This window comes from Hydrogenophaga sp. (genome assembly GCF_011772445.1).
In the GTDB taxonomy this organism is placed as follows: Bacteria; Pseudomonadota; Gammaproteobacteria; order Burkholderiales; family Burkholderiaceae_C; genus Hydrogenophaga.
Genome location: NZ_WVZN01000047.1, coordinates 1 through 362,746, shown reverse-complemented (window position 1 = coordinate 362,746; position 362,746 = coordinate 1). Strand labels below are relative to the sequence as shown.

The window sequence follows — 362,746 nt, the reverse complement described above, 5'->3', positions numbered from 1 at the left end:
AGCTTCGCGCCATGATGCCCTGGATCGCCAAGAACAAGCTGGTGGATCAGAGCCGCAACTGATCGTCCAGTCAGGCGCGGCAATTGCCGCTCCCGGGCCCGGGTCGCCATGCGCGGCCCGGGCCCTTCTCATTTGGGCCCCGGCACGTACACTTCAGAGCTTCCGGGCCGACGACATTTCCATAAGAACACGCCATGCACGACGGACACGAAACCGAGGTGGAACAACTGGGCGAGGTGCGCCGCCGCCCCAAGGGCATCTACTTCCTGCCCAACATGATCACGCTGGCCGCGCTGTTCGGCGGCTTCTACGCGGTCGTCATGGCCATGAACGGCCGATACGACCTCGCCACCGTGGGCATCTTCGTGGCCATGGTGCTTGACAGCCTCGATGGGCGGGTGGCCCGTCTCACCAATACGCAGAGCGCCTTCGGCGAGCAGATGGATTCGCTCTCCGACATGGTGTCCTTCGGCGCGGCGCCCGCGCTCATCGCCTATGAGTGGAGCCTGCGCGACCTGGGTCGCTGGGGCTGGATCGCGGCCTTCGTGTACTGCGCCTGCGCCGCACTGCGCCTGGCGCGCTTCAACGTGAACACCGGTGTGGTCGACAAGCGTTACTTCCAGGGCCTGCCGTCGCCGGCGGCGGCGGCGCTGGTGGCCGGCTTCATCTGGCTCATGCAGGAAACCGGCGTGGCGCCGCAGGACGTGAGCTGGGTCATGTTCGTGATCACGCTGTACACCGGCCTGACCATGGTCACCAACGTGCCGTTCTACAGCTTCAAGGACCTGAGCCTGAAGAAGAGCGTGCCCTTTGCGGCGCTGGTGCTGGTGGCGCTGGGCATCGCGGTGATCAATATCCATCCGCCCACGGTGCTGTTTTTCCTCTTCGTGCTCTACGGCCTCTCCGGCTACGGTGTGTACCTGTGGCGCAAGTCCAAGGGCCGGCCAACCAGCGTGATCAGCACCTCCACCGACGAGCCCGACGAGCGCGGCCTGCACGACGACTGAGCGGCACGCCGTCCCGCGCCATGGGCTTTCGCGGGCTTTGTGATACATTGCCACGCATGTTTTCCCAAGCCGCTTCGCTGCTACTACTGGGTGTCCGTCACGGGCAGATGCGGTAGCGCGCGAGCGACTCACACCAACGGCCCGTTTGCACCCGCAGCGGGCCGTTTGTGTTTTTGGGGCTGCGGGTTCTGTCGATACGAGAGAGTCCACACCATGCTGAAGCAAGCTGCTAGCAAGTACGCCGCCTTCCGGCCCGTCGGCCTCAGGGACCGGACCTGGCCTGACGCCGTCATTCGCCGGGCCCCGATCTGGTGCAGCGTCGACCTGCGCGACGGCAACCAGGCGCTGATCGAGCCCATGGACCCGGAGCGCAAGCTGCGCATGTTCCATCAGCTCGTGAAGATCGGCTTCAAGGAGATCGAGGTGGGCTTCCCCTCGGCCTCGCAGACCGAGTTCGACTTCGTGCGCCGCCTCATCGACGAGGACCTGATCCCCGAGGACGTGACGATCCAGGTGCTCACCCAGGCCCGCGAGCCCCTGATCCGCCGCACCTTCGAGTCGCTGCGCGGCGCGCGCAGCGCCATCGTGCACCTCTACAACGCCACCGCGCCCATCATGCGTCGGGTGGTGCTGGGCATGGACGAGGATGCGATCGTCGAGCTGGCCGTGGAGAACGCGCGCCTGTTCGAGCGCCTGGCGGCCGAGCAGCCCGACACGCGCTGGACCTTCCAGTACTCGCCCGAGATGTTCTCGGGCACCGAGCTCGCGTTTTCCAAGCGCGTGGTCGACGCGGTCACCGCGGTCTGGGCGCCCACGCCCGAGCGCAAGTGCATCGTCAACTTGCCCTCCACCGTGGAGCACAGCACACCGAACATCTTCGCCGACATGATCGAGTGGATGCACCGCCACCTCGCTCGGCGCGAATCCATCGTGCTGTCGGTGCACCCGCACAACGACAGGGGCACCGGCACCGCGGCGGGTGAGTTCGCGCTCATGGCGGGTGCCGATCGCCTCGAAGGCTGCCTCTTCGGCAACGGCGAGCGCACCGGCAACCTGGACATCGTCAACGTCGCGCTCAACCTCTACACGCAGGGCGTGGGGCCCGGGCTGGATTTCTCCGACATCGACGAGATCCGCCGCACCGTGGAGCACTGCAATCAGTTGCCCGTGCACCCGCGCCATCCCTATGTGGGCGACCTGGTCTACACCTCGTTCTCGGGCTCGCACCAGGACGCGATCAAGAAGGCCTTCGCAGCGCGCAAGGACGGCGAGATCTGGAACATGCCCTACCTGCCCATCGACCCGAAGGACGTGGGCCGCAGCTACGAGGCGGTGATCCGCGTGAACAGCCAGTCGGGCAAGGGCGGCATCGCCTACCTGCTCGAAACCGAGTACGGGCTGGAGCTGCCTCGCCGCCTGCAGATCGAGTTCAGCCAGGCGGTGCAGGCCGTAATGGACCTGGACGGCAAGGAGCTCACCGCGAAGGACCTGTGGCAACTGTTCGAGCGCGAGTACGCCCTGTCCGCCCCGGCGCCCACCAACGCCACCACCTCCGGGCAGGCCGGTGGCAGCGTGCGCGTGACGGCCGACGTCGACTGGGCGGGCGCGGTGGTGCCCGTGCAAGGGGAGGGTAACGGTCCCATCGACGCCTTTGTCAACGCGCTGAACGCGGCCACCGGCCGATCGGTGCGCGTGCTCGACTACCATGAGCACGCCATCGGCGCCGGTGCCCAGGCGCAGGCCATGGCTTACATGGAGTTGCGCGTGGACGAGCGCCATACCGTCTTCGGCGTGGGGCGCGACACCAACATCGTGTCCGCGTCCTTCAAGGCCATCGTGTCGGGCTTGCGGCGCGTGGCGCCCACACAGGCGCAGGAATCGATCGAACGCGTCGCGCCCTGAAGCGCGCGCCTACAACAAGGAGTCCCCACCATGAGCGAGCAATTGATCATTTTCGACACCACCCTGCGCGACGGCGAGCAATCGCCCGGCGCGTCCATGACCAAGGACGAAAAGCTGCGCATTGCGCGCCAGCTCGAGCGCCTGAAGGTCGACGTGATCGAGGCCGGTTTCGCGGCCAGCTCCAATGGGGACTTCGAGTCGGTCAAGGCCATCGCCGACCACATCAAGGATTCCACGGTGTGCTCGCTGGCGCGCGCCAACGACCGCGACATCTCGCGCGCTGCGGAAGCCCTGAGAGGCGCGAACCGCGCGCGCATCCACACCTTCATCGCCACCAGTGCCCTGCACATGGAGAAGAAGTTGCGCATGACCCCCGAGCAGGTGCTGGAACAGGCGAAGCAGTCGGTGCGCTTCGCGCGCAACCTGGTGGCCGACATCGAGTTCAGCCCGGAGGACGGCTACCGCAGCGACGTGGACTTCCTCTGCCGCGTGCTGGAGGCGGTGATCAAGGAAGGCGCGACCACGCTCAACATCCCCGACACCGTGGGCTACGCGGTGCCCGAGCTGTATGGCGAGTTCATCCGCACGCTGCGCGAACGCATCCCCAACTCCGACAAGGCGATCTGGAGCGTGCACTGCCACAACGACCTCGGCATGGCCGTGGCCAACTCGCTCGCGGGCGTGAAGATCGGTGGCGCGCGGCAGGTGGAATGCACCATCAACGGACTGGGCGAGCGCGCGGGCAACTGCTCGCTGGAGGAAATCGTGATGGCGGTGCGCACGCGCCGCGACTACTTCGGCCTCGACGTCGCGGTGGACACCACGCAGATCGTGCCCGCCAGCCGCATGGTGAGCCAGACCACAGGATTCGTGGTGCAGCCGAACAAGGCCGTGGTGGGTGCCAACGCGTTCGCACACGCCAGTGGCATCCACCAGGACGGTGTGCTCAAGGCGCGCGACACCTACGAAATCATGCGCGCCGAGGACGTGGGCTGGAGCGCCAACAAGATCGTGCTGGGCAAACTCTCGGGCCGCAACGCCTTCAAGCAGCGCCTGCAGGAACTCGGCATCGAGATGGAGTCCGAGACGGAAATCAACACCGCCTTCGCCAAGTTCAAGGAACTGGCCGACCGCAAGGCCGAGATCTTCGACGAGGACATCCTGGCGCTGGTGAGCGACGAGAGTGTCACCACCGAAAAGGAGCAGTACGGCTTCGTGTCCCTGTCCCAGCGCAGCGAGACCGGCGAGCGCCCGCATGCGTCGGTGGTGTTCACCGTGGAAGGCAAGGAGTTGCGTGGGGACAGCGACGGCAACGGACCGGTCGACGCGTCTCTCAAGGCCATCGAGCAGCACGTCAAGAGCGGCGCCGAGCTGCTGCTGTACTCGGTGAACGCCATCACCAGTGGCTCCACCGAGAGCCAGGGCGAGGTGACGGTGCGCTTGCAGCACGGCGGGCGTGTGGTCAACGGGGTGGGGGCGGACCCGGACATCGTGGTAGCGTCCGCCAAGGCCTATCTGAGCGCGCTCAACAAACTGCACAGCAAGGCCGACAGGGTGGCGGCACAGGGATAAAGTTCAAAGTTTTCAAAGACTTGTAGAACTTCCTTATCGATCGGAGGAAACTGGGCGCCAAACGGTGCCTTTTTCCATCGATCAATTAAGACCCCCTTCCAAGCTTTTGATATTGCTGATTTTTTTGTGACTCCCTATACTCCGCCCCAGCGCTGGTCCCCCTTGCTGGAGTTGAGTCATGTTGTTCCGTCCGATCGCCCTGAAATCGTTCATTGCCGCCATGGTGCTGGCTTTGATCGGGGTGCTCGGGCAAGGGGGTGTGGCCCACGCCGCCTCGGGCTCTTCGTCCAAGGCCAGCAAGAGCGCCAAGGCGCCCGTCAAGAAGGCCAGCAAACCGAAGGTGAGCAGCCGCTCGGTCAAGAAGGTCAACACCGCCAAGCGCAAGCAGAGCGTCGACTCCCGCAAGGTGAAGCTCGTCAAGGCTGCGCCGACGACCAAACCCCGTGCCCAGCGCGTCAGACACACGGTGCGCGCCGTCACGCCGCCGGCGTTGTCGATGGGTCAGAGCCTCGGGCTGCATGGCATCGATGACGAACTCGACCTGAACGCCAGCGTCGCCCTGGTGGTCGATCAGCGGACCAACGAGGTGCTGTTTTCCAAGAACGATTCGGCCGTGCTGCCCATCGCTTCACTCACCAAGCTCATGACGGGGCTGGTCGTGGTCGAGGCGGGTCAGGACATGGACGAGACGATCACCATCACCCGCGACGACATCGACACCATCAAGGGCAGTCGTTCGCGCCTGGCCGTGGGCACCCGACTCACCCGCGGCGAGGCCATGCACCTGGCCCTCATGTCGAGCGAGAACCGCGCGGCCAATGCCTTGGGCCGGCATTTCCCGGGCGGCCTCGACGCCTTCGTGAAGCGCATGAACGACAAGGCGGCAGAACTGGGCATGCACGATACGCGCTACGTGGAGCCCACCGGTCTGTCGAGCCAGAACCGCTCCAGCGCCCGCGACTTGGCCATCCTGGTGTCGGCGGCCTATGAGCGCCCCATGCTGCGCGACCTGTCCACCTCACCCGGCTACGAGGTCGACGTGGGCCGGCGCACGCTGCAGTACAACAACTCCAACCGGCTGATCAAGAACCCCGAGTGGGACATCGGCCTGCAGAAGACCGGCTACATCTCGGAAGCGGGCCGCTGCCTCGTGATGCAGGCCAGCGTGGCCGGGCGCCAGCTCATCATGGTGTTCCTGGACGCCAGTGGCCGGGTCGGCCGCATCCAGGACGCGGAGCGCGTGCGCCGCTGGGTGGAGCACCAGGGCCAGATGATCGCCACCAAGGTGCGTCCCCAGGGCTGATGCCCCGAGGGCCGCGAGTCAGCGGCTGGCCGGATAACCCAGCGCGGCCGAGATCTCGGCGGCCGTGGCCTTCAGCCGGGGCAGCCAGCCCTCGTCGATGCGGTCGGCCGGCGCCGAGATCGACAAACCCGCCACCAGCTTGCGCTGGTCGTCGTAGATGCCGGCGGCCATGCAGCGCACGCCCATCTCCAGCTCCTCGTTGTCCCGCGCCACGCCGGCCTGGCGGCATTGGGCGAGTTCACGCTCCAGCGCGGGCAGTTGCGTGAAGCTGTTGCGCGTGTTGCCGGCCAGGCCCGTGCGGGTGGCGTAGGCGCGCACGCGCGTGGGGTCCTCATCGGCCAGGAACAGCTTGCCCACCGAGGTGAGGTGCAGGGGCGCCCGCCCGCCGATCGCGCGCACGACCTGCATGCCCGAGCGCTCGCTGTAGGCACGCTCCACGTAGATGATCTCGTCGCCCTGGCGCACGCTCAGGTTCACCGGCTGCTGGATCTGCTTGTGCAGTTCGCGCATGGGCCCCAGGGCCGCGTCGCGCACGCTCAGGCGGGCTTTGACCAGGTTGCCCAGTTCCAGCAGACGCATGCCCAGGCGGTAGCTGCCGGCTTCCGGGCGATCGACGAAGCGGCCGATGGTCAGGTCATTGAGGATGCGGTGCGCCGTGGACGGGTGCAGTCCGGTCTTCTCGCTGATCTCTTTGAGCGAGACCGCCTCTTCGCGGGAGGCGAGTACCTCCAGCAGGTTGAACATGCGCTCCAGCACCTGGACGGTGGGCGCGGTGGGGGGGGAGTCGGATCGTTTGCTCATGATCGAATGTGCAAACTCCATCTTACAAGATGAAATCGCCGCACCGCAGCATTCTTGAAAGACCCTGCGCCGGGGTCGATTCAGGCGTGGGCGGGCACCCAGCGGCCGTCGATGAGCACCTCATGCGGCCGGAAGCCCGCCTTGTAGTTCATCTTCGGGCTCTGCGCGATCCAGTAGCCGAGGTACACGTGCGGCAGGTCGAGCGTGCGGGCCTGCTCGATCTGCCAGAGCACGCTGTACGTGCCGTAGCTGCAGCGCTCGTCGGGTTCGTAGAAGGTATAGACCGCCGAGAGGCCGTCGTTGAGCACGTCGATGATGGACACCATCTTGAGCCGGGCGGGCCGGCCCTGGGCGTCGGGCTCGTGGAATTCGACCAGGCGCGAGTTGACGCGGCTCTGCAGCAGGAACTGCGTGTACTGGTCGACGCTGTCGTGGTCCATGCCGCCGCCCGCGTGGCGGCTGTTCTGGTAGCGCAGGTAGAGCTGGTAATGCTCGGGCAGGAAGCACAGCTTGAGCACCCGGGTGAGCAGGCCGCCGTGCTGGCGCTGGCTGCGCCGCTGGCTGCGGTTGGGTTCGAAGCGGTCCACGGGCACGCGCAGCGGCACGCAGGCGTTGCAGCCGTCGCAGTAGGGCCGGTAGGTGAACATGCCGCTGCGGCGAAAGCCGTGCGTGACGAGGTCGGAGTACGCGTCGTTGTGGATGAGGTGGCTGGGCGTGGCCACCTGGGAGCGCGCCTGGCGGCCGGCCAGGTAGCTGCACGGATAGGGCGCGGTGGCGTAGAACTGCAGCGCCTGGAGCGGGAGGTCCTTGAGGTGCGTCACGCGCGTTCGTCGCCGATGGGGAAGTGCTCGCGCCAGTATACGGGGCTGAATTCCCAGCGGGGCGCGGGTTGCAGCAGGGCCAGGCGCACGTGATCCACGAAGTCCTCGCGCGGCATCAGGCGTCCGCCCAACGAGGCCAGGTGGGCGGTGTCCTGCTGGCAGTCCACCAGGGTGATGCCATGGTGGCGGCACAGCGCCATCAGGCCCGCCAGGGCGATCTTGGAGGCGTCGCTGCGCCGGCTGAACATGGATTCGCCGAACACCATGGCGCCGACGTTGACCACGTACAGGCCGCCAACCAGTTCGCCGTCGATCCACGTTTCCACCGAATGGGCCATGCCGGCGCGGTGCAGGCGCACATAGGCCTGCACCATGGCGGGCAGGATCCAGGTGCCGCTTTGGCCGTTGCGCGGCGTTTGCGCGCAAGCCTGGATCACCCGCTCGAAGTCGTGGTCGATGCGCACGTCGAGACGCTGCTCGGCTTGCAGCTTCTGAATCGTCTTGCGCAGCGAGCGGTGCAGGCGGAACTCGCGCGGGAACAGCACCATGCGCGGATTGGTGCTCCACCAAAGAATGGGCTGGCCCGAGCTGTACCAGGGAAAGATGCCGCGCGAGTACGCGGCCACCAGCGTGGGCACGTCCAGCACGCCGCCGGCGGCCAGCAGGCCCGGCGCGGGATCGTGCGCGCCCCAGGCCTGCTCGACCGGCGGGAACGGCTCCCCCGGCTCCAGCCAGGGCAGCGGTCGGGTGGGGGGCGTCTGGGTCATGGCGCGGGCGGCGTTGGCGCGGTCGTGTTCCCGCTATTGTGCGCGGCGCCCCCGTGGCATCAAGTGCGTGCGGACAACACGCGGCCCCTCAGGCGCTCGGGCAGCAGGCGCCAGGCCAGCCACACGGTCAGCACGCCGATGGTGTCGGCCAGCCAGTCGATCCACTCGCCGTAGCGCCAGCTGGTGGCCAGTTGCATGAGTTCGATCAGGCCGCCCCACAGGATGAGCCCTGCGACCACTGCCGTGGCTTGGCGCGGGTAGGCGAAGAGCCCCAGCAGGGCCAACCAGGCGAAGCCCAGGGCGTGCTGGGCCTTGTCCCAGATGTTCATGGCCTGCGGGGGCAGCAGCTCGACCGGTACCAGGGAGGCGATGGTGAGGCCGGCGACGCTGCACCAGAAGCCCAGGGTGATCAGGCGTTGCATGGCGTGCGGAAGATGAAAGGCCCCGAAACGACAACGGCCTTCGCAAGAAGGCCGTTGTGCGGGTGTTGGGTGGCTCCCCGACCTGGACTCGAACCAGGGACCTGCGGATTAACAGTCCGTCGCTCTACCGACTGAGCTATCAGGGAACAGCCTCAAATTATAGCGTCGTTTTGAGGCGGTTCCGGCCGCGGGCGAAGAAACTCAAAAATCGGTCTCCAGCGCCACGCGCAGCGTGCGCGACGCGCCGGGAAACAGGTAGATGTGTTCGTACTGGTACGGCGATTCCTGGAAGTAGCGGCGGTCGAACAGGTTGTGGATGCCGACGGTCCAGGTGGCGGCGCGGCCTTGCAGGCGCGTGTCGTAGCGCAGTGTGGCGTCCACGCGCGTCCACGAGGGCAGCGTGAGCGAGTTGTCGGGCACGCTCGCGCGCCGGCCTTCGTGCGAGACGTGAGCGCCCAGGCGCAGCCCGGGCACCGACCCGATGGCGCGCGTGAGGTTGGCGCGCAGCACCCAGCGCGGGACGTTGGTCACGCGCCGCCCATTGAGGGCGGGGTTCAGCGTGGAGCCCTGGCGCTCGGCGTCGAGCCAGGTCACGCTGGCGTCGTAGCGCCAGAGGCCCGCGCTGCGGCCACCGGCCAGTTCCAGTCCGCGGTGGCGTGCCTCGCCGTCGATGACGCGGGTGCACGAGCCCGGCACGCCATCGTCGCAACCCGCGGGGTCGTTGAGGCGGTCGCCGGAGACGGGGCGCGCGATGTCGAACACCGTGACCTGCCAGCGCGACCGGCCATCGTCGGACTTCAGGCCGATCTCCCACTGTTCGCTCTTGAGCGCGGGCAGCGCCTGGTTGGCGTTGCTGTAGCGCGCGCGGCCGGCGGCCACTTCCGACTCCACGCCCTCGCCCCAACTGGCGTACGCGGTGCGCGCCGCGTCGAGCTTGTAGGCCAGCGCGAGCCAGGGCGTGGTGAAGTTTTGCGTGTGGTCGGTGGCGCGGCTGCCGTCGGTGCGCACGCTCTGGCGGTCCAGCCGCGTGTGGCGCAGGCCGATCCAGGTCTGCAGCGCGGGTGTCCACTGGATCACGTCGGTGGCGAAGAACTCGGTGCTGCGCTCGGTGCGGTTGACGAAGGGGTCGGTGAAGTCGGGCAGCGGCGCGAACGTGGGCAGGGTGAACAGGTTGCCCGTGCCCACGGGGGCGTTGTTGTCGGCCTGGGGTTGGCCGCGCAGCGTGAAGCGGTTGAACAGCACGCCGGTGCTGAGCTTGTGGCCCACCGCGCCGGTGTCGAACTGGCCGTTCAGGCGCCATTGCACGGCGGTGCTGCGGCGTTCTTCGCCCAGGCTGCGAAAGTCGTAGAGGTCGAAGCCGCCGTCGGGGCAGTAGCGGTCGGCGTAGTAGGTGCCGCTGCCGGCGTCCCAGCAGCCATAGGGGTAGGCGAGGAAGTCGTTGGTGTCCAGCGACTGCCAGCCCGCCTGCACCTGCCAGTTCCAGCGCTCGTTGATGGCCTGGGTGAAGCGCAGGCTGCCGCTGAAGTTGCGGAAGTCGGTGGGCTGGCTCCAGGGCTGGGTGTTGATGTTGAGGCCCGCGTCGGCAGGAGGCAGGCTGTCGCCCAGCAGGCTCAGGCCGGGCACGGTGGCCTGGCGGCGCCGCGAGAGTTCGAACTCGGCCTCGAGCAGGCTGTCGCGCGAAAGGCGCGCGTCCATGGCCAGGGCGAGCAGGCCGCGCCAGCCCTCGGTCCCGGGCGCTTCGGTGTTGAGGCGCTCGCCGAGCACGTTGAGGCGGTAGCCGAGGTCGCCATCGGCCAGGCGCGCGCTCAGGTCCAGGTGCGCGAGGGCATTGCCTTCGCTGTTGATCTCGGCGCGGGCGCGGCGCATGGGTGTCGCGGTGGGGCGCTTCACCACGGCGTTGAACAGGCCGCCGGGCGCGCTGGTGCCGGCCTGGATGCCACTGGTGCCCTTGAGCAGCTCCACCCGCTCCAGATGGTCGATCGGCAGGCTGGTCTCGGCGCTGATGGGCAGGCCCTCGCGGCGGTAGTTGTAGCTGTGGTCGAGCACGAAGCCGCGCACGCTGGCGTAGTCGTAGTAGCCGACAGCGTTGTAAGCGTCGCTCACCGACGAGTCGAGCCGGTAGAGGTCGCGCAGGCTGCGCGCACCGGTCTCGGCGATGGTGTCGCTGCCGATGAGCGTGGCGCTGAGCGGGGCGGTGGACAGGGGCTGGTCGGCGAAGCCGGAGACCTCGCCTGTGGCGGTGGCGGCGCCGCTGCGCACCGTCACGGTGGGCAGAGTGGCGGGGTCGGATTGCGCGTGGGCCGGCGAAGCGGCGATCAGGACCGCGCAGGCCAGCGGGTGGAGAAGGAAGCGGAACGGTGGTGCCATGTGCGGTGTCCGGAGGACGGTTCATGGCAGGGGGCCGAGCCGCCGCGCCCGGGGCCGCACGGGTGTGCGGTGGTCGCTGTGCTCATGCTTCCCTGCGCGAGGATTACCTCAATCAGGTTCGAAGGGACTCTCTCAGTCGCGACCGGAGCCGGTCGAAACACCCCTAGCGGATGCGTTCGGAAACGCGCTCGGATTGTAGGTCAGCGCGGCGCCACGCCCAGCAGTTGGTGCAGGCGCGGGCTGGTGGTGGTGTATTGCAGCGGCACACGCTGGTCGGGCCGCAGGCGCGCGGCAGCGGCGAAAGCGGCCAGAGTGGCCTCGTGGAAACCGCAGAGGATGAGCTTCTTCTTGCCGGGGTAGGTGTTGATGTCGCCCACGGCGTACAGGCCGGCCTCGCTGGTCTCGAAGCCATCGGTGTTCACCACCAGTTGCTTGCGGTCCATGGCCAGGCCCCAGTCGGCGATGGGCCCCAGGCGCGGCGACAGGCCGAGGGCCACCACGAGCTGGTCGAGCGCGAGCGCCTGCGTCTTGCCTTGCGGGTCGAGCAGTTGCAGGGCTTGCAAGCGATCGCCTGTGCTGCTCAGGCCCACGGGCTGGCCCACCACCAGCCGCGCGCGGCCGGTGGCGATGGCGTCCTGCACGCGCGTCAGCGCGGCGGCGTCGTCCGATTGCAGCAGCTCGCGCCGGTGCAGCAGGCTCAGGCGCTCGGGCGGGGTGGGGCTGTCCAGCAGGCGCAGCGCCCAGTCGATCGCGAGATCGTCACCGCCGTGCACCACCACGTGCTGGCCGCTCCAGTCGTGCGCCGGGTCGAAGCGGTGGTGCACCTGCCGGCCTTCGAAAGCCTCGACGCCCTCGAGCTTGAGGCGTTTGGGCTGGAAGGCCCCCACCCCTGCGGCGATGAACACCAGGCGCGAGAGAAACCGCTGGCCGGTGGAGGTCTGCACGGCCCAGCGGTCATCGGCTTCGCGCGCCAGTGCGCTCACCGACTGGCCGAGGTGCAGCGTGGGCGCGAAGGGCTTGACCTGCTGGAGCAGGCGATCGACCAACTCCCGGCCGCTGCACAGGGGCAGGCCGGGGATGTCATAGAGGGGCTTGTCGGGGTAGAGCTCGGCGGGCTGGCCGCCGGCGTGGGGCAGGGCGTCGACCACGTGCGCCCGGATGTCCTGCAGGCCAAGCTGGAACACCTGCCACAGACCCACGGGCCCGGCGCCGATGACCAGCGCGTCGGTCTCGATCGGCGCGGCAGTGGTCACCTGGAAACCTTCGCGCGGCGCGCTGCGGTTCGAGCGCTTTCGGGCGGCCGTGCAGCGCTCATTCGCTCAGCGGATCAGCTCGCCGAGCTTGCCGGTCTTGTCTTTCCACTCCTCGGCGTCGGGCAACGCGGCCTTGCGCTTGGTGATGCTCTTCCACGTGGGCAGCTTGGCCAGCTCGGCGTTGATGTCCGTCATGTGGATCTGGTCCTTGGGCAGGTCTTCCTCGGCGTAGATCGCACTCACCGGGCATTCGGGGATGCAGACGGCGCAGTCGATGCACTCGTCCGGGTCGATGGTGAGGAAGTTGGGGCCTTCGCGGAAGCAGTCCACGGGACATACATCGACGCAGTCGGTGTATTTGCAGCGGATGCAGGCTTCGGTGACGACGTGGGTCATGGTGGCGGGATCGGACAGACGGAAAGCGGCGATTTTACGGCGCCGCACAAGACCGGCCGGGCTTGCCCTTGGTGGCTTCCCGGTCGGTGGTTGTGGGGTTATTCAGCGCACGAGCACGGCGCCGGCCGTGCGGTGGCTGGCGGTGTCCACCAGCACCAGCGCGCCGAGGGAGCGCGATTCGGCGAACGGGCGGGTGGCCAGCGGCTCCTGCAGCGCGAGTTCGACGTGGCCGATGGCGTTGGGCGGCAGTTCGCCCGCGTCCTGCTCGGCCAGGGTGTGGATGTCGATCTGGTGCACGATGCGCTTGACCTTGGCCTTGACCCAGCGGTGGCCGTGCAGCGCCCAGTACACGCGGCCCGGCACCAGCGTTTCGTCATCCAGCCAGGCCACCGTGGCGCTGATCTCGCGGCTCGCCTCGAGCGAAGCGCCGGCCGCGTCCACGGCCAGAAGCCAGTCGCCGCGCGACACATCGAGCTCGCGGTCGAGCACGATGCCTGCGCTGTGGCCGGCGGACACCTCGCCCGCCTGGCGCACGTGGTCCAGCACCTGCGCCACCACCGCGGTCTGGCCGTTGGGCGCCACGCGCACGGTCTGGCCCGGACGCACGTGCCCGGCGGCCACGCGGCCCCAGAACACGCGCCGGCCCTGAGAGGTGTCGGACGAGGAGGAGAACTTCTCCACCCACTGCACCGGAAAGGCCAGCGGCAAGTCGGTTTCGGGCCTGGTCACGGGCAGGTGCTCGAGGATTTCCAGCAGCGTGGGGCCGTGGTAGCCGCACCAGCCGTCCTGCTCGGCGGCGTCGACCACGTTCCAGCCCTTGAGCGCCGAGACCGGCACCACGGCCGTGGCGGCGATGCCGGCCTGTTGCGCGAAGGCGTTCAACGCCGACGCAATGTGGGCGAAGGCGGTGGCGCCGTCGTCCACGGCGTCGAGCTTGTTGACCGCGAACACCACCGAGGGCACGCGCAGCAGCTTGACCAGCAGGCTGTGGCGTCGCGTTTGCGGCAGCAGGGCCAGCGCGGGGTTGCGCCAGTCGAGCTTGGTGGCGTCCACCAGCACCACAGCAGCGTCGGCGCTGCTGGCGGCGGTGACCATGTTGCGGGTGTACTGCTCGTGGCCCGGGGCGTCGGCGATGATGAACTTGCGCGTTTCGGTGCTGAAGTAGCGGTAGGCCACGTCGATGGTGATCCCCTGCTCGCGCTCGGCCGACAGGCCGTCGGTGAGCAGGGCGAGGTCGGTCTGGCCCTGGCGCTGCACGCCGGCCAGGTGGTCCTGCAGCACGGCCTTGCTGTCGACCAGCAGGCGGCCGATGAGGGTGCTCTTGCCGTCGTCGACGCTGCCGCAGGTGATCAGGCGCAGCGCGGCGCGGGTGTCTTGCGTGGTGGCGGTGCTCATCAGAAGTACCCGTCCTTCTTGCGTTTTTCCATCGAGGCGTCGCTCGTCTTGTCGTCCATGCGCGTGGCGCCGCGCTCGCTGACCTCGGCGGCCAGGGTCTCGATCACAATCTGCTGCGGCGTGGCCGCCGTGCTCTCCACGGGGCAGGTGCAGGTGATGTCGCCCACGGTGCGAAAGCGCACGTCGCGCACCTGCACCTGTTCGCCGTCGCGCGGCGGGGTGAGTTCGGTCACGGGCACCAGCAGGCCGCGGCGGTCCACCACCTGGCGCTGGTGGGTGTAGTAGATGGAGGGCAGGCCGATGTTCTCGCGCGCGATGTACTGCCAGACGTCGAGTTCGGTCCAGTTGCTGATGGGGAACACGCGGAAGTGCTCGCCCTGTTGCAGGCGGGTGTTGAACAGGGTCCAGAGCTCGGGGCGCTGGGCCTTGGGCTGCCACTGGCCGAAGCCGTCGCGGTGCGAAAAGATGCGCTCCTTGGCGCGCGCCTTTTCCTCGTCGCGGCGCGCGCCGCCGAAGAGCGCGTCGAAGCGGAACTCCTCGATGGCCTCCAGCAGCGTGACCGACTGGTGCACGTTGCGGCTCTCGCCGGGGTGGGCCAGGCGCACGGTGCCGCGCGCCATGGAATCTTCGACGCTGCGCACGATCAGCTCGGCGCCGAGTTCCTTGGCGCGCTGGTCGCGGAAGTCGGTCACCTCGGGGAAGTTGTGGCCGGTGTCGATCATCAGCAGCGGGTAAGGGATGCGGCCCGCCCCGAAGGCCTTCTCGGCGCACTTGAGCATGACCAGCGAGTCCTTGCCGCCCGAGAACAGCAGGGCGGGGCGTTCGAAAGCGCCGGCCACCTCGCGCAGGATGAAGATGGTTTCTTCTTCGAGCGCGTCGAGGTGCGCGTTGCTGAGCTGGTGGCCGCTGTCGTGCGCCAGGGCGGCTTCGATCACGGCGGGTTCGGGGCGGGCGTTCATGCGGGGGTCCGATCGAGAGACGAGACGGCGGACTGCACGTGCAGCCCGCATTCCTTGGCGCTTTCCTGCTCCCACCACCAGCGGCCGGCGCGGAAGTCCTCACCCACGCTGATGGCGCGGGTGCAGGGTTCGCAGCCGATGCTGGGGAAGAAGCGGTCGTGCAGTTCGTTGTAGTCCAGGCCGTGCAGCGCGATGAAATGCCACACGTCGCCCCAGGTCCAGTCCACCAGGGGGCTGATCTTCACGCGCGCGGGTTCCTGCACCACCTCGGCCACCTCGGCGCGGGCGTTCGACTGCTCGCGCCGCAGGCCGGTGATCCAGCCGTCGTGGTCGGCCAGGGCGCGCGCCAGCGGCTCCATCTTGCGGATGTCGCAGCAGGCCTTGCGCAGCTCGATGCTGCGGTACATGGCGTCCTCGCCGTTGTGGCGCACGAAGTGCACCACGGATTCGTGTTTTGGTCGGAACACGCGCACGCTGGTGGAATAGCGCTGCTCGATCTTCGGGATGACGGCCAGGGTTTCGGCGTGCAGCTTGCCGGTTTCCAGCACGAAGACGCTGGCCTCGATGCCGGCGAGGTGAATGAGGTGCGTGACCACCATGTCCTCGACGCCCAGGCTGGAGGCCTGGGTGAGCCGAGGGTGCGCGGCGGCCTGTTCGCGCAGCAGGGCGATGGCGCGTTCGACCTTGGCGTCGAAGTCGGGCGAGGGGCGATCGTAGAGGTCGATGGCGCTCATGCTGGAGCCCCTGAGGCGTCGGCGAAGCGAGGGCGCGTGTGCACCGCGTCGCCCTGGTAGAAGCCGTTGTAGTGCGCCAGCAGCCGCTCGGCGTGCGCCAGGTCCTGGTCGTCCTTCAGCACGGCCTGCGTGAAGCCGCTGCGCTGCATCTGCAGCACCTGGTCGATCAAAACGTCGCCGGTGGCGCGGATCTCGCCCGTGTAGCCCAGGCGGCGGCGCAGCAGGAAGGCCTGGCTGAAGGCGCGGCCGTCGCTGAACCTGGGGAACTGCAGTTCGACCACGCGCACGCCGGCCAGGTCGGCCTCACGCGGGTCGTCGGTGTTGGCGATCACGAGGCGCTCGGCCTCGGCCTCGGGGGCGCTGAAGGTGTCGGCGCGGAACAACTGGATGCTCATCGTCGGCTCCTGGCTCAGGCGGTGGCGGCGTCGCCGGCCGTGTGGTTGGGCCGCGCCGTCGTGCTGCGCACGGCATTGGCGGCCAGCTTGAACGGATCAATGCCGACGCGGCGCAGCGTGCGGATGAAGGGCTCGCCGGATTCGCGCTGGTCGCGGTACGTGCTGAGCAGGGCTTCGATGACCTCGGGCACTTCGTTGGCGGCGAAGGACGGGCCGATCACCTTGCCCGGCGTGGCCTCGCCCGACAGGCGCTTGCCGTCGGAGCCGCCCAGCGTGATCTGGTACCACTCCTGACCGTCCTTGTCGACGCCGAGGACGCCGATGTGCCCGCTGTGGTGGTGGCCGCAGCTGTTGATGCAGCCGCTCATGTGCAGGTCGATCTCGCCGAGGTCGTGCAGCTCGTCGAGGTCGGTGTAGCGCGAGAGCACGGCCTGCGCGATGGGCAGCGAGCGTGCGTTGGCGAGGTCGCAGAAGTCGCCGCCGGGGCAGGCGATCATGTCGGTCAGCAGGCCGATGTTGGGCCGGGCCAGGCCCAGGCGGCGCGCCTCGCGCCACAGCTCGGGCAATTGGTCGCAGCGCACCCAGGGCAGCAGCAGGTTCTGGGTGTGCGTCACGCGCGCCTCGCCGCCGGAGAAGCGGTCGGCCAGGTCGGCCGCGCGCTCGAGTTGCTCGGCCGTGGCGTCGCCGGGCGCCTGGCCCACGCGCTTGAAGGACAGCGTGACCGCGCGCAGGTCGGGGTTCTTGTGCGGCGCCACGTTGCGCGTGAGCCAGCGGCTGAATTCCAGGTCGTCCTCGGCCGCGGCCTTCAGGATGTGGGCGATCTTGGCGTCGGCGCTCTTGCGGTCGCAGGAGAGTTCGGGCGGCGCAAAAAAGGCGCTCACGCGGTCGAGCTCGGCCTGGGTGATGGTGTGCGGCGCGCCGTCGATCTCGATGATGTCGCGGTACTCGGCCTCGACCTGGTCGGTGAAGGCCTGGCCCTCGGCCTTCACGATGATCTTGATGCGCGCTTTGTACATGTTGTCGCGCCGGCCGAAGCGGTTGTAGGCGCGCACCACCGCTTCCAGGTAGTTGAGCATCTGGTCCCAGGGAAGGAACTCGCGCAGCACCGCGCCGATGAGGGGCGTGCGGCCCATGCCACCGCCCACGCGCACCTGAAAGCCCAGCTCGCCATCGACATTGCGCAGCAGGCGCAGGCCCACGTCGTGCCAGGGCGTGGCGGCGCGGTCCTCGCGGGCGCCCGTGATGGCCACCTTGAACTTGCGCGGCAGGAAGGCGAACTCGTGGTGCAGGGTGCTCCACTGGCGCAGGATTTCGGCGAAGGGCCGGGGGTCGGCGACCTCGTCCACCGCGATGCCGGCGAGCGAATCGGTGGTGGTGTTGCGGATGCAGTTGCCGCTGGTCTGGATGCCGTGCAGGCCCACGCTCGCCAGCAGGTCCATCACGTCGGCCGAGCGGGCCAGTGGAATCCAGTTGAACTGCACATTGGTGCGCGTGGTGAAGTGCGCGGTGCGATCGGGCAGGCTGGGCACATCGGACAGCGCCGCGTTGGCCTTGGAGATGTCGTTGTCTTCCTTGTGGTCGAACTCGCGCGCAACCCGGGCCAGCACACGCAACTGGGCGCTGTTGATCTCGCCGTAGGGCACGGCCACGCGCAGCATGGGCGCGAAGCGCTGGATGTACCAGCCGTTCTGCAGGCGAAGGGGCTTGAAGGCGTCGTCGGAGAGCGTGCCGGCCTGCCAGCGTTCCAGCTGGTCGCGGTACTGGGCGGCGCGCTGTTGCACGAATTGGCGGTCGAAGGCGTCGTGGCGGTACATGGAATGGGCCGTGGGACCGCGTCGGGCGGTCGGCAAGGTCGTGGGGATGGGCCGCACTGTAGAAAGCCTTCTTTATTCGACGAACTACATTTTTTTCATGCCTGTATATCGATTCGAAATATGGAAATGCCCGCAGGCTATGGGCGGTGCCATTACCACAGCCAGACCGAAGTAACATCCCCCAACATGAGGAGCGTTGACGTCCGTATTCAGGTGATCGGGTTCTCCGATGTGGAGCGCCACGCCCTGAACACCGTTTTCCGTCTCTCGCGCGAGCGCGAGGTGTCCTACGGCCCCTGGCGGCCGGCTTCGGGCATGCTCGAAGAGGTGCCACCGGTGCTGCTGGTGGACGGCGATTGCGCCGAGGCGGTGCTCGTGCAGGCACGCGAGCCCCGACCGGGCCAGCGGCTGATCTGGGTGGGCGAGCACGCGCCCGAGCACGCCTGGCGGGTGGTGACGCGGCCCATCGCCTGGGCCGGCCTCTTGCACGACCTGGACGCCTCCTTTGCCGCCACCCAGAGCGATTCCGGCTTCCTGGACCTGGACGTGTCACTGCCCGCACCCCTGGAGATCGACGTGGGCGAATTCCCCTCGGCCGAGGTGCGCCGGGCGCTGGTGGTGGGCATTGCCGGGCAGGAATCGGGCTGCCTGCGCGAGCGGCTCGCGCACGCCGCGGTGTCCTTCATCGACGAGGCGCCCAGCACCGAGCGCGCGGCCGAGTGCATGGCCCAGCACCACTACCTGTGCGGGGTGTTCAACCTCGACGACCACCACATCGACGCCTGGGGCCTGATGCAGCTCTTTCGCGAGCGCTACCCCCAGGCCATGACCTTGGCCACCACCGAGCACGCGGGGCCGTTCGCGGGCTGGTGGCACCGCCGGCGCGTGCGGGTACACACCAGGCGGCTCGGCATTTCGGGCCTGCTGGCGCGGCCCCTGCAGCCGCCGGCCATCTCGCGCTACCTCGAAATGCTCTGATTCAGGGCCCGCGCCGCGCGCGCCGCCAGGCAAAGCGCGCCGGATCGATCGCGGCGCGAAGGTCGGCGTCGAGCGCCGGCGTTTCCCCCTCCATCTCGGCGGCCAGCCACTGGCCGCAGGCCGCCGCCAGCGAGAGCCCGCGCGAGCCCAGTGCGCTCAACAGCCACAGGCCTGGCAGTCGCGGCACGGCGGCCACCGCGCGCTGGCGCACGGCCGAGGACAGCGGGTCGGGCGCGGCGCCCACCAGCGGCAGGCGGTCCATCGAGGCGCAGCGTACCCCCGCCCAGCCGAGCAGGCGGCCGTCGGCCAGCAGGCCGTCGAGCCGGTCGGCGGCGGCGGGCACCAGGTCGCGCAGCCGGGCCGCGTTGTCGCGGTGCGCCGCGTCGTTCAGGGCGGTGTCGGTCTGGCCGCGCGCGTAGGTGGACCCCATGGCCCAGATCGCCGAGGGCCACTGCGGCGCGAGCCCGCTGTCGCGGTACTCGGGCACGAAGACGCCGTCGTCGCGCTGCGGTCGCTCGGCCAGGGGGGCGCCGTCGAGTGCGGCCAGGCTCATCTGGCCCAGCACCGGGCCGAGAGGCCAGGGGCCGGCGGCCTCGGGCGCCAGATGGCGTGCGCCCAGGGCCGCCGCGATCACGGCGTGTGGCGCGCGGGCCAGCGGCTCTCCCGCTGCATTGCGCGCCAGCCATTGCCCCTGCTCGCGGCCCAGCGTGGCCACGCTGGCGCTCCAGTGCGCCTGCAGCCGCTCATCCGCCTCGGCCAGCCAGGCCCGCACCAAGGCACCTGGCCGCACCAGCGCGGCGGCCTGGCGCCCCGGCGCATGGGCGCCCCGGTTGTCCACCTCCACGGGCATCCAGCCCGCGCCCGGGGGCACCAGGCGCTCCAGTTCGGCGCGGGTGACGGGCACGCCCAGAGCCGTCAGGCGGGACATCGGCGTGGGCTGGCGCGTGAGGTGCGGGCTCAGCACGCCGACCGGCAGGGCCGAGGCCGCCATGGCCGGCCCCGGTGCAGCGTCCAGCAGCGCGACACGCCAGCCGCGCCGGCACAGCGCGGCCGTGACCGCGGCGCCCGCCAGGCCGGCGCCGATCACCAGCGCGTGGCGGGCGGTGTCCATGGGCTGTCGGACAGCAAAAGGCCCGCGCGCGGCGGGCCTGCGGGTGCCGGAAGGGCGGGCATCAGGACGCGCTGGGCGGCACGTACCCTGCCGCCTGGTCGGCGCCTTCGCCGAAGAAGTGCTTCTCCATCTGCCGCGCCAGGTACTGGCGCGCACGTGCGTCGGCCATGTTGAGGCGGTTCTCGTTGAGCAGCATGGTCTGCTGCTTGAGCCAGGCGGCCCAGGCCTCCTTGCTCACGTTCTCGTAGATTTTCTTGCCCAGTTCGCCCGGGTAGGGGGGGAAGTCCAGGCCTTCGGCTTCCTTGCCGAGCTTGATGCATTGAACCATTCGTGCCATCGGTGAGTCCTTGTCGTGGGCCCCTCGTTATGCGAGGGAGTTATATCGGATGGAATAAACGATTCGTTCGGTTTCACGCGCCGCTGCGGCAAGATGCGCGCCGCGGCCATGGGCCATCGCGAGGCCCGCACTGTAGCAATCTTTGATCGGCCTCAATCCCGTCAGGGTCAGGCCACGTCGCCGCCACCGCGCCACTTTCTACAATAACGACCCGTCTTTCTCCCGGGATCATCTTTCATCATGAGTGCATTCAACGAAGAGCGCGTGCTGAGCGTTCACCACTGGACGGACCGGCTCTTCAGCTTCACCACCACGCGCGACACCTCGCTGCGTTTCTCCAACGGGCACTTCACCATGATCGGCCTGCGGGTGGACGGCAAGCCGCTGCTGCGCGCCTACAGCATCGTCAGCCCCAACTGGGCCGAGCATCTCGAATTCCTCAGCATCAAGGTGCAGGACGGCCCGCTCACCTCGCGCCTGCAGCACATCCAGCCGGGCGACTCCATCGTCGTCGGCCGCAAGCCCACCGGCACCCTGCTCATCGACTACCTGCTGCCCGCCAAGCGCCTGTACCTGCTGGGCACCGGCACCGGCCTGGCGCCGTTCATGAGCATCATCCGCGACCCGGAAACCTACGAGCGCTACGAGCAAGTGGTGCTCATCCACGGCGTGCGCCAGGTCAAGGAGTTGGCCTACCGCGAGCTCATCACCGAGCAACTCAAGCAGGACGAGTTCCTGGGCGACATGGTCAAGCAGAAGCTGCTGTACTACCCCACGGTCACGCGCGAGCCCTTCATGCACCAGGGGCGCATTCCGCAACTGCTGGCCGACGGCATCGTCGCCAAGGACCTGGGCATTCCGCCGCTCAACCCCGCCGAGGACCGCGTGATGATCTGCGGCAGCCCCGAGATGCTGCGCGACCTCAAGGCCCTGTGCGAGAAGCTGGGCTTCAAGGAAGGCAATACCACCACGCCCGGTGACTTCGTCATCGAACGCGCCTTCGTGAGCTGAGCGCGGCATGGACAGCCTGCTCGCGCTGCCCGGCCAGCGCCCCCGACTGGTGCTCGCCCTTGTCGCCGCCGTCAGCGTGGCGATGCTGGCCTTCGGCATGTACCTGCAGCACGTGCAGGGGCTGGAGCCTTGCCCCATGTGCATCGTGCAGCGCTATGCGCTGATCCTGGTGGCCGTGCTGGCGGGACTGGCGGCTTGTCTGCGCGCGCCGGTGGCGCGCACGGTGGGCGTATCGGCCATGGGCCTGTTTGCGGTTTTCGGTGCCTTCACTGCGGCGCGCCAGAGCTGGCTGCAATGGAACCCGCCCGAGATTCTGTCCTGCGGGCGCGACTTCTTCGGGATGATCGAGGCCTTTCCGCTGGGGCGCGCCATTCCCATGATCTTTCGCGGCAGCGGCGACTGCTCCAAGATCGACTGGACCTTTCTGGGCCTGACGATCGCGAACTGGTCGTTCCTGTGGTTCGCGGCCTTCGCGCTGCTGGCCGCGTGGCTGCTGCTGGCGCGCCGCCGCGCCGCCTGATCAGCCCAGCTTTTTCACGAGCACCTGGCTGCGCCGGTCCCAGTTGTACTTGCGCTTGCGGGCCTCGGGCAGCCAGTCCGCGTTCACCTGCACGAACCCGCGCTTGATGAACCAGTGCATGGTGCGCGTGGTGAGCACGAAGATGCTCTGCAGACCCTGGGCCCGCGCGCGCGCCTCGATGCGCTTGAGCAGGCGCTCGCCGTCTCCCTGACTCTGGGACTGTGCCGACACCGTGAGCGCGGCCATCTCGCCGGTGCGTTCCTCGGGGTAGGGATAGAGCGCGGCGCAGCCGAAGATCACGCCGTCGTGCTCGATGATGGTGTAGAGCCCGGCGTCGCGCTCGATCTCGTTGCGGTCGCGCTTGACCAGGGTGCCGTCCTTTTCGTAGGGCTCGATCAGCGCAACGATGCCGGCGACGTCGTCGATCGACGCCTCGCGCACGCTCTCCAGCTTCTCGTCCACCACCATGGTGCCGATGCCGTCGTGGGTGTAGATCTCCAGCAGCAGGGAGCCGTCCACGGCGAAGGGCACCATGTGGCTGCGCTCCACGCCGCCCTCGCAGGCGCGAATGCAGTGCTGCAGGTAGAAGGCGGTGTCGGTGGGGCGCTCGGGTTTGGGCAGGCTGGCCAGCAGGCGCTTGGCGTCGGCCAGCGGCAGTTCGGTGTCGATCTCGCTGTCGGGGTCGTTGGCGTCCACGCGGATGCCAGGGATCTCGGTCAGGAACACCAGCTTGTCGGCTTGCAGGGCCACGGCGATGGAGGTGGCCACGTCCTCCATGGTGAGGTTGAAAGCCTCGCCCGTGGGTGAGAAGCCGAAGGGCGAGAGCAGCACCATGGCACCCATGTCCAGCGAACGCTGAATGCCATCGGTGTCCACCTTGCGCACCAGGCCGGAGTGCAGGAAGTCCACGCCGTCGATCAGGCCCACGGGCCGCGCGGTGATGAAATTGCCCGAAATCATGCGCACCGTGGCCCCGGCCATGGGCGTGTTGGGCAGGCCCTGGCTGAAAGCGGCTTCGATCTCGTAGCGCAGCTGGCCGGCGGCTTCCTGCGCGCAGTCCAGCGCCACCTCGTCGGTGATGCGCACGCCGTGCGAGTACTTCGCCTCGTGGCCCTTGAGGCGCAACTGCTCGTTCACCTGCGGGCGAAAGCCGTGCACCAGCACGATCTTCACACCCATGCTCTGGATGAGCGCCAGGTCCTGCGCGATGTTCTGCAGCTTGCCCGCGGCGATGGCCTCACCCGCGATGCCCACCACCAGGGTGTTGCCTCGGTGTTTGTGGATGTACGGCGCGACCGAACGGAACCACGGGACGAAGGTGAAGTTGAAGACGTTGGACATCAGGGCTTGAGCGGCTGCAAGGGGCGTGGGGGCACGGGATAATCGGGAGCTCGCCGATTTTCACCGAAGTCCCGCCTTGCCCACGCCCGCCCTGCACCTGGAGTTCCCCGACGCGCTGCCCGTGTCGGCGCGCCGCCACGAGATCGAGGCAGCCATCCGCGAACACCAGGTCGTCATCGTCTGCGGCGAAACCGGCTCGGGCAAGACCACGCAGCTGCCCAAGATCGCACTTGCCATGGGGCGCGGGCGGATCAACGCCAAGCCCGGCGAGCGTGGCCGCCTCATCGGCCACACACAGCCGCGCCGCATCGCCGCCAGTTCCGTGGCCAAGCGCATCGCCGAAGAGCTGAAGACCCCGCTGGGCGACGTGGTGGGCTTCAAGGTGCGCTTCCAGGACCGGCTCTCGCGCGAGGCCTCGGTCAAGCTGATGACCGACGGCATCCTGCTCGCCGAGACGCAGAGCGACCCGGACCTCAGCGCCTACGACACGATCATCATCGACGAGGCGCACGAGCGCAGCCTCAACATCGACTTCCTGCTCGGCTACCTGCGCCAGCTGCTGCCGCGCCGGCCCGATCTGAAGCTCATCGTCACCTCGGCAACGATCGACGCCGACCGCTTCGCGGAGTACTTCTCTTCGGCCAAGGGCAAGGCGCCCGTATTGATGGTGTCGGGGCGCACGTACCCCGTCGAGGTGCGCTGGCGGCCATTCGAGGAGAGCCGCGAGTACGACCTGAACGACGCCATCGCCGACGGCGTCGACGAGCTGTGGCGCGGCGGCCAGGGCGGCGACGTGCTCGTCTTCCTGCCCGGTGAACGCGAGATCCGCGAAGCCGCCGATCACCTGCGCAAGCACCTGGCGCACCAGCCCCTGACCCGCAACGCCGAGGTGCTGCCGCTGTTCGCGCGACTGTCCCAGGCCGAGCAGGACCGCATCTTCCAGCCGCACGGCCAGCGCCGCATCGTCCTGGCCACCAACGTGGCCGAGACCTCGCTCACCGTGCCCGGCATCCGCTACGTCATCGATGCCGGCACCGCGCGCGTGAAGCGCTACAGCTTCCGCCAGAAGGTGGAGCAGTTGCAGATCGAGTCCATCAGCCAGGCCGCGGCCAACCAGCGCGCCGGCCGCTGCGGCCGCGTGGCCGACGGCATCTGCATCCGCCTCTACGACGAGGCCGACTTCAACGGCCGCGCGCGCTTCACCGACCCGGAGATCCTGCGCAGCTCGCTCGCGGGCGTGATCCTGCGCATGAAGGCCCTGCGCCTGGGCGCGGTGGAGGACTTCGCCTTCGTCGACGCCCCCCAGCGCCGCGCCATCGCCGACGGCTACCAGTTGCTCGCCGAACTCGGCGCGGTGGACGACGACAACGAACTCACGGCCATCGGCCAGTCGCTGTCGCGCCTGCCGCTGGACCCGCGCGTGGGCCGCATGATCCTGGCCGCGCGCGACCAGAACGCGCTCGACGAGGTGCTGGTCATCGCCTCGGCCCTGAGCGTGCAGGACGTGCGCGATCGCCCCATCGACAAGCAGGCCCAGGCCGATCAGGCGCACGCCAAGTTCGACGACGAGAAGAGCGAGTTCACGGGCACGCTCAAGCTCTGGAAGTGGCTGGACGACAGCCGGGGCGGTCACGGCCAGGACCACAAGCTCAGCCACCGCCAATACGAGAACCTGCTGCGCGAAAACTTCATCAACGTGCGCCGCGTGCGCGAATGGCGCGACACGCACAGCCAGTTGCACACCGTGGTGGGCGAGCAGGGCTGGAAACTCAACGCGACGCCGGCCAGCTACGAGCAACTGCACTGCGCCATGCTCAGCGGCCTGCTGGGCAACATCGGCTGCAAGAGCGAAACCGAAGACTGGTACCTCGGGGCGCGCGGCATCAGGTTCCACCGCCACCCCGGGGCGAACCTCAGCAAGAAGCCGGGCCGCTGGATCGTCTGCGCCGAACTGGTGGAGACCACGCGCCTGTTCGGGCGCGGCATCGCGGCCATCGAACCCACCTGGGTGGAGCGCGTGGGCGCGCACCTGCTCAAGAAGCAGTTGCTGGACCCGCACTGGGAGAAGCGGGCGGCGCGCGTGTCGGCGCTGGAGCGCGCCACGCTCTACGGCCTGGTGATCTACCACAACCGGCGCGCCGACTACGGCCGCATCGACCCGGAAGGCGCGCGCGCCATCTTCATCCGCGAGGCCCTGGTGCAAGGCGAGTGGGACACGAAGCTGCCTTTCCTGGCCGCCAACCGCAAGCTGGTGCGGCAGGTGACGGAGCTGGAGCACAAGTCGCGCCGGCAGGACGTGCTGGTGGACGACGAGGTCATCTATGCCTGGTACGACGAACAGGTCCCCGCCGATCTGAGCAGCGGCGCCGCCTTCGAACGCTGGTACGCCCAGGCCGCGCGCGAGAACCCCAGGCTGCTGTTCCTCACGCGCGAAGACCTGATGCGCCACGAGGCCGCCGGCATCACGGCCCAGGCCTTCCCGCGCACCGTGCGCCTGGGCGGTGTGGACTGCGCCGCCAGCTACCTGCACGAGCCCGGCGACGCGCGCGACGGCCTCTCGGTCACGGTGCCGATCTACGCGCTCAACCAGGTGAGCGAGGAGCGCTGCGACTGGCTGGTGCCCGGCATGCTGAAAGACAAGGTGCTGGCCCTGCTCAAGACACTGCACCAGCGCCCGCGCTCGCGGCTGGTGCCGCTACCGGCCACGGCCGAGCGCTTCACCGAGGCGCTGTGCGCGCCAGAGGCCTTCGCCCATGGCGGCCTTCAGGACGCCGTGCTCAAGCTCGTGCGCGAGGCCACGCAGCTCGACATCGTGCGCAACGACCTCAAACCCGACCAGTTGCCGCCGCACCTGTTCATGCACCTGCGCGTGGTGGACGAGCACGGGCGGCAACTGGGGCAGGGCCGCAACCTGGGCGCGCTCAAGGCCGAGCTGGGCTCGCAGGCGCGCGGCGCGTTCCAGGCGCTGGCGGCGCTCAAGACCACCAGCGCCCCGGCGCCCGCGCCATCGGCGCCTGTGCCTCCGTCGGGCCCGAATGGCCAAGCCGTGCGGGTGGCAAAAGCCGCACCGGCCCCCGCCGCACCGGCGGTGGACGCGAGCCAACGCCACACCCGCTGGGACTTTGGCGAACTGCCTGAGCTGCTGGAAATCCGCCGCGGAGGCCAGACCCTCATCGGCTTTCCCGCACTGGTCGACGACGGCGATGCCGTGCGCCTCGAGGTCTTCGACGAGCCCGACGTCGCGCAGGCGCGCCACCGCGAGGGCTTGCGCCGGCTGGTGGCGCTGCAGATCAAGGACGCGCTGAGGTACCTCGAGAAGAACATCGCCGGCCTGCAGGCCATGGGCGCGGCCTTCATGGGCGTGGACAAGGAGCGCGGCGGCGGCACGCTGGAAGAGCTGCGGGCGCAGATCATCGAGCTGGCGCTCGACCGCGCCTTCCTGCAGGAGCCCCTGCCGGCCGACGCCAAGGCCTTCGATCAGCGCGTGGCCGACGGTCGCGGGCGCTTGAACCTCATCGCGGCCGAGATCGCGCGCACGGCCGGCGCCATCCTCACCGAGTTCGCGGCCGCGCAGCGCAAGCTCAAGGACGCCAAGCCGCCCGCGGACGTGGCGGCCGATGTCTCGCAGCAATTGCAGCGGCTGGTGACGAAGCGCTTCCTCATCGAGACGCCGCACGCGCAACTGCAGCACCTGCCGCGCTACCTGAAGGCGGTGCAGCTGCGGCTGGACAAGCTGCGCGCCGACCCGGCGCGCGACGCCGCCAGGCAGGCCGAACTGAAGCCCCAGGAGCAGCGCTACTGGCGCCTGGTGGCCGAGCGCAAGGGCGTGCAGGACGCGCGCCTGCAGGAGCTGCGCTGGTTGCTGGAGGAGCTGCGCGTGAGCTTCTTCGCGCAGGAGCTGCGCACGCCGCAGCCGGTGAGCCTCAAGCGCCTGGAGAAGAGCTGGGCGCAGCTCAATGCCTGAGAAGCCTTGACAAGCGCGGCGCGCCTGCGCTCCACTGGGCCGGTTCACGCCAGGAGTCACCCGCCCATGGACCGACGCGATTTCGTTCAGGCCTGCGCCGTTGGCGCGACCACCACCTCGCTGGCCAGCGCACTTGGCACGTCCGCCTGGGCGGCCAATGCGCAGCCCAAGGCTTACGCGCGCACGCTGCTGGTGGACGAGCAGGGCCAGCCCTTCAAGGCCAGCCAGTTGCGGCCGCAGGTCAACTACGTGTTCCATTACCCGTTCGAGGCCACGCCGGTGTTCCTGCTCGACCTGGGCAAGGCGGCGCCGCCGGCGACGCTGAACACGAAGGACAAGCAGTCCTACCAGTGGCCCGGCGGCGTGGGCGCGAAGCGCAGCGTGGTGGCCTTCTCGGCCATCTGCGCGCACCAGTTGGTCTACCCCACCAAGGACCTGAGCTTCATCAGCTTCCGCAAGGGCCCCGCGGTGAACCCGCAGACGCCCAGCCAGGGCAGCGACCTGATCCACTGCTGCGCCGACCACAGCCAGTACGACCCCGCGCGCGGGGCCCAGGTGCTGCGCGGCCCGGCCGAGCAGCCGCTGTGCGCGGTGCTGCTGGAGCACGATGCCCAGAGCGATCAGCTCACGGCCACGGGCACGCTGGGCGGCGAGCTGTTCGAGGCCTTCTTCAAGAAGTACGAGATGAAGCTCAGCCTGGAGATGGGCTCGGGCGTGCGCCAGGCGGTGGCGGCGCGCAGCACGGTGCGGGAGCTGGAGCGCTTCTGCCGCAACCCGATCCGTTGCTAGAGCGTCGACAGGCGCTTGAGCGCCTCCAGCAGCGTGTCGTCTTTCTTCGCGAAGCAGAAGCGGACCACCTTCTGGTCGAAGCCATCCCCATAGAACGCCGACAGCGGGATCGCCGCCACGCCGATCTCGCTGGTGAGCCAGCGGCAGAAGTCCGCCTCGGGCAGGTCGCGCTCGGGCACGGCCAGGGACGAGATGTCCACGCACTGGAAGTAGGTGCCTTCCCCCGGCAGCAGTTTGAAGCGCGTCTTCGCCAGCCCCTCGCGGAACAGGTCGCGCTTGCGCTGGTAGAAGGCCGGCAGATCGCGGTAGGGCGCCGGGTCCGCCATGTAGGCGGCCAGGGCGTGCTGCATGGGCGTGTTCACCGTGAACACGTTGAACTGGTGCACCTTGCGGAACTCGGCCGTCAGCGGCGCGGGCGCGAGCACCGTGCCCACCTTCCAGCCGGTCACGTGGTAGGTCTTGCCGAAGCTGCTGATGATGAAGGCGCGCGCCGCCAGGCCGGGGTAGCGCGCCGCGCTGTGGTGCGGCAGGCCGTCGAACACCATGTGCTCGTAGACCTCGTCGCTGATGAGCACGATGTCGGTGGGCGCGAGCAGCTCGTCCAGGCGGCGCATTTCGGCGTCGGTCCAGCACATGCCGCTGGGGTTGTGCGGCGTGTTGACGATCAGCGCGCGCGTGCGCGGCGTGATGGCCCGGGCGATGGCGTCGAAGTCGGGCCGAAAGCTGCCCGGCACCAGCGGTACGCGCACCACGCGCCCGCCCGCCAGTTCGATGTTGGGCACGTAGCTGTCGTAGCAGGGCTCCAGCACGATGACCTCGTCGCCCGGGTGCACCACGGCCAGGATCGCCGTGAGGATGGCTTGCGTGGCGCCGGCCGTGACGGTGATCTCGGTGTCGGGATGGTAGCGGCGGCCGTACAGGGCCTCGACCTTGTCGGCCATGGCCTGGCGCAGCGCGGGCACGCCGGTCATGGGCGGGTACTGGTTGTGGCCGGCGCGCATGGCCGTGTCCACCGCGTCCAGCAGGGCGGGGTCGCAGCCGAAATCGGGGAAGCCCTGGCCCAGGTTGACGGCGCCGTGCTCGGCCGCCAGCGTGGACATGACGGTGAAGATGGTGGTGCCCACCTGCGGCAGGCGCGAGGCGAGGGCGGGGGTGCGGGGCTGGGTCTTCGTGTCCATGGGGTCAAATTTCGTAGTCGTCGGGTTCACCGGCCATCGCGCGCTGGATCAGATCGCGCGACAGGCGATCGGACAACAGCTCGGCGAAGCGCAGCACGAACTGTCGCAGGTAGGTGCCGCGCTTGAAGGCCACGCGCGCCAGGTTGTGGCCGAACAGGGCGCCGGCCGGGCGCGCCACCAGGTCGGGCGTCTGGTTCTCGCCCTTGACCGCCATCTCGGCCACGATGCCCACGCCCATGCCGAGCTTCACGTAGGTCTTGATCACGTCCGAGTCGATGGCCTCGAGCACCACGTTGGGTTGCAGGTGACGCAGCGCGAAGGCCTGGTCGATGCGCGTGCGGCCGGTGAAGCTGGGGTGGTAGGTGATCAGCGGCAACTGCGCCAGGTCTTCCAGGCCGATGCGCTCGCGCGCGAGCAGCGGGTGATCGAAGGGAAACACCAGCACGTGCTGCCATTCGTAGGCGGGCAGGGTGACGAGCTCGGGGTAGTTCACCAGCGACTCGGTGGCCATGCCGATCTCGGCCACCTCTTCGATCAGCATGCGCGCCACCTGGTCGGGTGAGCCCTGGTGCAGGCTGATGCCGACCTTGGGGTAGGCCTGGCGCAGCGCGGCCACCGGCCCGGGCAGCACGTAGCGCGCCTGCGTGTGGGTGGTGGCGATGGAGAGCGTGCCGCTGTCCTGCGCCGAGTACTGCTCGCCGATGCGCTTGAGGTTGTTGACCTCGCGCAGGATGATGTCGATGCTCTTGAGCACCTGCTGGCCCGGCTCGGTGACGCGCTTGATGCGCTTGCCATGGCGCGCGAAGATCTCGATGCCGAGCTCGTCCTCCAGCTCGATGATGGCCTTGGACACGCCGGGTTGCGAGGTGTGCAGCGCCTTGGCGGCCTCGGTGAGGTTGAGGTTGCGGCGCACCGCCTCCTGCACGAACTTGAACTGGTGCAGGTTCATGCACCCTCCTTCAAGGCCAGTTCGGCCAACAGATCGATCAGGCGCGGGTCTTCGCCCGCGGTGGGCATGAGCTCGATGGCAACGCTCGCGTGGTTGCGCCGCAACTCGTCCACCAGCCTGGGCAGGTCCTCGCGCGCGTGCTTGCCCATGCCGAAGAACAGCGGCAGCACGCGGATGCGCTTGGCCCCCGCGCGCACCAGCTCGCGCGCGGCCGTGGGCAGATCGGGCTCGGTGAGTTCGAGGTAGGCGGTGCAGGCCAGCGTGCCCGGTTCGCGTTCGGCCACGCGCCGGGCCACGGCGTCCACCGGCGCGCGCCACTGCGGGTCGCGCGAGCCATGGGCGAAGACGATGACGCCCAGTCTGGTCATCGCTTGAGCACCAGCCACCCGAAGGCGCCGAGCGAGAAGACCGAGTAGATGAGCGCCGGCGAGGCCGCCGCCAGCCAGGGCTGCCACTGGTTCAGGTTGCCGATGTAGCCGAACACGTTGTTGAGCAGGAAGAAGCTGATGCCGATCATCACCCCGCCGAAAACGTAGCCGGTGATGCTGCCCGAGCGGAAGTGCAGGTAGGCAAACGGCAGGGCCAGCACCACCATCACCAGGCAGGACAGCGGGTAGAACACCTTGCGCCAGAACTCGATCTCGTGGCGCTGCGCGGTCTGGCCGTTGGCTTCCAGGTGGCGGATGTAGGCGAACAGGTCGGCCGTGCGCATCCGCTCGGGCTTGAGCAGGGCCACCGACACCATTTCGGTGTTCAGGCTGGTGGGCCAGCGAAAGGTCTCGAGCTGGCTGCGCTGCACCTTGGCCGATTGCTGGCCCGCGGCGTCGAACTCGCGCCGCTCCACCTGCCGCAGCGTCCAGCTCTCGTCGTTCTCGATCCGCCCGCTCTGCGCGTGCAGGGTGGACACCAGGAAGCCCTGGTTGTTGAACTCGAAGATGCGCACATTGCCCAGGTCGCCTTGCGCGGACATGGAGCCCACGTTCACCGAGAAGTTGCTGTAGGGCTGCTTTTCCTTCAGCCAGGCGCCCGTCTGGCCCAGGCTGATCGCGCCCTGGAAGCGCGACTTGTGCAGTTGCGCGCCACGGTCGGCCAGCGGCGCGAGGTAGTCGCCGATGGCAAAGGTGAGCAGCACGAACACCGTGCCGAGGCCCAGCAGCGTGCGCAGGGCGCGCCAGGGCCCCAGGCCGCTGGTGCGCAGGATGGTGTACTCCGAACCCTGGGCCAGGCGCGCGAGCACGAACACCGAGCCGATCAGCACCGCGATGGGCAGCAGCTCGTAGATGCGGCTGGGCATGAGCAGGCCCACGTAGAGCAGGGCGTCGACCAGGGTGTACACGCGCTCGGGGTCGAGCAGCGAGGTCTTGCCGATGTCGGGCAGTTCATCGACGAAGTCGAAGAAGAAGAACAGCGACAGGAAGGCCAGCAGCACGAAGAAGACGGCCGAGAACACCTCGCCGTAGATCAGGCGGCGGATGGTCTTCATTCGGATACCTCCGCGCGGCGCGCTGCGGTGCGAGTGACTTCGGGCGGCCGTGCGTCGCTCATGCCGAGGCCCCGCGCCGGCGCCAGCCGGTGAGCAGCTCGCGCAGGCTCAGGCCCTGATGCCGCTTGTAGAACCACACCAGCGTGAGCGCGAGCACACCGCCGTGCAAGCCCACCATGAAGGGCAGCAGGTCGATCACGCCGCGCGCCACCCAGTTCTGGCCGATGTTGAGCAGGTTGTAATAGAACACGAAGGCGAAGAGCGTGAAGAACAGGTTGCCACTGCGGCCCGCCCGCGGGTTCCCCACCGTGGTGGCCAGGGCGATGAGCACGAAGTTGAACGCCGTGATGGCCAGGCCCACGCGCCAGCCCAGTTCCGCCAGGTTGGCGCGGTCGGGGTTCATGATGAGCTCCCAGCTCGGGCGGGCCTTGAGTTCCACCGCCGCGCCCAGGTTGCCGCCGGCCTGGCCGATCTGCGTGCCGTATTCGGCGAAATCGCTCACGCGCAGGCCGTTGTCGGCCTGCGACTCGAGCCGCTGCCCGTTGTTGAGCATCAGGAACTGGCGCTCGCCCACCCATTCGATGCGGCCCGAGCGGGCGGAGGTGATGGTCTCTTCACCGTTGGGCTCGGTGCTGGAGATGAAAATGTTGCGGCCTTCGGTGCCGTCGGCCGTGTCCTTGTCGATGAAGAACACGCGCCGGCCGCTGGAGGACTCCTGGAACTGGCCAGGCTCCACCCGCTCCAGGTCGCCACGGCGCTCGAAGCGGTCGCGCAAGTCGTTCACCTGCTGGTTGGCCCAGGGCCAGATGAAGAACACCATGAGCACGATCACCAGCAGCACCGGCCAGGCGAAGCGCATCAGGGGCCCCAGAAAACCCCCGAGCGAGCGCCCGCTGGTGAACCAGATGATCATCTCGCTGTCGCGGTACATGCGCGATAGCGTGAACACGATGGAGATGAACAGCGCGAGCGTGAGCACCGTGGGCATTCGCCCGATGACGGTGTAGCCCAGGACCAGCATGATCTCTTGCGGGTCCACACTGCCCTTGGAGGCCGCGCCCAAGGTGCGGATGAGCAGCATGGTGAGCACGATGGTGAACAGGATCACCAGCGTGGCCCCGAAACTGCGGGCCAGCTCCTTGCGGATGGACGAATGGAATAACATCGATTGGCGTCAGAACGAGACCGAATTATGAACTTTGACCTCAAGACCCTGAGTCCGGCACAGGCCGCCGAATTCCCCGCCGACGCGCTGCTGGTGCTGGTGCCCGACACGCTGCCCAAGGGAAGCTCGCCCTTGCACACGCTGGTGGCCCAGGCGCTCAAGAGCGAGGACCTGGAGCCCGGCGTGGGCAAGACGCTGGCCTGCTACCGGCCCGAAGGCATCAAGGCGGCGCGCGTGCTGCTGGTGCGCGCCGGCACGGCCGACGCGGTGTCCGTGCGCAAGGCGGTGGGCATGGGCATGTCGCAGCTCAAGGCGCCGGGCATCGCGCGCCTGGGCGTGGTGTTTTCGCTGGTCGCGGCCGACGCCGAGGGACTGCGCGCCGCCATGCAGATCTGCGCCGACGCGTCTTACGTCTACACCACCACCAAGCCCAGCGCCAAGCCGCGTGCGCTGGCCAAGACCACCTTCGGCGTGAGCGACGCCAGCACCGTGCGTGCGGCCTTCGAAACCGGCAAGGCCGTGGTGGCGGGCGTGGAATTCGCCAAGGAATGGGCCAACCGCCCCGCCAACCATGCCACGCCCAGCCGCCTCGCGGACGCGGCGCGCCAGCTCGGCCGCCTGCCGGGCATCAAGACCGAGGTGCTCGGCCCGCGCCAGATCGAGGCCCTGGGCATGGGGGCCTTCCTGGCTGTGGCGCAAGGCTCGGCCGAACCGCTGCGTTTCATCGTCATGCGCTACCAGGGCGCCGGCAAGGCCGACGCGCCCGTGGTGCTGGTGGGCAAAGGAATCACCTTCGACACCGGCGGCATCAGCCTCAAGCCCGCCGCCGAGATGGACGAGATGAAGTTCGACATGGGCGGCGCGGCCAGCGTGCTGGGCACCTTCGCCGCCCTGGCCGAAGCCCGGCCCGCCATCAACGTCGTCGGCCTCATCCCCACCTGCGAGAACATGCCCGACGGCAAGGCCGTCAAGCCGGGCGACGTGGTGCGCAGCATGAGCGGCCAGACCATCGAGATCCTCAACACCGACGCCGAGGGCCGCCTGATCCTCTGCGACGCGCTCACCTACGCGGCCCGATTCAAGCCGCGCGCGGTGATCGACATCGCCACGCTCACCGGCGCCTGCGTGATCGCGCTGGGCGCCGTGCGCAGCGGGCTGTTCAGCGCGCGCGACGAGCTGGCCCAGGCGCTGTCGCAGGCCGGCGAGCAGGCGGGCGACCCGTGCTGGCGCATGCCGCTGGACGACGAGTACGCCGAAGGTCTGAAGTCCAACTTCGCCGACGTGGCCAACGTGGCCGGGCGCGCGGGTGGTGCCGTCACCGCGGCCAAGTTCCTCCAGCGCTTCGCCACCGAGCTGCCCTGGGCCCACCTGGACATCGCCGGCACCGCCTGGCGCGGGGGCTCGAACAAGGGCGCCACCGGGCGGCCGGTGCCGCTGCTGCTGCAGTACCTGCTGAACGAGGCCGCGGGCCCCGCCGGCAAGGCGCGGGCCAAAGCCCGGGCCTCCAGCCGCTGAGCCCGCGCACGGCCATGGCCGAGGTGGCCTTCCACTTCAACGCGCCCGACAAGGCCGCCTACGTCTGCCGCCTGCTGCGCAAGGCCTACCTCAAGGGGGCGCGCGTGTCCGTGCTGGCCCCGGTCGAGCAACTTGAAACGCTCGATCGCGGCCTGTGGCTGATCGCCCAGGGCGAGTTCGTTCCGCACTGTGTCGGGGCGGACGCCGAGGCCACGCGCCGCCATTCGCCCATTCACCTGCTCGACCGGCTCGACGAGCGCGCGCCCACGCAAGTGCTGGTCAATCTCACCGATGACGTGCCGGCCGACTACTCGCGCTTTGACCGCGTGATCGAGGTGGTGGGCCAGGACGACGGCGACCGGGCACTGGCGCGCCAGCGCTGGCGCCGCTACCTGGCCGACGGTGTCGAACCGCAGCGCCACGACCTCAGGTCCGTCGGCGGCGAGTGAACGCATTCGGTGCACGCGCGGCTTCAGGAAAACCCTCGAACCGCTCGCCCAACCGTGTTTTAGGCTTCGGTCCCGGCCAAAAGCCGGTTCGTTTTGGAGTATCTTTATGCGGTGGAGTAAAAAAAGTTCCCTCCGCAAATCAATCCATCCTTACCGAGGAAATTCCATGCAAGTGAACATGAAACTGGCAGTGCTTGCCGCAGCCGTCGCGCTCGCGGCCTGTGGCAAGAAGGAAGAGGCTGCTCCCCCGGCCGCTGCACCGGCCGCAGCGCCCGCACCGGCCGCACCGGCGGAGGTCGTGGTCAAGATCGGTCACGTCGGCCCCACCAGCGGCGCCATCGCTCACCTGGGTAAGGACAACGAGAACGGCGCCCGCATGGCGATCGAGGAGCTCAACGCCGCCGGCCTCACCATCGGTGGCGGCAAGGCCAAGTTCGAGCTGCTGGCCGAAGACGACGCCGCCGACCCGAAGCAGGGCACGGCCGCCGCGCAGAAGCTGGTCGACGCCAAGGTCAACGGCGTCATCGGCCACCTGAACTCGGGCACCACCATTCCGGCTTCGCAGCTCTACAACGACGCCGGCATTCCGCAGATCTCGCCCTCGGCGACCAACCCCAAGTACACCCGCCAGGGCTTCGCGGGCGCGTTCCGCGTGGTGGCTGACGACGTGCACCTGGGCGGCACGCTCGGCAAGTACGCCATCGAAACCCTCAAGGCCAAGAACGTGGCCGTCATCGACGACCGCACGGCCTACGGCCAGGGCGTGGCCGACGAGTTCGAGAAGGGCGTGAAGGCCGCCGGCGGCACGGTGGTGGGCCGCGAGTTCACCAACGACAAGGCGACTGACTTCAACGCCATCCTGACCACACTGAAGGCCAAGAAGCCCGACGTGGTGTTCTTCGGCGGCATGGACGCCGTGGCCGGCCCCATGCTCAAGCAGATGAAGCAGCTCGGCATCCAGGCCAAGTTCATGGGCGGCGACGGCATCTGCACCAGCGAACTGCCCAAGCTGGCCGGCGACGGCATGAGCGACGAGCAGGTCTACTGCGCCGAGGCCGGTGGTGTCGAGGGCGAACAGAAGGCCGGCATGGACAAGTTCCGTGAGGACTTCAAGGCCAAGTTCAACGCCGACGTGCAGGTGTACGCCCCGTACGTGTACGACGCCGTGAAGGTCATGGCCAATGCCATGGTCACCGCCGGCTCGGCCGATCCCAAGGTCTACCTGCCCGCCCTCAAGGCCTCCAGCTACAACGGCGTGACCGGCAAGATCGAGTTCGACGAAAAGGGCGACATCAAGAACGGTGCCCTGACGCTGATGACCTACAAAGGCGGCAACCGCACCACCATCGCCGTGATCCGCTGATTCCCTCAGCCCCCGGCAACGAGAAAGCCACCGCTTGCGGTGGCTTTTTCTTTGGGTGGCCGGCCCGCGACGCTCAGGCTTTCGCGGCGAGCGCGGCCTCCACGGCCTGCGTCAGCGTGCGCCCCATGGGCTCGGTGGTGCTGGCGTACTGGTCGATCACGCGGCCATCGCGGCCGATCAGGTACTTATGGAAGTTCCAGCGCGGCGACACGCCGGTGGCCTGGCGCAGCTGCAGGTAGAGCGGATTGGCCTTGGCGCCGGTGACCACGGTCTTGTCGAACATGGGGAAGCGCACGCCGTAGGTGTTGAAGCACAGCTCGGCGATCTGCTTCGCGTCGCCGGTTTCCTGTTCGAAATCGTTGGATGGAAAGCCGAGGACCACCAGGCCCCGCTCGCGGTACTTCGCGAACAGCGCCTCCAGGCCTTCGTACTGCCTGGTGAAGCCGCAGTAGCTGGCGGTGTTGACCACCAGCACCACCTTGCCCGCAAACTGGCACAGGTTCTGGGGTGCGCCGTCCTGCAGGCGCGGGAACTGGTGGTTCAGCAGGGCGGGGCAGGTGCTGGCGCGGGCGAAGGGGGCGCCCAGCAGGGCCAGGGGGGCGGCAAGGCAGAGGTCACGGCGTTTCATGCGGGGCATTGTGTGCCCGCACTCCGTGGTCCGCAACGGGGAGCCAAAAGGCCCTGGGTTCCGTCGCGGTGGCCCTATCGCAAGCCGCCCAGCACGCCCAGCGCAAACGGCAGGCTCAGCATGCCCAGCAGCGTGGACAGCGTGACCAGCCCCGCCACGTAGGGCCCGTTGTAGCCCATGCGCGCGGCCAGCACATAGCAACTGGACGCCGTGGGCACGGCCGAGAAGGTCAGCAGCACGGCGGTCTGCACCGGGTCGAGCCGGAACAGCAGGGCGAGGCCGAAGGCCATCAGCGGCACCGCCAGGTGCTTGATGGCCAGCACCGCCACGGCCAGGGCCTTGGCGCTGGCCATGCTGCCGAACTGCATGCCCGCGCCCGCCGCCATCAGGCCCAGCGCCAGCGAGGCCTGGCCGATGCGGTTCACCGTGGGCGAAAGCCAGTCGGGCAGGGTGAAGCCCAGCAGGTTGGCCACCAGCCCCGTGGCGGTGGCAATGATCAGCGGGTTGCGCAGCAACTCGCGCCCGAAGCCCTTGTTGGCGTGGCGCGCCATGGGCCAGACCGCGCCCACGTTGAAGATGGGCACGCAGCAGCCGATGATCACCGCCACCATCAGCAGGGCCTGCGGGCCGGCCACGCGGTCGGCCAGCGCCAGCAGGATGAAGGAGTTGAATCGAAAGCCCACCTGCGCGCTCGCCGCGTGCAGGCGCACGTCGATGCGCCGGCCCAGCCAGGGCCAGTGCGGCAGCGAATAGGTGAGGGCGATGGCGCACACCGCCAGCGAGACGGCTGCGCCCACCAGGCTGGAGGCCGCGCCCAGGTCCAGGGGGTTCTTCACGATGCTCTGGAACAGCAGCACCGGGAACAGGAAGTAGTAGACGAGGCTCTCGACCTGCTCCCACACCGGGCGGTTGAGCTTGGTGAAGCGGCACACCAGGTAGCCGCACAGGATGAGCGAGAAGTCGGGAAAGAGCAGTTGGGCGAAGTTCACCGCCCGATCGTAAGGGCGCGCCGTGGCCTCAGCGCGACGGCGCCCCCTCGCAGGCCCTCATCTCGGTGACGCCGCCGTCAGAGGGCAGCCAGTGGCCCATGGGGCGGCAGGCGCCGTCCACACAGAGGTCGAAGTCCGCGGTGAATTCCGAGCGCGTGAGCGGCAGCCGGGCTGGCGAGCGTTCGCTGGGTGTGTAGTGGAACGAGCCGTCGCGCAGCACCGCGTCCGGCGGCGGCTCCATGCCCGCGGCCGAGCCCTTGATGCGCGCGGTGGTGGCGATCAGGCGCGCGGGCGGCCCGATCACCTGGTAGTCCTCTTCCCAGCGGACTTTTTCGATGCTGTGCGTCCAGGCCAGGGTGAAGTGGCGGCCCGGCAGGAAGACCGCCTGCTGCGGCGCGGCGGCCAGGGCGAGGCACAGACCCAGCACGCCCGCCGCCATGCCGTCCTTGCCTCAGCGCGCGCCGGCCTGGCCCATGCCGGGCCGGCGCGTGCGCCACCAGTGCCAGGCCAGGAAGGCCGCGATCGCGGCCAGGCCGATCTCGTCGGTGAGCGGCAGCGCCACCACCAGGAAGCAGGCGGCCACCACCACCCAGGCGCGCTCCCACCAGGCCAGTGGCGCGGCCAGGAAGCCGATGGCGCCCGCGCCCCACATGGCGATGGCGAGCACGGCCTTGAACACGACCCAGGCCACGGCGCCCCAGTCCTCGCTCTGCAGCATGAGCGCGGGCGAGTACACGGCCATGAAGGGCATGATGAAGCCGGCGATGGCCACGCGGATGGCCTGCACGCTGATCTTCAGGCCCGTCTCGCGCGCGATCGGCGCGGCCGCGAAGCAGGCCAGGGCCACCGGTGGCGTGAGGTCCGCCATGATCCCGAAGTAGAAAACGAACATGTGCGAGACGATCAGCGGCACGCCGAGCTCCAGCAGCACCGGCGCCGCGAGCGAGCTGGTGATGATGTAGTTGGGGATGGTGGGAATGCCCATGCCCAGCACCAGGCAGGTGAGCATGGTCAGCAGCAGCGCCAGGAACAGGTTGTCCTGGCCGATGGCGATCACGCGCCCGCCGATTTCCGCGGCCACGCCCGTGAGGTTGATGACGCCGATGATCACGCCCACCAGCGCGCAGGCGATGGCCACGGGCAGCGCGTGGCGCGCGCCGTCCACCAGGCTCTGCACGGCGAGCTGGCGCGCGTCGCCGCCGCGGCGCATCACAAAGGTGAGGGCGATGAGCACCAGCGCGACCACGTAGAAGGTGCCCACGCCGAACTCGAAGAAGCCCGCCGTGGCCAGGCCCAGCAGCACCCAGGCCAGTACACGCAGCGGCGTGCCCTTCACGCCGCTGATGACGGCGGCGNNAGAACAGGGGCGTGTAGCCCGAGAACAGCAGCGCGACCAGGCCAGCCAGCGGCAGCAGCAGGTACCAGCGTTCCTTCACCGCCGTCCAGGGGTTGGGGCATTCCTCTTTGGGCAGGCCCAGCAGGCCCTTGCGGCCGGCCTCCAGGTGCACCATCCAGAACGCGGTGCCGAAGTACAGGATGGCCGGGATCAAAGCGGCCTTGACGATGTCCACGTAGGGCACGTTGATGGTCTCGGCCATGATGAAGGCCACGGCGCCCATCACCGGCGGCATGATCTGCCCGCCCATGCTGGACGTGGCCTCCACACCGCCCGCGAAGGCCGGCGAGTAGCCGAAGCGCTTCATCAGCGGGATGGTGAACTGGCCCGTGGTGACCACGTTGGCCACGCCCGAGCCGTTGATGGTGCCCATGAGGCCGGAGGAGATGACCGAGACCTTGGCCGGCCCGCCGCGCGTGTGGCCCACGGTGCCCATGGCGAAGTCGTTGAACAGCCGGATCATGCCGGCCTGTTCGAGGAAGGCGCCGAACAGGATGAACAGGAAGATGTAGGTGGACGACACGTAGGTGGGCGTGCCGTAGATGCCCTCCGTGCCGAAGGCCAGGGTGCTGACGATCTGGTCCAGCCCGTAGCCGCGGTGGGCCAGCGCGCCCGGCAGGTACTGGCCGAAGAGGGCGTAGAGCAGAAAGATCGCGCAGATCAATGGCAGGCCCCAGCCCATCACGCGGCGCGCCGCCTCGAACACCAGTGCGATGGTGACCACGCCGATCACCCAGTCCGCTGCGATCAGCTCGCCCGCGCGCGCGGTGAGGTCGGACTCGAAGACCCAGTGGTAGAAGGCGAAGACGAAACCCGTGAGGCCCAGCACCCAGCCCAGCGCGCGTCCCGCGGTGCCGAGGGCACCTTCGCGCTCACCGAAGGGCGGGTACAGGGCGAAGATCATCAGCAGCACGAAGCCCACGTGGATGGCGCGAATCACCTGGCTGGACAGCGGGTGGAAGGACGCCATCCAGATCTGGTAGGCCGAGAAGGCGATGGCCACCCAGAAGATGGCGCCGCGCAGGGGCGCGTGGGCGGGGGCGTCGTGAGAAGGGGTCGGATCGGTCATGGATTCCTCGACTCGGTGGCCGGGCAAGAAAGCAGAACGGCCCCATGCGGGGCCGTGTCCTCAACGATGGGGGCTTACTTGATGAGGCCCGCTTCCTTGTAGTAGCGCTCGGCGCCCGGGTGCAGCGGCACCGGCATGCCCTTGATGGCATTGGCCGGGTTGATGGCCTTGGCCGCGTTGTGTGCGGCGTGCAGCTTGTCCAGGTTGGCGTAGAGCTGCTTGGCCATCTGGTAGGCCAGATCGTCCGACACCCCTGCGTGCGTCACCAGGAAGTTGGGGATCGCGGCCGTGGGCACGTCGGCCGTCTGGCCGCCGTAGGTGTTGGCCGGGATGGTGGCCGGCTGGTAGGCCGCGTCGCCCACCTTGGCGACCACGTCGGCGGGAATCGGCACCACCACGATCTTCACGGCCGTGGCCAGGTCGCGGATGGAGGCCACGCCCAGGCCGGCAGACTGCAGCGTCGCGTCGAGCTGGCGGTTCTTGATCAGCTCCACCGACTCGCCGAAGGGCAGGTACTCGACCTTGCCCATGTCCTCGTACTTCAGGCCCGCGGCCTTGAAGATGGCGCGCGCGTTGAGCTCGGTGCCCGAGCGCGCCGCACCCACGGAAATGCGCTTGCCCTTGAGGTCGGCCAGGGTCTTGATGCCCGATTCGGCGCTGGCGACGATTTGCACGTAGTTGTTGTACGTGGCCGAGAGACCGCGCAGCTTGTCGAGCTTCCTGGTGAAGCCGGCCTCGGCGTTGCCGTTCCAGGCGTCGGACACGGCGTCGGCCAGGGAGAAGGCGAGTTCGCCGCGGCCGGACTGCAGCAGGTTGAGGTTCTCGGCCGAGGCCTTGGTGACCTGCGCCGTGGCGCGCGCGTTGGGGATGGCCTGGCCATAGACCTGTGCCAGCGCCACGCCGAGCGGGTAGTAGACGCCGGCCTGGCCGCCGGTGAGCACGTTGACGAACTGCTGCTGCGCGAGGGCGGCGCCGCTGGTGGCGAGCGCGGCGGCCAGGCTGATGCCCAGGCCGATCTGGCGGATCAGACGCATGCGATGTCTCCTGATGTTGTTGAACGGAAGAACGGGGACCATACCCCAGCGGGCGCCGTTTGGGACTCGCGGGAAACGCGTACCGATGCCTGCGGGTTTTCCCGAGTCGTGGGATCACGGATCGGGCCCATGCGCCGAGTGGCCCACAATGGCGCCGCCGCGGGCACGTCGCTTGCGTCCCCTACGCTGTCTTTCCACCCTCCCCAATGGAGTGCATCGCATGACCCCACGTCGCAACTTCAACCTGGCCGGTCTGGCCGCGGGCCTGATCCTCGCCGCCGGACCCGCGCTGTCGCAGGGCTTCCCGAGCAAACCCGTCACGCTGCAGGTGCCCTTCGCGCCGGGCGGCACCACCGACATCATCGGCCGCGTCATGTCCGAGCCCCTGGGCAAAGCCCTGGGCCAGAACGTGATCGTGCTCAACCGCGCCGGCGGCGGCGGCGTGGTCGGCGCGCAGGAACTCGCGCGCGCCACGCCCGACGGCCACTACATCGGTGTGGCCACGGTCTCCACCACGGCGGCCAACCCGGCGATCAACCCCAAGATCCCGTACGACACGATCAACGACTTCACGCCGATCATGAACATCGCGGCCACGCCCAACGTGATCGCGGTGCACCCCAGCTTCCCGGCCAAGGACCTCAAGGCCTTCATCGCCGAGGTGAAGAAAAACCCCGGCAAATACAGCTACGCCAGCTCGGGCACCGGCGGCATCGGCCACCTGCAGACCGAGCTGTTCAAGAGCCTGACCGGCACATTCATCACGCACATCCCCTACCGTGGCGCGGGGCCGGCGCTCAACGACACCATCGGTGGTCAGGTGCCCATCATCTTCGACAACCTGCCGTCCGCGCTGCCGCACATCCTGGCCGGGCGCCTGGTGGCGCTGGCGGTGGCCGCGCCGGCGCGGGTGGCGGCCCTGCCGAACGTGCCGACCTTCAAGGAGATGGGCCTGGAGCCGGTGAACCGCATGGCCTACTACGGCCTGATCGGCCCCAAGGGCCTGCCGGCCGACGTGGTGAGCAAGATCCATGGCGCCGCCGCCGAGGCATTGAAGGACCCGGCGGTGCGCAAGCGCATCGAGGACACGGGCTCGATCGTGGTGGGCAACTCGCCCAGCGAGTTCGCCGCGCAGATCAAGACCGAATTCGGCGTCTACAAGGAAGTGGTCGCCAAGCAGAAGCTCAAGCTCGACTGATGGCCGAAGCGAAGAAGGCCGACGAGCACCCCACGCTGTCGGCCTTCATCGACAGCCTCTGGCTCGAAGAGGGGCTGTCGCGCAACACGCTCGACGCCTACCGCCGCGACCTGACCCTGTTCGACGCCTGGCTGCGCGAGCAGGGCAAAGCGCTGCCCGAAGCGCAGGAAGCCGACATCCACGGCTACTTCGCCGAACGCCACGCGCAGACGCGCGCCACCACGGCCAACCGGCGCCTCACGGTCTTTCGCCGCTACTACCGTTGGGCGCTGCGCGAGCGCTTCATCACCGCCGACCCGACGCTGAGGCTGGCCCCCGCCCGCCAGCCGCTGCGCGTGCCCAAGACCTTGAGCGAGGCGCAGGTGGAGGCGCTGTTGAACGCACCCGACGAAGGCACGCCGCTGGGCCTGCGCGACCGCACCATGCTGGAACTGATGTACGCCAGCGGCCTGCGCGTGAGTGAGCTGGTTACGCTCAAGACTTGGCACCTGGGCCTGGTGGAGCAGGTGCTGCGCATCACCGGCAAGGGCAACAAGGAACGGCTGGTGCCCTTCGGCCAGGTGGCGGGCGACTGGCTGCAGCGCTACCTCACCGAAGGCCGGCCCGCCATCCTGGGCGGCCTGGCGAGCGAGGACCTGTTCGTCACCTCGCGCGGCGCGCGCGCCGGCTCGGCCATGACGCGCGTGATGTTCTGGCAACTGGTGAAGCGCTACGCGCGCGACGCCGGCATCACCGCACCGCTGTCGCCGCACACCCTGCGCCACGCCTTCGCCACCCACCTGCTCAACCACGGCGCCGACCTGCGCGCCGTGCAGATGCTGCTGGGCCATGCGGACATTTCCACGACGACGATCTACACGCACGTGGCGCGCGAGCGCTTGAAGACCGTGGTGGCGCAGCACCACCCGCGCGGGTGAGCGTGCCTACAGCGGCTTGAGCACCAGTCCTATGCGCAGGCCGGTGTCGGTCACCGTGATCTCGCCGGGCTGCATGCCCATCGCGTCGATCGCCTTCAGGTCCTCGGGTTGCAACTGGTGCAGCACCACCTCGCGCAGCGACTGCGCGGCCATCGAGGGCGCGTAGGCGTCTAGCAGCCGCACCACGTCGGGCCGCAGCGAAGGAAAGCGCAGGCGGCTCAGGCGCAGCTCCTGCGCGCGCACGGTGCGGTCGCTGGCCTCATAACGCAAGGCAAAGTCGACGTCGAAGCTGCCCTGGTGCGTCTGGTGCAGGGCCGGGCCGCTGGCCTCCAGCGCCATCTCCGCCAGCAGGCGGTTCTGCTCGGGCAGTGGGCGCAGGCGGGGCGTGCGCAACTCCAGGTCCAGCACGCCGGGCACCGGGTAGCGCAGAGGGAAGCGTTGCGCCACCGCCGCTTGCAGTTGTCCGGTCGAGACCGCGTAGCCGGGCGGTGGTGCGTCCTGCTCGCCGCCGTCGGCCGCGTGCGCCGTCACGGCGCCGACGAGTGCGCCGGGGACGAGGACGAGGGAATGGAGAAGGCTTCTGCGTCGCATGGGTGCCCATTCGACGCTCGGGCGCCCAGCGGGTTCGGCCGCAAACGTCTCCAAATGTTGGTGCGCGCGGTTCAGTCCTCCAGCACCCGCACTTTCACACCCTTGCCCTTGATGCGCCCCGCGTTGAGCCGGCTCGCCGCCTGCTGGGCGATGCCACGCTCCACCGCGACGTAGGTGGACCACTCGTTCACGTTGATCTTGCCCACCTGCTCGCGCGTGTAGCCCAGGTCGGCGGTGAGCGCGCCCAGCACGTCGCCGGGGCGGATCTTTTCCTTGCGGCCGCCCTGGATGTGCAGCGTGGCCATGGGCGGCACCAGCGGACCCTGGCCCGTGGGCACCAGCTCGCTCAAGGGATGCCAGGCCGATTCGCGGCCCTGCAGTTGCTCGATCTTGCCCACGCTGCCCATCTCGTCCAGGCTGGCCAGGTTCAGCGCCAGGCCGCTCTCGCCCGCGCGCCCGGTGCGGCCGATGCGGTGGACGTGTACCTCGGGGTCGGGCGTCACGTCCACGTTGATCACCGCGGCCAGACTGGCGATGTCGAGCCCGCGCGCGGCCACGTCGGTGGCCACCAGCACCGAGCAACTGCGGTTGGCGAAGCGCACCAGCACCTGGTCGCGCTCGCGCTGCTCCAGCTCGCCGAACAGCGCCAGCGCACTGATGCCCTGGGCGCGCAGCACGGCCACCAGGTCGCGGCACTGCGCCTTGGTGTTGCAGAAGGCCAGCGCGCTCTCCGGCCGAAAGTGCGCGAGCAGCCGGCCCACCGCGTCAAGCCGCTCGGTCTCGCTCACCTCGTACCAGCGCTGCTCGATGCGCTCGCCGCTGTGTTGGGACTGCACCGCCACGGTGACGGGCTCGCGCAGGAAGCGCGCGGCCAACTGGGCGATGCCCTCGGGGTAGGTGGCGGAGAACAGCAGCGTCTGGCGGGCGGCGGGGCAGCGCCTGGCGACGGCGGCGATGTCGTCGAAGAAGCCCATGTCCAGCATGCGGTCGGCCTCGTCCAGCACCAGGGTGTTGAGCGCGTCCAGCGGCAGGCTGCCGCGCTCCAGGTGGTCCAGCACGCGGCCCGGCGTGCCCACCACGATGTGCGCACCGTGCTCCAGCGAAGCGAGCTGCCCGCGCAGCGGCACGCCGCCGCACAGCGTGACGAGCTTGATGTTGTCCGCCGCGCGCGCCAGGCGGCGGATCTCGGTGCTCACCTGGTCAGCCAGCTCGCGCGTGGGGCACAGCACCAGCGCCTGCACGGCGAAGCGGCGCGGGTTCAGATTGGCCAGCAGCGCCAGGGCGAAGGCGGCGGTCTTGCCGCTGCCGGTTTGGGCCTGGGCGATGAGGTCCTTGCCCAGCAGGGCCGGCGGCAATGCGGCGGCCTGGATCGGCGTCATGGCCGTGTAGCCCAGCTGCTCCAGGTTGGCCAGCGTGGCGGGGGAAAGGGGGAGGGTGCTGAAGGCGGTCGGGGCGGCGGAGGTCATCCCCGATTGTCCCGGTTTGTGCAGGTGGGGCTGCTAAAGGGGTCGTTCAGGATCGCCAGTCCCGGATGGCGGAGTGCGCTTATGTCGTGACAAGCATGGCACTGTCTGGTCATCGCCCATCGTGGACAACTTCAAGAACCGCTTCACGACTTACGGAAAGGCCGCCTGAACAGATCACTTTCCAGCACGGCATTTCTTGAACACCAGTACCTATACAAAGTACATCAGCCCTACGGAGCCACCAGTGAAACGCAAATTCAACACCCTCTCAAGCATCTTGAAGCTCATAGAGACCATGGACGCCCACCCTGTTGGAGGCGCATTGTTTATTCGCCTTGTTGCTGTGTGCCTGGGTGGATCTTGTGCTGCAGTTATTGTGGTGTTCATCAAGAGCCTGTTTGGATGAACTGTTCTCGGCGCTCAAGCTGGCCGATGGATTCATGTCTTCCGAACTATCTTTGAGCGAATTGGCTGCCCAGGCCACTACATCTAGCGTGCAAAGCCGATGCTGGGCGCTACCTATAGCGTTTTTGGCGGATTTTAGCTACAGTCTGTCGCATGCCATCCGTATTCCTGCCCGACAGCGCTATCGAGGAACAAGCCCTCGAGGTGCAACGTGAGATGTGGGACCGCCAAGTGTCAATCTGGCCGGGCAGGCAGGTACATCGCTTGGATTGCTGCGATCCCTGGGAGGTTGCGAAATACCTCAAGTTTGAGGTACAGGAGGGCGACCTTAGCTGCCCTGATATCCCGTACGGCATGCGCTTGGGCGGGTTTCTCAATCGTCCCGCACGATTGATTGCGATTGCCGACCAACTGAAGCCGCGGACGAAACGCTTCACGTTGGCGCACGAAATCGGCCACTTACTTCTTCACCCCGGGATGCACCACCATCGGGAAATGCCTATCCACGGATTGGGGGAGCCAAGAGACCCGGTAGAGCCGGAAGAACAACAGGCCAATCACTTCGCAGGTTGTTTGCTCGTACCCACCTCCCTACTTAGACGAGCGTTCCGAGGGATGTTTAAGGTGGAGTACTTGGCTTTGACTGACGACGTGGCCTATGACCTGATCGGCGAGGACTACATGTCACTGATGAATTCCTCTCCGCATTCACTCGCGTTTCACCGCCGGGTAGGCGCAGTCGAGCGCTTCCGGGGCAAACAGTTTCAGTCGCTAGTCGATCTCTTTCAGGTTCACCCCACGACGATGGCGATTCGACTGCGCCAGTGCGGTTTGGTACGTCGCTGACCTCGCGACGGCTCGGATTTCCGAGCACACCTGACAAACATCCATTCACGTGATCCTGGCCCCTACTCGCTACCGCGTGGAAGTAGAGATCTGCGGCTCAAATCACCGGACGCGCTCCGATGCGTCCTGTCTGGTAGATACGGACGGGCTACCGCTCCGTGCAGATGCGCCGTCTTCAGCCCGTAGTGCGCTCAGCTCAGCTTCGTTGAAACCCGCGCGGCGACGCGCCTCCAGATTGAACGGCGGCCGCAGCCGCGGCGCCGCGTGCTCGCGCGCCAGGCGGCGGTAGTGCGGCAGCGGCTCGATGCCTTGCTGGGCGCACAGCCAGCCGTACCAGCGGTTGCCCACCGCCACATGCCCGATCTCGTCGCGCAGGATGATGTCCAGGATCTCGACCGCGCGCTGCGCCTCCTGCTTCACCTCGCGCACCGTCACCTGGCGCAGACGCGCCTGGATCAGCGGCGTGGCGTCCAGGCCGCGCGCCTCCAGGGTGCGCGGCACCAGGGCCATGCGGGCGAGCGGGTCGTGCTGCGTCTTCACGCACATCTCCCACAGGCCGTTGTGGGCGGGGAAGTCGCCGTAGCCGTGGCCCAGTTCGCCCAGCAGATCGCGCAGCAGCCCGAAGTGCGTGGCCTCCTCGTGCGCCACCTGCAGCCACTGGCGGTAGTAGTCCAGGGGCAGGCCGGGGAAGCGCCACAGCGCGTCCAGCGCCAGGTCGATGGCGTTGAACTCGATGTGCGCGATGGCGTGCAGCAGGGCGGCCAGGCCGTCGCGCGTGAAGGGCGAGCGCTGGGCCACGGCCTGCGGTGGCACCAGTTCGGGACGGGTGGGGCGGCCGGGCAGGGGCCTCGCGGGGTCGGCTTCGATGGGGACCGGGGCGGACCAGGCGGCCTCGTCGTCCGCGCCCAGGGCGCGCCAGCGTTCCCACAGCGCGTGCGCCGCCGCCACCTTGGCCGAGGGCTCGGCCGTGCAGAGCGCGGCCAGGGCCTGTTCGCGCAGGCTGGGGGGCTTGTCGCGCGTGGAGGGCAATGGGGTGGGGGGCATCCCTACAATTCTAGGTTTCGACACCCACAGCACCCGAGGAGACCGCCGCATGGCACTGTATGAACTCGATGGCGTGGCGCCGACGATGGCCGAGTCGGCCTGGGTCGCCGACAGCGCGCAAGTGATGGGCAACGTGCACCTGCACGAGGACAGCAGCGTGTGGTTCGGCGCCGTGCTGCGCGGCGACACCGAGACCATCACCGTCGGCAAGGGCAGCAACGTGCAGGACGGCACCGTGATGCACGCCGACCACGGCTTCCCGCTGGTGGTGGGCGAGCGCGTCACCATCGGCCACCAGGTCATGCTGCACGGCTGCACCATCGGCGACGAGTCGCTCATCGGCATCGGCGCCACCGTGCTCAACGGCGCGAAGATCGGCAAGAACTGCCTGGTGGGCGCGCGCGCCCTGGTGACCGAGGGCAAGGAGTTTCCCGACGGCTCCATGATCCTGGGCAGCCCGGCCAAGGTGGTGCGCCAGCTCACGCCCGAACAGATCGAGGGCCTGCGCCGCAGCGCGGCCCACTATGTGGAGAACGCCCAGCGCTACCGCAAGGGCTTGAATCGCGTCGGCTGAGCACCATCTGCCGACCTTTGCTTGAAGGAAATCCGTGTCCGAGCTCCACAAATTCGTGTTCGAAGGCCTGCCGGTGCGCGGCATGCTGGTGCGCATCACCGACGCCTGGCAGGAGATCCTGCAGCGCCGCGCGCAGGCCGGCGGCTACCCCGCGGCCGTGACCGAACTGCTGGGCGAGATGACGGCCGCGGCCACGCTGATGCAGGCCAACATCAAGTTCGACGGCGCCCTGGTCATGCAGATCCACGGCGACGGCCCGGTGAAGCTGGCCGTGGCCGAGGTGCAGCCCGACCTGCGCCTGCGCGCCACCGCCAGCGTGGATGGCGAGGTGGCCGAGGACGCGCCGCTGTCGCACATGGTCAACGTCACCAACCAGGGCCGATGCGCCATCACGCTCGACCCGAAGGACCGCCAGCCGGGCCAGCAGCCCTACCAGGGCGTGGTGTCGCTGTTCGGCGATCAGCGCGAGAAGCTGGAAAAGCTCAGCGAGGTGATCGAGCACTACATGCTGCAGAGCGAGCAGCTCGACACCAAGCTGGTGCTGGCCGCGAACGACAAGATGGCCGCCGGGCTGCTGATCCAGCGCCTGCCGCTGCAGGGCGAGGGCAACCTCGCGGCCCAGTCGCAGCAGCGCGACGAGGACCAGATCGGCCGCAACGAGGACTACAACCGCATCGCCATCCTGGCGAGCAGTCTGAAGCGCGAGGAACTGCTCGAACTCGATGCCGACACCATCCTGCACCGGCTGTTCTGGGAGGAAGACCTGCGACGCTTCGACCCGCTGCTGGCCGGCGCGGGGCCGCGCTTCGCCTGCACCTGCTCGCGTGAGCGCGTGGGCGGCATGCTGCGCTCGCTCGGCCGCGACGAAGTCGAGTCCATCCTGGAAGAGCAGGGCCAGATCGAGGTGAACTGCGAGTTCTGCGGCGCGGGCTATCAATTCGACCCGGTGGACGCGGCGCAGATCTTTCTGCAGCCGCTGGCCCAGCCGCCCGGTACCGACCGGCCTCAGTGAGTTTCAGCCCCCGCCGCTGCGGCGCGCGAGCAGGGCGCTGAACAGGCGGTGCTCGCAATCGGGGTCGCTGCAGGCCTCGCACTGCCAGCGGCCCGAGCCCTCGCGCAGCAGCGGGTCGTCGGGCAGCAGCTCGCGGCCCAGCGCGGCGCCCACGGCGCGCAGCGCGGCGCGCAGGCGCTGCGTGCCCTGGCCATAGACGGTCTGAAAGCCGATGCCCTCGCCCTGCAGCTCGCGACGCAGCACGGCGTCGGTGGCCTCGCGCACGACGGGGCTGTCGCGAAAGAAGCCGTCGGACACCCAGGGCAGGTCCAGGCCCATCAGCAGCGTCAGGCCCAGGCGGCGCTGCGCGGCCAGGGCCTCGCGCCAGAGGCTGCGGTCGTTGAAATACAGCTCGCTGTAGGCGGCGACCATGAGCGCCGTGGTGTCGGCGATCACCACCTCGGCGCGTGTCGACTCGATCAGGCGGGTCTGTTCGGCCGCGATGGCGGCCTGCTCGTGGGCCTGCGGTGCCCGGCCGGCCGCTTCGCACCATGCGCGCAGGTGCTCCGGCACCAAGGCGCTGTCAATGCCCTGCGCCTGCAGCGCGGCGTGCAACTGCCGCGCCAGCGTGGACTTGCCGCTGGACTCGCCGCCGAGCAGCGTCACCGTGAGCATGGGAAAGGGGGGAAAGCGCCGATCCGCTGGGGATCAGCGCGCGATCTGCACGAAGATCTCGTTGGGCTTGACCATGCCGAGGTCCTGGCGCGCCAGTTCCTCGACCATCTCCAGCCCCTCCTGCAGGTCGCGCAGCTCGCTGGCGACCTGCGCGTTGCGCTGTCTGGCCAGCTCGTTCGCCTCTTGCTGCGCGGCCAGGTCGCGGCGCAGTTGCGCCACCTGCGGCACGCTGCCCCGGCCGAACCAGAGCTGCGCGTGCAGCACCAGCAGCAGCGCGACCAGCAGGCCGGGGATAAGGCGGTTGGCCATCAGTGGATCAGCGGAGGTTGTAGAACGCGGCGCGGCCGGGGTACACGGCCACTTCGCCCAGCTCTTCCTCGATGCGCAGGAGCTGGTTGTACTTGGCCATGCGGTCGGAGCGCGAGAGCGAGCCGGTCTTGATCTGGCCCGCGTTGGTGGCCACGGCGATGTCGGCGATGGTGGTGTCTTCGGTCTCGCCGCTGCGGTGGCTGATGACGGCGGTGTAGCCGGCGCGCTTGGCCATCTCGATGGCGGCGAAGGTCTCGGTCAGCGTGCCGATCTGGTTGACCTTGATCAGGATCGAGTTGGCGATGTCCTTCTCGATGCCTTCCTGCAGGATCTTGGTGTTGGTGACGAAGAGGTCGTCGCCCACGAGCTGGACCTGCTTGCCCAGGCGCTCGGTCAGGTGCTTCCAGCCGTCCCAGTCGCCCTCGGCCATGCCGTCCTCGATGCTGACAATGGGGTACTTGTCGCACCAGGTGGCCAGCATGTTGGTCCACTCCTCGGCGCTGAGCTGCAGGCCTTCGCCTTCGAGCTCGTACTTGCCGTGCTTGTAGAACTCGCTGGCGGCGCAGTCCAGGCCCAGGGCGATCTGGTCGCCGGCGGTGTAGCCGGCGGCGGCAATGGCTTCCATCAGCAGTTGCAGCGCGGCCTCGTGGTTGGCCACGTTCGGCGCGAAGCCGCCTTCGTCGCCCACGGCCACGCTCATGCCCTTGTCGTGCAGGATCTTCTTGAGCGCGTGGAACACCTCGGCGCCCCAGCGCAGGGCCTCGCGGAAGCTCGGCGCGCCCACGGGAATGATCATGAACTCCTGCAGGTCGAGGTTGTTGTTGGCGTGCGCGCCGCCGTTGATGACGTTCATCATCGGCACGGGCATCTGCACCGCACTCATGCCGCCGAAGTAGCGGTACAGCGGCAGGCCGGCTTCCTCGGCGGCGGCGCGGGCCACGGCCATGGAAACGGCCAGCATGGCGTTGGCGCCGAGGCGGCCCTTGTTCTCGGTGCCGTCCAGGTCGATCAGGGTCTTGTCCAGAAAGGCCTGTTCGGAGGCGTCCAGACCCAGCACGGCTTCGCTGATCTCGGTGTTGATGTGCTCCACCGCCTTGAGCACGCCCTTGCCCAAGTAGCGGCTCTTGTCACCGTCGCGCAGTTCGATGGCCTCGCGCGAGCCGGTGGACGCGCCCGATGGCACGGCCGCGCGGCCCATGACGCCGCTTTCCAGCAGCACGTCGCACTCGACGGTGGGGTTGCCGCGGCTGTCCAGCACTTCGCGGCCGACGATGTCAACGATGGCACTCATGAATCAAGGGTCCTCTGGTCAAAGTCAATAAAAAAAGTGGGCGCGTTCAGGCGTTGAACCGGTCCTCGAGGTAACCGTTCTTCTTGGTCACCGCGTCCAGCGCGAGCAGGGTTTCCAGCAGCGCCGGCATGTGTTTGAGCGGCACGGCGTTGGGTCCGTCGCTCAGGGCCTTGGCCGGGTCCGGGTGGGTTTCCATGAACAGGCCGGACACGCCGACCGCCACCGCCGCGCGGGCCAGCACGGGCACGAATTCGCGCTGGCCGCCGGAGCTGGTGCCTTGCCCGCCGGGCAGTTGCACGCTGTGGGTGGCGTCGAAGACGACCGGCGCACCGGTCTCGCGCATGATGGCCAGCGAGCGCATGTCGGAGACGAGGTTGTTGTAGCCGAAGCTCGCGCCGCGCTCGCAGGCCAGGAAACTGTCTTCGGGCAGGCCGGCATCGCGGGCCGCGTCGCGCGCCTTGTCGATCACGTTCTTCATGTCGTGCGGCGCGAGGAACTGGCCCTTCTTGATGTTCACCGGCTTGCCGCTCTGCGCCACGGCGCGGATGAAGTCGGTCTGGCGGCACAGGAAGGCCGGGGTCTGCAGCACGTCGCACACGGCGGCGGCCGGGGCGATGTCGTCCTCACTGTGCACGTCGGTGATGACGGGCACACCCAACTGGGACTTCACCTTGGCCAGCACGGCCAGGCCGGCCTCGCGGCCCGGGCCGCGAAAGCTCTTGCCGCTGCTGCGATTGGCCTTGTCGAAGCTGCTCTTGAAGATGAAGGAAATGCCCAGCGAACCGGTGATCTCCTTCAGCCGCCCGGCCACGTCCATCTGCAACTGCTCGGACTCGATGACGCAGGGGCCGGCGATGAGGAAGAAGGGCTTGTCCAGGCCGACGTCGAATCCGCAGAGCTTCATGGGGATGTCCTCAGGCCACGGCCTTGGCGGGCTGGCGCTGCGCCTGGTGCGTCAACGCCGCCTTGATGTAGGCGTTGAACAGCGGATGGCCGGCCCAGGGGGTGGACTTGAATTCGGGGTGGAACTGCACGCCCACGAACCAGGGGTGCACGGACTGCGGCAGCTCCACGATTTCGGTGAGCTGCTCGCGCTGCGTCAGCGCGGAGATCACCAGCCCGGCCGCGCGCAGCTGGTCGAGGTAGTGCACGTTGGCCTCGTAGCGGTGGCGGTGGCGCTCGGTCACCACGTCGCCGTAGATGCTGTGCGCCAGCGTGCCCTTGGCCACGTCGGAGCTCTGGGCGCCCAGGCGCATGGTGCCGCCCAGGTCGGAGTTCACGTCGCGCTGCTGGATGCTGCCGTCGGCGTCCTTCCACTCGGTGATGAGGGCAATGACGGGGTGCGGCGTGGCGGGCTCGAACTCGGTGCTGTTGGCGTCCTTCAGGCCGGCCACGTGGCGTGCGTACTCGATGACGGCCACCTGCATGCCCAGGCAGATGCCGAGGTAGGGCACCTTGTGCTCGCGGGCGAAGCGCGCCGCGCAGATCTTGCCCTCGATGCCGCGCTTGCCGAAGCCGCCGGGCACCAGGATGGCGTCGAAGCGGCCCAGCACCTGCGCCACGTTGGCGGGCGTGATGGTCTCGGAGTCGACGTACTCGATGGCGACCTTGGCCTGGTTCTTCAGGCCGGCGTGGCGCAGGGCCTCGTTGAGCGACTTGTAGCTGTCGGACAGGTCGACGTACTTGCCGACCATGGCGATCTGCACTGTGGCCTGCGGGTTCTCGACCGCGTGCACGAGGTCGTCCCAGCGCTTGAGGTTGGCCGGCGGCGTGTTCAGGCGCAGCTTGTCGCAGATGAGGCCGTCCAGGCCCTGCTCGTGCAGCATGCGGGGCACCTTGTAGATGGTGTCCACGTCCCACATGCTGATCACGCCCCACTCGGGCACGTTGCTGAACAGGCTGATCTTGGCGCGCTCTTCGTCCGGGATGCGGCGGTCGGCGCGGCACAGCAGGGCGTCGGCCTGGATGCCGATGGCGCGCAGCTCCTTGACGGTGTGCTGCGTGGGCTTGGTCTTGAGCTCGCCGGCGGCCGCGATCCAGGGCAGGTAGCTCAGGTGCAGGAAGGCCGAACTGTTGGGGCCCAGGCGCAGGCTCATCTGGCGCACGGCCTCCAGGAAGGGCAGGGACTCGATGTCGCCCACGGTGCCGCCGATCTCGACGATGGCGACGTCCACCGCCTCGGGCGTGCCCTCGAGCGAGCCCTTGCGGATGAATTCCTGGATCTCGTTGGTGACGTGCGGGATCACCTGCACCGTCTTGCCGAGGTAGTCGCCGCGGCGTTCCTTCTCCAGCACCGACTGGTAGATCCGGCCGGTGGTGAAGTTGTTGGACTTCCTCATGCGCGTTTCGATGAAACGCTCGTAGTGGCCCAGGTCCAGGTCGGTTTCGGCGCCGTCGTCGGTGACGAACACCTCGCCGTGCTGGAACGGCGACATGGTGCCCGGGTCCACGTTGATGTACGGGTCGAGCTTGATGAGGGTGACTTTGAGGCCGCGCGATTCGAGCAGCGCGGCAAGAGACGCAGAAGCAATGCCCTTGCCCAGGGAGGACACCACACCGCCGGTGACGAACACGTATTTGGTCATGTCTCGGGCGAGCCCGCGGGCTCGCACAGGTGGGAAATTCCGATTATAGGTGGCCCCTTCCGGATGACCCGGCCGTCAGGGTGTTCTTGCGTCGCACTGCTACATTGCGCCTCCATGAGCGATCTTGCGGGAAAACACATCGTGCTGGGCCTCAGCGGCGGCGTGGCCTGTTACAAGGCGGCCGAGTTCTGCCGCGGCCTGGTCAAGGCCGGCGCCAGCGTGCAGGTGGTGATGACCGAGGCGGCCGAGCACTTCATCACCCCGGTGACGATGCAGGCGCTGTCGGGCCGCACGGTCTACAGCTCGCAGTGGGACGCCCGCGAGGGCAACAACATGCCCCACATCAACCTCAGCCGCGGGGCCGACGCCATCGTCATCGCCCCCGCCAGCGCGGACTTCATGGCCAAGCTGCTGCACGGCCGGGCCGATGACCTGCTGTCGCTGCTGTGCCTGGCCCGGCCCATGGACCGCGTGCCGCTGCTGGTGGCGCCGGCCATGAACCGCGAGATGTACGCCCATCCCGCCACGCAGCGCAACCTGGCGCAACTGCGCGCCGACGGCACCGTGGTGCTGGGGGTGGGGGCCGGTGAACAGGCCTGCGGCGAGACCGGTGATGGCCGCATGCTGGAGCCGGACGAACTGCTCTACGAGGTGGTGCGCCACTTCCAGCCCAAGGTGCTGGCCGGCCGGCACGTGCTCATCACGGCCGGGCCCACCTTCGAGGCCATCGACCCCGTGCGGGGGCTCACCAACCGCTCCAGCGGCAAGATGGGCTTCGCCATCGCGCGCGCCGCGCACGAGGCCGGTGCCCAGGTGACGCTGGTGGCCGGCCCCGTGGCCCTGCCCACGCCGCGCGGCGTGCAGCGGGTGGACGTGATGTCCGCCCAGGAGATGCAGCGGGCCGTGATGGCCAGTGCCGACGCGGCCGACGTCTTCGTCGCCGCCGCCGCCGTGGCCGACTGGCGCCCGGCCAGCGCGGCCGACCAGAAGATCAAGAAGGACGGCAGCGGCGAGGTGCCCGCGCTGGCCTTCGTGGAGAACCCCGACATCCTGGCCGGCGTGGCGGCCAGCGCCCGCGCGCAGAGCGGCACGCTGTATTGCGTGGGCTTCGCCGCCGAAAGCCACGACCTGCTGGCCCACGCCCAGGCCAAGCGCGCGCGCAAGGGCGTGCCGCTTCTGGTGGGCAACATCGGGCCCGACACCTTCGGCCACGACCACAACGCGCTGCTGCTGGTGGACGAGCAGGGCAGCACCGAGCTGCCGCGCGACGGCAAGCTGGCGCTGGCGCGGCGTCTCGTGGCCGAGATCGCGCGCCGCCTGCCGCGCGGCTGACGCCGCCTCCACGGCACACCGGCGAGCCCGCGCCGTCGCGCGGTTCAGGCGTGGATCGCCGAGCGCGTGGTCGGCTGCAGTCGAAGGTGCTGCGATTCGCCCGCGAGCCAGCCCGAGGGCATGCCCTGCCAGGCATGCGCCCAGGCGCCGCTGCGCTCGAACGCGTCCAGCGCCATCGGGCTGGCGAACATCGCAAACACCACCAGCACCTGTTCTCCCTCGCGCACGGGCAGGCGCGCAAAGTTGTTCGGCGCGGTCTCGCTGACGTACCAGCCCAGCACGTCGGCACCGCCGCTGCGCAGGCGCGGCGTGAGGGTTTCGCGGCAATGGCGCAGCAGGTCCGCGCTGGCCGGTTCATGCAAGGGCATCACCCGGGCGCTCAACACGCCCTGGGGCAGCGCGCACGCCGTGGCGCGTGCCCGATGGCGCCCATGCATCGAAACGCCGGCGCCCCGCCAGGCGGGCCGCAGCAGCAGCACGTCGTCCGAGTCGATCATGGTGGCGTTGGCGGCCTCGCGGTGCGCCCGCCACACGGGCCCGCCGTAGAAGGCCGCCAGGCCCCTGGCGCGGCTGTCCATGTCGGCGAAGCCGCGCAGCCACACGAAACGATCGGGCGCGTCCAGGTCGCGGAACTGGCCCATCACGGCCATGGCCAGGTCTTCCTGCGATTCGACGAAGGTGCTGTCGAAGAGCTCGATCAGCGTGTCGCGCCGACCCGGGTGCAAGGTGTACTGGCGCAGTTCGATCACCTGGCAGTCGATGTCGAGCGCCGGCACCTCGTCGGCGCGCGGCGAGCCTGCACGCTCGAATTCCATGACCCAGTTCACCTCCCAGTTCAGCCCGCCATCGTCCGAGAAGGCCTGCTGCCAGCGCGCCCGGTCCCGGCCCTGGCGCTGCCAGTGAAAGCGCACGCGGATCGCGCGGCCGTCGAACAGGTCTTCGCCTTCGAAGACGCCCTCGTCGCCATCGAAGCGACCCACCACCGGCGCGTCGAGACGCCCGGTCGCCGGGTCGATCCCGCCGCCCTCGTTGGTCACCCAGTGGATGCTCCACAGGTTGCTGACCGGGTTGAAGACACGCAGCGACATGCCCACCCAGCCCGGGCGCCAGCCCGGCGCCACCAGGGTGTCGAAATTGATGACGCCGCCCGGCAGGTGCTGGTTGACCGTCGTTGCGTCGAAGCTTTCCCAGTCGTCGCTGCCTTGCAGCCGGTGCTTCAGGCGCCGCTGTCGGGTGGTCCAGTGGCCGACCAGGAAGTCGAAGTCGTGCCGGGCGCTCGCCCTGTCTTGCGTGGGGGTTGTCATGGTGCGCATGCCTCGTGGTGATGGAAGGCGCGATGCTGGCAGCGCCAATATGACAAGGCATGTCATGATTGAAAACCGATGAAAGCCAGCCGCCTCCTGTCCATCCTCATGCTCTTGCAGGCCAACGGCCGGATGACGGCCGGCGCGCTGGCCCGTGCGCTCGAGGTGTCCGAGCGCACGGTGCTGCGCGACATCGACCAGCTCTCGGCGGCCGGTGTGCCGCTGTGGGGCGAGCGCGGGCATCAGGGGGGCTTCCAGCTGCAGCCCGGCTGGACCACTCAACTCACCGGCATGACCGGGGACGAGGCCAACGCCTTGTTGTTCGCCGGCCTGCCGGGGCCGGCGACGGCCCTGGGCCTGGGCGAGGCCGCGGCCTCGGCGCGCCTGAAGCTGGTGGCCAGCGTGCCGGCGCCCTGGCGCGACAGCGCCGCTGTCGTGGCCGAGCGCCTGCACATCGATCCGCTGGACTGGTACCGCGAATCGGACAAGCCCGCCTTTTTGCGCGAGGCGGCCCAGGCCGTGTGGACAGGGCGGCGCCTGCGCGTCGACTACGCAAGCTGGCGCGGCCGTTCACCGCGCGAACTGGAGCCGCTGGGCCTGGTGCTCAAGGCCGGCGCCTGGTACCTGGTGGCACGCGAGGCGGGGCAGAGCGAGGTGCGCACCTGGCGCCTGGCGAGCGTGCAAGGCCTCGCTGTCCTGAAAACCGGCGTGCGGCGCCCGCGGGGCTTCGACCTGGCCCGCTACTGGCAGGCGTCGTCCGCACGCTTCGAGGCCGGCCTTCGGCCGCTGCGCGCTTGCGTGCTGGCTTCGCCACGCGCGGTGGTGTGGCTCGCCAACGCCCGGCTGCCCGCCGTTCCCACGGCCGCGCCGCCACGGATCCGCGCGCCCGCGGGTTGGTCCTGCCTGGCTCTGTCGTTCGAGTCCCTGGAGCACGGCGCGCGGCAGATCCTGGGGTATGGTGCCGAGGTCGAGGCCATCGAACCCGCTGCGCTGCGCGCGCAGGTCCGTCGCCTGGCCCAGGCCATTCACCAGCGCCACGCCGCCGTCCCCGCGGCGAACACGCCCGATCGAGCGACATGAGCACCTCCCCCGATTCAGCACCACACGATGACCCGCTCGAGCCGATGCTCTCGCGCGTCTCCGTCGGCACCAAGTACCTGCGCGAGCCCGCGCCCTCGCACGACGAGCTGTTGCGCATGGCCACCGCCGCGCTGCGCGCGCCCGACCATGCCGGCCTCGTGCCTTACCGCTTCGCCGTGGTGCGCGGCGCGGCGAAGCAAGACCTGGCCAATCTGTTCGAATCCGCCGCGCTGGCACAGGGCAAGTCCGCCGAACAGGCGCAGCGCGACCGCGAGCGCGCCACCGCGCCGCCCTTGCTGGTGGCGGTGATCGCCCGCATCGACGCCGGCCATCCGCTGGCCACCGTGCACGAGCAGTGGATCGCGCTCGGCGGTGCGCTGGCGAACTTCCTGACCGCCGCTCACGCGCTGGGCTACGGGGGCAAGATGCTCTCGGGCAGCAAGGTGCGCGACCCGTCCGTGGTGTCCGCCTTCTGCCGGCCCGGCGAAACCCTGGTCGGCTGGATGGTGCTGGGCACGCCGCAGGGCGTGGGCCGACCGAAGTTCGACAAACCGACACCCGCCGAGCTGCTCGGCGAGTGGCCCGGCTCTGCGGGGCCGACCGACACTCCGCACCGTTAACATCCGCCGCCGGCCCGGGACAGCCCACCAGGCCAGCGGCGCTTGCGCCGTGGGCATGCCGCCTTCCCTGATCGCAAGGCTGCGCCCGTTTTCTTCGAGTCCTTTCCTCACTTCATCAGGAAGCCACCATGACCAGCCTGTCTTCGTTTCACCGTTTCCGCCGCACCCTCGTGCTGGGCGTCGGCCTCATGGCCTTCGGCGCCCAGGCGCAACAGGTGTTCCGCCTCACTGCCATCCCCGACGAATCGCCCACCGAGCTCGCGCGCAAGGCCGCGCCGCTGGTGAAGTACCTCGAAGGCACGCTGGGCATGAAGGTGGAGTACACGCCCGTCACCGACTACGCCGCCGCCGTGGAGGCGCTGGTGAACAAGAAGGTGGACATGGCCTGGTTCGGTGGCTTCACCTTCGTGCAGGCCAACGTGCGCTCGGGCGGCAAGGTCATTCCCCTGGTGCAGCGCGAGGAAGACGAGAAATTCCGCTCGGTCTTCATCTCCAGCGACCCGTCGGTGAAGACCCTGGCCGACCTCAAGGGCAAGGACGTGAGCTTCGGCTCGCAGAGCAGCACCTCGGGCCACCTCATGCCTCGCAGCTTCCTCCTGCAGGCCAACATCAACCCCGAAAAGGACTTCGGCCGCGTCGCCTACAGCGGCGCGCACGACGCCACCATCGCGGCCGTGGCCTCGGGCAAGGTGCAGGGCGGGGCGCTCAACATCTCGGTGTGGGAGAAGTTCGTGGCCGACAAGAAGGTCGACACCGAGAAGGTGCGTGTGATCTACACCACCCCGCCGTACTACGACTACAACTGGTCGGTGCACGCCGACATGCCCGCCGCGCAGCGCGAGAAGCTGGCGGCCGCGCTGCTCAAGCTGGACCGGGCCACGCCCGAGGGCAAAGCGGTGCTGGACCTGCAGCGCGCCACGCGCTTCGTGCCGACCAAGGCCGAGAACTACAAGGGCATCGAGGCCGCGGCGCGCAGCGCCAACCTGCTCTGATCGCCGCGGCGGCGGCTCAGCCCCACCAGGGCAGCAGCCGCTTCATCGCTGCCACCTCGCCGCAGTGGTCGGGGAGGTAGCCGGGCAGGGCGCTCAGGCGCTCCTGCCAGGCGCGGCTGCGCAGGCGCTCCAGCAGGCGCTTCATGGGCGGCTCGTTCAGGGTGTCCTTCAGGCACACCAGCAGGTAACGCTCGTCGGTGATGGGCACGAAGCCCAGGCCAGCGCTGTGCGCCGCGTACTCGGTGCCCAGGCCCACGTCGGCGCTGCCGCTGGCCACGGCGTGCGCCACCGCCGCGTGTGAGCGCTCCACGCGCTCGTAGCCGTCGATGTCGGCGCTCGGCAGGCCGGCCTGGGCCAGCAGTTCGTCCAGCAGCAGGCGGGTGCCCGTGCCCTTGGCGCGGTTCACGAAGCGCGCCTGCAGGCGCGCCACGTCGCCGATGTCGCGCAGGCGCAGGGGGTTGCCGGCTGCCACCACCAGGCCCTGCGTGCGCCGCGCGAAGCCGATGATCTTGTGCAGTCCCGGCTTGAGCAGCGGGCGGTAGGTGCGTGCGGTCAGCGTGCTCGCGTCCGCGAAGGGCTGGGTATGGAAGCCCGCGATCTTGCAGCGGCCCTCGTTGAGCGCGCGGATGGCGTCCACGCTGCCGCAGAACTGCACGTCCAGGTGCAGGCGCCTGGCCGCGTCCTTGCCGCCACCGCTGTCGCGCGCGGCGAAGTCCACCAGCTCGGCCAGGGCGTGGTCGTGGCTGGCGTAGAGCGTGAGCTGGGGGTGTTCGGTGTCCTCGCCGTCGAGCATCAGCGCAAAGGCGCGTTCCAGTTCGGCGCGCAGGTTCTCCATCTGCGGGCCCAGGCGGGCCTGGGCCAGGCGCTCGGCCGCCAGCAGCTTCTCGCCGAAGGGCGTGAGGCGCGCGGCCTGGCCGCGTTCCCAGAAGATCAGGCCCTGGCCGAGCTCGGCTTCCCACTCCTTCAACTGGCCCCACACGTGGCGGTAGGACAGGCCCAGCTCGCGCGCCGCGCCGGAGATGGAGCCCGAGGCCTTGACCGCGTGCAGCACGTCCATCATGGGGTTGCGCAGCAGCGCCGAGCCATTGCCGGCGGCGCGCTCGCGCGTGCTCAGTTGGTACGCCAGCTCGATTCGTCGCATGGGCGCCGAGTGTGCATCAAGGCGGCCTATGCACAAGGGTTCATACCGCGTCAGTACGTAGCGCCCGGGACACGCGGGCTCGGTAAGCTCGCCAACATATGAATACCTTTGCCGATAGCGTCTCCACCGCGATCGGGCTGATCCTTTCCGGCGACGCCGGCCTGTGGGCCATCGTCACGCGCTCGCTGGCGGTCAGCGTGACCGCGACCTGCATCGCCTACGCGCTCGGCCTGTGGCTGGGCGCCTGGCTGGCGGCGGCGCGCTTCGCGGGGCGCGGTGCGGTGCTCACGCTGCTCAACACCGCGTTGGCCGTGCCGGCGGTGGTGGTGGGGCTGGTGGTCTACCTGCTGCTCTCGCGCTCCGGCCCGCTGGGCTTTCTGGGCTGGCTGTTCCGCTTCGAGGCCATGGTGGTGGCGCAGGCGGTGCTGGTGCTGCCGCTCGTCACGGCGCTGGTGCGCCAGACCGTGCAGGACGCCGACCTCAGCCACGGCGAGCAGCTGCGCTCGATGGGCGCGGGCACCCTGATGCGCAGCCTGCTGCTGGCCTGGGACGAACGCTACGCACTGCTGACCGTCTTCATCACCGCCTTCGGCCGCGCCATCGCCGAGGTGGGCGCCGTGATGATCGTGGGCGGCAACATCGACGGCGTCACGCGCGTCATGACCACCGCCATCGCCCTGGAGACCAGCAAGGGCGACCTGCCTCTGGCCCTGGGCCTGGGCCTGGTGCTGCTGGCCGTGGTGCTGCTGCTCAACGCGCTGGTGTCGCTGGTGCGGCGCTGGCGCGAGCGCGCCGATGGCCTGGTCCCCCTGGGGGTTGGCATATGAGCGGCGTGCCGCCCCAGGCCGTGCCCGCGCCGTGCTTTGAACTGCGTGGCGCCCAGGTTCGCCTGGGCCCGGCGCCGCGCGCGCCCGCGCTCGACGACGTCAACCTGCGCATCCTGCCTGGCGAGCGGGTGGCTTTCATCGGCGCCAACGGCAGCGGCAAGAGCACGCTGCTGCGCACCCTGCACGGCCTGCTGCCGCTCACGGCCGGCACGCTGCACGTGCCGCGCCGGCAGCGCCTGGCCATGCTGTTCCAGCGCCCGCACATGCTGCGCATCCGCGCCGTGCACAACGTGGCCCTGGGCCTGTGGCTGCAGGGCCGGCGCTGGGGCGAGGCCAAGGCGCTCGCACTCACCGCGCTGGAGCGGGTGGGCCTGGCCGACCTGGCGCAGCGCAACGGCCGCGCGCTCTCCGGCGGGCAGCAGCAGCGCCTGGCGCTGGCCAGGGCCTGGGCGCTGCAGCCGGACATCTGGCTGCTCGACGAGCCCACCGCCAGCCTGGACCCGCACGCCAAGCGCGAGGTGGAAGAGCTCATCGCCGAGTTCACCGCCGCGCCCGCGAACGGCCAGCCGACCACGCTGCTGTTCGCCAGCCACAACCTGGGCCAGGTCAAGCGCCTGGCCAGCCGCGTCGTCTACCTGGAGCAGGGCCGCGTGCTCGCCGACCTGCCCGTGCACGATTTTTTCAACGCCGACCTGTTGCGGGCCGTGTGCCCGCACGCCCATTTGTTCGTTCAAGGAGAAAGCTGGTGAAACCCGTTCGTTCCCTCGTCACCCTGGCCGCCGGCCTGCTGATCGGCACCGCCGCGCTCGCGCAGAGCATCGTCGTGGCCTCGACCACGTCCACCGAGCAGTCCGGCCTGTTCGGCGCCATCCTGCCGCAGTTCAAACAGGCCACGGGCATCGACGTGAAAGTCGTCGCTCTGGGCACGGGCCAGGCCATCGACATGGCGCGCCGCGGCGACGCCGACGTGCTGTTCGTGCACGACAAGGTGGCCGAGGAGAAATTCGTGGCCGATGGCTTCTCCGCCAGGCGCCAGGAGGTCATGTACAACGACTTCGTGCTGGTGGGCCCCAAGGCCGACCCGGCGAAGACGGCGGGCAAGGACATCGTGGCCGCGCTGAAGAAGGTGGCCGCGGCCAACGCGCCCTTCATCTCGCGCGGCGACAAGAGCGGCACGCACGCGGCCGAATTGCGCTTCTGGAAGATGGCCGAGGTCGACGCGGCCAAGGGCTCCGGCTACAAGGAGTGCGGCTGCGGCATGGGGCCGGCGCTCAACATCGCCTCGGGCAGCAACGGCTACGCGCTCACCGACCGCGGCACCTGGCTGAACTTCAAGAACCGCGGTGACCTCACGGTGCTGGTGGAAGGCGACCAGCGCCTGTTCAACCAGTACGGCGTGATGCTGGTGAGCACGGCAAAACACCCGCAGGTGAAGACCGCCGAAGGCCAGAAATTCGTGGACTGGGTCACCGGCCCGGCCGGCCAGGCCGCCATCGCCGCGTACAAGATCGGCGGCGAGCAGCTCTTCTTCCCGAACGCCACGAAATGAGAAGCCCCCCCGCGCCGCTTCGCGGCACCCCCCGGTGGGGGGCGACACCTGCGGCCCGGCGAAGCCGGTTCCGCGATGTCTCTGGACGGCCGGTCCTGCTCTCGTTGCTCTTTTCTCTCCAAGCCTGCATGAGTGCTCCTGCCGTTCCCTCGCGTGCCGAACCGATTCCCGTGGTGGCCGCGGGCAGTCTGCGCGAAGTGCTCACCGAGATCGCGCGGGAGCACGAGGCGCGCACGGGGCAGAAGCTCGCGCTGTCCTTCGCGGCCTCGGGCCTGCTGCGGGAGCGCATCGAGAAGGGCGAGCCCGCGCAGGTCTTCGCCTCGGCCGACATGGGCCACCCGCAACGCCTGGCCGACGCGGGTGCTTGGACGGCGCCCCGGGTGTTCGTGCGCAACCAGTTGTGTGCGCTGACACAAGCCGAACTGAACCTCACGTCCGAACGCTTGCTCGACGCGCTGCTGGACCCGAGCGTGCGCTTGGGCACCAGCACGCCGAAGGCCGATCCCTCGGGCGACTACGCCTGGGCCCTGTTCCGCAAGGCCGAGGCCCTGAAGCCCGGGGCTTTCGCCACGCTGGAGCGCAAGGCCCTGCAACTCACGGGCGGGCCCACCTCGCCCAAGGCGCCGCCCGGGCGCGGCACCTACGCCTGGGTGATGGACCAGCGCCAGGCGGACGTCTTCCTCACCTACTGCACCAACGCGGTGGCCGCCCAGCGCGAGGTGCCGCGCCTGAAGATCGTGGCCATACCGCCGGCGCTGCAGGTCGGCGCCGACTACGGCCTCACCGTGCGGCGCGAGGCGCATCCCGCCGCCCGCGCGTTCGCCGACAGCCTGCTGTCGCCGCCCGCGCAGGCCATCTTCGCGCGCCATGGGTTCGGCGCTCCTTGACCGGCGACGCCGCGCGCTGAGCCTGGCCGCGCTGGCCGGTCTCTGCGCGCCGGGGGTGGCGCTGGCCCAAGCCGCGCCGCGCCAGGTCGAGGACAGCGCGGGGCGCCGCGTCCGCGTGCCGCCGCGCGTGCAGCGCGTATTCCCCGCCGGCCCGCCAGCGGCCATCTGGCTCTACACGCTCGCGCCCGAGGCCCTGCTGGGCTGGCCGCGCGCCAACCGGCCCGAGGAGATCGAATTCCTGGTGCCCGGCGTCGGAAACCGGCCCGAACTGGGGCGCCTCACCGGGCGCGGCAACACCGCCAACCTGGAGACCGTTCTGGCGCTCAAGCCCGACCTCATCGTCGACACCGGCTCGGTGCGCCAGACCTACGTGGAGCTGGCCGATCGCGTGCAACAGCAGACCGGCATTCCCTACGCCCTGATCGACGGCGCGCTGGAAGCGGTGCCCGCCGGCTACCGGCTGCTGGGAGAACTGATGGGCGTGCGCGAGCGCGCCGAGGCGCTGGCGCGCCACGCCGAGGACACCCTGCGCCGGGTGCGTGAGCGCGTGGCCGGCGTGCCGCGCGAGCGCCACCCGCGCGTGTACTACGCGCGCGGCCCGCACGGGCTGGAGACCGGCCTGGACGGCTCCATCAACGTCGAGATGTTCGAGGCCATGGGCATCGAGCTCGTGTCCACGCGCATGCCCGGCGGCCTGGCGCGCGTGTCCGTCGAGCAGGTGCTGAACTGGGACCCCGAGGTCATCATCACCATCGACCAGACCTTTGCGCAGAGTGCCGCGCAAAGCCCGCTGTGGCGCAACGTCAGCGCCGTGAAAAACGGCCGCGTGCACCTGAGCCCCAAGCTGCCCTTCGGCTGGGTGGACTTTCCGCCCAGCGTGAACCGGCTGCCCGGGCTGTGGTGGATCGGCGCGAAGGTGTTTCCCGAGCGCTTCCGCGAGGACCTGGCTGAGATCGCGCGCGATTTCTATCGGCGCTTCTATCAGGTGGAGTTGTCGCCGGAGCAGGTGCGGCGCGTGCTTGCGGGCAGGGACTGACCGTGCCACGCCGGGGCGCCTGGTGGGCCTTGCTGGTGCTGCTGGCGGGTGTGCTGGTGGCTTTCACCGTCGGGCGCACGCCGGTGTCGCTGGCCCAGTTGTGGGCCGCGCTCAGCGGCGGCGAACCCGGCGACTCGCTGCGCACCGTGGTCTGGCAGATCCGCGCGCCGCGCATCGCGGCGGCCGTGGCCGTGGGCGCGGCGCTGTCGGTGGCGGGCGCGGCCTTCCAGGGTCTGTTCCGCAACCCGCTGGTCTCGCCCGATCTGCTGGGCGCCTCGGCCGGCGCGGCGCTGGGCGCCTTGCTGGGCATCTTCTTCTCGCTGGGGCTGGCGGGCATCCAGCTCGCGGCCTTCGCGGGCGGTCTGGCGGCGGTGGCGCTGGTGTACGCCACGGGCTCGGCCGTGCGCCAGGGCGACCCCATCCTGGTGCTGCTGCTGGCGGGCATCGTCATCGGTTCGCTGCTGGGCGCGGGCATCGGCCTGGTGAAGACCCTGGCCGACCCCTACAACCAGTTGCCCGCCATGACCTTCTGGCTGCTGGGCAGCCTGGCCAGCGCGCACGCCGAGGACCTGCCCGCGCTGCTCATTCCCGTCGGCCTCGGCCTCGGTCTGTTGCTGCTGCTGCGCTGGCGGCTGGACGTGATGTCCCTGCCCGAGGAGGAGGCCCGCGCGCTGGGCGCGCGCACCACGCTGCTGCGCCTGGGCATCGTGGCCGCGGCCACGCTGGTCACGGCCGCCAGCGTGGCGGCGGCGGGCATCGTGGGCTGGGTGGGGCTGGTGGTGCCGCACCTGGCGCGCTTTCTCGTGGGCCCGTCCTTCGTGCGCCTGCTGCCCACGGCCGCGCTGCTGGGTGGCGGGTTGCTGCTGTTCATCGACACGCTGGCGCGCAGCCTGGCGCCGGCGGAGATTCCGCTGGGCATCCTCACCGCGCTGATCGGATCGCCCTTCTTCATCGCACTGCTGGGGCGGGCGCAGAAGGGCTGGCAGTGAGCGCGCTGATCGAGGCCCTGGACTTGCGCTTCGGACATCCCGGTCGGATCGTGGGCGAGGGCCTGTCGCTCAGCCTGCGCGCCGGCCAGGTGATGGCGCTGCTGGGACCGAACGGCGGGGGCAAGACGACGCTGCTCAAGACCTTGCTGGGCTTGCTGCCCGCGCAGGGCGGGACCGTTCGCCTCGACGGCCGCCCGCTGGTTGACTGGTCACTGCCCGAGCGCGCGCGCCGCGTGGGCTACGTGCCGCAGGGACAGGCCAACAGCTTCGGCTACAGCGCGCGGCAGATGGTGTTGATGGGCCGCACCGCGCACCTGGGTCTGCTCGCCCGGCCCGGGGCGCACGATCACTCGGTGGCCGACCAGGCCCTGCGGCGCCTGGGCATCGACCACCTGGCCGATCGATCGGTGCACCGCATGAGCGGCGGCGAGCGCCAGCTCGTGCTCATCGCCCGCGCCTTGGCGCAGGAGCCGCGCGCCGTGTTGCTGGACGAGCCCACGGCCAGCCTGGACTTCGGCAACCAGGGCCTGGTGATGCGCGCCATCCGCGCGCTCGCCGAGGAGGGCCTGGGCGTGCTGTTCACGACACACGACCCGAACCAGGCCCGGCGCTGCGCGGACACCGCGCTGCTGCTGCGCGAGGGCCGCGTGCTGGCGGCCGGTGCCGTGGACGAGGTGGTGAGCGCCGGGCAGCTGCGCGCGCTCTACGGCGCCGAGGTGGACGACTCAGGCGGGCAGGGCGGCCTGCCCGTGTTCCTGCCCGGCTTCGGTGTTCAGTGAGGCGGCCAGCGAGGTCGCCGCCTGGTGGTGCGTGAGGAACACGCGCCCGCTCAGGTGCTGAAGGAAATCGCTGCGCTGCAGCTTGTCCATCACCGGCCCTTTCACCTCCGACAGGTGCAGTTGCACGGCCGCATCGCGCAGGCGCTGGTCGATGGCCTCCAGGCTGTCGAGTGCGCTGGCGTCGATGTAGTTGATGGCCGAGCACTGCAGCACCACATGGCGCAGTTCGGGGCGCAGGGCCACCGCCGCGTTGATGCGGTCCTCCAGCGCGCGCGCATTGGCGAAGTACAGGCTCTCGTCCATGCGCAGGGCCAGCACCTGCGGCTGCGTGATGACCTGGTGACGCAGCACGTTGCGGTAGTGCTCGGTGCCGGGCACCTGGCCGACCTCGGCGATGTGCGGCTGGCTGCTGCGCCACAGGTGCAGCGCCAGCGACACGCCCACGCCGGCCACCAGGCCGCTTTCGACGCCCACCGCCAGCGTCACGAGCAAGGTGGCGAGCACGGCGGCGAAGTCGGCCCGGGAGTAGGCCCAGGTGCGCCGCAGGATGCCGATGTCCACCAGCGAGAGCACGGCCACCACGATGGTGGCGGCCAGTGTGGCCTGCGGCAGGTGGGACAGCGCCGGCGTGAGCAGCAGCGAGGCCAGCAGGATGCCCGCCGCCGTGTACACGCCGGCCGCAGGCGTCTGCGCGCCGGCGTCGAAGTTCACCACCGAACGCGCGAAGCCACCCGTGACCGGAAAGCCGCCCGTGAATGCGGCCGAGAGGTTGCTGCCGCCCAGGGCGACGAGTTCCTGGTCGGGCTCGATGCGCTGGCGCCGCTTGGCCGCCAGCGTCTGGCCCACCGACACCGATTCGACGAAGCCCACCACGCTGATCAACAGCGCCGGCACCAGCAGGGCTTGCCACAACGCCAGGTCCCAGACCGGCTGCGTGAGCGGCGGCAGGCCTTGTGGCACCGCGCCCACCAGCCTGACGCCGCGCGCGCCACCGTCCACGGCCCAGGTGAACAGCGTGGCGCCCACGATGGCGGCCACCGGCCCGGCCTTGGCGCCGAGCTCGGCCGCGCGCGGCGGCACGCCCAGGCGGCGCAGCAGCGGCTGCAGGCCGCGCCGCACCCAGAACAGAAAGGCCAGGCTGGCCGCGCCGATGCCCAGCGTGAGCCCGTGCACCTGTCCCCGCTGCGCCCACAAGGCGGCGAGCATCTCCAACAGGTTGTGCCCGCCGGCAGAGACGCCCAGCAGGGTCTTGAGCTGGCTGGCCGCGATCAGGATGCCCGAGGCCGTGATGAAGCCCGCGATGACGGGGTGGCTCAGGAAGTGCGCGAGGAAGCCCAGCCGCAGCAGGCCCATCGCCAACAGGATCAGGCCCGACAGGAAGGCCAGCGTGATCGCCACCGCCAGGTGGTGCGCACCGCCCGCCGCGGCGTGTTCGCCCACGGCGGCGGCCGTCATCAGCGACACCACGGCCACCGGGCCCACCGCCAGCACGCGGCTGGTGCCCAGCAGGGCGTAGACCAGCAAAGGCGCCACGCTGGCGTACAGCCCCACCTCGGGCGGCAGGCCCGCCAACTGGGCGTAGGCCAGGCTCTGCGGGATCAGCATCAGCGTGACGATCAGCGCGGCCACGCCGTCGCGCAGCAGGGTGTCGCGGTCGTATTCGCGCGCCCAGCGCAGCACCGGCAGGTCGGGCCACCAGTGGCGCTTGGGCAGGTTCATGGCGCGGCCCGCGGGGTGAGGATCAGCCCTGGGCCGATGCCGGCGGCGTCATGCGGCTCAGGTCATAGCCCGCGGCGGCTGCGATCTGCAGCACCTCGGTCCAGGGACGTTGGCCGGCCTGCGACAGGGCCCACAACTGGGTGCTGCGCGTGCCGCTGCGGCAGTAGGCCAGCACCGGGCCGTCGGCCTGCGCGAGCGCTTCGCCGAAGGCGCGACCCTGGGCCTCGTTCACCTGGCCGGAGACGGCGGGCAGGAAGACGAAGCGCATGCCCGCGGCCTGCGCGGCGCGGGCCATGGTGTCCTGGTCCGGCTGGCCGGGCTGCTCGCCGTCGGGTCGGTTGCAGATCAGCGTGGTGAAGCCGGCCGCGGCGGCGGCGGGCAGCTCGTCCGGCGCGATCTGCGGCGCGACGGACAGGGTGGGGGTGAGGCGTCTGAGATCCATGGTGCTCCTTCAGGTCGTTCGGGTCTTCGCGCCAATGCGCTCCATCGATTCGAACACGGCCATGCCCAGGAGCATGGCCAGCACGAAGACAAGACCCTTCGTCTCGCCCGAGGCCATGGACACCAGGCCCGGCCCGGGGCAAAAGCCCGCCAGGCCCCAGCCCACGCCGAAGGTGAGGCTGCCCAGCACCAGGCGGCGGTCGATCTCCGTGGCTTTGGGCAGGTACATGCCACCCCCCAGGAAGCTGCGCGTGCGCTGCTTGGCCAGGGCGAAGGCGAAGAAGCCCACGGCGATGGCGCCCCCCATGACGAAGGCCAGGGAGGGGTCCCAGGCGCCGGCGAGGTCGAGGAAGCCCTGCACCTTGCCGGGGTCGGTCATGCCGGAGAGCAACAGACCCAGGCCGAACAGCAGGCCGATGAAGAAGGCGGAGAGTTTCTGCATGGCAGCGTCCTCAGATCAGGTGGCGGATGACGAACACGGTGGCGAAGCCCGCGGCCATGAAGGCCAGCGTGGCCACCAGCGAGCGCGGCGACAGCCGGGAAAGGCCGCACACGCCGTGGCCACTGGTGCAACCCGAGCCGTAGCGCGTGCCGATGCCCACCAGCAGGCCGGCGAGCACCACCAGACCCAGGCTCGCGTCGATGCGCGGCGCGGTGATGAAGCCCTCGGGTGCCAGCCAGCCGTACGCCAGCGGCGACACCAGCAGGCCCGCCACCAGGGCCACCCGCCAGCCGACGTCTCCGGCACCGGGCTTGATCAGCCCACCGAGGATGCCGCTGATGCCCAGCACGCGGCCATTGAGCAGGACGAACAGGGCGGAGGCCACGCCCAGCAGCACGCCCCCCGCCAGTGAGGCCCAGGGCGTGAAATGAACCCAGTCGATCGTCATGGTGGTGTCTCCTTCAGCGGGAACAGAACTGTTGGTACAGGGTGCGGATGACCGCCTGCGCGGGCGGGCTGTCGAGGCGGTAGTACACGTGCTTGCCCTCGCGGCGTGTGCTCACCAGCCCCTCGTCGCGCAGCACGGTGAGCTGCTGCGACAGCGTGGGCTGGGTGATGCCCAGCGCCGCTTCCAGCTCGCCCACGTTGTGCTCGCCTTGCGAGAGCTGGCACAGCAGCATCAGGCGGTCGCGGTTGGACAGCGCCTTCATCAGGCGGCAGGCGTCGGCGGCGGCCGTCTGCATGTCGTCGAGATTCAGTTTGAGGGCGGGCATGGGACACTCCGTTCGGGGTGCCGTCCATCGGCGGCACGGGCATCAATATATTGACTGATAGATTGTTTGTCAATATATTGACGTTCACTTATTGAAAGGAGCCCGCCATGTCCGTCGCCACCGCCGTCCGGCCCCAGGTCCAGGGCCTGTTCGACCCCGCCACCTGGACCGTCACCTACGTCGTGCACAACGGCCCAGGCTCGCCCGCGGCCATCATCGATTCGGTGCTCGACTACGACCCGAAGTCGGGCCGCACGCGCACGGCCTCGGCCGACAAGGTCATCGACTACGTGCGCGCCAACGAACTCAAGGTCGAGTGGATCCTGGAGACGCACGCGCACGCGGACCACCTCTCGGCCGCCCCCTATCTGAAGAAGCAACTGGGCGGGCGCATCGGCATCGGCGGGCGCATCACGCAGGTGCAGAAGGTGTTCAAGGCGGTGTTCCACCTCGAGCCCGGGTTCCGCCTCGATGGTTCGCAGTTCGACCACCTGTTCCAGGAAGGCGAGCGTTTTCGCATCGGCGAACTCGAGGCCGAGGTGCTGTACGTGCCCGGCCACACACCGGCCTGTGCGGCCTACCACGTGGGCGACGCGGTGTTCGTGGGCGACACCATGTTCATGCCCGACGTGGGCACCGCGCGCTGCGACTTTCCCGGCGGCGACGCGAAGACGCTCTACGCTTCCGTGAAGCAGATCCTCTCGCTCCCGGGCGAGACACGTCTCTTCATGTGCCACGACTACCCGCCCGAAGGCCGCGAGGTGCGCTTCGAGACCACGGTGGCCGAACAGCGCGCAAGGAACATCCACGTGCACGACGGCATCAGCGAGGCGCAATTCGTCGAGATGCGCACAAAGCGCGACGCGACGCTGGACATGCCGGTGCTGATCCTGCCCTCGGTGCAGGTCAATATCCGCGCGGGCGAGTTGCCGCCGCCCGAGGCGAATGGCGTGTCGTACCTGAAGATTCCGGTGAACGCGCTCTGAGCGCCTGGAGGGTCAGGCAGGGCGGGCGCGTTCGCGTTGTCTTGCGTCGCGTCGAGCAGGAACCCGTCGCCTCCACCTTCCACGAAGCCAGCCTTGTCTGGAATTTCTGGAAGGTGGTCATGGCAAACCTCAGAAGCGCAGGCGCTTCATCCCTGGCGCGCAATGTCGCTCAACAAGTCCCATCCGCTCGCCCACACCCATCCGGTGCCGAATCCCTGCCACGCTGGCCGTGTGTGCGTTGGGACCCGGTGACGGGCCGCCTGGGCTATCGATTTCCTGGCCTGGGACTGAGTCCGCAGGCGGACGATACCGTGAAGGCCGTGGTGGTGGCCTTCGATCTGCCCGAGCACCTGTCGCCGCGGCAGGGGCCGCAATGGCGCCCTCGATTGGCCGCGGCCAACGCCATGCTCGGCCTGTTCGCGCAACTGGAACTGCCCTGCGCGGTCTGCCTGCGTCTCGCGAACGACGCGTCCCTGCGTGCGGCCTTGCACGACGCCCCGCCCGACGCCTTCGAGCCAGCCTGGTTGCGGAGTCCGGGCCAAGGGGCCTGTCCTCAACTCGCCGCGGCGGTGACCGCGCTGATGCGCAAGGCCGATGTCGCCAGCGCGAGCCGCTTGGTGCGCGAGCTTCCAACGACCGTGGCCGCAGAGCTGATGGAGTACCTGGGTGCCCAACAGGCCGACCTGTTCGTCGCGCTGGCGCAGCACTTGAACGAACAGCCGACCCAAGCGGTCGCGACGGGGGGCGGCGAGTTTCAGCAACCGCCATGCACGCTTCCCCCAGGGCCCGAAGGCGAAACGCCCCTGGACCTGGGCAAGCTCCACGGTTTGCGCGAGCGTTTGGCGAATGTCGGTCTCGTCGTCGATGTCGACATGACTGGCACGGGCGAGCTGAGCGTGAACCTCGCCCCCGGCTTCCTCCGCGCCGAACTGCCCACAGACGACCTGAAGGCGTTCTTCACGCTCATCACCGGCGATGCAAGCCACATGTACCTGCCCGGCCGCATGATCCGCGCCATGCGGTCGGGCCTGGACGCGATGGAGGATGCGTCGAAGGAGCAGGCCCAGGAACGTCTCATTTCCCTGTTTTCAGATCTGGTGCCGCTGCTGCAGCCCCGGCTCGCGTGGGCGATCGGGCGGCGTGACCTGATCAGCGCCATGGCACTCATCGAATGCCTGCTCGACATGGAGGCCGCTGGTGTCGTGGTCGCAGGGGCGGCGATCGATGCCTGCCTTGGCCAACGGCCGCCGGTGGCTCAAGCCCCGCTGTCGCTGGAGGATTGGATCACGGGCGAGGAAGCGGTGTCGGATTGGCTGAACCAGCCGTCCTGCCCGCTCGGCGAGCCACGCAAAGACGCCTTGCGCAAACGCCTGTCGGACGTGCCGCGACAGCTGGTCGAGCTGTGCGGCGACATGGAGCTCGCGGCGCTGATCCGGTTCGCCGGGTTGAACCGGCATCACGCGCTGGCCGAAGCCTGTGTCGCGCGCCTGGCCGAAAGCGGCATGGCGGGTGTGCAACTGCAGGTGTTCGAGGAGGAGGGCATTTTGCTGCCGGGGTGGGTGGCCGCCCTGGCGGCGCTCAGCGGGAAGGTGCGCTCGCCTCTGGCCGCCCTGCGCTTTGTCGACGAGTTCACGACATTCGTGGCCTCGTCTCGCTTCGAGGGGGCGTGGAATGCGCTGGACGTGTCGCGCACCTTGATGTCCCCCATGTTCGACATGATCCGGTCGGCGCTGGACGCCATCGACACGCCGGCTCAAGCCCTTGGCTGGGTCCGCAGTGTGCAGACCTTGCTGCGGGCACTGCGTGAGCGAGGTGCCAGTGTGTCCGGAATCTGGTTCGTCGATTGCGACTGCCTGCTGGCGCCCTTGCGCGACACGGCCGTGAGATTGTTGATGGCCGAGCCAAGGCCCGCTCGGATCGAAGCGCAGCAACTCGCTTCGTGGCTGATGGTTTGCGAACTGGCCGAGCGGCTGCTGTCCGAAAAGAGCGCTCGCGCAGACGACGATCGCCTGTCTGATCACGGGGCTGCCGCCGAGTACGCCGCCTGCTGGACGGCCTGGCATGGCATGGGCGGGCTGCTGATGCAGGTGGTGGAGTTGCTGTGCGCCCCCTCGCTCTTGCAGCACCCCATGGACATGGCTGCTGCACAGGCCATGGGCCCGAAAGTGCTGAAGGGGGCGGAGCCTGCGGTGGTTCTGGCGCTGCTGGCTGTGGCGCCATTGCCCCTGCTGCCATGCCTGCGGTCGCCTGACCAGCTCCCCGAGTTGCTGGGTCGCGTGTCGGACGTGGAGGGCGTGGAAAACGTGCTGATGCGCTGGGGCGATGACCCCGGCATGGTCTGGCTGCCTGAGCGCGTGCTGCATCGGCTTCTGGCAGAGGCCGAGTCCGATTCCGATTCCGATTCCGATTCCGAGATGTTCAGGCAGTTGAGGCAGTTGAGGCAGGTGTTTCCCGAGGCCATGCCGCCTCGTCCACGTGCCTTGCCGTTCTTGCTGCGCTGGCGACTGCAGGTGCTTCAGTCGTCCGGCCAGCCAAGTCTGCAAGCCTTGTCCACTTGGGTCGTCGAACTGAACGCGCACGGGCGGCGGTTCGCCGTCCGTGCGGCTGACCTTCGCACCATCGGGGCCGCCCTGAACCTGGGCGCCGACGCCGCAGCGGCGCAGCAGCATCTGAGCCGTCTGACGCACGAACTGGCATCGCCAGCCTATGGGGTGTGGCTGCTTGCAGGCTGGCTGGAACAACAGGTGTCGGACGTCGCCATGACAGACCCGGAGCACGCTCAGGTGTGCCACGCCGTGGTGCGGTGGCTCAACGACAGATTCTGGACGGTGTCGGACAAGGAGTGGCGCGAGTGGGTCGAAAGCGCCAAGCGCCTCCAGAGCCTGGTCCTGGCGTGACGACCGGCATCACGCGCGCAAGAAAAAGCCGGCGCTGGGCCGGCGTCTTTTCTGGAAGGAGCGACGGGCTTACTTCTGGCTCAGCACCCAGGCCGCGAGCTTCTTGGCCTCGGCCTCGCTCACCTGCGGGTTGGCCGGCATGGGGATCGCGCCCCACACGCCGGAACCGCCCTTCATGATCTTGCCGGCCAGCATGTCCGCGGCCTTGGCGTCGCCGCTGTACTTCTTGGCCACGTCCTTGTAGGAGGGGCCGACCAGCTTCTTGTCGATGGCGTGGCAGGCCATGCAGTTCTTGGCCTTGGCCAGTGCCTCGTCGGCCATGGCGGGTGCCGCCAGGGTGGTCATGGCGGCCATAATCAGAAGCGCACGTTTCATGGGGTGTCCTTTTGGAATGTCAGGGGCGAACGGGGCAAATTCTATCGAGTGGGTTTGCCGTGGCCCCGTTATCGGACTTTCTTTGCCGGAATTTACCGGTCGTTTACCGGAGGCTGTGATGTATCTGCTGGGCCTGGGCATCGTGCTGTTGCTGATGAAGTACCTGGAGTACGGCCCCGTTGCCGGCTGGGCCTGGTGGATCGTGCTGTCCCCGTTCGCGCTGGCTGCGGCCTGGTGGGCCTGGGCCGATTTTTCGGGCTACACCAAGCGCAAGGCCATGGAGAAGATGGACCAGAAGAAGCGCGATCGCCTGGACAAGCAGCGCGAGAAGCTGGGACTCAAGACGAACAGGCGCCGCTGAGGCGGCGCCTGTCGTCGAACGCCGCGACGATCAGAAGTCGTCCAGCACCGCGCCCTTGCTGGCGCTGGCCGCGTTGAACGCGAACTTGGCCTGCACGCCGCGGGTGTAGCGCGGGGCGGGGGCCTTCCAGGCGGCGCGGCGCTTGGCCAGTTCGGCCTCGGGCACGTTGAGCGCCAGCACCAGCTGGTGCGCGTCGATGGTGATCGAGTCGCCCTCGTGCACCAGCGCGATGTTGCCGCCTGCGGCCGCTTCCGGCGCCACGTGGCCCACCACCATGCCCCAGGTACCGCCGCTGAAGCGGCCGTCGGTGATGAGGCCCACGCTTTCGCCCAGGCCGGCACCGATCAGCGCGCCGGTGGGCGCCAGCATCTCGGGCATGCCGGGCCCGCCCTTGGGGCCCAGGTAGCGCAGCACCATCACGTCGCCGGCCTTGATCTTGCCGTCCAGGATGGCCTTGAGCGCCGATTGCTCGTCGTCGAACACGCGCGCCGGGCCGGTGATCACCGGGTTCTTCAGGCCGGTGATCTTGGCCACCGCGCCCTCGGGCGAGAGGTTGCCCTTGAGGATGGCCAGGTGGCCCTGCGCGTACATGGGGTCGCTGATCGGACGGATCACGTCCTGGTCCTTGCGCGGCTCGTCGGGCACGTCCTTCAGCACCTCGGCGATGGTCTGGCCGGTGATGGTGAGGCAGTCGCCGTGCAGCAGGCCGGCCTTGAGCAGGATCTTCATCACCTGCGGGATGCCTCCGGCCTGGTGCAGATCCACCGCGAGGTACTTGCCGCTGGGCTTGAGGTCGCACAGCACCGGGGTGCGCTGGCGGATGCGCTCGAAGTCGTCGATGCTCCAGTCCACCTCTGCCGCGTGTGCGATGGCCAGGAAGTGCAGCACCGCGTTGGTTGAGCCGCCGGTGGCCATGATCACCGCCACCGCGTTCTCGATGGCCTTCTTGGTGACGATGTCGCGCGGCTTGATGTCCTTCCTGATGGCCTCGACCAGCACCTTGGCCGACTCCTTGGCCGAGTTCTGCTTCTCGTCGTGCGGGTTGGCCATGGTGGACGAGTAGGGCAGGGAGATGCCCAGGGCCTCGAAGGCCGAGCTCATGGTGTTGGCGGTGTACATGCCGCCGCAGGAGCCGGTGCCGGGAATGGCGTGCTGCTCGATGTCCTTGAGCTCCTGGTCGCTGATCTTGCCGGCGGCGTTCTGGCCCACGGCCTCGAACACGCTGACGATGTTCAGGTCCTGCCCCTTCCACTTGCCGGGCAGGATGGTGCCGCCGTAGACGTAGATGGCGGGCACGTTCGCCCGCAGCATGCCGATGAGGCCGCCGGGCATGTTCTTGTCGCAGCCGCCGACGACCACCACGCCGTCCATCCACTGGCCCTGCACGCAGGTCTCGATGCAGTCGGCGATGACCTCGCGGCTGACCAGCGAGTACTTCATGCCCTCGGTGCCCATGGCCATGCCGTCGCTGATGGTGGGCGTGCCGAAGATCTGCGGGTTGCCCCCGGCTTCCTCGATGCCCCTGACGGCCGCGTCGGCCAGCTTCTGCAGGCCGCTGTTGCAGGGCGTGATGGTGCTGTGGCCATTGGCCACGCCCACCATGGGCTTGCCGAAGTCGGTTTCCTTGTAGCCCATGCCGTAGAACATGGAGCGGTTGGGCGCGCGCGATTTGCCCTGGGTGATGTTGTCGCTGCGCAGCGCCTGCGCGGGGGTCTTGTCGGCCATGTCGTCTCTCTCGGGTGTCGTGGGGGAGGGGGAAAGCTTCGCAGTATGCGACAGCGCCGCGAGGGCATCCAATCGGATCGGCTCGATTCATTGATATGCTGGGCTTATGACAAAGGTCCAGAATCCGCAGCGTGGCGAATGGCGGCAGTGGCGCCAGTTCGCCGTGCTGGCGGAGGAATTGCACTTCGGCCGCGCCGCCGCGCGGCTGCACCTCACGCAGCCGGCGTTGACGCAGGCGATCGCCTCGCTGGAGGCCGCGCTGGGTGTGCGCCTGTTCGAACGCAGCCGCCGCCAGGTGGCGCTGAGCGCTGCCGGCGAGGCCCTGTTGCCCGAGGTGCGCGAGCTGTTGCGCCGCGCCGAGGCCTTGCCCGCGCTGGCTCGCTCGGCGGCGCAGGGCGAGAGCGGCCGGCTGCGCATCGCCTTCGTCTCCACCGTGGGCTTCAGCCTGCTGCCGCCGTGGGTGCGGGCCTTTCGCGAGCGCTGGCCGCGCGTGGAGCTGGAGCTGATCGAGGCCACGGGCGACGTGCAGCGCGAACTCATCGCGCGGGGGGACCTGGACGCGGGATTCGTGCTTCACGCCCCCGGCGACAGCGCCCCCGGCCTGCAGCACCGTGCACTGGTGACGGAGCCGCTGGTGTTGGCCCTGCCCGACGCCCATCCGCTGGCCGCGCGCACCCGCCTCTCGCTCATGGCCGTGGCCGACGAGCCGCTGGTGATGTTCCCGCGGCGCATCCTGCCCGAGGTCTTCGATGCCCTGGTGCAGCTCTACCGCGCCGCCGGCCGCGAGCCGCGCGTGGCGCAGGAGGCGATCCAGATGCAGACCATCGTGAACCTGGTGTCGGCCGGCCTGGGCCTGGCCTGGGTGCCGCAGAGCGTGCGGCAATTCCAGCGGCCGGGTGTGGTGTACCGGCCCGTGGGCCTGCCCAAGGGCGAGGCGGTGCCGCGCTGCGAAACCAGCCTGGTCTGGCGCGACGCCGCGCTCAGCCCGGCGCTGCAGCGCTTCATCGACGCCGGGCGTTCACAATAGCCGCCATGCTGCAACACCCCCAGATCGACCCCGTGGCCCTGCAGATCGGGCCGCTCGCCATCCACTGGTACGGCCTGACCTACCTCGCGGCCTTCGCGCTGTTCTTCTGGCTGGGCCGCCTGCGCCTGCGGCACGAACCCTACGCCAGCATCACCCGGCCGCGCCCCTGGGAAAAGCGCGACGTGGAGGACATCCTCTTCCTCGGCGTGCTCGGCGTGGTGGCGGGCGGGCGCATCGGCTACTGCCTGTTCTACCAGCCCGCCTATTACCTGCAGAACCCGCTGGAGGTGTTCTACGTCTGGCAGGGCGGCATGAGCTTTCACGGCGGATTGCTCGGCGTGATGCTGGCCATGGTGTGGTACGCGCGCAGCCGCGGCCGGCCCTTCTTCCAGGTGATGGACTTCATCGCGCCCTGCGTGCCCACCGGCCTGGCGGCCGGGCGCGTGGGCAACTTCATCAACGGCGAGCTGTGGGGCCGCGTGGCCGATCCCTCGCTGCCCTGGGGCATGGTGTTCCGCGGCGCGGGCGATCTGCCGCGCCATCCCTCGCAGGTCTACCAGTTCCTGCTGGAAGGCGTGCTGCTCTTCGTGCTGCTGTGGCTCTACGCGCGCCAGCCGCGCAAGACCGGCCAGGTGTCGGGCATGTTCCTGCTGGGCTACGGCGTGTTCCGCTTCATCGCCGAATTCTTCCGCGAGCCCGACGCGCACCTGGGCCTGCTGGCGCTGGGCATGAGCATGGGGCAGTGGCTGTGCGTGCCGATGATCGTGGGGGGCATCGGCTTGTGGTGGTGGAGCGGGCGCGAGGGTGCCCGTGGCGCTTGATCTGTTGACCCGCTGGACGCAGGACTTCTGCCGGATGAGAGGCTGTTCGGCCCGGGCCCTGGATGGCGCGCCGGGTGTTGTGCTGGACGCTGGCGCGGCTTCATTGATTGCCGTCGAATGGCAGCCTGGTACGCACACGCTGCACGTGTACGGTCACCCTGGCGACGCTGCGCGAGTTGGCCCGCCGCAGCTCGGTGCCCCCGGCAGCGAGTGGGACGACGACGAAGCGGATGACGGCAGCGACGCCTGGCGCGGTGGCGGGTGCCACCCGGTGCGCATCGGTCCGGGCGGCGACGAGAACGAAGGAGCCACCCTGCACCTGGACCCGGACACGGGGCTCGTCACGCTGTACCTGGTGGTGCCTTTTGCCACCCTGGACGCGCAGTCCTTTGCCACCACGCTGGATGCCTTCATCGACGACCTGGCCTTGTGGTCGACGGTGTTCGCACCCAGCGCGTCCGTCGACCCCGGGGCGGGTGGTGCGCAAGGGGATGAGACGGCGCGCGCCATGGCCTCGGGCTTGATCTTCGCCTGAAGCGGCGCGTCGCCGAGGCTACTTCTTCATCATTCTTTTGTGCCCGTTGAAGTACGTCCACTCATTGAGCAGCAGTCCTCGCTGCTCGGGGTCGTGCAACTGATTCAGCACCTTCCGATAGCGGTCGAGAACGGTCTTGAGCAGGGCGCGTTCGGTCGGTGACTGTGCCAGAGCGCCGCTCACGAGGCGTGTGATGCGCTGTCGAATCCATCCCTGCAACAGCGGCACGACGATCCCGGGATCGTTGAGCTGGTTGGTGAGGGTGTCCAGTTGGACCTTGAGAACGGCGGGGTGCTGACTCAGGCTCAGCCCGGCGCCCATGTCCCGCAGGTCCTGGTCGTTGGCCTGTGGCGTGTGGCGCAGCCGGCGGATGACCAGGGCCAGCGCAATGGACAAGGCGCGCGCGTCGACTTCCGAGGTGGGGTCGGCGGCGTCTTGGAGCCAGGCCAGCACGGCAGGCATGCCCGGCCGCCAGTTTGCCGCCGCGTTGCCCGGGTGGCCCATGTCGAGCAAGGTGCTGAAGGCCACGCCGTCAAGTTCCGGGTGGGTGCGACACAAGGCCAGCAGCGCAGGAAACTCCTTCGCGCCAGCCAGACGGCTCAGCACGGGCGCCAGATTCTCGGGTCGAAGCAGCCCCCGCTCCAGCAGATCGCGCAACACCATGAGCTGCAGGTCCTGACCCAACAGCTCATGGGTCAGAACCTCGTCGGCGGCGATCGGACGCGACATCCATTCCGGCGTCCAGAGGCTGGGCACGGGCCAGTGCAGCACGCAGGAGAGGACCTCGATCGGGCAGATCGCGAACAGATCGCGCATCTTGTCCAGCGAGGGATGGAAGGTGTGCAGCAACGAGACCTCGCTGCCCAGCAGCTCCAGCGAGAGTGAGAAGGGTTCCCCCTTGAGCTGGAAGTGGGCCAGGCAGGGGCCGAAGTACAGACGCTCCGCTGGCCGGGGCACGCCCGGTTTGAACGGGTCGTCGCCCTGGCGCGCCAGTTCCAGCACGGCAGCCGTCAACCAGGTCCACTGGGCCAGTGCCTCCCCCTCGGGGGTGGGCCACTGGGCCGAGCGTTTGACCAGGGCGGCGACGCCGTGCACCACGAGGTCTAGCCAATCGTCGCGCACCTCGATCCAGGCGATGCGCAGCGGGCCCGTGGCCCCCGTGCCCATCGACCGCCCGAGGTGCTTCAGAAACGCCAGGATGTCCCGGACGAAACGCAGCGCCGCGCGGGGGGACTCGATGGCCTTGAGGCAGTCCAGCAGCATCGGCAGGAGCTGGGCGCTCACGTCTTTGGGCTGGTAGTGCTGTGTCTTGAGCCACAGGCCGGCGCAGCCGTGAACCGCCACGGCCTTCAGCCAGGCCTTCTGGTAGCCCGGGTCGGTGCGGATCAGCGGATCGTTCAGCCACAGGCTGGCGCGCAGCAGCGACTCGATGGCGGCGGCCAGGTCGGTGCCCAGCAACAGCACGCAGGCCTGGCGCACAAAGGCGGTGAGCGCGACGAGCCGCTCGCTGCGCATGATCAGGCATTGCTGTTTGAAGGGCATGAACGCGGAGGCCTCGGCGAGGTACACGGATTGACCGTCTCCACAGCACAGGCCGAAGGCCTGCAGCGCCTTGAACAGCACGTCCACGGACAGGTCTGCCGTGGCCTCGTCCGTCAGCCCCGCCGAGACATACGACAGCAGCAGGTTCAGGAGCGCAGGCGTGGCTTCGGTGCCTTCCTCCAGGGAAACGGTCGCCATGCCCGCCGGGCCGACATCGATGCAGAAGCCCGACTGGCGCAGCTCGGCCTGCAGGTCGTGGAGGGGGCGACCTTCCTGGTGCTGGCGACGCCATTGCCGGCGCACCTCGAGAATGGCGGGCCGCAGCGCCTCGTATTGGCCGTTCTCTCGCCCCAGCAGGTCGTCAAAGCTCGCGTCGAGCAGGCTTCGCCACTCGCACGAATGGGGCCCGTCCAGTGGCCGGCCGGGGTCCACCAACAGACGCCTCACCACGAGCCGGCGGTCGCGCCCCGCGGGACAAGCGCCGAGCACCTGAGCGGCCAGCCCCGCGTCGCCCAGGCGCACCAGGCTGGCCACCACCGCCGCGCGGGCGCGTGATCCGCCCGGCTTCGCGTGGCACAACGTGTTCCACAGCGCCTCGTCCGCGATCAATGCCAGGGCGCTCGCGGGCGAGAGCTTGTGCTGGCAGCACAGGTCGATCAAGGCATTCGCCGCCGGCCACCCCGCCAATGGCTCCCACATGCGGTGCAGGCGTTCGAGCAGCGCAGCCCTCACCCGCTCGTTCAGTGCGCGGGCGGCCGTGCCGATGAATTCGACGCAGGGCTTGCCGGTGACGGCGTCGATGCCGTGTTTGAGGTGTTGGCTCCTGGCTGCGTGGGGTGCGGCCGGTTTCACCGGCTGGCGGGGGGCGGGGTGGCGGAACGCGGTGGGAGAGGGGCCGTGCGCGGGGTCGGGCGGGTCAACCCGGGGTGACGGGCGACCAGCAGACGCGCTGCGCGGTCGCGCCTCGTCGAGTGATTTGCGTTGCATGCGGGCGGATGGGGCGTGTGACAGCGGATGCCTGAGGCTTCGTGTTCTGAACACCTCGGGCATTCCTCTCGAAACCGTCACCGGCGCACCGCCCGTCGGCGGCGCGGGTTTTCCCCGTGACAGCCGCCCGGTTCTTCTATGAGAATTAGCTGTAATTACGGATGATTACCAATGCGCGTGGTGCTCAACTCCCTGCACGATGAAGTGGCCTCGCGGCTTCGCGAGCGCATCTTCGCTGGCGAACTGGCGCCCGGCAGCTACCTGGACGAACCCGCACTGTGCGAGGCGCTGGGCATCTCGCGCACACCGCTGCGCGAAGCGCTGAAGGTGCTCACGGCGGAGGGCCTGCTGCGCCACGAGCCGCGCCGCGGCTGCTTCGTGGCCGAAATCACCGAGCGCGACCTCGACGAGATTTTTCCTGTCATCGCCCTGCTGGAGGGCCGCTGCGCCTTCGAGGCCGCCAGCAATGCCAGCGACGCGGAGCTGGTGGCGCTGGAGCAGTTGCACGACAAGCTCAACCGCGCCGCGCGGGCCAGGCGCATCAACGACTACTACGCCATCAATTTCGCCATCCACGAGGCCATCATCGCGCTGGCCGACAACCGCTGGCTGGCCCAGGTCATCGGTGACCTGCGCAAGATCCTCAAGCTGGCGCGGCTGCAGCAGCTGCACGCGCCGGGCCGGCTGGAGCAGAGCCTGTCCGAGCACATGGCGGTGTTCGCCGCGCTGAAGGCGCGCGACGCCGAAGGCGCCGAGGCCGCCATGCGCACCCACCTCACGCGCCAGCGCGTGGCGCTGCGCGAGCTGGCGCGGCAGCAGAAGTCGAGGTTGAGCGCATGAACGCCCGCACCGCAGCGCGCTGCACGGAGGTTTCCCGATGAACACCGGGCAGTGGATCGCCGAGCGGGTGTCGCGGCTGCGCTTGCCCGCCAAGGAGAAGGGCCCCGCGCCGCGCTCCACAAACGAGCGGCTGCGCGCGCGCCTGCGCCAGGAGGGCGAAGCGCTGGCGCCACGCGCGCTGCGGCAGTTGCTCGATCAGCTCAAGGGCGTGGTCGATCCGCTGGTGAGCGAGGTCGAAGGGGGCCGGCGCGCCCAGGCGCTGATCGACTGGTACGGCCAGGCCGAGCCCGCGCAGCGGCGCGATCTCTGGCTGCTGATGAGCGAGCACTTCATGGCCGACCCGCAGAAGGTGAAGAAAGCCCAGGCCGAGTACCAGGCGGCCGTGGGCACGCCCGACGAGGCCGCCGCCGAGGTGCGCTACCGCCGCGCCACCGTGTCGCCGCGTCGGCGCATCCTGCAGCGCTTCAGCGCCAATCCCCAGGGCATCCCCTTCCTCGTCGCGCTGCGCGCCGAGCTGCAGTCCGCGCTGCGCAGCGACGCGCGCCTGCAGGCGCTGGACGTGGAAATGGAGTACATGTTCTCCACCTGGTTCGACGTCGGCTTCCTCGAGCTGCGCCGCATCAGCTGGGACTCGCCGGCCTCGCTGATCGAAAAACTCATCCGCTACGAAGCGGTGCACGACGTGCGTGGCTGGAACGACATGAAGAACCGCCTGGACAGCGACCGGCGCTGCTATGGCTTCTTCCACCCGCGCCTGCCGGGCGAGCCGCTGATCTTCGTCGAGGTGGCGCTGATGAACGAGATCGCCGGCAGCATCACGCCGCTGCTGGACGAATCGGCCGCGCCGGCCGACCTCTCGCGCGCCACCACGGCCATCTTCTATTCCATCAGCAACACCCAGGTGGGCCTGCGCGGCGTGAGCTTCGGCGACTCGCTGATCAAGCGCGTGGTGGACACGCTGAAGGAAGAATTCCCGCGCCTGCGCACCTTCGCCACGCTGTCGCCCATTCCCGGGCTGCGCGCCTGGTTGGCCAAACAGGCGCCGGCCGAGCTGCTCGCGGCCTGGGACCGCTGGGGCGAACTCGACGAAAAGGCCCCCGAGCGCCAGGCCTTGCTCTCCTGGGCGGCGCGCTACCTGGGCCACGAACTGCTCGACGGCAAACCCCTGGACCCGGTGGCCCGCTTCCACCTGGGCAACGGGGCGCGCGTCGAGCGCATCCATTGGGGCGGGGACCCTTCCGCCAAGGGCAACAAGCAGTCCTTTGGCCTCATGGTGAACTACCTCTACGATCTGCGGCGCCTGGACAAGCACCGGGCCATGCTGGCAGCGGGAAAAATCCCGATAGGCGGGGCCGTCGAGGCCCTGTACCGTTGATGGTGACCTGGGCGCCAGGCCCGTCGGCTTCATAACCACCAAGGAGACAAGATGAACCAGCCCTTCCAACGGCGCACGCTGCTGCGCGCCGCTGTCGCCAGCGCCGTGCTCGGCCCGGCCGGCACCCTCGGCGTTCGCGCGCAATCGACCTGGCCCTCGCGTCCGGTGACCCTGGTCGTGCCGTTCCCGGCCGGCGGTGGCACCGACGCCTTCGCGCGCCCCATGGGCGCGTCGTTCACGCGCCTGGCCGGCAAGGCGCTGGTCATCGACAACCGGGGCGGCGCGGGTGGCACGCTGGGCGCGAGCATCGCGGCCAAGGCAGCGCCCGATGGCTACACCCTGTTCATGGGCGCGGTGCACCACTCCATCGCCCCCAGCATGTACCCCAAGCTCGACTACAACATCGAGACCGACCTCGTGCCGCTGATCCTGGTGGCCAGCGTGCCGCAGGTGGTGGTGGTGAACCCGAAGAACATCACCGCGCCCGACTTCAAGGCCTTCCTCGCGCAGGTCAAGGCCAGCCCGGGCAAGCTCAACTACGCCTCGGCGGGCAGCGGCACCTCGCACCACCTGGCGGGCGAGCTGTTCAAGCAGCAGACCAACACCTTCATCACCCACATTCCGTACCGCGGCGCGGGCCCCGCGCTGGCCGACCTGATCGCGGGCAATGTGGACATGATGTTCGACGGCCTGGGCTCTTCGGCCGGACACATCAAGGGCGGGCGCATCAAGCCCCTGATGGTCTCGGGCGCCAAGCGCAACCCGGCCTTCCCCGACGTGCCCTGCGCGGCCGAGGTGGGCCTGCCCCAGTACAACGTGACCACCTGGTACGGTGTGTGGGCGCCCAAGGGCACGCCGGCCGACGCGCAGGCGCGCGCGATCGAGGAGCTTCGCAAGGCCTGCACCACGGACGAGGCCAAGGCCGTCTGGGCCGCGCAGGGCGCCGAGTTCCCGGACGTCACCGGCCCGGCCTTCGGCAAGTTCGTCAGCGCCGAGGTGAGCAAGTGGGCGCAGGTGGTCAAGGCCTCGGGCGCCAAGCTGGAGTGATCGATTGCCAGCGGAAGGACTGCAACTCGCCATCGACGGCGCCATCGCGCGCCTGACGATCCGCCGCCCGGCGAAGTTCAACGCCATGTCGCGCGCGATGTGGCGCGAACTCGCCGAGACCGTGGCCGACCTGTCCACGCGCGCCGATGTGCGCGTGCTGGTCGTGGCAGGCGAGGGCGCCCACTTCTGCGCGGGCGGCGACATCGCCGAGTACCCCGGTTTCCGCTTCGACCAGGACAGCCTGCGCGACTTCCACGAGCGCGAGGTCTGGGGCGGCCTGTCGGCGCTGCTGGATTGCGACAAGCCCGTCATCGCCCGGATCGACGGCCACTGCATGGGCGCGGGCGTGGAGATCGCGAGCTGTTGCGACATCCGCGTGGCCAGCGCGTCCGCGCGCTTCGGCGCGCCCATCGCGCGCCTGGGTTTTCCCATGGCGCCGCGCGAGGCCGCGCTGGTGGCGCGTGAGGCCGGCCTGGCCACGGCGCGCGAGATGCTGCTGCAGGCGGCGGTGCTGGACGCACCCACGATGCTGTCGCGCGGCTTCCTGCACGCCGTGGTGCCCGAGGCGGTGCTGGCCGACGAGGTGCTCACCCGCGCACGGCGCATGGCCGAGCTCTCGCCAGAGGCCGCGCGCCTGAACAAGCAGACCCTGCGCGCACTGGCCGCCGGCACCCCCGCCGACGCGCTGGTGGATCGCGCCTACGAGTACGCCGGCCACGCCGAGCACCGCGAGGGCATCGCCGCCTTCCTGGACAAGCGCACACCCGCCTTCTGAGCCCTTCCCATGAACCACAACGAGAACCCCAACCTCTTCGCCGCGCTGCGCGCCGCTTTCCCCGCCGACCTGGACGCCACCGCCGTGGAGGTGGTGGGCGGCGCCAGCCACGGCCTGCGCTACAGCTGGCGCGACCTGGACCGCGCCAGCGCCATGCTGGCGAACCTGCTCGACAGCCTGAAGCTGCCGCCGCAGTCACGCATCGCCGTGCAGGTGGAGAAGTCGGTCGAGAACCTCATCCTGTACCTGGCGGTGCTGCGCAGCGGCCACGTGTACCTGCCGCTCAACACGGCTTACCAGTCCGGCGAAATCGAGTACTTCGTCGGCAACGCCGAGCCCGCCGTGGTGGTGTGCAGCCCGGCCAATTTCGGCTGGGTCAGCAAGATCGCTTTCAAGGCGGGCACGCGCCACGTGTTCACGCTGGGCGAGGACCGCAGCGGCACGCTGCTGGAACGCGCGTCGCACCACACCGATACGCACGCGCCCGCGCGCTGCCAGGCCGACGACCTCGCGGTCATCATCTACACCAGCGGCACGACGGGGCGCAGCAAGGGCGCCATGCTCACGCACGGCAACATGCTCAGCAACGCGCGGGTGCTGCAGTCGTACTGGGGCTGGAAAAAAGGCGACGTGCTGATCCACGCGCTGCCCATCTTCCATGTGCACGGCCTGTTCGTGGCCATCCACGGCGCGCTCATCAACGGCAGTGCCATGCTGTGGCTCAACAAGTTCGAACCGAAAGCCGTGATCGGGCTGTTCCCACGCGCCACGGTGTTCATGGGCGTGCCCACCTTGTACACGCGCATGCTGGCCGAGCCCTCGCTCACGCGGGATCAGGTGAAGAACATGCGGCTGTTCGTCTCGGGTTCGGCGCCGCTGCTGATCGAGACCTTCACCGAGTGGCAGGAGCGCACGGGCCACACCATCCTCGAGCGCTACGGCATGAGCGAGACGGTGATGCTCACGTCCAACCCCTACGCGGCCGATGACCGCCACCACGGGGAGAGCGAGCGACGGGGCGGCACGGTGGGCTTCCCCTTGCCGGGCGTGAGCCTGCGTGTGGTGGACGAGGCGGGTCGCCCGGTGGAGACCGGCGAGATCGGCGGCATCCAGGTGCGGGGCCCGAACATCTTCGCGGGCTACTGGCGCATGCCCGAGAAGACGGCGGAGGAGTTCACCACGGACGGCTACTTCAAGACGGGGGACCTGGGCCGCATCGACGAGCGCGGCTACGTGATCATCGTGGGCCGCAGCAAGGACCTGATCATCTCGGGGGGCTACAACGTCTACCCGGCGGAGATCGAGGGCGCACTCAACGAGATGCCGGGTGTGGCGGAGAGCGCGGTGGTGGGCGTGCCGCACCCGGACTTTGGCGAGGTGGGGGTGGCGGTGGTGATTCCTCGCCCCGAGGGGCAGCCCGATCCCGACGTGCTGATCGGCGCGCTGAAGGCCCGATTGGCGAACTTCAAGATTCCCAAGCGCTGCTTCGTGGTGAACGAACTGCCGCGCAACACGATGGGGAAGGTGCAGAAGAACCTCTTGCGCGAACAGTACAAGGGCCTGTTCGCCTAGGCTTTCTCCGGCGGGGCCGGTCGGCGGCGCTGGCCTAGCGAAGCACCAGCACCGGCGTGTGCGAGTGCGTCAGCACCTGCTGCGTCTCGCTGCCCAGCAGCAGCCGCTTGATGCCGCGCCGCCCGTGCGAGGCCATCACGATCAGGTCGCACTTGTGCTTCTTGGCGGTGGCGATGATCACCTCGGAGATGAGGTCGCCTTTGGCCGTCACCGGTTTGACCTTCACCTCCATCGGCTGGCCCGCCGTCTTCACCGCGTTCACGGCCTCCATCGCCTCGGCCTGCCACTGCTTCTCGATGCGGGCCACCTCGGCCGCCGCCAGCGTCACACCGCCTTCGAAATAGGTCTGCGGGTAGCGCGGCACCACCTTCAGTGCGACCACCTCCGCGCCGGTCAGGTCGGCCAGGGACAAGGCGTGGTCGACTGCCTTTTGCGACAGCTCGGAGCCATCGGTGGCGACAAGGATTCGCTTGTACATCTTCTTCTCCTCGTTGGTGATGGAAACGAAGCCACAGGCTAGCGCCTCAGGGTGCTCCCGGGCTTGACCTGCGTCAAGGGGATGGCGCACCTTTTGCGAGTAACCTTCGGCCCCATGAGTTCCGCCGCCTGGTCGAGTGAGCATCGGGGTGCCCTGACGGTCACCGACGACTTCGCGGTGCTCGACGACCCCGTGGAGCAGGCCACATTCACGCAGACCGTGGACGGAGCGGGCGAGAGCCGCGAATCGGTGCTGGTGGTGCAGGGCATGTACTGCGCAGCCTGCGCCGACACCATCGAATCCGCCCTGGTCGGCGCCCCCGGCGTCGAACGGGCCCGCGTGAACGCCGGCACGCGCCGCCTGCAGCTGCGCTGGGACCCGTCGCGCACGCGCCTGTCCGAACTCGCCGCGCGCGTGGGCAAACGCGGCTACCGCCTGCTGCCGCTGCAACAGGCCCTGTCCATCGACGAGCGCCTGCGCGAAACGCGCCAGGCCCTGTGGCGCCTGTTCGTGGCCGGCTTCTGCATGATGCAGGTGATGATGTACGCGTGGCCCGCGTACGTGGCCGCGCCGGGCGACATCCCGCCCGATATCGAGCAGTTGCTGCGCTGGGCCAGCTGGGTCATCTGCCTGCCGGTGGTCTTCTTCGCCAGTGGCCCGTTCTTCCGCCAGGCCTGGGCCGACCTGAAAGCCCGGCGCATCGGCATGGACACGCCGGTGTCGGTGGGCATCCTGGTCACCTTCCTCGCCAGCTCGGCCGCCACCTTCGACCCCACCGGCCCCTGGGGGCACGAGGTCTGGTTCGACTCGCTGGCCATGTTCGTCTTCTTCCTGCTCGGCGGGCGCTACCTCGAAGCGCGGCTGCGCCAGCGCACGGCCGGCGCGCTGGACGCGCTGATCAACCGCCTGCCCGCCACCTGCGAGCGCGAGCGCGCCGATGGCACGCGCGAAACCGTCTCCGTGCGCCGCCTGGGCGCAGGCGACGTGGTCTGCGTGCGCGCGGGCGAGGCCTTCCCGGGCGACGGCGTGCTGCTCGACGCGCGCGCCTCGGTCGACGAGGCCCTGCTCACCGGCGAGGCGCGCCCGCAGACCCGCCGCGCCGGTGAGCCGCTGGTGGCCGGCAGTCTCAACCTGGCCGGGCCCGTTCGCCTGCGGCTGGACCGCGTCGGCAGCGACACCCGCTACGCCCAGATCGTGCGGCTCATGGAGCGCGCCGCCATCGACAAGCCGCGCCTGGCCGTGCTGGCCGATCGCATCGCCGGGCCTTTCCTGGTGCTGGTGATGCTGGCGGCCGGGGCCGCCGCCTTCGCCTGGTGGCAGGTCGACCCTTCCCGCGCGCTGGCCATCGCGGTGGCGGTGCTGATCGTCACCTGCCCCTGCGCGCTCTCGCTGGCCACGCCGGCGGCCATGCTGGCTTCGGCCGGTGCCCTGGCGCGCCGCGGCGTGCTGGTGCGCCGCCTGCAAGCCTTGGAGTCGATGGCCAACGTGAACGCGGTGGTGTTCGACAAGACCGGCACGCTCACCCGCGAGCACCTGATGTTGCGCGAGGTGCTGCTGCGCCAGGGCGCCGACCGCGCGCAGGTGCTGGCGCTCGCCGCGGCGCTGGCGCGCGGCTCGCTGCACCCGGTGGCGCGCGCCGTGGCGGCCGCCGCCACGCCGTCGGACGAGCCGCTGTACGACTGGCACGAGGAGCCGGGGCAGGGCATGTCGGCGCGCCTGTCCAACGGCCGCCTGCTCCGGCTGGGCTCCCCCCTGTTCACCGGCGCCATGCCCGAGCACGACGCCGAAGGGCCGCGCACCTACCTGGTGGACGAGCACGGCTGGCTGGCCACCATCACCCTCAGCGAAGGCCTGCGCGAGGACGCGCGCATGGCCGTGCAGCGCCTGCGAGCGCTGGGCCTGCAGACCTGGCTGCTGTCGGGCGACCGCGCCGCGCAGGCGCACCGCATCGGCCACGCCGCCGGCGTGGACCACGTGCTGGCCGAGGCCACGCCCGAACGCAAGCTCGCCGAGGTGCAGGCCCTGCAGCGCCAGGGCTGGCGCGTGGCCATGGTGGGTGACGGCCTGAACGACGGCCCCGTGCTGGCCTGGGCCGACGCCTCCTTCACCATCGGCCGCGCGGCGCCGCTGGCGCAGGCCCGCAGCGATGCGGTGGTGCAGGGCGGACGCGTCATGGACGTGGTGGACACGCTGGTGCAGGCGCGCCGCACGCGGCGCGTGGTGCGCCAGAACCTGCTCTGGGCGGCGGTCTACAACGCCGTGTGCGTGCCCCTGGCGCTCATCGGCTGGATGCCGCCCTGGCTGGCCGGCCTGGGCATGGCCGCCAGTTCCTTCTTCGTCATCGCCAATGCCTGGCGGCTGGGCCGGCCCGATCCGGCTCCGAAAGGCTGAGCCATGGACGTGCTCTACCTGCTCATCCCGCTGTCGGTGCTCATCGTCTTCGGCGTCATCGGCGTGTTCTGGTGGGCGCTGCAATCGGGCCAGTTCGACAGCGTCGAGCGCGAAGGCGAGCGCATCCTTCACGACGAATGAGACCGGCTTGATGTAGGTCAAGCCCCGCCGGGCCTTGCCCCCGGACACTCCCTCTGCAACATCGAGAGGAGTATCCCAATGGCCTTCCACGACAAGGCATCCGCCGGCATCGCGGCCTACAACGACAAGGTGGTGCGGCAGTTCGCGCTGGCCACCGTGTTCTGGGGCGTGGTGGGCATGCTCGTCGGCGTGATCATCGCCGCGCAGCTCACCTGGCCCGCGCTCAACTTGGGGCTGGAGTGGCTGAGCTACGGCCGCCTGCGGCCCCTGCACACCAACGCGGTCATCTTCGCCTTCGGCGGCTGCGGCCTGTTCGCGGCCAGCTACTACGTGGTGCAGCGCACCTGCCAGGTGCGGCTGTTCTGCGATGGACTCGCCGCCTTCACCTTCTGGGGCTGGCAGGCGGTCATCGTGCTGGCCGCCATCACCCTGCCGCTGGGCATCACGCAGGGCAAGGAGTACGCCGAGCTCGAGTGGCCGATCGACATCCTGATCGCGCTGGTCTGGGTCGCCTACGCGGTGGTGTTCTTCGGCACCATCGGCCAGCGCAAGGTGCGCCACATCTACGTGGCCAACTGGTTCTTCGGCGCCTTCATCCTGGCCGTGGCCCTGCTGCACATCGTCAACAGCGCCGCGCTGCCGGTGAGCTTCACCAAGAGCTACTCGGCCTACGCGGGCGTGCAGGACGCGATGGTGCAGTGGTGGTACGGCCACAACGCCGTGGGCTTCTTCCTCACCGCCGGCTTCCTCGGGATGATGTACTACTTCATCCCCAAGCAGGCCGAGCGCCCGGTGTACTCCTACCGGCTGTCGATCGTGCACTTCTGGGCGCTGATCTTCATCTACATCTGGGCCGGCCCGCACCACCTGCACTACACCGCGCTGCCCGACTGGGCGCAGTCGCTGGGCATGGTGTTCTCCCTGATCCTGCTGGCGCCGAGCTGGGGCGGCATGATCAACGGGATCATGACCCTCTCGGGCGCCTGGCACAAACTGCGCGACGACCCGATCCTGCGCTTCCTCATCGTCTCGCTCTCGTTCTACGGCATGTCGACCTTCGAGGGCCCGATGATGTCGATCAAGACGGTGAACGCGCTGTCTCACTACACCGACTGGACGATCGGCCACGTGCACTCGGGCGCGCTGGGCTGGGTGGGCCTGGTCTCCATGGGCTCGATGTACTACCTGATCCCGCGCCTGTACGGCCAGAAGAAGATGTACTCGGTGCCCGCCATCGAGCTGCACTTCTGGATCTCCACCATCGGCATCGTGCTCTACATCGCCTCGATGTGGATCGCCGGCGTCATGCAGGGCCTGATGTGGCGCGCCGTCAACCCCGATGGCAGCCTCACCTACACCTTCGTCGAGTCGGTCAAGGCCACCTTCCCCTTCTACGTGATCCGCCTGGCCGGGGGCGTGCTGTACCTGGGCGGCATGTGCGTGATGCTGTGGAACACCGTGATGACGGCGCGCAATGGCCGCGTGGAGCCGGTGAGCGTGCCCGCTGCCCAAGCCGCCCATGCCTGAGGGAACCAACATGTCACAACAACACAAACCCGCCGGCTTCACGCACGAGCGCATCGAGACCAACAACTTCCTGATGATCGTGCTCATCGTGCTGGTGATCGCGGTCGGCGGCCTGGTCGAGATCGTGCCGCTGTTCTTCCAGAAATCCACCACGCAACCGGTGGAGGGCCTCAAGCCCTACACCGCCCTGCAACTGGCGGGGCGCGACGTGTACGTGCGCGAAGGTTGCTACAACTGCCACTCGCAGATGATCCGCCCCTTCCGGGCCGAGACGGAGCGCTACGGCCACTACTCGGTGGCGGGCGAATTCGTCTACGACCGGCCTTTCCAGTGGGGCAGCAAACGCACCGGCCCCGACCTGGCGCGCGTGGGTGGTCGCTACAGCGACGAGTGGCACCGCCTGCACCTCGTCAACCCGCGCGACCTGGTGCCCGAATCCAACATGCCCGCCTATGCCTGGCTGGAGAAGAAGCCGGTGGACGCCCGCGGCATGCCCGTGCGCCTGAAGGCGCTGCGCACCCTGGGCGCGCCCTACAGCGACGAGGAGGTCGCCGCGTCCGCCGAGTCCGTCAAGGGCAAGACCGAGATGGATGCGCTCATCGCCTACCTGCAGGTGCTGGGCACCGCCGTGAAGTGAGGCCCGCCATGGACATGGACATCAACACCCTGCGCTCCGCCGTCACCGTCATCAGCCTGCTGGTGTTCCTGGGCACCGTGGCCTGGGCCTGGTCGCGCCGCAACCGCGAGCGCTTCGACGAGGCCGCGCGCCTGCCTTTCCAGGACGACTGAGCCTGTCCAGACACCAGCCCACCCACAAGCCCTCCCACGGGAACCGGGAAACAACATGAGCGATTTCACCAGCGACTTCTGGTCCTTCTACGTGGCCATCCTCACCGTGGTCAGCATCGTCGCCTGCGGCATCCTGCTGTGGGCGGCGGGCACCACCAAGGTCAAGCCCGGGCAGGACAAAACCACCGGCCACGTGTGGGACGGCGACCTGCGCGAACTGAACAACCCCCTGCCGCGCTGGTGGGTGTGGCTGTTCGTCATCACCATCGTCTTCAGCCTGGCCTACGGCCTGCTGTACCCCATGTACGGGCGCTACGCCGGCGTGCTGGGCTGGACGTCCACCGGCCAGCACACGGCCGAGGTGCAGTCGCATCAGGAAGCCATCGCGCCGCTGTATGCGCAGTTCCGCGACCAGCCGCCCGAGCGCCTGGCCGGCAACGCCCAGGCCATGGCCATCGGCGAGCGCCTGTTCATGAACCAGTGCGCCATGTGCCACGGATCGGACGCGCGCGGCTCGAAGGGCTTTCCGAATCTCACCGACGGCGACTGGCTGCATGGCGGCGAGCCGGCGGTGATCGAGGCCACCATCACCCAAGGGCGGCACGGCGTGATGCCGCCCCTGGCCGCGGCCGTGGGCAGCGCCGACGACGTGCGCAACGTCGCCAACTACGTGCTCAGCCTGTCCAACAGCCCGCACGACCGCGTGCGCGCCTCGCAAGGCCGCACCAAGTTCGCCGTCTGCGCGGCCTGCCACGGCATGGACGGCAAGGGCAACACAGCGCTCGGCGCACCCAACCTCACCGACAACATCTGGCTGCACGGCTGGGGCGAGGAGGCCATCGTGCGCGCCGTCACCAGCGGCATCGACAACCGCATGCCGGCGCAGAACCAGTTGCTCAACGCCGAGCAGATCCGCGTGCTCACGGCTTACGTGTGGGGGCTGTCGAACCGCCCCGCCCAATGAAGACCATTCCCATCCAGCCCGCCGGCGAGGACGAGGAGATCACGGTCTCCCTCTACGCCGCGCAGGAGAAGATCCAGGCGCGTGCGGTGAAGGGCGTGTTCGCGCGCTGGCGCTGGTTCTTCGTGTGGGCCACGCAACTGGTGTTTTACGGGCTGGCCTGGCTGCCGTGGAATGGCCGCCAGGCCGTGCTGTTTGATCTGGAGGCGCGCCGCTTCTACCTGTTCGACCTGGTCCTGTACCCGCAGGACTTCGTCTACCTTACGGGCCTGCTGGTCATTTCCGCGCTGTCGCTGTTCCTGTTCACCGCCGTGGCGGGGCGCTTGTGGTGCGGCTTCGCCTGCCCGCAGACGGTGTACACCGAGCTGTTCATGTGGATCGAGCACCGCGTGGAGGGCGACCGTTCCGCCCGGCTGCGGCTCGACGCCGCGCCCATGGGCCCGGCCAAGCTCGGCAAGCGCGCGCTCAAGCATGGGCTGTGGGGCGCGCTGGCGCTGTGGACGGGCTTCACCTTCGTCGGCTACTTCACGCCCATCCGCGAACTCGCGGGCCTGGTGGCCAGCCTCTCGCTCGGGCCGTGGGAGACCTTCTGGATCCTGTTCTACAGCTTCGCGACCTACGGCAACGCGGGCTTCCTGCGCGAGCAGGTGTGCAAGTACATGTGCCCCTATGCGCGCTTCCAGAGCGCGATGTTCGACCGCGACACGATGATCGTGACCTACGACGAAGCGCGGGGCGAACCGCGCGGCGCACGCAGCAAGAAGGCCGATCCGAAGGCACTGGGCCTGGGCTCCTGCGTGGACTGCACGCTTTGCGTGCAGGTCTGTCCCACCGGCATCGACATCCGCAAGGGCCTGCAGTACGAATGCATCGGCTGCGCGGCCTGCATCGACGTGTGCGACGACGTGATGGACAAGGTGGGCTACCCGCGCGGGCTGATCCGCTTCGCGACGCAGAACGGCATCGCCAAGGGCTGGAGCCGCGCGCAGATGGTGCGCCGCGCGCTGCGCCCGCGCGTGCTCGTCTACAGCGGCATCCTGCTGGCCGTCTCGCTGGCCGTGCTGGGCAGCCTGTGGCTGCGCACCCCGCTCAAGGTCGACGTGATCCGCGACCGCGGCGCGCTGGCGCGCGAGGTGGGGCAGGGCCGCATCGAGAACGTCTACCGACTGCAGATCATGAATGCCACGGAAACCGCCCAGACCTACGAACTGAGCGTGGAGGGGCTGCCGGGCATTGCGCTCGAATCCGGGGCGCGCGTGCAGGTGGCCCCGGCCGAGGTGCGTGCCGTGGCCGCGCGCGTGCAGGTGCCGCCTGGCGCGGCCGCCAGCGGCCCGCACCCCATCCAGTTCGAGGTGCGCGCCGAGCACGACGAGCGCGTGCGGGTGCGCGAGAAGAGCACCTTCCTCATTCCCCGATGACAACCGGCAGGAGGCCGCCATGCACCTGAAGTCGATCGAACCCGAATCCACCGAGCCCTGGTGGCGCGTGGGCCCCATGTGGCTGGTGGTGGGCGGGCCCCTGGTGGTGGTGGCCGCCGCCATCGCCACCGCGGTCATCGCCATCAACGGCGCCGACCCCGTCCTCGACAAGGCCGCCTACCAGGCCACGCTGGAGCAGGCGCGCCGCCTGCAAGGACCGCAGCGCGAGCAGGCCCTGATCGGCCTGCAGCCCGCGCACCAGGCGCGCAACCACGCGGCCTCGCCCGTGGTCCGGGACCGCTGAGATGCCGACCCGAAGCTGGATGTGGGTGGGCTGGCCGTCCTTCCTGATGGCGGGCGTGCTGGAAATGCTGGTGTTCGCGGTGGTCGACCCGAGCGAGTTGCACTGGCAGGGCGGCGCGCTGGACTGGTCGCGCCCGGCGGTCTATACCCTGGCCTTCTTCGTGTTCTGGGCGGTGATCGCCTTGTCCAGCGCGCTGAGCGTGTGGCTGGCGCAGGACCTCAGGCGCAGGTCTGCGGATTGACGATGCGCCGCAGCGCCTCGGTGTCCTTGATGTGCACGTAGCGCTGCTTCACATCGACGATGCCGTCGTCGACGAACTTGGAGAAGGTGCGGCTCACCGTCTCCAGCTTCATGCCCAGGTAGCTGCCGATCTCCTCGCGCGTCATGCGCAGGTTGAACTCGGAGGGCGAGAAGCCGCGCGCCTGCAGGCGCTGCACGAGGTTGAGCAGGAAGGCCGCCAGGCGTTCCTCGGCGCGCATGCTGCCCAGCAGCAGCATCACGCTGTGGTCGCGCACGATCTCGCGGCTCATGATGCGGTGCACGTGGTGCTGCAGCGGCGTGAACTGGCGCGACAACTCCTCCACCTGGTCGAAGGGCATCACGCAGACCTCGGCGTCTTCCAGGGCCACCGCGTCGCAGGCGTGGCGGTCGCTCACGATGCCGTCCAGGCCGATGATCTCCCCCGCCATCTGGAAGCCCGTGACCTGGTCACGCCCATCGGCCGTGGTCACGCAGGTCTTGAAGAAGCCGGAACGGATGGCGTACAGCGAGGTGAAGCGGTCGCCCACGGAAAACAGGGCATCGCCGCGCTTGACCCGCTTGCGCACGGAGATCAGCGTGTCGAGCTGACCCATTTCCTGCGCGTTCAGGCCCATGGGCAGGCAGAGCTCGCGCAGGTTGCAGCTCGAGCAGGCCACTTTGATGCGTTGGGCGTCCATGATCGTGATTCCCTCTGATTCGACGCAGCGGAGGATACTCCGCCCGGCACCGAAAACCGGTGCCGCTTGACCAGGATCAAGGCTTCCCGGCGGCGCCTCGGGCACAGTGGCCGCCATGCCACAAGGACTTGCCGTGAGCCACGTGATCCCCGACGACCTGCTCAGGCGTTTCGACGTCCCGGGGCCGCGCTACACCTCCTATCCCACGGCCGACCGCTTCGTCGAGGCCTTCACCGAGCAGGACTACCGGCTGGCCCTGGGCCAGCGCCGCGCGGGCTCCATGGCCCTGCCGCTGTCGGTGTACGTGCACATCCCGTTCTGCGAATCGGTCTGCTACTACTGCGCCTGCAACAAGGTCATTACAAAACACCACTCGCGCGGCGCGGAGTACCTGCGCCACCTCTCGCGCGAGCTGGATCTGCAGATCGAGCACCTGGGCGCGGGGCAGTCGGTCTCGCAACTGCACCTGGGCGGAGGCACCCCGACATTCCTGAGCGACGCCGAACTGGAAGACCTGATGGCCATGCTGCGGCGCCACTTCGCGCTGGTGCCGGGCGGCGAATACTCGATCGAGGTGGACCCGCGCACGGTGGACGCCCAGCGGCTGCGCACGCTGCACCGCCTGGGCTTCAACCGCCTGAGCTTCGGCGTGCAGGACTTCGACCCCGCCGTGCAGAAGGCGGTGCACCGCATCCAGCCCGCCGAGCAGGTCTTCGCGCTGATGGACGCGGCGCGCCGCATCGGCTTCGAATCGGTCAACGTGGACCTGATCTACGGCCTGCCGCTGCAGACGCCCGAGTCCTTCCGGCGCACGCTGGCGCAATTGCAGGCCCTGCGGCCCGACCGCGTGGCGCTGTACGCCTACGCGCACCTGCCGGCGCGCTTCAAGCCGCAGCGGCGCATCGTGGCGGCCGAGCTGCCCGGTGCCGCCGACAAGCTGGCCATGTTGTCCGCCTCGCTCGACATCCTGCGCGATGCGGGCTACGTGCATGTGGGCATGGACCACTTCGCACTGCCCGATGACGCCCTGGCCGTGGCCAAGCGCCAGGGGCGGCTGCACCGCAACTTCCAGGGCTACAGCACCCAGCCGGACTGCGACCTCATCGCGCTCGGTGTCTCGGCCATCGGCCGCGTGGGCGCCACCTACAGCCAGAACGCCAAGACCCTGGACGAGTACGTGGACCTGCTCGACCAGGGTCGCCTGCCCATCGTGCGCGGCCTGGCGCTCACGCGCGACGACCTGGTGCGCCGCGCGGTGATCATGTCGCTGATGTGCCAGGGCGAACTGCTGTTCGAAAGCGTCGACCAGGGCCAGCTGATCGACAGCCGCCGCTACTTCGCGAACGAGTTGGAAGCGCTGGCGCCCTTTGAGGCCGAGGGCCTGGTCAGCCTGGACGATCAGGGGGTGCACGTCAGCGAGACCGGCTGGTACCTGATCCGCGCCATCGCCATGGTGTTCGACCGCCACTTGCGGGCCGACCAGGACCGCGCGCGCTTCTCGAAGATCCTGTGAGGCTCTCGTGTCCTCCGGCTCCCTGCTGATCACCGCGCTGCTGATGGGCCTGATGGGCGGGCCGCACTGCGTGGCCATGTGCGGCGCGGCCTGCGCGGGCATCGGGCGCGCGGCCGGGGATCGGGGCGGCCGCGCCATCGCGGCGTTCCAGCTCAGCCGTGTGGCGGGCTACGCCAGCGTGGGCGCGCTGGCGGCGGGCTCCGTGCAAGGCCTGGCCTGGCTGGGCGCGCACACGCAGGTGATCCGCCCGGTGTGGACCATGTTCCATGTGGCGGCGCTGTTGCTGGGCGCCTGGCTGCTGTGGCGGGCGCGCCAGCCGGCGTGGATCGACGGCGTGGGGCAGGGCGTGTGGCGACGCGCCAGGCCCGTGATGGCCCGGCTGGGCCCGCGCGCGCCCTGGGTATTGGGCTATGGCTGGGCGCTCATGCCTTGCGGCCTGCTGTACTCGGCGCTGCTGGTGGCCTCGCTCACCGCCAGCGCGGTTCATGGCGCGGCGGTGATGGCGGCGTTCGCCATCGGCTCGTCGGTGTCGCTGTTCGCCGGGCCCTGGCTGCTGCTGCGCCTGCGCGAGGCCCGCTCGGGCGCCTGGGGCATCCGGCTGGCGGGGCTGGCGCTGCTGCTCGCTTCGGGTTGGGCGCTGTGGATGGGCATCACCCAGCCCACCGGGCTGTGGTGCCTCTGAGGCCGCCAGCCCACCGGGCTGTGGTGCCTCCGAGCCTCAGCGCCCGGCGCGTTCGGGCAAGGTGGCCAGCACGAGGCCCAGCAGGGCGATGCCGAAGGCCAGCAACTGCAGGCCGCTGAGGCGCTCGCCCATGAACACCACGCCGATGAGCGCCGCGCTGATCGGCAGCATCACGGTGAACACGCCCGCTTGCGAAGCCGGCACCCGTTTGAGCCCGCTCATCCACAGCCACACCGTCCACACGCTGGCGGCCAGCGCGTAGAACACCAGCAGCCCCCAGATGGACAGCGCCACGGCACCGAAGTTGAACTGCAGCGCCGCCCAGACGCCGAAGGGCGTGACCAGCGCCAGCCCCCACAGGTTGATGATGGCCGAGATGCGCTTGGGCCCCAGTCCCTCGGTGAGGCGCTTGCCGATCACCACGTAGGACGCCTCACACACCACCGCCGCGAACACCAGCAGGTTGCCCAGCAGCGCCTGCGAGCCACCGGCCGCGGGGCCCGCGCCCTTGTCGAGCGAAAACAGCCCGATGCCCAGGGCCGCGCAGGCGATGCCCGCCGCGCTGCGCGCGCCGATGCGCTCGCGCAGGAAGACCCAGCTCAACACCGCGACCACCGCAGGAATGGACGACATCACCACGCCCGCCGCCACGGCCGTGGTCATGCTCACACCGAACAGCATGCAGAGGGAGAACAGGAAGTTGCCCAGGAAGGACTCGAGGAAGAGCAGGGCGCGCGTGCGTGGGCCCAGCGGTGGTTCGTCGGCCGGCTTGCGCAGCCAGCGCCACATGGCCGCTGCGCCGATGGCGAAGCGCAGCCAGGCCAGCAGGAACACCGGAAACACCAGCACCAGGGGTTTGGACAGCGCCACGTAGCTGCCCACGAGCGCCATGCTCAGGCCCAGGCTGCCATAGGCCGTGGCGCGATGGAGTGAGGTCACGGGGCGCATCATGCCGCAGGTGCACCGGGGGGTTTTCGGCATGAGGCAACTGCTTTTCGCATCAAGAAATGACGCGATGCTGCGTCGCGGCAAATTTTCTTGATATGGGAAACAGAATTTCTTATTGAAAAATTCGGCAAAAAGATCGTTGATTAAAAAAAGAAAAATTTTTCTCTTCTATAAGACATAAGAGACGTTTCAAGTCTTCTATAAGACTTAGAGTCATGTCCAACGGCACCGCCTTTGCCGCGATTCGCCGCCCGGTTCCACCTCAACCCCAAGGAGTGTCCCCATGCCTCAGTCCCTCACCGAACAACTCAGCCGCGCGCAACAGATCGAAGCCCTGGAAAAAGACTGGGCCACGAACCCGCGCTGGAAGGGCGTCAAGCGCGGCTACACCGCCGCCGACGTGGTGCGCCTGCGCGGCAGCATGCACATCGAGCACACCCTCGCCAAACGCGGCGCGGAAAAGCTCTGGGAAAAGATCAATGGCGGCGCCAAGAAGGGCTACGTCAACGCCTTCGGCGCCATCAGCGCCGGCCAGGCCATGCAGCAGGCCAAGGCCGGGCTGGAGGCGGTGTACCTCTCGGGCTGGCAGGTGGCCGCCGACGGCAACACCAGCGAAACCATGTACCCCGACCAGTCGCTCTACGCCTACGACTCGGTGCCCGCCATGGTTCGCCGCATCAACAACACCTTCAAGCGCGCCGATGAAATCCAGTGGGGCCGTGGCATCGAGCCGGGCAGCAAGGAATTCATCGACTACTTCCTGCCCATCGTGGCCGACGCGGAAGCCGGCTTCGGCGGCGTGCTCAATGCCTTCGAGCTGATGAAGAACATGATCGCGGCCGGCGCCGCGGGCGTGCACTTCGAGGACCAGCTGGCCGCCGTGAAGAAGTGCGGCCACATGGGCGGCAAGGTGCTGGTGCCCACGCAAGAGGCCATCGAGAAGCTGATCGCCGCGCGCTTCGCCGCCGACGTGATGGGCGTGTCCACCATCGTGCTGGCCCGCACGGACGCCGAGGCCGCCAACCTCATCACCAGCGACCACGACGCCAACGACAAGCCCTTCCTCACCGGCGAGCGCACGCAGGAAGGCTTCTACCGCGTGAAGAACGGCCTGGAGCAGGCCATCAGCCGCGGCGTGGCCTACGCGCCCTATGCCGACCTGGTGTGGTGTGAAACCGGCACGCCCGACCTGGGCTTCGCCCGCGAATTCGCGCAGGCCGTGCACGCCAAGAGCCCGGGCAAGCTGCTGAGCTACAACTGCTCGCCCTCGTTCAACTGGAAGAAGAACCTGGACGACAAGACCATTGCCCGCTTCCAGGACGAGCTCTCCGCGCTGGGCTACAAGTACCAGTTCATCACCCTGGCCGGCATCCACATCAACTGGTTCAACACCTTCCAGTTCGCCCACGCCTACGCCCGCGGCGAAGGCATGAAGCACTACACGGAGATGGTGCAGGAGCCCGAGTTCAAGGCGCGCGAGCAGGGCTACACCTTCGTGTCGCACCAGCAGGAAGTGGGCGCGGGCTACTTCGACGACGTGACCACGGTCATCCAGGGCGGTTCGTCGAGCGTGAAGGCGCTGACGGGTTCGACCGAGGAAGAGCAGTTCCACTGAGTCGAATCCACCGGACATCAGAGGAGACAGGGCCGCCCTTCGGGGCGGCTTTTTCGGTGGGGGGCGGCACCGGGCCGTGATCGGCTTTCTCGGGGGTCGGCGCAGGGCCCGCCGACCGGCCGGGCTTTCTCAATGGCTCGGCCGAACCTCGCCCGATTCCCCCAGCCGCGGGGGTTCTCCCGTGAGGGCCGCCTTGGCCATCACCATCAACTGCGTGAGCTTGTTCTCCTTCACGTCCCAGTAGTGCGCGTGCTCGATGTCTACCGCCACGAGCACGAGGTCCGGGTCTTCGGGACCACCGGGAAACCAGGCGTCGGCCGCCTTGTTCCAGAGCGCCCGCGCCTGAGCGACGTCGGGGATGACGCGCGCGATGCCGGAGACGGAGACGTAGGTATCGTCGTCCGGTTCGGCGTAGCTCACGTTGACTGTCGGATCGGCCACGATGTCGTCCACCGGCCCGCTGCGGCGGGACATGAAGAACCACAGGCGCGCGTCGTCGAGGTCCTTGTTCTGCGTGGTCATGGGGCGGGCGTGCAGGTGGCCGTCGTGTGCCTCGCCCGAATGCCGGGTCGTGAGCATGCCGAAGCGGATGTCCTTGATCATCTTCCAGAGATCGTCCCGGGTTTTTCCTTCTGAGTGCATGGTGTTCCTTGGCTGCGCTGGGAGACGCGTGCCGGGCAATCGGCGTGCCCGGGGGCGCGCACCCGGCGCCTGAAGACTGGCCCCCGTCGGCCCCGGTTCGGCGCTAGGATCGTCGATTGCCGTCGGCCAATAGTGGAGGCACAGCAATGACCGAACCTCAACCCGCCACCGCCGGGTCCGGCCCCGCGCTGCTCAAGACCGGCGTGTCCGGGCTGGACGACATTCTCGGCGGGGGGTTTCTCGCGAATCGGCTCTACCTGCTGGAGGGCTCCCCCGGCGCCGGCAAGACGACCATCGCCCTGCAGTTCCTGATGGCGGGGGCGCGCCTGGGCGAACCCGTCATGTACGTGACGCTGTCCGAGACGCTCGAAGAGGTGGCCGGTGTGGCGGCCTCGCACGGCTGGGACCTGTCCGGGGTGTCCATGCGCGAGATGCTCCCTGCCCAACAGGCGCTCGACCCCGAGGAGCAGTACATGGTGTTCCACCCCTCGGAGGTCGAGCTCGGCGAGACCACGGTCCGGCTGCTGGAGGCGGTCGACAAGGTCAATCCGCGCCGCGTGGTGTTCGATTCCCTCTCCGAACTGCGCCTGCTGGCGGGCAGTTCGCTGCGCTACCGCCGCCAGATCCTGGCGCTGAAGCAGTTCTTCTCGGGCAGGAACTGCACGGTGCTGCTGCTGGACGACATGACGGCGCTTGATCACGACCTGCAGGTGCAGAGCATTGCGCACGCGGTGCTGCGGATGGAGCAGCTCAACCCGCACTACGGCACCGCGCGGCGGCGCCTCATCGTGCTGAAGTACCGTGGCCAGGGGTACCGCGGGGGCTTTCACGACTACAAGATCCGGCGCGGAGGACTGGAGGTGTACCCGCGCCTGGTGGCCTCGGAGCACACCCACGAGCGGGCCATCACCCGGCTGTCCAGCGGGCTGGATGCGCTGGACCGCTTGCTGGGCGAAGGGGTCGAGCGCGGCACCAGCACGCTGCTCCTGGGCGCCCCCGGCACCGGCAAGTCCACGGTGGCGGTGCAATTCGCGCTGGCGGCAGCCCAGCGCGGGGAAACCGCCGCCCTGTTCGTTTTCCACGAAAGCCTCACGACCTTGCGCGCGCGGTGCGCCGGCATGGGGATGGACCTGGCGCCCCATGTGGCCAGCGGGCGGATGCGGCTGCGGCAGGTGGACCCGGCCGAGCTGTCGCCGGGCGAGTTCGTGGCCGGCATTCGCGAGGCGGTGACGCAGCACGGGGCCACCGTGGTCGTGATCGACAGCCTCAATGGCTACCTCAACGCCATGCCGGACGAGCGCTTCCTCATCGCCCAACTGCACGAGTTGTTGACCTACCTGGGGCAGGCCGGCGTGGCCACCATGGTCGTGGGCGCCGAGCACGGGCTCATCGGCACCCAGATGCAGACCCCCATCGATGCCAGTTACCTGGCGGACTCGGTGGTGCTGCTGCGCTACTACGAGGCCGACGGCGAAGTCCGGCAGGCGATCTCGGTGATGAAGAAGCGCGGCGGCTGGCACGAGCGCAGCATCCGGGGTTTCCAGATGACCTCGCAGGGCCCGGTGGTGGGCGAGCCGCTCAAGCGGTTTCGCGGCATCCTCACCGGCGCACCCGCCTCCTTGCCGGACCTCGCCTTGCCGCCCGGTTCGCCCAGCCGGTGAATGCTGGCCATGCCTCCCCCGCCGAGCTGCGCGTGCTGTTGCGCATGCCCACGGCGCGCGACGGCGCCATGGCCGTGCGGGTACTGTCGCGCGCCGGTGTGGCCGCCGAGGCTTGCCAGGACGCGGCCGAGATGGCCCGCCGCCTGCGAGAGGGCGCAGGGGTGCTCCTGATTGCCGAGGAGGTGTTGAGCGACGAGGCCTTTGCCGACGTGAAGCAACTGCTGCTCGGGCAGGAGCCCTGGTCGGACTTGCCGGTGCTGGTGCTGGCACGCGCCGGCATCGACTCCCTGGCCATCACGGACGCGCTGCAGGAACTGGCCAACGTGACGGTGCTGGAGCGGCCCATGCGGGTGTCGTCGCTCGTCAGCGCGACCCTCAGCGCCCTGGCGGCGCGGCGCCGCCAGTACCAGCTGCGGGGGACGCTCACGGGGCTGCGCGAGGCGGACCAACGCAAGACCGAATTCCTGGCGACGCTGGCCCACGAGCTGCGCAACCCGCTGGCGCCCCTGCGCACCGGCCTCGAGCTGCTGGCCAAGAAGAACCGCGACGCGGAGGAGGATTGGATCCACGCCCTCATGAGCCGGCAGGTGAACCACATGGTGCGGCTGATCGACGACCTGATGGAGGTGTCGCGGATCACGCGCGGCAAGATCCCCTTGCAGTTCGCGCCCGTGGCCTTGCAGGACGTGCTCAGGCATGCGGTGGAGCTGAGTCAGCCCCTGATCGAGGCCCATGCGCACCGCCTGGTGACGGACGTTGCCGATAAACCCGTGGTGGTGCACGGCGATTCGGTCCGGCTCACGCAGGTGTTTTCGAATCTGCTGAACAACGCGGCCAAGTACACCCCGCGCGGCGGCCAGCTGGGGCTTTCGCTGGTGCGGGACGGTGCGGATGCCTGCGTGACGGTCTCCGACAGCGGCCCGGGCATTCCCCAGGACATGCTCGACGCCGTGTTCGACATGTTCGTGCAGGTCCAGGACGCCTCCCGCGCAGCGCAAGGCGGCCTGGGCATCGGCCTCACCCTGGTCAAGAGTCTGGTCGAACTGCACGGTGGCACGGTAAAGGCCGAGAGCGGGTCGGTGCCCAGCGGCACGCACATGGTGGTCCGCCTTCCCTGGGCGGGCGCCAAGGCATCGCCGCCGCCGGTGCCGACGGGTGGCGAGGCGCTGAGGGCAAGGGCCAGCCGCCAGCACGTGCTGGTGGTGGACGACAACCAGGATGCCGCCGACACGCTGGCGGCCCTGCTGCACACCCTGGGGGTGGCGGCGACGGCGGCCTACAGCGGCGACCGGGCGCTGCAGCTGATGGAGGAGTGCGCACCCACGGTGGCGCTGCTGGACATCGGCATGCCCGGCATGGACGGGTTCGCGCTGGCCGAACGCATCCGGTGCAACGCGGCCTGGTCGCCGGTGACGCTCGTGGCCCTGACCGGCTGGGCCCAGAAGGCCGACAGGGAACGCTCCGCCGCGGCCCGCTTTGACCACCACCTGGTGAAGCCCGTGGACGTGGACCGGCTCATCGAGATACTCAATGCACTGCCGTGAGCCTGCGACGAAGGGCGCCGAACAGCGCCACTCGCACCCGTGCGTGATGTTTGTGGGACAATCTCCGGCTCGAACAACGAGCAAGAGCGAGAAAGGCATGTCGGTTATGACACCGCGAACTCAGGAGTTTTTCTCCACGGCCCATTGAGGCCGGCAGTTCGCGCCTGCCCGAATCCCTTCACCTTCTTCTCCTCCCCACGAAAGCGCGGCCCCAGCCGCGCTTTTTTGTTTTCCGGACACGCACATGCCCCAGATCACGCTCCCCGACGGTTCGCAACGCAGTTTTCCCGCGCCGGTCACGGTGGCCGAGGTCGCCGCCTCCATTGGCGCCGGCCTGGCCAAGGCCGCGCTGGGTGGCAAGGTGGACGGCAAGCTGGTCGACACCAGCTACACCATCGACCGCGACGCTTCGCTGGCCATCGTCACGGCCAAGGACGCCGATGGGCTGGAGATGATCCGCCACTCCACGGCCCACCTGCTGGCCCAGGCGGTGAAAGAGCTCTATCCCGACGCCCAGGTCACCATCGGCCCGGTGATCGAAAACGGCTTCTATTACGACTTCTCGTACAAGCGGCCCTTCACGCCCGAGGACCTGGCCGCCATCGAGAAGCGCATGACCGAGCTCGCCAACAAGGACGAGAAGGTCGAGCGCCGCGTGTTGCCGCGCGACGAGGCCGTGGCCCACTTCAAGGCCATGGGCGAGCACTACAAGGCCGAGATCATCGCCAGTATCCCGTCCAACGAGGACGTGAGCCTCTACCGGGAAGGCGGCTTCGAGGACCTGTGCCGCGGCCCGCACGTGCCCAGCACCGGCAAGCTCAAGCACTTCAAGCTGATGAAGCTGGCCGGCGCCTACTGGCGCGGCGACTCCCGCAACGAGATGCTGCAGCGCATCTACGGCACGGCCTGGGCCAGCAAAGAGGATTTGCAGCAGTACCTGACGATGCTGGAAGAGGCCGAGAAGCGCGACCACCGCAAGCTGGGCCGCGAGCTGGACCTGTTCCACCTCGACGAACACAGCCCCGGCACGGTGTTCTGGCACCCCAAGGGCTGGACGCTGTGGCAGGAGGTGGAGCAGTACATGCGCCGTGTTTATCGCGACAACGGCTACCTGGAGGTCAAGGGTCCGCAGATTCTGGACAAGGCCCTGTGGGAGAAGACGGGCCACTGGGACAAGTACCGCGACAACATGTTCACCACGGAATCGGAAAAGCGCGACTACGCGCTCAAGCCGATGAACTGCCCGGGCCACATCCAGATCTTCAAGCAGGGCATCAAGAGCTACCGCGACCTGCCGCTGCGCTACGGCGAATTCGGCCAGTGCCACCGCAACGAGCCCACGGGTGGCCTGCACGGCATCATGCGCGTGCGCGCCTTCACGCAGGACGATGGCCACATCTTCTGCACCGAGGACATGATCCTGGACGAGTGCGTGGCCTACACCAGCCTGCTGCAGAAGGTCTACAAGGACTTCGGCTTCGAGCACATCATCTACAAGGTGGCCACGCGCCCGGATGCGCGCATCGGCTCCGACGAGAGCTGGGACAAGGCCGAACACGCGCTGATGGAAAGCCTGCGCCGATCCGGCTGCGAGTTCGAGATCGCCCCGGGCGACGGCGCTTTCTATGGCCCCAAGATCGAGTACACGCTCAAGGACGCCATCGGCCGCCAGTGGCAGTGCGGCACCATGCAGGTCGATTTCTCCATGCCCGAGCGCCTGGACGCCGAGTACGTGGCCGAGGACGGCTCGCGTCAGCGCCCCGTGATGCTGCACCGCGCCATCGTGGGCAGCCTGGAGCGTTTCATCGGCATCCTGATCGAGCAGCACGCCGGCGCGCTGCCCGCCTGGCTGGCTCCCCAACAGGTGGCGGTGCTCAATATCACCGACGCCCAGGCCGATTACTGTCGGGAAATCGCGAAATCACTGAAGAATCAAGGGCTTAGGGTCGAAGCGGATCTGCGCAACGAGAAAATAACGTATAAAATACGGGAGCACGCGTTGCAAAAGCTGCCTTTCATTGCCGTTGTGGGCGACAAGGAAAAGGCCGCTGGTGCGGTGGCGGTGCGGGCCCGGGGCAACAAGGACCTGGGTGTCATGTCGCTGGAGGACTTCTCCCATTTGGTCGCGACATCGGTTTCATCCAAGGCTTGAACGCCCTCGGGCACCGCCCGGTGAAGCTGCCGCACTGCCCAGCGCCCATGGCGGGTGCAGCCCGGCGGCCGAAAGGCCGCTTTTGATTCATTGACCCATTTCAAGGACACACACCATCGCTACCAACTTTCGCGACCGCCGCCAGCGTGAAGAACGCGCGCACCGCCTGAACCGGGAAATCATGGCCCCCGAGGTCCGCCTCAACGGCCCGAACAACGAGCCCCTGGGCATCGTCAGCTTGCAGGAGGCCCTCCGCATGGCCGGCGAGCTCGACGTCGACCTCGTGGAGATCGCCGCCACGGCAGTGCCGCCGGTGTGCCGCCTGATGGATTACGGCAAGTTCAAGTACCAGGAACAGAAGAAGGCGGCCGAAGCGAAAGCCAAGCAGACGGTCATCGAGATCAAGGAAGTCAAGTTTCGCCCCGGCACCGATGAGGGCGACTACAACATCAAGATGCGCAACATCCGCCGGTTCCTGGACGACGGCGACAAGTGCAAGATCACGCTGCGCTTCCGTGGTCGCGAGATCACGCACCAGGAACTGGGTCTGGCCTTGTTGAACCGCATTCGCGACGAGTTGGGCGACCAGATCATCGTGGAACAGTTTCCGAAGCTGGAAGGGCGCCAGATGATCATGATGATCGCGCCCAGCCGCAAGAAGGTGGCGGCGAAACCCACGGCCGAGGCGGCAACGCCGGCGGCCAGCCCATCGGCGGCCTGAGCCGCCGGCGGCAGACGGATACGAGGGATTGAGCAGGCGGGGTTGGTCCCCCGCCGGTTCGAGGCACCAGCCGCAAGGCCGGTGCCGAAAAGAAGGCCTGAGAAGGCCTTCTCAAAAGTGGCTCGGGGCCCATCAAGACCGTGACCAGTTGTCACGGCGCCTCACGAGCACAAATCAAGAAGGAGCATTCCAATGCCCAAAATGAAGACCAAGAGCAGCGCGAAGAAGCGTTTTCGCGTTCGTCCCGGTGGCACCGTCAAGCGCGGTCAAGCCTTCAAGCGTCACATCCTGACCAAGAAGACCACCAAGAACAAGCGCCACCTGCGCGGGGCCGTCAACGTTCATGAGACCAACATGGGTCACATGGCGCAGATGCTGCCGTTCGCTGGCCTGTAATCAAGACGAACAAGGAGAAGCACTATGCCTCGCGTCAAACGTGGTGTCACGGCTCGCGCCCGCCATAAAAAAGTCCTGGCCCTGGCCAAAGGTTTCCGCGGCCGTCGCGGCAACGTCTTCCGCATCGCCAAACAGGCGGTGATGAAGGCGGGCCAGTACGCCTACCGCGATCGCCGCACCAAGAAGCGTGTGTTCCGCCAGCTGTGGATCGCCCGCATCAACGCCGGTGCGCGCGCCTGCGGCCTGACGTACAGCCAGTTCGCCAATGGTCTGAAGAAGGCCCAGATCGAGATCGACCGCAAGGTCCTTGCCGACCTGGCCGTCAACGACCCGGCGGCTTTTGGCAGCATCGTGGAGCAGGTCAAAGCCAAGCTGGCCACCGCTTGATTCCCGGCCGGGCGCGTACGCGCCCGCTGCCGTTTGAAGGGGTTGAGGCTTGAGGGGTAACCCGCCGGCTTCAACCCTTTTTTCATTGCATCGGACACGCATCGAATGAACGAGTTGGACAACCTGGTCGAAGCGGCGCGCGCCGAGTTCGCGCAGGCCACCGCACCGGCCGACCTGGAAAACGCCAAGGCGCGCTACCTGGGCAAGGCGGGCCGCATCACCGAGTTGATGAAGGGCATGGCGGCCCTGCCGGTGGACGAGAAGAAGACCCGAGGTGCCGCGATCAACGTGGCCAAGCAGGCCATCGAGGGCGCACTGACGGCGCGCCGCCAGGCCCTGGCCGACGCGGAACTGGAGGCCCAGCTCAAGGCCGAGTCGCTGGACGTGAGCCTGCCGGGCCGCCAGCGTGGCGCGGGCGGACTGCACCCCGTGAGCCTCACGCTCGAGCGCATCGAGGCCATCTTCGGCTCCATGGGCTTCGAGGTGGCCGAGGGGCCCGAGATCGAGTCCGACTGGTTCAACTTCACCGCCCTGAACACGCCCGAGGACCACCCGGCGCGGTCCATGCACGACACCTTTTACGTCGAGGGCGGCTCGGCGAAGGCGCCGAACCTGCTTCGCACACACACCAGCCCCATGCAGATCCGCCACGCGGTGCAGCACGTCAAGCGCCACCGCACCGCGCTGGATGCCGGGCAGGGCATGCCCGAGATCCGCGTGATCGCGCCGGGTCGCACCTACCGCGTGGACAGCGACGCCACGCACTCGCCCATGTTTCACCAGTGCGAGGGCCTGTGGATTGGCGAGAACGTGAGCTTCAAGGACCTCAAGGTCGTCTTCACCGATTTCTGCCGCACCTTCTTCGAGAGCGAAGATCTGGTGCTGCGCTTTCGCCCCAGTTTCTTCCCCTTCACCGAGCCCAGCGCCGAGATCGACATCCAGTTCCAGAGCGGCCCGCTGGCCGGGCGCTGGCTGGAGGTGGCGGGTTCGGGCCAGGTGCACCCGAACGTGGTGCGCAACATGGGCCTCGACCCCGAGCGCTACATCGGCTTTGCCTTCGGCATGGGGCCCGACCGCCTGACCATGCTGCGCTACGGCGTCAATGACCTGCGCCTGTTCTTCGACGGCGACGTGCGTTTCCTCAGCCAGTTCCGATAAGCGATCACCATGCAATTCCCCGAATCCTGGCTGCGCAGCTTCTGCAACCCGCCCCTGGACAGCCAGCAACTCGCCGACGCCCTCACCATGGCCGGGTTGGAGGTCGAGGAGCTTCGTCCCGTCGCGCCCCCGTTCTCGAAAGTGGTGGTGGGCGAGATCAAGTCCGCGGCGCAACACCCCAACGCCGACCGGCTCCGCGTGTGCGAGGTGGACGTCGGGCAGGGCGCGCTGCTCAACATCGTCTGCGGCGCGCCGAACGCGCGCGTGGGCATCAAGGTGCCCTGCGCCCTGGTGGGCGCCGAGCTTCCGCCCGGCGACGACGGCAAGCCCTTCACCATCAAGCTGGGCAAACTGCGCGGCGTGGAGAGCCAGGGCATGCTGTGCTCGGCGCGCGAACTGCAACTCTCCGAAAGCCATGAGGGCTTGCTCGAACTCGCGGCCGATGCCGTGGTGGGCCGTGACATCCGCGAACACCTGGCGCTGGACGACATGCTGTTCACGCTCAAGCTCACACCGAACCTGGCGCATTGCCTGAGCGTGTACGGCGTGGCGCGCGAGGTGGCCGCCATCACCGGGGCGCCATTGCAGTCGCCCGAGTTCCCGGCCGCGCCGGTGTCGCTCAGCGACACCTTGCCCGTGCGCATCGAGGCGCCGGACCTCTGCGGGCGCTTCAGCGGACGCGTAGTGCGTGGCGTCAACACGAAGGCGCAGACGCCGGCCTGGATGGTCGATCGCCTGGCGCGCTGCGGGCAGCGCAGCGTCACGGCGCTGGTGGACATCTCCAACTACGTGATGTTCGAGCTGGGCCGCCCCTCGCACATCTTCGACCTCGACAAGATCCACGGTGGCCTCAGCGTCCGCTGGGGTCGCGAGGGCGAGTCGCTCAAGCTGCTCAACGGCAACACGATCGCGGTCGACGCTGGCGTGGGCGTGATCGCCGACGACCAGGCCGTCGAATCGCTGGCCGGCATCATGGGCGGGGACGCCACCGCGGTGTCGGACGACACGCGCAACATCTACATCGAGGCCGCCTTCTGGTGGCCCAAGGCCGTGGCGGGCCGCTCGCGCCGCTACAACTTCAGCACCGACGCGGGGCACCGATTCGAGCGCGGCGTCGACCCATCCACCACCGTCGAGCACATCGAGCGCATCACCCAGCTGGTGCTCGAGATCTGCGGCGGTCAGGCCGGCCCCATGGACGATCAGCGGGCGCGACTTCCCGAATCGAAGCCGGTGACGCTGCGCGTGGCGCGCGCAGCCAAGGTCATCGGCATGCCGGTCACGCAGGCTCAGTGCGTGCACGCGCTGAGCCGCCTGGGCCTGGCGGTGCAGGAGGGGGAGGGCAGCGTCAGCGTGACCCCGCCCCCCTACCGCTTCGACCTGCAGATCGAGGAAGACCTGATCGAGGAAGTGGTGCGCCTGATCGGCTACGAGCAACTGCCCACCACGCCGCCGCTTGCGCCGATCACGGCCAAGCTGCGGCCCGAGGCGCGCCGCGGCGCGTTCGATGTGCGCCGTCAACTCGCGCAACTGGGTTACCAGGAAACCATCAACTTCAGCTTCGTGGAAGAACGCTGGGAGCGCGAGCTGGCAGGCAATGCCGATCCCATCCAACTGCTCAACCCCATTGCCAGCCAGATGAGCGTGATGCGCTCCTCGCTGATCGGCAGCCTGGTGGCGGTGTGCAAGTTCAACCTCGATCGCCGCGCCGAGCGCGTGCGCCTGTTCGAGGTCGGGCGCGTGTTCCGCAAGGACGCCACGGTGCCGGACAGCGACACCAGCGTGGCCGGGTTCGACCAGCCCATGCGCGTGGCCGGACTTGCGGCCGGGCCTTTGAACGCGCTGCAATGGGGCGAGAGCGAGCGCACCGCCGATTTCTTCGACGCCAAGGGGGACGTGGAGGCCCTTCTGGCGCCGCGCCGGGCCGAGTTCCGCGCGGCCGAGCATCCCGCCATGCACCCGGGCCGCAGCGCCGCGGTGTGGCTCGATGGGCGGTGCATTGGCCACGTGGGTGAACTGCACCCGCGCTGGCGCCAGGCCTACGAGTTGCCACAGGCGCCTGTGCTGTTCGAGCTCGAACTCGAAGCCGTGCTGGTGCGTCCCGTGCCGGCCTTCCGCGCGGTCAGCCGACACCAGCCGGTGCAACGCGACCTGGCGCTGGTGGTCGATGAGTCGATCCCGCACGACGCCGTGATGGCCGCCATTCGCGGCGCCGGCAATCCGTGGTTGCAGGACGCCGTGCTGTTCGACGTCTATCGCCCCAAGAAGGGTGCGGTGGTGCCTGGTCTGGCCGAGCACGAAAAGAGTCTGGCCGTGCGCCTGATCATGAACCGCGACGACGGTACACTGGCCGACGAGCAGATCGAAGCCGCCGTGCAGCAGACCCTCGCCTCGCTGCAGCAGCGCGTTCAGGCCCGCCTGCGCGCCTGATCGCCCTCCAACAAGACGAGAGAGAAGGAAGACCCGATGGAACTGGCCGTCGAAAGCCTGGAAACCCCCGCCCTGACCAAGGCCCAACTGGCTGAACTGCTGTTCGACCAGATCGGCCTGAACAAGCGGGAGTCCAAGGACATGATCGACGCCTTCTTCGATCTCATCACGGAGAGCCTGGTCAATGGCACGGACGTGAAGATATCGGGCTTCGGCAATTTCCAGATCCGCACCAAGGCGGCCCGCCCCGGCCGCAACCCGCGCACCGGCGAGCCGGTGGCCATCCAGGCACGCCGGGTCGTGACCTTCCACGCCAGCCCCAAGCTCAAGGAACAGGTACAGGCGGCGGTCATCGGCGGCTGAACGGCGCCATCGCGCGGCCCGGTAGGGGTCGCTTACAACATTTCGCACGAAAACCCCAGGGGTAGTCCCCGGGGTTTCTCCACTTAGAGTAAATTCAAGCTTCGGTTGCTACCGCCTTGATTTACATGGAAAAATCGCTGCCCCCCATTCCAGCGAAGCGCTACTTCACCATCGGTGAAGTGGGCGAGCTGTGTGGTGTCAAGCCGCACGTGCTGCGCTACTGGGAGCAGGAGTTCACGCAGCTTCGTCCCATGAAGCGTCGGGGCAATCGGCGCTACTACCAGCACCACGAGGTGCTGATGATTCGTCGCATCCGCGAGCTGCTGTACGACCAGGGCTTCACCATCAGCGGCGCGCGCAACAAGCTGCAGGAACTGGCCCAGGCCGAGCGCGAGAAGCGCCGCCAGGACGACGAGGAGCCGATCGATGTGATCGACCTCGATGCGGTGATTCACGACGATGACACCACGGTGGTGTCGGCCGTGGTCACGCCGCCGGCTGCCACCGAGGCGGGCCTGTTGAACGACATGCGGCGCGAGCTGCTCGAGATTCGCGAACTGCTTCGGCTATCGGCCTGAGAGAGGGCCTTTTTGCTGGCTATAATGCAAGGCTTGTCGGCGTGTAGCGCAGCCTGGTAGCGCACTTGCATGGGGTGCAAGGGGTCGCGAGTTCGAATCCCGCCACGCCGACCATTACAAGAAGGCCCGTCATCGCAAGATGACGGGCTTTTTCTTTGGCGCTGGTCTCTGTGGGTCAGCGCACCACTTCCAGCAACCGGTCCAGGCCGCCTTCCTCGATCGATACCATGGCTTGCTCGCGCACGGCCGGCTTGGCGTGATAGGCCACCGACAGGCCCGCCACGCCCATCATGGGCAGGTCGTTGGCGCCGTCGCCCATGGCGATGCATTCCGAGGGCTCGATGCCCAGGAGCGAGGCCACTTCCAGGAGGGTGCGCCGCTTCTCCGCGCCGTCGCAGATGTCGCCCCAGGCCTGGTCGACCATGCGGCCGGTGAGTTCGCCGCAGTTGGCGCCGCTGGCGATCTCCAGTACGTTGGCGCGCACGAAATGAATGCCCAGGGTGTCGCGCACGCGGTAGGCGAAATAGGTGAAGCCGCCGGAGACCAGCAGCACCTTCAGTCCGGCGGCCTTGCAGGCGCGAACGAGTTCGGCCGCGCCGGGGTTGATGCGCAGGCGCTCGACCAGCACCTGCTCCATGTCGGCCACGGTCACGCCCTTGAGCAGGGCCACGCGGCGGCGCAGGCTGTCCTTGTAGTCGGTGATCTCGCCGCGCATCGCGGCTTCGGTGATGGCGGCCACCTCGGTTTTCTTGCCCACCACATCGGCGATCTCGTCCACGCACTCGATGCTGATGAGCGTGGAGTCCATGTCGAAGGCGATGAGCTTGAAGTCGCTCAGCTTGAGCGGCGGCGTGAAGCCGCGCACGGTGAGGCCGGGGGCGAAGGTCTGGGCGGTGGTCATGCGGTTTCGGTGGTCTTGTTGGGTTGGCCCAGGGCGCGCAGCACGTCGCGCACGAGTTGCACGCGGTCTTTCACCTCGGGCAGCGCGCGCTCGATGCGCAGCTTCTCGTTGCCCGCGAGCTTGATGTGCTTGTGCTTCTGGATGAGCTCGATGATGCGCATCGGCTCGATCGGCGGGTTCGGCTTGAAGCTGATGTTGGTGACGCCGGGCGCGGCATCGACCTTGGCCACGCCGTAGGGCGCGCTGAGCACGCGCAGGCGGTGCACGTCGATGAGCGTCTGCGCCTGCGGTGGCGGCTTGCCAAAGCGGTCGACGATCTCCTCGAGCAGGGCGTCCACCTGGTCGGTGTTGCGGGCGGTGGCGAGCTTTTTGTAGAAGCTCAGGCGCAGGTGCACGTCGCCGCAGTAGTCATTGGGCAGCAGGGCGGGGGCGTGCAGGTTGATGTCGGTGGTGACGGAGAGCGGCGCCAGCAGGTCGGGCTCGCGGCCGGCCTTCAGCGCTTTCACCGCCTCTGACAGCATCTCGTTGTAGAGCTGGAAGCCCACCTCCAGCATGTTGCCGCTCTGGTTCTCGCCCAGCACCTCGCCGGCGCCGCGGATCTCCAGGTCGTGCATGGCCAGGTAGAAGCCGCTGCCCAGCTCCTCCATCTGCTGGATGGCGTCCAGCCGCTGCGCGGCCTGCTTGGTGAGGCCCTCGATCTCGGGCACCAGCAGGTAGGCGTAGGCCTGGTGGTGGCTGCGGCCCACGCGGCCGCGCAGCTGGTGCAATTGCGCCAGGCCGAACTTGTCGGCACGGCTCATGACGATGGTATTGGCCGTGGGCACGTCGATGCCGGTCTCGATGATGGTGGAGCACAGCAGCAGGTTGTAGCGCTGGGCCACGAAGTCGCGCATCACGCGCTCGAGCTCGCGCTCGGGCATCTGGCCGTGGGCGACGGCGATGCGCGCCTCGGGCAGGATCTCCTCGAGCTTTTGCTTGCGGTTCTCGATGGTCTCGACCTCGTTGTGCAGGAAGTAGACCTGGCCGCCGCGCTTCAGTTCGCGCAGCACGGCTTCCCGGATGACGCCGTTGCCTTCGTTGCGCACGAAGGTCTTGATGGCCAGGCGGCGCTGCGGCGCCGTGGCGATGACGCTCAGATCGCGCAGGCCTTCGAGCGCCATGCCCAGCGTGCGCGGAATGGGCGTGGCCGTGAGCGTGAGCACGTCCACTTCGGCGCGCAGCTGCTTCATCGCTTCCTTGTGGCGCACGCCGAAGCGGTGCTCCTCGTCGATGATGAGCAGGCCCAGGTTCTTGAACTGCGCCTTCTCGCTCAGCAGCTTGTGCGTGCCGACGACGATGTCCACCGAGCCGTCGGCGATGCCCTTCATGGCCGCCGTGATCTCTTTCTGAGAGCGGAAGCGGCTCATCTCTGCGATCTTCACCGGCCATTTGCTGAAACGGTCGACCAGGGTCTGGTAGTGCTGTTCGGCCAGCAGCGTGGTGGGCGCGAGGAAGGCCACCTGCTTGCCACCCGTGACGGCCACGAAGGCCGCGCGCAGCGCGACCTCGGTCTTGCCGAAGCCCACGTCGCCGCAGACCAGGCGGTCCATGGGCTGGGGGCTGATCATGTCCTGCACCACGGCGTGGATGGCGGCGCGCTGGTCGGCGGTTTCTTCGAAGCCGAAGTCGTTGGCGAAAGCCTCGTAGTCCTGCGGCGAATAGCGGAAAGCGTGGCCCTGGCGCGCGGCGCGGCGCGCGTAGATGTTGAGCAGCTCGGCGGCGGCGTCGCGCACCTGCTCGGCGGCCTTGCGCTTGGCCTTTTCCCACTGGCCGCTGCCCAGCTTGTGCAGCGGGGCTTCGTCGGCGCTCACGCCGGTGTAGCGGCCAATCAGGCCGAGCTGGCTCACGGGCACATAGAGCACGGCCTTGTCGGCGTACTCCAGGTGCAGGAACTCCTGCAGCGCGGGCGTGCCGTCGGGGTTCTTCTCACCCATGTCGAGGTTGATCAGCCCGCGGTAGCGGCCGATGCCGTGCGCCGCGTGCACCACCGGGTCGCCCACATTGAGCTCGGACAGGTCCTTGATCAGCGCGTCGACGTCGCTCACCTGTTCCTGCTTCTTGCGCCGGCGCGTGGTGGGGCCGGCGGCGAAGAGTTCGGTCTCGGTGATGAAGTCGATGCCCGCCTCGAGCCAGGCGAAGCCGGTGGCCAGCGCCGCGGTGGCGATGCCGGTCTTCTCGTCGCTGGCCTGGAACTCGGCCAGGCTGTCGAAGGCGGGCGGGTTCAGGCCGCTGGCGCGCAGGAAGTCGAGCAGGCTTTCGCGGCGGCCGTCGCTTTCTGCCAGCACCAGCGCGCGCTGCGGGCTGGCGCGCAGGTGAGCCCGCAGCTTGGCCAGCGGTTCGTCGGCGCCGCGCACCACGGCCAGGTCGGGCAGGGCCTGGGCGAAGGCGCTGTCGTTCACGTCGCTGGTGCCGGGGCGCATCACCACCTGGGCGTGCGCCTTGGCCCGGGTGAAGAACTGCTCGGCGTTCAGGAACAGGGCCTCAGGCGGCAGGATGGGGCGATCGGGGTCGCCTTGCAGCAGGCGGTGGCGGTCGCGCGTGTCTTGCCAGAAGCGCTGGAAGGCGGGTTCCAGCTCGCCGTGCAGTACCAGGGTCGATTGCTCGCCAAGGTAGTCGAAGACGGTGGCCGTGTCCTCGAAGAACAGCGGCAGGTAGTACTCGATGCCGGCGGTGGCCACGCCGTTGCCCATGTCCTTGTACAGGCGGCTCTTGGTCGGGTCGCCTTCGAGCAGTTCGCGCCAGCGGCTGCGAAAACGAGCACGCGCCGCGTCGTCCATGGGGAACTCGCGGCCGGGCAGCAGGCGTACCTCGTTCACCGGGTACAGGCTGCGCTGGCTGTCGGGGTCGAAGGTGCGGATGCTGTCGATCTCGTCGTCGAACAGGTCCACGCGGTAGGGCACGGGGCTGCCCATGGGGAAGAGGTCGATGAGGCCGCCGCGCACGGCGTATTCGCCGGGGCTCACCACCTGAGTGACGTGCTGGTAGCCCGCGAGCGTGAGCTGGCCCTTGAGCCGCGCCTCGTCCAGCGACTGCTTGACCTTGAAGTGAAAGGTGTAGCCCGCCAGGAAGGACGGCGGCGCGAGCCGGTAGAGCGCCGTGGTGGCGGGGATGAGCACCACGTCGGCGCCGCCGTCGTGCTGGCGCTGCGAGATGCGCCACAGCGTGGCCAGGCGCTCGCTGATGAGGTCCTGGTGCGGTGAGAAGGTGTCGTAGGGCAGGGTTTCCCAGTCGGGGAACAGCGTGATGCGCAGATCGGGCGCGAAGAAGGCGAGCTCGTCGATCAGGCGCTGCGCGTCGTTCGCGTCGGCGGTGACGATGGCGGTGAGGCGGCCGGCGGCTTGTTCGCGCTCGGCCAGGCGGGCGAGCCACAGCGCGTCGGCCGAGCCGCCCGGGTGGGGCTGGGTGTGGCGCTTGCCGGGGCTCAGCGCGGGAAGGGAGAGGGACATTCGGTCGGTACCAATACGAATACCCCCGGTCGCGTCGAGCCCGGGGGTGTGGGCGAATTCTAGAATGGCGCCGCCCATGAGCACCGCCTTGCCCCCTTCCGACCCCATCCCCGTGTCCCCTTGCCATGCGCTGCTGCCCTGTGCGGGGACCGGCTCGCGCGCCGGCACCTCCTTGCCCAAGCAGTACCAGCCGCTGGCTGGCCGGCCGCTGGTGCACCACACGCTGGCCGCGCTGCGCGGTGTCGCGCGGATCGATCGCATCCTGGTCGTGCTGGCGCCCGAGGACGCGCACTGGCCCGCAGACGTGAGCGGGGTGGAGGCCGTGTACCACGGAGGTGCCACGCGCGCGGAGAGTGTGCTCAACGGTTTGCTGGCCCTGCGCGAGCGCGGTGTGCCCGACAGCGATTGGGTGCTGGTGCACGACGCCGCGCGCTGCCTGGTGACGCCTGAGGAGGTGTCGGCGCTGATCGACGCCTGCGCCGGGGACCCCGTGGGCGGCCTGCTGGCGCTGCCGCTGCCCGACACGCTGAAGGACGAGGCGGGTGGCCGGGTCGCCGGCACCATCGAACGCCGCCACAAATGGCTGGCCCAGACGCCGCAGATGTTCCGCCTGGGCGAGCTGCTGGACGCGCTGCAGGCGGCGCGCGCCTCGGGCTTCGAGGGCATTACCGATGAAGCGAGTGCGATCGAGCGCAGCGGCCGGCGCCCGCGCCTGGTGGAAGGGCGCGCGAGCAACATCAAGGTCACTTATCCGCACGACTTCGCGCTCGCCGAAGCCATTCTCAGGAGCCGCGCATGAACCCCATCCGCATCGGCGAGGGCTGGGACATCCACCGCCTTGTCACTGATCGCCCGCTCGTTCTGGGTGGCGTCACCGTGCCGCACACGCATGGCCTGCTGGGCCATTCCGATGCCGACGCGCTGTTGCACGCCATCACCGACGCGCTGCTCGGCGCCGCCGCGCTGGGCGACATCGGCCGCCATTTCCCCGACACCGACGAGCGCTTCAAGGGCGCGGACTCGGGCGCGCTGCTGGCCGAGGCGGCCCGCCGCGTTCGTGCCGAGGGCTACGAAATCGGCAACATCGACAGCACCGTGGTCGCGCAGGCGCCGAAGCTAGCGCCGCACATCCCGGCCATGGTCGAGCGCATCGCGTCGCTGCTCGGGCTCTCGCCCTCGCAGGTGAACGTCAAGGCCAAGACGGCCGAGAAAACGGGCCCGGTGGGGCAGGGCGAGGCCATCGAGGCCCGCGCCGTGGCGCTGCTGATCAAGCCCTGAGGCGGAGCGCCTAGCCCGGCGCCCGGCGCAGCTTGATGTGCGCCGCCAGACCGCCCGTGCTGCTGTTGGCCAGCGCGAAGCGCCCGCCCATGCGCGTGATCGCGCGCTCCACGATGGCCAGGCCCAGGCCGGTGCCGGTGGCGTCCGAACGCGCCGCGTCGCCGCGAAAGAAGGGCTGGGTCAACTGCTCCAGCATCTCGGGGCGCACGCCGCGGCCGTGGTCGCGCAGCTTGATCAGCACCGCGTCGTCCTTGGCCTTGGCGGCAATGTCGATCTGCACCACGCCGGTGTCCGCGTCGCGGCCATAGCGCGAGGCGTTCTCCAGCAGGTTGTTGAACACGCGCTGCAGCTCGACCGGATCGCCCAGCACCTGCAGTTCGGGCTGGACGCGGGTCTTGATGATGGTCTTCGGGTCATCACCCAGCGCGAACAGTGCGGTCTCGATCACTTCGTTCAGGCTGACGTCTTCCGACCGCATGTGGTCGGGCCGCGCGTAGTCGAGGAACTTGTCGATGATGGCGTTGACCTGCTCGATGTCGGCCGACATGTGCTCGCGGGCCATCGGGTCGGCCACGCTCATCTCGGTTTCCAGCCGCAGGCGCGCCAGCGGGGTGCGCAGGTCGTGCGAGATGCCGGCGAGCATGAGCGCGCGGTCCTGCTCGATCTTGGACAGGCGCTGCGCCATGCGGTTGAAGCCGATGTTGACCTCGCGGATCTCGCTGGTGGCCACCGTCTCGTTGAGCTGGCTGGCGTTGAAATCGCCCTCGCGCACGCGGCTGGCCGCGAAGGACAGCTTCTTCAGCGGCCGGTTGATGAGGCGGGCAATCAGCGCCGCGCCGGCCAGGGAGAGCAGGGCGGCGGTGCCGAGCCAGATCAGCCAGGTGGTGCCTGCCACGGGGCCGATGCGCGAGGGATCGGTGAGCAGCCAGTACGGATCGCCGTCGATCGAAAAACCGATCCACAGCCCCGCCTGGCCATTCACCTCGCGCGCCACCACGGTGTCGGGCCCGAGCCGGGCCTGCAACTGGCCGGCCACGTTGCGGCTGAGCAGGTCGGTGTCGTAGTGCTGGAAGGTGTCGTTGGGCTCGCGCGGGGCGATGCGCAGACCTTCTTCGGCGGCCAGGGTCTTGATGAGCGAGACGCGCGCGATCGAGTCGGAGTGGATCAGCGCCGCGCGGCTCAGGTTGACCAGCGAGGCCAGTTGCTGCGCGCTCTGCAGGGCGCGCGGCTCGTATTCGAGCGCGCGGAAGGTCTGCAGCCACGCAATGATGCAGCCGGTGAGCAGCAGCGTGAGGAAGAAGAAGGTGCGCCAGAACAGGCTCACGCCGCGCGTGGGCCGCATCTCCAGCGGAGCCGGGGCGGTTTCCAGCGCGGCGGGTTCGGTCTCGAACGGTACGCGTGACTCGCTGTCCATCAGGAGTTGCCGTCCGGCACGAACACATAGCCCACGCCCCACACGGTCTGCAGGTAGCGCGGGGAAGAAGCATCGTCCTCGATGAGCTTGCGCAGGCGGGACACCTGCACGTCCAGGCTGCGGTCGAAGGGCTCGAACTCACGCCCGCGCGCGAGCTGGGCCAGCTTCTCGCGCGACAGCGGCTGGCGCGGGTGGCGAACCAGGGCCTTGAGCATGGCGAACTCGCCGGTGGTCAGGGGCAGGTCGTTGCCGTCCTTGCGCAGGGTGCGCAGGCTCAGGTCGAACTCGTAGGGGCCGAACTTCACGGTCTCGGCGTCCTGCGAGGGCGCGCCGGGCACCTCGGCCGGCGGGCGGCGGCGCAGCACGGCGTGGACGCGGGCGAGCAGCTCGCGCGGGTTGAAGGGCTTGGCGAGGTAGTCGTCGGCGCCGACCTCCAGGCCGACGATGCGGTCGACGTCCTCGCTCTTGGCGGTGAGCATGATGATGGGGGTGCGGTCGCCGTTGGCGCGCAGGCGGCGGCAGATGGACAGGCCGTCCTCGCCGGGCATCATCAGGTCGAGCACGATGATGTCCACGGCCTCGCGCTGCAGCACGCGGTTCAGGGCCTTGCCGTCTTCGGCCAGCATCACCTCGAACCCTTCCTGCATGAGGTAGCGGCGCAGCAGGTCGCGGATGCGGACGTCGTCGTCAACGACCAGGACCTTGTTGGGGCGGTTTTGGGTTTGTGGCATGCGAGCAACTCCTGGCAAATGTAACAAACGCGATTCTGGCAGCGCCAAGTGCTTGTCAACGCTCATTTTTTGGTTTTCTGACAGGCTGTTACAGAAGTTGCCCGAGATGCCATCGTCTTGACGCAAGGCTCACTCGCACAATCGCGGGTCTGGTCATACTCCTCCACACCATGAAGTCCGTCTGGATCGCAACCATCGCTTGTCTGGCCGCGGGTTCGGTGCTCGCCAATCCGCAGCGCCCCCCCGAAGCAGGCGTGATCGGCATGGCCGGTGCCGACACGGCGACGGTGATGCCGATCTCGATCGATGCGGGCGAGACGCGTGCGCCCATGCGCCTGCGCGACGCCTTGCGACAGCCATTCGACGACATGGACGACGGCGGCAAGCCCTTCCGGCTCTCCGTGGAGGAGCGTCAGCGACTGCGCGAGCAGCTCAGGGTACAGCCGCCCTTCGAGTCCCATCGCCAGCCCTGAACAACACCAAGCAAGACATGTCCATTCCTCATCTGCCCGCCCGTTCGGCGGTGGCGGTTCGCCGCGCCGCTGCCGCCTTCGGTTTCATGGCCGCCCTGGCGGCGGCGCCCGCCGCGCTGGCCCAGGCGCCCGAAGTCCCCGTCAATGTGGTGAACCTGTCGGCCAGTGGCCACATGGAAGTGCCGCAGGACTGGCTCACCGTGGTGCTGAGCACCACCCGCGAAGGCAGCGACGCCGCCACCGTGCAGAACCAGTTGAAGGTGGCCGTCGACGCCGCGCTCGCCATCGCCCAGCCGCAGGCCAAGCCCAAACAGCTGGAGGTGCGCACGGGCAACCTGCGCCTGTACCCGCGCTATGCCAGCAACGGTCGCATCAGCGGCTGGCAAGGCCAGGCCGAGGTCATCATCGAAGGGCGTGACATCGCCAACGTGAGCGCCATCGCCGGTCGCGTGCAGACGCTCACCGTGTCCAGCATGGGCTTCTCGCTCTCGCGCGAGGCGCGCCTGGCGCTCGAATCGCAGGTGCAGGCCCAGGCCATCGAGCGCTTCCGTGCACGAGCCACCGAGATCGCCAAGGGCTTCGGCTTCTCCAGCTACACGCTGCGCGACGTCTCGGTGAGTTCGGCCGACATGCCCGAGCGGCCCATGCCCCGCATGATGGCGATGGAAGCCAAGGCCGCCGCGAGCGACGCCGCCATTCCCGTGGCGGCGGGCACCAGCACCGTGAGCGTCACGGTGTCCGGTGCCATTCAAATGCGCTGAGGCCTTACTGGGCGGCCCAGCCGCCGTCCATGTTCCAGGCCACGCCGCGCACGTTGCCGGCGGCGGGCGAGCAGAAGAACACCGCCAGCTCACCCAGCTCCTCGGGCGTGGTGAACTGCATCGAGGGTTCTTTCTCGCCCAGCAGCAGCTTCGTGGCTTCCTCGTTCGACAGCTTCATTGCCGCGGCTTTTGCGTCCACCTGCTTCTGCACCAGCGGCGTCAGCACCCAGCCCGGGCAGATGGCGTTGCAGGTGACGCCCGAGGTGGCGGTCTCCAGCGCCGTCACCTTGGTCAGGCCCACGATGCCGTGCTTGGCCGCCACGTAGGCCGACTTCTCCGCCGAACCCACCAGCCCGTGCACCGAGGCGACGTTGATGATGCGGCCCCAGTTGGCCTTGAGCATGGCCGGCAGCGCCAGGCGCGAGGTGTGGAAGGCGCTGGAGAGGTTGATGGCAATGACCGCGTCCCAGCGCTCCACGGGAAAGTCCTGCACCTTCGCCACGTGCTGGATCCCCGCGTTGTTCACCAGGATGTCCACTTGGCCGAAGGTCTTGGCCGCGTAGGCCATCATGGCCTCGATCTCGTCTGGCTTGCTCATGTCGGCGCCGTGGTAACCCACCTTCACCCCCAAGGCGGCCACCTCGGCCTGGGGGCCGGCGGCGTCGCCAAAGCCATTGAGCACGACGTTGGCGCCCTGGCGGGCGAGGGCCTTCGCGATGCCAAGGCCGATGCCGCTGGTGGAGCCTGTGACAAGAGCGGTTTTCCCGGTGAGCATGGGTTACTCCAGTTCCATTACGATTGGTTCGACGGTCTGCCGCGCATTATGGATGGCAGGCGTCAGCCCCGAGCCGCACCATGACCGAACCCCAACTCCAACACATCGTCGTCGGTGGGGCTGCGGCCCGTGAAGGCGGCCCAAGGTGTATGGCCTGGTGGGATTGGCGCAGCACCCACGGTGGCGACGACCACGTGGTCGTCTGCGTGCACGGCCTCTCGCGCCAGGGGCGCGACTTCGACACCCTGGCGCGCGCGCTGCAGCCGCATTGCCGCGTGATCGCGGTGGACGTGGCCGGGCGCGGACACAGCGACTGGCTGGCGGACCCCATGGCCTATCAGGTGCCCACCTACGTGGCCGACCTCACCGCGCTGTTGCAGCAACTGCGTGCGGAACGGCCCGGTGTGCGCATCGACTGGGTCGGCACCAGCATGGGCGGCCTCATCGGCATGGGCGTCGCGGCGCAGCCACCGCTGGCGCCCGCGCGGCTGGTGCTCAACGACGTGGGGCCGGTGGTGCAGTGGGAGGCGCTTATGCGCATCGGCACCTACCTGGGCCTCGACCCGAGCTTCGATTCCGAGGCAGCGGCCGACGAGTACCTGGCCAGCATCTCCAAAGGCTTCGGCCCGCACACGCCCGAGCAGTGGCGCGCCCTGTCGCAGCCCATGCTGCGCCAGCGCGACGGGCGCTTCCGTTTGCACTATGACCCGGCCATCGCCGTGCCCTTCAAGGCCATGACGCAGAGCGTGGAAATGCAGGCCCTGCAGGAAGCCGTGCGCGCCGGCGAGGCCGCGCTGTGGGACCTGTACGACGCCATCGCCGCGCCCACGCTGGTGCTGCGCGGCGAAGACTCCGACCTGCTGAGCATGGACACCGTGAAGGCCATGCAGCAGCGCGGCCCGCGGCCGCGCTGCGTGAGCTTTGCCGGCGTGGGGCATGCGCCCACCCTGGTGGCCGACGACCAGGTGCGCACCGTGCTCGATTTCCTGCTCTCGCCATGAAGCGGGCGAACCCGACGATCGAGGACGTCGCGCCGGCCACGGCGGCGATCGTGGCCGCCACGGCCGCGGGTCTGCCGCAGCAGGCCAACGCGCTGGCGCGCGCCCGGGCCTTTGCCGAGCCACTGCTCGAAGGCGAATGCCTGGACACCGGCGAGAACACGTGGGCACACGCCGAGGCGGTGGCGCGCATCCTGGCCGACATCGGCGGCTCCGAGGCCATGCAGGCCGTGGTCTACCTGGTTTACGCCTGCCAGCACCTGAACCGGCCGCAGGAGGTCATCGCCAAGGCCTTCGGCGAGCAGCACGCCGCACTGGCGCTGGAGACCACCAAGCTCGTGCAACTGCAGCGGCAGGCGCGCCTGAAGGCCGCCGAGAAACTGGCGCGCAAGCAGGAGGAGCGCCTGGCCGCGCAGGACGCAGGCCAGCCCGCGCCGGGCCTGTCCAAGGGGCCGGTGTCCGAACTCGCGGCCAGCCAGACCGAGAATGTGCGCAAGATGCTGCTCGCGTTCTCGCGCGATCTGCGCGTGGTGATGCTGCGCCTGGCCTCGCGGCTGCAGACGCTGCGCTACTTCGCCTCGGTCCGCGGCGACCCGGGCGAGATCCTGGCCAGCGAATCGCTGCACGTGTTCGCGCCGCTGGCCAACCGCCTGGGCATCTGGCAGATCAAGTGGGAGATGGAGGACCTGGCCTTCCGCTTCCTGGAGCCGCAGACCTACAAGGACGTGGCCCGGCTGCTCGACGAAAAACGCACCGAGCGCGAGGCGCACGTCGAGCAGGTGCGCGAGGATCTGCAACAGGCACTGCTGGCGCAGGGCATCGCCGCCATGGTGCAGGGGCGGCCCAAGCACATCTACAGCATCGTCAAGAAGATGCGTGGCAAGGCGCTCGACTTCGAGCAGGTTTTCGACATCCGAGCCCTGCGCGTGATCGTGCTCGAAACCGCCGACTGCTACGCCGTCCTGTCGTTCGTGCACGAGCACTTCACACCCGTGGCGGACGAGTTCGACGACTACATCGCCAAGCCCAAGCCCAACGGGTATCAGTCGCTGCACACGGTGGTGCGCGACGCTCAGGGCCGCGCCTTCGAGATCCAGATCCGAACCCAGGCCATGCACGACCACGCCGAGCACGGCGTGGCCGCGCACTGGGCCTACAAGGAGGCGGGCGCCAAGGGGTACGGGGGCGTCACGGCCAACTCCGAATACGACGCCAAGATCGCCGTGCTGCGCCAACTGCTGGCCTGGGAGCGCGACCTGAGCGGCACGGCGCAAGGCCTGTTCGACGACCGCATCTACGTGCTCACGCCGAATGCGGCCATCGTCGAACTGCCGCAGGGCGCCACGCCGGTGGACTTCGCCTACACGGTGCACACCGACCTGGGCCACCACTGCCGCGGCGCCAAGGTCGACGGCGCCATGGTGCCGCTGAACACGCCGCTGCAGAACGGCCAGACGGTGGAGATCGTCTCGAAGGACGGCGGTCCCTCACGCGACTGGCTCAATCCCGATCTGGGCTACCTGGTGAGCCACCGCGCCAAGAGCAAGGTGCGGGCCTGGTTCAACGCCCAGGCCCTGGCCGAGACCATCGCGCGTGGGCGCGAGGCGGTGGAAAAGCTGCTGCAGCGCGAGGGCCGCACCGCGCTCAAGTTCGAGGAGCTCGCGGCTGACATGGGCCTGGGCTCGGCCGACGAGCTGTTCGAACTGGTCGGCAAGGACGAGCTCTCGCTGCGCGCGATCGAGACGCACCTGCGCCCACCCGAGCCCGAGGCCGCGCCCGAGCCGGCCAGCTGGGTGCGCAAGCCCCGGCGCGGCAACGACGGCCCCACGGGCGATGTGCTGGTGGTCGGCGTCGGCTCGCTGATGACCCAGTTGGCCAAGTGCTGCCGGCCCGCGCCGCCCGACGAGATCCGCGGTTTCGTCACGCGAGGCAAGGGCGTGAGCGTGCACCGCGCCGACTGCACCGATTTCGCGCACCTGGCGCGCAAGAGCCCGGACCGTGTGATCGAGGTGGAATGGACCGGCCGCGAGGACGCGCGCGGCAGCCAGCCGGCGGTGTACCCGGTCGACGTGGCCATCGAGGCGCTGGATCGCCAGGGCCTGCTGCGCGACATCTCCGACGTGTTCGCCCGCGAGAAGATGAACGTCATTGGTGTGCAGACCCAGTCCGTCAGGGGCGTGGCCTGGATGACCTTCACCATCGAGGTGGCCGACGCCCGGCAAGTGACACGGGCGATGGCCGTGGTGGGTGACGTCAGCGGCGTTCGCATGGTGCGCCGCAAATAAGTGGGGTTGGAACTGCTATACTGCGAGGCTTCGATTCGTTCGAAGGCGCGTAGCTCAGCTGGTTAGAGCACCACCTTGACATGGTGGGGGTCAGGGGTTCGAGTCCCTTCGCGCCTACCAGTATTCCCCGAAGGGCCTGTTGCCGACGCAGCAGGCCCTTCGTCATTTGGTGCACTGCACAGGGAAAACCATGCCCGGTACCCCCTGGCTGCTTCCTAGAATGCCGGAATGGCGACCAAATCCAAGACCGAAGCATCGGGAGCGCGCGGCGTGCGCGTGATCAAGAAGTACCCCAACCGCCGGCTGTACGACACCGATACCTCGTCGTACATCACCCTGGCCGAGGTGAAGGCACTGGTGATGGGCAACGAGCCCTTCGTGGTGCGCGATGCCAAGACCAACGAGGACCTGACGCGCAGCATCCTGCTGCAGATCATCCTCGAGGAGGAAACAGCCGGCGCGCCGATCTTCACCGAACAGGTGCTGGCCAACATCATCCGCTTCTACGGCCACGCCATGCAGGACTTCATGGGCTCGTACCTGGAGAAGAACATCCAGGTCTTCATGGAACTGCAGCAAAAGATGGCAGAGCAGGGCGGCGGCCTCAACCCCGAGGCCTGGCAGCAGTTCATGAACCTGCAGTCGCCCATGATGCAGGGCATGATGGGCACCTACCTGGAGCAGTCGCGCAACGCCCTGACCCAGATGCAGGAGCAGATGCAGAAGAACAGCGAGCAGATGCTGGCCGCACTGGGGCTCAAGCGCTGAAAGGGCCTCGGGCCCATCGGCGGTGAGCGGGGTCTGAGACAATCGGGCCCTCATGTCCGACACCATCGCCCCCACGACCACCGCTGGCGCCACGACGCCCAAGGTGGGCTTCGTCAGCCTGGGCTGCCCCAAAGCGCTGACCGATTCCGAACTCATCCTCACCCAGCTCAGCGCCGAGGGTTACACCACGTCCAAGTCGTACGCCGGCGCGGATCTGGTCATCGTCAACACCTGCGGGTTCATCGACGACGCGGTCAAGGAGAGCCTGGACGCCATCGGCGATGCCCTGGCCGAGAACGGCAAGGTCATCGTCACCGGCTGCCTGGGCGCGCGCGAAGGCGAGGGAGGGGGCAACCTGGTGCGGCAGATGCATCCCAGCGTGCTGGCCGTTACCGGTCCGCACGCCACGCACGAGGTGATGGAGGCTGTGCACCAGCACCTGCCCAAGCCGCACGACCCCTTCGTGGACCTCGTGCCGCCGCAGGGCATCAAGCTCACGCCGCGCCACTACGCGTACCTCAAGATCAGCGAAGGCTGCAACCACCGTTGCACCTTCTGCATCATTCCATCGATGCGCGGTGACCTGGTGAGCCGGCCCATCGGCGACGTGCTCACCGAGGCGCGCAAGCTGTTCGAGGCCGGCGTGCGGGAGCTGCTGGTGGTGAGCCAGGACACGTCGGCCTACGGCGTGGACGTGAAGTACCGCACCGGTTTCTGGGACGGCCGCCCCGTGAAGACGCGCATGTTCGACCTGGTGCGCGAACTGGGTGAACTCGCCAAACCCTTTGGGGCCTGGGTGCGCTTGCACTACGTCTATCCCTACCCGCACGTGGACGAGATCGTTCCGCTGATGGCTGAGGGCCTGGTGCTGCCGTACCTGGACGTTCCGCTGCAACACAGCCACCCCGATGTGCTGCGCCGCATGAAGCGACCCGCGAGCGGCGAGCGCAACCTGGAGCGCATCGCGCGTTGGCGCGAGATCTGCCCGCAGATCGTCGTGCGCAGCACCTTCATTGCCGGCTTCCCGGGCGAGACCGAAGCCGAGTTCGAGCACTTGCTTGATTTCGTGCGCGAAGCGCGCATCGACCGCGCGGGCTGCTTCGCGTATTCGCCGGTGGACGGTGCCGCCGCCAATGCCATCGCCAATCCGGTGCCCGAAGCGCTGCGCGAGGAGCGCCGCGCGCGCTTCATGGCCATGGCCGAGCAGGTGTCGGCCGAGAAGTTGCGCGCCTTGGTGGGGGCCAGCATGCAGGTGCTGGTGGACAGCGCACCCGGCCTTGGCAAGAAGGGTGGCGTGGGTCGCAGCTACGCGGACGCGCCCGAGATCGATGGGGTGGTGCGCTTGCTGCCGCCCGAGAAGATCAGCAAGACCCTGAAAGTGGGTGAGTTCACCAGGGCCCGCATCGTCGATACCGATGGGCACGACCTGGTGGGTGTGCCTGTTTGATCTGTTCGATCAAAACGCGGGGCTGCCTGGCCCCGGGCCGCACGCCGCAAAGAAAAAAGGCCTGCAGTCTGATGACTGCAAGCCCTTATATGATGGTGCCCAAGAGAGGACTCGAACCTCCACGCCTCTCGGCGCTAGTACCTGAAACTAGTGCGTCTACCAATTCCGCCACCTGGGCATCTCAGGAAACCAGCAGTATAGCAGAGAAACAGTGAGCGAAAAAAACAGCCTGTTGGCCGAATTCGAAGGTGTCGTGTCCGGACACCGTGATGGACACGGTTTCGTTGTCCGCGACGACGGTCAACCCGACATCTACCTCCCTTCCAACGAAATGCGCGCGGTCCTGCACAAGGACCGCGTGAAGGCCCGCATCGTGCGGCTCGACCGCAAGGGTCGGCCCGAGGGCCGCGTCACAGAAATCATCGAGCGTTCCGACGCGCCCATCATCGGGCGCTTGCTTCAGGAAGGCGGCGTGTGGCTCGTGGCGCCCGAAGACAAGCGCTACGGGCAGGACGTGCTGATCCCCAAGGGCGCCACGGGCTCGGCCAAGCCCGGGCAAGTGGTGGTGGTCGAGCTCACCGAGCCACCCGCCTTGTATGGCCAGCCCGTGGGGCGCGTGAAGGAAGTGCTCGGCGAAATCGACGACCCGGGCATGGAGATCGAGATCGCGGTGCGCAAGTACGGCGTGCCGCATGAGTTCTCGCAGACGGCGATGGCACAGGCGCGGGCCTTGCCCGATCACGTGCGCCCGAACGATCTGCGCCACCGTGTGGACTTGCGCGATGTGCCGCTGGTGACGATCGATGGCGAGGACGCGCGCGACTTCGACGACGCCGTGTATTGCGAGCCGGCAAAGGTCGGCAAGGCCAAGGGCTGGCGGCTGCTGGTGGCCATCGCCGACGTGAGCCACTACGTGCAGACGGGCTCGCCCATCGACGTGGACGCTTACGACCGCGCGACCTCGGTGTATTTCCCGCGCCGCGTGATCCCCATGCTGCCGGAGAAGCTGTCCAACGGCTTGTGCTCGCTCAACCCCGGGGTGGAGCGCTTGTGCATGGTTTGCGACATGCTCGTCACCGCGCGCGGCGAGATCCACGCCTACCAGTTCTACCCGGCGGTGATGTTCAGCCACGCGCGCTTCACCTACACCGAGGTGGCGGCGATCCTGCAGAACACGCGCGGCCCCGAGGCCATGAACCGCAAGCCGCTGGTGCCCTATCTCTTGAACCTGCACGACGTGTACCGCGCCTTGCTGTCGGCCCGCAACGCCCGTGGCGCGGTGGATTTCGAGACGGTGGAAACCCAGATCGTCTGCGACGAATCGGGCCGCATCGAACGCATCGTGCCGCGCACGCGCAACGACGCGCACAAGCTCATCGAAGAGGCCATGCTGGCGGCGAACGTGTGCTCGGCCGAGTTCATCGAACAGGGCAAGCACCCGGGCCTGTTCCGCGTGCACGAAGGCCCCACGCCAGAAAAGCTCGAGACGCTGCGCAACTACCTCAAGGCCATGGGCGTGCCCGCCTCGGTGAGCGATGAGCCCAAGCCCGGCGAGTTCCAGCAGATCGCCGAGGCCACCAAGGAGCGCGCGGACGCCCAGCAGATCCATACCATGCTGCTGCGTTCCATGCAGCAGGCGATCTATACGCCGATCAACAGCGGCCATTTCGGCCTGGCCTTCGAGGCCTACACCCACTTCACCAGCCCGATCCGCCGCTACCCCGATCTGCTGGTGCACCGCGTGATCAAGGCGATCCTGCACAAGCAGAAGTACCAGTTGCCCGCGCTGCCCACGCCCGGCGAGGCGCACGCCAAGCTCAGCAAGCGCCTGGCCAGCCGGGTGAAGCCACCCGCGCCCAACGCGCGCAAGCCGTCGGCCGACACCGTGGCCTGGCAGGCCGCGGGGCTGCACTGCAGCGCCAACGAGCGCCGCGCCGACGAGGCCAGCCGCGACGTGGAGGCCTGGCTCAAGTGCAAGTACATGCGCGAGCACCTGGGCGAGGTGTTCTCGGGCGTGGTGAGCGCCGTCACGAGCTTCGGCATCTTCGTCACGCTGGATGCGATGTACGTGGAAGGCCTCGTGCACATCACCGAGCTGGGCGGCGAGTACTTCCGTTTCGACGAGGCGCGCCAGGAACTGAGGGGCGAGCGCACGGGCATCCGCTACGCCCTGGGCTCGCGGGTGCAGGTGCAGGTCAGCCGCGTCGACCTCGACGGCCGCCGCATCGATTTCCGCCTCGTCAGTGGCGACGACGACGTGGTACTCAAGGCCATGCGCGACAAGACGGGAGGCGATCTCGGCGCGGCCGGCGCCACTCGGCAGGAGCGCCGCGGCGGCAAGGCCCGATCGAACGCGCCCGTGCCGGACCTCAAGGCCGCGGTGCGCCGCGCCGCCGGCAAGAAGTCGGCCGCAAAACCCACGCGCGCCGGGCCGTCGCGTTCTCGACGAGGCCAGCGATGACGACGGCCGCGATGAGCGCGAAGGGCGGCCAGGGGAGTGCCGCCGCCCGCAAGCCGGCGCGCGTCGACCGTGAGCGCCCCTTGCGCATCGGCGTGTCCGCGCGGCTCATGCACCACGTGCCGCCCGAGCTGGGTTTTCGCAACAAGAACCTGCAGTACATCGAGTCCTCGCTGGCGCACTGGATCATGGCGCACGGCGCTGTGGCCTTCATGGTGCCGGCCGTCACGCAGGACGCCCAGTTCGCGGCGCGGCACCTCAAGGTCGAGCACATGGTGCAGGAACTCGACGCGCTAGTGCTGCAGGGTGGGGCGGACGTCGCCCCCGAAACCTATGGCCAGGAGCCGCTGCGCGAAGAATGGCGCGGCGACGTGGTGCGCGATCGATACGAGCTGGCCTTGCTGCGCTGCTTTCTGGCGCAAAAAAAGCCGGTGCTGGGCGTTTGCCGCGGCGCGCAACTGCTCAACGTGGCCTTCGGCGGCACCCTGTTCCAGGACATCGCGACGCAGTGCCCGGCCGCGCACGAGCACGTCGACGTGGACCTTTACGACCAGTTCGAGCACGACGTGACCTTCGTCCAGGGATCGCCGCTCACCGAGCTGTATCCCGGGTCCACGCAACTGCGCGTCACCAGCATCCACCACCAGGCGGTGGCTGATCTGGGCAAGGGCATCGTGGTGGAGGCGGTGTCCTCGCTCGACGGTCTGGTCGAGGCGATCCGCTGGACCGGCGATGCCTACGCCCGTGGCGTGCAGTGGCACCCGGAGTTCCATCGCGGCCGCCAGGCCCTGGTCGACAGTTCACCCATCATGCTGGACTTCCTCGAGGCCTCCCGTGCCGAGGCCATGCGCCGCTTCGACGCCGGACTGGAACTCGATCCGCGCCCGCCGCGTGCCGGTCTGCGCCTGACGACCTAAACTCGCCGGCATGCGCGTCCTGCTCTTCCTCCTCGACACCTTCTTTTTCTTCCTCGTGGCCGCGGCCCTGCTGCGCGCCTGGATGAACCACCTGCGCGTGCCCATGCAGGCGCAGCCCGGGCGATTCGTGATGGCCATCACCGACTGGCTGGTGCAGCCACTGCGCCGCGTGCTGCCCGCGGTCATCGCCAAAGGCCGCATCGACGGCGCCAGCCTGGTGGCCGCGGTGCTGCTGGCGCTGGTGCATGCGACGCTGTGGTTGCTGATCGCCTCGGGTGGCGAGGTGCCGTGGGCCGCTGTACCGGTGCTGGGGTTGCGCTTCCTGGTGCGCGACCTGCTTCAGGGCCTGATGCTGCTGCTGATCGTCTACGCGATTCTGTCGTGGGTGCAGCCGCGTTCGCCGGTGATGGGCCTTCTCGACCGGCTGTGCTCGCCCATCGTCGCGCCGGTGCGGCGCGTGATCCCGCTCGTGGGCGGTGTGGACCTGTCGGTGCTGGTGGTGATCATCGCCCTGCAGGTGGGCCTGATGCTGCTGGGCTGATCCGCACCTCGCGGTGGATCAGAGCGGGCGGGCCGCCAGCGCCAGGCGCCCGGCCGTGAGCGCCGCGCCTTCGGGCCAGCGATCGGCCAGTGCGCCGTGTGCCGCCACGGCGCGGCGCACCGCTTCGGCAGCGTCGTCGTGTGGTCGCGCCAGGGCGGCACCGATCATCCCCGCCAGGGCGTCACCTGTGCCAGCGGTGGCCAGGCGGGCGTTGCCCGTGGCATTGATCCAGGGCGCGCGCCCGGGCTCCGCCACCACGGTGCCCGAGCCCTTGAGCACTGCGATGGCGCCAAAGCGCTCGCTGAGCTGGCGCGCGCTGGCCAAGCGGTCGGCCATCACCTCGGCCGTGCCGATGCCCAGCAGGCGCGCGGCTTCCGGGGGATGGGGGGTGAGCACCGTGACCCAGCCGCGCGCCTGGCGGCGCTGCGTCAGGCGCTGCAGCGCGGTGTCGTGGGCCAGGGCGTTGAGGCCGTCGGCGTCGATCACGAGTCGCGGGCAGGCGAGGGCGAGGGACAGCCACTCGCGGATCGCCTCACCCCCGCCGCAGCCTGCCACGAGCACCGGCGGGGTCGGCTGGTCGGCGGCAAGCAGGGCGGCGGGCCGCCGCAGCATCAGTTCGGGACAGACTGGGTCGAAGGCGGGCGCGTCGCCGTTACCGACCAGCGCCAGGTACACGCGCCCGGCGCCAGCGTGCAAGGCGGCCCGCGCCGCCAGCACCGCGGCACCCGCCATGCCGATGCCGCCGCCCGGCAATTGCCCGCCCAGCACGCCGACGTCGCCATAACTGCCCTTGTGTGCGGCGTGCGGATCGCGGACCTTGTCCGCCTCGGCCGCCAGATGACCGCCCCACCAGGCGGTGGGGGGCACGGCCTCTGCGGCGGCCCCCAGGTCATCGAACCACACGGCGCCCGCGGCATCGCGTCCCCTGGCAGTGAACAGGCCGGGCTTGAGGGTGAGCAGGCTCAGCGTCTGCCGTGGCCCGGCGTCAGCGGCGAAACCCAGCGGGTCATGACCGGTGTCGGCCAGCAGACCGCTGGGCAGGTCCACGCACAGCACCGGCGAACGGTGCTCGCGCACCTGGCGCACGCGCGCGCCAAGTGCATCGTCGCCGGGCGGTCGGGCGCCCAGGCCCAGCAGGGCGTCGATGATCAGCTCGGGCGCGGCGGGTGGTTCGGGCTGCAGCGTCACGCCGGCCGCCACGGCTTCGCGCAGCGCCCAGGCGGCGTCGGGTGGCAGGCGCTGGGGATCCGCGTCAAGCGTCACCACGACCTCGCGCCAGGCGGTGGGTGTCGTCTGCAGCAGGTGGCGCGCGGCGACCAGACCGTCGCCGCCGTTGTTGCCCGGGCCGCAGGCGACCCACAGGCGCCGCGCGTGCGGCCGCCAGGCCAGTGCCAGGCGGGCCACCGCTTCGCCCGCGCGCGCCATCAGCGTGTGCGGTGGCAGCGCAGCCGACAGGGCCTGTTCGAGCGCGCGCGTGGTCGCCGTGTCGTGCAGCGATTCGAGTTGGTCGGGGCGCAAGGCTCGCATGGCGGACATTTCACCACGCGATCCTCGGCTCAGAGGCCCACACGCGCGGGAGAAAATGGCGTGGCCTGGGCTTGGGCGGCGCCGTGCGGGATGGCGTCGGCCAGGCGGCGCGCCGCGCCGCAGGCCATGGCCCAGCCAGCTGCGCCGTGTGCCAGGTTCAGCCACAGGCCGGGCAGGCGGCTCGGGCCGATCAGGGGCAACCCGTCGTTGGACACGACGATGGCGCCGCGCCAGCTCTGCACCGAGGCCTGGGGCCCCGAAAAGCGGGCCGCCGCCGGAAACCAGTGCGACAGCACCTGCCCCAGCCGGTGCACGCTCGCCGGGTCGGTGCCGGCGGCCGAGCCGCCGAGATCGGCGCCGCCCGAGGCGCGCACGCGCTGACCGAGGCGGGCGATGGCGACGCGCGCCTTCAGGTCAAGCACGGCCGACACCGGTGCGTCCATGGGCTCGCGCAGGCCGGCGCTCAGCGAGTGCGACCACAGCACCGTCCACGGGATGGGCAGACCCAGGCCGGCCAGCAGATCCTCCGCACCCACCCCGGCGCACATCACCACCGCATCGAAGCGCTCCTCGCTCCCGTCGGAGGCGCTCACCCGCCAGCCACCCGCGTCGGGCCGCAGGGTGTTCACGCCGGTTCGCAGCCGCAGCGCACCGCCCAGGCGGGCCACGCGGTGGCGCATCAGCATTGTCCATTCCCGGCAGTTGGCCACCGCGGGGCCGCGCAGGTGCACACCGGAATGCAGGGGGGCGGACGTGGCGAGCGCGGGCTCGATGACGCGCGCCTCCTCCGCGGAAACCGAACGCAACTCGAGGCCCAGGCCGCGCAAGCGATCGATCGCGGCCTGCGCGCCAGCGGCTTCGCGAGCGTCGCTCAGCAGCACCAGCATGTCGTCGCTGCGGTCGTGGTCGAGGTCGAGTTCGCTGGTCAGTTCGATCTGGCGCTCCAGGCCCTGATCGATCAGTTCGCGCACGGCCAGCAGGGCGTCGTTCCCGCGCCGTCGCTCCTCGCGCCGCCAGCCGCGCCACCAGCGCCAGGCGCTGCCGTCCAGGCCCGCGCGCCAGCGCACGCCCGGGCCGGGTGCCGCCCAGGGGGCGTGCAGGCGCAACTCGGGCCCGGCCCAGGCCAGGGCCCAGGCGGTGGACACCAGTCCGGCCGGGGCGAAGCTCGCTTCCTCGGCGGGTGTGCCGCGCCTCTCGTACAGAGTCACGGCGTGGCCGTCGTTCAACAGTTCATGGGCGGTGGTCACGCCGCAGACGCCTGCGCCCACGATGGCGATATTCATTCGGAGGGAGAGGAGGAGGGAGGATGCCCGGGGGGCGGGTGCTATAATCGACAGGCTTTGCGCTTGTTGGCTTCAACGGAAGCCCGTCGGTGCGGAGTCAATCGCAAACCGGCCCATCCGGGTGTCGCGTCGGTCATGGTGGTTTCTCCACCCGCCACCGCCGCGATCGGGGCCGGATTTTAGACCTAACCTTTGGAAACAACTCATGTCCATTTCCATGCGCGAAATGCTGGAAGCCGGTGTCCATTTCGGTCACCAGACCCGCTTCTGGAACCCCAAGATGGCGCCCTTCATCTTCGGGCACCGCAACAAGATCCACATCGTCAACCTCGAGAAGACGTTGCCGATGTTCCACGACGCACAGAAGTTCGTGCGTCAGCTCTCCGCCAACCGCGGCACCCTGCTGATGGTGGGCACCAAGCGCCAGTCGCGTGACATCGTGGCCCAGGAAGCGCGCCGCGCCGGCGTGCCCTTCGTCGACCAGCGCTGGCTGGGCGGCATGCTGACCAACTTCAAGACCGTCAAGACCTCCATCAAGCGCCTGAAAGACATGCAGGCCCAGAAGGAAGCCGGTCTGGACAGCATGAGCAAGAAAGAACAGCTCATGTTCAACCGCGAGATGGAGAAACTCGAGAAGGACATCGGCGGCATCCAGGACATGACCGCGCTGCCCGATGCCATCTTCGTGATCGACGTGGGCTTCCACAAGATCGCCGTGCTCGAGGCCCAGAAGCTGGGCATCCCGCTGGTGGGCGTGGTGGACACCAACCACTCGCCCGTGGGCATCGACTACGTGATCCCCGGTAACGACGACTCGGCCCGCGCCGTGGCCCTGTACGCCCGTGGCATCGCCGACGCCGTGCTGGAAGGCCGCGCCAACGCCGTGAACGACCTGAGCAAGGCCGTGGCCGCGGCCGAAGGCGGCGACGAGTTCGTCGAAGTGCAGGACGACGCAGCCTGATTCCGTTTCGCTCGCGAACGAGGGGCTCGCGTAGCCCCTTTTTCACAACCGGAACCCATCATTGACCCGCCGGCGCCCGTGAAGCGCCGGATTCCAGGAGAACACACATGGCAATCACCGCAAGCATGGTCGCTGAGCTGCGCGCCAAGACCGACGCCCCCATGATGGAATGCAAGAAGGCCCTGACCGAGGCCGATGGGGACATGGCCAAGGCCGAAGAACTGCTGCGCGTCAAGCTGGGCACCAAGGCCGGCAAGGCCGCCAGCCGCGTCACGGCCGAAGGCGTCGTCGCCGCGTCCATCAACGCCAGCGCCGGCGCGCTGATCGAGGTCAACTGCGAAACCGACTTCGTCACCAAGAACGACAGCTTCCTGGCGCTGGCCAATGCCGCCGCCAAGCTCGTGGCCGAGCAGAACCCCGCCGACATCGAGGCCCTGGGCGCCCTGGCCTACAGCCAGGACGGCTTCGGCCCCACGCTGGAAGACGTGCGCAAGGGCCTGATCGGCAAGATCGGCGAGAACATGTCGTTCCGCCGCTTCAAGCGCTACAGCGGCGCCAAGCTGGCGGCTTACCTGCACGGTACGCGCATCGGTGTGATCGTCGAGTTCGATGGCGACGAGACGGCCGCCAAGGACGTGGCCATGCACGTGGCGGCCATGAAGCCTGTGGCCCTGACCAGCAATGACGTGCCGGCCGAACTGATCGAGCGCGAGCGCTCGGTGGCCACCGCCAAGGCGGCCGAGTCGGGCAAGCCCGCCGACATCGCGGCCAAGATGATCGAAGGCTCGGTGCAGAAGTACCTCAAGGAGGTCTCGCTGTTCAACCAGCCCTTCGTCAAGAACGACAAGCAGACCGTGGAGCAGATGCTCAAGGCCGCCAACACCACGGTGAAGTCCTTCACCCTGTTCGTGGTGGGCGAGGGCATCGAGAAGAAGGTCGACGACTTCGCCGCCGAGGTGGCGGCCCAGGTCGCGGCGGCCAAGGGCGCCTGATCGGCGTTCCCCTCACCAGACAACGGGCCGCAAGGCCCGTTGTCATATGCGTTGACGATTTTCACTGGTGGAGAGACCGGGTGTCCCCGTTCCCACCGCTACACTTGGCGGCTGCCCGCGCCGCAACCGATCCTGAAAGCCTTTCATGCCCGCCTACCAACGGATCCTGCTGAAGCTGTCCGGTGAAGCCCTCATGGGCGACGACGCCTTCGGCATCAACCGCGCCACCATCGTGCGCATCGTCGACGAGATCGCCGAAGTCACCCGCCTCGGTGTGCAGGTCGCCATCGTCATCGGCGGCGGCAACATCTTCCGCGGCGTGGCCGGCGGCTCGGTGGGCATGGACCGCGCCACCGCCGACTACATGGGCATGCTGGCCACGGTGATGAACTCGCTGGCGCTGGCCGACACCATGAACAAGGCCGGCCTGGTGGCCCGCGTGATGTCCGCCATCGGCATCGAGCAGGTCGTGGAGCCCTACGTGCGTCCCAAGGCGCTGCAGTACCTCGAAGAGGGCAAGGTGGTGGTGTTCGCCGCCGGCACGGGCAACCCCTTCTTCACCACCGACACGGCCGCCGCCCTGCGCGCCGCGGAGATCGGCGCCGAGGTGGTGCTCAAGGCCACCAAGGTCGATGGCGTGTACACCGCCGACCCGAACAAGGACCCGGCCGCCACGCGCTACACCACCATTTCCTTCGACGAGGCCATGGCCCGCAACCTGCAGGTGATGGACGCCACGGCGTTCGCGCTGTGCCGCGACCAGAAGTTGCCCGTCAAGGTGTTTTCCATTTTCAAGCCGGGCGCGTTGCGCAACGTGGTGATGGGGGCCGACGAAGGCACCCTCGTGCACGTCTGAACACCGGTCGCACACAGGAGATCACGACATGAGCATTGCCGACATCCGCAAGAACGCCGAGCACAAGATGCAGCAATCGATCGAGGCGTTCAAGAACAGCCTGACCAAGGTGCGCACCGGCCGCGCCAACCCTGCGCTGCTCGACACGGTGCATGTCGACTACTACGGCTCCATGCTGCCGCTGTCGCAGGTGGCCAACCTGTCGCTGCTGGACTCCCGCACCATCGGGGTCGCGCCCTGGGAAAAGGGCATGGGCGCCAAGATCGAGAAGGCGATCCGCGAGTCGGACCTGGGCTTGAATCCCGCCTCGCAGGGTGACCTGATCCGTGTGCCGATGCCGCCCATGACCGAAGAGCGCCGCCGCGAACTCACCAAGGTTGTGAAGGGCGAGGGCGAGGCCGCCAAGATCGCCATTCGCAACCTGCGCCGGGACGCCAACGAGGCGGTAAAGAAACTCGTGAAGGACAAGGAAGCCTCCGAGGACGATGAGCGCCGCTCGCAGGAAGACATCCAGAAGCTGACCGACCGCATGATCACCGAGGTGGACCGGCTCGTGACCAGCAAGGAACAGGACATCATGGCGGTCTGAGCCCAAGGCTCGATAGTCAGAGTTGGCGCATGCAGAATCCCGCCGCCCCGAACCTGCCCCACCACGTCGCGATCGTGATGGACGGCAACGGCCGTTGGGCCCAGAAGCGCTGGCTGCCCCGAGTGGCTGGCCACAAGCAGGGTGTCGATGCGCTGCGCCGCATCGTTGAGGCCAGTGTGCAACGCGGCATCCGCGTGCTCACGGTGTTCGCCTTCTCGTCCGAGAACTGGAGCCGCCCCGTGGACGAGGTGGCCAGTCTGATGGACTTGCTGGCCCTGGCCTTGTCGCGCGAGGTGCCGCGCCTGTCCGAGACCGGCGTGCGCCTGCATTTCCCCGGTGACCGCTCGCGCCTGTCGCCCCGGCTGGCACAAGGTCTGGCGTCGGCCGAACAGGCCACGCAGGGCAACGATCGCCTGGTGCTCAACGTGTGCTTCAACTATGGCGGGCGCTGGGACATGGCGCAGGCCGCGCAGCGCCTGGCCGATCGTGGCGAGGCCATCACCGAAGAGAGCCTGTCGGCCGCCATGGCACTGGGGCACGTACCCGACCCCGACCTCATCATCCGCACCGGTGGCGAGCAGCGCATCAGCAACTTCCTGCTGTGGCAGGCGGCCTACGCCGAGCTGGTGTTCACCGATTGCCTGTGGCCCGAATTCGACGCCGAGCAGCTCGACCTGGCCCTGGCCGAATACGCGCGCCGCGAGCGGCGCTTCGGCCAGACCTCGGCGCAGCGCGCCGAGGCCACGGCCTTGACCGCCGACGCCGGCCCCCGCGATGCTTAAGCAGCGGATCATCACGGCGGTGCTATTGCTCGCCGTTTTTCTGCCCACGCTGCTGTACCCCTCGATCGAGCCCTTCGCGGCTTTCACGCTCGCGCTGATCGGCGCTGCCGGATGGGAATGGGCTCGGCTCAATGGCTGCGGTCAGACGCGCGCGGTGAGCTGCGGCCTCGCGCTGGCCGTCGCGGGCCTGATCTTCTGGCTGCTCGGGGGCGTCGAGCGCTCCTGGCGTGAACTCTGGCTGGTGCTGGGCGTGGTCTGGGTGCTGCTGGCCGTGGTGCTGCTGCGCGGCGGTACCGGGGCTCTCAAACGTTGCCCGTTGTGGATTCGTCTGTGGTTGGGCCTGTTCCTCATTGCCTGCGCCTGGCTCGCGCTGGTGCAGGCCCGCCTGTTGGGGCTTGGCTTCCTCCTGTCCGTGCTGCTGCTCGTGTGGGCGGCCGACATCGCGGCGTATTTCGGCGGCAAGCGCTTCGGGCGACGCAAGCTCGCGCCCAGCATCAGTCCGGGCAAGAGCTGGGAGGGCGCCGTGAGCGGGCTGATCGGTGTCGTGCTGCTGGCCTGGATGTGGTTGATGGGCACGCAGCGCGGCTGGTTCGCGCCGCGCCACCTCTACGACTACCTGTGGTCGCTCGGGCCGCTGCTGGCGGTGCTCTGTCTGGTGCTTCTTGTCGCCATGAGCGTGGCGGGCGACCTGATCGAATCTCTGGTCAAGCGCGCGGCGGGCGTCAAGGATTCCAGTGGCCTGCTGCCCGGGCACGGCGGCGTGCTCGACCGCATCGACGCGCTGCTGCCTGTGCTGCCCCTGGCCATGATGCTCGTGACGTTCTGATCCATGCCCGCTTCCCCGCAGTCCATCACCATCCTCGGTGCCACCGGCTCCATCGGGCAGAACACGCTCGACGTGATCGCCCGACACCCCGAGCGCTACCGCGTCTTTGCGCTCACCGCCGCGCGCCAGGACGAGATCCTGTTCGAGCAATGCCACCGCTTCGAGCCGCGTTTTGCGGTGCTGGTCGATCCCGCCGCGGCGGACCGCCTGCGCGAGCGCGTGCGTGAGGCGGGCCTGGCCGTCGAGGTGCTCGATGGCGCACAGGCCCTGTGTGAGGTGAGCGAGGCGCCCGAGGTCGATGCGGTGATGGCCGCCATCGTCGGCGCCGCCGGCCTGGCGCCCAGCCTCGCGGCGGCGCGCGCCGGCAAGAAGCTGCTCCTGGCCAACAAGGAAGCCCTGGTGGTCGGCGGCGATCTGTTCATGCACGCGGTGCGCAGCGGCGGCGCCACGCTGCTGCCCATCGACAGCGAGCATTCGGCGGTGTTCCAGTCGCTGCCGGAAGACCCGGCGAGCTGGGAGCGTCGTGTCGACAAGATCGTGCTGACCGCCTCGGGCGGCCCGTTCCGCACCCGCGACCCCGCCACACTGGCAGGGGTGACGCCCGAGCAGGCCTGTGCCCACCCCAACTGGGTCATGGGGCGCAAGATCTCGGTGGACTCCGCGACCATGATGAACAAGGCGCTGGAGGTCATCGAGGCGCGCTACCTCTTCGGTCTGCCGCCCGAGCGCATCGAGGTGGTCATCCACCCGCAAAGCGTCATCCATTCCATGGTGCAGTACCGCGACGGCTCCGTCGTCGCCCAGCTGGGCACGCCCGATATGCGCGTGCCCATTGCCTATGGGCTGGCCTGGCCCGAGCGCATCGCCTCCGGCGCCAGTCCGCTGGATTTCGCCACGCTCGGCTCGCTCAGTTTCGAAACCGCCGACGACCAGCGCTTCCCCGGCCTGCCGCTGGCCTGGTCGGCGCTGCGCGGGCCCGCCGGCACCACGGCGGTGCTCAACGCCGCCAACGAGGAAGCCGTCGCCGCCTTTCTCGACCGGCGGCTGCGTTTCGACCACATTCACGCCGTCAACGAGGCAACTTTGCAGCGCGTAAGCCCATCCAAGCCACAATCGCTGGACGACCTGCTGGCCCTCGACGACGAGGCCCGCCGCTGCGCACGGCAGCAGGTCGGCCGCCTGCAACCCTGATCCTTCGCGCCGGCTGGCCCAGGCCCCGGTGCAGCGAGTCGCCCATGCTCACCGTCATCGCCTTCATCGTCGCCCTGGGCCTGCTGATCGCGGTCCACGAATACGGCCACTACCGCGTGGCCGTGGCCTGCGGTGTCAAGGTGCTGCGGTTCTCGGTCGGCTTCGGCAAACCTGTCCTGAGTTGGCGCCGCGCCGGCAGCCCCACCGAGTTCGTGGTCGGTGCGCTGCCCCTGGGGGGCTACGTGCGGATGCTCGACGAGCGCGAGGCGCCGGTCGATCCCGCCGAGCGCCACCTGGCCTTCAACACCCAGCCGCTGCGCTCGCGCGCGGCCATCGTGGCCGCCGGCCCGGTGGCCAACCTGCTGCTGGCCGCCTTCATCTATGCGGCGATCAACTGGGTGGGGGTGGAGGAGCCACAGCCCGTGCTGTCGGCGCCAGCCGCCGGCACCCTGGCCGAGCGCGCCGGCCTGCACGGCGGCGAATGGGTGTTGCGCGCCAGCGAGGCGAACGGGGATGGCGACGGCGACGGAGCGGGGGAAAGCGTGGTCTCGTTCGAAGACCTGCGCTGGCGCCTCACCCAGGCCGCGCTCGATGGCCACGACCTTACGCTGTGGGTCGCCGCGGCGCCCGAGGCGCCCGCGCGAGCCGTGACGCTGCCGCTGGCCGGGCTGGACGTGCGCGAGGCCGACGCCTCCCTGTTCCGGCGCATCGGCATCACCGCCCCGCACACCGCGCCGCGCGTGGGCCAGGTGTTCGACGGCGGGGCGGCGCAGGCGGCCGGCCTGCTCGATGGCGACCTGGTGCGCCGCATCGACGGGCGGCCCGTGCGCGACGGCCAGGAACTGCGGCGCCTGATCCGCGAGTCGGTGGGCCCGGCGGGTCAGCCCCGCGCGCAGCGCTGGGAAATCGACCGCGCCGGCCAGGCCATGAGCCTGACCGTGACGCCTCGCCCCCAGCAACAAGGCGGCGAATGGATCGCTCGGGTCGAGGCCTACGTGGGCGACGCCCCGGCCATGCTGACCGTGAGGCACGGGCCCATCGACGGCCTGGTGCGTGGCGTGGTGAAGACCTGGGAGGTGTCCTGGCTCACCCTGAAGATGATGGGGCGCATGCTGATCGGCGAGGCCTCCCTGAGCAACCTCAGCGGCCCCCTGACCATCGCGGACTACGCCGGCAAGTCGGCCAGCCTCGGCCTGAGCTCGTACCTGACCTTCCTGGCCCTCATCAGCGTCAGCCTGGGCGTGCTCAACCTGCTGCCGCTGCCCGTCCTCGATGGCGGGCACCTCATGTATTATCTTTGGGAGGCGCTTACCGGCCGCGGCGTGTCAGACGCGTGGATGGAGCGCTTGCAGCGTGGTGGTGTCGTGGTGCTCATGGCGCTCATGTCCGTTGCCCTGTTCAACGATGTCGTCCGCCTCGCCGGCTGAACATTTCCTTCGCATGAATCAACACAAAAGAGGTCTTCGCGGCCTGAGTCTGTCTGCGCTCGCGATGGCCCTGCTAGCCGCCTTGCCGGCGTGGGCGGTCGATCCCTTCACCCTGCGCGACATCCGGGTCGAGGGCTTGCAGCGCGTCGAGCCCGGCACCGTTTTCGCTTCGCTGCCGTTTCGCATCGGCGAGCAGTACAACGACGACAAGGGCAGCGCCGCCATCCGCGCGCTGTTCGGTCTGGGTCTGTTCAGCGACGTGCGCCTGCAGATCAACAACGATGTGCTGGTCGTCATCGTGGAGGAGCGGCCCACTGTCGCCGGCCTGAGCTTCTCCGGCATCCGCGAGTTCAACGACGAGGTGCTGCGCGGCGCACTGCGCGACATTGGCCTGACCGAAGGCCGTCCCTTCGACAAGGCCCTGGCCGACCGCGCCGAGCAGGAACTCAAGCGCCAGTACATCAACCGCAGCTACTACGCCGCCGAGGTGGTGACCACCGTCACCCCCTCCGAGCGAAACCGCGTCGACCTGAACTTCAGCGTGACCGAAGGCGAGATCGCCAAGATCACCGAGATCCGCATCGTCGGCAACCAGGCGTTCTCCGAATCGACGCTGCGCAACCTGTTCGACCTGGACACCGGCAACTGGCTGAGCTGGTACACCAAGAGCGACCGCTACTCGCGCGCCAAGCTCAACGCCGACATCGAAACCCTGCGGTCCTACTACCTGAGCCGTGGCTTCATCGACTTTCGCGTCGACTCCACGCAAGTCGCGATCTCGCCCGACAAGCAGAGCATGTCGGTCACCCTCAACGTCACCGAAGGCGACCGCTACGTCGTGTCCTCGGTGGCGCTGCAGGGCGATTACCTCGGCCGCGAGGACGAGTTCAAGTCGCTCGTGACGCTGAAGCCCGGCGAGGCCTACAACGTCGAGGACGTCACCAACACCACCAAGGCCTTCACCGAATACTTCGGCAACTTCGGCTACGCGTTTGCCCAGGTCGAGGCCACGCCCGACATCGACCGCGTGAACAAGCGCGTGTCCTTCACCCTGCGCGCATCGCCACAGCGGCGCGTGTACGTGCGCCGCATCCACGTCGAGGGCAACAACCGCACGCGCGACGAGATCATTCGCCGCGAATTCCGCCAGTTCGAGGCCGCCTGGTACGACAGCGACCGGATCCGGCTTTCGCGCGACCGCGTGGACCGCCTGGGCTTCTTCACGTCGGTCGAGCTCAACACCGAGCCCGTGCCCGGCTCGCCCGACCAGGTGGACCTCACCGTCACCGTGACCGAGAAGCCCACCGGCAACCTCACGCTGGGCGCCGGCTACTCGCAGGAAGAAAAGCTCTCGATCATCGCGGGCATCCGCCAGGAGAACGTCTTCGGCACCGGCAACTACCTGGGCCTGGACATCAACACCAGCAAATTCAATCGGCAGCTGGTGCTCAGCACGGTCGATCCGTACTTCACCAAGGACGGTGTCTCGCGCGCCTTCGACGGCTACTACCGCACCACGCGGCCGTACGACAACCAGGACGGCGACTACCGTCTGGTCACCAAGGGGCTGAGCGTGCGCTTCGGCGTGCCGTTCACCGAGGTCGACACGGTCTTCTTCGGCGCGGGGGTGGAGCAGACCACCATCGAGCCCGGCAATTTCCTGCCGCAGGCCTACGAGGACTACGCCCAGGAGTTCGGCCGCACCAGCAACACCATCCCGCTTACGCTGGGCTGGACGCGCGACAACCGCGACAGTGCGCTGGTGCCCACCAAGGGTCGCCTGATGCGCGTCAACGGGGAACTCAGCGCCTGGGGCGACGCGCGCTACGCCAAGACCAACCTCCAGTTCCAGCAGTACTTCCCGCTGACGCGCCAGTACACCCTGGCCTTCAACGCAGAACTGGGTTACGGCAAGGGCCTCAACGGTCGCCCGTACCCCGTGTTCAAGAACTTCTTCGGCGGCGGCCTGGGTTCCGTTCGCGGCTTCGAGGGCGGCACCCTGGGCCCGACCTCGCCCGTCATCAACTCGCCGACCGGTGCCCTCATCAACATTGGCGGCAACCGCAGCCTGGCCTTGAACACGGAATTCATCATGCCGTTCCCGGGTGCTGGCAATGACCGCACCTTGCGCATGTTCGGCTTCTTCGATGTCGGCAACGTGTTCGGCGAGAACGACACCCGCGAAAATGCCCGCGACCTGCGCGCTTCCGTGGGCATTGGCGTGAGCTGGCTCTCGCCAATTGGCCCATTGCGTATTGCATTCGCTAACCCCGTTCGCAAGTTCGAGGGCGATAGAATCCAGAGATTCCAGTTTCAGATCGGAACGTCCTTTTGATGAATACCCCAATTCGCCTGCTTGCACGGCATTTCGCCCTGGCGGTGTCGCTTGCGCTGGCCATGGTTGGCGGCGCTGCGGCGCAGGACGCCAAGGCCGGCGCCAAGGTCGGTGCCGTGAATGTCGAGCGCATCCTGCGCGACTCCAGCACGGCCAAGGCCGTCTCGGCCAAGCTCGAGCAGGATTTCTCCAAGCGAGAGCGCGACCTGCGCGCCGCGGCCGATCAATTGCGCCAGGCGGTCGAGAAGTTCGAACGCGAATCGCCCACGTTGCCCGAGAGCCAGCGCGCGCCGCGCCAGCGCCAGCTGGTTGACCAGGAGCGCGACCTGCAGCGCCGCCAGCGCGACTTCCAGGAAGAGCTCAACCTGCGCCGCAATGAGGCCCTGCAACAGGTGGTCGAAAAGCTCAACCGCGTGATCCGCACGATCGCCGAGGCCGAGAAGTACGACCTGATCGTGCAGGAAGCCTATTACGTGAGCCCCCGCGTGGACATCACCGACCGCGTGATGTCCCAGCTCGATAGCGCCAAATAGGTCCCTGCCGTGGCAGCACCGCTGGGCGCCATCGTCGATGCCCTCGGTGGCAGGCTGTTGGGTGACCCGGCATTTTCCGTGCGGCGGCTAGCGCCGCTCGGCAGTGCCCGTACCGATGAGCTGGCTTTCGTGGCCAGCGCGCGCTACGCCAGCCAGATTGCCGCTTCCCAGGCCGGCGCGCTCATCGTGCCGCCAGCGCTCGAGGCCACCACCGCCGACCGGGCGGGGCGCATCGTCACCGACGACCCCTACCTCTACTTCGCGCGCCTGACCCAGTGGTGGCGCGAGCGGCACGAGCCGGCGCGCGCGCCGCGCATCGATCCACTGGCCAGCGTGCATGCCGAGGCGCAACTCGGACCCAACGTGGATGTCGGCCCGTTCGCTGTGATCGAGGCGGGCGCCCGCATCGGCGCGGGCGCGCGCATCGGTGCGCATGCGGTGGTGGGGCGCGACGCAAGGGTGGGCGAGGGCAGTGTGCTGCACCCGCGCGCCACGCTGAGCGAGCGATGCTCCATCGGCGATCGCTGCATCCTGCACAGCGGCGTGGTGATCGGCGCCGACGGCTTCGGCTTCGCGCCGCACCAGGGCCAATGGATCAAGATCGAGCAGCTCGGCGCGGTGCGCATCGGCCACGACGTGGAGATCGGTGCCAACACCTGCATCGACCGCGGCGCGCTCGACGACACCGTCATCGAGGACGGTGTCAAGCTCGACAACCTCATCCAGATCGGCCACAACGTGCGCGTCGGCGCGCACACGGCCATGGCCGGCTGCGTGGGCGTGGCCGGCAGCGCCGACATCGGCGCGCATTGCACCATCGGCGGCGGCGCCGTGGTGCTGGGCCATCTCAAGCTGGCCGACGGCGTCAACATTTCGGCCGCTTCGGTGGTCACGCGCTCCATCCTGCAGCCGGGGCACTACACCGGCATGTTCCCCATCGACGACAATGCCGCCTGGGAAAAGAACGCTGCTTCGCTAAAGCAGCTCAACCGCCTGCGCGAGCGGCTCAAGGCCGTGGAACAAGCGATCGCGCGGGCCCAGACCAGAACGGACGACGCCTGATGGACATCCACCAGATCCTCAAACTGCTGCCCCACCGCTACCCCATCCTGCTCGTGGATCGTGTGATCTCGATCGAGAAGGGCCAGCGCATCCAGGCGCTCAAGAACGTCACCATCAACGAACCCTTCTTCACCGGGCATTTTCCGCACCGCCCCGTGATGCCGGGCGTGCTGATGCTCGAAGCCATGGCGCAGACCGCCGCACTGCTCACCTTCGACACCCTGGGCGTGGCGCCCGACGACAAGACGGTCTACTACTTCGCCGGCATCGATGGCGCGCGTTTCAAGCGCCCGGTGGAGCCGGGTGACCAGTTGCTGATGGACGTGACGCTGGAGCGCGCCAAGGCCGGCATCTACAAGTTCAAGGGCATCACCCGCGTGGGCAACGACGTGGCCTGCGAGGCCGAGCTGATGTGCACCATGCGCACCATCGCGTGACGCCAGGGGCGCGCGCATGAGCCTGATTCACCCCACGGCCCTCATCGATCCCTCGGCCTCGCTCGACAGCTCGGTCGAAGTCGGCCCCTACACGGTCATCGGCCCGCACGTGAAGATCGGCGCCGGCACCACGGTCGGCGCTCACTGCGTGATCGAAGGCCACACCACCATCGGCCGCGACAACCGCATCTTCCAGTTCAATTCGCTGGGCGCGATTCCGCAGGACAAGAAATACGCGGGCGAGCCCTGCGAGCTGGTGATCGGCGACCGCAACACCATCCGCGAGTTCTGCACCTTCAATATCGGTTCGCCCGGCGACAAGGGCGTCACCCGCGTGGGCGACGACAACTGGATCATGGCCTACGTGCACCTCGCGCACGACTGCGCGGTGGGCAACAAGACCATCTTCGCCAACAACACACAGCTCGCAGGGCACGTGGAGGTGGGCGACTGGGTCATCTTCGGTGGCTTCACCGTGGTGCACCAGTTCGTGCGCATCGGTCCCCACGCCATGACGGCCATGTGTTCGCTGCTGTTCGCCGACGTGCCGCCCTTCGTGATGACCCAGGGCCAGCCGGCCGGTGCGCGATCCATGAACTTCGAGGGCCTGCGCCGGCGCGGCTACTCGACCGAGCGCATCGCCGCCGTGAAGGCCATGCACAAGGCCTTGTACCGCGACGACCTCACGCTCGAGCAGGCCACCGCGCGCATCAGCGCCCTGCGCACCGAACGGCCCGAGGCGGCCGAGGACGTGGACCTGATGCTGGGCTTCCTGCGCGGCACCTCGGCGCAGCGCGGCATCGTTCGCTGAGCACGGAGGCCCGGTGAGTTCGTCGCCACGTTTCGCGCTGGTGGCCGGAGAGGCTTCGGGCGATCTGCTCGCGGGCCTGCTCCTGGGCGGCCTGCGACAGCGCTGGCCCGAGCTCACCAGCGTGGGCATCGGCGGGCCGCAGATGGCGGCGCAGGGCTTCGAGGCCTGGTGGCCCAGCGACAAACTGGCCGTGCGCGGTTACGTCGAAGTGCTGCGCCACTACCGCGAGATCGTGGGCATCCGCACCCAGTTGCGCCAGCGCCTGCTGCAAGGCGAGCGGCCCGACGTCTTCATCGGCGTGGACGCGCCCGATTTCAACCTCGAACTCGAGGCGAACCTCAAGGCCGCCGGCGTGCGCACGGCGCATTTCGTGTGCCCTTCCATCTGGGCCTGGCGGCCAGAGCGCGTGCGCAAGATCCAGGCGAGCGCCGACCACGTGCTGTGCATCTTTCCCTTCGAGCCCGCCTTGCTGGCCGAGCACGGCATCGCGGCCACCTACGTCGGACACCCGGTGGCCAATGTGGTGCCCCTCGAGCCCGACCGGCTGGCCGCGCGCCGCCAGCTCGGCCTCCCCGAGGACGCGCCGGTCGTGGCCATCCTGCCGGGCAGTCGAGGCTCCGAGGTCGACTACCTTGCCCGACGCTTCTTCGAGGCTGTGCGGCTGATGCGCCAGACCCGCCCCGGTTTGTGCTTCGTGCTGCCCGCGGTGCCTGCACAGCGCGAGCGCATCGAGCGCGTGGCGCGCGAGGCCGGCGTGGCCGAGCACGTGCGCATCGTGCCCGGCCAGTCGCACGCGGTGCTGGCGGCCTGCGACGTGACCCTGATCGCCAGCGGCACCGCCACGCTGGAAGCGGCGCTGTTCAAGCGGCCCATGGTCATCGCCTACAACATGAACTGGATCTCCTGGCAGATCATGCGGCGCCAGCGCCTGCAGCCCTGGGTGGGCCTGCCCAACATCCTGTGCGGCGACTTCGTCGTGCCCGAGCTGTTGCAGGACGAGGCCTCGCCGCCGCGCCTGGCGCAGGCCGTGCTCGACTGGCTCGACGACCCCGAGCGCGTGCGGGCCTTGCAGGCGCGTTTTGTCCAACTGCACCACGAGCTGCGCCGCGACACCGCGGCGCTGGCCACCGATGCGATCGAAACGCTTCTTGCTCGCTGAACAGGCCACGCTGGTCTGGGACACGCCCGGCCTGCACGCCGGGGTGGACGAGGCCGGCCGCGGCCCGCTCGCGGGCCCGGTGGTGGCCGCGGCCGTCATCCTCGACGAGCTCCAGCCCATCAAGGGCCTGGCCGATTCCAAGCAGCTCACCGCCTTGCAACGGGCGCGGCTCTACGACGAAATCCGTGCCAAGGCCCTGTGCTGCAGCGTGGCCGAAGCGTCGGTGGAAGAAATCGACACGCTCAACATCCTGCAGGCCACCATGCTCGCCATGCGCCGCGCGGTGCTGGGCCTGCGCCTGAAACCCGTCAAGGTGCTGGTGGACGGCAACCGCCTGCCGCCGCTGGACGTGCTGGCAGAGGCCATCGTGCAGGGTGATGCCAAGGTGCAGGCCATTTCAGCCGCGTCCATCCTGGCGAAGGTCACGCGCGACCGCCTGCTCGACGAGCTGCACCTGCGGCACCCGCAGTACGGTTTCAACCAGCACAAGGGCTACGGCACCGCGCAGCACCTGGACGCTCTGCGCACGCACGGCCCGCTGCCGGTGGTGCATCGACGCTCCTTCGCGCCGGTGGCGCAGGCTTTCGCGACGCGCATGAGCTCGGCAGGACTGTCCGAAGAGGCCCTTGCAGCAGCGACGCGCGCGGGGGCGGCCCAATGACGGTCGAACCGCAGGACATCCAGTCGCGCGACAACCCGCTCGTGAAGGAACTGCGCGCCCTGGCCCAGGACAACACGGCCTACCGCCAGCGCGGTCGGGTCTGGCTCGATGGCGATCACCTCTGCCGCGCCTTGCTCGCTCGCGGACAGCGCCCTGCCATCGCGGTGTTCGGCGCCACCGGCTGGGCGCAGGCCGACGCCGAACTGGCCCGCGCCGCGCCGCGCGTGGTGCGCCTGCCCGACGCCATCATGGCCAGCGTGAGCGGGCTGGAGTCGCCACCCGCCATGGGCTTCGTCGTCGATCTGCACGAGGCGCCCGATCTTCAGCCCGAGGCGCCCACCGTGGTGCTCGATCGCCTGCAGGACGCGGGCAACGTCGGCTCCGTCCTGCGCAGCGCGGCGGCCTTCGGCTTCACGCAGGTGGCCGCGCTCAAGGGCACGGCGGCGCTGTGGTCGCCCAAGGTGCTGCGCGCCGGCATGGGCGCACACTTCGGTCTGCGTCTGGTCGAGGGACTCGCGCTCGACGACCTGAGCGCCCTGCGGGTGCCGCTGCTGGTCACCAGTTCGCACCAGGGCGAGTGGCTGCACCGCGCCACCTTGCCCTGGCCCTGCGCCTGGGTGCTCGGCCACGAAGGGCAGGGCGTCAGCCAGGCCTTGATGCAGCGCGCGCAGGCCTTCGTGCGCATCGCGCAGCCTGGTGGGGAAGAGTCGCTCAATGTGGGGGCTGCGGCAGCCATTTGCCTGCATGCGAGCGCGGCTGCAAGGCTATAATTCCGCGGTTTATCTGCAATCGGCGCCTTGCCTCGCGCGCCGCGGCTCCACACCCCAGGAAGTCCGTCCATCCAACGCCCTTCGCGGCTGGTGGGTGGATGCGAAGCCTGCGCGGCACCTGCCGCCCGCGCGCGACGGCCAGCCCACCCCCTTTTCTGGAGATTCCCGTGCTGCCCGTCCACCCGAAAGCCCTTCTCGCGCTCGCTGATGGAACGGTCTTTGAAGGCATCTCCATCGGCGCCACCGGCCAGACCTCGGGCGAAGTGGTGTTCAACACCGCGATCACCGGCTATCAAGAGATCCTGACGGACCCGAGCTACTGCCGCCAGATCGTCACGCTGACCTACCCCCACATCGGCAACACCGGCGTCAACGCCGAGGACGTGGAAGCCACGCGCATCCACGCCGCTGGCCTGATCATCAAGAACCTGCCGCTGCTGGCCTCCAACTTCCGCAGCGAGGCCACGCTCAGCGACTACCTGCGCCGCGAGAACACCGTGGCCATCGCCGACCTGGACACCCGCGCGCTCACGCGCCGCCTGCGCACCCACGGCGCACAGAACGGCTGCATCCTCGCGCTCGAGGCCGGCCAGGCCATCACCGACGCCCACCGCAAGGTCGCCATCGATGCCGCCAAGGCCGCGCCCAACATGGCGGGGCTGGACCTGGCCAAGGTCGTGTCGGTCGACAAGCCCTACGCCTGGACCGAGACCGAGTGGACGCTCGGTCAGGGCTATGGCCAGCTCGGCGAAGCCGCCTTCCACGTCGTCGCCTACGACTTCGGCGTCAAGCACAACATCCTGCGCATGCTGGCCGCGCGCGGCTGCCGCGTCACCGTGGTACCGGCGCAGACGCCCGCGGCCGAGGTCTTCCAGTTGCAACCCGACGGTGTGTTCCTCTCCAACGGCCCCGGCGACCCGGAGCCCTGCGACTACGCCATCGCCGCCGCGCGCGAGATCATCGACGCGGGCCTGCCCACCTTCGGCATCTGCCTGGGCCACCAGATCCTGGCCCTGGCCAGCGGCGCCAAGACCTTCAAGATGAAGTTCGGCCACCACGGCGCGAACCACCCGGTGAAGGACCTCGACGACGGCCGCGTGTCCATCACCAGTCAGAACCATGGCTTCGCAGTGGACGAGAAGACCTTGCCTGCGAACCTGCGCCCCACCCACGTGAGCCTGTTCGACGGCACGCTGCAGGGCCTGGCCCGCACCGACCAGCCGGCCTTCTGCTTCCAGGGCCACCCGGAAGCCTCGCCCGGCCCGCACGATATCGGCTACCTGTTCGACCGCTTCGTCGCGCTCATGAAGGAACGTGCGGCCGTCGCCGCCTGACAGGGCCTGAATGAAGCTCTTCAGCTTTCCCGCCGCCGCCATCGAGAAGGCCATTGCCAAGCGCCAGCTCACGCTGCCATCGCCGCACAAGGAGTGGTTCGCGCAGCGCTGGGCGCAGAAGCCCTACCGCAAGGCCTTCCTCGACAACAAGGCGGTGCCGCTGGTGACGCTGCTGGCCAAGTGCAAGACCTGGGACGACGAGACCTTCAACAGCGAAATGGCCGCGTGGGACGTGCGTTTCCACGAGGCAGAGGCCGAGGTGCTGCGTCCCCTCATCCAGGGCGATGGCCTGCTGCAACTGATGCAGAAAGCCGTGCCCGCCGAGCGCGCCCAGGCCCTGCTCGACAAATTGAATCAACGCGTGGACTGATCCGCGCCGACACAAGATGCCCAAGAGAACAGATATCCAGACCGTGCTGATCATCGGCGCCGGTCCCATCATCATCGGCCAGGCCTGCGAGTTCGACTACTCCGGTGCGCAGGCGTGCAAGGCCCTGCGCGAAGAGGGTTACCGCGTGGTGCTGATCAACAGCAACCCCGCCACCATCATGACGGACCCGGCCACGGCCGACGTGACCTACATCGAACCCATCACCTGGCAGACGGTCGAGAAGATCATCGCCAAGGAACGCCCGCAGACGGCCGGCGGCTTCGCCATCCTGCCCACCATGGGCGGCCAGACCGCGCTCAACTGCGCGCTCGACCTCTGGCGCCACGGTGTGCTCGCCAAGTACGGTGTCGAACTGATCGGCGCCACGCCCGAGGCCATCGACAAGGCCGAGGACCGCCTGAAGTTCAAGGATGCGATGACGCGCATCGGCCTGGGCTCGGCGCGCTCGGGCATCGCACACACGCTGGACGAAGCCTGGGCCGTGCAGAAGACGGTGGGGTTCCCGGTGGTGATCCGCCCGAGCTTCACGCTCGGTGGCACCGGTGGCGGCATCGCCTACAACCCGGAAGAGTTCGAGATCATCTGCAAGCGCGGCATCGAGGCCTCGCCCACCAACGAGCTGTTGATCGAAGAGTCGCTGCTCGGCTGGAAAGAGTACGAGATGGAGGTTGTGCGCGACAAGGCCGACAACTGCATCATCGTCTGCTCGATCGAGAACCTGGACCCGATGGGCGTGCACACCGGCGACTCCATCACCGTGGCGCCCGCGCAGACGCTGACCGACAAGGAGTACCAGATCCTGCGCAACGCCAGCCTCGCGGTCCTGCGCGAGATCGGCGTCGACACCGGCGGCTCCAACGTGCAGTTCGCCATCAACCCGAAGGACGGCCGCATGGTCGTCATCGAGATGAACCCGCGCGTCTCGCGCTCGTCGGCGCTGGCCTCCAAGGCCACGGGCTTTCCCATCGCCAAGGTCGCGGCCAAGCTCGCCGTGGGCTACACCCTCGACGAGCTGCGCAACGAGATCACCGGCGGCGCCACGCCGGCCAGCTTCGAGCCCACGATCGACTACGTGGTCACCAAGATCCCGCGCTTCGCCTTCGAGAAGTTCCCGGACGCCGACGACCGCCTGACCACGCAGATGAAGAGCGTGGGCGAGGTCATGGCCATGGGCCGCACCTTCCAGGAAAGCTTCCAGAAGGCCTTGCGCGGCCTGGAGGTCGGCGTCGATGGCATGAACGAGAAGACCCAGGACCGCGAGACGCTGGAGAAGGAGCTCGGCGAGCCTGGCCCCGAGCGCATCTGGTACGTGGGCGACGCCTTCGCCGCCGGCTGGACGGCCGACGAGGTGCACCAGTTCACCAAGATCGACAAGTGGTTCCTCGTGCAGATCGAGGAGATCGTCAAGCTCGAACTGGCCATGGACGCGCTGACCGCCGAGAAGGGGGAGGGTGCGCTGGCCTCGCTCGACGTGACCACGCTGCGCGAGCTCAAGAAGAAGGGCTTTTCCGACCGCCGCCTGGCCAAGCTGCTCAAGACCAGCGACGCCGCCGTGCGCGCGCGCCGCCGTGAACTCGGCGTGCGTCCGGTCTACAAGCGCGTGGACACCTGCGCGGCCGAGTTCGCCACCACCACCGCCTATCTGTACTCCACCTACGAAGGCCACGGCGACGCCGAGTGTGAGGCCGAGCCCACCACCAACAAGAAGATCATGGTGCTGGGCGGCGGTCCCAACCGCATCGGGCAGGGCATCGAGTTCGACTACTGCTGCGTGCACGCCGCGCTCGCCCTGCGCGAGGACGGCTACGAGACCATCATGGTCAACTGCAACCCCGAGACGGTGTCCACCGACTACGACACCAGCGACCGCCTCTACTTCGAGCCGCTCACGCTGGAGGACGTGCTGGAGATCGTCGACAAGGAGAAGCCCGACGGCGTGATCGTGCAGTACGGCGGCCAGACGCCGCTCAAGCTGGCGCTGGGCCTGGAGGCCGCGGGCGTGCCCATCATCGGCACCTCGCCCGACATGATCGACGCGGCCGAAGACCGCGAACGCTTCCAGAAGCTGCTCAATGAGCTGGGCCTGCGCCAGCCGCCCAACGCCACCGCCCGCACCGAGGCCGAGGCGCTGGAGAAGGCCGCTGCCCTGGGCTACCCGCTGGTGGTGCGCCCGAGCTATGTGCTCGGCGGCCGCGCCATGGAGATCGTGCACGAGCAGCGCGACCTGGAGCGCTACATGCGCGAGGCCGTGAAGGTCAGCAACGACTCGCCCGTGCTGCTCGACCGCTTCCTCAACGACGCCATCGAGTGCGACGTGGACGCGGTGCGCGACGCCACCGGCCGCGTGTTCATCGGCGGCGTGATGGAGCACATCGAACAGGCCGGCGTGCACAGCGGCGACTCCGCCTGCTCGCTGCCGCCGTATTACCTGAGCAAGGCCACGGTGGATGAGCTCAAGCGCCAGACCGCCGCCATGGCCCAGGGCCTGAACGTGGTGGGCCTGATGAACGTTCAGTTCGCCATTCAAGAAGTGGACGACAGCGAAAAGGGGGGCGGCGCGAAGAAGGACGTGATCTACGTGCTCGAGGTGAACCCGCGCGCCTCGCGCACGGTGCCCTTCGTCTCCAAGGCCACGGGCATTCCGCTCGCCAAGGTGGCCGCGCGCTGCATGGCGGGCCAGTCGCTGGACCAGCAGGGCATTGGCAATGAGGTAGTGCCGCCGTACTTCAGCGTCAAGGAAGCCGTGTTCCCCTTCGTCAAGTTCCCGGGCGTGGACACCATCCTTGGCCCCGAGATGAAGTCCACCGGCGAGGTGATGGGCGTGGGCAAGACCTTCGGCGAAGCCTTCGTGAAGAGCCAGATCGGCGCGGGCACCAAGCTGCCCACGGCCGGCCGGGTCTTCCTCACGGTCAAGAACAGCGACAAGCCGCGCGCCGTCGAGGTGGCGCGCCAGCTCGTGGACCTGGGCTTCGAGCTGATCGCCACGCGCGGCACGTCCGCGGCCATCGAGGCCGCCGGCCTGTCCGTTCAGATGGTCAACAAGGTCACCGAAGGCCGTCCGCACATCGTGGACATGATCAAGAACGGCGACATCGCCCTGGTCATCAACACGGTGGAGGAGCGCCGCAACGCCATCGCCGATTCGCGCGCGATCCGAACCTCGGCGCTGCTGGCCCGCGTGACGACCTTCACCACCATCGCGGGCGCCGAGGCGGCCGTCGAGGGCATGAAGTACCTGACCAGCCTGGACGTGATTTCCGTGCAGGACATGCACGCGCGGCTCGCGGCATAAAGAAGCTCCGGCGCCGCGCCTCGCCCGGCGAATGCAGCGGGCCTGCGGGTTTGCGCCAAGGCGGCTCGGCGCCCGCGGCCCTACAGTGCGGCCCATGTTGCCCGCTCGACTTCCTGGCGCCCGGCGATGGAGCACCGATGCCGTGCCGCCCGAGCGGCGGCTCGACTATTGGGTCGGCGCGATCTGCGAGGCCTTCCTGGAGATGGACTGCAGCTCGCGCGAGGCGCGGCACTTCGATGGCCGACTGGTGAGCGTGGCCTCGGGCGCCCTGTCCTTCAACCAGGTCGAGGCCAGCACGCAGGACGTCTACCGCACGCGCGCGGCCATCGCGCGCGGCGCGCAGCAGCCCTTCTACCTGATCGCTCACCGCCGCTCGCCGTGGCACGTGGTGCAGGGCGGGCAGCGCCTTGGCCTGCGCCCCGGCGATGCGGTGCTGGTCGATTCGGCGCGCACCTACGAGCTGCACTACCCCGCTGCGGTGGAGGTGGTGTCCATCCAGTTGCCGCGCGCCTGGGTGGGGCAGTGGCTGCGCGAGATCGACCATCCCGCCGCGCGCGTGGCCTGGCGCGACCAGGGCTGGGGCCAGGCGCTGTCGGCCTGGTGCCTGCAGTTCGCGCACGAGCCCGGCCTGGCCTCGCTGGTGCCTGAGCACCTGCTGGCCGATCAGCTCGGCGCGATGCTGTCGGCCGCCTTGGAGCCTGCGGTGGCGCCCACGCGCGCGGGCCTCGATCTGCTCGCGCGCGCCGAGGCGCTGATGCGCGATCGCCTGGACACCGCCGGCCTGCAAGCGAGCGATGTGGCGCTGGCACTGGGCGTGTCGCTGCGTACCCTGCACCGCGCCTTCGCCGCGGGCGACACCACGTTCGCCAACACCTTGCGCGGCCTGCGCCTGCGGCGCGCGGCCGACCTGCTGTCACAGCCCCGCCTGGCCGGCGTCAGCGTGACCGAGATCGGCCGGCGCTGCGGCTACGCCGATGCCTCGCACTTCGTGCGCGAGTTCCAGCGCCGGCACGCGCTCACCCCGGCGCGCTGGCGCCGCGACCGGCTCGCCCGCTGAAGCCCGCGCGCCGCGTGGCACGGGCAGGCCATCGGCCTGGCACGCACGCGCCATCGCGCCCTGGGCTGCGCGCCTACGCTGCGCGCAGCGCCCGGCCGCTCGGGCGCCTTCCTACAGGAGACATGCATGGCCGATACCTACGTCCTGGTTCACGGTGCCTGGCACACCGGTGAGCTCTTCGAACCCGTCGCTCAGGCGCTGCGCGCGCGCGGGCACGTGGTGCACACGCCCACGCTCGCAGGCAACCGCCCTGGCGATGATCGGGCCACGTCCGGCCTCACCGAGGCCGCCGACTCGCTCGCGTCCTACCTGGAGCAGCACGACCTGAAGGACGTGCGCCTGATGGGCCACAGCTACGGCGGCATGGTCATCAGCCAGGTGGCGGCGCGCCTGCCGCAGCGCATCGCGCGGCTGGTGTACTGGGTGGCCTTCGTGCCGCTGGACGGCGAATGCCTGAACGACATGGTGCCGCCGCACTACAAGGCGCTGTTCGATCAGATCGCCGCCGCCAACCACAACGCGGTGATGCTGCCGTTCCCCATCTGGCGCGAAGCCTTCATCAACGACGCCGACGCCGCGCTGGCGCAGAGCACCTACGACCAGCTCAACCCCCAGCCCTACCGCTGCTTCACCGAGCCTGTGCGCCTGGGCACGCAGCTTGCCGCGCTGCCCATGGGCAAGAGCTACCTGCTGTGCACCGAGGACACCGCCATGCCGCACAGCCTGCCCTGGCACCCGCGCCTGTCGGAGCGGCTGGGCCTGTACCGCCTGGTGTCCACGCCCGGCAGCCACGAACTGTGCTTCACCAACCCGGGCCTGCTGGCCGAAAAGATCGAGCAGGCCGGACGCGACTGAGCCCCTCCCGGTGCCGCGGCATCGGGTTGACCGGCAGGCCCGCCGGGGCATAATGGCTTTTCGACACCGCCGAGCGGCAACGCCCGGCGGTTTGCTTTTGTGGAGAGACAGACATGGCCACCATCCCCATCACCAAACGCGGCGCTGAAAAGCTCAAGGAAGAGCTGCACCGGCTCAAGACCATCGACCGCCCGGCGGTGATCAACGCGATCGCCGAAGCGCGCGCGCAAGGCGATCTGAGCGAGAACGCCGAATACGACGCGGCCAAGGACCGCCAGGGCTTCATCGAAGGCCGCATCGCCGAGATCGAAAGCAAGCTCTCGACGGCGCAGATCATCGACCCCAGCGCGCTGAACGCGGGCGGCAAGGTGGTGTTCGGCGCCACCGTTGAGCTCGAGGACGAAGACAGCGGCTCGGCCGTCACGTACCAGATCGTGGGCGAGGACGAGGCCGACCTGAAAGAAGGTCTCATCAACATCGGCAGCCCGATCGCGCGCGCGCTCATCGGCAAGGAAGAGGGCGACACCGCCGAGGTGCAGGCCCCCGGCGGCACGCGCCGCTACGAAATCGTGGCTGTGCGCTACGCCTGATCGCGCGAGCGATGCGACTGCAACGCCCGGCACTGATGCTCGCCGCCGTGTGGTGGGGCGGCATCACGGCCTTGAGCTTCCTGGCCGTACCCACGCTGTTCGCGTCGCTGGGCCCGGCCGTGGCGGGGCCGGTGGCGGCGAAGCTGTTTTCCCTGCAGTGCTGGGCCGGCGTGGTCATCGGTGCGGTGCTGCTGGTCATCGTGCAGCGCGACGGGCCGGGCGGCGACAACGCCGCGCTGCTGGCACTGGTCTGCCTCGGGCTCATGCTGGCCCTGGTGCAGGAGTTCGGTGTGGCGCAGAAGATCGTCACCGCGCGGGCGAGCGGCGGCAACCTCAAGCTCTGGCACGGCGTGGGCACCGCGCTCGTTGCGGGCCAGTGGCTGTGCAGCGGCGCGCTGCTGTGGCGCCTGAGCCGGCCCCGGCCGGCGATCGATCAGCCCGCCTGAGCGGAGGCCTGGCGCTCGGCCGAGTCGAGCGTGTTCACCATCAGCATGGTGATGGTCATCGGCCCGACCCCACCCGGCACCGGCGTGATCCAGCCAGCGACCGCTTTCACGCCGTCGAAGTCCACGTCGCCGCAGAGCTTGCCGGCCTCGTTGCGGTTCATGCCCACGTCGATCACCACCGCGCCGGGCTTGACCATGTCGGCGGTCAACACATTGCGCTTGCCCACGGCGGCCACCACCACGTCGGCCTGGCGCGTGAAGCCGGCAAGGTCCTTCGTGCCGCTGTGGCACACGGTGACGGTGGCGTTGGCCTGCAGCAGCAGCAGCGCCATGGGCTTGCCCACGATGTTGCTGCGCCCGATCACCACCGCGTGCTTGCCGCGCAGGTCGTAGCCGATGTGCTCCAGCATCTTCATGCAGCCGTGCGGCGTGCAGGGCCAGAAGCCGGGCAGGCCGGTCATCAAGGCACCGGCGCTGGCCACGTGAAAGCCGTCCACGTCCTTGGCGGGGGAGATCGCCTCGATCACCTTCTGCGCGTCGATGTGCGCGGGCAGCGGCAGTTGCACCAGGATGCCGTGGATCGAAGGGTCCTTGTTCATCGCCTCCACGCGCGCCAGCAGGTCCGCCTCGCCCATCGTGGCGGGCCAGGTCTCCAGCACGGAGTGCATGCCGGTGTCCTCGCAGGCCTTCACCTTGTTGCGCACGTAGACCTGCGAGGCCGGGTTGTCGCCGACGAGGATGACGGCCAGGCCCGGGGTCACGCCGCGGGCCTTCAAAGCCTGCACGCGCGTGGCCACGTCGGCGCGGAGTTGGCGGGAGAGGGCGTTGCCGTCGATGAGCTGGGCGGTCATGGTGCTGCGGTGGCTGAGGGGAAAACGAAACGCCCGCCAAGGTGGCGGGCGTTGGCGGGAGGGTGTTCGGTCAGGCTTTCGCGGGCGTCTGGCCCAGGGCGATCTTGAGCAGGTCGGCCACCGTGTTGGCACCGAGCTTTTCCATGATGTTGGCGCGGTGCGCCTCCACCGTCTTGATGCTGATGCCCAGGTCGTCGGCGATCTGCTTGTTCAGGCGGCCGGCGACGATGCGCTCGAGCACCTGCGATTCGCGGCCGGTGAGCTTGGAGAGCAGGGCGTCGCGGCTGGCGGCCTGCTGGTGGGTGGCGAAGGCCTCGCGCGCGTGTTCCAGCATGCGCTCGACCAGGGCCACGAGCTGGTCTTCCTTGAAGGGTTTCTGGATGAAGTCCAGCGCGCCCTTCTTCATGGATTCGACCGCCATGGGCACGTCGCCGTGGCCGGTGATGAAGACGATGGGCAGCGGCGACTGGCGCTCGACCAGTCGGTCCTGCAGCTCCATGCCGGTCATGCCGCCCATGCGGATGTCGGCGATGAGGCAGGCGACCTCGCGGGCGTCGTAGCGGGAGAGAAAGGCCTCGGCCGATTCGAAGCAGCGAACCCGGAAGTCCTTGCCCTCGAGCAGCCACTGGAGGGAATCGCGCACGGCCTCGTCGTCATCGACGACATAGACAGTGCCCTTTTTGGGGATCAAGCTCATCTCGCTCTCTCGGTGTCCGTCAGTGGTTCGTTGGCGGCGGTGTCCGGCGAACCCTGGGGTTGAAGTCGCGACGCGACGGGGATCCAGAAGCTGAAGCAGCACCCCGTCACCTCCGTGCCATTGTAGAGGTTCTCCATGCGCATCCGGCCATGGTGAGACTCGACGATGCTGCGGCACAGCTTGAGGCCGATGCCCATGCCTTCGCTCTTGGTGCTGTAGAAGGCCTCGTAGATGCGCTCGAGCATTTCCTCGGGCACGCCCTTGCCCGAGTCGCGCACTTCGAACTCGACCACCTGCTCGCCGTCGAGCTGGCGTGGCGCCACGCGCAGCTCCACCAGGCGCTCGCCTTGCGGCCGACCCGCCTGCACGATGGACTCGCCCGCGTTCTTCAGCAGGTTGATCAGCACCTGCTCGATCAGGATCGGGTCGACCATGAGCGCGGGCAGGCGCGCGGCCACGTAGGGCGTGAGCCGCACCTGCTGGCGCCGCAGCTCGATGTCGGCGAGTTCGATGGCGTTGTTGACCATCTGCGCCACGTCCGACAGCGTGGGGTTGGGCTCGCTGCGCTTCACGAAGGCGCGGATGCGCTGGATGATCTGGCCCGCGCGCTGCGCCTGGCGCGCGGTCTTCTCCAGCGCCACCAGCATCTCCTCGGGCGAAATGCGCTGCTCTTGAAGGCGCGAGATGATGCCGTTGCAATAGTTGCTGATGGCCGTGAGCGGCTGGTTGAGTTCGTGCGCCACGCTGGAGGCCATCTCGCCCATGGTGATGAGGCGGCTGGCGGTCTGCGCGCGCTCGGTCTGGCGCGCCGCCTGCTCTTCGGCGGTGCGCCGCGGCGTGATGTCGCTGGCGATCACCATCTGCGCCAGGCGCCCGTCCACCCAGGTGAGGTAGCGCGTGCGCACCTCCAGCCAGCGGTCGAGCTCGGGCACGAAGACCTCGGCGTTCTCCACGCCGGCGTCGGTGAGCGTGCCCGTGGGCATGCCGGCGAAGGCATCGACCTGGTCGGCGTCGTCCAGCGCGGGCTGGGGCTGGTTGCCCGCCAGGTCCACCAGGTGGCGGTGGCCCTGGCCGCGCGTGCCGAACCACAGGCGGTACATCTTGTTGGCGAACAGCAGTTCTTCGCTGCCCAGCGGCGCCACCGACACGGCCGAATCCAGCGACTCCAGCACGGTGGTGAAGCGCTCGTAGGACGCCGACAGTTCCTCGCGGATGCGCTTGGGCTCGGTGATGTCGGTCATGGACGTCATCCAGCCGGTCTGGTGTCCCTTGGGGTCGATCAGCGGCGAGACGTACATGCGCGCGTCGAACACCGTGCCGTTGCGGCGGCGCACGCGCACCTCGAAACCACCCGGGGTGGAGCGGCCGTTGAGCTCGTCCTCCAGCCGCGCGTGCAACTGCTCGTGGTCTTCCTCGGGCCAATAGGGAAAAGGCGCGGTGCGGCCCACCAGCTCGGCCTCGGTCCAGCCCGTCATCGAGCAGAAGGCCGGGTTCACGTAGGTGATGCGGCCCTGGATGTCGAGGGCGCGCATGCCGGTGAGCATGGAGTTCTCCATGGCCCGGCGGAAGTTGGTCTCGGCGACCAGGGCCTGCTGCGCCTGCACCCGCCGGCGCGTGTGGCGCCAGGTGCCGATCAGCATCCACACGGTAAGCGCCGAGAGCGCGCCGATGACGCCGAAGAAGCCCGAGCCCACGATGTCCTGCGAGGTGCGGTAGCCCTGCGCCTTGAGGATCAGGCCGTTGCCCACGGGTGAGACCGGCACCTCGTGCTCCAGCGAGGGACTGGACCAGGGCAGGAAGGACAGCACGGGCTCGCCGGTCTGCAGGCTGCCGGCCAGCACCGTGCCCGTGTCGTCGAGCAGGGCGACGGCGTAACGGGCCATGATTTCGGGCGGCATGCCGAAGCGCATGAGGCCATCCACCGAGTACTCGCCCATCACCGTGCCCGCGAAACGGCCCTGTTCGGACAGCGGCACATGCAGCATCAGGCGCGCGCCGCGCGGGTCGTTGTCGGTGAGCGGGCGCGAGTAGATCGGCTGGCGCAGGTCGCGCGCCAGGTCGAAGCTGCCGTCGGTTTCGGACGGTGTGAGCGCCGAGCCCGTGGCGCGCATGAGCGCCACCGGCGCGCTCGGCGAGGTGTAGCCCGCGAGCACGCGCCGGCGCCCGTCCACCCAGGTGATGGCCAGCAGCTCGGGGAACTGGCTCACCAGGGTCTCGGCCTGGAAGGCGAACTCCTCGGCATCGATGGCCTGGTTGTCGATCTCGCGGGCCAGGCGCATCAATTGCTCCTGGCGCTCCAGCAGGCGCAAACGCAGCCGCTGCTGGGCGTATTCCACGTCGCGCGTCACGGCCTCGCGCTCGCGGTCGATCTCCTCGAATCGCAGGTAGGCAATGGCCACCACGATGGCGGCCAGGAAGAGCAGCACCGCCAACAGCGGGCCCAGGGTGGCGAAGCGGTCCTGCCGCGACGGCGGCAACCGGCGCCACCAGCGTTTCCACCACGGGGCGGTGGTGGCAGGGGGGGTATGGGACATGGCGGGAGGAGTCTACGTTAGGGGCCCTGGCTTCAGCCGCTTATTCCTACGTGATTCCATAATAAGAAATCACAAGGCGCATATTGAAATGCCCGAGGCTCTGTGGAAGAATCCGCGACTTCCACGGGCCAGACCTTAAGCTTGCCCCAACACACAGGAGACAGCGATGTCAGCGAACGACACCAACAATGGCCGCGGGGCCGCGGACAGCGACGCCCAGGAAACGCGGGAATGGATGGAGGCGCTGGCCGCCGTCATCGAAAAGGAAGGCCCCGAGCGCGCGCACTTCCTGCTGGAACAGCTCCTGGAAGAGGCCCGCCAGCACAGTGTGGACCTCCCGTTTTCGGCCAACACCGGCTACGTGAACACGATCGAGCCGGATCAGGAAGCGCGCTGTCCCGGCAACATCGCCATCGAAAAACGCCTGCGTGCCTACATGCGCTGGAACGCCATGGCGATGGTGGTGCGCGCCAACCGCCTCAACCCCGCCGACGGTGGCGACCTTGGCGGGCACATCGGCTCCTTTGCCTCGGTGGCCAGCATGTTCGGTGCGGGCTTCAACCACTTCTGGCACGCCGCGAACGAAAAGCACGGCGGCGACCTGGTCTACATCCAGGGCCACAGCTCGCCGGGCATCTACGCCCGCGCCTTCCTCGAGGGCCGCCTGACGGAAGAGCAGCTAGACATGTTCCGCCAGGAGGTGGACGGCAAGGGCCTGTCCAGCTACCCGCACCCCAAGCTGATGCCCGAGTTCTGGCAGTTCCCGACGGTGTCGATGGGCCTGGGCCCGCTGATGGCGATCTACCAGGCGCGCTTCCTCAAGTACCTGCACGCCCGCGGCATTGCCGACACCGCCAACCGCAAGGTCTGGGTGTTCTGCGGCGACGGCGAAATGGACGAGCCCGAGTCGCTGGGTGCCATCGGCCTGGCCGCGCGCGAGAAGCTCGACAACCTGGTGTTCGTCATCAACTGCAACCTGCAGCGCCTGGACGGCCCGGTGCGCGGCAACGGCAAGATCATCCAGGAACTCGAGAGCGAGTTCCGCGGCAGCGGCTGGAACGTCATCAAGCTGCTGTGGGGCAACGGCTGGGACGAGCTGCTGCGCCGCGACAAGAGCGGCAAGCTCAAACAGCTCATGATGGAAACGCTGGACGGCGACTACCAGGCCATGAAGGCCAACGACGGCGCCTTCGTGCGCAAGAACTTCTTCGGCAAGTACCCAGAGACCGCCAAGCTCGTCGAGCACATGACCGACGAAGAGATCTTCGAGCTGCGCCGCGGCGGCCACGAGCCGGCCAAGGTGTACGCCGCCTTCCACGCCGCCAACGAACACAAGAACCAGCCCACCGTGCTGCTCGTCAAGACCGTCAAGGGCTACGGCATGGGCAAGGCCGGTGAAGGCAAGAACACGGTCCACCAGACCAAGAAGCTCACGGACGAGGACATCAAGTACATCCGCGACCGCTTCAACATCCCCATCCCCGACAGCGAGCTGCCCAAGCTGCCGTTCTACAAGCCGGCCGACGACACGCCGGAGATGAAGTACCTGCACGAGCGCCGCCAGGCGCTGGGCGGTTACCTGCCGCAGCGCCGCCCGCAAGCGGACGAGAGCTTCACCGTTCCCTCGCTGGAAACCTTCAAGGCCGTGCTGGAGCCCACGGCCGAAGGACGCGAGATCAGCACCACGCAAGCCTATGTGCGCTTCCTCACCCAGTTGCTGCGCGACCAGGCCCTGGGCCCGCGCGTGGTCCCCATCCTGGTGGACGAGGCCCGCACCTTCGGCATGGAAGGCCTGTTCCGCCAGATCGGCATCTACAACCCCAAGGGCCAACTCTACACCCCGGTCGACCGCGACCAGGTGATGTACTACAAGGAAGACAAGGCCGGCCAGATCCTGCAGGAAGGCATCAACGAAGCCGGCGGCATGGCCAGCTGGATCGCGGCGGCCACGAGCTACAGCACGAACAACCGGATCATGATCCCGTTCTACATCTACTACTCGATGTTCGGCTTCCAGCGCATCGGCGACCTGGCCTGGGCGGCGGGCGACATGCAGGCGCGCGGCTTCCTGCTCGGCGGCACCGCGGGCCGCACCACGCTCAACGGCGAAGGCCTGCAGCACGAGGACGGCCACAGCCACATCCTGGCCGGCACCATCCCCAACTGCGTGAGCTACGACCCGACCTTCGCGCACGAGGTGGCGGTCATCATGCACGACGGCCTCAAGCGCATGGTGGAGCGCCAGGAGAACGTCTTCTACTACCTGACCCTGCTCAACGAGAACTACCCCATGCCCGGCCTGCAGCCCGGCACCGAGGAGCAGATCATCAAGGGCATGTACCTGTGCAAGCAGGCCCCCGTGCTCAAGAAGGACGCGCCCACCGTGCAACTGCTGGGCAGCGGCACCATCCTGCGCGAGGCGTTCGCCGCGCAGGAGCTGCTGGAGCAGGACTGGGGCGTGGCCGCCGGCATCTGGAGCTGCCCGAGCTTCAATGAACTCACGCGCGACGGCCAGGACGTGGAGCGCTGGAACCTGCTGCACCCCACCGAAAAACCGCGCACGGCGTTCGTGACCGAGCAACTGGCCAAGACCAGCGGCCCGGTGATCGCCTCCACCGACTACATGAAGAACTACGCGGAGCAGATCCGCCCCTTCGTGCCCAAGGACCGCACCTACAAGGTGCTGGGCACCGACGGCTTCGGCCGCAGCGACTTCCGCAGCAAGCTGCGCGAGCACTTCGAGGTGAACCGCCACTACATCGTGCTGGCCGCGCTGAAGGCGCTGGGCGAGGAGGGCGAGCTGCCGGCCGCCAAGGTCGCCGAGGCGATCCAGAAGTACGGCATCAAGGCCGACAAGATCAACCCGCTGTACGCGTGAGCGCCGGAGACCGACATGGCAAGCATTGAAGTGCAAGTCCCGGACATCGGGGATTTCGACGAAGTGGCGGTGATCGAGCTGCTGGTGAAACCGGGCGACACGGTCAAGGCCGAGCAGTCGCTGATCACCGTGGAGAGCGACAAGGCCTCGATGGAGATCCCGTCCTCGCACGCGGGGGTGGTGAAGGAGCTCAAGGTCGCGCTGGGCGACAAGGTGAAGCAGGGTTCGGTGGTGGTGGTGCTGGACGCGCAAGGCGCGGCCGCATCCGCGCCGACGCCTGCGGCCCCAGCGCCCGCCCCGGCCGCGGCGCCGGCTCAGGCGGCCACCCCGGCGGCACCCGCACCGGCACCCGCTGCAGCCGCACCCGCCGGCCCGGTGGACGTGCACGTGCCCGACATTGGCGACTTCAAGGACGTGGCGGTGATCGAGGTGCTGGTGAAACCCGGCGACACGATCAAGCTCGAGCAATCGCTGATCACGGTGGAGAGCGACAAGGCCTCGATGGAGATTCCCTCGTCGGTGGCCGGTGTGCTCAAGGAGCTCAAGGTCAAAGTCGGGGACACGGTGAACATCGGTGACCTGATCGCGGTGGTGGAGGGCTCCGCCGCGGCGCCGGCCGCCGCGCCAGCGCCCGCGGCGGCACCGACCGCTGCCGCGCCGGCACCGGTCCAGGCACCCAGCCCGGCACCAGCCGCTGCCGCGGCGACATCCGCGCCCGCGCAAGCCCCTGCTGCTCACCAGCCCGGCGCGGCGCCCATCGGCCTGCCGCACGCCTCACCCTCGGTGCGCAAGTTCGCGCGCGAGCTCGGCGTGCCGCTGGCCGAGGTCAAGGGCACCGGCCCCAAGGGCCGCATCACGCAGGAGGACGTGCAGAACTTCACCAAGGCCGTGATGGCCGGCACCGCGAGCACGCAAGCCCAGGCCGCCAAGGCCCCGGCGGGCGGTGGCGGCGGCGGCGCGGGCCTGGACCTGCTGCCCTGGCCCAAGGTCGACTTCAGCAAATTCGGCCCCATCGAGCGCAAGGACCTCTCGCGCATCAAGAAGATCAGCGGCGCCAATCTGCACCGCAACTGGGTGATGATCCCGCACGTCACCAACAACGACGAGGCCGACATCACCGAGCTGGAGGCCTTCCGCGTGGCCACCAACAAGGAGAACGAGAAGTCCGGCGTCAAGGTGACCATGCTGGCCTTCGTCATCAAGGCGGTGGTCTCGGCGCTGAAGAAATTCCCCGAGTTCAACGCCAGCCTCGATGGCGACACCCTGGTCTACAAGCAGTACTTCCACATCGGCTTCGCGGCGGACACGCCCAATGGCCTGGTGGTGCCGGTGTTGAAGGACGCCGACAAGAAGGGCATCCTGCAGATCAGCCAGGAGATGGGCGAACTCGCCAAGAAGGCGCGCGACGGCAAGATGGGACCGGCCGACATGAGCGGCGGCTGCTTCTCCATCAGTTCGCTCGGCGGCATCGGCGGCACGCACTTCACGCCCATCATCAACGCGCCCGAGGTGGCCATCCTCGGCCTGTCCAAGAGCCAGATGAAGCCGGTGTGGGACGGCAAGCAGTTCGAGCCGCGCCTGATGCTGCCGCTGTCGCTGTCCTACGACCACCGCGTCATCGACGGCGCCGCTGCGGCGCGATTCAACGCGTACCTCGCCCAGGTGCTGGCGGACTTCCGTCGCGTGCTGCTGTAAGGAGCAAGAGCATGAACCCCCACGCTCAACACTTCGTGTATTCGCTGCCCCCCGAGGGGGCGCATGCCTCCCTTGGGGCGGCCCGGCGGGAGGCATAGATGGCACTCATGGACATCAAGGTTCCCGACATCGGCGACTTCAAGGACGTCGCGGTCATCGAAGTGCTGGTGAAACCCGGCGACACGATCAAGCTCGAGCAGTCGCTGATCACCGTGGAGAGCGACAAGGCTTCGATGGAGATCCCGTCCTCGCACGCGGGTGTGCTCAAGGAGCTCAAGGTCAAGATCGGCGACACGGTCAACATCGGCGATCTGCTCGCGGTGATCGAGGGGGAGGGCGCCGCCAGCGCGCCGGCACCCGCGGCATCGCCTGCACCTTCGCCTTCTCCGGCACCGTCTCCCGCACCCGCCGCCTCTGCACCCGCTCCCGCCGCGCGCGCGGCCACGCCCGCCGCGCCGGCCTACGGCGGTGCCACCGACCTCGAGTGCGACGTCGTCGTGCTCGGCGGTGGCCCCGGCGGCTATTCCGCTGCCTTCCGCGCCGCCGACCTCGGCCTCAAGGTCGTGCTGGTGGAGCGCTACGCCACGCTCGGCGGCGTCTGCCTCAACGTGGGCTGCATCCCGTCCAAGGCGCTGCTGCACGTGGCCGCCGTCATGGACGAGGTGAACCACCTGGCCGGCTACGGCATCGAGTACGGCCGTCCGGTCGTCAACATCGAGAAGCTGCGCGGCCACAAGGAAAAGGTCATCGGCAAGCTCACCGGCGGCCTCACCGCCATGGCCAGGATGCGCAAGGTGACGGTGCTGCGCGGCTATGGCAGCTTCGTCGGCCCCAATCACCTGGGCGTGGAACTCACCGAAGGCGCGGGCCAGGACAAGACCGGAAGCAAACAGGTGGTGGGCTTCAAGAAAGCCATCATCGCCGCCGGCTCGCAGGCCGTGCGCCTGCCCTTCATGCCGGACGATCCGCGCGTGGTGGACAGCACCGGCGCCCTCGCGCTCAAGGACGTGCCCAAGCGCATGCTCATCCTCGGCGGCGGCATCATCGGCCTGGAGATGGGCACGGTCTACAGCACCCTGGGCGCGCGCCTGGACGTGGTGGAAATGCTCGACGGCCTGATGCAGGGCGCCGACCGCGACCTGGTGAAGGTCTGGCAGAAGATGAACGCGCCGCGCTTCGACAACATCCTGCTGAAGACCAAGACGGTGGCGGCCAAGGCCACGCCGGCGGGCATCGAGGTCAGCTTTGAAGGCGAGAACGCGCCGGCGCCGCAGACCTACGACCTGGTGCTGCAGGCCGTGGGCCGCAGCCCCAACGGCAAGAAGATCGGCGCCGACGCGGCCGGCGTGGCCGTCACCGACCGTGGCTTCATCGATGTCGATATCCAGATGCGCACCAACGTGCCGCACATCTTCGCCATCGGCGACATCGTGGGCCAGCCCATGCTGGCGCACAAGGCGGTGCACGAAGGCCACGTGGCGGCCGAGGTCATCGCGGGGGAGCTGCAGGGCAAGGCCGATCTGGCCGCCGCCGCGTTCAACGCGCGCGTGATCCCCAGCGTGGCCTACACCGACCCCGAGGTCGCCTGGGTGGGCCTCACCGAGGACCAGGCCAAGGCGCAGGGCATCAAGGTGAAGAAGGGCCTGTTCCCCTGGACCGCCTCGGGCCGCGCCATCGCCAACGGCCGCGACGAGGGCTTTACCAAGCTGCTGTTCGACGATTCGCCGGAAGCGCACGGCCACGGCCGCATCCTGGGCGGCGGCATCGTGGGCACGCACGCGGGCGACATGATCGGCGAGATCGCGCTCGCCATCGAGATGGGCGCCGACGCGGTGGACATCGGCAAGACCATCCACCCGCACCCCACGCTGGGCGAGAGCATGGGCCTGGCGGCCGAGGTGGCGCACGGCAGTTGCACGGACGTGCCGCCGCAGCGCAAGTAAGCCTTCCGCTGAAGGCCAGGAAAAGGCCACCAGCCCTCTCGGGCCGGTGGCTTTTTTATTGGACTTGACGGACGGGGGTATGGCCACAACGACCGCCATACGCTTGCACCTGGTGCCGATCACGGTCGGTTGGCTTGGTTGACTGAAATTCGTCAATAAACGAAAATGAGTGCCTATCGAATCGAGCACTACCTGGCACCGGTTGACCACCAGGACCTGTACCTGGACTGGTTGCGGCGTTTGCGTGACGTGCAGGCCAAGGTGGCTGTGATCCGGCGCATTGGCCGCGTCGAACTCGGTAACTTTGGTGATCACAAGTTCTGCCGCGATGGTGTCTGGGAGTTGCGGATCGATGCCGGACCTGGCTATCGCGTGTACTACGCCTTGTCAGGTGGCCGCGTGGTATTGCTGCTGGGCGGTGGCAACAAGCGAACGCAGGATTCGGACATCAGCAAAGCAGTGGCTTGTTGGCATGACTGGCAACGGAGAACGGATGATGAAGAGCAGATTCCATGACGATGCGATGGCCGAGCTGTACCGCAGCGATCCCGCGCTGGCACTGGAGGTCATCAATGGCATCCTGGAAGACGGCGATCAGGCCGAGTTGCTGATCGTGTTGCGCCAACTTGCGCAGGCTTTCGGGGGGGTCCAGGCGGTGGCCGAACAGGCGCATCTGAATCCCACGCAGCTGTACCGCACGCTGTCCCCCAAGGGGAATCCGGCCCTCAGCAGCTTATCGGCCATTCTCAAGGCGATGGGCCTGCGGTTGGCGGTGCAGCCATTGGCCCCCACGGCGCGCGCGAGCTGAGTCCGGTCACGGCCGGAAAAATTCAACCGCAAGGAGCGGAGTTTCCCGGGAGGAGCGGACTCCTACACTGACCTCACCTTTCTTCCGTGAGTGATGTGCATGACAAGTTCGGCGAAGCAGGCCTTCGATTGGATCGCCATCGAGCGTTCGCTCGACGCGCAAGGCCACGCGGTTCTGCCTGGCCTGCTGACGTCCACGCAGTGCGACGCCCTTGCCGCGCTGTATCCCCGCCCGGCTGGCTTTCGCTCGCGGGTCGTCATGGCGCGCCATGGCCTCGGGCGCGGTGAGTACAAGTACTTCGCTTACCCGCTGCCGCCATTGCTGGAGCAACTGCGCCAGGCGCTGTACCCCCGGCTGGCGCCGATCGCCAACCGATGGCAGCAGCAACTGGGTCTGGCCGCGCGCTTCCCGGACGACCTGGACGCGTTCCTGAAGCGTTGCCATGAGGCCGGCCAGACGCGGCCGACCCCGCTGATCCTGCGCTACGGCGCGGGCGACCACAACTGCCTGCACCAGGACCTGTACGGCGAACACGTCTTTCCGCTGCAGGTGGCCATGCTGTTGTCGGAACCGGGCCGCGATTTCACCGGTGGCGAGTTCGTGATGACGGAGCGCTCGAGCCAGGGTCAGCGCGCAGACGTGGTGCCGCTGCGGCAGGGCGACGCGGTGGTCTTTGCCGTGAACGAACGGCCCGCGTCGGGACGGCGCGGCATCCGGCGGTCGGCCATGCGGCACGGCGTCAGCCGGGTGCGCAGCGGGCAGCGCCACACGGTCGGCCTGATCTTTCATGACGCGAGCTGAGCATGGAAACGCCTGAGCTTTTCGAGCCCACCGAGCGGGAGCAGCGCCTGGGCCCCGGGGCCGTGTTGCTGCGGGGCTTCGCGCTGCCGTGGGTGCCCGAGCTGCTGGCCGCCATCGCCGCGGTCGAATCGGCATCGCCGTTCCGGCACCTGGTGACGCCCGGTGGTTTCACGATGTCCGTGGCAATGACCAACTGCGGTGCCCTGGGCTGGACGAGCGACCGCCTGGGCTACCAATACACCGCCACCGACCCCGAGAGCGGTGCGCCCTGGCCGGCCATGCCGGCGGCCTTCGCCCGACTCGCCAGCGAGGCCGCGGCAGTTGCCGGATTCGCCGGTTTCGCGCCCGACGCCTGCCTGATCAACCGCTACCTCCCTGGCGCGCGCCTCTCGCTGCACCAGGACCGCAACGAGCGCGACTACTCCGCACCCATCGTGTCGGTGTCGCTGGGCATGCGCGCCACCTTCCTGTGGGGTGGCCTGGCGCGCAGCGGCCCCTCGCTCAAGGTGCCGCTGCGGCACGGCGACGTGGTGGTCTGGGGCGGCGCCGATCGCCTGCGCTACCACGGCGTGCAGCCGCTGAAGGACGAACCCCATGCGCTGCTGGGCAGCCAGCGTTTCAACCTCACCTTGCGCAAGGCAGGATGAGCATGAGCACGATGAACGCCTACGACACCGACGACGCCCGCTGGGCGGCTGTGCAGGCCCGGGAGGCCGCCGCCGATGGCCACTTCGTCTACGCCGTGCGCACCACGGGCGTCTACGCCCAGCCCAGTTCGATGGCGCGCCTGCCCAGACGCGAGAACGTGGCGTTCTTCGATTCCGCCCAGGCCGCCGAGGCCGCGGGCTACCGGCCCAGCCGCCGCGCCCGCAGCGACCAGACCCGCGCGGCGGCCGAGCGCGCCGGGCTGGTGGCGCGCGCCTGCCGGCTGATCGAGGCCTCGGAGACGCCGCCCCCGCTGGACGCCCTGGCGGCCGAGCTCGGCATGAGCCCTTTCCATTTCCACCGCCTGTTCAAGGCCGAAACGGGTCTCACGCCCAAGGCCTATGGCTCGGCCTTTCGCGCCCGCCGGCTGCGCGAGGAACTGAGTGCGCCCGAGTCCTCGATCACGGACGCCATCTACGGCGCGGGTTTCAATTCCAACAGCCGGTTCTACGAGGCGTCCGACCAGTTGCTGGGCATGCGCGCCCGCGACTACCGGGCCGGCGGTGCCGGCGCAGACATCCGCTTCGCGGTGGGGCAGTGCTCGCTGGGCGCCATCCTCGTGGCCCGGAGCCAGCGCGGCATCTGCGCGATCCTGCTCGACGACGACCCGGACGCGCTGGTGCGCGAGTTGCAGGACCAGTTCCCCCGGGCCCGGCTCATTGGGGGCGACGCGGCCTTCGAACAATGGGTGGCGCAGGTGGTAGGCCTCATCGAGGCGCCCGCGATCGGCCTGCAACTGCCGCTGGACGTGCGTGGCACGGCGTTTCAGGAGCGTGTGTGGCGCGCGCTGCGAGAGATCCCGCCGGGCACGACCGCGAGCTACGCGGAGATCGCCGAGCGCATCGGCGCGCCGCGCGCGGTGCGCGCCGTGGCGCAGGCCTGCGGCGCGAACCGCCTGGCCGTGGCCATCCCCTGCCACCGCGTGGTGCGGCGCGACGGCGACCTGTCCGGCTACCGCTGGGGGGTGGAGCGCAAGCGCGAGCTGCTGCGCCGTGAGGCCCAGGCGTGAACGGCATTCGCCTGGACTGGGCGGCCATCTCGGCCCAACTCGACGAAGAGGGCCATGCCCTGCTGCCCGGCTGGCTGGGCGCCGAGGCGGCGCGCAGCCTGGCGCGGCGGGTGTCGGCCCCGGGCACCGTGCGTGTGCCGCTGGTGGATATCGGCCTGGGGAGCGGCGAGTTGTTCCGCTTCGAGGCGGGTCTGCCGGCGTCGCTGGAGGCATGGCGCACCGCGCTCTACCCGCGCCTCGTGACCATCGCCAACCGCTGGAACCACACCCTGGGCGTCGAGGCCCGCTACCCGTTGGCGTTCAGCGAATTCGTCCAGCGCAACCGGCAGGCGGGCCAGTGGCGCGGGCAATCCCACCTGAGCCGCCTGGGCGTGGACGACCACCTGCTGCTGCACCAGCGCAACGGGGGCGAACAGGTGTTCCCGCTTCAACTGGTCGCGCTGCTGTCCGAGCCCGGCGTCGATTTCGAGGGCGGCGAGTTCGTCACCACGGAACAACGCCCGCGGCTGCAGTCGCGTCCGGCCGTGCTGCCGCTGCGATGGGGCGATGCGGCCATCATCGCCACCGACGCGCGGCCCGTGCAGGGCAGCCGCGGACCCTACCGCACGCGGCTGCGGCACGCCATCGGCCGCGTGCGACGGGGCGAACGCATCGGCCTGGAGCTGAGCTTCCACGACGCGCGCTGAGCCGCCGGCGGCTCCGCCCTGGTCAGCGCGGCGGCACACGTTGGCTCAACGGCGGGCTCTGGTAGTGCGGCAGCAGCTTGCAGGCCTCGCCGTAGGCCGCTTCGTAGCCCTTGCACAGCGCCGCCACGCGCTGCGGCGTGGGCTTCTCCTTGCGATCGATCCAGTTCAGCAGCGCGGTGAACAGCGCCGGGTACTGCGGCTCGCTCAGGTAGCTGTGCTCGGACTCGTCGCTGTAGGTCTGCACCAGCAGGGCGCCGTTGCCCGCGCGTTCCACGATCTCGCGGTAGGCCGACGAGAGCTCGACGAAGGCCGTGGGGTCGTTCACCGCGTGCAGCGCCAGCACGGGCACCTTGATGCGGCCTTGGGGGTCGCTGTCGCGCGCGAGTTCGGCCACGGCGGCGGGGTCGGCCGCGTAGCGTTGCACGCCCGCGTTCAGCGCCGCGTCATCGGCCGAGCCCTGGTAGCGCACGCGCGTGTTGTCGAAGGGGTTGCGGCCATCCAGGCGCAGTTGCGTCAGGTCGCGGAACAGCCAGGTGGCCCAGTTGAGGTGGGCAATGAGCGAGCGCTCGGGGATGCGGATGACGTTCACGATGGTGGCCAGGTTGGCCTTCTGCCGGTCCGCGCGCTGCGCGGCGGGTTGGCGCACGCCGGTGCACGCGTCCACGCGCTCGGCCAGTTCGGCGCGCGTGAGCCGCGCGTTCATGGGCAGGCCCTGCCACAGCGGGTACTGCGGCTCGTCGGCCCTGGGGTGGTTCTGGCAGACGTACTGGTAGACCACGCGCAGGTCGAGCCGGAAGTCGTAGGCGCGCGTGCCGCCGCCCAGCACGCCGCTGGTGAGCAGCACGCCGTCGTAGGGCCCGCGCGTGGGGCCGTTCGGGCCGTCCACGGTGGCGTACAGCTCGGCCGCCTTGGACGCGACACCCGCGCCATAGCTCTGCCCGTGCAGCAAGGTGCGGCGCGGCACGCCGAAGTGCTGCACGAAGTGGCGGCGCGCGCGCTCGGTGTCCTCGGCCGCCATGCTGACGCCGAAGCCGCCGCGCCGGTACGTGGGCGCCACCCAGGCGTAACCGGCCTTGACGGTGATGGCCCAGCGCTTGAGGTCTTGCTCGCCGCGCTCGAAGCGGGCCGGGCCGGTGTCGGCCGGGCCGCCGTGTGCGTGCACCACCAGCACGCCGGTGGCGGGCTTCCAGCCGGCGGGCAGGGCGGTCCAGAAGAAGCCGCCCAGACCGTCCTCGGCGGTGAAGCAGCGGGCACCGGCCGGCACTTCGCTCGGGCAGGTGCGGGGCGTGGGCTCACTGGGGCCTGGCGCGGCCAGGGTGTGCAGGGGGCAGCAGGCGAGGGCGGCCAGGGCGAGGCTCGCCAGGGGGCGGATGGGCACGGCTTGTCTCCGGTGTTGTCGTTCGGGTCCGCCGCACGATAGGTGGGCCGCCACCCCGCGTCAAATATACTGAAAGACCGATTTCAATACCTTTGCGATATGGAGTTCCGGCACCTGCGCTACTTCCTCGCCGTGGCCGAGGCCGGGCACATGACGCGCGCGGCCGAACGCCTGGGCATTCAGCAGCCGCCCTTGAGCCTGCAGATCAAGGCGCTGGAGGCGGAACTGGGCGTGTCGCTGTTTCAGCGTCACCCCAAGGGCGTCTCGCTGACGGACGCCGGCCGCCAGTTCGAGCAGGAGGCGCGCCGACTGGTGGACGAGATGGCCGCCATGCAAGGGCGCATGGCCCGCGTGGCGCGCGGCGAACTCGGCTTGCTCAACGTCGGCTTCACCAGCTCGGCGGCGGCGCACGCCTTCACGCCCGAGGCCCTGCGTGCCTGTCGACGGGCCTGGCCGGGCATCACGCTGTCCATTCGCGAGGACCACGCCGCCGGCATCACCGAGGCCGTGGCGGCCGGGCGCTTGCACTGCGGGCTGATCCGTGTGCCGGTGGCGCTGCCAGAGCACCTGAGCTTCGAACTGCTGCTGCGCGAGCCGGTGGTGGTGGCGCTGCCGGTGGATCACCCGCTGGCGGCGGGCGTCGGCGCCAGGCGGGGGCTGGCGCTGACGGACCTGCGGCAGGAGGGTTTCATCCTCGTGCGACAGCCCGGCGCGCCCGGGCTCTACGCCAATCTGCTGGCGCTGTGCGAAGCGCGGGGTTTCCGCCCGCGCATCGCGGCCGAGGTGGAGCGCATGGTGACCAGCCTGAACCTGGTGGCCGCGGGCGCGGGCGTCGCGGTGGTGCCGGCGTCCATGCGCGGCCTGCACCCGCAGGCGGTGACGTACCGCCCGCTGGCCGACGGCACGCCGCTGGACGCACCGCTGACCCTGGTCTACCGCACAGCCGAGGCGAGCGGGCCGGCCGCGCACTTTCTCAAGATCGTTCGCGACACGGCCCGACGGCACCAGGCGCGGGGCCGCAAGGGATCGCCCCGGTGAGCGCGAACCGCCGGCAACTGATGGCCGCGTGGCTGGCGCTGGCCGCGTCGTGGCCGGCCTGGCCCGCGCCACCCTGGCCCGCGCGGCCGCTGCGCCTCATCGTGGTCTACCCGCCCGGTGGACTCAGCGACGGCGTGGCCCGTGCCATCGCCGAGGGGCTGGCCGCGCGCCTGGGCGTGCCGGTGCGCGTGGACAACCGCGCGGGCGGCGGCGGCGTGGTGGGCCTGCAGGCGCTGGCGCGTGCCGCGCCCGACGGCCACACGCTGGCGTTTTCAGCGACCAGCCCGCTGACCTTGCGTCCCCACCTGGGGCCCGTCGGGTTCGACCCGCTGCGCGACGTGGCACCGGTGGCCAGCGCCATGGTCACGCCGGTGCTGCTGGTGGGCACGCCGGCGTTCACGGGCGAGCGTTTCGCCGACCTGCTGCAGCAGGCCCGCGAGCGGCCCGGGGCCCTGCGCTGGGCGACGTCAGGCGTGGCCACGGCCGGGCACCTGGTTCTGGAGCAGGTGCAGGCGGGCGCCGGCATCGCCGTGACCCACATCCCCTACAAGGGCGGCGGGCAACAGATCAACGACGCGCTGGGCGGCCAGTTCGAGCTGCTGTCCACCAACGTGGCGCCGCTGCAGTTGCAGCACGTGGCGGCTGGCCGCTTCAAGCCGCTGGCCGTGGGCGCGCCCCGGCGGCTGGACGTGCTACCCGATGTGCCCACCTTCGCCGAGCTGGGCCTGCCGCAGGCCAATGTCAGTTCGCTGTTCGGTGTGTTCGCGCCGGGGGACACGCCAGCCGCGCTGCTGGACCGGCTCAACGCCGAGATCAACCGGGTGCTGGCGTCCCCCGCCATCCGTGACCGGCTGCTCGCGTCGGACAACCTGCCCGCCACGGACGGGCGCGCGGCCTTCGAGCGGCGCGTTGCCGAGGAATGGCTGAGCCACCGGCGCCTGAAGGACGCGGGCATACGCCTGGAGTGATGGAGGAAATGGGGCGGGGCGATCAGCGGCCCCAGGGGGCCCCAGGGGGCCTCAGGGCTGGGCCTGAGACGAACCCGCCGGCACGCGGCGCGCGCCGTTGAAGCGCTTGTTCCAGTACGCCACGCGCATGTCTTCCACGCGAACCTGCGCGCCGGCGCGCGGCGAGTGCACGAACTTGCCGTCGCCGATGTAGATGCCCACGTGGCTGAAGGAGCGGCGCAGGGTGTTGAAGAACACCAGGTCGCCGGGTTGCAGTTCGCTGCGCTCGATGGGCTGGGTGGCGGCGGCCTGCTCGTCGGAGCGGCGCGGCAGCAGCTTGCCCATGGATTGCTCGTACACGGCGCGCACGAAGCCGCTGCAGTCGAAGCCGGTGTCGAAGGTGTTGCCGCCGTACCTGTAGGGCACGCCCAGGAAGGCCAGGGCGTTGATCACCAGGCTGGAGGCCTGCTGACTGGCGGTGGCGCCGGCTTGCTGCACCTGCTCGCCCAGGCGGGCCATGAAGCCCTTGTCGGCCAGCAGCGTGTCCATGTCTTCCCAGCTCCCGCTGGGCGGCGCGGCGTGTGCCACGGCCGAGCAGCCGATGAGGAGGAGGGGAAGCCAGCGACGCATGGACGCGGAGGGTAGTGCGCCGCACCTCTTCCGTCAACTCAAAAAAGCGCCGTAAGCGCTTGATTCAGGCCGATTTTGTTGCTTTCGTATTCGTCGGTAACTCAACCATCACGGCTTGGCCGGGCTGGGTGCAGCCCGTGTCGCAGCAGCGGCCGGGCTGGCGGTTGCGCGTGATGGCGCGCGACGGGTCGGCGCTCAGGCCGCGATCGAGCAGGCGCTCCACCAGGTCGACCTTGTCGCCCACCGGGTAGTGGCGCCAGATTTCCTGCTTCATGGCGGCCGGCGAGCCGCCGCCGTGCAGGCTGATGACGCTGTACCAGCCACCCTGGTAGCCGGCGGTGAGGTCCTCGATGAAGCGCGCCGCCTGGATGCGCTGCTCGTAGGGCACGTCGGGGCTGGCGCGCAGCACGTCGGACAGGCGGCCCGCCGTCTCGGGGTTGTGGTCCTCGTCGGGGCCGGGCAGGGTGACGATGAGGCCGCCGCTCACCGTGTGCGCCAGGCGGTGCATGTCGTAGATCTTGGTCGCCAGCAGCAGTTTGCCGATGTTGGCGAACACCGGGTCGGGCATGAAGACCTCGGCGTGTTCGTCGCGCCGTCCGTAGACGCTCGCGGCCACGCCGCAGGCGTAGAAGCCCTCGACGATGGTGATCAGCTCCACCATCTGCTCGCGCAGGTGGCTCTCGGCACCGGGGTCGAAGCCGTTGGCCTCGCACATCAGCGCGCCGGCGCCGATCAGCAGGTCGCCGAAGCCCGCGCGCGCGGCGATGCAGGTCTGGCGGTGGTGGGTGGCGTAGCTGTAGGTGAGGTGGCCCGAGTGCTCCCACTCGCCGGCCAGGAACACGCGCTCCCAGGGCACGAAGACGCGGTCGAACAGGCACACGCCGGTGCTCTGCCCGAAGCGGCGCGAAAACAGGGCGTCGCCGTGCTCCAGCTTCTCGCCGGGGCGCCCGGCCGGGCGGGCCACGATGGTCAGGCCCTCGGCGTCCACCGGCACGGCGCAGCAGACGGCGAAGTCGGCGTCGGCCTCGCCCATGTTGCGGCAGGGCATGACCAGCAGCTCGTGCATGTAGGGCGCCCCGGTGACGATGGCCTTGGTGCCGCTGATGACGATGCCGTTGGGCTTGCGTTCGACGATGTGCAGGTAGGTGTCGGGGTTGGCCTGCTGGTGCGGGCGGCGGCTGCGGTCGCCCTTGGCGTCGGTCATGGCCACGCCCAGGGTCAGGTCCTGGTCCTGCACGCGGTGCAGGTAGTCCAGGAAGCGCTCGCCGTGCTCGCGCCGGCCGGTGGCGTCGTCCAGCCGGGCGCTGAGCTGGGCGATGGCGTGCAGCGCGTCGTGCGTGAGGTAGCGCTGGGCGCAGCCGGTTTCCTGGCAGATCAGGCGCACGGCCTCCAGCTTGTTGAGCAGGTCGCCCGCGCTGGTGGACAGGTGGGTCATGCGGTTCACCGTGCGCCCGCTGGTGTGCTGCGTGGCCGTCATCAGCGGCGCGTACTCCGGCCGGTGGGCGAAGTCGTAGGTCAGCGCCACCGCATTGATGCCCGGTCGCAACGCCGGGTCGTCGGCCACGCTCTCCACCCAGCGTCCGTCCACGCTCACCCGGGGACGGGCGCGCCGCAGCGACTCGCGGTAGTCCTCGCCCGTCATCAGCGTTCGAACGGGTGCCGTGGTGTTCATGGATTTGTCTCCTGTTGTTGGGATCGTGGGGCGTTGAAACCCTTCCTCTTGCCTCAAAAGATTAAACAGTGTTCAATTGTTTGACAAGAGTTCATCAAATCAAACCCGGTTCGATTCCCTGGCTACACTGCGCGCCATGAACGTGCACCTCGACGAGCTTCGCCCCCTGCCCAGCGCGGCCGACCAGGCCGAAGCCCAGCGCCAGCTTGAGCTGCGCCAGCAACGCCAGCTCGCCATGTCGGACACGCGCCGCGCCCACGTGCTGGACGCCGCGCGCCGCGTCTTCGCCGACAAGGGGGTGGAGGGCGCCAGCATCCGCGAGATCGCGCGCGAGGCCGGGTACACCGCCGGGGCGCTGTACAGCTACTTCGACAGCAAGGAGGCCATCTACGGTGCCTTGCTGGCCGAGTCGCTGGACCGCCTGCAGGCCGAGGTGCAGGCCGCGCGGGCGGCCAAGGCGCAGCCCGGCAAGGCCCTGACAGCCAAGGCCCAGGCCTGGTTCGGCTTCTACGCCAGCAACCCGCGCGACCTGGACCTGGGCTTCTACCTCGTCAACGGACTGGCCCCGCACGGACTGACCCATGAGCTGGACCGGGCGTTGAACGAACGCCTGCTGGAGGCCCTGCGCCCCTGCGAGCAGGCCCTGGAGGACCTGGGCCTGCCGCCCGATGCCGCGGCGCGCGAGAATGCCGCCCTGTTCGCGCACGGCATGGGGCTGCTGCTGCTCAAGCACACCGGCCGCATCCGGCTGTTCGGGCAGGCGGCCGAGGCCCTGTTCGCGCAGTACGTGGACCGCCTGGTCGAGCGCTTCGACCCCACCGCGCCCGGCCGCGCCCTGCCGCAGCGCGACCTGTTCGCCGAGTGATCCGCTTTCGCCGACCGGCCCGCGCGCCGGCCGGATTCCCGGGCCAACGGCCCGCTCAACCGCTTCCCTGATCGCCATGCTGCTCGACGCCGACGACTCCCAGCTGGTGCTGGTGGATTACCAGCCCCGCCTCATGCCCGCCATTCACGAAGGCCCGCTCGTGCTGGCCAACGCCGTGCGCCTGGCGAAGTTGGCCCAGGCCTTCGGGGTGCCGGCGTGGGGCACCGAGCAGAACCCCGACAAGCTGGGCACCCACCCGCCCGAGCTGCGCGACCTGTGCCGCCGCACCCTGGCCAAGATGCATTTCAGCGCCGTGGCCGATGGCCTGGCCGACTGGCTGCGCCCGCCCGCGCGGCCCCAGGGCGGCAACGTGCGCAGCCTGCCCAAGCACCTGCAGAAGGAACGCGCCCAGGCCCCGCGCGAGGCCGAGCGCCCCAGCATCGTCATCGCCGGCTGCGAGGCCCATGTCTGCCTGATGCAGACCGCGCTGGAGCTGCTGGAGCAGGAATTCGAGGTCTGGGTGGTGACGGACGCCTGCGGCTCGCGCACCGAACGCAACCGCGACGCGGCCTTCGACCGGCTGGCCGGGGCGGGCGCCGAGTTGCTGACGACGGAGATGGTCGCCTTCGAGTGGCTGCGCACGGCGGAGCACCCCGAGTTCAAGGCGGTGCAGGGGCTGATCAAGTAGGACGATTCGAACCCGGCCGCCCCGGCTACCCGCGCAGCAGGAAGCGGGTGGTCGCCATCATCCGGAGGTTTTTCGACGCGTTGATGGACGGCGTGTGCAGAACCCGCATGTCCATCAGAAACACGTCGCCGGCTTTCCCCGACATCTCCACGATTTCCGTGTCACTGACGCGAAGGGCCGCTTGCACGTCACCGGGCGATTTCAGCGCGACGCGCAGTGTGCGGAGCGCCTCGCCCGGCATCCGGTGCGACCGCGCCAGCGCCAGCGTGGCGCCACCCTGCGGGACGACGTCGTCGATCAGGTGTGCTTGGCGCACCGTGCAGATCGGGCTTCACCATCGACGACAGCCTGCTGATCTGCTGAAAGGGTGGCAAGGCACTCAGCGTTCCTCCGGCGGGCCGCCCCTTGTGCCAAACCTTCAGGCGCGCGAGTGCCCAGGCCCGGGTAAGCCCCGTCAGCCCCACGCAAGCCGTCTCCCCATAATTAAGAATTCAGAACGAGCCGCCAACCGGTGGGCCACCCGAGGAGACACGCATGTCCTACGCCGACTTCCACCGCCGCTCGATCGACGACCCCGAGGGGTTCTGGACCGAGCAGGCCCGCCTGATCGACTGGCACCGGCCCTTCACCCGGGTGTGCAACGACGACAAGCCGCCGTTCGTGCACTGGTTCGAGGGCGGACAGACCAACCTCTGCCACAACGCGGTGGATCGGCACCTGAAGGACCGCGCCAAGCAGAACGCGCTGATCTTCGTGTCCACCGAGACCGACGTCGAACGCATCTACAGCTTCGAGGAACTGCACGCCGAGGTGCAGCGCATGGCGGCCATCCTGCTCGCCCAGGGGGTTCAGCGCGGCGACCGCGTGCTCATCTACATGCCCATGATCCCCGAGGCCGCCTTCGCCATGCTGGCTTGCGCGCGCATCGGTGCCATCCATTCGGTGGTGTTCGGTGGCTTCGCCAGCCATTCGCTGGCCAGCCGCATCGACGACGCCACGCCCGTGGCCATCGTCAGCGCCGACGCCGGCTCGCGCGGCGGCAAGGTGGTGGCCTACAAGCCGTTGCTCGACGAAGCCATCGCCCTGGCGAAGCACAAGCCCGCCGCGGTGCTGCTGGTGGACCGTGGCATGGCGCCCATGGAAAGGGTGGCAGGCCGCGACCACGACTACGCCGCCCTGCGCGAACAGCACCTGAACGCCCAGGTGCCCTGCGCCTGGCTGGAGTCGACCGACATCAGCTACACCATCTACACCAGCGGCACCACCGGCAAACCCAAGGGCGTGCAGCGCGACGTGGGCGGCTACGCAGTGGCGCTGGCGGCCAGCATCAAGCACATCTTCATGGGCGAGCCGGGCGAGACCTACTTCTCCACCAGCGACATCGGCTGGGTGGTGGGCCACAGTTACATCGTCTACGGGCCGCTGATCGCGGGCATGGCGACCATCATGTACGAGGGCCTGCCGATTCGCCCCGACGGCGGCATCTGGTGGAAGCTGGTCGAGAAATACAAGGTCACGGTGATGTTCAGCGCGCCCACGGCGGTGCGCGTCCTCAAGAAGCAGGACCCGGCCTACCTGAAGCAGTACGACCTCTCCAGCCTGAAGGCGCTCTTCCTGGCGGGCGAGCCGCTGGACGAGCCCACGGCGCGCTGGATCGCCGACGGCCTGGGCGTGCCCATCATCGACAACTACTGGCAGACCGAGTCGGGCTGGCCGATCCTGACCGTTGCCAACGGCGTGCAGCGCCAGCCCAGCAAGTTCGGCAGCCCGGGCGTGCCCATGTACGGCTACCGCGTGAAGCTGCTGCACGAATCCACCGGCGAGGAACTGACCGGCGCCGATGAAAAGGGCGTGGTGGTGATCGAAGGCCCCACGCCGCCCGGCTTCATGCAGACCGTGTGGCGCGACGACGCGCGCTTCGTCAACACCTACTGGAAGAGCATCCCGGGCAAGATGGTCTATTCCACCTTCGACTGGGGCATCCGCGACGCCGACGGCTACTACTACATCCTGGGCCGCACGGACGACGTGATCAACGTGGCCGGCCACCGCCTGGGCACGCGCGAGATCGAGGAGAGCATCGCCAGCCACCCCAACGTGGCCGAGGTGGCGGTGGTGGGCGTGGCCGATTCGCTCAAGGGCCAGGTGGCCATGGCCTTCGTGGTGGCCAAGGACGCCTCGGCGCTGGGCGATACGAACGCCCAGCTCAGGCTGGAAGGCGACATCATGAAGCAGGTGGACGCGCAGCTCGGCGCCGTGGCGCGGCCGGCGCGTGTGCGTTTCGTCTCGTTGCTGCCCAAGACCCGCAGCGGCAAGCTGCTGCGCCGCGCCATCCAGGCGGTGTGCGAGGGACGCGACCCGGGCGACCTGACCACCATGGACGACCCTGGTGCGTTGCAGCAGATCCGGGATCTCCTGGCGTGACAAGGAGTTACCCCCAGGCCAGGGGCGCGCGCGCCGGGCCGGGCGATATCATGCATGCTTATATTTCCAACCAAGCGCGTATGCCATGGCCGACATGATCGCCAGTGATGCCCAGGTCGAGAAAGGGCGGGTCTTCGAGCTCGCCGCCGAACTCTTCGGCGTGCTCTCCACCCCCATGCGGCTGCGCATCCTCAGCGCCCTGTGCGACCAGGAGAAGTCGGTTTCCCAGTTGTTGCGCGAGATCGACACGACCCAGCCCAACCTCTCGCAGCACCTGAATCTGCTCTACCGCTCGGGCGTGCTGGCCAAGCGCAAGGATGGTACGCAGGTGTTCTACCGGGTGCAGAGCGAAAAGGCCGTGATGCTGTGCCGCACCGTGTGCACCCAGATCGCGATCGAGATGGACGAGCCGGCCTCGGTGCCGGCGTCCGAGCGGCTGTCGCCGCGCGCGGTGCCCTGAACGGGCCCGTTTTTCACCACCCGTCACAGTATCGACGTGGGCATTGGCCCATCATCGCCCCCCTTGGCTCGGGGCGGTGGCACAATGCCGTCCGCAGTCAGGTCCTTCCAAGCACTGTCGCATCCGCCAACCGGTCCAGCCGTGTCGCGGAAGGTTGTCTTAACCAGCTAATGTCTTCCCGAGGAAGACGGAGGTCAGCGGATCCATGAGCGATACCCCATCGAACGCGGGCAACATCTACGTTGCCTACCAGGGCAACTCGTATCTCTTCGGCGGCAACGCGCCGTACGTGGAAGAGATGTACGAGAACTACCTCGCCAACCCCACGAGCGTGCCCGACAACTGGCGGGAATACTTCGACGCCTTGCAGCACGTTCCCGCCGTCGATGGCAGCAACGCCAAGGACGTTCCGCACCTGCCGGTCATCAACGCCTTCGCCGAGCGCGCGAAGCAGGGCGGGACCACGGTGGTCGTCGCCTCCGGTGCCGATTCCGACCTGGGCCGCAAGCGCGTGGCGGTGCAGCAGCTCATTGCCGCTTACCGCAACGTCGGCGCCCGCTGGGCCGACCTGGATCCGCTCAAGCGCGCCGAGCGCCCCCACATCCCCGAACTCGAGCCCTCGTTCTACGGTTTCACCGACGCCGATTACGAGACGGTGTTCAACACCAGCAACACCTTCTTCGGCCGCGAGACCATGTCGCTGCGCGACCTGCTCAACGCGCTGCGTGAAACCTACTGCGGCTCCGTGGGCGCCGAGTACAACTACATCACCGACCAGAACCAGAAGCGCTGGTGGCAGGAAAAGCTCGAGACGACGCGCTCGCGCCCGAGCTACAACGCCGAGAAGAAGAAGCACATCCTGGATCGCCTGACCGCCGCCGAAGGCCTCGAGCGTTTCCTGCACACCAAGTACGTCGGTCAGAAGCGCTTCTCGCTCGAGGGCGGTGAGAGCTTCATCGCCTCGATGGACGAACTGGTGCAGCAGGCCGGCAAGGCCGGCATCCAGGAAATCGTCATCGGCATGGCCCACCGCGGCCGCCTGAACGTGCTGGTCAACATCCTGGGCAAGATGCCCAAGGACCTGTTCGCCGAGTTCGACCACACCGCGCCCGAAGACCTGCCCGCCGGCGACGTGAAGTACCACCAGGGCTTCAGCTCCGACGTGTCCACGGCCGGTGGCCCGGTGCACCTCTCGCTCGCCTTCAACCCCTCGCACCTGGAGATCGTGAACCCGGTGGTCGAGGGCTCGGTGCGCGCCCGCATGGACCGCCGTGGCGACCCGCTGGGCAAGCAGGTGCTGCCCGTGCTGGTGCACGGCGACGCCGCCTTTGCCGGCCAGGGCGTGGTGATGGAAACCCTGGCACTGGCCGAAACGCGTGGCTACTCCACCGGCGGCACGGTGCATCTGGTCATCAACAACCAGATCGGCTTCACCACCTCCGACCCGCGCGACAGCCGCTCCACGCTGTACTGCTCGGACATCGTGAAGATGATCGAATCGCCCGTGCTGCACGTGAACGGCGACGACCCCGAGGCCGTGGTGTTCGCCACCCAGCTCGCGCTCGACTTCCGCATGACCTTCCAGAAGGACGTGGTGGTCGACATCGTGTGCTTCCGCAAGCTGGGCCACAACGAGCAGGACACGCCCTCGCTCACCCAGCCGCTGATGTACAAGAAGATCGCGGCCCACCCCGGCACGCGCAAGCTCTACGCCGACCGCCTCGCGGCCCAGGGTCTGGGCGACACGCTGGGCGATGACATGGTCAAGACCTACCGTGCCGCGCTCGACGAGGGCCGCCACACGGTGGACCCGGTGCTCACCAACTTCAAGAGCAAGTTCGCCGTCGACTGGAGCCCCTACCTGGGCAAGAAGTGGACCGACAGCGCCGACACCGCGATCCCGCTGACCGAGTGGAACCGCCTGGCCGAGCGCATCACCACCATCCCCGACACCGTGACGCCGCACCAGCTGGTGAAGAAGGTCTACGCCGATCGCGCGGCCATGGCCCGTGGCGACATCCCGGTGGACTGGGGCATGGGCGAGCACATGGCCTTCGCCTCGCTGGTGGCCAGCGGCTTCCCCGTGCGCCTGTCGGGCGAGGACTGTGGCCGCGGCACCTTCACGCACCGCCACGCGGTCATCCACGACCAGAACCGCGAGAAGTACGACGAGGGCACCTACATTCCGCTGCAGAACGTGGCCGAGAACCAGGCCCCGTTCGTGGTCATCGACTCCATCCTGTCGGAGGAGGCGGTGCTGGGCTTCGAATACGGTTACGCCTCGAACGACCCGAACACCCTGGTGATCTGGGAAGCGCAGTTCGGTGATTTCGTCAACGGCGCGCAGGTGGTGATCGACCAGTTCATCGCCTCCGGCGAAGTGAAGTGGGGCCGCGTCAATGGCATCACCATGATGCTGCCGCACGGCTACGAAGGGCAGGGGCCCGAGCACAGCTCGGCCCGCCTGGAGCGCTTCATGCAATTGGCGGCCGACACCAACATGCAGGTGGTGCAGCCCACCACCGCCAGCCAGATCTTCCACGTGCTGCGCCGCCAGATGGTGCGCCCCTTCCGCAAGCCGCTGGTGCTGTTCACGCCCAAGAGCCTGCTGCGCAACAAGGACGCCACCTCGCCGCTGTCCGAGTTCACCAAGGGCGGCTTCCAGACGGTGATTCCCGAGCAGAACGCCGAGGTGGTGAAGAACGCCGCCAAGGTCAAGCGCGTGATCGCCTGCTCGGGCAAGGTGTACTACGACCTGGTCAAGAAGCGCGAGGAAAAGGGCAGCGAGGACGTGGCGATCATCCGCGTCGAGCAGCTCTACCCCTTCCCGCACAAGGCCTTCAGCACAGAGCTCAAGCGCTACCCCAACGCGGTCGACATCGTGTGGTGCCAGGACGAGCCGCAGAACCAGGGCGCCTGGTTCTTCGTGCAGCACTACATCCACGAGAACATGCTCGACGGCCAGAAGCTGGGCTACGCCGGCCGCGCGGCCTCGGCCTCGCCGGCGGTGGGTTACGCCCACCTGCACCAGGAGCAGCAGAAGCAACTGATCGACGCCGCTTTCGGCAAGCTCAAGGGCTTCATCCTCACCAAGTAAAGACAGTCTGTCGGGCGCGCGGCCTCGCGCTCGCGCCACCACGCGCCCGACGCTCTCCCCTAGAACGAACGCACGGAACAGAACATGGCAATCGTTGAAGTCAAAGTCCCGCAGTTGTCCGAATCGGTGGCCGAGGCCACGCTGCTGCAGTGGAAAAAGAAGGTCGGTGAGGCGGTGTCCGCCGACGAGATCCTGATCGAGATCGAGACCGACAAGGTCGTGCTGGAAACCCCGGCCCCCGCGGGTGGCGTGATCACCGAAATCCTGCAGGCCGACGGCGCCACCGTGGTCGCCGACCAGGTGATCGCGCGCATCGACACGGCCGCTGTGGCCGGTGCCGCCGCGGCGGCGCCCGCTCCCGCCGCCGCGCCCACGCCGGCCCCGGCGCCTGCCGCTGCCGCTGCTGCGGCCGCGTCCACCAGCAAGGCCGGTGTGGCCATGCCCGCCGCCGCCAAGCTGATGGCGGACAACAGCCTGGCCGCGGGTTCCGTGGCCGGCACCGGCAAGGACGGCCGCGTGACCAAGGGCGACGTGCTCGCCGCCGTGGCCGCGCCCAAGGTGGCCGCGCCCGTGGCCATTCCCACGGGCGCCCCCACCAAGGCCCTGCCGCAGGTCCAGGTGGCCGGCCCGAACCTGGGCGATCGCCCCGAAGAGCGCGTGCCCATGACGCGCCTGCGCGCCCGCATCGCCGAGCGCCTGCTGCAGTCGCAGTCCACCAACGCCATCCTCACCACCTTCAACGAGGTCAACATGGCCCCGGTGATGGAGATGCGCAAGAAGTTTCAGGAGAAGTTCGAGAAGGAGCACGGCGTCAAGCTGGGCTTCATGAGCTTCTTCGTCAAGGCCGCGGTGCATGCGCTCAAGAAGTACCCGGTGCTCAACGCCTCGGTCGACGGCAATGACATCGTCTACCACGGCTACTTCGACATCGGCATTGCCGTGGGCTCGCCGCGCGGCCTGGTGGTGCCCATCCTGCGCAACGCCGACCAGATGAGCTTCGCCGACGTCGAGAAGAAGATCGCCGAGTACGGCCAGAAGGCCAAGGACGGCAAGCTGGGCATCGAAGAGATGTCGGGCGGCACCTTCTCCATCAGCAACGGCGGTGTGTTCGGCTCCATGCTGTCCACGCCGATCATCAACCCGCCGCAGTCGGCCATCCTGGGCGTGCACGCCACCAAGGACCGCGCCGTGGTGGAGAACGGCCAGATCGTGATCCGCCCGATCAACTACCTCGCCATGTCGTACGACCACCGCATCATCGACGGCCGCGAGGCCGTGCTGGGCCTGGTCGCCATGAAGGAAGCGCTGGAAGACCCCGCGCGCCTGCTGTTCGACATCTGAGGACCACACGATGAGCCAGCAATTCGACGTCATCGTCATCGGCGGCGGCCCCGGTGGGTACATCGCCGCCATCCGCGCCGCGCAACTCGGCTTCAAGGTTGCCTGCATCGACGAGTGGAAGAACGCCAAAGGCGGGCCCGCCTTGGGCGGCACCTGCACCAACGTGGGCTGCATCCCGTCCAAGGCGCTGCTGCAGTCGTCCGAGCACTACGAGCACGCGGGCAAGCACTTCGCCGAGCACGGCATCGAGGTCAAGGGCCTGAGCCTCGACGTGGGCCAGATGCTCAAGCGCAAGGACCAGGTGGTCGAGCAGAACAACAAGGGCATCGAGTTCCTCTTCAAGAAGAACAAGGTCACCTTCTTCCACGGCCGCGGCGCATTCGTGAAAGCGGCCGAAGGCGGCTATGAGGTCAAGGCGGGCGACGAGACGCTCACCGGCAAGCAGGTCATCGTGGCCACCGGCTCCAACGCGCGTGCGCTGCCTGGCGTCCCCTTTGACGAGGAAAACATCCTCTCCAACGACGGTGCCTTGCGCGTCGGCGCCGTGCCGAAGAAGCTGGGCCTGATCGGCTCGGGCGTGATCGGCCTGGAGATGGGCTCGGTCTGGCGCCGCCTGGGTGCCGAGGTGACGGTGCTCGAAGCCCTGCCCACCTTCCTGGGTGCCGTGGACGAGCAGATCGCCAAGGAAGCGAAGAAGGCCTTCGACAAGCAGGGCCTGAAGATCGAACTGGGCGTCAAGGTCGGCGAGGTCAAGGCCTCGAAGAAGGGCGTGTCCATCGCCTACGCCAACGCCAAGGGCGAAGCGCAGACGCTGGAGGTGGACAAGCTCATCGTCTCCATCGGCCGCGTGCCCAACACCATCGGCCTCAACGCCGAGGGCGTGGGCCTGCAGCTCGACGAGCGCGGGGCCATCGTGGTGGACGGCGACTGCCGCACCAACCTGCCGGGCGTCTGGGCCATCGGCGACGTGGTGCGCGGCCCCATGCTCGCGCACAAGGCCGAGGAAGAGGGCGTGGCGGTGGCCGAGCGCATCGCGGGCCAGCACGGTCACGTGAACTTCAACACCATCCCCTGGGTGATCTACACCAGCCCCGAGATCGCCTGGGTGGGTGAGACCGAACAGCAGCTGAAGGCCCGCGGTGCCGCCTACAAGGCCGGCACCTTCCCCTTCATGGCCAACGGCCGCGCGCGCGCGCTGGGTGACACGACCGGCATGGTCAAGTTCCTGGCCGACGCCGCGACGGACGAGATCCTGGGCGTGCACATCGTGGGGCCCATGGCCAGCGAGCTGATCTCGGAGGCCGTGGTGGCGATGGAGTTCAAGGCCAGCGCCGAGGACATCGCGCGCATCTGCCACGCGCACCCTTCGCTGTCCGAGGCGACGAAGGAAGCCGCGCTGGCCGTCGACAAGCGCACGCTGAACTTCTGACACCGCCTTGAGCGTTCGCAGTGCCTACGAGGCCGCGCTCAAGGAGCGCGGCTACACGCCCGACCCGGCCCAACTGCGGGCCGTGGACGCGCTGGAGCGCTGCGCGAACGAGTGGGCGCACTACAAGAGCAAGCGCTCCAACGCACTGAAGAAGCTCATCAACCGGCCCGACATCCCGCGCGGTGTCTACATGTTCGGCGGGGTGGGGCGCGGCAAGAGCTTCCTCATGGAGTGCTTCTTCCAGGCCGTGCCGCTCAAGCGCAAGACGCGCCTGCACTTCCACGAGTTCATGCGTGAGGTGCACCGCGAACTGCGCGACCTGCAGGGCACGCAGAACCCGCTGGACGTGCTGGGCGAGCGCATCGCCAAGCGCTACAAGCTGATCTGCTTCGACGAGTTCCACGTGGCCGACGTGACGGACGCGATGATCCTGCACCGCCTGCTGGACTCGCTGTTCCGCAACGGCGTGGGCTTCGTCACCACCTCCAACTTCCATCCCGATCAGCTCTACCCCGACGGCCTGCACCGCGACCGCATCCTGCCCGCGATCGGCTTGCTGAAGGAGCGGCTGGAGGTGGTGAACGTGGACAACGGCACCGACTACCGCCAGCGCACGCTGACGCACATCGCGCTGTACCACACGCCGCTGGGGCCGGAGGCCGAGGCCGCGATGGAGGCCACCTTCAACCAGCTCGCGGAAGCGGGTGATCTGAACCCGGTGATGGGCATCGAGTCGCGCCAGATCCAGGCGGTGCGGCGCGCGGGTGGCGTGATCTGGTTCGACTTCCGCACGCTGTGCGGCGGGCCGCGCTCGCAAAACGACTACCTGGAGATCGCGAGCGAGTTCCACACGGTCCTGCTGTCCAACGTGCCGCAGATGTCGGTGCGCATGGCCTCGGAGGCGCGGCGCTTCACCTGGCTGGTGGACGTGCTCTACGACCGCTGCTGCAAGCTGGTGATGTCGGCTGCGGTGCCGCCGGAGGAGCTGTACCTCGAAGGCCCGCTGTCGCACGAGTTTCCGCGCACGGTGTCGCGGTTGACGGAAATGCAGTCGCAGGAGTACCTGGCGCTGCCGCACCGCGTGGTGGACACGGCGCTGACCTGAGCCCGGCGCTCAGATCAGCGGATCAAGCTTCACCACCACCAGCGAGAGGTTGTCCCCGGTGCCCCGCGCCCGCGTGCGCGCCTTCTGGATCAGGAACTCGCAGGCCTCGCGCGGCGAGAGCATGGCGATGGTGCTGGCCAGTTCTTCGGGCGAGAAGTAATGCCAGATGCCGTCGCTGCAGGCCATGAGCGCGTCGCCGGCGTTGAGCTTGGGGACGGCGTGCAGGTCGATCGGCGGGTCGTTCTCGGTGCCCAGACAGCCCATCAGGATGTTGGCGTGCGGGTGGTCCAGGGCTTCCTGTTCGGTGAGCTCGCCCTGGTTCACCAGGGTCTGCACGTAGGAGTGGTCGGTGGTGCGGTGAAGCAGCTTGCCCTGGCGGAAGTGGTAGACGCGTGAATCGCCCGCGTGCACCCAGTGGCTTTCGCCGTTGGGCAGCAGCAGGAAGGCCGCGACGGTGCTGTGCGGCTCCTGCTCGGCCGACACCGCGGTCAGCTTGATGACCATGTGCGACTCGTTGACGATCTGCTTGAGCAGGGCGCGCGGGTCGTCGGTCTCGGGGTCGAAGCGGTTGAAGAGCTGGCGCGCCGTGAGCATCACCTGGTCGGACGCCTTGCGTCCGCCGCTTCGCCCGCCCATGCCGTCGGCCAGCACGGCCAACAGGCAGTTGGGGATGCGCACGTGCTGCATCAGCTCGACCTGGTCCTGCTGGTAGTCGCGGTCACCCTTGTGGATGCCGGTCGATGCCAGGATGCGATAGCCTTTGCTCATATGGATTCGAACGGTTGGAGCGGCGGGGGCGCGGTGGACGCAATGGTATCCATTTATCCCCGGGTGGCCGGCGCATGAGCGGGCTCGTCGCCCGCGTGGCGCAGGCGCTCGCGGGCGACGGCGCGCTGGCCCGCGCCTGGCCCGAGTGGCGCGTCCGCGACGCCCAGGCCGCGATGGCGCAGGCCGTGGCCCAGACCGTGGAAGAGGGAGGCGCGCTGCTGGTGGAGGCGCCGCCCGGCAGCGGCAAGACCGTGGCTTACCTCTTGCCCTGGCTGCTGTCGGGCCGCCGCGCAGTCGTCTCCACCAGCACCCACGTGCTGCAGCGCCAGCTGGCCGAGCGCGATTTGCCGCGCCTGGCCAGTGCGACGGGTCTGGCGGTGCGGGTGGCGGTGCTCAAGGGTCGGGGGCGCTACGTGTGCCTGGCCCGCCTGCAGGCCGCGGTGGACGGGGGCCCGCGCATGGGCGCGCCGGCCGAACACGCCTGGCTGCGCGAGCTGCTGCTCTGGGCCGAGCGCGGCGGCGACGGCGATCTGGACCAGGTGGCCGGCGTGGACGCGATCGCCGGCCTGCACGGCCGCGTCACGTCCACCAGCGAGAACTGCACACGCCAGGCCTGCGCCCGCTGGGCCGACTGCCACGTGGAGCGCGCGCGCCGCGCGGCGCAGGCGGCCGACGTGGTGGTGATCAACCACCACGTGTGGCTGGCTGAACTGCAGAGGCAGACGCGCGGGTGGCCCCGTCTGCTGCCCGAGGTGGACGTGGTGGTGTTCGACGAGGCGCACGCCCTGCACGGCCTGCGCGCGCGGCTTGACGCCGAGGTGATCGAGCACGCCCGACTGCAGCGTCTGTGGGCGGACCTTGCCGCCCTGGCCGACGGGCCGCTGCGCGGCCTGCAGGCCTGGCGGCTGCTGGCGCACGATGGGCAGGCGGCCACGCGCGGCCTGGCCCAGGCCCTGGGGGCCGCGGTGCCGCGCGAAGGCCGCCAGGCTTGGCCGTTGAACGATCGCCAGGCGCCGTGGCGCCTGGCCACGGCGGTCGCTGCCGCGCAGGCCGCGCTGCGAGCCAGTGCGGACGCCGATCCGCGCCTGGGGCGGCTGTTGGAGCGAACCCGGGGGGCGGCAGCGGTGTTGCACACGCTCTTGAGCACCGGCGAGCCGTCGGCGGTCTGGCTGGACTGGCAATCACATGAAGACTGGGCCTGCCTGCGCCCTGCGGCGGCGAGCGATGTGCAGGCTGCGCACGCGCTGGCCACGGGCGCGCCACTGGGGGCCCGCAGCGTGGTGCACGCCTCGGCCACGCTGGGGCAGGATGAGGCCCTGCAGTGGCACCGGGAAGCCTTGGCTGTCGACCCCGCCTGGCGACCGCGCACGCTGCGCCTGCGCTCGCCCGACGAAGACCCCGGCGCCGCCGCGCTGTACGTGCCCGATGACCTCCCCGAGCCCGCCGAGGCCACGCACTCGCAGGCCTTGGCCGAACGGATCGTGCCGTGGATCGAGCGATTGGGCGGGCGCTGCCTGGTGCTGGCGACCACGCGCCGCGCGGCGCAGCGCCTGGCGCAGGCCCTGCAGGCGCGGGGCCGGCCAGGCTGGCGGGTGCTGCTGGTGGGCGACAAGCCCACGCACGCGGCGCTGCAGGCCCTGCGGGGTGCAGGCCCCGGCGCGCCCACGGTCGTGGTGGCCAGCGGCGCCTTGTGGCAAGGCATCGACGTGCCGGGTGAGGCCCTGCAACTGCTGGTGATCGACAAGCTGCCCTTCGCCCCGCCCGACGACCCCTGGCTGCAGCGGCGCCTTGAGCGCGCCCGCGCGATCGGGGCCGATCCGTTCACCTCGGTGCAACTGGCCGATGCCGCCATGGCACTGCGGCAAGGCGCCGGGCGCCTGATCCGCCGCGCGGGCGATCGGGGACTGATCGTGATCGGTGACGTGCGCCTGCGCCGGCGCGCTTACGGCGCTGCCCTGTTGGCTTCGCTGCCTGCCTGCCGCTGGCTGGACAGCGAGGGAGAGGTTCAGGCCTGGCTCGATGAGCTGGGTGCGCTCACCAGACCTTCCACCACGGATCGCCCGACTTCTTCTTGACGCCGCTGGTGAGGTACTCGCTGTCCGGGTAACTCGCGCGCATCACGCGCTCGGCGTCGTCGCGCAGCTGGGGCATGCCCAGGGCGTCGTACGAGCGGATGATGAGGAACAGGGCCTCTTCGAGCGCGGGCGCATCGACATAGTCAGTCAGGGCGGACTGGGCGCGGTTGATGGCGGCCACATAGGCGCCGCGGGTGTAGTAGTACCGCGCCACGTGCACTTCGTACTGCGCGAGCGAGTTCACCACGTAGCGCATGCGCGCCACCGCGTCGGGGGTGTAGCGCGACTCGGGGAAGCGCGTGCTGAGCTCGCGGAAGGCCTCGAAGGACTCCTTGGCCGCCTTCTGATCGCGCTCGGACAGGTCTTGCCGCGCGAGCGCGCCGAAGAGGCCGAGGTTGTCGTTGAAGTTGACCAGACCCTTGAGGTACAGCGCGTAGTCGAGCGCGGGGCTGGCCGGGTGCAGGCGCATGAAGCGGTCCAGCGTGGCCAGGGCCTGCGCGGGCTGGTCGCCACGGTACTGGGTGTAGGCCTTGTCGAGCTGGGCCTGTTGCGCCAGCGGCGTGCCGGCGGCCCGGCCTTCGAGCTTTTCGAACAACGTGACGGCGCGTTCGAAGTTGCCGGCGTCCCGCTCATCCACGGCCTCGGTGTACAGGCGGTTCGGGCTCCAGCCGATGGTCTCGTCGACCGGCGTCGTGCTGCAGGCCTGCAGGAGCACCGCCAGGGCGATGGCGGCCAGGGACGGGGCCGATAATCCGCGGCTCAACTTCAAGGGCATGGCGCTGGAACAGGACTCATTGAACGAAGCGGACAGTATATCGGCCGGGGGGGTGTCGCCAGAGGGCGAGACCTGGGACGAACAGGCCGAGCAGCGCCGCCACGAGGTGCCCGCGGAGTTGCACGGCTGGCGGCTGGACCGCGCGCTCGCCACGCTGGTGCCCGAGTTCTCGCGTTCCTACCTGCAGCAACTGCTGGCCGAGGGGGAGGTGCTCTGGCGCGACAAGCCCTGCACCAAGGCCTCGACGAAGGTGTCGGTGGGCGACGCCGTGCAGCTCACGCTGCGCCCCACGCCGCAGGCCCGCGCCTTCGTGGCCGAGCCCATGGCGCTGGACGTGGTGTTCGAGGACGAGCACCTGCTGGTGATCGACAAGCCCGCCGGCCTGGTGGTGCATCCGGCCGCCGGGCACTGGGGCGGGACCCTGCTCAACGGCCTGCTGGCGCACCACGAAGGCGCCGCCGCGCTGCCGCGAGCGGGCATCGTGCACCGGCTCGACAAGGACACCTCGGGGCTGATGCTGGTGGCCAAGTCGCGCCAGGCCATGCAGGCGCTGGTCAAGGCCATCGCGGCGCGCGAGGTGGGGCGCCAGTACCTGGCCATCGCGCACGGCGCCTGGCGCCAGCCAGGCCTGCGCAGCGTGCACGAACCCATCGGCCGCGACACGCGCAACCGCCTGCGCATGGCGGTGGTGGCAGAGGGCTTGGGCAAGCCCGCCCACAGCGATTTCCTGTCCCTCGACGCCACCGCAGAAGCCATGCTGGTGGCGTGCAAGCTGCACACCGGCCGCACACACCAGATCCGCGTGCACATGGCCTGGCTGGGGCACCCCCTGGTGGGCGACGCGCTCTACGGGGGGCGCCCGCTGTGGGGCCTGCAGCGCCAGGCGCTGCACGCGGTTTCCCTGCGTCTGTCACACCCCGTTTCCGGCGCGCCGCTGGCCTTCTGGCGCGACCCGCCCGCGGACCTGGCCTCGGCCTTGGCGGCCGGGGGGCTCCGGTACAATCCGCCCCCTGCCGGCCAGGGGCTGATCGACTGATCCGTCCGCGCAGGCGAGCCTTCCCCGCGGCCTGTGCCGCGACCTGCGGCCAGGTGCTTTCCCCCCGGGCCAGCGCCCACCCAGAGCCCATTTTTCGCGGCCCCGGCGCCGAGCGACCAAGACCACCATGAACACCACGGATGCCAAGCGTGTCCTTGAGACGGCCCTGATCTGCGCCGCGCAGCCCATGACGGTGCGCGAACTCTCGGTGCTGTTCGACGGCGAACTTGCGGCCGACACCCTCAAGTCCCTGCTGGCCGAGCTCCAGCTCGAATGGACCGGCCGTGGTGTGGAGCTGGTGTCCGTGGCCACCGGCTGGCGCTTTCAGAGCCGGCCCGAGATGCGCCACTACCTCGACCGCCTGCACCCCGAGAAGCCGCCGCGCTACTCACGCGCCACGCTGGAGACGCTGGCCATCATCGCCTACCGCCAGCCCGTGACGCGCGGCGACATGGAAGACATCCGTGGCGTCACCATCAACTCGATGATCCTCAAGCAGCTCGAGGACCGCGGCTGGGTCGAGGTGATCGGCCACCGCGAAACGGTGGGCCGCCCGGCGCTGTTTGCCACTACGCGGCAGTTCCTGGACGACCTCGGCCTGAGCTCGCTCGACCAGTTGCCCCCGCTGGAGGCCAGCGAGGTGCAGGAATCGTCGCTGGGCTCGCTCGATTTCGAGAGCCTGGCGGCGGCGCAGTTGCCGGTGCCGACCGAGGAGGGCGCTGGCGCGCCCGCCACCGACGAACCCGCCCCTGAGGACGACACCGATGAGCCCGGCCATCCCACGCAAACCCCGGCCTGATCGGCCCCGCACCGACAAGACGCGCACCGACAAGACGCGCACCGACAGGCCCAGCCCGCCGCGGGCCCGGCGCGCGCCCGGCGCCGACGCCCTGAGCTTCGACGAAGTCGTCAGCGGCGCCTTCGACGAGGCCCAGTCGCAAGCGCCGGAGGCGGTCGCCGAGCCGGCCAGGCGCGTGCTCGCGCCCGAAGCCGAATCGCCCAAGCTGCACAAGGTGCTGGCCCAGGCCGGCCTGGGCTCGCGCGTCGAGATGGAGCAGCTCATCGTGCAGGGCCGCCTGTCGGTCAACGGCGAGCCCGCGCACGTGGGTCAGCGCATCCAGCACGGCGACCAGATCCGCCTGGACGGCAAGCCGCTGCGTCTGCGCCTGGAGCCGCCCGCGCCGCGCGTGCTGGCGTACCACAAGCCCGCGGGCGAGGTCGTCACGCACGACGACCCGCAGAACCGGCCCACCGTGTTCCGCCGCCTGCCGCGCCTGCACCAGGGCAAATGGCAGTCGGTGGGCCGGCTCGACCTCAACACCGAAGGCCTGCTGCTCTTCACCAACGCCGGTGAGCTGGCCAACCGCCTCATGCACCCCAGCTTCGGCCTGCAGCGCGAGTACGCGGTGCGCGTGCTGGGCGCCATCTCCAACGAGGAGCGCCAGCGCCTGCTCGACGGCGTGCAACTGGAGGACGGCCCGGCGCAGTTCCAGTCCATCGAGGACGGGGGCGGCGAGGGCGCCAATTGCTGGTACCGCGTGACCATTGGCGAAGGCCGCAACCGCGAGGTGCGCCGCCTGTTCGAGGCCGTGGGCCACGCCGTGAGCCGGCTCATCCGCATCCGCTACGGTGCGGTGGTGCTGCCGCGCGGCCTGCCGCGCGGGGCCTGGATCGAGCTCGGCGAGCGCGACGTGCAACGCCTGGCGCAGGCGGCGGGCGTGCGCACGCCCCGCGCACGCGCGCCTCGGGAGGACGCCGCGGCCCCGGCCACGGCGCGCCGCCGCCACGGGCCGGGCCCCAAATCGCCCCCGCCCAAGGCGTCAGTGCCGCGTCGCCGGGACGATGTCTCGCCCATGCGCGGACGAGCCTCTGGCGGACAGCCCGATCCAATGAAAACCAGCCAGGGCTACATCGGTCATGACGCCGTGCAGCGCCAGCGCCGCGAGGGGGGCAAAGGCCCCGCCAAACCCCCGCGTCCTCAGGGTCGTCGCCCCAGGGGCTGACACTTCCGCCATGTAGAATGGCGGGCTTTGCGGACCACGGGTCCGCTGCCCCGATCGCTCTCAAAACTTCAGGAAACCCATGGCCATCGAACGCACCCTCTCGATCATCAAACCCGACGCCGTCGCCAAGAACGTGATCGGCCAGATCTACGCCCGTTTCGAGGCCGCCGGCCTGAAGGTCGTGGCCGCCCGCATGGCCCACCTCTCGCGCCGCGAGGCCGAGCAGTTCTACGCCGTGCACAGTGCGCGCCCCTTCTTCAAGGACCTGGTCGACTTCATGATCAGCGGCCCGGTGATGATCCAGGTGCTCGAAGGCGAAGGCGCCATCCTCAAGAACCGCGACCTGATGGGCGCCACCGACCCCAAGAAGGCCGCCGCCGGCACCATCCGCGCCGACTTCGCCGACAGCATCGACGCCAACGCGGTGCACGGCTCCGACGCGCCCGAGACGGCCGCCGTGGAAGTGGCTTTCTTCTTCCCCGGCATGAACGTCTACTCGCGTTGATCATGTCATGACGGTCAACCTGCTCGACTTCGATCTCGAGGGGCTGGCCGCCTTCTGCGAAGGGCTGGGCGAAAAGCGCTTCCGCGCCGTTCAGCTCTTTCGCTGGATCCACCAGCGCGGTGCATCCGACTTCTCCCAGATGACCGATCTCGCGCGCAGCCTGCGCGAGAAGCTGCCCGGCGTGGCGCGCATCGAAGGCCTGAAGGTGTTGTCGCGCCAGGACTCGGCCGACGGCACCATCAAGTGGCTGTTCGACGTCGGTGACGGCAACGCCGTCGAGACCGTGTTCATCCCCGAAGACGACCGCGGCACGCTCTGCGTGTCCTCGCAGGCGGGCTGCGCCGTGGGCTGCCGCTTCTGCTCCACCGGGCACCAGGGCTTCTCCCGCAACCTGACCACCGGCGAGATCCTGGCGCAGCTCTGGTACGCCGAGTTCTTCCTGCGCGTGTTTCTCAAGCGCCCCGGGGAACGCGTGATCACCAACGTGGTCATGATGGGCATGGGTGAGCCGCTGCAGAATTACCACGCGCTGGTGCCCGCGCTGAAGGTCATGCTCGACGACCACGCCTACGGCCTGTCGCGCCGGCGCGTGACCGTCTCCACCTCGGGCGTGGTGCCCATGATGGACCGCCTCGCGCAGGACTGTCCGGTGGCGCTGGCCGTGTCGCTGCACGCGCCCACCGATCCGCTGCGCGACGAGCTCGTGCCCTTGAACCGCAAGTACCCCATCGCCGAGCTGCTCGACGCCTGCCTGCGCTACCTGCCGGCCGCGCCGCGCGACTTCATCACCTTCGAGTACTGCATGCTCGATGGCGTGAACGACCAGCCCGAGCACGCGCAGGCACTGCTCAAGCTGCTGCGCGAGCACGGCGGGCGCGGCGTGCCCGCCAAGCTCAACCTCATTCCCTTCAACCCCTTTCCCGATTCCGGCCTGCGCTGCTCGCCGCGCGCGGTGGTGCAGCGCTTCGGCCAGCTGCTCAACGAGGGCGGCATCGTCACGACCATCCGCAAGACGCGCGGCGACGACATCGACGCCGCCTGCGGCCAGTTGGCTGGCGACGTGCTCGACCGCACGGATGCCGCGCGCCGCATGGCGCGGCGCCGCGAATCCGTGCACCCCATCCGTTTGATGACCCCGACGAAGGAAAGGCAGGCATGACCCACGCAGCGAACCGTCCGATCCCCACCCGAAACCCGAAGGCGCTGTGGCTCTTGGCCATGGCCCTGGCGTTGGTGTGGCTGGCCGGTTGCGCGTCGCAGGGCCCGCGTGTGTCCGCATCGCCCACGCCGGGCGTGGAGCCCATCACCGCGTCGGACGAGCCGCCGGCGGTGCGCCGCGCGCGCATCCGCTACGAACTCGCCGCCAGCTACTACGAGCAAGGCCAGACCACCGTCGCGCTGGACGAGATCAAGCTCTCGCTGGCGGCCGACCCGAACTACGGCCCGGCCTACATCCTGCGCGGCCTGGTCTACATGCGCCTGAATGACGCGGCACTGGCCGAAGAGAGTTTCCGCCGCGCGCTGCAGATCAATTCGCGCGACGCGCAGGCGCAGCACGCCTATGGCCTGTTCCTGTGCGAGCAGGGCCGCTACGCGCCGGCCGACGACATGTTCAACCAGGCCCTGGCCAACCCCACCTACGGCGGTCGCTCGCGCACCTGGCTCGTGCAGGGCGTGTGCCAGATCCGCGCCGGCAAGCTGCAGGATGCGGAAGCCACGCTGTCGCGTGCCTACGAGTTCGACGCCAGCAACCCGATCGCCGCCTACAACCTGGCCAGCCTCAAGCACCGCCGGGGCGACCACCAGGGCGCGCAATTCATCATCCGCCGCGTCAACAACTCCGAACTGGCCAACGCCGAGACCCTGTGGCTGGGCATCAAGGTGGAGCGCCAGTTGAACAACGACGTGGCCGCCGCGCAGCTGGCCCAGCAACTGGGGCGGCGTTTCCCGCAGTCCACCCAGTGGGCGGCCTATCAGCGAGGGGCATTCAATGAGTGAGTTCGAGGATCAGACCCTCGAATCGCCGGCGGCGGTGAGCCGTCCGGTGTTGTTGCGCCAGGCGCGCGAGGCCGCGGGCCTGCACATCGCCGCCCTGGCGGCGGCGCTGAAGGTGCCAGTGCGCAAGCTCGAGGCCCTCGAAGCGGGCGAGTACGACGAGTTGCCCGACCTCACGTTCGCGCGCGCCCTGGCCTCCAGTGCCTGCCGCCAGCTCAAGATCGACCCGGCGCCGGTGCTGGAGCAGATTCCGCAGAACCCCACGCCCGCGCTGCGCGGCAGTGAGAGCGCGATCAACGCGCCCTTCAAGCCCGCGAGCGAGGCGCCGGCGGCCAGTCCCCTGACCTGGCTGTCGAAACCCGCGCTGCTGGGCACCATTGCCTTGCTGCTGGCGGCCCTGGTCGTGATGTTCCTCCCCGACATGGAGCCCGCGGGTACGGCCGACGAGGCCACGCAGAACACCGCCCGGGAAGCCGCGCCGGCCGCGCCGGCTGCAGCACCCGGCCTGCCGATCTTCCAGCCCGCGGACACCGCCCCCGCCGCGACCCCCGGCGCACCGGCGGAGGGGGAAACCACCGCGCCGGCCGAAGAGGGCGCCGCGCCCACCGAGGCACCGGCGTCTCCCACCGTCGGGGCTGCGGCCGCGCCCCAGACGCCCGCGGCGGCCCCGGCCGCCAGCGCGACGGTGCTGCAGATCGAAGCCAGCGAAGAGTCCTGGGCCGAGGTCACGAACGGCACTGGCAACGTGGTGCTTCAGCGCCTTCTGCAGCCGGGTGAGCGTGTCGAGTTTTCCGCCGCGCCGCCCTACGCGGTGGTCCTGGGCAAGGCCAGCGTCGTGAAGGTCAATGTGCGCGGCCGCGCCTTCGACGCCAAGGCGATCGCGCGCAACGACGTGGCCCGCTTCGAGGCCAGATGAGTTCCGTCATGTCGCATGCCCCCATTCCCCTGCCTCAGGCCGCGCCGCGCCGCACGCGCCAAGGCGTGGTGCGCTGGGGCGACCACGGCGTGAGCATCGGCGGCGACGCGCCGGTTCGCGTGCAGTCGATGACCAACACCGACACCGCCGACGCCATCGCCACCGCCATCCAGGTGAAGGAACTGGCCCAGGCCGGCTCCGAACTCGTGCGCATCACCGTCAACAACGACGAGGCCGCCAGGGCCGTGCCGCACATTCGCGAGCAGTTGGACCGCATGGGCATCGTGGTGCCGCTGATCGGCGACTTCCACTACAACGGCCACCGCCTGCTGACCGACTACCCGGCCTGCGCCGAGGCCTTGGCCAAGTACCGCATCAACCCCGGCAACGTGGGCCGCGGGGAGAAGGGCGACCGGCAGTTTGCTCAGATGGTGGAGATCGCCGCGCGCCACGGCAAGCACATCCGCATCGGCGTCAACTGGGGCAGCCTCGACCAGGACCTGCTCGCGCGCCTGATGGATGAGAACCACGCGCGCGCCCAACCCTGGGACGCGAAGCAGGTGATGTACGAGGCGCTGATCACCTCCGCCATCGACTCGGCGAAGAAGGCCGAGGAGATCGGCCTGCCGGGCGAGAACATCGTGCTGTCGTGCAAGGTGAGCGCGGTGCAGGACCTCATCGCCGTCTACCAGGCGCTCGCGCAGCGTTGCGACTACCCCCTGCACCTCGGTCTCACCGAAGCCGGCATGGGCACCAAGGGCGCGGTCGCTTCTACAGCCGCGCTGTCGGTGCTGCTGCAGCAAGGCATCGGCGACACCATCCGCATCTCGCTCACGCCGCAGCCCGGCGAAGCGCGCACGCAGGAGGTGCTGGTGGGCCTGGAGATCCTGCAGGCCCTGGGGCTGCGCAGCTTCGTGCCCAGCGTCACCGCCTGCCCCGGCTGCGGCCGCACCACCAGCACCACCTTCCAGGAACTGGCCAAGCAGATCGACGACTACCTGCGCGCGTCCATGCCCGTCTGGCGCGAGCGCTACCCCGGTGTCGAGGGCATGAAGGTGGCGGTCATGGGCTGCATCGTCAACGGCCCGGGCGAGAGCAAGCACGCCGACATCGGCATCAGCCTGCCCGGCACCGGCGAGGCGCCGGCCGCGCCCGTGTTCATCGACGGCCAGAAGGCCGTCACGCTGCGCGGCCCGGAAATCGCACGCGAGTTCCAGACCATCGTCGAAAACTACATCGAGAAGCGGTTCGGCGGCGTGCACGCCTGAACGAACCCGGAATTCCATGGCAGAGAAACTGGTTGCCGTCAAAGGCATGAACGACATCGCCCCTCCGCAGTCGGCGCACTGGGAGTGGCTGGAAGACCAGCTGCGCGCGCTCATGGCGCGCTACGGCTACCGCAACCTGCGCACCCCCATCGTGGAGCCCACGGCCCTGTTCGTGCGCGGCCTGGGCGAGGTGACCGACATCGTCGAGAAGGAGATGTACTCCTTCGAAGACAAGCTCAACGGCGAGCAGCTCACCCTGCGACCCGAGAACACCGCGGGCGTGGTGCGCGCCGCGCTCGAGAGCAACATGCTCTACGAAGGCCCCAAGCGCCTGTACTACATGGGCCCGATGTTCCGCCACGAGCGCCCGCAGCGCGGCCGCTACCGCCAGTTCCACCAGGTCGGCGCCGAGGCCCTGGGTTTCGCCGGCCCCGACGTGGACGTGGAGCTGATCGTGCTGGCCAGCGACCTCTGGGCCACCCTGGGCCTCACCGGCATCGAACTCGAGATCAACAGCCTGGGCCAGCCGGCCGAGCGCCTGGCGCACCGGCAGGCCCTCATCGCCCACTTCGAGTCGCACGCCAGCCTGCTCGACGAGGACGCGAAGCGCCGCCTGCACAGCAACCCACTGCGCATCCTGGACACCAAGAACCCCGCCATGCAGGACATGGTCAACGCGGCGCCGCAGCTCATCGACCACCTGGGGCCCGAGTCGCTCGCGCACTTCGACCGCGTGAAGGCCCTGCTCGACGCCCACGGCATTGCCTACCGCGTCAATCCGCGCCTGGTGCGCGGCATGGATTACTACAACCTCACCGTGTTCGAGTTCGTCACCACGCAGCTCGGCTCTCAGGGCACGGTGTGCGCCGGTGGCCGCTACGACGGCCTGTTCGAACAGATCGGTGGCAAGCCCACGCCGGCCGTGGGCTGGGCGCTGGGCATGGAACGCATCCTCGAGCTGCTCAAGGAGCAGGGCCGACTGCCCGAGCCGCCCACGCCCGACGCCTACGCCGTGGTGCCCGACGCGGCTTCCCTGTCGCAGGTGATGCCGCTGCTGCGCGCCCTGCGCCAGGCCGGTGCCCGTGTGCAGATGCACGCCGCCGGTGCCGAGGGCATGGGCAGCATGAAGTCGCAATTCAAGAAGGCCGACGCCAGCGGCGCGCGCTTCGCGCTCATCTTCGGCGCCGACGAACTCGCCCAGGGACAGGTGGCGCTCAAGCCCTTGCGCGGCGATCGCGACGCCGCCACCGCGCAATGGGTGCTGCCTCTGGCCGATCCGGCCGCCATCGCGGCCCGACTGCGCGCCGACTGAGCGCCGACTGAGCGCGCCCGCCTACCTACAATCCAGCACTTTCGCGTCCGTCCAGCACCCATGGCCAAACACCTCGACCTCGAAGAGCAGGAACAGCTCGACCAGCTCAAACACTTCTGGGCCAAGTACGGCAACCTCATCAGCTGGGTGCTGATCGTGGTCTTCGGCTCCTTCGCCGCGTACAACGGCTGGAACTGGTGGCAGCGCAACCAGTCGGCCAAGGCGGCGGTGCTCTACGAGGAAGTCGACCGCGCCGTGCAGGCCAAGGACCTGGACCGCGTGGACCGCGTGCTCTCCGACATGCGCGCCGATTTCGGCGGCACCACCTTCTCGGCCCAGGCCGGCCTGCTGGCGGGCAAGGCGCTGTTCGATGGCGGGCGGCTCGACAAGGCCCGCGAGGCGCTGCAGGCGGTGCTGTCCGACAGCAGGGACGAAGGCCTGCAGGCCGTTGCGCGCCTGCGCCTGGCCTCGGTGGAGTTGCAGGCCGAGAAGCCCGACGCGGCCCTGCAGGTGCTGCAGGCCAAGGTGCCCGCGTCCTTCGAGCCGCTGATGGCCGACCGCCGGGGCGATGTGCTGCTGGCTCAGGGCAAGTCGGACGAGGCCAAGGCCCAGTACGAGGCCGCCTGGAAAGCGCTGGAGGCCGGCAACGAGCTGCGCCGCCTGGTGGCCGTGAAGCTGGCCTCGCTGGGCGTGGACGTGGACGGGGGGGCCAAGCCATGAAGCGCCAACGCCTGATCGCCGCCGGCCTGTGCCTCGCGGCCGCGCTCACCCTCGCGGCCTGCTCCTCGGGCCCCAAGAAACCGCAGCCAGCCGATCTGGGCCCGGCGGCCCAGTTGATGGGCGTGCGCCAGATCTGGACCGCCAGCGTGGGCGAGGGCGGGTCGGGCTTCGTGCCGGTGCACGCCGGTGGCCGCGTCTATGCAGCGGGCGCCTCGGGCGTGGTGGCAGCGATCAACGCCAGCACCGGCGCCGACGTCTGGCGCCTGGACCTGCGCACGCGCCTGTCCACGGGCGTCGGCAGCGACGGCCAGACCGCCGCCGTCATCACCGCCGAGAACGTGCTCGTGGCCATCGCCGACGGCGAATCCCGCTGGCGCGTGCGCTTGCCGGCGCGTTCCTTCACGCCGCCGCTGGTGGCTGGCGGCCGGGTCTTCGTGCTCACGGCCGACCGCACCGTGGTGGCCTACGACGCCGCCAACGGCGCGCGCCTCTGGGGCCAGACCCGCACGGGCGACCCGCTCACGCTCAACCAGCCGGCCGCGCTGGCGGCGGTGGGCGACACGCTGGTGGCTGGCGTGTCCGGCCGCCTGGTCGGCCTCAACCCCGACAACGGCACGGTGCGCTGGGAGTCCCTGGTGGCCACCTCGCGCGGCACGAACGAGGTCGAGCGCCTCGTGGACGTCGTGGCGCCCGTCGGCCGCATCGGCACCAACATCTGCGTGCGCGCCTATTCCGCCGCCGTGGGTTGCCTCGACGGCGTGCGCGGCTCGGTCATCTGGACCAAACCCGCCCAGGGCGTGGTGGGCGTGCACGGCGACGATCGCCTGGTGTTCGGCAGCGAAAGCAACGGCACCCTGCTCGCCTGGCGGCGCGACAGCGGCGAGCAGGCCTGGAGCTCCGAACGCCTCAAGCACCGCCAGTTGAGTGCGCCCCTGGCTCTGGGCCGCGTGATCGCCGTGGGCGACGGCACCGGCCTGGTGCACGTTCTGTCGCGCGAGGACGGCAGCGAAATGGCCCGTCTGTCCACCGACGGTTCGGCCATCGTCTCCCAACCGCTGCTGGCCGGCGACGCACTGGTCGTCATGACCGCGCGCGGCGCGCTGTACGCCTGGCGCCCCGAATAAGAGAAGGCTTGCGGCCCTGCCCATGAAACCCGTCGTCGCCCTCGTGGGCCGCCCCAATGTGGGCAAGTCCACGCTGTTCAACCGCCTCACGGGCACCCGCGACGCCATCGTGGCCGACCTGGCGGGCCTCACGCGCGACCGCCACTACGGCAACGGGCGCCTGGGCAAGCAGGAATACATCGTCATCGACACCGGCGGCTTCGAACCCGACGCGGGCGAGGGCAGCATCTACCGCGAGATGGCCCAGCAGACGCGCCAGGCCGTGGCCGAGAGCGACGTGGTGCTGTTCGTGGTCGACGCGCGTGCCGGCCTGAGCGCGCAGGACCACGACATCGCCACCTACCTGCGCCGCTTGGGCAAGCCCTGCGTGCTGGTGGCCAACAAGGCCGAGGGCATGACCCAGGGCGCGCAGTTCCTCGAGTTTTTCGAGCTGGGCCTGGGCGAGGTATTGCCTGTCTCCGGCGCGCATGGGCAGGGCGTGCGCTCGATGATCGAAGCCGCGCTGGAGCGCCTGCCCGGCCTGGTCGAGCCCGACGAGGACGAGGAGCAGGCCGCGCCCGACACCATCCGCCTCACGGTGGCCGGCCGCCCCAACGTGGGCAAGTCCACCCTGATCAACGCCTGGCTCGGCGAGGAGCGCCTGGTCGCCTTCGACATGCCGGGCACCACGCGCGACGCCATTCGTGTGCCCTTCGAACGCAACGGACAGCGCTTCGAATTGGTGGACACCGCCGGCCTGCGCCGCAAGGGCCGCGTGTTCGAAGCGATCGAGAAGTTCTCGGTCATCAAGACCCTGCAGGCCATCGAAAGCGCCCATGTGGTGCTGCTGCTGCTCGATGCCACGCAGGGCGTGACCGACCAGGACGCCCACATCGCGGGCTACATCCTGGAGAGCGGGCGGGCCGTGGTGGTGGCCATCAACAAATGGGACGCGGTGGACAGCTACCAGCGCGAGCAGATCGAACGCCAGATCGAAACCCGGCTGGCCTTTTTGAAGTTCGCCGCGCTGCACCGCATCTCGGCGCGCAAGCGCCAAGGGCTCGCTCCCCTCTGGGCATCCATCGCCCAGGCGCACGCCTCGGCCATGCGCAAGATGTCCACCCCGGTGCTGACCCGTCTGCTGCAAGAGGCGGTGGCCTTCCAGGCGCCCTCGCGCGGCGGGCAGGCGCGGCCCAAGATGCGCTACGCCCACCAGGGCGGCATGAACCCGCCCGTCATCGTGATCCACGGCAACTCGCTCGACCGCGTGCCCGACGCCTACCGGCGATTCCTCGAAGGGCGCTTCCGCAAGGCATTCGATCTCGTCGGCACCCCGCTGCGGATCGAATTCAAGACGTCCAGCAACCCGTTCAAAGCCGAATAAATGGCCTGGTGAGGCCACGGGACGTGGCCGTGTGGTATGTTTCCACCCTCCAAAACCAGCCGAACACGGAGCATATCGTGAGCAACAACAAAGGCCAGCTCTTGCAAGACCCGTTCCTGAACCAACTGCGCCGGGAACACGTCCCCGTTTCGATCTACCTGGTCAACGGCATCAAGCTGCAGGGTCAGATCGAGTCCTTCGACCAGTATGTCGTCCTGCTGCGCAACACCGTGACGCAAATGGTCTACAAGCACGCCATCTCGACCATCGTTCCCGGTCGTCCCGTGCAGTTCTCGGTCAACAACCCCGACGATCCCAACGCCGCCTGAGTCCGCCACTGCGAGACACGCGCAGCCCGAGCCGCCAGGCACGCCCTGACGGCCGGGCGGGCAACGCAGGGCGCGTTGCCCCACCGATTTGACAGCACCCACCCCCTCTCTCCCGAACGCCACGCCACCGGTCATCCTGGTGGGGGTCGACTTCGGGTATCCCCATTTCGATGCCGATCTGCAGGAGCTGGGCCAGTTGGCCGAAACGGCCGGCTACCGCGTGGCCGACCGGGTCACCTGCAAGCGCCGCGCGCCCGATCCGGCCCTGTTCGTGGGTTCCGGCAAGGCCGACGAGATCAAGATGCTGGTGCAATCCACCGGCGCTGCCGAGGTGCTGTTCGACCAGGCGCTGAGCCCGGCTCAGCAGCGCAACCTCGAGCGCCACCTGGGCTGTCCGGTCAACGACCGCACCCTGCTGATCCTGGAGATCTTCGCGCAGCGCGCGCGCAGCCACGAAGGCAAGCTGCAGGTCGAGCTGGCGCGGCTGCAGTACCTGTCCACGCGGCTGGTGCGGCGCTGGTCGCACCTGGAGCGCCAGAGCGGCGGCATCGGCATGCGCGGCGGCCCCGGCGAGACGCAGATCGAACTCGACCGCCGCATGATCAACGAGGCCATCAAGCGCACCAAGGAGCGGCTCGAGAAGGTCAAGAAGCAGCGCGCCACGCAGCGCCGCCAGCGCCAGCGGCGCGATGCCTTCACCATCTCGCTGGTGGGCTACACCAACGCGGGCAAGAGCTCGCTCTTCAACGCCCTGGTGAAGGCGCGTACCTACGCCGCCGACCAGCTATTCGCCACCCTGGACACCACCACGCGCCAGCTCTACCTGGGCGAGGCGGGGCGCTCGGTGTCCTTGTCCGACACGGTCGGCTTCATCCGCGAGCTCCCCCACGGCCTGGTGGACGCCTTCGCCGCCACGCTGCAGGAAGCGGCCGACGCCGACCTGTTGTTGCATGTGGTGGACGCCGCCAACCCCGACCACCCCGAGCAGATCGCCGCTGTGCAGCGCGTGCTCGGCGAGATCGGTGCGGCCGAGGTGCCGCAGTTGCTGGTGTTCAACAAGATCGACGCCATGGACCCGGCGAACCGCCCCCGGCGGGCGCTGGATGCCATGGAACTCGATGGCCAGAGCGTGCCGCGGGTGTTCGTGAGCGCGCTCTCGGGCGACGGCCTGCCCGAACTGCGGGCCTGGCTGGCGGGCGAGGTGGCGCGCCGGCAGGCTCCGTTGGCAGAACAAGACCCCTTGCAGACCGCCGAAGCCGCGGACCCGTTGCCCTGATTGGGCACAATGTGAACTCCGAGTCGATAACAGGAACAACACCGAGCATGGATGTGAACCTTGGGACCCCGCACGCCGGGCGCAATTCCGCGCCGGCCCGCTCGCGTGACTGGCGCCGCTGGCTGGGCGTCTTCAACCTCAACGACCCACGCTGGGGCCGCGACGACGGCGACCAGAACGGCCGTGGCGAGGACGATCCGCGTTCTCCGCAGCGCCCCCCGCGGGGCCAGGGCCCCAACCAGGGGCCGCCCGATCTGGACGAACTCTGGCGCGACTTCAACCGCAAACTCGGCGGCCTGCTGGGCAACCGCCGGCCCAATGGGCAGGGCGGCTCCAATGGCGGTGGCAACGGTGGTGGCGGTGGCCGGCCGGGCTTCAATCCCAACCCCAAGGCCGCCGGGTTCGGAGCGGGGCTGATCATCGGCATCGCGGTGCTGATCTGGCTGGGCACCGGCTTCTTCATCGTGCAGGAAGGCCAGCAGGCCGTCATCACGCAGTTCGGCCGATACCACAGCACCGTGGGCGCGGGCTTCAACTGGCGCCTGCCGTACCCCGTGCAGCGCCATGAGACCGTGTTCGTGACGCAGCTGCGTTCGGTCGACGTGGGCCGCGACAACATCGTGCCGGCCACCGGGCTGCGCGAATCGTCCATGCTCACCGAGGACGAGAACATCGTCGACATCAAGTTCGTGGTGCAGTACCGCCTGAGCGACGCGCGCGCCTTCCTGTTCGAAAGCCGCGACCCCGACCTCGCCGTGCTCAAGGCCGCGGAAACCGCGGTGCGCGAGGTGGTGGGCAAGATGAAAATGGACGCCGTGCTCGCAGAGGAACGCGACCAGATCGCCCCGCGCGTGCGCACGCTCATGCAGACCATCCTCGACCGCTACAACGTGGGCATCGACGTGGTGGCCGTGAACCTGCAGCAGGGCGGGGTGCGCCCGCCCGAGCAGGTGCAGGCGGCGTTCGACGACGTGCTGCGAGCAGGCCAGGAGCGCGAGCGCGCCAAGAACGAGGCCGAGGCCTACGCCAACGACGTGGTGCCGCGCGCCCGAGGCACGGCCTCGCGCCTGAAGGAAGAAGCCGAAGGCTACAAAGCCCGCATTTCCGCTCAGGCGCAGGGTGACGCCCAGCGCTTCAAGTCGGTGCTGGCCGAGTACCAGAAGGCGCCGCAGGTCACACGCGATCGCCTCTACACCGAGACGATGCAGCAGATCTACGGCAACGTGACCAAGGTGCTCGTGGACACCCAGAATGGCGGCTCCAACCTGCTGTACCTGCCGCTCGACCGCCTGATGCAGGCCGCGGGGTCCGGCAGCAGTGCCCCGGGCGCGCCCATCACCACCACCCCGCCGAGCAGCTCTGCACCCACGACGAGCCCGATCGAGCGCACGGATCCCGCCCGTTCGCGCGAGCGCGAAAGCCGCTGAAGCCGGGAGACCCAAATGAACAAACTTGGCTTCATCATCACCTCCCTCATCGTGTTGCTGGCCGTGGCCAGCTCCATGCTGTTCGTGGTCGACCAGCGCCAGTTCGGCGTGGTCTACCAACTCGGCCAGATCAAGCAGGTCGTCACCGAACCCGGCCTGAACTTCAAACTGCCGCCGCCGTTCCAGAACGTCACCTACATCGACAAGCGCCTGCTCACGCTCGAAAGCCAGGACAGCGAACCGACGCTCACTGCCGAGAAGCAGCGCGTGGTGATCGACTGGTACGTGCGCTGGCGCATCAGCGATCCCCAGGCCTACATCCGCAACGTCGGCGTGAACGAACGCGCCGGTGCGCTGCAGCTCAACCGCGTGGTGCGCAACGCCTTCCAGCAGGAGGTGAACAAGCGCACGCTGCGCGAGCTGCTCTCCGAGCGCCGCGAGGAGCTCATGCGCGAGGTGCAGCGTGGCGTGGTGGCGGCCGTGCAAGGCGCCAACCAGCCCTGGGGCATGGAGGTGGTGGACGTGCGCATCAACCGCGTCGACTACGCCGAATCCATCGTGACCTCGGTCTACCAGCGCATGGAGGCCGAGCGCAAGCGCGTGGCCAATGAGCTGCGCTCCACCGGTTTCGCCGAGGGCGAGGCGATCCGCGCCGACGCGGACCGCCAGCGCGAGGTCATCGTCGCCGAGGCCTACCGCGACGCCCAGCGCATCAAGGGCGAGGGCGATGCCGCGGCCGCCGCGTCGTACGCCGAGGCCTTTGGGCGCGACCCGAGCTTCGCCCAGTTCTACCGCAGCCTGGAGGCCTACAAGGCCAGCTTCACCAGCCGCAACGACGTGATGGTGGTCGACCCCTCGACCGACTTCTTCCGCGCCCTGCGCAGCCCGAGCGCCGCGACGCAGCGTTGAACATGGACAGTGGCGACGCCTGGTGGTTGGCGCTGGGCCTCGTGCTGGTGTTCGAGGGCCTGCTGCCGCTGCTGTCTCCCAGCGGCTGGCGCCGCGTCTTCACGCAGATGCTCTCGCTGCGTGACGGGCAGATCCGCTTCTTCGGACTGATCAGCGTGGCGGTGGGCACCCTCATCGCGATGCTGTTCGGTTGAGGGCGGGCGCCTCCTTTCCGGGGCGCCCGGATGCCCCCGGTAGAATCCCGCTTTTAACAGCGCCTGAAAACGCCATGTCCGCCTGGGTCCTCCCGGATCACATTGCCGATGTCCTGCCTTCAGAGGCCCGGCACATCGAGGAACTCCGCCGCAGCCTGCTGGACACCGCTCGCAGCCATGGCTATGAGCTGGTGATGCCGCCGTTGCTCGAGCACATCGAGTCGCTGCTGACCGGCACCGGCGAATCGCTCGATCTCCACACCTTCAAGCTCGTCGACCAGCTCAGCGGCCGCACGCTGGGCCTGCGCGCCGACAGCACGCCACAGGTTGCGCGCATCGACGCGCACCTGCTCAACCGCCAGGGCGTGGCCCGCCTGTGCTACTGCGGCCCGGTGGTGCACACGCGCAGCGAGCGCCCCAGTGCCAGCCGCGAGCCGCTGCAATTCGGCGCCGAGATCTACGGCCATGCCGGCCTGGAGGCGGACCTCGAGGCGCTCGAACTGGCGCAGGCCTGCCTGCGCAGCGCCGGCCTGCGCGAGCTCCAGGTCGATCTGGCCGACGTGCGCATCATCGATGCCGTGCTCGACCCGCTGGGCCTGCCCGCGGCCACGGTGGCGCGGCTGCACGCGGCCCTCACGGCCAAGGACGTGGCCGAACTGCGCCTGTTGTCGCGCTCGCTGCCTGTTGCCGCGCAACGCGATCTGGCCGCGCTCGCCACGCTGTTCGGCGACGCCTCGGTGCTCGCCGAGGCCCGTCGCGTGCTCACGCCTTCGCCGGCGCTGCACGCCGCGCTCGACGAGTTGAAGTGGCTCGCCGATCACGTGCAGGGCATGTCGGTGTCCTTCGATCTCTCCGACCTGCGGGGCTACGCCTACTACACGGGCGTGCGTTTCGCCGTGTTCGCACGCGACGCGCGCGGCCCCGCCGCCGACATCGCGCGCGGCGGCCGCTACGACGAGGTGGGGGCCGTGTTCGGACGCAAGCGCCCGGCCGTGGGTTTCAGCCTCGACCTGAGGGAGCTCGTGGCCTGCGTGGCGCCGCGGCCTCTGGTGGCGGCCATCCGGGCCCCCTGGGGCATGGACGCCAGCCTGCGCCAGGCGATCGCCGCCTTGCGCACCCAGGGCCACACGGTGGTCTGCGTGCTGCCAGGGCACGAACACGAAGTCGATGAATTCCTCTGTGACCGCGAGCTGGTGTCCGACACCAGCCGCCCGGGCGGCTGGACCGTCCGGCCTCTTTGACTGGAAAGCGAAATGAGCAACAAGGGCAGCGCCGCAACCCCCGGGCGCAACGTGGTGGTGGTCGGCACCCAATGGGGTGACGAAGGCAAGGGCAAGCTGGTTGACTGGCTCACCGAGACCGCGCAGGGCGTGGTGCGCTTCCAGGGTGGCCACAACGCGGGCCACACGCTGGTCATCAACGGCGTGAAGACCGCGCTGCACCTCATCCCCAGCGGCATCATGCGCGCGGGCGTCAAGTGCTACATCGGCAACGGCGTGGTGCTCTCCGTGGGCAAGCTGTTCGAAGAGATCGCGGGTCTGGAGAAAGCCGGCGTCGAGGTGCGCTCGCGCCTGCGCGTGAGCGAGGCCTGCCCGCTCATCCTGCCGTTTCACGCCGCCGTGGACATCGCGCGCGAGGCCGCCAAGGCAAAGGCGGGTACCGAGAAGATCGGCACCACCGGCCGCGGCATCGGCCCGGCCTATGAAGACAAGGTCGCGCGCCGCGCACTGCGTGTGCAGGACCTGAAGTACCCCGAGCGCTTCGCCACCAAGCTGCGCGAACTGCTCGATCTGCACAACCACGTGCTCACCACCTGGCTGCATTCGGCCGACATGGCCTGGGACGACAAGATCGCGCCCTACATGAAGGACGGCGCGATCCAGTTCGAGCCCGTGTACGCCGAGGCCATGGCCCAGGCCGAGCAGCTCAAGCCCATGATCGCCGATGTGTCGCGCGAACTGAACGAGGCGCACCAGGCCGGCACCAACCTGCTGTTCGAGGGCGCGCAGGGCACGCTGCTCGACATCGACCACGGCACCTACCCCTTCGTCACTTCCAGCAACTGCGTGGCCGGCAACGCCGCCGCCGGCGCGGGCGTGGGTCCGCAACTGCTGCATTACGTGCTGGGCATCACCAAGGCCTACTGCACCCGCGTGGGCGGCGGACCGTTCCCCACCGAGCTCGACTGGGAGAAGGAAGGCACGCCCGGCTGGCACATGGCCACCGTGGGCGCCGAAAAAGGCGTCACCACCGGCCGCTCGCGCCGCTGCGGCTGGTTCGACGCCGCGCTGCTCAAGCGCTCGGCCCAGGTCAACGGGCTGTCGGGCCTGTGCATCACCAAGCTCGACGTGCTCGACGGCCTGACCGAACTGCAGCTCTGCACCGGCTACGAGCTCGATGGCGAGCGCATCGACATCCTTCCCATGGGCGCCGACGAGATCGCGCGCTGCAAGCCCATCTACGAGACCATCCCCGGCTGGACGGATTCCTCCGTGGGCGTCACCCGCTTCGAGGACCTGCCCGCGAACGCGCGCCACTACCTCCAGCGCATTCAGGAAACCACGGGCGTGCCGATTCACGTGGTGTCCACCAGTCCCGACCGCGACCACACCATCCTGTTGCAGCACCCGTTCCAGGGCTGAACCCGGGAAAGCCCGGGTAGGGCGCCCGACCCCGCCACGACACACTCATCCGAACCCCACCCGGAGTCCGCACGCATGCTCACCGAAGACGGCAAACACCTCTACGTCTCCTACGACGAGTACCACAACCTCATCGAAAAGCTGGCGCTCAAGGTGTACCAGTCGGGCTGGGAGTTCGACACCATCCTGTGCCTGGCGCGCGGCGGCATGCGCCCGGGCGACATCCTCTCGCGCATCTTCGACAAGCCGCTGGCCATCATGTCCACCAGCTCCTACCGCGCCGAAGCCGGCACGGTGCAGGGCAAGCTGGACATCGCGCGCTACATCACCACGCCCAAGGGCGAGATCGCGGGCAAGGTGCTGCTGGTCGATGACCTGGCCGATTCCGGCCACACGCTCAAGGTTGTCATCGACCTGCTCAAGAACAACTACTCGCCCATCACCGAGCTGCGCAGCGCGGTGATCTGGACCAAGCAGTTGTCCACCTTCACGCCCGACTATTCGGTGGAATTCCTGCCCACCAACCCCTGGATCCACCAGCCCTTCGAGGGCTACGACAGCCTGCGCCCGGCGCAGCTGCTGGAGAAATGGAAGCTGTAGAACCGTGACGGCCCCCACGCTCCGCCGCTGCGCGGGTCGCTGCCCCCCGAGGGGGTGCGTTTCGGCTTGGGGCGGCCCGGCGCCGAAACCATGAACAAGCTCTCCACCCAACTCATCCACCACCCCTACAAGCCCCCCGAGGGCTTCGAGGCCGTCGCGCCCGGCGTGCACAAGGCCTCCACCGTCATCTTTCCCAACGTCCACGCGCTGCGTACGTACGACTGGAAAGACAAGAGCGGCTACACCTACGGTCTGCACGGCACGCCCACCACCTTCACGCTCGAGGAGCGCATCGCCACTCTGGAAGGCGGCACGCACTGCGTGCTGGCGCCCAGCGGCCTGGCGGCGGTGGCACTGGTGGACATGGCCTTTCTGCGCACCGGCGACGAACTGCTGATCCCCGACAACGCCTACGGCCCGGGCAAGACCTTCGCCGCCGGGGAGCTGGAGTCCTGGGGCATCACGCACCGCTTCTACGACGCGATGGACCCAGCCGACCTGGCCGCGAAGATCTCGCCCGCCACGCGCTTGGTGTGGCTGGAGGCGCCGGGCTCCATCACGCTCGAGTTCCCCGATGTCCCCGCCCTGGTGGCCGTGGTGCGCCAGGCCAGCCAGGGGCGCGAGCGCCCCATCGTCACCGCGCTGGACAACACCTGGGGCGCGGGCATTGCCTTCGCCCCCTTCGAGCTGGGCGTGGACCTGTCGGTGCAGGCCCTCACCAAGTACCCCAGCGGCGGGGCCGACGTGCTGATGGGCTCGGTCGTCTCGCGCGACGAAGCTCTGCACCGCACCGTGCTGCTGTGCCACATGCGCCTCGGCCTGAACATCGGCGTGAACGACGCCGAACTCGTGCTGCGCGGCCTGCACACCATCGATCTGCGCTATCGCGCGCAGGACGCCGCAACGCGGGAGCTGGCCGCGTGGATGCAGCAGCAGCCGGGGATCGCTCAGGTCTTTCACCCCGCGCTGCCGGGCTCGCCCGGCCACGCCCACTGGCAACGCGACGCGAGGGCGGCAGGCTGCCTGTTCAGCGCCGCTTTCGACGCCGCCATTTCGCAGGAGCGCATCGACGCCTTCTGCGACGCGCTCAAGCTGTTCAAGCTGGGCTGGAGCTGGGCCGGCCCCATCAGCCTGTGCGCCCCGTACCGCGTGCCCTCCATCCGGTCTTTGGGTTGGCCTCACGCGGGGGGTCTGGTACGCTTTGCCATCGGCCTGGAACACGTCGAGGACCTGCGGGCCGATCTGGCCCAGGCCTTGCCCCGCTTGCAGTCCTGAATTCCCAACCTTTCGAAAGCGCGCTTTGGCAACTCCCAACTACGGCTACGAGAAACGACAGCGCGAGCTGGCCAAGAAGCAGAAGAAAGAAGAGAAGCTGCGCAACAAGGCCGCTCGCAAGAGCGACCACCCCGACGGCACCGATCAAGCCGACGGCAACCCAGGCGGTGCACCGGGCGATGCCGGGCAGGGCGAGGGTGGTGCCGGCAGCGCCGATTGACGCCGTTCAGCCGTTCAGCACAAACGGGGCCGCTTCGCTCTCGATGATCTGACGCGCCGCCACCCGCATCGCCTCGGGGTGGCGATCCGCTGGTGCGCAGTCGCGCGCCTGTGCGAACAAAGGGAAATTGCGCGCCGTCGAATTCGCGTACGTCGGGTCGTAGTGCTCGGCCAGCAGATCGCGCACCATCTCGGGCGTGCGACCGGCTCGCACCTGATCGATCCAGCCATTCACCACGTCGCCTCCGCGCAGCGCACGCAAGGCCTGCAGCCGCCCGATCAGCAGCGCCGGGTCGCGCACGAAGTAGTCGTAGTCTTCCAGCAGCAGCGCCACGCGCTCCTCGTTGCTCAGGCGCAGGGCGATGCAGGGGCTGGCCCGCATGGCGTCCATCAGGCCGTCGGGCACGCGCAGGTTGCCCACCTTCTTGCTCTCGCTTTCCACGTACACCGGCCGTGCGGGGTCGAAGCGGCGCAGCGCGTCCCACAGCAGGGAGTCGAAGCGCTTCTGGCTGGGCTGAGGCTGGCCGGGCAGGTGGCCCAGCACCGAGCTGCGGTGGCAGGCCAGGCCCTCCAGGTCGAGCACCTGCGCGCCTTCGGCCGCCAGGGCGTGCAGCAGGCGCGTCTTGCCGCTGCCGGTGGGGCCGCAGATCACGCGGTAGTGCAGGCGGGCGGCCAGGCGAGGCAGGTCGTCCACCAGCGCGGCGCGCCAGGCCTTGTAGCCGCCTTCGATCAACGTGACCTGAAAGCCGATGGCGCCCAGGATGGTGGCGAGTGCTCCGCTGCGGTTGCCACCACGCCAGCAGTAGACCAGCGGGCGCCAGCCCTTGGGCGTGTCGAGCACCTCGCGCTCGATGTGGGCCGCGATGTTGCGCGCGGCCAGCATGGCGCCGCGCTTCTTGGCCTCGAAGGGGCTGACCTGCTTGTACATCGTGCCGATCTGAATGCGCTCGGCGTTGTTCAGCGTGGGCCAGTTCAGCGCCCCCGGCACGTGGTCGAGCGCGTGTTCGTCCTCGGTGCGGGCGTCGATGACGGTGTCGAACTCGGCGAGGCGGCGCAGCGCCTCGGGGGCGCTCAGGGTGGCAACGGGCATGCGCCCGATTATCCGGCCGCCACCAGCTTGCGCAGCGCCGGCCACACGGTGTCGCGCATCATCGGCTGGGCCTTCTCGTTGGGGTGGATGCGGTCGCTCTGGAAGAGGGCGAGCGGGTCGGCCCCGTCGGCCACGCCCTTGAGGAAGAAGGGCACCAGCGCGGCCTTTTCCTCACGCGCCACGGTGGCGAACAGCTCGCGGAATTCCTGCCCGTACTTCGCGCCGTAGTTGGGCGGCATTTCCATGCCCAGCAGCAGGACGCGCGCCCCGGCGGCCTTGGCGGCGCGGGTCATGGCGGTGAGGTTGTCGCGTGTCATGTTCAGCGGCAGGCCGCGAAGGGCGTCGTTGCCGCCCAGCTCGATGACCACCACCGCCGGCTGGTGCTGCTTGAGCAGCGCCGGCAGTCGCGAGCGCCCGCCCGAGGTGGTGTCGCCGCTGACGCTGGCGTTGACCACCCGCGCCGGAACCTTTTCGTCTTTGAGCCGCTCTTCGGTGAGGGCGACCCAGCCGCTGCCGCGTTTGAGCCCGTACTCGGCGCTGAGCGAGTCGCCCACCACCAGCACCACGGGCGCCGCCTGGCCCTGGGCGTGCACGGCGCCCGCCGGCCCGAAAGCCAGCGCCGCCAGCAGGCTCAGGCTAAAGTGGCGGCGGTTCGAATTCAGGGAATGTTTCATGTCCGATGTGATGATTGCGGTCAACCATGTGTTCAAGTCGGTGTCCGACTCGACCGGCACGCTGACCATTCTGCGCGATATCGATTTCAGCCTGCGCCGCGCGGAAACCGTGGCCATCGTGGGCGCCTCGGGCTCGGGCAAGAGCACGCTGCTGTCGATCATTGCGGGCTTGGATACGCCGACCCAGGGCACGGTTCACATCGATGGTGTCGATCTGTTCGCCATGGACGAGGACCGCCGCGCCGCCCTGCGGGCCGAGAAGGTGGGCTTCGTGTTCCAGAGCTTCCAGCTGCTGGCGAACCTCACGGCCCTTGAGAACGTGATGCTGCCGCTGGAACTGGCCGGGCGGCGCGACGCGCGCGCCGCGGCCACGCGGATGCTGCAGCGCGTGGGCCTGGGCGAGCGCCTCAACCACTACCCCAAGGTGCTGTCGGGCGGCGAGCAGCAGCGCGTGGCCCTGGCGCGGGCCTTCGTGGTGCGCCCGGCCGTGCTGCTGGCCGACGAGCCCACGGGCAGTCTGGACTTCGCCACCGGTGCCAGCGTGATGGAGCTGATGTTCGAGCTCAACCGCGAGCAGCACACCACGCTGGTGCTGGTCACGCACGACCGCGGCATCGCCGAGCGCTGCGAGCGGCGCATCACCATCGCGGCGGGGCAGGTGGCGGACATCAGCACCGGCGTCGAGGCCTGAGGGTCTGGCCGGGCCGTGCGGGCCGGGGCCCGATAATCGCGCCCATGTCCGCCTCGCCCAAAGCCCCGTCCGCCACCAAGGTCCTGTTCGGTTTCCACGCGGTCGGCGTGCGCCTGAAGACGGCGCCGCAGAGCATCGTCGAGGTCTATTTCGAGTCCACGCGCCGCGACGCGCGCATGCGCCAGTTCCTCGATCGCGCCAAGGAAGCCGGCGTGCGCCTGATCGAGGCCGATGGCTTGCGCATCGCCAAGCTCGCGGGCAGCCACGGCCACCAGGGCGTGGCCGCGCGCGTGCTGCCCGTGGAACAGGCCCGCTCGCTCGACGACCTGCTCGACCAGGTCGAGGGCGCGGACCAGGCCCCGCTGCTGCTGGTGCTCGACGGCGTGACCGACCCGCACAACCTGGGCGCCTGCCTGCGCGTGGCCGACGGCGCCGGCGCGCACGCCGTGGTGGCACCCAAGGACCACGCCGTGGGCCTGAACGCCACCGTGGCCAAGGTGGCCAGCGGCGCGGCCGAGACCATGCCGTACTTCATGGTCACCAACCTCGCGCGCACGCTGAACGAACTCAAGGAACGCAACATCTGGGTCATCGGCACCAGCGACGACGCGCCCAAGTCGGTTTACGAGGTGGACCTCAAGGGACCGGTGGCCCTGGTGCTGGGCGCCGAAGGCCCGGGCATGCGCCAGCTCACGCGCAAGACCTGCGACGAACTCGTGCACATCCCCATGCGCGGTGCGGTCGAGAGCCTGAACGTCTCGGTGGCCAGCGGCATCTGCCTCTACGAGGCCCTGCGCCAGCGCGGCTGATTGCCCATGGACGAAGAACTCCGCGCCTGGGTCCGCTCGGCGCGGGCCATCGCCGTGCTCAGCGGCGCGGGCATGAGCGCCGAATCGGGCGTGCCCACGTTTCGCGACGCGCTCACCGGCCTGTGGGCGCGATTCGACCCGCAGCAGCTCGCCACCGAAGCGGCCTTTCGCCGCCAGCCGCAACTGGTGTGGGACTGGTACGCCGAGCGCCGCGCCGCCATTGACAACGTGCAAGCCAATGCGGGGCACCTGGCGATCGCGGATTTCCAGCGCCGCCACCCGGGCCGGCTCACGGTCATCACGCAGAACGTCGACGGGCTGCACCAGCGCGCGGGCAGCGCCGGTGTGCTGGCCCTGCACGGCAACATCGCGCAGGACCGCTGGCTCGACGCACCGCGTGCCTGCTGCCAAGCGGACGCGATCGCACCCGGCCGTCCGCCGCATTGCCCGGTCTGCGGCAACCTGCGCCGCCCCGCCGTGGTGTGGTTCGGCGAGATGCTGCCCGAGGCCGAGCTCGCCGCGGCACAGGCTGCGGCCGAAGCATGCGACCTGATGCTCGTGGTCGGCACCTCGGGCGAGGTATATCCGGCCGCCGGCCTGGCGGCAGTGGCGCGCGAGGCCGGCGCCCGCGTGCTCATCGTCAATCCCCAGGCCAGCGCCCTAGACCGCGTGGCGACGCATTGCCTGCGTGCCACCGCCGCCAGCGCTTTGCCGCTGCTGCTGGGCGACGACTGAGGCGCGAGCGGCCCCGAGGCCGGGGCCACAAAAAGAAAAAGCCCCGAGGCCGGGGCCTCGGGGCTTTCTCGGAGAACCGTGGCGCTCAGCGCGGCACGATCGCGTAGGACGGGTCGTTCTTGAAGTCCGTGCCCAGGTTGGGCGTGAACGTCAACCACCGCGTATAGGCCGCCGGTGCATCGGAGTGGCCGGCGTTCGCTGCGGCGCCGAGCATTCCGCGCGACACCGCCGCGTAGCCCCCAGCCCAGTCGGGGTAGGCGCCGTCACCGTTGGCGACGGTTCCGCAGGATGGGCCGTCTCCGTTCGCACTGGCGTAGGCCGCCCAGCTCGAGAGCGCGGTGCTTCCGCTGCGGCTCTCGTTCCAGTAGTGCGCGCCCTTCGAGGTGCAGAAGCCCTGGGCCTGCACAGCCGATGTGAAGCGCCCGACGATGTAGCGAGCGATGTTGTTGAACGTCGCTTGCATGCCCGTCTCGCCGTTCTCCAGCGCCCAGGCGGTCACGTACATGAAGAAGTCGTTCTCGTAGCCGGGGATCTGGTTGTTGTTGTAGATGCCCTTCAGCCCCCCGAGCGGGAAGACGTACTGCGTGTCGGTGGTGGCGGTGAAGTTCGAGTTGAAGAACGAGATGTTGTTGTTGGCGATCGTGCGGAAGTAGGTCTTCTGCGGGTGGTTGTCGGGCACCGCGAAGGCGGCTTCGAGGATCGAGCGGAAGCCCCAGGCCGCGCCCCGCAGCTGCTCGGAGCCCATGTGACCCTGCGAGGTGCCGCGCCCGGCCGGATCGTTGGCGGCGATGTTCCAGGCGGCCCAGAACATCATCTCGTCGAGATAGAACGCGTCGCCGGTGATCAGGTAGGGGATGTAGGCGTAGGAGCCCTGGTGCGCAATGTCCGGTTTCCAGGTGCTGGAGGTGCTCGCGGTCGGCACCGAAGGATTGGAGCTGCCATAGCGCAGCGCCAGGTTGGGGTACTTGATGACGCTGATCGGCTGGTCGGTCTCGTGGTCCCGGTAGTGCACAGGTGCGCTGGCGGCGGCGTCGGCGTTGGCCAGCATGGAGGCGCGCGCGCGGTCGTCCTGACTGATCAGGTACATCGCGGTCCAGCGAGGCACAGGTGCGATTTCGGAACGGCCACCGGTGCCGGGCATGTCGGTGGTCAACATGGCGGTGCCCATGGGGCCAGTGTTGCGCGAGGCCAGGCTGGAGGCCTCGGCGGCGAGCACGCTTTCCGGAATGCTCAGGCCCAGGTTGTAGTTCCAGGTGGCGCGGCTATCCAGGAAGTAGCGCATGTTGTGGCGTACGCGCACGTTCGGCGCGGCGGCGCCCGTCCACACCACCTTGTGCCAGCGGGCCTTGTGGTGGTGCGTGAAGGACGGCTGCGACAGCAAGGTCTGACCGTTGGCGGTGACCGTCAGCGAGTAGCTCAGGTCGGACGGCGAGGCCTTGAGGGCCCAGTTGTTCTCCATCACCACGTCGGTGCGGATCTGGCCGCTCTGGTACAGGCGGGTGTGCAGGCGCGCCACCAGGTGCGGGTGGGCCGCGCCGGTTGACTGGTTGATCATGGGCGCGACGATGTTGAACTCGCTCGCCACGGGGCCGTGCAGGCGGCGGTTGCTGCCCGAGGCGATGGCCTGCTGCAGCGCCTGCTGCGGGTTGGCCACCAGGGTGCTGCCGTCGGACAGTCGGGCCGTGACCTGCAGGTTCCAGGCCGGCGAGGCGGGCAGCGAGACGCTCGACGTGGTCTTGGTGGCCGGGTAGATGTTGATGATGCGAGCGGTGTTGGCCGGCAGGCTGGGTACCGAGGCGCTGAGTACGGCGAAGCGCACCGAACCGTTCTTGTGGGTGGACACCTCGTCCATCTGCAGCGGCACGGTGTTGCCGACGCTGTCCTGGGCGCGCAGGCCCTGGCTGGTGGCCAGGTCGCCACTGCGGAAGGGCTGGCCGAAGGTGATGGGCAGGTTGGTCTGGGCGCTGCCGGACGTGACTTCCACGCAGGTGATGGCGCCGGAGGCGCAAGCCAGGCCACCCACGCCGACGGCGGGAGCGGGAGCAGGTGCCGGAGCGGGTGCCGGTGCCGGAGCGGGAGCAGGCGCCGGAGCGGGGGCAGGCGCCGGAGCGGGGGCAGGCGCCGGAGCGGGGGCAGGTGCCGGGGCGGGAGCAGGTGCCGGAGCGGGGGCAGGTGCCGGAGCGGGAGCAGGTGCCGGAGCGGGGGCAGGTGCCGGAGCGGGGGCAGGTGCCGGAGCGGGGGCAGGTGCCGGAGCGGGAGCAGGTCTTGATGGATTCCCACAGCTTGAGCAGGCCGCTCCAGGACCATCCGCGGGCGGCGGCCGCTTCCATTTCGGCAGCCGTCGGCGCGACGCCGTTGGCCGGCGGCGGCGGTGCACTGGACGCGTTGTCGACAGCCACGGGAGCGGGGGCAGGAGAGGCACCGGCGTCGGCGCCACCGCCACCGCCGCCGCAAGCCGTCAGGGCCACGCAGGTGAACAAGGCCGCCAGCACCGGGCGGTGAAGGTCCCGTTTGACCCGGGGGTTAACCAATTCGATTTCCATGATGTTTGGCGTTCGCGATGAATTGAATTGAAAGTGTCCAATGCCCGGTGAATAGCACCCGAAAGCATTAATACCAAGGTATGGGGTTTCTTTTTTCGCCGTGATCTGTCGCACGTTTTTCACCCCTTTGTCTTGTTTCTCGACGCCACTGCGAATGACTTTAGGGGGGCTGAAAGCGTGAAAAGCGGCACAGTTGATCGGCTGTTCAAAAACGGCGATGTGCGGAAGTGCACACGAACCTGCGGCCTTCGGCGGCCGATGAGCGGCATTTCCCGTACAAAAAGACACAAATTCACCCACCACTTCTTCGGCGGACCGAAGGCGCAGCAGGTCACGGAGGGCTGGCTGATTCGAGGCAATCAGCGGGGTGCGATATCAGAAAATACCGTCAATGAATTATTGACGTTGAAATGCCAATCGCCGGCGTTTCAATGGGTAACTCGTGAGGCCCAATTCTTGGAATTGGATCGAGTTGCTTGTCACCGGATGTTGGAATCCGGTGACCAATTGTTAACTCAAGGGAGCAGGGCGCCCGGTGCGTAATGGCCGGCGCGCGATTGGCCATGGAAATCCGTGGAAAGGCCGGCGGCGAGGGGCCCATCGGTGGGCGTGCGTTGCCAACGCCATTGCAGAAATGCGGCGGCGGCCGGATCGAGCCATTGGGCGAGTGGCGTTGTGCCGCGCTGCTCCACTTGGCTGCCATCGCGCCGCCAGACGCGGCCGTCGACGAGGTTGCCGTCGAGTTCGGCGCGTGAGCCCGCCCGCACCGTGATGCCGGCCGTATTGATGAGGGTGTTGTGCACCACCCGGACGTCCAGGCCCCGGTTCACATCGACGCCCGCGTCGTTGCAATGTGCGATCACGTTGTTGGCGGCCAAGCCATCGCGGTGTTCGTACGCCTGGCAGGTGCGGTCGCGGCAAACCCCGGGATCGGTGCCGCCGCCGCCCACCGAAATGCCGATGCGCTCGCCGGGCTGTGAGATGCCGCCGGGCGTGCAGACCAGCAGGTTGCGTTCGATACGAATGCCTTCGCTGGCGCCCTTGGCGAACAGGCCGTAGGCCACGCGGTTGCCGTGCCGCTTGACGAAGTTCACGACGTGGTTGTCGTGCACCTGCCAGCGATCGGCGCCGACCAGGTCGAGCATCACCACCGGCTGGGCGGTGTCGCGCGGGCCGGTGTTGCTCAGGGTGTTCCAGGCCAGTTCGCCCCCGTCGGGCCAGCGGCCGTGCTGGCCGTTGACCTTGATGTGGGCGTTGAAGTCGGTGATGCGGTTGTTGCGGATGCCGACCTGGGCGCCTCGCCCGATCACATGGAAGGCGTGTTCGCAGTCGCCGTGGCGCGCGCAGGCGCCGCGGATGTCCAGGTTCTCGAACACCCAGTGCGGTCGGTCGACCCGGATGCCGTCCATCTGCGTGAAGCTGAACCACACGGTGCCCGGACGCTCGGCGCGCAGGGCGATGGGCGCGTCGCTCCGGCCGTCGTGGCCCAGGCGCAGCGTGGCGTCAAAGGGGTAGAGGCCCGGCGCCACCACGATCTGCGTGCCCGGCGTGGCGTTCAGCAAGGCTTCACGAATGGCCTGTGGCGTGTCGGCCACCAGTCGGCTCGAGAGCCCGGCGGGCGGGGGGAAGGCCTCGGGGCGCTGGCCTTTGCCCAGGTCGGGCAGGGGGCCTGGCGGCGGCTCGGGCTCCACCCGCGCGCGCAGGGCATGCAGCGGCGGCAGCAGCCAGCGCTCCAGCCGCGGGTGCCCTTGCAGGCGACGCTCCGTGTAGCGGATCAGCTCGTTGGGGCTGCGGCTGTTGGCCTGCTCCCACACGGCCTGCCCGCGGGCGGTGCCGAACAGCCATCCCAGTGGCGCCAGCGCCAACAGCATCAGGAGCAGGCCGAGCGCCAGCGCGAACAGCTTCACGCGGCGTCGCCCATGCGGGGGAGGGTACGACGAAAGTGCCATATTCGTTCGCTATCATGCCGCGTCCCCGCCATGGAGGGACTCACAACGAGGGAACCGCGATGAAAGTGACGGTGGTGGGAACGGGGTATGTGGGCCTGGTCAGCGGGGCCTGCCTGGCCGAGGTGGGCAACGACGTGCTCTGCCTCGATGTGAACCCCGAGAAGATCCGCATTCTGGAGTCGGGCGGCATCCCGATCTTCGAGCCGGGCCTGAAAGAGATGGTGGCGCGCAACGTGGCCGCCGGCCGCCTGCACTTCACCACCGACGTCTCCCGCGCCGTCAACCACGGCACCATCCAGTTCATCGCCGTGGGCACACCGCCCGACGAGGACGGCTCGGCCGACATGCAGTACGTGCTGGCCGCGGCGCGCAACATCGGCCGCCTGATGACCGACTACAAGGTGGTGGTGGACAAGAGCACCGTGCCCGTGGGCACCGCCGACAAGGTGCACGCCGCCATTGCCGATGAGCTGGCCAAACGCGGCGTGAGCACGCCCTACGCCGTGGTCTCCAACCCCGAATTCCTGAAAGAGGGCGCGGCGGTGGACGATTTCATGAAGCCCGATCGCATCATCGTGGGCGGCAGCGACGAACAGGCCATCTTCCTCATGCGCGCCCTCTACGCGCCCTTCCAGCGCAACCACGAGCGCCTGCTGGTGACCGACGTGCGCAGCGCCGAGCTCATCAAGTACGCGGCCAACGCCATGCTGGCCACGCGCATCAGCTTCATGAACGAACTGGCCAACCTGGCCGAGAAGCTGGGGGCCGACATCGAGATGGTGCGCCAGGGCATCGGCTCCGACCCGCGCATCGGCTACCACTTCCTCTACCCCGGTGCGGGTTACGGCGGCTCCTGCTTCCCCAAGGACGTCAAGGCGCTGATCAAAACCGCCGCGAGCGACGCCGACCTCGACCTGAAGGTGCTGAGCGCCGTGGAATCGGCGAACGACGCGCAGAAGCAGGTGCTGGCGCGCAAGCTCAAACAGCGCCTGGGCGCCGACCTGAAGGGCCGCCACATCGCCCTGTGGGGCCTGGCCTTCAAGCCCAACACCGACGACATGCGCGAGGCGCCGAGCCTGAGCTTCCTCGAAGAGGTGCTGGCCGCGGGCGCCACGGTGACGGCTTACGACCCGGCCGCCATGCACGAGGCGCAGCGCGTGCTGGGCGACGAGCCGCGCGTGACCTACGCCAAGACACCCAACGAGACCCTGGACGGGGCGGATGCCCTGGTCATCGTGACGGAGTGGAAGGAGTTCCGCAGCCCGGACTTCGACCTCATCAAGGAGCGCCTGAAACAGCCGCTGATCGTGGACGGGCGCAACCTCTACGACCCGGCCTTCGTGCGGCGCATGGGGTTCGACTACCTGCCCATCGGTCGCTGAGGGGCCGGGGCGCTTCAGACCCAGCCCAGCGCCCCCATCACCCCGCCCGCGGCGATCAGCCACAGCAGGTGCACGCGCGTGCGCCACACGATCAGCGCCGCGACCGCCGTCAGCAGCCACAGCCGCCAGTCGCGCGCCGGCTGGTCGTGCGCGGCGGTGAGCACCCAGCCGGTGGCGATCAGCAGCGCGATCACGATCGGCGCCATGCCCGCCTTGAAGGCCCGAACCACACGCCGCTCGCGGTGCTTGTGCGCCCAGCGCGTGGCGGTGTAGGTCAGCACCGACGAGGGCAGCAGGATGGCGACCATCGTCACCACCACGCCGAACAGGCCCAGCGCCCAGGCCCGCCAACCCGCCGCCGGCCCGCCGGCGGCGTTGATGCCGATGTTGAAGCCGAGCAGGGCGATGAACAGCACGTTGGGCCCGGGCGCCGCCTGCGACAGCGCGATCGAGGCCGTGAACTGCGGATCGCTGAGCCAGCCGTGCTGAACGACCAGGTAGCGGTGCATGTCGGGCGCCACGGTGATGGCGCCGCCCACGGCCAGCAGCGAGAGCGTGAGGAAGTGGGTGAACAGGTCGAGCCAGTCCACGGCGACGGGCAGGGCGCTCATCTCGTCAACCCCCCTTGCGGCCCAGTTGGCGCCAGGCCCAGGCGCAGGCCAGCGTGCCCAGACCCAGCAGCACCCAGGCCAGCGGCCAGCGCAGCAGGGCGATGGCCGCGAAGGTGAGCGCGGCGAAGCCCGTGCACACGCCCAGCCCCATGACGTTGTGGCGCAGCGCCGCGACCAGCTTGAGCCCCGTGGCGGTGATCAGCCCGGCGGCCACGGCGCCCATCCCACGCAGCGCGGCCTGGGCCTGCGGCAGCGCGGCAAGCTGGCTGTAGAGCACCGCGATCAGGAGCAGCAGCACGAGTGGCGCCACCAGCATGCCCGCCAGCGCGGACAGCGCGCCTGGCAGGCCGAAGTGCCGCCCGCCGATCATCATGGCCAGGTTCACCACGTTGGGCCCCGGCATGATCTGCGCGACTGCCCAGTCCTCGACGAACTGCTCGCGCGTCAGCCAGCGGCGCTTTTCCACCAGCTCACGCTGGACCACGGCCAGCACGCCGCCAAAGCCCTGCAGGGCCAGCCAGGTGAAGGCGGTGAAGAGTTCGGTGCGCGAGCGCGGGTGCGACGGGGCTTCGCCGGTGCCGGACTCAGGCATGGCTGCCCAGCATCCGGCGCACCATGTCGGCGGTGAGCGGCTTGGTCACGTAGCCCTGGATCACCGGCAGCTCGGCGGCGCGCTGGCGGTCCTGCGGCGCGTCGGACGAGGTGAGCATCAGCAGCACGGTGGCGGGCTTGCCCTCGAGCAGCCGCGTGGCTTGCTGCGCCACCTCGAAGCCGTCGAGCACGGGCATGTTGATGTCGAGGAAGATGCAGGTGGGCTGGGAGAGCGGGTCGTCGCGCAGGAATTTCAGCGCGTCCACGCCGTTGTCGAAGATCCGCACCTCGCCGGTGAAGCCCGCGCGCCGGATCATGATTTCGTGGAACACGTTGTCGGCGTCGCTGTCGTCGATCAGGATGAAACGCGCGGGGGTGACCATGCGGAGTCCTCGTCTCACGCCTTCTCAGGCTCGGTCTGCCTGTGCCGGCAGGTGCAGGGTGAAGCGGCTGCCGACGTCGATGGACGACTCGAGCGTCAGGCTGCCTTGATGCAGTTCGGCGATGCGCTGGCAGATGGGCAGGCCCAGGCCGGTGCCGTCGTAGCGGCGGCGGGTGTGGAGCCGGTTGAACAGGCCGAAGATGCGCCCCTGGTGCTCCTTCGCGATGCCCACGCCGTTGTCGCTCACGTGGATCTGGTCGATCGCGCCGCCGCGCGAGGCACCCACGGTGACCACGGGCGGCACGCCGGGGCGGGTGAACTTGAGCGCGTTGCTCAGCAGGTTGTGCAGCGCCACGCGCAGCAGGCCGGGGTCGGCCATCACCACCGGCAGGGCGGTGTCGATCTCGACCCGACCCTGGCAGCGCTGCAGCACCGGTTCCAGGTCCTGCGTGACCTTCTGCGCCAGAGCGGCGGCGTCCACCGCCTCGATGCGCAGCGGGTGGGAGTCGAGCTGGGCGAATTCGACCAGGTCATCGAGCAGGCGGCCGATGCGCCGGCCGCCTTCGCGCACGAAACCCAGGTAGCGCTGCGCGGGCGCGGGCAGCTCGGCCTGGTGGTCATCCACCAGCAGCGCGGAGAAGTTGTTGATGGTATTGACCGGCTCGCGCAGGTCATGGGAGAGCATGTAGATGAAGCGCTGCTGCTCGACCGTCTTGCGCTCGAGCAGCGCGACGGTGCGGTTGAGGCGGACCTCGTTGCGTCGCAGGGTGTCCATGTCCTGCGTGCCTTGCTCGAGCAGGGTGGCGGCCAGCCCGGCCAGGCGGCGCAGGCCGTCGACCTGCCCGCCGGACAGGTGTCGCGCCTGCACGTCCATCACGCACACGGTGCCCAGGGCCAGGCCGTCGCGGGTGACGATGGGCGCACCCGCGTAGAAGCCGAGATCGGGCTGCTCGCGCCGCAAGGGGTGGTCCTCGAAGCGCGGGTCGTGGCGCACATCTTCGATCACCAGCACCTCGCCGGGCGCCTGTATGGCGTTGGAACAGAAGCTCCAGTCGCGTGGGGTTTCGCTCAGCGGCAGGCCGATGCGCGCCTTGAACCACTGGCGCTCGGCGTCCACCAGCGACACCAGCGCGATGGGGGTGCCGCAGAGCGATTGCGCCAGGGCGGCGATGTCGTCGTAGGCGCGCTCGGACGGGGTGTCCAGCACGCCCAATGCCCGCAACCGCGCGAGGCGCGGGCCTTCGGTGGCGGGCGGCGGGGAGGGTGACATCGGCGGCTGGCAGCGAGCAAAACCCCGATTTGTAACATGTTGGCCCCGGCTTGGGGTGGGTTTGTTGGGCCGCCCCGAGCCGGGATTTCTCGTCTCCCCCAAATGGGGGATGCCCGTCCCGGGCCGGGTTCAGACCGACATGCCGCCGCTGACCTCGATCACCGCGCCATTGACGTAGCTGGCGTCCTCGCTGGCCAGGAAGGCGTAGACGCTGGCGATCTCTTCGGGGCGGCCCAGGCGGTGCAGGGGCACGCGCTGGCGCATCTCGTCGAGCACCTTGTCGGGGATGGTGCCGAGGATGGGCGTTTCGATGAAACCGGGCGCCACCGCGTTGACGCGGATGCCCTTGGGGCCGAGCTCGCGCGCCCAGGTCTTGGTGAAGCCGATGACGCCGAACTTGCTGGCCGCGTAGTTGGTCTGGCCGAAGTTGCCGTACAGGCCCACCACCGAAGAGGCGTTGAGGATCACGCCGTGGCCCTGGCGCACCATGGCGTCGGCCACGGCCTGCGCGCAATGGAACACGCCGCGCAGGTTGACGTCGATGACGCGATCGAATTGCTCGATCGTCAGGTGGCGCCTTCGCGGGCGAAGGTTTCGGCGGTGGCCAGGCCGATGCCCTGGGCGGCGCCGGTGATGAGGCAGATCTTGTTCGAGAGGCGGGGCATTGTTTCGAGGGATCAGTACTGGGGCTGGAAACGGCGAATGGCGTCTCGCGCGGCGCCGTCGAGAAGGAAGCCGCGGCCGAAGCGGCGCGACAACACGTCGCAGCGCCGCTCGAAGGCCTCGATGCCCTGGCCGTAGATGAATTGCAGCGCGCCACCTGTCCAGGCCGGAAAACCGATGCCGAACAGGGAGCCGATGTTGGCGTCGTGCGCGCTGGTGAGCACACCCTCGGCCAGGCAACGCGCGGTCTCCACCGACTGGCGGTACAGCAGGCGGTCCTTCACGTCCTGCAGGTCCCATTGCAGGCGTGGGTCCTCGAACAGGCCCTTGAGCTCGACCCACAGGCGTTTGCGCTGGCCCGCCGGGTACTCGTAGAAACCACCGCCCGAGGCCCGGCCGGCGCGCTTGAGCGTCTTCACCATGCGCTCGACCAGCAGTTCGCCGGAGCTGGGTTCGTAAGCCTTGCCCTCGGCCTTGAGGTCGGCGCGCGTCTGGTCCAGCACGTGCACGGCCAGGGACAGCGAGGTCTCGTCCAGCACGGCCAGCGGGCCCACCGGCATGCCGGCCTGCACGGCGGCGTTCTCGATCACCGGCGCGGGAATGCCTTCTCCCAGCATGGCCGCGCCTTCCATCACGTAGGTGCCGAAGGTGCGGCTGGTGTAGAAACCGCGCGAGTCGTTCACGACGATGGGCAGCTTGCCCAGCGCGAGCACGTAGTCGTAGGCGCGGGCGATCGTCTCGTCGTCGGTGCGCTGGCCGCGGATGATCTCCACCAGTCGCATCTTGTCCACCGGGCTGAAGAAATGGATGCCGACGAACTTCTCGGGTCGCCGGCTGGCCTTGGCCAGGCCGGAGATGGGCAGGGTGGAGGTGTTGCTGGCGAAGAAGCCGCCGGGCGCGAGCTGTTCCTCGGCTTCGCGCGTGATCTGCGCCTTGACCTCGCGGTTTTCGTACACGGCCTCGATGATGAGGTCGCAGCCCTTGAGGTCCTTGGGATGGTCGGTGGCCAGGATGCGGTCGAGCAGGCCGAGCTGCTCCTGGATGCTCATCTGCCCTTTTTCAACCCGCGCCTGGGTGAGGCGGTGGCTGTAGGACTTGCCCAGTTCGGCGTTTTCCAGGCTCACGTCCTCCAGCACGGTCTCGATGCCCCGGCTGGCCTGCGCGTGGGCGATGCCCGCGCCCATCATGCCCGCGCCCAGGATGCCCACCTTGCGCGGCACGAAGCGCGGGAAGTCCTTGGGACGTGAGCCGCCGCTGCGCACGGCGTTCATGTCGAAGAAGAACGCGTTGATCATGTTCTTCGCGACCGGACTCACGAGCAGTTGCGCAAGGTAGCGGCTCTCGATGCGCAGCGCCGTGTCGAAGTCGACCATCGCGCCCTCGACCATGGCGGCCAGCGCGGCCTCGGGCGCGGGGTACAGGCCCTGGGTCTTCTGCCGCAGCATGGCCGGCGCCACACTCAGCAGCCCGGCGATCTTGGGGTTGCTCGGCGTGCCGCCGGGCATCTTGTAGTCCTTCTCGTCCCAGGGGTGGCGGGCCTGCGGGTTGGCACCGATGAAGGCCTCGGCCGCGGCCCGCAGGCTCAGCGCGTCGATGGCCAGGGCATGCACCAGGCCCAGGTCCACCGCCTCGCGCGGGCCGAACAGCCGGCTTTCCAGGATGAAGGGCTGCGCGCCCTGCAGGCCCAGCAGGCGTGTCATCTTGGTGATGCCGCTGGCGCCCGGGATCAGGCCCAGGGTGATCTCGGGCAGGCCGAGCTGGATCTTCGGGTGGTCGATGGCGATGCGGTGGTGGCCGACCAGGGCCACTTCCCAGCCACCGCCCAGCGCTGAGCCGTTGATGCAGCTCACCACCGGCACGCCCAGGGTCTCCAACGTACGGAAGTTCTTCTTGGTCTGCTCGATCTCGGCGTAGACCTGCCGCGCGTCGCTGGCCTTCAGGCGCATCGTGCCTTTCAGGTCGGCACCCGCGAAGAAGGTGCTCTTGGCCGAGGCCAGGATGATGCCCTTGATGAGCGAGCGGTCGCGCACCACCAGGCCCGTGACCGTGGTGAGGTCGCGCTGCCAGTCGGCGCACATGGTGTTCACCGGCGAGCCGGGCTCGTCGAAGGTGATGGTGGCGATGCCGTCGTGCAGCTCGTAGCGGATCGTTTTCATTCGGTTCAGACCCGTTCGATGATGGTGGCGATGCCCATGCCGCCGCCCACGCACAGCGTGGCCAGGCCGCGCTGGAGTCCGCGGCGCTCCAGCTCGTCCAGCAGGGTGCCCAGGATCATGGCGCCGGTGGCGCCCAGCGGGTGGCCCATGGCGATGGCGCCGCCGTTCACGTTGAGTTTCTCGTGCGGCACACCCATCTCGCGCATGAACTTCATGGGCACGGCGGCAAAGGCCTCGTTCACCTCGAACAGGTCGATGTCGTCCACCGTGAGGCCGGCCTTCTCCAGCGCCTTGCGGCTGGCCGGCATGGGTCCGGTGAGCATGATGGTCGGGTCCGCGCCCGACAGCGCGGCCGCCACGATGCGCGCGCGCGGCCGCAGCCCGTGGGCCCGGCCGGCCGCCTCGCTGCCGATCAGCACGGCCGCGGCGCCATCGACGATGCCCGAGGAGTTGCCCGCGTGGTGCACGTGCTCGATCCGCTCCACCTGCGGGTAGCGCTGCAGGGCCACGGCGTCGAAGCCCATGCCGCCCAGTTGCTCGAACGCGGGCTTGAGCGAGGCCAGGCCTTCCATCGTGGTGTGCGGCTTGATGAACTCGTCCTCGCCGAGCACGGTCTGGCCCAGCATGTCGGTCACCGGCACCACGGATCGGTCGAAGCGGCCTTCGCCGCGCGCGCTGGCGGCGCGGCGCTGCGATTCGAGCGCGAAGGCGTCCACGTCCTCGCGCGAGAAGCCTTCGATGGTGGCGATCAGGTCGGCGCCGATGCCCTGGGGCACGAACATCGTGGCGCTGTTGGTGGCCGGGTCCTGCGCCCAGGCGCCGCCGTCGGAGCCGATGGGCACGCGGCTCATGCTCTCCACGCCGCCGGCGACCACCAGGTCCTCCCAGCCGCTGCGCACCTTCATGGCCGCCAGGTTCACCGCCTCCAGGCCCGAGGCGCAGAACCGGTTGAGCTGCACGCCCGAGCAGCGCCAGTCCCAGCCGGCCTTCAGCGCGGCCACCTTGGCAATCACCGAGCCCTGCTCGCCGATGGGCGAGACCACGCCCATCACCACGTCGTCCACCGCCGCGGTGTCGAAGTCGTGGCGGCGCTGCAGTGCGCTCAAGGTGCCGGCCAGCAGGTCGATCGGCTTGACCTCGTGCAGGCTGCCGTCCTTCTTGCCCTTGCCTCGGGGCGTTCGGATGGCGTCGTAGATGAATGCCTCATGCATGTTGATGACCTCCGCGCAGCGCGCTGCGGTGCGAGCGCCTTCGGAACGGCCGGGCGGCGCTCATGGTGTATCCCCGCTGGTGACCGATACCTCGGCCCAGTATATTGACTTTCGCCAAGCAACTGCTTGCCAAAAATCCCCATCCGTCCAATCGGTGACAGCATGATCGAACGCACCCTCTTCAACAGCGACCACCAGGCCTTCGCTGACGCCTTCCAGCGCTTTGTCGACAAGGAGATCGCGCCCTTCCACGAAGCCTGGGAGGAGCAGGGCTACGTCGACCGCGAGGTCTGGCGCAGGGCCGGGGCCAACGGCTTCCTGTGCCCCTCCATGCCCGAGGCCTACGGCGGCGCGGGCGCCGACCGGCTCTATTCCGTGGTGCAGATGGAGGCCCTGGCGCGCGGCGGCTTCAGCGGCATCGGCTTCGGCCTGCACAGCGAGATCGTGGCCCCGTACATCCTGCACTACGGCACCGAGGCGCAGAAGCAGAAGTACCTGCCGCTGCTGGCCAGCGGCGAGATGGTGGGCGCCATCGCCATGAGCGAGCCCGCCGCCGGCAGCGACCTGCAAGGCATCAAGACCACCGCGCTGGCGCAGCCCGACGGCAGCTACCGCCTCAACGGCAGCAAGACCTTCATCACCAACGGCTGGCACGCCGACCTGGTCATCGTGGTCGCGAAGACCGACCCGTCGGCCGGCGCCAAGGGCACCACGCTGCTGCTGGTGGAGCGCGGCATGCCCGGCTTCGAAACCGGCAAACGCCTGAAGAAGCTGGGCCTGAAGGCGCAGGACACCTCGGAACTGTTCTTCAACGACGTGTCGGTGCCGGCCGGCAACGTGCTCGGCGGGCCGGACTTCCTCGGTCGCGGCTTCATCTGCCTGATGGAGCAACTGCCCTGGGAGCGGCTGCAGATCGCCATCGGCGCGGTGGCGGCGGCGCAGGCCGCCATCGACTGGACCGTGCAGTACGTGAAGGACCGCAAGGCCTTCGGCAGCACGGTGGCGGCGTTCCAGAACACGCGCTACACCCTGGCCGAGTTGCAGACCGAGGTGCAGGTGGCGCGCGTCTTCGTGGACAAGTGCTGCGAACTCGTCAATGAGAACCGCCTCGACTCGGCCACCGCCAGCATGGCCAAGTACTGGTGCAGCGACCTGCAATGCAAGGTGATGGACGAGTGCGTGCAACTGCACGGCGGCTACGGCTTCATGTGGGAATACCCCATCACCCGCGCCTACGCCGACGCGCGCGTGCAGCGCATCTACGGCGGCACGAACGAGATCATGAAGGAGCTGATCTCGCGGCAGATGGGGCTCGGCGCCCGCTGAGGGCTGGTCGTACCGGGCCTGTCACCTGTTCCGGGGGCGTTCGGTGTAGGCTGTCGCCCGGTGCGGTCGTTGCCGGAGCGGGTGGCCATGAAGAACGCCGACATGAGGCAGTTGGAGCTGATGTGCGCGCTCATCGAGACGCAAAGCCTCAGTGAGGCCGCTGCCCGGCTGGGCATGACGCCGTCGGCGGCGAGCCAGTCGCTGAGCCGGCTGCGCGCGGCGATCGGCGAAGACGTGTACGTGCGGCATGGCAAGGCCTATCGGCTCACGCCCCGGGGCCATCAGATCATGGGGGGCCTGCGGACCATCGTGACCCGGTGGCGCGAGGCGCTCCAGGCGGTCGAGCGCTTCGATCCGTCCGAATGCAGCCTGCGCTTTGCCGTGTCCTGCGTGGGCCACAGCGTCACGCCCGACCTCGTGCGCCTGCACACCGAGTTGCGCGAAGAGGCGCCCCTGGCCCGGCTGGACTTTCAGGTGCCGCTGCACCACGAGGTGGACATGCACGCGCTGCGCAGCGGCAAGATCGACGTGCTGTGCGCCAGCGCGCCGCCGCCGGTCGATGCGCGCGACTTGCACAGCGAACGCCTGTGCTCGCACCCATTGACCCACGTGCTGCTCAGCGACACCCACCCGCGCATCGGCAATCGCCTTTCGCTCACGCAGTACCTGAGCGAAGAGCACCTGGTGGCGCACTACCGCAACCTCGACCCGGCCTCGCGCAGTCCGATCGACGCCGCCCTGCTCGCGCGGGGGCATTCCATGCGCCGCTCGACCTACGTGCAGTCGCTCTGGGTCTGTCTGGACATGGTGGCGCGGTCGGCCTTTCTCATGACCATGTCGGCCGATGGCGCCGACCGGCTGGCGCGACAGGTGCGTGGCCTGCGCCGCCTGCCGCTGCCACCGGAGATGCCCGCCGTGCACAGCGAGCTGCACATGATCTGGCATGAGCGCACGCACCGCAGCCAGCCGCACCGCTGGCTGCGCGAACGCCTGCGCGAGGTGTCGCGATCGGCGGTCAATGAGACGGTGGAGGCGTCGTGAGTTCGGTGGACATGCGGCAGCTGGCCTTGGTGGTCGCATTGGTGGACACGCAGAGCCTGAGCCAGGCGGCGGAACGGCTGGGCCTCACGCCATCGGCGGCCAGCCAGTCGCTGCAGCGGCTGCGCGAATCGTTCGGCGACGAACTGGTGGTGCGCCAGGGCACGGGCTACCTGCTCACAGCCCCTGGGCAAAGGGTGCTGGAGTCGTTCCGGGAAATGGTGCAGTTGTGGCATGAGGCGAGTTCGGGTGGCTCGTTCTTCGACCCGGCCAGCAGCGACGCGCACTTCTGCGTCGCCTGCGTCGAAGGCCTGGTGGAGATCGACCTCGACGCCTGCTACGGCGCCATCGTGACGCGGGCGCCCCGGATCCGGCTGGACGTGCGCGAACCCGATCTGGAGTCGGGCGGCTACGTCGGCTTGCACGCGTCGAGCATCGACGTGCTGCTGACCACCGTGGCGCCGCCCGGCGACGCCCAGGACCTGCACGCCGAGCGCTTGCCGGACGCGGTGTTCACCCATTGCTGCCTGAGCGTGTCGCACCCCCGCATCGGGGCCACCTTGTCGATGCGCGAGTACCTGGCCGAGCACCACCTGCTGGCCTCCGCCACCGTCCGGTTCAACGCCAAGGGGTCCGCCACCGATCAATGGCTTGTGCACGCCGGCTACGGTGCGCGCATCAGCAGCTCGGTGTACCCCGTGTCGCGCCTGGCGTTCGTCCTGTCCACCACGGATCGCGTGGCCACGGTGTCGGCCCACCAGGGGGCGGTGCTGCGCCGCCACGCCGATGGCTTGCGGCTGTTGCCCCTGCCACCCGAGCTGCCCCGGTCGCGCTCATCGCGCTACATGGTGTGGCACCACCGCACGCACCACAGCCCCCCGCACCGTTGGCTGCGGGAGAGGCTTCGAGAGTACGCGGTGGCCGATGCCGGCCCGGGGGAACGGGCTGAGCCGCCCGAGGCGCCCGTCATCAGCGCATGAGGCGGTAGAGCTCGTGCAGGCGCAGCACGGCGATGGCCGGGCCGCGGGTTCTGACCATGAGGTCGAAGCACTCGAAGAACAGGCCGCGCAGGGACTCGGGGTCGGTGGTGGCGATCAGGGTGGCGTACAGGGCCTGGTCGGCGGGTTCCAGGTAGTTCACGTAGTGCCCCACGGTTTGCACGATGGTGGTGCGCGCGCGCTCCATGGCGTCGCCTGGGGATTCGTGCGTTGCCGTGTCGTGGCGGGGGGCGAGTTGCCAGCGTGCCATGAGCATGTCCAGCATGGACGAGGTGGATGGCAATTCGGCAACGGTGGCGTGGCTCATGCGTGACTCCTGGATCCCATCGGTCGCCGGGTGCCAGGTGAGCGGGTGCATCGGCTCTGGCGTTGGCGTGGACGCGAATCTAGGCCGGCGAGCCCCCGCTGTCGATTTCGAAATTAGCAAGAACGGTTTAGCGGCGCTAAAAACCCGGCCCCGGTTGACGCCCCAGCGCCCACACGCGACCCCCTGGGGTACCTGGCAGTGCTTCGTGGTCCGCGACCACCCAGGCGCGGCTGGGGTGATCGGCCACGTCGGCCAGGCAGTCGGCCAGGAATCGGGCCGATGGAGCGTCCAGTGCGGCGAAGGGCTGGTCGATGAGGGTGAGGGGCGCACCCGCGGCGAGCGCGGCGGTGAGCCAGACCTTGCGCCGGCTGCCCGTGGAGAGCATGTACAGCGGCTTGTGCAGGTGCTCGGCCAGGCCAAAGCCGTCCACCAGGTCGGCCAGGGCCGCCTCGCTGAGGCGGGGCCAGTGGGCGGCCAGGCCCTCCAGGTACCCGGCGGCGGGCAGGGCGTCGTGCGCGTCGGTCTGGGGGTCGATCCAGAACACCTGGCGGCGGTAGGCCGCCGGGTCCTCGTGCAGCCAGTGACCGTTCGCCCACAGCCGCCCGCTTTGGGGTGCCTGGGCGCCGGCCAGCAGCGACAACAGCGTGCTCTTGCCGCTGCCGTCCTCGCCCGTGAGCCAGGTCAGGCCCGGCCCAAGCGACAGGGAGATGCCGTCGAACAACGGGAGGGCGCCGGGCCAGGCGAAGCGCAGGCCGTCGGCGCGCAGCAGGTCGGTCATGGCGGGGCGGCGCTGGTGCTAGTAGGGCAGGCGCAGTCGCTGCCCCTGGTGGACGATGACGGCGCTGCGCGGGCCGATCGACTCCAGCTTGAGCCCCGGGGCGATGTCCTGGCCCTCCTGCAGCACTTGCCCGTCGAGGATGAGCATGCGCAGCGCGGGGTTCTCGGCGTAGGTGGAGCCGCTGATCTTGAGCGGGGGCAGGGCGGCGCGCGCCGTGGGGTTGAGCTCGTTCACGCGGGGCAAGGGGGCCGCGCTGGCGGCGGCCGGCGCAGGCGTGCCTCCAGTGCCAGGCGCTGTTGAGGGCGCCGGTGCCGGTGCCGGTGCAGGGGTGGGTGCGGGTGCCGGCGGGGGTGGGGGGGGTGGTGGCGCCAGGATGGGCTGGGCCGGCGCGGCAACCACGGGCGGTGCGGCGACGCGCGGCGGCGGCGCCGGCGGAGCCTCGGGTACGGGGGCCGGCGGCGTCGCCCGGGCCGCTGTGGGTGAGGGCGCGGGGGCGGGCTGCGGATCGGCGGTGCCGTCGCGCATCAGCCACCACGCCGTGGCGGCCGCCGCCATGAGCAGGCCCAGGCCCGCCACCCAGGGGCCGCGCGCGCGGGGCGGGCGGCGGCGCGACGGCGGTTCGGCCGTGCGCAAGGGATTCACCTGCGTGTGCAGCCCGGGCACGCGGCCCCGTTCGCGTTCGGCGTCGGCGCGGCGCAGGGCGTCGAGGATGTAGGACATCGGGGTCTCAGGAGCGCGGCAGCAGCCGGGGCTCGTCCACCCCGCTGGCCAGGTTGATCTGCATGAAGGTGACGGGGCCCGCCGGGCCGCCGGCCTCGATGCCGCGCGAGCGCTGGAAGGCCGCCAGGCGGGCGGCCAGGCCGACGCCCGAGGCAGGCACGCTGCCCGCGGCCTGCAGCGCCACGATGCGCTCGTTCAGCCAGCGCCCGGCCGGGCCATCGCGGCCGTCGGCGAGGCGGCCCGACTGGCCCGGGGGCAGGCGCCACAGGGTGGCGTAGTCGCCGCGCCAGGCGTCCGCCAGTTCGCCCAGGGGCACGCGCCAGCGCCGCTCGCCACGCGCCACGACGGCGCTGTTCTCGTCCAGGGCGGTCAGCAACAGCCGGCCGCTGGCGCCGTCGGGCAGGCGCAGGTTCAGGATGCCGGGGCGGTCCAGTTGGCGCAGGCCGTGCAAGGTCATGCGCGCCGTGCGGTAGCACTGCAGGCCCACGTCCAGCGCCTGTTCGCAGGGGTCGGCGCCAGCCAAGGCCTGGCCCCACAGCGGGGCCAGCTCGCGCCAGGCATCGGATTCGGCGGTGATGAGCGCGTCGGCGCCGGGCCAGCCCGCCGTGGGGGCGGCGGGTGTGTCCGCTGCGGCGGGCACCGGATCGGCCTGGGCGGCCGGGGCCTGGGGCGCCTGTGCGGCGGGTGCTGGCGCGGCTTCGTCGATCGGAGGGGACGCGCTGGCGGTGGCCCCGGCCGGCGCGCCGTCGGCGGCCACGGGCGTCACGCCCGGCCGCTGCAGCCAGAACCACAGCGCGGCCGCCGCGACCAGGGCGCCCACGACGGCCCCGGCCAGCGCGCCCATCCCCAGGGTGCCCAGGCCGCTGGTGCGGGTGGCAGCTGCCGTGGCGGCGCGCCGGGGCGCTGGCGTGGTGCCGTCGCTGTCGAACACCTCGCTGGCCGCCTTGTCCACCACCGCCCGCTCCACACGGTTCTGGCCATTCGCGTAGGCGCCGAGCAGCGCGCGGTCGCACAGCAGGTTGATGCGGCGCGGCACGCCGCGCGAGAGGTCATGGATGCGCTCGATGGCGGCGGGCGCGAAGGGCAGCGGGCCCTTGAGGCCGGCCACCTGCAGGCGGTGCTGGATGTACTCGCGCGTCTCGGCGGCGTCCAGCGCGCCGAGGTGGAAGCGGGCGATCACGCGCTGGGCGAGTTGCTCCAGCTCGGGCCGGGCCACGATGGCGCGCAGTTCGGGCTGGCCGATCAGGATGATCTGCAGCAGCTTGCGTTCGCTGGTTTCGAGGTTGGTGAGCAGGCGCAGCTGCTCGAGCACGTGCGGCGTGAGGTTCTGCGCCTCGTCGATGATGAGCAGGTTGCGCTCACCCCGCGCGTGGCTGGCCAGCAGGAATTCGTTGAGCGGGTCGAGGTGGTCGTGCACCGTGGCCGGGCCCAGGCCCTCGTGCTTCACCTCGATGCGGAACTCGCGGCAGATCGACTTGAGCAGGTCCGCCACCGTCAGGCGCGGATTGAAGATGTACGCGACGTTGCAATTCTCGGGAACCTGCTCCAGGAAGCAGCGGCAGATGGTGGTCTTGCCGGCGCCGATTTCGCCGCTGAGCAGCACGAAGCCGCCCCCGCCGCGCACACCATAGAGCAAATGAGCGAGCGCCTCGCGGTGGCGCTCGCTCATGAAGAGGTAACGGGGGTCGGGCGCGATCGAAAACGGGTCGTGCTGGAGCCCGAAGAACTCGGCGTACATGGGCCCGAGCATACCGGGCCGCCCGGGGGCGGGCAAACCGCCAGCCCGGGGTCAGCAGCCTCAGGCCGCCAGCTGCATCGAGGGCTTGTTGGCCGTGGCCGCGGGTTTGGCCGCGCCGCTGGCGGCGCACTGGATCTCCCCGGAGAGCTCGCCGCCTTCGGCGATCACCACCTTGCCATAACGGATCTTGCCGATCACCTTGCCGCCCGGGTGGATCACGAGCTTGTCGCGCACGGTGAGGCTGCCGTTGAAGGTGCCGTACACCTCGGCCAGATCGACCTGGACCGAGCCGTTGAACGCGCCTTCCCTGGCGATGTTGATGACGCGCGAATCCATGGTCGCCTCGACCGTGCCCTCGACCACGAGCGTGTCGCAGTCGGTGATCTCGACGCCCTTGAGCTTGATGTTGGGGCCGACGGTGAGCTTGCTGCCGCCTTCGGGGGTGGTGGTGGTCACGGTGCTGGCGGTGGGTTTCACTTCGGTTTCCTGGGTGGCCACGGGCGAGCTGCTCGGGGAAGCCTGTGATTGACCGTAAGCCGTGTTGCGCGGTGTGGCCATGCCGCCCCCGCTGCCAAGGGGTCGGGAAGGCTCGTTGTCGCGTTTGCCGAAGTGCAGTGCCATGCGTTTCTCCTGAGATGTAGTGGGCAGAAGCCCGCATGCTAGGCACGCATGGCCTTTACATTCGCGGCCGTCAGGTAAGACCTGTTTCGAGATGAACGGGTGACGAACGGGCCTCAACGGTTGGTACGTCGGCGATCCTCCATCTCGCGGATCAGGGCGCGGGCCTCGTCGCCCTCCGGAATCGGCCGACCGCTGTCGCGCCACTGCACGGCCGCCTTGAAGCCCTGGTCCTGCGCGAAGCGGCGGAACCACAGGCCCTCGGGGTTGTGGCGCGTGATGCCGTCGAACAGCGTTGCCAGCGACTGCGTCTGCTCCAGGCCCATGGTGAGCAGCACCTGGTTGACCACCATTTTGTGCATGGCCAGGTGAGAGCGCGGCACGCCCGCGATGCGCTCGGCCAGCGCCAGGGCGCGCGCGTCCAGCTCGTCCAGCGGCACGGCCTCGTTGGCCAGGCCCCAGTCGGCGGCGGTGCGGCCATCGATGACGTCGCCGGTGAACATGAGCTGCTTGGCGCGCGTGGGGCCCAGGCGGTAGGTCCACATGGCGGTGGTGGGACAGCCCCACACGCGCGTGGGCATGTAGCCGATGCGCGCGTCCTCGGCCATCACCAGCAGGTCGCAGCACAGGGCGATGTCGCTGCCGCCCGCCACGGCCGCGCCGTGCACCTTGGCGATGGTGGGCTTGGGGCTGCGCCACAGGCTCATGAAGTCCTCGGTGTTGCGCTTCATGAAGGCGTAGTCGTCCAGCGGGTCCCAGGGGTGGCGTTCCTGCTGGCAGGGGTGGTCGATGTCGCCTTCGCCGAAGTGGTAGAGGTCGTAGCCGCCGCAAAAGCCCTTGCCCGCGCCCTCGACCAGGATGACGTGCACCTCGTCGTTGGCATTGGCCCACTCCACGGCGGCGCGGATCTCGCGCGGCGTGTCGTCGTTGATGGCGTTGAGGCGCTCGGGCCGGTTGAGCAGCAGGCGCGCCACGCGCGGGTTGCTGGCGTCCTGGTCGATGCGCAAGGTGTTGAAACCGGGCATGGCTGTCTCCTTCGTTGGGGTGAAACCATCTTATCGACGGGTGGTGCTGGCGCGAAGTCGTGCAGGCGATATAGTTGCGCTCGCAACCAAATGGTGGAGACATGAACGCAGCGACAGAAGAACACGTGCCGGTGCTCATCGCCGGTGGCGGCCCGGTGGGCCTCACGCTGGCGGCGCTGCTGGCGCGCCAGGGCATCCGCAGCCAGGTGATCGAGGCCGACGAGGGCTACTGCACCGGCAGCCGCGCCATCTGCATCTCGCGCCGCTCGCAGGAGATCCTGGGCTGGGTGGGGGCCGACGCGCCTTTGGTGGAGAAGGGCCTGGGCTGGACGGCCGGGCGCAGCCACTTCCGCCAGGCCGAGGTGCTGCGCTTCGAGATGCCCAGCGAGCCCACGCAGCGCTTCGCGCCCATGGTGAACATCCAGCAGTTCTACATCGAGGAGTACGCGCACCGCGCGATCGGTGACGGCGCGGCGGTGCACTGGGGCCAGCGCGTGCGGACCGTGCAGGCGCGCGAGCGCGACGTGCTGGTCGGGATCGATACGCCGCAGGGCACGCGCACCGTGCGCGCCGACTGGCTGGTGGCCTGCGACGGTGGCCGCAGCACCGTGCGCGAGCAACTGGGCCTGCAACTGGAAGGCACGCAGTACGAAGGCCGCTACGTCATCGTCGACATCCGCCAGAAGACCCGCCGCCCGGTGGAGCGCCTGGCCTGGTTCGACCCGCCGTCCAATCCCGGCTCCACCATCCTCATGCACCGCCAGCCCGACGACGTCTGGCGCATCGATTACCAGATCCGCGACGATGAAGACCCTGCCGAGGCCGTGAAGCCCGAGAACGTGCTGCCGCGCGTGCGCAGCCACCTCGAGATGATCGGCGAGACCGAGCCCTGGGAGCCGCTGTGGATCTCGATCTACAACGCCAAGTGCCTCACGCTGCCCGACTACCGCCACGGCCGCGTGTTCTTCGCGGGCGATGCCGCGCACCTGGTCCCCATCTTCGGCGTGCGCGGGCTCAACTCGGGCCTGGACGATGGCGGCAACCTGGCCTGGAAACTCGCGCGCGTGGTGCGTGGCGAGTCGCCCGAGGCGCTGCTCGACAGCTACAGCGTGGAGCGTGTGCACGCCACGCGCGAAAACATCGCCTACGGCGCCAAAAGCACCGAGTTCATGGCGCCGCCGGACTTCGCCTTTCGCCTGATGCGCGAGGCCGCGCTGCGCCTGGCAGTGGACGATCCTCACGTGCGCCCGCTGATCAACCCGCGCCAATCCTCGGCCATCGGCTACAAGGATTCACCGCTCAACGGCGGCGAGTCGGATGCATGGGCCAGCGCGCTGGCCGCACCCGGTGCGCCCGCACCCGAGGCGCTGCTGCGCGACGCGCAGGGGCAGTCCTTCCACCTCAGCACCCGCTTCGGACACGGCTTCGTGGCGCTGGTGTTCAACGGCGCGCCCGATGGCGGCCTGCCGCCCGGTGTGGCGCCGCTGCGCATTTCCCCCGAAGCCGACCCGCAGGCCCAAGCCTGGCGGCGCTATGGACTGCGGTCGCCAGGCGAGCCCGCCCTGGTGCTGGTGCGCCCCGATGGTTACGTGCTGGGCCGCTGGCACGGCCTGAACACCGCGCCCCTGCGCGCGGCCCTGCAATCCACCGGAGTCACCGAATGACCGACGCGGACCTCGACACGACCTACACCGCCCTGTGCCGCGCCATGGGCGAGGTGGGCCAGGCGCAAGCCCCGCTGCTGCTGGCCATGCTGAGCCTGTCGCTGCTGAGCCGGCTGGACGGCACGGCGCAGGCCTTGCCCCTGATCGAACAGGCGCGCGAACGCTGCCTGCGGGAGCCCCTGCATGGCGACTGAATCCATTCCCCTGCCGCTGGAGCAGCAGCTCAGCTGGCGCCTGCACCGCCTGGGCAAGCTGACCGATGCCGCCACCGCCGCCGCCTACGCGAACGAGCTGGGCCTGGGCGTGGCCGAGGCACGCGCGCTGGCCGCCATCGGATCCTTCGAACCCTTGTCGGTGAACGACCTCGCCGCGCACGCCCACCTGGACAAGGCCCAGGCCAGCCGCGCCGCGCAGATGCTGGTGGAGCGCGGCAGCGTCATCAAGGCGCCCAGCGAGACCGACGCGCGCGCCGTGGTGCTGCGCCTGTCGCGCAGCGGGCGCGCCCTGCATGCGCGCGCCTTGCGCCTGATCGATCGGCGCAACCGCGAGATCATGGGTTGCCTGAGCGCGGCCGAGCGGCGGCAACTGCTGGCGCTGGTGGATCGGCTGATCGAACATTCGGCGGGCGGCTGCGAAACACACTGATACGTGCTTCGGCGCTATAAAAAGGTGCATGAAACGCAACCTCTTCGCTCCCACGGACTTCGGTCCCGAATCCATTGAAGTCCAGGTGTCCGAATTGCTGGTGGCCACGGCCGACCACAGCGACGCCGAACTCGACCACTCCATCGGCGAGGTGCTGCGCCTGCTGCGCGAGCGCCTGCAAATGGACGTGGTCTTCGTCTCCGAATTCGTCGAGGGCCGGCGCGTCTTCCGCCACGTCGAGCAATCCCCCGGGGTGAAGGTGATCGCCGAAGGCGAGGGCGCGCCGCTGGAAGAAAGCTGGTGCCAGCGCGTGGTCGACGGCCGCCTGCCGCAGTACATCGCCAACGCCAGGCGCGACCCGGCCGCCGCGCCGCTGCTGCAGGGCCTGCCATTTCCCATCGGAACGCACATCAGCACACCGCTGATCCTCTCCAATGGCGAGGTCTACGGCACCTTGTGCAGCTTCAGCTTCGAGCCGCACGGCCAGCCCAACCCGGAAGACCTGAACAAGCTCAAGCTCACCGCCCGGCTGGCGGCGCAGCGCCTGGAAAGCCGCCGCCAGGCGCGGCCCATGCCCGCCAGCGTGCCCGACTGGTCACTCAAGCCCTGATCGGCCCGGCGGGTCGCTTCGGCCCGTGGCCAGCGCAAAAGAGGGGGCGCCGGTAAAATCGCGCCCTTCGCCCCGCCGCCCCCGCCATGGGTCCGCGCCCACCCATGAACGCCCCCATCGACGTCTCCCTCTTCGCGCGCAACGCCAAGCCGCTTACCAGCTACCGGCCCTACTGGGCCAAGCGCTTCGGCACCGCGCCCTTCCTGCCGATGAGCCGCGCCGAGATGGACGCGCTCGGCTGGGACAGCTGCGACGTCATCATCGTCACCGGCGACGCCTACGTGGACCACCCCAGCTTCGGCATGGCGGTCATCGGCCGCGTGCTCGAGGCTCAGGGTTTTCGCGTGGGCATCATCGCCCAGCCCGACTGGCAGAGCGCCGAGGCCTTCAAGGCGCTGGGCAAGCCGAACCTGTTCTGGGGCGTGACGGCGGGCAACATGGATTCGATGATCAACCGGTACACCGCCGACCGGAAGATCCGCAGCGACGACGCCTACACGCCCGGCGACGTGGGCGGCAAGCGCCCCGACCGCGCCGCCATCGTCTACAGCCAGCGCTGCCGCGAAGCCTACAAGGACGTGCCCATCGTGCTGGGCGGCATCGAGGGCAGCCTGCGCCGCATCGCCCACTACGACTACTGGAGCGACAAGGTGCGCCGCTCCGTGGTGGTGGACAGCAAATGCGACCTGCTGCTCTACGGCAACGCCGAGCGCGCGCTGGTGGAGGTCGCGCACCGGCTGGCCGCGCGCGAACCCGTCGAGCGCATCACCGACGTGCGCGGCACGGCCTTCGTGCGCCGCCCGGGCGACCCGTCCACCGAGGGCTGGTTCGAGATCGATTCGAGCGAGGTCGATCAGCCCGGACCGGTGGACGTGCACATCAACCCGTACCAGACCACCAGCGAGCAGGCGCAGTCGCAAGGCGGTTCCTGCGCGAAAGCGGAAGACCCCGCCGGCACGGCCGCGCCGCAGGGCGCCACCATCCAGCCGCTGAACTTCGTGCCCAACCCCGCGCTGCAAGGCAAGGTCAAGCGTCCGCCGCGCGACCGCACCGTCATCCGCCTGCCCAGCTACGAACAGGTGAAGAGCGATCCCGTGCTCTACGCCCACGCCAACCGCGTGCTGCACGTGGAGGCCAACCCGGGCAACGCGCGCGCCCTGGTGCAGGCGCACGGCGAAGGCGCCACCGCGCGCGATGTGTGGATCAACCCGCCGCCCATCCCGCTGACCACGGCCGAGATGGACCACGTGTTCGACCTGCCGTACGCGCGCAGCCCGCACCCGACCTACGCCGACGCGAACGGCCGCCACGACGGCGAGACCAAGATTCCCGCGTGGGAGATGATCCGCTTCAGCGTGAACATCATGCGCGGCTGCTTCGGTGGCTGCACCTTCTGCTCCATCACCGAGCACGAGGGCCGCATCATCCAGAGCCGTTCGCAGGCCTCCATCCTGAAAGAGGTCGAGGAGATCCGCGACAAGGTCGAGGGCTTCACCGGCGTCATCAGCGACCTCGGCGGCCCCACGGCCAACATGTACCGCCTGGGCTGCGCCAGCCCCGAGATCGAGGCCGCGTGCCGCAAGCCGAGCTGCGTCTACCCCGGCATCTGCTCGAACCTCACCACCGACCACGGGCCTCTGGTGCGCATCTACCGCCGCGCGCGGGCCCTGCCGGGCATCAAGAAGATCCTCATCGGCTCGGGCCTGCGCTACGACCTCGCCATCAAGAGCCCCGAGTACGTGAAGGAGCTGGTGCAGCACCACGTGGGCGGCTACCTCAAGATCGCGCCCGAGCACACCGAGTCGGGGCCGCTGTCGAAGATGATGAAGCCGGGCATCGGCAGCTACGACCGCTTCAAGCAGATGTTCGAGAAGTACAGCGAAGAGGCGGGCAAGAAGCAGTTCCTCATCCCGTACTTCATTGCCGCGCACCCGGGCACCAGCGACGAGGACATGATGAACCTGGCGCTGTGGCTCAAGAAGAACGGCTTTCGCGCCGACCAGGTGCAGACCTTCTACCCCAGCCCCATGGCCACCGCCACGGCCATGTACCACTCGGGCCTGAACCCGCTCAAGGGCATCCACCGCGACGAGCGCGGCGAGCGCGTGGACATCGTGCGCGGCGAGAAGCGCCGCCGCCTGCACAAGGCCTTCCTGCGCTACCACGACCCGAACAACTGGCCGCTGCTGCGCGAGGCGCTCAAGGCCCTGGGCCGCGCCGACCTCATTGGCAACGGCAAGCACCACCTCATTCCCACGTTCCAGCCGGTCACCGACGGCGCCTACCAGAGCGCACGGCGCAAGAACAGCACGCAGGCCACGCCGGCGCGCGCACCGGCCGCTGCGACCGCACCGGCCAAGGGCCGCGTGCTCACGCAGCACACCGGCCTGCCGCCGCGCGCTGGCACGGGCGCCGCGCGGCGTTCCAAGCCGCGCTGAAGGCGTCTTGGGGTAGGGCAGTCAGCCGCCAGCGAACAGCGGCCACACCACCCAGGCCAGCAAGGCCAGCGCATTGAGCGCGGCGCAGGCGATGAAGGTCTGCTGGAAGCGTTTTTCTTCCAGCCTGTGCTGCAGCGACCGCTGCGCCAGCCAGGCCGCGGGCCAGCCACCCAGCGCCGCCGCCACGTGCAGGTGCTCGATGGGCCAGGGCGCGCCGCCCTCGGTCATCACGTGCTGGTCGCGCCAGTACAGAAAGAAGGTGGCGATGTTCACCAGCACCACCCCGGTGAGCACCACCCAGGGAAAGCGGCCGAAGCCGATGCCGATGAGCCACAGCAGCAGCCAGCCGCCCAGCAGGCCCAGGGCCACCTGGGTCTGGCGGCGCTGCGCGCGCGCCTCGCGCCAGCGCTGGGCCTTGGACACGCCCGCCGCGGCCAGCAGCGGCTCGGGCGTCGGCTGCGCGGGCGCGCCGGCCTCGCGCAGCGGCGGTGGCGGCGGCAGCTTGATCGACAGGGCGCGCGGCCCCTTGCCGCCGATGACGATCTCCTCGTACACCACCGCCGTGCCCGGCGCGATGGGCTGCGGGCCCTCGTAGTCGCGCAGGTGGAAATACACCTCGGCGGCGGTGTCGGGGCTGCGGATGAATCCGGACGCGCGCTCGGCGTCCCAGTGAACGATGGTGCCTTGCTTCTTCATGGCCTTGTGGCGGGTGATCGCTCAAGGATTGTCGGCCTTGCGAGCCCAGACTTTATGGCGCAAAATGCGCCATATTGACGCCTTTGTGATGGAGTCCGCCATGCCTTCCCCGTCGCCCAACTTCTCCTCGGTCAAATTGCCTGCCAGCCTGGTCGATCAGGCGCGCCGCGCCGCCGAGGCGCAGCGCCGCTCGGTGGCCGGCCAGATCGAATACTGGGCCACGCTGGGCCAGATCACCGAAGAAACCGGCCTCACCGTGCTGGAGGCGCGCGAAGCCATTGCCCGCTACGACGCCCAGGCCCAGGACCACGCGGCGCTTGACGCCATCGAGGCCCGCTTCGCCGAGGCGGCGGCCAGCGGCGGCCTGGCGCAGGCCGTGCGCAAGACCGTGCAGACCGATCGGCAGCGCGCCACCGCGGCGGCCCCGGCCCGCGCGCGCCGCGCGGCTTGAGCCCCATCTTCTACCTGCTCGCCGGGCCCAACGGCGCGGGCAAGTCCACGCTGTACCGCTCCGCCGTCGCCTCGGGCCTCATCCCGACCGACATCGAATTCGTCAACGCCGATCTGCACGAGGCGCAATCCCTCCGCCATATCACCGACGCCCGGCAGCGCTCCACCGAAGCGCGCCGCTGGGCCGACGCGCGGCGCGAGCAGCTGCTGCGCGCCGGCCAGTCCTTCGTCAGCGAGACGGTGTTCTCCCACCCGTCCAAGATCGAACTGCTGCGCGCGGCCCGCGCGGCGGGTTTCCAGGTGGTGCTGCTGGTGGTCTGCGTGGACGACCCCAAGCCCTTGCCCGAACGGGTGGCGCAGCGCGTGGAGCAGGGCGGGCACGCCGTGCCACCGGACCGCATCCTGGCGCGCTACCCGCGCACGCTCCAGCACCTGACCGAGGCTGTGCCGCTGGCCGATCTGTGCCTGCTGTTCGACACCACGGCCCGGCGGGGCCAGGACATCGTGCCGCCCCGGCTGGTGGCGCGCCTGCGGCGCGGCGTGCCCACCTTCACGCAAGACCCCATGCCGCGCTGGGCCCTGGGGATGCTGAGGCGCTGAGCTTCGCGCGATGGGCGACCGCCCGCGGCGGCCGGGCTCGCCCGCAGGCCTCAGCCGAGCGTGTGCATCGGGATGTCGCGCTCGGCCGCGAGCGCATCGAGCTGCGCTCGCGTGCGCCCCGCCAGGAAGCGCGCGATGGCCTCGTGCGTGGCGGGCTCGAACAGGGTCTTCATGCGCTGGCCCTGCGGCACGCCCGCCGCCTCGCACAGCGCGGCGGCGAAGTGCGGCTCCAGCGCCGCCACGGCCACGCGGCCGTCCTGGCAGGGGTAGACGCGGTAGCCCGCGTGCGCGCCGCCCACGGCTCCCCTGGGCTGCGTCAGGCCCCAGTGGCGTGGCATCGCCAGCCAGGCCGCCGCATCGGACAGCGCCACCTCGTGGAAGCTGCCGCGTCCCGTGGAGCGCTGCAGCAGCACGGCCTTGAGCACGGCCTCTGAAGCCATGAGCGCGCCGCCCATGTCGGCGAACAGCGTGGCCGGCAGGTCCAGGCCGGTGACCAGTCCCGCGTCGGCCAGGTAGGTGAGGTCGTGGCCCGGCTCCTCGGCGCGTTCACCCGGCGCGCCCACGATGGCCACCATCGCCAGCGCCGGGTATTGCTTGCGCAGCGCCGTCCACGACAGGCCCAGCTTGCCCAGGGCAGAGGGGCGGAAAGAGGTCAGCAGCACGTCGGTGCGTTGCAGCAGCTTGTGCAGCGCGGCCTGGCCGGCATCGGTCTTCAGGTCGGCCGCCAGCACCTTCACGCCCTCGTGCATCTGCGCATAGGCCGGCGGGTTGTACTGGCCCATGGGGTCGCCGCTGGCGCCCTCGCGCGCGGGCGGCTCCAGCTTGGTGCAGGCCGCGCCCATGGCGCGCAGGCGCATGAAGGCGGCCGGGCCGGGCAGGTTGAGCGCGAGGCTGAGCACGCGCACGCCGCGCAGGGGCTGGGGGCTTCGGGTGGTGGGCATGGGGCAGTGGCCGCAGGGTCGGTTGACGGTGCGGCCACTGTAACGGCGCCCCGCGCGGGGTGGGCGCCCGTGCGCGACAGGGATCAGCGCTGGCCGAAATCGAGCGGCAGGCCGACGTAGTTTTCCGCCAGCGAACGCGACATCGCCTCCGAGTTCACCAGGTACTCCAGCTCGGCCTCCTGCACCTTCTGGCCGAAGCCGCCGGTGTCGGGGAAGCGGTGCATCAGCGAGGTGAGCCACCAACTGAAGCGCTCGGCGCGCCACACGCGCGCCAGCGCGCGCTGCGAGTAGTGGTCGATACCGGCATCGCTCTTCTCCGCGTAGTGCTCGATGAAGGCGGTGGAGAGGTACTTCACGTCGCTGGCCGCCAGGTTCAGGCCCTTGGCGCCCGTGGGCGGCACGATGTGCGCCGCGTCGCCCGCCAGGAACAGCCGGCCGAAGCGCATCGGCTCGGCGACGAAGCTGCGCAGCGGCGCGATGCTCTTCTCGATGCTCGGGCCGGTGACGATGGCTTCGGCCATGGCCGGGTCCAGGCGTCGGCGCAGCTCGTCCCAGAAGCGGTCGTCGCTCCACTGCTCGACCTTGTCGTCGATGGGGCACTGCACGTAGTAGCGGCTGCGCGTGAGGCTGCGCATGGAGCACAGGCCGAAGCCGCGCTCGCTGTTGGCGTACACCACCGCATGCGGCGACACCGGCGGCACGTCGGCCAGCAGGCCCACCCAGCCGAAGGGGTAGACCTTCTCGTACTCGGTGATCGAGTCCTGCACGGTGGCGCGGCACACGCCGTGGAAGCCGTCGCAGCCGGCGATGAAGTCGCACGCCAGCTCATGGGTCTGGCCGTCTATCTCGTAGCGCACGCTGGGCTTGGCGCCGTCGAAGCCGTGGATGCTGACGTTGGCCGCTTCGTAGACGGTGGGCAGGCCGGCGGCCTGGCGCGCGTCCATCAGGTCGCGCGTGATCTCGGTCTGGCCGTAGGCCGTGACGACCTTGCCGTTCGTGAGGCCGGTCACGTCGATCGGGTGGCGCGTGTTCTTGTAGACCAGCTCGATGCTGTGGTGCACCGTGCCTTCCTTGGCCACGCGCTCGCCCACGCCGGCCTCGTGCAGCAGGTCGACCATGATCTGCTCGAGGATGCCGGCGCGGATGCGGCCGAGCACGTAGTCGGGGCTCTGGCGTTCGATGATGACGTTGTCGATGCCGGCCTTGTGCAGCAACTGGCCGAGCAGCAGCCCCGAGGGGCCGGCGCCGATGATGGCGACCTGGGTTCGCATGGGTCTTGTCTCCGGGGATCTGGCGAAGCTCGCAGGCTAGGGCGCCCGGCCGCGGGCCACAATCACCGCAGGCCGGCATTGCGCGATCACCGCGCGCTTTGTGCGATCATCGCGCACTTCCTGGAGCACGCGCCATGCCCGAACCATCCATCGCCAAGGCCGACTTCATCGAGGGCATGGCCAAGGGCCTGGCCGTGCTGGAGAGCTTCGACACCGAGCGCCAGCGCTTGAACGCCACGCAGGCGGCCGAGCGCGCCGGCCTCACGCGCGCGGCGGCGCGGCGCCACCTGCTCACCCTGGCCCACCTGGGCTACCTCGACACGGACGGCAGCCACTACTGGCTCTCGCCCAAGGTGCTGCGGTTTTCGGGCAGCTACCTGTCGTCCGCGCGCCTGCCGCGCTTGGTGCAACCCACGCTGAACCGCCTGGCCTCGGCCACGCGCGAATCGTTCTCGGCCGTGGTGCTCGATGGCGACGAGGCGGTGATCGTGGCGCGCAGTGCCGCGCCGGGGGCGCCGCGGCTGATGCCCTACGGCCTGCACCTGGGCTCGCGCATGCCGGCGCACGCCACATCCACGGGGCGCGTGCTGCTGGCGGCGCTGCCGCGCGCGGCCTTCGCGGCGTGGTTGAAGGGGCGGGTGCTGCCGCGCCTGACGCCGCACACCACGGACGACCTCAAGGCCTTTCGCGCCGTGATCGACGCCGTGCGCCGCGACGACTTCGCCATCGCGAGCGAAGAGCATGAACTGGGCGTGATCGCGCTCGCGGTGCCGCTGCGCAACATGAAAGGCCAGACCCTGGCCGCGCTCAACGTGGTGGTGTCGCCGGGGCGCATGGACGCGGCGGTGATGCGGCGCGAACTCCTGCCGGTGCTGATGGACGCGGCGCGGGAGCTGCGGCCGCTGCTGTAGTTTCTCTGCGCGTTATCTGCGTTCGCTGGTTGCTGGTTGCTGGTTGCTGGTTGGCGTGGCGTTTCGCTCCTCGTCCTCGCGCTGACGGCTGGCGTGGTCCGCGTTCTCCGGCCCACGCTCGCGCAGAGGTGCCCGTGCGCTCCGCCGGGCCTGCGTCACCACCGTGATTGGCGCGCCCNNCCGCGAACCCCACCATCCGTCGAGAGTGACGCCCGAGCGCGCCACGAGGAATCCGGGCTCCCTTATTGGGGTCAGATTCCATTAATCGCCGAGCGAAGGGAAGTCCGGTCTTCTATGGCCGGCCAGCCCGCTACTGGGGTCGATGGTGTGGGTGTCCGGGCGCAGGCCCCATTCGCGCTTGCCACAGAGGGGGCGCGCCAGCCGCGGTGGTGACGCCAGCCCTGTTCGAGCGCTCGGGCGCCTCTGCGCGAGCGTGGGCCGGAGAACGGGCACACGCACCAGCGGCCCTCGCGAAGCAGAGGCGCGAAACGCCCCGAACCCCGAACCCCACAGCCCAAACCGCATCAAGCCCGAGCAATCACTCCAGCCAGCCCCCACCCAGCGCCGCGTACAGCGCCACCCGGTTCTGCTGCAGCGCCAGGCGCGTCTGCGCCTCGGCCTGCTGCGCGGCAAACAGCGAGCGCTGCGCGTCGAGCACGTCGAGGAAGCTGGCCACGCCGTTGCGGTAGCGCAGGTCGGCCAGGCGGAAGCGGTCTTCCTCGGCCACCACCTGGTCGCGCTGCGCCTGCAACTGGTCGGCCAGCGTCGCGCGGCCCGCCAGCGCGTCGGCCACCTCGCGGAAGGCGGTCTGGATGGCCTTTTCGTACTGCGCCACCGCGATGTCGCGCGACACCTCGGCCGAGTCCAGCCCCGCGCGGTTGCGACCCGCATCGAAGATGGGCAGCAGCGCCACGGGGTTGAGCGTGAAGCCCCAGGAGCCGTCCTTGAACAGACCCGAGAGCTGGTTGCTGGCGGTGCCCGCGCTCGCCGTGAGCGTGATGCGCGGGAAGAAGGCCGCGCGCGCCGCGCCGATGTTGGCGTTGGCCGCGATCAGCGTCTGCTCGGCCTGGCGGATGTCCGCGCGGCGCGTGAGCAGGTCGGACGGCAGGCCCGCCGGCACATCGGCCAGCACGGCCGTCTCGGCCTCGGCCACCTGCAGCAGCTCGGCCGGCACGGCCTCACCCACCAACAGGTTCAGCGCGTTCACGTCGAGCGCGCGCGCCCGCTGCTGCTGCGCCAGCGCGGCACGCCCCGTGGCGGCCAGGGACTCGGCCTGGCGCAGGTCCAGCGCCGAAGCCGCGCCGTTGTCGAAGCGCAGCCTGGTCAGGCGCAGGGAGTCCTCGCGCGTGGCCAGGGTCTGGCGTGTGATGGCGAGCAGGGCCTCGTTCGTCTGCAGGCTGAGCCAGCTGCTGGCCACCGCCGACACGAGGCTGGTCTGCGCGGCGTTGCGCGCTTGCTCGCTGGCCAGGTACTCGGCCAGCGCCGCTTCTTTCAATGCGCCCAGGCGGCCGAAGAAGTCGATCTCCCAGGTGCTCAGGGCCAGGCCCACGCTGTAGGTGCTCTGGATGCCGCCGGTGCCGTCGGGCTGGCGGTTGCCGCTGGCGGCCAGGCCGATGCTGGGGAACTGGTTGGCGCGCTGGATCTGGTACTGCGCGCGCACGCGCTCGATGTTGAGCGTGGCCACGCGCAGGTCGCGGTTGTTGTCGAGCGCGCGCCGCACGAGTTCGCGCAGGCGCGCGTCCTGCACGAAGTCGCGCCAGGCGGTGTCGGCCGCGCTGGGCACGCCGCTGGCCTGGCCCGCGAGCGGGTAGGCCTGCGGCACCGGCGACGCCGGGCGCTCGTAGGTGGGGATCATCGAGCAGCCGGCCAGCAGCAGGGCCGCGACCAGCGGGCTCAGGCGGGTGGTGAGATCAGCTTTCATCGTTGTCGATTCCATGAGAGCGCGCGCTTTCGCGGTCGCGCTGGTGCTGGCGTTCGCTGCCCTTGAAGAAGCGGCGCACCACCACGAAGAACAGGGGCACGAAGATCACGGCCAGCAGCGTGCCGGAGATCATGCCGCCCACCACGCCGGTGCCGATGGCGCGCTGGCTGGCCGAGCCCGCACCTGAGGCCAGGAAGAGCGGCAGCACGCCCAGCGTGAAGGCCATGGAGGTCATGATGATCGGGCGAAAGCGCAGCTTGGCCGCTGCCAGGGCCGCCTCCATCGCGCTCTTGCCCTGGGCCTGCACGTCCTTGGCGAACTCGATGATCAGGATGGCGTTCTTCGCCGACAGGCCGATGATGGTGATCAGGCCCACCTGGAAGTACACGTCGTTCTGGTAGCCGCGCAACATCGTGGCCAGGAACACCCCGATCACGCCCAGCGGCACCACCAGGATCACCGACAGCGGGATGGTCCAGCTCTCGTACAGCGCCGCCAGGCACAGGAAGACCGCGAGGATGGCGAAGCCATAGAGCACCAGGGCCTGGGCGCCCGCGAGCTTTTCCTCGCGCGAGGTGCCGGTCCATTCGAAGCCGATGCCCTGCGGCAACTGCGCGGCCAGGCGCTCCATCTCGTCCAATGCCGCGCCGGTGCTGTAGCCGGGGGCCGCGCTGCCGCTGATGCGCATGGTGGGGTAGCCGTTGTAGCGCACGGTCTGCATCGGGCCGCTGATCCACTTCGTCGACGCGAAGGCCGACAGTGGCACGGCCTGGCCCCGGTTGTTCACCACGTTGAGCCTGAGAAGGTCGTCGGGCTGCATGCGCGCCGCCGCATCGGCCTGCACCACCACGCGCTGCAGGCGCCCGGCGTTGGGGAAGTCGTTCACGTAGCTGGAGCCCAGCGCGGTGCCGATGGCGGAGTTGATGGCATCGAAGCCCACGCCCAGCGCCTGGGCGCGGTCGCGGTCGATGTCGAGCTGCAGTTGCGGCGCGTCTTCCAGGCCATCGGGGCGCACCTGCGTGAGCACGGGGCTCTTCGCCGCCAGACCCAGCAGCTGGTTGCGGGCCTGCAGCAGGGTGTCGCGGCCCAGGCTGGCGCGGTCCTGCAGGCGGAAGCTGAAGCCCGAGGAAGCGCCCAACTCCGGAATCGGCGGCGGGCTCAGGGGGAAGATGAAGGCGTCGCGGATGCCCGAGAGCGCACCGAAGGCGCGGCCGGCCACGGCCTCGGCCGAGTTGGCCGCGTCTTCGCGTTCGTCCCAGTCCTTGAGCGTGATGAAGCCCAGCGCCGCGTTCTGGCCCTGACCCGAGAAGCTGAAGCCCAGCACGCTGACCATGCTCTGCACCTCGGGCTGCTTGAGCATGTAGCCCTCGACCTGCTGCATCACCTCCAGCGTGCGCGCCTGCGTGGCGCCCGGGGGCAGCTGCACGTTCACGAGCATGGTGCCCTGGTCTTCGTTGGGCAGGAAGGAGTTGGGCAGGCTGGTGTACACCCAGGCCGCGCCCGCGCCGATGGCGAGGTAGACGATGAGCATGCGCCCGGCGCGCGGCAGCAGGCCGCTGACTGTGCGGGTGTAGCCGTTGGTGGTGCGCGCAAAGCCGCGGTTGAACCAGCCGAAGAAGCCCTTCTTTTCCACGTGGTGGCCTTTGGCCACCGGCTTGAGCAGCGTGGCGCACAGCGCGGGCGTGAGCGACAGCGCCAGGAAGGCCGAGAAGGCGATGGACACGCCCATCACCGCCGCGAACTGGCGGTAGATGTTGCCGATCGATCCGGCGAAAAAGGCCAGCGGCACGAACACGGAGATGAGCACCACGGTCACGCCGATGATGGCGCCCGAGATCTGGCCCATGGCCTTGCGGGTGGCCTGCAAGGGCGGCAGCCCCTCCTCGCTCATGATGCGCTCGACGTTCTCCACCACCACGATGGCGTCGTCCACCACGATGCCGATCACCAGCACCATGCCGAACATGGTGAGCACGTTGATGGAGAAGCCCATGGCCAGCAGCGTGGCGAAGGTGCCCAGCAGCGCGACCGGCACCACGATGGTGGGAATGACGGTGTAGCGGAAGTTCTGCAGAAACAGGAACATCACCAGGAACACCAGCGCCACCGCTTCCAGCAGCGTTTCGGCCACTTGCGAGATCGAGATCCGCACGAAGCGCGAACTGTCGTAGGGAATGACCCAGCTCATGCCTTCGGGGAAGAAGCGCTCCAGCTCGGTCAGGCGCGCGCGCACCGCGTCGGCGGTGGCCAGCGCGTTGCCGCTGGGGGAGAGTTGCACGCCGATGCCGGTGGACGGCTTGCCGTTCAGGCGCGCCGAGGTGGCGTAGGCCTGGGCGCCGAGCTCGATGCGGGCGACGTCCTTCAGGCGCACGGTGGCGCCGCCCGGGTCGGCGCGCAGCACGATGTTGCCGAACTGCTCGACCGAACTGAGCTGGCCATTGACCACCACGGTGGCCGAGATGCCCTGGCCCGCCACGTTGGGCAGCGCGCCGATCTCGCCGGCCGACACCTGCGCGTTCTGCGCGCGGATCGCGGCGTTCACGTCGGCCGCGCTGAGGTTGAAGCCGAGCAGCTTGGCCGGGTCGATCCAGATGCGCATGGCGCGTTCGGTGCCGAACAGCTGGGCCTGGCCCACGCCGGGCACGCGCTGGATCTCGGGCAGCACGCTGCGCGTGGCGTAGTCGCCCAGCGCCACCGGGTCCCACTTGGGGTCGTCGCTGGTGAGGATGGTGAACAGCAGGAAGTTGCTGCGCGCCTTGTCCACGCGCACGCCCTGCTGCGTCACGGCCGCCGGCAGGCGCGGCGAGGCGCGCGAGAGCCGGTTCTGCACGTCCACCTGCGCCAGGTCGGCGTTGGTGCCGGGCTGAAAGCTCAGCGTGATCGAGCCGGTGCCGTTGGCCTGCGCCACCGACTCCATGTAGATCAGGCCGGGCGAGCCGTTCATCTCCTGCTCGATGATGGACAGCACCGAGTCCTCGAGCGTCTTGGCCGACGCGCCGGGGTAGGTGGCGTTGATCGTGATGGAGGGTGGTGCCACCGGCGGGTACTGCGCGATGGGGAGCTGCGTGATGGAGACCGCGCCCAACACGATGATGAACAGCGCGATCACCCACGCGAAGATGGGCCGGTCGATGAAGAACTTCGCCATGTGCCAGCGCCTCGCTCAGCTCGCCTTGGACGGCGTGGCACCGCCGGATTTCTTGTCACCCGGCTTCTGCCATGGCACGGGCTTGACGGTGCCACCCGGTTGCAGCTTCTGGAAGCCATCGACCATGACCTGCTCGCCGGTCTTGAGGCCATCGGTCACGACCCACTGGCCGTCCTGCTCGCCGCGCACGGTGACGTTGCGCGGCGCGACCTTGCCTTCGCCGTCGACCACCCTCACCGAATCGCCCTGCGCGGTGCGCGTGACGGCCTGCTGCGGCAGCAGCACGGCGTTGCCGGCCGTGGCCTGCTCGATGCGCACGCGCACGTACAGGCCGGGCAGCAGCACGCCATCGGGGTTGGGCACCTCGGCGCGCAGCGTCACCTGGCCGGTGGCGCTGTCGACCGTGAGGTCGGAGAACAGCAGGCGCCCATCGCGGCCGTAGACGGAACCGTCTTCCAGAACAATCTTCACGTGCGCGACCTGGTCGCCCGCGCCCTTGAGCGAGCCGCTCTGGAACGCGCGGCGCAGGCGGTAGACCTCGGAGGCCGACTGCGTGAAGTTCACGTACATGGGGTTGATCTGCTGGATGACGGCCAGCGGTGTGGGCTCGCCCTGCCCCACCAGCGCGCCCTCGGTCACCAGCGCGCGGCCGATGCGCCCGCTGATGGGCGCGGTGACGTTGGCGTAGCCCAGGTTGATGCTGGCGGTCTGCACCGCGGCGCGGCCGGCGGCCACGTCGGCCTCGGCCTGCTTCTGCGCGGCCTGGGCGTTGGCGTATTCCTGCTGGCTGATGGCGTTTTCCTTCACCAGCGGGCCGTAGCGGTCGGCCAGGGCCTTGGCCTGCGTGAGGTTGGCCTCGGCGCGCGCCAGCGTGGCGCGCGCACTCTGCAGCGCGGCGTTGTAAGGCGCAGGGTCGATCTGGAACAGTCGCTGGCCGGCCTTGACCTCGCTGCCCTCGCGGAAGAGACGCTGCTGAAGGATGCCGGCGGCGCGCGCGCGCACCTCGGCCACGCGCGAGGCCTCCAGCCGGCCAGGCAGTTCATTCACGAGGCCGACGTCGCCCAGGGCCACGGTGACCACGCCCACTTCGGGCGGCGGCGGCGCGCCGGCGCCGGCGGCCGGCGCCGCACCGTCCTTCTGGCCGCAGGCGGCGATCAGGGCGGCCAGGGCGATGGCAACAAGGGTCTTGGCCGCGCGGGAACGCGGCAGCGGGAGCGAACTGGGCATGGAATAACCTCGAGGAACGTCGGGCCAGGCACGAAAGCGACGAGTATACATACGTGAATGTATGTATAGTGACGATCTTGTAATCGAAGCCCCCACCTTTTCACGGCCCATTCATGGCACGACGCACCAAAGTCGAAGCACTGGAGACACGCAACCGGCTGCTGGACGCGGCCGAGCGCCTGTTCCAGGCCAAGGGCGTGACCAGCACCACGCTGGGCGACATCGCCACCGCCGCTGGCACCACGCGCGGCGCGGTCTACCACCACTTCAAGGACAAGGCGGACCTGTTCAACGCCATGATGGAGCGCGTGACGCTGCCCATGGAGGACGCGCTGGCCGAAATGGCAAAGGACGCGGGGGAGCAGCAAGACCCCTTGCAATCCCTGCGCCAGGTGATGCTGCACGCCCTGCACCAGATTGCGCACGACGAGCGCACCCGGCGCGTGTTCGAGGTGGCGATGCAGAAGGTGGAGCGCACCGATGAGATGCGCGCCGTGCACGAGCGGCACGTGCAAGTGCTCAATGAGTGCCAGGCGCTGACGCGCACGGCCCTGCGCGAGGCCGTGCACCGCCAGGGTGGCGCGCTGTCCATTTCCCTGCCGGCCGCCACATTGGGCCTGCACGCGCTGATCGATGGCCTGATCCACAACTGGTTGCTCGACCCGCAGGCATTCGAGCTCGCGCGCATCGGGCGGCAGACCCTGGACGCGTATTTGCGCGGGCTGGGTTTCGAACTGCCCTGGGCGCGCCGCGCCAGCGCGCGCACGGCTCAGAAGCGGGTGCGTTCGAGCGGCGCAGGCAGCACCGGCCGCAGGCGCCAGGCCATGGGCGATGCCACGCCCACCACGCCCCCCACGGCCCAGAACACGTAGGCCACGCCCACCGCGGCGCCTGCCGAGCCGAACAGCAGCGGCATCAACACGCTGGAGCCGTTGATGGCCATGGAGCGCAGGCCCAGGGCCTCGCCGTGGCGGTGGGGCGGTGTCATCTGGTGCAGCATGCTCATGATCATGGGCTGCACCGAACCCAGCGCGAATCCCAGCAGCACCGACAGCGCGGCCATGGCACCCGCGGCGTGGGCGAACGGGTAGATGGCGAACAGGGCGGCGGTGGCGCACATGGCCGAGGCGATCACGGCCGACTCGCGCAGGCGCGCTGCAATCCAGGGCATCAGCAGGCGGATGGCCGTGGCCGCGAGCGCGAAGCCGCCCAGGATGGCACCGATGGCGGTGGCGCTCAGGCCGCGCTCGTGGCCCAGCACCGGCACCAGGAAGGTGTGCACGTCCCAGCAGGACGAGAGCATCCAGTTCAGCGCCATCAGGCGGCGGAAATCGGGCTCGCGCAGCAGGTCCCAGGACGATCCGCGCTTCGCGCCCTCGGGCCCGGGCTCACGCGGCAGTTCCTGCGTGCGCCGCACCCACCACCAGGCCAGCCAGGGCAGCAGCGCCAGCACCAGGTAGGCCCAGCGGAACCCCGCGTGGTCGATGACGAAGCCGGCCAGCACCGGCCCCAGGAAGTTGGAGATGGAAGGACCCACGGCCATCCAGCTGAAGACCTGGCGCAGCTCGGTGGCGTCGTGCGCCAGCCGGCCGACGTGGCGCTGCAGCGCGATCATCGCCAGGCCGCTGGCCGCGCCACAGGTGATGGCCGACAGGCACAGCACCCAGAATGCGGGCCAGGCCACGGCCGCCAACGCACCCACGCTGGCCACGGTGACAGCCAGGCGCACCGGGCGCTGCAGGCCGTGGCGGTCGGCGAAGCGGCCGGCCGGCAGCGCCAGGAACACGGGTGCCAGCGCGAACAAGGCGAGCAGCACACCCACCGACCAGGCGCTGTGGCCCTCGCGCAGCGCCATCAGCGGCGCGGCCATGCGAAAGCCCGTCATGCAGGCGTGCACGCTGATCTGCGAGGCGATCAGCCGCGCGAGATCGACACGCAAGCGGGGGTTCACTTGCCCTCGGGCTCGATGGGGTCGCTGTCCAGCGGCAGCAGCGCACTGCTGCGGTCCTGCGGCAACGCCTCCACGGTCTTGAGCGCGCGGCCCATGGCGCGGCTGCGCACTTCGGCCTGGTCCAGTGTGTTGAGCACCGTTTGCGTCTGGCTCTTCACGCGCGCGAGCGTGTCGCCAAACTTGCCGAACTCGGTCTTGACCGCACCCAGCACCTGCCAGACCTCGCTGCTGCGTTTTTCCAGCGCCAGCGTGCGAAAGCCCATCTGCAGCGAGTTGAGCATGGCCATCAACGTGGTGGGCCCGGCCAGGGTGACGCGGTGCTCGCGTTGCAGCAGCTCCATCAGGCCCGGGCGGCGCAGCACCTCGGCGTACAGACCTTCGGTGGGCAGGAACAGGATGGCGAAGTCGGTGGTGTGCGGCGGCTCCAGGTACTTCTCGGCCATGGACCTGGCTTCGAGGCGGATGCGCTGCTCCAGCGCGCGCGCGGCTGCCTCGGCACCGTCCACGTCGGCGCGCTGTTGCGCATCGAGCAGGCGCTCGTAGTCCTCATTGGGAAACTTGGCGTCGATCGGCAGCCAGCACGGCGCGCCGTCGTCTCCACGGCCCGGCAGGCGCACCGCGAAGTCGACCGCGTTGCGCGAGCCGGGGCGCGTGCTCACCTGAGCCGCGTACTGGTCGGGCGCGAACACCTGCTCCAGCAGCGCGGCGAGTTGCGCTTCGCCGAACATGCCGCGCGTCTTCACGTTGGTGAGCAGGTGCTTGAGGTCCCCCACGCCTTGCGCCAGGGTCTGCATCTCGCCCAGGCCCTTGTGCACCTGCTCCAGGCGGTCGGCCACCTGCTTGAAGCTCTCGCCCAGGCGCGCCTGCAGGGTGCTCTGCAGCTTCTCGTCCACCACGGCGCGCATCTCGTCGAGCTTGGCCGCGTTGCCCTGCTGCAGTTGCGTGAGCTGCGCGTCCAGCGTGGTGCGGATCTCGGCCAGGCGGCGCGCATTGGCCTCGCTCATGTCCTGCAGCTGGCGCGTGAGTGCGTCGCCCAGCGCGCCGCGCAACTGCACGAGCTGCTGGGCAAAGCCGTCGAGCTGCGCGTTCTGCGTGCGTGTGGTCTCCGCCGACTGCGCGGTGAGCGACTCCTGGAAGTGATTCAGGCTTTGCTGCTGCTCCAGGCGCGCGTGGCGCGCGTTGTCGGCCACCTCACGGCGCAGCTCGCCCTCGACGTGCTCCACGCGCTGGGTGATCTGGTGCAACTGCGCCAGCACGGTCTGGCGGTGGGCGATCTCGTCCAGTGTGGGCGCCGCGGGTGCGGGTTTGCGCCACCACAGCAAGAGCTGCAGCAGCACGCCCACGCCGGCCAGCGCCAGCAGTGCAATGAGCAGCCAGGTGTCCATGATCAGGTTCGCGCACCCTTTCCGATGATCTCGGCGTTGAGCGGCGTGCGGGGCTTTCCGGTGGTGAGGTAGTCGATCACGTTGTCCGCCGCCAGCATCGCCATGGCACGGCGCGTCTGGATGGTGGCGCTGGCGATGTGCGGCGTGAGCACGACGTTGGGCACGGTGAGCAGGTCGGGGTGCACCTTGGGCTCGCCCTCGAACACGTCCAGCCCTGCGGCGGCGATGCGCCGCTCTTTCAGCGCCTTGGCCAGCGCCGCATCATCGACGATGCCGCCGCGCGCGATGTTGACCAGGGTGGCCGTTGGCTTCATCTGCGCGATCTCGGCCGCGCCGATGGCGTGGTGGCTCTCCTTGCTGTAAGGCAGCACGAGGATGAGGTGGTCGGCCTCGCGCAGCAGCGTGGCCTTGTCCACGTAGCTCGCCTTGCACTCGGCTTCGGTGGTCGCGTCCAGGCGCGAGCGGTTGTGGTAGATCACCTTCATGCCGAAGCCCAGCGCGCCGCGGCGCGCGATGGCCTGGCCGATGCGGCCCATGCCCAGAATGCCCAGCGTGCTGCCGTGCACCTCGGCGCCGGCAAACATGTCCAGGGCCCAGCGGTTCCACTGTCCGGCGCGCAGGAAATGCTCGCTTTCGGTGAGCCGGCGGGCGGTGGCCATGAGCAGCGCGAAGCCGAAGTCGGCCGTGGTCTCGGTGAGCACGTCGGGCGTGTTGGTGGCCAGCACGCCGGCCGCGCTCAGCGCGGGCACGTCGAAGTTGTTGTAGCCCACCGCGATGTTGGCCACGATGCGCAACGAGGGCGCGGCCTGCACGATCGCGCCGTCGATGCGCTCGCTGCCGGTGGTGAGCGCGCCCACCTTGCCCTGCAGGCGCTCGATGAGCTGGGCCGGCGCGAGCACGCCATCGGTGTCGTTGTGGTCGACCTCGAAGTGCTGGCGCAGGTGGTCAACGACGTCGGGAAAGATCTTGCGGCTGATCAGGATGGCGGGCTTGGCGGCCATGCGGCGGGTCTCCTTCTTCGGGTGTTGTTCGGGTGTTGTGCGGACGCGGGTCAGACGAACCAGATCCAGGTGACGATCAGGAACAGCGGCGTGAGGATGCCGACAGACCAGGCCATGTAACCGAAGAAGCTGGGCATCTTCACGCCCCGGTCCTCGGCGATGGCCTTGACCATGAAGTTGGGGGCGTTGCCGATGTAGGTGTTGGCGCCCATGAAGACCGCACCGGCCGAAATGGCCACCAGGGTCGGGCCCAGCGTGGTCATCAGCACCTGCGCATCGCCACCGGCGGTGTTGAAGAACACCAGGTAGGTCGGCGCGTTGTCCAGGAAGGAGCTCAGCACACCCGTGGCCCAGAAGTACATGGCGTTGTTCGGCGAGCCATCGGTGTGCGTGACCGCGCGGATCACTGACGCGAACGGGCCTTCGACGCCTGCCTTGAGCATGGCAATGACGGGGATGATGGTGAGGAAGATGGCCGCGAACAGTTTGGCCACTTCGAGCATCGGGCCCCAGTTGAACTGGTTGCCCTCGTGCGCGCTCTCCGGCGTGATGCGCAGCGAAATCAGTGTGACGATGACCAGACCGACGTCGCGCACGATGCCGGGCAGGCCGACCTCGGTGCCGGCGATGTTGAACACCACCGACGACTTCCACAGGCCGCTCATGAGCACCAGCACCACCACCACGCCCAGCAGGGCGAAGTTGGCTGCGCCGTCGAAGCCCAGGCGCGGCGTGTCCGGGGTCGGGTCGGGCGCGCGGATCTCTTCGCGGGTGCGATAGAACCAGCTGTCCAGCAGGTAGAACAGCAGCAGCAGCGCGCCGACGATGAAGCCGGTCTTGGCCCACAGGTGCTCCAGCGTCCAGAAGAAGCCGACGCCTTTGAGGAAGCCCAGGAACAGTGGTGGGTCGCCCAGCGGCGTGAGCGCGCCGCCTGCGTTGGACACGATGAAGATGAAGAACACCACCACATGCACCTGGTGCTTGCGGTTGTCGTTGGCACGGATCAGTGGGCGGATCAGCAGCATCGAGGCACCCGTCGTGCCCATGAAGCTGGCCAGCACCGCGCCGATGGCGAGGATGCCGGTGTTGAGGGCCGGGCTGCCGTGCAGGTTGCCGCGCACGAAGATGCCACCGGCCACGGTGAACAGGGCCGTGAGCAGGATGATGAAAGGGATGTACTCGGCCAGGGCCGCGTGCACCACCGCGGCGCCCGTGGCCCCGGCGCCGAAGGTGATGGCGAAGGGCACCAGGAAGACCAGCGCCCAGGCGGCCGACACCTTGCCGAAGTGGTGGTGCCAGAACACCGGCGCCACCAGCGGCAGGATGGCGATGGACAGCAGCACACCGGCGAACGGCACGCCCCACAACACCGACAGCTGGCTGCCGTCCAGGTCGGCTGCGGCGGCCAGGCCGGGCAACAGAAGGGTGAACAGGGTCAGCGCCCTGGTCCATTGAAGTCTCACGCGGTGCTCCTTGATCAGACGGCCAGCAGATCGACTTCGAACAGCAGCGTCGCGTTCGGCGGGATCACGCCACCGGCACCGCGCGCGCCGTAGCCCAGCTCGGGCGGGATCACCAGGCGGCGCGTGCCGCCCACTTTCATGCCCTGCACGCCCTCGTCCCAGCCGCGGATGACGTGACCCATGCCGAGCGGGAATTCGAACGGCTGGCCGCGGTCCTTGCTGGAGTCGAACTTGCTGCCGGCCGCGCCGTTGACGAACAGCCAGCCGGTGTAGTGCACCTGCACGGGCCGGCCCGCCTGGGCTTCGTCGCCCTGGCCGACCGTGGTGTCTTCGTATTGCAGGCCGCTCGGGGTGGTGATCATGGGTGTCTCCTGAAAAAGAAAAGGAAGAAGGCGCTTCAACCCAGCCAGCGCGTGAACGCCGACACCGGCTCGCGCGGCGTGTGGAACCCGTTGACGGGCGCGTCGGGGTCGGCGAAGCCCAGCGCCATGCCGCAGACCAGCATCTCGTCGGCGCCCGCACCGATGTGCGGCAGGATGATCTTCGCGAAGCCGTTCCAGGCCGCCTGGGGGCAGGTGTGAAGACCCTGGCCGCGCGCGGCGACCATGATGTTCTGCATGAACATGCCGTAGTCCACGAGGGACCCGCGCCCCATCACACGGTCCAGGGTGAACATCAGGCCCACAGGTGCGTCGAAGAAGCGGAAGTTGCGGTGGTGCTGGGCATGCATCTTGTCTTTCTCGCCCTTGGCGATGCCCAGCAGACCATACAGGCCCCAGCCGTTTTCGCGGCGGCGGTCGATGTAGGGGCTGACCCATTTCTCGGGGTAGTAGTCGTATTCCTCGCGGTAGTCGGCGGCCAGCGCGGGGTTGGCGTAAATCGCATCGTGCGCAGCGCAGACCTTGGCCACCAGGTCGTCTCGCGAGGCGTTCTGCAGCACATACACGCGCCAGGGCTGGGTGTTGGTGCCCGAGGGCGCGCGGCTCGCCACCTGCAGGATGTGCTCGATGGACTCGCGCGGCACCGGCGTGGGCAGGAAGGCGCGCGTGGACATGCGGCTGGTGATGGCGGCATCGACGCTCGCGGGGTCGATCGACACGGGCTCGGCAAGGTTCATCGAAGGGTCTCCAGGGTCTTCTTCAAGGCATCCGGCAGGGGCACGGGCCGGCGGCTGGCGCGGTCCACATAGACGTGAACGAAATGGCCGTGCGCCGCGGTGCGCTCGGCACCCTCGGCGAACAGCCCGACCTCGTAGCGCACGCTGGAGTTCCCGAGGTGCGCCACGCGCAGGCCGGCCCACACGGTCTGTGGGAAGGCCAGCGGTTCGAAATAGTGGCACTGCGTCTCCACCACCAGGCCGATCACGCCGCCCGCGTGAATGTCCAGTGCGCCCGACTCGATCAGGTGCGCATTGACGGCCGTGTCGAACCAGCCGTAGTAGACGACGTTGTTGACGTGGCCATAGATGTCGTTGTCGGCCCAGCGCGTGCCGATGGCCCGGAAGACACGGTAGTCGCTGCGGGGCCGGGCCTGGGGTCGGGAAGCCGGTGCGGTCATGGCGCCGGATTGTGCCAGCGCGTACCCAGGGGGGTGGCCGCGGCCTCGGCCGCGAGTGCCTGGCCCTGCCATCGGCGCTCGAACGTCAGCGCGGTGCGATAGGTGTTGACTTGCACCTGCAGGGTGGCCTCCATGTCGTGGCCATAGCCGCCGCCCATGGCAAAGACCAAGGGCAGGCGGCGCGACCAGGCCCACTCCATGACGCGCCGGTCGCGCGCCTCCAGGCCATCGAAGCTCAATTTCAGGCGTCCGAGCCGATCGCCCTCGTGCGGGTCGGCGCCGGCCAGGTAGAGCACCAGCTCGGGCTCGAAGCGGTGGTCCAGTTCGTCCAGTGCCAGTTCCAGTGCGTGGAGGTAGTCATCGTCTGCGCAACCATCGGGCAACTCCACATCGAGGTCGCTCGGCTCCTTGCGGAAGGGAAAGTTCTTCGCGCCATGCAGCGACAGCGTGAACACGCTGGCATCGCCCGCGAAGATGCGCGCCGTGCCGTTGCCCTGGTGCACGTCCAGGTCGATGATGGCCACGCGCAGCGGCTGGTGTATGCCGTGGCGGCTGGCGTGCTCGGCCTGCATGAGCCGTGCCGCGACGGCGAAGTCGTTGAAGACGCAGAAGCCGCCGCCCTTGTCGGCATAAGCGTGGTGCGTGCCCCCCGCGAGATTGGCCGCCAGGCCGCCGCCCTGCCCCATCACCCGTCGAGCGGCCTGCAGCGTCGCGCCCACCGAGCGGCGCGCGCGCTCGGCCATGGCCGGGCTCCAGGGAAAACCGATTTCGCGCTGCAGCAGCGGGCTCAGCGCGCCGCTGGCCACGGCGTCGATGTAGGCCGGTGTGTGCACGAGCGCCAGCTCGTCGTCGCTGGCAGGCAGCGCCTCGTGCATCTCCACCTCGGGCAGCTCCCGGGCCAGTCGTTCGCGCAGACGGGCGTACTTGGCCATGGGAAAGCGGTGCCCGCTGGGCAGGGGCAGCACGAAATGGTCGGCGTAGAAGGCGTGCACGGGGCGGTCGGGAAGGCTGCGGCGCATTGTGGGCGGGGTTCGAAGCCGCAGCACAACCGCCGGATTTAGAAAGCCCTCTCCAAATTGTTGCGGCGCAGCAAAAAGGGCTTGCGCTCCTGCGCCGGGTCCTGAATAATCCGACCCATGTTGCAGCGCAGCATAACGAGCGGGAGCACCGCTCGAACGGGGCCTCAGCCCCCCACGCCGCAACCGCTGTTGTCCCTCATCCACCCCTCAGGAGAATCCTCATGCTGACCGCCGAACAAATCGTCGCCGCCCAGAAGTCCCAGATGGACACCCTCTTCGGCCTGACCCAGAAGGCTTTCGAAGGCGTCGAGAAACTGGTTGAACTCAACCTGCAAGCCACCAAGGCCGCGCTGTCCGAGTCCGCCAACAACGCCCAGGCCCTGCTGAGCGTCAAGGACGCCCAGGAACTGCTGAACCTGCAAGCCAGCATGGTGCAGCCCCTGGCCGAGAAGACCGTGGCCTACAGCCGCCACCTGTACGACATCGCCTCCGGCACCGGCGCCGAGTTCAGCAAGGCCGCCGAAGCCACCGCCAGTGACGCACAGAAGAAATTCATGGCCGTCGTCGACAACGCTTCCAAGAACGCCCCCGCCGGCTCCGAAACCGCCGTGGCCGTGATGAAGAGTGCCGTCTCCGCTGCCAACAACGCCATCGAATCGGTGCAGAAGGCTGTCAAGCAAGCCACCGACATGGCCGAAGCCAACTTCAACACCGTGGCCGCCACCGCCGTGAACGCCACCAAGACCGCCGCCAAGAAGCGCTGAAATAGCACAAGCTTGCTGCCGTTGATCGCGGGACTTGACATTTCGTCGCCCGCCCACAATTGGATCAACAAGACAGTTTTAGCCTGAGCGCCCAAGGTTTTGCTGTCATCGGTTTTTTCTGGTTGTCTCCTCGGGTCCTTTTCGAAATTCGGTTTCATCGGACCCTTCAATGCCCTCACCACACGGTGAGGGCTTTTTTTTGGTTACATGCCCCCGGGTGAAGCCCCGGGACGGGCCTCCTAGAATGCCTGGGACCGAGCGCCACGCGACCGCGGACGGCGCGCTCGATGAACAACGAGGTTCCATGCAAGAGGCGGGTGTCACGCAGCGCGACTGCGATGTTCTGGTGATCGGCGGCGGGCCCGCGGGCTCCACGGTCTCCACGCTGCTGGCGCGCCAGGGGCACCATGTGGTGCTGCTGGACAAGGACCGGCACCCCCGCTTTCACATCGGAGAGTCGCTGCTGCCGGCCAATCTGCCCTTGCTGGAACGGCTGGGTGTGGGCGACGCGATCCGGGCCATCGGCATGCACAAGCCCGGAGCGGAATTCGTCTCTCCCGACCACAGCCGTGCGCGGGTCTACCACTTTGCCGACGCCTGGGACAAGTCCCTGCCCGCGGCCTACCAGGTCAAGCGCGCGGACTTCGACCATGTGCTGCTGCGCAACGCCGCCGACCACGGCGTGGAGGTGCACGAGGCCACGTTGGCCCGGGACCTGCGCTGGTCGACCGATGCCCAGCGTGCCGAATCGGTCACCTCGGTGGACGAGCGCGGCCGCGTCACGCAATGGCGGCCCCGCTTTCTGGTGGATGCCTCGGGACGCGACACCTTTCTGGCCGGCCGGCTCAAGAGCAAGGAAAAGAACCCCGACCACAACAGCGCCGCGGTGTACGCGCACTTCCAGGGCGCGCGCCGGCTGACAGGCGCCGACGAAGGCAACATCACCGTCTTCTGGTTCGACCACGGCTGGTTCTGGTTCATTCCGCTGAACGACGGTGCAACGAGCGTGGGCATGGTCACCTGGCCGTACCACATGAAGACCCGGGGTGGTCGCGATCTGCAGGCGTTCCTGCTCGACAACATCCGCAGCTGCCCGGCGTTGGCCGAGCGCCTGGCCGAGGCCGAGCCCATCACCGCCGCCGAGGCCACGGGCAACTACTCCTACCGCTCCACGCTGAGCCATGGCGAAGGCTTCCTGCTGCTGGGCGACGCTTACGCCTTCATCGACCCGGTGTTCTCCTCGGGCGTCTGGCTGGCCATGAGCAGCGCCGAAATCGGGGCCCGCACGGTCGACACCTGCCTGCGCGAGCCCGCGTGCGCGCCGCAGGCCCGGCGCCTGTTCGATCGGCACATGCGCCATGGCCCACGCGAGTTTTCCTGGTTCATCTACCGCATGACCAACCCCACCATGCGCGGCTTCTTCATGGATCCGCACAACCCTTTGCGCATGAAAGAGGCGCTGCTGTCGGTGCTGGCCGGCGACCTGTTCGGGCGCACGCCGATCTGGCCTTCTCTGTGGGCCTTCAAGGGCCTGTATTTCGCGGTCAACCTGGGCAACCCCCTGCGAACCTGGCGGGCCTGGCGGCAACGCCGGCGCAACATCCGGCCCATGCCGACGGCCAACGCCCGCTCGAACCCATGAGCGGCTTGCAATGGCTCACGCTGCGCGTGGTCGAGGCGTCGACCACGCACACCGTGCTGGGCGGCGCGGCCCTGCCCGACGCGCAAGGCACGCCGGGCTGGCCCGAACAGCGCTTGCGCATGGCCGTCGAGGGCGGCAGCGACGCGACCTGGCGTGAAGCCTGGTGCACCGACGGCCCCCTGCGACAAGGACAGGCCCCGGGTCTGCAATGGCGCTGCGGCCGCGACCTGCTGTACGGTCTGATCGAACTCGACGAACCTGCGCCCGATGCGCCCGAACGGGGCAAGCACCTGCGCGAGCGCACGCGCGAGGCCTACCTGCGCCTGTTCGCCCTGTTGAGCGATCAGGGCACGCCACACCTCTGGCGCGTGTGGAACTTCATGGCCGACATCAACCGCGACGAAGAGGGCCTGGAGCGTTACCGCTGGTTCAACCTGGGCCGGCACGACGCCTGCTCGGCCGTCGGTGCCGCCAGCGCCGCCCAGATGCCGGCGGCCAGCGCCCTCGGTTGGGCCCGGGGGCCGTTGTCAATCGCCTTTCTCGCCGGGCGCGTGCCCCCGCGCCCGATCGAGAACCCGCGCCAAGTGAGCGCCTTTCACTACCCCGGCGACTACGGGCCGCGCCCCCCGCTGTTCGCGCGTGCGGCGCTGGCCGAATCGGGGAGCGGCGAATGGCTGTTCGTGTCGGGCACGGCCAGCATCGTGGGTCACCGGACCGTGCACCCGGGCGACGTGGTCGCGCAATGCGAAGAATCCGCCCGCAACGTGCTGGCGGTGCTGGAACAGGCCAACCGCACGACGCGCACGGCCGGCCACCGCCCCGAGGCGCTGACCCACCGTGTGTACGTGCGCCACGCGGCCGACTTCCCCGTGGTGCGCCGCGCCCTGGAGCGCTGCCTGGGTGGCGCGGGCCTCACGCTCGTGCAGGCCGACATCTGCCGCCCCGACCTGCTGGTCGAGGTGGAGTCCGTGGCCCATGGTCGCCTGCTGACTTGATGCGGCTCGCCCTGCCACGGACGGCCCAGGCGCTACAGGCGCTGCGCGAGCACATCGCCATGGGGATCGGCCTGGGCACGCTTGCGCTGCTGTGCCTGAGCTGGTCGCCGATCGCCCTGCTCCTGTACCGCGCACTGCCCCGCCGCTGGGGCCAGCCCCTGGGGCGCCAGGTGGCCACGCGGTGCTTCCGCTTCTACCTGGGCGTGCTGCGCGTGGCCTGCGGCTGCCGCTTCGACCTGGACGCGCTCGACGAACTGGCCACGCGCGGGCCAGCGGTCATCGTGGCCAACCACCCCAGCCTGCTCGACGCCCTGCTGCTGATTTCGCGCCTGCCCCATGCGGTCTGCATCATGAAGGCCGGCCTCATGGACAACCCGATGTTCGGCGCGGGCGCCCGGCTGGCGGGCTACATTCGCAACGACAGCCTGCTGCACGTGATCCTGCACTGCCGCGCGGCCGTGCGCGAAGGCGCGCACGTCATCGTGTTTCCGGAAGGCACCCGCACCACCGAGGCTCCGATGAACCGCATCCCCGTCTCCATCGGCCTGCTGGCGGTGCGCGCGCAGATGCCCGTGCAGACGGTGCTGCTCGACTACTCCAGTCCCTACCTCGGCAAGGCCTGGCCGCTGTGGCGCCGTCCGGATCTGCCCCTGCAGGTGCGCGCGCGGCTGGGCCGGCGCTTCGAGCCGCCCAGCGACGCCCAGGCCTTCACCGACGAACTGCAGCGCCACTTCGACCAGGCCCTGAGCGCCCAGCCTTCTTGCCCGAATCCATGCCCCAAGCCTCCAGCACCCACCTCGTCCTGATCCCGGCCTACAACCCGGGCGAGCTGCTCGCCCGCACGGTGCGCGCCGCGCGGGCCCAATGGGCACCCGTGTGGGTCGTGGTCGATGGCAGCACCGACGGCTCGACCGCCACCGTGCAGGCCATGGCCGCGCAGGACCCGCACCTGCGCGTGATCGTGCTGCCGAGCAACCAGGGCAAGGGCGCGGCCGTGCTCGAGGGCCTCGAGGCCGCGGCCAGGTCCGGCTTCACCCACGCGCTCACCATGGACGCCGACGGCCAACACCCGGCCGAGTTGATCCCGTCGTTCATGGCCACATCGGTCGCCAGTCCCGATGCCATGGTGCTGGGCAGGCCCGTGTTCGGCCCGGAGGCCCCTGCGCTGCGCGTGCAGGGGCGCCGCATCTCCAACGCCTGGGCCGACATGGAAACCCTGGGCATGGGCATCGGCGATTCGCTCTACGGCTTTCGCGTGTACCCGGTGCGCGCGCTGATCGACGTGATGCGGTCCACGCGCTTCATGCGCCGCTTCGACTTCGACCCCGAGGCCGTGGTGCGCCTGTGCTGGGCGGGCGTGCGCCCGATCAACGTGGACGCACCGGTGCGCTACCTCGCGCCCGACGAAGGCGGCGTGTCCCACTTCAAGTACGTGCGCGACAACCTGCTGCTGACGTGGATGCACAGCCGCCTGTGGTGGGGCTTCGTCTTCCGTCTGCCGATGCTGCTGGCGCGCCGGCTCAGGCCATCGCGCCGTTGATGCCGATCACCTGCCCGCTGATGTAGCCCGCGCGCTCGGACGCGAGGAAGGCCACGAGCTCGGCCACTTCGTCGGCGCGGCCCGCGCGCTGCATGGGTACCAGTTGCTTCACGGCGGCGGCGTCGAACTGGCCTTCGGCCATGCCGCTGTCGATGAGGCCCGGCGCCACCGCGTTGACGGTGATGCCCCGCGCGGCCACCTCCAGCGCGAGCGAGCGGCCCGCGGCGTGCAGCGCGGCCTTGGCCGCCGAGTAGTTGACCTGCCCACGGTTGCCCAGCACGCCCGCGACCGAGGTGATGTTGATCACCCGCCCCCAGCGCGTGCGGATCATGGGCAACATGAGCGGCTGCGTGACGTTGAAGAAGCCGTTGAGCGAGACGTCGAGCACGCGGTCCCACTGATCGCCCGTCATGCCGGGAAAGACGGCGTCGTCGTGCACGCCGGCGTTGTTCACCAGCACCTGCACGGTGCCCTGCTCGGTCAATTCCGCCAGGGCCGCGGCGCAGGCGGCGCGGTCGGTCACGTCGAAGCGCAAGGCGCGCGCCTGGCCGCCCGCGGCGCGGATGCGGTCAACCACCGCCTGGGCGCGTTCCAGGCCCTGGTTGGCGTGCACCAGCACCTCCAGCCCGTCCTGCGCCAGGCGCTGCGCGATGGCCGATCCCAGGCCACCGCTGCCCCCCGTGACAAGCGCGCGCTTCATGGCCGGGCCTCGCCGGCATCGAGCACAACCGCCGCGCGGCCATCGGCCACCGCGCCGCGTGCGCCGTCGACGCGGAAGGCATAGAGCACGTTGCGGGCATCGCCCGACAGGCGCTCGGCGTGCACACGCAGCGGTGCGTCGCTGGCGGTGATGGTGTCCAGGTGCAGGTTCACGCCGCGCACGCTGGCCAGGTAGCCGGCTTTCGGCGCTTCGTTCATGCCCGCCACCAGGGCGCCGTGCACCGCCATGGCCTGCGCGGCGTATTCGACGGCGTTCACCGCGCCCAGGCCGCCATCGGCCGCGCGCAGCGGGTGCGCGCCCAGGCCTTCAAGCCGCGCTTCGCACTCGATCGCCTCGGGCGACCAATGCCGCACGGCGTCGAGCAGGCACATGTCGAACTGGTGAGGGATGCGCCGGGCGATCCACGCGCGGTCAAGCGGCGCGTGCGGGGTCAGGTCAGGGGTGGTCATGGTCAGCGGGCGTGAACTGTACACGCAGCCGCTGAGGGGTGAGGTAGTCGATGACCACGGGGCGCTCGTCGCGCCGTGCAATGCGTTCCAGCAAGGGCAGGCAGCGCAAGGCGGGGAAGTCGGTGCGCAGGGCGTCGAGTGGCGCCTGCGACATGGCTTCGGGTGCGTCGGGGACCACCGCGGTGCGCAGCGTGCCCAGGCTGTGCCCGCGGGGCTCGCGGCCCAGCCAGAACGCCACGCCCGCGGCGTCGGGCATGGGGCGGCAGCTGTGCAAGGGCTCGGGGTATTCGCTGTCGTAGGCCACCAGCAGCAACTCGCCACCGTCGCAGGCGAGCTGGCCCAGCGCGTCGATCCAGCCGGCGCCAAAACTCGCGTCGTGCGCGCAGAGCACCTGGCTGGGCGCCATGGAGCGGGTGGCAATGCCCCAGTACCCGGCCGCCGCGTTGTGCACCGAGTTGTGGAAGCGCGTGGGGGAAATGGCGCGGTCCTCGCCCGCGAGCTGCTCGCACAGCGCGTGGCAGTTGTGGCCGTCCGCGCCCGATGAGGTGAACACCGTGGCGATGTCGCTCGCGTCGTGCCCCTTCAGCGCGCCCAGGCCCAGGGCAAGGGCCACGCGCACCGTGCGGCTGGCGCGCCGGCGTTCGGCGGCGGGCAAGGCCTCGGCCGGCGGCAGCACCGACGGCGCCTGGACCCAGGCCTGTTCACCGCGCAGCACGGGCGCCGCCTGCGCCCAGTCGGGCAGACCGGGGGCGATGACCGCCAGACCGTGCAGCCAGAGCTTGTCGCTGCTCATGCGTCCCCCTTGCCGAACACCAGGCTGCAATTGCTGCCGCCAAAACCGAAAGAGTTGGACAGCGCGTACCGCAGCCCGGGTGCTGGGGCACCCCGCAGGCGGTAGTCCACCTCGATCGCCGGGTCGGGCGTCTGTGTGCCGGGGCTGCCGGGCACCCGGGACTCGCCCAGGGCGATGGCGCAGACCACGGCTTCCAGTGCGCCCGCCGCACCCAGCGTGTGCCCCGTGGCGCCCTTGGTGGACGAACACGGCACGCCGCGCCCGAACAGCGCGGCCACGGCCTGTCCCTCGGCGGCGTCGTTGGCGGGCGTGCCGGTGCCGTGCAGGTTGATGTAGCCGATGTCCGCGGCCCTCAGGCCGGCCGAGCGCAGCGCCGCGGCCATGGCGCGCTGCGCGCCCAGCCCTTGCGGGTGCGGCGCCGACATGTGGTGCGCGTCGCTCGATTCGCCGGCACCGAGCAGCCGGACGTCCGCCGGCGCGTCGCCACGCTCGAGCAGCGCGAAGGCCGCGGCCTCGCCGACGGAGATGCCGTCGCGCCGCGCATCGCCCGGGCGACAGGGTTCGGGCGAGGTGAGCTGCAGCGAGGCGAAGCCGTACAGCGTGGTGAGGCACAGGGAGTCGACCCCGCCGACTACGGCGGCGTCGATGGTGCCGAGTTGCAACTGGCGCGCCGCTGCGGCGAACACCTTGGCGCTGGACGAGCAGGCACTGGACAGGCTCATGGCCATGCCCTCGATGCCGAAGGCTTCGCGCACGAAAGCGCTGACCGAGTGGATGTTGTGGGTGTGCTCGTAACGGAACCATGCGGGCAGCGCACCCGTGACCGGGTCGCGCTCGCGGTAGGCCAGTTCGGTCTGCAGCACCCCCGAGGTGCTGGTGCCGATGAACACGCCCACGCGAGCGGCGCCATGGCGCGCGATGGCCTCGCGCACACGTTCGGCAAAGCCGTCCTGCTGAAGGCCCAGCCAGGCCAGGCGGTTGTTGCGGCAGTCGAAGGCGCGCAGATCGTCGGGCAGCGCCACCTCGTCGACACCGGCGACTTCGCCGATCCAGGTGGGCAGGTTCACGGTTTCGAAACGGCAGGGCGTGAGGCCACTGCGCGATTCGCGCAGCGCGAGCGCGTGCGCGGCGACGCCACGCCCCAGGCAGGACGTGGCGGTATGGGCGGTGAGGGAAACGGCTGGCATGGCGCGGAGTGTGGCGGCGAAACGGCGCGTTCAGCGCACACGGCAATACAACATCACATTCGCCAAAGGTTTGTTGCCGCTCATGTCCCGGCTGTCCACCTCGAAGCCCAGCGATTCCAGCTCGGCGCGCCAGTCGGCCAGTGATCGGGCGTACAAGCGGGACAGCCGGTGCCCGCGCGCGAAGGTGACCGCTCGGTCGATGTTCAGGCCCACGTGGTAGCGCCAGCCCGCCGAGGCGTCGCCGATGCGCGTGAGAAACACGCCGCCGCTGGGCAGGGCGTCGCGGATGCGCGCGAGCAATTCGCTCTGGCGCTGGTGGTCCACATAGTGCAGTGCGTCAAGGATGGTGATGGCGTCCGGCCGGCCGAGCTCGGCGCGCGTCATGTCGCCGAGCTCGATGCGCACCACCGGGTGCGTGGCGCCAAAGGCCCGCGACGCGCGGTCCACGTCGCGGCCCATGAGCTCGACGCCGCGCAGGGTCTGGGGCTGCGGTGGTGCCGCCCAGTCACCGGGCCAACGGCCCTGCGCCGCCAGTTGCTGTCCGGCCAGCAGCCAGGCGAACAGGCTGCCCTGCCCGCTGCCCAGGTCGAGCACGCGCGGCGTGTGGCTCAGCAGGCCGCGGCGCAGGATGTCGTGAAAGATGGTGTCGTAACCCAGCTTGCCGCGCGCGTAGTGGTAGGCGAAGCGGCCGCCGGCGCGGAAACGTTCACTGGCATGGTCGACCAGTTCTTGTACGAAGGCTTGGCTCATGTCAGGCAAACGACGCGCGGCGCGCGGGGGTCATGTCAGCGATTGGAACAGGGTCACCGGCTTCAGGCCGAGGCGGCGCGCCTCGGCCATCACGGCGGGCAAGGCATGCAGCAGCACGGCGCGCCCATCGGGCGCGCGCGCGGCGTGGCCATCGTGCAGCAACAGGATGTCGCCAGCCGCGAAGCCGCGCAGCAGGCGGCGCCGCACGGTGCTGGGGTCACCGCTGCGCGTGTCGAAACCGCGGCGCGTCCAGCTCGCGTGCTGCAGGCCGAGGCCATGCAGCACCGGGTCGAGAAAAGGGTTGCGCAGGCCGGCCGTGGGCCGGAAGAAGCGTGGCGCCTGGCCGGTGATGTCGCCCAGCACGGCCTGCGCGGTGGCGATGTCGCGCCGCATGCGGCCCGGGCCGAACAAGGAGAAGGCGTTGGAGTGCCCGTGGCCGTGGTTTTCCACCCGGTGGCCGCGCGCCACGATGGCGCGGCACAGCGCCGGGTGTGCCCGGGCGCGGTGGCCGATGCAGAAGAAGCTGGCGGTGGCACCGAGTTCGTCGAGCGCGTCGAGCACGCGCGGCGTGAGCTCGGGATCGGGGCCATCGTCGATGGTGATGGCGAACTCGCCCCGCGCGGCCGAGGCCGGGGGCAGGTGCGTCCAGTTGGACCCGAGCCACTGGGAGCGCGGCCACAGACCGGCGGCCACCACGGCCGCGTGGTTGGCCACCACGCCAGAGGCCAGCCAGGGCCACCAGCCGGGCTGCCACAGGCCCGCGCCCAGTGCGGCGCCGTGCACCAGCGCGCTGGCGGTGAGCAGTGGCGCGGGCCGCCAGCCGGTCGTCATCGCGCGCCCTCCTCCGCGGCCTGCCACGCCTGGCGGGCCAGGAACGCGGTCCACAAAGTCCGCCAGCAGGCCCAGTCATGCCCGCCGTCGATGCGCAGCACCCGCCCGGGCGGCAGGCGCGCGGCCATGCGGTCCATGCCGTCGGCGAAGCGGTCCTGGCGGCCGTAGCCCATCCATACCACGGGGCGCGGCGGCAGGCGCCGCCACCAGGCCCAGACCTCGAAGGCCGGGTCGGCTTCATCCGCTGCGGGGCCGGTCCAGACGTCCAGCCCGCCCGCGCGTTCGATCGAGTTCCAGGCCAGGCGGTCGCCGGGGTATGGGGCCAGCAGGCACAGGCCGTCGACCAGTTCGGGGTGCCGGCGCGCGCACAGCACGGCCTGCCAGCCGCCGGCCGACAGGCCACCCAGCCACACGCGCCGCCCCGCCTCGCGCGCCGGGCGCAGCCATTCGGCCGCCAGCGCATCGATGGCGTCGGCCCCGTCGTGGCGCTGCGCCTGCAGGTCGATGGCCACCATGTCCACCGGCCAGCCCGCGGCGGCGGCCTCGGCGGACCAGCCCTGTGCCGCCACGTCGGCGGCGGTCATTGCCGCGCCGGGCAGCCAGACCAGGCGCGAGGGCGCCTCGCCCGTCCAGCCTGCGAAGCGCGCGGCGTTCATTTCGGCGCCTCCGCCGGCGTGAGCGCGGCCGACAGCAACAGCGCCAGCACCGCCCCCGGCGCCACCGTGACGCCCACGGCCTGCAGCACCGGTACCGAGGACAGCGACAGCACGCCAAAGCCGATGGCCGTGGTGGCGCAGGCCACCAGCACCGACAGCAGAGCCTGCGGATCGGCCTCGGGGTCGCGGCGCCAGCGTTCGATGAAGAGCGAGTAGTTGGAGCCCACGGCCACGATGAGCAGCGTGCCGATGAGGTGCAGCAGGTGCAGCCGCACGCCGAGTCCGTGCAGCACGGCGATCACGATGAGCACCGCTGCCGCGATGGGCAGCATCACGCCTGCCAGGCGACGCGGGTGGCGCAGCGAGGCGCCCAGCACCAGCACGATGCCCGCCAGCCCCAGCAGCGACAGCGTGATGGCCTGGCCAAGGTACTCTCCGTAAAGCGATTCGAACTCCTGCTTGAGATCGACGAAGTTTGCACCGCTGCCCTCCAGGGCCGCGCGCAGCGAGTCGGCCGGCAGACCCGCGTCGGCTGCGCCGGGCGCCGGGCGCAAGGGCAGCAGTGCCGTCCAGCCGTCGGTGTGCGGCTGCAACAGCGAATCGACCGCGATGGCCAAGGCGGAATCGTCGAGGTCCTCGCGCCGCATCGGCTCGGCCGTGCGCGCCCGTGCGACGGCCTCGACGAAGGGCTGGAGCCGATCGGCCGACAGCGGCTGGCCCTGCAGGGCCAGCGCCAGGTCGCGCTTGAGTGCGTCGGGCGTGGGCAGGCTGCGCTGGCGCTCGCGCTGCAGCGCTTCGCTCGGCAGGAAACGCGCGGGGCTGTCGTACCCACCGATCAGGCCCTGCGCCACCAGGGGGTCCAGGCGCCGGGCCGCCGCCTCGGCGCCGCGCAGCGCGGCCTCGCGGTCGGGCGCGCGCACCACCACCATGTAGCGCGCATCGGGCGCCCCCAGGTCGCCGCGCAGGCGCGCGTCGCGCTCGGCGTCCTCCAGGCTCACGCTGGACAGCGCCGACAGGTCGGGCGCCCACAGGCGGTCGTGCTGCGACACCAGGTAGGCCAGCGCGAGCACGGCCGCGCCCAGCGCCGGCCAGCGCCAGGCCTGCAGCGCCACCACGCGCGGCGTGACCCAGGCAGGCAGCTCGGGCGTGCGCGCCACGTCGTGGCCCGCCATGGCGGGCAGCACCAGCCGCGTCGTCAGGGCCGCGACGAACACGCCCGTCATGGCATAGAGCCCCAGCTGCGCGAGTCCTGGAAAGCCCGCGAACAGCAGTGCGCCGAACCCCAGCATCGACGTGGCCACGCCCAGCCGGATGGTCGGCCAGAAGCGCTGCCGCCAGGCCCCGCTGTCGGCGCGGCCCGTCTGCACGAAGAAATAGATGCCGTAGTCCACCGCCTCGCCCACCAGCGCGGCGCCGAAGCCGGCGGTGATGGCGAAGACCGAGCCGTGCACCTGCCCCACCACCACCAGGCCCGCGAGCGAGCCGCTCGCCGCCGGCACCAGTGTGAGCAGCAAGGGGCGCCAGCGCCGGTACATGAACCACAGCAGCACGCTGATGCCGATCGCGCTGGCCGTGGTAAGCCGCGCCACATCGGACTGGATGGCCGCGCGCGTTTTCACGGCGAAGACGCCGGGACCCGACAACTCGAGACGCATCGCCCCGGGCGCGGAAGCCGACAACTCGTCGAACACCGCCTGCACGCGCTCGGCGGCCCGGGCCTGCCCGTCGGTGTCGGCGCCGGCGGCGCGGGTTTGCAGCAGGAGCAGCGCGCGCTCGCCGTCGCGCGAGGTCCAGACGCCATCGGCCATGGCCGGCTGGCCCTGCGACTGCCAGCCCATCAGCACCTCGACCGCCTCACCCGTGGGATCGGCCGGGAATTGCGCCTTGAACGGCAAGCCGGCCGGCGAGGACACGATGTCGATCGTGTTGAGGATGGCGTCGCGCAGGCCCTCGGGCGTGAAGCGGGTCTCGTCCACCGCCGGGCTGAGCGTGTAGCGATGGCGCTGCAGCAGCGCGAGTTCGTGGTCGAAGGCGTCGAGTTCGCCGTTCTGCACCGACACGAAGTCGGCGTCGGCGGCGAGGCGTTCGCGCAGGGCGCGTGAGCGCTCGGCGCGCGCCGCGCTGTCGCCACCCGCCACGGCCACCATGATCAGACGCGACACCACGCCCTCGCGCAACTGCTCCACCAGCACCTGCTGCTCGGCGCTGGGTCTGGAGGGAAGGAAGAAGGACAGGTCGGTGGTGAATCGCGTCTGCGAAGCGAGCCATCCGCCCAGCGCCATGGCAAGCGCCCAGGCCAGCACCACGCATGCGCGCCTCGCCGTCGTCACGGCTTGCCCACCGGTTCCAGGCGCATCTCGGTGCTGTCACCGTCGGACTGTGTGTAGTCGACGCGGTCCACCGCCACGCCCATGCCCGAAATGACGATCTGCGTGACGATGCCGCGCAGGCGCGCCTGCAGGGGCTCCAGGGTCATCGTCCAGCGCTTCTCGGGCTGGCCCTGCAGGGCCACGCGGTAGTGGCGCTCCAGCGCGGCGCGGTCACCCCGCAGGGTGCTGCGGATGCTGGCGACGAAGGCCTCGACCTCGGGGCGCTGGCTGATGGGCATGCTCATGCGGCGCTGGTCGCGCTCCATCGTCAGGGTGTCCTTGTCGAGCAGCAGGCGCTCGGGGCGTGGGGAGAGCGTGCGCCGCTCCAGCCAGTCGGGTGCGCGGTAGGTCATCTCGCCGCGCGAAACCAGGGGCGCGTCCAGCATGGCCAGGTGGCGCCGCTCGACGAAGCGCACCGTGCCGCCGGGGTGGGCGGCCAGCAGGGCCATGAGGCGGTCGAGGTCGTCGGCCGCCCGCGCGGGTGCCATGGCCGCCAGGGGCAGCAGCAGCGTCGTCAGCAGCCAGAGCCTTCGGGTGTTCATCGTTGCCAGAAATCGAAGAAGTTGAACCAGTTGAACGGCGCCTGCCGGCAGCAGGCCTGCAAGCGTTCGACGTAAGCGGCGCGCGCCTGGGCGATGGCCGCGTCGCGCGCCGCGCCACGGCCTACCGTACCAAAGTCGGCCAGCGGCTCGAACACCAGGCGGTAACGATTCGCACCGAGGTACAGCCCGGCCATGAAGAACACGGGCCGGCGCAGCACCGCGGCCATGCGCCAGGGCGCGACGGGAAAACCGGCGGGTTCGCCGAGGAAATCGTGCACCGCGCGGTCGTCGGCGTCCAGCGAGCGATCGACCAGCATGCCAACGAGGTGCCCCTGCTCCAGCCGCTGCGCGGCCTCGATCATCGAATCGGGCCGGCCCAGCGGCACCACGTCCTGCTGCGCCGCCGGGTTGATGGCACCGAGCGCCGCGCGCACCTGGCGCGCGTTCTCCTCGTACATCAGCATGCTCACCCGCAGCCCCCCGCGGTGGCGGCCCACGCAGCGCAGCACCTCGAAACTGCCCAGGTGCGCGCCCATCAGCAGCACGCCGCCCGACCGCACGGCGTCCATCAGCGCGTCCGCACCCTCCACCTCGATATCGAACAGATCGAAGCGGTCGTTGAGCAGGTAGACGCGGTCGTGCACCGTGGTGGCGAAGCTCAGCAGGTGGCGGTAGCGGTCGCGCCAGCCCGGCGCGCGTCCGGTGGCGCGGCGCAGGTAGGCGGCGCTGGCCGCGCGCGGGAGCGGCGCGAACAACAGGAAGTAGAGCGTGGCGCCGTGCAGCACCACGCGACTGAGCGCGCGGCCGAACCACAGGGAGAGGCGCACCATCAACCGCAGCAGCCAGAGCTGGCCGCGTTCGGGCCGTTGGCGCCATTCCGGCACTCGGGCGGCGGTCATGCCGCAGGCCGCAACTGGCCCGAGGCCACGGCCTCGCCGTCGCGCGTGAAGCTGAAGGCGAATCCGGTGGACGGCAAGGCGCTCAGGTTCAGGCGCAGTGCATCACCCGGCAGCACCGGCCGCAGAAACTTGGCCTGGGGAATGGTCCAGCCGCGTGCGCCGGGCGCGAGCTCGCGAGCCGCTCGCAGGGCCTCGTCGAGCAAGACCACACCGGGCAGGATGGGCCGGCCCGGGAAGTGGCCGGCAAAGGCCGGGTGGTCCAGGGGCACACGCCAGTCGCGCTCGAGCCCGGGCACCGGACCACCCTCCGTGCGGCCCACTGCGGGGCTGAGCGCCTGGGGAGCGGCCCGGCGGCGCTCTTGCAGCACCTCGCGGCGGTGGAGCCCGGCCAGCGCGTCGCGCGTGAGCTTGCCGGTGGCGTTGCGCGGCAGCGCCGGCAACAGCACCAGGGGCCGGGGCAGGAAGATGGCGTCCACGCGCTCGCGCAGTTGCGCCAGCAGATCGGCCGCGCGGCGCCCGGGCGCCACCGCGAAGGCCACGAGCCGCGTGACGGCCGCCGCGTCGCCCGCGCCAGCCGGTTCGTCGGGCAGGAAGAAGGCGGCGTCGATCACGCCTTCGAGCCCCGCGAGCTGGCGGTTGAGGTAGGACAGCGAACTGCGCTTGCCCGCGATGTTGATGAGGTCGGCGTGCCTGCCGTGCAGCAGAAAGCGCCCATCGGCCAGGGGCTCGATCAGGTCGGCCAGGGGCACGCAGCCTTCCACGTGCCCGCCGTCGGCACTCGCCACGTCGCCAGAGAAGCTGAGCCGTACCCCAGGCAACAGCGTCCAGGCCGGGCCCAGCACCGTGCGCCGGCTGGCCAGCGCCGAGGACTCGGTGGAGCCGTAAATCTCGTGCAATTCGGCGCCGCAGGCGGCTTCGGCCTGCTGCGCCAGGCCCTCGGCCAGCGGCGCGGTGGCCGACAACAGGCGCTGCGGCTTCACCGTGCGCGCGGGGGCCGCCAGCCAGTTGGCCAGGTGAAACGGCGTGGTCACCAGCAGGCGCGGGCCCGGCACGGCGGCCAGGGCATCGTCGATGTCCTGCGGAAAGAAGGGCTTGCCCGACCAGAAACTGCAGCCGCCGTGCAGCGCCAGCAGAAAGGTGGATTCGAAACCGTAGCTGTGCTGGATCGGCACCGTGCCCACCAGCACGTGCGGCTCGCGGTCGAGCCCGAGCGCGGCGGCTTCGGCCACGCCGTTGCGCACCAGGCGCCCCCAATGCTTGGGGTGCGGCTGCGGACGCCCGGTGGAGCCCGAGGTGAACAGCACGGCGGCGACACGCTCATCGTCGATCAGGGGAATGTCGGTGAGCGGCGCGCGGCCCGCGCCCGCGCGGGACGGCACGCGCAGCACGGGCAGGCCGGCCGCCTGCGTGGGGTCTGGCGTGTCGACGGCGTCATCGGTGAGGCACAACGCCCCCGGGTGCTCCTGCGCAAGCTGGCGCAGGCTCTGCGGCGCCAGCGACGAGGGTTGCAGGCTCACGCGGCCACGCAGCAGGCCGGCCGCGAAACCCACTGCGAAGCGGTAGCGGTCTTCGCACAGGTTGATGAGATCGCCCGAGGGAGGCAGGCACTCGGCGAAGGCCGTGGCATCGGCGAGGAACTCGCCCACGCGCACCGGCCCGTCGGGGCACCAGGCAAACACCGCATCGAGCGTGTGCACGGTGATCAGCGGTGAGCGGCTCATGGCTGGCTCCGCGGGTCCGCCGGGCGGTGCTGGCCGACGGCGCGCCACGCACGCACCACGGCTGACAGGCTGGGGCGTTCGTGCGGCGGCAGCACGGCGCGCCGGCACAGCACCTCGATCAGGAACACCAGGCCCACCAGCGGCCCGGTGAGCACGTTGGCGTGCAGCGACCAGACCTCGCGCGGCGCGAACAGGAACAGGGCCGTGGACACCAGGGCGTTGAGCACGAAGAACACGGCCCAGACCGCGGTGACCTGGCGCGTGTATCGAACGTGACGCGGCGAGAGATCTCCCTCGCTCACGAAGCGCGCCAGCCGCGTGACCAGCGCGTCCCCCGCGCCCTGCAGGCTGGCGCCGAACAGCGCGGCCAGGGCCAGGTGAATGCCGAGGTGCTGCAGGTAATACAGCAGGGCCACCTGCGTGCGCAGCAGCGGCCACAGGCCCCACAGCAGCGCGCCCACCGCCAGCCAGGCCAGCAGCTTGAGCGCGGGCCGCGCGACCCGCGCGAACAGGATTGCGATGGCTGCGAGGAATGGCGCCACCGCCACCGCGACGTGCCCATCCACCGGCCCGCGTCCGGTGCTGCCGAGGTGCGAGGCCACGACCCAGCCCAGCAGGAGCAGAGCGGACGCGGCAGCGCGCAGAACGTTCATGTCGTGCGGTGACGCGCGATGTGCGCCGCGAGCGAACGCGGGCTGGCGAAGATCGTCTGGTTGTGCTCGTTGTCCGAGCGCATCTGGAAGCCGTAGCGCTTGGAGATGACCAGGGCGATCTCCAGCATGTCGATGGAGTCCAGGCCCATGCCCTCGCCATACAGTGGCGCGTCCGCGTCGACGTCCTGCGCGCTCAGCTCCAGATTGAGCGCCTCGATGATGAGCTGCACGAGTTCGGGAAGCAGTTGCTCCACGGCTTCGGGGTTGACGGTGTCTTCCTGCATGAGGGCGCTCCGGGGGAAAGTTCAATGAGGCGGGGCCGCGAACGCCAGCACGGCGTTGCTGCCACCGAAGGCGAAGGAGTTGGACAGCGCCACGCGAATGCCGCTCACGCGCCGGCCCTGTGGCACATGGTCCACCCCCTCGCACGCGGGGTCGAGCCGGCCCGCCAGATGGGCCGTTGGCGGCACCGCCTGCTCGCGCAGGGCCATGGCCGTCACGATGGCCTCGATGGCACCCGCCGCGCCGAGCAGGTGGCCGTGCATCGATTTGGTGGAACTCACGGGCAGGCGGGCGGCGTGCGCTCCGAACACCTCGCACAGCGACTGCACCTCGATGGGATCGCCCTCGGGCGTGGCGGTTCCGTGTGCATTGACGTAGTGCACATCGTGCGCGCCGATGCCCGCGTCGTCGAGCACCGCGCGCAGCGCGCGCACCTGGCCGGCCTGGTCGGGCCGCGCGATGTGGGCGTGGTCGCAATTCGTGGCAAAGCCGATGAGCTCGCCGTGGATGCGCGCGCCACGCGCCACGGCGCGGTCCCAGTTCTCCAGCACCAGCGCCGCGCCGCCCTCGCCGAGCACGAGGCCGGTGCGGTCGGACGCGAAGGGCCGGCAGGCGCTGGGCGAGGTGTGCTCGTCGCCGCGCGCCATCACACGCATGGCCTCCCAGGCCTTCACCACGCTGACCGAATGGCACACGTCCGAGCCGCCGGTGAGCATGACCTGCGCCTCGCCCGATCGCACGCGCCGAAAGGCCTCGCCGATGGCCATGGAAGCGGACGCGCAGGCGGCGGTGTGGCTGCTGCTCACACCGCCCAGGCCGAGCTGGATGGAGATGTGCGCGTTGGCCGCGTTGTTCATGCCCATGACCACCGACAGCGGCGAGACGCGCTCGCGCCCCTTGAGCCAGAGTTCACGCGCGCCGCGCTCGTGCGCCGCCAGCCCGCCCAACGCGGTGCCCCACAGGCAACCCCAGTTGGCGCGATCGCTGCCATCGTCGGCCGCCTTCACCGCCAGCCCGGCGTGGCGCCAGGCCTTGAAGGCCGCGGCCATGCCCAGTTGCGAGAAGCGCTCCATCATGGACGCCAGGGGCTTGCCCAGCTCGCGGTCGGGCTCGAAGCCCGCGCAGCGCACGTAGGGCAGGCGCAGCGGGCGCGGCTCGTCGTCGGTGACCATCCAGCGCACGGCCGATTCGCCGGCCCACACCCGTTGAAAGAAATCCTCGAGATCCCCGCCGTACGGGCTCACGAGTCCCAGGCCGGTGATCGCGACGCGGTGTCGCGCCATGCTCACTCCGTCTTGGTCGCCGCGAGCGCGTCGATGACGGCCACCATGTCCGCCACCGTCTTCGGGGGCGTCTGGTCGGACGAGATCTCGATGCCCAGCCGGTCCTCGGCCTCGAACATCAGTTCCGCGAGCATGAGCGAGTCGACGCCCAGTTCGCCCAGCACGGCTTCGGGCACCACGGCGGCTTCGGCCACGCCGAGGCGATCGACGAGAAACTGGCGGATCAGTTCGATGGCGTTCATGGGGGCCCGAAAAAAGTGCGGAATTATAGTGAGCGGGTCCCCGAGAGCCCCCGGGCGTACCGCCTGCATGGGGGATGTCATCGGCCTCGGGTACAGTGGCGCGGCCCCGCCAACGGAGTGTCGCCGCCTTGACCCCTTCCCCTCCCCCGGCCTGGACACGCAGGGTCGTCGATTGCTTTTTCGCCCTGTGGCCGCTCAAGGCCCTGGGCACCACCGCCTTCATGGTGCTGTTCTTCCATGCCTACTTCTGGGTGCTGAAGAACCCGTCCACCGAGGCGTTCGAGCTGCCCCTGATGGCGCCGGACCACTGGGTACCGTTCACGCCCGCCGCCGTCTACGCCTACGGCTGGCTCTGGGTCTACGTGTCCGTGGCGCCCGGCCTCGTGGCGGGCTTTCGTTCGCTGCTGCGTTATGGCGCCTGGGTGGCGCTCATGTGCGCGCTGTGCCTGGCCATCTTCTGGATCTGGCCCACGCGCACGCCGGTGTTCGATATCCACTGGGTCGCCTACCCGCAACTGGCCTTCCTCAAGGGCATCGACGCGTCCAGCAACGCCTGCCCTTCCCTGCACGTGGCCGCGGCGGTGCACGCGGCCTGCTGGCTGCACTGGCGCCTGCAGGCCCTGGGCGCGCCGCCATGGACGCGCTGGGCCAGCGGCCTGCAGTGCCTGGCCATCGTGTGGTCCACGATGGCGATCCGCCAGCACGTCTTCATCGACGTGGCGTGCGGCGCCGCCGTGGGCCTGCTGTTCGCCTGGCTGTCGATCCGCTCGCAGCGGCGCGCCACCGTGGGCCGCGCCGCTACAGCGAGCGCCGCATCGCCAGCAGCGCCTTGAGTCGCGGCAAGGCCGCGCGCATGGCCTGGCGCCCGGCCTCGATGGCGCGCTCGCGGGAGGAGAAGTCCGCGCCGCTCATGCCGTTGAGCACCGGCTGCACCACCAGGTCTGCCGCGGCCAGCTCATGGCGGTTGATGCTCTGGCCCATGATGGCGAAGGTCTGCAACAGCAGCTCGAGGTTGCCGCTGGCGCTGTTGGTCTCGGGCACGCTGGAGATGTCCACCGCGAGCACGATCTCCGCGCCCATCTCGCGCGCCTGGCGCACCGGCACCGGGGCGGTCAGGCCGCCATCGACGTACTCGGTGTCGCCGATCTTCACCGGCGCGAACACGCCCGGCACGGCACTGGAGGCGCGCACCGCAAGCGCGGCATCGCCCCGGCGGAACAGCACGCCGCGGCCGGTGCGCAGGTCGGTGGCCAGCACGCCCACGGGCAAGGCCATGTCCTCCAGCAGCTTGCCGTCGATGGCGCGGCGCACGTAGCGCGTCAGCGCCTCGCCGCGCAGCAGGCCACGGCCCAGGATGGGCAGCGACCAGTCGGCGATCTCGGCCTCGTGCATGCCCATGGCCAGACGCTCCAGCTCCTTGCCCGGCATGCCGCTGCCGTAGAAGCTGGCGACCATGCTGCCGACCGAGGTGCCGGTGAGCAGGTCGGGGCGGATGCCCACGCGCTCCAGCTCCTGGATCACACCGATATGCGCGAAGCCGCGCGCCGCGCCGCCGCCCAACGCCAGTCCCAGGCGCGGCGCCCGCGTGAGCGTCACGGGCGGCGTCGGCGGCGTGACCCCCACGGGCGGCGCCGTCTCGGGCGGCGGAGGGGGCGTGAGGGCACAGCCCGTGAGCAACAGGATCAGCGCGCAAAGCCACGCCTGACGTCCCGGGAACCAATTGATTTGCTTAAGAATCATTCGCGTCTCTGCTAGCATCCACCGCCGCCGTCCAGCGGGTGCGGGATTGTCCCAAAGCGCGGGGCGGCCAACCTCTTCCCGAAACGAGAGACCACCATGAAAACCACCCGTTACATCGTCTCGGCCCTGGCGGCCGCCGCCACCTTGGCTTTCGGCGCCGCGCAGGCGCAAGAGAAGGTGCTCAACATCTACTCGGCCCGCCACTACCAGACCGACGAGGCGCTGTACAACGGATTCACCCAGGCCACCGGCATCAAGATCAACCGCGTGGAAGCGGACGACGCCGGCATCGTGTCGCGCCTGCGTGCCGAGGGCGCGGCTTCCCCGGCCGACATCGTGCTCATGGTGGACGCCGCGCGCATGGCCGCGGCCGACGCCCAGGGCCTGTTCCAGCCGATCAAGTCGAAGAAGCTGGACGACACCATTCCCGCCACGCTGCGCGCCGCACCGACGCCCGACGGCGTGACCTGGACCGGCTTCTCCACCCGCGCCCGCGTGATCGTCTACGACCCGGCCCGCGTGAAGGCCGAGGACGTGGCCACCTACGAACAACTGGCCGACCCCAAGCTCAAGGGCCTGCTGTGCACGCGCACCGGTTCGCACCCCTACAACATGTCGCTGTTCGCCACCGTGGTGGAGCGCCTGGGCGACCAGAAGGGCGAGGCCTGGCTCAAGGGCCTGGTGGACAACCAGGCGCGCGCACCCAAGGGTGGTGACACCGACCAGATCCGGGCCGTGGCCTCGGGCGAGTGCGGCGTGGCCATCGCCAACAGCTACTACATGGCCCGCATCCTGAAGTCGGACAAGCCCGAAGACAAGGCCGTGGCCGAGAAGGTGAAGGTGGTGTTCCCGAACCAGGGCACGTCGGGCACGCACGTGAACATCGCTGGCGCGGCCGTGGCCAAACACGCCAAGAACCGCGACAACGCGGTGGCCTTCATGGAGTACCTGGCCAGCCCCGCGGCGCAGAAGTACTTCGCCGACGGCAACAACGAGTTCGCCGCCGCCAAGGGCGTGAAGCTGGACAACCCCGCGCTCAAGGCCATGGGCGGCGACGACTTCAAGCTGGAGACCGTGCCGCTGGCGGCCGTGGCCAAGAACCTGACCAAGGTGCAGCAGATGCTGGACCGCGTCGGCTACAAATAAGCCGGTCCGCTGCCCAGCAAAAGCCGCGCGATGCGCGGCTTTTTCGTTTCACACCGAGCGCGTCAGGCCGCCATCCACCCGCAGGTTCTGCCCCGTGATGTACGCCGCGCCGTCCGAGGCCAGAAACGCCACCGTGGCCGCGATCTCCTCGCTGGTGCCGTAGCGCCGCATCGGCACGCTCTCGCGCCGCGCCTCGGTCGGCGGCAGGCTGTCGATCCAGCCCGGCAGCACGTTGTTCATGCGCAGGTTGTCGGCCGCGTAGGTGTCCGCGAAGACCTTGGTGAAGGAGGCCAGGCCCGCTCGAAACACCGCCGAGGTCGGGAACATCTCGCTCGGCTCGAAGGCCCAGGCGGTGGAGATGTTGATGATGGCTCCGCCCTTTTGCCGCTGCATGTGCGGCGTCACCAGCCGCGTGGGGCGGATCACGTTCATCAGGTAGGTGTCCATGCCCCGGTGCCAGTCCTCGTCGCTGATCTCCAGGATGGGCCCGCGCGGCCCGTGGCCCGCGCTGTTGACCAGCACATCGATGCGGCCCCAGCGCGCCAGCACCCGATCGACCAGCCGGGCGAGGTCGTCGGTGGACTGGTTGGACCCCGTGACGCCCACGCCGCCCAGTTGCTCGGCCAGCGCTTCACCTTTGCCCGATGAGGACAGCACGCCCACGTGAAACCCCTCGGCCGCCAGCCGCCGCGCCACCGCCGCGCCCATGCCACTGCCACCCGCGGTGACCACCGCCACTTTGCCTGTCGCCATGTGCTTGCCTTCCGTGTGGGGGAAAGCGCCGCATGCTACCCGCGGATCGCGGGCCGTGCCCAGAGCCTCAGTACACGTCGCGCCGGTAGCGGCCTTCGGCCGCCAGCGCCTGCAGCGCCTCCTCGCCGAGGGTCTCGCGCAGCGTGCGATCGACCTCGCCGGCCATGCCCTCCAGGCTGCCGCACACGTAGATCGCGGCGCCATGCCCCACCCACTCGCGCACGGCATCGGCCGCGTCGGCCAGCGCGTGCTGCACGTAGCGGCGCTCGGCCTGGTCGCGCGAGAAGACCCAGTCCACGCGACCGAGCCAGCCCTGGTGCGCCCAGGCCTCGATCTCCTCGCGGTGGTGCGCGTCGCAGGCCGACTGGCGCTCGCCGAACAGCAGCCACATCGGCGCCACGCCATCGGGGCGCGGCACGCTGGCCGCATCGGGCAGGTGCCCGGCCTCGGCCAGGCGCCCGCGCATGTGTCCGCGCAGGCCCGCCAGGCCGGTGCCGTTGCCGATGAGGATGAGGCGGCGACGCGCGTTGTCGCCAATGCGGAAACCGCCGTGACCCCGCACGCGCAGCATCAGCGTCTCATCGAGCGGCGCGCCCTCGGTGAGCCAGCCGGACGCCAGGCCCGGGCTGCCATCGGCCCGCCGCGAACGGCGCACCAGCAGGTGCACGGCGCCGTCGGCCGGCACCGAGGCGATGGAGTAGTCGCGCGGCTCACCGGGCGCGCCGGGCACCTCCACCTGCACCAGGTCGCCGGCCTGCCAGTCGGGCAGCTCGCCGGACACCGGCACCAGTTCCAGGTGGTGCACCGGCTCGCCCGCGCTGCCGGGGTTGAGGTGGCGGCGCGCGCGCAGGCGCCAGGGCTGCAGCGCGGGGGCCTCCCAATCGGGCAGGTCGCTGGTGCCGGCCAGGTGGGCCAGGTGCTGGCGCCAGCGGCGCAGCGCCTCGGGGTCGCTCTTGTCGACGTCGATGCGATCGAACAGGGCCTGCGCGCCGCGCGCCGTGAGCCAGGCGTCCAGCGCGCGGCCGAAGCCGCAGAAGTGCGCGTAGGTGGTGTCGCCCAGCGCGAGCAGGCCCACGTGCAGGTGCGACAGGCTCACTTCGGCCGAGGCCATGACCTGGCGCGCGAAGCGCGAGGCGCTGTCGGGCGGGTCGCCCTCGCCGTAGGTGCTGGCCACGCACAGCAGGCGGTCGGCCCGCTGCAGGTCGGCCAGGCTCAGTTGGTCGAGCGGCGCCAGGCGCACGGGCACGCCGGCCGTGTGCAGGGCCTGCGCGGTCTGCAGGGCCAGTTCTTCGGCCTGACCGGTCTGGCTGGCGTAGGTCACCCACCAGGCGGGCACGCCGGGCGTGGCGGGCAGCAGCGCGGCCACGCGGCGCCGAGCCGCGGCCTGGCGCCGGCGGTGCTGCCAGGCGAAGGCCGCGCACAGCAGGGCATAGGCGACCAGAACGGCCAGGGCGCAGGCGATCTTGTCCGGGCTCATCCAGCAAGGCGCTCCATCGCGCTCGTGAGGGTTTCGGTGAGGCAACCGTCGGCCTCGCGTTGAACGAACAGGGCCGCGATGCCGTGCGCTTCGGCCAGGGCCAGGCCCTGCTCGCGGCCCGCCACGGTGAGTGCGGTGGACCAGGCGTCGGCCCACAGGCACTCGGCGTGCAGCACGCTGACCGAGGCCAGGCCGTGCGCCACGGGCTGGCCGGTGCGCGGGTCGATGCTGTGCGGCAGGCGCTGGCCGCCGTGCAGGTAGGCGCGGCGGTAGTCGCCGGAGGTGGCCACGGACAGCCCGTGCAGCGCCACGCGCGTGGCGCGCGGCACGGCGTGGCCTGCGGCCACGGGCGGTGTTTCCAGATCCACCCACCAGGGCATGCCGTCGGGCCGCAGGCCCTGGCCACGCAATTCGCCACCCACCTCAACAAGCGCGTGCGCGATGCCGAGTTCGCCCAAGCGCCGCGCCACGCGGTCCACCGCGTGGCCCTTGGCGATGGCGGAGAAGTCGAGCCGCAGGCCGCCGGGTTGCGTCGCCTCGCGCGCGGCCGCGTCGAAGCGCAGCGCGCGCCAGTCGGTGCCGGCCAGCGCGGCGTGCACGGCATCGGCACCGGGCGGCACGAAACCCGGGTCGGTGTAGCGCGGCGCGGGACCGAAGCCCCAGAGGTTGACCAGCGCACCGGCGGCCGGATTGAAGGCGCCCGACGAGGCCTCGGCCAGCCACAGCGCGGCCGCGAGCACCTCGGCGAAGGCCTCGGGCAGCGCGCGGCGCATGCCGGGCGGCGCCGCGTTGAAGCGCTCCAGGTCCGAGGTGGGCAACCAGGTACTCATCTGCGCCACGACGAGGCCGAGCTCGGCCTCGACGGCGGCACGCACCGCCTCATGGCGCGCCGCGTCGCGATCGGCCCACAGCACCTGCCAGGTGGTGCCCATGCTCTCGCCGCGCAGGCGCTGCACGCGCGCGCCCAGCAGGGGCGCGGCGCCAGCAATACGTTCGGGAACCAGCACGCGGGTCATGGAAGGCGGGCGCCACGCTCGAGGTGCCCCATCGGGGGCGGCGCGGAACCGGCTTCGCCGGGCCGCAGCCGCCGCCCCCTTGAGGGGGTCGCGCGAAGCGCGGCAGGGGTGGGCTCAGTCCGGAAGAACTTCCAGGGTGAGGCTGTAGTTCGAGCGGCGCACCGGCTCGGCCAGCGTGCCGGCCGGGCCGGTGGGCGCGGCGGGCGGCGCGCCTTCCACGCGCGGCGGGCGCGGGGGCGCCACGTTCACCCAGTACATGCCGGCGGCCGGCCACTTCACCTTGATCTCGCCATTGGCATCCGTGTCCATGCGGATCTCGCCGAGCTCGCTGCGGTAGCGCAGGCCGCCCAGGATGATCGTGGCCGAGTAGCCCGCAGCGGGCTTGCCGTTGTCGAGGAAGCGGAAGGTGGCCATATCACCCTCCACCAGATCGTTCGGGTGCGTCACGGCCACCAGTTCGATGCCCTTGCCCGTGGGCTTGAGCGCGTCGGTGCTGGGTTTGCCGCGCGTGACGAAGGTCTCCACGCGGCTGCTGTTCTGGCTCACGCGCAGGTCCGTCGCGCCAGCCGGGATCTCCTTGGCCAGCGACTCGGCGTCGCCGCGCAGGCGCCTGGTCTCGTTGCCGACCTTGAAGCTGGCGATCATGCCGTCGTTGACGAGCGCGATGCGGTACGTGCCCTGCTGCTCGAGCTTGACGTCGAACACGCTGCGGTAGCGGCCCTTGGCCTGGTTCTCGGCTTGCACGGGCTGGCCGTTGGGGGCGATGACGACGAGGTTGTCCAGGCCGGCCGCGTTGTGCTCGTAATAGAAGATGTCGTTGGAGACGGCAGCGTCCACACTCACCCAGGGCTGCTGGCCCGAGTAGACGGTGCCCGAGGGCAGCAACCAGGCGCGGTGCGCGTGCGCGGCCATGGGGAGGACGAAGCTGGCGGCGGCGGCCAGGGCGAGCGCGCGGGCGCGAAGGGACATGTTCTTCATGCGGGGGCTCCGATCGGGTCTGGGGTTCAGGGTTTGACGGTGACGCTGACGGCACCGAGTTCGTGCTGGCCGCTGGCCTGCGTGGTGGTGGCGCCCTTGGGTGGCCACACGAAGGGGACCTTCACCAGTTCACGTCCGCCCACCTCGCGCGCGGCCTCCAGCACCACGGTGTACTCACCGGGGGCCAGCTTGCCGAGAGCGGCGTCGTTGAACTGCACGCTGTGCTCGCCGGGCGCGCGCGTGGCGCCGCTCAGGCCGTCCACGGGCATCGACAGTTCGCGCCCGCTCTTGCGCCACCAGGCCCGCATGTCCTTGAGCCACTTGGTGCCTTCGTTGTTGCGCAGCTTGATGTCGTACCAGACCGCGAGGTTGCTCACGAAGGACTGGTCGGGCTTCTCGATCCAGATGGCCACGTAGGGGCGGTGGTACTCCGCGACGGTGAGGCGCGGGATCTCGACCTTGAGCGCCATGTCGGCGGCCACGGCGGGCCAGGCGAGGCCGGCCGCGGTGAGCGCGGCGGCGTAACGGATGGTCGTCATGAGACGGAAGCTCCTTAGTGGATGAAGAGGATCACGAGCAACAACGGGATCACCAGGCCCGCGCCCACCATGGGCCAGGTGCTGGGCCGCGCGCTGGCGTGGAACTTGAGGATGAACAGGCCGGTGATGCAGAACACCAGGCAGGCCACCGAGAAGACGTCGAGGAACCACTTCCAGGCCAGGCCGGTGTGGCGGCCCTTGTGCAGGTCGTTGAAGTAGGAGACCCAGCCGCGGTCGGTGCGCTCGTACTCCACCGCGCCGCTCTCGCGCTCGATGCGCAACCAGGCGTCGCCGCCGGGACGCGGCAGCGAGAGGTAGACCTCTTCGGGCGACCATTCGGCCTCGGTGGTGGGCAGGCTCAGGTCCAGCTCGCGGCCCAGCCAGGCGCGCACATCGGGCGGCAGCGCGGCGTTGGCGGGCTCGTCGTCCTTCACGGTCAGCGCGGCCTTCAATTCGGCGGGCAGCTCCAGGGTCCTGGTCTGCACCACCGGCGTGGCCGGGATGTCGGCCGCGTGGTTGAGCGTGATGCCGGTGAACGCGAACAGCAGCATGCCGATGAGGCACAGCGCGGAGCTGATCCAGTGCCACTGGTGCAGGGTCTTGAGCCAATAGGCCCGGTTGGACGCCGCCGGGGCGGCCGAGGGAGGTTTGGCGAGGGCGTCTGACCGGGTGTTCACAGTTTGCAAATTATAACTATTCTCATTTAGATAAAGCAGCGAACTGCCCTCCTTTTCGAGTGCGTCGCACCGTCAGGACAGGGAAGGACTGGCGACCCAATCGCCGCCCAGCGCCTTGTACAGATCCACCGCGGCCGTCAGGCGCGACAGCTTCTGCGTAGACAGCGCGTCCAGCGCCGAGAACAGCGTGCGCTGCGCGTCCAGCACCGACAGCAGGTCGCCGCTGCCCTCGCGGTAGCGCAGCTCGGCCAGCTCCAGCGAGCGCCGCGCCTGCGCCACCAGCTCGCGCTGCAGCGACTCCTGCCGCTCGCTGCGCGAGAGGTTGCCCAGGCCGTCGTCCACTTCCTTCAAGGCGGTGCGGATGGTCTTGCCGTAGTTCTCGATCAGCACCACGCGCTGCGACTCGGTGGTGCGCACCTGCAGGCGCTGGCGCCCGCCGTCGAAGATGGACTGCGCGAGCGACAGGCCCAGCGACACGCTGCGCGTGGGATCGGCCAGGCTCAGCAGCGCCGAGGTGCCCAGGCCCACCGAGCCCGAGAGCGACACACTGGGCAGCAGCGCGGCGCGCGCGGCGGCCACGTTGGCGTCGGCCGCGGCCAGTTGCGACTCGGCCGAGGCCAGGTCGGGCCGGCGCGTGAGCAGCGTGGACGGCAGGCCCGGCGCGAGCGTGGGCACGCGCAGCTGCGCGAACTCACCGGTGGCGGGCGCGTAGCCCTGCGGCACGCGGCCCAGCAACAGGGCCAGGGCCGACGCGGTCTGGCGCTGCTGCAGCTCCAGCGGAATGAGCGCGGTGCGCGCCGACAGCACGGTGGCGCGCTGCTGCGAGACCTCCAGCGCGGTGGCCACGCCGTTGCGCTGGCGCGCCTCCACGATGCGCAGCACGCGCTCGGCGATCTCCAGGTTCTGGCGCGCGATGTCCAGGCGCTCGCTGGTGTTGAGCCAGAGGAAGTAGTTGGACGCCACGCCCGACAGCAGCGTCAGGCGCGCGGTGCGCCAGTCGTGCTGGCTGGCGGCGAAGGAGGCCTCGCCCGCGCGCACGCCGGCCGCGATGCGGCCCCACAGGTCGAGTTCATAGCTGACCGACAGGCCGGCGCTGGTGGATTCGCGCGAGGTGGACGGTGTGTCCGCCGCATCGCTGCGGCCAGTGGAGGTGCTCAGGCTGCCGCCCACCGAGGGCAGGCGCGCGATGCCGGCCTGCTGCAGGGCGATGTCGGCCTGGCGCATGCGCTCGATCGCGATGCGCAGGTCGGCGCTGCCGGCCTGGGCTTCGTCCAGCAGTTGCACCAGCGCGGGCGAGCCGAAGCCCTGCCACCAGGCGGTGGTGAGCGCGGGTGCCTCCGCCGTCGCGGCGGTGGCGTCCCATTGCGCAGGCATGTCCACCACGGGGCCGCGCGCCGGGTCCTGGGTGACGGCGCAGGCTTGCAGCAACATGGCGAGGAACACCGCGGAACCGGCTTTGCCGGGCCGCAGGTGTTGCCCCCTTGAGGGGGTCGCGGCTTCGCCGCGGCGGGGGTGTTTCATGTTCATTCGGAGGACAGGGCAACGACAGGATCCAGCCGCGCGGCCTTGCGCGCCGGCAGGAAACCGAAGATGAGGCCGGTGGCGAAGGCGCAACCGAAGGCCAACACCACCGGCGCGACGGAGAACTGCACGGCCGTGCCCGTGGCGCCCACCACGGCGGCCACGCCCAGGCCGACGAACACGCCGATGACGCCACCGAGGGCCGAGACCACCAGGGCCTCGATGAGGAACTGCTGCAGGATGTTGCGCGTGCGCGCGCCGATGGCCTTGCGGATGCCGATCTCGCGGGTGCGCTCGGTCACGCTCACCAGCATGATGTTCATGATGCCGATGCCGCCCACCAGCAGCGAGATCGCGGCGATGGAGCCGAGCAGCACCGTCATGGTGTTCTGCGTCTCGGTGGCGGTGTCGATGATGGAGGCCATGTTGCGGATCTGGAAGTCGATCACGCCATGGCGCTCGGCCAGCAGCGACTCCACCGCCGACTGCGTCTCGTCGATGCGGCTCACGTCCTGCACCGCCACGGTGACGTTGCGCAGGAAGCGCTGGCCCGACAGGCGCAGCTGGCTCGTGGCGTACGGCACCATGACGATGTCGTCCTGGTCGTCGCCGTTGGGCGAGGCGCCGCGCGCACTCATGACGCCGATCACCTGGAAGATGAGGTTGTTGACCAGGATGTACTGGCCCAGCGGCTCCTGGCCGCCGGGGAACAGGGCCTTGGCCACGGTTTGGCCGAGCACGGCCACGGTGGCGTATTCCTGCTCGTCCTCTTCGCTGAAGAAGGTGCCGCGCGCCACCGGCCACTGGCGCGCCAGCGGAAACTTGGTCGAGGTGCCGCGCACGCTGCTGGAATAGTCGGACTCGCCGAAGCGCAGCGTGACGCTGCTGGTCTGCTCGGGCACGGCGGCCAGCACGTTGGGCACTTCCTTGTCGATGGCCTGCACGTCGGCCAGCACCAGGGTGGCGATGTTCTGGAAGCCGCGCTGGTTGGGCGCGCCCGGGCGCACCAGCAGCAGGTTGGAGCCCATCGCGCTGATGCGGTCGATCACCTGCTGCTTGGCGCCGTCGCCGATGGCCAGCATGGCGATCACCGAGGCCACGCCGATGACGATGCCCAGCAGCGTGAGGATGGCGCGGAACACGTTGGCGCGCAGCGCGCGCAGCGCCGTCTTGGCGGCCTCGGCCACGTCGCCCAGGTGCGAAATGCGGCCGCGCCTCGGCGTCCAGTCGCGCGCGAGTTGCGCGGCCTCGCCCTGCGGCGGGCGCGGGCCGGGGTCGGCCACCACGTCGCCGTCCTTGATCTCGATCACGCGGTGCGCGTGCGCGGCCACCTCGGCCGCGTGGGTGATGAGGATCACCGTGTGGCCCTGCGCGGACAGGTCCTTCAACAGGGCCATCACGTCGGCGCCGCTCTTGCTGTCCAGCGCGCCCGTGGGTTCGTCGGCCAGGATCACGCGCCCGCCGTTCATGAGCGCGCGCGCGATGGACACGCGCTGCTGCTGGCCACCCGACAGTTGGTTGGGCCGGTGGTGCGCGCGTTCGCCCAGGCCCAGCGACTCCAGCAGCTCGGCGGCGCGCGCGTGGCGCTCGGCCGGCGGCACGCCGGCATAGACCGCGGGCACCTCCACATTGTCGGTGGCCGTGCCGGTGGCGATGAGGTTGTAGCTCTGGAACACGAAGCCGAAGGCGTCGCGGCGCAGCTCGGCGAGCTCGTCGCGCTCCAGCTCGGACACGTCGCGCCCCATGAAGCGGTAGGTGCCGGTGGTGGGCTTGTCCAGGCAACCCAGGATGTTCATGAGCGTGGACTTGCCCGAGCCCGAGGCGCCCATGATGGCGACCAGCTCGCCCGGGTAGATCTGCAGGTCGATGCCGTGCAGCACCTCGACCGCGAGCTCGCCATTGCGGTAGGTCTTGGTGATGCCGCGCAGGTCGATCAGGGGCAGCACCGCCTCGGGCGGCGTGCCCGAAGGCAGCACCGCAGCGTCGGGGGCGGCGGGCAGCTGTGTCATCGGCGGGCTCCGGCCGGCGCGGCCATCGGCAGGCCACCCGGGCCGCCAGGGCCACGCATGCCCTGCTGGCCCAGGGGCGAGCCTTGCTGGTTGCTGCTGTTGTTGCGCGGCTCGGTTTCGCGCGTGCCGGCCACCACGCGCTCACCCTCTTTCAGGCCCGACAGCACCTCGGCGTGCACGCGGTTGCTGATGCCGATGGTGACCTCGCGCTCTTCGATGGTGCCGTCGTCCTTCATGACCTTGACCTTGGCCTGGCGGGGGCCGCGCGCGCCACGCGGGGCGGGCCCGGGCTGCGCGGCGGCGGACGGCGTGGCCGCGCCGTCGCGGCCCTGACCGGCCGCTTCACGCTGGGCGCGGCGCTGCTCACGCAAGCGCTGACGTTCCTCGGGCGAGAGACCCTCGAATGCCGCTCGGTCCATGCGCCGGGGTTCAGCGGCCGCCGCGGGCGGCGAGGCGCCCTTGTCGGCCTGCGACGCCGCGGCCGACGGCGGAACGGCGTTCGCCACGACGGGTGCGTTGGCGCCACCGCCCTGCCCCGCGCGCTCGCGGCCCGCCGGCCCGCCGCGCTGCAGGGTCAGCGCCGACATCGGCACCACCAGCACGTCGCGTGCCTCGGCCACCACGAAGAACACCTGTGCGGTCATCTGCGTCATCAGGCTGCGGTTGGGGTTGGGCACCTCGAACAGCGCGTTGTAGAGCACCACGTTGTTCGTCACCGTCGGCGTGGGCTCGACCTTCTTGAGTTCGCCGTAGTAACGCCGGCCCTGCCCGCCCAGGGTGGTGAAGTACACCGGCATGCCCTGGCGCAGCTTGCTCACGTCGGCTTCGGACACCTGGGTCTGCACCGTCATCACCGACAGGTCGGCGATGCGCAGCAGCGTGGGCGCCTGCTGGTTGGTGTTGAGCGTCTGGCCCTGGCGCGCGGTGATGCTGACCACCGTGCCCGCCATGGGCGCGAAGATCTTCGTGTACTTGAGGTTGGCCTCTTCCACCCGCATGCTGGCCTGCACCTGCTCCATCTGCGCCTTCAATGAATTGATCTGCGCGCGCGCCGTGCGCGCGGCCGTTTCGGCGTTCTGCAGGGCCTCGGCGGTGGTGGCCTCCTCGGCCATCAGGTTCTTCTGGCGCTGCAGGTCGCGCTCGGCCTTCACCAGGTTGAGCTCGCGCTCGGCCATCTGGGCCTGCTGCGAGCGCAGTTGCGCGCGGCTGGCGTCCACGCGGGCCTGCGAGGTCTCGGCGTCGATCTCGGCGAGCAGGTCGCCCTCCTTCACTTCGGTGCCCACCTCCACGTGCAGCTTGCGCAACTGGCCGGACACCTGCGCGCCCACGTCAACGTAGTCGCGCGGCTGCAGCGAGCCGGTGGCCGCCACCTGGTCCTCGATGTCGCCGCGCTGGATGGTGGCGGTGATGTAGGTGCTTTCCTTTCTGGCCCCAGGGCCCCATTGGAACCACCAGGCCGCGCCGCCGCCGCCCAGCAAGGCCAGGCCCGCCAACGCGATGAGCGCGGTGCGCCAGGGGTGGCGGCGGAGGGAGGAGGTCTTCTGTTTCTGGTTCATGGTTCGCAGGCGGACAGCCGGGTTCGGCAATGCTGGGGGCGGATCTTGCGGGGCAAATATGGAAAGAAAACGCACGGCGTGCGAAGCCCGCTTCACACAGCGCTTGCACAGTGTTTGCCAGATTCCGGTTTAGTCTTGCCCCATGTCCGCCGCGCCCTCCGTCTCCCCCGCCCGCCCCCGCTCGGGGCTCGCGCGCTTCGATTCGCTGCGCGTGAAGCTTTTTCTGGCCATCGCCGGCGCCAACGTGGTGCTGGTGATGGCGGCCTACCTCATCTACGGCTGGAGCTTCGACCGCGGTCTGGTGGAGTACCTGAACAAGGCCGACGAGACGCGCCTGCAACCCCTGGTGGTGCGCCTGGCCAACGGCTACCGCCAGCACGGCCACTGGGACTGGATCGCGGGCGACCGCGAGCGCTGGTTCGAGCTGTCGCGCGAGGTGCTGGGCTCGGGGCGCGTGCAACGCCGGCCGGGGGAACAAGGGCAGCCCCCCGGCGCCCCGCCGCCAACGAACAACGCGCCGGCGCCCGCGGGCCCACGCCCTGCGGCCGAGGCCCCGCCCCCCGGCAACCCGCCCGCGCTCACCATCGACCCGCGCCTGCTCCTGCTCGACGCCGAGCGGCGGGTGATCATCGGCCCCGAGTGGCGCGCCGAGCAGGCCGTGCTCAAGCCCATCACCGTGGACGAGCGGCTGGTGGGCTACCTGGGCTACGTGCCGCGGCTGCAGATGGTGGCCTCGCTGGAGCGCGTGTTCCAGGCGCAGCAGACGCGCACCTACGCGGCCATCGCGCTGGGCCTGTTCGCGGCCGTGCTGCTCAACGCGGCGCTGATCGCGCACTGGCTCTCGCGGCGCCTGCGCGCGCTGGGCGCGGGCACCACGGCCATCGCCCAGGGCGACTACGAGGTGCGCCTGAACGCGCAAGGCCACGACGAACTGGCCCAGCTCGCGGACGACTTCAACCGCATGGCCGTCTCCTTGCAGGCCGCGCGCCAGGCGCGCCAGCAGTGGATCGCCGACATCGCGCACGAACTGCGCACGCCACTGGCCACGCTGCGCGCCGAGATCGAGGCGCTGCAGGACGGCATCCGCCAACCCGACGCGGCCAACCTCGACTCGCTGGCGCAGGAGGTGAGCCGCCTCACGCGGCTGGTGGACGACCTGCGCCTGCTCTCGCTCTCGGACCTGGGCGCGCTGGACTACCGCTTCGCGCCGCTGGACCTGGGGCGCTTCGTGGCCGACTACCTGCACGAAGCCACCGCGCGGCCCGGCCAGCGCCTGCGCCTGAGCACCGATCTGCCCGAGGGCCTGAGCGTGCGCGCCGACGGCGACCGGCTCGACCAGGTGCTGGCCAACCTGCTGCAGAACACCCTGCGCTACACGCACGAGCCCGCGTCGCTGGACGTGCGGCTGGTGCGCGACGGCGACGAGGCGCGCCTGAGCTGGGAAGACTCCGCGCCCGGCGTGCCCGCCGAGGCCCTGCCGCGCCTGACGGACCGGCTCTACCGCGTGGACGAGTCGCGCGCGAGCGCCAGCGGCGGCTCGGGCCTGGGGCTGGCGATTGCCCGGGCCATCGTTGAAGGACACGGCGGGCGCATGACCGCTTCGGCCAGCGCCTTGGGCGGGCTGCGCTGGGACCTGTGGCTGCCCCTGCACGCGGAGGCCGAGCATGACTGACACGGCGGGCCGCATCCTCATCGTCGAAGACGAGACCAAGATCGCCAAGGTCCTGCTCGACTACCTCGCGCAATCCGGCTACGAGACGCACCACCTCACGCGCGGCGACGAGGTCGAGGCCTGGCTGGCCGAGCACCCGGTGGACCTGGTGCTGCTGGACCTGATGCTGCCGGGCAAGAGCGGGCTGGACGTGTGCCGCGAACTGCGCTCGGGCCAGGCCGGCCGGCCGGCGCCCGCGATCATCATGGTCACGGCGCGCGTGGAGGAGATCGACCGCCTGCTGGGCCTGGAGCTGGGCGCGGACGACTACATCTGCAAACCCTTCAGCCCGCGCGAGGTGGTGGCGCGCGTGAAGGCGGTGCTGCGCCGTGGCACGCACGCGCCGGCCGACACGCCCGGTGGACTGCAACTGGACGAGGCCGCCTGGCGGGCCACCTTCGATGGCCACGACCTCGGCCTCACCGTGGTGGAGTTCCAGTTGCTCAAGGTGCTGAGCGCGCGACCGGGGCGCATCTTCTCGCGCGAACAGTTGATGGACGCGATGTACCGGGACGAGCGCGTGGTCTCCGATCGCACGGTGGACAGCCACATCAAGAAGCTGCGCCGCAAGATCGAGGACGCCGCCCCAGGGCGCGAGCCCATTCACTCCGTCTACGGCCTGGGCTACAAATTTGAACTACCCCCGCAGCCGCTCACTGAGTGAGCGGCTTCCCCCCTCAAGGGGGCAACACCTGCGGCCCGGCAAAGCCGGTTCCGCGGTGTTTCTGGCTTGGGGGTTGGCAGGCGACGCTGATCAGGGTGTCGCCAGCGCGCCCAGGCGGTCGGCATTCTGCTGCAACTCGGCCACCGGGTCGCGGCCTTCGGTCTGCAGCACGATCAGCTTCGCACCCGCCTGCTGCACGGCCTGCGCCACGGCGGGCGGCGGCTCGCGGTGGTGCAGCGCGGCGGCCACCGCGCCCTCGCGCAGGCGCTTCGTCAATTCGGCCAGGGCCTCGGGCGTCCAGGCCGCGTCGTCCTCGCGCGCATCGGTGCCCACCAGGTCCAGGTTGAAGCCGCTCACCAGGTAGTCGAGCCGGTCGGACAGGCTGAACACCGACAAGTTGCTCGCGCGCGCCAGCCGCGCCTCGCTCTGCGCGGTGGTGGCCAGCACACGCTGGCGCAGCGCGGCCACGTTGTCCTGCAGGCGTTGCTTCGCCTCGGGCACCAGGCGCGCCACGTCGGCCGCGATCACGTCGGCCATGCGGCCCAGGTTCACCGGGTCCAGCCAGGGCAGGGCCGCCACAGTGGCGGCGCCTTCCCGCAGCGCGATGCCGGGCAGCGAGGCGTCGAGCGGGCGCGCCGCGTCGATCTCGATCAGGCGGATGTTCTGGCGCCGCGCGAGCGGGAACAGCGGGTCGTCGGGCCAGATGGAGCGCAGCGCGATCACCGCGTCGGCCTGGCGCGCGGCCTGGCCCAGGGCGGCAGCGCCGCGGCTGCTGAAGAAGGCGAGTTGGCGGTTCGCCGGCAGGGTCTCTGGCACGGGGCGTAGCACGGTGATGCCGGTGCCCTGCGCCAGCGTCTGGGTGAGCGAGGCCACCACCGGGTGGGACACCAGCAGGCGCACAGGGGCCGCGATCGCTGCGCCGGCAACGGGCGCCTGCGCCTGTGCGGCCAGCGGCGCGGCGAGCGCGAGCATGAGCGCCAGACCGGCCTGGCGCAGGCCGGGTGCCAGCGCGGCGAGGAAAACAGGGCGCGGGTTCATCCGGCGTGTCCTTTGAGGGCGGGCGTGAAGCCGCGCACGATGGCCGCGAGCCCGAAGAGCGCGCCGGCGGTGAGGATGATGGCCGCGCCCGAGGGCACCGGCAGCTCGAGCTCGATCGGCACCAGGATGCCGACCTGCGTGCTGAGCGTGGCGACGAGCACGCTGAGCCAGAAGAAGCCGCGCAGCGACAGGCTCAACAAGCGCGCGGCAGCGGCGGGGATGATCAGCAGCGCGCCGACAAGGATGGCGCCGATGACCTTGACCGAGGCGACGGTGACGATGGTGACCAGCACCACGAAGAGGTAGTCCAGCAGCTTCACGCGAACACCGCGCACGCTGGCCAGTTGCGGGTTGAAGCTGGCCAGCATGAAGCGGTTGTAGAGCGGCACCGTGAGCGCCACCACCACCGCGCTCACCGCCAGCAGCACCAGCAGGTCGCTGGTGTCCACGGTGAGCACCGAGCCGAACAGCACGTTCTCCAGGATATGGATGTTCACGCGGCCCGAGAGGATCAACAGCAGGCTGGCGCCCAGCGAGAGCGAGACCGCGAGGAACACGCCGATCAGCGTGTCGGGCGACAGGCCGGTGCGGTTGCGCACGTACATCAGCAGCAGGCCGAACAGCGTGCAGTAGGCGAACAGGCTGCCGTAAGGCCCGGTGTACGGTTCGCCCAGCAGGATGCCGATGGCCACGCCCGTGAGCGCGGCGTGGCCCACGGCCTCGGAGAAGAAGGCCAGGCGCTTGACCACCACCAGCGTGCCCAGGCCGCCCAGCACGGGGCCGATGCACAGGCCCGCGAGCACCGCATTGACGACGAAACCGTACGTCAGCGAGTTCGGCAGCAGGCCCTGTGCGGCCAGGTGCTGGATGGCGTGGCGCAAGGCGTCGATCAGCTCGGTCATGCGTCGAGCTCCTCGGGCGCTCTCGCCTCTTCGTGCCGGTGCCGGTTCGAGAACAAGGCCAGCACGCGCGGCGGCGTCAGCGCGTCGGCAGGCGGGCCATCGAACAGCACCTGGCGGTTCAGGCCGGTGACGCGGTCGGCCAGGCGCGTCACGGCGTCCAGGTCGTGCTCGATCCACAGCACGGTGGTGCGCCGCGCGCGCCAGTGCGCGAGCAGTTCCTCGAACACGCGCATGCCGGCCTCGTCGAGCGCGGACATGGGTTCGTCGAGCAGCACCAGGTCGGGCGCGGGAATCAGCGCCTGCGCCAGCAGCACGCGCTGGCGTTCGCCGCCCGAGAGCGCACCCATGCGGCGCTGCGCCTTCTCCCACATGCCCACCTGGTGCAGCGCCTGTTCCACCGGCGCTTTCCAGCGCCGCGACAGGCCCAGCATCACCGGGCGGCGCTGGCACATGGCGCCCATGAAGTCCATCACCGTCATCGGCAGGCCGGCGTCGAAGGCCAGGGCCTGCGGCACGTAGCCCACCACGCCGGGCCGTTCGCCGGGCCATTCCAATGCGATGCGGCCGCGGTGCGGCACCTGGCCCAGCAAGGCCCTGAACAGCGAGCTCTTGCCGCCGCCGTTGGGCCCCACCAGCGCGTGCACGCCGCCGGCGGTCACGCGCAGGCTCACCTGCTGCAGGATGTCGGTCTGGCCGAGGGTGAGGGCAACCGACTCGAAGGCGATGGCGGGGCCGCCGGAAGCGGTCATGCGGCCTCCTGGATCGCGCGCACGACCGTCGCCAGGTTCTTCGCGATCTCCTGCTCGAACTTCTCGGCCGTGTAAGGCCCGTGCGAGATGTGCGTGAGCGCGTACAGGCGCACGCCGGTTTCGCGGCGAATGGTGTCGACGTAGGCCGAGGGGAAGTCCATCTCCGAGAAGATCACCTTCACGTCGAGCGAGCGGATCTGGTCGATGGTGCCCTTGAGCTGCGCGGGGCTGGGTTCGATGCCGTGCGCCGGTTCCACCACGGCCGCCACCTCCAGGCCGAACTCGCGCAGCAGGTAGTCGTAAGCGCCGTGAATGGTGGCGATGCGGAAGTCGGCGCCCGGCGTTTTCACGAGCTGGCCCAGGGCGTCGGCGCGCAGCTTGCGCAGCTTCTGCGCGTAGGCGCGCGCATTGGCCGTGAAGGCGGCGGCGTTGGCGGGGTCGAGCTTGCCGAGCTCGCGCGCGATGGTGTTGACCTGCGAGATGGAGGCCGTGACCGAAAGGAAGGTGTGCGGGTTCACCACCTTGCCCGAGGTGCCGCGCCCGGTGCCCACCGCCGCCAGCAGCGGCACCTGCGCATTGGCCTCGATCACCTTGAGGTCCGGCTTCTCGCTGGCCTTGATCATGCGGCCGGCGAAGTCGTCGTGGCCCACGCCGTTGAGCACGATCACGTCGAGCGAGCCGATGCGCTTGATGTCCTCGGTGCGCGGTTCGTAGGCGTGCGGGTTGAAACCGGCGGGGATGACGGGCACCACCTCGGCCAGCTCGCCCACCGTGTTGGCCACATAGCTGTAGTAGGGGTGCAGCGTCACGCCCACGCGCAGGCGCTTGCCCTGGGCGAAGGCGGGACGGCCGGTGGCGGCCAGTGCCAGGGGCGTGCAGGCCAGGGCCGCGAGCAGGCGGCGGCGCTTGTGCATCGTCTGAAGGTCTTGCATGTCGGTGCGTCTTGGGAGAATGAACGGCGTGCGCGCTGGCCGCGCTCAGTGCGGCGTGTCCTTGCGCGTCACGCCGGCGTCGTAGCGCGTGACCACCTGGCGCCAGCCCTGGCGAACCAGCGCGGCGCTGTCGATGCCCTCGGGCCAGGCCACGGGGCCTTCGCGCTGGATCCAGATCTCGACCGCGTCGCCGTGCACGTGGCCGGCGGCGTTGTCGCCCCCGTCCTTGCCGGCGGTGGCCGGCAGGCGCAGCAGGAAGGACGCGGCGACTTGCGGTTCGGCGCTGCGGCCGACGTAGGCCAGGTCGTGCCCTTGAGGGCTGGCCCGCCACTCGTGCGCGCCGCGGGCGCGCGCCTCGGGGCCGGCGGAGAACGGCGGCAGGCCGAGGTCGCGCAGCGCCTCGACGGTGGGCATGGCCTGCTCGCTGTCGCGCAGCGCCGCGATCTCGTCGGCCGCCACCAGCAGGTCCGCGTGCACGCCCTGCTCGGCCGCGTTGAGTTGCGTGCGCGCGTCCACCTGGTGCGTGGCCAGCGTGGCGGTGGTGGCCGGCTGCGCGCGCACGCCCACGACCAGCGCGGCCACCGCGAGCACGCCCGCCGCAGCGAGCAAGACCCACAGGGTTTCGTGGCCAGCCCCGGCCGGACGCACCACCTGAACGGTCATGGTTTGACGTCGGTGTGGTCCACTTCGGCCGAGTGCTCCCCGCCGTCTTCCAGGCGCACGAAGTACTCGCCCGCGGGCTTGGCGAAGCGCCAGGTGGCGTCGCCACCCAATGTGCCCTTGGCCAGCACCCGCTCGTCGTAAGCCTTGACCGCAATGGCCATGCCTGCCGCGTCGCTCCCATCGGAGAACTCGCCCTTGCACTGCACCATGTTCCCGGCCGCGGAGCGACAGCTCAGCAGCAGGCTGTGCGCGAACGAGGGGCCGGGCAGGGCCAGCGCCCCCAGGAGCAGGACAGGGGCCAGGCGGTGGGCGGAACGGGCGCGCGTGACGGGCATGGGGGACAGTGGGGGCGAAAGCTCAGGAGGGCCTGATCATAAATGAGAATTGTTTTTAATATCAGCACGGACGATGCCACCGCCCGCCAGCACGGCGCCGGAACTTGATCGAGCCCCGGCGGTCCAGCGCTTGAAAAAAAAATTGGCCGATCGCTGAGAATGCGAAACATTCTCGTTTAGAATGGCTCAACTTTCCTGTCACACCCCTGTGTGCGCCACTTGCGCGAAAGGACGTTCATGATCACGGGCCTCGTTGTTCACGTTGCCAGTCTCATGCTCACGCTGATCGCGCTGTACTGGATTTTTCGACGCGAATAGTCATCGACGAGGCTTCTTCATCCGGGCCAAGGGCACTGTTTGTGCCGGCCCCCTCGTTCAACCGCCATGCCCACGACCAGCTTTCCCCTGGGGTCCCCCGCCCCCGTCCCGATGACCCCCGTGCCGCGCCGCTTCAACCGCCGCCTGCTCGTGGTGGGTTCCGTGGTGGGCCTGCACGTGTTCGCGGTCTGGGCACTGCAAAGCGGCCTGCTGCGCCGCGCGGCGGAGATGGTGATCCCGGTGGAGGTGATGGCCGAGCTGATCGAGCTGCCCCAGCCCCAGGTGGAGCCCGAGCCGCCTGCCCCGGCCCCGCCCGCACCCAANNCGTGGTGCCCGCGCCGCCTGCCCCCGTGGTGGCGGCGCCGCCGCCACCCGCCCCGCCGGCTCCGCCCGCGCCGCCGCCGGTGGTGCAGCTGCCTTCCAGCAGCGCCGACTACCTCAACAACCCGCGCCCGGCCTACCCCTCGCTGTCGCGCCGTCTGGGCGAACAGGGCAAGGTCGTCGTGCGCGTCTTCATCGATGTCAACGGCACGGCCAGCAAGGCCGAAATCCACACCTCCAGCGGCTACGAGCGCCTCGACCAGACGGCGCTGCAGACCGTGCTGCGCTGGCGCTACGTGCCCGGCAAGCGCGGCGGCGTGGCCGAGGCCATGTGGTTCAACGTGCCCATCAATTTCGTCTTGGAATAAACCGCCTTCGCAGGAGTCAGAGCTTCATGGATTCGCAATTCGCCACCTCGGGCATCGCCCACGTCTGGAGCCAGGGTGACTGGGTCACCCGCAGCGTGGCCCTCGTGCTGCTGGCCATGTCCCTCGCCTCGTGGATCATCATCCTGTGGAAGGCACTGGACCTGCGCGCCCAGCGCGCCCAGGCCCGTGGCGTCGAAGGCTTCTGGCACAGCAGCGACTTCGCCGAAGGCCTGGAAAAACTCGGCGACGCCGATGGCAACCCCTTCCGCACCGCCGCCATCGAGGGCCGCGAGGCGGCCCGCCACATCACCCACCAGGACGGCGCCAGCCGCCCGCAGCTGCACGACAACCTGGACGTGAGCGACTGGATCGAGCGGGCGCTGCGCAAGAGCGTGGACGACTTCACCATCCGCGCGCAGGGCGGCCTGTCGGTGCTGGCCTCGGTGGCCTCCACCGCGCCCTTCGTGGGCCTGTTCGGCACGGTCTGGGGCATCTACCACGCGCTGCTGGGCATCAGCACGGCGGGCCAGGTCGCCATCGACCAGGTCGCCGGCCCCATCGGCGAAGCGCTCATCATGACGGCCCTGGGCCTGCTGGTGGCCATTCCCGCGGTGCTGGGGTACAACGCCCTGGTGCGCGGCAACAAGGCCGTGCTGCACAAGCTCAACCGCTTCGCGCACGACCTGCACGCCTACTTCGTCACCGGTGCCCGCGTGAGCGTGGCCGCCGAGGGCAAGGTTCTGCCGATCAAGCAGCAACAGCAGCGGAGCTGATCACATGGCCATCGGAACGCAAGACGCCAGCGATGAAGTCATGAGCGAGATCAACATGATCCCGTTCATCGACGTGATGCTGGTGCTGCTCATCATCTTCATCATCACGGTGCCGGTCATCCAGCACGCCGTGAACATCGACCTGCCACAGGCCAGCGTCGAAAAGGTGCAGGACAAGCCGGAGAACATCCGCTTCTCGGTCGATGCCGAGGGCCAGTACTTCTGGAACGACCAGCGCCTGAGCGATGGCGAGCTGGACGGCATGCTGAGCGCTGCCGCCGCGCAGGAGCCGCAACCCGAACTGCACATCCGCGGCGACAAGGCCGTGCGCTACGAACGCGTGGCCCTGGCCATGGCCGCGGCGCAGAAGGCCGGCTTGCGCAAGATCGGATTCATCACGGAGCCCACGCCCTGAACGTGCGTTCAGGCGCGCGGGACCGCTTTTGTATCGTGGGGCGACCCGGGGATGCCTCATCCCCGAGCGTCGTTTTTGAGCCAGCCAGGGCGGCACACCACGCCGCCGTTAGCCAGGCGCTTTTTACCCGATCTTCAAAGACCGAGTGCGGCGATGCCCGCGCGCGCGATCTGCGCGTCCTCGGTGGACTTGACACCGCTGACGCCGACGGCGCCGATGCACTGGCCGTCCTTCATCACCGGCACGCCGCCTTCGAGCATGCCCTGCAGTTGCGGGGCGCTCAGGAACGAGGTGCGGCCCTGGTTGATGACATCCTCGTAGACCTTGCTCTCGCGCCGGCCCATGGCCGCCGTGTGCGCCTTGGCGGGTGCGATGTGGGCCGAGATGGGCGGCGCGCCGTCCAGGCGCTGCAGCCACATCAGATGGCCGCCCGCGTCGACGATGGCGATCGTCACCGCCCACTGGTGGGCCAGGGCTTCCTTTTCCGCCGCTTGGGCGATGGCTTTGACGTCGGCGGCTTCGAGCGCATGGGTGGACTTCATGTACTTCCTTGGAGTGGGTGAAAAACGGGTGAGCCCCGGACGATAACCCCTTGATTACGAACCTGGCGGTCACAACTGAGCTCACCCTGTCATCAACGGCGCACGACACCGCGTTGAGGGGCACGGGAACCTCGGGCACAATGCCCGAATCTTAGGGTTGACTTAAGGAGTCCACACAATGTCCGACCACGTTCAAACCAACGGCCGCTTCGGTACCGCCGTCTCGGCCAGCGCTTCGCAACGCAACCGCGTGCTGCGCAACACCTACTGGCTGCTCGCGCTGTCCATGCTGCCCACGGTGCTGGGCGCCTGGGTGGGGGTGGCCACCGGCATCACGGCCAGCCTCACGGGCGGCCTGGGCCTGATCGTCTTCCTGGGCGGCGCCTTCGGTTTCATGTTCGCGATCGAGAAGACCAAGAACTCGGCCGCCGGCGTGCCGATCCTGCTGGCCTTCACCTTCTTCATGGGCCTGATGCTGTCGCGCCTGCTGGCCATGGTGCTGGGCTTCGCCAATGGCTCCGGCCTGATCATGATGGCCTTTGGCGGCACGGCGGCGGTGTTCTTCGGCATGGCCTCGCTGTCCAGCGTCATCAAGCGCGACCTGTCGAACATGGGCAAATTCCTGTTCATCGGCGCGATCCTCATCCTGGTGGCCGCGGTGGCGAACGTCTTCATCCAGTCCAGCGCGCTGATGATCACCATCTCGGTGTTGGCGGTGGGCGTGTTCTCGGCCTTCATCCTGTACGACCTCAAGCGCGTGCAGGACGGCGAGGAAACCAACTACATCAGCGCCACCCTGGGCGTGTACCTGAGCCTGTACAACGTGTTCCAGAGCCTGCTGATGCTGCTGGGCGTGTTCGGTGGCGAGCGCGAATAAGTGGCGTTTTCCACCTGATGAAAGAAGGGCCTTCGGGCCCTTTTTTCTTGGCCGAGACCGTCAAGTTCCGGGCCGGGCGGCCGAAGTTCAGGGGCAACACCCCGAACCACCATGCGCCGCCCTGCCCTCATCCTGCTCACACTCGCCAGCACCTGGCTGGCCGGCTGCGATGCCCTGGGCATCGAGTCGGCCACGGCCGTCAATGCGCGCAAGGAGGCCGAAGGCCGGGCCATCGGCAGCGCCTGCCGGCACGCCGTGCGCAGCATCGAGTTGTGCTTCCAGTCGAATCCGCGCGCGGGCAAGGCGGCGGTGTTCGCGGGCTGGCGGGAGATGGACCAGTACATGCGGGACAACAGCGTGGTCGGCATGCCGTCGGAGGGCGAGGCGGCTCCTGCTGAAAAGGCTTCTTCGGAGAAGCCGACGTCCTGACGGCTTCTGGCCTGCACCTCGCGGCGCTGGCGGCCACTGGGCGCCCTGCTCCGCGAATGTCCCCCGCCAAGGGCTGCGCCCTTGGCTCCTCCTTTATTTCGCTACGCAGGGCGCCCAGCGTCCGCCAGCTCAAACACCGCCATGCTCTCGACGTGGGCGGTGTGGGGGAACATGTTGACGGCACCGGCCGATACGCAGCGGTAGCCCGCCTGGTGCACCAGCAAACCCGCGTCGCGCGCCAGCGTGGCGGGGTTGCAGCTCACGTAGACGATGCGCCTCGGGGGCGTCCAGTCGCCCCGCAGTTCGGGTTGCTGGTGCAAATCGGCCAGGGCCTTGGAAAGGGCGAAGGCGCCCTCGCGCGGCGGGTCGACCAGCCACTTCTCGGCCACGCCGTCGGCCACCAGTTGCTCGGGGGTCATCTCGAACAGGTTGCGCGCGGCGAAGGTGGTGGGCGCGAAAGGCTGCGCGCGGCCTTCGCTGTTGCGCGCCAGGTTCTCGCGCGAGCGGGCCACCAGGGCCTCGCTGCCCTCCACGCCCAGCACCTCGCGCGCGGTGGTGGCGATGGGCAGGGTGAAGTTGCCCAGGCCGCAGAACCAGTCGATCACGCGCTCGTCTGGCTTCGCGTCGAGCAGGCGCAGGGCGCGTGAGACGAGCACGCGGTTGATCGAGGGGTTGACCTGGGTGAAGTCGGTGGGTTTGAAGGGCATGAGCACGCCGTAGTCGGGCAAGGCGTAGCTCAACTGCTCGCCGCCTTCGTCCAGCAGGCGCACCGTGTCCGGCCCCTTGGCCTGCAACCACCACTGCACGCCGTGCTGCTGGCCGAAGGCGCGCAGGCGCGCCAGATCGTCCTCGCTCAGGGGCTCGAGGTGGCGCAGCACCAGCGCGGTCACGCTGTCGCCGCAGGCCAGTTCGATCTGCGGGCAGGTCTCGCGCGCGTCCATGCCGAAGATGAGTTCGCGCAACGGGGCGAGCATGTCGCTCACGTGCGGCGGCAGCACCAGGCACACGCCCATGTCGGCCACGTAGCGGCTCTTGCGCTCGTGAAAGCCGATCAGAACCACGCCCTTCTTGTGCACGTGGCGCACCGACAGGCGCGCGCGGTGGCGGTAGCCCCAGGTGGGGCCTTCGATGGGTCGCAGCACGGTCTCGGGGCGCACCTTGCCCAGGTGCCAGAGGTTGTCCTCCAGCACGCGCTGCTTGATGGCGACCTGCGCCGCCGGGTGCAGGTGCTGCATCTTGCAGCCACCGCAGGCGCCCGCGTGCAGGCCGAAGTGCGGGCAGGCCGGGCGCACGCGCTGCGAGGACTCGCGGTGGATGGCCGTGACGGTGGCGGCCTCCCAGTTGTTCTTCTTGCGGTGGACGGAGACGCTGACCTGCTCGAACGGCAGCGCGCCTTCGATGAAGACCACCTTGCCGTCGGCGCGGTGGGCGATGCCCTGGGCTTCGATGTCCAGGGATTCGACGGCGAGCGAGCCGTCGGGGAACGTGGGGTAGGTGTTGTGCGGAACGTCAGAGGACATCCCGCGATTGTCTCAGGCCGTCAGCGGGCCAGCGCTCATGCCCAGGCCGCGAGGTATTCCTGCCAGTGCGACTCACCGGGTGCCAGCCCACCCAGCGTTTCCTTCACGTAGGCGATCTCGCGCTCGTACTCGTCGGGCGTGAAACCACCGCGCATCTTCTGGAAGCGGCAGTACATGAGGTAGGTGTTCATCACGTCCGTCTCGCAGTAGCGGCGGATGGCGTCCGTCTGCCCGGCGAGGTACTGGGCGTAGACCTGCGAGCCGTCCATGCCCAGTTTGCCCGGAAAGCCGCAGAGCTTGGCCATGGCGTCGAGCGGCGCGTTGTTCTTGGGCGAGTACATGGCCAGCAGGTCCATCAGGTCCAGGTGGCGCATGTGGTAGCGGCCGATGTAGTTGTTCCACTTGAACTCGCGGTCGTCCTCGCCCATGTCCCAGTACTTGTTGGCCTCCAGGCCATGGCGCAGACCGCGGTAATGCAGCACGGGCAGGTCGAAGCCGCCGCCGTTCCAGCTCACGAGCTGGGGCACGTGTTTTTCGATCGCCTGGAAGAAGCTCTGGATGACCCGGCCTTCACTCTGGCCGTCCTTGTCGACAAAGGAGTGGATGCGCAGGCCTTCGGCGTTGCGGAACACGCAACTGATGACCAGCACGCGCTGCAGGTAGAGCGGCATGAAGTCGCTCTGCCCCTTCTCCTTGCGCTCGGCCACCCATTCGGCGTGCACCTGCTCGTCGCTCAGGTCGGCACCGGCCGAGCGCAGCGCGCGCAGCCCATCCACGTCCGGAATGGACTCGATGTCGAAGACGAGGACAGGCCAGGCCATTCGCGCCGGATCAGCGCTTCGGCAAATGGGAGAGCGGATCGACCGGTTTGCCCTGGCGGCGCACCTCGAAGTGCAGCTTCACGCGGTCGGTGTCGCTGCTGCCCATCTCGGCGATCTTCTGGCCCTGGCGCACCGCCTGGTTCTCGCGCACCAGCAGCGCCTGGTTGTGCGCATAGGCCGTGAGGTAGGTGTTGTTGTGCTGCAGGATGATGAGGTTGCCGTAGCCGCGCAGGCCGGCACCCGCGTAGACCACGCGCCCATCCGCCGCCGCCACCACGGGGTCGCCGATCTTGCCGCCGATGCTCACGCCCTTGTTGGTGTTCTCGTCGAAGTTCGCGATGACCGCGCCCGAGGCCGGCCAGACGAACTGGATCTCGTCGCCGGCCGCGGCAGGGGCTGGCGCGGGCGCCGGGGCCGCCGGGGGTGCGGGAGCCGGCGCGGCGGCCGGGCTGGTCTCGCTCAGGGGCCGCGAGGTGACGCCGCTGCTGGTGACGGGCGCCGTGGACACGCCGTTGGGGGCGGGCGCCGGCGCGGCGGCCGTGGCGGCGGGCGGTACCACGCGCAGCAGCTGGCCCACCTCGATGGCGTTCGGGTTCGGCAGGTTGTTCCAGGTGGCGATGTCGCGCCAGTCCTGGCCCGCGTTGAGGGCGATGCGGTACAGCGTGTCGCCGGGTTGCACCGTCACGTAGCCCACGCGGGGCTGCGCCGGGGCGGGCGCCGGCGCGCTCGTCTCCGCGGCGGACCGGGAGGTACCCCGGTCTTCGACCGGTGCGGGACGCGACACGCGTGTGCTGCAGGCGCTCACGAGCAGGGCCAGGCCGAGCACGGACCACGTCAGCGCGCGCGCCGCCGTGTGCCCCTGCGCCCGGGTAAGGCCCAGGTCGTGTTTTGCCATTTGGTTCATGAAGACTCCACCGTTGTCTTGCGGGCCCGCGAGGGGGCCCCATTTCGATTCACGCTCTGCGCCAGCAAGGGCGGGACCGTCATGCGAGGCCCGATTTTAGGGGCACGAAATGAACGGCCTCGAGCTCCGTGCGAATCACGCCGGTGGCGGTCTTGTCGATCACCACCAGGTTCTGCCGCCCGGCGGCCGTGACGGCCGGCGCCACCAGCCGGCCGCCGACCGCGAGCTGGTCGATCCAGGCCGGCGGCAGATCGTTCCCGCCGGCCGCGGCGATGATGCCCGCATAGGGCGCGCCTCGCGGGAATCCCACCATGCCGTCACCGAACAGCAGATGAAGATTCGGGACGCGCAAGGCGCGCAGGTTGTCGCGCGCCTTCTCGTGCAGGCTGCGGATGCGCTCGATGCTGTAGACCTCTTTGGCCACGCGGGCGAGCACGGCGGCCTGGTAGCCGCAGCCGGTGCCGATCTCCAGCACGCGGCCCAGGGGCTGCACGCGCGCCTGGCACAAGAGCTCGACCATGCGCGCCACCACGCCGGGCTTGCTGATGGTCTGGCCCTGGCCGATCGGCAGGCTGGTGTCCTCGTAGGCCTGGTTCACCAGCGCCGAATCGACGAAGCGGTGGCGCTCGACCGCGAGCATGGCGGCCACCACGGCCGGGTGCGAGACGCCCTGCCCCTGCAACTTGCGCACCATGGCCGCGCGCACGGCGGCCGAGTCCATGCCGACGCCGCTGGGCGCGGCGGCCGTGCGTGCCGCGGGAGCCTCGGGCTTGTGCTGGCGTGCCGGCGCGGGGGCCGGTGTGCCGGCGGGCAAACGGGCCGGAAAGCCCGGGCGCTGGCGCGGCTGCGGCGGTTTCACGCGTCCTCCTTCGACAGCGCCGCCGCCGTGGGCACCCAGTACGCCAGCGTGTCGTGGTCGGTCAGGTCCACCTGCAACGGCGTGAGGCTCACGTAGCCCTGCTGCGTGGCGTGGAAGTCGGTGCCCTCGGCCTCGTCGCGCGCGGCACCGGCGCTGCCGATCCAGTACATGGTTTCGCCGCGCGGGTTGACCTGCACGATCACCGGTTCGGCGGCATGGCGGCGCCCCAGGCGCGTGACCTTCACGCCCCGGATCTGCTCGGCCGACAGGCAGGGAATGTTGACATTGAGCAGCCAGGCGTCGCCGCGTTTGGCCGATTCGGGCAGCGAGGGCAGCAGTTGCTGCACCAGCGCGGCGGCCTGGGCGGCGGCCACGTCGAGATGGGCCCAGCCCCTCTCGGTCTGGGAAAAGGCGATGGCGGGAATGCCGAACAGGTAGCCCTCCATCGCCGCGCCGACGGTGCCGGAGTAGATGGTGTCGTCGCCCATGTTGGCGCCGTTGTTGATGCCGGAGATGACGAGGTCGGGCCGGTAGCCCAGCAGGCCGGTGAGGGCGATGTGGACGCAGTCGGCGGGGGTGCCGTTGACGTAGCGGAATCCGTTGGCGGCGGTGTGCACGTACAGCGGGGAATGCAGACTCAATGCGTTGCTTTTGGCGCTGTTGTTGTGCTCGGGGGCAACGACCTCGACTTCGACGTCTGGCAGGGCTTTCACGGCCTCGTAGAGGGCGACGATGCCCTTGGCCTGGAAGCCGTCGTCGTTCGAGATCAGGATTTTCATGGGCGAAATTCTATTGACCTGGGGGTATCGAGCTTTCTTCTTATCTTGAGTGTTCTTTCTCCGGCTGGTCCGGTCATCGGCGCTCGGGTGTCCGGCTCCGCGAATGTCCCCCGCCAAGGGCTGCGCCCTTGGCTCCTCCTTTATTTCGCTACGCCGGACACCCGATCACCGCCGACCTCGTTGGCACTCGATCGGTTGGTGCGCCACCGTGTCTGTGGCTCGCGGACGCTGGGTGCCCTGCGTAGCGAAATAAAGGAGGAGGACCGGCGCAGCCGGTCCGGGGGACATTCGCGGAGCAGGGCACCCAGTGGCCGCGAGCTTCGCGAGGTGGTGACGAGCAAGAAGAACGCCCACACCCCCCGTCACCCAAGGGACAAAACCCCCTGCGCAAACGCAAGACCGATCCCTATCATGCCCCGCACCCCCATTCACGAGAGGAGACCCCCATGCACGCCTGGCTGTGCGAAAACCCCATCGGCGTCGACGCCCTGCAATGGAAGGAGCTGCCCACGCCCGAGCCGGGCGCGGGCCAGGTGCGCATCCGCATCGAAGCGGCCAGCCTGAACTTCCCCGACCTGCTCATCGTGCAGAACAAGTACCAGATGAAGCCGCCCCTGCCCTTCGTGCCCGGCAGCGAATACGCGGGTGTGGTGGAAGCCGTGGGCGAAGGCGTCAAGCACCTCAAGCCCGGCCAACGCGTGGCCTGCCTCAGCGGCACCGGTGGCTTCGGCACCCACACCCTGGCGCCCGCCGCGCTGTGCATGCCCCTGCCCGAAGGCTTCCCTGCCGTGGATGCGGCGGCCTTCATCATGATCTACGCCACCTCGTACCACGCCCTCATGGACCGCGCGCAACTCAAGGCGGGCGAGACGGTGCTGATCCTCGGCGCGGCCGGCGGCGTGGGCACGGCCGCCATCCAGATCGCCAAGGCCGCTGGCGCGCGCGTGATCGCCGCCGCCTCCAGTGACGAGAAGTGCGCGCTGTGCAGCTCGCTCGGTGCCGACGCCACCATCAACTACGCGCAACACGGCCCGCTCACCAGCCTGCGCGACGAGATCAAGCGCCTCACCGAAGGTAAAGGCCCCGATGTGATCTACGACCCCGTGGGCGGCGACTTCGCCGAACCGGCGTTCCGCTCCATCGCCTGGCGAGGGCGCTACCTGGTGGTGGGCTTCGCCAGCGGGCCCATTCCTGCCCTGCCACTCAACCTGGCGCTGCTCAAGGGCGCCAGCATCGTGGGCGTGTTCTGGGGCGACTTCGCCAAGCGCGAGCCGCAGGCCAACGCGGCCATGATGCAGGCGCTCGCCGGGATGTACGCCAGGGGCCAGGTCAAGCCGGTGATCGACCAGACCCTGCCCATGGCCGAGCTGCACAAGGCCTACGCGATCATGGGATCGCGCTCGGTCAAGGGCAAGCTGGTGCTGGTGAACTGAGTTCAGGACTCAACGCGCGGCGGCGGTGGCCGCCGCCGGGGGCGTCCACCCACCACCAATGGCCCTATACACCGCCACCAGCGCCGTGGCCACGCCCACCTGGGCCTGCGTGAGCTGCTCCCGGATCGAGAGCACCTCGCGTTCGGCCTGCAGCACGGCCTGGAAGTCGGTCACGCCGGCCTCGAAGCGCGCGCGGGCCAGTTGCGCGGCCTCGTCGGCGTGGCGCGCGGCCTCCAGCAGGCGCTCGGCGCGCTGGGCGTTGCGGTTGAAGCCGCTGAACGCGCCTTCGGTTTCCTCCAGCGCCAGCGCCACGGTCTGCTCGAACACCACCAGGCCCTGCTGGGCGCGCGCTTCGCTGGCGGCCACACGCGAGCGGATGGCGCCGAAGTCGAACGGCGTCCAGGACAGGCCCACGCCGAGCGCGTAGCGCGCCGCGTCGCTGGTGAACAGGTCGCCCAGGCGAGCCGCGTTGAAACCCAACAAGCCAGAGAGCGAGACGCTCGGGTAGAGCTCGCTGCGCGCAATGCCGATGCGGGCGGTGGCCGCCGCCAACTGGCGTTCGGCCGCGATCACGTCGGGCCGGCGCTGCAGCCACTGCTGCGGCGTGCCCACGGGCAGCGTGCCCAGATCGGTCACAGGCAGCGACGGCAGCGGCCGGGGCAGCGCCACGTCGGCCAGCACCGTGCGTGGCGGCTGCGCCGTGAGCGTGGCCAGGCGGTAGGCCGCGGCCTCTATGCCGGCCTGCAGCGCGGGCATCAGGGCCTCGGTGCTGGCGACCAGGGCGCGCGCACCGGCCACGTCGAGCTGGCGCGCCCGGCCGGCTTCCAGCCGCGCCTCGGTGAGGCGCAGCGACTCGCGCTGGTTCACGAGACTGGCCTCTGTCACGCGCAGGCGTTCCTGCAGGCCGCGCAGTTCCATGTAGTAACGCGCCACCTCGGCCGCCACGGCGGTGTGTGCGGCGTGCAGGCCGGCCTCGCTGGCGCTCACCTGCGCGGCGGCGGCCTCGCGGGTGCGGCGCACGCGGCCGAAGAGGTCAAGCTCCCAGCCGGCGATGAAGCTGGCGTCGAAGCTGTTGCCGGTGCGCTCGCTGCGTGAGGCGCCGGGCTGCTGCGTCTGCGGCGCCACGGACCGTTGGGCGCTGCCTTCGATGGCCACGCCGGGCCGCGCGGCGGCGTCGGCCTCGCCCTGCAGCGCCCTCGCCTCCTGCAGGCGCGCCTGCGCCAGGCGGATGTCGGTGTTGGCGGCCAGCGCGCGTTCGATCAGCGCGTCCAGTGCCGCATCGTTGAAGCCGCGCCAGAAGCGCGCGATGTCCTCGCCCGGCGCCTGGGCGTTGCTGCCCGCGGCACCGGCGTTGATGAACCGCTCGTCGAGCGCGACAGCGGGCGTTTCATGGTCCGGCCCAACGGCGGCACATCCCGTCAGCAGCGCGGCCAGCACCAACCCGGCAGGCGTGAAGCGGCTCAAGCCAGAGACACCACGGAACCGGCTTTGCCGGGCCGTCGGTGTCGCCCCCTTGAGGGGGTCGCGCGCAGCGCGGCGGGGGTGTTCCTTGTCACGCATGCTTCACCTCTGCTTCATCCTGGCCCAGGCGATGGGCCCTCCGCGAGCGCAGCAGCGCATAGAACACCGGCGTCATGAAGATGCCGAACAGCGTGACACCGACCATGCCCGAGAACACCGCGATCCCCATGGCGCGGCGCATTTCGCTGCCCGCGCCGCTGCCCACGATGAGCGGAATGACGCCCGCGCAGAAGGCGATGGAGGTCATCAGGATGGGCCGCAGCCGCATGCGGCAGGCGTGCACGATCGCGTCGTACAGGGCCTCGCCGCGTTCCTCCAGCTCCTTGGCGAATTCGACGATCAGGATCGCGTTCTTGCAGGCCAGGCCCACCAGCACCACCAGCGCCACCTGCGTGAAGACGTTCAGGTCGCCCGGTTGCCCGAAGAACGGCAGGCTGGACAGCCACACCCCGAACAGCGCCGACAGGATGCCCATGGGAACGATGAGCACGATCACCAGCGGCAGGCTCCAGCTCTCGTACTGCGCGGCCAGCACCAGGATCACCAGCAACACCGAGATCAGCAGCACCGCCGCCAGCACGGGCAGCGTGACCTGCGTGCCCGGGATGGTGAAGTCGCGCGTGAGCCGGTCCTGGTAGCTCAGCTCGGTCCACTCATAGGTCATGCCACGCGGCAGCGTGCGCTGCAGCAAGGTCTCGATCTCGGCCTCGGCCTGGCTCGACGAGAAGCCCGGGTTGGGCGCCCCGTTCACGTCCGCCGAGGGGTAGCCGTTGTAGCGCGTCACGCGCGTGGGGCCGAAGCTGGGCTCCACCGTCATCAGCGCGCCCAGCGGCACCATTTCACCCGCGGCGTTGCGCGTCTTCAGGTTGGTGATGGCCTCGGCGTCGGCGCGGAACGGCGCGTCGGCCTGCACCACCACCTGGTAGGTTCGGCCGAAGCGGCTGAAGTCGTTCACGTAGAGCGAGCCCAGGTTCACCTGCATGGTGTCGTAGATGTCGGAGAGGTGGATGCCCATCTGCTTGGCGCGCGTGCGGTCCACGTTGGCGTAGAGCTGTGGCACGTTGATGTCGTAGCTGGAGAACGGCGTGCCCACCGACGATTGCGGGTTGCCGTAGATCTGCCCCAGCGTGCCCCAGACCGCGCCGTACAGCGCCTGCTCGCCCAGGCCGCCGCGGTCCTGCACCTGCAGCTTGAAGCCGCCGACGTTGCCCAGGCCATCCACCGCTGGCGGCGGCACCACGAACATGCGCGCGCCCTGGATCTGCTGGATGGCGCCGTTGACCTGGCCCAGGATGGCCTCCTTGCTCATCTCGGGCGAGGTGCGCTCCTCGAAGGGCGCCAGGCCGAAGAAGATGATCCCCTCGTTCGGCGCCGCCGAGAAGCCCGCGATCGACAGGCCGGGGAAGGCCACCGAGTCGATCACGCCCGGCACCTTGAGCGCGATCTCGCTCATCTCGCGGATCACCGCGTCGGTGCGGTCGATGGACGCGCCCGCCGGCAACTGCGCGATGCCGATGAGGTACTGCTTGTCGGGCGCGGGCACGAAGCCGGCCGGGATGCGCGCGAACAGCAGGCCGGTCACGCCCAGCAGCACCGCGTAGATCGCCAGCGACACCGTCTTGTGCCGAACGATGTAGTTCACCCGGCGGCCGTAGCCTTCGCTGCGGCGGTGGAAGGCGGCGTCGAACCAGCGGAAGAAGCGGCCGAAGACCTTGTCCATGGCGCGCGTCAGGCGGTCGGGCGACTGGTCGTGCGGGTGCAGCATCAGCGCCGACAGCGCCGGGCTCAGCGTGAGCGAGTTGAAGGCCGAGATCACCGTGCTGATGGCGATCGTCACCGCGAACTGCTTGTAGAACTGCCCGGTGAGGCCCGGCACGAAGGCCAGCGGCACGAAGACCGCGCACAGCACCAGGGCGATGGCGATGATGGGCCCGGACACCTCGCGCATGGCCTTGATGGTGGCCTCGCGCGGCGACAGGCCTTCCTCGATGTTGCGCTCGACGTTCTCCACCACCACGATGGCGTCGTCCACCACGATGCCGATGGCCAGCACCAGGCCGAACAGCGTGAGCGTGTTGATGGAATAGCCCAGCAGCAACAGGAAGGCGAAGGTGCCGACGATGGACACCGGCACCGCCAGCAGCGGAATGAGCGAGGCGCGCCAGGTCTGCAGGAAGACGATGACCACCAGCACCACCAGGGCCACGGCCTCCAGCAGCGTCACCACCACCTTTTCGATCGAGGTCTGCACGAAGCGCGTCGGGTCGTAGACGATGTCGTACTCCACGCCGGGCGGGAAGCTCTGCGACAGCCGGTCCATGGTCTCGCGCACGCTGTTGGACAGCGCCAGCGCGTTCGATCCCGGCGCCTGGAACACGGCGATGGCCGCGGCCTCCTTGTTGTTGAGCAGGCTGCGCAGCGCGTAGGTGCCGGCGGCGAGCTCCACGCGGCCGATGTCGCGGATGCGGATCAAGCCGCCGGTGGCCGGGTCGGTGCGCACGATGATGTCGGCGAACTCTTCTTCGGTGGTCAGGCGGCCCTGCGTGTTCACCGCGAGCTGGAACTCCGTGCCCGAGGGCGCGGGCGGCGCGCCCACGGTGCCGGCGGCCACTTGCGCGTTTTGCTCGCGGATGGCGCCCACCACCTCGGCGGTGGTGAGGTTGCGCGCGGCGAGCTTGCCCGGGTCCAGCCAGATGCGCATGGCGTAGTCGCCCGCACCGAACAGGATGACCGACCCCATGCCGGGCAGGCGCAGCAGGTCGTCGCGCACGCTCATCTGGCCGTAGTTGCGCAGGTAGAGCGCGTCGCGGCTGTTGTCCGGGCTGACCAGGTGCACCACCATGGTCAGGTTGGGGCTGCTCTTTTCGGTGGTGACGCCGATCTGGCGCACGATGTCGGGCAGGCGCGGCAGGGCGCGGTTGATGCGGTTCTGCACCGCCGTCTCCGCCGCCTCGGGGCTGGTGCCGATCTTGAACGTCACCGTCAGCGCCATGGCGCCGTCGGCCGTGGCCTGCGAGTCGTAGTACAGCAGGTTCTCGATGCCGCTGATCTGCTCCTCCAGCGGCGTGGCCACGGTTTCGCTGATGACGCGCGGGTTGGCGCCGGGGTACTGGGCGCGCACCACGATCTGCGGCGGCGCGACCTCGGGGTACTCGGACAGCGGCAGCTGGAAGATGGCCAGCGTGCCGACGAGGAAGATGAAGATCGACAGCACGGCCGCGAAACGTGGCCGGTCGATGAAGAACCGGGAGATGTCCATGCGGGCGCTCCCTTTACTTGGCCGGCTGCTGCGTGGCGGGCGGCGGCGTGATGGGCATGCCCTTCTCGTCCACCTTCAGCACCTGCGGCTGCACCGGCACGCCGGGCATGATGCGCTGCAGGCCTTCCACCACCACGTTCTCGCCGGGCTTCACCGCATCGCCCAGCAGCACGCGCATGCCGTCCTGCAGGGCGCCGAGCTGCACCACGCGGAACTGCGGCTGGCCGTCCTGCCCCACCACCACCACGGTCTTGCGGTTCTGGTCGGTGCCGATGGCGCGCTCGGGCACCAGCGTGGCCTGGTAGGGCGCGCTGGTGGTCATGGTCAGGCGCGCGGCCAGGCCGGGCACGAAGCGGCCGTCGCGGTTGTCGAAGCTGGCGCGCAGGCGGATGGCACCGGTCTGCGGGTTCAGGCGGTTGTCCACGAAATCCAGCGTGCCCTGGTGCGGGTAGCCCTGCTCATTGGCCAGGCCCATGCGCACCACGGGCCTGGCGTTGCCGGCGGCGCGCACGCGCAGGAAGGTCTGTTCGCTGCCATCGAAGTAGGCGTGCACGCGGTTCGTCGCGGCGATGCTGGTGAGCACCACCTGCTCGTTCACCAGATTGCCCGCCGTGACGTTGGCGCGCGAGAGCCGCCCGCCGATGGGCGCGCGCACCGCCGTGTAGGCCAGGTTCAGGCGCGCCACGCGCAGCGCGGCCTCGGCGGCCTTGATGTCGGCCTCGCTGGTGCGCGCGCCGGCGGCGAGCTGGTCGAACTCCTGGCGCGACACGGCGCGGCTGTCCAGCAGCTTCTGGGCGCGCGCGTACTCGGTCTGCGCCAGGTCGGCGCGCGATTTCGCGGCCACCACCTGCGATTCGGCGCGCGCGACCTCGGCCTCGAAGGGGCGCGGGTCGATGGTGAACAACAAGGCACCGGCGGCCACGGTGGCGCCGTCGGTGAAGTGCACCTTGTCGATGGTGCCGGCCACGCGCGGGCGCAGCTCCACGAACTCGGCCGCTTCCAGGCGGCCGCTGAAGGTTTCGACGTCGGTGACGCTGCGCTGGACCGCGGGCGCCACGCTCACCGGCATGGCCGGGGGTGGGCCCCCCTGCGCGTCGGCGGGGCCGCCGCAGGCTTGCAGAACGGGCAACAGCAACGGGAACAGGACAGCCAGGGCGAGGGTGCGCCCGGAAGGAATGGCAGGCATGGGGGTGACTCCGGAGATTGCCGACCGCCGACGCGCCCGGGTAGGGAACGTGACGAAGAAGGAGCGCGGATTCTGCGCATGAAATGTGGCGAATCGTTGTAATCCTTCACTCACAACTCCTTAAAAAATGCCTAAGCGCCTACTGCAAAGCCTGACGCGGATGCCGGACTCACCTACATGGCATTCGGTGTTGTGCCTACAGGGGCGATCGAACAGTCCCCACAGACGCGCCGGTGCGCCGTTCCTACAGTTCCCCCCATGGCCGAGGGAGTGAAAAACCTCACGATCCGGCCGGATTCAGGGGAGCTTCACATGACCACCGCCGCCGCCTCCACCGCTTCGCGCAACGAGCAGATCCGCCAGATGCAACCCCTGGTGCGCCGCGTCGCCCGCCACCTGCGCGCGCAGCTGCCGCCTTCGGTGGACGTGGACGACCTCATTCAGGCCGGTCTGATCGGCCTGAATGAGGCCATCGGCCGCTGCGACCCGGCCGAGGCCGAGGCCGGTGGCCTGGAGAAATTCGCCATGCCGCGCATCCGCGGCGCCATGATCGACGAGCTGCGCTTCACCGAATGGGCCTCGCGCGGCTGCCGCCAGAGCCGGCGCGAGATCGACGAGGCCGGCCAGCGCCTGCAGCAGCGCCTGTGCCGCCGCCCGCACGACAGCGAGATGGCCGCGGAACTGTGCCTCTCCCTGGACGAATACCACGCGCTGCAGGCCAAACTGCACCGCTCCCAATTGATGTCCCTGGACGACCTGGGCCTGGCGGGCGACGAGGACGACGACGGCCTGCACGGCAGGGAGTTCGGCGACACCCACGACGAGCCGCTGAGCGTGCTGGAGCAGCAGCGCATGCGCCTGGCCCTGGTGGACGCCATCCGTGGCCTGCCCGAGCGCGAGCAGCAGGTCATGCTCATGCACTACGAGGACGACATGATGTTCAAGGACATCGGCCGCGCGCTGGGCGTGAGCGAATCGCGCGTGAGCCAGATGCACCGGCACGCGGTGGAGATGCTGCGCGCGCAACTGCAGTCGCATTGAGGCAGGCGCATTGATGTCGTCTCAGGGATAACCCCCTGACCTGGCGCCGGCGGGCGCGGGTATCGTCCGGCGCTGCTGATCTTTGATCAAAGATCACAGACCGAATCCCACCCCCGCATGTCGCCACTCTCCCCTCTGCCCATCAACGAGGCGGTCTACCGCGCGTTGCGCGACCAGCTCATGCGCGGCGACTTCGCCGCCGGCCAGCTCCTGGGCATCGAGGAGCTGGCCCAGGCCATGAACACCAGCACCATGCCCGTGCGCGCGGCCCTGCAGCGCCTGGCGGAGCAGCGCGCCGTGGAGCGCCACCGCAGCCGCTCCATGCAGGTGCCCCTGTTGAGCGTGGAGCGGCTCGACGACATCCGCCGCAGCCGCGTGCTGGTGGAATGCGCGCTCACCGAATGGGCCGTGCCCCGTTTGCAGCGCGCCGACATCGAGGCGCTGAAGCAGCTTGCCCGCAAGATCGCCAAGGCGCTCAAGAGCCCGGCGACGGTGGACCAGGGCCTGGCGCACAACCAGGCCTTTCACTTCACCATCTACCAGGCGGCCGCCTCGCCCACGCTGCTGTCCATGGTGGAGAGCCTGTGGCTGCAGTCCGGCCCCTACCTGCGGGCGGCGCGCGAACTGATGCACCAGCCGCAGGGCCCCGACCCCGAACTGCACCAGCAAATCCTGCAAGCCATCGTCGACGGCGACGCCAGCGCCGCGCGTAGCGCCATGGAACAGGACATCGCCTGGGCCTTCGACCGCCTGCGCCTGATGCCGCACATGCTGGACATGGCCGCCTGATCCTTCACCCGAGCTTCCCACTTCGACCCCATCCCGTGACCCCTCCCAAGTCCCTGCACAAGCACCGCTCGCGCGCCGTCACCGACGGCGTGGCGCGCGCCCCGCACCGCGCCTTCCTGCGCGCCACCGGCCTCGACGAGGCGGCCTTCGACAAATCCCTCGTCGGCATCGTCAGCACCCAGGGCGAGAACACGCCCTGCTCCATGGGCCTGGCGCCGCAGGCCGACCGCGCGCGCCTGGGCGTGGCGGCCGGCGGCGGCGTGCCGGTGAGCTTCACCACCGTCTCGGTGTCCGACGGCACCTCGATGAACCACGCCGGCATGCGCATGAGCCTGGTCTCGCGCGAGGTGATTGCCGACAGCGTGGAAGTGGCCGTGCGCGGCCACGCCTACGACGGCCTGGTGGCCTTCGCGGGCTGCGACAAGACCCTGCCGGCCATGATGATGGCCATCGCGCGGCTGAACGTGCCGGCCGCCTTCGTGTTCGGCGGCGCCACCCTGCCCGGCCACGCGCGGGGACGGCAGGCCACCATCCTCACCACCATCGAGGCCGTGGGCGCGGTGCAAACCGGCGCCATGCCACCCGAGGAGCTGCTCGCCATCGAGCGCACCTGCACGCCCAGCGCGGGCGCCTGCCCCGGGCAGTTCACGGCCAACACCATGGCCATGGTGGGCGAGGCCCTGGGCCTGTCGCCCCTGGGCTCGTCCATGATGCCGGCCGTCTACAGCGAGCGCCTGGCCATCGCCCAGCGCGCGGGCGAAACGGTGATGCGCCTCATCGCCAACGGCGGGCCGCTGCCGCGCGAGCTCATCACCCGCCAGAGCCTGGAGAACGCCTGCGCCGCCGTGGCCGCCACGGGCGGCTCCACCAACGCGGCCCTGCACATCCCCGCCATCGCCCACGAGGCCGGCGTGCCCTTCACGCTGGACGACGTGGCCGCGGTGTTCGAGCGCACGCCCCTGATTGCCGACCTGCAACCCGGCGGCAAGTACCTCGCGCGCGACCTGCACGAGGTGGGCGGCGTGCCCATGGTGCTCAAGACCCTGCTGCAGGGCGGCCACCTGCACGGCGACGTGCTCACGCTCGACGGCGAGCGCCTGGCCGATGCGCTGCAGCGCTGGCCCGACGCCGACGGCACCGTGGTGCGGCCCTGCGGCCAGGCCATCCACCCCACAGGCGGGGTCACCGTGCTGCGCGGCAACCTGTGCCCCGACGGCGCGCTGCTCAAGATCGCCGGCCTGAAATCGCTGCAGTTCACCGGCCCCGCACGCGTGTTCGAGAACGAAGAGGCGTGCATGCGCGCCGTGGCCGAGCGCCGCTACGAGCCCGGCGAGGTGCTGGTGATCCGCAACGAGGGCCCCAAGGGCGGGCCCGGCATGCGGGAGATGCTCAGCGTGACGGCCGCGATCTACGGCCAGGGCATGGGCGAATCGGTGGCCTTGCTCACCGACGGGCGCTTCTCGGGCGCCACGCGCGGCCTGTGCATCGGCTACGTGGGCCCGGAGGCCGTGGAAGGCGGGCCGATCGCGCTGGTGCGCAGCGGCGACGTGATCCGCATCGACGCGGCGGCGGGCCTGATCGAGCTGCAGGTGCCGGATGAGGAACTGGCCGCGCGCCGCGCGAACTGGAGCGCACCCGCGCCGGTGCGCCTGGGCGGCGTGCTAGAGAAATACGCGCTCGTGGTGCGGCCCGCGCGGCAAGGTGCGGTGACCCACTCAGGCGCGGTCGAGTGGCCGTACGAAACCCCGGACCCCGATCCGAATGAAACGGAGGCCCGGTGATGGCGGAGCTGAGCACGATCGGTTTTGGCGGCACCGGCCTGATGGGTGCCGCGATGGTGCGCCGCCTGCTGCAGGCCGGCCACCGCGTGATGGTGTGGAACCGCACGCCCGGGAAAGCGGCGGCGCTGGTGGCCGAGGGCGCCACGCTCGCGGCCGACCCGGCGGAGCTGACGCAGCACTGCGAGACGGTGATCCTCTGCCTCACCGATACGCGGGCCGTTGAACAAGTGGCCTTCGGCCAGAACGGTCTCAAAGGCCTGAACAGCCTGCCCGGCGCCCTGCGCCGCGTGGTGGACCACTCCAGCATCTCGCCCACCGCCACGCGCGCCATCGCGCAACGGCTCAAGGCCGAGACCGGCGCCGACTGGGTGGACGCGCCCGTCTCCGGCGGCATCGCGGGCGCGGCCAATGGCGCGCTGGTGGTGATGGCGGGCGGCGACGCCGCCGCCATTGAGCATGCGAGCCCGGCCCTCCGCGCCTACGCCCGCGCCATCACCCGCATGGGCGACTCGGGCGCCGGCCAGGTGGCCAAGCTGTGCAACCAGACCGTGGTCGCCACCACGCTGTGCGCCATCGCCGAAGCGGTGAGCCTGGCGCAGCGCAGCGGCATCGACGCGTCGGCGCTGTCCACCGCGCTGGCCGGCGGCTGGGCCGATTCGGTGCTGCTGCAGACCTTCGTGCCGCGCATGACCACGCCACCCGCGCAAAGCATCGGCGCGCTGGCCACCATGCTGAAGGACCTGGACAACGTGGCCGAGGCCATGCAGCAGGCCGAGGTGCACGCGCCCGTGCTCATGGCCGTGCAGGAGCGCTTCCGCCAAGGCAAGGCGCAGGGCCTGGGCGAGGCGGACCTGTCTCAGATCGTGCGCGTCGCGAAACCGGCATGAGGACGCACCGCCCATGAAAGTCCTCATCACCGGTGCCGACGGCTACATCGGCCGCGCCCTGGCCCGCCGCCTGGCCGCACCCGGCGCCACGCTGCAGGGGCAGGCCATCGACCAGCTCACGCTGTGCGACCTGCGGCTGCCCGAGGCGCCGCAGGCGCCGCACGTGCGCGCCGTCAGCGGCAGCATCGCCGACGGCGCGGTCATTGAAGCGATCACGCAGAACCGCCCCGACGTGGTGTTCCACCTGGCCAGCGTGCCGAGCGGGCAGTCCGAGTCCGACCACGAACTGGGCCTGAAGGTCAACGTGCACGCCATGCTGGCGCTCGTCGAGGCCGTGCGGCGCGGCGGCGCGGCGCCCACCTTCGTGTTCACCAGCTCCATCGCCGTCTTCGGCGCGCCGCTGCCCGCGCGCATCGACGACGACACGCCGCTGCGGCCCGCCCTCAGCTACGGCGCGCAAAAACAGATGGCGGAAATCTTTCTGGCCGACTGCACGCGGCGCGGATTCCTGCACGCGCGCTCGCTGCGCCTGCCCGGCATCGTCGCGCGCCCGCCCACCCCCACGGGCGCCCTCTCGGCCTTCTCCAGCGAGCTCATCCGCGCCCTGGTGGAACAGCGCCCGTATGTGTGCCCGGTGTCGGCGTCCGCCACCTTGTGGCTGCTGTCGCTGCAGGCCTGCATCGACAACCTGCTGCACGCCGCGCAGTGCCCCGCGGAGCGCCTGGGCGGCCACACGGTCTGGACCCTGCCCGCGCTGCGCCTGAGCATCGGCGAGCTGGTGCAGGCCTTCGAGGCGCAGCGCCCGGGCGCGGCGGCCCTCGTCAGCTACCGGCCCGACGAGGCACTGGAGGCCCAGTTCGGCCGGCTGCCGCCCCTGACCACCGCACGCGCCGACGCCGCCGGCTTCCGGCACGACGGCAGCGTGGCCGAGCTCATTCGCCGCGCCGCGCGCTCCCTTGAACCATCACCCGCCTGATCACCCCACCCGCGTTGTCGATTCCGCGTTCCCAGCCCACGGCGCCCTGCGCCCCCATTCCACAGGAGACTTTCCCATGCCATCGACCCGTCGCCAATTCGTCCAGCACGGCGCCACCGCGCTGGCGCTGCCCGGCCTGCTCGGCAGTGCTGCCGCCCAGGCCCAGACGCCACCCGTGGACGTGCTGCGCGTGATCACCGGCTTCGCCGCCGGTGGCACCTCCGACACGGTCTGCCGCCGCGTCGCGGACGGCCTTCGCGGCCTCTACGCGCGCACCGCGGTGGTCGAGAACAAGACCGGCGCCGGCGGCCAGATCGCCATCTCCACCGTGAAGGCCGCGCCCGCGGACGGCACCGTGCTGCTGCAGACCCCGGCGTCGATGCTCACCATCTACCCGCACATCTACAAGAAGCTGCCCTACGAGCCGTTCAAGGACCTCGCGCCCGTGTCGCTGGCCTGCTCGTTCGAGTTCGCGCTGGGCGTGGGCCCGGCCGTGCCGGCCTCCGTCACCAACGTGCCCGAACTCATGGCCTGGTTGAAGGCCAACCCCGACCAGGCCAACTTCGGCTCGCCCGCCGCCGGCTCCACGCCCCACTTCACCGGCGAGATGCTCAGCCGCGCCGGCAAGGTGCCCATGCGCCACGTGGCCTACCGCGGCACGCAGGCGGCGATCCTGGACCTCACGGCCGGGCAGATCGCCTGCGTCAGCGGCCCGATCGGCGACTTCATGCCGCACCTGGGCGGCGGGCGCGTGCGCCTGCTCGGCGTCTCGGGCGCCAAGCGCAGCCGCTTCGTGCCGCAGGTGCCCACCTACGTCGAGCAAGGCTACAAGGACATCGTCACGGACGAGTGGTTCGCCTTCTACCTGCCCGGCGGCACGCCCGCGGCCACCGTGCAGCAGCTCAACGCCGCCCTGAAAACGGCGCTGGCCAAGCCGGAGGTGGTCAACGGCCTCGCAGAGATGGGGCTGGAGGCCAGGTCGTCCACACCGGCCGAGCTGCTGGCCATGCAGCGCCGCGACACCGAGCACTGGGGCCCCATCGTCAAGGCCGTGGGGTTCACGGTCGAGTGACAGGGGCACCCCCCGTCTGAGGACGCAGGGCCCGCGCGGGCGGCGTAGCATCGCCGGGCCATGAAGAACGACACAAGAGACAACACCCCCGCCGACCCCAGCCTCATCGACTCGCGCACCGCCGCCTGGCGGCTGCTCACCGTGCTGGGCCTCGTCACCCTCGGCAATGCCGGCATGTACGTGGTGGCGGTGGTGCTGCCCGCCGTGCAGACCGAGTTCGGCATCGGCCGCGGCGACGCTTCGCTGCCCTACACGCTCATGATGGTGTGCCTGGGGCTGGGCGGCCTGTTCACGGGCCGCATGGCCGACCGGCACGGCATCACGCCCGTGCTGCGCCTGGGCGCGGTGGCGGTGGCCGGCGGCTTCGCGGCCGCCGCGCTGTCCGGCAACATCTGGGCCTTCGGCCTGGCGCACGGCCTGCTGCTGGGCCTGCTGGGCAGCTCGGCCACCTTCGCCCCGCTGCTGGCCGACACCGCGCTGTGGTGGAACAAGCGGCGCGGCATCGCGGTGGCCATCGCGGCCAGCGGCAACTACGTGGCGGGCACCGTGTGGCCGCCGCTGGTGCAGTGGGGCATCGAGACCATCGGCTGGCGCAACACCTACTTCCTGCTCGCCATCGTCTGCGGCACGGGCATCTACCTGCTGGCCAACCGCATGCGCCAGCGCCCGCCGGTGGTGGTGACGGCCGCGCCCGCCACGCCCGGCGGCGCCCTGCCCGACACCTCACGGCCCTTCGGCATGAAGCCCGCGCAGGCGCAGGCCCTGCTGTGCCTGGCCGGCGTGGCCTGCTGCGTGGCGATGTCCATGCCGCAGGTGCACATCGTGGCCTATTGCGTGGACCTGGGCTTCGGCGCCGCGCGCGGCGCCGAGATGCTCTCGCTCATGCTGGCCAGCGGCATCGTCAGCCGGCTCGTCTCGGGCTGGATCTGCGACCGCATCGGCGGCATCCGCACGCTGCTGCTGGGCTCGGCGCTGCAGTGCGTGGCGCTGCTCATGTTCCTGCCCTTCGACGGCATGGTGCCGCTGTACCTCATCTCGGCCATGTTCGGCCTGTTCCAGGGCGGCATCGTGCCCAGCTACGCCATCATCATCCGTGAGCACTTCGCCCCGCAGGAAGCCGGCGCCCGCGTGGGCGCGGTGATCATGGCCACCCTGGTGGGCATGGCCCTGGGCGGCTGGATGTCGGGCTGGGTGTTCGACCTCACGGGCAGCTACCACGCGGCCTTCCTCAACGGCATCGGGTGGAACCTGCTGAACATGAGCATCGCGCTGTTCCTGTTCTGGCGGGTGCGCGGCAGCGGGCCGGGTGTGCCGCGCCAGGCGGCGGCCTGAGGCCACCGGTTCACGGCGCCGGGCGGCTGGCCAGGTGCCAGGAGATGTCAGGGGGTTTGACGGTGGCGCACACCGGCCCCCCGTCCCGCGCGGTGCCCCGCAGGCGGCCTTCGATCGCCAGGTCCGGCCGGCCCGCCGCGCGCGCCACGAGGTCCCGGGGGATGTCTCCCAACTTGATCTTCGCCCGGCGTTCCCAGGGGGTCTGCCGCTGGCCGGCGTACGTGCCCGAGTTCAGGTAGACGAAGCGCTCGGCCGGCGTGCCCTGGGCCAAGGGGCCGCGGAAGTTGAAGGCGCCGTCCGCCAGGGCGGCGCCCAGGTCCAGCGAAAAGGCAAACGACAGCGAGTCGCCCGTCGAGGCGAACGGCGGCAGCAATTGATCGCGCCCGCTTTGCACGGCGAACGACACACCGGGCGGTGGCGCCTCGACCACCAGGATGACTTGAAGCCGGTCCGCCGTCGAGGTGTTCATTCGCTGCTCCTCATCAAGGGAAAGGTGGCAGTCTGGCACAGGCTTGACAGCTCCCGCTCGGGCGCGCACAGTTGCGCGGTACCTACCCGTACCAGTACCGCCATGTCCGACCTCACCGTGCGCCGCCTGCTCATCGACCTGGAAACGCCCGTGCCGCGCCACTGGTGCGGTGGCGACGCCTTCCTCACCGCCTGGTTCAACGCCCTGTCGATGAGCTTCCCGGTGGGCGAGCAGTTCTTCATCGACGCCGTGCGCGAAGGCGCCAAGGCCCTGCCCGATGACCAGCGCGCGCGCTGGGACGCGGAGGTGAAGGGCTTCATCGGCCAGGAGGCCACGCACCGGCGCATCCACGCGTTGTTCAACGCGCAGATCGAGAAGCACGGCCTGGTGAACGACTGGGCGCCGCGCGCCGAGTCGCGCATGAAGCTGCTGGCCGGTGCCGATGCGCGCCACGCCCTGGGCATCACCGCGGCCAACGAGCACTTCACCGCCCTCTTCGCCGAGTGGTTGCTGGGCCACCCCGAGGTGCTGGCCGGCAGCGAGCCGCGGCTGCAGGCCCTGTGGCTGTGGCACAGCGCCGAGGAGGCCGAACACAAGAGCACCGCCTTCGATCTGTACCAGGCCCTGGGCGGCAACCACGAATGGCGCGTGAAGTGGATGCGCCGCATCACCGTGTTCTTCCTCGCCGACGCGCTGCGCCAGACCATGGCCAACCTGCGGCGCGACGGCACGCTGTGGCGCTGGTCCACCTGGCGCAGCGCGGGGCGCCACCTGCTGGGCCGCCAGGGCCTGCTGCGGGCCAACTGGTCGGCCTGGCGGGCCTACTTCCGGCCCGATTTCCACCCCGGGCAACAGCACTCCGAGCGCTCGGCCGATTGGCTGCGCGACAACCACGCGTTGTTCGTCGCCGTCGGCCGCTGATCGCCGCACGATCCCGGGTTTTCCCGGGATTTTTTTTGTCGGACCAACTTGTATGATGACCTGATAAGCACACAAAAGCCCGAGACAAGCATGCCCCCCGACCACGCCGAGCCCCTGCAGGCGCCGCAGCGCCTGACCGACAGGCTCGCGGCCCTGCTGATGCAGCGCATCGAGTCGGGCGAGCTCGAACCCGACCAGCGCCTGCCCACCGAACAGCGGCTGTCCGAGCAGTTCGGCGTGTCGCGCACCGTGGTGCGCGAGGCCATCAGCCAGCTCAAGTCCATCGGCCTGCTCACCTCGCGCCAGGGTGCGGGCGTATTCGTGGCGCCCAGCCACCAGGCGCGCGCCCTGGCCTTCGACCCCACCGTGCTGCACTCCATGGAGGCCGTGCTGCAGGTGGTGGAGGTGCGCCGCGGCCTGGAGGCCGACGTGGCCGAACTCGCCGCGCGGCGCATCACGCCCGAGAAGGCGCGCTCGATCATGGACGCGCTGACCGAACTGGAGGCCTGCCCGCCCGTGGGCGCGCCCGGCGTGGAGGCCGACCTGCGTTTTCACCGCAGCATCGCGCGCGCCACCGACAACCCGCACTACGAACGCCTGCTCGGTTTTCTGGAGCAGTACCAGCGCGACGCCATGAAGGTGACGCGCACCAACGAATCCCTGGACAGCGGCTACATGGTGCAGGTGCACCACGAGCACCGCGCCATCGCAGAGGCGGTGTGCCGGGGCGACGCCGCCGCCGCGCGCGAGGCCGCCATGCGCCACATGGCCAATGCCGCGCACCGCATCGAACACGCCTCGCCGCCCGTGCGCCGCGCGCTGGACGCGCTGCTCAAACCCGCCACTCCCCGCACCGAATGACCACCTCGACCACCGCATCGCCCGCCACGCTGGGCGTCATCGGCCTGGGCTCCATGGGCCTGGGCGCCGCGCGCTCCGCGCTGCGCCGCGGCCTGGCCACCTGGGGCTGCGACCCGCAGCCCGCCGCCCGCACCGCCTTCGAACAGGCCGGTGGCCGCGCGGTGCAACACCCGGCCGAGCTGGCCGCGCACTGCGACGCCGTGCTGGTGCTGGTGGTGAACGCCGCGCAGACCGAGGCCGTGCTGTTCGGCGAACACGGCCTGGTGCAGGGCCTGCGCCCCGGATCCGTGGTGATCGCCTCGGCCACCGTGGACCCGGCCCTGCCGCCGCAGTGGGAAGCGCGCCTGGCCGAGCGCGGCATTCTGTTCATCGACGGCCCGGTCTCCGGTGGCGCGAAGAAGGCCGCCGAGGGCCAGATGACGGTGATGGCCTCGGGCAGCGACGCGGCCTTCGCCGCCGCCGACGCGGCGCTGAACGCCATCGCGGGCAAGGTGTACCGGTTGGGCGATCGCGCCGGCATCGGTTCCACGGTGAAGATGGTCAACCAGCACCTCGCCGGCGTGCACATCGCCAGTGCCTGCGAGGCCATGGCACTGGGCATGAAGGCCGGCGCCGACCCGCGCCAGCTCTACGAGGTGATCTGCCACAGCGCCGGCATGAGCTGGATGTTCGAGAACCGCGTGCCGCACATCCTGGACGGCGACTACACGCCGCTGTCGGCGGTGAACATCTTCGTGAAAGACCTGGGCATCGTGCTCGACGCAGCGCGCGCCCTCAAATTCCCGCTGCCGCTGGCCGCCGCCGCGCACCAGCTCTACCTGGCCACCGCGGCCATGGGCCTGGGCGGCGAGGACGACTCCGCGGTGGTGAAGTACTACGCCACCCTCGCGGGGCTGGACCTGCCCGCACCCGGCGGAGCCGCCGCATGATCCTCGGCGTCATCGCGGACGACTTCACCGGCGCCACCGACGTGGCCAGCATGCTGGTGCGCGCGGGCATGCGCACGGTGCAGGTGCTGGGCGTGCCGCAGGGCCCGCTGCCGGATGCCGATGCCGTGGTCGTCGCGCTCAAGACGCGCACCATCGCCCCCGAGGCCGCCGTCGAGCAGAGCCTGGCCGCGCTCGCGGCGCTGCGATCGGCCGGCGCGCGGCAGATCTACTTCAAGGTCTGCTCCACCTTCGACTCCACCCCGCGCGGCAACATCGGTCCCGTCACCGACGCGCTGATGCAGGCGCTCGGCACCGAGCTCACCATCGCCTGCCCCGCCTTCCCCGAGAACGGCCGCACGGTGTTCAAGGGCCACCTGTTCGTGGGCGATCTGCTGCTCAGCGACTCGGGCATGCGCAACCACCCGCTCACGCCCATGACCGACGCCAACCTGGTGCGCGTGCTGCAGGCGCAGACGCCGCAGCGCGTGGGCCTGTTGCGGCACGACGCGATCGCCCCGGGCGCCGACGCGGCGCGCGAACGGCTGAACGCCCTGCGGGCCGAGGGTGTGCGCATCGCCATCGCCGACGCCGTGAGCAATGGCGACCTGCTCACCCTGGCCGAGGCCTGCGCCGATCTGCCGCTGCTCACCGCCGGCTCCGGCGTGGCGCTGGGCCTGCCCCCCGCCTACGCGCGGCGCGGCTGGCTGCAGCCCGATGCCGCGGCCGCCGCGCTGCCAGCGGTGCGCGGCGCCTCGGCCATCGTCTCGGGCTCGTGCTCCGAGGCCACCAACGCCCAGGTCGCGCGCTGGCTGGAGGCCGGCGGTGCGGGTGTGCAAGTCGATCCGCTGGCCCTGCACCAGGGCAGCGACACGGCGCAGGCGCTGCTCTCGAAAGCGCAGCAGGCGCTGAGCGACGGCCCGGTGCTCGTCTACGCCACCGCCACGCCCGAGCGCGTGGGCGCGGTGCAGCAGTCCCTGGGTGTTCAAGCGGCCGGCGAGCTGGTGGAGAGGGCCCTGGCCCAGGTCGCGCGCGGCCTGGTGGACGCGGGCGTGCGCCGCCTCGTCGTGGCCGGTGGCGAGACCTCGGGCGCGGTGGTGCAGGCGCTGGACGTGCGGCAACTGCGCATCGGCCCCAGCATCTGCCCCGGCGTGCCCTGGACCGGCACGCGCACCGCGCGCGGCGACGCCGACCTGCTGCTCGCGCTCAAATCCGGCAACTTCGGCGGCCCCGATTTCTTCCGCGAGGCCCTGGCCATGACCGAGGCGAGCGCATGAGCCAGGCGCAGATCCCGGTTGCCCAGCAAGCCTGCCGCGACGAGGTCGTGCGCGTGGGCGCCTCGCTGTTTCTGCGCGGCTACGCGCACTCCACGGCCGGCAACATCAGCCTGCGCCTGGACGAGTCGCAAGGCGGCGGCTTCCTCATCACCCCCACCGACGCCTGCCTCGGCCAGCTCGACCCCGGGGCCCTGGCCTGGGTGAGCGACGACGGTCAACCGCTCGCCGGCGAGCGCGCCAGCAAGACACTCGCCCTGCACCGCCGCATCTACGCCGCCGCGCCGCAGGCCCGCTGCGTGCTGCACACCCACAGCACCCACCTCGTGGCACTGAGCCTGCAGGGCGTGTGGAGCGAACCCGACATCCTGCCCCCCATCACGCCCTACCAGGTGATGAAGGTGGGCCACGTGCCCCACATCGCCTACCGTGCGCCGGGCGATGCCGCCGTGGCCGACGAGGTCGCGCAGCGCATCGCGCAAGCCCGCCACCCCCTGCGCGCCGTCATGCTCGAGCGCCTGGGCCCCGTCGTGTGGCACCACAGCCCCGCGCAGGCCATGGCCCTGCTCGAAGAACTGGAAGAGACCGCGCGCCTGTGGCTGCTGTGTTCCCCCCGCCCCGCCCCGCTGAGCGACGCCCGCATCGACGAGCTGCGCCAGCGCTTCAACGCCCCCTGGTGACATGCCCCGATTCGCCGCCAACCTTTCGCTGATGTACACCGAAGTGCCCTTCCTGGAGCGCTTCGCCGCGGCCGCCGCCGACGGCTTCGACGCCGTCGAGTACCTGTTCCCTTACGAGTTCGACGCGAACGAGATCGCGCGCCGCCTGCGCGACAACGGCCTCACGCAGGCCCTGTTCAACCTGCCGCCGGGCAACCAGGCCATCGGCGAGCGCGGCATGGCCTGCCTCCCTGGCCGCGAGGCCGAATTCGCCGCCAACCTGGACACGGCCCTGCGCTACGCCGAGGCCACGGGCTGCCAGCGCCTGCACGCCATGGCCGGCGTCATGCCCGAGGGCGCCGACAAGGCCCGCCTGCACGCCACCTACGTGGCCAACCTGCGCCAGGCCGCCGCCCGCGTGGCGCCGCTGGGCATCACGCTGCTGATCGAACCGCTCAATGGCCGCGACGCGCCGGGCTACTTCCTCACCACGCAACAGCAGGCGCACGACGTGGTGGCCGAGGTGGGCGCGCCCAACCTGCGCGTGCAGATGGACTTCTATCACTGCCAGATCAGCGAGGGCGACCTCACGCGACGGCTCGAGCGCCACCTCGCGGGCGTGGGCCACATCCAGATCGCCGGCGTGCCCGACCGCCACGAGCCCGACGACGGCGAGATCAACCACCCGCACCTCTTCCGGCGCCTGGACGAACTCGGTTACGCCGGCTTCGTGGGCTGCGAGTACCGCCCGCGCGCGGGCACCAGCGCCGGCCTGGGCTGGCTGCGCCGCTGGCGCGAACAACAAGCAACGAAAGCCACCGCATGAACATCCTCATCACCGGCGGCGCCGGCTTCCTGGGCACGCGCCTCGCACGCGAGCTGCTGCAACGCGGCCAGCTTGCGGGCCGCCGCATCGAACGCCTGATGCTGGCCGACCTGTTCGCCCCGCGCGACGAGGCGCTCAAGCGCGACCCGCGCGTGCAATCCCTGGCCGGCGACCTGATGGCCAGCATCCCCACGCTGTTCGCGCAGCGCTGGGACGCGGTGTTCCACCTGGCTTCCGCCGTGTCCGCCGAATGCGAAGCCGACTTCGACCTCGGCCTGCACGCCAACCTGGACACCACGCGCGCCCTGCTCGACGCCTGCCGTCAGCAGACCGCCGGCGGACATCCCGCGCCCCTGTTCTTCTTCTCCAGTTCCGTCGCCGTGTACGGCAGCGACCCGGCCCTGCCCCTGCCCGCCGTGGTGAACGACGACACCCTGCCCACGCCGCAATCGAGCTACGGCATCCACAAGTTCGTCTGCGAGCAGTTGGTGGCCGACTACACGCGCAAGGGCCACATCGACGGCCGCGCCGCTCGCCTGATGACGGTGTCGGTGCGCCCCGGCAAGCCCAACGGCGCGGCCTCGGGTTTTCTGTCGGGCATGCTGCGCGAGCCCCTGGCCGGCCAGCCCAGCAACTGCCCCGTGCCGCTGGACACGCCCGTGGCGCTTTCCTCGCCCGCCACCACGGTGGCCGGCATCATCGCCGTGGCCGAGGCCAGCCGCGAAGCCTTCGGTGGGCGCACCGCCATCAACCTGCCCGCGCTGAGCCTGCGCGTGCAGGACATGCTCGATGCGCTGACCGCCTTCGCCGGCCCCGAAGCCACCGCGCTGGTGAGCCACGAGCCCGACGCCGCCACCGCGCGCATCGTGGCCGGCTGGCCCGCGCGTTTCGACAGCCCGCGCGCCCGCGCCCTGGGGCTGAGGGCCGACCCCGACTTCCATGCCGTCCTGCGCCAGTACGCGCAGGACCACCCCGATGCCGTGACCTCAGCGGCAGCGCGCACACGGCTGACTCCCGCGCGCTGACCATTTCTTTCGCCCGTGAACCACCCCAAGGAGACAAACGCATGATGAAGCAGCTGCTCACCCCTCTGGCCATGGCCGCCCTGCTGGCCGCCGCTGGCGGCGCCCAGGCACAGACCGTCCTCAAGATCGGCTACGCCACCTCCACCACCTCGCATTACGGCGTGGGCTCCACGACCTTCTGCGACGAAATCGAGAAGGGCACCACCGGCCGCTACAAGTGCCAGCAGTTCCCCAACTCGGCCCTCGGCGGCGAACGCGAGCAGATCGAGGCCGTGCAGCTCGGCACGCAGGACCTGGTGAACACCTCCACCGGCCCGCTGGGCAACTTCGTGCCCGAGGTCAAGATCGTCGACATCCCCTTCCTCTTCCGCGACTACGACCACGCGCGCAAGGTGATGGACGGCCCCATCGGCCAGGACCTGAGCAAGAAGATGGAAGCCAAGGGCCTGATCAACCTGGCCTGGACGGAGAACGGCTTTCGCCACATGACCAACAGCAAGCGGGCCATCAACCAGGCCAGCGACGCGGCCGGTCTGAAGATGCGCACCATGGAGAACAAGGTGCACATGGACGGCTACAAGACCTTCGGCATCCTGCCCACGCCCATGCCCTTCCCCGAGCTGTTCACGGCACTGCAGCAGGGCACCGTGGACGGCCAGGAGAACCCGATCCCCGTGATCCTGTCCTCCAAGTTCTCGCAAGTGCAGAAGCACCTCTCGCTGACCGGCCACGTGTACTCGCCGGCCGCACTGATCCTCTCGCCCGCCGTGTGGAACAAGCTCTCGGCCGAGGACAAGAAGGTCTTCCTGGAAGCCGGCAAGAAGGCCGCCGCCGNNTGCCATCCAAGCGGTGAAATAAGTACCCCCCGCGCCGGCCCACTCACGTGGGCCGTCACCCCCCAGGGGGCGATGCCTGCGGACCGGCGGAGCCGGATCCGCGGCATCCCCGCTTGGGTGGGCTTGCACTCGAAGGTGACTTCATGAAATCCCTCTTCCTGCGGCTGGACCGCGCGCTCACGGGGCTGTGCCTCACCGTGGCCTGTCTGATGCTCGCGCTCATCTCCTGCCTGGGCATGTGGCAGGTCACCAGCCGCTTCGTGCTGGAACAGCCCTCCACCTGGACGGAGGAGGCCATGCGCCGCCTGCTCATCTGGATGGTGATGCTGGGCGTGGTGGCCGCGCTGCGCCAGGGCGCGCTGGTGTCGGTAGACCTGATGCTGCGCCTGTCGCGCGGCGCCTGGCAGCGCACCGTGCGCTGGATCATCACCCTCGTCAACCTGAGCTTCATGGGCGTGCTCATCTGGTTCGGCATCGACCTCGTCACGCGCGTGCGCTTCCAGACCTTCGCCAGCATGGACCTCTCGATGGGCTGGGCCTACTCCGCGCTGCCGGTGGGCGCCGCATTGGGCATCGTCGCCGTGATCGCGCACCACCTGGACCCGCACAACGAAGAACTCGCCACGGCCCAATAAGCCGCCGCCCCCGCGCCATGCCATTGACCCTCCTCGTCACGATGCTGCTGGGCTTTGCCTTCAGCATCTCCATCGCCATCTCCATCGGCGGCTCGGCCATCCTGGGCCTGGCCCTGTTCGACAGCAGCAAGCTGATCCTCGTGCCCAAGGAGATGTTCAGCGCGATCGACAAATTCCCGCTCGCCGCCATCCCCTTCTTCATCCTCGCGGGCAACCTCATGGAAACCGGCGGCATCTCGCGCCGCCTGGTGAACTTCGCCAAGTCGCTGGTGGGCGGCGTGCAGGGTGGCCTGCCCATGACCTGCGTGCTCACCTGCATGATCTTCGCGGCGGTCTCCGGCTCCTCGGTGGCCACCACCTTCGCCATCGGCGCCATCCTCATCCCGGCGCTGGTCAAGCATGGCTACCCTGCTGGCTACGCGGCCTCGCTGCAGGCCACCTCGGCCGAGCTGGGCGTGGTGATCCCGCCCTCCATCCCCATGATCCTGTTCGGCGTGGCCGCCGAGGTCTCCATCGGCGAGCTGTTCATCGCCGGCGTGGTGCCGGGCCTGCTCATTGGCGGCGTGCTGATGCTCTTCGTGCACCTGTGGTGCCGCTTCAAGGGCCTGGGCAAGAACGACGGCGACGGCCGCCTGCCCGTGGGCCGCGCCACGCTGGAGGCGGGCTGGGCCCTGCTGATGCCGGTGATCATCCTCGGCGGCATTTACGGCGGCGTGTTCACGCCCACCGAGGCCTCCGTGGTCGCCGTGTTCTACGCGCTGCTGGTGGGCCTGGGCATCCACCGCGAACTGGGCTTCAAGGACCTGATGCCGGTGCTGCGCAAGTCGGTCATCTCCAGCGCGGTGATCATGTTCATCATCGCCAACGCGGGCCTGTTCGCCTTCCTCATCACGCGCGCGGGCATCCCGGACGCGATCGGCCTGTGGCTCAAGGAGGTATTGCAGTCGCCCATGTGGTTCCTGCTGGGCGTGAACGCGGCGCTGTTCCTCATCGGCATGTTCATCGAGACCTCGGCGGCCATCATCGTGCTGGCGCCGATCCTGGTGCCGGTGGCCGTGCACTTCGGCGTGGACCCGGTGCACTTCGGGATGATCATGGTCGTCAACCTGGCCATGGGCATGATCACCCCGCCCTTCGGCGTGAACCTGTTCGCCGCCTGCACGGTGGCCAGGATCTCGCTGGACCGCATGATCGCCCACCTGCTGCCCTTCGTGCTGGTCATCGTCGGCTGCCTGGCCGTCATCACCTACTTCCCCTCGGTGTCGCTCACGCTGCGCGACATCGTGTTCGACAAGACGCCCGCCGTGGCGCCGATCGGGCCGGCGCCGGCCATCGGCCCGCAATGAAGGAGCCCCGCACATGGCACTGAATTTCATTCACAACCGGCCCCGGCGCAGCGCCTCGGGCCAGACCCTGCCCGTCATCGACCCGGCCGACGGACAGCCCTACGACAGCATCGAGCGCAGCAACGCCGCCGACGTGGACGCTGCCGTGCAGGCCGCGCGCCGCTGCCTTGAAGGCCCCTGGGCGCGCCTCACGGCGGCCGAACGCGGGCGCCTGCTCATGAAGCTCAGCGCCAAGGTGGCCGAGCACGCGGACGAACTCGCCGCCGTCGAACAGCGCGACTGCGGCAAGCCCACGAAGCAGGCCAAGGCCGACGCCCTGGCCCTGGTGCGCTACTTCGAGTTCTACGCCGGCGCGGGCGACAAGCTGCACGGCCACACCATCCCCTATCTCGACGGCTACAGCGTGCTCACCTGGCACGAGCCGCACGGCGTCACCGGCCACGTGATCCCCTGGAACTACCCGATGCAGATCTTCGGGCGCAGCGTGGGCGGCGCGCTGGCGGCGGGCAATGTGTGCGTGGTCAAGCCGTCGGAAGACGCCTGCCTCTCGCTGCTGCGCGTGGCCGAGCTCGCGGCCGAGGTGGGCTTCCCCGCGGGCGCGATCAACATCGTCACCGGCTACGGCCACGAGGTGGGCGACGCGCTGGCGCGCCACCCGGGCATCGACCACATCAGCTTCACCGGCAGCCCGCGCGTGGGCACGCTCATCCAACAGGCCGCGGCCGAGCGGCACTGCCCGGTGACGCTGGAGCTGGGCGGCAAAGGCCCGCAGATCGTCTTCGACGACGCCGACGTGGACGCGGCCCTGCCCTTCATCCTCAATGCCATCGTGCAGAACAGCGGCCAGACCTGCAGCGCCGGCTCGCGCCTGCTGGTGCAGCGCCAGCTGTACGAACCGCTGCTGCAGCGCCTGGGCGAGGCCTTCAAGGGCCTGCGCGCCGGCCCGCCCGGCATGGACCTGGACCTCGGCCCGCTGATCCGCGAGACGCAGCAGCAGCGCGTGCGCGGCTTCCTCGACGAGCTCAAGCGCGACGGCCTGCCCATCGTCGCGCAGGGCCAGATCGACCCGGCCGCCGACGCCAAGGGCTACTACGCGGCGCCCACCCTGGTGCGCGACGTGCCGCCACAGCACCGCCTGGCGCAAGAGGAAGTCTTCGGCCCCGTGCTCGCGGCCATGGCGTTCGACGACGAAGACGAGGCCGTGCGACTGGCCAACGGCACGTCCTTCGGCCTGGTGGCCGGCGTGTGGACGCGCGACGGCGGGCGCCAGTTGCGCATGGCCCGACGCGTGAAGGCTGGGCAGGTGTTCATCAACAACTACGGCGCCGGTGGCGGTGTCGAGCTGCCCTTCGGCGGCGTCAAGTCCAGCGGCTACGGCCGCGAAAAAGGTTTCGAGGCCCTGCTGGGCTTCACCACCCTCAAGACCGTGGCCATCCGCCACGGCTGAACTCGAGTCACACACGGAGATTTCAGGCATGCGAGTGAAAGACAAGTCCATCATCGTCACCGGCGCGGGCGGCGGCATCGGCGAGGGCATCGCCCACCGCCTGGCCGAAGAAGGCGCGCGGGTCATCGTCAACGACGTCAACACCCAAGGCGGCGAGCGCGTGGTGGCCGACATCACCGCCAAGGGCGGGCGCGCGAGCTTCTTCGCCGCCGACGTGACGCGCTCCGACGACGTGAAGGCCCTCGTGCAGGCCGCGCTTGACCGCCACGGCCGCCTCGACGCCATGGTCAACAACGCCGGCTGGACGCACAAGAACCAGCCCGCGCTGGACGTGAGCGAAGAAGAGTTCGACCGCTGCTACGCCGTCAACGTCAAGAGCATCTACCTCTCGGCCCTGCACGCGGTGCCGGTGTTCCGCGCCAACGGCGGGGGCGCCTTCATCAACATCGCCTCCACCGCCGGCGTGCGCCCGCGCCCGGGCCTCACCTGGTACAACGGATCCAAGGGCGCGGTCATCGTCACCAGCAAATCGCTCGCGGCCGAGTTCGGCGCCGACAACATCCGCGTGAACTGCGTCAACCCGGTGATGAACCCCTTCACCGGCCTGGGCGCCTCTTTCGCGGGCGGCGAGCTCACCGACGAGCGCCTGGCCAAATTCCGCAGCACCATCCCGCTGGGCCGCTTCTCCACGCCCGAGGACGTGGCCAACGCCGTGCTCTACCTGGCCAGCGACGAAGCCGCATTCATTTCCGGGGTTTGCCTGGAGGTCGACGGCGCCCGCTGCGTTTGACCCACAATCGGGGGATGTCCGAACGGGTCATCCCCCTCATCGACCAGCGCCTGCACCGGCGCGCCGCCACCGTGCCGGCGCAGCCCGTGGCGCCCACCGGCCTGCTAGGCGACGCGCTGGGCCGCCCGCTGCGCGACCTGCGCATCAGCGTGACGGACCGCTGCAATTTCCGCTGCAGCTACTGCATGCCCAAGGAAGTCTTCGACAAGGACTACCAGTACCTGCCGCACGGCGCGCTGCTGAGCTTCGAGGAAATCACGCGCGTGGCGCGGACCTTCGCCGCGCACGGCGTGCAGAAGATCCGCCTCACCGGCGGCGAACCCCTGCTGCGCAAGAACCTGGAGATCCTGGTCGAACAACTGGCCGCGCTGCGCACCACCGAAGGCCAGCCGCTGGACCTCACGCTCACCACCAACGGCTCGCTGCTCGCGCGCAAGGCCCAGGCCCTCAAGGCCGCGGGCCTGCAGCGCGTCACGGTCAGCCTGGACGGCCTGGACGACGCGGTGTTTCGCGCCATGAACGACGTGGACTTCCCCGTGGCCGAGGTGCTCGCCGGCATTGAGGCCGCGCAGGCCGCGGGCCTGGGGCCCATCAAGGTCAACATGGTGGTCAAGCGCGGCACCAACGACGACCAGATCCTGCCGATGGCGCGCCACTTCAAGGGCACGGGCATCGTGCTGCGCTTCATCGAGTACATGGACGTGGGTGCCACCAACGGCTGGCGCATGGACGAGGTGCTGCCCAGCGCGCAGGTGATCGAACGGCTGCACCGCGAACTGCCCCTGGTGCCGCTGGACCCCACCGCGCCGGGCGAGACCGCCGAGCGCTGGGCCTACGCCGACGGCTCGGGCGAGGTCGGCGTGATCAGCAGCGTCACGCAGGCCTTCTGCGGCGACTGCAACCGCGCGCGCCTGTCCACCGAAGGCCAGCTCTACCTCTGCCTGTTCGCCACCGAAGGCCACGACCTGCGCCACCTCATCCGCGGCGGCGCGAGCGATGCCGAGCTGGCCAGCGCCATTGGCGCCATCTGGCAGGGCCGCGACGACCGCTACTCGCAACTGCGCGCCTCGCTGCCGCCCGAATCGGGCGAGGGCAAACGGCGCGTCGAGATGAGCTACATCGGCGGCTGAGCGCCGCCCTGTCCGGCCCGTGGGGCCACCTGCCGACAACCGATACACGCGAATGATTCACGCACGAGAAATCACGGGACTGGTCCTGGCCGGCGGCCGGGGATCGCGCATGGGCGGGGCCGACAAGGGCCTGCAGAAGTTCAACGGCACACCGCTGGCGCTGCACGCGCTCATGCGGCTGCAGATCCAGGAAGGCGACCGCATCGGCGAGCTGATGCTCAACGCCAACCGCAACCTCGGCGCCTACGAGGCCTTCGGCGTGCCGGTGTGGCCCGACACGCTCGGCGACTACGCCGGCCCGCTGGCGGGCTTCCTCACCGGCCTGGAGCGGGCCGAGACGCCCTACCTGCTGACGGTGCCCTGCGACTCGCCGCGCTTTCCGCTGGACCTGGCGCAGCGCCTGGCCTCGGCCTTCGACGATCCCGCCACCGAGATCGCGATGGCCAGCGCCCCCGAGAACGGCAGCGAGCCGCGCGCGCAGCCCGTGTTCAGCCTGATGCGCGTCGACCTGCTGGAGAGCCTGGCGGCCTTCACCCAGGCCGGCGGCCGCAAGATCGACCGCTGGACCGAGCAGCACCGCACCGTGCTCGTGCCCTTCGACCGCCCCGGCGACGACCCGCAGGCCTTCTTCAACACCAACACCCTGGACGAACTGCACGCGCTGGAGCAGGGCCGCCCATGAAGTCCATCGAACAGATCGCGGCCGAGCTGCAGGGCTACGACCCGAAGGCGCTGCCGGCCGAGCAGGTCAACGAGTTCCTCTCGCGGCTGGTGACGCCGATCGCCGAGACCGAGGAGGTCGGCGTCTTCGAGGCCCTGGGCCGCGTGCTGGCCGAGGACGTGGTCTCGCCCATCAGCGTGCCGCCGCACGACAACTCCGCCATGGACGGCTTCGCCTTCGACGGCGCCGCCTTGGGCGACGCGCCACTGGTGCTGCGTTGCCTGGGCACGGCGTTCGCGGGCAAGGCCTGGAGCGGCCGCGTGGGCGAGGGCGAGTGCCTGAAGATCATGACCGGCGCCATCATGCCGGCGGGCCTGGACACGGTGGTGCCCATCGAGTTCGTCAAGGTCGAGGGCGAGGCCGTCACCGTGCCGCCCGGTGTGGTGAAGCCGGGCGACAACCGCCGCTTCGCTGGCGAAGACCTGATGGCCGGCCAGCCCGCCCTGCGCCGCGGCCAGACCGTTGGCCCGGCGGCCCTGGGCCTGATCGCCAGCCTGGGCCTGCCACGCGTGCGCGTGCTGCGCCGCGCGCGCGTGGCGTATTTCTCCACCGGCGACGAGATCCTGAGCCTGGGCGAGGCCCCGCGCGAGGGCGCGGTCTATGACAGCAACCGCTACACCGTCTTCGGCCTGCTCACGCGCCTGGGCGTGGAAGTGATCGACATGGGCGTGGTGCCCGACGAACCCGTGCGCCTGGAGGCCGCGTTCCGCCAGGCCGCGGCGCGCGCCGACGCCATCATCACCAGCGGTGGCGTGAGCATGGGCGAGGCCGATCACACCAAGGCGATGATGAAGCAGCTCGGCGACGTGGCGTTCTGGCGCATCGCCATGCGCCCGGGCCGGCCGATGGCGGTGGGGCGCATCAGCGAGGGCGGGAAGTCCGCGGTGCTGTTCGGTTTGCCGGGCAACCCGGTGGCGGTGATGGTGACCTTCCTGGCCTTCGTGCGGCCGGCCCTTCAACGCCTCATGGGCGCGGAGGCAGTGCCCCCCGTTCTGCTTCAAGCGCGCAGCGGCGAGGCCATGCGCAAGAAGCCCGGCCGCACGGAGTACCAGCGTGGCACCGTCACGCGCGAGGCCGACGGCACGCTGGTGGCGCGCACCACGGGCAACCAGGGCTCGGGTGTGCTCAGTTCGATGGTGCAGGCCAACGGGCTGATCGTTCTTCGCCACGAGCAGGGGAACGTGGCGGTGGGGGACAGCGTCGAGGTGATGCTGTTCGACGGGGTGGTTTGAGGCGTCTGTCTCCGGTGGGTCCGGTCATCGGCGCTTGGGTGTCCGGCTCCGCGACTGTCCCCCGGAGCGGATCGCTGGCGCGCTCCGCTCCTCCTCCTNNCTCCTCCTTTATGTCGCTACGCCGGACACCCAATCACCGACGACCTCGTTGGCACTCGTCTGTTGGCGCGCCACCGTGTCTGTGGCTCGCGGACGCTGGGTGCGCTGCGCAGCGAAATAAAGGAGGAGGACCGGGCAGAGCCCGGTCCGGGGGACATTCGCGGAGCAAGGCACCCAGCGGCCGCGAGCTTCGCGAAGCAGAGGCCCGAAAGCCCCCCGCCAACCCAGTCACTTCGCCGGAATCACATCCGTAGGAGAGTGGTGCCCACCCTCCTCGTGCATCACCGGATGCGCCGCCTCGCCCGACTTGCGCCGCGACAGCAGCGTGTACATGGTCGGCACCACGAAGATGGTGAGCAGCGTGCCCACCGACATGCCGCCCACGATCACCCAGCCGATCTGCTGGCGGCTCTCCGCCCCCGCGCCCGTGGCCAGCGCCAGCGGGATCGCGCCCAACACCATCGCGCCCGTGGTCATCAGGATCGGCCGCAGGCGCAGGCCCGCCGCCCGCTTCACCGCCTCCAGCTTCTCCAGCCCCTGCTCGCGCAACTGGTTGGAGAACTCCACGATCAGGATGCCGTGCTTGGTGATCAGCCCCACCAGCGTGATCAGACCGATCTGGCTGAACACGTTGAGCGTGCCCCCCGACAGCTTGAGCGCCAGCAGCGCGCCCATCATCGACAGCGGCACCGACAGCATGATGATGAAGGGGTCGACGAAGCTCTCGAACTGCGCCGACAGCACCAGGTAGATGAACAGCAGCGAGAGCACGAACACCAGCGCCAGCGAACCCGAGGCGTTGCGGAACTCGCGGCTCTGGCCGTTGAGGTCGGTGGCGTAGCCCACGGGCAGGATCTCGCTCGCCGCCTGCTCCATGAAAGCCAGTGCCTCGCCCAGCGAATAGTCGGGCGCCACGTTGGCCGTGATGGACGCGCTGCGCCGCTGGCCGAAGTGGTTGAGCTCGCGCGGCACCACCACCTCGCGCGTGGAGATCAGCGAGGCCAGCGGGATCATCGCGTCGCCGCGGCCACGCACGAACAGGCGGTCGATGTCCTCGGGCGTGCTGCGGTTGGCCGAGACGGTCTGCACCACCACGTCGTACTGCTCGCCGTCGCGCTTGTAACGCGTCACGGTGCGCCCACCCAGCATGGTCTCCACCGTGCGCGCGATGGCGTCCACGCTGACGCCCATGTCGGCCGCGCGCTCGCGGTCCACGTCCATGCGGATCTCGGGCTTGTTCAGCCGCAGGTCGGTGTCCACCTGCACCAGGCCCGGGTTCTGCGCCATGCGTTCCTGGAAGCGGCGCACCACGTTCGACAGGTTCTCGTAGCTGTCGTTGGTGACGATGATGAAGTTGACCGGCCGCTCGCGAAAGCCCTGCCCCAGTGACGGCGGCGTGATCGGGTAAGCGCTGATGCCTGGCAGCGCCGCCATGCGCGGCGCGATGGCGCGCGCGATCTCCATGGTGGTGCGATCGCGGTCTTCCCAGGCCTTGCCGCGCATGGTCACGCTGCCCTGCGCCACCGACGGGTTGCCCACCACGGCGAAGATGCGGTCGAACTCCGGCTGCTCGCGCGCCATCTGCTCGATCGCGTTGACGTAGCGGCGCGTGTAGGCCAGGGTGGCGCCGTCGGGGCCGTTGATGTTGGCCAGCACCACGCCGCGGTCTTCCATGGGCGCGAGTTCGGAGCGCGTGGTGCCCAGCAGCCACCAGCTCGCGCCGGCGCTGGCGAGCATGATGCCCACCACCAGCCAACGCACGTTCAGCGACAGGCCCAGCAGGCGGTCGTAGCCCTGGTTGATGCGCACCAGCACCCGCTCCATGAAGCGGTCGAAGCGGCCCGGGTTGTCGACGTGGCGCAGCAGCTTGGAGCACATCATGGGCGAGAGCGTGAGCGCCACGAAGCCCGAGACCACCACCGCGCCGGCCAGCGCCAGGGCGAACTCGGCGAACAGCCGGCCGGTGCGACCGGGCGTGAAGGCCAGCGGCGCGTACACCGCCGCCAGCGTGAGCGTCATGGCCACGATGGCGAAGCCGATCTCGCGCGCGCCCTGGATGGCCGCGTCGAAGGGCTTCATGCCTTCTTCGATGTGGCGGTAGATGTTCTCCAGCACCACGATGGCGTCGTCCACGACCAGGCCGATGGCCAGCACCAGCGCCAGCAGCGTGAGCGTGTTGATGGAGAAGCCGAACAGGCCCATCAGCGCGAAGGAGCCGATCAGGCTCACCGGGATGGTGATCAGCGGAATGACCGAGGCGCGCAGGGTGCGCAGGAAGACGAAGATCACCAGGGCCACGAGCACCACCGCCTCGGCAATGGTGGTGTAGACCGCCTTGATGGAGCGGTCGATGAAGATCGAGTTGTCGTTGGCGACCTCGATGCTCACGCCGGGGGGCAGCTCCTCGACGATGCGCGGCAGCATCTGCTGCACCGCCGCCGACAGCTCCAGCGGGTTGGCCGTGGCCTGGCGGATCACACCGAGCGAGAGCGCGTCGCGGCCGTTGTAGCGCACGGACACGCGCTCGTCCTGCGGCCCTTCCTCCACGCGCGCCACGTCGCCGATGCGGATGGTCTGGCCGTTGACGGTGCGGATGCCGATGGCGCGGAACTGCTCGGGCGTCTGCACGTCGGTGGCGGCGGTGACGTTGAACTCGCGCTGCGAACTCTCGATGCGCCCGGCCGGTACCTCCAGGTTAGAGCGGCGCAGCGCGTCCTCCACGTCCTGCGTGGTGAGGTTGTACGCGGCCAGGCGGTCGGGGTCGAGCCAGACGCGCATGGAAAAGCGCCGCTCGCCATAGATGCGCACGTCGGCGGCACCGGGAGCGGTCTGCAGGCGCGGCTTGATCAGGCGGTTGGCCAGGTCGCTGAGCTGCAGCTGCGAGACGGTGTCCGAATTGAGCGCGAGCCAGATCACCGGCGTGGCGTCGGCCTCGACCTTGGCAATGGTGGGTTCGTCCACATCGTCGGGCAGGCGTTGTCGCACGCGGCTGACCTTGTCGCGCACGTCGGCGGCGGCCGAGTCGGGGTCCCGCGAGAGGGAGAAGCGCACCGTGATCTGGCTTTGCTCCTGCCGGCTGATGGAGGAGATGACGTCCACGCCCTCGATACCGGCGAGCGAGTCTTCGAGCACCTTGGTGACCTGGGACTCGATCACCTCGCTGGAGGCGCCGCCGAAACGGGTGGTGACGGTGACGGTGGGCTCGTCGATGCGCGGGTACTCGCGCACCGTGAGGTTGTTGAACGAGACCAGGCCCACCAGCAGGATGAGCAGCGAGAGCACGGTGGCGAACACCGGGCGGCGGATGGCGACTTCGGGCAGTTGCATGCGGGCCTCCGGTTCGGGTCAGCGCCGCGTCAATTGGCCACGGCCGCGGGGGCCGCAGCGCCGGCGGCCACATTGACCACGCGCACCACGGTGCCGTCGCGCTGCAGGCGCTGCTGACCGGCCACCACCACGGTGTCGCCGCCGTTCAGGCCGTCGGTGATCTGCACGTCCGCGCCGCGGCGCACGCCCAGTTCCACCTCCACCCGGCGCGAGACGCGCTTGCGCGCATCGCCTTGCCCTTGCTCGTCGATCACGTAGACGTACTGGCGCCCCCCCTGGGGCACCAGCGCCTCCTCGGGCACCACCAGGGCCTTGTCGTTCACCGAGAAGACGATCAGCACGCGCGCGAACATGCCGGGGCGCAGGTCCTGGCCGGGGGCGGACGGCATCTCGGCGCGCACGGCGATGGAGCGGCCATTGGCGTCGAGCAGCGGATCGACCGCCAGCACGCGCGCCTGGTGGCGCTGGCCGGGCAGTGCGTCGAGCTGCACCTGCACGGTCTGACCGGGCGCGATGCGGTTCTGGTAGCGCTCGGGCAGGCGGAAGTCCACCGTGAGCTTCGAGGTGTCTTCGAGGTTGACGAGCGGGTCGCCGTCCTTCACGTACTGGCCCAGGTTGATGCTGCGCAGGCCCAGGGTGCCGTCAAACGGCGCCGTGATGCGCATGCGCTGCAGCCGGGCCTGGGCCAGGTCCACCTGGGCTTCGGCCACTTGCAGCGCGGCGCGGCTTTCGTCCACCACGCGCGCGGCCACGAAGCTCTGCGCCAGCAACTCCTCGTTGCGCTTGAGGTTGGCCCGCGCGATGGAAAGCTGCGCCTGCGCCTGGCTGAGTTCGGCGCGCTGCAGGGTGTCGTCGAGTTGCACCAGCAGCGCGCCGCGCTTGACGGACTGGCCATCGTTGAAGGCAATGCGGGCGACGCGGCCCGCCGTTTCGGGCTTGAGCGTGACGGCCTGCCGCGAGTTGAGCGAACCCACCGCCTGCGCATCGTCCTGCAGGCGCGCCTGTTTGACAGTGGCGACTTCCACGGTGACAGGCCCCGCCGCACCGCCACCTGCGCCCGACCCTGCCGGGGCGCGTGGCGCGGGGGCCGCATCGGCGGCGCCCGCAACCCCGCCCGAGCGCGGCTGCTGCTGCCACCACCAGGCGCCGCCCAGCGCCAATGCCAGGCCCAGCACCGCCAGCCAGACCGTTGATTTGGGTTTCGCCATGAAGACTCCGCTCGAATGCTGCCGTCAGCCACCGCCGTGGAACAACAGTTTCCATGCCAACAATCTCCGCATTGTGCAGTCCGTGCCAGAGGCCACGCAACCAAGGGGCACCGCGGAACCGGCTTTGCCGGGCCGCAGGTGCCGCCCCCCTCCGGGGGGTCGCGCGAAGCGCGGCGGGGGGATGCCTAAGTCGGCACGCCCCGGTTGGCCAGCGCGTCGGCGCGGTCGTTGCCCTTGTGGCCCGAATGGCCCTTCACCCAGTGCCATTCGATGTGGTGCGGCCCGCCGTGCACCAGCGCGTCGAGCTGCTGCCAGAGTTCGGCGTTCTTCACCGGCTGTTTGGTCGCGGTGATCCAGCCCTTCTTTTTCCAGCCGTGGATCCATTCGGTGATGCCCTTGCGCACGTACTCGCTGTCCAGGTGCAGCGACACGTGACACGGCCGCTTCAGGGCCGACAGAGCCTGGATCACCGCCATGAGTTCCATGCGGTTGTTGGTGGTGTCGCGCTCGCCGCCCCACAACTCCTTCTCGTGGTCGCCGGATTTCAGGTAGACGCCCCAACCGCCGGGGCCAGGGTTGCCCTTGCAGGCGCCATCGGTGTAAATGACCACGTGGTCCAAGTAGCACTCCAATAAAAAATCACAGACAGGTCGATCAGCGACAGCCCAACCCAGAGGTACCGCGGAACCGGCTTTGCCGGGCCGCAGGTACCGCCCCCTGGAGGGGGTCGCGCGCAGCGCGGCGGGGGTGTCTCGTGGTCATCGGCGGTTGGCCAGCGGCACGGGCGCCGTGGCCGGCACGCGGCGCGGCTTCCAGGCCGGCCCCAGCAGGCGCATGCCGCGCACGCGCTTGATGGCGGTGGTGACGTACACCGCGCCGAAGATGGGCCACCAGCGCTCGCCGACGCGGTCCATCCAGCGCATGCGGTTCAGCCACTTGTCGGTGCGCACCGCCGGGCGGTAACAGCCGTAGTGCTGGGAGCCGACCTCGAAGCTCAGCAGGCGCAGCCAGTCGCGCAAGCGGCCCGGGCCGATGAACTCACCCGCGTCGGGCAGGTACAGGCGCGAATTCAGGCCCAGGCGCTCCGTGGCGCGCGCGCGCCCCTGGCGCACGCCCCACCAGCTCGCGGGGTTGAAGCCGGTCAGGACAACGCGCCCTTCGGGCACCAGCACGCGCTCGACCTCGCGCAGCACCTGGTGCGGGTCGGCGCTGAACTCCAGCGTGTGCGGCAGCACCACGAGGTCGAGACTGGCTTCGGGAAACGGCAGGGCCGCGGCGTCCGTGACCAGGGCCACCCGCGCGACGTCCACAGGCGCGTCGCCCTCGGGCAAGGCCAGCCAGCGGTGCGGCATGCGGTTGGCGCGCAGGGCGTCCAGTTCAGGCACGCCGAGTTGCAGCGCATTGAAACCGAACACATCGGCCACCGCCAGGTCGAACCGGTCCTGCTCCCAATCCAGCAGGTACCTGCCGGGCGGAGTCGCGAACCACTCGGTCAACCCTATAATTTTTTCGGTCATCTGCGCTGGGGCGTGTTCACAGTGCCCGCACTCTACACGTCCCACCCCACATGCCCATGCAGCTCCTGCCGATCCCCGCCTTCACCGACAACTACATCTGGCTGCTGCACGACGGCCGGCGCGCCCTGGTGGTGGACCCCGGCGAAGCCCCGGGCGTTCAGCGCGCGCTGCAGGACCTGGGCCTCACGCTCGACACCATTCTCATCACGCACCACCACGCCGACCACACGGGCGGCGTGGCCGCCCTGCGCGAGGCCACCGGCACCCAGGTCATCGGCCCGGCCTTCGAGCCCATGCCCGAGCCGCTGCGCCGCGTGGGCGGCGGCGAGCAGGTCACCGTGCTGGGCGTGCGCTTCGACGTGATCGACGTGCCCGGCCACACCAGCGGCCACATCGCGTACTACACCCCCGAACTCGACGGCCTGCCGCTGCTCTTCTGCGGAGACACCCTGTTCTCGGGCGGCTGCGGCCGCCTGTTCGAGGGCACGCCCGCGCAGATGCACGACTCGCTGTCGCACCTGGCCGCCCTGCCCGGCAACACCCGGGTGTGCTGCACGCACGAGTACACCCTGTCCAACCTGAAGTTCGCGCAGGCGGTGGAGCCCGGCAACGCCGAGCTTGCGGCCTACGTGCGGCACTGCCAGCAGCAGCGCGCGAACAACCTGCCCACGCTGCCCAGCAGCATCGCGCTGGAGCGGCGCATCAACCCCTTTCTGCGCACCGCGGAACCTGCGGTGGTGGCGGCGGCTCAGCAACAGGCGCCCGGCCTCGCGGCCGACCCGGTGGCCGTGTTCGCCACCCTGCGCGAATGGAAGAACGTTTTTCGATGAACTCTCGCATTGCCCCGGCGCTGGTGCGCCTGCGCGGCGGGGCCCGGCGCCTGGCGCTGGCCCTGGCCATTCCCGCGGTCCTGGCCGGCTGCGCCAGCACCGCCACCGTCAGCCCACCGGTGCCACCAGGCACCGTCACCACCCCGTCGGCGGTCCCCTCCACCGATCAGGCCGTCGCCGGTCGCGCGCCGGTGCGCCTGTCCAGCGATGTGCCCCTGAGCGAACTCACCGTGGCGCGCATGGACGCGCCCACCGTGACCACGCTGGCCGCGCCCGCCGACCTGTGGGAGCGCATCCGCCGCGGCCTGGCCATGAACAACCTGGACGACGACCTCGTGCGCCAGCACGAGCAGTGGTACCTCTCGCGGCCCGACTACATCCAGCGCATGACCGAACGCTCCAGCCGTTACCTCTTCCACATCGTGGAGGAGATCGAGGTGCGCGGCATGCCCATGGAGCTGGCGCTGCTGCCCTTCATCGAAAGCGCCTTCAACCCGCAGGCCGTCTCCAGCGCGCGCGCCGCCGGCATGTGGCAGTTCATGCCCGCCACCGGCGCCTCCTTCGACCTGAAGCAGAACGCCTTTCGCGACGACCGGCGCGACGTGCTGGCCTCCACGCGCGCGGCGTTGGACTACCTGGAGCAGCTCCACGCGCGCTTCGGCGACTGGCACCTGGCACTGGCGGCTTACAACTGGGGCCAGGGCAACGTCAACCGCGCCATCACGCGCAACCAGCGCGCGGGCCTGCCCACGGGCTACGCCGACCTGAACATGCCCGCCGAGACGCGCCACTACGTGCCCAAGCTGCAGGCGGTGAAGAACATCGTGGCCAATCCGGCGCGTTACGCCGCCACCCTGCCCGACATCGGCAACCACCCCTTCTTCGACCTGGTCACCGTCGAGCGCGACATGGACGTGGCGCTGATCGCGCGGCTGGCCGAGGTGGAAGAGTCGGACTTCCGCGCGCTCAACCCCTCTCTCAAGCAACCGCTGGTGATGGCCGCCGGCACGCCCAATGTGCTGCTGCCCTGGGACAACGCGGTGATCTTCCAGCGCAACCTGAAGTTGTACGACGGTCCCCTGGCGAGCTGGACGGCCTGGGTGGTGCCCACCACCATGACGGTGGCGCAGGCGGCGAAGCAGGTGGGCGTGAGCGAGGCCGAACTGCGCAAGGCCAACGCCATTCCGCCCCGCATGCGGCTGCGCGCCGGCTCCAGCCTCATCGTGCCCCGCAACGGCAAGCTCGACCGCGACGTGCCCGCGCACGTGGCCGACAACGGCATGCTGAGCCTGCAACCCGAGGTGACGACGCGCCGCATGGTGGTGAAGGCGCGCAGGGGCGACACCGTCTCACGCCTGGCGAGCCGCTACGGTCTGAGCGCGGCCAGCGTGGCCGAGTGGAATCGCCTGTCGGCGGGCAGCACGCTCAAGACCGGGCAGCGTGTGACGCTGCACCTGCCGCAGCGCGCCAAGGCCACCACCAGCGCGCGCTCCAGCAAGGCGGTGAAGCCGCGCGCCACGTCGAGCAAGACGGCGTCGACGAAGAAGGCGACGATCAAGAAATCGTCGACGGCCAAGGTGCCGACGAAGAAGTCGGCGCGCAAGTAGCTCCCTGCGGCCGTCGCTTCAGGCCCGAAACCGCGCCTTGGCCTTCAGCGCGAAGGCGTTGGTGAAATGCCTCGCCACCTCGGCCGGCGACAGCGGCGGGCCCTCCCCCGCGCGATTGACGGCTTCCGGCCCGCCGCGCGGCATCAGGCCGTCGGCTGTCCAGGCGTCGCGCGAGCGCTCCACCGTGGCGAGGTAGATCGCGCGGTCACCCTGGAAGTGGCTTTCGGGCACGGTCTTGATCAGGTCCGAGGGGCCGGCCGTCTGCAACCATTTGAGCGCGTGCACCACGGCGTCGGTGAGGGCTTGGGTGACGCGCGGGAACTGCTCGACGAACTCGGCCGGCGCGCTCAGGCACCCCACGGGCACCGGGCCGCCGAACACCTCGTTGGTGCCGCTGAGGCTTCGCGTGTCCACCGCCACGCGAAGCTCGCCCAGCTGTTCCAGCAAGGTCATCATCGGATCGGCGTGACACAGCGCGTCGAGCTGCCCGCCGCGAAACGCCAGCAGCGCCGCGCCCGCACTGGCCTGCGGCAGGATCTGGACCTCGTCCTCCTTCACTTGCTCGCGCTGCAGGAATGCCATGAGCACGCGCTGCGCCAGCGGGTCTTTGGCGCGCAGGCCGATGCGGCGCCCGCGCAGGTCGCCCGCGCCGCGAAACCCCGGCACCGTCTTCTGCGACACGCCCAGCACCACCTGCGGCGCCCGGCCCTGCACCACGAAGCTCTGCCAGTTCATCTCGCGCGCGCCGGGGGTGAGCAACTGGGCGAAGGGCACGCACATGGCGTGCGCCGCCTTGGCCTGCACCGCCGCCATTGCCTGCCCGAGGTCGGCAAACTCGCGCAACTCCACGTCGAGCCCTTCTTCGCGGAAGAAGTTGCGCTGCTCGGCCACGGTGAGCGGCAGGTTGCTCAGGCCCGTGCGAGGCTCCACGGCGATCACGATACGCGTGCCCACCAGCTTGGGCGGCAGCGTGGCTGGGCGCGGCGCGGTCACGGCCTGCGCGTTCACGGCCTGTGGGCCGGCGGCAAACAACAGCCCCGCCGCGGCGGCGCCCCACTGGCGGCGGTTCAGGAAACCCATGCGTCGAGATTAGAGCGATGCGGCGCGCCCGCCATCCGGTGGAGTCCCGAGCGGGTTTTCACCGACCCGCGACACACGAATCGGCGGGCGCTTCAGCGCCGGTCGACCAGCGCGTGCGCAATGGTGCCGAGGTCGACGTACTCGAGCTCGCTGCCCACGGGCACACCCCGCGCCAGGCGCGTGACCTGCAGGCCGCGGTCCTTCAGCGCCTGGAAGATCACGTGCGCGGTGGTCTCGCCCTCGGCGGTGAAGTTGGTGGCGAGGATGACCTCGCGCACGGGCACCTCGGCCTCAGGGTCGTCCACGCGGTCGAAGAGCTTGTCCAGGCCGATTTCGCGCGGCCCCACGCCGTCGAGCGGGCTCAGCTTGCCCATGAGCACGAAATACAGGCCTTTGTAAGCGCCTGTACGTTCCATGGCCGCCTGGTCGGCGGGCGTCTCCACCACGCAGAGCTGGCTGCGGTCGCGCCGCGGGTCGCGGCAGGTGGGGCAGACCTCGTCTTCCGTGAAGGTGTGGCACAGCGCGCAGTGGCGCACGCCGTTCACTGCCGCCTGCAGCGCCCCGGCCAGCAGTTGCGCGCCTTCGCGGTCGTGCTGCAGCAAATGGAAGGCCATGCGCTGGGCCGACTTGACCCCCACGCCGGGCAGGCGCCGCAGCGCCTGCACCAGGTTCTCCAGGGAATGGTTGTCGGCCACCGCGCGGGCTGCTTCAGAACGGGAACTTCATGCCCGGGGGCAGGCCGGGCATGCCGGCGGTGAGCTTGCCCATCTTCTCGTTCGAGGTTTCCTCGGCCTTGCGCACGGCGGCGTTGAAGGCGGCGGCCACCAGGTCTTCGAGCATGTCCTTGTCGTCGGCGAGCAGGCTCGGGTCGATCGTGACGCGCTTGACGTCGTGCTTGCAGGTCATGACGACCTTGACCAGGCCCGCGCCGGACTCGCCGGTGACCTCGATGGTGGCGAGTTCGTCCTGCGCCTTCTTGAGGTTGTCCTGCATGGCCTGGGCCTGCTTCATCAGGCCGGCGAGTTGTCCTTTGTTGAACATGGCAATCCTTGTCAGAGAGTTATCAGGGGCTGGCCTTGAGCGAGCCGGGCACGATTGTGCCGCCGAAGTCGCGCATCATGGCTTGCACGAAGGGGTCGCCGAGGATCTGCTGCTCGGCCTCGCGCTGACGGCGCTCGGCCTCGGCGGCGGCGCGGCGCGCGGGCGAATCGGTGACGGCGCCGCTTTCCAGCGCGAGTTCGACCGCGTGGCCCGCCGCGTGCAGCGCGGCGGTGAGGCGGTCGCGGTTGCTGCCCTGCGCGAGCGTCTCGCGCTCGATGCGCAGCAGCCAGCGCGCGCCGTCGCGCGACACGAGTTGCGATTGCAGGGCGAGCTCGCGCGTCAGCGCGGCGATGGCACCGCTGTCCACCATCTGCTGCACCACCTCCGCCCAGAAGTCGCCTTCGGGCGTGGGCTGCAGCGGGGCGCTGGGCGGGCGGGGCTGGTCGAGCCGGCCCGGTGCGCCCGGGTCGCGCACGGGGATGCGCACCACCGGCGCGGCGTTCGCCCCCGGTGCTGCGGCGGGCCGGGGCGCGGCGGGCGCGGGCTCCGGGTCCCAGGGCGGCAGGTCGTCGTCGGGCTCGGGCCAGGGGGCGTCGTCAATGGGCGGGCCGTCGAAAGACTCTGCCTTGCCGGTCGGGTGGGCCTGAGCCGGCGCGTGCGCGGGTGCGGCGGCCAGCGGTGCTGGCGGCGGGCTGGGTGCGGGCCGCTGGGACGCGGTCACGGACGCGGTNNGTACCGTCGTTGGCCGCGCCTCAGCGGGCTTCAGAGTTTTTTTTTCCGCTGCGCCCGAGGGCTTGAAGGCCAGCAAGCGCAGCAACACCATGGTCAGCGCCGCGTACTCGTCGGGCGCCAGGCCCAGCTCGCTGCGGCCGTGCAGGCACAGGCTGTAGAGCAGGTGCGTCTCGTCGGGCGGCAGGGCCGCGGCCAGGCGCGCGATCTCGGGTGTGTCAGGGTCGTCGTCGGTGGCGGCGGCATCGGGCACGCTCTGCAGCACCGCCATGCGCTGCAGCAGACCCGTCATTTCCTCCAGCGTGGAGGCGGCGCTCAGGCCGTTCACGCGCAGCGCGTTCACCGTCTCCACCACGCTCGCGCCGTCCGCGTTCGCCAGCGCGTCGATCAGGCGTAGCACATGGCTGCGGTCCACCGCGCCCAGCATCTGGCGCACGGGCGCCTCCAGCAACTGGCCCCCACCGAACGCGATGGCCTGGTCGGTGAGCGAGAGCGCGTCGCGCATGGATCCGCGCGCCGCGCGCGACAGCAGGCGCAGCGCCTGCGGCTCGGCCGTCACGCCTTCGGTCTGCAGCACCTGCTGCAGGTGCTCGGCCACCGTCTCGGGCGCCATGGGCCGCAGGTTGAACTGCAGGCAGCGCGACAGCACCGTCACCGGCACCTTCTGCGGATCGGTGGTGGCGAGCACGAACTTGACGTGCTCGGGCGGCTCCTCCAGCGTCTTCAACATCGCGTTGAACGCGGTGTTGGTCAGCATGTGGACCTCGTCGATCATGAAGACCTTGAAGCGGCCCTGCACCGGCTTGTAGACCGCCTGCTCCAGCAGCGACTGGACCTCGTCCACGCCGCGGTTGGAGGCGGCGTCGAGCTCGGTGTAGTCCACGAAGCGGCCGGCGTCGATGTCGGTGCAGGCCTGGCACACGCCGCAGGGCTCGGCGGTGATGCCGCCCTGCCCGTCCGGGCCCGTGCAGTTGAGCGACTTGGCCAGGATGCGCGCGACCGTGGTCTTGCCCACGCCGCGCGTGCCGGTGAACAGGTAGGCGTGGTGAAGGCGCTGGCTGGTGAGCGCGTTCGCAAGGGCCTGCACCACGTGGCCCTGGCCGACCATCTCGCGGAAATTGCGCGGGCGGTACTTGCGGGCGAGGACGACGTAGGACATCGGAGGATTCTATGCGTCGATGTACCCGCGCCCCGGCGGCGGACATGCCCCGTCGCCTACAATCACGGGTGACGGGCCTTCCCGCATGGTGAAGCGGCCAACCGGGTCAGGTGGGGAACCAAGCAGCCCTAACTGTGGAGCCAGTGCCGGGGTCAAGGCTCGTCACCTACATGCGAAGCCGCAGGCAGTGCCTGCGGCTTTTTTCGTTGCGATCGCACGCGGGCGCGCAAGCCTTCGAAGAAGCCGGCATTCGCAGGCCGGGACGGCGCGCTCCTCGCCCCGGTCAGCAACAAGGCGCGCAAGTACTGACGGTCCTGGTCCTTGCGGACCAGTTCGCGCACATGCTCATCGCTGGCGTCATGGCCGCGCTCTTGTTCCTGCTTGTCGACAGAGACCTTGACGGAGCCAGGCGGAGAGGTGTGCTTCATGCTCATAAGGACAAATCGTTGAAGGGCGCTCACCGGCAAGCGCCACAGCCTAAACTGCCGACGCTCCGGTCATCCGCAAGATTGCATCAAGAGATCCCACCGTGCCCTCGCGCGCCCCTTCCTCCATCGCAGACTGGCACGCCCACGTCTACTTCGACGCCGCCACGCGCGACGCCGCCTGGGCCTTGCGTGAGTTGATCGGCACCGAGTTGGCCGGGCGCGTGCAGATCGGCCGCTTCCACGAAAAGCCCGTGGGCCCGCACCCGATGTGGTCCTATCAATTGGCGTTCGATGCCGACCGGTTCGCCCACGTGGTCGGCTGGCTCACACTGAACCACGGCGCGCTGGACGTGTTCATCCACCCCAACACCGGCGACGAGTTGCGCGACCACCGCGACAGTGCGCTGTGGCTGGGCAAGTCCCACACGCTGGACCTGAACGCGCTGCAGGCTTAAGGCGCCGCGCGCAGGTGGCGCAGCGCCGCCTCCCCCGCCCACACGCCACTGGCCATGGAGGCCGTGAGCAGGTAGCCGCCGGTGGGCGCTTCCCAATCGAGCATCTCGCCGGCCACGAACAGGCCGGGGCGTTCGTGCGCCATCAGGCCGTCGTCGAGCGCTTCCAGCCGCACACCGCCCGCGCTGCTGATGGCCTCGGCCACGGGGCGGGGGCGGATCAGCTTGAGCGGCAAGGCCTTGATGGCCGCCGCGAGCCGCGCGGCGTCGTGCATGGCCTCGCGGTCCAGGCATTCGTGCAGCAGCGCGAGCTTGATGCCATCGAGCCCGAGCCGGCCCTTGAGGTGGCTGGAGAGGCTGCGCGAACCACGCGGATGCGACACGTCGGCCAGCACGCGTTCGGGCGAGCGGTCGGGCAGCAGGTCGATCCACAGCGTGGCCGAGCCGCCGCGCGCGATGCGGTCGCGCAGCGCGGCCGACAGCGCGTAGACCAGGCTGCCTTCGATGCCGGTGGCGGTGGCGACGAACTCGCCGCGCTGCCATTGCCGCGAGTCGGGCGGCCCATCGAGCGCGAGCGCCACGGTCTTGAAGGGCTGGCCGGCCCAGCGGTCGGTGAACACGGCGCTCCAGCCCTCGGCCACGCCGTGCACGGACGAGCCCGCGACGTCGAATCCGCAGTTGGCGGCTTGCAGTTCGGCCACGTCGAGGCCCGCGCCGCGCAGCCACGGCACCCAGGCGCCGTCGGAGCCGAGGCGGGGCCAACTCGCGCCGCCCAGGGCGAGCAACACAACGCCCGCCTGCACCACACGTTCACCGTCCGGCGTGGCGAAGCGCAAGGCGCCGCCCTCACCAAAACCCAGCCAGCGGTGGCGCATGTGAAAGTGCACCGGTTCACCGCCCGCCTCGGGATGGCGCAGCCGGTGCAGCCAGGCCCGCAGCAGCGGCGCGGCTTTCATGTCGGTGGGGAAGACGCGGCGCGACGTGCCGACGAAGGTGGCGATGCCCAGGCCCTCGGCCCAGTCGCGCAAGGCCTGCGGCCCGAAGCGTTCGAGCATGGGCCGCAGCGCGCTCGCGCGTTCGCCGAAGCGCGAGACGAAGGCGTCGAAGGGCTCGGCGTGCGTGAGGTTGAGCCCACCCTTGCCCGCCAGCAGCAGCTTGCGGCCCACCGAGGGCATGGCGTCGTAGAGGTCCACAGGCACGCCCGCGCGCGACAGCACCTCGGCCGCCATGAGGCCGGCCGGGCCGCCACCGGCAATGGCCACGCGGGGGTTCATTCTTCTTTCCACTCGAACACGCGCCCCTGCGGGTTGATGAACGCCAGCCGCAGCGGCTCGCCGGGGTGGATGGCCGACACCGCCGCTCGGTAGGCGGCCATCTGCTCGCGGTGCGCCAGCACGGTGTGCGGTGCCTCGTGGGTCTTGAAGTCGAGCACCCACCAGGTGCCGCTGTCGCGGTCGCGCAGCAGGCGATCGAGGCGGCGCACCTGGCCTTCGTGCAGCAGCTCCACCTCGTTGCCCCATTGCTCGACGCGGGCGTCGTCCCAGGCCCAGGCGGCCTCGCCGCGCACGATGCGCCGGGCCGCGTCGAGGGCCTGGGCGGCGGTGGCGGCGTCCAGTTCGTGCAGCTCGGCGATGGCGCGCTGGTGCGCGGCGTTCCAGTCGAACCCACGCGCGGGCGTGGGGCACCACTGCAGCAACTGGTGCACGGCGCGGCCGAAGCGGGTCTGGGCGTCGGCGTCGATCACCACCACCTCGGGTACGGGCTCGGGCAAGGCGCGCAGCGCGGGCAGCGCGTGCAGTTCGAAGGGCTCGGCCTCGGTGAGCGTGGTGGACCGCGACGCATCGGGCGGGTCGAGCATCTGCGCAAGCGGCGAGAGCCGTTGCCACCACGAGGTGCCGGCACTCGCGCGCCCAGGCTCGAAGCTGGAGGCCACCAGCCGGTTGCCGGCGCGCGTCATGGCGACGTAGAGCGCGTTGAGTTCTTCCAGAGAGCGCGCGCGGCGCTCGGCGTCGAGCAGTTCCCGGGCGCACAGCGGGGCGCGCTTCTCGCTCGCGAGGAAGACGAAGCGGCGCGGCTGCGGCGCCTCGCCGGGCCAGTCCACCAGCACGCCCATGGATTCGGCGCGCGCGGGCGCGGCGTCGATGTCGAGCAGCAGCACGGTGTGCGCCTCCAGGCCTTTGGCGCCGTGGATGGTGAGGAGGCGCACGGCACCGGGCGTGGCCACGGGCGGCATGGGCGTGCCGCCGGCCTTGAGCGCGCGCACGAAGCGGTAGGCGGTGAGGAAACGCCCGCCTTCGTGGTCGAGCGCCTGCGCCAGCAGGGCCTGCAACTGGGCCTGCGTGGCGGCGCGCTGCGCGGGTGGCACGGCCTGCGCGAAGCGGGCAAGCAGATCGGCTTCGCGGAACACGAGCGACAGCGCGTCGTGCGGGGGCAGATTCAGCAGCGCCTCGCGCCAGCCTTGCCAGCGCAGGGCGGTGTCGCGCCACAGCGGCGCGGCATCGGGCGCTTGCGCGGCCTGCAGCAGCACGGGCCACCAGCGCGCGCCGGGGCCGGCGGTGCGCACGGCGGTGGCCAACGCGGCCAGATCGTCGTCGCCCCAGCCGCCGATGGGCGAGCGCAGCGCGCGCGCCAGGCTCAGGTCGTGTCCCGGCGAGACCAGGGCGTCGATCAGCGCGATCACGTCCTGCACCGCGGGCGCGTCGGCCAGATCGAGCTTCTCGGGCTGTTCGCTGGCGATGCCGCGCTCGCGCAGGGCCTCGTGCATCCAGCCCAGGCGTTCGCGCTTGCGCGCGAGCACCATCACGTCGTCGGGCCGCACGCGGCCGGCGGCCACCTCGGCGGCGATCCAGTCGGCCGCCTGGCGCGCCTCGAGTTCGCTCATGGCGTCGTCCGCCAGGTGGCGCGGCGTGGACAGGCTGTCGCGCCAGGCCTCGGGGTCGGTGTTGGCCGCCTCGGCACGTTCGCGCGCGCTGCGCGGCACCACGGGAAGGGCCAGCACCGCGCCGGCCTCGGCGCTGGCGGTGGTGTGCGGGCGAAACGCCGCGCCCACCGTCTCGCCGTATTCGCCCGCCTCCACCGCCTGCTGCATGGCGGCGTTCACGGCGTCCACCACGGCGATGGCGCAGCGGCGCGTGTGGTCGCAGGCCAGCAGCGAGCCCCCCAGGCCCTGCACCACGAAGGCCTGGGCCGCGCGGAACACCTGCGGTTCGGCGCGGCGGAAGCGGTAGATGGACTGCTTGGGGTCGCCCACGATGAAGACGCTGGGCGCCTCCCCTGGCCCCGCGCCCGAGTAGGCCGCGAGCCAGCCATACAGGGCCTGCCACTGCAGCGGGTTGGTGTCCTGGAATTCGTCGATGAGCAGGTGGCGCACGCGCGCGTCCAGGCGCTGCTGCAGCCAGCCGGAGAGTTCGGCATCGCCCAGCAGGCGGCGCGCGGCGCCTTCGACGTCGTTCATGTCGACCCAGCCGCGTTCGCGCTTGAGTTCGGCCAGCACGCGCAGCAGCACCCGGGTGAGCCGCGCCAGACGCTGGTGGTGCACCCAGGCGCGGTGCTGGCGCTCGGCCAGCAGGGCTTCTTCGATGCGGTCGTGCGCCGCCTGCACGGCGGGCAGCGCGTCGGGCTGTTCGCCCAGCTTGCGCGGCGTGCCCTTGGCGGTGGTGAGCGCGTCGATCGCGGCGCGGCCGTTGCCGTCGGTGACGGCGGTTTCCAGTGCGCGCGCGGCGGTCTCGGCCTTCTTGAGTTTGGCGAAACCGCCCAGCGCCTGGGCCGCGGCCAGCAGTTCGGCGCGGAAGCGTTCGCCGCGCACCAGCCACGCGATGGGGTCATCGCCCGCGCCGGCCCAGTCGGGCATCTGCTCGGCCAGCGACTGCACCGCGCCATCCACCGCGCCCACGGCGTCGGCCCACAGGAACTCCACGCGCTTGGAAGCGGCGTTGCGCAACGCGGTGAGGGTCTGGTGGCGGCCGATGTCGGCCACGCTGGCGAAGAAGTCCTCGCGCGCGGCCCCGTCCCGCGCGAGTTCGGCGTAGAAGCGCGGCCACAGGCGCTGAAGGATGGCGCTGTCGTCTTCCTGCAGCTCGTACTGTGGCGGCAGGCCCAGCTCCTGCAGCACCGACAACGGCGCGCCGCGCAGCAGCGCCGCGAACCAGCTGTGGAAGGTGCGCAGTTGCACCGGGCGGCCGTGCCGGCGCAGCCGCTCGCGCAGGCCGCGCGCGGCGGGCACCAAGGCGCGCGCCGACGCCTCGGGCAGGCCGCGCATCACCAGGCCGGCGCACAGCTCGTCGTCGCTCTGCGTGGCCCACTCGGCCACCACCTGTTGCAGCCGCTCGCGCATTTCACCGGCGGCCTTCTTGGTGAAGGTGATGGCCAGGATGTCCTGCGGTGGCGCCCCGTCGAGCAGCGCGCGCAGGATGCGCGAGACCAGCATCCAGGTCTTGCCCGCGCCCGCGCAGGCCTCCACGGCCACGCTGCGCGCCGGGTCGCAGGCGCGCGCGTAGAAGGCCTGCGGCCCCACGGGCTGGCCATCGACGCGGTAGGCGAGCCCGGTCATGCGGCTTCCTCCGCGCCGCCGGCCACCGGTTGCCAGAAGTCCTTGCGGCACAGGCCGCGTGCCGCGCAGAAATCGCAGGCCGTGCCCTCGCCCAGGGCCTGCATCGCGGCGCCGCCGGCCACGCGTTCCATGTCGTTCACGAGGCCTTGCACGATCGCGTCGCGCGCCATCAGCACCTCGGTCTGCTCGATCAGCTTCGCCGGCTCGTCGCGCTCAGCGCGCGCATCGACGATGCTGAGGTAGGCCGCGCGCAGGCGCTGCGCGGGCAGCAGCGCGGCGTAGAAGCCGAGCTGCGTGTCCTCCAGCGGCTCCTTCACGCGCGCCTCGGTGCGGGTGCGGCTCTCGGTCTTGTGGTCGATGACGAAGCGCTCGTCGCCCTCCCCGTCTTGCCGCGCGTCGATGCGGTCGAGCCGGCCGTACAAGGTCCAGCGGCCCGCGCGCTGCTCGCGCTCGGCCTCGGCCGCCACGAAGCGCCAGCCCTGTGCCTCGTGCGGCCACAGCCAGTGCAGGTAGGCCTCGCGCAGCGCGGGCCATTGCGCGCGGTACGGCAGGAAGCCGCCGGCCTGCATGTCGTCGCCCAAGCCCATTTCCTCGGCCAACGCGCCGGCCAGGGAGTCCAGCGCGGCGCGGTCGGCGTCCTCGCCGGGGCGCTCGTCGCCGCGCGCCTCGTGAAAGCGCTTGAGCACCTCGTGCAGCCAGTTGCCCAGGTCGCTCTGGTCGGGTTCGGCGTCGAGTTCGTCCGCCTCATCCAGGCGCAACTGGCGGCGCGCGAAGAAGCGGTAGGGACAGGTGCGCAGGTCGTCGTAGGCGCTGGCCGACAAGCGATCGGGCAGCAGTGCGGGTGCGCTGGCGCGCGGCCGGGGCGTGCCGCCCGCCGCCACCGCGCGCGGATCGAGCAGGGACTCGGCGGTGCCCGCATCGCAGCCGTCGATGAAGGGGCTGGGCAGCAGCGCTTCGCCGGCATCGTGGCGGCGCCACAGCGCGTCCACCGGCGGGCCTGCGAACAGGTGTGCCCAGGCCGAGGCCGCCGCGCGCGCCAGGGCGTCGCGATCGGGCAGGCCCAGCAGTTCGCGTTGCGCGGCGGTCCAGGTGCTGTCGGGCTCGGGGCTGGCGCTCAGGTGACGCTCGTCGCAACCGGGCGCCACCACAGCCGCCACGCGACGCCCCAGGCGCTGCTGCAGGGGCAGCACCACGACCTGCGGCGCGCCGGCCACGGTGGGCTGGAACACCGCGCCCTCCAGCACGTCGCGCACCCAGGCACCAAAGGCCGCGAGCGACCAGCGCGCCGCCCCGCGCGGGCCGGTGGCGGCTTCACCCAGGCCATCGAGTTCGTGCGCACCTTCGCCCAGGCGCAGCACGCCGATCAACTGGCGGCCGGCTTCGTCGGCCTGCAGCGTCGCCCACTGCCCGCTGCGCTCCAGCGCCTGCGCCGTGTCCTTGAGCCAATGCAGCAGGGGCCGTGCGGCCTGCAATTCGGCGCGCTGCGCGTCGATGTCGGCCTCGCGCCAGTCCATGGGCACGGCGGCCCAGCGCGCCACGCCCTTCTGCCGCAGGCGACGCTCCAGCGCATCCACCACCGGCGGCGAGAACGCGGGCGCCAGCTTGAGCCAGTCGAGCACCTCGTCGGTGCTGGCGCGAGCGTCGGCCGCGCGCAGCAGTGCCATCAGGCTGGCGGCGGCGCGGGTGGTGGACAGCTTCCAGCCGGTCTCGTCGCGCAGCCGCACGCCCGCGCCCACGAGCAGGGCGCTGACGCGGCGCGTGAGCAGGCGGTCGTTGGCGATCAGCGCCACCGGCGCGCGCCCGGCGTTGAGGTGCGCAATGGCACAGGCGGCCGCGGCCTGCGCCTCGGCCTCGAAGTCCTCGCAGGTCCACACGCGCGGCGCGGCCTCGGCCGGCGCGGACCAGGTCAGCCGCCCGGCCCGCTCGCCCCAGCGGGCCAGCAAGGCCTCGGTGAGTGGGTCGAGCTGGTGGCCCGGCAGGCACAACAGGCGATCGGCATCGGCGCCCGGCGCGGCCAGGGGCGACCACAGCGCGTCGGTGACGTAGGCGGATGTGCCGGCCCAGGTGGCAGCCAGATTGGCCACCAGCGACTCCCATT

337 protein-coding genes, 4 tRNA genes, 1 other RNA gene, 5 pseudogenes and 1 riboswitch are annotated in these 362,746 nt (G+C 69.6%); of the genes and pseudogenes, 197 read left to right on the top strand and 150 right to left on the bottom strand.

Annotation, left to right across the window (positions count from 1 at the left end; genetic code table 11):
* Positions 1–194: 194 nt before the first annotated feature.
* The 4 genes from pssA to GTO19_RS20940 all read left to right on the top strand — a co-directional run bounded on the left by pssA (position 195) and on the right by GTO19_RS20940 (position 5,784).
* Positions 195–1,007 (top strand): CDP-diacylglycerol--serine O-phosphatidyltransferase, encoded by an 813-nt coding sequence (gene pssA / locus GTO19_RS20955; RefSeq protein ID WP_291024490.1) that lies wholly within the window; start codon positions 195–197, stop codon positions 1,005–1,007.
* 213 nt (positions 1,008–1,220) lie between these two features.
* Entirely contained in the window at positions 1,221–2,909 is a 1,689-nt protein-coding gene (gene leuA / locus GTO19_RS20950; RefSeq protein WP_291024487.1) for a 2-isopropylmalate synthase, read from the top strand.
* 30 nt (positions 2,910–2,939) lie between these two features.
* A complete protein-coding gene (locus GTO19_RS20945) occupies positions 2,940–4,481 on the top strand; it encodes a 2-isopropylmalate synthase (protein ID WP_291024485.1) in 1,542 nt (513 codons plus the stop codon).
* A 220-nt stretch (positions 4,482–4,701) separates the two neighbouring features.
* Positions 4,702–5,784 carry a D-alanyl-D-alanine carboxypeptidase family protein gene (locus tag GTO19_RS20940; RefSeq protein WP_291024516.1) on the top strand — a complete coding sequence of 361 codons (1,083 nt, stop codon included), beginning with the start codon at positions 4,702–4,704 and terminating at the stop codon, positions 5,782–5,784.
* An 18-nt stretch (positions 5,785–5,802) separates the two neighbouring features.
* Here the strand turns inward: GTO19_RS20940 and GTO19_RS20935 are convergent, their stop codons facing one another.
* From GTO19_RS20935 to GTO19_RS20875, 13 genes are all read right to left on the bottom strand, one after another.
* Positions 5,803–6,585 carry an IclR family transcriptional regulator gene (locus tag GTO19_RS20935; protein WP_291024483.1) on the bottom strand — a complete coding sequence of 261 codons (783 nt, stop codon included), beginning with the start codon at positions 6,583–6,585 and terminating at the stop codon, positions 5,803–5,805.
* Positions 6,586–6,665: 80 nt separating this feature from the next.
* A complete protein-coding gene (locus tag GTO19_RS20930; protein WP_291024481.1) occupies positions 6,666–7,406 on the bottom strand; it encodes an arginyltransferase in 741 nt (246 codons plus the stop codon).
* On the bottom strand, positions 7,403–8,173 hold the full coding sequence (gene aat, locus GTO19_RS20925; RefSeq protein ID WP_291024480.1) for a leucyl/phenylalanyl-tRNA--protein transferase: 771 nt from the start codon (positions 8,171–8,173) through the stop codon (positions 7,403–7,405). The genes GTO19_RS20930 and aat overlap by 4 nt, the downstream gene beginning before the upstream one ends.
* Positions 8,174–8,232: 59 nt before the next feature.
* Positions 8,233–8,595: a VanZ family protein gene (locus GTO19_RS20920; RefSeq protein WP_291024478.1), complete on the bottom strand. Its 363-nt coding sequence runs from the start codon at positions 8,593–8,595 to the stop codon at positions 8,233–8,235.
* Between the two features lie 70 nt (positions 8,596–8,665).
* Positions 8,666–8,741, bottom strand: a tRNA-Asn gene (locus GTO19_RS20915).
* Between the two features lie 55 nt (positions 8,742–8,796).
* Positions 8,797–10,962, bottom strand: a complete 2,166-nt coding sequence (locus GTO19_RS20910) for a TonB-dependent siderophore receptor (protein ID WP_291024475.1) — start codon at positions 10,960–10,962, stop codon at positions 8,797–8,799.
* Positions 10,963–11,034: 72 nt separating this feature from the next.
* Positions 11,035–11,137: riboswitch (TPP riboswitch) on the bottom strand.
* 25 nt (positions 11,138–11,162) lie between these two features.
* Positions 11,163–12,215: an NAD(P)/FAD-dependent oxidoreductase gene (locus GTO19_RS20905; protein WP_291024473.1), complete on the bottom strand. Its 1,053-nt coding sequence runs from the start codon at positions 12,213–12,215 to the stop codon at positions 11,163–11,165.
* Between the two features lie 66 nt (positions 12,216–12,281).
* A complete protein-coding gene (fdxA, locus tag GTO19_RS20900) occupies positions 12,282–12,611 on the bottom strand; it encodes a ferredoxin FdxA (RefSeq protein WP_291024471.1) in 330 nt (109 codons plus the stop codon).
* Positions 12,612–12,713: 102 nt separating this feature from the next.
* Positions 12,714–14,006, bottom strand: coding sequence for a GTP-binding protein (locus tag GTO19_RS20895; protein ID WP_291024469.1), 1,293 nt, complete (start codon positions 14,004–14,006; stop codon positions 12,714–12,716).
* Positions 14,006–14,965 carry a sulfate adenylyltransferase subunit CysD gene (gene cysD / locus GTO19_RS20890; protein WP_291024467.1) on the bottom strand — a complete coding sequence of 320 codons (960 nt, stop codon included), beginning with the start codon at positions 14,963–14,965 and terminating at the stop codon, positions 14,006–14,008. Before cysD ends, GTO19_RS20895 begins: the two co-directional genes overlap by 1 nt.
* Positions 14,962–15,699: a phosphoadenylyl-sulfate reductase gene (locus tag GTO19_RS20885; RefSeq protein WP_291024464.1), complete on the bottom strand. Its 738-nt coding sequence runs from the start codon at positions 15,697–15,699 to the stop codon at positions 14,962–14,964. Before GTO19_RS20885 ends, cysD begins: the two co-directional genes overlap by 4 nt.
* The gene (locus GTO19_RS20880; protein ID WP_291024462.1) at positions 15,696–16,094 is read right to left on the bottom strand and encodes a DUF934 domain-containing protein; all 399 of its coding nucleotides are present in this window, start codon (positions 16,092–16,094) and stop codon (positions 15,696–15,698) included. The genes GTO19_RS20885 and GTO19_RS20880 overlap by 4 nt, the downstream gene beginning before the upstream one ends.
* A 14-nt stretch (positions 16,095–16,108) precedes the next feature.
* Entirely contained in the window at positions 16,109–17,908 is a 1,800-nt protein-coding gene (locus tag GTO19_RS20875; RefSeq protein WP_291024460.1) for a nitrite/sulfite reductase, read from the bottom strand.
* Positions 17,909–18,094: 186 nt separating this feature from the next.
* Here GTO19_RS20875 and GTO19_RS20870 point away from each other — a divergent pair, with 186 nt between their 5' ends.
* A complete protein-coding gene (locus GTO19_RS20870) occupies positions 18,095–18,886 on the top strand; it encodes a hypothetical protein (RefSeq protein WP_291024457.1) in 792 nt (263 codons plus the stop codon).
* 1 nt (position 18,887) lies between these two features.
* Here the strand turns inward: GTO19_RS20870 and GTO19_RS20865 are convergent, their stop codons facing one another.
* Positions 18,888–19,997 carry an FAD-dependent oxidoreductase gene (locus GTO19_RS20865; RefSeq protein WP_291024454.1) on the bottom strand — a complete coding sequence of 370 codons (1,110 nt, stop codon included), beginning with the start codon at positions 19,995–19,997 and terminating at the stop codon, positions 18,888–18,890.
* Positions 19,998–20,058: 61 nt separating this feature from the next.
* Entirely contained in the window at positions 20,059–20,334 is a 276-nt protein-coding gene (locus GTO19_RS20860; protein ID WP_009519160.1) for an oxidative damage protection protein, read from the bottom strand.
* A gap of 240 nt (positions 20,335–20,574) precedes the next feature.
* On the opposite strand from GTO19_RS20860, the gene GTO19_RS20855 reads away from it, so the two are divergent.
* Together GTO19_RS20855 and GTO19_RS20850 are read left to right on the top strand one after the other, a co-directional pair.
* Positions 20,575–21,345 (top strand): ferredoxin--NADP reductase, encoded by a 771-nt coding sequence (locus GTO19_RS20855; RefSeq protein WP_009519159.1) that lies wholly within the window; start codon positions 20,575–20,577, stop codon positions 21,343–21,345.
* Between the two features lie 7 nt (positions 21,346–21,352).
* A complete protein-coding gene (locus tag GTO19_RS20850) occupies positions 21,353–21,865 on the top strand; it encodes a disulfide bond formation protein B (protein ID WP_291024449.1) in 513 nt (170 codons plus the stop codon).
* On the opposite strand, the gene argA is transcribed toward GTO19_RS20850, so the two are convergent.
* A complete protein-coding gene (gene argA, locus GTO19_RS20845; protein WP_291024447.1) occupies positions 21,866–23,206 on the bottom strand; it encodes an amino-acid N-acetyltransferase in 1,341 nt (446 codons plus the stop codon).
* A 76-nt stretch (positions 23,207–23,282) separates the two neighbouring features.
* On the opposite strand from argA, the gene hrpA reads away from it, so the two are divergent.
* Positions 23,283–27,170, top strand: coding sequence for an ATP-dependent RNA helicase HrpA (hrpA, locus tag GTO19_RS20840; RefSeq protein WP_291024445.1), 3,888 nt, complete (start codon positions 23,283–23,285; stop codon positions 27,168–27,170).
* Positions 27,171–27,236: 66 nt separating this feature from the next.
* The gene (locus GTO19_RS20835; RefSeq protein WP_291024443.1) at positions 27,237–27,959 is read left to right on the top strand and encodes a (2Fe-2S)-binding protein; all 723 of its coding nucleotides are present in this window, start codon (positions 27,237–27,239) and stop codon (positions 27,957–27,959) included.
* On the opposite strand, the gene GTO19_RS20830 is transcribed toward GTO19_RS20835, so the two are convergent.
* From GTO19_RS20830 to lptF, 5 genes are read right to left on the bottom strand one after another with little or no spacing between them, the layout of a single operon-like run.
* The gene (locus GTO19_RS20830) at positions 27,956–29,137 is read right to left on the bottom strand and encodes a pyridoxal phosphate-dependent aminotransferase (protein ID WP_291024440.1); all 1,182 of its coding nucleotides are present in this window, start codon (positions 29,135–29,137) and stop codon (positions 27,956–27,958) included. The genes GTO19_RS20835 and GTO19_RS20830 overlap by 4 nt on opposite strands.
* A 4-nt stretch (positions 29,138–29,141) precedes the next feature.
* Entirely contained in the window at positions 29,142–30,086 is a 945-nt protein-coding gene (locus GTO19_RS20825; protein WP_291024438.1) for a CysB family HTH-type transcriptional regulator, read from the bottom strand.
* Complete coding sequence (locus tag GTO19_RS20820; protein WP_291024436.1) at positions 30,083–30,454, bottom strand: CbiX/SirB N-terminal domain-containing protein; 372 nt, start codon at positions 30,452–30,454, stop codon at positions 30,083–30,085. The genes GTO19_RS20825 and GTO19_RS20820 overlap by 4 nt, the downstream gene beginning before the upstream one ends.
* A complete protein-coding gene (gene lptG / locus GTO19_RS20815) occupies positions 30,451–31,569 on the bottom strand; it encodes an LPS export ABC transporter permease LptG (RefSeq protein ID WP_291024434.1) in 1,119 nt (372 codons plus the stop codon). Before lptG ends, GTO19_RS20820 begins: the two co-directional genes overlap by 4 nt.
* Positions 31,570–31,627: 58 nt before the next feature.
* Positions 31,628–32,734, bottom strand: a complete 1,107-nt coding sequence (gene lptF / locus GTO19_RS20810) for an LPS export ABC transporter permease LptF (protein ID WP_291024431.1) — start codon at positions 32,732–32,734, stop codon at positions 31,628–31,630.
* A 27-nt stretch (positions 32,735–32,761) separates the two neighbouring features.
* Between lptF and GTO19_RS20805 the strand changes: the two genes are divergently transcribed.
* The 3 genes from GTO19_RS20805 to GTO19_RS20795 all read left to right on the top strand — a co-directional run bounded on the left by GTO19_RS20805 (position 32,762) and on the right by GTO19_RS20795 (position 36,061).
* Complete coding sequence (locus GTO19_RS20805; protein ID WP_291024428.1) at positions 32,762–34,249, top strand: leucyl aminopeptidase; 1,488 nt, start codon at positions 32,762–32,764, stop codon at positions 34,247–34,249.
* A gap of 14 nt (positions 34,250–34,263) precedes the next feature.
* Positions 34,264–34,698 carry a DNA polymerase III subunit chi gene (locus GTO19_RS20800; RefSeq protein ID WP_291024426.1) on the top strand — a complete coding sequence of 145 codons (435 nt, stop codon included), beginning with the start codon at positions 34,264–34,266 and terminating at the stop codon, positions 34,696–34,698.
* Between the two features lie 166 nt (positions 34,699–34,864).
* Positions 34,865–36,061 (top strand): branched-chain amino acid ABC transporter substrate-binding protein, encoded by a 1,197-nt coding sequence (locus GTO19_RS20795; protein WP_291024423.1) that lies wholly within the window; start codon positions 34,865–34,867, stop codon positions 36,059–36,061.
* A gap of 73 nt (positions 36,062–36,134) precedes the next feature.
* Here GTO19_RS20795 and GTO19_RS20790 read toward each other — a convergent pair whose 3' ends face one another.
* The 6 genes and pseudogenes from GTO19_RS20790 to GTO19_RS20765 all read right to left on the bottom strand — a co-directional run bounded on the left by GTO19_RS20790 (position 36,135) and on the right by GTO19_RS20765 (position 41,177).
* Positions 36,135–36,689, bottom strand: a complete 555-nt coding sequence (locus GTO19_RS20790; RefSeq protein ID WP_291024420.1) for a glutathione peroxidase — start codon at positions 36,687–36,689, stop codon at positions 36,135–36,137.
* 74 nt (positions 36,690–36,763) lie between these two features.
* The gene (locus GTO19_RS20785; RefSeq protein ID WP_291024418.1) at positions 36,764–37,678 is read right to left on the bottom strand and encodes an AEC family transporter; all 915 of its coding nucleotides are present in this window, start codon (positions 37,676–37,678) and stop codon (positions 36,764–36,766) included.
* Between the two features lie 28 nt (positions 37,679–37,706).
* Positions 37,707–38,117 (bottom strand): DUF1850 domain-containing protein, encoded by a 411-nt coding sequence (locus tag GTO19_RS20780; RefSeq protein ID WP_291024416.1) that lies wholly within the window; start codon positions 38,115–38,117, stop codon positions 37,707–37,709.
* 12 nt (positions 38,118–38,129) lie between these two features.
* Positions 38,130–39,014 (bottom strand): TRAP transporter large permease subunit, encoded by an 885-nt coding sequence (locus tag GTO19_RS20775; RefSeq protein ID WP_291024414.1) that lies wholly within the window; start codon positions 39,012–39,014, stop codon positions 38,130–38,132.
* Between the two features lie 85 nt (positions 39,015–39,099).
* Positions 39,100–40,044: pseudogene (locus GTO19_RS20770) on the bottom strand (TRAP transporter permease); the annotation flags it as partial.
* 173 nt (positions 40,045–40,217) lie between these two features.
* Positions 40,218–41,177, bottom strand: coding sequence for a TAXI family TRAP transporter solute-binding subunit (locus GTO19_RS20765; RefSeq protein ID WP_291024412.1), 960 nt, complete (start codon positions 41,175–41,177; stop codon positions 40,218–40,220).
* 220 nt (positions 41,178–41,397) lie between these two features.
* On the opposite strand from GTO19_RS20765, the gene GTO19_RS20760 reads away from it, so the two are divergent.
* Complete coding sequence (locus GTO19_RS20760; RefSeq protein ID WP_291024411.1) at positions 41,398–42,375, top strand: tripartite tricarboxylate transporter substrate binding protein BugE; 978 nt, start codon at positions 41,398–41,400, stop codon at positions 42,373–42,375.
* Entirely contained in the window at positions 42,375–43,292 is a 918-nt protein-coding gene (gene xerD, locus GTO19_RS20755) for a site-specific tyrosine recombinase XerD (RefSeq protein ID WP_291024409.1), read from the top strand. The genes GTO19_RS20760 and xerD overlap by 1 nt, the downstream gene beginning before the upstream one ends.
* A gap of 6 nt (positions 43,293–43,298) precedes the next feature.
* Here xerD and GTO19_RS20750 read toward each other — a convergent pair whose 3' ends face one another.
* Both GTO19_RS20750 and dbpA read right to left on the bottom strand, forming a co-directional pair.
* The gene (locus tag GTO19_RS20750) at positions 43,299–43,883 is read right to left on the bottom strand and encodes a DUF1439 domain-containing protein (protein WP_291024406.1); all 585 of its coding nucleotides are present in this window, start codon (positions 43,881–43,883) and stop codon (positions 43,299–43,301) included.
* A gap of 71 nt (positions 43,884–43,954) precedes the next feature.
* A complete protein-coding gene (dbpA, locus tag GTO19_RS20745) occupies positions 43,955–45,349 on the bottom strand; it encodes an ATP-dependent RNA helicase DbpA (RefSeq protein ID WP_291024403.1) in 1,395 nt (464 codons plus the stop codon).
* A gap of 244 nt (positions 45,350–45,593) precedes the next feature.
* Between dbpA and GTO19_RS20740 the strand changes: the two genes are divergently transcribed.
* Together GTO19_RS20740 and GTO19_RS20735 are read left to right on the top strand one after the other, a co-directional pair.
* Positions 45,594–45,755: a hypothetical protein gene (locus GTO19_RS20740; protein WP_291024400.1), complete on the top strand. Its 162-nt coding sequence runs from the start codon at positions 45,594–45,596 to the stop codon at positions 45,753–45,755.
* Between the two features lie 152 nt (positions 45,756–45,907).
* A complete protein-coding gene (locus tag GTO19_RS20735) occupies positions 45,908–46,600 on the top strand; it encodes an ImmA/IrrE family metallo-endopeptidase (protein WP_291024398.1) in 693 nt (230 codons plus the stop codon).
* 102 nt (positions 46,601–46,702) lie between these two features.
* On the opposite strand, the gene GTO19_RS20730 is transcribed toward GTO19_RS20735, so the two are convergent.
* Positions 46,703–47,644, bottom strand: coding sequence for a ferritin-like domain-containing protein (locus GTO19_RS20730; RefSeq protein ID WP_291024395.1), 942 nt, complete (start codon positions 47,642–47,644; stop codon positions 46,703–46,705).
* A gap of 49 nt (positions 47,645–47,693) precedes the next feature.
* On the opposite strand from GTO19_RS20730, the gene GTO19_RS20725 reads away from it, so the two are divergent.
* Both GTO19_RS20725 and GTO19_RS20720 read left to right on the top strand, forming a co-directional pair.
* The gene (locus GTO19_RS20725; protein ID WP_291024392.1) at positions 47,694–48,218 is read left to right on the top strand and encodes a gamma carbonic anhydrase family protein; all 525 of its coding nucleotides are present in this window, start codon (positions 47,694–47,696) and stop codon (positions 48,216–48,218) included.
* A gap of 34 nt (positions 48,219–48,252) precedes the next feature.
* On the top strand, positions 48,253–49,230 hold the full coding sequence (locus tag GTO19_RS20720) for an Hsp33 family molecular chaperone HslO (protein ID WP_291024389.1): 978 nt from the start codon (positions 48,253–48,255) through the stop codon (positions 49,228–49,230).
* Between the two features lie 3 nt (positions 49,231–49,233).
* On the opposite strand, the gene GTO19_RS20715 is transcribed toward GTO19_RS20720, so the two are convergent.
* The 5 genes from GTO19_RS20715 to GTO19_RS20695 are packed head-to-tail and all read right to left on the bottom strand — an operon-like array spanning position 49,234 to position 54,069.
* Positions 49,234–49,884, bottom strand: coding sequence for an ATP-binding protein (locus GTO19_RS20715; protein ID WP_291024386.1), 651 nt, complete (start codon positions 49,882–49,884; stop codon positions 49,234–49,236).
* 33 nt (positions 49,885–49,917) lie between these two features.
* A complete protein-coding gene (locus GTO19_RS20710) occupies positions 49,918–50,193 on the bottom strand; it encodes a septum formation initiator family protein (RefSeq protein WP_291024384.1) in 276 nt (91 codons plus the stop codon).
* Between the two features lie 7 nt (positions 50,194–50,200).
* Positions 50,201–51,484, bottom strand: coding sequence for a phosphopyruvate hydratase (eno, locus tag GTO19_RS20705; protein WP_291024381.1), 1,284 nt, complete (start codon positions 51,482–51,484; stop codon positions 50,201–50,203).
* Positions 51,485–51,530: 46 nt separating this feature from the next.
* Entirely contained in the window at positions 51,531–52,388 is an 858-nt protein-coding gene (gene kdsA, locus GTO19_RS20700; RefSeq protein WP_291024379.1) for a 3-deoxy-8-phosphooctulonate synthase, read from the bottom strand.
* Positions 52,389–52,398: 10 nt separating this feature from the next.
* Complete coding sequence (locus GTO19_RS20695) at positions 52,399–54,069, bottom strand: CTP synthase (protein WP_291024377.1); 1,671 nt, start codon at positions 54,067–54,069, stop codon at positions 52,399–52,401.
* 114 nt (positions 54,070–54,183) lie between these two features.
* On the opposite strand from GTO19_RS20695, the gene coaBC reads away from it, so the two are divergent.
* A complete protein-coding gene (gene coaBC, locus GTO19_RS20690) occupies positions 54,184–55,401 on the top strand; it encodes a bifunctional phosphopantothenoylcysteine decarboxylase/phosphopantothenate--cysteine ligase CoaBC (RefSeq protein ID WP_291024376.1) in 1,218 nt (405 codons plus the stop codon).
* Positions 55,402–55,445: 44 nt separating this feature from the next.
* Here coaBC and GTO19_RS20685 read toward each other — a convergent pair whose 3' ends face one another.
* Positions 55,446–56,705 carry an NIPSNAP family protein gene (locus tag GTO19_RS20685; RefSeq protein ID WP_291024374.1) on the bottom strand — a complete coding sequence of 420 codons (1,260 nt, stop codon included), beginning with the start codon at positions 56,703–56,705 and terminating at the stop codon, positions 55,446–55,448.
* A 78-nt stretch (positions 56,706–56,783) separates the two neighbouring features.
* Here GTO19_RS20685 and GTO19_RS20680 point away from each other — a divergent pair, with 78 nt between their 5' ends.
* The 3 genes from GTO19_RS20680 to GTO19_RS20670 all read left to right on the top strand — a co-directional run bounded on the left by GTO19_RS20680 (position 56,784) and on the right by GTO19_RS20670 (position 59,397).
* Entirely contained in the window at positions 56,784–57,785 is a 1,002-nt protein-coding gene (locus GTO19_RS20680; protein ID WP_291024372.1) for a YafY family protein, read from the top strand.
* The gene (locus tag GTO19_RS20675; RefSeq protein WP_291024371.1) at positions 57,782–58,405 is read left to right on the top strand and encodes a nitroreductase; all 624 of its coding nucleotides are present in this window, start codon (positions 57,782–57,784) and stop codon (positions 58,403–58,405) included. The genes GTO19_RS20680 and GTO19_RS20675 overlap by 4 nt, the downstream gene beginning before the upstream one ends.
* A 188-nt stretch (positions 58,406–58,593) precedes the next feature.
* A complete protein-coding gene (locus GTO19_RS20670; protein WP_291024514.1) occupies positions 58,594–59,397 on the top strand; it encodes a putative selenate ABC transporter substrate-binding protein in 804 nt (267 codons plus the stop codon).
* Between the two features lie 16 nt (positions 59,398–59,413).
* Here the strand turns inward: GTO19_RS20670 and GTO19_RS20665 are convergent, their stop codons facing one another.
* Complete coding sequence (locus tag GTO19_RS20665) at positions 59,414–60,538, bottom strand: substrate-binding domain-containing protein (RefSeq protein ID WP_291024368.1); 1,125 nt, start codon at positions 60,536–60,538, stop codon at positions 59,414–59,416.
* 98 nt (positions 60,539–60,636) lie between these two features.
* Here GTO19_RS20665 and GTO19_RS20660 point away from each other — a divergent pair, with 98 nt between their 5' ends.
* The 7 genes from GTO19_RS20660 to GTO19_RS20630 all read left to right on the top strand — a co-directional run bounded on the left by GTO19_RS20660 (position 60,637) and on the right by GTO19_RS20630 (position 66,605).
* Complete coding sequence (locus GTO19_RS20660) at positions 60,637–61,365, top strand: ABC transporter permease (RefSeq protein ID WP_291024364.1); 729 nt, start codon at positions 60,637–60,639, stop codon at positions 61,363–61,365.
* Positions 61,362–62,114: a phosphate ABC transporter ATP-binding protein gene (locus GTO19_RS20655; RefSeq protein WP_291024361.1), complete on the top strand. Its 753-nt coding sequence runs from the start codon at positions 61,362–61,364 to the stop codon at positions 62,112–62,114. Before GTO19_RS20660 ends, GTO19_RS20655 begins: the two co-directional genes overlap by 4 nt.
* Positions 62,111–62,914 (top strand): extracellular solute-binding protein, encoded by an 804-nt coding sequence (locus GTO19_RS20650; protein WP_291024359.1) that lies wholly within the window; start codon positions 62,111–62,113, stop codon positions 62,912–62,914. The genes GTO19_RS20655 and GTO19_RS20650 overlap by 4 nt, the downstream gene beginning before the upstream one ends.
* Before the next feature lie 128 nt (positions 62,915–63,042).
* Positions 63,043–63,801, top strand: coding sequence for a molybdate ABC transporter substrate-binding protein (locus GTO19_RS20645; RefSeq protein WP_291024356.1), 759 nt, complete (start codon positions 63,043–63,045; stop codon positions 63,799–63,801).
* Positions 63,782–64,837, top strand: a complete 1,056-nt coding sequence (locus tag GTO19_RS20640; RefSeq protein WP_291024354.1) for an iron ABC transporter substrate-binding protein — start codon at positions 63,782–63,784, stop codon at positions 64,835–64,837. The genes GTO19_RS20645 and GTO19_RS20640 overlap by 20 nt, the downstream gene beginning before the upstream one ends.
* 2 nt (positions 64,838–64,839) lie before the next feature.
* Complete coding sequence (locus GTO19_RS20635; RefSeq protein WP_291024352.1) at positions 64,840–65,826, top strand: iron ABC transporter permease; 987 nt, start codon at positions 64,840–64,842, stop codon at positions 65,824–65,826.
* Positions 65,823–66,605 carry an ABC transporter ATP-binding protein gene (locus GTO19_RS20630; protein ID WP_291024349.1) on the top strand — a complete coding sequence of 261 codons (783 nt, stop codon included), beginning with the start codon at positions 65,823–65,825 and terminating at the stop codon, positions 66,603–66,605. Before GTO19_RS20635 ends, GTO19_RS20630 begins: the two co-directional genes overlap by 4 nt.
* On the opposite strand, the gene GTO19_RS20625 is transcribed toward GTO19_RS20630, so the two are convergent.
* From GTO19_RS20625 to GTO19_RS20605, 5 genes and pseudogenes are all read right to left on the bottom strand, one after another.
* Positions 66,552–68,324: a SulP family inorganic anion transporter gene (locus tag GTO19_RS20625; RefSeq protein ID WP_291024347.1), complete on the bottom strand. Its 1,773-nt coding sequence runs from the start codon at positions 68,322–68,324 to the stop codon at positions 66,552–66,554. The genes GTO19_RS20630 and GTO19_RS20625 overlap by 54 nt on opposite strands.
* 22 nt (positions 68,325–68,346) lie before the next feature.
* Positions 68,347–68,766, bottom strand: coding sequence for a TIGR01244 family sulfur transferase (locus tag GTO19_RS20620; RefSeq protein WP_291024345.1), 420 nt, complete (start codon positions 68,764–68,766; stop codon positions 68,347–68,349).
* Positions 68,767–68,775: 9 nt separating this feature from the next.
* Positions 68,776–69,207, bottom strand: a complete 432-nt coding sequence (locus tag GTO19_RS20615) for a YeeE/YedE family protein (RefSeq protein WP_291024343.1) — start codon at positions 69,205–69,207, stop codon at positions 68,776–68,778.
* A 10-nt stretch (positions 69,208–69,217) separates the two neighbouring features.
* A pseudogene (locus GTO19_RS20610) lies at positions 69,218–69,658 on the bottom strand (YeeE/YedE family protein); the annotation flags it as partial.
* Positions 69,659–69,668: 10 nt separating this feature from the next.
* Positions 69,669–69,980 (bottom strand): metalloregulator ArsR/SmtB family transcription factor, encoded by a 312-nt coding sequence (locus GTO19_RS20605; RefSeq protein WP_291024341.1) that lies wholly within the window; start codon positions 69,978–69,980, stop codon positions 69,669–69,671.
* Between the two features lie 107 nt (positions 69,981–70,087).
* Between GTO19_RS20605 and GTO19_RS20600 the strand changes: the two genes are divergently transcribed.
* Together GTO19_RS20600 and GTO19_RS20595 are read left to right on the top strand one after the other, a co-directional pair.
* Positions 70,088–70,966 (top strand): MBL fold metallo-hydrolase, encoded by an 879-nt coding sequence (locus GTO19_RS20600; RefSeq protein ID WP_291024338.1) that lies wholly within the window; start codon positions 70,088–70,090, stop codon positions 70,964–70,966.
* 41 nt (positions 70,967–71,007) lie between these two features.
* Positions 71,008–73,863: a hypothetical protein gene (locus tag GTO19_RS20595; RefSeq protein WP_291031276.1), complete on the top strand. Its 2,856-nt coding sequence runs from the start codon at positions 71,008–71,010 to the stop codon at positions 73,861–73,863.
* A gap of 69 nt (positions 73,864–73,932) precedes the next feature.
* Here the strand turns inward: GTO19_RS20595 and GTO19_RS20590 are convergent, their stop codons facing one another.
* Positions 73,933–74,238: a c-type cytochrome gene (locus GTO19_RS20590; protein ID WP_291024333.1), complete on the bottom strand. Its 306-nt coding sequence runs from the start codon at positions 74,236–74,238 to the stop codon at positions 73,933–73,935.
* A gap of 118 nt (positions 74,239–74,356) precedes the next feature.
* On the opposite strand from GTO19_RS20590, the gene GTO19_RS20585 reads away from it, so the two are divergent.
* Positions 74,357–74,599 (top strand): TIGR04438 family Trp-rich protein, encoded by a 243-nt coding sequence (locus tag GTO19_RS20585; RefSeq protein WP_291024331.1) that lies wholly within the window; start codon positions 74,357–74,359, stop codon positions 74,597–74,599.
* A gap of 30 nt (positions 74,600–74,629) precedes the next feature.
* On the opposite strand, the gene ilvD (GTO19_RS20580) is transcribed toward GTO19_RS20585, so the two are convergent.
* Positions 74,630–76,324 carry a dihydroxy-acid dehydratase gene (gene ilvD, locus GTO19_RS20580; protein ID WP_291024329.1) on the bottom strand — a complete coding sequence of 565 codons (1,695 nt, stop codon included), beginning with the start codon at positions 76,322–76,324 and terminating at the stop codon, positions 74,630–74,632.
* Between the two features lie 106 nt (positions 76,325–76,430).
* Between ilvD (GTO19_RS20580) and GTO19_RS20575 the strand changes: the two genes are divergently transcribed.
* The 3 genes from GTO19_RS20575 (at position 76,431) to GTO19_RS20565 (ending at position 78,707) form a co-directional block, all read left to right on the top strand.
* Positions 76,431–77,351, top strand: coding sequence for a LysR family transcriptional regulator (locus GTO19_RS20575; protein ID WP_291024327.1), 921 nt, complete (start codon positions 76,431–76,433; stop codon positions 77,349–77,351).
* Between the two features lie 5 nt (positions 77,352–77,356).
* Positions 77,357–78,172 carry a prolipoprotein diacylglyceryl transferase gene (gene lgt / locus GTO19_RS20570; protein WP_291024326.1) on the top strand — a complete coding sequence of 272 codons (816 nt, stop codon included), beginning with the start codon at positions 77,357–77,359 and terminating at the stop codon, positions 78,170–78,172.
* A 103-nt stretch (positions 78,173–78,275) separates the two neighbouring features.
* Positions 78,276–78,707: a type III secretion system chaperone gene (locus GTO19_RS20565; RefSeq protein WP_291024325.1), complete on the top strand. Its 432-nt coding sequence runs from the start codon at positions 78,276–78,278 to the stop codon at positions 78,705–78,707.
* An 18-nt stretch (positions 78,708–78,725) separates the two neighbouring features.
* Here GTO19_RS20565 and GTO19_RS20560 read toward each other — a convergent pair whose 3' ends face one another.
* Positions 78,726–81,236 carry a hypothetical protein gene (locus GTO19_RS20560; protein ID WP_291024324.1) on the bottom strand — a complete coding sequence of 837 codons (2,511 nt, stop codon included), beginning with the start codon at positions 81,234–81,236 and terminating at the stop codon, positions 78,726–78,728.
* 171 nt (positions 81,237–81,407) lie between these two features.
* Here GTO19_RS20560 and GTO19_RS20555 point away from each other — a divergent pair, with 171 nt between their 5' ends.
* From GTO19_RS20555 to GTO19_RS20535, 5 genes are read left to right on the top strand one after another with little or no spacing between them, the layout of a single operon-like run.
* Positions 81,408–82,076 (top strand): GntR family transcriptional regulator, encoded by a 669-nt coding sequence (locus GTO19_RS20555; RefSeq protein WP_291024323.1) that lies wholly within the window; start codon positions 81,408–81,410, stop codon positions 82,074–82,076.
* Between the two features lie 37 nt (positions 82,077–82,113).
* Positions 82,114–83,451, top strand: coding sequence for a malonyl-CoA decarboxylase (locus GTO19_RS20550; protein ID WP_291024322.1), 1,338 nt, complete (start codon positions 82,114–82,116; stop codon positions 83,449–83,451).
* A gap of 51 nt (positions 83,452–83,502) precedes the next feature.
* Positions 83,503–84,498, top strand: a complete 996-nt coding sequence (locus tag GTO19_RS20545) for a tripartite tricarboxylate transporter substrate binding protein (RefSeq protein WP_291024321.1) — start codon at positions 83,503–83,505, stop codon at positions 84,496–84,498.
* A gap of 4 nt (positions 84,499–84,502) precedes the next feature.
* On the top strand, positions 84,503–85,273 hold the full coding sequence (locus GTO19_RS20540; RefSeq protein ID WP_291024319.1) for an enoyl-CoA hydratase-related protein: 771 nt from the start codon (positions 84,503–84,505) through the stop codon (positions 85,271–85,273).
* A 9-nt stretch (positions 85,274–85,282) separates the two neighbouring features.
* Positions 85,283–86,845: a malonyl-CoA synthase gene (locus GTO19_RS20535; protein WP_291024317.1), complete on the top strand. Its 1,563-nt coding sequence runs from the start codon at positions 85,283–85,285 to the stop codon at positions 86,843–86,845.
* 34 nt (positions 86,846–86,879) lie between these two features.
* On the opposite strand, the gene GTO19_RS20530 is transcribed toward GTO19_RS20535, so the two are convergent.
* Positions 86,880–87,323, bottom strand: a complete 444-nt coding sequence (locus GTO19_RS20530) for a universal stress protein (protein WP_291024316.1) — start codon at positions 87,321–87,323, stop codon at positions 86,880–86,882.
* A 114-nt stretch (positions 87,324–87,437) separates the two neighbouring features.
* Here GTO19_RS20530 and GTO19_RS20525 point away from each other — a divergent pair, with 114 nt between their 5' ends.
* The 9 genes from GTO19_RS20525 (at position 87,438) to GTO19_RS20485 (ending at position 95,095) form a co-directional block, all read left to right on the top strand.
* Entirely contained in the window at positions 87,438–89,714 is a 2,277-nt protein-coding gene (locus tag GTO19_RS20525; protein ID WP_291024314.1) for a cation-translocating P-type ATPase, read from the top strand.
* Between the two features lie 3 nt (positions 89,715–89,717).
* Positions 89,718–89,855 carry a cbb3-type cytochrome oxidase assembly protein CcoS gene (ccoS, locus tag GTO19_RS20520; RefSeq protein ID WP_291024312.1) on the top strand — a complete coding sequence of 46 codons (138 nt, stop codon included), beginning with the start codon at positions 89,718–89,720 and terminating at the stop codon, positions 89,853–89,855.
* A 78-nt stretch (positions 89,856–89,933) separates the two neighbouring features.
* Entirely contained in the window at positions 89,934–91,382 is a 1,449-nt protein-coding gene (gene ccoN, locus GTO19_RS20515) for a cytochrome-c oxidase, cbb3-type subunit I (RefSeq protein WP_291024310.1), read from the top strand.
* A gap of 10 nt (positions 91,383–91,392) precedes the next feature.
* Positions 91,393–92,019 (top strand): cytochrome-c oxidase, cbb3-type subunit II, encoded by a 627-nt coding sequence (ccoO, locus tag GTO19_RS20510; protein ID WP_291024308.1) that lies wholly within the window; start codon positions 91,393–91,395, stop codon positions 92,017–92,019.
* Positions 92,020–92,027: 8 nt separating this feature from the next.
* Positions 92,028–92,171 (top strand): cbb3-type cytochrome c oxidase subunit 3, encoded by a 144-nt coding sequence (locus GTO19_RS20505; RefSeq protein ID WP_363302986.1) that lies wholly within the window; start codon positions 92,028–92,030, stop codon positions 92,169–92,171.
* A gap of 55 nt (positions 92,172–92,226) precedes the next feature.
* Complete coding sequence (ccoP, locus tag GTO19_RS20500; protein WP_291024306.1) at positions 92,227–93,135, top strand: cytochrome-c oxidase, cbb3-type subunit III; 909 nt, start codon at positions 92,227–92,229, stop codon at positions 93,133–93,135.
* Entirely contained in the window at positions 93,132–94,550 is a 1,419-nt protein-coding gene (gene ccoG, locus GTO19_RS20495) for a cytochrome c oxidase accessory protein CcoG (protein ID WP_291024305.1), read from the top strand. The genes ccoP and ccoG overlap by 4 nt, the downstream gene beginning before the upstream one ends.
* 19 nt (positions 94,551–94,569) lie before the next feature.
* Positions 94,570–94,854 (top strand): nitrogen fixation protein FixH, encoded by a 285-nt coding sequence (locus GTO19_RS20490; RefSeq protein ID WP_291024303.1) that lies wholly within the window; start codon positions 94,570–94,572, stop codon positions 94,852–94,854.
* Position 94,855: 1 nt separating this feature from the next.
* Positions 94,856–95,095, top strand: a complete 240-nt coding sequence (locus GTO19_RS20485) for a hypothetical protein (RefSeq protein ID WP_291024301.1) — start codon at positions 94,856–94,858, stop codon at positions 95,093–95,095.
* On the opposite strand, the gene fnr is transcribed toward GTO19_RS20485, so the two are convergent.
* The gene (gene fnr, locus GTO19_RS20480; RefSeq protein WP_291024299.1) at positions 95,073–95,792 is read right to left on the bottom strand and encodes a fumarate/nitrate reduction transcriptional regulator Fnr; all 720 of its coding nucleotides are present in this window, start codon (positions 95,790–95,792) and stop codon (positions 95,073–95,075) included. The two genes, GTO19_RS20485 and fnr, sit on opposite strands and share 23 nt — an antisense overlap.
* Before the next feature lie 115 nt (positions 95,793–95,907).
* Here fnr and hemN point away from each other — a divergent pair, with 115 nt between their 5' ends.
* A complete protein-coding gene (gene hemN, locus GTO19_RS20475) occupies positions 95,908–97,305 on the top strand; it encodes an oxygen-independent coproporphyrinogen III oxidase (RefSeq protein WP_291024297.1) in 1,398 nt (465 codons plus the stop codon).
* A 43-nt stretch (positions 97,306–97,348) separates the two neighbouring features.
* Positions 97,349–97,987 carry a sulfite exporter TauE/SafE family protein gene (locus tag GTO19_RS20470; protein ID WP_291024510.1) on the top strand — a complete coding sequence of 213 codons (639 nt, stop codon included), beginning with the start codon at positions 97,349–97,351 and terminating at the stop codon, positions 97,985–97,987.
* Between the two features lie 36 nt (positions 97,988–98,023).
* On the opposite strand, the gene GTO19_RS20465 is transcribed toward GTO19_RS20470, so the two are convergent.
* Complete coding sequence (locus GTO19_RS20465) at positions 98,024–98,935, bottom strand: DMT family transporter (protein WP_291024507.1); 912 nt, start codon at positions 98,933–98,935, stop codon at positions 98,024–98,026.
* Between the two features lie 283 nt (positions 98,936–99,218).
* Between GTO19_RS20465 and aceA the strand changes: the two genes are divergently transcribed.
* Positions 99,219–100,550, top strand: coding sequence for an isocitrate lyase (gene aceA / locus GTO19_RS20460; protein WP_291024296.1), 1,332 nt, complete (start codon positions 99,219–99,221; stop codon positions 100,548–100,550).
* 129 nt (positions 100,551–100,679) lie between these two features.
* Here the strand turns inward: aceA and GTO19_RS20455 are convergent, their stop codons facing one another.
* Entirely contained in the window at positions 100,680–101,192 is a 513-nt protein-coding gene (locus tag GTO19_RS20455) for a pyridoxamine 5'-phosphate oxidase family protein (protein ID WP_291024295.1), read from the bottom strand.
* A gap of 146 nt (positions 101,193–101,338) precedes the next feature.
* Here GTO19_RS20455 and GTO19_RS20450 point away from each other — a divergent pair, with 146 nt between their 5' ends.
* The 11 genes and pseudogenes from GTO19_RS20450 to GTO19_RS20400 all read left to right on the top strand — a co-directional run bounded on the left by GTO19_RS20450 (position 101,339) and on the right by GTO19_RS20400 (position 112,696).
* Complete coding sequence (locus GTO19_RS20450; RefSeq protein ID WP_291024293.1) at positions 101,339–102,853, top strand: ATPase domain-containing protein; 1,515 nt, start codon at positions 101,339–101,341, stop codon at positions 102,851–102,853.
* Positions 102,850–104,397, top strand: a complete 1,548-nt coding sequence (locus GTO19_RS20445; protein ID WP_291024292.1) for an ATP-binding protein — start codon at positions 102,850–102,852, stop codon at positions 104,395–104,397. Before GTO19_RS20450 ends, GTO19_RS20445 begins: the two co-directional genes overlap by 4 nt.
* A gap of 244 nt (positions 104,398–104,641) precedes the next feature.
* The gene (gene thrS / locus GTO19_RS20440; protein ID WP_291024290.1) at positions 104,642–106,549 is read left to right on the top strand and encodes a threonine--tRNA ligase; all 1,908 of its coding nucleotides are present in this window, start codon (positions 104,642–104,644) and stop codon (positions 106,547–106,549) included.
* Between the two features lie 115 nt (positions 106,550–106,664).
* Positions 106,665–107,270, top strand: a complete 606-nt coding sequence (infC, locus tag GTO19_RS20435; protein ID WP_291024505.1) for a translation initiation factor IF-3 — start codon at positions 106,665–106,667, stop codon at positions 107,268–107,270.
* A 192-nt stretch (positions 107,271–107,462) separates the two neighbouring features.
* Positions 107,463–107,666 (top strand): 50S ribosomal protein L35, encoded by a 204-nt coding sequence (rpmI, locus tag GTO19_RS20430; RefSeq protein WP_009517525.1) that lies wholly within the window; start codon positions 107,463–107,465, stop codon positions 107,664–107,666.
* Positions 107,667–107,690: 24 nt separating this feature from the next.
* Positions 107,691–108,053, top strand: coding sequence for a 50S ribosomal protein L20 (rplT, locus tag GTO19_RS20425; RefSeq protein ID WP_009517526.1), 363 nt, complete (start codon positions 107,691–107,693; stop codon positions 108,051–108,053).
* Positions 108,054–108,158: 105 nt separating this feature from the next.
* Positions 108,159–109,211: a phenylalanine--tRNA ligase subunit alpha gene (pheS, locus tag GTO19_RS20420; protein WP_291024287.1), complete on the top strand. Its 1,053-nt coding sequence runs from the start codon at positions 108,159–108,161 to the stop codon at positions 109,209–109,211.
* 9 nt (positions 109,212–109,220) lie between these two features.
* The gene (gene pheT / locus GTO19_RS20415; RefSeq protein ID WP_291024286.1) at positions 109,221–111,641 is read left to right on the top strand and encodes a phenylalanine--tRNA ligase subunit beta; all 2,421 of its coding nucleotides are present in this window, start codon (positions 109,221–109,223) and stop codon (positions 111,639–111,641) included.
* Between the two features lie 18 nt (positions 111,642–111,659).
* Positions 111,660–112,004: pseudogene (locus GTO19_RS20410) on the top strand (integration host factor subunit alpha); the annotation flags it as partial.
* Positions 112,005–112,129: 125 nt separating this feature from the next.
* Positions 112,130–112,582, top strand: coding sequence for a MerR family transcriptional regulator (locus tag GTO19_RS20405; RefSeq protein ID WP_291024285.1), 453 nt, complete (start codon positions 112,130–112,132; stop codon positions 112,580–112,582).
* Positions 112,583–112,619: 37 nt separating this feature from the next.
* Positions 112,620–112,696: transfer RNA gene (locus GTO19_RS20400), tRNA-Pro, on the top strand.
* Between the two features lie 61 nt (positions 112,697–112,757).
* Here the strand turns inward: GTO19_RS20400 and serB are convergent.
* Entirely contained in the window at positions 112,758–113,483 is a 726-nt protein-coding gene (gene serB, locus GTO19_RS20395; RefSeq protein ID WP_291024283.1) for a phosphoserine phosphatase SerB, read from the bottom strand.
* The gene (mfd, locus tag GTO19_RS20390) at positions 113,480–116,968 is read right to left on the bottom strand and encodes a transcription-repair coupling factor (protein WP_291024282.1); all 3,489 of its coding nucleotides are present in this window, start codon (positions 116,966–116,968) and stop codon (positions 113,480–113,482) included. Before mfd ends, serB begins: the two co-directional genes overlap by 4 nt.
* A gap of 76 nt (positions 116,969–117,044) precedes the next feature.
* Here mfd and ispD point away from each other — a divergent pair, with 76 nt between their 5' ends.
* Positions 117,045–117,767, top strand: a complete 723-nt coding sequence (gene ispD / locus GTO19_RS20385) for a 2-C-methyl-D-erythritol 4-phosphate cytidylyltransferase (protein WP_291024280.1) — start codon at positions 117,045–117,047, stop codon at positions 117,765–117,767.
* Positions 117,764–118,246: a 2-C-methyl-D-erythritol 2,4-cyclodiphosphate synthase gene (ispF, locus tag GTO19_RS20380; RefSeq protein ID WP_291024278.1), complete on the top strand. Its 483-nt coding sequence runs from the start codon at positions 117,764–117,766 to the stop codon at positions 118,244–118,246. The genes ispD and ispF overlap by 4 nt, the downstream gene beginning before the upstream one ends.
* A gap of 10 nt (positions 118,247–118,256) precedes the next feature.
* On the opposite strand, the gene GTO19_RS20375 is transcribed toward ispF, so the two are convergent.
* Both GTO19_RS20375 and ompR read right to left on the bottom strand, forming a co-directional pair.
* Positions 118,257–119,660: a sensor histidine kinase gene (locus GTO19_RS20375; RefSeq protein WP_291024276.1), complete on the bottom strand. Its 1,404-nt coding sequence runs from the start codon at positions 119,658–119,660 to the stop codon at positions 118,257–118,259.
* Positions 119,660–120,391: a two-component system response regulator OmpR gene (gene ompR, locus GTO19_RS20370; RefSeq protein WP_291024274.1), complete on the bottom strand. Its 732-nt coding sequence runs from the start codon at positions 120,389–120,391 to the stop codon at positions 119,660–119,662. Before ompR ends, GTO19_RS20375 begins: the two co-directional genes overlap by 1 nt.
* A 170-nt stretch (positions 120,392–120,561) precedes the next feature.
* Between ompR and GTO19_RS20365 the strand changes: the two genes are divergently transcribed.
* The gene (locus tag GTO19_RS20365; RefSeq protein ID WP_291024272.1) at positions 120,562–120,864 is read left to right on the top strand and encodes a hypothetical protein; all 303 of its coding nucleotides are present in this window, start codon (positions 120,562–120,564) and stop codon (positions 120,862–120,864) included.
* 17 nt (positions 120,865–120,881) lie between these two features.
* On the top strand, positions 120,882–121,625 hold the full coding sequence (locus GTO19_RS20360; RefSeq protein WP_291024269.1) for an SIMPL domain-containing protein: 744 nt from the start codon (positions 120,882–120,884) through the stop codon (positions 121,623–121,625).
* Positions 121,626–121,629: 4 nt separating this feature from the next.
* Here GTO19_RS20360 and GTO19_RS20355 read toward each other — a convergent pair whose 3' ends face one another.
* A complete protein-coding gene (locus tag GTO19_RS20355) occupies positions 121,630–122,400 on the bottom strand; it encodes a 3-hydroxybutyrate dehydrogenase (protein WP_291024266.1) in 771 nt (256 codons plus the stop codon).
* An 80-nt stretch (positions 122,401–122,480) separates the two neighbouring features.
* On the opposite strand from GTO19_RS20355, the gene GTO19_RS20350 reads away from it, so the two are divergent.
* The 5 genes from GTO19_RS20350 to rimO all read left to right on the top strand — a co-directional run bounded on the left by GTO19_RS20350 (position 122,481) and on the right by rimO (position 127,898).
* Positions 122,481–123,401 carry an alpha/beta hydrolase gene (locus tag GTO19_RS20350; protein ID WP_291024264.1) on the top strand — a complete coding sequence of 307 codons (921 nt, stop codon included), beginning with the start codon at positions 122,481–122,483 and terminating at the stop codon, positions 123,399–123,401.
* Positions 123,398–125,683 (top strand): bifunctional (p)ppGpp synthetase/guanosine-3',5'-bis(diphosphate) 3'-pyrophosphohydrolase, encoded by a 2,286-nt coding sequence (locus GTO19_RS20345; protein ID WP_291024262.1) that lies wholly within the window; start codon positions 123,398–123,400, stop codon positions 125,681–125,683. The genes GTO19_RS20350 and GTO19_RS20345 overlap by 4 nt, the downstream gene beginning before the upstream one ends.
* A gap of 43 nt (positions 125,684–125,726) precedes the next feature.
* Positions 125,727–125,803, top strand: a tRNA-Val gene (locus GTO19_RS20340).
* Between the two features lie 108 nt (positions 125,804–125,911).
* The gene (gene phaR / locus GTO19_RS20335) at positions 125,912–126,451 is read left to right on the top strand and encodes a polyhydroxyalkanoate synthesis repressor PhaR (RefSeq protein ID WP_291024260.1); all 540 of its coding nucleotides are present in this window, start codon (positions 125,912–125,914) and stop codon (positions 126,449–126,451) included.
* A 52-nt stretch (positions 126,452–126,503) separates the two neighbouring features.
* Positions 126,504–127,898 (top strand): 30S ribosomal protein S12 methylthiotransferase RimO, encoded by a 1,395-nt coding sequence (rimO, locus tag GTO19_RS20330; RefSeq protein WP_291024258.1) that lies wholly within the window; start codon positions 126,504–126,506, stop codon positions 127,896–127,898.
* Between the two features lie 93 nt (positions 127,899–127,991).
* On the opposite strand, the gene GTO19_RS20325 is transcribed toward rimO, so the two are convergent.
* Positions 127,992–128,076 (bottom strand) — tRNA-Leu (locus GTO19_RS20325).
* On the opposite strand from GTO19_RS20325, the gene rnr reads away from it, so the two are divergent.
* Genes rnr through GTO19_RS20310 form a run of 3 tightly spaced genes read left to right on the top strand, consistent with a single transcriptional unit; the run spans position 128,077 to position 131,814 of the window.
* Entirely contained in the window at positions 128,077–130,359 is a 2,283-nt protein-coding gene (gene rnr / locus GTO19_RS20320) for a ribonuclease R (protein ID WP_291024503.1), read from the top strand. It begins immediately after the preceding tRNA gene.
* The gene (locus GTO19_RS20315; RefSeq protein ID WP_291024256.1) at positions 130,356–131,273 is read left to right on the top strand and encodes a gamma-glutamyl-gamma-aminobutyrate hydrolase family protein; all 918 of its coding nucleotides are present in this window, start codon (positions 130,356–130,358) and stop codon (positions 131,271–131,273) included. Before rnr ends, GTO19_RS20315 begins: the two co-directional genes overlap by 4 nt.
* A gap of 10 nt (positions 131,274–131,283) precedes the next feature.
* Positions 131,284–131,814, top strand: coding sequence for a YggT family protein (locus tag GTO19_RS20310; RefSeq protein WP_291024255.1), 531 nt, complete (start codon positions 131,284–131,286; stop codon positions 131,812–131,814).
* An 18-nt stretch (positions 131,815–131,832) separates the two neighbouring features.
* Here GTO19_RS20310 and GTO19_RS20305 read toward each other — a convergent pair whose 3' ends face one another.
* Positions 131,833–133,350 (bottom strand): NAD(P)H-hydrate dehydratase, encoded by a 1,518-nt coding sequence (locus tag GTO19_RS20305; RefSeq protein WP_291025880.1) that lies wholly within the window; start codon positions 133,348–133,350, stop codon positions 131,833–131,835.
* Between the two features lie 20 nt (positions 133,351–133,370).
* Positions 133,371–134,624 (bottom strand): FAD-dependent oxidoreductase, encoded by a 1,254-nt coding sequence (locus tag GTO19_RS20300; protein WP_291024250.1) that lies wholly within the window; start codon positions 134,622–134,624, stop codon positions 133,371–133,373.
* A gap of 205 nt (positions 134,625–134,829) precedes the next feature.
* Between GTO19_RS20300 and rpsB the strand changes: the two genes are divergently transcribed.
* From rpsB to GTO19_RS20185, 23 genes are all read left to right on the top strand, one after another.
* Complete coding sequence (rpsB, locus tag GTO19_RS20295; protein ID WP_291024248.1) at positions 134,830–135,585, top strand: 30S ribosomal protein S2; 756 nt, start codon at positions 134,830–134,832, stop codon at positions 135,583–135,585.
* Between the two features lie 107 nt (positions 135,586–135,692).
* On the top strand, positions 135,693–136,577 hold the full coding sequence (gene tsf / locus GTO19_RS20290; RefSeq protein ID WP_291024246.1) for a translation elongation factor Ts: 885 nt from the start codon (positions 135,693–135,695) through the stop codon (positions 136,575–136,577).
* A 145-nt stretch (positions 136,578–136,722) separates the two neighbouring features.
* Positions 136,723–137,433, top strand: a complete 711-nt coding sequence (gene pyrH, locus GTO19_RS20285; protein ID WP_291024244.1) for a UMP kinase — start codon at positions 136,723–136,725, stop codon at positions 137,431–137,433.
* A 28-nt stretch (positions 137,434–137,461) separates the two neighbouring features.
* Entirely contained in the window at positions 137,462–138,022 is a 561-nt protein-coding gene (frr, locus tag GTO19_RS20280; RefSeq protein WP_291024241.1) for a ribosome recycling factor, read from the top strand.
* A gap of 29 nt (positions 138,023–138,051) precedes the next feature.
* A complete protein-coding gene (gene uppS, locus GTO19_RS20275) occupies positions 138,052–138,804 on the top strand; it encodes a polyprenyl diphosphate synthase (protein ID WP_291024238.1) in 753 nt (250 codons plus the stop codon).
* Positions 138,797–139,630, top strand: coding sequence for a phosphatidate cytidylyltransferase (locus GTO19_RS20270; protein WP_291024235.1), 834 nt, complete (start codon positions 138,797–138,799; stop codon positions 139,628–139,630). The genes uppS and GTO19_RS20270 overlap by 8 nt, the downstream gene beginning before the upstream one ends.
* Before the next feature lie 3 nt (positions 139,631–139,633).
* The gene (gene ispC, locus GTO19_RS20265) at positions 139,634–140,821 is read left to right on the top strand and encodes a 1-deoxy-D-xylulose-5-phosphate reductoisomerase (protein WP_291024232.1); all 1,188 of its coding nucleotides are present in this window, start codon (positions 139,634–139,636) and stop codon (positions 140,819–140,821) included.
* A 44-nt stretch (positions 140,822–140,865) separates the two neighbouring features.
* Positions 140,866–142,248 carry an RIP metalloprotease RseP gene (gene rseP, locus GTO19_RS20260; RefSeq protein ID WP_291024230.1) on the top strand — a complete coding sequence of 461 codons (1,383 nt, stop codon included), beginning with the start codon at positions 140,866–140,868 and terminating at the stop codon, positions 142,246–142,248.
* A gap of 64 nt (positions 142,249–142,312) precedes the next feature.
* The gene (gene bamA, locus GTO19_RS20255; protein WP_291024228.1) at positions 142,313–144,583 is read left to right on the top strand and encodes an outer membrane protein assembly factor BamA; all 2,271 of its coding nucleotides are present in this window, start codon (positions 142,313–142,315) and stop codon (positions 144,581–144,583) included.
* The gene (locus GTO19_RS20250) at positions 144,583–145,116 is read left to right on the top strand and encodes an OmpH family outer membrane protein (RefSeq protein WP_291024226.1); all 534 of its coding nucleotides are present in this window, start codon (positions 144,583–144,585) and stop codon (positions 145,114–145,116) included. Before bamA ends, GTO19_RS20250 begins: the two co-directional genes overlap by 1 nt.
* Before the next feature lie 9 nt (positions 145,117–145,125).
* Positions 145,126–146,178: a UDP-3-O-(3-hydroxymyristoyl)glucosamine N-acyltransferase gene (lpxD, locus tag GTO19_RS20245; protein WP_291024224.1), complete on the top strand. Its 1,053-nt coding sequence runs from the start codon at positions 145,126–145,128 to the stop codon at positions 146,176–146,178.
* On the top strand, positions 146,175–146,615 hold the full coding sequence (fabZ, locus tag GTO19_RS20240; protein ID WP_291024501.1) for a 3-hydroxyacyl-ACP dehydratase FabZ: 441 nt from the start codon (positions 146,175–146,177) through the stop codon (positions 146,613–146,615). Before lpxD ends, fabZ begins: the two co-directional genes overlap by 4 nt.
* Before the next feature lie 16 nt (positions 146,616–146,631).
* Positions 146,632–147,426, top strand: a complete 795-nt coding sequence (gene lpxA, locus GTO19_RS20235) for an acyl-ACP--UDP-N-acetylglucosamine O-acyltransferase (RefSeq protein WP_291024222.1) — start codon at positions 146,632–146,634, stop codon at positions 147,424–147,426.
* A gap of 13 nt (positions 147,427–147,439) precedes the next feature.
* Positions 147,440–148,585 (top strand): lipid-A-disaccharide synthase, encoded by a 1,146-nt coding sequence (gene lpxB / locus GTO19_RS20230; protein ID WP_291024220.1) that lies wholly within the window; start codon positions 147,440–147,442, stop codon positions 148,583–148,585.
* Entirely contained in the window at positions 148,557–149,246 is a 690-nt protein-coding gene (gene rnhB / locus GTO19_RS20225) for a ribonuclease HII (protein ID WP_291024217.1), read from the top strand. The genes lpxB and rnhB overlap by 29 nt, the downstream gene beginning before the upstream one ends.
* Complete coding sequence (locus tag GTO19_RS20220; protein WP_291024215.1) at positions 149,243–150,016, top strand: RNA methyltransferase; 774 nt, start codon at positions 149,243–149,245, stop codon at positions 150,014–150,016. The genes rnhB and GTO19_RS20220 overlap by 4 nt, the downstream gene beginning before the upstream one ends.
* A gap of 167 nt (positions 150,017–150,183) precedes the next feature.
* Complete coding sequence (gene carA / locus GTO19_RS20215; protein WP_291024213.1) at positions 150,184–151,350, top strand: glutamine-hydrolyzing carbamoyl-phosphate synthase small subunit; 1,167 nt, start codon at positions 150,184–150,186, stop codon at positions 151,348–151,350.
* 10 nt (positions 151,351–151,360) lie between these two features.
* A complete protein-coding gene (locus GTO19_RS20210) occupies positions 151,361–151,720 on the top strand; it encodes a hypothetical protein (RefSeq protein ID WP_291024211.1) in 360 nt (119 codons plus the stop codon).
* Positions 151,721–151,736: 16 nt separating this feature from the next.
* Positions 151,737–155,033 (top strand): carbamoyl-phosphate synthase large subunit, encoded by a 3,297-nt coding sequence (gene carB, locus GTO19_RS20205; RefSeq protein WP_291024209.1) that lies wholly within the window; start codon positions 151,737–151,739, stop codon positions 155,031–155,033.
* A gap of 94 nt (positions 155,034–155,127) precedes the next feature.
* On the top strand, positions 155,128–156,090 hold the full coding sequence (locus tag GTO19_RS20200) for a helix-turn-helix domain-containing protein (protein WP_291024207.1): 963 nt from the start codon (positions 155,128–155,130) through the stop codon (positions 156,088–156,090).
* A gap of 126 nt (positions 156,091–156,216) precedes the next feature.
* Positions 156,217–156,945 (top strand): alpha/beta hydrolase, encoded by a 729-nt coding sequence (locus GTO19_RS20195; RefSeq protein WP_291024205.1) that lies wholly within the window; start codon positions 156,217–156,219, stop codon positions 156,943–156,945.
* 113 nt (positions 156,946–157,058) lie between these two features.
* Positions 157,059–157,535 carry a transcription elongation factor GreA gene (greA, locus tag GTO19_RS20190; RefSeq protein WP_291024203.1) on the top strand — a complete coding sequence of 159 codons (477 nt, stop codon included), beginning with the start codon at positions 157,059–157,061 and terminating at the stop codon, positions 157,533–157,535.
* A gap of 11 nt (positions 157,536–157,546) precedes the next feature.
* On the top strand, positions 157,547–157,981 hold the full coding sequence (locus GTO19_RS20185; RefSeq protein WP_291024201.1) for a DUF4149 domain-containing protein: 435 nt from the start codon (positions 157,547–157,549) through the stop codon (positions 157,979–157,981).
* On the opposite strand, the gene folD is transcribed toward GTO19_RS20185, so the two are convergent.
* The 3 genes from folD to GTO19_RS20170 form a co-directional block, all read right to left on the bottom strand.
* Positions 157,969–158,832 (bottom strand): bifunctional methylenetetrahydrofolate dehydrogenase/methenyltetrahydrofolate cyclohydrolase FolD, encoded by an 864-nt coding sequence (gene folD, locus GTO19_RS20180; protein WP_291024198.1) that lies wholly within the window; start codon positions 158,830–158,832, stop codon positions 157,969–157,971. The genes GTO19_RS20185 and folD overlap by 13 nt on opposite strands.
* 70 nt (positions 158,833–158,902) lie before the next feature.
* Positions 158,903–159,529: a response regulator transcription factor gene (locus tag GTO19_RS20175; RefSeq protein WP_291024196.1), complete on the bottom strand. Its 627-nt coding sequence runs from the start codon at positions 159,527–159,529 to the stop codon at positions 158,903–158,905.
* Positions 159,526–162,063 (bottom strand): PAS domain-containing sensor histidine kinase, encoded by a 2,538-nt coding sequence (locus GTO19_RS20170; RefSeq protein WP_291024194.1) that lies wholly within the window; start codon positions 162,061–162,063, stop codon positions 159,526–159,528. The genes GTO19_RS20175 and GTO19_RS20170 overlap by 4 nt, the downstream gene beginning before the upstream one ends.
* 166 nt (positions 162,064–162,229) lie before the next feature.
* Between GTO19_RS20170 and aceE the strand changes: the two genes are divergently transcribed.
* The 9 genes from aceE to GTO19_RS20125 all read left to right on the top strand — a co-directional run bounded on the left by aceE (position 162,230) and on the right by GTO19_RS20125 (position 172,588).
* The gene (gene aceE, locus GTO19_RS20165) at positions 162,230–164,941 is read left to right on the top strand and encodes a pyruvate dehydrogenase (acetyl-transferring), homodimeric type (RefSeq protein ID WP_291024192.1); all 2,712 of its coding nucleotides are present in this window, start codon (positions 162,230–162,232) and stop codon (positions 164,939–164,941) included.
* 15 nt (positions 164,942–164,956) lie between these two features.
* On the top strand, positions 164,957–166,636 hold the full coding sequence (gene aceF, locus GTO19_RS20160) for a dihydrolipoyllysine-residue acetyltransferase (protein WP_291024189.1): 1,680 nt from the start codon (positions 164,957–164,959) through the stop codon (positions 166,634–166,636).
* Positions 166,637–166,734: 98 nt separating this feature from the next.
* Complete coding sequence (gene lpdA, locus GTO19_RS20155) at positions 166,735–168,579, top strand: dihydrolipoyl dehydrogenase (protein WP_291024187.1); 1,845 nt, start codon at positions 166,735–166,737, stop codon at positions 168,577–168,579.
* 165 nt (positions 168,580–168,744) lie between these two features.
* The gene (locus GTO19_RS20150; protein WP_291024185.1) at positions 168,745–169,095 is read left to right on the top strand and encodes a type II toxin-antitoxin system RelE/ParE family toxin; all 351 of its coding nucleotides are present in this window, start codon (positions 168,745–168,747) and stop codon (positions 169,093–169,095) included.
* Positions 169,076–169,387, top strand: a complete 312-nt coding sequence (locus GTO19_RS20145; RefSeq protein ID WP_291024182.1) for an addiction module antidote protein — start codon at positions 169,076–169,078, stop codon at positions 169,385–169,387. The genes GTO19_RS20150 and GTO19_RS20145 overlap by 20 nt, the downstream gene beginning before the upstream one ends.
* A 99-nt stretch (positions 169,388–169,486) precedes the next feature.
* Positions 169,487–170,188 carry a 2OG-Fe(II) oxygenase gene (locus tag GTO19_RS20140; RefSeq protein ID WP_291024180.1) on the top strand — a complete coding sequence of 234 codons (702 nt, stop codon included), beginning with the start codon at positions 169,487–169,489 and terminating at the stop codon, positions 170,186–170,188.
* Positions 170,189–170,190: 2 nt separating this feature from the next.
* Positions 170,191–170,835, top strand: coding sequence for a DNA oxidative demethylase AlkB (alkB, locus tag GTO19_RS20135; RefSeq protein ID WP_291024177.1), 645 nt, complete (start codon positions 170,191–170,193; stop codon positions 170,833–170,835).
* 2 nt (positions 170,836–170,837) lie between these two features.
* A complete protein-coding gene (gene ada / locus GTO19_RS20130; protein WP_291024175.1) occupies positions 170,838–171,902 on the top strand; it encodes a bifunctional DNA-binding transcriptional regulator/O6-methylguanine-DNA methyltransferase Ada in 1,065 nt (354 codons plus the stop codon).
* Complete coding sequence (locus GTO19_RS20125) at positions 171,899–172,588, top strand: 2OG-Fe(II) oxygenase (RefSeq protein ID WP_291024173.1); 690 nt, start codon at positions 171,899–171,901, stop codon at positions 172,586–172,588. Before ada ends, GTO19_RS20125 begins: the two co-directional genes overlap by 4 nt.
* 22 nt (positions 172,589–172,610) lie before the next feature.
* Here GTO19_RS20125 and GTO19_RS20120 read toward each other — a convergent pair whose 3' ends face one another.
* Positions 172,611–173,966 (bottom strand): hypothetical protein, encoded by a 1,356-nt coding sequence (locus GTO19_RS20120; RefSeq protein ID WP_291024171.1) that lies wholly within the window; start codon positions 173,964–173,966, stop codon positions 172,611–172,613.
* 99 nt (positions 173,967–174,065) lie between these two features.
* Between GTO19_RS20120 and GTO19_RS20115 the strand changes: the two genes are divergently transcribed.
* Together GTO19_RS20115 and GTO19_RS20110 are read left to right on the top strand one after the other, a co-directional pair.
* Positions 174,066–175,004 carry a LysR family transcriptional regulator gene (locus GTO19_RS20115; RefSeq protein ID WP_291024170.1) on the top strand — a complete coding sequence of 313 codons (939 nt, stop codon included), beginning with the start codon at positions 174,066–174,068 and terminating at the stop codon, positions 175,002–175,004.
* On the top strand, positions 175,001–175,972 hold the full coding sequence (locus GTO19_RS20110; RefSeq protein ID WP_291024168.1) for a tripartite tricarboxylate transporter substrate binding protein: 972 nt from the start codon (positions 175,001–175,003) through the stop codon (positions 175,970–175,972). The genes GTO19_RS20115 and GTO19_RS20110 overlap by 4 nt, the downstream gene beginning before the upstream one ends.
* A gap of 51 nt (positions 175,973–176,023) precedes the next feature.
* On the opposite strand, the gene GTO19_RS20105 is transcribed toward GTO19_RS20110, so the two are convergent.
* A complete protein-coding gene (locus GTO19_RS20105) occupies positions 176,024–176,581 on the bottom strand; it encodes a C40 family peptidase (protein WP_291024166.1) in 558 nt (185 codons plus the stop codon).
* A gap of 64 nt (positions 176,582–176,645) precedes the next feature.
* Positions 176,646–178,253 (bottom strand): 4-hydroxyphenylacetate 3-hydroxylase family protein, encoded by a 1,608-nt coding sequence (locus GTO19_RS20100; RefSeq protein WP_291024163.1) that lies wholly within the window; start codon positions 178,251–178,253, stop codon positions 176,646–176,648.
* Between the two features lie 136 nt (positions 178,254–178,389).
* Between GTO19_RS20100 and GTO19_RS20095 the strand changes: the two genes are divergently transcribed.
* Together GTO19_RS20095 and GTO19_RS20090 are read left to right on the top strand one after the other, a co-directional pair.
* Positions 178,390–179,118: a TetR/AcrR family transcriptional regulator gene (locus tag GTO19_RS20095; protein WP_291024162.1), complete on the top strand. Its 729-nt coding sequence runs from the start codon at positions 178,390–178,392 to the stop codon at positions 179,116–179,118.
* 76 nt (positions 179,119–179,194) lie between these two features.
* Positions 179,195–179,806, top strand: coding sequence for an isochorismatase family protein (locus tag GTO19_RS20090; protein WP_291024160.1), 612 nt, complete (start codon positions 179,195–179,197; stop codon positions 179,804–179,806).
* Positions 179,807–179,831: 25 nt separating this feature from the next.
* Here GTO19_RS20090 and GTO19_RS20085 read toward each other — a convergent pair whose 3' ends face one another.
* The gene (locus GTO19_RS20085) at positions 179,832–180,122 is read right to left on the bottom strand and encodes a phytanoyl-CoA dioxygenase family protein (protein WP_291024157.1); all 291 of its coding nucleotides are present in this window, start codon (positions 180,120–180,122) and stop codon (positions 179,832–179,834) included.
* 218 nt (positions 180,123–180,340) lie between these two features.
* On the opposite strand from GTO19_RS20085, the gene GTO19_RS20080 reads away from it, so the two are divergent.
* The 6 genes from GTO19_RS20080 to zapE all read left to right on the top strand — a co-directional run bounded on the left by GTO19_RS20080 (position 180,341) and on the right by zapE (position 189,662).
* Positions 180,341–182,230 (top strand): propionate--CoA ligase, encoded by a 1,890-nt coding sequence (locus GTO19_RS20080; protein WP_291024154.1) that lies wholly within the window; start codon positions 180,341–180,343, stop codon positions 182,228–182,230.
* 85 nt (positions 182,231–182,315) lie between these two features.
* On the top strand, positions 182,316–182,690 hold the full coding sequence (locus GTO19_RS20075) for a helix-turn-helix transcriptional regulator (RefSeq protein ID WP_009517604.1): 375 nt from the start codon (positions 182,316–182,318) through the stop codon (positions 182,688–182,690).
* Between the two features lie 205 nt (positions 182,691–182,895).
* Positions 182,896–185,787, top strand: coding sequence for a 2-oxoglutarate dehydrogenase E1 component (locus tag GTO19_RS20070; protein ID WP_291024152.1), 2,892 nt, complete (start codon positions 182,896–182,898; stop codon positions 185,785–185,787).
* Between the two features lie 84 nt (positions 185,788–185,871).
* Positions 185,872–187,128, top strand: coding sequence for a 2-oxoglutarate dehydrogenase complex dihydrolipoyllysine-residue succinyltransferase (odhB, locus tag GTO19_RS20065; protein WP_291024150.1), 1,257 nt, complete (start codon positions 185,872–185,874; stop codon positions 187,126–187,128).
* A gap of 10 nt (positions 187,129–187,138) precedes the next feature.
* Entirely contained in the window at positions 187,139–188,557 is a 1,419-nt protein-coding gene (lpdA, locus tag GTO19_RS20060; protein ID WP_291024147.1) for a dihydrolipoyl dehydrogenase, read from the top strand.
* 7 nt (positions 188,558–188,564) lie between these two features.
* Positions 188,565–189,662: a cell division protein ZapE gene (gene zapE, locus GTO19_RS20055; RefSeq protein ID WP_291024144.1), complete on the top strand. Its 1,098-nt coding sequence runs from the start codon at positions 188,565–188,567 to the stop codon at positions 189,660–189,662.
* A 9-nt stretch (positions 189,663–189,671) separates the two neighbouring features.
* On the opposite strand, the gene GTO19_RS20050 is transcribed toward zapE, so the two are convergent.
* Positions 189,672–190,430 carry a protein phosphatase 2C domain-containing protein gene (locus GTO19_RS20050; protein ID WP_291024141.1) on the bottom strand — a complete coding sequence of 253 codons (759 nt, stop codon included), beginning with the start codon at positions 190,428–190,430 and terminating at the stop codon, positions 189,672–189,674.
* A 74-nt stretch (positions 190,431–190,504) separates the two neighbouring features.
* On the opposite strand from GTO19_RS20050, the gene GTO19_RS20045 reads away from it, so the two are divergent.
* Positions 190,505–192,505, top strand: a complete 2,001-nt coding sequence (locus tag GTO19_RS20045) for an ATP-dependent DNA helicase (RefSeq protein WP_291024138.1) — start codon at positions 190,505–190,507, stop codon at positions 192,503–192,505.
* Here GTO19_RS20045 and GTO19_RS20040 read toward each other — a convergent pair.
* The gene (locus tag GTO19_RS20040) at positions 192,465–193,280 is read right to left on the bottom strand and encodes an outer membrane protein assembly factor BamD (RefSeq protein ID WP_291024135.1); all 816 of its coding nucleotides are present in this window, start codon (positions 193,278–193,280) and stop codon (positions 192,465–192,467) included. The genes GTO19_RS20045 and GTO19_RS20040 overlap by 41 nt on opposite strands.
* Here GTO19_RS20040 and GTO19_RS20035 point away from each other — a divergent pair.
* The 22 genes from GTO19_RS20035 (at position 193,279) to GTO19_RS19930 (ending at position 214,394) form a co-directional block, all read left to right on the top strand.
* On the top strand, positions 193,279–194,316 hold the full coding sequence (locus GTO19_RS20035) for an RluA family pseudouridine synthase (RefSeq protein ID WP_291024131.1): 1,038 nt from the start codon (positions 193,279–193,281) through the stop codon (positions 194,314–194,316). The two genes, GTO19_RS20040 and GTO19_RS20035, sit on opposite strands and share 2 nt — an antisense overlap.
* Before the next feature lie 127 nt (positions 194,317–194,443).
* Entirely contained in the window at positions 194,444–195,115 is a 672-nt protein-coding gene (gene scpB / locus GTO19_RS20030; protein WP_291024128.1) for an SMC-Scp complex subunit ScpB, read from the top strand.
* Positions 195,081–196,319 carry a 23S rRNA pseudouridine(2605) synthase RluB gene (gene rluB, locus GTO19_RS20025; protein WP_291024125.1) on the top strand — a complete coding sequence of 413 codons (1,239 nt, stop codon included), beginning with the start codon at positions 195,081–195,083 and terminating at the stop codon, positions 196,317–196,319. Before scpB ends, rluB begins: the two co-directional genes overlap by 35 nt.
* 79 nt (positions 196,320–196,398) lie before the next feature.
* Positions 196,399–196,824: a nucleoside-diphosphate kinase gene (ndk, locus tag GTO19_RS20020; RefSeq protein WP_291024122.1), complete on the top strand. Its 426-nt coding sequence runs from the start codon at positions 196,399–196,401 to the stop codon at positions 196,822–196,824.
* A gap of 7 nt (positions 196,825–196,831) precedes the next feature.
* On the top strand, positions 196,832–197,983 hold the full coding sequence (gene rlmN, locus GTO19_RS20015; RefSeq protein ID WP_291024120.1) for a 23S rRNA (adenine(2503)-C(2))-methyltransferase RlmN: 1,152 nt from the start codon (positions 196,832–196,834) through the stop codon (positions 197,981–197,983).
* A complete protein-coding gene (pilW, locus tag GTO19_RS20010) occupies positions 197,980–198,822 on the top strand; it encodes a type IV pilus biogenesis/stability protein PilW (RefSeq protein ID WP_291024118.1) in 843 nt (280 codons plus the stop codon). Before rlmN ends, pilW begins: the two co-directional genes overlap by 4 nt.
* On the top strand, positions 198,815–199,735 hold the full coding sequence (locus tag GTO19_RS20005) for a helix-turn-helix domain-containing protein (protein WP_291024116.1): 921 nt from the start codon (positions 198,815–198,817) through the stop codon (positions 199,733–199,735). Before pilW ends, GTO19_RS20005 begins: the two co-directional genes overlap by 8 nt.
* 8 nt (positions 199,736–199,743) lie before the next feature.
* Positions 199,744–201,003: a flavodoxin-dependent (E)-4-hydroxy-3-methylbut-2-enyl-diphosphate synthase gene (gene ispG, locus GTO19_RS20000; RefSeq protein ID WP_291024113.1), complete on the top strand. Its 1,260-nt coding sequence runs from the start codon at positions 199,744–199,746 to the stop codon at positions 201,001–201,003.
* A 16-nt stretch (positions 201,004–201,019) separates the two neighbouring features.
* Positions 201,020–202,315 (top strand): histidine--tRNA ligase, encoded by a 1,296-nt coding sequence (hisS, locus tag GTO19_RS19995; RefSeq protein WP_291024111.1) that lies wholly within the window; start codon positions 201,020–201,022, stop codon positions 202,313–202,315.
* Between the two features lie 60 nt (positions 202,316–202,375).
* Positions 202,376–203,035, top strand: a complete 660-nt coding sequence (locus GTO19_RS19990) for a tetratricopeptide repeat protein (protein ID WP_291024110.1) — start codon at positions 202,376–202,378, stop codon at positions 203,033–203,035.
* Positions 203,032–204,159: an outer membrane protein assembly factor BamB gene (bamB, locus tag GTO19_RS19985; RefSeq protein WP_291024106.1), complete on the top strand. Its 1,128-nt coding sequence runs from the start codon at positions 203,032–203,034 to the stop codon at positions 204,157–204,159. The genes GTO19_RS19990 and bamB overlap by 4 nt, the downstream gene beginning before the upstream one ends.
* 22 nt (positions 204,160–204,181) lie before the next feature.
* Positions 204,182–205,522 carry a ribosome biogenesis GTPase Der gene (gene der, locus GTO19_RS19980; RefSeq protein ID WP_291024105.1) on the top strand — a complete coding sequence of 447 codons (1,341 nt, stop codon included), beginning with the start codon at positions 204,182–204,184 and terminating at the stop codon, positions 205,520–205,522.
* A gap of 23 nt (positions 205,523–205,545) precedes the next feature.
* Positions 205,546–205,851, top strand: a complete 306-nt coding sequence (hfq, locus tag GTO19_RS19975; RefSeq protein ID WP_291024102.1) for an RNA chaperone Hfq — start codon at positions 205,546–205,548, stop codon at positions 205,849–205,851.
* 88 nt (positions 205,852–205,939) lie between these two features.
* On the top strand, positions 205,940–207,127 hold the full coding sequence (gene hflX, locus GTO19_RS19970; protein WP_291024100.1) for a GTPase HflX: 1,188 nt from the start codon (positions 205,940–205,942) through the stop codon (positions 207,125–207,127).
* Between the two features lie 47 nt (positions 207,128–207,174).
* On the top strand, positions 207,175–208,554 hold the full coding sequence (gene hflK / locus GTO19_RS19965; RefSeq protein WP_291024097.1) for an FtsH protease activity modulator HflK: 1,380 nt from the start codon (positions 207,175–207,177) through the stop codon (positions 208,552–208,554).
* 15 nt (positions 208,555–208,569) lie between these two features.
* The gene (gene hflC, locus GTO19_RS19960) at positions 208,570–209,463 is read left to right on the top strand and encodes a protease modulator HflC (RefSeq protein WP_291024095.1); all 894 of its coding nucleotides are present in this window, start codon (positions 208,570–208,572) and stop codon (positions 209,461–209,463) included.
* A gap of 2 nt (positions 209,464–209,465) precedes the next feature.
* Positions 209,466–209,657 carry a DUF2065 domain-containing protein gene (locus GTO19_RS19955; RefSeq protein ID WP_291024093.1) on the top strand — a complete coding sequence of 64 codons (192 nt, stop codon included), beginning with the start codon at positions 209,466–209,468 and terminating at the stop codon, positions 209,655–209,657.
* A 74-nt stretch (positions 209,658–209,731) separates the two neighbouring features.
* A complete protein-coding gene (locus GTO19_RS19950; protein ID WP_291024091.1) occupies positions 209,732–210,898 on the top strand; it encodes an ATP phosphoribosyltransferase regulatory subunit in 1,167 nt (388 codons plus the stop codon).
* A gap of 12 nt (positions 210,899–210,910) precedes the next feature.
* Positions 210,911–212,299, top strand: a complete 1,389-nt coding sequence (locus tag GTO19_RS19945; protein WP_291024089.1) for an adenylosuccinate synthase — start codon at positions 210,911–210,913, stop codon at positions 212,297–212,299.
* Positions 212,300–212,374: 75 nt separating this feature from the next.
* Positions 212,375–212,899, top strand: a complete 525-nt coding sequence (locus GTO19_RS19940) for a phosphoribosyltransferase (RefSeq protein ID WP_291024087.1) — start codon at positions 212,375–212,377, stop codon at positions 212,897–212,899.
* A gap of 90 nt (positions 212,900–212,989) precedes the next feature.
* Positions 212,990–214,174: a PLP-dependent transferase gene (locus tag GTO19_RS19935; RefSeq protein ID WP_291024085.1), complete on the top strand. Its 1,185-nt coding sequence runs from the start codon at positions 212,990–212,992 to the stop codon at positions 214,172–214,174.
* Positions 214,175–214,199: 25 nt separating this feature from the next.
* On the top strand, positions 214,200–214,394 hold the full coding sequence (locus tag GTO19_RS19930) for a hypothetical protein (protein WP_291024083.1): 195 nt from the start codon (positions 214,200–214,202) through the stop codon (positions 214,392–214,394).
* Positions 214,395–214,400: 6 nt separating this feature from the next.
* Here the strand turns inward: GTO19_RS19930 and mnmH are convergent, their stop codons facing one another.
* Together mnmH and GTO19_RS19920 are read right to left on the bottom strand one after the other, a co-directional pair.
* The gene (gene mnmH / locus GTO19_RS19925; RefSeq protein ID WP_291024080.1) at positions 214,401–215,483 is read right to left on the bottom strand and encodes a tRNA 2-selenouridine(34) synthase MnmH; all 1,083 of its coding nucleotides are present in this window, start codon (positions 215,481–215,483) and stop codon (positions 214,401–214,403) included.
* Positions 215,484–215,491: 8 nt separating this feature from the next.
* On the bottom strand, positions 215,492–216,157 hold the full coding sequence (locus GTO19_RS19920; RefSeq protein ID WP_291024077.1) for an arylesterase: 666 nt from the start codon (positions 216,155–216,157) through the stop codon (positions 215,492–215,494).
* Between GTO19_RS19920 and GTO19_RS19915 the strand changes: the two genes are divergently transcribed.
* The 3 genes from GTO19_RS19915 to GTO19_RS19905 are packed head-to-tail and all read left to right on the top strand — an operon-like array spanning position 216,156 to position 218,392.
* Positions 216,156–216,848 carry an ABC transporter ATP-binding protein gene (locus tag GTO19_RS19915; RefSeq protein WP_291024074.1) on the top strand — a complete coding sequence of 231 codons (693 nt, stop codon included), beginning with the start codon at positions 216,156–216,158 and terminating at the stop codon, positions 216,846–216,848. The genes GTO19_RS19920 and GTO19_RS19915 overlap by 2 nt on opposite strands.
* Before the next feature lie 44 nt (positions 216,849–216,892).
* Positions 216,893–217,657 carry a 23S rRNA (guanosine(2251)-2'-O)-methyltransferase RlmB gene (rlmB, locus tag GTO19_RS19910; protein WP_291024072.1) on the top strand — a complete coding sequence of 255 codons (765 nt, stop codon included), beginning with the start codon at positions 216,893–216,895 and terminating at the stop codon, positions 217,655–217,657.
* Positions 217,658–217,663: 6 nt separating this feature from the next.
* A complete protein-coding gene (locus tag GTO19_RS19905) occupies positions 217,664–218,392 on the top strand; it encodes an NAD-dependent deacylase (RefSeq protein ID WP_291024070.1) in 729 nt (242 codons plus the stop codon).
* Between the two features lie 85 nt (positions 218,393–218,477).
* Here the strand turns inward: GTO19_RS19905 and GTO19_RS19900 are convergent, their stop codons facing one another.
* The gene (locus GTO19_RS19900; protein ID WP_291024067.1) at positions 218,478–220,376 is read right to left on the bottom strand and encodes a hypothetical protein; all 1,899 of its coding nucleotides are present in this window, start codon (positions 220,374–220,376) and stop codon (positions 218,478–218,480) included.
* 1,074 nt (positions 220,377–221,450) lie between these two features.
* A complete protein-coding gene (locus GTO19_RS19895; RefSeq protein WP_291024065.1) occupies positions 221,451–222,842 on the bottom strand; it encodes a hypothetical protein in 1,392 nt (463 codons plus the stop codon).
* 101 nt (positions 222,843–222,943) lie between these two features.
* Between GTO19_RS19895 and GTO19_RS19890 the strand changes: the two genes are divergently transcribed.
* Positions 222,944–224,266 (top strand): UDP-glucose/GDP-mannose dehydrogenase family protein, encoded by a 1,323-nt coding sequence (locus GTO19_RS19890; protein ID WP_291024062.1) that lies wholly within the window; start codon positions 222,944–222,946, stop codon positions 224,264–224,266.
* Positions 224,267–224,280: 14 nt separating this feature from the next.
* Here GTO19_RS19890 and GTO19_RS19885 read toward each other — a convergent pair whose 3' ends face one another.
* The 7 genes and pseudogenes from GTO19_RS19885 to GTO19_RS19855 all read right to left on the bottom strand — a co-directional run bounded on the left by GTO19_RS19885 (position 224,281) and on the right by GTO19_RS19855 (position 231,150).
* Positions 224,281–224,877 (bottom strand): chromate transporter, encoded by a 597-nt coding sequence (locus GTO19_RS19885; protein ID WP_291024060.1) that lies wholly within the window; start codon positions 224,875–224,877, stop codon positions 224,281–224,283.
* A 4-nt stretch (positions 224,878–224,881) separates the two neighbouring features.
* Positions 224,882–225,469: a chromate transporter gene (locus GTO19_RS19880; RefSeq protein ID WP_291024057.1), complete on the bottom strand. Its 588-nt coding sequence runs from the start codon at positions 225,467–225,469 to the stop codon at positions 224,882–224,884.
* Positions 225,462–225,851 carry a response regulator gene (locus GTO19_RS19875; RefSeq protein WP_291024055.1) on the bottom strand — a complete coding sequence of 130 codons (390 nt, stop codon included), beginning with the start codon at positions 225,849–225,851 and terminating at the stop codon, positions 225,462–225,464. The genes GTO19_RS19880 and GTO19_RS19875 overlap by 8 nt, the downstream gene beginning before the upstream one ends.
* A 24-nt stretch (positions 225,852–225,875) precedes the next feature.
* Positions 225,876–227,120 (bottom strand): ATP-binding protein, encoded by a 1,245-nt coding sequence (locus tag GTO19_RS19870; RefSeq protein ID WP_291024053.1) that lies wholly within the window; start codon positions 227,118–227,120, stop codon positions 225,876–225,878.
* A gap of 129 nt (positions 227,121–227,249) precedes the next feature.
* Positions 227,250–227,785, bottom strand: a pseudogene (locus GTO19_RS19865) (SDR family oxidoreductase).
* A 12-nt stretch (positions 227,786–227,797) separates the two neighbouring features.
* On the bottom strand, positions 227,798–229,939 hold the full coding sequence (locus GTO19_RS19860) for a 3-hydroxyacyl-CoA dehydrogenase NAD-binding domain-containing protein (RefSeq protein WP_291024050.1): 2,142 nt from the start codon (positions 229,937–229,939) through the stop codon (positions 227,798–227,800).
* A 5-nt stretch (positions 229,940–229,944) separates the two neighbouring features.
* On the bottom strand, positions 229,945–231,150 hold the full coding sequence (locus GTO19_RS19855; protein WP_291024048.1) for an acetyl-CoA C-acetyltransferase: 1,206 nt from the start codon (positions 231,148–231,150) through the stop codon (positions 229,945–229,947).
* A gap of 162 nt (positions 231,151–231,312) precedes the next feature.
* Here GTO19_RS19855 and GTO19_RS19850 point away from each other — a divergent pair, with 162 nt between their 5' ends.
* From GTO19_RS19850 to GTO19_RS19840, 3 genes are all read left to right on the top strand, one after another.
* The gene (locus tag GTO19_RS19850; RefSeq protein WP_291024046.1) at positions 231,313–232,476 is read left to right on the top strand and encodes an acyl-CoA dehydrogenase family protein; all 1,164 of its coding nucleotides are present in this window, start codon (positions 231,313–231,315) and stop codon (positions 232,474–232,476) included.
* An 87-nt stretch (positions 232,477–232,563) separates the two neighbouring features.
* Complete coding sequence (locus tag GTO19_RS19845; RefSeq protein ID WP_291024044.1) at positions 232,564–233,517, top strand: LysR family transcriptional regulator; 954 nt, start codon at positions 232,564–232,566, stop codon at positions 233,515–233,517.
* Positions 233,514–234,494, top strand: a complete 981-nt coding sequence (locus GTO19_RS19840; protein ID WP_291024041.1) for a LysR family transcriptional regulator — start codon at positions 233,514–233,516, stop codon at positions 234,492–234,494. Before GTO19_RS19845 ends, GTO19_RS19840 begins: the two co-directional genes overlap by 4 nt.
* Here GTO19_RS19840 and GTO19_RS19835 read toward each other — a convergent pair.
* The 6 genes from GTO19_RS19835 to GTO19_RS19810 form a co-directional block, all read right to left on the bottom strand.
* The gene (locus tag GTO19_RS19835; protein ID WP_291024039.1) at positions 234,484–234,819 is read right to left on the bottom strand and encodes a hypothetical protein; all 336 of its coding nucleotides are present in this window, start codon (positions 234,817–234,819) and stop codon (positions 234,484–234,486) included. The genes GTO19_RS19840 and GTO19_RS19835 overlap by 11 nt on opposite strands.
* Before the next feature lie 136 nt (positions 234,820–234,955).
* Positions 234,956–235,597 carry an ATP-binding cassette domain-containing protein gene (locus GTO19_RS19830; protein WP_291024037.1) on the bottom strand — a complete coding sequence of 214 codons (642 nt, stop codon included), beginning with the start codon at positions 235,595–235,597 and terminating at the stop codon, positions 234,956–234,958.
* Positions 235,598–235,615: 18 nt separating this feature from the next.
* The gene (locus GTO19_RS19825; protein ID WP_291024035.1) at positions 235,616–236,317 is read right to left on the bottom strand and encodes a general secretion pathway protein GspB; all 702 of its coding nucleotides are present in this window, start codon (positions 236,315–236,317) and stop codon (positions 235,616–235,618) included.
* Between the two features lie 7 nt (positions 236,318–236,324).
* A complete protein-coding gene (locus GTO19_RS19820) occupies positions 236,325–238,055 on the bottom strand; it encodes an AAA family ATPase (RefSeq protein WP_291024033.1) in 1,731 nt (576 codons plus the stop codon).
* A gap of 60 nt (positions 238,056–238,115) precedes the next feature.
* A complete protein-coding gene (locus GTO19_RS19815) occupies positions 238,116–238,676 on the bottom strand; it encodes a polymer-forming cytoskeletal protein (RefSeq protein WP_291024031.1) in 561 nt (186 codons plus the stop codon).
* A gap of 113 nt (positions 238,677–238,789) precedes the next feature.
* The gene (locus GTO19_RS19810) at positions 238,790–239,698 is read right to left on the bottom strand and encodes a crotonase/enoyl-CoA hydratase family protein (RefSeq protein ID WP_291024029.1); all 909 of its coding nucleotides are present in this window, start codon (positions 239,696–239,698) and stop codon (positions 238,790–238,792) included.
* A 101-nt stretch (positions 239,699–239,799) separates the two neighbouring features.
* Between GTO19_RS19810 and GTO19_RS19805 the strand changes: the two genes are divergently transcribed.
* The 5 genes from GTO19_RS19805 to GTO19_RS19785 all read left to right on the top strand — a co-directional run bounded on the left by GTO19_RS19805 (position 239,800) and on the right by GTO19_RS19785 (position 245,055).
* The gene (locus GTO19_RS19805; protein ID WP_291024027.1) at positions 239,800–241,362 is read left to right on the top strand and encodes an FAD-dependent monooxygenase; all 1,563 of its coding nucleotides are present in this window, start codon (positions 239,800–239,802) and stop codon (positions 241,360–241,362) included.
* Positions 241,359–241,556, top strand: a complete 198-nt coding sequence (locus GTO19_RS19800; RefSeq protein WP_291024025.1) for a hypothetical protein — start codon at positions 241,359–241,361, stop codon at positions 241,554–241,556. The genes GTO19_RS19805 and GTO19_RS19800 overlap by 4 nt, the downstream gene beginning before the upstream one ends.
* A complete protein-coding gene (locus GTO19_RS19795; RefSeq protein ID WP_291024024.1) occupies positions 241,546–242,007 on the top strand; it encodes a MarR family transcriptional regulator in 462 nt (153 codons plus the stop codon). Before GTO19_RS19800 ends, GTO19_RS19795 begins: the two co-directional genes overlap by 11 nt.
* Positions 242,008–242,035: 28 nt before the next feature.
* On the top strand, positions 242,036–242,617 hold the full coding sequence (locus GTO19_RS19790; RefSeq protein ID WP_291024022.1) for a GAF domain-containing protein: 582 nt from the start codon (positions 242,036–242,038) through the stop codon (positions 242,615–242,617).
* Between the two features lie 104 nt (positions 242,618–242,721).
* Entirely contained in the window at positions 242,722–245,055 is a 2,334-nt protein-coding gene (locus tag GTO19_RS19785; RefSeq protein WP_291024020.1) for a YgiQ family radical SAM protein, read from the top strand.
* A 21-nt stretch (positions 245,056–245,076) separates the two neighbouring features.
* On the opposite strand, the gene GTO19_RS19780 is transcribed toward GTO19_RS19785, so the two are convergent.
* Positions 245,077–245,751 carry a DUF1294 domain-containing protein gene (locus tag GTO19_RS19780; RefSeq protein WP_291024018.1) on the bottom strand — a complete coding sequence of 225 codons (675 nt, stop codon included), beginning with the start codon at positions 245,749–245,751 and terminating at the stop codon, positions 245,077–245,079.
* A 100-nt stretch (positions 245,752–245,851) separates the two neighbouring features.
* Between GTO19_RS19780 and GTO19_RS19775 the strand changes: the two genes are divergently transcribed.
* Positions 245,852–246,202, top strand: a complete 351-nt coding sequence (locus GTO19_RS19775) for a hypothetical protein (protein WP_291024016.1) — start codon at positions 245,852–245,854, stop codon at positions 246,200–246,202.
* Complete coding sequence (locus GTO19_RS19770; protein WP_291024014.1) at positions 246,199–246,801, top strand: zeta toxin family protein; 603 nt, start codon at positions 246,199–246,201, stop codon at positions 246,799–246,801. The genes GTO19_RS19775 and GTO19_RS19770 overlap by 4 nt, the downstream gene beginning before the upstream one ends.
* Positions 246,802–246,851: 50 nt before the next feature.
* Here the strand turns inward: GTO19_RS19770 and GTO19_RS19765 are convergent, their stop codons facing one another.
* Positions 246,852–247,742 (bottom strand): CoA transferase, encoded by an 891-nt coding sequence (locus tag GTO19_RS19765; protein WP_291024012.1) that lies wholly within the window; start codon positions 247,740–247,742, stop codon positions 246,852–246,854.
* Between the two features lie 83 nt (positions 247,743–247,825).
* Positions 247,826–249,013, bottom strand: coding sequence for a 4-hydroxybenzoate 3-monooxygenase (pobA, locus tag GTO19_RS19760; protein ID WP_291024010.1), 1,188 nt, complete (start codon positions 249,011–249,013; stop codon positions 247,826–247,828).
* Between the two features lie 134 nt (positions 249,014–249,147).
* On the opposite strand from pobA, the gene GTO19_RS19755 reads away from it, so the two are divergent.
* The gene (locus GTO19_RS19755; RefSeq protein WP_291024007.1) at positions 249,148–249,924 is read left to right on the top strand and encodes an IclR family transcriptional regulator C-terminal domain-containing protein; all 777 of its coding nucleotides are present in this window, start codon (positions 249,148–249,150) and stop codon (positions 249,922–249,924) included.
* A 538-nt stretch (positions 249,925–250,462) separates the two neighbouring features.
* Here GTO19_RS19755 and GTO19_RS19750 read toward each other — a convergent pair.
* Genes GTO19_RS19750 through GTO19_RS19740 form a run of 3 tightly spaced genes read right to left on the bottom strand, consistent with a single transcriptional unit; the run spans position 250,463 to position 256,220 of the window.
* Positions 250,463–251,845: an efflux transporter outer membrane subunit gene (locus GTO19_RS19750; RefSeq protein WP_291024005.1), complete on the bottom strand. Its 1,383-nt coding sequence runs from the start codon at positions 251,843–251,845 to the stop codon at positions 250,463–250,465.
* Positions 251,835–254,993, bottom strand: coding sequence for an efflux RND transporter permease subunit (locus GTO19_RS19745; protein ID WP_291024002.1), 3,159 nt, complete (start codon positions 254,991–254,993; stop codon positions 251,835–251,837). Before GTO19_RS19745 ends, GTO19_RS19750 begins: the two co-directional genes overlap by 11 nt.
* 15 nt (positions 254,994–255,008) lie before the next feature.
* Positions 255,009–256,220 (bottom strand): efflux RND transporter periplasmic adaptor subunit, encoded by a 1,212-nt coding sequence (locus GTO19_RS19740; RefSeq protein ID WP_291023998.1) that lies wholly within the window; start codon positions 256,218–256,220, stop codon positions 255,009–255,011.
* A 113-nt stretch (positions 256,221–256,333) separates the two neighbouring features.
* Here GTO19_RS19740 and GTO19_RS19735 point away from each other — a divergent pair, with 113 nt between their 5' ends.
* On the top strand, positions 256,334–257,092 hold the full coding sequence (locus GTO19_RS19735) for a TetR family transcriptional regulator (RefSeq protein ID WP_291023995.1): 759 nt from the start codon (positions 256,334–256,336) through the stop codon (positions 257,090–257,092).
* Here the strand turns inward: GTO19_RS19735 and GTO19_RS19730 are convergent.
* From GTO19_RS19730 to GTO19_RS19695, 8 genes are read right to left on the bottom strand one after another with little or no spacing between them, the layout of a single operon-like run.
* Positions 256,990–258,159: an MFS transporter gene (locus tag GTO19_RS19730; RefSeq protein ID WP_291024499.1), complete on the bottom strand. Its 1,170-nt coding sequence runs from the start codon at positions 258,157–258,159 to the stop codon at positions 256,990–256,992. The genes GTO19_RS19735 and GTO19_RS19730 overlap by 103 nt on opposite strands.
* Before the next feature lie 8 nt (positions 258,160–258,167).
* Entirely contained in the window at positions 258,168–259,556 is a 1,389-nt protein-coding gene (locus tag GTO19_RS19725; RefSeq protein WP_291023992.1) for a DNA recombination protein RmuC, read from the bottom strand.
* A 2-nt stretch (positions 259,557–259,558) separates the two neighbouring features.
* Positions 259,559–260,557, bottom strand: coding sequence for a D-glycerate dehydrogenase (locus GTO19_RS19720; RefSeq protein WP_291023990.1), 999 nt, complete (start codon positions 260,555–260,557; stop codon positions 259,559–259,561).
* Between the two features lie 50 nt (positions 260,558–260,607).
* The gene (locus tag GTO19_RS19715) at positions 260,608–262,020 is read right to left on the bottom strand and encodes a sodium:proton antiporter (protein ID WP_291023988.1); all 1,413 of its coding nucleotides are present in this window, start codon (positions 262,018–262,020) and stop codon (positions 260,608–260,610) included.
* 14 nt (positions 262,021–262,034) lie between these two features.
* The gene (locus GTO19_RS19710) at positions 262,035–262,382 is read right to left on the bottom strand and encodes an FKBP-type peptidyl-prolyl cis-trans isomerase (protein ID WP_291023986.1); all 348 of its coding nucleotides are present in this window, start codon (positions 262,380–262,382) and stop codon (positions 262,035–262,037) included.
* A gap of 35 nt (positions 262,383–262,417) precedes the next feature.
* The gene (locus GTO19_RS19705; protein WP_291023983.1) at positions 262,418–263,137 is read right to left on the bottom strand and encodes a nitroreductase; all 720 of its coding nucleotides are present in this window, start codon (positions 263,135–263,137) and stop codon (positions 262,418–262,420) included.
* Positions 263,134–263,577 (bottom strand): thioesterase family protein, encoded by a 444-nt coding sequence (locus GTO19_RS19700; RefSeq protein ID WP_291023980.1) that lies wholly within the window; start codon positions 263,575–263,577, stop codon positions 263,134–263,136. Before GTO19_RS19700 ends, GTO19_RS19705 begins: the two co-directional genes overlap by 4 nt.
* On the bottom strand, positions 263,574–264,569 hold the full coding sequence (locus GTO19_RS19695; RefSeq protein WP_291024497.1) for a histone deacetylase: 996 nt from the start codon (positions 264,567–264,569) through the stop codon (positions 263,574–263,576). Before GTO19_RS19695 ends, GTO19_RS19700 begins: the two co-directional genes overlap by 4 nt.
* A gap of 248 nt (positions 264,570–264,817) precedes the next feature.
* Between GTO19_RS19695 and GTO19_RS19690 the strand changes: the two genes are divergently transcribed.
* The 5 genes from GTO19_RS19690 to GTO19_RS19670 all read left to right on the top strand — a co-directional run bounded on the left by GTO19_RS19690 (position 264,818) and on the right by GTO19_RS19670 (position 269,537).
* A complete protein-coding gene (locus GTO19_RS19690) occupies positions 264,818–265,360 on the top strand; it encodes a phasin family protein (RefSeq protein WP_291023977.1) in 543 nt (180 codons plus the stop codon).
* A 304-nt stretch (positions 265,361–265,664) separates the two neighbouring features.
* Entirely contained in the window at positions 265,665–267,002 is a 1,338-nt protein-coding gene (locus GTO19_RS19685; RefSeq protein ID WP_291023974.1) for an NAD(P)/FAD-dependent oxidoreductase, read from the top strand.
* Complete coding sequence (locus GTO19_RS19680) at positions 266,999–267,997, top strand: hypothetical protein (protein ID WP_291023971.1); 999 nt, start codon at positions 266,999–267,001, stop codon at positions 267,995–267,997. The genes GTO19_RS19685 and GTO19_RS19680 overlap by 4 nt, the downstream gene beginning before the upstream one ends.
* The gene (locus tag GTO19_RS19675; RefSeq protein WP_291023969.1) at positions 267,997–268,803 is read left to right on the top strand and encodes a 1-acyl-sn-glycerol-3-phosphate acyltransferase; all 807 of its coding nucleotides are present in this window, start codon (positions 267,997–267,999) and stop codon (positions 268,801–268,803) included. Before GTO19_RS19680 ends, GTO19_RS19675 begins: the two co-directional genes overlap by 1 nt.
* Positions 268,770–269,537: a glycosyltransferase family 2 protein gene (locus tag GTO19_RS19670; protein WP_291023967.1), complete on the top strand. Its 768-nt coding sequence runs from the start codon at positions 268,770–268,772 to the stop codon at positions 269,535–269,537. The genes GTO19_RS19675 and GTO19_RS19670 overlap by 34 nt, the downstream gene beginning before the upstream one ends.
* Here GTO19_RS19670 and fabG read toward each other — a convergent pair.
* Genes fabG through GTO19_RS19595 form a run of 15 tightly spaced genes read right to left on the bottom strand, consistent with a single transcriptional unit; the run spans position 269,518 to position 282,915 of the window.
* Positions 269,518–270,237: a 3-oxoacyl-ACP reductase FabG gene (fabG, locus tag GTO19_RS19665; RefSeq protein ID WP_291023965.1), complete on the bottom strand. Its 720-nt coding sequence runs from the start codon at positions 270,235–270,237 to the stop codon at positions 269,518–269,520. The genes GTO19_RS19670 and fabG overlap by 20 nt on opposite strands.
* The gene (locus GTO19_RS19660; RefSeq protein WP_291023964.1) at positions 270,234–270,707 is read right to left on the bottom strand and encodes a hydroxymyristoyl-ACP dehydratase; all 474 of its coding nucleotides are present in this window, start codon (positions 270,705–270,707) and stop codon (positions 270,234–270,236) included. Before GTO19_RS19660 ends, fabG begins: the two co-directional genes overlap by 4 nt.
* Entirely contained in the window at positions 270,694–271,500 is an 807-nt protein-coding gene (locus GTO19_RS19655; RefSeq protein WP_291023961.1) for a beta-ketoacyl synthase chain length factor, read from the bottom strand. The genes GTO19_RS19660 and GTO19_RS19655 overlap by 14 nt, the downstream gene beginning before the upstream one ends.
* Positions 271,497–272,687, bottom strand: coding sequence for a beta-ketoacyl-[acyl-carrier-protein] synthase family protein (locus GTO19_RS19650; RefSeq protein ID WP_291023960.1), 1,191 nt, complete (start codon positions 272,685–272,687; stop codon positions 271,497–271,499). The genes GTO19_RS19655 and GTO19_RS19650 overlap by 4 nt, the downstream gene beginning before the upstream one ends.
* 30 nt (positions 272,688–272,717) lie before the next feature.
* Positions 272,718–273,437 (bottom strand): trans-aconitate 2-methyltransferase, encoded by a 720-nt coding sequence (locus GTO19_RS19645; RefSeq protein WP_291023957.1) that lies wholly within the window; start codon positions 273,435–273,437, stop codon positions 272,718–272,720.
* A 30-nt stretch (positions 273,438–273,467) separates the two neighbouring features.
* Entirely contained in the window at positions 273,468–274,268 is an 801-nt protein-coding gene (locus tag GTO19_RS19640; protein WP_291023955.1) for a polysaccharide deacetylase family protein, read from the bottom strand.
* Positions 274,265–274,924 carry a hypothetical protein gene (locus tag GTO19_RS19635; RefSeq protein ID WP_291023952.1) on the bottom strand — a complete coding sequence of 220 codons (660 nt, stop codon included), beginning with the start codon at positions 274,922–274,924 and terminating at the stop codon, positions 274,265–274,267. Before GTO19_RS19635 ends, GTO19_RS19640 begins: the two co-directional genes overlap by 4 nt.
* Entirely contained in the window at positions 274,921–277,230 is a 2,310-nt protein-coding gene (locus GTO19_RS19630) for an MMPL family transporter (RefSeq protein ID WP_291023950.1), read from the bottom strand. The genes GTO19_RS19635 and GTO19_RS19630 overlap by 4 nt, the downstream gene beginning before the upstream one ends.
* A 20-nt stretch (positions 277,231–277,250) precedes the next feature.
* Complete coding sequence (locus GTO19_RS19625; RefSeq protein ID WP_291023947.1) at positions 277,251–277,835, bottom strand: LolA-related protein; 585 nt, start codon at positions 277,833–277,835, stop codon at positions 277,251–277,253.
* Positions 277,832–278,734 carry an acyl-CoA synthetase gene (locus tag GTO19_RS19620; protein WP_291023945.1) on the bottom strand — a complete coding sequence of 301 codons (903 nt, stop codon included), beginning with the start codon at positions 278,732–278,734 and terminating at the stop codon, positions 277,832–277,834. The genes GTO19_RS19625 and GTO19_RS19620 overlap by 4 nt, the downstream gene beginning before the upstream one ends.
* The gene (locus tag GTO19_RS19615) at positions 278,731–280,455 is read right to left on the bottom strand and encodes an AMP-binding protein (RefSeq protein WP_291023943.1); all 1,725 of its coding nucleotides are present in this window, start codon (positions 280,453–280,455) and stop codon (positions 278,731–278,733) included. Before GTO19_RS19615 ends, GTO19_RS19620 begins: the two co-directional genes overlap by 4 nt.
* Positions 280,452–281,108 carry a hypothetical protein gene (locus GTO19_RS19610; RefSeq protein ID WP_291023941.1) on the bottom strand — a complete coding sequence of 219 codons (657 nt, stop codon included), beginning with the start codon at positions 281,106–281,108 and terminating at the stop codon, positions 280,452–280,454. Before GTO19_RS19610 ends, GTO19_RS19615 begins: the two co-directional genes overlap by 4 nt.
* Positions 281,105–281,392 carry a phosphopantetheine-binding protein gene (locus GTO19_RS19605; protein ID WP_291023939.1) on the bottom strand — a complete coding sequence of 96 codons (288 nt, stop codon included), beginning with the start codon at positions 281,390–281,392 and terminating at the stop codon, positions 281,105–281,107. The genes GTO19_RS19610 and GTO19_RS19605 overlap by 4 nt, the downstream gene beginning before the upstream one ends.
* 21 nt (positions 281,393–281,413) lie before the next feature.
* Positions 281,414–282,673 carry a beta-ketoacyl synthase gene (locus GTO19_RS19600; RefSeq protein WP_291023936.1) on the bottom strand — a complete coding sequence of 420 codons (1,260 nt, stop codon included), beginning with the start codon at positions 282,671–282,673 and terminating at the stop codon, positions 281,414–281,416.
* Between the two features lie 2 nt (positions 282,674–282,675).
* Positions 282,676–282,915 (bottom strand): acyl carrier protein, encoded by a 240-nt coding sequence (locus tag GTO19_RS19595; RefSeq protein ID WP_009520332.1) that lies wholly within the window; start codon positions 282,913–282,915, stop codon positions 282,676–282,678.
* A 128-nt stretch (positions 282,916–283,043) separates the two neighbouring features.
* On the opposite strand from GTO19_RS19595, the gene GTO19_RS19590 reads away from it, so the two are divergent.
* Positions 283,044–283,748 (top strand): phosphatase PAP2 family protein, encoded by a 705-nt coding sequence (locus GTO19_RS19590; RefSeq protein WP_291023933.1) that lies wholly within the window; start codon positions 283,044–283,046, stop codon positions 283,746–283,748.
* On the opposite strand, the gene GTO19_RS19585 is transcribed toward GTO19_RS19590, so the two are convergent.
* Entirely contained in the window at positions 283,714–284,655 is a 942-nt protein-coding gene (locus tag GTO19_RS19585) for a patatin-like phospholipase family protein (RefSeq protein WP_291023931.1), read from the bottom strand. The two genes, GTO19_RS19590 and GTO19_RS19585, sit on opposite strands and share 35 nt — an antisense overlap.
* A gap of 96 nt (positions 284,656–284,751) precedes the next feature.
* Here GTO19_RS19585 and GTO19_RS19580 point away from each other — a divergent pair, with 96 nt between their 5' ends.
* The gene (locus GTO19_RS19580; protein WP_291023928.1) at positions 284,752–285,801 is read left to right on the top strand and encodes an extracellular solute-binding protein; all 1,050 of its coding nucleotides are present in this window, start codon (positions 284,752–284,754) and stop codon (positions 285,799–285,801) included.
* Between the two features lie 48 nt (positions 285,802–285,849).
* Here GTO19_RS19580 and GTO19_RS19575 read toward each other — a convergent pair whose 3' ends face one another.
* The 9 genes from GTO19_RS19575 to GTO19_RS19535 form a co-directional block, all read right to left on the bottom strand.
* Positions 285,850–286,554: an SDR family oxidoreductase gene (locus GTO19_RS19575; RefSeq protein ID WP_291023925.1), complete on the bottom strand. Its 705-nt coding sequence runs from the start codon at positions 286,552–286,554 to the stop codon at positions 285,850–285,852.
* Positions 286,555–286,621: 67 nt separating this feature from the next.
* Positions 286,622–288,031, bottom strand: a complete 1,410-nt coding sequence (locus GTO19_RS19570) for a sulfite reductase subunit alpha (protein WP_291023923.1) — start codon at positions 288,029–288,031, stop codon at positions 286,622–286,624.
* Entirely contained in the window at positions 288,028–289,047 is a 1,020-nt protein-coding gene (locus GTO19_RS19565) for an FAD:protein FMN transferase (protein ID WP_291023921.1), read from the bottom strand. The genes GTO19_RS19570 and GTO19_RS19565 overlap by 4 nt, the downstream gene beginning before the upstream one ends.
* A 114-nt stretch (positions 289,048–289,161) precedes the next feature.
* The gene (locus tag GTO19_RS19560; RefSeq protein WP_291023919.1) at positions 289,162–290,025 is read right to left on the bottom strand and encodes a DUF4198 domain-containing protein; all 864 of its coding nucleotides are present in this window, start codon (positions 290,023–290,025) and stop codon (positions 289,162–289,164) included.
* A 26-nt stretch (positions 290,026–290,051) separates the two neighbouring features.
* Positions 290,052–290,564 (bottom strand): DUF2271 domain-containing protein, encoded by a 513-nt coding sequence (locus GTO19_RS19555; protein WP_291023917.1) that lies wholly within the window; start codon positions 290,562–290,564, stop codon positions 290,052–290,054.
* 14 nt (positions 290,565–290,578) lie between these two features.
* Positions 290,579–291,241 (bottom strand): PepSY-associated TM helix domain-containing protein, encoded by a 663-nt coding sequence (locus tag GTO19_RS19550; RefSeq protein ID WP_291023915.1) that lies wholly within the window; start codon positions 291,239–291,241, stop codon positions 290,579–290,581.
* A gap of 72 nt (positions 291,242–291,313) precedes the next feature.
* On the bottom strand, positions 291,314–292,762 hold the full coding sequence (locus GTO19_RS19545) for an efflux transporter outer membrane subunit (protein WP_291023912.1): 1,449 nt from the start codon (positions 292,760–292,762) through the stop codon (positions 291,314–291,316).
* A 2-nt stretch (positions 292,763–292,764) separates the two neighbouring features.
* Positions 292,765–294,771 (bottom strand): MacB family efflux pump subunit, encoded by a 2,007-nt coding sequence (locus GTO19_RS19540; protein WP_291023911.1) that lies wholly within the window; start codon positions 294,769–294,771, stop codon positions 292,765–292,767.
* A complete protein-coding gene (locus tag GTO19_RS19535; RefSeq protein WP_291023909.1) occupies positions 294,768–296,327 on the bottom strand; it encodes an efflux RND transporter periplasmic adaptor subunit in 1,560 nt (519 codons plus the stop codon). Before GTO19_RS19535 ends, GTO19_RS19540 begins: the two co-directional genes overlap by 4 nt.
* Positions 296,328–296,538: 211 nt before the next feature.
* Here GTO19_RS19535 and GTO19_RS19530 point away from each other — a divergent pair, with 211 nt between their 5' ends.
* On the top strand, positions 296,539–297,999 hold the full coding sequence (locus GTO19_RS19530; protein ID WP_291031266.1) for an ATP-binding protein: 1,461 nt from the start codon (positions 296,539–296,541) through the stop codon (positions 297,997–297,999).
* Positions 297,992–298,702 (top strand): response regulator, encoded by a 711-nt coding sequence (locus tag GTO19_RS19525; RefSeq protein WP_291023906.1) that lies wholly within the window; start codon positions 297,992–297,994, stop codon positions 298,700–298,702. Before GTO19_RS19530 ends, GTO19_RS19525 begins: the two co-directional genes overlap by 8 nt.
* Before the next feature lie 90 nt (positions 298,703–298,792).
* Here the strand turns inward: GTO19_RS19525 and GTO19_RS19520 are convergent, their stop codons facing one another.
* The 6 genes from GTO19_RS19520 to GTO19_RS19495 are packed head-to-tail and all read right to left on the bottom strand — an operon-like array spanning position 298,793 to position 303,321.
* Positions 298,793–299,740, bottom strand: coding sequence for a zinc ABC transporter substrate-binding protein (locus GTO19_RS19520; protein WP_291023903.1), 948 nt, complete (start codon positions 299,738–299,740; stop codon positions 298,793–298,795).
* Complete coding sequence (locus GTO19_RS19515) at positions 299,737–300,642, bottom strand: metal ABC transporter permease (protein WP_291023900.1); 906 nt, start codon at positions 300,640–300,642, stop codon at positions 299,737–299,739. The genes GTO19_RS19520 and GTO19_RS19515 overlap by 4 nt, the downstream gene beginning before the upstream one ends.
* A complete protein-coding gene (locus tag GTO19_RS19510; RefSeq protein ID WP_291023897.1) occupies positions 300,639–301,391 on the bottom strand; it encodes a metal ABC transporter ATP-binding protein in 753 nt (250 codons plus the stop codon). The genes GTO19_RS19515 and GTO19_RS19510 overlap by 4 nt, the downstream gene beginning before the upstream one ends.
* Positions 301,388–302,323: a zinc ABC transporter substrate-binding protein gene (locus GTO19_RS19505; RefSeq protein WP_291023894.1), complete on the bottom strand. Its 936-nt coding sequence runs from the start codon at positions 302,321–302,323 to the stop codon at positions 301,388–301,390. The genes GTO19_RS19510 and GTO19_RS19505 overlap by 4 nt, the downstream gene beginning before the upstream one ends.
* A 45-nt stretch (positions 302,324–302,368) precedes the next feature.
* A complete protein-coding gene (locus GTO19_RS19500; protein WP_291023892.1) occupies positions 302,369–302,986 on the bottom strand; it encodes a DUF6162 family protein in 618 nt (205 codons plus the stop codon).
* A complete protein-coding gene (locus tag GTO19_RS19495) occupies positions 302,983–303,321 on the bottom strand; it encodes a hypothetical protein (RefSeq protein ID WP_291023890.1) in 339 nt (112 codons plus the stop codon). The genes GTO19_RS19500 and GTO19_RS19495 overlap by 4 nt, the downstream gene beginning before the upstream one ends.
* Positions 303,322–303,750: 429 nt before the next feature.
* Between GTO19_RS19495 and GTO19_RS19490 the strand changes: the two are divergent.
* The 3 genes and pseudogenes from GTO19_RS19490 to GTO19_RS19480 all read left to right on the top strand — a co-directional run bounded on the left by GTO19_RS19490 (position 303,751) and on the right by GTO19_RS19480 (position 305,516).
* Positions 303,751–304,328, top strand: a pseudogene (locus tag GTO19_RS19490) (energy transducer TonB).
* Between the two features lie 26 nt (positions 304,329–304,354).
* Entirely contained in the window at positions 304,355–305,101 is a 747-nt protein-coding gene (locus GTO19_RS19485) for a MotA/TolQ/ExbB proton channel family protein (RefSeq protein ID WP_291023888.1), read from the top strand.
* 4 nt (positions 305,102–305,105) lie between these two features.
* On the top strand, positions 305,106–305,516 hold the full coding sequence (locus GTO19_RS19480) for a biopolymer transporter ExbD (protein WP_291023886.1): 411 nt from the start codon (positions 305,106–305,108) through the stop codon (positions 305,514–305,516).
* 134 nt (positions 305,517–305,650) lie between these two features.
* Here GTO19_RS19480 and GTO19_RS19475 read toward each other — a convergent pair whose 3' ends face one another.
* Positions 305,651–306,058: a heme-binding protein gene (locus GTO19_RS19475; RefSeq protein WP_291023884.1), complete on the bottom strand. Its 408-nt coding sequence runs from the start codon at positions 306,056–306,058 to the stop codon at positions 305,651–305,653.
* A gap of 178 nt (positions 306,059–306,236) precedes the next feature.
* Between GTO19_RS19475 and GTO19_RS19470 the strand changes: the two genes are divergently transcribed.
* Together GTO19_RS19470 and GTO19_RS19465 are read left to right on the top strand one after the other, a co-directional pair.
* A complete protein-coding gene (locus GTO19_RS19470) occupies positions 306,237–306,935 on the top strand; it encodes a Bax inhibitor-1/YccA family protein (protein ID WP_291023881.1) in 699 nt (232 codons plus the stop codon).
* A 111-nt stretch (positions 306,936–307,046) separates the two neighbouring features.
* A complete protein-coding gene (locus GTO19_RS19465; RefSeq protein ID WP_291023879.1) occupies positions 307,047–307,364 on the top strand; it encodes a hypothetical protein in 318 nt (105 codons plus the stop codon).
* 101 nt (positions 307,365–307,465) lie between these two features.
* Here the strand turns inward: GTO19_RS19465 and rlmD are convergent, their stop codons facing one another.
* From rlmD to surE, 5 genes are all read right to left on the bottom strand, one after another.
* Positions 307,466–308,884: a 23S rRNA (uracil(1939)-C(5))-methyltransferase RlmD gene (gene rlmD / locus GTO19_RS19460; protein ID WP_291023876.1), complete on the bottom strand. Its 1,419-nt coding sequence runs from the start codon at positions 308,882–308,884 to the stop codon at positions 307,466–307,468.
* Between the two features lie 35 nt (positions 308,885–308,919).
* The gene (locus tag GTO19_RS19455) at positions 308,920–309,705 is read right to left on the bottom strand and encodes a 3'-5' exonuclease (RefSeq protein ID WP_291023874.1); all 786 of its coding nucleotides are present in this window, start codon (positions 309,703–309,705) and stop codon (positions 308,920–308,922) included.
* 10 nt (positions 309,706–309,715) lie between these two features.
* On the bottom strand, positions 309,716–310,609 hold the full coding sequence (locus GTO19_RS19450; protein ID WP_291023870.1) for a peptidoglycan DD-metalloendopeptidase family protein: 894 nt from the start codon (positions 310,607–310,609) through the stop codon (positions 309,716–309,718).
* A 79-nt stretch (positions 310,610–310,688) separates the two neighbouring features.
* Positions 310,689–311,423 carry a protein-L-isoaspartate(D-aspartate) O-methyltransferase gene (locus GTO19_RS19445; protein WP_291024494.1) on the bottom strand — a complete coding sequence of 245 codons (735 nt, stop codon included), beginning with the start codon at positions 311,421–311,423 and terminating at the stop codon, positions 310,689–310,691.
* Positions 311,424–311,464: 41 nt separating this feature from the next.
* Positions 311,465–312,247: a 5'/3'-nucleotidase SurE gene (gene surE / locus GTO19_RS19440; protein WP_291023868.1), complete on the bottom strand. Its 783-nt coding sequence runs from the start codon at positions 312,245–312,247 to the stop codon at positions 311,465–311,467.
* A gap of 446 nt (positions 312,248–312,693) precedes the next feature.
* Between surE and GTO19_RS19435 the strand changes: the two genes are divergently transcribed.
* Positions 312,694–313,680: an NADPH:quinone oxidoreductase family protein gene (locus GTO19_RS19435; protein ID WP_291023865.1), complete on the top strand. Its 987-nt coding sequence runs from the start codon at positions 312,694–312,696 to the stop codon at positions 313,678–313,680.
* A gap of 9 nt (positions 313,681–313,689) precedes the next feature.
* On the opposite strand, the gene GTO19_RS19430 is transcribed toward GTO19_RS19435, so the two are convergent.
* From GTO19_RS19430 to GTO19_RS19420, 3 genes are all read right to left on the bottom strand, one after another.
* Positions 313,690–315,144, bottom strand: a complete 1,455-nt coding sequence (locus GTO19_RS19430; RefSeq protein WP_291023862.1) for an efflux transporter outer membrane subunit — start codon at positions 315,142–315,144, stop codon at positions 313,690–313,692.
* 88 nt (positions 315,145–315,232) lie between these two features.
* On the bottom strand, positions 315,233–318,460 hold the full coding sequence (locus GTO19_RS19425; protein WP_291023845.1) for an efflux RND transporter permease subunit: 3,228 nt from the start codon (positions 318,458–318,460) through the stop codon (positions 315,233–315,235).
* Positions 318,461–318,473: 13 nt separating this feature from the next.
* On the bottom strand, positions 318,474–319,646 hold the full coding sequence (locus GTO19_RS19420; RefSeq protein WP_291023842.1) for an efflux RND transporter periplasmic adaptor subunit: 1,173 nt from the start codon (positions 319,644–319,646) through the stop codon (positions 318,474–318,476).
* 312 nt (positions 319,647–319,958) lie between these two features.
* On the opposite strand from GTO19_RS19420, the gene GTO19_RS19415 reads away from it, so the two are divergent.
* The 7 genes from GTO19_RS19415 (at position 319,959) to GTO19_RS19385 (ending at position 327,524) form a co-directional block, all read left to right on the top strand.
* Positions 319,959–320,687: a sigma-70 family RNA polymerase sigma factor gene (locus tag GTO19_RS19415; RefSeq protein ID WP_291023839.1), complete on the top strand. Its 729-nt coding sequence runs from the start codon at positions 319,959–319,961 to the stop codon at positions 320,685–320,687.
* Positions 320,688–320,804: 117 nt separating this feature from the next.
* Positions 320,805–321,476: a GntR family transcriptional regulator gene (locus tag GTO19_RS19410; protein ID WP_291023837.1), complete on the top strand. Its 672-nt coding sequence runs from the start codon at positions 320,805–320,807 to the stop codon at positions 321,474–321,476.
* Positions 321,477–321,511: 35 nt separating this feature from the next.
* Positions 321,512–323,257, top strand: coding sequence for a dihydroxy-acid dehydratase (gene ilvD, locus GTO19_RS19405; protein ID WP_291023835.1), 1,746 nt, complete (start codon positions 321,512–321,514; stop codon positions 323,255–323,257).
* Positions 323,257–324,144, top strand: coding sequence for an NAD(P)-dependent oxidoreductase (locus GTO19_RS19400; RefSeq protein ID WP_291023832.1), 888 nt, complete (start codon positions 323,257–323,259; stop codon positions 324,142–324,144). The genes ilvD (GTO19_RS19405) and GTO19_RS19400 overlap by 1 nt, the downstream gene beginning before the upstream one ends.
* A gap of 13 nt (positions 324,145–324,157) precedes the next feature.
* Positions 324,158–325,120 (top strand): NAD-dependent epimerase/dehydratase family protein, encoded by a 963-nt coding sequence (locus tag GTO19_RS19395; RefSeq protein ID WP_291023830.1) that lies wholly within the window; start codon positions 324,158–324,160, stop codon positions 325,118–325,120.
* A 76-nt stretch (positions 325,121–325,196) separates the two neighbouring features.
* Positions 325,197–326,192, top strand: coding sequence for a Bug family tripartite tricarboxylate transporter substrate binding protein (locus GTO19_RS19390; RefSeq protein ID WP_291023828.1), 996 nt, complete (start codon positions 325,197–325,199; stop codon positions 326,190–326,192).
* Between the two features lie 60 nt (positions 326,193–326,252).
* Positions 326,253–327,524 carry an MFS transporter gene (locus GTO19_RS19385; protein WP_291023826.1) on the top strand — a complete coding sequence of 424 codons (1,272 nt, stop codon included), beginning with the start codon at positions 326,253–326,255 and terminating at the stop codon, positions 327,522–327,524.
* 10 nt (positions 327,525–327,534) lie between these two features.
* Here GTO19_RS19385 and GTO19_RS19380 read toward each other — a convergent pair whose 3' ends face one another.
* On the bottom strand, positions 327,535–327,993 hold the full coding sequence (locus GTO19_RS19380; RefSeq protein WP_291023824.1) for a DUF5990 family protein: 459 nt from the start codon (positions 327,991–327,993) through the stop codon (positions 327,535–327,537).
* 102 nt (positions 327,994–328,095) lie between these two features.
* Here GTO19_RS19380 and GTO19_RS19375 point away from each other — a divergent pair, with 102 nt between their 5' ends.
* The 15 genes from GTO19_RS19375 (at position 328,096) to glp (ending at position 342,622) form a co-directional block, all read left to right on the top strand.
* On the top strand, positions 328,096–328,914 hold the full coding sequence (locus GTO19_RS19375) for a metal-dependent hydrolase (protein ID WP_291023821.1): 819 nt from the start codon (positions 328,096–328,098) through the stop codon (positions 328,912–328,914).
* A 90-nt stretch (positions 328,915–329,004) separates the two neighbouring features.
* Positions 329,005–329,775 (top strand): FadR/GntR family transcriptional regulator, encoded by a 771-nt coding sequence (locus GTO19_RS19370; protein WP_291023818.1) that lies wholly within the window; start codon positions 329,005–329,007, stop codon positions 329,773–329,775.
* Entirely contained in the window at positions 329,772–330,704 is a 933-nt protein-coding gene (gene ltnD, locus GTO19_RS19365; RefSeq protein ID WP_291023816.1) for an L-threonate dehydrogenase, read from the top strand. The genes GTO19_RS19370 and ltnD overlap by 4 nt, the downstream gene beginning before the upstream one ends.
* Complete coding sequence (gene otnK / locus GTO19_RS19360; RefSeq protein WP_291023813.1) at positions 330,701–331,978, top strand: 3-oxo-tetronate kinase; 1,278 nt, start codon at positions 330,701–330,703, stop codon at positions 331,976–331,978. The genes ltnD and otnK overlap by 4 nt, the downstream gene beginning before the upstream one ends.
* Positions 331,975–332,655 carry an aldolase gene (locus tag GTO19_RS19355; RefSeq protein ID WP_291023811.1) on the top strand — a complete coding sequence of 227 codons (681 nt, stop codon included), beginning with the start codon at positions 331,975–331,977 and terminating at the stop codon, positions 332,653–332,655. The genes otnK and GTO19_RS19355 overlap by 4 nt, the downstream gene beginning before the upstream one ends.
* Before the next feature lies 1 nt (position 332,656).
* Entirely contained in the window at positions 332,657–333,460 is an 804-nt protein-coding gene (gene otnI, locus GTO19_RS19350; protein WP_291023808.1) for a 2-oxo-tetronate isomerase, read from the top strand.
* Positions 333,457–334,485, top strand: coding sequence for a D-erythronate dehydrogenase (gene denD / locus GTO19_RS19345; protein WP_291023805.1), 1,029 nt, complete (start codon positions 333,457–333,459; stop codon positions 334,483–334,485). Before otnI ends, denD begins: the two co-directional genes overlap by 4 nt.
* A gap of 41 nt (positions 334,486–334,526) precedes the next feature.
* Complete coding sequence (locus GTO19_RS19340; protein ID WP_291023803.1) at positions 334,527–335,468, top strand: DctP family TRAP transporter solute-binding subunit; 942 nt, start codon at positions 334,527–334,529, stop codon at positions 335,466–335,468.
* Positions 335,465–335,956, top strand: coding sequence for a TRAP transporter small permease (locus GTO19_RS19335; RefSeq protein WP_291023802.1), 492 nt, complete (start codon positions 335,465–335,467; stop codon positions 335,954–335,956). Before GTO19_RS19340 ends, GTO19_RS19335 begins: the two co-directional genes overlap by 4 nt.
* 17 nt (positions 335,957–335,973) lie before the next feature.
* Positions 335,974–337,302, top strand: coding sequence for a TRAP transporter large permease (locus GTO19_RS19330; protein WP_291023800.1), 1,329 nt, complete (start codon positions 335,974–335,976; stop codon positions 337,300–337,302).
* Positions 337,303–337,315: 13 nt separating this feature from the next.
* A complete protein-coding gene (locus GTO19_RS19325) occupies positions 337,316–338,749 on the top strand; it encodes an aldehyde dehydrogenase family protein (protein ID WP_291023798.1) in 1,434 nt (477 codons plus the stop codon).
* 28 nt (positions 338,750–338,777) lie between these two features.
* Positions 338,778–339,539, top strand: coding sequence for an SDR family oxidoreductase (locus GTO19_RS19320; RefSeq protein ID WP_291023796.1), 762 nt, complete (start codon positions 338,778–338,780; stop codon positions 339,537–339,539).
* 14 nt (positions 339,540–339,553) lie between these two features.
* Positions 339,554–340,669: a GTP 3',8-cyclase MoaA gene (gene moaA, locus GTO19_RS19315; protein ID WP_291023794.1), complete on the top strand. Its 1,116-nt coding sequence runs from the start codon at positions 339,554–339,556 to the stop codon at positions 340,667–340,669.
* Positions 340,670–340,721: 52 nt separating this feature from the next.
* Positions 340,722–341,351: a molybdenum cofactor guanylyltransferase MobA gene (mobA, locus tag GTO19_RS19310; RefSeq protein ID WP_291023792.1), complete on the top strand. Its 630-nt coding sequence runs from the start codon at positions 340,722–340,724 to the stop codon at positions 341,349–341,351.
* Complete coding sequence (gene glp / locus GTO19_RS19305) at positions 341,348–342,622, top strand: gephyrin-like molybdotransferase Glp (protein WP_291023790.1); 1,275 nt, start codon at positions 341,348–341,350, stop codon at positions 342,620–342,622. The genes mobA and glp overlap by 4 nt, the downstream gene beginning before the upstream one ends.
* Before the next feature lie 327 nt (positions 342,623–342,949).
* On the opposite strand, the gene GTO19_RS19300 is transcribed toward glp, so the two are convergent.
* The 4 genes from GTO19_RS19300 to GTO19_RS19285 form a co-directional block, all read right to left on the bottom strand.
* Positions 342,950–346,048, bottom strand: a complete 3,099-nt coding sequence (locus GTO19_RS19300) for an efflux RND transporter permease subunit (protein ID WP_291023789.1) — start codon at positions 346,046–346,048, stop codon at positions 342,950–342,952.
* A gap of 29 nt (positions 346,049–346,077) precedes the next feature.
* Entirely contained in the window at positions 346,078–347,256 is a 1,179-nt protein-coding gene (locus GTO19_RS19295; protein ID WP_291023788.1) for an efflux RND transporter periplasmic adaptor subunit, read from the bottom strand.
* 185 nt (positions 347,257–347,441) lie between these two features.
* The gene (rnhA, locus tag GTO19_RS19290; RefSeq protein ID WP_009520498.1) at positions 347,442–347,876 is read right to left on the bottom strand and encodes a ribonuclease HI; all 435 of its coding nucleotides are present in this window, start codon (positions 347,874–347,876) and stop codon (positions 347,442–347,444) included.
* A 138-nt stretch (positions 347,877–348,014) separates the two neighbouring features.
* Positions 348,015–348,773 carry a class I SAM-dependent methyltransferase gene (locus GTO19_RS19285; RefSeq protein ID WP_291023787.1) on the bottom strand — a complete coding sequence of 253 codons (759 nt, stop codon included), beginning with the start codon at positions 348,771–348,773 and terminating at the stop codon, positions 348,015–348,017.
* Positions 348,774–348,829: 56 nt separating this feature from the next.
* On the opposite strand from GTO19_RS19285, the gene gloB reads away from it, so the two are divergent.
* Positions 348,830–349,603 (top strand): hydroxyacylglutathione hydrolase, encoded by a 774-nt coding sequence (gene gloB, locus GTO19_RS19280; RefSeq protein ID WP_291024492.1) that lies wholly within the window; start codon positions 348,830–348,832, stop codon positions 349,601–349,603.
* The gene (locus GTO19_RS19275; RefSeq protein WP_291023786.1) at positions 349,600–351,210 is read left to right on the top strand and encodes a transglycosylase SLT domain-containing protein; all 1,611 of its coding nucleotides are present in this window, start codon (positions 349,600–349,602) and stop codon (positions 351,208–351,210) included. The genes gloB and GTO19_RS19275 overlap by 4 nt, the downstream gene beginning before the upstream one ends.
* 18 nt (positions 351,211–351,228) lie before the next feature.
* Here the strand turns inward: GTO19_RS19275 and GTO19_RS19270 are convergent, their stop codons facing one another.
* The 4 genes from GTO19_RS19270 to dnaX all read right to left on the bottom strand — a co-directional run bounded on the left by GTO19_RS19270 (position 351,229) and on the right by dnaX (position 355,219).
* Positions 351,229–352,290, bottom strand: coding sequence for an ABC transporter substrate-binding protein (locus tag GTO19_RS19270; protein ID WP_291023785.1), 1,062 nt, complete (start codon positions 352,288–352,290; stop codon positions 351,229–351,231).
* Positions 352,291–352,382: 92 nt separating this feature from the next.
* Complete coding sequence (gene recR / locus GTO19_RS19265; RefSeq protein ID WP_291023784.1) at positions 352,383–352,985, bottom strand: recombination mediator RecR; 603 nt, start codon at positions 352,983–352,985, stop codon at positions 352,383–352,385.
* 13 nt (positions 352,986–352,998) lie between these two features.
* Positions 352,999–353,331: a YbaB/EbfC family nucleoid-associated protein gene (locus GTO19_RS19260; RefSeq protein ID WP_291023783.1), complete on the bottom strand. Its 333-nt coding sequence runs from the start codon at positions 353,329–353,331 to the stop codon at positions 352,999–353,001.
* A gap of 22 nt (positions 353,332–353,353) precedes the next feature.
* Positions 353,354–355,219: a DNA polymerase III subunit gamma/tau gene (gene dnaX / locus GTO19_RS19255; protein ID WP_291023781.1), complete on the bottom strand. Its 1,866-nt coding sequence runs from the start codon at positions 355,217–355,219 to the stop codon at positions 353,354–353,356.
* 70 nt (positions 355,220–355,289) lie between these two features.
* Here dnaX and ffs point away from each other — a divergent pair.
* Positions 355,290–355,386, top strand: an RNA gene (gene ffs, locus GTO19_RS19250) — signal recognition particle sRNA small type.
* Here the strand turns inward: ffs and GTO19_RS19245 are convergent.
* The gene (locus tag GTO19_RS19245) at positions 355,372–355,653 is read right to left on the bottom strand and encodes a type II toxin-antitoxin system ParD family antitoxin (RefSeq protein WP_291023779.1); all 282 of its coding nucleotides are present in this window, start codon (positions 355,651–355,653) and stop codon (positions 355,372–355,374) included. The two genes, ffs and GTO19_RS19245, sit on opposite strands and share 15 nt — an antisense overlap.
* Positions 355,654–355,748: 95 nt before the next feature.
* Between GTO19_RS19245 and GTO19_RS19240 the strand changes: the two genes are divergently transcribed.
* A complete protein-coding gene (locus GTO19_RS19240; protein WP_291023776.1) occupies positions 355,749–356,102 on the top strand; it encodes a DOPA 4,5-dioxygenase family protein in 354 nt (117 codons plus the stop codon).
* Here the strand turns inward: GTO19_RS19240 and GTO19_RS19235 are convergent.
* From GTO19_RS19235 to GTO19_RS19225, 3 genes are all read right to left on the bottom strand, one after another.
* Entirely contained in the window at positions 356,099–357,373 is a 1,275-nt protein-coding gene (locus GTO19_RS19235) for a TIGR03862 family flavoprotein (RefSeq protein WP_291023774.1), read from the bottom strand. The two genes, GTO19_RS19240 and GTO19_RS19235, sit on opposite strands and share 4 nt — an antisense overlap.
* The gene (locus GTO19_RS19230) at positions 357,370–360,648 is read right to left on the bottom strand and encodes an exodeoxyribonuclease V subunit beta (protein ID WP_291023771.1); all 3,279 of its coding nucleotides are present in this window, start codon (positions 360,646–360,648) and stop codon (positions 357,370–357,372) included. The genes GTO19_RS19235 and GTO19_RS19230 overlap by 4 nt, the downstream gene beginning before the upstream one ends.
* The coding region (locus GTO19_RS19225) for a PD-(D/E)XK nuclease family protein (protein WP_291023769.1) at positions 360,645–362,746 on the bottom strand (2,102 nt) is incomplete at its 5' end. The genes GTO19_RS19230 and GTO19_RS19225, both read right to left, overlap by 4 nt.

Coding starts and splice junctions, on each gene's coding strand:
- pssA (WP_291024490.1), top strand. CDS start 195: ATGCACGACGGACACGAAACCGAGGTGGAACAACTGGGCGAGGTGCGC.
- leuA (WP_291024487.1), top strand. CDS start 1,221: ATGCTGAAGCAAGCTGCTAGCAAGTACGCCGCCTTCCGGCCCGTCGGC.
- GTO19_RS20945 (WP_291024485.1), top strand. CDS start 2,940: ATGAGCGAGCAATTGATCATTTTCGACACCACCCTGCGCGACGGCGAG.
- GTO19_RS20940 (WP_291024516.1), top strand. CDS start 4,702: ATGGTGCTGGCTTTGATCGGGGTGCTCGGGCAAGGGGGTGTGGCCCAC.
- GTO19_RS20935 (WP_291024483.1), bottom strand. CDS start 6,585: ATGAGCAAACGATCCGACTCCCCCCCCACCGCGCCCACCGTCCAGGTG.
- aat (WP_291024480.1), bottom strand. CDS start 8,173: ATGACCCAGACGCCCCCCACCCGACCGCTGCCCTGGCTGGAGCCGGGG.
- GTO19_RS20920 (WP_291024478.1), bottom strand. CDS start 8,595: ATGCAACGCCTGATCACCCTGGGCTTCTGGTGCAGCGTCGCCGGCCTC.
- GTO19_RS20910 (WP_291024475.1), bottom strand. CDS start 10,962: ATGGCACCACCGTTCCGCTTCCTTCTCCACCCGCTGGCCTGCGCGGTC.
- fdxA (WP_291024471.1), bottom strand. CDS start 12,611: ATGACCCACGTCGTCACCGAAGCCTGCATCCGCTGCAAATACACCGAC.
- GTO19_RS20895 (WP_291024469.1), bottom strand. CDS start 14,006: ATGAGCACCGCCACCACGCAAGACACCCGCGCCGCGCTGCGCCTGATC.
- cysD (WP_291024467.1), bottom strand. CDS start 14,965: ATGAACGCCCGCCCCGAACCCGCCGTGATCGAAGCCGCCCTGGCGCAC.
- GTO19_RS20885 (WP_291024464.1), bottom strand. CDS start 15,699: ATGAGCGCCATCGACCTCTACGATCGCCCCTCGCCCGACTTCGACGCC.
- GTO19_RS20880 (WP_291024462.1), bottom strand. CDS start 16,094: ATGAGCATCCAGTTGTTCCGCGCCGACACCTTCAGCGCCCCCGAGGCC.
- GTO19_RS20875 (WP_291024460.1), bottom strand. CDS start 17,908: ATGTACCGCCACGACGCCTTCGACCGCCAATTCGTGCAACAGCGCGCC.
- GTO19_RS20870 (WP_291024457.1), top strand. CDS start 18,095: ATGAGGAGCGTTGACGTCCGTATTCAGGTGATCGGGTTCTCCGATGTG.
- GTO19_RS20865 (WP_291024454.1), bottom strand. CDS start 19,997: ATGGACACCGCCCGCCACGCGCTGGTGATCGGCGCCGGCCTGGCGGGC.
- GTO19_RS20860 (WP_009519160.1), bottom strand. CDS start 20,334: ATGGCACGAATGGTTCAATGCATCAAGCTCGGCAAGGAAGCCGAAGGC.
- GTO19_RS20855 (WP_009519159.1), top strand. CDS start 20,575: ATGAGTGCATTCAACGAAGAGCGCGTGCTGAGCGTTCACCACTGGACG.
- GTO19_RS20850 (WP_291024449.1), top strand. CDS start 21,353: ATGGACAGCCTGCTCGCGCTGCCCGGCCAGCGCCCCCGACTGGTGCTC.
- argA (WP_291024447.1), bottom strand. CDS start 23,206: ATGTCCAACGTCTTCAACTTCACCTTCGTCCCGTGGTTCCGTTCGGTC.
- GTO19_RS20835 (WP_291024443.1), top strand. CDS start 27,237: ATGGACCGACGCGATTTCGTTCAGGCCTGCGCCGTTGGCGCGACCACC.
- GTO19_RS20830 (WP_291024440.1), bottom strand. CDS start 29,137: ATGGACACGAAGACCCAGCCCCGCACCCCCGCCCTCGCCTCGCGCCTG.
- GTO19_RS20825 (WP_291024438.1), bottom strand. CDS start 30,086: ATGAACCTGCACCAGTTCAAGTTCGTGCAGGAGGCGGTGCGCCGCAAC.
- GTO19_RS20820 (WP_291024436.1), bottom strand. CDS start 30,454: ATGACCAGACTGGGCGTCATCGTCTTCGCCCATGGCTCGCGCGACCCG.
- lptG (WP_291024434.1), bottom strand. CDS start 31,569: ATGAAGACCATCCGCCGCCTGATCTACGGCGAGGTGTTCTCGGCCGTC.
- lptF (WP_291024431.1), bottom strand. CDS start 32,734: ATGTTATTCCATTCGTCCATCCGCAAGGAGCTGGCCCGCAGTTTCGGG.
- GTO19_RS20805 (WP_291024428.1), top strand. CDS start 32,762: ATGAACTTTGACCTCAAGACCCTGAGTCCGGCACAGGCCGCCGAATTC.
- GTO19_RS20800 (WP_291024426.1), top strand. CDS start 34,264: ATGGCCGAGGTGGCCTTCCACTTCAACGCGCCCGACAAGGCCGCCTAC.
- GTO19_RS20795 (WP_291024423.1), top strand. CDS start 34,865: ATGCAAGTGAACATGAAACTGGCAGTGCTTGCCGCAGCCGTCGCGCTC.
- GTO19_RS20790 (WP_291024420.1), bottom strand. CDS start 36,689: ATGAAACGCCGTGACCTCTGCCTTGCCGCCCCCCTGGCCCTGCTGGGC.
- GTO19_RS20780 (WP_291024416.1), bottom strand. CDS start 38,117: ATGGCGGCGGGCGTGCTGGGTCTGTGCCTCGCCCTGGCCGCCGCGCCG.
- GTO19_RS20765 (WP_291024412.1), bottom strand. CDS start 41,177: ATGCGTCTGATCCGCCAGATCGGCCTGGGCATCAGCCTGGCCGCCGCG.
- GTO19_RS20760 (WP_291024411.1), top strand. CDS start 41,398: ATGACCCCACGTCGCAACTTCAACCTGGCCGGTCTGGCCGCGGGCCTG.
- xerD (WP_291024409.1), top strand. CDS start 42,375: ATGGCCGAAGCGAAGAAGGCCGACGAGCACCCCACGCTGTCGGCCTTC.
- GTO19_RS20750 (WP_291024406.1), bottom strand. CDS start 43,883: ATGCGACGCAGAAGCCTTCTCCATTCCCTCGTCCTCGTCCCCGGCGCA.
- dbpA (WP_291024403.1), bottom strand. CDS start 45,349: ATGACCTCCGCCGCCCCGACCGCCTTCAGCACCCTCCCCCTTTCCCCC.
- GTO19_RS20735 (WP_291024398.1), top strand. CDS start 45,908: ATGCCATCCGTATTCCTGCCCGACAGCGCTATCGAGGAACAAGCCCTC.
- GTO19_RS20730 (WP_291024395.1), bottom strand. CDS start 47,644: ATGCCCCCCACCCCATTGCCCTCCACGCGCGACAAGCCCCCCAGCCTG.
- GTO19_RS20725 (WP_291024392.1), top strand. CDS start 47,694: ATGGCACTGTATGAACTCGATGGCGTGGCGCCGACGATGGCCGAGTCG.
- GTO19_RS20715 (WP_291024386.1), bottom strand. CDS start 49,884: ATGCTCACGGTGACGCTGCTCGGCGGCGAGTCCAGCGGCAAGTCCACG.
- GTO19_RS20710 (WP_291024384.1), bottom strand. CDS start 50,193: ATGGCCAACCGCCTTATCCCCGGCCTGCTGGTCGCGCTGCTGCTGGTG.
- eno (WP_291024381.1), bottom strand. CDS start 51,484: ATGAGTGCCATCGTTGACATCGTCGGCCGCGAAGTGCTGGACAGCCGC.
- kdsA (WP_291024379.1), bottom strand. CDS start 52,388: ATGAAGCTCTGCGGATTCGACGTCGGCCTGGACAAGCCCTTCTTCCTC.
- GTO19_RS20695 (WP_291024377.1), bottom strand. CDS start 54,069: ATGACCAAATACGTGTTCGTCACCGGCGGTGTGGTGTCCTCCCTGGGC.
- coaBC (WP_291024376.1), top strand. CDS start 54,184: ATGAGCGATCTTGCGGGAAAACACATCGTGCTGGGCCTCAGCGGCGGC.
- GTO19_RS20685 (WP_291024374.1), bottom strand. CDS start 56,705: ATGACAACCCCCACGCAAGACAGGGCGAGCGCCCGGCACGACTTCGAC.
- GTO19_RS20680 (WP_291024372.1), top strand. CDS start 56,784: ATGAAAGCCAGCCGCCTCCTGTCCATCCTCATGCTCTTGCAGGCCAAC.
- GTO19_RS20675 (WP_291024371.1), top strand. CDS start 57,782: ATGAGCACCTCCCCCGATTCAGCACCACACGATGACCCGCTCGAGCCG.
- GTO19_RS20670 (WP_291024514.1), top strand. CDS start 58,594: ATGGCCTTCGGCGCCCAGGCGCAACAGGTGTTCCGCCTCACTGCCATC.
- GTO19_RS20665 (WP_291024368.1), bottom strand. CDS start 60,538: ATGCGACGAATCGAGCTGGCGTACCAACTGAGCACGCGCGAGCGCGCC.
- GTO19_RS20660 (WP_291024364.1), top strand. CDS start 60,637: ATGAATACCTTTGCCGATAGCGTCTCCACCGCGATCGGGCTGATCCTT.
- GTO19_RS20655 (WP_291024361.1), top strand. CDS start 61,362: ATGAGCGGCGTGCCGCCCCAGGCCGTGCCCGCGCCGTGCTTTGAACTG.
- GTO19_RS20645 (WP_291024356.1), top strand. CDS start 63,043: ATGAGTGCTCCTGCCGTTCCCTCGCGTGCCGAACCGATTCCCGTGGTG.
- GTO19_RS20640 (WP_291024354.1), top strand. CDS start 63,782: ATGGGTTCGGCGCTCCTTGACCGGCGACGCCGCGCGCTGAGCCTGGCC.
- GTO19_RS20625 (WP_291024347.1), bottom strand. CDS start 68,324: ATGAACCTGCCCAAGCGCCACTGGTGGCCCGACCTGCCGGTGCTGCGC.
- GTO19_RS20620 (WP_291024345.1), bottom strand. CDS start 68,766: ATGGATCTCAGACGCCTCACCCCCACCCTGTCCGTCGCGCCGCAGATC.
- GTO19_RS20615 (WP_291024343.1), bottom strand. CDS start 69,207: ATGCAGAAACTCTCCGCCTTCTTCATCGGCCTGCTGTTCGGCCTGGGT.
- GTO19_RS20605 (WP_291024341.1), bottom strand. CDS start 69,980: ATGCCCGCCCTCAAACTGAATCTCGACGACATGCAGACGGCCGCCGCC.
- GTO19_RS20600 (WP_291024338.1), top strand. CDS start 70,088: ATGTCCGTCGCCACCGCCGTCCGGCCCCAGGTCCAGGGCCTGTTCGAC.
- GTO19_RS20590 (WP_291024333.1), bottom strand. CDS start 74,238: ATGAAACGTGCGCTTCTGATTATGGCCGCCATGACCACCCTGGCGGCA.
- GTO19_RS20585 (WP_291024331.1), top strand. CDS start 74,357: ATGTATCTGCTGGGCCTGGGCATCGTGCTGTTGCTGATGAAGTACCTG.
- ilvD (WP_291024329.1), bottom strand. CDS start 76,324: ATGGCCGACAAGACCCCCGCGCAGGCGCTGCGCAGCGACAACATCACC.
- GTO19_RS20575 (WP_291024327.1), top strand. CDS start 76,431: ATGACAAAGGTCCAGAATCCGCAGCGTGGCGAATGGCGGCAGTGGCGC.
- lgt (WP_291024326.1), top strand. CDS start 77,357: ATGCTGCAACACCCCCAGATCGACCCCGTGGCCCTGCAGATCGGGCCG.
- GTO19_RS20560 (WP_291024324.1), bottom strand. CDS start 81,236: ATGCAACGCAAATCACTCGACGAGGCGCGACCGCGCAGCGCGTCTGCT.
- GTO19_RS20555 (WP_291024323.1), top strand. CDS start 81,408: ATGCGCGTGGTGCTCAACTCCCTGCACGATGAAGTGGCCTCGCGGCTT.
- GTO19_RS20550 (WP_291024322.1), top strand. CDS start 82,114: ATGAACACCGGGCAGTGGATCGCCGAGCGGGTGTCGCGGCTGCGCTTG.
- GTO19_RS20545 (WP_291024321.1), top strand. CDS start 83,503: ATGAACCAGCCCTTCCAACGGCGCACGCTGCTGCGCGCCGCTGTCGCC.
- GTO19_RS20535 (WP_291024317.1), top strand. CDS start 85,283: ATGAACCACAACGAGAACCCCAACCTCTTCGCCGCGCTGCGCGCCGCT.
- GTO19_RS20530 (WP_291024316.1), bottom strand. CDS start 87,323: ATGTACAAGCGAATCCTTGTCGCCACCGATGGCTCCGAGCTGTCGCAA.
- GTO19_RS20525 (WP_291024314.1), top strand. CDS start 87,438: ATGAGTTCCGCCGCCTGGTCGAGTGAGCATCGGGGTGCCCTGACGGTC.
- ccoS (WP_291024312.1), top strand. CDS start 89,718: ATGGACGTGCTCTACCTGCTCATCCCGCTGTCGGTGCTCATCGTCTTC.
- ccoN (WP_291024310.1), top strand. CDS start 89,934: ATGGCCTTCCACGACAAGGCATCCGCCGGCATCGCGGCCTACAACGAC.
- ccoO (WP_291024308.1), top strand. CDS start 91,393: ATGTCACAACAACACAAACCCGCCGGCTTCACGCACGAGCGCATCGAG.
- GTO19_RS20505 (WP_363302986.1), top strand. CDS start 92,028: ATGGACATGGACATCAACACCCTGCGCTCCGCCGTCACCGTCATCAGC.
- ccoP (WP_291024306.1), top strand. CDS start 92,227: ATGAGCGATTTCACCAGCGACTTCTGGTCCTTCTACGTGGCCATCCTC.
- ccoG (WP_291024305.1), top strand. CDS start 93,132: ATGAAGACCATTCCCATCCAGCCCGCCGGCGAGGACGAGGAGATCACG.
- GTO19_RS20490 (WP_291024303.1), top strand. CDS start 94,570: ATGCACCTGAAGTCGATCGAACCCGAATCCACCGAGCCCTGGTGGCGC.
- GTO19_RS20485 (WP_291024301.1), top strand. CDS start 94,856: ATGCCGACCCGAAGCTGGATGTGGGTGGGCTGGCCGTCCTTCCTGATG.
- fnr (WP_291024299.1), bottom strand. CDS start 95,792: ATGGACGCCCAACGCATCAAAGTGGCCTGCTCGAGCTGCAACCTGCGC.
- hemN (WP_291024297.1), top strand. CDS start 95,908: ATGCCACAAGGACTTGCCGTGAGCCACGTGATCCCCGACGACCTGCTC.
- GTO19_RS20470 (WP_291024510.1), top strand. CDS start 97,349: ATGGGCCTGATGGGCGGGCCGCACTGCGTGGCCATGTGCGGCGCGGCC.
- GTO19_RS20465 (WP_291024507.1), bottom strand. CDS start 98,935: ATGCGCCCCGTGACCTCACTCCATCGCGCCACGGCCTATGGCAGCCTG.
- aceA (WP_291024296.1), top strand. CDS start 99,219: ATGCCTCAGTCCCTCACCGAACAACTCAGCCGCGCGCAACAGATCGAA.
- GTO19_RS20455 (WP_291024295.1), bottom strand. CDS start 101,192: ATGCACTCAGAAGGAAAAACCCGGGACGATCTCTGGAAGATGATCAAG.
- GTO19_RS20450 (WP_291024293.1), top strand. CDS start 101,339: ATGACCGAACCTCAACCCGCCACCGCCGGGTCCGGCCCCGCGCTGCTC.
- thrS (WP_291024290.1), top strand. CDS start 104,642: ATGCCCCAGATCACGCTCCCCGACGGTTCGCAACGCAGTTTTCCCGCG.
- rpmI (WP_009517525.1), top strand. CDS start 107,463: ATGCCCAAAATGAAGACCAAGAGCAGCGCGAAGAAGCGTTTTCGCGTT.
- rplT (WP_009517526.1), top strand. CDS start 107,691: ATGCCTCGCGTCAAACGTGGTGTCACGGCTCGCGCCCGCCATAAAAAA.
- pheS (WP_291024287.1), top strand. CDS start 108,159: ATGAACGAGTTGGACAACCTGGTCGAAGCGGCGCGCGCCGAGTTCGCG.
- pheT (WP_291024286.1), top strand. CDS start 109,221: ATGCAATTCCCCGAATCCTGGCTGCGCAGCTTCTGCAACCCGCCCCTG.
- GTO19_RS20405 (WP_291024285.1), top strand. CDS start 112,130: ATGGAAAAATCGCTGCCCCCCATTCCAGCGAAGCGCTACTTCACCATC.
- serB (WP_291024283.1), bottom strand. CDS start 113,483: ATGACCACCGCCCAGACCTTCGCCCCCGGCCTCACCGTGCGCGGCTTC.
- mfd (WP_291024282.1), bottom strand. CDS start 116,968: ATGTCCCTCTCCCTTCCCGCGCTGAGCCCCGGCAAGCGCCACACCCAG.
- ispD (WP_291024280.1), top strand. CDS start 117,045: ATGAGCACCGCCTTGCCCCCTTCCGACCCCATCCCCGTGTCCCCTTGC.
- ispF (WP_291024278.1), top strand. CDS start 117,764: ATGAACCCCATCCGCATCGGCGAGGGCTGGGACATCCACCGCCTTGTC.
- GTO19_RS20375 (WP_291024276.1), bottom strand. CDS start 119,660: ATGGACAGCGAGTCACGCGTACCGTTCGAGACCGAACCCGCCGCGCTG.
- ompR (WP_291024274.1), bottom strand. CDS start 120,391: ATGCCACAAACCCAAAACCGCCCCAACAAGGTCCTGGTCGTTGACGAC.
- GTO19_RS20365 (WP_291024272.1), top strand. CDS start 120,562: ATGAAGTCCGTCTGGATCGCAACCATCGCTTGTCTGGCCGCGGGTTCG.
- GTO19_RS20360 (WP_291024269.1), top strand. CDS start 120,882: ATGTCCATTCCTCATCTGCCCGCCCGTTCGGCGGTGGCGGTTCGCCGC.
- GTO19_RS20355 (WP_291024266.1), bottom strand. CDS start 122,400: ATGCTCACCGGGAAAACCGCTCTTGTCACAGGCTCCACCAGCGGCATC.
- GTO19_RS20350 (WP_291024264.1), top strand. CDS start 122,481: ATGACCGAACCCCAACTCCAACACATCGTCGTCGGTGGGGCTGCGGCC.
- GTO19_RS20345 (WP_291024262.1), top strand. CDS start 123,398: ATGAAGCGGGCGAACCCGACGATCGAGGACGTCGCGCCGGCCACGGCG.
- phaR (WP_291024260.1), top strand. CDS start 125,912: ATGGCGACCAAATCCAAGACCGAAGCATCGGGAGCGCGCGGCGTGCGC.
- rimO (WP_291024258.1), top strand. CDS start 126,504: ATGTCCGACACCATCGCCCCCACGACCACCGCTGGCGCCACGACGCCC.
- GTO19_RS20315 (WP_291024256.1), top strand. CDS start 130,356: ATGACGACGGCCGCGATGAGCGCGAAGGGCGGCCAGGGGAGTGCCGCC.
- GTO19_RS20310 (WP_291024255.1), top strand. CDS start 131,284: ATGCGCGTCCTGCTCTTCCTCCTCGACACCTTCTTTTTCTTCCTCGTG.
- GTO19_RS20305 (WP_291025880.1), bottom strand. CDS start 133,350: ATGTCCGCCATGCGAGCCTTGCGCCCCGACCAACTCGAATCGCTGCAC.
- GTO19_RS20300 (WP_291024250.1), bottom strand. CDS start 134,624: ATGAATATCGCCATCGTGGGCGCAGGCGTCTGCGGCGTGACCACCGCC.
- rpsB (WP_291024248.1), top strand. CDS start 134,830: ATGTCCATTTCCATGCGCGAAATGCTGGAAGCCGGTGTCCATTTCGGT.
- tsf (WP_291024246.1), top strand. CDS start 135,693: ATGGCAATCACCGCAAGCATGGTCGCTGAGCTGCGCGCCAAGACCGAC.
- pyrH (WP_291024244.1), top strand. CDS start 136,723: ATGCCCGCCTACCAACGGATCCTGCTGAAGCTGTCCGGTGAAGCCCTC.
- frr (WP_291024241.1), top strand. CDS start 137,462: ATGAGCATTGCCGACATCCGCAAGAACGCCGAGCACAAGATGCAGCAA.
- uppS (WP_291024238.1), top strand. CDS start 138,052: ATGCAGAATCCCGCCGCCCCGAACCTGCCCCACCACGTCGCGATCGTG.
- GTO19_RS20270 (WP_291024235.1), top strand. CDS start 138,797: ATGCTTAAGCAGCGGATCATCACGGCGGTGCTATTGCTCGCCGTTTTT.
- ispC (WP_291024232.1), top strand. CDS start 139,634: ATGCCCGCTTCCCCGCAGTCCATCACCATCCTCGGTGCCACCGGCTCC.
- rseP (WP_291024230.1), top strand. CDS start 140,866: ATGCTCACCGTCATCGCCTTCATCGTCGCCCTGGGCCTGCTGATCGCG.
- bamA (WP_291024228.1), top strand. CDS start 142,313: ATGGCCCTGCTAGCCGCCTTGCCGGCGTGGGCGGTCGATCCCTTCACC.
- GTO19_RS20250 (WP_291024226.1), top strand. CDS start 144,583: ATGAATACCCCAATTCGCCTGCTTGCACGGCATTTCGCCCTGGCGGTG.
- lpxA (WP_291024222.1), top strand. CDS start 146,632: ATGAGCCTGATTCACCCCACGGCCCTCATCGATCCCTCGGCCTCGCTC.
- rnhB (WP_291024217.1), top strand. CDS start 148,557: ATGCGATCGAAACGCTTCTTGCTCGCTGAACAGGCCACGCTGGTCTGG.
- GTO19_RS20220 (WP_291024215.1), top strand. CDS start 149,243: ATGACGGTCGAACCGCAGGACATCCAGTCGCGCGACAACCCGCTCGTG.
- GTO19_RS20210 (WP_291024211.1), top strand. CDS start 151,361: ATGAAGCTCTTCAGCTTTCCCGCCGCCGCCATCGAGAAGGCCATTGCC.
- carB (WP_291024209.1), top strand. CDS start 151,737: ATGCCCAAGAGAACAGATATCCAGACCGTGCTGATCATCGGCGCCGGT.
- GTO19_RS20200 (WP_291024207.1), top strand. CDS start 155,128: ATGTTGCCCGCTCGACTTCCTGGCGCCCGGCGATGGAGCACCGATGCC.
- GTO19_RS20195 (WP_291024205.1), top strand. CDS start 156,217: ATGGCCGATACCTACGTCCTGGTTCACGGTGCCTGGCACACCGGTGAG.
- greA (WP_291024203.1), top strand. CDS start 157,059: ATGGCCACCATCCCCATCACCAAACGCGGCGCTGAAAAGCTCAAGGAA.
- GTO19_RS20185 (WP_291024201.1), top strand. CDS start 157,547: ATGCGACTGCAACGCCCGGCACTGATGCTCGCCGCCGTGTGGTGGGGC.
- folD (WP_291024198.1), bottom strand. CDS start 158,832: ATGACCGCCCAGCTCATCGACGGCAACGCCCTCTCCCGCCAACTCCGC.
- GTO19_RS20175 (WP_291024196.1), bottom strand. CDS start 159,529: ATGAGCTTGATCCCCAAAAAGGGCACTGTCTATGTCGTCGATGACGAC.
- GTO19_RS20170 (WP_291024194.1), bottom strand. CDS start 162,063: ATGTCCCATACCCCCCCTGCCACCACCGCCCCGTGGTGGAAACGCTGG.
- aceE (WP_291024192.1), top strand. CDS start 162,230: ATGTCAGCGAACGACACCAACAATGGCCGCGGGGCCGCGGACAGCGAC.
- aceF (WP_291024189.1), top strand. CDS start 164,957: ATGGCAAGCATTGAAGTGCAAGTCCCGGACATCGGGGATTTCGACGAA.
- lpdA (WP_291024187.1), top strand. CDS start 166,735: ATGGCACTCATGGACATCAAGGTTCCCGACATCGGCGACTTCAAGGAC.
- GTO19_RS20150 (WP_291024185.1), top strand. CDS start 168,745: ATGAGTGCCTATCGAATCGAGCACTACCTGGCACCGGTTGACCACCAG.
- GTO19_RS20145 (WP_291024182.1), top strand. CDS start 169,076: ATGAAGAGCAGATTCCATGACGATGCGATGGCCGAGCTGTACCGCAGC.
- GTO19_RS20140 (WP_291024180.1), top strand. CDS start 169,487: ATGACAAGTTCGGCGAAGCAGGCCTTCGATTGGATCGCCATCGAGCGT.
- alkB (WP_291024177.1), top strand. CDS start 170,191: ATGGAAACGCCTGAGCTTTTCGAGCCCACCGAGCGGGAGCAGCGCCTG.
- ada (WP_291024175.1), top strand. CDS start 170,838: ATGAGCACGATGAACGCCTACGACACCGACGACGCCCGCTGGGCGGCT.
- GTO19_RS20115 (WP_291024170.1), top strand. CDS start 174,066: ATGGAGTTCCGGCACCTGCGCTACTTCCTCGCCGTGGCCGAGGCCGGG.
- GTO19_RS20105 (WP_291024166.1), bottom strand. CDS start 176,581: ATGCGTCGCTGGCTTCCCCTCCTCCTCATCGGCTGCTCGGCCGTGGCA.
- GTO19_RS20100 (WP_291024163.1), bottom strand. CDS start 178,253: ATGAACACCACGGCACCCGTTCGAACGCTGATGACGGGCGAGGACTAC.
- GTO19_RS20095 (WP_291024162.1), top strand. CDS start 178,390: ATGAACGTGCACCTCGACGAGCTTCGCCCCCTGCCCAGCGCGGCCGAC.
- GTO19_RS20090 (WP_291024160.1), top strand. CDS start 179,195: ATGCTGCTCGACGCCGACGACTCCCAGCTGGTGCTGGTGGATTACCAG.
- GTO19_RS20080 (WP_291024154.1), top strand. CDS start 180,341: ATGTCCTACGCCGACTTCCACCGCCGCTCGATCGACGACCCCGAGGGG.
- GTO19_RS20075 (WP_009517604.1), top strand. CDS start 182,316: ATGGCCGACATGATCGCCAGTGATGCCCAGGTCGAGAAAGGGCGGGTC.
- GTO19_RS20070 (WP_291024152.1), top strand. CDS start 182,896: ATGAGCGATACCCCATCGAACGCGGGCAACATCTACGTTGCCTACCAG.
- odhB (WP_291024150.1), top strand. CDS start 185,872: ATGGCAATCGTTGAAGTCAAAGTCCCGCAGTTGTCCGAATCGGTGGCC.
- lpdA (WP_291024147.1), top strand. CDS start 187,139: ATGAGCCAGCAATTCGACGTCATCGTCATCGGCGGCGGCCCCGGTGGG.
- GTO19_RS20050 (WP_291024141.1), bottom strand. CDS start 190,430: ATGAGCAAAGGCTATCGCATCCTGGCATCGACCGGCATCCACAAGGGT.
- GTO19_RS20045 (WP_291024138.1), top strand. CDS start 190,505: ATGAGCGGGCTCGTCGCCCGCGTGGCGCAGGCGCTCGCGGGCGACGGC.
- GTO19_RS20035 (WP_291024131.1), top strand. CDS start 193,279: ATGGCGCTGGAACAGGACTCATTGAACGAAGCGGACAGTATATCGGCC.
- GTO19_RS20040 (WP_291024135.1), bottom strand. CDS start 193,280: ATGCCCTTGAAGTTGAGCCGCGGATTATCGGCCCCGTCCCTGGCCGCC.
- scpB (WP_291024128.1), top strand. CDS start 194,444: ATGAACACCACGGATGCCAAGCGTGTCCTTGAGACGGCCCTGATCTGC.
- rluB (WP_291024125.1), top strand. CDS start 195,081: ATGAGCCCGGCCATCCCACGCAAACCCCGGCCTGATCGGCCCCGCACC.
- ndk (WP_291024122.1), top strand. CDS start 196,399: ATGGCCATCGAACGCACCCTCTCGATCATCAAACCCGACGCCGTCGCC.
- rlmN (WP_291024120.1), top strand. CDS start 196,832: ATGACGGTCAACCTGCTCGACTTCGATCTCGAGGGGCTGGCCGCCTTC.
- pilW (WP_291024118.1), top strand. CDS start 197,980: ATGACCCACGCAGCGAACCGTCCGATCCCCACCCGAAACCCGAAGGCG.
- GTO19_RS20005 (WP_291024116.1), top strand. CDS start 198,815: ATGAGTGAGTTCGAGGATCAGACCCTCGAATCGCCGGCGGCGGTGAGC.
- ispG (WP_291024113.1), top strand. CDS start 199,744: ATGTCGCATGCCCCCATTCCCCTGCCTCAGGCCGCGCCGCGCCGCACG.
- hisS (WP_291024111.1), top strand. CDS start 201,020: ATGGCAGAGAAACTGGTTGCCGTCAAAGGCATGAACGACATCGCCCCT.
- GTO19_RS19990 (WP_291024110.1), top strand. CDS start 202,376: ATGGCCAAACACCTCGACCTCGAAGAGCAGGAACAGCTCGACCAGCTC.
- bamB (WP_291024106.1), top strand. CDS start 203,032: ATGAAGCGCCAACGCCTGATCGCCGCCGGCCTGTGCCTCGCGGCCGCG.
- der (WP_291024105.1), top strand. CDS start 204,182: ATGAAACCCGTCGTCGCCCTCGTGGGCCGCCCCAATGTGGGCAAGTCC.
- hflK (WP_291024097.1), top strand. CDS start 207,175: ATGGATGTGAACCTTGGGACCCCGCACGCCGGGCGCAATTCCGCGCCG.
- hflC (WP_291024095.1), top strand. CDS start 208,570: ATGAACAAACTTGGCTTCATCATCACCTCCCTCATCGTGTTGCTGGCC.
- GTO19_RS19955 (WP_291024093.1), top strand. CDS start 209,466: ATGGACAGTGGCGACGCCTGGTGGTTGGCGCTGGGCCTCGTGCTGGTG.
- GTO19_RS19950 (WP_291024091.1), top strand. CDS start 209,732: ATGTCCGCCTGGGTCCTCCCGGATCACATTGCCGATGTCCTGCCTTCA.
- GTO19_RS19945 (WP_291024089.1), top strand. CDS start 210,911: ATGAGCAACAAGGGCAGCGCCGCAACCCCCGGGCGCAACGTGGTGGTG.
- GTO19_RS19940 (WP_291024087.1), top strand. CDS start 212,375: ATGCTCACCGAAGACGGCAAACACCTCTACGTCTCCTACGACGAGTAC.
- GTO19_RS19935 (WP_291024085.1), top strand. CDS start 212,990: ATGAACAAGCTCTCCACCCAACTCATCCACCACCCCTACAAGCCCCCC.
- mnmH (WP_291024080.1), bottom strand. CDS start 215,483: ATGCCCGTTGCCACCCTGAGCGCCCCCGAGGCGCTGCGCCGCCTCGCC.
- GTO19_RS19915 (WP_291024074.1), top strand. CDS start 216,156: ATGTCCGATGTGATGATTGCGGTCAACCATGTGTTCAAGTCGGTGTCC.
- GTO19_RS19920 (WP_291024077.1), bottom strand. CDS start 216,157: ATGAAACATTCCCTGAATTCGAACCGCCGCCACTTTAGCCTGAGCCTG.
- rlmB (WP_291024072.1), top strand. CDS start 216,893: ATGTCCGCCTCGCCCAAAGCCCCGTCCGCCACCAAGGTCCTGTTCGGT.
- GTO19_RS19905 (WP_291024070.1), top strand. CDS start 217,664: ATGGACGAAGAACTCCGCGCCTGGGTCCGCTCGGCGCGGGCCATCGCC.
- GTO19_RS19890 (WP_291024062.1), top strand. CDS start 222,944: ATGAAAGTGACGGTGGTGGGAACGGGGTATGTGGGCCTGGTCAGCGGG.
- GTO19_RS19885 (WP_291024060.1), bottom strand. CDS start 224,877: ATGAGCGCCCTGCCCGTCGCCGTGGACTGGCTCGACCTGTTCACCCAC.
- GTO19_RS19880 (WP_291024057.1), bottom strand. CDS start 225,469: ATGCCTGAGTCCGGCACCGGCGAAGCCCCGTCGCACCCGCGCTCGCGC.
- GTO19_RS19875 (WP_291024055.1), bottom strand. CDS start 225,851: ATGGTCACCCCCGCGCGTTTCATCCTGATCGACGACAGCGACGCCGAC.
- GTO19_RS19870 (WP_291024053.1), bottom strand. CDS start 227,120: ATGTCACCCTCCCCGCCGCCCGCCACCGAAGGCCCGCGCCTCGCGCGG.
- GTO19_RS19860 (WP_291024050.1), bottom strand. CDS start 229,939: ATGAAAACGATCCGCTACGAGCTGCACGACGGCATCGCCACCATCACC.
- GTO19_RS19855 (WP_291024048.1), bottom strand. CDS start 231,150: ATGCATGAGGCATTCATCTACGACGCCATCCGAACGCCCCGAGGCAAG.
- GTO19_RS19850 (WP_291024046.1), top strand. CDS start 231,313: ATGATCGAACGCACCCTCTTCAACAGCGACCACCAGGCCTTCGCTGAC.
- GTO19_RS19845 (WP_291024044.1), top strand. CDS start 232,564: ATGAAGAACGCCGACATGAGGCAGTTGGAGCTGATGTGCGCGCTCATC.
- GTO19_RS19835 (WP_291024039.1), bottom strand. CDS start 234,819: ATGAGCCACGCCACCGTTGCCGAATTGCCATCCACCTCGTCCATGCTG.
- GTO19_RS19830 (WP_291024037.1), bottom strand. CDS start 235,597: ATGACCGACCTGCTGCGCGCCGACGGCCTGCGCTTCGCCTGGCCCGGC.
- GTO19_RS19825 (WP_291024035.1), bottom strand. CDS start 236,317: ATGTCCTACATCCTCGACGCCCTGCGCCGCGCCGACGCCGAACGCGAA.
- GTO19_RS19820 (WP_291024033.1), bottom strand. CDS start 238,055: ATGTACGCCGAGTTCTTCGGGCTCCAGCACGACCCGTTTTCGATCGCG.
- GTO19_RS19815 (WP_291024031.1), bottom strand. CDS start 238,676: ATGGCACTGCACTTCGGCAAACGCGACAACGAGCCTTCCCGACCCCTT.
- GTO19_RS19810 (WP_291024029.1), bottom strand. CDS start 239,698: ATGCCCGGTTTCAACACCTTGCGCATCGACCAGGACGCCAGCAACCCG.
- GTO19_RS19805 (WP_291024027.1), top strand. CDS start 239,800: ATGAACGCAGCGACAGAAGAACACGTGCCGGTGCTCATCGCCGGTGGC.
- GTO19_RS19800 (WP_291024025.1), top strand. CDS start 241,359: ATGACCGACGCGGACCTCGACACGACCTACACCGCCCTGTGCCGCGCC.
- GTO19_RS19795 (WP_291024024.1), top strand. CDS start 241,546: ATGGCGACTGAATCCATTCCCCTGCCGCTGGAGCAGCAGCTCAGCTGG.
- GTO19_RS19790 (WP_291024022.1), top strand. CDS start 242,036: ATGAAACGCAACCTCTTCGCTCCCACGGACTTCGGTCCCGAATCCATT.
- GTO19_RS19785 (WP_291024020.1), top strand. CDS start 242,722: ATGAACGCCCCCATCGACGTCTCCCTCTTCGCGCGCAACGCCAAGCCG.
- GTO19_RS19780 (WP_291024018.1), bottom strand. CDS start 245,751: ATGAAGAAGCAAGGCACCATCGTTCACTGGGACGCCGAGCGCGCGTCC.
- GTO19_RS19775 (WP_291024016.1), top strand. CDS start 245,852: ATGCCTTCCCCGTCGCCCAACTTCTCCTCGGTCAAATTGCCTGCCAGC.
- GTO19_RS19765 (WP_291024012.1), bottom strand. CDS start 247,742: ATGCCCACCACCCGAAGCCCCCAGCCCCTGCGCGGCGTGCGCGTGCTC.
- pobA (WP_291024010.1), bottom strand. CDS start 249,013: ATGCGAACCCAGGTCGCCATCATCGGCGCCGGCCCCTCGGGGCTGCTG.
- GTO19_RS19755 (WP_291024007.1), top strand. CDS start 249,148: ATGCCCGAACCATCCATCGCCAAGGCCGACTTCATCGAGGGCATGGCC.
- GTO19_RS19750 (WP_291024005.1), bottom strand. CDS start 251,845: ATGAAAGCTGATCTCACCACCCGCCTGAGCCCGCTGGTCGCGGCCCTG.
- GTO19_RS19745 (WP_291024002.1), bottom strand. CDS start 254,993: ATGGCGAAGTTCTTCATCGACCGGCCCATCTTCGCGTGGGTGATCGCG.
- GTO19_RS19740 (WP_291023998.1), bottom strand. CDS start 256,220: ATGCCCAGTTCGCTCCCGCTGCCGCGTTCCCGCGCGGCCAAGACCCTT.
- GTO19_RS19735 (WP_291023995.1), top strand. CDS start 256,334: ATGGCACGACGCACCAAAGTCGAAGCACTGGAGACACGCAACCGGCTG.
- GTO19_RS19725 (WP_291023992.1), bottom strand. CDS start 259,556: ATGGACACCTGGCTGCTCATTGCACTGCTGGCGCTGGCCGGCGTGGGC.
- GTO19_RS19720 (WP_291023990.1), bottom strand. CDS start 260,557: ATGGCCGCCAAGCCCGCCATCCTGATCAGCCGCAAGATCTTTCCCGAC.
- GTO19_RS19710 (WP_291023986.1), bottom strand. CDS start 262,382: ATGATCACCACCCCGAGCGGCCTGCAATACGAAGACACCACGGTCGGC.
- GTO19_RS19705 (WP_291023983.1), bottom strand. CDS start 263,137: ATGAACCTTGCCGAGCCCGTGTCGATCGACCCCGCGAGCGTCGATGCC.
- GTO19_RS19700 (WP_291023980.1), bottom strand. CDS start 263,577: ATGACCGCACCGGCTTCCCGACCCCAGGCCCGGCCCCGCAGCGACTAC.
- GTO19_RS19690 (WP_291023977.1), top strand. CDS start 264,818: ATGCTGACCGCCGAACAAATCGTCGCCGCCCAGAAGTCCCAGATGGAC.
- GTO19_RS19685 (WP_291023974.1), top strand. CDS start 265,665: ATGCAAGAGGCGGGTGTCACGCAGCGCGACTGCGATGTTCTGGTGATC.
- GTO19_RS19680 (WP_291023971.1), top strand. CDS start 266,999: ATGAGCGGCTTGCAATGGCTCACGCTGCGCGTGGTCGAGGCGTCGACC.
- GTO19_RS19675 (WP_291023969.1), top strand. CDS start 267,997: ATGCGGCTCGCCCTGCCACGGACGGCCCAGGCGCTACAGGCGCTGCGC.
- GTO19_RS19670 (WP_291023967.1), top strand. CDS start 268,770: ATGCCCCAAGCCTCCAGCACCCACCTCGTCCTGATCCCGGCCTACAAC.
- fabG (WP_291023965.1), bottom strand. CDS start 270,237: ATGAAGCGCGCGCTTGTCACGGGGGGCAGCGGTGGCCTGGGATCGGCC.
- GTO19_RS19660 (WP_291023964.1), bottom strand. CDS start 270,707: ATGACCACCCCTGACCTGACCCCGCACGCGCCGCTTGACCGCGCGTGG.
- GTO19_RS19655 (WP_291023961.1), bottom strand. CDS start 271,500: ATGAGCAGCGACAAGCTCTGGCTGCACGGTCTGGCGGTCATCGCCCCC.
- GTO19_RS19650 (WP_291023960.1), bottom strand. CDS start 272,687: ATGCCAGCCGTTTCCCTCACCGCCCATACCGCCACGTCCTGCCTGGGG.
- GTO19_RS19645 (WP_291023957.1), bottom strand. CDS start 273,437: ATGAGCCAAGCCTTCGTACAAGAACTGGTCGACCATGCCAGTGAACGT.
- GTO19_RS19640 (WP_291023955.1), bottom strand. CDS start 274,268: ATGACGACCGGCTGGCGGCCCGCGCCACTGCTCACCGCCAGCGCGCTG.
- GTO19_RS19635 (WP_291023952.1), bottom strand. CDS start 274,924: ATGAACGCCGCGCGCTTCGCAGGCTGGACGGGCGAGGCGCCCTCGCGC.
- GTO19_RS19625 (WP_291023947.1), bottom strand. CDS start 277,835: ATGAACACCCGAAGGCTCTGGCTGCTGACGACGCTGCTGCTGCCCCTG.
- GTO19_RS19620 (WP_291023945.1), bottom strand. CDS start 278,734: ATGACCGCCGCCCGAGTGCCGGAATGGCGCCAACGGCCCGAACGCGGC.
- GTO19_RS19615 (WP_291023943.1), bottom strand. CDS start 280,455: ATGAGCCGCTCACCGCTGATCACCGTGCACACGCTCGATGCGGTGTTT.
- GTO19_RS19610 (WP_291023941.1), bottom strand. CDS start 281,108: ATGAACGTTCTGCGCGCTGCCGCGTCCGCTCTGCTCCTGCTGGGCTGG.
- GTO19_RS19605 (WP_291023939.1), bottom strand. CDS start 281,392: ATGCAGGAAGACACCGTCAACCCCGAAGCCGTGGAGCAACTGCTTCCC.
- GTO19_RS19600 (WP_291023936.1), bottom strand. CDS start 282,673: ATGGCGCGACACCGCGTCGCGATCACCGGCCTGGGACTCGTGAGCCCG.
- GTO19_RS19595 (WP_009520332.1), bottom strand. CDS start 282,915: ATGAACGCCATCGAACTGATCCGCCAGTTTCTCGTCGATCGCCTCGGC.
- GTO19_RS19585 (WP_291023931.1), bottom strand. CDS start 284,655: ATGATTCTTAAGCAAATCAATTGGTTCCCGGGACGTCAGGCGTGGCTT.
- GTO19_RS19580 (WP_291023928.1), top strand. CDS start 284,752: ATGAAAACCACCCGTTACATCGTCTCGGCCCTGGCGGCCGCCGCCACC.
- GTO19_RS19575 (WP_291023925.1), bottom strand. CDS start 286,554: ATGGCGACAGGCAAAGTGGCGGTGGTCACCGCGGGTGGCAGTGGCATG.
- GTO19_RS19570 (WP_291023923.1), bottom strand. CDS start 288,031: ATGAGCCCGGACAAGATCGCCTGCGCCCTGGCCGTTCTGGTCGCCTAT.
- GTO19_RS19565 (WP_291023921.1), bottom strand. CDS start 289,047: ATGACCCGCGTGCTGGTTCCCGAACGTATTGCTGGCGCCGCGCCCCTG.
- GTO19_RS19560 (WP_291023919.1), bottom strand. CDS start 290,025: ATGAAGAACATGTCCCTTCGCGCCCGCGCGCTCGCCCTGGCCGCCGCC.
- GTO19_RS19555 (WP_291023917.1), bottom strand. CDS start 290,564: ATGACGACCATCCGTTACGCCGCCGCGCTCACCGCGGCCGGCCTCGCC.
- GTO19_RS19545 (WP_291023912.1), bottom strand. CDS start 292,762: ATGAAACACCCCCGCCGCGGCGAAGCCGCGACCCCCTCAAGGGGGCAA.
- GTO19_RS19540 (WP_291023911.1), bottom strand. CDS start 294,771: ATGACACAGCTGCCCGCCGCCCCCGACGCTGCGGTGCTGCCTTCGGGC.
- GTO19_RS19535 (WP_291023909.1), bottom strand. CDS start 296,327: ATGAACCAGAAACAGAAGACCTCCTCCCTCCGCCGCCACCCCTGGCGC.
- GTO19_RS19525 (WP_291023906.1), top strand. CDS start 297,992: ATGACTGACACGGCGGGCCGCATCCTCATCGTCGAAGACGAGACCAAG.
- GTO19_RS19520 (WP_291023903.1), bottom strand. CDS start 299,740: ATGAACCCGCGCCCTGTTTTCCTCGCCGCGCTGGCACCCGGCCTGCGC.
- GTO19_RS19515 (WP_291023900.1), bottom strand. CDS start 300,642: ATGACCGAGCTGATCGACGCCTTGCGCCACGCCATCCAGCACCTGGCC.
- GTO19_RS19510 (WP_291023897.1), bottom strand. CDS start 301,391: ATGACCGCTTCCGGCGGCCCCGCCATCGCCTTCGAGTCGGTTGCCCTC.
- GTO19_RS19505 (WP_291023894.1), bottom strand. CDS start 302,323: ATGCAAGACCTTCAGACGATGCACAAGCGCCGCCGCCTGCTCGCGGCC.
- GTO19_RS19500 (WP_291023892.1), bottom strand. CDS start 302,986: ATGACCGTTCAGGTGGTGCGTCCGGCCGGGGCTGGCCACGAAACCCTG.
- GTO19_RS19495 (WP_291023890.1), bottom strand. CDS start 303,321: ATGCCCGTCACGCGCGCCCGTTCCGCCCACCGCCTGGCCCCTGTCCTG.
- GTO19_RS19485 (WP_291023888.1), top strand. CDS start 304,355: ATGGATTCGCAATTCGCCACCTCGGGCATCGCCCACGTCTGGAGCCAG.
- GTO19_RS19480 (WP_291023886.1), top strand. CDS start 305,106: ATGGCCATCGGAACGCAAGACGCCAGCGATGAAGTCATGAGCGAGATC.
- GTO19_RS19475 (WP_291023884.1), bottom strand. CDS start 306,058: ATGAAGTCCACCCATGCGCTCGAAGCCGCCGACGTCAAAGCCATCGCC.
- GTO19_RS19470 (WP_291023881.1), top strand. CDS start 306,237: ATGTCCGACCACGTTCAAACCAACGGCCGCTTCGGTACCGCCGTCTCG.
- GTO19_RS19465 (WP_291023879.1), top strand. CDS start 307,047: ATGCGCCGCCCTGCCCTCATCCTGCTCACACTCGCCAGCACCTGGCTG.
- rlmD (WP_291023876.1), bottom strand. CDS start 308,884: ATGTCCTCTGACGTTCCGCACAACACCTACCCCACGTTCCCCGACGGC.
- GTO19_RS19455 (WP_291023874.1), bottom strand. CDS start 309,705: ATGGCCTGGCCTGTCCTCGTCTTCGACATCGAGTCCATTCCGGACGTG.
- GTO19_RS19450 (WP_291023870.1), bottom strand. CDS start 310,609: ATGAACCAAATGGCAAAACACGACCTGGGCCTTACCCGGGCGCAGGGG.
- surE (WP_291023868.1), bottom strand. CDS start 312,247: ATGAAAATCCTGATCTCGAACGACGACGGCTTCCAGGCCAAGGGCATC.
- GTO19_RS19435 (WP_291023865.1), top strand. CDS start 312,694: ATGCACGCCTGGCTGTGCGAAAACCCCATCGGCGTCGACGCCCTGCAA.
- GTO19_RS19425 (WP_291023845.1), bottom strand. CDS start 318,460: ATGGACATCTCCCGGTTCTTCATCGACCGGCCACGTTTCGCGGCCGTG.
- GTO19_RS19420 (WP_291023842.1), bottom strand. CDS start 319,646: ATGCCTGCCATTCCTTCCGGGCGCACCCTCGCCCTGGCTGTCCTGTTC.
- GTO19_RS19415 (WP_291023839.1), top strand. CDS start 319,959: ATGACCACCGCCGCCGCCTCCACCGCTTCGCGCAACGAGCAGATCCGC.
- GTO19_RS19410 (WP_291023837.1), top strand. CDS start 320,805: ATGTCGCCACTCTCCCCTCTGCCCATCAACGAGGCGGTCTACCGCGCG.
- GTO19_RS19400 (WP_291023832.1), top strand. CDS start 323,257: ATGGCGGAGCTGAGCACGATCGGTTTTGGCGGCACCGGCCTGATGGGT.
- GTO19_RS19395 (WP_291023830.1), top strand. CDS start 324,158: ATGAAAGTCCTCATCACCGGTGCCGACGGCTACATCGGCCGCGCCCTG.
- GTO19_RS19390 (WP_291023828.1), top strand. CDS start 325,197: ATGCCATCGACCCGTCGCCAATTCGTCCAGCACGGCGCCACCGCGCTG.
- GTO19_RS19385 (WP_291023826.1), top strand. CDS start 326,253: ATGAAGAACGACACAAGAGACAACACCCCCGCCGACCCCAGCCTCATC.
- GTO19_RS19380 (WP_291023824.1), bottom strand. CDS start 327,993: ATGAACACCTCGACGGCGGACCGGCTTCAAGTCATCCTGGTGGTCGAG.
- GTO19_RS19375 (WP_291023821.1), top strand. CDS start 328,096: ATGTCCGACCTCACCGTGCGCCGCCTGCTCATCGACCTGGAAACGCCC.
- GTO19_RS19370 (WP_291023818.1), top strand. CDS start 329,005: ATGCCCCCCGACCACGCCGAGCCCCTGCAGGCGCCGCAGCGCCTGACC.
- ltnD (WP_291023816.1), top strand. CDS start 329,772: ATGACCACCTCGACCACCGCATCGCCCGCCACGCTGGGCGTCATCGGC.
- otnK (WP_291023813.1), top strand. CDS start 330,701: ATGATCCTCGGCGTCATCGCGGACGACTTCACCGGCGCCACCGACGTG.
- GTO19_RS19355 (WP_291023811.1), top strand. CDS start 331,975: ATGAGCCAGGCGCAGATCCCGGTTGCCCAGCAAGCCTGCCGCGACGAG.
- otnI (WP_291023808.1), top strand. CDS start 332,657: ATGCCCCGATTCGCCGCCAACCTTTCGCTGATGTACACCGAAGTGCCC.
- denD (WP_291023805.1), top strand. CDS start 333,457: ATGAACATCCTCATCACCGGCGGCGCCGGCTTCCTGGGCACGCGCCTC.
- GTO19_RS19335 (WP_291023802.1), top strand. CDS start 335,465: ATGAAATCCCTCTTCCTGCGGCTGGACCGCGCGCTCACGGGGCTGTGC.
- GTO19_RS19330 (WP_291023800.1), top strand. CDS start 335,974: ATGCCATTGACCCTCCTCGTCACGATGCTGCTGGGCTTTGCCTTCAGC.
- GTO19_RS19325 (WP_291023798.1), top strand. CDS start 337,316: ATGGCACTGAATTTCATTCACAACCGGCCCCGGCGCAGCGCCTCGGGC.
- GTO19_RS19320 (WP_291023796.1), top strand. CDS start 338,778: ATGCGAGTGAAAGACAAGTCCATCATCGTCACCGGCGCGGGCGGCGGC.
- moaA (WP_291023794.1), top strand. CDS start 339,554: ATGTCCGAACGGGTCATCCCCCTCATCGACCAGCGCCTGCACCGGCGC.
- mobA (WP_291023792.1), top strand. CDS start 340,722: ATGATTCACGCACGAGAAATCACGGGACTGGTCCTGGCCGGCGGCCGG.
- glp (WP_291023790.1), top strand. CDS start 341,348: ATGAAGTCCATCGAACAGATCGCGGCCGAGCTGCAGGGCTACGACCCG.
- GTO19_RS19300 (WP_291023789.1), bottom strand. CDS start 346,048: ATGCAACTGCCCGAAGTCGCCATCCGCCGCCCGGTGTTCGCCACCGTG.
- GTO19_RS19295 (WP_291023788.1), bottom strand. CDS start 347,256: ATGGCGAAACCCAAATCAACGGTCTGGCTGGCGGTGCTGGGCCTGGCA.
- GTO19_RS19285 (WP_291023787.1), bottom strand. CDS start 348,773: ATGACCGAAAAAATTATAGGGTTGACCGAGTGGTTCGCGACTCCGCCC.
- gloB (WP_291024492.1), top strand. CDS start 348,830: ATGCAGCTCCTGCCGATCCCCGCCTTCACCGACAACTACATCTGGCTG.
- GTO19_RS19275 (WP_291023786.1), top strand. CDS start 349,600: ATGAACTCTCGCATTGCCCCGGCGCTGGTGCGCCTGCGCGGCGGGGCC.
- GTO19_RS19270 (WP_291023785.1), bottom strand. CDS start 352,290: ATGGGTTTCCTGAACCGCCGCCAGTGGGGCGCCGCCGCGGCGGGGCTG.
- GTO19_RS19260 (WP_291023783.1), bottom strand. CDS start 353,331: ATGTTCAACAAAGGACAACTCGCCGGCCTGATGAAGCAGGCCCAGGCC.
- GTO19_RS19245 (WP_291023779.1), bottom strand. CDS start 355,653: ATGAGCATGAAGCACACCTCTCCGCCTGGCTCCGTCAAGGTCTCTGTC.
- GTO19_RS19235 (WP_291023774.1), bottom strand. CDS start 357,373: ATGAACCCCCGCGTGGCCATTGCCGGTGGCGGCCCGGCCGGCCTCATG.
- GTO19_RS19230 (WP_291023771.1), bottom strand. CDS start 360,648: ATGACCGGGCTCGCCTACCGCGTCGATGGCCAGCCCGTGGGGCCGCAG.